Origin of the sequence: Ensifer meliloti (assembly GCF_030064585.1) — a bacterium.
In the GTDB taxonomy this organism is placed as follows: Bacteria; Pseudomonadota; Alphaproteobacteria; order Rhizobiales; family Rhizobiaceae; genus Sinorhizobium; species Sinorhizobium meliloti.
Genome location: NZ_CP120365.1, coordinates 1,947,501 through 2,385,000, shown reverse-complemented (window position 1 = coordinate 2,385,000; position 437,500 = coordinate 1,947,501). Strand labels below are relative to the sequence as shown.

The 437,500-nt window shown below is 63.6% G+C and carries 380 protein-coding genes, 3 tRNA genes, 3 pseudogenes and 2 riboswitches (2 of these 388 only partly in view); of the genes and pseudogenes, 203 read left to right on the top strand and 183 right to left on the bottom strand.

Annotation, left to right across the window (positions count from 1 at the left end):
• The 6 genes from PZL22_RS18375 to actR form a co-directional block, all read left to right on the top strand.
• On the top strand, window positions 1-458 hold the end of the coding sequence (locus PZL22_RS18375; protein WP_003531965.1) for an ABC transporter substrate-binding protein. The gene continues 769 nt to the left of window position 1, outside the view; 458 of the gene's 1,227 nt are visible here — the last part of the coding sequence; its start codon lies off the left edge, out of view; it ends in the stop codon at window positions 456-458.
• Entirely contained in the window at window positions 442-2,130 is a 1,689-nt protein-coding gene (locus PZL22_RS18370; protein WP_003531966.1) for an ABC transporter permease, read from the top strand. Before PZL22_RS18375 ends, PZL22_RS18370 begins: the two co-directional genes overlap by 17 nt.
• Complete coding sequence (locus tag PZL22_RS18365) at window positions 2,131-2,814, top strand: ABC transporter ATP-binding protein (protein ID WP_003531967.1); 684 nt, start codon at window positions 2,131-2,133, stop codon at window positions 2,812-2,814. It begins immediately after the preceding gene.
• A complete protein-coding gene (hrpB, locus tag PZL22_RS18360) occupies window positions 2,814-5,276 on the top strand; it encodes an ATP-dependent helicase HrpB (RefSeq protein ID WP_284718527.1) in 2,463 nt (820 codons plus the stop codon). The genes PZL22_RS18365 and hrpB overlap by 1 nt, the downstream gene beginning before the upstream one ends.
• Window positions 5,277-5,455: 179 nt before the next feature.
• On the top strand, window positions 5,456-6,757 hold the full coding sequence (locus tag PZL22_RS18355; RefSeq protein WP_003531970.1) for an ActS/PrrB/RegB family redox-sensitive histidine kinase: 1,302 nt from the start codon (window positions 5,456-5,458) through the stop codon (window positions 6,755-6,757).
• Window positions 6,758-6,943: 186 nt separating this feature from the next.
• A complete protein-coding gene (gene actR, locus PZL22_RS18350) occupies window positions 6,944-7,528 on the top strand; it encodes a global response regulator transcription factor ActR (protein ID WP_003531971.1) in 585 nt (194 codons plus the stop codon).
• A 13-nt stretch (window positions 7,529-7,541) separates the two neighbouring features.
• On the opposite strand, the gene PZL22_RS18345 is transcribed toward actR, so the two are convergent.
• Entirely contained in the window at window positions 7,542-8,066 is a 525-nt protein-coding gene (locus PZL22_RS18345) for an MmcB family DNA repair protein (protein WP_003531972.1), read from the bottom strand.
• A gap of 225 nt (window positions 8,067-8,291) precedes the next feature.
• Here PZL22_RS18345 and PZL22_RS18340 point away from each other — a divergent pair, with 225 nt between their 5' ends.
• Entirely contained in the window at window positions 8,292-8,966 is a 675-nt protein-coding gene (locus tag PZL22_RS18340; RefSeq protein WP_003531973.1) for a L,D-transpeptidase, read from the top strand.
• A gap of 206 nt (window positions 8,967-9,172) precedes the next feature.
• Here PZL22_RS18340 and PZL22_RS18335 read toward each other — a convergent pair whose 3' ends face one another.
• From PZL22_RS18335 to hslV, 7 genes are all read right to left on the bottom strand, one after another.
• On the bottom strand, window positions 9,173-11,344 hold the full coding sequence (locus PZL22_RS18335) for a malate synthase G (RefSeq protein ID WP_003531974.1): 2,172 nt from the start codon (window positions 11,342-11,344) through the stop codon (window positions 9,173-9,175).
• Window positions 11,345-11,504: 160 nt separating this feature from the next.
• Complete coding sequence (locus PZL22_RS18330) at window positions 11,505-13,511, bottom strand: hydantoinase/oxoprolinase N-terminal domain-containing protein (protein WP_003531975.1); 2,007 nt, start codon at window positions 13,509-13,511, stop codon at window positions 11,505-11,507.
• 130 nt (window positions 13,512-13,641) lie between these two features.
• Window positions 13,642-15,042, bottom strand: a complete 1,401-nt coding sequence (locus PZL22_RS18325) for a cytochrome P450 (protein ID WP_003531976.1) — start codon at window positions 15,040-15,042, stop codon at window positions 13,642-13,644.
• Between the two features lie 151 nt (window positions 15,043-15,193).
• A complete protein-coding gene (locus PZL22_RS18320; RefSeq protein WP_003531977.1) occupies window positions 15,194-16,144 on the bottom strand; it encodes a DUF1402 family protein in 951 nt (316 codons plus the stop codon).
• A 206-nt stretch (window positions 16,145-16,350) separates the two neighbouring features.
• Window positions 16,351-17,658 (bottom strand): ATP-dependent protease ATPase subunit HslU, encoded by a 1,308-nt coding sequence (gene hslU, locus PZL22_RS18315; RefSeq protein ID WP_003531978.1) that lies wholly within the window; start codon window positions 17,656-17,658, stop codon window positions 16,351-16,353.
• Window positions 17,655-18,176: a GNAT family N-acetyltransferase gene (locus tag PZL22_RS18310; protein ID WP_003531979.1), complete on the bottom strand. Its 522-nt coding sequence runs from the start codon at window positions 18,174-18,176 to the stop codon at window positions 17,655-17,657. Before PZL22_RS18310 ends, hslU begins: the two co-directional genes overlap by 4 nt.
• Window positions 18,166-18,723: an ATP-dependent protease subunit HslV gene (hslV, locus tag PZL22_RS18305; RefSeq protein ID WP_003531980.1), complete on the bottom strand. Its 558-nt coding sequence runs from the start codon at window positions 18,721-18,723 to the stop codon at window positions 18,166-18,168. Before hslV ends, PZL22_RS18310 begins: the two co-directional genes overlap by 11 nt.
• 320 nt (window positions 18,724-19,043) lie before the next feature.
• On the opposite strand from hslV, the gene hisB reads away from it, so the two are divergent.
• The 7 genes from hisB (at window position 19,044) to coaA (ending at window position 23,731) form a co-directional block, all read left to right on the top strand.
• Window positions 19,044-19,652, top strand: coding sequence for an imidazoleglycerol-phosphate dehydratase HisB (hisB, locus tag PZL22_RS18300; protein WP_003531981.1), 609 nt, complete (start codon window positions 19,044-19,046; stop codon window positions 19,650-19,652).
• Between the two features lie 26 nt (window positions 19,653-19,678).
• A complete protein-coding gene (locus tag PZL22_RS18295; RefSeq protein WP_003531987.1) occupies window positions 19,679-20,152 on the top strand; it encodes a DUF2628 domain-containing protein in 474 nt (157 codons plus the stop codon).
• On the top strand, window positions 20,152-20,802 hold the full coding sequence (gene hisH, locus PZL22_RS18290) for an imidazole glycerol phosphate synthase subunit HisH (protein WP_003531988.1): 651 nt from the start codon (window positions 20,152-20,154) through the stop codon (window positions 20,800-20,802). Before PZL22_RS18295 ends, hisH begins: the two co-directional genes overlap by 1 nt.
• Window positions 20,803-20,834: 32 nt before the next feature.
• Window positions 20,835-21,578: a 1-(5-phosphoribosyl)-5-[(5-phosphoribosylamino)methylideneamino]imidazole-4-carboxamide isomerase gene (hisA, locus tag PZL22_RS18285; protein ID WP_003531989.1), complete on the top strand. Its 744-nt coding sequence runs from the start codon at window positions 20,835-20,837 to the stop codon at window positions 21,576-21,578.
• Complete coding sequence (hisF, locus tag PZL22_RS18280) at window positions 21,575-22,351, top strand: imidazole glycerol phosphate synthase subunit HisF (RefSeq protein WP_003531990.1); 777 nt, start codon at window positions 21,575-21,577, stop codon at window positions 22,349-22,351. Before hisA ends, hisF begins: the two co-directional genes overlap by 4 nt.
• Before the next feature lie 64 nt (window positions 22,352-22,415).
• Complete coding sequence (locus tag PZL22_RS18275) at window positions 22,416-22,739, top strand: phosphoribosyl-ATP diphosphatase (RefSeq protein ID WP_003531991.1); 324 nt, start codon at window positions 22,416-22,418, stop codon at window positions 22,737-22,739.
• A complete protein-coding gene (gene coaA, locus PZL22_RS18270; RefSeq protein WP_003531992.1) occupies window positions 22,736-23,731 on the top strand; it encodes a type I pantothenate kinase in 996 nt (331 codons plus the stop codon). The genes PZL22_RS18275 and coaA overlap by 4 nt, the downstream gene beginning before the upstream one ends.
• A gap of 203 nt (window positions 23,732-23,934) precedes the next feature.
• Here coaA and PZL22_RS18265 read toward each other — a convergent pair whose 3' ends face one another.
• From PZL22_RS18265 to PZL22_RS18250, 4 genes are all read right to left on the bottom strand, one after another.
• On the bottom strand, window positions 23,935-24,546 hold the full coding sequence (locus PZL22_RS18265; protein WP_003531993.1) for an alpha-ketoglutarate-dependent dioxygenase AlkB: 612 nt from the start codon (window positions 24,544-24,546) through the stop codon (window positions 23,935-23,937).
• A 113-nt stretch (window positions 24,547-24,659) separates the two neighbouring features.
• Complete coding sequence (gene lysM / locus PZL22_RS18260; RefSeq protein ID WP_003531994.1) at window positions 24,660-25,133, bottom strand: peptidoglycan-binding protein LysM; 474 nt, start codon at window positions 25,131-25,133, stop codon at window positions 24,660-24,662.
• A gap of 85 nt (window positions 25,134-25,218) precedes the next feature.
• The gene (gene arfB / locus PZL22_RS18255) at window positions 25,219-25,653 is read right to left on the bottom strand and encodes an alternative ribosome rescue aminoacyl-tRNA hydrolase ArfB (RefSeq protein WP_003531995.1); all 435 of its coding nucleotides are present in this window, start codon (window positions 25,651-25,653) and stop codon (window positions 25,219-25,221) included.
• Window positions 25,654-25,756: 103 nt separating this feature from the next.
• Window positions 25,757-27,367 carry a phosphoenolpyruvate carboxykinase gene (locus tag PZL22_RS18250; protein ID WP_003531997.1) on the bottom strand — a complete coding sequence of 537 codons (1,611 nt, stop codon included), beginning with the start codon at window positions 27,365-27,367 and terminating at the stop codon, window positions 25,757-25,759.
• Between the two features lie 341 nt (window positions 27,368-27,708).
• On the opposite strand from PZL22_RS18250, the gene chvI reads away from it, so the two are divergent.
• The 12 genes from chvI to trxA (PZL22_RS18190) all read left to right on the top strand — a co-directional run bounded on the left by chvI (window position 27,709) and on the right by trxA (PZL22_RS18190) (window position 45,761).
• Window positions 27,709-28,431, top strand: coding sequence for a two-component system response regulator ChvI (chvI, locus tag PZL22_RS18245; protein WP_003531999.1), 723 nt, complete (start codon window positions 27,709-27,711; stop codon window positions 28,429-28,431).
• A 435-nt stretch (window positions 28,432-28,866) separates the two neighbouring features.
• Complete coding sequence (gene chvG, locus PZL22_RS18240; RefSeq protein WP_215624660.1) at window positions 28,867-30,600, top strand: two-component system sensor histidine kinase ChvG; 1,734 nt, start codon at window positions 28,867-28,869, stop codon at window positions 30,598-30,600.
• Complete coding sequence (locus PZL22_RS18235) at window positions 30,597-31,043, top strand: HPr kinase/phosphorylase (protein WP_003532002.1); 447 nt, start codon at window positions 30,597-30,599, stop codon at window positions 31,041-31,043. The genes chvG and PZL22_RS18235 overlap by 4 nt, the downstream gene beginning before the upstream one ends.
• A gap of 280 nt (window positions 31,044-31,323) precedes the next feature.
• On the top strand, window positions 31,324-31,725 hold the full coding sequence (locus PZL22_RS18230; protein ID WP_003532013.1) for a PTS sugar transporter subunit IIA: 402 nt from the start codon (window positions 31,324-31,326) through the stop codon (window positions 31,723-31,725).
• A complete protein-coding gene (locus tag PZL22_RS18225) occupies window positions 31,722-32,015 on the top strand; it encodes an HPr family phosphocarrier protein (protein WP_013844956.1) in 294 nt (97 codons plus the stop codon). The genes PZL22_RS18230 and PZL22_RS18225 overlap by 4 nt, the downstream gene beginning before the upstream one ends.
• A gap of 156 nt (window positions 32,016-32,171) precedes the next feature.
• On the top strand, window positions 32,172-33,572 hold the full coding sequence (gene ahcY / locus PZL22_RS18220; RefSeq protein WP_284718526.1) for an adenosylhomocysteinase: 1,401 nt from the start codon (window positions 32,172-32,174) through the stop codon (window positions 33,570-33,572).
• Between the two features lie 301 nt (window positions 33,573-33,873).
• Window positions 33,874-36,354: a sensor histidine kinase gene (locus PZL22_RS18215; protein ID WP_015008017.1), complete on the top strand. Its 2,481-nt coding sequence runs from the start codon at window positions 33,874-33,876 to the stop codon at window positions 36,352-36,354.
• Window positions 36,355-36,363: 9 nt separating this feature from the next.
• Window positions 36,364-37,878, top strand: a complete 1,515-nt coding sequence (locus tag PZL22_RS18210; RefSeq protein WP_003532019.1) for a bifunctional tRNA (adenosine(37)-N6)-threonylcarbamoyltransferase complex ATPase subunit type 1 TsaE/phosphotransferase — start codon at window positions 36,364-36,366, stop codon at window positions 37,876-37,878.
• 6 nt (window positions 37,879-37,884) lie between these two features.
• Complete coding sequence (locus PZL22_RS18205) at window positions 37,885-38,616, top strand: nucleotidyltransferase family protein (RefSeq protein ID WP_003532025.1); 732 nt, start codon at window positions 37,885-37,887, stop codon at window positions 38,614-38,616.
• A gap of 1 nt (window position 38,617) precedes the next feature.
• A complete protein-coding gene (gene addB, locus PZL22_RS18200; protein WP_003532026.1) occupies window positions 38,618-41,797 on the top strand; it encodes a double-strand break repair protein AddB in 3,180 nt (1,059 codons plus the stop codon).
• On the top strand, window positions 41,787-45,356 hold the full coding sequence (addA, locus tag PZL22_RS18195; protein WP_015008015.1) for a double-strand break repair helicase AddA: 3,570 nt from the start codon (window positions 41,787-41,789) through the stop codon (window positions 45,354-45,356). The genes addB and addA overlap by 11 nt, the downstream gene beginning before the upstream one ends.
• An 81-nt stretch (window positions 45,357-45,437) precedes the next feature.
• On the top strand, window positions 45,438-45,761 hold the full coding sequence (gene trxA, locus PZL22_RS18190) for a thioredoxin (RefSeq protein ID WP_003532034.1): 324 nt from the start codon (window positions 45,438-45,440) through the stop codon (window positions 45,759-45,761).
• A gap of 342 nt (window positions 45,762-46,103) precedes the next feature.
• On the opposite strand, the gene PZL22_RS18185 is transcribed toward trxA (PZL22_RS18190), so the two are convergent.
• The 14 genes from PZL22_RS18185 to PZL22_RS18120 form a co-directional block, all read right to left on the bottom strand.
• On the bottom strand, window positions 46,104-47,447 hold the full coding sequence (locus PZL22_RS18185) for a bifunctional folylpolyglutamate synthase/dihydrofolate synthase (RefSeq protein ID WP_284718525.1): 1,344 nt from the start codon (window positions 47,445-47,447) through the stop codon (window positions 46,104-46,106).
• A 15-nt stretch (window positions 47,448-47,462) separates the two neighbouring features.
• A complete protein-coding gene (gene accD, locus PZL22_RS18180; RefSeq protein ID WP_003536448.1) occupies window positions 47,463-48,377 on the bottom strand; it encodes an acetyl-CoA carboxylase, carboxyltransferase subunit beta in 915 nt (304 codons plus the stop codon).
• Window positions 48,378-48,430: 53 nt separating this feature from the next.
• Window positions 48,431-49,270, bottom strand: a complete 840-nt coding sequence (gene trpA, locus PZL22_RS18175; protein ID WP_010968305.1) for a tryptophan synthase subunit alpha — start codon at window positions 49,268-49,270, stop codon at window positions 48,431-48,433.
• Window positions 49,271-49,275: 5 nt separating this feature from the next.
• Window positions 49,276-50,496 carry a tryptophan synthase subunit beta gene (trpB, locus tag PZL22_RS18170; RefSeq protein WP_003536446.1) on the bottom strand — a complete coding sequence of 407 codons (1,221 nt, stop codon included), beginning with the start codon at window positions 50,494-50,496 and terminating at the stop codon, window positions 49,276-49,278.
• Between the two features lie 24 nt (window positions 50,497-50,520).
• Window positions 50,521-51,168 carry a phosphoribosylanthranilate isomerase gene (locus PZL22_RS18165; protein WP_003536445.1) on the bottom strand — a complete coding sequence of 216 codons (648 nt, stop codon included), beginning with the start codon at window positions 51,166-51,168 and terminating at the stop codon, window positions 50,521-50,523.
• Window positions 51,169-51,404: 236 nt separating this feature from the next.
• Window positions 51,405-52,160 (bottom strand): M48 family metallopeptidase, encoded by a 756-nt coding sequence (locus PZL22_RS18160; protein ID WP_003536444.1) that lies wholly within the window; start codon window positions 52,158-52,160, stop codon window positions 51,405-51,407.
• A gap of 98 nt (window positions 52,161-52,258) precedes the next feature.
• Window positions 52,259-52,684, bottom strand: coding sequence for a DUF2852 domain-containing protein (locus tag PZL22_RS18155; protein WP_003536443.1), 426 nt, complete (start codon window positions 52,682-52,684; stop codon window positions 52,259-52,261).
• A gap of 149 nt (window positions 52,685-52,833) precedes the next feature.
• Window positions 52,834-54,108, bottom strand: a complete 1,275-nt coding sequence (phaZ, locus tag PZL22_RS18150; protein ID WP_003536442.1) for a polyhydroxyalkanoate depolymerase — start codon at window positions 54,106-54,108, stop codon at window positions 52,834-52,836.
• A 267-nt stretch (window positions 54,109-54,375) separates the two neighbouring features.
• Window positions 54,376-55,392 carry a zinc-binding alcohol dehydrogenase family protein gene (locus PZL22_RS18145; protein ID WP_003536441.1) on the bottom strand — a complete coding sequence of 339 codons (1,017 nt, stop codon included), beginning with the start codon at window positions 55,390-55,392 and terminating at the stop codon, window positions 54,376-54,378.
• A 46-nt stretch (window positions 55,393-55,438) separates the two neighbouring features.
• Window positions 55,439-56,413 carry an ABC transporter permease gene (locus tag PZL22_RS18140; protein WP_010968301.1) on the bottom strand — a complete coding sequence of 325 codons (975 nt, stop codon included), beginning with the start codon at window positions 56,411-56,413 and terminating at the stop codon, window positions 55,439-55,441.
• A 33-nt stretch (window positions 56,414-56,446) separates the two neighbouring features.
• Complete coding sequence (locus tag PZL22_RS18135; protein ID WP_003536439.1) at window positions 56,447-58,000, bottom strand: sugar ABC transporter ATP-binding protein; 1,554 nt, start codon at window positions 57,998-58,000, stop codon at window positions 56,447-56,449.
• Window positions 58,001-58,111: 111 nt separating this feature from the next.
• Window positions 58,112-59,101, bottom strand: coding sequence for an ABC transporter substrate-binding protein (locus PZL22_RS18130; RefSeq protein ID WP_003536438.1), 990 nt, complete (start codon window positions 59,099-59,101; stop codon window positions 58,112-58,114).
• A 108-nt stretch (window positions 59,102-59,209) separates the two neighbouring features.
• Window positions 59,210-60,229: an aldo/keto reductase gene (locus PZL22_RS18125; protein ID WP_003536437.1), complete on the bottom strand. Its 1,020-nt coding sequence runs from the start codon at window positions 60,227-60,229 to the stop codon at window positions 59,210-59,212.
• A 56-nt stretch (window positions 60,230-60,285) separates the two neighbouring features.
• Window positions 60,286-61,821, bottom strand: a complete 1,536-nt coding sequence (locus tag PZL22_RS18120; protein WP_003536426.1) for a UxaA family hydrolase — start codon at window positions 61,819-61,821, stop codon at window positions 60,286-60,288.
• A gap of 137 nt (window positions 61,822-61,958) precedes the next feature.
• Here PZL22_RS18120 and PZL22_RS18115 point away from each other — a divergent pair, with 137 nt between their 5' ends.
• Window positions 61,959-62,837, top strand: coding sequence for a GntR family transcriptional regulator (locus tag PZL22_RS18115; protein ID WP_003536424.1), 879 nt, complete (start codon window positions 61,959-61,961; stop codon window positions 62,835-62,837).
• A gap of 12 nt (window positions 62,838-62,849) precedes the next feature.
• Here the strand turns inward: PZL22_RS18115 and hpaI are convergent, their stop codons facing one another.
• Complete coding sequence (gene hpaI, locus PZL22_RS18110; protein WP_003536422.1) at window positions 62,850-63,650, bottom strand: 4-hydroxy-2-oxoheptanedioate aldolase; 801 nt, start codon at window positions 63,648-63,650, stop codon at window positions 62,850-62,852.
• 281 nt (window positions 63,651-63,931) lie between these two features.
• Between hpaI and PZL22_RS18105 the strand changes: the two genes are divergently transcribed.
• A complete protein-coding gene (locus PZL22_RS18105) occupies window positions 63,932-64,897 on the top strand; it encodes an IS110 family RNA-guided transposase (protein WP_013844028.1) in 966 nt (321 codons plus the stop codon).
• Between the two features lie 194 nt (window positions 64,898-65,091).
• On the opposite strand, the gene gabD is transcribed toward PZL22_RS18105, so the two are convergent.
• Window positions 65,092-66,546 carry an NADP-dependent succinate-semialdehyde dehydrogenase gene (gene gabD, locus PZL22_RS18100; protein ID WP_003531709.1) on the bottom strand — a complete coding sequence of 485 codons (1,455 nt, stop codon included), beginning with the start codon at window positions 66,544-66,546 and terminating at the stop codon, window positions 65,092-65,094.
• Between the two features lie 166 nt (window positions 66,547-66,712).
• Here gabD and PZL22_RS18095 point away from each other — a divergent pair, with 166 nt between their 5' ends.
• A complete protein-coding gene (locus PZL22_RS18095; protein WP_003531710.1) occupies window positions 66,713-67,309 on the top strand; it encodes a nitroreductase family protein in 597 nt (198 codons plus the stop codon).
• 99 nt (window positions 67,310-67,408) lie between these two features.
• Here the strand turns inward: PZL22_RS18095 and gyrB are convergent, their stop codons facing one another.
• The 5 genes from gyrB to PZL22_RS18070 form a co-directional block, all read right to left on the bottom strand.
• A complete protein-coding gene (gyrB, locus tag PZL22_RS18090) occupies window positions 67,409-69,844 on the bottom strand; it encodes a DNA topoisomerase (ATP-hydrolyzing) subunit B (RefSeq protein WP_003531714.1) in 2,436 nt (811 codons plus the stop codon).
• Between the two features lie 134 nt (window positions 69,845-69,978).
• Window positions 69,979-70,356 (bottom strand): type II toxin-antitoxin system RelB family anti-toxin, encoded by a 378-nt coding sequence (locus PZL22_RS18085; protein WP_003531717.1) that lies wholly within the window; start codon window positions 70,354-70,356, stop codon window positions 69,979-69,981.
• A complete protein-coding gene (locus PZL22_RS18080; RefSeq protein WP_003531719.1) occupies window positions 70,353-70,919 on the bottom strand; it encodes a Smr/MutS family protein in 567 nt (188 codons plus the stop codon). The genes PZL22_RS18085 and PZL22_RS18080 overlap by 4 nt, the downstream gene beginning before the upstream one ends.
• Window positions 70,912-72,030: a murein transglycosylase A gene (mltA, locus tag PZL22_RS18075; protein WP_003531720.1), complete on the bottom strand. Its 1,119-nt coding sequence runs from the start codon at window positions 72,028-72,030 to the stop codon at window positions 70,912-70,914. Before mltA ends, PZL22_RS18080 begins: the two co-directional genes overlap by 8 nt.
• Window positions 72,031-72,047: 17 nt before the next feature.
• Window positions 72,048-72,749: a Tim44/TimA family putative adaptor protein gene (locus tag PZL22_RS18070; RefSeq protein ID WP_003531721.1), complete on the bottom strand. Its 702-nt coding sequence runs from the start codon at window positions 72,747-72,749 to the stop codon at window positions 72,048-72,050.
• Between the two features lie 134 nt (window positions 72,750-72,883).
• On the opposite strand from PZL22_RS18070, the gene PZL22_RS18065 reads away from it, so the two are divergent.
• Window positions 72,884-73,465, top strand: coding sequence for an FxsA family protein (locus PZL22_RS18065; protein ID WP_003531722.1), 582 nt, complete (start codon window positions 72,884-72,886; stop codon window positions 73,463-73,465).
• A gap of 166 nt (window positions 73,466-73,631) precedes the next feature.
• The gene (secB, locus tag PZL22_RS18060; RefSeq protein WP_010968288.1) at window positions 73,632-74,138 is read left to right on the top strand and encodes a protein-export chaperone SecB; all 507 of its coding nucleotides are present in this window, start codon (window positions 73,632-73,634) and stop codon (window positions 74,136-74,138) included.
• A 105-nt stretch (window positions 74,139-74,243) separates the two neighbouring features.
• On the opposite strand, the gene dnaQ is transcribed toward secB, so the two are convergent.
• The 5 genes from dnaQ to PZL22_RS18035 all read right to left on the bottom strand — a co-directional run bounded on the left by dnaQ (window position 74,244) and on the right by PZL22_RS18035 (window position 78,067).
• Complete coding sequence (gene dnaQ / locus PZL22_RS18055; protein ID WP_003531724.1) at window positions 74,244-74,972, bottom strand: DNA polymerase III subunit epsilon; 729 nt, start codon at window positions 74,970-74,972, stop codon at window positions 74,244-74,246.
• A gap of 192 nt (window positions 74,973-75,164) precedes the next feature.
• Window positions 75,165-75,749 (bottom strand): dephospho-CoA kinase, encoded by a 585-nt coding sequence (gene coaE / locus PZL22_RS18050; protein WP_003531725.1) that lies wholly within the window; start codon window positions 75,747-75,749, stop codon window positions 75,165-75,167.
• Window positions 75,746-76,606 (bottom strand): shikimate dehydrogenase, encoded by an 861-nt coding sequence (locus tag PZL22_RS18045; protein ID WP_003531726.1) that lies wholly within the window; start codon window positions 76,604-76,606, stop codon window positions 75,746-75,748. Before PZL22_RS18045 ends, coaE begins: the two co-directional genes overlap by 4 nt.
• Window positions 76,599-77,198, bottom strand: a complete 600-nt coding sequence (locus PZL22_RS18040; protein WP_015008011.1) for a Maf-like protein — start codon at window positions 77,196-77,198, stop codon at window positions 76,599-76,601. Before PZL22_RS18040 ends, PZL22_RS18045 begins: the two co-directional genes overlap by 8 nt.
• Window positions 77,199-77,245: 47 nt before the next feature.
• A complete protein-coding gene (locus tag PZL22_RS18035) occupies window positions 77,246-78,067 on the bottom strand; it encodes a pyruvate, water dikinase regulatory protein (RefSeq protein ID WP_003531728.1) in 822 nt (273 codons plus the stop codon).
• 405 nt (window positions 78,068-78,472) lie between these two features.
• On the opposite strand from PZL22_RS18035, the gene hemE reads away from it, so the two are divergent.
• The 8 genes from hemE to PZL22_RS17995 all read left to right on the top strand — a co-directional run bounded on the left by hemE (window position 78,473) and on the right by PZL22_RS17995 (window position 87,565).
• The gene (hemE, locus tag PZL22_RS18030) at window positions 78,473-79,504 is read left to right on the top strand and encodes a uroporphyrinogen decarboxylase (RefSeq protein WP_284718524.1); all 1,032 of its coding nucleotides are present in this window, start codon (window positions 78,473-78,475) and stop codon (window positions 79,502-79,504) included.
• A gap of 10 nt (window positions 79,505-79,514) precedes the next feature.
• Window positions 79,515-80,057, top strand: a complete 543-nt coding sequence (hemJ, locus tag PZL22_RS18025; RefSeq protein WP_003531730.1) for a protoporphyrinogen oxidase HemJ — start codon at window positions 79,515-79,517, stop codon at window positions 80,055-80,057.
• A gap of 195 nt (window positions 80,058-80,252) precedes the next feature.
• On the top strand, window positions 80,253-81,518 hold the full coding sequence (gene rho, locus PZL22_RS18020; protein WP_010970587.1) for a transcription termination factor Rho: 1,266 nt from the start codon (window positions 80,253-80,255) through the stop codon (window positions 81,516-81,518).
• A 350-nt stretch (window positions 81,519-81,868) separates the two neighbouring features.
• Complete coding sequence (gene mnmE, locus PZL22_RS18015) at window positions 81,869-83,188, top strand: tRNA uridine-5-carboxymethylaminomethyl(34) synthesis GTPase MnmE (protein ID WP_003531732.1); 1,320 nt, start codon at window positions 81,869-81,871, stop codon at window positions 83,186-83,188.
• 123 nt (window positions 83,189-83,311) lie between these two features.
• On the top strand, window positions 83,312-85,183 hold the full coding sequence (gene mnmG / locus PZL22_RS18010) for a tRNA uridine-5-carboxymethylaminomethyl(34) synthesis enzyme MnmG (protein ID WP_003531733.1): 1,872 nt from the start codon (window positions 83,312-83,314) through the stop codon (window positions 85,181-85,183).
• Between the two features lie 8 nt (window positions 85,184-85,191).
• Window positions 85,192-85,833, top strand: a complete 642-nt coding sequence (gene rsmG, locus PZL22_RS18005; RefSeq protein ID WP_003531734.1) for a 16S rRNA (guanine(527)-N(7))-methyltransferase RsmG — start codon at window positions 85,192-85,194, stop codon at window positions 85,831-85,833.
• Between the two features lie 14 nt (window positions 85,834-85,847).
• Window positions 85,848-86,642 carry a ParA family protein gene (locus tag PZL22_RS18000; protein ID WP_013844943.1) on the top strand — a complete coding sequence of 265 codons (795 nt, stop codon included), beginning with the start codon at window positions 85,848-85,850 and terminating at the stop codon, window positions 86,640-86,642.
• A 32-nt stretch (window positions 86,643-86,674) separates the two neighbouring features.
• Complete coding sequence (locus PZL22_RS17995) at window positions 86,675-87,565, top strand: ParB/RepB/Spo0J family partition protein (RefSeq protein ID WP_003531736.1); 891 nt, start codon at window positions 86,675-86,677, stop codon at window positions 87,563-87,565.
• 9 nt (window positions 87,566-87,574) lie between these two features.
• On the opposite strand, the gene holA is transcribed toward PZL22_RS17995, so the two are convergent.
• The 3 genes from holA to leuS are packed head-to-tail and all read right to left on the bottom strand — an operon-like array spanning window position 87,575 to window position 91,781.
• Window positions 87,575-88,606, bottom strand: coding sequence for a DNA polymerase III subunit delta (gene holA, locus PZL22_RS17990; RefSeq protein WP_003531738.1), 1,032 nt, complete (start codon window positions 88,604-88,606; stop codon window positions 87,575-87,577).
• 12 nt (window positions 88,607-88,618) lie between these two features.
• Window positions 88,619-89,164, bottom strand: a complete 546-nt coding sequence (locus tag PZL22_RS17985; RefSeq protein WP_003531740.1) for an LPS assembly lipoprotein LptE — start codon at window positions 89,162-89,164, stop codon at window positions 88,619-88,621.
• Window positions 89,151-91,781, bottom strand: a complete 2,631-nt coding sequence (gene leuS, locus PZL22_RS17980; protein WP_003531742.1) for a leucine--tRNA ligase — start codon at window positions 91,779-91,781, stop codon at window positions 89,151-89,153. The genes PZL22_RS17985 and leuS overlap by 14 nt, the downstream gene beginning before the upstream one ends.
• Window positions 91,782-92,044: 263 nt before the next feature.
• Between leuS and PZL22_RS17975 the strand changes: the two genes are divergently transcribed.
• Window positions 92,045-92,704, top strand: a complete 660-nt coding sequence (locus PZL22_RS17975) for a YggS family pyridoxal phosphate-dependent enzyme (RefSeq protein WP_003531743.1) — start codon at window positions 92,045-92,047, stop codon at window positions 92,702-92,704.
• Between the two features lie 112 nt (window positions 92,705-92,816).
• Window positions 92,817-94,724 carry an AMP-binding protein gene (locus PZL22_RS17970; RefSeq protein ID WP_284718523.1) on the top strand — a complete coding sequence of 636 codons (1,908 nt, stop codon included), beginning with the start codon at window positions 92,817-92,819 and terminating at the stop codon, window positions 94,722-94,724.
• Between the two features lie 275 nt (window positions 94,725-94,999).
• On the opposite strand, the gene PZL22_RS17965 is transcribed toward PZL22_RS17970, so the two are convergent.
• Window positions 95,000-95,698 carry a DUF1013 domain-containing protein gene (locus tag PZL22_RS17965; RefSeq protein WP_003531751.1) on the bottom strand — a complete coding sequence of 233 codons (699 nt, stop codon included), beginning with the start codon at window positions 95,696-95,698 and terminating at the stop codon, window positions 95,000-95,002.
• 277 nt (window positions 95,699-95,975) lie between these two features.
• On the opposite strand from PZL22_RS17965, the gene acs reads away from it, so the two are divergent.
• A complete protein-coding gene (gene acs, locus PZL22_RS17960) occupies window positions 95,976-97,925 on the top strand; it encodes an acetate--CoA ligase (RefSeq protein WP_003531753.1) in 1,950 nt (649 codons plus the stop codon).
• A 244-nt stretch (window positions 97,926-98,169) separates the two neighbouring features.
• Here the strand turns inward: acs and PZL22_RS17955 are convergent, their stop codons facing one another.
• Entirely contained in the window at window positions 98,170-98,424 is a 255-nt protein-coding gene (locus tag PZL22_RS17955; protein ID WP_003531755.1) for a DUF1674 domain-containing protein, read from the bottom strand.
• A 130-nt stretch (window positions 98,425-98,554) separates the two neighbouring features.
• Between PZL22_RS17955 and htpX the strand changes: the two genes are divergently transcribed.
• From htpX to purH, 4 genes are all read left to right on the top strand, one after another.
• Complete coding sequence (gene htpX / locus PZL22_RS17950; RefSeq protein WP_003531758.1) at window positions 98,555-99,514, top strand: zinc metalloprotease HtpX; 960 nt, start codon at window positions 98,555-98,557, stop codon at window positions 99,512-99,514.
• Window positions 99,514-100,926 (top strand): RsmB/NOP family class I SAM-dependent RNA methyltransferase, encoded by a 1,413-nt coding sequence (locus PZL22_RS17945; RefSeq protein WP_107592118.1) that lies wholly within the window; start codon window positions 99,514-99,516, stop codon window positions 100,924-100,926. The genes htpX and PZL22_RS17945 overlap by 1 nt, the downstream gene beginning before the upstream one ends.
• Before the next feature lie 167 nt (window positions 100,927-101,093).
• On the top strand, window positions 101,094-102,779 hold the full coding sequence (locus PZL22_RS17940; RefSeq protein WP_033048908.1) for a heparinase II/III family protein: 1,686 nt from the start codon (window positions 101,094-101,096) through the stop codon (window positions 102,777-102,779).
• Window positions 102,780-102,920: 141 nt separating this feature from the next.
• Window positions 102,921-104,531 carry a bifunctional phosphoribosylaminoimidazolecarboxamide formyltransferase/IMP cyclohydrolase gene (purH, locus tag PZL22_RS17935; RefSeq protein ID WP_284718522.1) on the top strand — a complete coding sequence of 537 codons (1,611 nt, stop codon included), beginning with the start codon at window positions 102,921-102,923 and terminating at the stop codon, window positions 104,529-104,531.
• A gap of 121 nt (window positions 104,532-104,652) precedes the next feature.
• Here purH and PZL22_RS17930 read toward each other — a convergent pair whose 3' ends face one another.
• Together PZL22_RS17930 and PZL22_RS17925 are read right to left on the bottom strand one after the other, a co-directional pair.
• Window positions 104,653-106,044 (bottom strand): MFS transporter, encoded by a 1,392-nt coding sequence (locus PZL22_RS17930; RefSeq protein ID WP_015008004.1) that lies wholly within the window; start codon window positions 106,042-106,044, stop codon window positions 104,653-104,655.
• 125 nt (window positions 106,045-106,169) lie between these two features.
• Window positions 106,170-110,957 carry an NAD-glutamate dehydrogenase gene (locus PZL22_RS17925; RefSeq protein ID WP_284718521.1) on the bottom strand — a complete coding sequence of 1,596 codons (4,788 nt, stop codon included), beginning with the start codon at window positions 110,955-110,957 and terminating at the stop codon, window positions 106,170-106,172.
• A 283-nt stretch (window positions 110,958-111,240) separates the two neighbouring features.
• On the opposite strand from PZL22_RS17925, the gene pdxY reads away from it, so the two are divergent.
• Window positions 111,241-112,122, top strand: coding sequence for a pyridoxal kinase PdxY (pdxY, locus tag PZL22_RS17920; protein WP_003531772.1), 882 nt, complete (start codon window positions 111,241-111,243; stop codon window positions 112,120-112,122).
• 173 nt (window positions 112,123-112,295) lie between these two features.
• Window positions 112,296-112,979 (top strand): carbonic anhydrase, encoded by a 684-nt coding sequence (locus PZL22_RS17915; protein ID WP_010970569.1) that lies wholly within the window; start codon window positions 112,296-112,298, stop codon window positions 112,977-112,979.
• 346 nt (window positions 112,980-113,325) lie between these two features.
• Here the strand turns inward: PZL22_RS17915 and PZL22_RS17910 are convergent, their stop codons facing one another.
• Window positions 113,326-114,147, bottom strand: a complete 822-nt coding sequence (locus tag PZL22_RS17910; RefSeq protein ID WP_003531785.1) for a lytic murein transglycosylase — start codon at window positions 114,145-114,147, stop codon at window positions 113,326-113,328.
• Between the two features lie 172 nt (window positions 114,148-114,319).
• Entirely contained in the window at window positions 114,320-115,354 is a 1,035-nt protein-coding gene (locus PZL22_RS17905; RefSeq protein ID WP_003531790.1) for an aspartate-semialdehyde dehydrogenase, read from the bottom strand.
• A 412-nt stretch (window positions 115,355-115,766) separates the two neighbouring features.
• On the opposite strand from PZL22_RS17905, the gene PZL22_RS17900 reads away from it, so the two are divergent.
• The 3 genes from PZL22_RS17900 (at window position 115,767) to PZL22_RS17890 (ending at window position 118,807) form a co-directional block, all read left to right on the top strand.
• Complete coding sequence (locus PZL22_RS17900; protein WP_003531793.1) at window positions 115,767-116,027, top strand: AbrB/MazE/SpoVT family DNA-binding domain-containing protein; 261 nt, start codon at window positions 115,767-115,769, stop codon at window positions 116,025-116,027.
• Window positions 116,024-116,428, top strand: coding sequence for a type II toxin-antitoxin system VapC family toxin (locus PZL22_RS17895; protein ID WP_003531794.1), 405 nt, complete (start codon window positions 116,024-116,026; stop codon window positions 116,426-116,428). The genes PZL22_RS17900 and PZL22_RS17895 overlap by 4 nt, the downstream gene beginning before the upstream one ends.
• A gap of 489 nt (window positions 116,429-116,917) precedes the next feature.
• On the top strand, window positions 116,918-118,807 hold the full coding sequence (locus tag PZL22_RS17890) for an MFS transporter (protein ID WP_003535895.1): 1,890 nt from the start codon (window positions 116,918-116,920) through the stop codon (window positions 118,805-118,807).
• A gap of 100 nt (window positions 118,808-118,907) precedes the next feature.
• Here the strand turns inward: PZL22_RS17890 and PZL22_RS17885 are convergent, their stop codons facing one another.
• Together PZL22_RS17885 and leuB are read right to left on the bottom strand one after the other, a co-directional pair.
• The gene (locus PZL22_RS17885) at window positions 118,908-119,615 is read right to left on the bottom strand and encodes a phosphatase PAP2 family protein (protein WP_003535894.1); all 708 of its coding nucleotides are present in this window, start codon (window positions 119,613-119,615) and stop codon (window positions 118,908-118,910) included.
• A gap of 128 nt (window positions 119,616-119,743) precedes the next feature.
• Window positions 119,744-120,856 carry a 3-isopropylmalate dehydrogenase gene (leuB, locus tag PZL22_RS17880; protein ID WP_003535893.1) on the bottom strand — a complete coding sequence of 371 codons (1,113 nt, stop codon included), beginning with the start codon at window positions 120,854-120,856 and terminating at the stop codon, window positions 119,744-119,746.
• Between the two features lie 172 nt (window positions 120,857-121,028).
• Between leuB and PZL22_RS17875 the strand changes: the two genes are divergently transcribed.
• Window positions 121,029-121,670, top strand: a complete 642-nt coding sequence (locus PZL22_RS17875) for a LysE family translocator (protein ID WP_003535891.1) — start codon at window positions 121,029-121,031, stop codon at window positions 121,668-121,670.
• A gap of 86 nt (window positions 121,671-121,756) precedes the next feature.
• Window positions 121,757-123,820 (top strand): M3 family metallopeptidase, encoded by a 2,064-nt coding sequence (locus PZL22_RS17870; RefSeq protein ID WP_003535890.1) that lies wholly within the window; start codon window positions 121,757-121,759, stop codon window positions 123,818-123,820.
• Between the two features lie 212 nt (window positions 123,821-124,032).
• Here the strand turns inward: PZL22_RS17870 and PZL22_RS17865 are convergent, their stop codons facing one another.
• Window positions 124,033-125,202, bottom strand: a complete 1,170-nt coding sequence (locus tag PZL22_RS17865) for a dihydrodipicolinate synthase family protein (RefSeq protein ID WP_003535889.1) — start codon at window positions 125,200-125,202, stop codon at window positions 124,033-124,035.
• 297 nt (window positions 125,203-125,499) lie between these two features.
• Here PZL22_RS17865 and PZL22_RS17860 point away from each other — a divergent pair, with 297 nt between their 5' ends.
• The 13 genes from PZL22_RS17860 (at window position 125,500) to PZL22_RS17800 (ending at window position 141,438) form a co-directional block, all read left to right on the top strand.
• Window positions 125,500-126,543, top strand: coding sequence for a LacI family DNA-binding transcriptional regulator (locus tag PZL22_RS17860; protein WP_003535888.1), 1,044 nt, complete (start codon window positions 125,500-125,502; stop codon window positions 126,541-126,543).
• Window positions 126,540-127,541, top strand: coding sequence for a 1,5-anhydro-D-fructose reductase (locus PZL22_RS17855; RefSeq protein ID WP_003535887.1), 1,002 nt, complete (start codon window positions 126,540-126,542; stop codon window positions 127,539-127,541). Before PZL22_RS17860 ends, PZL22_RS17855 begins: the two co-directional genes overlap by 4 nt.
• Window positions 127,541-129,163 (top strand): acyl CoA:acetate/3-ketoacid CoA transferase, encoded by a 1,623-nt coding sequence (locus PZL22_RS17850; protein ID WP_003535886.1) that lies wholly within the window; start codon window positions 127,541-127,543, stop codon window positions 129,161-129,163. Before PZL22_RS17855 ends, PZL22_RS17850 begins: the two co-directional genes overlap by 1 nt.
• Window positions 129,156-129,935: an enoyl-CoA hydratase/isomerase family protein gene (locus PZL22_RS17845; RefSeq protein WP_003535884.1), complete on the top strand. Its 780-nt coding sequence runs from the start codon at window positions 129,156-129,158 to the stop codon at window positions 129,933-129,935. Before PZL22_RS17850 ends, PZL22_RS17845 begins: the two co-directional genes overlap by 8 nt.
• Window positions 129,935-131,443 carry an aldehyde dehydrogenase family protein gene (locus PZL22_RS17840; protein WP_015008001.1) on the top strand — a complete coding sequence of 503 codons (1,509 nt, stop codon included), beginning with the start codon at window positions 129,935-129,937 and terminating at the stop codon, window positions 131,441-131,443. Before PZL22_RS17845 ends, PZL22_RS17840 begins: the two co-directional genes overlap by 1 nt.
• A gap of 160 nt (window positions 131,444-131,603) precedes the next feature.
• Window positions 131,604-132,848, top strand: coding sequence for an ABC transporter substrate-binding protein (locus PZL22_RS17835; RefSeq protein WP_003535881.1), 1,245 nt, complete (start codon window positions 131,604-131,606; stop codon window positions 132,846-132,848).
• Between the two features lie 184 nt (window positions 132,849-133,032).
• The gene (locus tag PZL22_RS17830; protein ID WP_003535875.1) at window positions 133,033-133,911 is read left to right on the top strand and encodes a carbohydrate ABC transporter permease; all 879 of its coding nucleotides are present in this window, start codon (window positions 133,033-133,035) and stop codon (window positions 133,909-133,911) included.
• A complete protein-coding gene (locus PZL22_RS17825) occupies window positions 133,911-134,792 on the top strand; it encodes a carbohydrate ABC transporter permease (RefSeq protein WP_003535874.1) in 882 nt (293 codons plus the stop codon). The genes PZL22_RS17830 and PZL22_RS17825 overlap by 1 nt, the downstream gene beginning before the upstream one ends.
• 3 nt (window positions 134,793-134,795) lie before the next feature.
• Window positions 134,796-135,908 (top strand): ABC transporter ATP-binding protein, encoded by a 1,113-nt coding sequence (locus PZL22_RS17820; RefSeq protein WP_003535873.1) that lies wholly within the window; start codon window positions 134,796-134,798, stop codon window positions 135,906-135,908.
• Window positions 135,905-137,425 carry a GMC oxidoreductase gene (locus PZL22_RS17815; protein ID WP_003535872.1) on the top strand — a complete coding sequence of 507 codons (1,521 nt, stop codon included), beginning with the start codon at window positions 135,905-135,907 and terminating at the stop codon, window positions 137,423-137,425. Before PZL22_RS17820 ends, PZL22_RS17815 begins: the two co-directional genes overlap by 4 nt.
• Window positions 137,422-138,195 (top strand): 3-ketoacyl-ACP reductase, encoded by a 774-nt coding sequence (locus PZL22_RS17810; RefSeq protein WP_003535871.1) that lies wholly within the window; start codon window positions 137,422-137,424, stop codon window positions 138,193-138,195. The genes PZL22_RS17815 and PZL22_RS17810 overlap by 4 nt, the downstream gene beginning before the upstream one ends.
• Window positions 138,196-138,399: 204 nt before the next feature.
• Window positions 138,400-140,055 carry a GMC family oxidoreductase gene (locus PZL22_RS17805; protein WP_003535198.1) on the top strand — a complete coding sequence of 552 codons (1,656 nt, stop codon included), beginning with the start codon at window positions 138,400-138,402 and terminating at the stop codon, window positions 140,053-140,055.
• A 15-nt stretch (window positions 140,056-140,070) separates the two neighbouring features.
• The gene (locus PZL22_RS17800; RefSeq protein ID WP_003535199.1) at window positions 140,071-141,438 is read left to right on the top strand and encodes a glycerate kinase type-2 family protein; all 1,368 of its coding nucleotides are present in this window, start codon (window positions 140,071-140,073) and stop codon (window positions 141,436-141,438) included.
• Window positions 141,439-141,514: 76 nt separating this feature from the next.
• Here the strand turns inward: PZL22_RS17800 and aptA are convergent, their stop codons facing one another.
• On the bottom strand, window positions 141,515-142,852 hold the full coding sequence (gene aptA / locus PZL22_RS17795; protein ID WP_015007996.1) for an omega-aminotransferase AptA: 1,338 nt from the start codon (window positions 142,850-142,852) through the stop codon (window positions 141,515-141,517).
• A gap of 145 nt (window positions 142,853-142,997) precedes the next feature.
• On the opposite strand from aptA, the gene PZL22_RS17790 reads away from it, so the two are divergent.
• A complete protein-coding gene (locus PZL22_RS17790; RefSeq protein ID WP_003535203.1) occupies window positions 142,998-143,546 on the top strand; it encodes a type II toxin-antitoxin system RelB family anti-toxin in 549 nt (182 codons plus the stop codon).
• Window positions 143,547-143,733: 187 nt separating this feature from the next.
• On the opposite strand, the gene PZL22_RS17785 is transcribed toward PZL22_RS17790, so the two are convergent.
• The 4 genes from PZL22_RS17785 to hglS are packed head-to-tail and all read right to left on the bottom strand — an operon-like array spanning window position 143,734 to window position 149,382.
• Window positions 143,734-144,966 carry a pyridoxal phosphate-dependent aminotransferase gene (locus tag PZL22_RS17785; RefSeq protein WP_003535205.1) on the bottom strand — a complete coding sequence of 411 codons (1,233 nt, stop codon included), beginning with the start codon at window positions 144,964-144,966 and terminating at the stop codon, window positions 143,734-143,736.
• Window positions 144,967-144,982: 16 nt separating this feature from the next.
• Window positions 144,983-146,515: an L-piperidine-6-carboxylate dehydrogenase gene (gene amaB, locus PZL22_RS17780; protein ID WP_003535207.1), complete on the bottom strand. Its 1,533-nt coding sequence runs from the start codon at window positions 146,513-146,515 to the stop codon at window positions 144,983-144,985.
• 34 nt (window positions 146,516-146,549) lie between these two features.
• Window positions 146,550-147,971 carry an FAD-binding oxidoreductase gene (locus tag PZL22_RS17775; protein WP_003535210.1) on the bottom strand — a complete coding sequence of 474 codons (1,422 nt, stop codon included), beginning with the start codon at window positions 147,969-147,971 and terminating at the stop codon, window positions 146,550-146,552.
• A 10-nt stretch (window positions 147,972-147,981) separates the two neighbouring features.
• Window positions 147,982-149,382, bottom strand: a complete 1,401-nt coding sequence (hglS, locus tag PZL22_RS17770; RefSeq protein WP_003535212.1) for a 2-oxoadipate dioxygenase/decarboxylase HglS — start codon at window positions 149,380-149,382, stop codon at window positions 147,982-147,984.
• A gap of 113 nt (window positions 149,383-149,495) precedes the next feature.
• Here hglS and PZL22_RS17765 point away from each other — a divergent pair, with 113 nt between their 5' ends.
• The gene (locus PZL22_RS17765; RefSeq protein WP_003535214.1) at window positions 149,496-150,389 is read left to right on the top strand and encodes a LysR family transcriptional regulator; all 894 of its coding nucleotides are present in this window, start codon (window positions 149,496-149,498) and stop codon (window positions 150,387-150,389) included.
• A 62-nt stretch (window positions 150,390-150,451) separates the two neighbouring features.
• Here PZL22_RS17765 and PZL22_RS17760 read toward each other — a convergent pair whose 3' ends face one another.
• On the bottom strand, window positions 150,452-150,673 hold the full coding sequence (locus PZL22_RS17760; protein WP_003535216.1) for a hypothetical protein: 222 nt from the start codon (window positions 150,671-150,673) through the stop codon (window positions 150,452-150,454).
• Between the two features lie 155 nt (window positions 150,674-150,828).
• Between PZL22_RS17760 and ndvB the strand changes: the two genes are divergently transcribed.
• Together ndvB and PZL22_RS17750 are read left to right on the top strand one after the other, a co-directional pair.
• Window positions 150,829-159,327 (top strand): cyclic beta-(1,2)-glucan synthase, encoded by an 8,499-nt coding sequence (gene ndvB / locus PZL22_RS17755; protein WP_411974194.1) that lies wholly within the window; start codon window positions 150,829-150,831, stop codon window positions 159,325-159,327.
• Between the two features lie 177 nt (window positions 159,328-159,504).
• On the top strand, window positions 159,505-160,662 hold the full coding sequence (locus tag PZL22_RS17750; RefSeq protein WP_003535220.1) for an OpgC family protein: 1,158 nt from the start codon (window positions 159,505-159,507) through the stop codon (window positions 160,660-160,662).
• A 57-nt stretch (window positions 160,663-160,719) separates the two neighbouring features.
• On the opposite strand, the gene PZL22_RS17745 is transcribed toward PZL22_RS17750, so the two are convergent.
• Entirely contained in the window at window positions 160,720-161,832 is a 1,113-nt protein-coding gene (locus PZL22_RS17745) for a hypothetical protein (RefSeq protein WP_003535222.1), read from the bottom strand.
• 225 nt (window positions 161,833-162,057) lie between these two features.
• A complete protein-coding gene (locus PZL22_RS17740; RefSeq protein WP_028004583.1) occupies window positions 162,058-163,815 on the bottom strand; it encodes a glucan ABC transporter ATP-binding protein/ permease in 1,758 nt (585 codons plus the stop codon).
• 379 nt (window positions 163,816-164,194) lie between these two features.
• Here PZL22_RS17740 and PZL22_RS17735 point away from each other — a divergent pair.
• Window positions 164,195-164,933, top strand: a pseudogene (locus PZL22_RS17735) (helix-turn-helix transcriptional regulator).
• Window positions 164,934-165,323: 390 nt separating this feature from the next.
• Window positions 165,324-168,782, top strand: coding sequence for a pyruvate carboxylase (gene pyc / locus PZL22_RS17730; RefSeq protein ID WP_127516404.1), 3,459 nt, complete (start codon window positions 165,324-165,326; stop codon window positions 168,780-168,782).
• Between the two features lie 14 nt (window positions 168,783-168,796).
• On the opposite strand, the gene PZL22_RS17725 is transcribed toward pyc, so the two are convergent.
• From PZL22_RS17725 to PZL22_RS17715, 3 genes are all read right to left on the bottom strand, one after another.
• Entirely contained in the window at window positions 168,797-169,558 is a 762-nt protein-coding gene (locus tag PZL22_RS17725; RefSeq protein WP_003535751.1) for an amino acid ABC transporter ATP-binding protein, read from the bottom strand.
• Window positions 169,555-170,235, bottom strand: a complete 681-nt coding sequence (locus PZL22_RS17720; RefSeq protein WP_003535752.1) for an amino acid ABC transporter permease — start codon at window positions 170,233-170,235, stop codon at window positions 169,555-169,557. Before PZL22_RS17720 ends, PZL22_RS17725 begins: the two co-directional genes overlap by 4 nt.
• Window positions 170,236-170,602: 367 nt before the next feature.
• The gene (locus PZL22_RS17715; protein ID WP_003535753.1) at window positions 170,603-171,376 is read right to left on the bottom strand and encodes an amino acid ABC transporter substrate-binding protein; all 774 of its coding nucleotides are present in this window, start codon (window positions 171,374-171,376) and stop codon (window positions 170,603-170,605) included.
• Window positions 171,377-171,630: 254 nt separating this feature from the next.
• Here PZL22_RS17715 and PZL22_RS17710 point away from each other — a divergent pair, with 254 nt between their 5' ends.
• The 3 genes from PZL22_RS17710 to ispG all read left to right on the top strand — a co-directional run bounded on the left by PZL22_RS17710 (window position 171,631) and on the right by ispG (window position 175,114).
• Window positions 171,631-172,428, top strand: a complete 798-nt coding sequence (locus PZL22_RS17710) for a DeoR/GlpR family DNA-binding transcription regulator (protein ID WP_033049265.1) — start codon at window positions 171,631-171,633, stop codon at window positions 172,426-172,428.
• 72 nt (window positions 172,429-172,500) lie between these two features.
• Window positions 172,501-173,691, top strand: coding sequence for an MFS transporter (locus tag PZL22_RS17705; RefSeq protein ID WP_003535755.1), 1,191 nt, complete (start codon window positions 172,501-172,503; stop codon window positions 173,689-173,691).
• Window positions 173,692-173,860: 169 nt separating this feature from the next.
• The gene (gene ispG, locus PZL22_RS17700) at window positions 173,861-175,114 is read left to right on the top strand and encodes a flavodoxin-dependent (E)-4-hydroxy-3-methylbut-2-enyl-diphosphate synthase (RefSeq protein WP_003535757.1); all 1,254 of its coding nucleotides are present in this window, start codon (window positions 173,861-173,863) and stop codon (window positions 175,112-175,114) included.
• Between the two features lie 9 nt (window positions 175,115-175,123).
• Here ispG and PZL22_RS17695 read toward each other — a convergent pair.
• From PZL22_RS17695 to PZL22_RS17685, 3 genes and pseudogenes are all read right to left on the bottom strand, one after another.
• A pseudogene (locus PZL22_RS17695) lies at window positions 175,124-175,764 on the bottom strand (LysE family translocator).
• 567 nt (window positions 175,765-176,331) lie between these two features.
• The gene (gene hisC, locus PZL22_RS17690; protein ID WP_284718519.1) at window positions 176,332-177,387 is read right to left on the bottom strand and encodes a histidinol-phosphate transaminase; all 1,056 of its coding nucleotides are present in this window, start codon (window positions 177,385-177,387) and stop codon (window positions 176,332-176,334) included.
• 4 nt (window positions 177,388-177,391) lie between these two features.
• On the bottom strand, window positions 177,392-178,306 hold the full coding sequence (locus PZL22_RS17685) for a polyprenyl synthetase family protein (RefSeq protein ID WP_003535760.1): 915 nt from the start codon (window positions 178,304-178,306) through the stop codon (window positions 177,392-177,394).
• Window positions 178,307-178,456: 150 nt separating this feature from the next.
• On the opposite strand from PZL22_RS17685, the gene mtgA reads away from it, so the two are divergent.
• The 3 genes from mtgA (at window position 178,457) to rpmF (ending at window position 180,331) form a co-directional block, all read left to right on the top strand.
• Window positions 178,457-179,245 (top strand): monofunctional biosynthetic peptidoglycan transglycosylase, encoded by a 789-nt coding sequence (mtgA, locus tag PZL22_RS17680; protein ID WP_003535762.1) that lies wholly within the window; start codon window positions 178,457-178,459, stop codon window positions 179,243-179,245.
• Window positions 179,246-179,334: 89 nt separating this feature from the next.
• A complete protein-coding gene (locus PZL22_RS17675) occupies window positions 179,335-179,982 on the top strand; it encodes a glutathione S-transferase family protein (RefSeq protein WP_003535763.1) in 648 nt (215 codons plus the stop codon).
• A gap of 163 nt (window positions 179,983-180,145) precedes the next feature.
• Window positions 180,146-180,331: a 50S ribosomal protein L32 gene (gene rpmF, locus PZL22_RS17670; RefSeq protein WP_003535764.1), complete on the top strand. Its 186-nt coding sequence runs from the start codon at window positions 180,146-180,148 to the stop codon at window positions 180,329-180,331.
• Window positions 180,332-180,404: 73 nt separating this feature from the next.
• Here the strand turns inward: rpmF and phaR are convergent, their stop codons facing one another.
• Window positions 180,405-180,983, bottom strand: a complete 579-nt coding sequence (gene phaR / locus PZL22_RS17665) for a polyhydroxyalkanoate synthesis repressor PhaR (RefSeq protein ID WP_003535770.1) — start codon at window positions 180,981-180,983, stop codon at window positions 180,405-180,407.
• 222 nt (window positions 180,984-181,205) lie between these two features.
• On the opposite strand from phaR, the gene PZL22_RS17660 reads away from it, so the two are divergent.
• The 7 genes from PZL22_RS17660 to PZL22_RS17630 all read left to right on the top strand — a co-directional run bounded on the left by PZL22_RS17660 (window position 181,206) and on the right by PZL22_RS17630 (window position 190,407).
• Complete coding sequence (locus PZL22_RS17660; RefSeq protein ID WP_003535771.1) at window positions 181,206-182,387, top strand: acetyl-CoA C-acetyltransferase; 1,182 nt, start codon at window positions 181,206-181,208, stop codon at window positions 182,385-182,387.
• 117 nt (window positions 182,388-182,504) lie between these two features.
• The gene (phbB, locus tag PZL22_RS17655) at window positions 182,505-183,230 is read left to right on the top strand and encodes a beta-ketoacyl-ACP reductase (RefSeq protein ID WP_003535773.1); all 726 of its coding nucleotides are present in this window, start codon (window positions 182,505-182,507) and stop codon (window positions 183,228-183,230) included.
• Between the two features lie 689 nt (window positions 183,231-183,919).
• Window positions 183,920-186,979 (top strand): helicase-related protein, encoded by a 3,060-nt coding sequence (locus tag PZL22_RS17650; RefSeq protein WP_164829012.1) that lies wholly within the window; start codon window positions 183,920-183,922, stop codon window positions 186,977-186,979.
• 9 nt (window positions 186,980-186,988) lie between these two features.
• Window positions 186,989-187,420, top strand: a complete 432-nt coding sequence (locus PZL22_RS17645) for an Hsp15 family ribosome-associated heat shock protein (RefSeq protein ID WP_003535776.1) — start codon at window positions 186,989-186,991, stop codon at window positions 187,418-187,420.
• Between the two features lie 384 nt (window positions 187,421-187,804).
• Window positions 187,805-188,143 carry a ferredoxin FdxA gene (gene fdxA, locus PZL22_RS17640; protein ID WP_003535779.1) on the top strand — a complete coding sequence of 113 codons (339 nt, stop codon included), beginning with the start codon at window positions 187,805-187,807 and terminating at the stop codon, window positions 188,141-188,143.
• Window positions 188,144-188,552: 409 nt separating this feature from the next.
• Window positions 188,553-189,122, top strand: a complete 570-nt coding sequence (locus tag PZL22_RS17635; protein WP_003535785.1) for a CarD family transcriptional regulator — start codon at window positions 188,553-188,555, stop codon at window positions 189,120-189,122.
• A 418-nt stretch (window positions 189,123-189,540) separates the two neighbouring features.
• A complete protein-coding gene (locus PZL22_RS17630; RefSeq protein ID WP_027993196.1) occupies window positions 189,541-190,407 on the top strand; it encodes an RNA polymerase factor sigma-32 in 867 nt (288 codons plus the stop codon).
• A 154-nt stretch (window positions 190,408-190,561) separates the two neighbouring features.
• On the opposite strand, the gene PZL22_RS17625 is transcribed toward PZL22_RS17630, so the two are convergent.
• The 4 genes from PZL22_RS17625 to thiB all read right to left on the bottom strand — a co-directional run bounded on the left by PZL22_RS17625 (window position 190,562) and on the right by thiB (window position 195,775).
• Window positions 190,562-192,073, bottom strand: a complete 1,512-nt coding sequence (locus PZL22_RS17625; protein WP_003529768.1) for a M48 family metalloprotease — start codon at window positions 192,071-192,073, stop codon at window positions 190,562-190,564.
• Window positions 192,074-192,394: 321 nt separating this feature from the next.
• On the bottom strand, window positions 192,395-193,111 hold the full coding sequence (gene thiQ, locus PZL22_RS17620) for a thiamine ABC transporter ATP-binding protein (RefSeq protein WP_003529766.1): 717 nt from the start codon (window positions 193,109-193,111) through the stop codon (window positions 192,395-192,397).
• On the bottom strand, window positions 193,108-194,739 hold the full coding sequence (thiP, locus tag PZL22_RS17615) for a thiamine/thiamine pyrophosphate ABC transporter permease ThiP (RefSeq protein WP_268814685.1): 1,632 nt from the start codon (window positions 194,737-194,739) through the stop codon (window positions 193,108-193,110). The genes thiQ and thiP overlap by 4 nt, the downstream gene beginning before the upstream one ends.
• 7 nt (window positions 194,740-194,746) lie before the next feature.
• Window positions 194,747-195,775 (bottom strand): thiamine ABC transporter substrate binding subunit, encoded by a 1,029-nt coding sequence (thiB, locus tag PZL22_RS17610; protein ID WP_003529762.1) that lies wholly within the window; start codon window positions 195,773-195,775, stop codon window positions 194,747-194,749.
• Window positions 195,776-195,823: 48 nt separating this feature from the next.
• Window positions 195,824-195,937: riboswitch (TPP riboswitch) on the bottom strand.
• Window positions 195,938-196,070: 133 nt separating this feature from the next.
• Here thiB and PZL22_RS17605 point away from each other — a divergent pair.
• The 3 genes from PZL22_RS17605 (at window position 196,071) to PZL22_RS17595 (ending at window position 199,115) form a co-directional block, all read left to right on the top strand.
• The gene (locus tag PZL22_RS17605) at window positions 196,071-196,556 is read left to right on the top strand and encodes a GNAT family N-acetyltransferase (RefSeq protein WP_033048665.1); all 486 of its coding nucleotides are present in this window, start codon (window positions 196,071-196,073) and stop codon (window positions 196,554-196,556) included.
• 77 nt (window positions 196,557-196,633) lie between these two features.
• Window positions 196,634-197,284, top strand: coding sequence for a thiamine diphosphokinase (locus tag PZL22_RS17600; protein WP_003529758.1), 651 nt, complete (start codon window positions 196,634-196,636; stop codon window positions 197,282-197,284).
• A 4-nt stretch (window positions 197,285-197,288) separates the two neighbouring features.
• Window positions 197,289-199,115 (top strand): ABC-F family ATP-binding cassette domain-containing protein, encoded by a 1,827-nt coding sequence (locus tag PZL22_RS17595; RefSeq protein WP_033048667.1) that lies wholly within the window; start codon window positions 197,289-197,291, stop codon window positions 199,113-199,115.
• Window positions 199,116-199,180: 65 nt separating this feature from the next.
• Here PZL22_RS17595 and PZL22_RS17590 read toward each other — a convergent pair whose 3' ends face one another.
• The 3 genes from PZL22_RS17590 to rplS form a co-directional block, all read right to left on the bottom strand.
• The gene (locus tag PZL22_RS17590; protein WP_003529754.1) at window positions 199,181-200,002 is read right to left on the bottom strand and encodes an amino acid ABC transporter permease; all 822 of its coding nucleotides are present in this window, start codon (window positions 200,000-200,002) and stop codon (window positions 199,181-199,183) included.
• Window positions 200,003-200,071: 69 nt separating this feature from the next.
• On the bottom strand, window positions 200,072-200,881 hold the full coding sequence (locus PZL22_RS17585) for a basic amino acid ABC transporter substrate-binding protein (protein ID WP_003529752.1): 810 nt from the start codon (window positions 200,879-200,881) through the stop codon (window positions 200,072-200,074).
• A gap of 126 nt (window positions 200,882-201,007) precedes the next feature.
• Entirely contained in the window at window positions 201,008-201,541 is a 534-nt protein-coding gene (rplS, locus tag PZL22_RS17580) for a 50S ribosomal protein L19 (RefSeq protein WP_003529750.1), read from the bottom strand.
• A 332-nt stretch (window positions 201,542-201,873) separates the two neighbouring features.
• Here rplS and PZL22_RS17575 point away from each other — a divergent pair, with 332 nt between their 5' ends.
• Window positions 201,874-202,620, top strand: coding sequence for a sulfite exporter TauE/SafE family protein (locus PZL22_RS17575; RefSeq protein ID WP_003529748.1), 747 nt, complete (start codon window positions 201,874-201,876; stop codon window positions 202,618-202,620).
• On the opposite strand, the gene trmD is transcribed toward PZL22_RS17575, so the two are convergent.
• From trmD to PZL22_RS17540, 7 genes are all read right to left on the bottom strand, one after another.
• The gene (gene trmD / locus PZL22_RS17570; protein ID WP_003529746.1) at window positions 202,602-203,324 is read right to left on the bottom strand and encodes a tRNA (guanosine(37)-N1)-methyltransferase TrmD; all 723 of its coding nucleotides are present in this window, start codon (window positions 203,322-203,324) and stop codon (window positions 202,602-202,604) included. The genes PZL22_RS17575 and trmD overlap by 19 nt on opposite strands.
• A 10-nt stretch (window positions 203,325-203,334) precedes the next feature.
• Window positions 203,335-203,898, bottom strand: a complete 564-nt coding sequence (gene rimM, locus PZL22_RS17565) for a ribosome maturation factor RimM (protein ID WP_010970516.1) — start codon at window positions 203,896-203,898, stop codon at window positions 203,335-203,337.
• Window positions 203,899-204,033: 135 nt separating this feature from the next.
• On the bottom strand, window positions 204,034-204,408 hold the full coding sequence (gene rpsP / locus PZL22_RS17560) for a 30S ribosomal protein S16 (RefSeq protein ID WP_003529742.1): 375 nt from the start codon (window positions 204,406-204,408) through the stop codon (window positions 204,034-204,036).
• Window positions 204,409-204,446: 38 nt separating this feature from the next.
• Window positions 204,447-204,782, bottom strand: a complete 336-nt coding sequence (locus PZL22_RS17555; protein ID WP_003529740.1) for a chorismate mutase — start codon at window positions 204,780-204,782, stop codon at window positions 204,447-204,449.
• 12 nt (window positions 204,783-204,794) lie between these two features.
• Window positions 204,795-206,336, bottom strand: coding sequence for a signal recognition particle protein (gene ffh, locus PZL22_RS17550; RefSeq protein WP_003529739.1), 1,542 nt, complete (start codon window positions 206,334-206,336; stop codon window positions 204,795-204,797).
• Window positions 206,337-206,755: 419 nt separating this feature from the next.
• The gene (locus tag PZL22_RS17545) at window positions 206,756-207,169 is read right to left on the bottom strand and encodes a hypothetical protein (RefSeq protein WP_003529738.1); all 414 of its coding nucleotides are present in this window, start codon (window positions 207,167-207,169) and stop codon (window positions 206,756-206,758) included.
• Entirely contained in the window at window positions 207,166-207,435 is a 270-nt protein-coding gene (locus tag PZL22_RS17540; protein WP_003529737.1) for a type II toxin-antitoxin system prevent-host-death family antitoxin, read from the bottom strand. Before PZL22_RS17540 ends, PZL22_RS17545 begins: the two co-directional genes overlap by 4 nt.
• A 258-nt stretch (window positions 207,436-207,693) precedes the next feature.
• Here PZL22_RS17540 and dapF point away from each other — a divergent pair, with 258 nt between their 5' ends.
• The 5 genes from dapF to PZL22_RS17515 all read left to right on the top strand — a co-directional run bounded on the left by dapF (window position 207,694) and on the right by PZL22_RS17515 (window position 212,851).
• Complete coding sequence (gene dapF, locus PZL22_RS17535) at window positions 207,694-208,599, top strand: diaminopimelate epimerase (RefSeq protein ID WP_050543906.1); 906 nt, start codon at window positions 207,694-207,696, stop codon at window positions 208,597-208,599.
• Window positions 208,596-209,870, top strand: coding sequence for a tRNA (N(6)-L-threonylcarbamoyladenosine(37)-C(2))-methylthiotransferase MtaB (gene mtaB / locus PZL22_RS17530; protein WP_003529735.1), 1,275 nt, complete (start codon window positions 208,596-208,598; stop codon window positions 209,868-209,870). The genes dapF and mtaB overlap by 4 nt, the downstream gene beginning before the upstream one ends.
• Before the next feature lie 14 nt (window positions 209,871-209,884).
• Window positions 209,885-211,531, top strand: coding sequence for a signal recognition particle-docking protein FtsY (ftsY, locus tag PZL22_RS17525; RefSeq protein ID WP_003529726.1), 1,647 nt, complete (start codon window positions 209,885-209,887; stop codon window positions 211,529-211,531).
• Between the two features lie 97 nt (window positions 211,532-211,628).
• Window positions 211,629-212,261, top strand: coding sequence for a septation protein A (locus PZL22_RS17520; protein WP_010970512.1), 633 nt, complete (start codon window positions 211,629-211,631; stop codon window positions 212,259-212,261).
• Window positions 212,258-212,851 (top strand): DUF2585 domain-containing protein, encoded by a 594-nt coding sequence (locus PZL22_RS17515; RefSeq protein ID WP_003529722.1) that lies wholly within the window; start codon window positions 212,258-212,260, stop codon window positions 212,849-212,851. Before PZL22_RS17520 ends, PZL22_RS17515 begins: the two co-directional genes overlap by 4 nt.
• Before the next feature lie 158 nt (window positions 212,852-213,009).
• Here the strand turns inward: PZL22_RS17515 and PZL22_RS17510 are convergent, their stop codons facing one another.
• Genes PZL22_RS17510 through ccmA form a run of 5 tightly spaced genes read right to left on the bottom strand, consistent with a single transcriptional unit; the run spans window position 213,010 to window position 215,888 of the window.
• On the bottom strand, window positions 213,010-213,618 hold the full coding sequence (locus PZL22_RS17510) for a DsbE family thiol:disulfide interchange protein (RefSeq protein WP_003529721.1): 609 nt from the start codon (window positions 213,616-213,618) through the stop codon (window positions 213,010-213,012).
• Complete coding sequence (gene ccmD, locus PZL22_RS17505; RefSeq protein WP_003529719.1) at window positions 213,615-213,791, bottom strand: heme exporter protein CcmD; 177 nt, start codon at window positions 213,789-213,791, stop codon at window positions 213,615-213,617. Before ccmD ends, PZL22_RS17510 begins: the two co-directional genes overlap by 4 nt.
• Window positions 213,788-214,558: a heme ABC transporter permease gene (locus PZL22_RS17500; RefSeq protein WP_003529717.1), complete on the bottom strand. Its 771-nt coding sequence runs from the start codon at window positions 214,556-214,558 to the stop codon at window positions 213,788-213,790. Before PZL22_RS17500 ends, ccmD begins: the two co-directional genes overlap by 4 nt.
• Window positions 214,559-214,617: 59 nt before the next feature.
• The gene (gene ccmB / locus PZL22_RS17495) at window positions 214,618-215,277 is read right to left on the bottom strand and encodes a heme exporter protein CcmB (protein ID WP_003529714.1); all 660 of its coding nucleotides are present in this window, start codon (window positions 215,275-215,277) and stop codon (window positions 214,618-214,620) included.
• Window positions 215,274-215,888, bottom strand: coding sequence for a heme ABC exporter ATP-binding protein CcmA (ccmA, locus tag PZL22_RS17490; RefSeq protein WP_411431216.1), 615 nt, complete (start codon window positions 215,886-215,888; stop codon window positions 215,274-215,276). The genes ccmB and ccmA overlap by 4 nt, the downstream gene beginning before the upstream one ends.
• 279 nt (window positions 215,889-216,167) lie before the next feature.
• Here ccmA and acnA point away from each other — a divergent pair, with 279 nt between their 5' ends.
• The 6 genes from acnA to PZL22_RS17460 all read left to right on the top strand — a co-directional run bounded on the left by acnA (window position 216,168) and on the right by PZL22_RS17460 (window position 222,181).
• Window positions 216,168-218,858 carry an aconitate hydratase AcnA gene (gene acnA, locus PZL22_RS17485; protein ID WP_003529712.1) on the top strand — a complete coding sequence of 897 codons (2,691 nt, stop codon included), beginning with the start codon at window positions 216,168-216,170 and terminating at the stop codon, window positions 218,856-218,858.
• Between the two features lie 242 nt (window positions 218,859-219,100).
• Window positions 219,101-219,904 (top strand): DUF1223 domain-containing protein, encoded by an 804-nt coding sequence (locus PZL22_RS17480; RefSeq protein WP_003529710.1) that lies wholly within the window; start codon window positions 219,101-219,103, stop codon window positions 219,902-219,904.
• Between the two features lie 328 nt (window positions 219,905-220,232).
• Window positions 220,233-220,643 carry a DUF2794 domain-containing protein gene (locus tag PZL22_RS17475; protein ID WP_027993216.1) on the top strand — a complete coding sequence of 137 codons (411 nt, stop codon included), beginning with the start codon at window positions 220,233-220,235 and terminating at the stop codon, window positions 220,641-220,643.
• A gap of 205 nt (window positions 220,644-220,848) precedes the next feature.
• Window positions 220,849-221,163 carry an ArsR/SmtB family transcription factor gene (locus tag PZL22_RS17470; RefSeq protein WP_003529706.1) on the top strand — a complete coding sequence of 105 codons (315 nt, stop codon included), beginning with the start codon at window positions 220,849-220,851 and terminating at the stop codon, window positions 221,161-221,163.
• Complete coding sequence (locus PZL22_RS17465) at window positions 221,160-221,519, top strand: SRPBCC family protein (protein WP_003529704.1); 360 nt, start codon at window positions 221,160-221,162, stop codon at window positions 221,517-221,519. Before PZL22_RS17470 ends, PZL22_RS17465 begins: the two co-directional genes overlap by 4 nt.
• A gap of 44 nt (window positions 221,520-221,563) precedes the next feature.
• Window positions 221,564-222,181 (top strand): ATP-dependent Clp protease proteolytic subunit, encoded by a 618-nt coding sequence (locus tag PZL22_RS17460; RefSeq protein WP_010970507.1) that lies wholly within the window; start codon window positions 221,564-221,566, stop codon window positions 222,179-222,181.
• A 17-nt stretch (window positions 222,182-222,198) separates the two neighbouring features.
• On the opposite strand, the gene PZL22_RS17455 is transcribed toward PZL22_RS17460, so the two are convergent.
• The 4 genes from PZL22_RS17455 to PZL22_RS17440 form a co-directional block, all read right to left on the bottom strand.
• Window positions 222,199-222,756 (bottom strand): GNAT family N-acetyltransferase, encoded by a 558-nt coding sequence (locus PZL22_RS17455; RefSeq protein ID WP_003529700.1) that lies wholly within the window; start codon window positions 222,754-222,756, stop codon window positions 222,199-222,201.
• A 125-nt stretch (window positions 222,757-222,881) separates the two neighbouring features.
• Window positions 222,882-223,619 carry a Bax inhibitor-1/YccA family protein gene (locus tag PZL22_RS17450; protein ID WP_010970505.1) on the bottom strand — a complete coding sequence of 246 codons (738 nt, stop codon included), beginning with the start codon at window positions 223,617-223,619 and terminating at the stop codon, window positions 222,882-222,884.
• A 246-nt stretch (window positions 223,620-223,865) separates the two neighbouring features.
• Window positions 223,866-226,457 (bottom strand): ABC transporter permease, encoded by a 2,592-nt coding sequence (locus PZL22_RS17445; RefSeq protein ID WP_003529698.1) that lies wholly within the window; start codon window positions 226,455-226,457, stop codon window positions 223,866-223,868.
• A complete protein-coding gene (locus PZL22_RS17440; protein ID WP_003529697.1) occupies window positions 226,454-227,173 on the bottom strand; it encodes an ABC transporter ATP-binding protein in 720 nt (239 codons plus the stop codon). The genes PZL22_RS17445 and PZL22_RS17440 overlap by 4 nt, the downstream gene beginning before the upstream one ends.
• Before the next feature lie 70 nt (window positions 227,174-227,243).
• On the opposite strand from PZL22_RS17440, the gene PZL22_RS17435 reads away from it, so the two are divergent.
• From PZL22_RS17435 to PZL22_RS17395, 9 genes are all read left to right on the top strand, one after another.
• A complete protein-coding gene (locus PZL22_RS17435; RefSeq protein ID WP_003529696.1) occupies window positions 227,244-227,885 on the top strand; it encodes an arylesterase in 642 nt (213 codons plus the stop codon).
• A 114-nt stretch (window positions 227,886-227,999) separates the two neighbouring features.
• Window positions 228,000-228,587 (top strand): RNA 2',3'-cyclic phosphodiesterase, encoded by a 588-nt coding sequence (gene thpR, locus PZL22_RS17430; protein WP_003529695.1) that lies wholly within the window; start codon window positions 228,000-228,002, stop codon window positions 228,585-228,587.
• 130 nt (window positions 228,588-228,717) lie between these two features.
• Entirely contained in the window at window positions 228,718-229,035 is a 318-nt protein-coding gene (locus tag PZL22_RS17425) for a 4a-hydroxytetrahydrobiopterin dehydratase (RefSeq protein ID WP_003529694.1), read from the top strand.
• A gap of 100 nt (window positions 229,036-229,135) precedes the next feature.
• Window positions 229,136-229,513, top strand: coding sequence for a YkvA family protein (locus PZL22_RS17420; RefSeq protein WP_003529692.1), 378 nt, complete (start codon window positions 229,136-229,138; stop codon window positions 229,511-229,513).
• Between the two features lie 537 nt (window positions 229,514-230,050).
• Window positions 230,051-230,554 (top strand): invasion associated locus B family protein, encoded by a 504-nt coding sequence (locus PZL22_RS17415; protein ID WP_003529690.1) that lies wholly within the window; start codon window positions 230,051-230,053, stop codon window positions 230,552-230,554.
• A gap of 255 nt (window positions 230,555-230,809) precedes the next feature.
• Window positions 230,810-232,045 carry a dual-specificity RNA methyltransferase RlmN gene (gene rlmN, locus PZL22_RS17410; RefSeq protein ID WP_003529689.1) on the top strand — a complete coding sequence of 412 codons (1,236 nt, stop codon included), beginning with the start codon at window positions 230,810-230,812 and terminating at the stop codon, window positions 232,043-232,045.
• Between the two features lie 205 nt (window positions 232,046-232,250).
• Window positions 232,251-233,204 carry an ABC transporter substrate-binding protein gene (locus PZL22_RS17405; RefSeq protein WP_003529687.1) on the top strand — a complete coding sequence of 318 codons (954 nt, stop codon included), beginning with the start codon at window positions 232,251-232,253 and terminating at the stop codon, window positions 233,202-233,204.
• Window positions 233,205-233,374: 170 nt separating this feature from the next.
• Window positions 233,375-234,253 carry an ABC transporter permease gene (locus PZL22_RS17400; RefSeq protein WP_003529685.1) on the top strand — a complete coding sequence of 293 codons (879 nt, stop codon included), beginning with the start codon at window positions 233,375-233,377 and terminating at the stop codon, window positions 234,251-234,253.
• The gene (locus tag PZL22_RS17395; protein ID WP_003529683.1) at window positions 234,250-235,044 is read left to right on the top strand and encodes an ABC transporter ATP-binding protein; all 795 of its coding nucleotides are present in this window, start codon (window positions 234,250-234,252) and stop codon (window positions 235,042-235,044) included. The genes PZL22_RS17400 and PZL22_RS17395 overlap by 4 nt, the downstream gene beginning before the upstream one ends.
• Before the next feature lie 133 nt (window positions 235,045-235,177).
• Here PZL22_RS17395 and PZL22_RS17390 read toward each other — a convergent pair whose 3' ends face one another.
• Window positions 235,178-235,819, bottom strand: coding sequence for a LysE family translocator (locus PZL22_RS17390; protein ID WP_003529682.1), 642 nt, complete (start codon window positions 235,817-235,819; stop codon window positions 235,178-235,180).
• 212 nt (window positions 235,820-236,031) lie between these two features.
• On the opposite strand from PZL22_RS17390, the gene PZL22_RS17385 reads away from it, so the two are divergent.
• Window positions 236,032-237,249 carry an argininosuccinate synthase gene (locus PZL22_RS17385; RefSeq protein WP_003529681.1) on the top strand — a complete coding sequence of 406 codons (1,218 nt, stop codon included), beginning with the start codon at window positions 236,032-236,034 and terminating at the stop codon, window positions 237,247-237,249.
• A gap of 62 nt (window positions 237,250-237,311) precedes the next feature.
• Here PZL22_RS17385 and PZL22_RS17380 read toward each other — a convergent pair whose 3' ends face one another.
• Window positions 237,312-238,550, bottom strand: a complete 1,239-nt coding sequence (locus PZL22_RS17380; RefSeq protein WP_003529680.1) for a multidrug effflux MFS transporter — start codon at window positions 238,548-238,550, stop codon at window positions 237,312-237,314.
• Entirely contained in the window at window positions 238,547-239,026 is a 480-nt protein-coding gene (locus tag PZL22_RS17375) for a MarR family winged helix-turn-helix transcriptional regulator (protein WP_003529679.1), read from the bottom strand. Before PZL22_RS17375 ends, PZL22_RS17380 begins: the two co-directional genes overlap by 4 nt.
• Before the next feature lie 127 nt (window positions 239,027-239,153).
• Here PZL22_RS17375 and PZL22_RS17370 point away from each other — a divergent pair, with 127 nt between their 5' ends.
• The 3 genes from PZL22_RS17370 to PZL22_RS17360 all read left to right on the top strand — a co-directional run bounded on the left by PZL22_RS17370 (window position 239,154) and on the right by PZL22_RS17360 (window position 241,434).
• Entirely contained in the window at window positions 239,154-239,282 is a 129-nt protein-coding gene (locus PZL22_RS17370) for a hypothetical protein (RefSeq protein WP_003529678.1), read from the top strand.
• Between the two features lie 78 nt (window positions 239,283-239,360).
• Complete coding sequence (gene leuC, locus PZL22_RS17365) at window positions 239,361-240,770, top strand: 3-isopropylmalate dehydratase large subunit (RefSeq protein ID WP_003529677.1); 1,410 nt, start codon at window positions 239,361-239,363, stop codon at window positions 240,768-240,770.
• Between the two features lie 112 nt (window positions 240,771-240,882).
• A complete protein-coding gene (locus PZL22_RS17360) occupies window positions 240,883-241,434 on the top strand; it encodes a SixA phosphatase family protein (protein ID WP_003529675.1) in 552 nt (183 codons plus the stop codon).
• A 37-nt stretch (window positions 241,435-241,471) separates the two neighbouring features.
• On the opposite strand, the gene PZL22_RS17355 is transcribed toward PZL22_RS17360, so the two are convergent.
• Window positions 241,472-242,020 (bottom strand): L,D-transpeptidase family protein, encoded by a 549-nt coding sequence (locus PZL22_RS17355; protein ID WP_284718518.1) that lies wholly within the window; start codon window positions 242,018-242,020, stop codon window positions 241,472-241,474.
• 246 nt (window positions 242,021-242,266) lie between these two features.
• Between PZL22_RS17355 and PZL22_RS17350 the strand changes: the two genes are divergently transcribed.
• Both PZL22_RS17350 and PZL22_RS17345 read left to right on the top strand, forming a co-directional pair.
• Window positions 242,267-242,950 (top strand): response regulator transcription factor, encoded by a 684-nt coding sequence (locus tag PZL22_RS17350; protein WP_003529672.1) that lies wholly within the window; start codon window positions 242,267-242,269, stop codon window positions 242,948-242,950.
• Between the two features lie 32 nt (window positions 242,951-242,982).
• Complete coding sequence (locus tag PZL22_RS17345; RefSeq protein ID WP_003529671.1) at window positions 242,983-243,438, top strand: cyclic nucleotide-binding domain-containing protein; 456 nt, start codon at window positions 242,983-242,985, stop codon at window positions 243,436-243,438.
• Window positions 243,439-243,451: 13 nt separating this feature from the next.
• Here the strand turns inward: PZL22_RS17345 and PZL22_RS17340 are convergent, their stop codons facing one another.
• The 3 genes from PZL22_RS17340 to PZL22_RS17330 all read right to left on the bottom strand — a co-directional run bounded on the left by PZL22_RS17340 (window position 243,452) and on the right by PZL22_RS17330 (window position 246,652).
• Entirely contained in the window at window positions 243,452-244,258 is an 807-nt protein-coding gene (locus PZL22_RS17340) for an exodeoxyribonuclease III (RefSeq protein WP_003529670.1), read from the bottom strand.
• Window positions 244,259-244,447: 189 nt separating this feature from the next.
• Window positions 244,448-245,350, bottom strand: coding sequence for an ROK family protein (locus tag PZL22_RS17335; protein ID WP_003529669.1), 903 nt, complete (start codon window positions 245,348-245,350; stop codon window positions 244,448-244,450).
• A 15-nt stretch (window positions 245,351-245,365) separates the two neighbouring features.
• Complete coding sequence (locus PZL22_RS17330) at window positions 245,366-246,652, bottom strand: ROK family transcriptional regulator (protein ID WP_033048664.1); 1,287 nt, start codon at window positions 246,650-246,652, stop codon at window positions 245,366-245,368.
• 80 nt (window positions 246,653-246,732) lie between these two features.
• Here PZL22_RS17330 and PZL22_RS17325 point away from each other — a divergent pair, with 80 nt between their 5' ends.
• The 6 genes from PZL22_RS17325 (at window position 246,733) to PZL22_RS17300 (ending at window position 252,656) form a co-directional block, all read left to right on the top strand.
• The gene (locus tag PZL22_RS17325; protein WP_003529666.1) at window positions 246,733-247,476 is read left to right on the top strand and encodes an ATP-binding cassette domain-containing protein; all 744 of its coding nucleotides are present in this window, start codon (window positions 246,733-246,735) and stop codon (window positions 247,474-247,476) included.
• A gap of 44 nt (window positions 247,477-247,520) precedes the next feature.
• Complete coding sequence (locus PZL22_RS17320; RefSeq protein WP_003529664.1) at window positions 247,521-248,501, top strand: ABC transporter permease; 981 nt, start codon at window positions 247,521-247,523, stop codon at window positions 248,499-248,501.
• 38 nt (window positions 248,502-248,539) lie between these two features.
• Complete coding sequence (locus tag PZL22_RS17315) at window positions 248,540-249,553, top strand: sugar-binding protein (protein ID WP_003529659.1); 1,014 nt, start codon at window positions 248,540-248,542, stop codon at window positions 249,551-249,553.
• A 390-nt stretch (window positions 249,554-249,943) separates the two neighbouring features.
• Window positions 249,944-251,020, top strand: a complete 1,077-nt coding sequence (locus PZL22_RS17310) for a Gfo/Idh/MocA family protein (RefSeq protein ID WP_003529657.1) — start codon at window positions 249,944-249,946, stop codon at window positions 251,018-251,020.
• A complete protein-coding gene (locus PZL22_RS17305) occupies window positions 251,020-251,850 on the top strand; it encodes a sugar phosphate isomerase/epimerase family protein (protein ID WP_284718517.1) in 831 nt (276 codons plus the stop codon). The genes PZL22_RS17310 and PZL22_RS17305 overlap by 1 nt, the downstream gene beginning before the upstream one ends.
• Window positions 251,847-252,656 (top strand): alpha/beta fold hydrolase, encoded by an 810-nt coding sequence (locus tag PZL22_RS17300; protein WP_003529655.1) that lies wholly within the window; start codon window positions 251,847-251,849, stop codon window positions 252,654-252,656. Before PZL22_RS17305 ends, PZL22_RS17300 begins: the two co-directional genes overlap by 4 nt.
• 212 nt (window positions 252,657-252,868) lie before the next feature.
• Here PZL22_RS17300 and PZL22_RS17295 read toward each other — a convergent pair whose 3' ends face one another.
• The 5 genes from PZL22_RS17295 to tesB form a co-directional block, all read right to left on the bottom strand.
• Complete coding sequence (locus PZL22_RS17295) at window positions 252,869-253,531, bottom strand: outer membrane lipoprotein carrier protein LolA (RefSeq protein ID WP_003529654.1); 663 nt, start codon at window positions 253,529-253,531, stop codon at window positions 252,869-252,871.
• 135 nt (window positions 253,532-253,666) lie between these two features.
• Complete coding sequence (locus PZL22_RS17290; protein WP_003529653.1) at window positions 253,667-256,318, bottom strand: FtsK/SpoIIIE family DNA translocase; 2,652 nt, start codon at window positions 256,316-256,318, stop codon at window positions 253,667-253,669.
• Window positions 256,319-256,646: 328 nt separating this feature from the next.
• Complete coding sequence (locus PZL22_RS17285) at window positions 256,647-258,002, bottom strand: ammonium transporter (RefSeq protein ID WP_010970483.1); 1,356 nt, start codon at window positions 258,000-258,002, stop codon at window positions 256,647-256,649.
• A 27-nt stretch (window positions 258,003-258,029) separates the two neighbouring features.
• Window positions 258,030-258,368, bottom strand: a complete 339-nt coding sequence (locus PZL22_RS17280) for a P-II family nitrogen regulator (RefSeq protein WP_003529649.1) — start codon at window positions 258,366-258,368, stop codon at window positions 258,030-258,032.
• A 236-nt stretch (window positions 258,369-258,604) separates the two neighbouring features.
• Entirely contained in the window at window positions 258,605-259,489 is an 885-nt protein-coding gene (gene tesB, locus PZL22_RS17275) for an acyl-CoA thioesterase II (RefSeq protein ID WP_003529647.1), read from the bottom strand.
• Between the two features lie 58 nt (window positions 259,490-259,547).
• Here tesB and PZL22_RS17270 point away from each other — a divergent pair, with 58 nt between their 5' ends.
• Together PZL22_RS17270 and PZL22_RS17265 are read left to right on the top strand one after the other, a co-directional pair.
• Window positions 259,548-260,804, top strand: a complete 1,257-nt coding sequence (locus PZL22_RS17270) for a ubiquinone biosynthesis hydroxylase (protein WP_080573392.1) — start codon at window positions 259,548-259,550, stop codon at window positions 260,802-260,804.
• A 242-nt stretch (window positions 260,805-261,046) separates the two neighbouring features.
• Window positions 261,047-262,012 (top strand): IS110 family RNA-guided transposase, encoded by a 966-nt coding sequence (locus PZL22_RS17265; protein WP_013844028.1) that lies wholly within the window; start codon window positions 261,047-261,049, stop codon window positions 262,010-262,012.
• Window positions 262,013-262,155: 143 nt separating this feature from the next.
• Here the strand turns inward: PZL22_RS17265 and PZL22_RS17260 are convergent, their stop codons facing one another.
• From PZL22_RS17260 to PZL22_RS17240, 5 genes are all read right to left on the bottom strand, one after another.
• A complete protein-coding gene (locus PZL22_RS17260; protein ID WP_003537933.1) occupies window positions 262,156-263,319 on the bottom strand; it encodes an IS4-like element ISRm16 family transposase in 1,164 nt (387 codons plus the stop codon).
• Between the two features lie 382 nt (window positions 263,320-263,701).
• Window positions 263,702-263,890 (bottom strand): Trm112 family protein, encoded by a 189-nt coding sequence (locus PZL22_RS17255; RefSeq protein ID WP_003537577.1) that lies wholly within the window; start codon window positions 263,888-263,890, stop codon window positions 263,702-263,704.
• Between the two features lie 8 nt (window positions 263,891-263,898).
• A complete protein-coding gene (locus PZL22_RS17250; protein WP_003537574.1) occupies window positions 263,899-264,579 on the bottom strand; it encodes an LON peptidase substrate-binding domain-containing protein in 681 nt (226 codons plus the stop codon).
• A 145-nt stretch (window positions 264,580-264,724) separates the two neighbouring features.
• Window positions 264,725-265,717 (bottom strand): thioredoxin, encoded by a 993-nt coding sequence (gene trxA / locus PZL22_RS17245; RefSeq protein WP_003537572.1) that lies wholly within the window; start codon window positions 265,715-265,717, stop codon window positions 264,725-264,727.
• 59 nt (window positions 265,718-265,776) lie between these two features.
• Window positions 265,777-266,286: a prolyl-tRNA synthetase associated domain-containing protein gene (locus PZL22_RS17240; RefSeq protein WP_033049458.1), complete on the bottom strand. Its 510-nt coding sequence runs from the start codon at window positions 266,284-266,286 to the stop codon at window positions 265,777-265,779.
• A gap of 256 nt (window positions 266,287-266,542) precedes the next feature.
• Between PZL22_RS17240 and PZL22_RS17235 the strand changes: the two genes are divergently transcribed.
• Window positions 266,543-266,617 (top strand) — tRNA-Gly (locus tag PZL22_RS17235).
• Window positions 266,618-266,873: 256 nt separating this feature from the next.
• On the opposite strand, the gene PZL22_RS17230 is transcribed toward PZL22_RS17235, so the two are convergent.
• The 6 genes from PZL22_RS17230 to PZL22_RS17205 all read right to left on the bottom strand — a co-directional run bounded on the left by PZL22_RS17230 (window position 266,874) and on the right by PZL22_RS17205 (window position 271,900).
• Window positions 266,874-267,863 carry a CobW family GTP-binding protein gene (locus tag PZL22_RS17230; RefSeq protein WP_003537568.1) on the bottom strand — a complete coding sequence of 330 codons (990 nt, stop codon included), beginning with the start codon at window positions 267,861-267,863 and terminating at the stop codon, window positions 266,874-266,876.
• 288 nt (window positions 267,864-268,151) lie between these two features.
• Window positions 268,152-269,168, bottom strand: coding sequence for an aldose epimerase family protein (locus tag PZL22_RS17225; protein WP_284718516.1), 1,017 nt, complete (start codon window positions 269,166-269,168; stop codon window positions 268,152-268,154).
• Window positions 269,169-269,248: 80 nt separating this feature from the next.
• Window positions 269,249-270,244, bottom strand: a complete 996-nt coding sequence (gene metA, locus PZL22_RS17220; protein WP_027993241.1) for a homoserine O-acetyltransferase MetA — start codon at window positions 270,242-270,244, stop codon at window positions 269,249-269,251.
• Window positions 270,240-270,317: riboswitch (SAM riboswitch) on the bottom strand. It overlaps the preceding gene by 5 nt.
• 189 nt (window positions 270,318-270,506) lie before the next feature.
• Window positions 270,507-270,887, bottom strand: a complete 381-nt coding sequence (locus tag PZL22_RS17215) for a RidA family protein (RefSeq protein WP_003531294.1) — start codon at window positions 270,885-270,887, stop codon at window positions 270,507-270,509.
• 8 nt (window positions 270,888-270,895) lie between these two features.
• Window positions 270,896-271,501 (bottom strand): 3-isopropylmalate dehydratase small subunit, encoded by a 606-nt coding sequence (gene leuD, locus PZL22_RS17210; protein WP_003531292.1) that lies wholly within the window; start codon window positions 271,499-271,501, stop codon window positions 270,896-270,898.
• Between the two features lie 147 nt (window positions 271,502-271,648).
• Window positions 271,649-271,900, bottom strand: a complete 252-nt coding sequence (locus PZL22_RS17205) for a hypothetical protein (RefSeq protein ID WP_127517236.1) — start codon at window positions 271,898-271,900, stop codon at window positions 271,649-271,651.
• 121 nt (window positions 271,901-272,021) lie between these two features.
• On the opposite strand from PZL22_RS17205, the gene PZL22_RS17200 reads away from it, so the two are divergent.
• Together PZL22_RS17200 and PZL22_RS17195 are read left to right on the top strand one after the other, a co-directional pair.
• Window positions 272,022-272,924 (top strand): HpcH/HpaI aldolase/citrate lyase family protein, encoded by a 903-nt coding sequence (locus PZL22_RS17200; protein ID WP_003531287.1) that lies wholly within the window; start codon window positions 272,022-272,024, stop codon window positions 272,922-272,924.
• Window positions 272,921-273,127, top strand: a complete 207-nt coding sequence (locus tag PZL22_RS17195; RefSeq protein ID WP_003531285.1) for a DUF1737 domain-containing protein — start codon at window positions 272,921-272,923, stop codon at window positions 273,125-273,127. The genes PZL22_RS17200 and PZL22_RS17195 overlap by 4 nt, the downstream gene beginning before the upstream one ends.
• Before the next feature lie 84 nt (window positions 273,128-273,211).
• Here the strand turns inward: PZL22_RS17195 and PZL22_RS17190 are convergent, their stop codons facing one another.
• Window positions 273,212-273,646 carry a metallopeptidase family protein gene (locus PZL22_RS17190; RefSeq protein ID WP_003531284.1) on the bottom strand — a complete coding sequence of 145 codons (435 nt, stop codon included), beginning with the start codon at window positions 273,644-273,646 and terminating at the stop codon, window positions 273,212-273,214.
• Window positions 273,647-273,788: 142 nt separating this feature from the next.
• Here PZL22_RS17190 and PZL22_RS17185 point away from each other — a divergent pair, with 142 nt between their 5' ends.
• From PZL22_RS17185 to bfr, 5 genes are all read left to right on the top strand, one after another.
• A complete protein-coding gene (locus tag PZL22_RS17185; RefSeq protein WP_003531283.1) occupies window positions 273,789-274,769 on the top strand; it encodes an ImuA family protein in 981 nt (326 codons plus the stop codon).
• Window positions 274,669-276,225, top strand: coding sequence for a DUF6504 family protein (locus tag PZL22_RS17180; RefSeq protein WP_003531273.1), 1,557 nt, complete (start codon window positions 274,669-274,671; stop codon window positions 276,223-276,225). Before PZL22_RS17185 ends, PZL22_RS17180 begins: the two co-directional genes overlap by 101 nt.
• A complete protein-coding gene (locus PZL22_RS17175) occupies window positions 276,222-279,572 on the top strand; it encodes an error-prone DNA polymerase (protein ID WP_003531272.1) in 3,351 nt (1,116 codons plus the stop codon). The genes PZL22_RS17180 and PZL22_RS17175 overlap by 4 nt, the downstream gene beginning before the upstream one ends.
• Window positions 279,573-279,854: 282 nt before the next feature.
• A complete protein-coding gene (locus PZL22_RS17170; RefSeq protein ID WP_003531270.1) occupies window positions 279,855-280,166 on the top strand; it encodes a (2Fe-2S)-binding protein in 312 nt (103 codons plus the stop codon).
• Window positions 280,132-280,617, top strand: coding sequence for a bacterioferritin (gene bfr / locus PZL22_RS17165; RefSeq protein ID WP_003531268.1), 486 nt, complete (start codon window positions 280,132-280,134; stop codon window positions 280,615-280,617). The genes PZL22_RS17170 and bfr overlap by 35 nt, the downstream gene beginning before the upstream one ends.
• A gap of 214 nt (window positions 280,618-280,831) precedes the next feature.
• On the opposite strand, the gene PZL22_RS17160 is transcribed toward bfr, so the two are convergent.
• The 14 genes from PZL22_RS17160 to rplU form a co-directional block, all read right to left on the bottom strand.
• Window positions 280,832-281,359, bottom strand: a complete 528-nt coding sequence (locus PZL22_RS17160) for an RNA pyrophosphohydrolase (protein WP_003531265.1) — start codon at window positions 281,357-281,359, stop codon at window positions 280,832-280,834.
• 60 nt (window positions 281,360-281,419) lie between these two features.
• Window positions 281,420-282,622 carry a divergent polysaccharide deacetylase family protein gene (locus PZL22_RS17155; protein ID WP_003531262.1) on the bottom strand — a complete coding sequence of 401 codons (1,203 nt, stop codon included), beginning with the start codon at window positions 282,620-282,622 and terminating at the stop codon, window positions 281,420-281,422.
• Window positions 282,623-282,803: 181 nt separating this feature from the next.
• Complete coding sequence (locus PZL22_RS17150) at window positions 282,804-284,126, bottom strand: S41 family peptidase (protein ID WP_003531244.1); 1,323 nt, start codon at window positions 284,124-284,126, stop codon at window positions 282,804-282,806.
• Window positions 284,116-285,540, bottom strand: a complete 1,425-nt coding sequence (locus PZL22_RS17145; protein ID WP_033048865.1) for a murein hydrolase activator EnvC family protein — start codon at window positions 285,538-285,540, stop codon at window positions 284,116-284,118. The genes PZL22_RS17150 and PZL22_RS17145 overlap by 11 nt, the downstream gene beginning before the upstream one ends.
• A 105-nt stretch (window positions 285,541-285,645) precedes the next feature.
• Complete coding sequence (rlmH, locus tag PZL22_RS17140) at window positions 285,646-286,128, bottom strand: 23S rRNA (pseudouridine(1915)-N(3))-methyltransferase RlmH (protein ID WP_284718515.1); 483 nt, start codon at window positions 286,126-286,128, stop codon at window positions 285,646-285,648.
• 152 nt (window positions 286,129-286,280) lie between these two features.
• On the bottom strand, window positions 286,281-286,772 hold the full coding sequence (rsfS, locus tag PZL22_RS17135) for a ribosome silencing factor (protein ID WP_003531234.1): 492 nt from the start codon (window positions 286,770-286,772) through the stop codon (window positions 286,281-286,283).
• 44 nt (window positions 286,773-286,816) lie between these two features.
• On the bottom strand, window positions 286,817-287,383 hold the full coding sequence (locus tag PZL22_RS17130) for a nicotinate-nucleotide adenylyltransferase (RefSeq protein WP_013844909.1): 567 nt from the start codon (window positions 287,381-287,383) through the stop codon (window positions 286,817-286,819).
• A gap of 56 nt (window positions 287,384-287,439) precedes the next feature.
• Window positions 287,440-288,723, bottom strand: a complete 1,284-nt coding sequence (locus tag PZL22_RS17125) for a glutamate-5-semialdehyde dehydrogenase (RefSeq protein WP_003531230.1) — start codon at window positions 288,721-288,723, stop codon at window positions 287,440-287,442.
• Complete coding sequence (gene proB / locus PZL22_RS17120; RefSeq protein ID WP_003531228.1) at window positions 288,716-289,897, bottom strand: glutamate 5-kinase; 1,182 nt, start codon at window positions 289,895-289,897, stop codon at window positions 288,716-288,718. Before proB ends, PZL22_RS17125 begins: the two co-directional genes overlap by 8 nt.
• A gap of 2 nt (window positions 289,898-289,899) precedes the next feature.
• Complete coding sequence (gene obgE, locus PZL22_RS17115) at window positions 289,900-290,910, bottom strand: GTPase ObgE (RefSeq protein WP_003531226.1); 1,011 nt, start codon at window positions 290,908-290,910, stop codon at window positions 289,900-289,902.
• A gap of 177 nt (window positions 290,911-291,087) precedes the next feature.
• Entirely contained in the window at window positions 291,088-291,675 is a 588-nt protein-coding gene (locus PZL22_RS17110) for a GNAT family N-acetyltransferase (protein WP_003531224.1), read from the bottom strand.
• Entirely contained in the window at window positions 291,672-292,304 is a 633-nt protein-coding gene (locus PZL22_RS17105) for a GNAT family N-acetyltransferase (protein WP_003531222.1), read from the bottom strand. The genes PZL22_RS17110 and PZL22_RS17105 overlap by 4 nt, the downstream gene beginning before the upstream one ends.
• A gap of 130 nt (window positions 292,305-292,434) precedes the next feature.
• The gene (rpmA, locus tag PZL22_RS17100; RefSeq protein WP_003531206.1) at window positions 292,435-292,704 is read right to left on the bottom strand and encodes a 50S ribosomal protein L27; all 270 of its coding nucleotides are present in this window, start codon (window positions 292,702-292,704) and stop codon (window positions 292,435-292,437) included.
• A 33-nt stretch (window positions 292,705-292,737) separates the two neighbouring features.
• Window positions 292,738-293,109, bottom strand: a complete 372-nt coding sequence (gene rplU, locus PZL22_RS17095) for a 50S ribosomal protein L21 (RefSeq protein WP_003531204.1) — start codon at window positions 293,107-293,109, stop codon at window positions 292,738-292,740.
• Between the two features lie 301 nt (window positions 293,110-293,410).
• On the opposite strand from rplU, the gene PZL22_RS17090 reads away from it, so the two are divergent.
• Window positions 293,411-293,500: transfer RNA gene (locus PZL22_RS17090), tRNA-Ser, on the top strand.
• 71 nt (window positions 293,501-293,571) lie between these two features.
• Here PZL22_RS17090 and PZL22_RS17085 read toward each other — a convergent pair.
• Entirely contained in the window at window positions 293,572-294,150 is a 579-nt protein-coding gene (locus tag PZL22_RS17085) for a hypothetical protein (RefSeq protein ID WP_003531202.1), read from the bottom strand.
• A 465-nt stretch (window positions 294,151-294,615) separates the two neighbouring features.
• On the opposite strand from PZL22_RS17085, the gene PZL22_RS17080 reads away from it, so the two are divergent.
• From PZL22_RS17080 to PZL22_RS17070, 3 genes are all read left to right on the top strand, one after another.
• Entirely contained in the window at window positions 294,616-295,572 is a 957-nt protein-coding gene (locus tag PZL22_RS17080; protein WP_003531199.1) for a HipA domain-containing protein, read from the top strand.
• Window positions 295,565-296,308, top strand: coding sequence for an HIRAN domain-containing protein (locus PZL22_RS17075; protein ID WP_003531197.1), 744 nt, complete (start codon window positions 295,565-295,567; stop codon window positions 296,306-296,308). Before PZL22_RS17080 ends, PZL22_RS17075 begins: the two co-directional genes overlap by 8 nt.
• 720 nt (window positions 296,309-297,028) lie before the next feature.
• Entirely contained in the window at window positions 297,029-297,853 is an 825-nt protein-coding gene (locus PZL22_RS17070) for a DUF429 domain-containing protein (protein WP_033048861.1), read from the top strand.
• A gap of 141 nt (window positions 297,854-297,994) precedes the next feature.
• Here the strand turns inward: PZL22_RS17070 and PZL22_RS17065 are convergent, their stop codons facing one another.
• Window positions 297,995-298,492 carry a hypothetical protein gene (locus tag PZL22_RS17065; RefSeq protein ID WP_107608519.1) on the bottom strand — a complete coding sequence of 166 codons (498 nt, stop codon included), beginning with the start codon at window positions 298,490-298,492 and terminating at the stop codon, window positions 297,995-297,997.
• Window positions 298,493-298,760: 268 nt separating this feature from the next.
• Between PZL22_RS17065 and PZL22_RS17060 the strand changes: the two genes are divergently transcribed.
• Entirely contained in the window at window positions 298,761-298,922 is a 162-nt protein-coding gene (locus PZL22_RS17060; protein ID WP_003531192.1) for a hypothetical protein, read from the top strand.
• Between the two features lie 61 nt (window positions 298,923-298,983).
• Here PZL22_RS17060 and PZL22_RS17055 read toward each other — a convergent pair whose 3' ends face one another.
• On the bottom strand, window positions 298,984-300,291 hold the full coding sequence (locus PZL22_RS17055) for an amidase (protein WP_003531191.1): 1,308 nt from the start codon (window positions 300,289-300,291) through the stop codon (window positions 298,984-298,986).
• Between the two features lie 124 nt (window positions 300,292-300,415).
• Between PZL22_RS17055 and PZL22_RS17050 the strand changes: the two genes are divergently transcribed.
• The 4 genes from PZL22_RS17050 to PZL22_RS17035 all read left to right on the top strand — a co-directional run bounded on the left by PZL22_RS17050 (window position 300,416) and on the right by PZL22_RS17035 (window position 305,167).
• Entirely contained in the window at window positions 300,416-300,637 is a 222-nt protein-coding gene (locus tag PZL22_RS17050; RefSeq protein WP_003531190.1) for a KTSC domain-containing protein, read from the top strand.
• A gap of 155 nt (window positions 300,638-300,792) precedes the next feature.
• Window positions 300,793-302,355 (top strand): alkaline phosphatase D family protein, encoded by a 1,563-nt coding sequence (locus tag PZL22_RS17045; RefSeq protein ID WP_003531189.1) that lies wholly within the window; start codon window positions 300,793-300,795, stop codon window positions 302,353-302,355.
• A 135-nt stretch (window positions 302,356-302,490) separates the two neighbouring features.
• Window positions 302,491-304,317, top strand: a complete 1,827-nt coding sequence (gene typA / locus PZL22_RS17040) for a translational GTPase TypA (RefSeq protein ID WP_003531188.1) — start codon at window positions 302,491-302,493, stop codon at window positions 304,315-304,317.
• Window positions 304,318-304,660: 343 nt separating this feature from the next.
• Window positions 304,661-305,167 (top strand): GNAT family N-acetyltransferase, encoded by a 507-nt coding sequence (locus PZL22_RS17035; protein ID WP_003531187.1) that lies wholly within the window; start codon window positions 304,661-304,663, stop codon window positions 305,165-305,167.
• A gap of 46 nt (window positions 305,168-305,213) precedes the next feature.
• Here PZL22_RS17035 and PZL22_RS17030 read toward each other — a convergent pair whose 3' ends face one another.
• On the bottom strand, window positions 305,214-305,816 hold the full coding sequence (locus tag PZL22_RS17030) for a hypothetical protein (RefSeq protein ID WP_003531186.1): 603 nt from the start codon (window positions 305,814-305,816) through the stop codon (window positions 305,214-305,216).
• 157 nt (window positions 305,817-305,973) lie between these two features.
• Between PZL22_RS17030 and ppa the strand changes: the two genes are divergently transcribed.
• Window positions 305,974-306,507, top strand: a complete 534-nt coding sequence (gene ppa, locus PZL22_RS17025; protein WP_003531185.1) for an inorganic diphosphatase — start codon at window positions 305,974-305,976, stop codon at window positions 306,505-306,507.
• A 143-nt stretch (window positions 306,508-306,650) separates the two neighbouring features.
• Here ppa and PZL22_RS17020 read toward each other — a convergent pair whose 3' ends face one another.
• Entirely contained in the window at window positions 306,651-306,944 is a 294-nt protein-coding gene (locus PZL22_RS17020) for a YggT family protein (RefSeq protein ID WP_003531184.1), read from the bottom strand.
• Window positions 306,945-307,178: 234 nt separating this feature from the next.
• Between PZL22_RS17020 and PZL22_RS17015 the strand changes: the two genes are divergently transcribed.
• Window positions 307,179-308,426: an MFS transporter gene (locus tag PZL22_RS17015; RefSeq protein ID WP_010970398.1), complete on the top strand. Its 1,248-nt coding sequence runs from the start codon at window positions 307,179-307,181 to the stop codon at window positions 308,424-308,426.
• Between the two features lie 177 nt (window positions 308,427-308,603).
• On the opposite strand, the gene PZL22_RS17010 is transcribed toward PZL22_RS17015, so the two are convergent.
• The 6 genes from PZL22_RS17010 to hemC all read right to left on the bottom strand — a co-directional run bounded on the left by PZL22_RS17010 (window position 308,604) and on the right by hemC (window position 314,713).
• Window positions 308,604-309,362: a glutamine amidotransferase gene (locus PZL22_RS17010; protein ID WP_033048859.1), complete on the bottom strand. Its 759-nt coding sequence runs from the start codon at window positions 309,360-309,362 to the stop codon at window positions 308,604-308,606.
• 2 nt (window positions 309,363-309,364) lie between these two features.
• A complete protein-coding gene (locus tag PZL22_RS17005; RefSeq protein WP_284718514.1) occupies window positions 309,365-309,844 on the bottom strand; it encodes a tellurite resistance TerB family protein in 480 nt (159 codons plus the stop codon).
• A 35-nt stretch (window positions 309,845-309,879) separates the two neighbouring features.
• The gene (locus tag PZL22_RS17000) at window positions 309,880-311,517 is read right to left on the bottom strand and encodes a heme biosynthesis protein HemY (protein WP_003531179.1); all 1,638 of its coding nucleotides are present in this window, start codon (window positions 311,515-311,517) and stop codon (window positions 309,880-309,882) included.
• A gap of 18 nt (window positions 311,518-311,535) precedes the next feature.
• Window positions 311,536-312,852 (bottom strand): COG4223 family protein, encoded by a 1,317-nt coding sequence (locus PZL22_RS16995; RefSeq protein WP_284718513.1) that lies wholly within the window; start codon window positions 312,850-312,852, stop codon window positions 311,536-311,538.
• A gap of 219 nt (window positions 312,853-313,071) precedes the next feature.
• On the bottom strand, window positions 313,072-313,779 hold the full coding sequence (locus PZL22_RS16990) for a uroporphyrinogen-III synthase (protein WP_003531177.1): 708 nt from the start codon (window positions 313,777-313,779) through the stop codon (window positions 313,072-313,074).
• 4 nt (window positions 313,780-313,783) lie between these two features.
• Complete coding sequence (hemC, locus tag PZL22_RS16985) at window positions 313,784-314,713, bottom strand: hydroxymethylbilane synthase (protein WP_003531176.1); 930 nt, start codon at window positions 314,711-314,713, stop codon at window positions 313,784-313,786.
• Between the two features lie 171 nt (window positions 314,714-314,884).
• Between hemC and tsaD the strand changes: the two genes are divergently transcribed.
• From tsaD to PZL22_RS16960, 5 genes are read left to right on the top strand one after another with little or no spacing between them, the layout of a single operon-like run.
• The gene (gene tsaD, locus PZL22_RS16980) at window positions 314,885-315,982 is read left to right on the top strand and encodes a tRNA (adenosine(37)-N6)-threonylcarbamoyltransferase complex transferase subunit TsaD (RefSeq protein WP_033048857.1); all 1,098 of its coding nucleotides are present in this window, start codon (window positions 314,885-314,887) and stop codon (window positions 315,980-315,982) included.
• A 10-nt stretch (window positions 315,983-315,992) separates the two neighbouring features.
• Window positions 315,993-316,994 carry an NAD(P)H-dependent glycerol-3-phosphate dehydrogenase gene (locus tag PZL22_RS16975; RefSeq protein WP_003531174.1) on the top strand — a complete coding sequence of 334 codons (1,002 nt, stop codon included), beginning with the start codon at window positions 315,993-315,995 and terminating at the stop codon, window positions 316,992-316,994.
• A 17-nt stretch (window positions 316,995-317,011) separates the two neighbouring features.
• The gene (locus tag PZL22_RS16970) at window positions 317,012-317,305 is read left to right on the top strand and encodes a YciI-like protein (protein WP_003531173.1); all 294 of its coding nucleotides are present in this window, start codon (window positions 317,012-317,014) and stop codon (window positions 317,303-317,305) included.
• A 6-nt stretch (window positions 317,306-317,311) separates the two neighbouring features.
• Entirely contained in the window at window positions 317,312-317,743 is a 432-nt protein-coding gene (locus PZL22_RS16965) for an EVE domain-containing protein (protein WP_003531172.1), read from the top strand.
• Between the two features lie 14 nt (window positions 317,744-317,757).
• Window positions 317,758-318,414 (top strand): class I SAM-dependent methyltransferase, encoded by a 657-nt coding sequence (locus tag PZL22_RS16960; protein ID WP_003531171.1) that lies wholly within the window; start codon window positions 317,758-317,760, stop codon window positions 318,412-318,414.
• Between the two features lie 639 nt (window positions 318,415-319,053).
• Here PZL22_RS16960 and PZL22_RS16955 read toward each other — a convergent pair.
• Complete coding sequence (locus tag PZL22_RS16955; protein WP_284718512.1) at window positions 319,054-319,674, bottom strand: hypothetical protein; 621 nt, start codon at window positions 319,672-319,674, stop codon at window positions 319,054-319,056.
• Between the two features lie 304 nt (window positions 319,675-319,978).
• Between PZL22_RS16955 and sdhC the strand changes: the two genes are divergently transcribed.
• The 5 genes from sdhC (at window position 319,979) to msrA (ending at window position 324,156) form a co-directional block, all read left to right on the top strand.
• Window positions 319,979-320,371: a succinate dehydrogenase, cytochrome b556 subunit gene (sdhC, locus tag PZL22_RS16950; RefSeq protein ID WP_003531169.1), complete on the top strand. Its 393-nt coding sequence runs from the start codon at window positions 319,979-319,981 to the stop codon at window positions 320,369-320,371.
• Between the two features lie 10 nt (window positions 320,372-320,381).
• Window positions 320,382-320,762, top strand: a complete 381-nt coding sequence (gene sdhD, locus PZL22_RS16945; protein ID WP_003531168.1) for a succinate dehydrogenase, hydrophobic membrane anchor protein — start codon at window positions 320,382-320,384, stop codon at window positions 320,760-320,762.
• Window positions 320,763-320,769: 7 nt separating this feature from the next.
• Complete coding sequence (gene sdhA / locus PZL22_RS16940; RefSeq protein ID WP_003531165.1) at window positions 320,770-322,611, top strand: succinate dehydrogenase flavoprotein subunit; 1,842 nt, start codon at window positions 320,770-320,772, stop codon at window positions 322,609-322,611.
• Between the two features lie 18 nt (window positions 322,612-322,629).
• Window positions 322,630-323,409, top strand: a complete 780-nt coding sequence (locus PZL22_RS16935; protein WP_003531162.1) for a succinate dehydrogenase iron-sulfur subunit — start codon at window positions 322,630-322,632, stop codon at window positions 323,407-323,409.
• A 150-nt stretch (window positions 323,410-323,559) separates the two neighbouring features.
• Complete coding sequence (msrA, locus tag PZL22_RS16930; protein ID WP_003531155.1) at window positions 323,560-324,156, top strand: peptide-methionine (S)-S-oxide reductase MsrA; 597 nt, start codon at window positions 323,560-323,562, stop codon at window positions 324,154-324,156.
• A gap of 219 nt (window positions 324,157-324,375) precedes the next feature.
• Here the strand turns inward: msrA and PZL22_RS16925 are convergent, their stop codons facing one another.
• Genes PZL22_RS16925 through PZL22_RS16915 form a run of 3 tightly spaced genes read right to left on the bottom strand, consistent with a single transcriptional unit; the run spans window position 324,376 to window position 327,395 of the window.
• Complete coding sequence (locus PZL22_RS16925) at window positions 324,376-325,017, bottom strand: ThuA domain-containing protein (RefSeq protein WP_003530232.1); 642 nt, start codon at window positions 325,015-325,017, stop codon at window positions 324,376-324,378.
• Window positions 325,018-325,046: 29 nt separating this feature from the next.
• A complete protein-coding gene (locus tag PZL22_RS16920; RefSeq protein ID WP_003530234.1) occupies window positions 325,047-326,147 on the bottom strand; it encodes a Gfo/Idh/MocA family protein in 1,101 nt (366 codons plus the stop codon).
• Window positions 326,148-326,189: 42 nt separating this feature from the next.
• Entirely contained in the window at window positions 326,190-327,395 is a 1,206-nt protein-coding gene (locus PZL22_RS16915; RefSeq protein ID WP_003530236.1) for an ROK family transcriptional regulator, read from the bottom strand.
• 231 nt (window positions 327,396-327,626) lie between these two features.
• On the opposite strand from PZL22_RS16915, the gene PZL22_RS16910 reads away from it, so the two are divergent.
• The 17 genes from PZL22_RS16910 (at window position 327,627) to lpdA (ending at window position 346,126) form a co-directional block, all read left to right on the top strand.
• Window positions 327,627-328,931 (top strand): ABC transporter substrate-binding protein, encoded by a 1,305-nt coding sequence (locus PZL22_RS16910; protein WP_003530238.1) that lies wholly within the window; start codon window positions 327,627-327,629, stop codon window positions 328,929-328,931.
• Between the two features lie 78 nt (window positions 328,932-329,009).
• On the top strand, window positions 329,010-329,948 hold the full coding sequence (locus tag PZL22_RS16905; protein ID WP_003530241.1) for a carbohydrate ABC transporter permease: 939 nt from the start codon (window positions 329,010-329,012) through the stop codon (window positions 329,946-329,948).
• Window positions 329,941-330,789, top strand: coding sequence for a carbohydrate ABC transporter permease (locus PZL22_RS16900; protein WP_003530243.1), 849 nt, complete (start codon window positions 329,941-329,943; stop codon window positions 330,787-330,789). The genes PZL22_RS16905 and PZL22_RS16900 overlap by 8 nt, the downstream gene beginning before the upstream one ends.
• A 36-nt stretch (window positions 330,790-330,825) precedes the next feature.
• Window positions 330,826-331,896: an ABC transporter ATP-binding protein gene (locus PZL22_RS16895; RefSeq protein ID WP_003530246.1), complete on the top strand. Its 1,071-nt coding sequence runs from the start codon at window positions 330,826-330,828 to the stop codon at window positions 331,894-331,896.
• Between the two features lie 195 nt (window positions 331,897-332,091).
• Window positions 332,092-332,631, top strand: coding sequence for a protease inhibitor Inh/omp19 family protein (locus tag PZL22_RS16890; RefSeq protein WP_003530248.1), 540 nt, complete (start codon window positions 332,092-332,094; stop codon window positions 332,629-332,631).
• Between the two features lie 217 nt (window positions 332,632-332,848).
• Window positions 332,849-333,127, top strand: a complete 279-nt coding sequence (locus PZL22_RS16885; RefSeq protein ID WP_003530250.1) for a type II toxin-antitoxin system RelE/ParE family toxin — start codon at window positions 332,849-332,851, stop codon at window positions 333,125-333,127.
• Window positions 333,102-333,401: a HigA family addiction module antitoxin gene (locus PZL22_RS16880; protein ID WP_003530252.1), complete on the top strand. Its 300-nt coding sequence runs from the start codon at window positions 333,102-333,104 to the stop codon at window positions 333,399-333,401. Before PZL22_RS16885 ends, PZL22_RS16880 begins: the two co-directional genes overlap by 26 nt.
• Window positions 333,402-333,442: 41 nt before the next feature.
• The gene (gene zapE, locus PZL22_RS16875; RefSeq protein ID WP_003530254.1) at window positions 333,443-334,597 is read left to right on the top strand and encodes a cell division protein ZapE; all 1,155 of its coding nucleotides are present in this window, start codon (window positions 333,443-333,445) and stop codon (window positions 334,595-334,597) included.
• 182 nt (window positions 334,598-334,779) lie between these two features.
• Window positions 334,780-335,742, top strand: coding sequence for a malate dehydrogenase (gene mdh, locus PZL22_RS16870; protein ID WP_003530257.1), 963 nt, complete (start codon window positions 334,780-334,782; stop codon window positions 335,740-335,742).
• Between the two features lie 33 nt (window positions 335,743-335,775).
• Window positions 335,776-336,972 (top strand): ADP-forming succinate--CoA ligase subunit beta, encoded by a 1,197-nt coding sequence (gene sucC / locus PZL22_RS16865; RefSeq protein WP_003530260.1) that lies wholly within the window; start codon window positions 335,776-335,778, stop codon window positions 336,970-336,972.
• Window positions 336,973-336,978: 6 nt separating this feature from the next.
• Complete coding sequence (gene sucD / locus PZL22_RS16860; RefSeq protein ID WP_003530262.1) at window positions 336,979-337,881, top strand: succinate--CoA ligase subunit alpha; 903 nt, start codon at window positions 336,979-336,981, stop codon at window positions 337,879-337,881.
• Between the two features lie 279 nt (window positions 337,882-338,160).
• A complete protein-coding gene (locus tag PZL22_RS16855) occupies window positions 338,161-341,157 on the top strand; it encodes a 2-oxoglutarate dehydrogenase E1 component (protein ID WP_003530264.1) in 2,997 nt (998 codons plus the stop codon).
• Window positions 341,158-341,279: 122 nt separating this feature from the next.
• A complete protein-coding gene (gene odhB / locus PZL22_RS16850) occupies window positions 341,280-342,533 on the top strand; it encodes a 2-oxoglutarate dehydrogenase complex dihydrolipoyllysine-residue succinyltransferase (RefSeq protein WP_003530267.1) in 1,254 nt (417 codons plus the stop codon).
• A 256-nt stretch (window positions 342,534-342,789) separates the two neighbouring features.
• Complete coding sequence (locus PZL22_RS16845; protein ID WP_003530269.1) at window positions 342,790-343,434, top strand: LysE family transporter; 645 nt, start codon at window positions 342,790-342,792, stop codon at window positions 343,432-343,434.
• Window positions 343,434-343,934: a hypothetical protein gene (locus PZL22_RS16840; protein ID WP_003530271.1), complete on the top strand. Its 501-nt coding sequence runs from the start codon at window positions 343,434-343,436 to the stop codon at window positions 343,932-343,934. Before PZL22_RS16845 ends, PZL22_RS16840 begins: the two co-directional genes overlap by 1 nt.
• Window positions 343,931-344,683 (top strand): SDR family oxidoreductase, encoded by a 753-nt coding sequence (locus PZL22_RS16835; protein ID WP_003530273.1) that lies wholly within the window; start codon window positions 343,931-343,933, stop codon window positions 344,681-344,683. The genes PZL22_RS16840 and PZL22_RS16835 overlap by 4 nt, the downstream gene beginning before the upstream one ends.
• A 36-nt stretch (window positions 344,684-344,719) precedes the next feature.
• Window positions 344,720-346,126: a dihydrolipoyl dehydrogenase gene (gene lpdA, locus PZL22_RS16830; RefSeq protein WP_003530275.1), complete on the top strand. Its 1,407-nt coding sequence runs from the start codon at window positions 344,720-344,722 to the stop codon at window positions 346,124-346,126.
• A 397-nt stretch (window positions 346,127-346,523) separates the two neighbouring features.
• Here the strand turns inward: lpdA and PZL22_RS16825 are convergent, their stop codons facing one another.
• On the bottom strand, window positions 346,524-347,600 hold the full coding sequence (locus tag PZL22_RS16825) for a TraB/GumN family protein (protein ID WP_003530277.1): 1,077 nt from the start codon (window positions 347,598-347,600) through the stop codon (window positions 346,524-346,526).
• A gap of 221 nt (window positions 347,601-347,821) precedes the next feature.
• The gene (locus PZL22_RS16820) at window positions 347,822-348,757 is read right to left on the bottom strand and encodes a tyrosine recombinase XerC (protein ID WP_003530279.1); all 936 of its coding nucleotides are present in this window, start codon (window positions 348,755-348,757) and stop codon (window positions 347,822-347,824) included.
• 177 nt (window positions 348,758-348,934) lie between these two features.
• Between PZL22_RS16820 and PZL22_RS16815 the strand changes: the two genes are divergently transcribed.
• The 3 genes and pseudogenes from PZL22_RS16815 (at window position 348,935) to PZL22_RS31620 (ending at window position 351,004) form a co-directional block, all read left to right on the top strand.
• A complete protein-coding gene (locus tag PZL22_RS16815) occupies window positions 348,935-349,858 on the top strand; it encodes a lysophospholipid acyltransferase family protein (RefSeq protein WP_003530281.1) in 924 nt (307 codons plus the stop codon).
• A 9-nt stretch (window positions 349,859-349,867) separates the two neighbouring features.
• Window positions 349,868-350,173: pseudogene (locus tag PZL22_RS31625) on the top strand (AAA family ATPase); the annotation flags it as partial.
• A 300-nt stretch (window positions 350,174-350,473) separates the two neighbouring features.
• Complete coding sequence (locus PZL22_RS31620; RefSeq protein ID WP_411974198.1) at window positions 350,474-351,004, top strand: AAA family ATPase; 531 nt, start codon at window positions 350,474-350,476, stop codon at window positions 351,002-351,004.
• Between the two features lie 31 nt (window positions 351,005-351,035).
• On the opposite strand, the gene PZL22_RS16805 is transcribed toward PZL22_RS31620, so the two are convergent.
• Window positions 351,036-352,205: a surface lipoprotein assembly modifier gene (locus tag PZL22_RS16805; protein ID WP_003530284.1), complete on the bottom strand. Its 1,170-nt coding sequence runs from the start codon at window positions 352,203-352,205 to the stop codon at window positions 351,036-351,038.
• Window positions 352,202-353,092, bottom strand: a complete 891-nt coding sequence (locus tag PZL22_RS16800; RefSeq protein ID WP_127614763.1) for a transferrin-binding protein-like solute binding protein — start codon at window positions 353,090-353,092, stop codon at window positions 352,202-352,204. Before PZL22_RS16800 ends, PZL22_RS16805 begins: the two co-directional genes overlap by 4 nt.
• 259 nt (window positions 353,093-353,351) lie before the next feature.
• On the opposite strand from PZL22_RS16800, the gene PZL22_RS16795 reads away from it, so the two are divergent.
• On the top strand, window positions 353,352-354,881 hold the full coding sequence (locus PZL22_RS16795; protein ID WP_003530288.1) for a bifunctional helix-turn-helix transcriptional regulator/alpha/beta hydrolase: 1,530 nt from the start codon (window positions 353,352-353,354) through the stop codon (window positions 354,879-354,881).
• A gap of 80 nt (window positions 354,882-354,961) precedes the next feature.
• Here PZL22_RS16795 and fsa read toward each other — a convergent pair whose 3' ends face one another.
• The gene (fsa, locus tag PZL22_RS16790) at window positions 354,962-355,615 is read right to left on the bottom strand and encodes a fructose-6-phosphate aldolase (protein WP_003530290.1); all 654 of its coding nucleotides are present in this window, start codon (window positions 355,613-355,615) and stop codon (window positions 354,962-354,964) included.
• Between the two features lie 175 nt (window positions 355,616-355,790).
• Between fsa and PZL22_RS16785 the strand changes: the two genes are divergently transcribed.
• The 7 genes from PZL22_RS16785 to PZL22_RS16755 all read left to right on the top strand — a co-directional run bounded on the left by PZL22_RS16785 (window position 355,791) and on the right by PZL22_RS16755 (window position 363,816).
• Window positions 355,791-357,995 (top strand): primosomal protein N', encoded by a 2,205-nt coding sequence (locus PZL22_RS16785; RefSeq protein WP_010970369.1) that lies wholly within the window; start codon window positions 355,791-355,793, stop codon window positions 357,993-357,995.
• A 122-nt stretch (window positions 357,996-358,117) separates the two neighbouring features.
• Window positions 358,118-358,504 carry an AGROH133_08824 family phage infection protein gene (locus PZL22_RS16780; protein ID WP_003530294.1) on the top strand — a complete coding sequence of 129 codons (387 nt, stop codon included), beginning with the start codon at window positions 358,118-358,120 and terminating at the stop codon, window positions 358,502-358,504.
• A gap of 238 nt (window positions 358,505-358,742) precedes the next feature.
• Entirely contained in the window at window positions 358,743-359,309 is a 567-nt protein-coding gene (locus PZL22_RS16775; RefSeq protein ID WP_010970368.1) for a F0F1 ATP synthase subunit delta, read from the top strand.
• Window positions 359,309-360,838, top strand: a complete 1,530-nt coding sequence (atpA, locus tag PZL22_RS16770) for a F0F1 ATP synthase subunit alpha (protein WP_003530298.1) — start codon at window positions 359,309-359,311, stop codon at window positions 360,836-360,838. The genes PZL22_RS16775 and atpA overlap by 1 nt, the downstream gene beginning before the upstream one ends.
• Window positions 360,839-360,865: 27 nt before the next feature.
• The gene (locus tag PZL22_RS16765; protein WP_003530300.1) at window positions 360,866-361,750 is read left to right on the top strand and encodes a F0F1 ATP synthase subunit gamma; all 885 of its coding nucleotides are present in this window, start codon (window positions 360,866-360,868) and stop codon (window positions 361,748-361,750) included.
• A 24-nt stretch (window positions 361,751-361,774) separates the two neighbouring features.
• Entirely contained in the window at window positions 361,775-363,289 is a 1,515-nt protein-coding gene (gene atpD, locus PZL22_RS16760) for a F0F1 ATP synthase subunit beta (protein ID WP_003530302.1), read from the top strand.
• A 122-nt stretch (window positions 363,290-363,411) separates the two neighbouring features.
• A complete protein-coding gene (locus tag PZL22_RS16755) occupies window positions 363,412-363,816 on the top strand; it encodes a F0F1 ATP synthase subunit epsilon (protein WP_003530304.1) in 405 nt (134 codons plus the stop codon).
• Window positions 363,817-363,987: 171 nt separating this feature from the next.
• On the opposite strand, the gene PZL22_RS16750 is transcribed toward PZL22_RS16755, so the two are convergent.
• Window positions 363,988-365,151 (bottom strand): IS4-like element ISRm16 family transposase, encoded by a 1,164-nt coding sequence (locus PZL22_RS16750; RefSeq protein WP_003537933.1) that lies wholly within the window; start codon window positions 365,149-365,151, stop codon window positions 363,988-363,990.
• A gap of 609 nt (window positions 365,152-365,760) precedes the next feature.
• The gene (locus tag PZL22_RS16745; RefSeq protein WP_003530305.1) at window positions 365,761-366,864 is read right to left on the bottom strand and encodes a saccharopine dehydrogenase family protein; all 1,104 of its coding nucleotides are present in this window, start codon (window positions 366,862-366,864) and stop codon (window positions 365,761-365,763) included.
• Between the two features lie 103 nt (window positions 366,865-366,967).
• Here PZL22_RS16745 and PZL22_RS16740 point away from each other — a divergent pair, with 103 nt between their 5' ends.
• The gene (locus PZL22_RS16740; RefSeq protein WP_028011080.1) at window positions 366,968-367,420 is read left to right on the top strand and encodes an Lrp/AsnC family transcriptional regulator; all 453 of its coding nucleotides are present in this window, start codon (window positions 366,968-366,970) and stop codon (window positions 367,418-367,420) included.
• A gap of 14 nt (window positions 367,421-367,434) precedes the next feature.
• On the opposite strand, the gene PZL22_RS16735 is transcribed toward PZL22_RS16740, so the two are convergent.
• The 5 genes from PZL22_RS16735 to PZL22_RS16715 all read right to left on the bottom strand — a co-directional run bounded on the left by PZL22_RS16735 (window position 367,435) and on the right by PZL22_RS16715 (window position 372,088).
• Entirely contained in the window at window positions 367,435-368,319 is an 885-nt protein-coding gene (locus PZL22_RS16735; RefSeq protein WP_003530308.1) for a DUF6030 family protein, read from the bottom strand.
• Between the two features lie 226 nt (window positions 368,320-368,545).
• Window positions 368,546-369,400: a metal ABC transporter permease gene (locus tag PZL22_RS16730; RefSeq protein ID WP_080573411.1), complete on the bottom strand. Its 855-nt coding sequence runs from the start codon at window positions 369,398-369,400 to the stop codon at window positions 368,546-368,548.
• Window positions 369,397-370,254 (bottom strand): metal ABC transporter permease, encoded by an 858-nt coding sequence (locus PZL22_RS16725; RefSeq protein WP_003530312.1) that lies wholly within the window; start codon window positions 370,252-370,254, stop codon window positions 369,397-369,399. The genes PZL22_RS16730 and PZL22_RS16725 overlap by 4 nt, the downstream gene beginning before the upstream one ends.
• Window positions 370,251-371,186 (bottom strand): manganese/iron ABC transporter ATP-binding protein, encoded by a 936-nt coding sequence (locus PZL22_RS16720; protein ID WP_003530314.1) that lies wholly within the window; start codon window positions 371,184-371,186, stop codon window positions 370,251-370,253. The genes PZL22_RS16725 and PZL22_RS16720 overlap by 4 nt, the downstream gene beginning before the upstream one ends.
• The gene (locus tag PZL22_RS16715; RefSeq protein WP_003530315.1) at window positions 371,183-372,088 is read right to left on the bottom strand and encodes a metal ABC transporter substrate-binding protein; all 906 of its coding nucleotides are present in this window, start codon (window positions 372,086-372,088) and stop codon (window positions 371,183-371,185) included. The genes PZL22_RS16720 and PZL22_RS16715 overlap by 4 nt, the downstream gene beginning before the upstream one ends.
• Before the next feature lie 121 nt (window positions 372,089-372,209).
• Between PZL22_RS16715 and PZL22_RS16710 the strand changes: the two genes are divergently transcribed.
• Complete coding sequence (locus tag PZL22_RS16710; RefSeq protein ID WP_003530317.1) at window positions 372,210-372,638, top strand: Fur family transcriptional regulator; 429 nt, start codon at window positions 372,210-372,212, stop codon at window positions 372,636-372,638.
• Window positions 372,639-372,644: 6 nt separating this feature from the next.
• On the opposite strand, the gene PZL22_RS16705 is transcribed toward PZL22_RS16710, so the two are convergent.
• The 11 genes from PZL22_RS16705 to PZL22_RS16655 form a co-directional block, all read right to left on the bottom strand.
• Entirely contained in the window at window positions 372,645-373,550 is a 906-nt protein-coding gene (locus PZL22_RS16705) for a DMT family transporter (RefSeq protein WP_003530319.1), read from the bottom strand.
• Between the two features lie 126 nt (window positions 373,551-373,676).
• Window positions 373,677-375,161 carry a nucleobase:cation symporter-2 family protein gene (locus PZL22_RS16700; protein WP_003530321.1) on the bottom strand — a complete coding sequence of 495 codons (1,485 nt, stop codon included), beginning with the start codon at window positions 375,159-375,161 and terminating at the stop codon, window positions 373,677-373,679.
• Between the two features lie 204 nt (window positions 375,162-375,365).
• Entirely contained in the window at window positions 375,366-376,838 is a 1,473-nt protein-coding gene (locus PZL22_RS16695; RefSeq protein ID WP_127614739.1) for a nucleobase:cation symporter-2 family protein, read from the bottom strand.
• Between the two features lie 255 nt (window positions 376,839-377,093).
• Window positions 377,094-378,818, bottom strand: a complete 1,725-nt coding sequence (locus PZL22_RS16690; RefSeq protein WP_003530325.1) for an ABC transporter substrate-binding protein — start codon at window positions 378,816-378,818, stop codon at window positions 377,094-377,096.
• A gap of 81 nt (window positions 378,819-378,899) precedes the next feature.
• Window positions 378,900-379,319, bottom strand: coding sequence for a DUF2160 domain-containing protein (locus PZL22_RS16685; RefSeq protein WP_003530327.1), 420 nt, complete (start codon window positions 379,317-379,319; stop codon window positions 378,900-378,902).
• On the bottom strand, window positions 379,319-380,143 hold the full coding sequence (locus PZL22_RS16680) for a carbohydrate ABC transporter permease (RefSeq protein ID WP_010970356.1): 825 nt from the start codon (window positions 380,141-380,143) through the stop codon (window positions 379,319-379,321). The genes PZL22_RS16685 and PZL22_RS16680 overlap by 1 nt, the downstream gene beginning before the upstream one ends.
• Window positions 380,144-380,163: 20 nt before the next feature.
• On the bottom strand, window positions 380,164-381,030 hold the full coding sequence (locus tag PZL22_RS16675; RefSeq protein ID WP_003530331.1) for a carbohydrate ABC transporter permease: 867 nt from the start codon (window positions 381,028-381,030) through the stop codon (window positions 380,164-380,166).
• Between the two features lies 1 nt (window position 381,031).
• Window positions 381,032-382,102, bottom strand: coding sequence for an ABC transporter ATP-binding protein (locus PZL22_RS16670; protein WP_003530333.1), 1,071 nt, complete (start codon window positions 382,100-382,102; stop codon window positions 381,032-381,034).
• Window positions 382,103-382,125: 23 nt separating this feature from the next.
• Complete coding sequence (locus tag PZL22_RS16665) at window positions 382,126-383,196, bottom strand: ABC transporter ATP-binding protein (RefSeq protein WP_003530335.1); 1,071 nt, start codon at window positions 383,194-383,196, stop codon at window positions 382,126-382,128.
• A gap of 38 nt (window positions 383,197-383,234) precedes the next feature.
• A complete protein-coding gene (gene glpD / locus PZL22_RS16660) occupies window positions 383,235-384,746 on the bottom strand; it encodes a glycerol-3-phosphate dehydrogenase (protein WP_003530338.1) in 1,512 nt (503 codons plus the stop codon).
• Between the two features lie 130 nt (window positions 384,747-384,876).
• Window positions 384,877-385,641: a DeoR/GlpR family DNA-binding transcription regulator gene (locus PZL22_RS16655; RefSeq protein WP_003530340.1), complete on the bottom strand. Its 765-nt coding sequence runs from the start codon at window positions 385,639-385,641 to the stop codon at window positions 384,877-384,879.
• A gap of 167 nt (window positions 385,642-385,808) precedes the next feature.
• Here PZL22_RS16655 and PZL22_RS16650 point away from each other — a divergent pair, with 167 nt between their 5' ends.
• The 7 genes from PZL22_RS16650 (at window position 385,809) to PZL22_RS16620 (ending at window position 394,200) form a co-directional block, all read left to right on the top strand.
• Complete coding sequence (locus PZL22_RS16650) at window positions 385,809-386,579, top strand: SDR family NAD(P)-dependent oxidoreductase (RefSeq protein ID WP_003530342.1); 771 nt, start codon at window positions 385,809-385,811, stop codon at window positions 386,577-386,579.
• A 154-nt stretch (window positions 386,580-386,733) separates the two neighbouring features.
• Complete coding sequence (locus tag PZL22_RS16645) at window positions 386,734-387,630, top strand: LysR family transcriptional regulator (protein ID WP_003530343.1); 897 nt, start codon at window positions 386,734-386,736, stop codon at window positions 387,628-387,630.
• Window positions 387,631-387,806: 176 nt separating this feature from the next.
• Entirely contained in the window at window positions 387,807-388,286 is a 480-nt protein-coding gene (locus PZL22_RS16640; RefSeq protein WP_003530346.1) for a formate dehydrogenase subunit gamma, read from the top strand.
• On the top strand, window positions 388,283-389,839 hold the full coding sequence (locus PZL22_RS16635; RefSeq protein ID WP_003530348.1) for a formate dehydrogenase beta subunit: 1,557 nt from the start codon (window positions 388,283-388,285) through the stop codon (window positions 389,837-389,839). The genes PZL22_RS16640 and PZL22_RS16635 overlap by 4 nt, the downstream gene beginning before the upstream one ends.
• 355 nt (window positions 389,840-390,194) lie before the next feature.
• Window positions 390,195-393,074, top strand: coding sequence for a formate dehydrogenase subunit alpha (gene fdhF / locus PZL22_RS16630; protein ID WP_003528552.1), 2,880 nt, complete (start codon window positions 390,195-390,197; stop codon window positions 393,072-393,074).
• An 8-nt stretch (window positions 393,075-393,082) separates the two neighbouring features.
• Window positions 393,083-393,955, top strand: a complete 873-nt coding sequence (gene fdhD, locus PZL22_RS16625) for a formate dehydrogenase accessory sulfurtransferase FdhD (protein WP_003528554.1) — start codon at window positions 393,083-393,085, stop codon at window positions 393,953-393,955.
• A 17-nt stretch (window positions 393,956-393,972) separates the two neighbouring features.
• Window positions 393,973-394,200: a formate dehydrogenase subunit delta gene (locus PZL22_RS16620; protein WP_003528555.1), complete on the top strand. Its 228-nt coding sequence runs from the start codon at window positions 393,973-393,975 to the stop codon at window positions 394,198-394,200.
• Window positions 394,201-394,618: 418 nt separating this feature from the next.
• Here the strand turns inward: PZL22_RS16620 and PZL22_RS16615 are convergent, their stop codons facing one another.
• From PZL22_RS16615 to rocF, 3 genes are all read right to left on the bottom strand, one after another.
• Complete coding sequence (locus tag PZL22_RS16615) at window positions 394,619-396,400, bottom strand: methyl-accepting chemotaxis protein (RefSeq protein WP_003528556.1); 1,782 nt, start codon at window positions 396,398-396,400, stop codon at window positions 394,619-394,621.
• A 279-nt stretch (window positions 396,401-396,679) separates the two neighbouring features.
• Window positions 396,680-397,159 (bottom strand): chemotaxis protein CheW, encoded by a 480-nt coding sequence (locus PZL22_RS16610; RefSeq protein WP_003528560.1) that lies wholly within the window; start codon window positions 397,157-397,159, stop codon window positions 396,680-396,682.
• A gap of 177 nt (window positions 397,160-397,336) precedes the next feature.
• Window positions 397,337-398,260, bottom strand: coding sequence for an arginase (gene rocF, locus PZL22_RS16605; RefSeq protein WP_003528561.1), 924 nt, complete (start codon window positions 398,258-398,260; stop codon window positions 397,337-397,339).
• A gap of 155 nt (window positions 398,261-398,415) precedes the next feature.
• On the opposite strand from rocF, the gene PZL22_RS16600 reads away from it, so the two are divergent.
• Both PZL22_RS16600 and PZL22_RS16595 read left to right on the top strand, forming a co-directional pair.
• Window positions 398,416-398,850: an Lrp/AsnC family transcriptional regulator gene (locus PZL22_RS16600; RefSeq protein WP_003528562.1), complete on the top strand. Its 435-nt coding sequence runs from the start codon at window positions 398,416-398,418 to the stop codon at window positions 398,848-398,850.
• 207 nt (window positions 398,851-399,057) lie between these two features.
• Complete coding sequence (locus PZL22_RS16595; RefSeq protein ID WP_003528564.1) at window positions 399,058-399,537, top strand: VOC family protein; 480 nt, start codon at window positions 399,058-399,060, stop codon at window positions 399,535-399,537.
• Between the two features lie 41 nt (window positions 399,538-399,578).
• On the opposite strand, the gene PZL22_RS16590 is transcribed toward PZL22_RS16595, so the two are convergent.
• The 5 genes from PZL22_RS16590 to PZL22_RS16570 form a co-directional block, all read right to left on the bottom strand.
• Window positions 399,579-400,364, bottom strand: coding sequence for an APH(3') family aminoglycoside O-phosphotransferase (locus tag PZL22_RS16590; RefSeq protein WP_003528565.1), 786 nt, complete (start codon window positions 400,362-400,364; stop codon window positions 399,579-399,581).
• Window positions 400,365-400,487: 123 nt separating this feature from the next.
• A complete protein-coding gene (locus tag PZL22_RS16585) occupies window positions 400,488-400,856 on the bottom strand; it encodes a hypothetical protein (RefSeq protein WP_003528566.1) in 369 nt (122 codons plus the stop codon).
• 142 nt (window positions 400,857-400,998) lie between these two features.
• Window positions 400,999-406,608, bottom strand: coding sequence for a translocation/assembly module TamB domain-containing protein (locus PZL22_RS16580; protein WP_284718511.1), 5,610 nt, complete (start codon window positions 406,606-406,608; stop codon window positions 400,999-401,001).
• A 122-nt stretch (window positions 406,609-406,730) separates the two neighbouring features.
• On the bottom strand, window positions 406,731-408,644 hold the full coding sequence (locus PZL22_RS16575; RefSeq protein WP_284718510.1) for an autotransporter assembly complex protein TamA: 1,914 nt from the start codon (window positions 408,642-408,644) through the stop codon (window positions 406,731-406,733).
• Between the two features lie 280 nt (window positions 408,645-408,924).
• Window positions 408,925-409,800, bottom strand: a complete 876-nt coding sequence (locus tag PZL22_RS16570; protein WP_003528570.1) for an alpha/beta fold hydrolase — start codon at window positions 409,798-409,800, stop codon at window positions 408,925-408,927.
• 207 nt (window positions 409,801-410,007) lie between these two features.
• Here PZL22_RS16570 and PZL22_RS16565 point away from each other — a divergent pair, with 207 nt between their 5' ends.
• On the top strand, window positions 410,008-411,780 hold the full coding sequence (locus PZL22_RS16565) for an adenylate/guanylate cyclase domain-containing protein (protein ID WP_033048587.1): 1,773 nt from the start codon (window positions 410,008-410,010) through the stop codon (window positions 411,778-411,780).
• 275 nt (window positions 411,781-412,055) lie between these two features.
• Here PZL22_RS16565 and PZL22_RS16560 read toward each other — a convergent pair whose 3' ends face one another.
• Window positions 412,056-412,307, bottom strand: a complete 252-nt coding sequence (locus PZL22_RS16560) for a YMGG-like glycine zipper-containing protein (protein WP_003528572.1) — start codon at window positions 412,305-412,307, stop codon at window positions 412,056-412,058.
• Between the two features lie 422 nt (window positions 412,308-412,729).
• Here PZL22_RS16560 and PZL22_RS16555 point away from each other — a divergent pair, with 422 nt between their 5' ends.
• The 4 genes from PZL22_RS16555 to hemA all read left to right on the top strand — a co-directional run bounded on the left by PZL22_RS16555 (window position 412,730) and on the right by hemA (window position 418,042).
• Window positions 412,730-413,218 carry a (2Fe-2S)-binding protein gene (locus tag PZL22_RS16555; protein ID WP_004435048.1) on the top strand — a complete coding sequence of 163 codons (489 nt, stop codon included), beginning with the start codon at window positions 412,730-412,732 and terminating at the stop codon, window positions 413,216-413,218.
• Window positions 413,219-413,319: 101 nt separating this feature from the next.
• Window positions 413,320-415,665, top strand: coding sequence for a xanthine dehydrogenase family protein molybdopterin-binding subunit (locus tag PZL22_RS16550; RefSeq protein WP_004435051.1), 2,346 nt, complete (start codon window positions 413,320-413,322; stop codon window positions 415,663-415,665).
• 15 nt (window positions 415,666-415,680) lie between these two features.
• Window positions 415,681-416,478, top strand: coding sequence for an FAD binding domain-containing protein (locus PZL22_RS16545; RefSeq protein ID WP_004435052.1), 798 nt, complete (start codon window positions 415,681-415,683; stop codon window positions 416,476-416,478).
• Between the two features lie 349 nt (window positions 416,479-416,827).
• Window positions 416,828-418,042 carry a 5-aminolevulinate synthase gene (hemA, locus tag PZL22_RS16540; RefSeq protein ID WP_004435054.1) on the top strand — a complete coding sequence of 405 codons (1,215 nt, stop codon included), beginning with the start codon at window positions 416,828-416,830 and terminating at the stop codon, window positions 418,040-418,042.
• 168 nt (window positions 418,043-418,210) lie between these two features.
• On the opposite strand, the gene dxr is transcribed toward hemA, so the two are convergent.
• Complete coding sequence (gene dxr / locus PZL22_RS16535) at window positions 418,211-419,386, bottom strand: 1-deoxy-D-xylulose-5-phosphate reductoisomerase (RefSeq protein WP_004435056.1); 1,176 nt, start codon at window positions 419,384-419,386, stop codon at window positions 418,211-418,213.
• A 160-nt stretch (window positions 419,387-419,546) separates the two neighbouring features.
• Between dxr and PZL22_RS16530 the strand changes: the two genes are divergently transcribed.
• Together PZL22_RS16530 and PZL22_RS16525 are read left to right on the top strand one after the other, a co-directional pair.
• Window positions 419,547-420,272, top strand: coding sequence for an META domain-containing protein (locus PZL22_RS16530; RefSeq protein WP_004435058.1), 726 nt, complete (start codon window positions 419,547-419,549; stop codon window positions 420,270-420,272).
• Window positions 420,273-420,317: 45 nt separating this feature from the next.
• The gene (locus PZL22_RS16525; RefSeq protein WP_004435060.1) at window positions 420,318-421,040 is read left to right on the top strand and encodes a GNAT family N-acetyltransferase; all 723 of its coding nucleotides are present in this window, start codon (window positions 420,318-420,320) and stop codon (window positions 421,038-421,040) included.
• Between the two features lie 138 nt (window positions 421,041-421,178).
• Here the strand turns inward: PZL22_RS16525 and PZL22_RS16520 are convergent, their stop codons facing one another.
• The 3 genes from PZL22_RS16520 to PZL22_RS16510 all read right to left on the bottom strand — a co-directional run bounded on the left by PZL22_RS16520 (window position 421,179) and on the right by PZL22_RS16510 (window position 423,195).
• Window positions 421,179-421,346, bottom strand: a complete 168-nt coding sequence (locus PZL22_RS16520; RefSeq protein WP_004435061.1) for a hypothetical protein — start codon at window positions 421,344-421,346, stop codon at window positions 421,179-421,181.
• 192 nt (window positions 421,347-421,538) lie between these two features.
• Window positions 421,539-422,729 (bottom strand): calcium-binding protein, encoded by a 1,191-nt coding sequence (locus PZL22_RS16515; protein WP_004435063.1) that lies wholly within the window; start codon window positions 422,727-422,729, stop codon window positions 421,539-421,541.
• Window positions 422,730-423,118: 389 nt separating this feature from the next.
• A tRNA-Arg gene (locus PZL22_RS16510) sits at window positions 423,119-423,195 on the bottom strand.
• A 190-nt stretch (window positions 423,196-423,385) separates the two neighbouring features.
• On the opposite strand from PZL22_RS16510, the gene PZL22_RS16505 reads away from it, so the two are divergent.
• The 4 genes from PZL22_RS16505 to metH all read left to right on the top strand — a co-directional run bounded on the left by PZL22_RS16505 (window position 423,386) and on the right by metH (window position 429,974).
• On the top strand, window positions 423,386-424,282 hold the full coding sequence (locus PZL22_RS16505) for an ROK family protein (protein ID WP_004435230.1): 897 nt from the start codon (window positions 423,386-423,388) through the stop codon (window positions 424,280-424,282).
• 75 nt (window positions 424,283-424,357) lie between these two features.
• Window positions 424,358-424,852 carry a heme-degrading domain-containing protein gene (locus tag PZL22_RS16500; RefSeq protein ID WP_004435233.1) on the top strand — a complete coding sequence of 165 codons (495 nt, stop codon included), beginning with the start codon at window positions 424,358-424,360 and terminating at the stop codon, window positions 424,850-424,852.
• A 10-nt stretch (window positions 424,853-424,862) separates the two neighbouring features.
• Complete coding sequence (gene pmi, locus PZL22_RS16495; RefSeq protein WP_080573363.1) at window positions 424,863-426,026, top strand: mannose-6-phosphate isomerase Pmi; 1,164 nt, start codon at window positions 424,863-424,865, stop codon at window positions 426,024-426,026.
• A gap of 177 nt (window positions 426,027-426,203) precedes the next feature.
• The gene (metH, locus tag PZL22_RS16490; protein WP_004435239.1) at window positions 426,204-429,974 is read left to right on the top strand and encodes a methionine synthase; all 3,771 of its coding nucleotides are present in this window, start codon (window positions 426,204-426,206) and stop codon (window positions 429,972-429,974) included.
• 372 nt (window positions 429,975-430,346) lie between these two features.
• Here metH and PZL22_RS16485 read toward each other — a convergent pair whose 3' ends face one another.
• The 6 genes from PZL22_RS16485 to PZL22_RS16460 are packed head-to-tail and all read right to left on the bottom strand — an operon-like array spanning window position 430,347 to window position 436,578.
• Entirely contained in the window at window positions 430,347-431,942 is a 1,596-nt protein-coding gene (locus tag PZL22_RS16485) for a GMC family oxidoreductase (RefSeq protein ID WP_004435241.1), read from the bottom strand.
• 47 nt (window positions 431,943-431,989) lie between these two features.
• Window positions 431,990-432,982 carry a branched-chain amino acid ABC transporter permease gene (locus PZL22_RS16480; protein ID WP_013844886.1) on the bottom strand — a complete coding sequence of 331 codons (993 nt, stop codon included), beginning with the start codon at window positions 432,980-432,982 and terminating at the stop codon, window positions 431,990-431,992.
• Between the two features lies 1 nt (window position 432,983).
• Window positions 432,984-433,871, bottom strand: coding sequence for a branched-chain amino acid ABC transporter permease (locus PZL22_RS16475; RefSeq protein ID WP_004435248.1), 888 nt, complete (start codon window positions 433,869-433,871; stop codon window positions 432,984-432,986).
• Window positions 433,872-433,874: 3 nt separating this feature from the next.
• Window positions 433,875-434,576, bottom strand: coding sequence for an ABC transporter ATP-binding protein (locus PZL22_RS16470; RefSeq protein WP_004435252.1), 702 nt, complete (start codon window positions 434,574-434,576; stop codon window positions 433,875-433,877).
• Window positions 434,573-435,361 (bottom strand): ABC transporter ATP-binding protein, encoded by a 789-nt coding sequence (locus tag PZL22_RS16465; RefSeq protein WP_004435255.1) that lies wholly within the window; start codon window positions 435,359-435,361, stop codon window positions 434,573-434,575. Before PZL22_RS16465 ends, PZL22_RS16470 begins: the two co-directional genes overlap by 4 nt.
• Window positions 435,362-435,372: 11 nt before the next feature.
• Window positions 435,373-436,578: a beta-hydroxybutyrate-binding protein gene (locus PZL22_RS16460; RefSeq protein ID WP_004435262.1), complete on the bottom strand. Its 1,206-nt coding sequence runs from the start codon at window positions 436,576-436,578 to the stop codon at window positions 435,373-435,375.
• Between the two features lie 250 nt (window positions 436,579-436,828).
• Between PZL22_RS16460 and PZL22_RS16455 the strand changes: the two genes are divergently transcribed.
• A protein-coding gene (locus tag PZL22_RS16455; protein WP_004435265.1) for a LysR family transcriptional regulator crosses the window boundary here: on the top strand, window positions 436,829-437,500 show its 5' portion. Its footprint extends 276 nt past the window's final position; 672 of the gene's 948 nt are visible here — the first part of the coding sequence; it begins with the start codon at window positions 436,829-436,831; its stop codon lies off the right edge, out of view.

Genomic DNA, 437,500 nt, shown 5'->3' with positions numbered 1-437,500 from the left:
ACCCGCAGAACTACGCGGACATGAAGCAGAAGCTCGCCGACGGCGAACTCGACATCATTTTCGCCTTCAACCCCGCGGAAGCCTCCTCCGCGATCGCCAATGGCGAGCTGCCGGAGACGGTCCGCTCCTTCGCCTTTTCCGGCGGCACGCTCGGCAATACCCATTTCGTCGCCATTCCCTACAACGCAACGGCAAAGGCCGGCGCGCTTCTGCTTGCCGATTTCCTCCTCACGCCCGAGGCGCAGCTTCGCAAGCAGGATCCGAAGATCTGGGGCGACCCGACCGTGCTTTCTCCTGCAAAACTTCCGGCAGCCGACCGGTCCGCTTTCGAGCGCCTGGACCTCGGCATTGCGACGCTCCGCCCCGGCGAACTCGGTCCCGCGCTCGACGAACCGCACCCGGACTGGATGATACGGATCGAAACCGAATGGATCCGTCGTTATGGCGCAGCCAACTAGGCTCGGCGGAAACGCCCTCCTTGCCTTCATTCTGGGGCTTCCCATCCTTGCCGGGCTTGCAGGCACGATCCTGCCGGCCTTCGGCTACCTGCCGGCGCTCGGCGGCTTTCGCGTCACGCTTGCCCATTTCGCCGAACTCGCCGGCCAGCCGCACATCCTTCGCTCGGCCCTGACAGGCCTCGCTGCGGGATTGCTGACGACGGTCGCAGCGACAGCGGTCGTCGGCACATTCGTCGCGGGCTTCGCCGGCACGCCGACTTTCGCCCGCATCCAGCATCTCGTCTCTCCCCTGCTTGCCGTTCCGCATGCCGCCGCCGCCTTTGCGTTGGCTTTCCTCGTCGCCCCGTCGGGCTTCCTGCTCCGGCTGATCTCGCCGGAGGTGACGGGCTTCACGCGGCCGCCGGACTGGCTTCTTCCCAACGACCCTTTCGCGCTGACGATGATTGCCGGGCTCATCGCCAAGGAGGTGCCGTTTCTCTTTCTGGTGACGCTTGCCGCCCTGCCGCAGCTTGCCGTCACCAGAGCCTCGCGCCTTGCGGCGGCGCTCGGCTACGGGCGCGTCGCGGGCTTCGCCGTCTGCCTTTGGCCGGCCCTCTACCGCCAGATCCGCCTGCCGGTCTTCGCGGTGCTCGTCTATTCGGTATCCGTCGTGGACGTCGCCATGATTCTCGGGCCGAAGCTGCCGCCAACATTGCCGGTGCGAGTAACCCAATGGGCCGGAGATGACGACCTCGGCGCGCGATTTCTCGCATCGGCGGGCGCTTTCCTGCAGCTTGGCGTCGTCGTCGCTGCAATGGCCATCTGGATCGCGCTCGAACGGATCGGGAAAGCCGTTCTCGCGCGCCTGATCTTTTCGGGACGGCGCTTTGCGCGGGACGGCGCGGTTCGCGCCGCGGGCGCCCTCGCCATGACCACCTGTACGGTCACCATTTTCGCGGGGCTCAGCCTGCTTTCGATCTGGTCGGTTGCGGGCCTCTGGCCATTTCCCGACGCGTTGCCCGGAAGTCTCACGCTCAATACCTGGATGCGCATATTGCCTCAACTCTGGGCGCCGCTTGGCACCACGGTCGCGCTCGCTCTTTCGGCGTCATCGCTGGCGCTCGTATTTACGATCCTCCTGCTCTACCGCAACGGCATCGCCGGCGCACGGAAGAATGCAGGCGGCTACCGGCTGCTGTACCTCCCCTTGCTCGTCCCGGAGATCAGCTTCATCTTCGGGCTGCAGGTCCTGATGCTCTCGGCGGGGCTCACGCCGGGCTTCGCGAGCGTGCTGGCGGTCCATTTCGTTTTCGTGCTCCCTTACGTGCTTCTGTCACTGTCGGCCCCCTGGCGCGAGGTCGACCCGCGCTTCGAAAAAATCGCCGCCGGCTTCGGCAAGCCGGCGTTGGAAATCCTGTTCGCGGTCCGGCTGCCATTGCTCTTTCGTGCCTGCCTCGCCGCGCTCGCGGTCGGTTTCGCGGTGTCGGTCAGCCTCTATCTTCCGACGCTCCTCATCGGGTCCGGGCGGCTGACGACGATCACGACCGAGGCCGTCGCACTCTCGTCGGGCGGCGACCGGCGGGTCATCGGCATCTACGCCTTCGTTCAGGGGCTCCTGCCCTTCCTCGCATTTCTCGTTGCGTCGCTCGGCCCGCAGTTGCTATTCCGCAACCGGCGGGCAATGAGGACGTGAATGCAGGAAAACGCCGGGTCAAAATCCCCGATCAAGACAGGATGCCTGACGCTCTCGGAGGTGACGATCGGTCTGGGCGGCCGGGCCCTGCTCGCCATATCGGCGGCCGTCGCGCCGGGCGAGGTGCTGACGATCATGGGGCCGTCCGGCTCCGGCAAGTCGACCCTGCTCGCCTTTGCGGGAGGCTTTCTCGATCCGGCATTCGATGTGAGCGGCCGCATTCTGATCGACGGCAAGGACCTGACGGCGGTTCCCGCCAACCGGCGACACGCGGGCATCCTGTTTCAGGATCCGCTGCTCTTTCCCCATCTATCGGTCGGCGGCAACATCGTCTTCGCCATAGCGCCCGATGTCAAAGGACGGGGCGCACGCCGCCGGCTGGCCGACGCAGCCCTCGACGAGGTGGGCCTTACCGGCTTCTTCGACCGCGACCCGGACACGCTCTCCGGCGGCCAGAAGGCGCGCGTGGCACTGCAAAGGGTGCTCGTTTCAGCGCCACGATTCCTGCTTCTCGACGAGCCCTTCTCCAATCTCGACGCGGCGCTCAGGCAGCAGACGCGCGAGCTCGTCTTTTCCAAGGCGAGGGCGGCCGGGCTGCCGACCATCCTCGTGACCCACGACAGTGCCGACGCGGAAGCCGCCGGCGGCCGCGTGATCGAAATCGGAATGGAGGAGCAGGCGTGATGCGCGCGCTTCCTGCCCTGCCCATCCGCGAAATCCTGCCCGGCCTTGGCGACGCGCTCGCTTCGGCGGGATCGGTCGTGCTGTCGGCTCCTCCCGGCGCCGGCAAGACGACGCTGGTGCCGCTTTTCCTGCTCGACCAGCCCTGGCGCGGCGACGGCAAGATCATTCTGCTCGAACCGCGGCGGCTCGCCGCGCGGGCGGCGGCCGGACGCATGGCCGAACTTCTGGGGGAGAAGGTCGGCGAAACCGTCGGCTATCGGATGCGGCTCGACAACCGCGTATCGGGCAAAACCCGGATCGAGGTGGTAACGGAGGGCGTCTTCAGCCGGATGATCCTCGACGATCCCGAATTGTCCGGCGTTTCGGCTGTCCTTTTCGACGAGTTCCACGAGCGTTCGCTGGATGCGGATTTCGGACTGGCGCTGGCGCTGGACGTGCAATCGGCACTTCGCGAGGACCTCAGGATCGTCGTCATGTCGGCGACGCTCGACGTCGAGCGCATCGCCGGACTCGTCGGCGATGCGCCGGTCCTGAAAAGCGAGGGCCGGAGCTTCCCGATCGACATACGCTACGAAAACAGAGCGGCCGGTGAAAGCGTCGAGGACGCGATGGTCCGGACGATTGCCGAGGCGCACCGGTCCGAGGAAGGTTCCATCCTCGCCTTCCTGCCGGGGCAGGCGGAAATCGCCCGCACCGCCGCGCGTCTCGCCGATCGCTTCGGGGAGGCGACCGCAATCGTTCCGCTCTACGGCAATCTGAGCCAGAAGGAACAGGATGCGGCGATCCGACCGGCACCGAAGGGCACGCGCAAGATCGTGCTGGCGACCTCGATCGCCGAAACCTCGATCACCATCGACGGCGTCAGGATCGTCGTCGACAGCGGTCTGCAGCGGCTGCCGGTCTTCGAGGCCTCGACGGGCATAACGCGGCTCGAAACCGTGCGCGTTTCCAGAGCCTCGGCCGATCAGCGCGCCGGGCGCGCCGGAAGAACCGAGCCGGGTATCGCGATCCGCCTGTGGCATTCCGGCCAGACGGCGGCGCTCGCAGCTTTCACGCCGCCGCAGATCCTCGCCAGCGATCTCTCCGGCCTGCTCCTCGATCTTGCCCATTGGGGTGTGGCCGATCCGTCGACGCTGAGATTCCTCGACCCGCCGCCGGAGACGACCCTGCGCGAGGCGCGAGGCCTGCTCCTCGAGCTCGGCGCGATCGACAGCCGCGGCGCGCTGACGCCGAGAGGCCGCAGGATCCGCGATCTGGCGCTGCCGGTGCGGCTTGCGGCAATGGCGGTTGCAGCCGCCGAGGAAGGGCGGGCGCAGGAGGCCTGCCTTCTCGCGGTGATGCTCACCGAGCAGGGCCTCGGCGGCAACGGCATCGATATCGAGGAGCGGCTGCGCCGGTTCCGGAGCGAACGCAGCGACCGGGCGGAAGCTGCCCGCGGTCTGGCGCGGCGAATGGCCGCCGAACTCGGCGCCTCAAAGAGCGCGGGTCCGAAGCCCGTTTTGCCTGGAGCCCTGCTGATGCACGCCTTTCCCGACCGCATCGCGCTGCAGCGCGGCGGGCGCGGGCGCTTCGTCATGGCGAACGGACGCGGCGCCGAGATACCCGAGACCGAACGGCTCGCTGCGGCCGGGATGCTCGTCATTGCCGATCTTACCGGCAGAGCCGGCGCACAGCGGGTGCTCGCAGCCGCGGAGATAGACCGGTCGGATGTCGAGGGGCACATGCCGGAAGCCATCGTCACCGAGGAGCAGAGCTTCTTCGATCGGGCGAGCCGGCAGGTGCGTGCCCGCCGGGTGACACGGCTCGGGGCGATCATCTTCGAGGAGAAACCCCTGCCTCGTCCCAGCGGCGAGGCGGCGGCGCGGGCACTCGCGGACGGTATCCGGCAGTTGGGGCTCGCCGCTGTCCCGTTCCCGAAGGACGTGGAGCAACTGCGCGACCGCATCGACTTCCTGCACCGCTCCATCGGCGAGCCCTGGCCGGACATGTCGGATACGGGTCTGATCTCCCGTCTCGACGAATGGTTCGTTCCTTTCCAGGGAGGCGCCGGCGGCATCGACGGGATCAAGGGCCGCGATCTCGCCGAAGGCCTCACGTCGCTCGTTCCATACGAGCTTCAGCGCGACCTCGCCCGGCTGGCCCCGACGCATTTCGAAGCGCCGACGGGCCAGCGTCATCCGATCCATTACGATGGCGACGAACCGCTCCTGTCGATCCGCGTTCAGGAGCTCTTCGGTCTGAAAACGCATCCCGCGATCGGCGACGGTCGACTGCCGCTGCTTCTCGAGCTGATTTCCCCCGGCCACCGCCCGATCCAGACGACACGGGACCTGCCCGGCTTCTGGGCGGGTTCGTGGAAGGACGTCAGAGCCGAGATGCGCGGCCGCTATCCGAAACATCCCTGGCCGGAGGACCCCGCCAATGCGATGCCGACGACGCGCGCGAAACCGCGCGGGACTTAGAGCGGGGTGGGATGAAGTGTACTCGTTTCCCGCTCGCATCCGCTCCAACGTGGCCGGATGCGGCTCTACGGCGCACTGCGGTCGGGCGCCGTTTCATATTTGCCGGGTTCGGCATAAAGTCCGGTAAGATGAAATGACGCCCGGTCGCGCATGCGACCCGCATCGCGAAACGGAAACGCATGGCAGCTGCGACACTCTATAACGATCTGAACAGCAATCGCAGTCTGAGGCTGCAGACGCTCGTGCGGCTGCGCTGGCTGGCGGTGGGTGGACAATCGCTCGCCGTCGTCGTCACGGCGCTATGGCTGCAGTTCCCGCTGCCGGTCGTTCCCTGTTCCGTATTGATCGCCTGCCTGGCGCTTCTCAACGTCTTTCTCACGCTCCGCTTTCCGCCGACGCAGCGGCTGACGCCGCCGGCCGCCTTCACCCTGCTCGGCATCGACCTTGCGCAACTGACTGCATTGCTCTTCATCACCGGCGGCCTTGCCAACCCCTTCGCACCGCTTCTCTGCGTGCCGGTCATCATATCGTCGGCCTCGCAGCCGAAGCCGCAGAGCATCGTTCTGGCCGGCCTCGCCGTCCTTGGCGTCACCGCCCTTGCCTTCTCGCCCTTCCCGCTGCCCTGGTATCCGGGCACCCTTCTGTTGATGCCGCGCGTGCTGACGGCAGGCATCTGGTTCGCGATCGTCTCGATGACGGCTTTCGCAGCCTTCTACACCTATCGCGTCTCGCTCGAGGCAAGCGAGCTTTCCGAAGCGCTGACGGCGACCGAGCTCGTGCTCCAGCGCGAGAAGCACCTGTCGCAGCTCGACGGTCTCGCGGCCGCCGCCGCCCACGAACTCGGAACGCCGCTCGCGACGATCAGCGTCGTCGCCAAGGAGATGGAACGGGAGCTCGGCGACGATCCGCGTTTCGGCGAGGACGTCCATCTTCTGCGCAGCCAGAGCGAACGCTGCCGCGACATTCTGAGGCGGCTGACCACCCTTTCGTCCGAAAGCGAGGAACATATGCGGCTTCTGCCGCTCTCATCGCTGATCGAGGAGGTAATGGCGCCACATCGCGAATTCGGCATAGAAATCGAGCTGAAGGAGCAGGGCGATCGCGCCTCGGAACCGGTCGGCATCCGCAATGCCGGCATTCTCTACGGCCTGGGCAATCTACTGGAGAACGCGGTCGACTATGCGCGCAAGAAGGTGACCGTCACGACGGAGCACACGGCCGAGCGCGTGCGGGTGACGATCGAAGACGACGGCGACGGTTTTTCGCCGGACATCCTAGCGCGGATCGGCGAACCCTATGTGACGCGGCGGCAGAAGGACGACAGCGCCGGCGGCCTCGGCCTCGGCCTCTTCATCGCCAAGACGCTGCTCGAGCGTTCAGGCGCCCGGCTGCGCTTCGAGAACGGCGGCTCGAAACACCCGGGCGCCCGGGTCAGCGTCGAATGGCCGCGCGTGCTGATGGACACGAAACTGGCGAAATGACTTTTGGCGGTTTATTGAAGACAGGTGCGGGGAAACCCACATGATTGCCAGAAAAACCACCGGTTTATGCCTACCGCATGTTTCCTTTGATCCTGTCCGGTGAAAGGATGGAACATGCAGCACTTGAAGGGTTACAGCGGCCTTTGCGCGTCCGGTGAGACGCATGGCGCTGTAGGGATTTGAGAAATGATCGAAAAGTCGATGCCTGCGCCAAACACTCACGCCGCGGATGCGGACTTGATCGGGCCTGACAAGAGCCTTCTGATCGTCGATGACGACACGGCTTTTCTGCGGCGCCTCGCGCGCGCCATGGAAGCGCGCGGCTTCGCGGTCGAGATCGCCGAATCGGTCGCCGAAGGCATAGCCAAGGCGAAGACCCGCCCGCCGAAACATGCAGTCATCGATCTCCGCCTGAGCGACGGCAGCGGTCTCGACGTGATCGAGGCGATCCGCGGGCGCCGCGACGACACGCGCATGATCGTTCTGACGGGCTATGGAAACATCGCGACCGCGGTCAACGCCGTGAAGCTCGGAGCGCTCGACTATCTGGCCAAGCCCGCGGACGCCGACGACATTCTCGCGGCGCTGATTCAGCGCCCGGGCGAGCGGGTGGAGCCTCCGGAAAACCCGATGTCGGCCGACCGCGTACGGTGGGAGCATATTCAGCGCGTCTATGAAATGTGCGAGCGCAATGTTTCGGAAACCGCGCGCCGGCTCAACATGCACCGACGGACCCTGCAGCGCATTCTGGCGAAACGGGCGCCCAAATAACCGCGCCGCCCTTCTAATCCCGGTCCCCGCTGACGATGTCGCTGATCGACTGGCCAAGGTCGCCGTTCCGTTCGGCTGCCCATTCTGCGAGCGTCAGGCGCTGCGCCGCCGTGCGGGCGAAGGCCTGCGTCACCGATTTTCGCGTGCTCGGCGGCAGGCGGTGTTCCGGTGCCTCGCGCAGCATATGCGCGCCGTAGCCGTCGGAAAGCATCAGCCCGCATTCTTCCGGAAAGATGTCGAGCGGCACCTGCGCATGGGTTGCGAAGAACAGGCGGTCGCAGTGAAGCCGGTATTCCGGCCACTTGCGGTCGACGCGGAAGTCCTCGATCGAGGTCTTGATCTCGATGATCCAGATTTCGCCCTTGGGCGAGAGCGAGATGAGATCGGCCCGCCGCCCGCTCGCAAGCGTCAGTTCGGGCAGAGCCGCGTGGCGCAGTTCCATCAGCAGCCGCTGAACGCCGCGGCGTACCTTCATCGCCCGCTCTGACTGGCGTCCGTCTGCGAGCGGATTATCGCCATGGATAGACAAGATCGTCATTGCCGCCCTCGGAAAGTGCTACGGCGACCTTTGCGCGTCTGACGAGAAGCGCGGCGCTGCAGGGTGGTTTGTTGCAAAAAAGCAATCGTCACGGAATTTACACCTTTCGGCCACATTGCGGGGGGCCGGTCCCTTGCGCACTGCGGTGCAATAGAAAATAAGCTGGTGCCGCTGACGGCCGGACACCCTCCCCCGTATTTTCCTGACCTCTTTTACGAGACCATCATGCGCTTCCGCAACGCTCTCCTTCTGTGCAGCCTGGCGGCCACCGTTGCCCTCGCCGGCTGCTCACAGACCACGACCACGGCCGGCTCCTCTCCCGAGGGCGAGAAAGTGGCGACGAACCAGATATTCTCCAGCAATTATGGCCCTGTTGAGGACCACGGGTATGCGGTGCCGGGCGTTCCGATCAACCGCGTAGACCAGCGTTTCCACCGGCAGATCGTCGACTACCCGACGAAGGAACGCCCGGGAACGATCGTCGTCAACACGCCGAGCCGCTTCCTCTATTACGTGCTGCCCGGCGGCAAGGCCGTACGTTACGGGATCGGCGTCGGCAAGCAGGGTTTCGCGTGGGAAGGCGAGGCCTATGTCGCCTGGAAGCAGGAATGGCCGACCTGGCACCCGCCGAAGGAAATGGCCGAGCGCAAGCCGGAAGTCGCCAGATATGTCGAGGCCGGCATGGGCCCGGGCATCAGCAATCCGCTCGGCGCACGCGCTCTCTACCTCTTCAACAAGGAAGGCCGGGACACGCTCTTCCGCCTGCACGGCACGCCGGAATGGTCGTCGATCGGCACCGCTGCCTCGTCCGGCTGCATCCGCCTGATGAACCAGGACATCATGGATCTCTATTCGCGGGTCCGCCCCGGCCGCAACGCACGCGTCGTCGTGCAGCAGTAGCGGCTGCAACACATCGAAAAAGGGCCGCCCGGTGATGCCGGGTGGCTCTTTCTTTTTGCCGTAGCGGGGTGATTGCGCTCAACTCGATAAGTTAGTGCGTCCCTTTGGACGCACGGCGCGCCTTGTTGATCCCCTCATTCCTGTGCTTGTCACAGGAATGAGGAAATCAAACAAGCGACGGCGGGTGGCCCGAACCTCAACAGGCCTTATGCCCCCAGCTTCGCCTTCAGCTCCAGCCGGCGGCGGTGCAGGACCGGCTCGGTATAGCCGTTCGGCTGCTCGCGGCCCTTGAGCACGAGATCGAGTGCCGCCTGAAAGGCGATCGACTCCTCGAAGCGGCCGGCCATCGGCTGATAGTTCGGATCGCCGGCGTTCTGCCCGTCGACGATCGCCGCCATGCGCTTCATGGTTTCGACGATCTGCGCTTCGCTGACGATGCCGTGATGCAGCCAGTTCGCCATATGCTGCGCCGAGATGCGCAGCGTCGCGCGGTCCTCCATAAGGCCGACATTGTTGATGTCGGGCACCTTGGAGCAGCCGACGCCCTGGTCGACCCAGCGCACGACATAACCGAGAATGCCCTGCGCATTGTTGTCGAGTTCGCGCTGGATTTCCTCCTCGGTCCAGTTCGGCCGTGGGGCGACCGGCACGGAGAGGATATCGGCTAGCTTCGCGCGGGTGCGGCTCTTGAGGCCCGCCTGGACTTCGGCGACGTTGACGCGGTGGTAGTGGGTGGCGTGCAGAGTCGCGGCCGTCGGCGACGGTACCCAGGCCGTGTTCGCGCCCGCCTTCGGATGGGCGATCTTCTGCTCCAGCATCGCCGCCATCAGGTCCGGCATCGCCCACATGCCCTTGCCGATCTGGGCGTGGCCGGAAAGCCCGCATTCGAGACCGACATCGACGTTCCAGTTCTCATAGGCCGATATCCACGGCGCCTGCTTCATGTCGCCCTTGCGGATCATCGGGCCGGCTTCCATCGAGGTGTGGATTTCGTCGCCGGTGCGGTCGAGGAAGCCGGTATTGATGAAGACGACCCGTTCGCGGGCGGCGCGGATGCATTCCTTGAGGTTGACGGTCGTCCGCCGCTCCTCGTCCATGATTCCCATCTTCATCGTGTTGGGCGGAAGCCCGAGCGCCGACTCTACGCGGGCGAAGATCTCGCAGGCGAAGGCGACTTCCTCCGGCCCATGCATTTTCGGCTTGACCACATACATGGAGCCGCTGCGGGAATTCGCCCGCCGACCGTTCCGGCCGATGTCGTGGAGTGCGATCAGCGCCGTCACCATGGCGTCCATCAGGCCTTCCGGCACCTCTTCGCCGTCCCGGTCGAGGACCGCGGGGTTGGTCATCAGGTGGCCCACATTGCGCACCAGCATCAGCGACCGCCCCGGCAGTGTCAGCGTCGCGCCGTCCGGAGCCGTATAGGCCCTATCGGGGTTGAGCCTCCGGGTGAACGCCCTGCCGCCCTTGGTCACCTCCTCCTCGAGATCGCCTTTCATCAGCCCGAGCCAGTTGCGGTAGACGAGCACCTTGTCCTCGGCATCGACGGCCGCAACCGAATCCTCGCAATCCATGATCGTGGTGATCGCCGATTCCAAAACGACGTCGGAAATGCCGGCGGCGTCGGCCTTGCCGATCGGTGTCGTCGCGTCGAGGACGATGACGATGTGAAGGCCGTTCCGACGCAGAACGATCTCGGACGGCGCCGCGGGGTCACCGGCATAGCCGGCGAACTGAACGGAATTGCGCGGCGCGCTCTTCGTGCCGTCGGCAAGCATTACGGTTAGCGTCGCTCCCTCGACCGAGAACGATTTGGCATCGCTCCAGCGGCCGGTCGCCAGCGGGGCGCTCGCGTCGAGAAATTCTCGCGCCCAGGCGATGACCTTGGCACCGCGCTTCGGATTGTATCCCTTGCCGCGCTCGGCCCCGTCGGTCTCGGCTATCGCATCGGTGCCGTAAAGGGCGTCGTAGAGCGATCCCCAGCGGGCATTGGCGGCATTGAGCGCATAGCGCGCGTTCATCACCGGCACGACAAGCTGCGGCCCGGCGATCGTCGCGATCTCGGAATCGACATTTGCGGTCGAGACGTAAAAATCGGGACCTTCGGGCAGGAGGTAGCCGATCTCCCGCAGGAAGGCTTCATAGGCTTCCATGTCGACCGGGGCACCATGCTCGCGATACCAGCCGTCGAGCCTGGCCTGCAGCTCGTCGCGCTTGACGAGAAGGGCCCGGTTCTTCGGTCCGAGATCGTGAACGAGATCCGAGAAGGCGGAAAAGAACCGATCCGCATCGACGCCGGTGCCTGGCATCGCCTCTTCGACCAGAAAGCGGTGGAGCCCCGCATCGATCTGCAATCCATATTTCTCAACGCGGTCCATGCCACAGCTCCTGAATTCAGTATTTCTATTGCAATAGATAGAAGTGGTGCCCGGAAGGAAAAGCGCCTTGGCCCCGCTTACATGCGCGGACACTCTCTCATCAAACCATTCCCTGTCAATTCCGCAAGGATGCGAAGAATTGTTTCCGGAATGGAAAAGATCAAAGCGCGTGATGCGCTATACGGGGCCGGCCGCTTGCCGAGGCGATGAAGCGTGCCTCGATCAGCTTGCGGCTGCCTTCGACTTCCGGCGCGTCGATCTCTTCCCGAAGCACCGCGGCCGGTTCTTCTGCACCATTGGCGCGGGCGCTCTCCAGCGCCATCGTTTCGGCGCGCCGGCGGGCGACGCCGAAGGCCTCCTGCTGATCGACGAAGCGCTCGCTCGCGCCCGCACCGTTGACGATGAAAATGCCTTCTTCCGGCGTCGTCACGAAGACTGTGACTGTTGCCCGCACCTGACCGACAACCGCGCCGACGGCGTTTGCCACATCTGCCTCCGCGGGGATCGCGGCCTCGGTGGAAAGCATTTCGGCGATGGCGGGGTAATAGACCGGCGCCGAGGCGCCGAGGCCGACAAGCGGCCGGTCGAGGCTGATCGAAAAGCGCACGATGCCCGGTTCCCGTTTCAGCGCCCGGTCGACGGCAAGCGAGGCGGCGGGGTCGATGGCGGCGCTGTCCTCGCTGAGACAGGCCTGCAGGATGGCTTCCGAGGATTGCCGCGTCAGCCGGTCGACGATCATCTGCGCGAGAGCCTCGACGGAGGCGGCGATAGGCTGTCCCGAGCCGTCCTTGGTGCGGGCGGCGATCTCGAGGCCCAGGCGTGCGGCCTCGCCGTTCCACTGCGCCTGCCGACCGAGAACATGCATCGCGTCCGAGGGGGTGAGCCCGCAGATATGCACCAGCCCGCGCGCCACGAGCCGGTCGAGCGTCGCCTTCTGCGGCGTGCTGACGAGAAGGTCCGCAAGCGCCACCGGCGCCATGCCGATGCGGCCGTAGAGTGCCTGCTCCTGCGGCTGAAGCCCGCTCGCCAGATGGTCGGGCAAGCCGGTGCGGACCGCCAGGCGGCCATCGTGACGGCCGGGATGGGGCGCCCGCAACTGCTTTTCGAGCACCGACAGGACCGCGTCGCCATGCAGCGCCGCGGCGAGGCTCAAGGGCAGAAAGCGGCGCGGCCCCAGATCGAGCCTGGCCTTGAGACCGCGATCGTTGATCTTCACCTCGGAGTCGCCGCCGAGGCCGTAGGTGCGCATGGCGACCGCCTCGACCATGGTACGAAAGCCTCCGACGACCGCGCCCTCGGCATCGAGCCGCGGGCGGCCTTTTTCGAGTACGGCTACGTCGGTCGTCGTGCCGCCGATATCGGAGACGATCGCGTTGTCCAAGCCGGTCAGATAGCGAGCGCCGACGAGGCTCGCGGCCGGTCCGGAGAGGATCGTCTCGATCGGGCGCAGCCGCGCTTCGGCGGCCGAGATCAGCGCACCGTCGCCGCGCACCACCATCATCGGCACATCGATGCCGCGGACCTTGAGGAAATCCTCGCAGGAACCGATCAGCCGGTCGATCATCGAGACGAGGCGCGCATTCAGAAGCGTCGTCAGCGCCCGGCGCGGGCCGCCGAGCTTGGAGGAAAGCTCATGGCTGCAGGTGACCGGCAGGTGCGAGACCTCGCGGATGCGATCGCGCACGCGCTTCTCGTGGTCCGGGTTGCGCACGGCGAAATAACCGGCGATCGCGAAGGACGACACCTGGGAGCTGAGACCCGGAAGCGCCTCGTCGAGAGCACTCATGTCGAGCGGCGTCTCGCCGCCATGGACGTTGTGGCCGCCAGGAAGGAAAAGAACGGGATCGGACCCGAGCGCTTCCTGAAGGCCGTCGCGCTTCAGGTCTTCCGGACCGAAACCGATCATGATCAGGCCAGCACGGCCGCCCTGGCCTTCGACCAGCGCATTGGTGGCAAGCGTCGTCGAGAGCGACACGAGGCTGATCGCCGAAACCGGTACCCTCGCCTTCGCGAGCACCGCCTCCACCGCGCCTGAAACGCCCTCGGCCAGATCGTGACGGGTCGTCAGCGCCTTGGCCTTGGCGACGACGCCGGTCGCTTCGCTGAAGAGGACGGCGTCGGTATAGGTGCCGCCGGTGTCGATGCCGAGGAGAAGATGCGGGGTCAATTTCTGCTCAGTCCAATGGTGAGGGGTCCGGAAGGGTCTGTCCGGTGATAGGACATATTTTTAGAAAAAACCATCGCGCGACAGCGACGTTTCCGTGTCTGATGGCGGGCGTATCCCGCCAACCGGAGACCTACTTGACCCTTGCCGACACCTTCATCGGCAAGCCGCCCCTCGGCTGCGTCGTCAGCCTTTGCACAGGCCAGGGATGCGTCTCGTCCGTCAGGTCGAAGCGGAAGCGGTGCATGAGCACGGCAAGCGCGATCACCGCCTCCTGCAGCGCGAAGGTCGCGCCGATGCAGACGCGCGGGCCGGCGCCGAAGGGCAGGTACTGGAAGCGGTTTATCTTGTCCCGGTTTTCCGGAAGGAAGCGCTCCGGCATGAAGGCGCGGGGTTTCTGCCAGTAGAGCGCGTGCCGGTGGAGCGTCCAGGGCATGACCAGCACCGATATTCCCTTGCGGATCGGCACGCGCTCGCCTTCCGGGGATGTCCACGCATCCTCCTCGATCGCGGCGCGGTTGATGGATGGCGCCGGCGGATAGAGCCTCAACGCCTCCTCGAAGGCGGCAAGCACATGCGGCATGCGCCCGAGCCAGTCGACCGGATCGGCGCCGCTTGCAAGAACCGAATCGATCTCCTGCTCCATCGTCTCGCGATAGGCGGGCGTATTGGCGATGCAATAGAAGCACCAGGCGAGCGCCCGTGCGGTCGTCTCGTGGCCGGCGCCGATGAAGGTGAGAATATTGTCCTCGATCTCGGAGGTCGAAAGTCCATCCGGACCTTCCAGCTGCAGAAGCAGGGTCAGGAAGTCGTTCGGGACGTCGCCGGGCGCTTCCGTCATCCGTCGCCGGCGCAGAGACATCGTCTCGGAAACGACGCCGCGGAAACGGTCGAGCACCTTCCGGCCGCCGATGCGGGTCAGCCGCGGGACCCAACTCGGCGCAACCAGGAGGTCCATCGGATCGACGCGCCCCATTCGATGCAGCAATTCCTCGACATTGGCGGCGAAGCCCTGCTTTTCGACGGCAATTTCGCCGGAAAAGAGCGTCTCGGCCAGGATCTCGAAGGTGAGTTCCGTCATGTCCACGGCGACATTGGTGACGAAGGGCTCCGATGAAGCGCCCGCGTAGCGGTCGACGAAGGCCTCGCAAACGCGAAGCATCTGGCCGGCAAAGCCTTGTGCGTGCCTTGGCGTGAAAACCGGCGCCATCGCCTTGCGCGACCGTTTCCAGACCTCGCCTTCCGCCGTCAGGAGGCCGTCGCGCAGGATCGGGCGCAGGATCAGCCGACGGACGTTCGACATTTCGTAGTTGGCGGCGTTCTCGACGAGGATGTAGCGGATGAGGCCGGGATCGTTGACGATAAGCGTCCGCTGATTGATGAACTTCGTCTCGATCCAGGGAAGCGTGTATGAAGGCTCGCCCCAGAGCTCGAGCGGGTTTCGCAGAACCGTGCGGATGATCTCGAGCCGCGAGGGAATGCCGGTGCGCGGCACGGGCGCGGGCGGCTCGAACGGCTCCGGTCGCGTATCCATGTGAATGCCTTCCTAGAGCACTTCCAGGAAAAGTGTGCAGCGGTTTTCCGTCCGGAATGTGGAATGCTCTTGTCTGCGTACCGTTCCAGTTTTTTACGGCGCAATCAAGAAATGCTTCACGTGAACCGCGATGATTCCGGGCGATAAAGGATCACAACAGGCTTTCGAGCTCTGCCAGTTTGTCGTTGACGAGCCAGCCGTAATAGTTCTCCTCCGGCCAGTGGACCTCGCCCCCCTGGTTCTTCGCGGCAAGCGCGGCCGCACGCGCATCCGGATTGCCGACATTATAGAGCGTTGCCGTCAGGCCCGGATTGCCGGAGATATCCATGCCGGCGATCGTGCGATAGGCATCGATCGAATGCCGGATGGAGGCGGCCATATAGGCAAGCGACACGTCCGGGTCCATGATCGCCTCATAGACGCCGGCGGCATTGCTTTCATCGAGGCGCTCATAGCCGGAGACGCGCGAGACCATATCCGTCAGCATCAATGCGGTCAGCGGATTGATCTGGCCGAGACCGAAGGTCTGCCCGGCGAAGAACGGCTGGAAGAAGACGGCACTGAAGCGGTTGTTCGGGAAGGATTTGCCGGCCACCGTATGGCCGCGGAACTGGCTGTCCCAGACCCGCTCGCGGCAGCTCCAGAGCGCGTAGGAGCCTTTCTTGCCGGCGCATTCGGCAAATTCGGGCCGCTCGACGAATTCGGCGATGGACTCGCCCTCATGGCCGAACTGGAAGCTGTCGCCCGCATAGGCGGCCGCCTTGACGTAATAGGATTGCAGCCGGTCATAGGCGTCGACATTGTAGGTGTGTTCGCCGACGATCGCCCCGACCATGTGGATGGGCGCGATGCCGTAGGCGCCCGCGACCGACTTGATCTTGCCGACGAGGCTGCGGTCGGTGGCGAGAAGCTCGCGCACCTTCTCGTATTTCGCGTCGAAGGATGTGCGGCCGGCCTTGGTGCGGCGCACCGAGGCGCCGGGAACGCCCGGCTGCTCGACGTGGCGATTGCCCTGCGGGACGATGAGTATCCCGCTCGCAGCCGAAGGCCCGGCAGCGAGGCAAAATGTGAAGATCACGAGCATGCAGGCGGTAAGGCGCACGATCTGTTTTCCTGTAGAACTCTTCCAAGAACCGGCGGATCCCGGCCGTTCGGCGGCGCCCCTAAGGCAAGATCATGTCGGAATGATGCCTTAATTCTTAACGGCTCTGATCGGTCTAGAAAAAATGACGGCGCCTGTCGAGTGACAGGCGCCCCACAATTCGGTGATCGGCTGCTCCCGGCGCCGTGCCGGGTCAGAGGATCGCGTCAGAGGATATAGCGCGACAGGTCGGTATTGGCCGCGAGATCGCCGACATGCCGGCGAACGTACTCGGCATCGATCGTGACGCCCTGGCCGCCCCGATCGGGCGCGTTGAAGGAGACGTCGTCGAGCACCCGCTCCATCACGGTCTGCAGGCGACGCGCGCCGATGTTCTCGACATTGGCGTTGAGCTGGACCGCGACCTCCGCCAGCGCATCGATCGCGTCCTCGGTGAAGTCGAGGGCAACACCCTCGGTCTCGAGCAGCGCCTTGTACTGGCGGATGAGGCTCGCCTCCGTCTCGGTCAGGATGCGGCGGAAATCCTCCTTGGTGAGGGCCCGAAGCTCGACGCGGATCGGCAGGCGCCCCTGCAGCTCCGGCAAAAGATCCGACGGTTTGGCGACGTGGAACGCGCCGGAGGCGATGAAGAGGATGTGATCGGTCTTCACCGGCCCGTATTTCGTCGCCACCGTCGTGCCTTCGACCAGCGGCAGGAGGTCGCGTTGCACGCCTTCGCGCGACACGCCGGCACCGATGCCGCCCTCGCGGGTGGCGATCTTGTCGATCTCGTCGAGGAAGACGATGCCGTCGTTTTCCGCCGCCGCCACCGCCTCTCGCTGGATCTGCTCGTTGTCGAGCAGCTTGTCGGACTCGTCGTTGACCAGGAGCGCATAGGAGTCCTTGACCGTCGTCTTGACCTTCTTGGTCCTGCCGCCGAGTGCCTTGCCGAACATTTCCGAGAGGTTGAGGACGCCGATGTTGGCGCCCGGCATTCCCGGGATCTCGAAGGCGCCGCCGGGCGAACCGGTTTCGGCGACATCGACCTCGATCTCCTTGTCGTCGAGTTCGTTGGCGCGCAGCTTCTTGCGGAAGGAATCGCGGGTTGCCGGCGAGGCGGTGGTGCCGACCAGCGCGTCGAGAACGCGCTCCTCGGCGTTCTGATGAGCCTTCGCCTTCACTTCGGCGCGCCTTTTCTCCCGCACGAGGCTGATGCCGACCTCCACGAGATCGCGCACGATCTGCTCCACGTCGCGGCCCACATAGCCGACCTCCGTGAATTTCGTTGCCTCCACCTTGACGAAGGGCGCGCCGGCGAGCTTGGCGAGACGACGGGAAATCTCCGTCTTGCCGACGCCGGTCGGACCGATCATCAGGATATTCTTGGGCATGACCTCGTCGCGCAGCTCGTCGTCGAGCTGCTGGCGGCGCCAGCGGTTGCGCAGCGCGATGGCAACCGCGCGCTTCGCGTCCTTCTGTCCGATGATGTAGCGGTCGAGCTCCGACACGATTTCCCTGGGTGAAAAGTTGCTCATCGATTCCTCTCAAATTCCGTCCGCTTGAGCTCCATCAGGAGGGTTCGACCGGACTCGTCTATCCATTCGCCAAAAGGTACGAAACCGGCCTTCGCATAGGCTCGGACGGCGCGGCGGTTGCCGGCGTCGGGGTCGATGACGATGCGCGCGGCGCCGCTTTCGAACAGTCTTGCGGCAAAGGCTCTGAGCGCCATGGCGGCGACGCCTTTGCCTGTCATTTCGGGCGGGCCGATGAAGATGTCGACGCCGGGCGTGTCGCCCGACAGGTCCTTGGCCCAGGGCTCCTCGTCATATTCCGACGGGACCCAGGACTGGATATAGCCGGCCGGCTCCCCCTTCACACGAAAGACGAAACCGTCGACCTCACCCTTCGCACGACCGTCCCGTATCAGCCCGAGTTCCACATCGGGATCGCCCCACCACTGCCGGACATGCGGCTCGGAAAGCCAGGCGAGGAGCATCGGCAGGTGGCCCTCGGCCACCGGCTCGAAGCTGACCTCTGCCGGCTCATTCCGCATCCAGCGTCTCCACGACGACGTTGTGGTTGGTGTAGACGCAGATGTCGCCGGCGATTTCCAGCGCGCGGCGGGCGATCTCCTCGGCCGACTTGTCGCTGTCCATGAGCGCCCGTGCCGCGGCAAAAGCATAGTTGCCGCCCGACCCGATGGCGATCGTCCCGTGCTCGGGCTCGAGAACGTCGCCGTTGCCGGTGATCGCCAGCGTCACCGTCCGGTCGGCAACCAGCATCATCGCCTCGAGATTGCGCAGATACTTGTTGGTACGCCAGTCCTTGGCGAGCTCTACGGCCGCCCGCATCAGCTGGTCGGGATATTGCTCGAGCTTCGCCTCCAGCCGTTCCAGAAGCGTGAAGGCGTCCGCCGTCGCGCCGGCGAAGCCTGCAATCACGTCGCCCTTCGACAGGCGGCGGACCTTGCGGGCATTGCCCTTCATAACCGTCTGGCCGAGGCTCACCTGGCCATCGCCCGCCATAACCACTTTGCCGCCCTTGCGCACCGTGATGATGGTGGTCGCATGCATCGTTCCGTAAGGATTATGTTCGCTCATGAAAGTACCTTTGGGCCCGGGAAGCCGGGGGGATGCGGCTCGAATGAGCCTGGTTGCTTGAGGCCTATGTAAGTCGCAGCCGCGCGATTGCAAATGTGCGAACCCCCGTCCGGGCGCCTTTCGTTTTCACGTCGCCGCGGCGGGCCGAATCTCCGTCGCAGTTCTGGATATTTCATGCCTCCCCTGATAAGGAGCGGCTCTGTGACGGAATGCGGAGAGCGAAGGCGGTATTTCGCCCCTCTCCGCAACGCCCGAAAACGATGTTGCTCCGATAGCCCGGCTGGCCCAAAGTCATCGGAGAGTGCAGACAGGAGAGCCTGATGGCAGACGTGACGCCGAGCCGCACCGGCCAAGTTTCGCGAAAGACGAATGAAACCGCCATATCCGTCTCGGTCAATGTCGACGGAACGGGCGTATCGAAGATCGCGACCGGCGTCGGCTTCTTCGACCATATGCTGGACCAGCTCTCGCGCCATTCGCTGATCGACATGGAGATCAAGGCGGAGGGCGACCTCCATGTCGATGATCACCACACGGTCGAGGACACGGGCATCGCCATCGGCCAGGCGCTGGCCAAGGCGCTCGGCGATCGCCGCGGCATCACCCGCTATGCCTCCATCGACCTCGCCATGGACGAGACGATGACGCGCGCCGCCGTCGACGTCTCCGGCCGGCCCTTCCTCGTCTGGAACGTGACCTTCACGTCGCCGAAGATCGGCACCTTCGACACCGAACTCGTGCGCGAATTCTTCCAGGCGCTCGCCCAGCATGCCGGCATCACGCTGCATGTGCAGAACATCTACGGCGCCAACAACCATCATGTCGCCGAGACCTGCTTCAAGTCCGTCGCCCGCGTGCTCCGCACGGCAACCGAAATCGATCCGCGCCAGGCGGGACGCGTCCCCTCGACCAAGGGGACGCTCGCCTGAGCCGGCCAGTATCTGGTTTAAAGACCATGGCCTCCTACCTGATCATGACCCCGCCCGGCGCACCGGCCGATGACGAAAGGGCGCGGTTCATCGCCGACGGATTCTCCTGGGCCGCCTTCTTCTTCCCCGGTCCGTGGCTCATCGTCAAACGCGCGTGGCTCATCGGAATCTTCGTTTCCGTTCTGCAGTTCCTGTTGCTTCTTGCGGCAACGATGCCCGGCGGCTTCAGCGCAGCGCTGCTCATCCATCTGGCGCTCGGTCTCATCGTGTCGCTCGAAGGACCGCTTCTCGTCGCCCGCAAGCTCTCCGCACGCGACTGGACGTTTCGTTCGGTCGTTCCGGCACGCGATCTCGAGACGGCCGAAGAAATCTATTACTCGAATGCCGAGCCGTCCGCCCGTGAGGGACATGCGGCTCCCATGCCGGCCGACCGGTCCGCCACGGGACGGCCGGGCGCTGCTGCCGGGCTCGGCTTCTTTGAATCCTATGGAGAGCGCTGATGCGGGTCGCCATCATTGACTACGGGTCGGGCAATCTGCGCTCGGCTACGAAGGCCTTCGAGCGCGCCGCCCGCGAGGCGGGCATCGCGGCCGAAATCGATCTCACCGACAGGCCGGAACGGGTGGCCACGGCCGATCGCATCGTGCTGCCGGGCGTCGGCGCCTATGCCGATTGCCGCCGCGGCCTCGCCGTCGTGGAGGGCATGGAGGAAGCGCTGACGGAGGCGGTCGAGAAAACCGGCCGCCCCTTCTTCGGCATCTGCGTCGGCATGCAGCTTATGTCGTCCCGCGGACTCGAAAAGACGGTGACGAAAGGTTTCGGCTGGATCGCCGGCGATGTCGTCGAGATGACGCCCGAGGACCCCTCGCTCAAGATCCCCCAGATCGGCTGGAACACGCTTGATCTCAAGCGCCCGCACCCGCTCTTGGACGGCATTCCGACCGGCGAGAACGGTCTGCACGCCTATTTCGTCCATTCCTACCACCTCGCGGCGGAGCGTGCCGAAGACGTGGTGGCCGAGGCGGGCTATGGCGGCCCGGTGACGGCCTTCGTCGCACGCGACAACAAGGCGGGCTCGCAGTTCCATCCGGAAAAGAGCCAGGCGCTCGGCCTTGCCCTCATTTCCAATTTCCTGCGCTGGAAGCCCTGAGGCTGCCGCGACATTTCTGATCGGACGAACAAATGATTCTCTTTCCCGCGATCGACCTCAAGGACGGGCAATGCGTGCGCCTGAAGCTCGGCGACATGGAGCAGGCGACGGTCTATAATCCCGACCCGGCCGCCCAGGCGCGCGCCTTCGAGGAGCAGGGTTTCGAATGGCTGCACGTGGTCGACCTGAACGGCGCCTTTGCCGGGGAGACCGTCAACGGCGCGGCGGTCGACGCCATCCTCAAGGCGACGAAGAACCCCGTGCAGCTCGGCGGCGGCATCCGCACGCTGGAGCATATCGAGAACTGGCTTTCGCGCGGGCTGAAGCGCGTGATCCTCGGCACCGTCGCGGTGCGCGATCCGGCCCTGGTGATCGAAGCCTGCCGCAAGTTCCCGGGACGGGTCGCCGTCGGCATCGATGCGAAGGGCGGCAAGGTCGCCGTCGAGGGCTGGGCGGAAGCCTCCGAGCTCGGCGTGGTCGAACTCGCCAGGAAGTTCGAGGGCGCGGGCGTCGCGGCGATCATCTATACGGACATCGACCGTGACGGCATCCTGACCGGCATCAACTGGGCCTCGACGCTCGAACTCGCGGACGCGGTTTCGATCCCGGTCATCGCCTCGGGCGGCCTCGCCTCGATGGACGACATCCGCCGCATGACCGAACCGGATGCGCAAAAGCTCGAAGGCGCGATTTCCGGCCGGGCGCTTTATGACGGGCGGATCGATCCGAAGGAAGCCCTGGATCTGATCCGCGAAGCAAGAAAGGGGAAGTTATGACCCTTAAAGCCCGTGTAATCCCCTGTCTCGATGTGAAGGACGGCCGCGTCGTAAAGGGCGTGAACTTCGTCGATCTGATCGACGCCGGGGACCCGGTGGAGGCGGCACGCGCCTATGACGCGGCCGGGGCCGACGAGCTCTGCTTCCTCGACATCACCGCCTCCTCCGACAATCGCGAAACGATCTTCGACGTCGTCGCCCGCACCGCGGAGCAATGCTTCATGCCGCTCACCGTCGGCGGCGGCGTGCGCCAGGTAGCGGACATCCGCAAGCTCCTGCTTGCCGGCGCCGACAAGGTGTCGATCAACACGGCGGCGGTGAAAAATCCGGAATTCGTCGCGGAAGCCGCCGACAAGTTCGGCGACCAGTGCATCGTCGTCGCGATCGACGCCAAGAAAGTCTCGGCGCAAGGTGAGGCGGACCGTTGGGAGATATTCACCCATGGCGGGCGGCAGCCGACAGGCATCGACGCGATCGAATTTGCGCGGAAGGTCGTCGATCTCGGCGCCGGCGAAATCCTTCTCACCTCCATGGACCGCGACGGTACGAAGAGCGGCTACGACATCAGCCTGACACGGGCGATCGCCGATGCGGTACGCGCTCCCGTCATCGCCTCCGGCGGCGTCGGCACGCTCGACCACATGGTCGAGGGCATCCGCGATGGCCATGCGACTGCCGTGCTCGCCGCCTCGATTTTCCACTTCGGCACCTACAGCATCGGCGAGGCGAAGCGCCACATGGCCGAGCACGGCATCGCCATGCGGCTTGATTGAGACAGTAACGATGCAGGCCAGAGGGGTGAACGCGTATGCCGCATAAGACCCAAGGGATCCGACAATGACCGACTTCACCCTTTCCGACCTGGAGAAGATCGTGGCGACCCGCGCCCGGGCGGCGCCGGAGGAGTCCTGGACCGCCAAGCTGGTGGCGGCCGGGCAGACGAAGGCTGCCAAGAAGCTCGGCGAGGAGGCGGTGGAAACGGTCATCGCGGCGATCGGCGAGGACCGGAAGAATCTGGTCGATGAGAGTGCCGATCTCCTCTATCATCTTATGGTCGTATTGAATATCGCCGCCGTCCCGTTGCAGGATGTGATGAGCGAACTGGCCAGGCGGACGAGCCAATCCGGCCTGCAGGAAAAGGCGAACCGGCAGAATCCATGAGCATCGCCGCGAAAGACATCGAACCGGCCGACATTCCGGGCAATCTCCAGGGGGGCGAATATTCGCCCTATCACGTCTTCTCCGCGGAGGAATGGTCGCGCTTTCGCGCCGACACGCCGCTGACGCTGACGGCCGACGAGGTGCAGCGCCTGCGATCGCTCAACGATCCGGTCGATCTCGACGAGGTGCGACGGATCTATCTCTCGCTCTCACGGCTCCTCTCGGCCCATGTGGAGGCGTCGCAGATCCTCTTCAGGCAGCGCACGCGCTTCCTCAGCATGTCGAACGAGACGAAGACGCCCTTCGTCATCGGCGTCGCCGGCTCGGTCGCCGTCGGCAAGTCGACGACCGCGCGCATCCTTGCCGAGCTTCTCGCGCGCTGGCCCTCGAGCCCGAAGGTCGACCTCGTCACCACCGACGGCTTTCTTTATCCGAATGCGGTTCTCCAGCGGGAAAACCTGATGGACCGCAAGGGTTTTCCAGCGAGCTACGATATCGGTGCGCTGCTCAGATTCCTCTCGGCGATCAAGGCGGGCCGGCCGAACGTCAAGGCTCCGACCTATTCGCACCTGACCTATGACGTGATCCCCGACCAGTTCCAGGTGATCGACCGGCCGGACATCCTGATTTTCGAAGGGATAAACGTACTGCAGTCGCGCGATCTGCCGGCCGACGGCAAGATCGTGCCGATGGTCTCCGATTTCTTCGACTTTTCGATCTATATCGATGCCGAGGAGAGCCTGATCCACAGCTGGTACGTGAACCGCTTCATGCGACTGCGCGAAACCGCGTTCCAGAACCCGCAGTCCTTCTTCCATCGCTATGCGACGATCAGCGAGGATGCGGCGCGCGCGATCGCCGAGGGCCTCTGGCACAATATCAACCTGAAGAACCTGCATCAGAACATCCTGCCGACGCGGCCGCGCGCCGATCTCATCCTGCAGAAGGGTCCCAACCACCTGACGCAGACGGTGGCGCTCAGGAAGCTCTGAGCGAGGTGATCGTGTTTTGGGAAGACCCCTCCCCAACCCCTCCCCACAGGTGGGAGGGGCTTAATCCGCCGCGCCCGCGTCGCCACTGATGACCGCCGCGACAGTTTCAAGATTGCAGGGACGGCAGACGGCCGCCGCAAGCGCCGAGCCCCTCCCCCTTGTGGCGAGGGGTTGGGGAGGGGCCTTTTGCGGACACCGCGACCTCAAGGATTGACCCGTCGCAGCGTCAGATTGAGCCGGCCGCCGCTCCTCAGGAGCGTCGACGTGTTCGGATAGATGCGGTCGACGCCGTGAAAGGCGAGGCGTCCTTCGCCGCCGAGCACGACGACGTCGCCGCTTTCGAGCCTGAAAGACACGGTCTGTCCGCCGCGCGTGCGGCCGCCGACGCGGAAGAGGCAGTCGTCGCCGAGCGAGATCGAAACGACGGCGGTCTCGAGATCGCGCTCGTCCCGGTCCTGGTGGAGCCCCATGCGTGCCTCTGCCGAGTAGAAATTCACCAGGCAGGCCTCGGGGGACTTGTCGCTTCCGGCCACGGCATTCCAGATGTCCTGCAGCATGCCCGGTATCGGCGGCCACGGCTTGCCGGTGACCGGATGCGTGGCCTGGTAGCGGTAGCCGCGCTCGCGGTCGGTGACCCAGCCGAGCGCGCCGCAATTGGTCATGCGCACGGACATGGGTTTGCCGGTCTTCGGCATTGCCGGCGCGAAGAGCGGAGCCTCCGCCACGACGGCGCGGACGGCCTCGACCAGTCCCTCCTGGCGCGAACGGTCGAGGAAACCGGGAATGTGTCTCACCCCTTTCGGCAGCACAAGCATTGGCGGCATCCTGTCATGCGGTATCGATCGAATCCTCCCGTCAGCAGATCCGGCGGGAGATGACAGGTACATAGCGCTCACCGGGGTCGGGATCGACCCGAAACGGCCTTCGTTCAGCCGGCATCCAGATCCGGGATGCGCAGCACCTGCCCCGGATAGATCTTGTCGGGATGGGTGAGCATGGGCTTGTTGGCTTCGAAGATCGCGGTGTGCTTGGCGCCCTTGCCCTTGCCGTAATGCGCCTCGGCGATCTTCCAGAGATTGTCCCCCTTCTTCACTGTGTAGAAGACCGGGGCCTTCGCCTCGGCCGGCGCGGCGGCGCCGTCGGCGACCTTGAGCTCGGATGCCTCGACCTTGGATATGCCGAGCGTATTGCCGACCGCCACGACCGCCTTCTCGAAGGTGGACTGGTCCCGTACGACACCCTTCAGTACGACCTTGTCATCCACGACATCGACCTTGACGTCCTTCGTGCCGAGATCATGGGAAGCGAGCTCCTTTTCGACACTCGCCGCATCCGGCGGCGTGTCGTCGCCGCCAATCCCGAGCTTCTTTCCCGCGTTCTTGATGAAACTGAACAAACCCATGATTGCCTCCTCTTCCGCAGACTATCCAATAAGAGAGGGCGATTGCGGGAAAAAGACAAGAGGAGCGAACACAACTTTCGCGCGCTCAGTCGCCGGCGGGGCGGCCGCGCAGCTTCTTGACTTCGGAACGGCCGGATTTTTCCTTCAGCCGGCGCTCGATCGAACCGCGCGTCGGCTTCGTCTTCCTGCGCGGCGGGGGCGGCGGTTCCGCCGCCTTCAGGATCAGTTCCTTCAGCCGCTCGCGGGCGTCCTCGCGGTTGCGTTCCTGACTGCGGAAGCGATTGGCTTCGATCATCAGGACCCCCTCCTTCGAGGCGCGGCGTCCGGCGAGCTTCAAGGCATTGGCCTTGACGCGCTCCGGCAGGGACGGCGAAGCCTGCACGTCGAAGAAAAGCTGGACGGCCGTCGAGACCTTGTTGACGTTCTGCCCGCCCGGGCCGCCGGCCAGCACGAATTGCTCCGTGAGCTCCCATCCGGCGATCACGATGTTTTCGTTGATGTAAAGCGGTTCGCTTGCCATGGTTCTTCCTCGGCCGTTCTATCGCATGCCTGAAAACCAGCCGCAAATGCAAAACCCGGCCGCAGGCAGCCGGGTTTCACGTGAATCATGGCAAGAGACCGGTTTATTCGGCGGCCACCCTCGCGCCCGGGGCTGCGTCGCGCACGCTGCCGTCGACGTGGCGCTCGAACTTGGCGAAGTTGGAGATGAACATGTCGACGAGGCGCCGTGCCTGGGTGTCATAAGCCACGCCATCCGCCCAGGTCGAGCGCGGGTCGAGAATGCCGGCCTCGACGCCCGGTACCGACACCGGCACCGCGAAGCCGAAATTCGCATCCGTGCGGAACGAGGCGTTGTTCAGCGAGCCGTCGAGCGCTGCCGAAAGAAGTGCGCGCGTCACCTTGATCGGCATGCGGCTTCCCGTGCCAAAGGCGCCGCCGGTCCAGCCGGTGTTGACGAGCCAGCAGGTGACGCCGTTCCTGGCGATGAGCTCCTTGAGAAGATTGCCGTACTCGGACGGATGGCGCGGCATGAAGGGTGCGCCGAAGCAGGTCGAGAAAGTCGCCTCCGGCTCCGTCACGCCCTTCTCGGTGCCGGCGACCTTGGCGGTGTAGCCGGAGAGGAAGTGATACATGGCCTGTTCCGGCGTCAGCTTGGCGATCGGCGGCAGAACCCCGAAGGCGTCCGCCGTCAGCATGATGATCGTGCGCGGCTGCGGCGCCGTGCCGGTCTTGCTGGCGTTCGGAATGAAGTGCAGCGGATAGGCGCAGCGGGTGTTCTCCGTCAGCGAGCCGTCGTCGAAGTCAGGAAGGCGCCGCTCGTCGAGGACGACGTTCTCCATCACGGTACCGAAGCGGCGCGTCGTCGCAAAGATCTCGGGCTCGGCCGCTTCCGAAAGGCGGATCGCCTTGGCATAGCAGCCGCCCTCGAAATTGAAGACGCCCTTTTCGCTCCAGCCGTGCTCGTCGTCACCGATCAGGGTACGGTTCGGATCGGCGGAGAGCGTCGTCTTGCCGGTGCCCGAGAGGCCGAAGAAGATCGCCGTGTCGCCGGCGGGCCCGACATTGGCCGAGCAGTGCATCGGCATCACCGACTTCTCGGGCAGCAGGTAATTGAGAACGGTGAAAACCGACTTCTTCATCTCGCCCGCATAGGACGTCCCGCCGATCAGCACGAGGCCGTTGGTCAGGTCGCAGGCGATGACCGTCTCGCTGCGGCAGCCGTGGCGTGCGGGATCGGCCTTGAAGCTCGGCAGGTCGATGATCGTGAGCTTCGGCTGAAAAGACGGAAGCGCCTCGCGCTCCGGGCGGATCAACAGATTGCGGATGAACAGCGAGTGCCAGGCGAACTCGGTGACGACGCGCGTCGGCAGCGCGTTCTCCGGGTCGGCACCGCCGACGAGGTCCTGGACATAGAGCGACATGCCCTTTGCATGCGCGAGCATGTCCCGACGAAGAACCTCGAAATGCTCCGGCGAAATCGCGCTGTTGTTGTCCCACCAGATCTGGTCGGCCGTGTTGGCGTCGCGCACGACATACTTGTCCTTGGGCGAGCGGCCCGTGTGCTGGCCGGTGCGGGCGCAAAGCGCGCCATGGGCCGTCAGTTCGGCTTCACCGCGAGCCAGGGCTTCTTCGTAAAGCTGCGCCGCCTCGAAGTTGTAGCGGACCACCGACAGGTCGGAAAATCCGATCGATTCCAGTCCGATAGAGGGATTGCGGCTGCCGAGCTCATCCATGGTCAAGCTTCCTTCGTGTTTGGCCATTGGCGTTGAATTTCGTCGGAACATACCGGCAAGGCTGACCCAAGACAAGATAGCCAATTCTAAAAGGACAATGAATTCAGTATATTAATCGATTTAAAGAAAAATATGCATTTTTTAATCGGTTGAATCGCAGCTTCCGGAAACCCACCTGCGAGGCCAATTGCGGGGAAACCGGATCAGGTGCTTTTGCACTTCGCCACAATTTGTTCCACCTTTATACTCAAGTAACGCGGCCGTGACTCGCGGTTGCCGCGATTCTTGCAACGTACCTCGAAGCGTCTCGGCAACCGGGCCTCGAAACGGAGTAGAATAAGATGCAGACCATCGCGCTTGTCGATGACGACCGCAACATCCTGACGTCCGTGTCCATCGCGCTGGAAGCCGAGGGCTACAAGGTCGAAACCTATACGGACGGCGCATCGGCGCTGGAGGGTCTGCTGGCGCGTCCGCCGCAGCTCGCTATCTTCGACATCAAGATGCCCCGCATGGACGGCATGGAGCTGTTGCGGCGGCTGAGACAGAAGTCCGACCTGCCCGTCATCTTTCTGACGTCCAAGGACGAGGAGATCGACGAGCTCTTCGGTCTGAAGATGGGCGCCGACGACTTCATCACCAAGCCCTTCTCACAGCGCCTCCTGGTGGAGCGCGTCAAGGCGATCCTGCGTCGCGCGGCCAACCGGGAGGCCGCGGCCGGGGGCACCGGACCGGCGAAGAATGCCGACACGCCTTCCCGCTCGCTCGAACGGGGACAGCTCGTCATGGACCAGGAGCGGCATACCTGCACCTGGAAGAACGAGTCCGTCACCCTGACCGTCACGGAGTTCCTCATCCTGCACGCACTGGCGCAGCGACCCGGCGTGGTGAAGAGCCGCGACGCGCTGATGGATGCCGCCTACGACGAACAGGTCTATGTGGACGACCGCACGATCGACAGCCACATCAAGCGGCTTCGCAAGAAGTTCAAGATGGTCGACAACGACTTCGACATGATCGAGACGCTCTACGGCGTCGGCTATCGCTTCCGCGAGACGGCCTGAGGGAGCGAGCCGGCGGATTGCGGATCACTCGTGGCCAGCGCCGTTGCGCCCGTGCCCCCCTTGCTGGATCATGATGTTTTTAGGTCGGGTCGACCTAAAAACATGAACGTGATCGACTAAGAAGTTAGCGGGATGCGGGCGGAAAACCGCACACAGTTTTCCTCATCCCGCTCTACTGCATGTTTCCTTTAATCGCATCCGATTAAAGGGCAAAAACATGCAGCAGATCAAAGTGCTACAGTGACCTTTGCGCGTCTAATAAGACGCGCGGCGCTGTAGCGCTTGCGCAGCAGCGCCGGCTGGCGTAGGGCATCGCGGGAACGGGCGAATGCGACAGGCGACGCGGGCAGTAGCGAACGTCGAATCGCGGGAGCGGGAGACTTGGTAGAAGTCTTGCAGGGCGATATCGAAGAAGCGGAAGGACGGGCATCGACGCTGCGCGGGCAGCGGCGATGGGCGCATCCCTTTACGCTGATCCGGCGCCTGTTCGGCAATGCGGTCTTCTCGAGCCTCACGCGGCGCATCGTCTTCTTCAACCTGGTGGCGCTCGTGGTCCTCGTCGGCGGGATCATGTATCTCAACCAGTTCCGGGAAGGTCTGATCGACGCCCGGGTGGAGAGCCTTCTGACGCAGGGGGAGATCATCGCCGGCGCCATCTCGGCCTCCGCCTCGGTGGACACCAATTCGATCACCATCGATCCGGAAAAGCTGCTCGAATTGCAGGCCGGTGAAAGCATCACACCGCTGCCGAGCGACGAAGACCTCGAATTCCCGATCATTCAGGAGCGCGTGGCGCCGGTCTTGAGAAGACTGATCTCGCCGACACGCACGCGCGCGCGCCTCTTCGACGCCGATGCCGACCTGCTGCTCGATTCGCGCCACCTCTATAGCGGCGGACAGGTGCTTCGTTTCGACCTGCCGCCGGTCGATCCGGAAAGTCCGAGCCTCGCCGATGAGTTCGGCACCTGGTTCAACCGGCTGCTGCAGCCGGGCGACCTGCCGCTCTACAAGGAGCCGCCGGGCGGCAACGGTTCGATCTATCCGGAGGTGATGAACGCTCTGACCGGCGTGCGCGGCGCCGTGGTGCGCGTGACCGAGAAGGGCGAGCTGATCGTTTCGGTGGCCGTTCCGGTACAGCGCTTCCGCGCGGTCCTCGGCGTGCTCCTCCTCTCCACCCAGGCCGGCGACATCGACAAGATCGTCCATGCGGAACGGTTGGCGATCATCCGCGTTTTCGGCGTGGCCGCACTGGTCAACGTCATCCTCTCGCTGCTTCTCTCGTCGACGATCGCCAACCCGCTGCGGCGGCTTTCGGCCGCGGCCATCCGCGTGCGCCGCGGCGGCGCCAAGGAACGGGAGGAGATCCCGGACTTCTCATCCCGCCAGGACGAAATCGGCAATCTTTCCGTGGCGCTCCGGGAGATGACGACGGCGCTCTACGACCGCATCGCGGCGATCGAGAATTTCGCCGCCGATGTGAGCCACGAACTCAAGAACCCGCTGACGTCGCTTCGCAGCGCGGTCGAAACCTTGCCGCTCGCGCGCAACGAGGAATCGAAGAAGCGGCTGATGGACGTCATCCAGCACGACGTGCGACGCCTCGACCGGCTGATCAGCGATATCTCCGACGCCTCGCGCCTGGATGCGGAGCTTGCCCGCGCCGACGCGAAGAAGGTCGACCTCGAAAAGCTGCTCGGCGACCTCGTCGAAATCTCACGCCAGATCCGGGGCAGCAAGAAACCGGTGCTGCTCGACTTCGTCGTCGACCGCAAGGACAATCCGCGCGCAAGCTTCATCGTCAGCGGCTACGAGCTGCGCATCGGCCAGATCATCACGAACCTGATCGAAAACGCCCGCTCCTTCGTCCCCGAGCAGAACGGCCGCATCGTCGTCCGGCTGACCCGGTCGCGATCGAGGTGCATCGTCTATGTCGAAGACAACGGCCCGGGCATCCAGGCGGAGGACATCGACCGTATCTTCGAGCGCTTCTACACAGACCGGCCGGAAGGCGAGGACTTCGGCCAGAACTCGGGACTCGGCCTTTCGATCTCGCGCCAGATCGCCGAGGCGCATGGCGGAACGCTCAGGGCCGAGAACATCGCCGGCAAGGACGGCCGCATCAGCGGCGCCCGCTTCGCTCTCTCGCTGCCCGCCGGACCGCACCCGTGAATGCGCCCTTCGTCAATGTCCACGGGACCGCGATCGTTCTCGGCACGACCGGGCTGCTGATCACAGGGCCTTCCGGCTCGGGCAAGTCGGCGCTCGCGCTTTCCTGTCTTTCGGAAGTGAGGCACCGGGGCCGCTTCGCCGCGCTCGTCGCGGACGACCGCGTCGATCTGACGCTCGAGAACGGGCGCATCGTCGCGCGCTGCCCTGCCGCCATTCGCGGGCTCATCGAAATCCGCGGATCCGGAATTGCGGAAGTCGATACCGTCTCCGCCTGTGTTCTCGATTGGGCGATCATGCCGGTCAGGGCGCCCTTCGATCCGCGTCTGCCGCCGGAGGAGGAGTTGCAGCTCGAGATCGGGCGAAATCTGCCGCTGTTGCGCCTCCCCGTTGAAGGGCCGCTGTCCCCGGTCGATGCGCTCGCCGCGCTTCTGCCCCAAATCTAGAGCGGGATGAGGAAAAGTGTTTGCGGTTTTCCGCCCGCATCCCGCGTCTCAACTTCTAGGAATCGATCACATTCATGTTTTTAGGTCGACCCCGACCTAAAAACATCGTGATCTAGGACTTTAGCCTTATCGGAAGGCAGTGCGGCTGCTTTTTCGGCATTTTTGGCTTGCACTTCGCCTTTTCCTTGCCAAGATGGCGCCCCCAACAGGTGGACGAAATTGCTGCATTGCGATATCTGGCCATCAACGAGTTGCATATGCAGTTGGAGCAAAGATACCCATGATCGGACTTGTGCTTGTCACTCATGGCAAGCTGGCGGATGAGTTTCGGCATGCTTTGGAGCATGTCGTCGGTCCGCAAAAAGCTATCGAGACCGTCTGCATAGGCCCCGAGGACGACATGGATCAGCGGCGTCAGGATATCCTCGATGCCGTCGAAAAGGCCAATGAAGGCGACGGCGTCATCATCCTGACGGACATGTTCGGCGGCACCCCCTCCAATCTCGCCATTTCCGTGATGCGCGGCGGCAGCGTCGAGGTCATCGCCGGCGTCAACCTGCCGATGCTGATCAAGCTCGCAGGCGTGCGCGGCGAAAGCGACATGGACAAGGCGCTGGTGGAAGCCTCCGAGGCGGGGCGCAAATACATCAACGTCGCCAGCCGGGTTCTGAGTGGAAAATGATGGACCACCGCCCCGACACGGCTCTGACGCGCGAACTGCTCATCGTCAACAAACGCGGCCTGCATGCGCGTGCCTCTGCGAAATTCGTGCAGACAGTCGAGACCTTCGACGCGGAGATCACCGTCTCCAAGGACGGCATGACCGTCGGCGGGACCTCGATCATGGGGCTGATGATGCTGGCGGCGAGCACCGGCTGCTCGGTCTTCGTCACCGCCAGCGGCGCTCAGGCCGAAGAAGCGCTCAACGCGCTGGATAGGCTGGTGCGCGACAGGTTCGGCGAAGAGATGTGACCGATATAAACATATAAAGACCTCTTTATATGTCGGTTGCCCTTCACGGGGTTTCCTGATAGACCGAAGGCACGCTGCCCGCGATCGCGGGAGGCACTGTCATGCCGCCAAACGGCCATGTGGCCGCGCGGCCCTAGGATCAGCCTGGAGAACTTCATGAGCGCAACTCAGGACTATATCGTCGCCGACATCGGGCTTGCCGACTTCGGCCGCAAGGAAATCGCCATCGCCGAAACGGAAATGCCGGGCCTGATGGCCTGCCGTGAGGAGTTCGGCGCATCGAAGCCGCTGAAGGGCGCCCGCATCACCGGCTCGCTCCACATGACCATCCAGACCGCCGTGCTGATCGAGACGCTGGTTGCTCTCGGCGCCGAGGTCCGTTGGGCGTCATGCAACATCTTCTCGACCCAGGACCACGCTGCCGCCGCCATTGCCGCGAGCGGCGTACCCGTCTTCGCCGTCAAGGGCGAGACGCTCGAGGAATACTGGACCTACACCGACAAGATCTTCCAATGGGCCGATGGCGGCGTCTCGAACATGATTCTCGACGACGGCGGCGACGCGACCATGTACATCCTGCTCGGCGCCCGCGCCGAGGCCGGCGAGAACATTCTGACGAATCCGGGCTCCGAAGAGGAAGAGATCCTTTTCGCGCAGATCAAGAAGCGCCTCGCCGCGACACCCGGCTGGTTCACCAGGCAGCGTGACGCGATCAAGGGCGTGACCGAAGAGACGACGACGGGCGTCAACCGCCTCTACCAGCTCCAGACCAAGGGCCTGCTGCCCTTCCCGGCGATCAACGTCAACGACAGCGTCACCAAGTCGAAGTTCGACAACAAGTACGGCTGCAAGGAATCGCTCGTCGACGGCATCCGCCGCGGCACCGATGTGATGATGGCCGGCAAGGTCGCGGTGGTCTGCGGCTACGGCGACGTCGGCAAGGGCTCGGCGGCTTCGCTCAGCGGCGCCGGCGCACGCGTCAAGGTCACGGAAGTCGACCCGATCTGCGCCCTCCAGGCGGCCATGGACGGCTATGAAGTCGTCCAGCTCGAAGACGTGGTATCCTCCGCCGACATCTTCATCACCACCACCGGCAACAAGGACGTCATCCGCATCGAGCACATGCGCGCGATGAAGGACATGGCGATCGTCGGCAATATCGGCCATTTCGACAACGAGATTCAGGTCTCGGCGCTTCGGAACCTGAAGTGGACGAACGTCAAGCCGCAGGTCGACCTGATCGAGTTCCCGAAGGGCAACCGCATCATCCTGCTTTCGGAAGGCCGCCTGCTCAACCTCGGCAACGCCACCGGGCATCCGTCCTTCGTCATGTCGGCATCCTTCTCCAACCAGGTTCTGGCGCAGATCGAGCTCTTCACCAAGGGCGAGCAGTACAAGAACGAGGTTTACGTGCTGCCGAAGCAGCTCGACGAGAAGGTGGCGCGCCTGCATCTCGCCAAGCTCGGCGCCAAGCTGACCGAGCTCTCGGAGGAACAGGCCTCCTATATTGGCGTCAAGCAGCAGGGTCCGTTCAAGGCCGAACACTACCGGTACTAATCCTTACCCGGGCAATCCACAACATCTTGTGGCCGCGATCTTGACAAGAGATCGCGGCCGCTTTTTTGGGCCTCGCACTTTCAGCCGAATCGTCAAAGAAGTATGTTTAGCTTATCGATTCGTTATGCCAGCGCGGTCTTTCCGGGCTGGCGCGGTCGAAATGGGATGTCTTGTCGGACAGGCGGCAAACAGACGGAGACAGACCGGAGATGCAATCGGAACTGACAGGAGCCCTTGAACGGGCTCCGGCGCGCGGGGGCGCAAGGTCGCCGGCACTTTCCGGACGAACGGGGACGGCGCCGTGAAAACACATGAAACCATGTCTTCTGCAGGACGGCTGGGGGCGCCGAGACTGATCAAGCGGCTCCTTGCAGGAACGGTACTGCTTGCGGCAAGCGATGCCGCAGCCCAGGCCACCGATCCCGGCAGAAGCATATTCGGCACCTCCGAGGTCGTGACGTTCTCCGTCCTGATCGGCGTTATTTCCGCCGCCATGATTTCGGCGATCTGGCTCATCCGCCAGCGCGGCAACATCGAGGCCGAGAACCGCGAGCTTCGTTCCAATCTATCCGACGCGAACCAGCGCATTTCCCGGTTCCAGGCTCTCATCGCCGACAAGAACAGGCGCATCGTGATCTGGGACGGGCTAGCGGAGCGCCCGGAATTCCTCGGTCAGCTTCCGGCCGAAACCGGCGCGCCGCAGGACGACCGGGACTTTCTCGCCTTCGGCCGCTGGATCAAGCCACAATCGGCAGGCCAGCTCGAAAAGGCGATCGAGGCCCTGCGTGCCCAGGCGCAGAGCTTCGATCTCGTACTCGAAACCCAGCGCAACGAGGTACTCGAGGCCCAGGGCCGGGTATCCGGCGGGCGGGCCTTCGTGCGCTTCATCGCGCTCAACAATCTCAGGGCCGAACTCGCCGAGCTGAAGCTCGAGCGCGACCAGCTGCATTCTTCGCTTTCGACGTTCCGCACGCTGCTCGACGCGGTCGATCTTCCCGCTTGGCAGCGCGGAGGAGACGGCAGGCTCGAATGGGTCAATGCGGCCTATGCCAATGCGGTCGAAACCCAGAGCGCGAGCACGGCCGTCGCCGAAGAGCGCGAGCTGCTTGCGACCACGGCCCGCGAGCGTATCCGGGCGGTCTCGACGCTCCAGACGCCTTTCCGCGACAAGGTTTCGACGGTGGTCAGGGGCAACCGGACGTTCTTCGACGTCGTGGACGCCCGCACGCCCGCCGGCTCCGCCGGAATCGCAATCGACGTCTCCGGCATCGAGGCGGTGCGCGAGGAGCTGGCGCGGACGCTCAAGAGCCATGCCGAGACGCTCGAACACCTGGCAACGCCGGTGGCAATCTTCGACGGCAATCAGCGGCTGCAGTTCTACAATCAGGCCTTCCAGCGGCTTTGGGATCTCGACATGGGATTCCTCGAGCGCAAGCCCGACAACGGCGAGGTGCTCGATCGGCTGCGTGCCGGCGGCAAGCTGCCGGAGCAGCTCAACTGGAAGCAATGGAAGACGAGTGCGCTCTCCGTCTATCAGGCGATCGATACGCAGTCCGATCTCTGGCACCTGCCGAACGGCCAGACGCTCCGCGTTTTCGCCACCGCGCGGCCGCAGGGCGGCGCCACCTGGGTGTTCGAGAACCTGACGGAACGGGTCGATCTCGAAACGCGCTACAACACGCTGGTCCAAGTCCAGGGCGAAACGATCGACCATCTCGCCGAGGGCGTCGCCGTTTTCGGCCCCGACGGCCGCATCCGGCTCTCCAACCCGGCCTTCCGGGCGATCTGGGGCATCAGCGAGACCGAGGCGCAGCCGGGCACCCATATCCGCGCGATCGAGCAGGCTTGCCTCGCCTCCTACGACCAGCCCGACGGCTGGAAGCGCTTCGCCCATATCATCACCAGCTTCGACGACGAGCGGCCGTCGAGCCGCGGCATTCTGGAGCTGCGCACCGGCCTCATCCTCGACTACGCGGTCATTCCGCTGCCCAATGCCCAGACGATGCTGACCTTCGTCAACATCACCGACAGCGTCCGCGTCGAGCGCGCACTCACCGAGAAGAACGAGGCGCTGCGCAAGGCGGATGCGCTGAAGAACGATTTCGTGCACCACGTCTCCTACGAGCTGCGCTCGCCGCTGACCAACATCATCGGTTTTGCCGACCTTCTGAAAACGCCGGTCTTCGGCGAGCTCAACGAGCGCCAGGCCGAATATGTCGACCACATCGCCACCTCCTCGTCGCTGCTGCTGACGATCGTCAACGACATCCTCGATCTTGCAACCGTCGATGCCGGCATCGTCGAGCTCGAACTCTCGGAAGTGAATATCATCGACCTGATCGACGACGTGACGCAGCAGATGGGCGACCGGCTGATCGAGAGCGGCGTGTCGCTTCGAACCGATGCACCCGACAATCTCGGCCGCATCACCGCGGACCAGCAGCGGCTGAAGCAGATCTTCATAAAGCTTCTCACCAATGCGGCGAATTTCGCGCCGGACGGGAGCACGATCGAGCTCAAATGCTGGCGCGAGGGGAGCGACTTCGCCTTCTCCGTCACCGACACCGGACCGGGCATCCCGCAGGACGTTCTCAACACCGTGTTCAACCGCTTCGAAAGCTACGGCCAGCGCGGCGGCGCGGGTCTGGGCCTGTCCATTGTGGAGAGCTTCGTCAGCCTTCACCACGGCAATGTTTCGATCCGCAGCAAGGAGGGTGAAGGTACGGCAGTAACCTGCCGCATTCCCTCCGCCGAAGCGCCGAAGGTCATCGCGGCGGAATAGATGAACTAGATGAAATCTCTCGAACGTCTGCTGAAGGACGAGGCCGCCACCATCGAATTCGGCGAAGATCTCGCATTGGCGCTGAAGGCCGGCGAATGCGTCGCGCTCTCGGGCGATCTCGGCGCGGGAAAGTCGACCTTCGCAAGAGCCTTCATCCGGGCAATGGCCGACGACGAGACGCTCGAGGTGCCGAGCCCAACCTTCACCCTGGTTCAAAGCTACGACCTCAGGATCCCGGTCGCTCATTTCGATCTCTACCGGCTCGCGGACGCATCCGAGCTTGACGAGCTCGGTTTCGACGAGGCGCTCGCCGACGGCATCTGTCTCGTCGAATGGCCGGAGAAGGCCGAGGAGGCGCTTCCGGCCGACCGGATCACGCTCACCTTCTCGCATGAAGACGACGGGCGGCGCATTCACCTGACGGCTCCGGACGCGGCTTTCGAACGAATCACCCGCTCGCTTGCCATTCGCAAGTTCCTTATCGATGCAGCCCATCCCGACGCCCGTCGGCGCCACCTGAGCGGCGATGCTTCGATCAGGGCCTATGAACGCATCGACACCCAGGATGGTGCGCCGGCGAAGATTCTCATGGATGCGCCGAGACACAAGCCGGGACCTATCCTCCAGGACGGCAAGTATTACCAGCAGCTCGCCCATATCGCAGAGGACGTCGTCCCATTCGTCGCGATCTCGCAACTCCTGCGCAAACGCGGTTTCGCGGCACCGGCGATCTACGCGTGCGACCTCGACCAGGGTCTGCTGCTCATCGAAAATCTTGGATCCGAAGGCATCCTCGACACCGATGGCCGCCCCGTCGCGGAGCGCTACATCGAAGGCGCGCGGCTTCTCGCCCGGCTGCATGCCCAGCCCGCGGAGCGCGACATCGCGATCGCTGAAGGGGTCGTACACAGCATCCCCGATTTCGACCGGACGGCGATCAGGATCGAAACCAGTCTGCTCGTCGACTGGTATCTCCCGTGGAAACGGGGGCGGCCTGCCTCGGACGATGAGCGGCGGGAATACTTCGCCGTATGGGATGGACTGATCGACGTTCTCGCCTCCGCGGAGAAGAACCTTCTTCTGCGCGATTTCCACTCGCCGAACATTCTCTGGCGTCAGGACCGCGCCGGCTTCGACCGCATCGGCATCATCGACTTCCAGGACGCGATGATCGGGCCGACGGCCTATGACGTGGCCTCGCTGGTGCAGGATGCGCGCGTGACGATCGAGCCCGATCTCGCCAAGCGGATGATGACTGCCTACATCTCCGAGCGCCGGGAGTTGGGTCCCTTCGACGAGGCAACCTTCCGGCGCGACTGGCATCTGATGGCCGCTCAGCGCAACTGCAAGCTCGCCGGCATTTGGGTGCGGCTAAAGGAGCGCGACGGCAAGCCCGGCTACATGAAGCACATGCCGCGCACCTTCGCCTATCTCGAGCATGCGCTCTCCCATCAGGTGCTGACACCCTTGCGCGAATGGTGCATTAAGGCTGGAATCCTCGCTCCCGAATCAGCGAACCGTTAGGATACGATGCCCATCACCAATGCCATGGTGCTTGCGGCCGGACTGGGCACCCGCCTGCGGCCGGTCACCGACACGCTGCCGAAGCCGCTGGTCAGGATAGCCGGCAAGCCGATGATCGACTATGTGCTGGATCTGCTCGCCGCCGCGGGTGTGACCAGGGCCGTTGTGAACGTCCATCATTTCGCCGGCCAGATGGAGGAGCACCTCGGCCGGCGGGAGGCGCCGCATATTCTGATTTCGGACGAGCGGGACGCGCTGATGAATTCCGGCGGCGGGCTCGCGAAGGGCCTGAAACTGCTCGATGGCGGGCCCGTCCTCGTGATGAATGCCGACCTCTTCTGGATCGGCGAAAAACCGCGGCAACCGTGCAACCTGAAAAAGCTTGCCGAGTTCTTCGATCCGGAGCGCATGGACATGGCGCTGCTCTGCGTGCGTCTCGAGGACACGACCGGGCACAACGGCAAACGGGATTTCTCGCTATCGGAAGACGGCCGGCTCACGCGTTATGAAGAAGGCATGGAACATCCCGTCGTCTATGCCGGCGCGATCGCCATGGACGCAGCGCTGCTTGCCGATGCGCCGGACGAGGCATTCAACCTCAACATCTATTTCGACCGGGCGATCGCCAGGGGACGCCTTTTCGGTCTGATGCTCGAAGGGCACTGGATCACCGTCGGCTCGCCGGAAGCGATAGCGGAGGCCGAGGCTGCGATCCGCCGCTTCCGGCCGGAGGGATGAGGTGCCCGGACATCCGAACGTCTTCACGATTCCAGCCGGCCTGCCCTTTCTGAGGACGGTCGCGGAAAGGCTCTGCAATGGCGAGCTGACCCCTGGCTTCCGCTACGATCCGGCGCAGCCGCTGGCACTGGCCGGTGTTACGATCTTCGTGCCGACCCGGCGCTCCGCCCGCGTGCTGCGTTCGGAATTCGTCGATCTGCTCGGCGGCCGTTCGGCGATCCTGCCGATGATCCGGGCGCTCGGCGAGACCGACGACGACAGCGGCTTCTTCGACGCCGAGGTGCCGGCGATCCTCGACCTCGCGCCGCCGCTTTCCGGAACGGCACGGCTCATCGAACTCGGCCGCCTCATTCTCGCCTGGCGAAACCGCCTGCCGCAGGTGGTCCTCGACATCCACGCGGAAAGCCCGCTGATCGCTCCGGCAAGCCCTGCCGATGCCATCTGGCTCGCGCGGAACCTCGCCGAACTCATCGATGCGATCGAGACCGAGGAACTCGACTGGGATGCCCTCGACGGGCTCGACGGGGGCGAACATGCGCTCTGGTGGCAACTGACGCTCGCCTTCCTCAAGATCGCCCGCACCTATTGGCCGGAGCGGCTGACCGAACTCAAGCACTCCTCGCCCGCACGCCACCGCAATGCAGTGCTGAAGGCCGAGACCCAGCGTATCGCCGCCGGCAAAGTGAGCGGACCGATCATCATCGCCGGTTCGACCGGTTCGATCCCGGCGACGGCCGCACTGATCGCCGCGGTCAAGGCGCTGCCGAACGGTACGATCGTGCTCCCCGGCCTCGACGGATCGATGAGCGATGCGGAGTGGCGGCTGATCGCGGGAGAGACGTCCGGCTCCGGCACTTCTGCAAGGAACCCGGCAAGCCGCACCCACCCGCAATATGGATTTCACCGTCTGCTCAAGCGCATGGGCATCGAACGCGGGGACGTGCCCGCCCTCGCGAGCGCTGCCGATGATCTCGACTATCGCAGCGCGGTCCTTTCGCGGGCGCTGTTACCGGCCGACGCGACTGACGTCTGGATGGAAGCCCGCCGGAGCTTCGATGCGGAAAGACTCCTCTCCGCCTTTGCGGATGTGGCGCTGATCGAAGCGGCGAACGAACGCGAAGAGGCAACCGCCATCGCGATCGCGCTTCGGCTCGCGCTCGAAGCCGACGAGGAGAGCCAGGCGGCGCTCATCACCCCCGATCGAGGCCTTGCGCGTCGGGTCGGCACCGAGCTTGCCCGCTTCGGTATAGAGGCGGACGATTCCGCCGGCATTCCGCTCTCGGCGACGCCGGCGGGCGCACTTGCCCGGCTGCTGCTGGAGGCAACGCTCAGGCCGGACGACCCGGTCGCCCTGGTCGCACTCCTCAAGCATCCGCTGGCGCGCTTCGGCCAGACGGCGGACGATGCGCGCCGAGCTGCGGACGTGCTGGAGCTCGCGGCCCTGCGCGGCGGCACCGATGCGGCCGACATTTCGGCCTTGGAAGCGGTCCTCGACAAGGCGCTCGACAGGCAGAAGACCGACCGGCACCCGCCGCCTTGGAGAGCGGGTATCGGCCCGGACGATATCGCCATGGCGCGCGCACTCGCACGCCGGATAGCCTCGGCGGTCGGCCCCCTGTCCAGCACTCTCTCTGCCGATCCGCAAACCGGCCGTCACCGCTCGACCGTGCTGCCCCTTTCGGATTGGGCGGAGCGTACGGGGCGCGCTCTGGAGGCGGCCGCCATCGGAGAGCAAGGCAATCTCGGCGCCCTCTGGGCTTCGGAAGCCGGCGAAATATTGGCGACGCTCCTCAGGGGCATCATCGAAACCGATGGCCAGATGGAGGCCGACGGGCCGCAATGGTGCGACATTCTCGAGGCGCTTGCCGCAAGCGAAGCCGTCAAGCCGCGGTCGATGCGCCATCCCCGCGTCTTCATTTTCGGAGCGCTCGAGTCGCGCCTGCAAAGCGTGGACCTCGTGGTGCTCGGCGGCATGAACGAGGGCACCTGGCCCGGGCAGACGTCGAACGATCCGTTCCTTTCGCGAACGATGAAGGCGGGTATCGGTCTGGAGCCGCCGGAGCGGCGGATCGGCCAGCTCGCGCATGATTTCCAGATGGCCTGCGGCACCCGCCGGCTGATCCTTTCGCGCTCCATGCGTCAGGGATCCGCGCCGACGGTGGCTTCCCGATGGCTGCAGCGCCTTCAGGCGCTCGGCGGCGAGAGGCTGACGGCGCTGCTCAAGGCAAATGGCGCCGACTATCTCCACTGGATGCGCATTCTCGACCAAGGCGAGCGTCAGCCGTTGTCGGAGCGGCCGGAACCCAAGCCTCCCGCGGAGCTGCAGCCCCGAAAATATTCCTTCAGCGAAGTGACGCGGCTGCGCCGCGATCCCTATGCCGTCTACGCGAGGCGCATTCTCCGGCTGGAACCGATCCAACCGTTCAACCGCGACCCGGGTGCGGCCGAACGCGGCCTGCTCTATCACCGGATCGTCGATCGATTCGTGAAGGGCGGCTTCGACCCGGCGGCGCGCGAGGGCGAGGAAGCGATGATCCGGCTCACCGACGAGGCCTTCGACGAGGAGAAACTGCCTGCGCATATCGACACCATCTGGCGGCCACGCTTCCAGGCGGTCGGAAGGGCGTTCCTCGAATGGGAACGGGAGCGCCGGCACGGCATTGTGAAATCGTTCACCGAGGTACCGGCGGCAATGGATCTCGGCATCGGCGATATCCGGCTGACCGGCATCGCCGATCGTCTGGATCGCCTGGCGGACGGAACGATCGACATCATCGACTACAAGACCGGATCGAGCCCCTCGCCCAAAGAGGCACGGGCGCTTCTCGACCCGCAGCTGGCGCTCGAGGCGGCGGCGCTCAGGGCCGGGGCATTCCGTGTGATCGGGCCGGCTCAGCCGCACTCGCTGCGCTATGTCCGGCTGAAGCCGGGGAGCCGATTTGCCGTCGACACTGTCAACAACGAGGGCGCCCGTTCGAAGGAGACGAAATCCACCGGACAACTGGCGGACGAGTCGCTCGCCGAGCTCCGCAAGCTGCTTTCCGCGCTTATGAGCGGCAAGTTCGGCTTCGCCTCGCGCCTGATCGTTCAGAAACAACGCGACTACGGCGGGGAATACGATCATCTGGCGCGCGTCGCCGAATGGGCGACCGCAGATGGCGAGGACGACGATGAGGAGTGATGCGACAGGCCCGGAGGAGAGAAGCCCCGAGGGGTGGCTCGACTGGACGACGCAACGGCAGGCGCTCGCCTCCGATCCCGCGCGTTCCGCCTGGGTTTCCGCCAATGCCGGCTCCGGCAAGACGCATGTGCTCACGCAGCGCGTCATCCGGCTTCTGCTTGCGGGTTGCCGGCCGTCCGCCATCCTCTGCCTGACCTACACGAAGGCGGCCGCCTCCGAGATGTCGAACCGCGTGTTCGAGAAACTCGCCGAATGGGCGACCCTCGACGATACCACGCTGGAAAAGCGCATCGAGGCGATCGAAGGCAAGCGGCCGCCCACGGCCAAGATCCAGGAGGCCCGCCGGCTGTTCGCGCGCGCCCTGGAAACCCCGGGCGGGCTGAAAATCCAGACGATTCATGCCTTCTGCGAGGCGCTTCTGCACCAGTTCCCGCTCGAGGCCAATGTCGCAGGGCATTTCTCCGTTCTCGACGACCGCGCAGCGGCGGTGCTGCTCGCCGATGCCCGCAGGGCTCTCTTGACCGCCACGGCAGCAGCGAGCGACGGGGAACTGGCGGAGGCCTTCGCCACGGTCCTCGATCTTGCCGACGATACCGGGCTTGAAAAACTGCTTGCGGCGATCGTCGCCAACCGGGCGCCGATCCAGGCCTTTCTCGACCACGCCTCCGGACGCGGCAGTATGGAAGCGCATCTGCGGGCAGCGCTCGGCCTCGAACCCGGCGAGACCGCCGGGACGGTCATGGCCGCGGTCTGGCCGCTGGCGGGGCTAAATGGCCCGGCACTCGATGACTATATCGACCTTGGATTGCGCCTCGGCGGCGCGAAGCCCTCTGCCATCGCAGACGGCTTGCGGGCCGTCCGCGCGATCGAGGACGCCGCCACCCGCTATGCCAAACTTGTGGAACTCTTCTTCAACGGCGGCGGCAAGCCGAAGGCGGAATCGGCCTTTCTGAACGCCGCCATGCGCCGTGCAGCGCCGCAGCTCGAACTCAGGGTCGAAGAGGCGCGCAGCCATATGCTCGCCTGCGTGGACCGCCTGAGCATCGTCCAGATGTACGGGGCGACCCGCGCCGCCCTCATTCTCGCCGAGAGGCTCAACCGCGACTACGAAGCGCTCAAGAAGGCACGCAGCCAGCTCGATTTCGAGGATCTCATCAACCGCACGGCGGCACTGCTTGCCCGAAGCGACGTCGGTGCCTGGGTGCACTACAAGCTGGATCAGGGGATCGACCATATCCTCGTCGACGAGGCGCAGGATACGAGTCCCGCTCAGTGGACGATAATCCAGTCGCTCGCGGCGGATTTCTTTGCCGGCGAAACGGCGCGTGCGGACGACCGCACGATCTTCGCCGTCGGCGACGAGAAGCAGTCGATCTATTCCTTCCAGGGAGCCCGGCCGGAGCGCTTTTCGCGTGAGAGCACGTTGACGGAGCGGCGGGTGCGCGCGGGCAACAAGCACTTCAGCCCCATCCGCCTGCAGCTTTCCTTCCGCTCGACGGTGGACGTGCTCTCCGCCGTCGATACGGTCTTTGCAAATTCCGGGAATGCGAGAGGCCTGAGCGCCCGGAGCGAGGCGATCGTGCACGCCTCGAACAGGATCGGCCAGCCCGGTGCCGTCGACCTCTGGGATGTGATCGCGCCCGAGCCGGCGGCTTCGGAAGAGGATTGGACCGCTCCTTTCGACGCGACGCCCGAGCGCGCGCCGGTCAACATCCTCGCCCGGCGCATTGCAGCGGTCCTCGAAGATTGGATCGGCCGGGAGACGGTGATCGAAAAAGGCGTGCGCCGAGCGATGCGGCCCGGCGACGTCATCGTGCTGGTCCGCAAACGCGACGCCTTCGTCAACGCCCTGACGCGCGCCCTCAAGCGGCGGGGCAATATCCCGGTCGCCGGCGCGGACCGCCTGGTTCTGACCAGCCATATCGCCGTGCAGGACCTGATCGCGCTCGGCCGGTTCGTGCTTCTGCCCGAGGACGACCTGTCGCTCGCGGCACTGCTGAAGAGCCCGCTCCTCGATCTTGGCGAGGAGGATGTCTTCGAACTCGCCGCCCGGCGGACCGAGGGCGAAAGTCTCTGGCGGCGGCTGCGGCAGGCGGGCGCGGAGGAGACGAGCCGTTATCATGAAGCGGTCCGCACGCTTTCGCGCTATTCCGGCCTGGCGCGGGAACTGCTGCCGCACGATTTCTATGCCCGTGTCCTGGGCGCCGATGGCGGACGGCGTGCCTTCCTGGCGCGCCTCGGCAGCGAAGTCAGTGATATTCTCGACGAATTCCTCACCTTCGCTCTCGATCATGAAAGGAACGGTCTGCCGGGCCTGCAGGCTTTCATCTCGACGCTGGAGATCGAAGCGCCGACGGTCAAGCGCGAACAGGACAAGGAACGCGACGAGGTCCGCGTGATGACCGTACATGCCGCAAAGGGCCTCGAGGCGCCGGTCGTCTTCCTGGTCGACGGCGGCGGCGAGGCCTTCGTTCGCCAGCAGGTCTCGGACCTGCGCTTCCTGGAGAAAGCGCAGGCCGATCATTCCACGCTCACGGTCCCGGTCTGGCGCGCGCCGGGCTCGGCGCCGAACTCGCTCATCGCCGCCGACAACGAGCGGCTGAAGAAGCTCGCCGAGGAGGAATACCGCCGGCTCCTCTATGTCGGCATGACGCGCGCAGCCGACCGCCTGATCGTCTGCGGCTATCGCGGGCAGCGCCAGAACACCGACACCTGGCATTCGATGGTGCAGGGGACGCTGGCACAGGACCTCAAAGGCCGCGGAACGCCGAGGCTTTTCCGCGCCGGAAGCGAGGAGTGGCAGGGGACAGCCTGGCGCGAAGCGCATGTGCCGCGCGACCTCCCGACATCCGAAGGCCGCTCCGAAGAATCGCAACGGCCGACAGCCGGCCTGCCGACGGCGCTTTTCACGCCTCCGGCCGCGCCGCGGCGGCTGCCCCGGCCTCTTGCCCCGTCCGGAACGACCATCGCAATCGACGATCCCGACGCCGAAGCGATCGTCGGCTCGGCCCTCTTCGCCGGCAAGAGCGCGCCGAAATTCTCGATGCTGCGGGGCGCGATCCTGCACCGGTTGCTGCAGGTTCTTCCGTCGGTCGACCCCCGCGAACGTCTGGCCGCGGCGGAGCGCTATCTCGCCCGCTCCGTGCCACGCTGGCCCGAAGCCGAACGGCGCGCACTCGCCGGGACCGTGATGGACGTGCTCGACCATGCGGATCTGCAACCGCTTTTCGGCGAGCACAGCCGGGCGGAGGTCTCCGTGATGGGGACCCTGAAGCTTGGGGTCCGCGATTTCGCCGTATCGGGACGGATCGACCGTCTGGCCGTCACCGGCGACATGGTGACGATCGCCGATTACAAGACCAACCGCGAAATCCCTGAGACGCCCGAAGAGATAGCGCCGGTCTACAGAAATCAGCTTGCGATCTATCGCGAACTCCTGAAACCTCTTTACCCCGGCAAGCGTTTCCGATGCGTGCTGATCTTCACGGAAGGGCCCGCGATCCGGGTGCTTCCCGAGCCGATGCTGGACAGGAGTCTTGAAGAGCTCGCGACAAAGTGAGATACACGATATTGAAAATCCGGTGGCGATGCCTCACATGAGACACAACATCTGGACACTGCCATTCCGAAGGAGCACCCGATGGCTACTGTGAAAGTCGATACTGCCAATTTTCAGAAGGAAGTTCTGAACTCGGCCGAACCGGTCGTCGTCGACTTCTGGGCGGAATGGTGCGGCCCGTGCAAGATGATTGCGCCGAGCCTCGAAGAAATCGCCACCGAGCTTGCCGGCAAGGTCAAGGTCGTCAAGCTCAATATCGACGAAAACCCCGAGCTCGCGGCACAATACGGGGTCCGCTCGATCCCGACGCTTGCCATGTTCAAGGGCGGCGAAGTCGCAGACATCAAGGTCGGAGCCGCACCGAAGACGGCGCTCAGCTCGTGGATTTCGAGCGCGGTGGCTTGAGCCGCCGGGACTTCACTTCGACAATGCGAAAGCCCGGCTTGGCCGGGCTTTTTCTTTTCGGCTGAACCATGTGCGTCGCCGGCTATCTGCCCCTCACCCTAACCCTCTCCCCGCGAGCGGGGAGAGGGGATTGCCCTGGCGCTTGCCGCGAGTCTCCTTCGCCCCGCCTGCGGGGAGAAGGTGGCCGGCAGGCCGGATGAGGGGCCGGCAACTGCGAACCCTTCGTTCCGAACCTTAGAGCGGGATGACGAAACGTGTGTCGGTTTTCCGCCCGCATCCCGCGTCAATCCATTCGAATCGATCACGTTCATGATTTTGGGTCTATCCTGAAACCATCGTGATCTACCGCGGCGGCGTGCCGTTTTCCGCCAGCACGTCGCCGACCAGGTAGAGCGAGCCGCCGATCAGCACACGCGGCGGCACCGGGTCCTCGTCGGTGAGTTCGGCGATCTGGCCGAGCGCTTCGGCAACCGAGGAGGTGGCATTGGCCTCGAGTCCCGCAGCGGCCGCATCGGCGGCCAGCGCCAGCGGGTCCAGTCCCGCGTCGGACCCGTGCACCGGCACGGTGAAGACCTGTTCGGTCAGATCGAGGAAAGCCTTGAAATAGCCGATCGGTTCCTTGGTATTGATCATGCCGATGATCAGGAAGAGCGGTCGCGGGTTGCGCTCCTCGAAGGTGGCCATCGCCTCGGCAATGACATGGCCGGCGCCCGGATTGTGTCCGCCGTCGATCCAGATCTCGGCGCCCGGCGGGCCGAAATGCGAGAGCCTGCCGCCGGCGAGGCGCTGCAGGCGTCCCGGCCACTCGACGCCGGCCAACCCTTTCTCGATAGCCGCCTCGGGAACATCGAAGCCGGCTGCCCGAACGGCACGGATCGCCGCCGCGGCATTGGCATATTGATGCCGGCCCGGCAAGCGCGGCAGCGGCAGATCCGCAAGGCCGTTCTCATCCTGGAAGATCAGCCTGCCGAACTCCTCATGCGCCATGAAATCCTGTCCGTAGACGGATATGGGGCAGCCGAGACGTTCGGCGGTCGCGATCAGCACATCGCGCGCACTCTCTTCCTCCTGGTGGCCGATCACCACCGGGCAGCCGCGCTTCATGATCCCCGCCTTTTCCGCAGCGATCAGCTCGACCCGGTCGCCGAGATAGGCCTGATGATCGAGCGAGATCGGCATGATCACGGCGACGGCCGGCCGGGCGATCACATTGGTCGCATCGTAGCGTCCGCCGAGACCGACTTCTATGATCGCGACATCGGCCGGATGTTCCGCGAAAAGCAGGAAAGTGACCGCGGTCAGGATTTCGAACACGGTGATCTTCTCACCGCCATTCGCTTCTGCAACGCGGCGTACGGCATCGGCAAGCACGGGGTCGCTGACCAGGGCGCCCTTGCCGCCCTTTACACCCAGGCGATAGCGCTCGTGCCAGTTCACTAGATGCGGCGACGTGTGGACATGGACGCTGAGGCCCGCGGCCTCCAGGATCGCCCGGCAGAAGGCCGTGACCGAGCCCTTGCCGTTGGTGCCGGCCACGTGGATGACCGGTGGCAGGCGCTCGTGAGGATTGCCGAGGGCAGCAAGCAGCCGCGTGATCCTGTCGAGCGAAAGGTCGAACCCCTTGGGATGCAGCGCGAGAAGCTTCTCGATCTCCTGCGCCGCCTCGCTGACCTCAGTCGCCGTCATGATGGTAGCCCTAATCTAGGCGCTCGCGGCCACCGGCAGCGGGGCCAACTCCGTCGCGGTATCGCGCTTGACCGCCTTGGCCGGCTTCTTCATCAGAATGTTGAGAACGCGCGCGAGCGTCTCCGGGATGTCGTGGCGCTTGACGACCATGTCGACCATGCCATGCTCCAGCAGATATTCCGAAGTCTGGAAGCCTTCGGGAAGCTTTTCCCGCAGCGTCTGCTCGATCACCCGTTTGCCGGCAAAGCCGATTTCCGCGCCGGGTTCGGCCATGTGGATATCGCCCAGCATCGCATAGGATGCGGTGACGCCACCGGTCGTCGGGTTCGTCAGGACGACGATATAGGGAAGGCCCGCTTCCTTGAGCATGTTAAGAGCCACGGTCGTCCGCGGCAGCTGCATCAGCGACAGGATGCCTTCCTGCATGCGGGCGCCGCCCGAGGCCGGGAACATCACCAGCGGGCACTTCTCCGCTATCGCGCGCTCGAAGGCCTTCACGATCGCTTCGCCCGCGGCAATGCCCAGCGAGCCGCCGATGAAGTTGAACTCATGCGCGACGGCGACGAGCTTGATGCCCTGGACCTGGCCGAGGCCGGCAACGATCGTGTCCTCGAGTTCGGTTTTGGCGCGGCTGTCGCGCAGGCGATCGGAGTACTTCTTCGAGTCGCGGAACTTGAGCGGGTCCTGCGCCACCTTGGGCTGCGGGAATGCCTCGTAGATTCCGCCGTCGAAGAGATCCTTCAAACGGGCCTTCGCCGGCATCTTCATGTGGAAGCCGGATTGCGGGATGACCCATTTGTTCTCTTCCAGATCGCGATGGAACACCATCTCGCCCGTTTCAGGGCACTTGATCCAGAGGTTCTCCGGAACTTCCCTGCGGCCGAGCATCGAGTTGATCTTCGGCCGAACGTAGTTTGTGATCCAGTTCAATTAAGCAGTCTCCTGAAGATTTTCCTTCGGCTTGTGCGCGTCAATATGGGCAATTATTCGGCTGCAGCAAGCCGTGCCGCCCGTACGCCGGCCGCAAGCCCCCTGACGAGCGCTTCGACACCCGGGACCGTCGCTTCCGTTGCCCGGCCTTCTTCGGTCAAGCTCGACGCGATCTGATTGACGATCGCCGTGCCGACGACGACGCCGTCTGCGGATGCGCCGATGGCGCGCGCATGGTCGGCGGTCTTCACCCCGAAGCCGACGCAGACAGGCAAGGGCGTATGCGCCTTGATGCGCGCGACCGCTCCGGCGATCAGCGACGGATCGGGCAGCGCCGAGCCGGTGATGCCGGTCATCGAGACGTAATACACGAAACCCGACGTGTTTTCGAGAACCTTGGGCAGGCGGCGATCGTCCGTCGTGGGCGTTGCCAGGCGGATGAAGCTGATGCCCTTCTCAAGTGCCGGAATGCAGAGTTCGTCGTCCATTTCCGGGGGCAGATCGACGACGATCAGGCCGTCGACGCCGGCCTCGAGTGCGTCCGCCAGGAACCGCTCGACGCCATAGATATAGATCGGGTTGTAATAGCCCATCAGCACGATGGGGGTGCGCTGGTCCTCCGCCCGGAAGAGCCGGGCGAGCTCCAGCGTCTTGGCGAGAGACTGCCCCGCCTTCAGCGCGCGCTGGCCGGCGAGCTGGATCGCCGGTCCATCGGCCATCGGGTCGGAAAAGGGCACGCCGAGTTCGATGATGTCGGCACCCGCCTGCCGCAGCGCCTTCATGATCGCCAGCGACGTGTCGAAATCCGGGTCGCCGCCCATGAAATAGGTCACGAGGACCGGGCGCCCCTCGGCCGCCACGTCGGCGAACCGTTGCTCCATGCGTGCGGTCATGATCTTTACTGCCCCATACCGAGAATTTTGCCGACGGTGAAAATGTCCTTGTCGCCGCGACCGGAGAGATTCATCAGGATGATCTCGTCCTTGCCCATTTTCGGCGCGCGCTTGATGACTTCGGCAAGCGCATGGGACGGTTCGAGCGCCGGGATGATGCCTTCGAGCCGCGTCAGCGTCTGAAAGGCCTCGAGTGCCTCATGATCCATGATCGGCACATATTCGACGCGGCCGATGTCGTTCAGCCAGGCATGTTCCGGTCCGATGCCAGGATAATCGAGTCCGGCCGAGATCGAATGACCTTCCTTGATCTGGCCGTCACCGTCCTGAAGAAGATAGGTGCGGTTGCCGTGCAGCACGCCGGGCGAACCGGCGGTGAGCGAAGCGCAATGCTCGTCGCCGTCGAGCCCCTTGCCACCCGCTTCGACGCCGACGATCCTGACGCCCTCGTCGTCGAGGAACGAATGGAAGATGCCGATCGCATTGGAACCGCCGCCGACGGCGGCGACGACGAGATCGGGAAGCCGGCCTTCGGCTTCGAGGATCTGCTGCTTGGCTTCCTCACCGATGACTGCCTGGAAGTCGCGCACCATCTCCGGATAGGGATGCGGGCCGGCAGCCGTGCCGATCAGGTAATAGGTGCTGTCGACATTGGTCACCCAGTCGCGCAACGCCTCGTTCATGGCGTCCTTGAGGGTGCCGTTGCCGGCGGTCACCGGCTTCACCTCGGCGCCTAGAAGCTTCATGCGGAAGACGTTCGGCGCCTGCCGCTCCACGTCGGTCGCACCCATGTAGACCACGCAGGGCAGGCCGAAGCGCGCCGCGACCGTCGCCGATGCCACTCCGTGCTGGCCGGCACCGGTTTCTGCGATGATGCGGGTCTTGCCCATGCGCTTGGCGAGCAGGATCTGGCCGATGCAATTGTTGATCTTGTGGGAGCCCGTGTGATTGAGCTCCTCGCGCTTGAAATAGATCTTGGCGCCACCGAGTTCGGCCGTCAGGCGCTCGGCGAAATAGAGCGGGCTCGGCCGGCCGATATAGTGGGTGCCGAGATTTTCGAGTTCCGCCTTGAAAGCCGGATCGTTCTTCGCCCTCGCCCATTCATCCTGGAGATCGAGGATCAGCGGCATCAGCGTCTCGGCGACGAAGCGCCCGCCGAATATGCCGAAACGGCCCTCTTCATCGGGTCCGGACCTGAAGGAGTTCGGTTTAGGCGGTTGATTCACGTCTTGCTCCCTGATCACGGCCGCTCAAGCTTCCGCCCGGCGGACCGCTTCGAAAAACGCTTCCATGAGCGTCAGATCCTTGATCCCCGGCGCGCTTTCCACTCCGGAGGATGTATCGATGGCGCGGGCGCCGGTCAGCGCAAGTGCGTCTGCGATGTTGCCCGCGTTCAATCCACCGGAAAGCATGTAATCGACGCTTCCGTCAAGCGCGTCGAGAAGCCGCCAGTCGAAAGAAATCCCGTTGCCGCCCGGCAGATCGGAACCGGCCGGAGGCTTCGCATCCAGGAGAAAACGGTCGACGATGCCCAAATAGGGATCGATCCGCTCCAGATCGGAGGCCTCGCGGACGGCAAGCGCCTTCATCACCGGAAGACCATAAAGCGCCTTGATGGAAAGGACCCGCTCGGGAGTCTCGGAACCGTGAAGCTGGAGGACGTCGGGGTCGAGCGCCGACACGATCTCGTCGAGACCGTCATTGTCCGCATCGACCGTGACAGCAACGATCTTCGCGCGCCCGCGGGCGCGCGCGGCAAGGCGGCCGGCATCGTCCGGTTCGATGTTGCGGGGGCTCTTGGGAAAGAAGATGAAGCCTACGTGGGAAGCGCCGAGCGCGACGGCACGTTCCACGGCCTCGGCCGTCTTCAAACCACAGATCTTCACTTCCGTTTTCATGGAAAGCGACCTTGCATGAAATGCCGCCCGAGTCGAGCAAAACCGTTGCACGGCAGCGGCCAATCTTAGGACGAGGGCGGCGGCGGGCATCCGGTGTTTTTCGAGCGAACCAAGCCGGCCCCCCTCATCCGCCTGCAGGAACCTTCTCCCGCAAGCGGGGCGAAGGGAGAAGCGGCATGCTCCGTCAGTCCCCTCTCCCCGCCCGCGGGTTGAGGGGCCGTTTGGCCACTCTCGATCTACCCGAAATCGATCGCATGCAGCATCGTGCCGTTGCGCTTGAGCCAGTGCTTGGCATCCTTCGTTTCCGGGCACAGGCTTTCGCACAGCGCCCAGAAACGCGGTCCATGATTCATTTCCTGAAGATGGGCGACCTCGTGTGCCGCGAGATAGGCGATCACCTTCGGCGGCGCCATGGCAATCCGCCAGGAAAAGCTCAAATCGCCCTCGGCGGAGCAGGAGCCCCAACGGCTGCGGGTGTCCTTCAGGCTGAGGGAGCGTGCCCTGCGCCCCGTCCTGCCCGCATAGACGGCGACCAGGCGCTCGAGCTCGCTGCGGGCTTCCTTCTTGAGGTAGTCGGCGATGCGCCGGCGCAGATGCTCCTCGGCACCGCCCACCCTCAGAACCGCCTCGTCGTCGATCACGAGCGCTTCGGTCAAGCCGCGCAGGCGGCCCGTTCTCTCGATGCGGTGCGCAACGCCGCGAACAAGGACGGTGCCGCCGTCCTCGAGCTCGCTTTCGCCGGAGAAGCGGGCGAGCTTGGTCATCAACCAGCCTTGGTGCCGGGTGAGAAAGGCGCTGACCTCGCGCTCCGGCAGGCCCTCCGGCACGGTGAGCTTCAACGCTCGCCCGCCGGGCTCGATGCGGAGCGTCATCCGCGTCGCTCGCGCATTTTGCCGAATGGTCAGGGGAAGGACCTTGCCGGCGACCTCGATGTCACGGATGACATCAAGGGGCGGTCCACTGCCACGGCGCCGCTTGAGAGATGAAAACATGAGGCCGTTCTAGCCGATTCGCAGGGCACTTGGCAGATGGACGAGTAACATCCGGCGTTTCACATGAAACACCGGATGTCATGAAACACCGGATGCGATCAGCTCGATTCGAAGCCGGCTTCCGGACCGGTGCGGCCGTTCTTGCGTTCGCGCATGAAGCGGTCGAATTCCTCCTGGTCCTTTGCACGACGGAGCTCTCGTACATAGCCGTCGAATTCCTCGCGCATCTCGTCGAGCTTGCGGCGCTCCTCGTCGAGACGGGCAAGTTCCGCTGTCCGCCAGTCGTCGAAGGCGACATTGCCGGTACGATGATGTGCCCATTGTCCCCGGCGGTTCCGTTTGAAGCCGGCACACATGCGATCCACTCCTTCATTGGCGTCTTTCTTGAACGCCCTCAGCTTGTCGCCGAAGAGGATGTAGGCGAGCATTGCCAGGCCGAGCGGCCAGAACACAATGAAACCCAGCACCATCAATGCAATGGTCGCAGGCGTCCAGTGCGGACGGATCAGTGCAGATTGGTTCATCTTCAGGATTCCTCGCAGTCGGCGGGCCGCCCTTCGCGGCCCGATGAAAACGATGTGGGAAACCCACGGCCCCGACGCAAGACATTGTATCAAGGAATCGGACAACCCCCTGACTTTGCTCCGGCAAATCGAGCGCTCCAATCGCTCGCTCAGGCCGACTTGCCGCCCTTGATGAGCTGTTTGACCGGCTTCGCATGGCGTGAATGGCGGCGCTGGAAGGCGACGATGCGCGGTGCGATCTCGCGGCGGAAGCGCGAGCCGTTGAAGACGCCGTAATGGCCGACGTCGGGCTGCATGTAGTGCTGCCGCATAGAATCGGGAATGCCGGTGCAGATCGTCTGCGCCGCCTTGGTCTGGCCGAGGCCGGAAATGTCGTCGTTCTCGCCCTCGACGGTCAGCAGCGCGACGCGTCGGATCGCCGTCGGATCGACCCGCTTGCCGCGGTGGATCATCTCGCCCTTGGGCAGCGCATGTTGCATGAACACCACCTGCACGGTCTGCAGGTAGAACTCCGCGGTCAGATCCATCACCGCCAGATATTCGTCGTAGAAGTCACGGTGTTTTTCGGCCGCATCGCCATCGTTCTTGACCAGATGGGCGAAGAATTCCTTGTGGGCGATCAGGTGCCGGTCGAGGTTCATCGACATGAAGCCGGAGAGCTGGAGGAAGCCCGGATAGACCATGCGCATGAAGCCGGGCTGCGGCCACGGAACCGGCATGACGACATTGTCGCGGAACCACTCGATCGGCCGTTCCTTCGCAAGCTCGTTGACCGCGGTCGGGTTGATGCGCGTGTCGATCGGCCCGCCCATCAGCGTCATCGTCGACGGTGCGAGGGGATCCTCCGCCGCCTCCATCAGGGCGACGGCCGCCAGAACCGGCACGGCCGGTTGACAGACCCCGATCACATGCGCATCCGGCCCCAGGAAATGCAGCATCTGGATGACGTAGTCGATATAGTCGTCGAGATCGAAGGTTCCCTCGCTCAAGGGAACCATGCGGGCGTCGATCCAGTCGGTGATGTAGACGTCGGAATGGGGCAGCAGTGCTTCCACCGTTCCGCGCAACAGCGTGGCGTAGTGGCCGGACATCGGCGCAACGATCAGGACTTTCGGATCCGGAGCGCGATCCCTTGGCAGGCTGCGCTCGAAATGTATGAGGTTGCAGAACGGCTCGCGCCAGACGATCCTTTCGCGGACCGGCACGGGCTGCCCATCGATCTCGGTTTCGGGAAGGCCGAATTCCGGCTTGCCGTAGCGGCGGGTGGCACGCTCGAAAACCTCCAGCCCCGCGGCTGCGGCACGGCCGAAATAGGTATGCGAAACCGGGTTCATCGGATTGCTGAAGGCCAGCCGCATGGCGTCCGCCGCCGTGCGCCACGGAGCCATCATCGCATGGTTCATCTCGTAAAGCTGGTAGAACATGGGCGCGTATCCCTTGTTTCAAATCAACGAAAACGCCGCTCCCAGTCCGACGCCGGAGCGCTTCCACAGGAAACATTTCTAATGGTTTCCATCCGAGAGCGCCTAGTCACGAAAAGTGGATCATTTCACCAGGACGGCGGAATGATCTAGCTTGCGGTTGTTCGTCTCTGGTGTCCGCAATCGCTGCTACACTAGCATTTTTCTTGTGCAGCGCAACAAACGCATCCCTCACTTTTTGGGAAGGACATCCCCATGGAATGAAGCCTCTCACCCGGCGCTCACCGCGACAACCGCCTTGACGAGCCCCGACTTGTCGTGGACCCAGCGGGGAAGGTCGCGGACGAGGTCCTCGAGCGTCGTGCGGTGGGTGACGAGCGCCTCTATCGGGACGAGCCCCGCCGCAAGCGACTGAATGACGTGATCGAAGTCCTCGCGAGTGGCGTTGCGGCTGGCGACGAGCGTCATTTCCCGCTTGTGGAATTCGGGATCCGAGAAGCGGATCTCCTCCTTGACCACGCTGACGAAGACGAGCGTGCCGCCGTGGGCGACATGGCCAAACGCCCGTTCCATCGACTGGGCGTTGCCGGTGGCGTCGAAGACGACGTCGAAACCATCCCCGCCCGTCGCCTGCGCGAGCGCCGCATCGTCGCCCGCAAGGATGCCGGGCGAAAAGCCGAGCTTTTCCGTGGCGAAGGCCAGGCGCTCCTCGCTCGTGTCGAGCAGCCTTACGTCGTGGCCGGCGATGCGCGAGAAGAGGGCCGTCCCAAGTCCGATCGGCCCGGCACCTATCACCAGCGAACGGACGCCTCGGCCTACCGCCGAACGCCGGACGGCATGAGCGCCGATCGCCAGGAACTCGACCGCCGCGGCGGCTTCCGGCGAAAGGCCTTCGGCCGGATAGAGGTTCTGCTCGGGCATGACGATTTCTTCACAGAAGGCGCCGTCGGTGTGAACGCCGAGGACGCGGATCGCCGTGCAGCAGTTCGGCTTGCCTTTGCGGCAGGCGATGCACTCCCCGCAGGAGAGATAGGGATTTACGACCACGAGCGTCCCCGGCGCGAGCCGGGTGCCGGGACCGCCTTCGATCACTCTCGCAGAGATCTCGTGGCCCATCACGCGCGGATATTCGAGAAAGGGGTGCTTGCCCTCGAAGATATGATAATCGGTGCCGCAGATCCCGACGCGGCTGACCGCAAGGCGCACCGAGCCGGGTGGCGGTGCCTCAGGCCCGCTGCGGGCGACGACCGCGAGGCGGCCGGGCTCTGAACAGACGACGGCTTTCATGCGGCGCTCCGAAGCTTGCTGGGGACCGGTTGCGGGCAGGCGGCCATCACCGCGCCCCCCGCCGCCGCAACTGGTCGAAATAGACGATCACGATGATCAGCAGCCCGGTGATGATGCGCTGCCAGAAGGAATTGACGTTCAGGAGATTGGCGCCGTTGTTGATCGTCGCAAGGATGAAGGCGCCGAGCAGGGGACCGTGGACCGAGCCGACGGCGCCGAAAAGGCTCGTGCCGCCGATGACCGACGAAGCGATCGCCTGCAGCTCCCAGCCTTCGGCCTGCGTGGCGTTGCCGATGCCGATGCGCGAGGCGAGCAGCAGCCCCACGAAGGCGGCGCAGGTCGATGACAGGATATAGGCCAGATAGATCGTGCGGTTGACGTTGACGCCGGAAAGGCGCGCCGCCTCGCTGTTGGAGCCGACGGCGAAGAGATAGCGGCCGAAGCGGCTCAGATGCAGGAAGACGTAAGCCGGAATCGCAACGACGATCACCATCCAGAAGAGACTGGGAATTCCGAGGAAGTCGGCTCGTGAGAAAGTGGTGAAGGCGTCGTTGGTGATCGAGATGGTCGAGCCGTTGGTGATCAGGAGACCGATGCCGCGAAGCGAGGTCAGCGTCGCAAGCGTGATGATGAAGGGCGGCAGCCCCATGCGGACGATGCCGAAGGCATGGAAGGCGCCGATCAGCACGCCGATCGCCAGCGTCGCGATGATCGCGAGCCAGAGCGGAACCCCCGCCGCGAGCAGCCAGGCGACGATGACGCTGGTGAAACCGACGACGGCGCCGACCGAAAGGTCGATGCCGGCCGTGATGATGACGAAGGTCTGGCCGACGGCGAGAATCGCGGTCATCGCCCCCTGACGCAGGAGGTTGCTGATGTTGTTCGGCGTCCAGAAGGCGTTGGTCGCCAGGCCGAGGAGCAGCCAGAGGACGACCAGCAATCCCACGAGCGTCAGACCGAACAGGATGCTGACGCCTTTCTTCGGCGTCGGTCCCGCGCTTTCAACCGTTTCCACACTCATCGCTTCCTCCCTGCGTCCTTCCTCATCCGGCTCTCAGGCATTGATCGCCTGCGCCAGCACTTCCTCATGGCTTGCGGCCCGGTAGTCGTGGCTTGCCACAAGCCGCCCCTGCCGGAACACATGCAGGCGATCGGCCAGTTCATAGACCTCCGGCAGGTAGGAGGAGATCAGGATGATCCCTGCCCCCTTCTCCAGAAGCCGCGCAAACAGCCGGTAGATTTCCGCCTTGGTGCCGACATCGACGCCCACGGTCGGCTCGTCGAAGATGAAGAGCTTCGCTCCGTGGCTCAGCCATCTGCCGATAACGATTTTCTGCTGGTTCCCGCCGGACATGGCGGAGGCAAGCACCCGCCGCGACGGCGTCTTGATCTTCAGATCCCTGATCTGACGTTCGGCATTGGAGGCCTCCTGCGCGCGGTTGATCGTCAAGCCGCGCGTCAGCCTTTTGAAAACCGGCAGGTTGATATTGACGCCGATCGGCAGGTTGAGGCACAGGCCCTGATCGCGGCGGCTCTCCGGCGCGAGCGCGATCCCGAGGTCCATGGCCTTCCGCTCATTGCCTATCGCGACCTTGCGGCCCTGCCAGAAGATCTCTCCGGCGCTCACCGGATTGCGCCCGTAAAGGCCGAGCGCGAATTCGCTGCGGCCGGCGCCGATCAGACCGTAGAGCCCGACGATCTCGCCCGCCCTGACCGAGAGCGATATGTCGCGGAAACCTGGACCGGAGAGCCCGCGCGTCTCGACGATCATCTCGCCCGGTTCGAAACGTTCCTTGTGGTAGATCTGTTCGATCGTGCGGTTGATCATCAAAGTGATGAGCTCGGCCTCGTTCGTCTCGGAAATCGCGCGCGTGCCGACATGCGTGCCATCGCGAAGCACCGAGACGCGGTCCGCAAGCTCGAACACCTCTTCCAGCCTGTGGCTGATATAGACGATCGTGACGCCCTCGCCCTGCAGCCGGCGGATCAGGCGGAAAAGCTGTGCCGATTCCTGTCGCGTGAGATAGGCCGTGGGCTCGTCGAAGATGAGGAACTGCGTGCCGCGCATGGCCGCCCGAGCAGTGGCGACCAGCTGCTGCTGGCCGATCGTCAGGCTGCCGAGTTCGGCATTGGCGGGCAGATTGAAGCCGAGATCATCAAGCACGCCCTGGGCCGCGCCGGTCATCGCGCGCTTGCGCATCAGCCCGCGGCGGTTCATCTCGTCGCCCAGGAACATGTTCGCCGCAACGCTCAGATGCGGGCAAAGCACCACCTCCTGGTGAACCGCATTGATGCCGCGGGCGATCGCTTCGTTGGGCGTGGCGAGGTCGACAGTTTCGCCGCACCAGCGGATTTCGCCGGCACTGCGGGCAATGACCCCGGTCAGGAGTTTGATCAGCGTCGATTTGCCGGCACCGTTCTCGCCGACGATCGCGTGGATTTCGCCGGATAGAAAGGTCATCGTCGCGGGCTTCAGAGCCTCGACCGCGCCATAGTTTTTCTGCAGGCCGCGGAGTTCCAGGATGGGTGAGCCCTTCGGAACCGGACGGCCACCCGCCGCCCTCACCTGTTCGTCATGGCGATGGCTGACCTCTTGAAGCCCTATCATGGCATTGTCCTCCACTTCCCGGATCGCAACGGCCGATCCCCTCGGCCGTTGCACTGTTCTCCTGAAGGCGATGCGCAGCGCCGGTCCTGCGGCGCCGCGCAATTCCGTTCGTCAGTTGACCTTCGGATTCAGAAGCGCGTCGATCTTCGGTTCGCTCATATTGGCCTTGGTGACCAGATTCGCGCCGGTATCGACATTGGCTTCGACCTTCTCGCCCTTGGAGACCGCAAGAGCCGTCTTCACGCCGTCATAGCCCATGCGGTAGGGATCCTGGACGACGAGGCCCGCCAGCACGCCTTCCTTGAGGAAGCCCACGGTCTTCTCGTCGCTGTCGAAGCCGATCACCTTGATCTTGTCGCCGAGCTTGTTCTCGGCGATCGCCTGGCCGACGCCCTGCGCCATGATCAGGTTCGAGGCGAAAACGCCGACGAGGTTGGGGTTGGCGGTGATCAGATCGGTCATGATGTTGAGACCGGTCGTCGCCTGTCCGTCGGCATACTTGTCGGCAACCACTTTCAGGCCCGGATATTTCGTCTTGACCTGATCGAGAAAGCCTTCGCGGCGCTGGTCGAGCGAGCCGACGCCCGGCAGGCTGGTGATGATAGCGATCTCGCCCTCTTCCTTGCCGGTCGCCTCCTTGATGGCGGCGGCAAGACCGTCGGCGGCTATGCGTCCGCCCTGGACGTTGTCCGTGGTCAGGAAGGAGGTGAAGGCCTTCGAATCCGCCCCGGAATCGATGCCGATCACCGGAACCGATTTCGCGGCCTCGTCGACGGGCTTGCCGAGCGCCTTGAACTCCGTCGGCGCGATCACGACCGCGGCCGGCGCGCCCGCAACGGCGTTTTCAAGGATGGTGATCTGGCCGTTGATGTCGGATTCCGACTGGGCGCCGAGCTCCGGCACGTTGACACCGAGATCCTTGCCGGCGGCGCGCGCGCCCGCAAGCACGATCTGCCAGTAGAAGGAGGTGGTGTCCTTGACGATGATGGGAATGGTGACGTCCTGCGCGAAAGAGGTCGCGGGGACCATTGCGGCGACGAAAGCGGCGCCGGCCAGGGCGTTGAAGGCACGGCGTGAAAGAATGCGCTTGGCTATGCTCATCGGGTTCTCCTCTCAGTGACACCTTGTTCCGTTATCGACCGGGCCGCCAGGTGCATGCGGGCCCGGTTGCTTATGAGAGTGGCGGCCGCCATCGAGGGCGGCGAAGCATCAGGCCCTTACCGCCTCCGGCCCCAGCTCGGGCGCGACAAGCGTATGGGGTTCGAAAGCCGCGTAATCTTCCGGCGCGATCCCGTAGCGGGTCAGCTCCATGTTGCGCGTCAGGCTTGACGGTTTGGCGGTTCCAAGCAGCACCGAGGCGACGTGAGGATTGGCCAGCGGGAACTGCAGGGCCGGGGCGGCCAGCGGCATGCCGCGCTCTCCGGCGATACGCTCCATCGCCGCGACTTTGGCGCGCACCTCGCCGGTCGCGGGCATGTAATCGAAATGCGCTCCCTCGACCGGTCCGGTCGCGAGAATGCCGGAATTGAACACGCCGCCGACGACCAGCGAAGTGTCCTTCTTCGCGCAGAGCGGCAGGAGCTCGGCAACCGCGGAGCGGTCGAGGAGCGTATAGCGACCGGCAAGCAGGATGCAGTCGATGTCGGCCTGGCGCATGACATCCAGGCAGACCGGCACCTCGTTGACGCCGAGGCCGTAGGCTGAAATGACGCCGCTCGATTTCAGCTCCTCGAGTGCTTTCAGGCCGGAATCCAGAAGCTGCCGCAGGTAGACGGCGTTTTTCGCCGCGCCATGCGTGTAGCCGCCGATGTCGTGGACATAAAGAATGTCGATGCGGTTGAGACCGAGACGGGCATAACTCATCTCGACCGAACGCATGATCGCGTCGTAGCCGTAGTCATAGGTGACGTCGAAGTTCAGCGGCTTGACGTAGGAATAGTCAGGGACCTGGTTCTCAGGCACCGGATGAAGCAGGCGGCCGACCTTCGTCGACAGCACGAAGCTGTCGCGCGGCTTGTCGCGCAGGAAGTCGCCGACCCGCCGCTCGGCAAGGCCAAGCCCATAGAACGGCGCCGTATCGAAATAGCGGATACCCGCTTCCCAGGCGGCGTCGAGCGTCGCCATCGCAGCTTCGCCGGTACATTCGCGATAGAGACCGCCCAGTCCCGCCGTGCCGAAACTGTATTCGGTCACCGCGAGCGCGGTCCGGCCTATCCTTCTCGTCTGCATTCCTTGTTTCCTCCCCAAGGATTGCGCCCTTACGCGTCTCGCTTCGCCCCTTCAGCCTAGAGCGTCGCCCCCAGATGCCAGGGCACGAATTCGTTGTCGCCGTAGCCGAAAAGCTCGCTCTTGGTCTTGCGGCCCGATGCGGTCTCTATGATGAGCTCGAAAATCCCCCGGCCAAGATCGGCGATGGTGGTTTCACCCGAGGCAATGACGCCGCAGTCGATGTCCATGTCCTCTTCCATGGCCCGATAGAGCGCCGTGTTGCTGGTGAGCTTGATCGACGGCGCCGGCCGACAGCCGAAACAGCTGCCGCGGCCGGTCGTGAACGCGATGACGTTGGCTCCGCCGGCGACCTGGCCGGTTGCCGAGACCGGATCGTAGCCGGGCGTGTCCATGAAGACCAGGCCGGGCTCCGTCACGCGCTCGGCGTAATTGTAGACAGCCGTCAACGGCGAGCGGCCGCCCTTGGCGACGGCGCCAAGCGACTTCTCGAGAATCGTCGTCAGGCCGCCCCGCTTGTTACCCGGCGAAGGATTATTGTCGAGCGAGGCGCCATGCATCGCCACATAGTCCTCCCACCAGGCGATCAGGCCGTCGAGCTTGACCGCAACCGTCTCGTTGACCGCTCGGCTGCGCAGCAGATGCTCGGCTCCGTAGATCTCGGAGGTCTCGGAAAGGATCGCCGTGCCGCCGGCGGCGGCGAGTATGTCGACCGCCGCGCCGAGCGCCGGATTGGCGGTGATGCCGGAAAGCCCGTCCGAACCGCCGCATTGCAGGCCGACGATGATCTCGCTGACCGGGATCGGCACGCGCCGGGCGGCCGCGACTTCCTTGGCGATTTCGTCGAGAATGCCGAGGGCGCGCTCGACCGAGCGGCGCGAACCGCCGGCCTCCTGGATGTTGAAATGCCGCTTCTCGGCCCCGGCCCCGCTCTGGCCGTAGAGCGTCAGCTGATTGACCTCGCAGCCGAGCCCGACCATCAGCACGCCGCCGAAATTCGCGTGGCGCGCATAGCCGGCGAGCGTCCGGTGCAGGTTCTTCATGCCGTCGCCGGTGGACGACATGCCGCATCCCTGGTCGTGGACGATCGGCACGAAACCGTCGATGCCTTCATATTTCGGCAGAATGCGCCTGTTCGCCTCGTCGGCGATCGCGCGACAGACCGTGGTGGAACAGTTCACGCTGGCGACGATGCCGATATAGTTGCGCGTTGCGGCCCTACCGTCCGCCCGGCGATAGCCGAGGAATGTGCGCGCCTTGTCCGCCTCGCTCGCAGCCTCCGGCGGAACGGCGGCGCCAATGGCGAGCCGGCCCTGATCGAAGGCAAGATTATGAGAATGAACGTGCTCGCCGGGCGCGATGGGGGATGTGGCGCGGCCGATCGCCTGGCCGTATTTGACCACCGGCTCACCGACGTCGATCCTGCGGATCGCGGCCTTGTGGCCCGGCTCTATGCGCGCAACCGCCGACACTCCGCCGGCCAGCCGGTCGCCCGGCGCAATCGCCGCGGTGGCGACGACGACGTTATCGTCCGGCGAAAGAAGGATCGAAGACGGTGCGGGCAAATCAAGCTCCTCCCGAACGGTTTCCAACATGTGCAAGCACCAGTTCTGTCTTTTATCTACAATAGACAGATGTTCGTCAATGGCTATTATGGGGCCATTGCGGTCGTCGCGGAACGGAGCCACGGCGTGCCGACACCAGAAACCCGAACCGGGCCGGATCCGCGCCAATGGCGAAGCAAAACACCGTCTTCAAGGATGCCTTCAACCGCTGCCTCGAGCTGTTCGCGGAGACCACCACGCTTCCGTCCGAACCGGAGCTCGGGCAGGCACTCGGTGTCAGCCGCACGACCGTGCGCGCCATCCTTACGCGCTGCGAGGAACTGAGCCTCATCGCCTGGGACAAGCGCAGCAAGACGGTGCTGAGAAGGCCTGAGCCCTCGGACTACTTCCCGACCGCGGAGACCGATTCGCTCGCCGAAAGGATCGAGCGGAGCTTCATGCGCCGGATTCTGGCAGGCGGCGCCGAGCCCGGCATGCAGATCAACGAGCTCGAGCTTGCCCGCGAAATCGGCGCCGGGACGACCAGCGTGCGCGAATTCCTGATCCGCTTCAGCCGTTTCGGGCTGATCGAAAAACGACCGAACAGCCATTGGGTTCTCAAGGGGTTCACGCGCGAATTCGCACTCGAACTGACGGAAGTAAGGGAGATGTTCGAGCTGCGCTCAGCCGCCCGCTTCGTCTCCCTTCCCGACCAGGACCCGGCCTGGGAGGAGCTGAAGAAGATCGAGGCGGTGCATCGGGAGATCCTCGCCGACATCGACAATCGCTACAGCGAATTTTCCGAACTCGACGAGCGCCTCCACCTGCTGGTGCACAAATCGTCGAGCAACCGCTTCATCATCGACTTCTACGATGTCATCGCCATCGTCTTCCACTATCACTACCAGTGGAACAAGGCGAATGCGCGGGAGCGCAACGCCCGGGCGCTGGAGGAGCATCTCGACTACATCGCCGCGCTGCAATCGCGCGATCCCATGCTCGCCGAACAGGCCTGCCGGCGACACCTGAAATCGGCGCGGGAGACGCTGCTCCAGTCGATTTCGTAGTAGGCAGATCGATCAATAGCCGGATTCTATCCGTGTCGGTCCGCTCTCTCCAAGAAATTCCCGGCGCAGCCGCTCCGTTGCGCTGACGAGCAATGTCACGTCGGTGCCGATCGCCATGAAATCGGCCCCGAGGTCACGATAGTCGCGCGCCTGGGCGGGATCGAGGGTCATGATGCCACGCGCCTTGCCGGCGCGCTCGATCCGCGCGAAGGCCTCGATTATCGCTGTCCGCACCTCCGGATGGCCCGGATTTCCGAGATGTCCCATGTCCGCGGCAAGATCCGCCGGACCGACGAACAGGCCATCGACGCCGTCCAGCGCAGCGATGGCGTCGATCGCCTCGAGCCCTGCCCGGCTCTCGATCTGCAGCAGCAGACAGATCTCGTCGTTGGCGTTTTCGAGATAGTCGCCGATGCGGCTGAAGTTCGTTGCCCGGCCGAGCGCGGCACCGACACCGCGAACGCCATGCGGCGGGTAGCGCACGGCGCGCACGAGCTGCCGCGCCTGCTCGACATTGTCGACCATCGGGATCAGCAGCGTTTGCACGCCGGCATCCAGGATCTGCTTGATCATGACCGCGTCGCCGACCGGCAGGCGGACGATCGGATGACTGCCTCCGCCGGCGACGGCGCGATACTGCGCCGCCAGCATGGGAAGGTCGTTCGGCGCATGCTCGCCATCGATCAGCAGCCAGTCATAACCGCTGCCGGCCACCACTTCCGCCGCATAGGGACTGGCGAGCGCCACCCAGAGACCGAGCTGAAAGCGGTTTTCGCGGATCGCCGCTTTGAAGGTGTTTTTGGGGGCGGGCATAGTGGTCTCCTCTTGCGTCCGAGTCTGTCTGGTTGGGATGCGGAGAAATAGTCCGCTTTCTCTGCCCCTCATCCGCCTGCCGGCACCTTGCATAAGAAATGTTGTAAAGGATTCGGTATGCCTTTGGCCGGGCGGCCGCCCGGCCAAAGGCGCCGACCGTCGGATCGCCGGCACCAGAACCTTTGGGGGTTACGGAGAAGCAGGATCGCGGTCGGTTCCTCATCGTGGCCCGAATGGTTGCTGGAACAACCTGGTTCGTATGCAAGGCAGGGACGACAAGGATGACCGAGATTAGCATGAAAGCGGCCGGTATTGATACCGGGAAGATATGGCTTGATGTCGCCACCTACCCGGTGAGCGACAAACAGAAAGTGCCCAACAACGCCGACGGCTGGCAGACTCTGGCTGACTGGCTCGAGCGGCAGGGGATCGGACGGGTCGGGATCGAAGCGTCCGGCGGATATGAGCGCGACGTGATTGCGTATCTGCATCAGAGAGGCTTTGAGGTCGTCCTGCTGCAGCCGCGGCAAGTGCGCGCTTTCGGCCTCTATAAGCTGCGCCGAGCCAAGAACGACCAGCTCGACGCCGCGCTGATCGCCGAGTGCGCTGCCCGTTCGGATGCGCGATGCCATGCGCCGGATAGCCGGCTGATCGCGTTTGGCGAATGGCTGCTGTTCATCGAGCAGATCGAAGCCGATATAGCCTGCCTCAAGACCCGCCGCGAGCGTTTCACCGACAGGCGGATCCTCGAGGAGATCGATCGTTCCATCGGTGAGCTCAAGAGCCGTTGCAAAGCCCAGCTCGCGCTGTTGCAGGCCGCTGTCCGCGAGCATGACGATCTCGCCCGGAAGCTTGATCTGATCGAAAGCATCGACGGCATCGGCATCCGTACGGCACTCACCCTGGTCATTCTGATGCCCGAACTCGGCAGGGTCGACCGTGAGGAGATCGCCGCGCTGACCGGCGTGGCGCCTTATGACGACCAGAGCGGCAAGCGTGAAGGCGAGCGCCATATCGCCGGCGGACGGGCGCGCGTCCGCAGGGCCCTGTTCAATGCCGCCTTACCGGCGTCGCAGCGCTGGAACGAGACGCTGGTTGAGCTCTACGATCGTCTCACCGCAAAAGGCAAATCCCACAAAGCGGCGCTCATCGCCTGCGTCCGCAAACTCATCATCTTCGCCAACACCGTCGTCAAGCGCCAAACCCCATGGACGAAAAGCGCGCCACAACAAAATTCTTGCGCTTAGTCTAATGGTTGCGCTTCTCCCCGCCTGCGGGGAGAAGGGATATGCCGCACCGCTCCAGTCCCCTCTCCCCGCCTGCGGGGAGAGGGTTAGGGTGAGGGGCAATCCCGAATTTCAAACGTCTATCAACCTCTTAACGGCAAAAGAAAAAACCGGCCAGAACTTTCCGGCCGGCTTGTTTCCGATCGCGAGCAGCCTCAGGCAATGCCGCCGAGGCAGACATATTTGATCTCCATGAATTCCTCGATGCCGTATTTCGAGCCCTCGCGGCCAAGGCCCGAGAGCTTGACGCCGCCAAAGGGTGCTTCGGCCGTGGAGATCAGGCCTGTATTGACACCGACCATGCCGTATTCCAGCGCTTCCGCCACGCGGAAGACGCGGGCGAGGTCCTTGGCGTAGAAATAGGAGGCGAGGCCGAATTCGGTGTCGTTCGCCTGTGCGATCACATCCGACTCGTCCTTGAAGCGGAAGAGCGGCGCTACCGGTCCGAAGGTCTCTTCCCGCGCGACCGCCATCGCCTGGGTCACGTCGGCCAGCACCGTCGCCTCGTAGAAGGTGCCGCCGAGTGAATGGCGACGGCCGCCCTGCACCACGCGCGCGCCCTTCGCAAGCGCATCCGCCACATGCTCCTCGACCTTTTTCAGCGCCGGCTGGTCGATCAGCGGTCCGAGGATGACGCCGTCCTCCATGCCGTTGCCGGTCTTGAGCTTGGCGACGGCCTGGGCGAGCTTGTCGGAGAAGGCCTCGTAGACGCCGTCCTGCACATAGATGCGGTTGGCGCAGACGCAGGTCTGGCCATTGTTGCGGAACTTGGCGATCAGCGCGCCTTCGACCGCCGCATCGAGATCGGCATCATCGAAGACGATGAACGGGGCGTTGCCGCCGAGTTCCAAGCCAAGCTTCTTGATCGTTGCCGCGCTCTGGCGGTAGAGCTCTGCGCCGACCTCGGTCGAGCCGGTAAAGGTAAGCTTGCGGACGGTCGGGTTCGAAGTCATCTCGGCGCCGATCTCGCGCGCGGAGCCGGTAATGACGCTGAAGAGACCTTTCGGCATGCCCGCGCGCTCGGCGAGCACGGCGATGGCGATGGCCGAGAACGGCGTCTGCGCGGCCGGCTTCAAGACCATGGCGCAGCCGGCGGCAAAGGCCGGCCCGGCCTTGCGGGTGATCATCGCGTTCGGGAAGTTCCACGGCGTGATCGCGGCGACGACGCCGATCGGCTGCTTCATCACCAGAATGCGCTTGTCCTTCTGATGGCCGGGGACGAGATCGCCATAGACACGCCGCGCCTCTTCCGCGAACCATTCGATGAAGCTCGCTCCGTAGACGATCTCGCCTGTCGCCTCCGCTAGCGGCTTGCCCTGCTCCATCGTCAGAATCCGGCCGAGATCGTCCTTGTTCTCGATCATCAGCTCGAACCAGCGGCGCAGCACCGCCGAGCGCTCCTTGGCGGTCCTCGCCGCCCATTCCTTCTGCACCCGCGCCGCGGCCTCGATCGCTGTCCGGGTCTCGGCGGCGCCGAGCTTCGGGACGCGGCCGATGATTTCGCCGGTCGCCGGATTGTTCACCTCGATCGCATTCTTCGGGTCGGCTTCGATCCAGGTCTCGCCCACGAGAGCAGCCTGGCGAAACAGCGACGGGTCTTTCAGATTCATGGCGAGTCCTTCCTCAAAAAATCTACAGAACTTATACAACTTTTTTCGCCGGTTCGACAATCGCATGATTGCCGTTTACGGATCCTTCTCGCCTATATTGAGCTGACGCGCAGGAATGGCGATGCGTCGGACAGGTGCGTATCTGCAAGAATAAGGATGTTCGTTCGTGACAGAAATCAACCATAGAAGAGCCGATCACCCCATCCACTCGATCTTTCTGGAGCGCTGGTCGCCGCGCGCCTTTACCGGCGAGGAGATCGGGGAAAAGGATCTGCTCGCCCTTTTCGAAGCGGCGCGCTGGGCGCCTTCGGCCAGCAATCTTCAGCCCTGGCGCTTCGTCTACGCCCGCCACGGCACCGAGCATTTCGTTCGCCTGCTGTCGACGCTCGACGAGGGCAACCAGCGCTGGGCGAAAAACGCATCTGCCCTGGTCATCATCCTTTCGAAAACCCACAGGGTCACAACGACCGGCGAACTGAGGCCGGCCTTTACGCATGCCTTCGACACGGGAGCGTCCTGGTTCGCGCTGGCGCTGCAGACGCGGCTCGCCGGATGGCATGCCCATGCGATGGCGGGGGTCGACAGGGAGAAGGCCATGCAGGTGCTCGGCGTTCCGGAGCACTACCGGGTCGAGGCAGCCGTCGCGATCGGCAGGATTGCGGATCCTTCCACCCTGCCGGACGATCTGCGGGAACGCGAAAAACCAAGCCAGCGCAAGCCCATCAGCGAACTCGTCTTCGAAGGACGTTTCACGGGCGAATGATCCGCGAGCGATCGAGCTTCCGTAAAGACAAGAGCAGGGCGGAGGACCGCCCTGCTCTTGTCGGAGCTATGATCAAAGTACTGCGGCTACACTTGCGCCTCAGATATCGAGATTGGCGACGCTCAGTGCGTTTTCCTGGATGAAGTCGCGCCGCGGCTCCACTTCGTCGCCCATCAGGCGCGAGAACAGACCGTCCGCATCCGTCGCATCGGTAACCTTGACCTGCAGCAGCGAACGGACGTTCGGATCGAGGGTCGTCTCCCACAATTGCTCGGCGTTCATTTCGCCCAGGCCCTTGTAGCGCTGCATGGTGAGCCCCTTGCGGCCGGCGGCGAAGATCGCGTCCAGGAGGGCGCGCGGACCGCTGATCTCCTGCGTGCCATCGCGGCGGCGCAGCACCGGCGGAGCGCCATAGACCTCCTTCAGCCGTGCCTTGAGCTGATCGATATGGCGGGCATCGGAAGAACCGATCAGCGCCATGTCGAGCACGGCCGCTTCCTTGACGCCGCGCACCATGCGTTCGAGCTTCAGCCCGCCTTCCGCCGTCACCGCTGCCTCCCAGCCGCGCTCGGTCTCCTCGGCGATGACATCGAGCCGGCGGGCCACTTCGGCGGCGATCAACTGATATTCGTCGCGTTCGCCGTTGAGTTCCACGTTGAGCGCTCCGGCGATGGCGGCCTGCTCCACGACCGAGCGATTGTAGCGGGAGTGGAGCCCCTCCATCAGCGAGCGCAGGCGCAGCGCGTCGTTGATGACCTCGCGAAGGTCCTGGCCGACGCGCACTTCGCCCGAAGCGAGTTCGAGCGACGCCTCCTCGAGGCCCATGCTGATCAGATAATCTTCGAGCGCCTTCTCGTCCTTGAGGTACTGGACGGACTTGCCGCGCGCCACTTTGTAAAGCGGCGGCTGGGCGATGTAGAGGTGGCCGCGCTCGATCAGCTCCGGCATCTGCCGGAAGAAGAAGGTGAGCAGCAGCGTGCGGATGTGGGCCCCGTCGACGTCGGCATCCGTCATGATGATGATCTTGTGATAGCGCAGCTTGTCGGCGTTGAACTCGTCCTTGCCGATCGACGTGCCGAGCGCGGTGATCAGCGTGCCGATTTCCTGGCTCGACAGCATCTTGTCGAAACGCGCGCGCTCGACGTTGAGGATCTTGCCGCGCAGTGGCAGGATCGCCTGGTTTTCACGCGAGCGGCCCTGCTTGGCCGAGCCGCCTGCCGAGTCGCCCTCCACCAGGAAGAGTTCGGATTTGGCCGGATCGCGCTCGGAACAATCGGCGAGCTTGCCGGGAAGCGACGAGATGTCGAGCGCACCTTTTCGGCGCGTCAACTCGCGTGCCTTGCGCGCGGCCTCGCGCGCGGCGGCCGCCTCCACGACCTTGCCCACGAGAATCTTGGCATCGGAAGGATGTTCTTCGAGCCAGACGCTCAGGGCCTCGTTGACCAGGCTTTCGACGACCGGGCGGACTTCCGAGGACACCAGCTTGTCCTTGGTCTGCGAGGAGAATTTGGGATCGGGAACCTTCACCGACAGCACAGCCGTCAGCCCCTCGCGGCAATCGTCGCCCGTGAGCGATACCTTTTCCTTCTTGGTGATGCCGGATGTATCGGCATAGGAGGTGATCTGACGCGTGAGCGCGCCGCGGAAGCCGGCCATATGCGTGCCGCCGTCGCGCTGCGGAATGTTGTTGGTGAAGCACAGCACGTTCTCGTGATAGCTGTCGTTCCACCACATTGCGACTTCGACGGTGATGCCGTCCTTCTCGCCGCGGATCGACACCGGCTTCTGCACGAGCGGCTTCTTCGCCCGGTCGAGATAGGCGACGAAGGCCTCGAGACCGCCGTCATACATCATTTCTTCCCGACGGATGTCAGAATGGCGCTTGTCGGTCAGCACGATGCGCACGCCGGAATTCAGGAAGGCGAGTTCGCGCAGTCGATGCTCGAGCGTGCCGAACTCGAACTCGATGTTCGAGAAGGTCTGTTCGCTCGGCGTGAAGGTGACCTCGGTTCCGGTCTCGCCGCCGGCGTCGCCCGTCACCTTGAGCGGCCCGTCCGCTACGCCGTGGGTGAAGCTCATTTCGTGGATCTTGCCGGCCCGGCGGATCTTGAGCTTCAGCGACACGGAGAGGGCGTTGACGACCGAAACGCCGACGCCGTGCAGGCCACCGGAGACCTTGTAGGAATTCTGGTCGAATTTCCCGCCGGCATGAAGCTGCGTCATGATGACTTCCGCCGCCGAGACGCCCTCTTCCCGGTGGATGTCCGTCGGTATGCCGCGGCCGTTGTCCGTCACCGTGACGGATCCGTCGGGATTGAGCGTGACGGTCACGATGTCCGCATGGCCGGCAAGCGCCTCGTCGATCGCGTTGTCCACGACCTCGTAGACCATGTGGTGCAGACCCGAGCCGTCGTCTGTGTCACCGATATACATGCCCGGGCGCTTGCGCACGGCATCGAGGCCTTTCAGCACCTTGATGGAATCGGCACCATATTCGGCGATTGCGCCGGCTTCGGTCTCAGAAATATCGGTCATTCGGGCTCAGGTCTTTCCAGGTTTTCGGACGTCGCGATTCATTGCGAATCACAGCGCGAGATGCCTCGCGGACTATAGAAAATTTGTCCAATGGTTCCAAATCCCGACGCGAAGATCTCGGCCGGGAGGGGCTTTCATCCCCTGTCCTTATCAGGAAATGTGGCTTTTTCCAAAACATCTTCCAGCGCCCGAATCGTCTCCGCCGACAGGCCGCGAATCTCCATGCTCAAACGGTTGGCGAAGGCGGTGTGACCGGGCGGAAGGCCGGACGTGTCGAGCACGACTTTCGGGTCTGAAAGATGCGCTATCCGGAAGAGTTCGTCGGCCTCGTCCCAGATCACGTTGAAATAGCCGGCAACGCGCTGGAGGAAGTCGAAGCTCGGCGCTCCCCGCTTGCCGTGTTCGAGAGCGGAGAGATAGGCGGGCGAAACCCCGATCGCCGCCGCCATCTCCTTCTGAGACACGCCCTTGCGCCGGCGAAGTTCGCGCACGGCTTCGCCGAAGGGAGTCATGATGCGCCTCCCTTCGCACGCGCCAGCCGCACATAGAGCGCGCCCTCGCCGCCGTGATTGCGGGCTGCCGGTTCGCAGGACGATATCAATGGCCGGAACTCGGGAAGCGAGAACCAGAGCGGCACGGCCCGCTTCAGGGCGCCGTCGCTGCCGAGCGACGTCCCTTTGCCGGTGATGACGAGGACATGCCTCAAGCCGCGGTCGCGCGCCCTGAGGAGGAACTGCAGCAGCAATCCGTGCGCCTCGCTCTGGATCATGCCGTGCAGGTCGATCCTCGCCTCGAGCGTCAGCCGGCCCTTGGCAAGTTTGCGTTTGACGGGCCGCTCCAGCGGATGATGAGGGCGGTGTTCTGCCTTGTCCCGGCTGAGAGAAAAGCCCCTGCCGGCCTTTTCGGGCGTGCTCGAGGAAGGCGCCGCCTCCGGGCCGGGTACAGCCTTGATTTCCGCGGTCCCGCCCAGCAGCTCCTCGAGATTCTCCAACCGCCCGGGCATGGGCCGCGCCGAACGCGCGACCTTGCCCCAGAGAATGCGGTCCTCGGTGGAAAGCTTCTTGTCCTTAGCCATGGCTGGACTGCGGGCGATATCGGACCGCGGCCGCGCGGGGTACGAAAATGAAGAAGTCTGCGTCGTTGCGCACGCAACCCGCGAGTTCCCCCGCCTGGTCGCCGGAGCCCGTGAAGATATCGCCGCGCGCCGGGCCGACGATGGCTGAACCGGTGTCGAGCGCGAGCATCAGGCGACCGAAGGGATGTCCGCCGTCGAGATGGGTCAGGGTTTCGCTCGCGACATAAAAGGGAACGCCGAATGTGTGGATGAGGCGGTCGACCGCAAGCGAGCGTCCCGGCTCGAGCGGCACCTTGGCAGCCGCCACGGGGCCAAGCCCCTCCTCCTCGACCGGCGCCTCGCGGAAAAAGATGAAGGACCGGTTGTGCCACAGAACCTCGTCCGCCCTGTCGGCATGGGCCGCCAGCCAGGCGCGAATGCTCGCCATCGACACGGTGGCGGCGTCGATCTCGCCGCGATCGATCAACAGTTTCCCGACGGCGGAAAAGCGGTGCCCGGTTTTGGCGGCATAGGTGATGCGACGGCGCGATCCGTCCGGATAGATCAGCCGCGCCGCGCCCTGCACATGGACGAAGAACACGTCGACCTTGGAGCGGGCATAGGCGATTTCCAGACCGCGGCCGGCGAGAAATCCTTCTTCGATCGCGCGGCGGTCCGGATATTCCTCGATCCTGCCGTCGCGGCGGCGGCCGAAGACGAAACAAGGGTCCATTCCTTCCGGCCGGTTCGTGTCGTCGATGTCGACGAGGTCCGAGGGGCGCCGGTAGAAGGGAAAGCGGAACTCCGCATCCGGCCCAGCCCGTACCTCGATCTCGGGTTCGTAGAAAGCGGTGACGAAGCCGGTCCTTTTCTCTTCCGGGCAGATTCGGAACGGAACGAACTGGGCTTCGAAAAATGCGCGTGCGGCCGCCGCATCGGAGAAATCGCTGCCCGCCGCCTCGAAGGCGGGCAGGAGGTCGCCGACCGAAATGCCGAGCGAGCCGGTCTTGTACGGCTTCACCTCCGTTGCATGCCGGTGACAGCGCCGAAGCGAAGCGATCACCGGCGCCGGGTCGTCCGCAGACCAGCCGGGCAGCTCCGAAAAGGAGACCGGCTCGAGATGAAAAGCCATGGCCGCCCGCTTCCCGGTCAGTTTTCCGATTCGGTGGCGATCAGCTTCCAATTCGGGTCGCGTGAACGGATATCGCGCGCAAAAGTCCACAGGTCGTTCACTTCGGCAACCGAATCGGCGTCTCCGTCGACCAGTTTCCCCTGCTTGTCGTAGGTCGCGGAAATAAGCTGGCTGATGATCCTGACCGTTATGTTTTCCTCGGCGTCCTTGATCTCCGCGTGCACGATATCGGCTTTGTCGATGCCGACGAAGGTCGACTTGACCACCTCGCCCTTGGCCTCGCGCTCCCCAATCGCGGCCTCGAAGCCCTCGTAGACTTCGCGGGACAGCAAACCCTTGAGGGTTTTGCGGTCGCCATCGGCAAAGGCCATGACGATCATCTCGTAGGCCATCTTCGCACCGTTGAGGAATTCGGCCGGATTGAAGTTGGGATCCGCGTCGGTCATTGCCCGGAGTTGGGCATTCAGCGGAGTTCCGGCCTTGGCGACGGTCTCGATCGCGGCATAGCGCGACTCGTCCTCCGCCGTCTCGCGACGGGGAAGCTGAACGACCTTGCCGTTATCCTTGGCTTCCGGCCCTTGAGCGATATCCCGTGGAGAGTAGGGATCGAAAGGAGGCCGCTCGCTGCCGGTCCTGCGACCTAAGACGCTACGCAATTGCAGGAAGATGACCACGGCAGCGATCAGGAAAAAAAATGTGATGAAATCAAAAGAGCCCATTTCCACCCGGAACCGCTGTTAGAATTTCTCGTACTGTTCCATATAGTCCGGAAGGATAGACCATTCAAACGACGATGTCGCACCCATAAACCGGAGACCGGACAATTGCACTCACCTTCTTGCGAGCACGGGCGATGCGTTTCCTGATCCCGCTCGTCATTCTCGGGCTGCCGCTTGCGGAAATCGCAGGCTTCGTCGCCGTCGGGCGCGAGATCGGCGTGGCGATGACGCTTCTTCTCGTTTTCGCAAGTGCCGTCGCCGGCATCATGCTCCTGCGCATTCAGGGATTCGGCGTGCTCCGGCGCGTGCAGGAGGCGGCGCGGACGGGCAACGATCCGGGGCTGGACGTTCTCGGCGGTGTGCTGATCTTCATCGCCGCTATCCTTTTGATCGTGCCCGGTTTCATCAGCGACCTCGTCGGCCTTCTCATCTTTCTGCCCCCGGTCCGGCGCGCCATCGCCGCCTTCCTGCGCAGAAGGATGACGATTTTGAGCAGCGCAACCGGCTTCTATCGTTCCTCCAGGCGCCAATCCCCTGGCCCTCAATCCTCTGGTCCTCAGTCCTCTGGTCCCCAATCCGCTGGCCCCCAGTCCGCTGGCACCCCTCGCGAGGAGCGCCGCGGCCCGCTGACGATCGATCTCGACGAGGACGAATTTTCGCGCAAGACAAAGGACGAAGACGACCCGCCGCCGCCGCCGGATCGTCCGCCTCATTGATCCGAGCTTCACTTTTTCTGATCCCGGCTCCAATCGGGTCTATAATACCGGTTCCCAAAGAAGGTCGGACGTGTTCCTGCGTCGGGCCAGGCCGGGCCACGAGGGTTGTAAGCCCAGGCCCTAAATGCTAGATGGCCTCACCAATTCGAAGTCCGAGGAAACTCTTATGACGACTGATACCGCATCAAACGGCAACGGCAGTGCCCAGCAGCAGAGCCCGTCGCTCAATATCCTGGCCCAGTACGTCAAGGACCTCTCCTTCGAGAACCCCGGCGCACCGCGTTCGCTGCAGGCTCGCGACCGCTCCCCGTCGATCAACATCAATGTCAATGTCAATGCCAATCCGCTGGCGGAGAATGATTTCGACGTTGTCCTGTCGTTGAGCGCCCAGGCGAAGGACGGCGACAAGATGCTCTTCAACGTCGAGCTCGCCTATGGCGGCGTCTTCCGCGTTGCCGGCTTCCCGCAGGAGCACATGCTGCCGCTGCTCTTCATCGAGTGCCCGCGCCTCCTGTTCCCCTTCGCGCGCCAGATCGTAGCCGACGCCACCCGCAACGGCGGCTTCCCGCCGCTGATGATCGATCCCATCGATTTCGCGCAGATGTTTGCCCAGCGCATGGCCGAGGAAAAGGTCCGCGCGCAGGTGGCCAATACCAACGACACGGCCAACTGATCGGTCCGAATGATTGGAAGACCCGGCTCACCGAGCCGGGTTTTTTGTGCCCGGTCTATGCGATTCGGCTTGAGAAACCTCGCGGGCGCCGCAATACGGATAGGCCTAGACAGCTTCCGATCTGAGAACGTCATCGGCTTCGCTGTATTTCGACCAGATCGCATTCGCGCCGATCTTCGCGACGAGCGCCGCATGGGCGGCGATCTCGGCCTCCGTCAGCCGTGGCCGTAGAGGCCTTTCCCTTGTGACCACGACGACCGGTCCGTCGTCAGCCTCGATCGGCCGGTCACCTGCCTCCGTCACCACGAGACCGAGCGCGGCCTGGCGCCCGCCGATCATCTCGATATAGACCTCGGCCAGCAGCTCGGAGTCGAGCAGGGCTCCGTGCCTGGTTCGATGGGAGTTGTCTACACCGTAGCGACGGCAGAGCGCATCGAGCGAATTCGGCCCCATCGGGTGCTTGCGGCGGGCAAGAGCCAGAGTGTCGATAACCCGGTCGCTGCCGATCGGCGGCAGGCCGAGCCGCTCGAACTCCGCATTGATGAAGCCGATGTCGAAGGTGGCGTTGTGGGCGACCCAACGGGCATCGCCGAAGAAATCGACGATTTCCTGGGCGACATCGGCGAAGGGCGGCTTGTCCTTCAGGAACTCGTCGGTGATACCGTGGACGGCCAGCGCTTCCGGGTGAACCTTGCGCTCCCCCGGATTGATATAGATATGGATCGTGCGCCCCGTCGGAAACTGGTTCTCGAGCTCGATACCGCCGATCTCGATCACCCGGTCCTCGCGGTTGTCGAGGCCGGTCGTTTCCGTATCGAAGATGATTTCACGCATACGGGAGCCCTGTGGACGCTGTTTCGGGGCGAATCACCCGAAGCTGACCTTCATTCTTAATGGCATTTCGCCGTCATTTGAAGCTACAGTGCCAGGTTTGCACCGATGATAGCGCATCGGTTCGCGAAGCGATCTAGCTCTTCGAGTCGCCTCCCGACGGAGACACTGACACTTTTCCTGAAAGTGCGCTAACTAACCGGCCCGCAAATCATCGACGATCGCACGGATCTGCTGCCGCGTGACGTCGAAGCTGTCGCTTGTGTCGACGATATAGTCGGCGCGGGCGCGCTTTTCGCTGTCGGGCACCTGCCGCTTGAGGATCATCGCAAACTTCTCGGCGGTCATGCCCGGGCGCTTCATGACGCGTTCCCTCTGCATCTCCGGATCGCAGGTCACGACGACGATGCGGTCGAGGCGCGCCTCGGCCTTGGTCTCGAAGAGGAGCGGAATATCGAGCAGCACGAAAGGTGCACCGTCCGCTCTGTGCCGCGCAACGAACTCCTGCTCCTTGGCGCGCACGAGCGGATGGACGATCCGTTCCAGCTCGGCCAGCCGCTCGGGTGCCGCAACAAGCCGCAGCGAAAGCTCGGCCCGGTCGATGACCCCGCCCTTGGCGACGCCCGGAAAGGCCGCTTCGACCGGAGCCACCGCTTCGCCGCTATAGAGCATATGCACCACTTCGTCGGCATCGTTCACCGGCACGCCGAGTTCCCGGAACATGCCCGCAGCAGTCGATTTTCCCATTCCGATGGAGCCGGTAAGCCCGACGATGATCATGCGTGCCTGTCCATATCGCTGATGATGATCTGTCTTAGCGTTTCGTCGACGACCGGCCTCAGTCCGAACCATTTTTCAAATCCGGGCACTGCCTGATGCAGAAGCATGCCAAGTCCGTCGACGATGCGGAAGCCCTGCTCTTCCGCCTGCCGCAACAGCGGCGTCTTCAATGGCACATAGACGATGTCGGTGACGACGGCGTCGGGTGCCAGGCCCGAAAAGTCGATCGCCGGCGCCGGCTCGCCGTCCATGCCGAGCGACGTCGTGTTGACGAAGAGGCCGGCGCCGGAAACGACTTCGGGAAGCGCCGCCATCGAATGTGCGTGCACCGCCGTGCCGAAGCGATCGGCCAGTTCCCTCGCCCTCTCGGGCGTGCGGTTCACCACATGGATCGTCTTGACCCCGCGGTCGCGGATCGCCTGGATCACGGCCCGGCTGGCGCCGCCGGCACCGAGAATCACTGCGGCCGAGATGCGGTCCCATCCTTTGGCGCGCTCGTCCAGATTGGCGACGAAGCCACGCCCGTCGGTGTTCGTCGCGCGGATTTTTCCATCCTCGAGCCAGAGCGTGTTGGCCGCACCGAGTTCGGCGCTCAGTTCGTCCGGCCGATCGGCCAGCCGGAAGGCGGCCTCCTTATGCGGAATCGTGACATTGCCGCCGCAGAAGTCGGTTCTTCCTTCCTTGATCTGCCGCATGAAATCGGGAAAGGCCTCGGGCGTAACTTCGTGGGCCCGGTAGCTCCCCCGAATTCCGAACTGTTTCAGCCAATGGCCATGAATGAGCGGCGATCGCGAATGCTTCACCGGATAGCCGGTGACAAAGGCATGGTTAACAAATGTTTCACGTGAATCACGCATCGATCGCACCCAGTTCGCGTAGTTTGGAGAGAAGCGGCAGCATCGGCAGGCCGAGTATGGTGAAATAGTCGCCCTCGATCCTCTCGAAGAGCTGGATGCCCTCGCCTTCGAGCTGATAGGCGCCGACGCTTGTCAGCGCCTTCTCGCCCACCCTTGCAAGATGCCGATCGATGAAGCCGTCGCTCAATGGCCGCACGGTCATGTTCGCAGTCGAGACGTGCCGCCAAACGACCTCATCGTCGCGCACAAGAACGATCGCGCTGTTGAGACTGTGCATCCTGCCCGAGAGCGACCGGAGATGTTCGGCGGCTTCCGTCATGTCCCGGGGCTTGTGATAGACGCGGGTTCCAAGCGACATCGTCTGATCCGAACCGATGACAAGGGCGTCCGAAAAATATCGTGCGACATCCTTCGCCTTGGCTTCGGCCAGCGCCAGCGCGACATCAGCCGGCGAAGCGCCAGACGCTTCCAGCGGCTGCTCGAGCGCACGCTCGTCGATCGCGGCGGCCCGGGCCTCGAAGGCCAGTCCTGCATTGGAAAGCAGAGCGCGACGAAAAGGACTGGCCGAGGCCAATATGAGCAAGGGTTTCATTTTCCGGTTCCGTGTTCGCGACCTGCAAGCTGTTCTTGCGGTTCGCTCTATCTAAGCCGCGGCCGCAGGGCAACGATTGCTGCGGCAGTCTCCTCTATCGAGCGCCGCGTTACGTCGATCAGCGGCCAGTTGTTGCGCGCGCAAAGCGAGCGGGCATATTTAAGCTCCTCGGCGATCGCCGCCCGATCGGTATAGTCTTCCCCGTGGAAGCTCTGCGTCGTTCCGAGCACGCGATGCTGGCGCACCTGGGAGAGACGCTCGGCCGAAGCGATAAGCCCGACGATGAGTGGTTTCGTCGCCTTCAGGAGCGCATCGGGCAGGGGCACGCCCGGCACGATCGGTATGTTGGCCGTCTTTATACCGCGATTGGCGAGATAGATGCTCGTCGGTGTTTTCGACGTGCGGCTCACGCCCACAAGGACCACATCCGCCTCGTTGAAATCGGAGGGGATCTGACCGTCGTCATGATCCATCGTGAAGTTCAACGCCTCGATCCGGGCGAAATATTCGGCATCCATGACATGCTGCGCACCCGAGCGGCGGCGCGAGGGCGAGCCGAGATAGGATTGGAAAAGTTCAATGATCGGGTCGAGGACCGAGACGCAGGGCACGCCGATCTCGCGGCATCTCTGATCGATGAGGCCGGCAAGTTCCCGGTCGACGATCGTGTAGAGTACGATTCCCGGTGCCCCGTCGACCGCGTCCATGACCTGCATCAGCTGCTTCCGGTTGCGGATCAGCGGATAGACGTGTTCCAGCGCATGGGAGGACTGGAATTGCGCAGCAGCCGCTCGGCCGGCGGCGATCAGAGTTTCGCCGGTCGAATCGGAGATCAAATGCAGATGGAAGTAGTTTTTGCGGTTCTCCACGCAATTCTCCGCGGTCTGTTGATAAGGCGGGACAAAAACAGCTAACGGCGGCGCCTGGCTTCAGGCAAGTGGAAAAGCGGCGACTTGTTCACATCTGACACCTAACCGGAAATCTCTTGCCCGGGCATGTGGACAAGACTCATGGCCACGACAAATTGTCACGCGGATCGACTCCTCATCCACAGGAACCGCAAACTCCCGATCGCCGGCAAGGGGCTGACTCTGCAGTGTTTTCGCGGGTTTCCCCACTTACAGCGCAATTCGGCCGGAATCTCTCCCGCCTCTTTGCCGGAGATTGACGCGGGCTGGATAGGATGAGGATTGATTTTAATCCTTGATACCCACCGACTCTAAGAAATAGAAACCTTATAAAATCAGTTTTATTTTTAGATTAGGAAGCGGCAAGTGAGCGAAACGCATCGCAAAGTGCTGGAGGTTTTGAGCGGGAGAGCGCTCACCCCTCCCCCCATCTGGCTGATGCGACAAGCGGGACGCTATCTCCCCGAATACAGGGCGGTGCGCGCGAAGGCCGGAAGCTTTCTCGATCTCTGTTACACGCCGGACCTCGCGGTCGAAGTGACGTTGCAGCCGATCCGCCGCTACGGCTTCGATGCCGCGATCCTTTTCTCCGATATTCTCGTGATACCCGATGGGCTCAAGCGCAATGTTCGTTTCGAAGAGGGACAGGGTCCACGGATGGATCCGATCGACGAAGACGGGATTGCCCGGCTGAGCCCCGATGGCGTCATCGCTCACTTGGCTCCGGTTTTCGAGACCGTCTCCCGGCTGAGACGCGAACTGCCGACGGAAACCACGCTCCTCGGCTTCTGCGGGGCGCCGTGGACGGTGGCGACCTATATGATCGCCGGCCGCGGAACGCCGGACCAGGCGCCTGCGCGTCTTTTCGCCTATCGTCATCCCAAGGCTTTCGAGCGGCTTCTGACGCTGCTCGCCGACATTTCCGCCGACTATCTGGTAAAACAGATCGATGCCGGCGCCGATGCTGTGCAGATATTCGATTCCTGGGCCGGTGTGCTCGGCGAGGAGGAGTTCCAGCGTTTCGCGATCGAGCCGGTCCGGCGGATGATCGCATCCGTGCGCGCGCGCCGCCCCTCGGCCAAAAGCATCGCTTTCGCGAAGGGTGCGGGCCTCCTGCTGAAGAATTATCGGCAGGCGACCGGTGCGGATGCGATCGGCCTCGACTGGTCGGTGCCGCTCGCCTTCGCCGCCGAATTGCAGAAGGACGGGCCGGTTCAGGGCAATCTCGATCCGGTGCGGGTCGTGGCCGGTGGCGCGGCCCAGGAGCATGGAACCGACCGCATCCTGGACGTCCTCGGCCAGGGGCCGCTGATCTTCAATCTCGGCCACGGCATAACGCCGGACGCCGATCCGGATCACGTTGCCGCACTCGTCGCCCGCGTTCGAGGATCGCGATGAAAGGGCAGCGATGAGAGGGGAACGCCAAACCGACAGCGGGCCGGGCAAACGGGCTCGCCTTCGTGCGGCCATCGCGGTCTCGGCCTTTGCGGCTTTGCTGATCGGCCTCTTCGCCGGGCAGCCGGACGACCTCTATCTGTGGATCAAGGCGCTCCACATCATTGCGGTGATCTCCTGGATGGCGGCGCTGCTCTACATGCCGCGCCTGTTCATCTATCACACCGATGCAGCGCCCGGATCGGAACAGTCCGAGACCTTCAAGATGATGGAACAGCGACTGCTCAAGGTCATCATGAATCCGGCCATGATGATCTCATGGGTGCTCGGACTTTACCTCGCCTGGAGCGTCTATGGCTTTGTCGGGGGTTGGCTGCATGCGAAGATTCTCTGCGTTTTTCTGCTGACGCTGGTGCATGTGCATTTCAGCCGCGCGGTGAGAGCCTTCCAGCGGGACGAGAATCGCCGCGACGCGCGCTATTGGCGGCTGATGAACGAGGCGCCAACCCTGCTGATGATCGCCATCGTCATCCTTGTCGTGGTGAAACCATTTTGAATTCAATCGATTCGCAGCTGCAATAGTTGCTGCTAAATTGCCGCGACCCCTTGCGGCGTTTCACGTGAATCGCTATTTTCCCTCATCTCCTTCTTCCTGTGGCCTGTGACGAAGTTTTAGAGCCTGCCTCTTCCCCCTTGCAGCTCCCTTACAAATCGCGCCGGCTCCCAATCCCCTATCAAGCACGGACCCTTCATGGCTGAAATGAAGCTTCAAGAACTTAAGAACAAGACGCCGACCGACCTCCTGGCCTTTGCCGAAGAGCTCGAGGTGGAGAATGCCAGCACGATGCGCAAGCAGGAGCTGATGTTCGCGATCCTCAAAATGCTGGCTCAGCAGGAAATCGAGATCATCGGCGAGGGCGTCGTCGAGGTCCTTCAGGACGGATTTGGCTTCCTGCGCTCGGCCAATGCGAACTATCTCCCGGGTCCTGACGATATCTATATTTCGCCTTCGCAGATCCGCCGCTTCTCGCTGAAGACCGGAGACACGGTCGAGGGCCCGATCCGCGGGCCGAAGGAAGGCGAACGCTATTTCGCACTTCTGAAGGTCAACACGATCAACTTCGACGATCCGGAGAAGATCCGCCACAAGGTTCACTTCGACAACCTGACGCCGCTCTATCCGAACGAGCGCTTCAAGATGGAACTCGAGGTTCCCACGTCCAAGGATCTCTCGGCGCGAGTCATCGATCTGGTCGCACCGCTCGGCAAGGGCCAGCGCGGCCTGATCGTAGCGCCGCCGCGCACCGGTAAGACGGTGCTTCTCCAGAACATCGCGCATTCGATCACCGCGAACCATCCGGAGTGCTACCTGATCGTCCTCTTGATCGACGAGCGGCCGGAGGAAGTCACGGACATGCAGCGCTCGGTCAAGGGCGAAGTGGTGTCGTCGACCTTCGACGAGCCGGCAACGCGCCACGTCCAGGTCGCCGAGATGGTGATCGAAAAGGCCAAGCGCCTGGTGGAACACGGACGCGATGTGGTGATCCTGCTCGACTCGGTCACCCGTCTCGGCCGCGCCTACAACACGGTCGTTCCCTCCTCGGGCAAGGTTCTGACCGGCGGTGTCGACGCAAACGCCCTGCAGCGCCCGAAGCGCTTCTTCGGCGCTGCGCGCAACATCGAGGAAGGCGGTTCGCTGACGATCATAGCAACGGCGCTGATCGACACCGGTAGCCGCATGGACGAAGTCATCTTCGAAGAGTTCAAGGGTACCGGCAACTCCGAAATCGTCCTTGACCGCAAGGTTGCGGACAAGCGCATCTTCCCGGCTATGGACATCCTGAAGTCCGGCACGCGTAAGGAGGACCTCCTGGTCCCGCGTCAGGACCTGCAGAAGATCTTCGTGCTGCGCCGCATTCTCGCGCCGATGGGCACGACCGACGCGATCGAGTTCCTCATCGACAAGCTGAAGCAGACGAAAACCAATGGCGACTTCTTCGACTCGATGAATACGTAAGAGCGAGACTTTCTTTCTCGGGAAAGAGGCCGGCGTGTCCAGCGCCGGCCTCTTCGTGCATCTGGGATGCAGCACATCCTCCTGCCGCCATTCTTCCCCTGTCGATTGTCATCCCGGTCGAGCCCGATACGGGAGTGATTCACGTGAAACGCCGGGGAGATGCGCCCAAAACAGGGCGGCACTTGATTTCGAGCTCGGCTCGGTGCATAAGGCCGCTTCGCTTTAGCCCGACGAGCGTCGCACAGTTGCGCTTCCGATTGGCTCTGCCCGATTCCCAATGTTCAAGATGCCGTGATGGCGGGTATGGCCTGCGTCGAACCCTGCTCGTCATTCCGTAAACCGGTAAGCTGATGCTATCCACCGATACGATCTACGCGCTTTCGAGCGGTTCGCTGCCTGCAGGAGTTGCCATTATCCGCGTGAGCGGTCCGGAGACCGCAGATGCGCTGGTGCGACTTTGCGGAACCCTACCCCCGCCGCGCATCGCAACGCTCAGAACGATTCGGACTCGAAACGGTGAAACGCTGGATAGCGGCCTGGTGCTCTATTTTCCGACGCCGGCGTCTTTCACCGGTGAAGATTGCTGCGAATTGCAGGTTCACGGCGGACGGGCCGTGGTGAGCGCCATTCTCGACGAGCTTGCCGCAACCGGCGGCCTACGACATGCGGAGGCCGGAGAATTCGCAAGGCGGGCCTTTCAGAATGGCAAGCTGGATCTGGTCGAGGTGGAGGGGCTGGCGGACCTGATTGCGGCAGAAACGGAAATGCAGCGTCGTCTCGCCATAGAGCAGTCCGGTGGCGGGCAGTCCGCACTCTATGCCGGTTGGGCCCGACGGCTGACCCATTCGCGTGCAATGATCGAGGCGGAGCTCGACTTTGCGGATGAGGACGATGTTCCGGGTTCCGTCAGCGCGGTGATCTGGGAAGATGTCGGCAGGCTCCGACAGGAAATAGATGGACATATCGCGCGCGCCGGCTTGGCCGAGATCATTCGGGACGGGCTCAAGATCGTCATTGCCGGTGAGCCGAACGCAGGCAAGTCGAGCTTGCTGAACGCCCTGGCGCGAAGGGACATCGCTATCGTGACGGAGGTCGCGGGAACGACACGCGACGTACTGTCCGTGGATCTTTCCTTAGCCGGATTCTCAGTTAAACTCTTCGATACGGCTGGGCTTCGTGAAACGGACGAGCTTGTGGAGCGGGAGGGTATTCGGAGAGCGCGGCAGGTTATCGCCGATGCCGATCTTGTCCTCCTATTATCGGAAAAACCGGGATATTTTCGGATTGATGAGGTTCTTCCGGAAAACGTGCCCGTTATTCGGGTCGCAACCAAGGTTGACCGCCCTTTGCCGAGTTGGGCTCCCTCGGATGCGGACATCTTTCTGTCCACGAGGACCGGTGAAGGCATGGCCGATCTGTTGACGGCGCTGCAGTCGCATCTCCCCGATCTGGCCGGTAGGACAGCCTTGGCGATGCCCTCGCGGAAGCGCCACGTCGATTGCCTGCGACAGGCCAGTGCCGCACTGGAGCGCAGCCTGATTTCTTCCGACCTCGAACTGCGTGCGGAGCAGCTTCGGCAAGCAGGCGATGCCCTAGGCAGGATAACCGGGCGGGTCGATGTAGAGAACCTTTTGGACGTGATATTCTCCGAGTTCTGTATCGGAAAGTAACCCGGCCGACGATAAAACGCAGGCGAGTCATTGCGCGCGTTTCACGTGAAACGCTCTTGACTCAATCGTATGAACCGACAATCAAGGCGGAAGCCGGAAAAGGGTCTAGGCTGGAGCATGTCTATGACGGACTATGATGTCATCGTGATTGGTGGAGGCCACGCGGGCTGCGAAGCTGCCTCGGCTTCTGCGCGGCTCGGCGCCCGTACGGTCCTCATTACGCATAAAATGGATACCATCGGGGTAATGTCCTGTAACCCCGCGATCGGTGGGCTGGGCAAGGGCCATCTCGTCCGGGAGATCGATGCACTCGACGGCCTCATGGGACGTGTGGCCGATGCTGCCGGCATCCAGTTCCGGCTACTCAACCGGCGCAAGGGGCCGGCAGTGCGCGGCCCACGGACGCAGGCAGATCGCAAGCTGTATCGCGAGGCAATGCAGCGGGAGATCAGCGGGATCGAAAACCTCTCGGTGATTGAAGGCGATGCCTTCGATCTATTGACAGAGGACGGTGTGGTTTGTGGCACGGCTATGAAGGACGGGCGGGTCTTTCGGGCGGCAGCCGTCGTTCTTACGACCGGCACGTTTCTAAAGGGCCTCATCCATATCGGTCAGCGCAAGATTCCGGCCGGACGCGTGGGTGAGGAACCGTCTCTAGGCCTCTCCGGGACACTGCGGCGTTTCGGCCTGCAGCTTGGCCGATTGAAGACCGGCACGCCGGCGCGCTTGGACGGGCGCACGATTGACTGGGACCGCGTCGGGCGCCAAGGTCCGGACGAAAACCCGGTTCCGTTCTCGTTCATGACCGATGCGATCATCAATCGTCAGATTGATTGCGGCGTAACGCGAACCACGGATGCAACGCACAAGATCATCGCCGATAACATTCACCAATCCGCGATGTATTCGGGACAGATCGAAGGCGTCGGCCCACGCTATTGCCCCTCTATCGAGGACAAGATCGTTCGCTTCGGCGAGAGGGACGGTCACCAGATATTTCTGGAGCCGGAAGGACTGGACGATGACACCGTTTATCCGAACGGGATCTCGACCTCCCTTCCCGAGGATGTGCAGGACGCCTTCATTCGTACAATTCCGGGGTTAGAGCAGGTCAAGATCCTGCAGCCGGGCTACGCGATCGAGTACGACCACGTCGATCCGCGGGAGCTGGAACTGTCCTTGGGCGTGCGCAAAATGCCCGGACTATTTCTTGCGGGGCAGATCAACGGCACAACGGGATACGAAGAGGCAGGAGCTCAGGGGCTCGTTGCCGGTTTGAATGCCGCGCTTCGCTCGATCGGCCGCGCTCCACATTTCTTCAGCCGCACCGACTCCTACATCGGGGTGATGATCGATGACCTGACTTCGCGGGGCATAACCGAACCCTATCGCATGTTCACGTCGCGGGCGGAATACAGGCTGTCGTTGCGCGCAGATAATGCGGACATGCGGTTGACTCCGGCGGGTATTGCCCTGGGATGTGTCGGCGACGCGCGCCGTCAGCGCTTCGAGGCATGGAAGCATTCCTATGAGACGGGACGCACGCTCCTCCAGTCTCTTTCAGTCACGCCAAGCGAAGGCAAGCGTTTCGGCCTGAAGCTCAATCAGGACGGACAGCGTCGGACCGCTTTCGATATCCTCTCCTACCCGGACCAGTCGATCGCCGCCTTGAAGCCGCTTTGGCCTGAACTTCAAACCATTCCTGCCGGAGTGGTCGAGGCGCTGGAGATCGATGCGGCCTATGCTGTCTACATGGAGCGTCAGGCCACTGACATTGCCGGTGTAAGGCGGGATGAAAATACGTCCATACCGGATGATTTCGACTACGAGGTGCTTCCCGGGCTTTCGAACGAGCTTAAGCAAAAGCTGGCACAGCACAAACCGAGGAACCTCGCCCAGGCCATGAAAGTCGATGGCGTGACGCCAGCAGCTATATCTCTCATTTTGTCTTGGCTGCGCAGGCAGGTTCGCCAAGCACAACGTGTGGGTGGGTAAGGTATACAATGCAAGCGAGTCTCACTCAGGCACTGAACGGATTGCGTGTTTCACGTGAAACGGTTCAAAAGCTCGAACATTTTGCCTCCCTTTTCCAGAAATGGGCGCGATCGATCAACCTCGTCGCGCCGTCGACGCTGGAGGATTTATGGCGGCGCCATATCCTCGATAGCCTCCAGCTTTACCAACTCTCCCCTGGGACGAAGACCTGGGTCGATCTCGGAAGCGGCGGCGGATTTCCCGGGGTCATTACGGCGATTTGCCTCTCGGAGGCAGAGGGCGGATGGGTCCATCTGGTGGAGAGTAATAACAAGAAGGCCGCATTCTTGCGCGTTGCGCTGAGGGAAACCGGAGCCAGGGGTTCCGTTCATCCGATTCGAATCGAGGCAGCGCCCGCCGAAATCCCGAGTTGCGACGCGATTTCGGCGCGTGCGCTCGCCGATTTGAGCCAATTGCTCGACTATTGTGCTCCATGGATGCTCGCTGAAGGCTCCGGAACGGTCGCTTTCTTTCACAAAGGGCGGGATTATCAGCAGGAAGTCGACAAAGCCGTTAGCCGCTTTCAATTCGATCTGATAAAACATGCAAGTGTCGTCGAGCCGGATTCGGTTGTGCTCGAGATTGCAAATCTTTCACGTCGGACGAAGTGATAGGCGAGCGAAACATGTTTGGCCCAAAGAATCGGATTATCACTATTGCCAATCAGAAGGGCGGCGTCGGCAAAACGACGACGGCCATCAATCTTGCGACGGCGCTCGCCGCCATCGGCGAAAGGGTGCTGATCGTCGATCTCGATCCGCAGGGCAATGCCAGCACCGGGCTCGGGATCCAGCGTCGTGCCCGGCATCTGTCTTCCTATGAGTTGATGATGGGGACCCATTCCATCGGCCAGATTGCACAGGATACGGCGGTTCCGAATCTTGCCATCGTGCCTTCGACCATGGATCTGCTCGGCGTTGAAATGGAAATTTCCAAGGAATCGGACCGGGTCTTCAGGCTTCGAAAGGCTTTGGCTTCGGTGGATGCCCTCGCCTATTCCTATGTGCTGGTAGACTGCCCGCCCTCCTTCAATCTCTTGACGATGAATGCGATGGCGGCGGCGCATTCGGTTCTCGTGCCATTACAGTGCGAGTTTTTTGCGCTGGAAGGCTTGAGCCAGCTGTTGGAAACGGTGGATCAGGTGCGGCAGACGGTCAATCCGGGCCTCGATATCCAGGGTATCGTACTGACTATGTTCGATTCCCGGAACAATCTCGCCCAGCAGGTCGTCAGCGACGTCCGCTTGCACTTGGGGGATAAGGTTTATCATACGCTCATTCCCCGCAATGTGCGGGTGTCCGAGGCACCTTCCTATGGTAAGCCGGCCATTCTGTATGACCTTAAATGCGCCGGAAGTCAGGCTTATCTCCAGTTGGCCTCGGAGGTCATTCAGCGCGAAAGGCAGCGGAAGGCCGCCTAATCGTTTCGGTATCGTAATTAATTGGGTGTCAGATGAACGACGACAGCTCCAAGAGGCGTCTGGGTCGCGGCCTTGCCGCTTTGATCGGTGAAATGGATCAGCCGCTGCACACCGGCGCTGCTCCCGCCGCCGCCATCAGCGCCGATCGGCGGATCCCGATCGAGTTCGTTTCCCGTAACCCTCGCAACCCCCGCCGGCAGTTCGATGAGGCCGAGCTCCAGGACCTTGCAAGCTCGATCCGTCAGCACGGGATCGTTCAGCCGGTCGTCGTGCGCACCATCGGTCACGAACGATATGAGATCATCGCCGGCGAAAGGCGCTGGCGCGCGGCGCAACTTGCCGGCTTCACCGAAATACCGGTCATCGTGCGCGACGTCGACGACAGGACGGCGCTCGAAATCGCCATCGTCGAGAATGTTCAGCGCTCCGACCTCAATCCCCTCGAAGAGGCCCTGGGCTACGAGCAACTGATCGCGGAACACGGCTACACGCAGAACGATCTCGGCGACATCATCGGCAAGAGCCGAAGCCATGTTGCGAACAGCCTGCGCCTTCTGAAGCTGCCGGAGCCCGTGCGCGACATGCTTTCCGATGGCAGCCTTTCCGCGGGCCATGCCCGCGCGCTTATACCCACATCGGACCCGGTGGCATTGGCGCGCGCGGTCGTCTCGAAGGGTCTCTCGGTTCGCGAGGCCGAACGGCTGGCGCAGAACGACATCAAGTCGCAGAACGATCCCAACTACGCAAAGGGCCGCCAGCGCGAGGAAAAGGACGCCGATACGCTGGCGCTGGAGCGCACCCTGTCGGATAGCCTCGGCCTCGAAGTGAGTGTCAACCACAAGGCCAGCGGCGGGCATCTCAAGATCACATATAAGACGCTCGATCAACTGGAAGAGATTTGCCGGCTGCTCGAACGGCGTTGAAGTACAAACTCAACGCCTCGCCGACTGGATGGTGATCGCCAGGAGATTCTGGATCACCAGGCTTTCCTCGAGGCTCTGGCGGCTGCGGCTTTGATAGATCGTCGCCTGCAGGCGGCCCAATTCGCGTCGAATCGCCGGCCCGGTCCAGTGTTTCAGCGCCGCCTCGACAACCGGCTTGCGGCGGAAGTGCAGGCCGCGGCCGAGGCTTGCGACGACCTGGCCCGCAGACTGGCGGCTCGCATCCATTTCGGCTCGCATCACGTCGAGCTGCTGGAATTGCCTGAGGCAGGCCTGAAGCACCAGGAAAGGCGGCGTCTTGGATGTCGTGATCTTCTTCATCGCATGCAGCAGCGCGTCGGCGTCGCCCTTCAACACCGCATCGACCGCATCGTCGACCGAAATGGCGCTGGCGTCGCCGACGATACCGAGGACGTCATCCTCATCGACCATATCCTTGCCGCGGCAATAGAGGGCGAGTTTGCGAAGCTCGTTGCGCGAAGCCATGCGGTCGCCCCCGAGCGCCTCGACGAGGCGTTCGCGCGCGGCGGGACTGATGCGCAGGCCCGCTTCCGAAAGTTCCGTGTCGACAAGTGCCTGCAGGCCCCTGATGTCGTCGCTGTAGCAGGCGATCGAAGCGACGGAGCGAGAAGTCTCGCCAACCTTCCTGAGCGCCGCCCCCTTCTTGAGGTCGCCGGCTTCGACGATGAGACGGGCGCCGGCCGGGGGATCGGCCGCGAGGATCTGCAGCGCTTCGGTGAGCGCCTTCTCAGCGGACGCGCCGCGCACCCAGACCAGCTTGTCGCCGCCGAACAGGCCGATGGCATTGACCTCGTCAAGCACGCTACCGGCGCCCTGCAACGTAGCTGCGTCCAGCTTGACGACGGCGAAGGGATCATCGAGGGGGATGCCGAAGCTGCCGGCGAGCTCGGACGCGCGTTCCGAGACGAGGCCGCGATCGGGACCGTAGAGCAGGAATAGCCGGTAGATCGCCGCAGATCGCTGCAGGAAACTATCGAATTCGTGCGACTTGACCTCGCTCATCTGACGATCGGATCAGCGGCCGAGGGCGGCTGCAAGGTCGGCCCCGATAATCTCCGCCAGCTCCTTGGCGGCGCGGTTCTCGCCGTCGCGCACGGCGCGAATCTTGGCGAATTCCTGCTGGGGGAAATCGACCAAGGCGACGGCCGTCCGGTTGCCCGCCTTCACGGTCTCGCCGGTGGCGGTCTTGGTCAGGTTGTAGTCGGCCTTCACGACGATGCGGCCGGCTCCGGCGTCGTCGTCGTCATGGTCATTATCCGTGCTCTCATAGAGCACGCCCATTGTCCGGTGCGAGACGCTAAGCGCCAGATGGTATTGCGGATTGACCGGTTCGCCCTGGCCGCGCGACGTCAGAAAGACGAGGGCATTTCGGACTTCCTGCTCGACGCGGTCGTCGGCTTCCGAAATCTCGATCGCGGCAAGCGCGATCGACGTCGAGCCAGTCGGACCGTCGGAATAAAGGGGCCTGACCTGGCAGCCGCCGAGTACCGCAAGCGACAATGCGCCGGCTACGAAGCCCAAGGACCGAAGACGGAAGCCAGCTATATCAGACAACGACATTGACGATCCTCTGAGGCACGACGATGATCTTCTTCGGGCGGCCGCCGTTGAGCGCGGCCTTGACGGCATCCAGCGCGAGCACGGCGCTTTCGATCGCACTCTGATCTGCGTCGCGCGCGATTGTCAAATCGGCACGCTTTTTCCCGTTGATCTGGACCGGCAGCGTGATCTCGTTCTCGACGATGAGCGCAGGATCGAATTTCGGCCAAGGCCTCTCGGCGATGAGACCTTCGCCGCCGATCTCCCGCCAGCATTCTTCCGCAAGATGCGGCATCATCGGCGCGATCAGGTTGATCAGGATCGCGGCGGCGTCCTTTACCGCAGCAGTCAGAGCGTTGTCCGCCTTGCCGCTCGCGACCTGCGTCAGCGGGGCGGCCATGGCGTTCACCAGCTCGTAGATACGTGCGACCGCCTTGTTGAAGGCGAGCTTGTCATAGTCGGCCTCTACCGCCTTGAGCGTGCGATGGGCGGCCTGGGACACGGCAAGCCCCTCGCCTCCGCTTGCCGGCGCGGCATCGACGGCACGCAGCCTCTCCGCGGCCTCGGTCAGAAGACGCCAGACGCGCTGCACGAAGCGATGGGCGCCTTCGACGCCTGCCTCGGACCAGATGACGTCGCGATCCGGCGGCGAATCGGAGAGCACGAAGAAACGTGCCGTGTCGGCACCGTAGGAGCCGATGATGTCATCCGGGTCGACGACGTTCTTCTTCGACTTCGACATCTTCTCGATCGAGCCGATGGCGACTTCCTCGCCGGTCTCGATGTGGACCGCGCGCCGCTGTCCGTCGACTTCCTCCACGCGGATCTCGGCGGGCGTGATCCATTCCCGCTGCGCGCCTTCGCCGCGGCTATAGGTCTCGTGGACGACCATGCCCTGCGTGAACAGCCCCTTGAAGGGCTCGTCCAGCGCCACATGGCCGGTCGCCTTCATCGCGCGGGTGAAGAAGCGCGAATAGAGCAGATGCAGGATCGCGTGCTCGATGCCGCCGATATACTGGTCGACCGGCAGCCAGTGATTGGCCGCTTTCGGATCCGTCGGGTTGTCCTCCCAGGGCGCCGTAAAGCGGGTGAAGTACCAGGAGGAATCGACGAAGGTATCCATCGTGTCGGTTTCCCGGCGCGCGTCCTTGCCGCATTGCGGGCAGGCGACGTGACGCCAGGTCGGGTGACGATCGAGCGGATTGCCGGGTTTGTCGAAGGTCACGTCCGGCGGCAGCGTCACGGGCAGATCTGCCTTCGGCACCGGAACGACGCCGCAGTCGTCGCAGTGAATGACCGGGATCGGGCAGCCCCAGTAGCGCTGGCGGGAAATGCCCCAGTCGCGCAGGCGGAAATTGACCTTGCGCTCGGCGCGCGGCGTGCCGTTCAGCAGATCGTTTTCGAGCCTGGAGGCGACGGTCTCGAACGCCTCTTCCGCCGAAAGCCCGTCGAGGAAGCGCGAATTGATCATCACGCCGTCGCCGTCATAGGCCTCGTCGCCGATCGTGAAGGTCTGCGGATCGGCATCCTTCGGCATCACCACCGGAACGACCGGCAGATCATATTTGCGGGCGAAGTCGAGGTCGCGCTGGTCGCCCGAGGGGCAGCCGAAGATGGCGCCCGTGCCGTAGTCCATCAGCACGAAATTGGCGACGTAGACCGGCAGCTCCCAGTTCGGATCGAAGGGATGCCGTGCGCGTATGCCGGTGTCGATGCCCTTCTTCTCCGCCGTTTCCAGTGCGGCGAGCGACGTGCCGGCGCGCCGGCATTCCTCGCAGAAGGCTTCGATCTCGGCGTTCTTGGCTGCGGCATCCCTGGCGAGCGGATGATCGGCGGAGATCGCCAGGAAGGAGGCGCCGAACAGCGTGTCCGGCCGCGTCGTATAGACCGTGACGTCCTTTTCCTCGCCGGGGACCGTCGCCGGATCGAGCTCCCAGCGGACCGAAAGCCCTTCTGAGCGGCCAATCCAGTTCTTCTGCATCAGCCGCACTTTTTCGGGCCACTCGTCGAGCGTGTCGAGCGCGTCGAGCAGATCCTGGCTGAAGTCGGTGATGCGGAAGAACCATTGCGTCAGCTCGCGCTGTTCAACGAGCGCGCCGGAGCGCCAGCCGCGGCCTTCTATCACCTGCTCGTTGGCGAGCACGGTATTGTCGACCGGGTCCCAGTTGACCTTCGACTGCTTCCGGTAGACCAGGCCTTTTTCCAGGAAATCGAGGAAAAGGTGCTGCTGGCGCTGGTAATATTCGGGATCGCAGGTCGCAAATTCCCGGCTCCAGTCGAGCGAAAGCCCCATGACCTTGAGCTGCGCCTTCATCGAGGCAATGTTCTGGTACGTCCAGCTCGCCGGATGGACGCCGCGCTCCATGGCGGCGTTTTCCGCCGGCATGCCGAAGGCGTCCCAGCCCATCGGGTGCAGCACGTTGAAGCCGCGGGCGCGCTTGTAGCGGGCGACCACGTCGCCCATCGTGTAATTGCGCACGTGACCCATGTGGATCCGTCCGGATGGATAGGGGAACATCTCCAGGACGTAATATTTGTCGCGCGGATCGTCGTTCTTCGTCTCGAAGACCTTGCCCGCTTCCCATTGGTGCTGCCAGCGCGGTTCGGCATCGCGCGGATTATATCGTTCGGTAGCCATGTCTTTGTCGATGTTCCGGAAATTCTGCCGGGCGCGAGCGCCCGCGTGATAGCTGGCGTGACCTTCACCACGAAACGCCCCAAGCGTCAAGTTTTGAAGGATTCGCCAGGCGGTCCACTCGATTCGCAGTGCAAACGAGGGCAGATGACGCCACGGCCGAGGCGAACCCGCCCGCTCCGGCTTGTGCTGGACTTGGCAAGCGCCGCAAGTTTCAATAAGCCGCTAGCGAAGATGTCGAAACGATCTTGAACAGGAGCGTGGGGATGGAAGTCGAGGAACGGCTGAACGAAGTGCTGAGCCGGATTCGCGCAAGCGAGAAGTCGGCGAACCGTCCGGAAAATGCCGTCAGTCTGGTGGCCGTGTCGAAAACGTTCGACGCCGAGACGATCCGGCCGGTGATCGAAGCTGGCCAGCGCGTCTTCGGCGAGAACCGCGTGCAGGAAGCGCAGGCCAAATGGCCCGCGCTCAAGCGTGAGACCCCCGACATCGAGCTGCACCTGATCGGTCCGCTGCAATCCAACAAAGCTGCCGACGCCGTTGCGCTCTTCGACGTCATCGAGACGATCGACAGGGAGAAGATCGCGCGCGCGGTCGCCGCCGAAATGAAGCGCCAGGGACGCGACATCCGCCTCTATGTTCAGGTGAACACCGGTCTCGAGCCGCAGAAGGCGGGCATCGCGCCGGAAGACGCGGCCGCTTTCGTCGCGCTCTGCCGTGACGAGTTGGCTCTGAACATCGAAGGACTGATGTGCATTCCGCCGTTCGACGAAAATCCGGGACCGCACTTCGCCCTGCTCGCCAAGCTTGCCGGTCAGTGCGGCCTTTCCAGGCTCTCCATGGGCATGTCCGGTGACTTCGAAACGGCAATCGCCTTCGGCGCCACCGGCGTGCGGGTAGGCTCCGCCATTTTCGGAGCGCGCTGAGTCCCGCTCCCCATTACCCTTTCGTCGGGGTTCCCGTTTACCTCCGTTCGCCTATCTTTCGAAGTGGAGGAACCGGGCTTCTCGTCCGGAGAGCGAGTGGGAGGAAACGGGTATGGCGAGCCGCTATTCCGAAGTGTATGCCGCGTGGAAAACCGATCCGCACGGCTTCTGGGCAGATGCCGCATCGGCGATCGACTGGTTCAAGCGGCCGGAGCGCATTTTCGAGCCTGCCGGCGGCACCTATGGTCACTGGTTTCCGGACGGCGTCACCAACACCTGCCACAACTGCCTGGACCGGCATGTCGAGGCCGGCCGTGGCGAGCAGCTGGCCTTTATATACGACAGTCCCGTCACCGGCCGGATCGAGAGGATCTCCTATGCGGACCTGCTCGCCGATGTGAAGGCTATGGCTGCGATCTACCGCAAGCTGGGCGTCGACAAGGGCGATCGCATCATCATCTACATGCCGATGATCCCGCAGGCGGCGGTCGCCATGCTCGCGGCAGCGCGGATCGGCGCGGTGCATTCCGTCGTCTTCGGCGGCTTTGCCGCCAACGAACTCGCCATGCGCATCGATGATTGCCAGGCGAAGATCGTCGTCTCGGCGAGCTGCGGGCTGGAGCCCGGGCGAACCGTCGCCTACAAGCCTCTGCTCGATCAGGCGATCGAAACGGCCAGCCACAAGCCGGCCCGTTGCCTCATCTATCAGCGCGACATGCTCGCCGCCGAAATGGTTAGCGGCCGCGACATCGATTTCGCCGAAGCGCTTGCGGCGGCCAGAGACGCCGGTGAGGAAGCCTCTTGCACGCCGGTCGCCTCCACCGATCCGCTCTATGTCCTCTATACGTCCGGCACGACCGGCCAGCCGAAAGGCGTCGTGCGGGACAATGGCGGCCACATGGTCGCGCTCAGATGGTCGATGGAGCACTTCTTCGGAGTCAATGCCGGCGACGTGTTCTGGGCGGCTTCCGACATCGGCTGGGTGGTCGGTCATTCCTACATCGTCTATGGGCCGCTCCTCAACGGCTGCACCTCGGTCCTCTTCGAAGGAAAGCCGGTCGGGACGCCCGACCCCGGAACCTATTGGCGCGTCATTTCCGAACACGGCGTGGCCGTCATGTTCACCGCGCCGACGGCGCTGCGAGCGATCCGCAAGGAGGACCCGGAAGCGGCCCATGCGGGCCGTTACGACCTGTCGCGGTTCCGGGCCCTTTATCTCGCGGGCGAGCGGGCCGACCCGGACACGATCCGCTGGGCGGAACGGGCGCTGAAGGTCCCGGTCATCGATCACTGGTGGCAGACCGAAACAGGATGGCCCGTTGCCGGCAATCCATTGGGTCTCGGCCTCCTGTCGGTAAAATACGGTTCCCCGGCGGTTCCCCTCCCCGGCTATGACGTGCAGGTCGTCGACGACGCGGGCCACCCGGTGGAAACCGGCACGCTCGGCAATGTCGTGATCAAGCTGCCGTTGCCGCCCGGGTGCCTGCCGACGCTCTGGAATGCCGATCACCGCTTCCATGCGGCCTATCTCGAGGAATATCCCGGCTTCTACAAGACGGCGGATGCCGGCTATGTCGACGAGGACGGCTATATCTTCATCATGGCCCGGACCGACGACATCATCAACGTCGCGGGACACCGGCTGTCGACGGGGGCCATGGAAGAGGTTTGCGCCAGCCATCCGGACGTCGCCGAATGCGCCGTGATCGGCATCGCCGATCCCCTCAAGGGGCAGGTGCCGGCGGGCTTCCTGGTCATCAACGCCAATGTTTCCCGTGAAACGGAAGAAATCGAGAAGGAGGTTGTCGGTCTCGTGCGCGAGCGCATCGGGCCGGTCGCCGCCTTCAGGACGGCGGTCTGCGTCAAGCGGCTGCCAAAGACGCGATCCGGCAAGATTCTGCGCTCGACGATCCAGAAGATCATCGACCGACAGCCATGGACGATGCCGGCAACGATCGACGATCCGGCGATCCTGGACGAGATTACCGAACTGTTGCGGTCAAAGGGGATCGGCGTTTAGAGCGGGATGAGGAAAAGTGTGCGCGGTTTTCCGCCCCGCATCCCGCGTCTCAACTTCTTGGAATCGATCACGTTAATGCTTTTAGGTCGACCCGACTAAAAACATCGTGATCTAGCACTTCCAGGAAGTGTGCGCGGGACTGCACCTCGTCCGCCTGCCGGCAAGCGGGGCCAAAAGACAAGCGGCGCCCGCCTGCGTCGATCCTGTCAGCGACGGTCAATAAAAAACCCGGATCCTGCGATCCGGGTTTTCGCATCTCGCCGATGGCGAAGCGATCAGTAGTCGTCTTCCTCGTCGTCCTTGCGGTCCGACTTCAGCGACTTCAGCTTGGCGAAGACGGCATCGGCGTCGATTTCCTTTTCCTCTTCGCGATCCTGGCCGTAGTCGAGCTTCTCGGTTTCCTGTGCGGATTCGAGCGTTGCGCCGGTCTCGGCTGCCGAAGGCAGCGGGCGCCCCTTGGAGGCGCGCTCGACCTCGAGGTCCAGATCGATCTGCGAGCAGAGGCCGAGAGTCACCGGGTCCATCGGCGTCAGGTTGGCGGAGTTCCAGTGGGTGCGCTCGCGAATCTGCTCGATCGTCGCCTTCGTCGTGCCGACAAGACGCGAGATCTGCGCGTCCTTCAGCTCCGGATGGTTGCGGACCAGCCACAGAATGGCGTTCGGGCGGTCCTGACGCTTGGAGACCGGCGTATAGCGCGGGCCCTTGCGCTTGGAGTCCGGGACGCGGACCTTCGGCTCCGAAAGCTTGAGTTTGTGATTCGGATTTCCTTCGGCGCGTGCGATCTCGTCGCGCGAAAGCTGACCGGTAGCGATTGGATCGAGGCCCTTGATACCCTGCGCCGACTCACCGTCGGCAATCGCCTTGACCTCGAGCGGATGCAGCTTGCAGAACTGCGCGATCTGGTCGAACGAGAGTGCGGTGTTGTCAACCAGCCAGACGGCTGTTGCCTTGGGCATAAGCAGTTGCTGAGCCATGGATATAGTCCTTTTGTCCGTCCGCGCCGGTGTCGCGGGCCGTGGAGTCTACCACTCATTTCCGGGAATTGGGGGTTCTATACCGTTCTTGTCTCGAAATTGCAATTCTTCACTTTCAAATGTGCTTTTGTCTAATTGCGGACCGGAAGCGACCTGCTTATGAATTGTCGCAAAGGACCGGTGGGAGCCGATCCGGGGCGGAATGAGGAAATCTGTGCGCGGTTTTCCGCCGGCATTCCGCCCATGATCTGACCAGAAATGCGCAGGGAGGAAAATTATGGACGTCAAGACCTACCCGGTCCTGGAAGCGGCCAAGAACCGCACGCTGCTCGACAATGCGACCTATCTCGAATGGTATCGCGAGAGCGTTGCCGATCCGGAGAAGTTCTGGGGCGAGCACGGCAAGCGGATCGAATGGTTCGAGCCCTATACCAAGGTCAAGAACACGTCCTTCGAGGGCGATGTCTCGATCAAGTGGTTCGAAGACGGACTGACCAACGTCTCCTACAATTGCATCGACCGCCACCTGAAGACGCACGGCGAAAAGACGGCGATCATCTGGGAGGGAGACAATCCCTATCTCGACAAGAAGATCACCTATAACGAGCTCTACGACAAGGTTTGCCGTCTTGCCAACGTCTTGAAGGAGCAGGGCGTAAAGAAGGGGGACCGCGTCACCATCTATATGCCGATGATCCCGGAAGCAGCCTATGCGATGCTCGCCTGTGCCCGCATCGGCGCGATCCATTCGGTCGTTTTCGGCGGCTTTTCGCCCGAGGCGCTCGCCGGCCGCATCGTCGATTGCGAGTCCACCTTCGTGATCACCTGCGACGAGGGCGTGCGCGGCGGCAAGCCGGTTCCGCTCAAGGAGAACACCGATACCGCGATCGACATCGCTGCCAGACAGCACGTCACGGTCAGCAAGGTCCTCGTCGTGCGCCGCACCGGCGGCAAGGTCGGCTGGGCACCGGGCCGCGATCTCTGGTATCACCAGGAGACCGCGGCGGCAGAGCCGCATTGCCCGCCGGAAAAGATGAATGCGGAGGACCCGCTCTTCATTCTCTATACCTCGGGCTCGACCGGGAAGCCGAAAGGCGTGCTGCACACGACCGGCGGCTATCTCGTCTATGCTTCGATGACGCATCAATACGTGTTCGACTACCAGGACGGCGACATCTACTGGTGCACGGCCGATGTCGGCTGGGTCACCGGTCACTCCTATATCGTCTACGGGCCGCTCGCCAATGCGGCGACGACGCTGATGTTCGAGGGCGTGCCGAACTTCCCCGACGCGGGACGGTTCTGGGAAGTGGTCGACAAGCACAAGGTCAACATCTTCTATACCGCGCCGACCGCGATCCGCTCGCTGATGGGAGCGGGCGACGATTTCGTCAAGCGCTCCTCGCGTTCTTCGCTGCGCCTGCTCGGAACGGTCGGCGAGCCGATCAATCCGGAAGCCTGGGAGTGGTACTATCACGTCGTCGGCGACGAGCGCTGCCCTGTCGTCGATACCTGGTGGCAGACCGAAACCGGCGGCATACTGATCACGCCGCTGCCGGGGGCTACCGATCTCAAACCCGGCTCCGCGACGCGGCCCTTCTTCGGCGTCCAGCCGCAGATCGTCGACAGCGACGGCAAGGTCGTAGAGGGTGCGGCCGACGGCAACCTTTGCATCACCGATAGCTGGCCCGGGCAGATGCGGACGGTCTATGGCGATCACGAACGCTTCATCCAGACCTACTTCTCCACCTACAAGGGCAAGTATTTCACGGGCGACGGCTGCCGCCGCGACGAGGACGGCTACTATTGGATCACCGGCCGCGTCGACGATGTCCTGAACGTTTCCGGCCACCGGCTCGGCACGGCGGAGGTGGAATCGGCGCTCGTCTCGCACAACCTCGTTTCCGAGGCGGCGGTCGTCGGCTACCCGCATCCGATCAAGGGTCAGGGCATCTATTGCTACGTTTCGCTGATGGCCGGCGAGGTCGGAGACGACGAACTGCGCCAGGCGCTCGTCAAGCACGTCCGCTCGGAAATCGGACCGATCGCGACACCGGACAAGATCCAGTTCGCGCCCGGCCTGCCGAAAACACGCTCGGGCAAGATCATGCGCCGGATTCTCCGCAAGATCGCCGAGGACGATTTCGGTTCGCTCGGCGACACTTCGACGCTCGCCGATCCGGGCGTCGTCGACGACCTGATCGCCAATCGTCAGAACCGCGCTTGATGTGAGCTGCGGTATGGGTGGCAACAGCCCCTCATCCCGCTGCTGCGACCTTCTCCCGGCAAGCGGGGAGAAGGGACATTGCGCCACCGCACTCCCTCGCATTTGCTGTAACCGCATCAGCATTCTCGTCCCCTCTCTCCACTCGCGGGGAGAGGGTTAGGGTGAGGGGCGAAGCGCAAAGCGCTGTACGGGTGGAACGCAGCGGCCGATTCGCAACCGAAACGAAAACCCTGACGGCCTACCCTCAGAAATCGATCGCGCGGCCCTTGATTTCCCAATCGCCGAAGCGAGCCGGGTCGAGGCCGCCGCGCCCGCCGAGTTCGGCCGGCATATCTTTCGGCGCTTCGGCACGTCGCCTCTCTTCGGCCTCCTTCAGAGCGCGTAGCGCTGCCGGGGAAAGCGGACGTTTGGGGCGGTCGGGAGAATTGTCGTTGTCGTTCTGCATACCGGTCGCGGTTTCCGTAACGATATTGAAGAGCTGGCCGTTTATCCCCATCATATAGGCACTTCCGTGTGAACGGAAAAGCTTGATTCACGTGAAACCTTCGCGCGTACCGAATGGAACGAAGCGGCTGCAGGCGGCTTTCCAAGAGGCGCGGGAAGGACACCGATTTGGTTGGAGCTCATTCATGAATCTCATGCGCACCGCAATGCTGCTCGCCTTCATGACCGTCCTCTTCATGGCCGTCGGCTATGTCATCGGCGGCCGCGGTGGCATGATGATCGCCCTCGTCATTGCCGCAGGCATGAACTTCTTCTCCTACTGGAATTCCGACCGGATGGTCCTGCGGATGTACCGGGCGCAGGAGGTGGACGAGCACAGCGCGCCGGAATATTACGGGATCGTCCGCGATCTGGCGAAGAATGCCGGCCTGCCGATGCCGCGCGTCTACGTCATCGACAGCCCGCAGCCGAATGCCTTCGCCACCGGCCGCAATCCGGAGAATGCCGCGGTCGCCGCTTCGACGGGACTGTTGCATTCGCTTTCCTACGAGGAGGTTGCCGGGGTCATGGCGCATGAGCTCGCCCATATCCAGTATCGCGACACTTTGACGATGACGCTGACGGCGACGCTCGCCGGTGCGATTTCCATGCTTGGCAACTTCGCCTTCTTCTTCGGTGGCAACCGCGAGAACAACAATCCGCTCGGCTTCATCGGCGTGCTGATCGCGATGATCGTCGCCCCGCTCGCGGCCATGCTGGTACAGATGGCGATCAGCCGTACACGCGAATATTCCGCCGACCGCCGCGGTGCGGAGATATGCGGCAACCCGCTCTGGCTTTCCTCGGCGCTCCGCAAGATCGCCGGTGCCGCTCAGGTCATCCATAACAATGACGCCGAGCGCAATCCGGCGACGGCGCATATGTTCATCATCAATCCTCTCTCGGGCGAGCGGATGGACAATCTTTTCTCGACCCATCCGAACACGGAGAACCGGGTTGCGGCTCTGGAGAGAATGGCCCGCGAGACGTCCACGGGCTCGACGGCGCCGGTCCGCCCTGATAATGCAGGGCGCAAATCGCGCTCTGTCCCGAGAACCGGCTGGGGTCGCGGTGGTTCCGAACCGCCGAAAGGCCCCTGGTCCTGATGCCCGAAGACAATAAGAACGATTCACGTCCGAAACGATCCCGAGAGCACAACCGCTCCGGAGCGGCAGGAGCCCGGCCCGGCGCGGATGCCGCGGCCAAACCGGGCCTGAAGAGCCGCCAGGCGGCTGCCAAGATCCTGGCGGCGGTGGTGGACCGCAAGACGCCGTTGGACGGAATGCTCGATCCGGAGCGCGGGAACCCGGCCTATCGCGAGTTGAGCGAAGCCGATCGCGCGCTGGTGCGCGCCATTCTCAACTCGGCACTCCGCCATCTGCCTCGTATTCGTGCGGCCATCGATTCGCTTCTGCAAACGCCTCTGCCCGAGGGTGCGCGGGCTCTCGAACATGTGCTGACCGTCGCCGCCGCGCAAATTCTCTATCTCGACGTTCCGGATCATTCGGCCGTCGACCTCGCAGTGGAACAGGCCCAGTCCGATCCGCGCAACCGCCGTTTCGCAAGCCTCGTCAACGCCGTGTTGCGGCGTCTTTCGCGTGAAAAGGAAGAAATTCTCGAAAAGCTGCGACAAGTCCCGGCGATGCCCGGCTGGTTCTTCGACAGGCTCGTCGCCTGTTACGGTCCCGACCAGGCCGAGCGCATCTCCGAGGCACAGCTCGTACCCGCCGCTATCGACCTGACCGTGAAATCCGATGCCGCTTCCTGGGCGGAGCGGCTCGCCGGCACCGTGTTGCCGACCGGCTCCGTTCGTCTTCAGGAATTCTCCGGTTCGATCCCGTCGCTTTCAGGCTTTTCGGAGGGCGCCTGGTGGGTCCAGGACGCGGCCGCCTCCATTCCGGCGCGCCTTTTCGGGGATATTTCCGGAAAGAAGGTGGTCGATCTCTGTGCCGCGCCCGGCGGCAAGACGGCGCAACTCGTCCTCGCGGGGGCGGAGGTGACCGCGCTCGATCAGTCTTCAAGCCGGTTGCGGCGGCTCAAGGCCAACCTCGAGCGGCTTGGCTTCGAGGCCCGAACCAAGGAGAGCGATATGGCCGAGTTCCGGCCGGAAGAACTCTTCGAGGCGGCCCTTCTCGACGCCCCCTGCTCCTCGACGGGCACCACCCGGCGGCATCCCGACGTGCTCTGGACGAAAGGCCCGCAGGACGTCGAGAAGCTTGCCAGGCTGCAGGAACGGCTGCTGCGGCACGCGCTTACCTTGGTGAAGCCCGGCGGTCTCATCGTTTTCTCCAATTGCTCGCTCGACCCGCTGGAGGGCGAGGAGGTCGTCGCCCGCGTCGTCGCCGACAGCGGATGCGAACGGGTGCCGATCGACGCAGCCGATTGGCCGGGGCTCGAAAAGGCAATCACCGCGCTTGGAGAGTTCCGCACGACACCTGCGATGCTGCCGCTGGAACCGCCCTTCGCCGGTGGCCTCGATGGCTTTTATGCCGCCGTGCTGCGCCGTGCGGGTGCCTGAGGGCGCTCATCAACAGACTGTTTTGCTGGAACAATTGACGCCCTCGGACGGCCCGCCTATCAATGGCGGCAGGGTTGATAAATATTTAATGATCTTTCCCGCACGATTCCGATCTTCTGCTTGATCCTCGAATCGGCTCCGGTTCAAGAGGAAACCCACGGGCGCCGATGCCGTTTTCCAGTAAAACAAGGCTCCTATATTTGTATTTGCGCGAAGGCCAACGACGATTGGCGCGCCTGCTTTCGCGCGGAATGACGACGGCGCTGCGCTTTGCGGGGTCTACGCCCGCCCGCCTGATCGTCGCACCCACGGATCTTCGGGCCATCGATCCCTTCGCCGCCGAAGAGATCCTCGCAGGTCGTTTTCCGCTCGCCGGCCGCGTTCTGGATACCGAAGGCGAGTCGCCTTTCGAAATCGACCTGCCGTCGCAAGAGTTCGCGGCCCGCCTTCATTCCTTCGGCTGGCTGCGTCACATGCGGGCGATACAGGACGAAGCCGGCGCGATCAGGCTGCGCCAGATCATGGACGACTGGATGGGCAGCCATGGCCGAAGCATCGGCGAAATCTCGTGGGAAGCGGATGTGGTTGCGCAACGCGTCATCGCCTGGCTGTCCCATTCGCCGGTGGTGCTGCGCAACGCCGAGCACGGTTTCTATCGCCGCTTCCTGAGAAGCCTTGCCCTTCAGGTCCGCTATCTCCGGAATGTCGCCGAGACCGTGTCCGATGGAGAGGCGCGCCTGAGGGTTCGCCTGGCACTCGCCATGGCCTCCGTTTCGATGCCGGCTACGGCTTCGGCGATCCGCAAGGCGTCGCGCAATCTGGATCTGGAGCTGGAGCGGCAGCTTCTGCCCGACGGGGCGCATTTCTCCCGAAACCCCCGCGCCGGGCTCGAGCTGCTGCTCGATCTGCTGCCGCTGCGCCAGACCTATGTCAATCTCGGACACGACGTGCCCTCGAGGCTCATTCCCTGCATCGACCGTATGTATCCGGCGCTCCGCTTCTTCCGCCACCAGAGCGGGGAGCTCGCCCTTTTCAACGGCGCGACATCGGTTCTCGCCCATGAGCTCGCCTCGGTGCTCAGATATGACGAGACGTCCGGCGAGCCGTTCCGGTCCTTGCCGCACGCCCATTACGAACGTCTGTCGATGGGCGATACCGTCGTCATCATGGAAACCGGGCGACCGCTTTCCGTCGACCTGTCGCGCAGCGCGCATGCCGGCTGCCTCTCCTTCGAGATGTCCTCCGGCAGGAACCGCTTCGTCGTCAACTCCGGCGCGCCGAAATTCGCCGGCGAACGATTTCGGCAGATGGCGCGCACGACCGCCGCGCATTCCACAGTCACCGTCGACGACACGTCCTCCTGCCGCTTTTCGCAGTCGCGGTTCCTCGGCCCGGTCATGATCAGCGGCCCCTCGCGCGTCGTAATCGAGAGAAAGGACGAGCCGGGAAGCATCGAGCAGGTCAAAGCGAGTCACGACGGCTACCTTGCGCCCTTCGGCCTGATCCACGAGCGCGACATCGGAATTCTCAATGGCGGGCGGCTGATCCGCGGTCGCGACCGCCTGCTGCTGGAGGATGGCAGCGATCCGGAAAATGACGACGACGCGACCGCTGTCGCCCGTTTCCACATCCATCCGGCAATCGGCATGCGCCGGCACAGCGAGAGCGAGATATATCTGACGGCACCCGATGGAGAGGCATGGCTCTTCGCCTGTCGCGACGGTGCGCTCGCGATCGAGGAGGACATTTTCTTCGCCGATCCCTCCGGCGTGCGCGCCTCGTCGCAGATAAGCGTGACCTTCTCTGCCGCCTCGCAGCCGGAAATTCAGTGGACTTTCACGCGCGAGGGATGATCCCGAAATTGCGCCGGGCCTATTTTCCCGTTGTCGCGGCGCCGAAGGTTCCTTCCGGGAACAAGCTATGCTAACGGGCAGCCATCCCAATCGCCGGAACCTCCTCACTACGCGTCCGGCGCTGCCAAAGGAGCAAGGTCGATGGCTGTCGCCTCCAAGAAAATCCCCGCCCCGGACGAGGTCCGGATCAAAACCGCCCTCCTTTCGGTCTCCGACAAGACGGGCATCGTCGAACTCGCCCGCGCCCTCAACGACAAGGGCATCCGGCTCGTCTCGACCGGCGGTACGCACAAGGCGCTTGCCGATGCCGGCCTTCCCGTCAGCGACGTGTCGGAGCTGACCGGCTTTCCCGAAATCATGGACGGGCGCGTCAAGACGCTTCACCCCGGCGTCCATGGCGGTCTTCTCGCGATCCGCGACGACGCGGAGCATGCGGACGCCATGAGCGCGCACGGCATCACCGCGATCGATCTCGCCGTCATCAATCTCTATCCCTTCGAAGAAGTCCGGGCCAAGGGCGGCGACTATCCGACCACGGTCGAGAATATCGATATCGGCGGCCCCGCAATGATCCGGGCATCGGCCAAGAACCATGCCTATGTGACGATCGTCACCGACCCGGCGGACTATTCGCCGCTGCTGGAGGAAATCGCAGACGGTACGACGCGCTACGCCTTTCGCCAGAAGATGGCGGCCAGGGCCTATGCCCGCACGGCGGCCTATGATGCGGCGATCTCCAACTGGTTCGCCGAGGTGCTCGACACGCCCATGCCGCGCCACCGCGTTCTCGGCGGCGTGCTCAGGGAAGAGATGCGCTACGGCGAGAACCCGCACCAGAAAGCCGGATTCTACGTGACCGGCGAGAAACGGCCGGGAGTGGCGACGGCGGCGCTGCTGCAAGGCAAGCAGCTCTCCTACAACAACATCAACGATACCGATGCCGCCTTCGAACTGGTGGCGGAATTCCTGCCGGAGAAGGCACCGGCCTGCGCCATCATCAAGCATGCCAACCCCTGCGGCGTTGCGACCGCGCCCTCGCTCGCCGAAGCCTATCGCCGGGCGCTCGCCTGCGATTCGACCTCGGCATTCGGCGGCATCATCGCGCTCAACCAGGAACTGGACGCCGAGACCGCGGAAGAGATCGTCAAGCTCTTCACCGAGGTGATCATTGCGCCTTCGGTCAGCGACGAGGCGAAAGCCGTCATCGCCCGCAGACCGAACCTGCGGCTGCTTGCGGCCGGCGGCCTGCCGGATCCGCGCACGCCCGGCCTGACGGCGAAGACGGTCGCCGGCGGGGTGCTCGTCCAGACGCGCGACAACGGTATGGTCGAGGACCTGGAGCTCAAGGTGGTTACCAAGCGTGCGCCGACGGCGCAGGAGCTCGAAGACATGAAGTTCGCCTTCAAGGTGGCGAAGCACGTCAAGTCCAACGCCATCGTCTATGCCAAGGACGGCCAGACGGCGGGTATCGGCGCCGGCCAGATGAGCCGCGTCGATTCCGCGCGCATCGCTGCCATAAAGGCGGAAGAAGCGGCCAAGGCGCTGGGCCTCGCCGAGCCGCTGACGCGCGGTTCGGCCGTCGCTTCGGAGGCCTTCCTCCCCTTCGCCGACGGGCTTCTGTCAGCCATCGCTGCCGGCGCAACCGCCGTCATCCAGCCGGGTGGTTCGATGCGCGACGAAGAAGTGATCGCGGCGGCGAACGAGCACGATGTCGCGATGGTCTTCACAGGTATGCGGCATTTCCGGCACTAGATCACGATGTTCTTGGGTCGGGTCGATTTAAGAACATGAACGTGATCGATTCCAAGAAGTCGAGACGCGGGATGCGCACACACGTTTTCTCATCCCGCTCTGAGCCTCCTGCGCGAAATTCCTATAGCGGCCGGTGCGCCGGATAGGGGGTCCGCAGGAGGATCACGAGACCGACGGCGAGAAAGGCGACCAGCGCCATCATGCCGATCCGGGCCGAACCGGTCACAAGCGTGATCGTCGCGACCGAGGCGGGCGCCAGGAACGAGGTGGCGCGGCCGGAAAGAGCGTAGAGACCGAAATAACGCCCGGCTTCGTCGGGCGAAACACTGCGCGCGAGGTAGGATCGGGATGAGGCCTGGACCGGCCCGAAGGCCACGCCGACCAGGAGTCCATACAGAATATAGGCCTTTTCGGCGGCGGTGCCGAAGAGGCCGCCCGAGTCCGTCGAGCCAAGCGGGACAAGCCCGAAGAGCGTGAAACCGGGCCCGGTCGAGACGATGCCGAGCGTGGCGATCGTCAGTGAGACGAGGCTTGCGACGACGATCGTCTTGGAGCCGAGCCGTGCATCCAGCCTGCTCGCATAAAGGCAGCCGAAGATCGCCACGACATTCAGGATGATGCCGTAGAGCCCGAGTTCCATCGTCTGCCATCCGAACATCCCGGCGGCGAAGGTGCCGCCGAGCGCGAGCAGCCCGTTGACGCCGTCCTGGAAGATCATCCGGGCGATCAGGAACCGCAAGATGCCGGCCCTCTCCTTGAGTTCGGCAAGCGTGCCCTTCAGTTCTTCGAAGCCCCGAGCGGTTGCCTTAGCCATGGACATCCTTGCCCTGGTCGCATCCGGCGTGAAGAGGAACATTGGCAGGATGAAAACGAGGTACCAGGCGGCGGATATGGGGCCGGTGATCCGGGCGTCTTCGCCCTTTGCCGGATCGAGCCCGAACAGAGGCTCGAGTCCGATCGCCGTCTTGCCGGTCTGCGGGCTTCCGGCAATCAGCGCGACCACGGCGATCAGCACGATCATGCCGCCGAGATAGCCGAGGCCCCAGGCGATGTTGGAGATGCGTCCCACTTCCTTTTCGCTCACGAGCCGCGTCATCATCGAATCGTTGAAGACGATGGAAAATTCGGCTGCCACGGTCGCCAGCGCAAGAAAGATCGCCGTATAGATCAGGGATGAGCCCGGTGCCGCGTTCCAGAGCAGGGCGAGCGAGATGATCTTCACGGCGGCGAAAAAGGCGATCCACGGCTTTCGTGGGCCGGACGCATCGGCAATTGCGCCGAGGACCGGCGAAAGCAGGGCAATCACGATCCCCGCGACGGTCAGCGTATAGCCCCAGACCGCCTGCCCATGTGCGGGATCGGCCGTCAGCCGGGAAACAAAATAGGGCGCGAAGATGAAGGTGGTGATGACGGTGAAGAAGGGTTGCGCGGCCCAGTCGAACAGCATCCAGCCGGCAATGCCGAGACGCGAAGTCCGAGGCCGCTCCTCCATTCGCCCAGCCGCGATATCCACTTCATCCCTCCCCGGCACTTGCGCAAGCGCGCCGCGTTCGTAGGCGGCGGGCAGGGCAATGAAGAACAACCTTCAACCGGAGCGGAATTGGGCCCTCCGGCTTATTTACGGCCGGAGGGACTGTGTCATTTCGTCCAGCCGCGTGCAAGATCGCTGAGGAGACCGGCTGCAACAGTGACCTTGGCGAGGGTCGTTTCGCCCTTTTCGGTCAGCAGCCTCAGCTGGTCGCCGACAGTGGCGACGCGTTGGCGATCGCGGTCCTGCCAGGCGAGAACGGGGTTTCGGTCGCCCTTATGCTCGACGAGGGCGGCGATGGTGATATCGCGGCGTGCGGTGCCGATATCGCCGACCGCCCGCGAGAGCGCCATCGACTCGAACTGCTCGGTGGCGGGCACGCGGTCGGCGGCCGCCAGCAGGCGGTTGATCCTCAGGCTCTCGGTGACGGTGAAATAGGCTTGGGCGGTGCGGCTCAGCGGCTCGCCGGTTACCGTGGCGATCTGCATGATCTCAGGGACCAGGGTCATGAGCGACAGTTCGGCGATTTCCTCGGCAAGCTTTGCCGGCACGCCGTTTTCGATGAAGCCAGCGGCCCTCAGGCGCGCTTCCTCGGCACCCTCCCTGGATATCGCCGCCCGCATGGTGCCGCGCAGCTTCTGCAGCCCGTCGCGAAGCCGGGCAACCGCTTCGGCCACGGAGCCCTCGGAGGCGCGGGTGCGCAGCGCCCTTTCGGCGACGAGCGCAAAGATACGCCCCACCTCATGATAGAGCCTGTTCTGGATCGCGCCGCTGATCCTGTTGTCGAGCGCGTCGATCTCGCCGTAGATGCGCGGCAGATCGAAGCCATCCAGGGCCAGCACCGCTGCCTTCACGACGTCGGCGGATAGGAAGCCGGTGGCATCCGTCAGCGTCGAGACGAAAGCGGGGCCGCCGCGGTTTATCGTTTCGTTGGCGAGCACGGTCGCGATGATCTCACGGCGCAGCCGGTGCCCGTGAATGTCGCCGGCATAGGCCTTGCGCATCTTTGCGGGGAAGTAGCGCTCCAGGGTCGCCGTGAAATAGGGGTCGTCCGGAAGCTCGCTGACGATCAGCTCGTCGAAGAGCACCAGTTTCGCATAGGAGAGCAGCACGCCGATCTCCGGGCGCGTGAGCGGCCGGCCCGCCTGGTAGCGCTCGCTCATCGCCTGGTCGGTCGGCAGGGTCTCGACCTTCCGGTTGAGGTGACCGTCGGCCTCCAGCCGCGCCATCAGCCGCGCCAGCGGCGTGCGGTTGGCGAGGCCCTGCATTTCGGTGAGCGAGATCGCCAGCGACTGCTGGTAGTTGTTACGCAGCACGAGATGTCCCACCTCATCCGTCATCGATGCCAGAAGCGTGTTGCGCTTGGGCCGGGTCAGGCGGCCGTCGCGCATGGCCGAGGCAAGCGCGATCTTGATGTTGACCTCGACGTCGGAGGAATTGACGCCGGCCGAGTTGTCGATGGCATCGGAGTTGCAGCGCCCGCCATTGAGCGAGAAGCCGATCCGGCCTTTCTGGGTGACGCCGAGATTGGCCCCCTCTCCGATCACGCGCGCCCGCACGTCCTCGGCGGAGACGCGGATCGCGTCGTTGGCGCGGTCGCCGACCTCCGCATCCGTCTCGTTGGCGCCGCGCACATAGGTGCCGATGCCGCCGAACCAGAGCAGGTCGACCGGGCTCTTCAGGATTGCGCTCATGATCTCGAAGGGCGTTGCCTTCGGCTTGTCGATGCCGATCGCCGCCATCGCTTCGGGGGTGAGTGTCACCAGTTTTTCCGAACGCGAGATGATCATCGCGCCGGGCGAGAGCGCCTTGCGGTCATAGTCCTGCCAGCTGGAGCGCGGAAGCGCGAACATTCGCTTGCGCTCGGCAAAGGAGAGGTCGATATCCGGCTCGGGATCGATGAAGATATCGCGGTGATCGAAGGCGGCGATCAGCCGGATCTTTTCCGAAAGCAGCATGCCGTTGCCGAAGACGTCGCCCGACATGTCGCCGACGCCGGCGACGGTGAAGGGCGTCGTCTGGATGTCGACGTCCATTTCGCGGAAGTGCCGCTTGACGGCCTCCCACGCGCCGCGTGCGGTAATCCCCATCTTCTTGTGGTCGTAGCCGGCGGAGCCGCCTGAAGCGAAGGCGTCGTCGAGCCAGAAGTCCGCTTCCTGGGCGAGCGCATTCGCCGTGTCGGAGAAGGTTGCCGTTCCCTTGTCGGCGGCAACGACGAAATAGGGGTCGTCGCCGTCGAGCCGTAACGTGTCCTCGGGGGGAACGACCTCCTGGCCGACGATATTGTCGGTAACCGAGAGCAGCGTGCGGATATAGGTCTTGTATGCTTCCGTTCCCGCCTTGAAGATCTCGTCGCGGCTGCCGCCGACAGGCAGTTGCTTGGGATAGAAGCCGCCCTTGGCGCCGACCGGAACGATGACGGCGTTCTTCACCTGCTGCGCCTTGACGAGACCGAGCACCTCGGTCCGGTAGTCCTGTGCCCGGTCGGACCAGCGAAGCCCGCCGCGCGCTACCTTGCCGAAGCGCAGATGGACGCCTTCCACTTCCGTGCCGTAGACGAAAATCTCGCGGAAGGGCCGCGGCTCCGGCAGGCCTTCGAGCTGCTTCGGATCGAGCTTGAAGGCAAGAACCGCGCGCGGCCTGCCCTCGGCGTCCTTCTGGAAATAGTTCGTCCGGAGCGTCGACTGGACCGCATTGACGTAGCGGCGCAGGATTCTGTCCTCGTCGAGGCTGGGCACGGCAGACAGCGCCTCCTCGATGCCCGCCAGCAAGGCGTTGCACTTCTTCGTGCGCGCCTTCACCTCCGTCGTCGGATCCATGCGCGTGGAGAAGAGACGGAAGATGTCGGCGGCGATCGTCGGATATTTGTTCAGGGTATCGGCGATATAGCCTTGGGAATAGGTGATGCCGGTCTGGCGCAGATAGCGCGCATAGGCGCGCAGTACCGTGATTTCGCGGGCGGTGAGCCCGGCAAGCAGGACCAGCCGGTTGAAGTTGTCGTCCTCCGTCGTGCCGTTCCAGGCCGCGAGGAAGGCCTCCTCCAGTGCCGGGCCGATCCTGGCGAGGTTGAGCGTGTGCCCGTCGCGGTGGATCAGTTCCATGTCGTGAAGGACGACCTCGCGGGGCTCGTCCCCATGGACGTGCACGCCGATGTCGTAGGTCTGCTCGCTGATGACACGGAAGCCGAGATTTTCGAGAAGCGGCACGCGGCGCGACAGCGAAACGGGCGTGTCGGCATGGAAGATCTTCAGTTCCAGCGTATCCGGCCGCTCCTGGTGCCGGTGGTAGAAGGAGATGCGGATCGGGTCGCCAGCCGTGCAGGCGGCGATGTCTCCGAGGTCGGCATAGGCTTCCGCGGGCGTGAAGGCCGCCTGATAGGCCTCACCGACCGATATCTCGGTGCCCTCCTTGCGGGCGAGCAGATTGAACCGATCGATCCAGCGGGTGACGATGGCGCGGACCGCCTCTTCGAGCTTCGCCTGGGGAACCCGTGGCGTCTTGCCGCCGGAGCGGCCGATGATGAAATGGACGCGTGCGAGCCCGCCTTCGGGAAAGGCCGGGTAATAGGCCGAGACCCGGCCGTCATAGACGGTCTTCAGATAGTCGCCGATCTTTTCGCGGACATCGGAATCGTATTGTTCGCGCGGCACGAACACGATGACCGACACGAAGCGGTCGAAGTGGTCGATGCGCGGCAGCACCCGTACCCGCGGCCGGTCGCCGAGTTCGTTGATCTGTTCGCAGAAGGCGGCGAGAAGCCCGACATCGATCTGGAAAAGATCGTCGCGCGGATAGGCTTCCAGCGTGTTCGCCAGCGTCTTGCCGGAATGGCTCTGCGGATCATAGCCGAAATGATCGACGATCTTCTCGATCTTGTGCCTGAGCAGCGGGATCTCCGACGCCTGGCGCGTGTAGGCCGTCGAGGTGAACAGACCGACGATGCGCAGCTCGCCGACGACATTGCCGGAGGCGTCGAAGCGCTTGATGCCGATATAGTCCATATGGGCACGCCGGTGGACGACCGACTTCACATTGGCCTTGGTCACGATCAGGAAGTCTGGGCCCTCGAGGAAGGCGAGGATTTCCGGCGTCGTCAGCACCGCATCCTTGCCCTGGCGCAGGACCCGCACGTCCGGATTGGACAGGATGCCGAGCCCCCTGCCCTTGCCGCGCTCGACGGTCGCCCGTCCGCCCTTGCCGGAATAGGTATATTCCCGCATGCCGAGGAACGTGAAGTTGCTATCCCTTAGCCAGCGAAGGAACGCCAGCGCCTCGTCGCGGTCGCTCTTCTTGCGGGAAGCGTTGTAGTCCTCGAGCTCCCGCATTGCCTGGTCGAGCAAAGCGGTCATTGCCGGCCAGTCGTGTACGGCTTGATGAACCTGCTCCAGCACATCCGAGATGCGCTTGCTCAGTGAGCGTGCCTCGAGCGGCGTCAGCCTGCTCAAGTGGATTTGAATATGGCTGACGCGGTGCTCGGGCGCGCTTTCCTCGTCCGGATCGAAGAGCTTCACGGGCTTGCCGGATTCCATCACCAGAATCGGGTGGATCGCCAGGTGGATGTCGCGGTGGGTGCTCGTCACCTCTCCCATCACCGAATCGTAAAGGAAGGGCATGTTGCGCTCGGTGATCGCGATGATCGAAACCTCGATACCACCCGGTGCGACCCCTGCTACCGTCTCCACCGAGACCTGCGGCTTGCCGCCGTCCCAGCGCGCGAGCTCGCCGCGCGCGTGGGCAGCGGTGAGCGCCAGCATCTCAGGCGTGTAACGGTCGAGGTCATCGTTGCTCGCTCCGCCGAAGAGGACTTCCGGTGGCAGTGTCTCGGCCCCGAATCTGGACCCTGCCGCCCGGGCCGCATCGATGTGCCGATCCCGCTTCGGATTATGCTTCACGCCCATGAAATCGCTCTCCACTCATGATGGTTGAACCTACCAGAACCATGCCCAATGGCGACCGTTTTTATGATGGATTTCGGCAAAATGGAGCCGGATTTCGGAGAAAATCACGTAGATTCGACCTAAATCCATTTAAATCGAAGGTAATTTTGCAAAAATTTCCCGAAAAACCGCAAAAACGAACGAAAACGCCGAAGTTTCTTCACGCGTGGTCTGCAAGAGCAGCTGTTGACAGGCCGTGAGGGGCGGGCGATCACACTTCGAAAGCGAATAATGGGGTCTCCCGATGTCCGACACGCCTGCCGCGCCCGGTGCCGTCATCGTCATTTCGAGTCATGTGGTCCGCGGTGCGGTCGGCAACCGGGCTGCCGTCTTCGCGCTGGAAATGCTCGGCCATCGGGTCTGGGCTTTGCCGACGGTCGTGCTCCCCTGGCATCCGGGACACGGCCGGTCGACGCGGATGACCATGCCGGACGAGGACTTCCGCTCGATCATTGACGATCTCGTCGCTGCGCCCTGGATCGGCGAGGTGCGCGCGGTGCTGTCCGGCTATCTGGGTTCCCCCGAACAGGCGGCGGCCGTTGCCGGCCTCGTGAAGGCGCTGCGCCGGCGTGATCCCGCGCTCTTCTATGCCTGCGATCCGATTCTTGGCGATGCGGGCGGCCTCTACGTCCCGGTGGAGATCGCCGGCGCCATCCGCGACCTGCTGCTGCCGCTTGCGACGCTCGCCACGCCCAACCGGTTCGAGCTCTCCTGGTTGGCAGGTGCTTCGCTCGAGACGAATGCGGCTATCCTCGACGCGGCGGTCGACCTCGGACCGTCACGGGTGCTGGTGACATCGGCGATACCGATGATGAGCGGCGGTACGGGCAATCTTTACCTGTCCGGACGCCATGCGCTGCTTGCCGAGCACCGCCTGATCGACAATCCTCCGAACGGCACCGGCGACCTGCTCTCGGCCGTATTCCTCGCGCGCCTCCTGGAAGGGCTTCCGGAGGAACGCGCGCTGCAGATGGCGACCGCCAGCGTCTACGAGATCATTGCGAGAAGCCGCAAGCGCGATTCCGACGAGCTGACGCTCGAACAGGATGCATCGAGCCTCGCGACACCGATGGCAATGGTGCAGATGCGCCGCCTCATGCATCCGAGCCAAGCGCGGAAGAAATAGCAGCGGAAGAAATAGCATCAGATACGGAAGAAATGCCTCATGGACGCATTTCGCCCTTTCGAATGGCGGGAGCTCGCTGTAACAGTTCGACGCTTCATGGTTCCCGGTGCGTCTTCCAGACACGCTACCCGCATGTTTCCTTGAATCCCGATCAAAGAAGGAGCACCAGGACGATGCCGCAGGAACGAGTGGATGAAACGGGGTTACCGATGGATATACAGGGCTTTCCGGAACATCTTCTGACCGGCTACCGCAATTTCATGAGCGGTCGCTTCAACGAACAGCAGCAGCGCTACAAAACGCTCGCCGAGAGCGGTCAGAAACCGAAGACGATGGTCATCGCCTGTTGCGACTCCCGCGCCGCACCCGAAACGATTTTCGATTCCGGCCCGGGAGAACTCTTCGTGGTGCGCAACGTCGCCAACATGATGCCGCCATACGAACCGGACGGACATTATCACTCGACCTCGGCCGCGCTCGAATTCGCGGTCCAGTCGCTGCGGGTCACCAACATCGTGGTCATGGGCCACGGGCGCTGCGGCGGCATCAAGGCGGCCCTCGACCCGGACGCCGAGCCCCTCTCCCCGGGCGATTTCATCGGCCGCTGGATGAACCTCCTGAAACCGGCCGCCGAGCAGATCCAGAGCAACGACGTGATGACTCAGGCGGAACGGCAGCGCGCGCTCGAGCGGGTCTCGATCCGCAATTCGATCGCCAATCTGAGGACGTTTCCCTGCGTGAACATTCTCGAGTCGAAGGGAAAGCTGCGCCTGCACGGCGCATGGTTCGACATCTCGACCGGCGAGCTCTGGGTCATGGACGCGAAGACCGGCGACTTTTCCCGACCGGGAATGTAACGGCCGCCAGTCAGGCCCCTCATCCGCCTGCCGGCACCTTCTCCCCGCAGGCGGGGAGAAGGGACAAGCGGCGCCAACTGAACCCCGCATTCACCGCCCGCCCGAGGGAGCGAGCGGGCGCGGCATATCCCTTCTCCCCGCCTGCGGGGAGAAGGTGGCGGCAGCCGGTTGAGGGGCAACCGAGACCGAGCGGGGTTGAGGCGGTTGGGTTCCCGAGGGATCCCATTCATGAGCAGTATCCGCCGCACCGGCGCGCAAGAGATATGTGCATGCCGTAGCCCGCATGCGGGGGAGAGGGTTAGGGTGAGGGGCAAATTGCAACCGGTTACGCCGGTGAGTCTTTCTGTCACCCGCCGTCGATTTCGGCGCCGATGATGGCGATCGCCTGCTGATAGACGCTGGCGGCATTCCAGCCCTGGATGGCGGCGAAGTTGACCTCGCCCGGCTGATAGCCGCCGCCCGGCTGCCAACCATGGCCGCGCAGGAAATTCGCCGTCGAGGCAAGCGCATCCGCTTTGGAGCGGACCATGTCGACATGGCCGTTGCCGTCGCCGTCGACGCCGTATTTCAGCACGTTCACCGGGAGGAATTGCGTCTGTCCGATCTCGCCGTGCGCTGCCCCGCGGGCGGCCGGGCTGAGGTCGCCGCGCTCGACGAGCTGGAGGGCTGCGTAAAGCTGGTTCGTGAAATAATCCGAGCGGCGACAATCATAGGCGAGCGTCGAGACGGCGGAAAGCGTGTGTTCCTTGCCCAGGAACGAGCCGAAGCCGGTCTCCATGCCCCAGATGGCGATCAACGGGCCGGCGGGAACGCCGTAGCGCTGCTCGATGCTCTGGAAGAGCCTGGCATTCTGCGCCCGCAGCTTCTTGCCGCGCGAAATGATCACCTGACCGCCGCGCTTCTGCATGAACTGGTCGAGCGACAGCTTGAAACTCTTCTGGCCGCGATCGGCGCGGATCGTCGCCCTGCTGTAGGAGACGTTGGCGAGCGCCTGGTCGACCACCGAAGGGCTGATGCCGTTCACGGCGGCTTCGCGCTTGAATTCCGACAGCCAGGCGGAGAAGCCGCTGCCGTCATTGCCGCACTGCGCCGCAGAGGCGGCCGCCGGAAGAACTACGGTTGAGATCAGGGCCGCCAGGCCCGCTGCTGCGCTCTTCACCCTATGCATAGAATACCCCGTCGATTGCCCGAATCTGTTGCCTTCGAAATTCCCGCTTCGTTTTCCGCTCTTCGCCGGCACGCGGTTTCACGTGAATCCATTGCCGGCCGACGAACTGCGGACCCCGCCTGTCGCCATAACGAGGCAGGCGGGGCTTAAAATTTTGCCCGACCGAGGCCGCTCAAGCCGCCTGCTTGCGCGGCTTGATCAGGCCGCGGTTGATCAGCAGCTCTGCGATCTGCACCGCGTTGAGCGCCGCGCCCTTGCGCAGGTTGTCCGAGACGATCCACATGTTGAGGCCGTTTTCGACCGTCGCATCCTCGCGGATGCGCGAGATATAGGTCGCGTCCTCGCCGGCGCATTCGTAAGGCGTCACATAGCCGCCGTTCTCATGCTTGTCGACGACCAGGCAGCCCGGCGCTTCGCGCAGGATCTCGCGCGCCTCGTCGGCGGTGATCTCGTTTTCGAATTCGATATTGACCGATTCCGAATGGCCGATGAAGACCGGAACGCGCACGGCCGTGCAGGTCACCTTGATCTTCGGGTCGAGCATCTTCTTGGTTTCGGCCAGAACCTTCCATTCTTCCTTGGTATAGCCGTCTTCCATGAAGACGTCGATGTGCGGAATGACGTTGAAGGCGATGCGCTTGGTGAACTTCTTGCTCTCGATCGGATCGGCGACGAACACAGCGCGGGTCTGGTTGAAGAGCTCGTCCATGCCGTCCTTGCCGGCGCCGGAAACCGACTGATAGGTCGAAACGACGATGCGCTTGATCTTGGCGTGATCGTGCAGCGGCTTCAGCGCCACCACGAGCTGCGCCGTCGAGCAATTCGGATTGGCGATGATGTTCTTCTTGGAGAACTGCGCGATCGCGTCCGCGTTCACCTCCGGTACGATCAGCGGAACATCGGCGTCGTAGCGCCAGGCCGAGGAATTGTCGATGACGACGCAACCCTCCCGGCCGATCTTCGGCGAATACTTCTGCGAGACGGCGCCGCCGGCCGACATCAGGCAAATGTCGGTGTCGGAGAAATCATAGGTGTCGAGGTTCGTCACTTTCAGCGTCTTGTCGCCGTAGGAGACCTCGGTGCCGACCGAGCGCGAGGAGGCGAGCGCCACCACTTCGTCGGCCGGAAAGCCGCGCTCGGAAAGAATGTTCAGCATCTCCCGGCCGACATTGCCGGTGGCGCCTGCGACAGCAATTTTGAAACCCATGATCTAAGCTCTCTTTCTGTCTCTCCTCGTCTGGTGGAGGGGGAAACCGCGCGGTCCGACCGCGAAGTTCCTGTCCCCGGCCTTACCGGGGAGAGAGCGGAGGGCCAGAGACGTCAGACGGTTTTCGTCGTCGTTTTGGCCGTGGTTTTGCGAGCGAGCGAGAAATGGCTGATCGGCCCGGCGTGGTGGGCCGGCAAATTCAGCGCAGCGATGGACGAACCCTTCGGTCGCATGGCGGTTTCCTCGTTCGCCGCTGCTCTTACCGGCTTTTCGGCAAGAGTCAAGCCGCGGAGGCCTTCCCAGCGATCCGAATGCAGGGCAACGCGGTTTCGCGTTTGCTCGGAAGTCTTGAACCGTGAGGCGAAAGAGAGTATATACACGGAAGTAGATACGGAAGTGGGAGACGACCACCATGCCCCATCTTGCACGGGTGTTCCAGTCCGGAAATTCGCAGGCCGTCCGCCTGCCTAAGGAATTCCGCTTCAACGTCGATCGCGTCGAAATCACGCAGGAAGGCGACGCGCTCATTCTCCGCCCGCACGTCGAGCAAGGCGAGCAGTGGTCATCGCTGAAGGCGGCACTTGCCCGTGGCATGAGTGAAGACTTCATGATGTGCGGGCGCGAGCAGCCGGAACAGCAGGATCGGCCGGAACTCGACGCGGTATTTCGGTGATCTCCCATATTCTCGACACCAGCGCCGTCATCGCTTTGATCGGGCGCAAATCGGATGCATTGGTCACCCGTGTACTCCATAGCCCTCAGGGCATTATCGGGCTCCCGTCGGTCGTCGCGTATGAACTCTATTTTGGAGCGCAGAAAAGCGCGAAGGCCCAACACAATCTCGAAACCCTGCGTTTGTTGATGGCGGATTTTCCGATCCTCGACTTCGACCGGAACGATGCCTTTGTCGCAGGCGAGATCCGGGCCGCCCTTGCCGCGAAGGGTACGCCCATCGGACCTTATGACGTGCTGATTGCGGGACAGGCCAAAGCCCGTGGATTGACGCTCGTCACCAACAATGTCGGCGAGTTCAATAGGGTTGAGAACCTGCGCGTGGAGGATTGGTCGCTCTAGGCCCTGTGGACCCTTATGGATAGGGATTTGACGGCCCATATTGCGAGGGACTTTCGTGGAAAATCCGGCGCCGCAGGCCGTCCGCCTGCAAGCCGGATTTTTCGCGACAAGGCACCGCAATATGGGCCGCCCGAAGGGTTTTGCACAAATCGCCCACTGCCGGCGGCTTTTCCCTTGCAAAGGGGGCAACCCTTTGCTGCGGAAAAATCCTTGGCATTGACCGATTTGCGCAAAGGTCCTAGGCCGTGCCCGGTGCCGGCTGCGCGCCGGGAGCCGGGCCGCCTTCCTCAGGATTTCGCCCACGCTGATCACGGCATTAGACGAAAGTCATAAGCCCAAAGCATCCCTGCCTCGCGTGCCACTTTTCTGACATCTTGTTGCGAGGCGCACCACGCCCGGATGTCAAAGGGGACCCGACGTTCAGGGAGGAATGTCCGGACCGGGGAATGGGCGCTCCAATAGACCGATTTTGGAGTGGAGGATATCAAAATGGCAAACGTCGTGACAGCGGGCGGCACAAAAGCCGGCCCGATGACCGGCGAGGAGAAGAAGGTCATCTTCGCCTCGTCGCTCGGTACCGTCTTCGAATGGTATGATTTCTATCTCTACGGTTCGCTTGCCGTTTATATCGGTGCAACCTTCTTCAGCCAGTATCCCGAGACCACGCGCAACATCTTTGCGCTGCTCGCCTTCGCCGCCGGCTTCCTCGTCCGGCCGTTCGGCGCGCTGGTTTTCGGCCGCCTGGGAGACCTCGTCGGCCGCAAATACACATTCCTCGTCACCATCCTGATCATGGGCGTGTCGACCTTCCTCGTCGGCGTCCTGCCCGGTGCCGCCTCGATCGGCATCGCTGCGCCGATCATCCTGATCGCGCTGCGCCTCCTGCAGGGCCTTGCGCTCGGCGGCGAATACGGCGGTGCCGCGACTTATGTGGCAGAGCATGCGCCGCATGGCCGCCGCGGCTATTTCACCTCGTGGATCCAGACGACGGCGACGCTCGGTCTCTTCCTCTCGCTGGTGGTTATCCTTCTGGTCCAGTACTTGCTGGGTAAGGAAGCTTTTGCCGAGTGGGGCTGGCGCATACCCTTCCTGCTCTCCTTCGTGCTTCTCGGCGTCTCCGTCTGGATCCGCCTGAAGATGAACGAGTCTCCTGCCTTCAAGAAGATGAAGGAAGAGGGCAAGGGTTCGAAGGCGCCGCTGACGGAAGCTTTCGGCCAGTGGCGCAACGCCAAGATTGCCCTTCTGGCGCTCTTCGGCGCGGTCGTCGGCCAGGCCGTGGTCTGGTATTCCGGCCAGTTCTACGCGCTGTTCTTCCTGCAGAGCATCCTGAAGGTCGACGGCCAGTCGGCAAACCTGATGGTTGCCGCCTCGCTCCTTCTCGGCACGGGCTTTTTCGTCTTCTTCGGCTGGCTGTCGGACAAGATCGGCCGCAAGCCGATCATCATGGCGGGCCTCCTGCTTGCCATGCTCACCTACTTCCCGCTGTTCAAGGCGCTGACCTGGGCCGGCAACCCCGCGCTTGCGGAAGCGCAGCAGAGCGTTCGCGCCACCGTCACCGCGGCTCCGGGCGACTGTAAGTTCCAGTTCAACCCGACGGGCACTGCGAAGTTCACCACGTCGTGCGACATCGCCACCGCCTTCCTCACCAAGAACTCGGTTCCCTATGACGTCGTGACCACGGCGGCTGCGGGTACGCCGGCGACGGTGAAGATCGGCGAAACGACGATCACCAGCTATGACGCTATTGCGGCCGGCGACAGGGCGAAGGCCGAGGAAGCGGCCTTCGGCAAGCAGATCAACATGGCGCTGCAGGCCTCGGGCTATCCGCTGGTGCGCGGTGTTGCCAAGGTTCCGGAATCGAAGCTCGACGCCTTCGTCGCTGCCAATCCGGAACTTGCCCTCGACGCCGCTGCCGTGCGCGCCGGGGAAAAGACCATGGTGCCGGCCGACAAGCTCGTCGCCGACAAGCTGCTCACCCAGGAAGAAGTCGGCAGTGCCACCGAAATGGCGGTCTATAACATAGACAAGGGCGGCGCCTTCACGATGGTGGCCGACCCGGCCCGCGTCAACTGGACGGTGATCATTGCCGTGCTGACCGTGCTCGTCATCTATGTGACGATGGTCTACGGCCCTATCGCGGCACTGCTCGTCGAACTCTTCCCGACCCGCATCCGCTATACCGGCATGTCGCTGCCCTACCATATCGGCAATGGCTGGTTCGGCGGGCTGCTTCCGGCAACGGCCTTCGCGATGAGCGCGGCAAAGGGCGATATCTACTACGGCCTCTGGTACCCGATCGTTTTCGCGGGCATCACGCTGGTGATCGGTCTTCTGTTCCTGCCCGAGACGAAGGACCGGGATATCCACACGATGGAGTGAGCCGGCGGACGGGAGCGGGATGGGGAGCGTGTTTCCCATTCCGCTTTCTCAACAGCTCTCCTGACTCCGGCGCGGCTTCCGCGCCGGCTTTTTATTTGGTTTACTCGGCTCCCCTTTCCTTGGCCTCGTGCTCCACATGCCTCAGCACAGGCCAGCCGGCCGCACCGAGCTTGAACAGCCAGCCCTGCCGGGCAAAGACGAAAGCCATCATCAGCGCGACCCAGAGCCCGAGCAGCAGGCCGGCGGCGACATCGCTCGGGTAATGCGCGCCGACGACGACGCGCGAGATGCCGACAAGCAGGGCCAGCAGCAGAAACAGCGGCCGAAGCTGCGGCATCACCATCGCGAAGGCGCCGAAGAAGGCGCCGGCCGCCGTGGAATGTCCCGACGGGAAGCTTTCGAACAGCGTGTCGCCGGTGAAGGGCGTGAGGCTGTAGGGGCCGTAATCGGCAAGGAGTTCGGGACGGGCACGGCCGATCAGGAATTTCAGGCCGTGCACCAGCACGCTCGCCGTGCCGATCGTCAGCAGGAAATAGGCGGAAAGATTGCGCGCCGCGCGCGCCCTCTGCCGCAAGGTGTCGCGCGCGGAGGATCGCCTGACGACGAAGGCGATCAGCAGCAGCAAGGCCGAGCTGTAGATCATCCAGGCGAAGGTGCCGATATCGGTGATGGCGCGATTGAAGCCGACGATCTCCTCCGGCAGACCTTGCGCCCATTCGGACAGATGCGGGTCGAAAGGGGTGAAGGCGACGACGAGGACGACCGTCATCAGCCAGATCCAGACGGTCAGTGAAAGCGGTCGGTTCATTTTGCTCCTTCCTTCGCCTTATGGATGTGAAGGCGCGGCCGGCAAAATCAAGACCCCGCAAACGCAAAGCACCCCCGGCAAAGCCGGAGGTGCCGTTCTCCAGGGACAATTGCGCGAAAGCGCAGCCGTCAGGCCGAGAGGCTCTTGAACTCGGCGAGGATCGCGTCGCCCATCTCGGCGGTACCGACCTTCCGGCAGCCCTCCGCCATGATGTCGCCGGTGCGGATGCCCTGATCGAGCACGTTGGCGATCGCCTTCTCCAGGTCGTCGGCTTCCTTCACGAGGTTGAAGGAGTAGCGCAGGCACATGGCGAAGGAAGCGATCATGGCGATCGGGTTGGCGACGCCCGTGCCGGCGATGTCGGGTGCCGAGCCGTGCACGGGCTCGTAGAGCGCCTTGCGCTTGCCGGTCTTGGCATCCGGTGCGCCGAGCGAGGCGGAGGGCAGCATGCCGAGCGAGCCGGTCAGCATGGCGGCGACGTCCGACAGCATATCGCCGAAAAGGTTGTCGGTGACGATCACGTCGAACTGCTTCGGCTGCCGCACGAGCTGCATGCCGCCGGCATCAGCCAGCATGTGCTCGAGCTGGACGTCGGAATATTTCGCCTTGTGCGTCTCGGTCACGACCTGGTTCCAGAGCACGCCCGACTTCATCACGTTGCGCTTTTCCATCGAGCAGACGCGATTGTTGCGGGTACGGGCGAGTTCGAAGGCGACCCCGGCGATGCGCTCGATCTCGTAGGTGTCGTAGACCTGCGTGTCGATACCGCGCTTCTGGCCGTTGCCGAGATCGACGATCTCCTTGGGCTCGCCGAAATAGACGCCGCCCGTCAGCTCGCGCACGATGAGAATGTCGAGGCCCTCGACCAGCTCGGGCTTCAGCGACGATGCGTTGGCGAGCGCCGGGTAGCAGATGGCCGGGCGCAGGTTGGCGAATAGCTCGAGGTCCTTGCGCAGGCGCAGGAGCCCGGCTTCCGGCCGCACCTCGTAGGGCACCGCATCCCATTTCGGTCCGCCGACGGCGCCGAAGAGCACCGCATCGGCGGCAAGCGCCTTCGCCATATCCCCTTCGGAGATCGCCGCGCCATGGGCGTCATAGGCGGACCCACCCACAAGTCCCTCGTCCGTCACGAAGCCGGCGTCACGTTCGGCATTCATGTAAGCGATGATTTTGCGGACTTCCGCCATGGCTTCCGGGCCGATGCCGTCGCCAGGCAGAAGGAAGAGATTGCGCACAGTCATGGAAAGTCCTTCTCGCGTGAAAACTCGGCCGGGTTCTTAGCGCAACTTCGTATCGAGGGAAATTGCGTCTGCGAAAGAATTGTGCGTGCTGCTGTGTCACGGCTACCCTGTTTCCGCTTGACGGAACCGCGCGCCGGCGCTCGAATGGCTGCACTCAACCGGGGATTTCGCCATGTCCGAAACGCTTCTTTTCGGTGCCTTTCTCGCAGCGCTTTCCTACACACTGATCCCCGGCCCCGCCTTCCTGGCGCTTCTGGGCATCGGAGCAGGCCAGGGCCGAAGGGCCGGCGCGCTCTTCATGGGCGGTCATCTTGCCGGCGACATTCTCTGGTCGACATTGGCGCTCGTCGCCATCGTCGGTGCCCGATCGATCGGCACGGCGCTCTTCGACGTGCTCGGGCTCCTCTGCGGCGCCTATCTCGCCTGGATCGGCTGGACGGCGCTCACCGCCCGCCCCAGGGGCGACAACAAGGGGCTGTTGGTGGTGGAGCGGCCGCTCAGGCGTGGACTTGTCTTCGGGCTCACAAACCCCAAGGGCTATCCGGTCGCGCTCGCGACCTTCACGGCGCTTCTTGCGGGTTCCGCCAATGCGCTGGAATTCACGGCGCTGCCGATGCTGCTTGCCGTGTCGCTGGTCGGCTTCCTGGTCGCCGACGTCATTCTCATCGCGATTATCGGCGCATCCGTGGTGCGCCGTTTCTATCGCCGCCACGAGCTGGCGATCGTCCGGCTCTCGGGATTGCTCTTCATCGGCTTCGCGGCGCAGGCGGTCTGGCACGCGGCGCCCGGCCTTTTCGGCCTGCGCAGACCTTGACGGTCCGGCGTCGATCGACCACTTCAAGCACCTGCTTCGCGGTTCGCGCTACGCCCCCGCCCGCTGCATTTCGAAAAGGAATCCTGATGACCACCATTGCTTCGCTCAACCCCGCCCTCGTGAACTGGACCGGACATGAGGGCCTGCCCCGGTTCGAGGCGATCATGGACGAGGATTTCGCGCCTGCCTTCGACGCGGCATTGGCGAGTCATGAGGCGGAGATCGAGGCCATCGCCGACAATCCGGAGGATCCCACCTTCGCCAACACCGTCGTCGCGCTGGAAATCGCCGGCGATGAACTTTCGCGCGTCTCCGCTCTCTTCTGGAGCAAGGCGGGTGCCCATACGAACGAGGTGATCCAGGCGCTGGAGCGCGAGATCGCGCCCAAGATGTCGCGTCATTATTCGAAGATCGGCACCAATCCGGCACTCTTCGGCCGCATCGACGCATTGTGGGAGAAACGCGAAGAGCTCGGCCTCGATGTCGAAGCCATGCGCGTTCTGGAGCGCCACTGGAAGAGCTTCGTGAAGGCAGGCGCCAAGCTTCACAAGCCCGAGCAGGAGCGCCTCGCGGCGATCAACGAGAAGCTCGCCGGTCTCGGCGCTCGGTTCGGGCAGAACGTTCTCGCGGACGAGAAGGACTGGGCGCTGATCCTGTCGAGCGAAGAGGACCTGGCGGGGATTCCGGATTTCCTGAGAGATGCGATGGCGGCGGCCGCGCGCGAGCGCGGCGAGGAAGATAAATACGCGGTCACGCTGTCGCGCTCGATCATCGAGCCGTTCCTGACCTTCTCCGAAAGACGGGAACTGCGCGAACAGGCTTTCAGGGCCTGGACGGCGCGCGGCGAAAATGGCGGTGAGACCGACAATCGCGGCATCATCGCCGAAACGCTCGCTCTGCGGGCGGAGAAGGCGAAACTGCTCGGCTATGAGAATTATGCGGCGCTGAAGCTCGACAACACCATGGCGAAGACGCCCGAAGCCGTGAACGGCCTGCTGATGCAGGTATGGGAAAAGGCGGTGGCGCGGGCTCGCGAAGAGGAGGCGGACCTCGCAACGCTCATTGCCGAAGAAGGCCGCAACCACGAGGTCATGCCTTGGGACTGGCGCCACTATGGGGAAAAATTCAGGGCGCAGAAATTCAGCTTCTCGGAAAGCGAACTGAAGCCCTATCTGCAGCTGGAGAAGATCATCGACGCCTGCTTCGCCGTTGCCCGGCGCCTCTTCGGCATCACGGCGACCGAGAAGAAAGGCATTCCCGCCTATCACCCGGACGTCCGCGTCTTCGAGATCCGCGACGCCTCCGGCCGGCTTACGGCCCTTTTCCTCGGCGACTATTTCGCGCGCTCCTCGAAACGCTCCGGCGCCTGGATGAGCTCCTTTCAATCGCAGCACAGGCTGAAGCTCAAGAATGGCGAGACCGGCGAAATCCCGATCGTGTACAATGTCTGCAACTTCGCGAAACCCGCCGAGGGCAAGCCGGCGCTTCTGTCGATCGACGACGCCCGCACGCTCTTCCACGAATTCGGCCATGCGCTGCACGGCATGCTTTCCAATGTCACCTATCCCTCGGTTTCGGGTACCGGTGTCGCGCGCGATTTCGTGGAGCTGCCCTCGCAGCTTTACGAGCATTGGCTGACGGTGCCTGATATTCTGAGGAAATATGCGGTGCACTACAGGACCGGCGAGCCGATGCCGCAGGCGCTGCTCGACAAGGTGCTGGCGGCGCGGACGTTCAATTCCGGCTTCGCGACGGTCGAGTTTACCGCCTCGGCTCTCGTCGACATGGCCTATCACACGGCGGAAGCGGTCGGCGATCCGATGGCGCTCGAAGCGGCGACGCTCGAGAAGATCGGCCTGCCGCAGTCGATCGTCATGCGTCACCGCAGCCCGCATTTCCTTCACGTCTTCTCCGGCGACGGCTATTCGGCCGGCTACTACTCCTACATGTGGTCGGAGGTGCTCGACGCCGACGCATTCGCGGCTTTCGAGGAGACCGGCGATCCATTCGATCCGGTGATGGCGGCCAGACTGAAGGACAATATCTATTCGGTCGGCGGGTCCCTCGATCCGGAAGACGCCTACAAGGCCTTCCGCGGCAAGCTGCCGAGCCCGGATGCGATGCTGGCGAAGAAGGGGCTGGCGGCCTAGGTTTAAGTCGGGAAAATTGCCCCCTCACCCTAGCCCTCTCCCCGCAAGCGGGGAGAGGGGCGCCGCATGGGCGATCTCATTGCGGCTGCGCCTATGGCGTGGAGGGGGACCGGGAGGGTGCGGCGTCGCCCCTTCGCCCCGCTTGGGGAGAAGGTCGCGGCAGCGGGATGAGGGGCTCAATCGGCCCAAATGAGGACGCGATCAGGCGAGATCTACGCCTGCTCCACGCCCAGCACAGCCAGCAGATTGCGCATGCGTGCCGCCGCGAGTTCCGGCTTGTCGAGCACATTGGCCTGATCTGCCAGGCGGAAGATGTCGGCATAGTGGAGCAATCCGCGGGCCGATTGCAGGCCGGCCGGCAGGGTGAAATGCCGTTGGTGGCCGTTCAGCCAGGCCAGGAAGACGACGCCGGCCTTGTAGTATTGCGTCGGCGCTTCGAAGATCTTGCGAGAGAGAGGCACGGTCGGCTCGATGACGCCGCGAAAGGTCGCAAGATCACCCTCGGCGAGGGCCGCGAGCGCCTTCGAGGCGGACGGCGCGACGGCGTCGAAGATGCCGAGCAGTGCGTGGCTGTACTTCTTGCCGTCGCCCTCGATCAGTTCCGCATAGTTGAAGTCGTCGCCGGTGAAGCAGAGCACGCCCTCCGGCAGCCGGCTGCGCAGCGCCAGTTCCTTGGCGTTGTCGAGCAGCGAAATCTTGATGCCCTCTACCTTTGCGCTGTTCTCGCCGATGATGGCCAGCACAGTTTCGAGCGCCTGCCCGAAGTCTTCCGAGCCCCAGTAGCCTTTGAGCTGCGGGTCGAACATGTCGCCCAGCCAGTGGAGTACGACCTTGTCCTTCGTCCGGGACAGGATGCGGCCATAGACGCGGCGGTAGTCGTCGGGGGAGCGCGCGACGCGGGCGAGCGCCCGGCTCGCCATCATGATCGCCCGGCCGCCCTCGGCCTCGACGAAGCCGACCTGTTCCTCGTAGGCGGCGATGACATCGTCTATCGAGCGCGCGTCGGCTGGCGAAAGGTGGTCGGTGCCGGCGCCGCAGGCGAGATCGGCGCCCGGAACGCTTCGCGCTTCGGCGAGCGAGCGGCGGATCAGTTCCTGCGCCGCCGGCCATGGAAGTCCCATGCCGCGTTGCGCGGTATCCATCGCCTCGGCGATCCTGAAGCCGAGGCCCCACAGGTGATGGCGGAAGGCCATCGTCGCCTCCCAGTCGATCGCCGGATTGCCCCAAGGGTCGCTATCGCGAAGCGGATCGGAAACGACATGCGCGGCCGCATAAGCGATGCGGTTGAAGGCCGGGGCCGCGCCGGGCCGGGTGATGGGTTCGCCCCGAAGCCGGTACTCTTCGAGCGAACCGTCCTGGCGTGGCAGAAAAACGCTGGTCATCGGCTTTAAGTCCTCCTCTAGCTCATCGCATCGAATAATTTAGACCGTTCCAAATTTCAAGGTGAAAATCAAACTCTCTCCACGCAGCAGGGGGCGCTCACCTTTTGAATCTCCGTCCTTCCGAAAGAGGTAATCCCCTCGGAGTAGCTATATCAGCCACTTAAGGGAACGCCGCAGTTCCATGCATTGCCAAGCGCCGGCGTAAATCGGAGAAGAATGTGAGCAGAAGCCTCTTGACGAAATTGGAACGTTCCAATTATTAAGAATGCGAGAGATGAAATTTTCAGGAGGATGTTCATGGGGAAGGAGCGGGTGACGGTTGTCGACATCGCGCGCGCCGCCGGCGTGTCGAAGTCGACCGTGTCGCTCGTGCTGCAGGCAAGTCCGCTCGTCAATGAATCGACGCGGGCGAAGGTCAATGCAGTGATCCGTGAGCTCGGCTATGTGTATAATCGCAGCGCCGCCAATCTGCGCCAGGCGAGATCGAAGATCATCGGCATCGTCGTCAACGATCTCACGAACAGCTTCTTTGCGGAGCTCGCGGTCGGCGTCGATGAGGTCGTGCAGACGGCCGGTTTCGTGCAGTTCCTCGCCAATACGAGCGAGAAGCTCGACCGCCAGCGCGAGGTCATCGCTTCGATGCGCGAGCACGGGGTGTCGGGGCTCATCATATCCCCGGCGCGCGGAACGGAAGCCGCGGATCTCGCGCCGCTCGTTGCCGCCGGCATTCCGGTCGTGCTCGTCGTGCGCGACATTCCCGGCGCCGGTGTATCCTCTTTGACTTCGGACAATCACGCCGGCGCCGTTGCCGCCGTGCGCCACCTGGTCGAGCGTGGCCATCGCCGCGTCGCCTTCCTCGGAGGCTTCGCCGATACCGCGGTCTTCGAAGCACGCATGCGCGGCTATGGCGATGCCCTTCGGGAAGCGGGCCTCGAGGTCTCAGACGATCTCATCATCGGTTCGGCGCCGTCGCGCGCCGGCGGGGTGACGGCAATCGAGCAGGCGATGATGCTGAAGGAGCGGCCGACCGCGGCTCTCTGCTTCAACGATGCCGTCGCCTTCGGCGTCTGCGACGGGCTGCGTGCGCGCCGGCTGGAGCCCGGCGAGGATTTCGCGGTGATCGGTTTCGATGACGTGATCGAGGCCAAGACCGCGGTGCCGGCGCTGACCACGGTCTCCGTCGATCCGCAGGGCATGGGCGAGCGTGCGGCGGAACTGCTCTTGAAACAGATCAATAGCGGCCGTGTCGAGCCGGAAGCGATTGTCAGCCCGGTTCGGCTCGCCATTCGCCAGAGCTGCGGCGCTGCCGTCGGACGCAGAGTGAAGGAGATTTCGTCATGATTCGCTGGGGACTGATCGGCGCGAGCACGATCGCGCGCGAATGGGTAATCGGCGCCATCCGCGCCGCAGGCGGCGAAGTCGTCTCGGTGATGAGCTCGAGCGCGGAACGAGGAGAGGCCTATGCCGCGGAGAACGGGATCGCAAAGGCTGTGACAAGCGTCGACGATCTCGTCGGCGATCCCGACGTGGACGCCGTCTACATCTCGACGACCAACGAGCTTCACCACGGCCAGGCGCTGGCAGCGATCCGCGCCGGCAAGCACGTTCTCTGCGAGAAGCCGCTGGCGATGAACCTCAATGACGGCTGTGAAATGGTGCTCAAGGCCTGTGAGGCCGGCGTCGTGCTCGGCACCAATCATCACTTGCGCAATGCCGCCACGCATCGGGCCATGCGGGAAGCGATCGCCGCGGGCCGGATCGGCCGGCCGATCGCGGCGCGGGTCTTCCATGCCGTCTATCTGCCGCCGCACCTCCAGGGCTGGCGGCTCGACAAGCCGGAGGCGGGCGGCGGCGTCATTCTCGATATCACCGTGCACGACGCCGACACGCTGCGCTTCGTTCTGAACGACGACCCGATCGAGGCCGTCGCGATCAGCCACAGCGCCGGCATGGGCAAAGAAGGACTCGAGGACGGGGTCATGGGCGTGCTCCGCTTCCGCTCCGGCGTCATCGCCCAGTTCCATGATGCCTTCACCACGAAATTTGCCGAGACGGGTCTCGAAGTGCACGGAACCGCGGGATCGCTGATCGGCCGTAACGTGATGACGCAGCGGCCTGTCGGCACGGTCGTGCTGCGCAATGAGGAGGGCGAGAGCGAGTTGCCGCTCGACCACCGCAATCTCTACGAGACGGCGATCGCGGCTTTCCATTCGGCGATCGGGGGCAATGGCCGTCCGTCGGCGAGCGGTGAGGATGGCGTCTGGTCGCTCGCCACTGGCCTTGCGGTGGTCAAGGCGGCCGCCACCGGCGGTGCCGTCGAGATCGAAACGGGACTTTGATGCGCATGACGGGCAAACATATTTCGCTTGCGGACGCTGCCGGCTTGATTCCGGACGGCGCAGTCGTTTCGGTCTCCTCCTCCAGCGGGCTTGGCTGCCCGGACCTGATGCTGAAGGCGATCGGCGAGCGCTTCGAGGCGACCGGACATCCGCGCGATCTGACGACGCTGCATCCGATAGCCGCCGGCGACATGAGCGGCATCAAGGGCGTGGACTACATCGCCAGGAAGGGTCTCCTGAAAAAGATCATCGGAGGCTCCTATCCTTCCGGTCCGTCGAGCGCCGAACCGCCGCTGATCTGGCAGATGATCGGCGCGAACGAGGTGGCAGCCTACAATATTCCCTCCGGCATTCTCTTCGACATGCATCGCGAGGCGGCAGCGAAGCGTCCCGGCGTAATGACCAAAGTCGGGCTCGACACCTTCGTCGACCCGTCGCGCGAAGGCTGCGCCATGAATGCGTCCGCCGCCGCCGAACCGGTGGTGAAGAAGATCGCCTTCGAGGGAGAGGACTGGCTTTATTTCAAAGCGATCGCGCCGCAGGTGGCGATCATCCGCGCGACGACCGCCGACGAGCGCGGCAATCTCACCTATGAACACGAGGGCGCCTATCTCGGCGGCCTCGACCAGGCGCTTGCGGCGCGCAACAATGGCGGCATCGTCATTGCCCAGGTGAAACGCATTGCCAAGGAAGGCTCGCTGAAGCCTCATGACGTGCGTGTTCCGGGCGTCCTGGTCGACTATGTCGTCGTGGATCCCGATCAGAAGCAGACGACGCAGACGCTCTATGACCCCGCCATTTCCGGCGAGATTTTCCGTCCGCTCGACAGCTTCCGGCTGCCGGAATTCAATATCCAGAAGGTGATCGCGCGGCGCGTCGCCCAGGAGCTCGAGGCGGGCAGTGCGGTCAATCTCGGTTTCGGCATTTCCGCCAACGTCCCGCGCATCCTCATCGAAGAGGGTCTGCACGGCGCAGTCACCTGGGTCATCGAACAGGGCGCCGTCGGCGGTGTGCCGCTCCTCGATTTCGCCTTCGGCTGCGCTTCCAATGCGGACGCCTTCATGCCGTCGCCGTACCAGTTCACCTATTTCCAGGGCGCAGGCTTCGATGCTTCGCTGCTCTCCTTCCTGGAGATCGACCGCACCGGCTCCGTCAACGTCTCGAAGCTCAGCTTCCGCCCGCATGTGACGGCGGGGGCGGGCGGCTTCGTCGACATAACCGCGCGGGCGAAGAAGATCGTCTTCTCCGGCATGTTCAATGCGGGCGCGAAGCTGGCGGTCGCCGATGGGCGGCTCGTAATCGAGAAGGAAGGCAAGCTCAAGAAGCTCGTCAACGCGGTCGAGCACGTCACTTTCTCCGGCCGCCGCGCCGTCGAGCAGGGGCAGGACATCACCTATGTCACCGAGCGCTGCGTGATGAAACTGACCCCGGAGGGCGTGATGCTCACCGAAATCGCCCCGGGCGTCGATCTCGAAACGGATATCCTTGGCCAGTCGGAGTTTCCGCTGATCGTCTCCGACGCGCTGAAGCCGATGGATCCGGCGCTGTTCGGCGAGGGGCCGATCGGCCTGACGCTGCCCGCCAAGGCGCCGCGCCGGCTCAAGGGAGGCGCCGATGGCTGACGAACGCATCCGCGTCGATTTCGAAGGCCCCATGGCGATCGTGACGGTCGCACGGCCGGAAAAGCTCAACGCCTTCGACATCGACATGCTGAAAGCGCTCGACTCGGCCTGCGATACGGTCGAGGCAAAGCGCGACGTGCGGGCCGTGATCCTTACCGGCGAGGGCAAGGCCTTTTCCGCCGGCGGCGACATCAAGGCCTGGGGCGGAATGGAGCCAGCCGCCTTCGGCCATGACTGGGTGCGTTTCGGCCACCGCGTTTTCGAGCGGCTCGCGACGCTGCGCATGCCGGTGATCGCGGCCCTCAACGGCCATGCGCTTGGCGGCGGTTTGGAGCTCGCGGCGGCGGCGGATATACGTCTGGCCGAAAAACAGGTGAAGATCGGCCTGCCGGAGACGAGCCTCGGCATGGTTCCGGGCTGGTCGGGCACGCAGCGCCTGGTCGCGCGCTTCGGCGCGCAGATCGTTCGCCGCATGGTGCTCGGCGGCGAGATGTTCTCGGCGGCGGAAGCCAGGGCCGAGGGGCTCATCGACGCAGTGGTCGAGACCGGCGCGGTCATGCAGGCTGCGCGCGACTACGCCGCGCGGGTCGCCGGCCGCGGGCCGGCGGCGCTCGAAATATCGAAGCTGATGATCGCCTCGGCCAGCGGCGAAGACAAGGGCGCGGCGGTGGAAGCGTTGGGATCGATCCTCGTCGCCAAGACCGGCGATCTCAAGGAAGGCGTAGCCGCCTTCAGCGAAAAGCGTGAAGCCCGCTTCAAGGGAGAATGGTGATGACGGTGGTGGTGAGGCCAAAGGCGCTCGGCGACTACGAGACCCGCGAATTCCGGATGTTGATCGACGGTCGGTGGGTGGATGGCGCCGAGGGCCGCACGATCGAGCGCGTGGCGCCGGGTCACGGCGTCGTCGTCAGCCGCTATCAGGCGGCGGCGAAAGCGGATGCCGAACGGGCGATTGCCGCCGCACGGCGCGCTTTCGACGAAGGTCCGTGGCCGCGCATGCCCGCCTCGGAACGGTCGTTGATCCTGCTCAGGGCCGCCGACATGATTGCCGCGCGAGCGGATGAGCTGGCTTTTCTCGACGCGGTCGAATCCGGCAAGCCGATCAGCCAGGCGAAGGGCGAATTGGCGGGTGCCGCCGACATCTGGCGCTATGCGGCAGCACTTGCCCGCGAACTCTCGGGCGAAAGCTACAATACGCTCGGGGAGGGTACGCTTGGCGTCGTGCTGCGCGAGCCGATCGGCGTCGTATCGATCATCACGCCGTGGAACTTCCCTTTCCTGATCGTCAGCCAGAAGCTTCCCTTCGCCCTTGCCGCCGGCTGCACGACGGTGGTGAAGCCCTCTGAACTCACCTCGGCCTCGACGCTGGTTCTCGGCGAAATCCTGGAAGCGGCCGGCGTGCCCCAGGGGGTCGTGAACATCATCGTCGGCACGGGGCCGGAGGCCGGCGCGCCGCTCACCACGCACCCGCATGTCGACATGGTCTCCTTTACCGGCTCGACCGGAATCGGCCGGCTGACCATGGCGAATGCGGCGCAGACCCTGAAGAAGGTCTCGCTGGAACTCGGCGGCAAGAACCCGCAGATCGTCTTTCCGGACGCAAACCTGGACGAATTCATCGATGCGGCCGTCTTCGGCGCCTATTTCAATGCCGGCGAATGCTGCAATGCCGGCTCGCGGCTGATCCTGCACCGCGATATCGCCGAGGAGGTGACGGCGCGCATCGCCAGCCTCTCGGCCAAGGTCAAGGTCGGCGATCCGCTCGACCCCGAAACGCAGGTCGGCGCGATCATTACGCCGCAGCATCTGCAAAAGATCGCCGGCTATGTTTCTTCGGCGTCGAACGAAGGCGCGAGAATAGCCCATGGCGGCACCACGCTCGATCTCGGCATGGGACAGTTCATGGCGCCGACCATCCTGTCGGCCGTTCGGCCCGAAATGGCCGTGGCCCGGGAGGAAGTCTTCGGGCCGGTTCTCTCCGTTCTGACTTTCGAGAAGACGGAAGAGGCGATCCGCATCGCCAATTCGATCGATTACGGGCTTTCCGCCGGAGTCTGGAGCCGCGACTTCGATACCTGCCTGACGATCGGGCGGCGCGTACGCGCCGGCACGGTCTGGATGAACACCTTCATGGATGGCGCATCCGAGCTGCCTTTCGGCGGCTTCCGGCAATCCGGGCTCGGCCGCGAGCTCGGTCGCCATGCTGTCGAGGACTATACGGAGACGAAGACGCTCAACATGCATATCGGCCGGCGCAGCAACTGGTGGATGCCGCGCTGAGGAAGGGGAGGGGTGAGGTTTCGTAATCGGCGAAAGGGTGTAACGTCTTGAATTGGCCGAGTGATGTTAGTCGCAGGCCATGCCGTCCGCGGGAACCGGGCGGTACCAGAAAAGAGCGGAGGAGGTTCCGCTTCGGAAACTTGCAAACGGGAGGATAACGATGCGCAAGTTCATGACGACGACTGCTGTTGCAGCACTGATGTTGGCGGCGACAGCCGCGCGTGCAGCCGAGAATGTGGAAGTACTGCACTGGTGGACGTCCGGCGGCGAAGCCGCGGCCCTCGACGTCCTCAAGAAGGACCTGGAGAGCAAGGGCATCAGCTGGACCGACATGCCGGTCGCCGGCGGCGGCGGCACCGAAGCGATGACGGTGCTTCGTGCCCGCGTCACCGCGGGCAATGCGCCGACGGCCGTGCAGATGCTCGGCTTCGACATTCTGGACTGGGCCAAGGAAGGCGCGCTGGGCAATCTGGACGAGGTCGCCGCCAAGGAAGGCTGGGACAAGGTCGTTCCGGCTGCCCTGCAGCAATTCTCCAAATATGACGGCCACTGGATCGCCGCGCCGGTGAACGTTCACTCGACTAACTGGGTCTGGATCAACAAGGGCGCGCTCGACAAGGCCGGCGCCAAGGAACCGACGACCTGGGAAGAGCTGATCGCACTGCTCGACAAGTTCAAGGAGCAGGGCATCACGCCGATCGCCCATGGCGGCCAGCCCTGGCAGGACGCGACGATCTTCGACGCCGTGGTTCTTTCGCTGGGCAACGACTTCTACAAGCAGGCCTTCATCGATCTCGATCCGGCGGCGCTCGGCGGCGACAAGATGAAGGAAGCCTTCGATCGCATGACGAAGCTGCGCTCCTATGTGGACGACAACTTCTCCGGCCGCGACTGGAACCTCGCCTCGGCGATGGTCATCGAGAACAAGGCCGGCCTGCAGTTCATGGGTGACTGGGCGAAGGGCGAGTTCCTGAAGGCGAAGAAGGTGCCCGGCACCGATTTCGTCTGCATGCGCTTCCCCGGAACGCAAGGTTCGGTCACCTTCAATTCCGACCAGTTCGCGATGTTCAAGGTGTCGGAAGACAAGGTTCCGGCACAGCTGCAGATGGCCTCGGCAATCGAGAGCCCGGCCTTCCAGTCGGCCTTCAACGTCGTCAAGGGCTCCGTTCCCGCCCGCACCGACGTCCCCGATACCGATTTCGACGCCTGCGGCAAGAAGGGCATCAAGGACCTCGCGGAAGCCAATACCAACGGCACGCTTTTCGGCTCCATGGCCCACGGTCATGCCAATCCGGCTGCCGTCAAGAACGCGATCTACGACGTGGTCACGCGCCAGTTCAACGGCGAACTCAACTCGGAAGAGGCGGTGACGGAACTCGTCGCGGCGGTCGAGGCTGCGAAGTAAGGCGGAGCGAGGGAAGTTGCCCTTCTCCTCGGGTTAAACCCGAGGACTAACCCTCTCCCCGCTCGCGGGGAGAGGGGATGGAGGCGGCGCGGCATACCCCTTCTCCCCGCATGCGGGGAGAAGGTGCCGGCAGGCGGATGAGGGGCAGACCGCGGCACGAACGAAACATACGGTGGTAGCAAACATGGATAGCCGCAACCGGCTGCAGGAGCTTTTGCCGAAGCTCGTGCTCGCCCCCAGCTTTCTCATAGTTCTGGTGTTCGTCTACGGCTTCATAGCCTATACGGGCTTCCTGTCGATGACGGACAGCAAGATGCTGCCGTCCTACAATTTCGTGGGTTTGAGCAATTACAGCCGGCTTTGGGCCCTGCCGCATTGGTGGCGCGCGGTCAGCAACCTGGCGATCTTCGCCACGCTCTACATCGCCGTCTGCTCGGTGCTGGGACTGGCGCTGGCGATCCTGCTCGACCAGAAGATCCGCGCTGAGGGATTTCTGAGGCCCATCTATCTCTATCCGATGGCGCTTTCCTTCATCGTCACCGGCACCGCTTGGAAATGGTTCCTCGATCCGGGGATCGGGCTTGAGAACACCATGCATCTCTGGGGCTGGGAAAGCTTCTCGTTCAACTGGATCAAGGACCGCAACTACGCGATCTACTGCGTCGTCATCGCCGCCGTCTGGCAGTCGACCGGCTTCATCATGGCGATGTTCCTGGCGGGCCTGCGCGGCGTCGACAACGAGATCATCAAGGCCGCCCAGATCGACGGGGCGACGACCCCCACCATCTATCGGCGGATCATCATTCCCCTGATGCGGCCGGTCTTCCTTTCGGCTTTTGTCGTCCTCGCCCATCTGGCCATCAAGGCCTACGACCTGATCATCGCACTGACGGGCGGCGGGCCGGGGCAGGCGACCGAGCTGCCGGCGACCTTCATGTATTCCTACACCTTCACCCGAAACCAGATGGCGATCGGCGCCTCGTCGGCGATCGTGATGCTGGTGATGATCTTCTCGATCATCGTTCCCTATCTATATTCCGAAGTCCGGGGAGGAAAACGCTGATGGGCGCTCCCAATCCCGAGAACGTCATCTCGCACAACCGCCTGACGCGCGCCCTGATCTATTCGGCGCTGATCCTCTTCGCACTCTATTCGCTGCTGCCGCTCTACGTGATGCTGGTGAATTCCCTGAAGCCGCTGGATGAGATTCGCCAAGGCGGCATGCTGAACCTGCCTCAGACCTGGACCGTCGAACCGTGGCTCTCGGCCTGGTCGACGGCGCAGATCGGCGTGCAGCCGACGGGCCTTCGACCTTTCTTCATCAATTCGATCCTGATGGTCGTTCCGGCCGTGGCGATCTCCACGATCATCGGCGCGCTCAACGGCTACGTGCTGACCAAGTGGCGCTTCCCCGGCGCGAACATCTTCTTCGGCATGCTGCTTCTCTCCTGCTTCATCCCCTTCCAGATCGTACTGATCCCGATGGCGCGCATTCTCGGTATTCTCGGCATCGCCGGTTCGATCTGGGGTCTGATCCTGGTTCATGTGGTCTACGGTATCGGCTTCACGACGCTCTATTTCCGCAACTACTACGAGGCCTTCCCGACCGAGCTGGTGCGTGCCGCGCAGATCGACGGCGCCAGCTTCTTCCAGATATTCCGGCGGATATTGCTGCCGTCGTCAGGGCCGATCATCGTCGTTTCGGTCATCTGGCAGTTCACCAATATCTGGAACGACTTCCTGTTCGGGGCCTCGTTCTCCGGGCCGTATTCGACGCCGATGACGGTGGCTCTCAACAATCTCGTGAGCTCGTCAACGGGGGTCAAGGAATACAATGTCCACTTCGCCGGCGCGATCCTCGCCGCCCTGCCAACGCTCATCGTCTACATCGTGTCCGGCCGCTATTTCGTCCGCGGGCTGATGTCCGGCGCCGTGAAAGGATAAGCCATGTCGTTTCTGAAGATCACCAATCTGCGCAAATCCTACGGTGCTCTCGAGATCTTGAAGGACATCAACCTGGAGATCGAAGAAGGCGGCTTCCTCGTGCTGGTCGGCCCCTCCGGCTGCGGCAAGTCGACGCTTCTGAACACGATCGCCGGCCTGGAGCCGATCACCTCGGGCGACATCGCCATAAACGGCCGCTCGGTTTCGGGGCTGCACCCGTCGAAGCGCGACATCGCCATGGTCTTCCAGTCCTATGCGCTCTATCCGAACATGACTGTGGCCGGGAACATCGCCTTCGGCATGGAGATCCGCGGCGTGCCGAAGGAGGAACGCGAGAAGGCGATCAAGCAGGTGGCCGACATGCTGCAGATCGGCCATCTGCTCGACCGCAAGCCGAGCCAGCTTTCCGGCGGCCAGCGTCAGCGCGTGGCCATGGGCCGGGCGCTGGTGCGCAATCCCCAGGTCTTCCTCTTCGACGAGCCGCTCTCGAACCTCGACGCGAAGCTGCGCGTCGACATGCGCACCGAGATCAAGCGGCTGCATCACCGCATGAAGACGACCATCGTCTATGTGACGCACGACCAGATCGAGGCGATGACGCTCGCGACCAAGATCGCCGTCCTGAAGGACGGCGTGCTGCAGCAATTCGGAACGCCGGCGGAGATCTACAACAACCCCGCCAACATGTTCGTCGCCGATTTCATGGGATCGCCTGCGATGAACCTGCTCAAAGCGCAGATAGAGACCGCAGGCTCGCAAGTCTCGGTGACGCTGGCGCGGCCGAATGCCGAACCCTTGAGACTCGCCGTGCCGCATAACGGCGCGCTCTCCGCCTATGCCGGCAAGGAGGTGGTCTTCGGCATCCGTCCGGAAGCGCTCACCGACCCGGACGGGGCGGACCGCAATGCGCAATTCGTCGCCGAAGGCGAATGCCTGATCGAGGTGGTCGAGCCGGCCGGCTCCGATACCTTTGCCGTGACGAGGCTCGGCGGCAAGGAAATCGTCGCAAGGCTCAGGGCCGATGCGCGCATCGCGCCCGGCCAGACGTCACGGCTCGCCTTCAACCTCGACAAGGCCGTCTTCTTCGACCCGCAAAGCGAAAAGCGGATTGCATGAGGAAGACGATGGAGAGCCAGCCGGATATCGTCATCATCGGATCGGGAGTCGGCGGCGCAACGGTCGCTGCGGGCCTTGCTGCCTCGGGCGCCGAGATACTGATCCTCGAAGCGGGCTCGCATATCGAGGACCTGCCGGTCAATCGCGACCAACGGGCGATCTTCCAGCGCGGCCATTTCCGCCCGAAGGAGACCTGGTACGAGGCCGGCGGCCCCGGCTTCAATCCCGGCAATTACTACAATGTCGGCGGCAATTCGAAGTTCTACGGCGCGGTGCTGACCCGCTATCGCCGGGAGGATTTCGAGGAGATGCAGCATCGGGACGGCGTCTCCCCGGCCTGGCCCTTTTCCTATGAGGAACTCGAGCCGTGGTATTCCAGGGCAGAGCAGCTTTACCAAGTGCGAGGCAAATTGGGCGAGGACCCGACGGAGCCCGCTCATTCGAGCGGCTATCCCCATGGCCCGGTGCCGGACGAGCCTGCGATCGCCATGGTCCGCGAGCGCCTGGCCGAGATCGGCCTCCATCCCTATTCGCTGCCGCTCGGCGTCGATATCGAGCGCTGGCTCGCCAAGGGCAAGACGCCGTGGGACGCGCATCCGAACTCGTCCGACGGCAAGATGGATGCCGAAACGGCGGCGCTGGCGGCGGCGCTGAAATTTCCGAATGTGCGGCTGCAGACCGGCTCGCGAGTGACCCGGCTCGTAACCGGGCCGGACGGCAAGGCGATCGAAACCGTGCTCTACGCCAGGGAGGGGGCAGAGCACAGTCTTTCGCCGAAGCTCGTCATCCTCTGCGCCGGCGCGGTGCAGTCGGCCGTACTGCTCCTGCGCTCGGCCGACGACAGCAACCCGACCGGGCTTGCCAACCGGTCCGATCAGGTCGGCCGCAATTTCATGAACCACAATTCGAGCGCCGTCATCGCGCTCAGCCCCTGGTATCGGAACGACTCGGTCTATCAGAAGACCTTCGGCCTCAACGACTTCTATCTCTCCGACGGTGCGGGCGGGCCGCCGCTCGGCAATGTCCAGCTTCTCGGCCGCATTTCCGGCGCGATACTGAAGGCGAACATGCCGGCCATGCCGGAATGGCTGCTAAACCGGGTGTCCGCCCGCGGCATCGACTTCTACGCCATGAGCGAGGACCTGCCGTCACCGGAAAGCCGCGTCATGGTAGACGGCGAGCGCGTTGTGCTGAAATGGGTGCGCACCAATTGGCAGGCCCATCTCGACCTCGTCGCCAGGCTGAAGGCGGTGCTGAAGAAAGCCGGCTTCCCGATCGTGCTCGCACGGGCCTTCGACAAGCGGACGCCCTCGCACCAGTGCGGCACGGTCCGGATCGGCAATGATCCCGGGCAGGCGCCGCTCGACGTCTATTGCCGCGCCTTCGATCATCCGAATCTCTTCATCGTCGATGCCGGCTTCCTGCCGACCTCCGCCGCCGTCAATCCGGCGCTGACCGTCGCGGCACAGGCGCTGCGTGTCGCCGACCATATCGTGAAACAGGATCTGCGGTCATGACCGAGAAGGCACGCCCCGTCGCGATCGTCACCGGCGGCCGCCGCGGCATCGGGCTCGGTATCGCCCGGGCACTCGCGGCGAGCGGCTTCGACATCGCCATCACCGGCATTGGCGATGCGGAGGGTGTCGCTCCCGTAATCGCCGAACTCAACGGGCTCGGCGCCCGGGGGATCTTCCTGCGCGCCGATCTTGCCGACCTTTCGAGCCATCAGACGACCGTCGACGCTGCCGTCGCGGAATTCGGCCGGATCGACTGCCTCGTCAACAATGCCGGCATCGCCTCCATCGTGCGCGGCGATTTTCTCGATCTGAAGCCGGAGAATTTCGACACGATCGTCGGCGTCAATCTGCGCGGCACGGTGTTTTTCACGCAGACCGTTGTGAAGGCGATGCTCGCGAGCGACGCTCGAGCGTCGCGCTCGATCATCAACATCACCTCGGTCTCGGCCGCGATGACGTCGCCCGAGCGGCTCGACTACTGCATGAGCAAGGCGGGGCTTGCGGCCTTCAGCCAGGGCCTGGCGCTGAGGCTCGCCGAGACCGGCATCGCGGTCTTCGAAGTCCGTCCCGGCATCATCCGCTCGGACATGACGGCTGCGGTTTCCGGCAAATACGACGGTCTGATTGAAAGCGGTCTGGTGCCGATGCGGCGTTGGGGCGAACCCGAGGACATCGGCAATATCGTCGCCGGCCTCGCCGGCGGGCAGTTCGGTTTCGCCACAGGCTCTGTCATCCAGGCGGATGGAGGGCTCTCGATCGGGCGGTTGTGAATTTTCCTCTCGCCGGTCGTGAGATTTGCCCCTCACCCTAACCCTCTCCCCGCAGGCGGGGAGAGGGGACGTGCGCCGACGAGATGGTGGCGAGCGGTTGCCGCGAGTCCCTTCTCCCCGCCTGCGGGGAGAAGGTGGCGGCAGCCGGATGAGGGGCCCGATAGCTGATACCGGGCCGAAGCGCGTGACTTTGAGGACATGGGAATGACCTACGACTACATCATCACGGGGGCCGGTCCGGCCGGCTGCGTGCTCGCCAATCGCCTGAGCGAGGATCCGGACGTCAGGGTGCTGCTGCTCGAAGCCGGCGGCGGCGACTGGAATCCGCTGTTCCACATGCCGGCCGGCTTCGCCAAGATGACCAAGGGGGTCGCCAGCTGGGGCTGGCACACGGTGCCGCAGAAGCACATGAAGGGCAGGGTGCTGCGCTATACCCAGGCCAAGGTGATCGGCGGCGGTTCTTCCATCAATGCACAGCTCTATACCCGCGGCAATGCGGCCGACTACGACCTCTGGGCGAGTGAGGAGGGCTGCGCCGGCTGGGACTATCGCAGCGTGCTTCCCTATTTCAAGCGCGCCGAGGACAATCAGCGCTTCGCCGACGACTATCATTCCTATGGCGGTCCGCTCGGCGTTTCCATGCCGGTTTCGGCGCTGCCGATCTGCGACGCCTATATCCGCGCCGGTCAGGAACTCGGCATTCCCTACAACCACGACTTCAACGGCAGGCAACAGGCGGGCGTCGGCTTCTATCAGCTAACGCAGCGCAACCGCCGCCGGTCCTCCGCCTCGCTCGCCTATCTCTCGCCGATCAAGGATCGCCCGAATCTGACGGTTCGCACCGGCGCCCGCGTCGCGCGCATCATGCTCGAGCGCAGGCGCGCCGTAGGGGTGGAAGTCGTGACGGGGAGGGGCAGCGAGATCATTCGTGCCGATCGCGAGGTGCTGGTCTCGTCGGGTGCGATCGGTTCGCCGAAGCTGCTGTTGCAGTCCGGCATCGGCCCGGCCGATCACCTTCGTTCCGTCGGCGTCGAGGTCAGGCACGATCTCCCCGGTGTGGGCGGCAATCTCCAGGATCATCTGGATCTCTTCGTCATCTCCGAATGCACCGGCGATCATACCTATGACGGCGTCGCCAGGCTGCACCGCACGCTCTGGGCCGGACTGCAATATGTGCTCTTCCGCTCCGGCCCGGTCGCCTCGTCTCTCTTCGAGACCGGCGGCTTCTGGTATGCCGATCCGAATGCCCGCTCGCCGGACATCCAGTTCCATCTCGGCCTCGGTTCGGGCATCGAGGCCGGGGTCGCGCGGCTCAAGAATGCCGGGGTCACACTCAATTCCGCCTATCTGCACCCGCGCTCGCGCGGCACCGTCCGGCTCTCCTCGGCCGACCCGGCGGCAGCACCCCTGATCGATCCGAACTACTGGGAGGATCCGCACGATCGGCAGATGTCGCTCGAAGGTTTGAAGATCGCGCGCGAAATCATGCAGCAGCCTGCGCTGAAGCCGTTCGTCCTCGATGAACGTTTGCCCGGCAACGGCATCCGCACCGACGAGCAGCTCTTCGACTATGGCTGCGCCAACGCCAAGACCGACCACCACCCGGTCGGCACCTGCAAGATGGGGACCGACGCGGCGGCGGTGGTCGACCTGGAGCTCAAGGTTCGCGGGATCGAGGGCCTGCGCGTCTGCGACAGCTCGGTAATGCCGCGGGTCCCATCCTGCAACACCAACGGCCCGACGATCATGATGGGCGAGAAGGGGGCCGACATCATCCGCAGATTGCCGCCGCTGCCCCCGGCCGTGTTCCAGCACGAGCGCAACGACATGCGCCCGCGGGCGCGCGCGGAGGTCCGCTGAAGGAGCGATCGGGCGTTGCAGTTTCGGGCGGCCGTTCGAAAAATCGTTGCGGCGGCTGAAGGCGGCGTCCAAGGTGCCTTCGTCTTTATCCAGAAATCCCGGTCTGATTCCATGACGTCAATAGAGCCGCGCCCTTTTCTCATATCCCTCTTCGAGGCCGCCGTCGCCGCGGCCGATCCTGAAGCAGCCATTCGGGCGCACCTTCCGGCGCGGCCGAAGGGCCGCACGATCGTGGTCGGCGCCGGCAAGGCCGCAAGCCAGATGGCGGCCGCTTTCGAGCGGCTCTGGGACGGGCCGCTCGCAGGCGCCGTCGTTGCCCGCCACGGGCCCGTCGAGAAATGCGGGCGGATCAGGGTCCTGCAGTCGGCTCACCCGGTGCCGGATGAGGCGGGGCTTGCCGCCTCCGCGGCGCTTCTCGAAACGGTCGGGGGACTGACGGCGGATGATCTCGTGGTGGCGCTCATCTCCGGCGGCGGCTCGGCTCTGCTGCCGGCCCCGCCCGGCGGCTTGACCCTGGAGGACGAGATCGCCGTCAACAAGGCGCTGCTTGCCTCCGGAGCGCCGATCTCCGCCATGAATGTGGTCCGCAAGCATGTCTCGCGGATCAAGGGCGGGCGGCTTGCACTTGCCGCCGCGCCGGCGCGGGTCGTGAGCCTCGTCGTCTCCGACGTGCCCGGCGACAATCCGGCCTTCGTCGCCTCGGGCCCGACGGTTGCCGACCGATCCGGCCTCGAAGAGGCGCGCGAGATCGTCGCGCGATACGCTATCGCCCTGCCCGAACGGGTGACGGCGCATCTCGCTTCCGATGCGGCGCGAGCACCCCGGCCCGACGATGCTGCATTCGCCGGCAACGAAGTCCACGTCATCGCCTCGGCGAGCGTTTCGCTGGAAGCGGCGGCGGCACGGGCGCGGGAAAGCGGCATCGAGGCGATGATCCTGTCGGATGCGATCGAGGGCGAGGCGCGCGACATCGGCCGCATGCATGCGGCGCTCGCGCGGGAAGTGGCCTCGCGCAACCGTCCCTTTTCGAAGCCGGTCGTGCTGCTTTCCGGCGGCGAGACGACGGTGACGATCTCCGGCGAACGTTACGGAAAGGGCGGACGTAACAGCGAATTCCTCCTGTCGCTCGCGCTCGACATCGACGGCATCGGCGGTATCGATGCGCTTGCCGCCGACACCGACGGCATCGACGGATCCGAGGACAATGCCGGCGCCTTTGCCGACGGCGCAAGCATTGGCCGGATGCGGGCGGCAGGCGCCGATCCCCGTTCGCATCTCGCAGGCCATGACGCCTGGACGGCCTTCGCGGCCAGCGGCGACCTCTTCGTGCCCGGCCCGACGGGGACGAATGTCAATGATCTGCGGGCGATCCTGATACGCTGAACTTCTGGAAGGGGATGGCACGGCCTGAAATTGCCCCTCCGCAACCGTGGGAGGGGTCATTCCGCGCGAACCGCTGTTACTTCACCCGCTTCAACGCATCGGCGAGGATCGAGACGATCTCGCCGAAATGCTGCTTTTCCGCGATCAGAGGCGGCGAGAAGGCGATGATGTCGCCGGTGACGCGGATCAGCAGGCCCCGCTCGAAACAATCGACGAAGACGTCATAGGCGCGAGCGCCGGGCGCGCCGTCGCGCGACTGGAGCTCGATGCCGGCGATGAGGCCGATGGTGCGGATGTCGATGACGTGCGGCAGGCCTTTCATGGAATGCATCGCCTCGTGCCAGTCGCCCTCGATTTCGGCGGCGCGCGTCATCAGGCCCTCGTCGCGATAGATGTCGAGCGTGGCGATGCCGGCGGCACAGGCGGCCGGATGGCCGGAATAGGTATAGCCGTGGAAGAGCTCGATCTGGCCTTCGGGGCCGTGCATCAGCGCGTCGTGCACCTTGCGGCTGGCAAAGACAGCGCCCATCGGGATCGCACCGTTGGTAAGCCCCTTTGCGGTGGTGACGATGTCCGGCGTGACGCCGAAATAGTCGGTCGCAAAGGCCGCACCGAGCCGGCCGAAACCGGTGATCACCTCGTCGAAGATCAGGAGAATGCCGTGCTTGTCGCAGATCGCGCGCAGCCGCTCGAGATAGCCCTTCGGCGGGACCAGCACGCCGGTCGAGCCGGCGACTGGCTCGACGATGCAGGCGGCGATCGTCTCGGCGCCGTGGAGCGCCACGAGCCTTTCGAGGTCGTCGGCAAGCTCCGCACCATGCTCCGGCTGCCCTTTGACGAAGGCGTTCTTCGCCGGATCATGGGTGTGGCGCAGATGGTCGGACCCGGGAAGCTGCGGGAAGACGCGGCGGTTGTTGACGATGCCCCCGACGGAGATGCCGCCGAAGCCGACGCCGTGATAACCGCGTTCGCGGCCGATGAGGCGGGTGCGCGTGCCTTGGCCGATCGAACGTTGATAGGCAAGTGCCATCTTCAGCGCGGTGTCCACGGATTCCGAGCCCGAGCCGGTGAAGAACACCCGGTCGAGCTTGGCGCCAACCGGGCCGGGCGCGATCTCGGCCAGCCGCTCGGCGAAGTCGAAGGCGATCGGATGACCCATCTGGAAGGACGGCGCGAAGTCCATGGTCGAAAGCTGCCGCTCGACCGCGGCGGCGATCTGCCGGCGGCCGTGCCCGGCATTCACGCACCAGAGGCCGGCGGTGCCGTCGAGAACCGTCCGGCCGTCGACGCTGGTGTAGTGCATGCCCTCGGCGGCGGCGAGCAGCCGGGGTGCCGCCTTGAACTGGCGGTTGGCGGTGAAGGGCATCCAGTAGCTGTCGAGAACCGGAGCGTTGGGCTTGTTGTGGGCGTTCATGGCATCCTCCTGTCGTTAGCCGATTGACGCCATGATTTGGATTTCCGAACAAGTCCTTTTCTAAGGTCATCTAAGCCGTTGTATTTGCATGAGGGAGTTTGATAGAGTTTCGCTATTTCAAACAACATCAACACCGGAGTTCGCTATGAGCGTCGATATCGGCAGCCGCCTGCGGCAGGTGCGGCTGAGGCACAAGCTTTCCCAGCGCGAACTCGCCAAACGGGCGGGGGTTACAAACTCCACCATCTCGCTGATCGAATCGAATGCATCGAACCCCTCGGTCGGGGCGCTGAAGCGTATCCTCGACGGTATACCGATCGGGCTTGCGGAGTTCTTCGCCTTCGAGCCGGAGAAGTCGCGCAGGGCTTTCTATGCGGCGGAGGAACTGGTGGAGATCGGCAAGGGACCGATCTCCTATCGCCAGATCGGCGACAACCTTTTCGGCCGCAGCCTTCAGATCCTGAAGGAGTGCTACCAGCCGGGCGCGGATACCGGCAAGGTGCCGCTGGTGCATGAGGGCGAGGAAGGCGGCATCGTGCTTTCAGGCCGGCTCGAAGTGACCGTCGACGACGAGCGGCGCATCCTCGGGCCGGGCGACGCCTATTATTTCGAAAGCCGGCGGCCGCACCGCTTTCGCTGTATCGGACCGGTGCCCTGCGACGTGATCAGCGCCTGTACGCCGCCGACGTTTTGAAGGGGAAAGAACGCCCCTCATCCGCCTGCCGGCACCTTCTTCCCCGTTCTGACGGGGAGAAGGGACAAGCGGGCTACTCCCTTCCTGCCGAAGCCGTTGCGGTGTTACGAGCGAGCGCCACGAGTCCCTTCTCCCCGTGGAACGGGGAGAAGGTGCCGGCAGGCGGTTGAGGGGCAATTCGAGCCGCTCACGAAAGCCGCTCGCAAGCCGCAGCGATTCGTTCGAGCGCCTCCTTCAGCTCCGCCTCCGATGTTGCATAGGAGATGCGGAAAAATGGTGAGAGGCCGAAGGCCGAGCCCGGGACGACGGCGACATGGGCGTCTTCCAGAAGATAGGCGCAGAAGTCCGTATCCGTTTCGATCCTCTTGCCTGATGGCGTCACCTTGCCGAGCACGCCGGCGCAGCCGGCGAAGGTGTAGAAGGCACCCTCGGGAACGCGGCAGTCGAGGCCGTCGATCGCGTTCAGGCCGTTGACCACGAGATCGCGGCGGCGCTGGAAGCTCTCGGTCCGTTCTTTCAGGAAGTCCTGCGGCCCGTTGAGCGCCGCGACCGAAGCCGCCTGGCTTATCGAAGAGGGGCATGAGGTCGCCTGGCTCTGGACGACGGCCATCGCCTTGATGAGTTCGCGCGGGCCACCGGCATAGCCGATCCGCCAGCCGGTCATCGCATAGGCCTTCGAGACGCCGTTTACGGTCAGCGTACGGTTCTTCAGGCCCGGCTCCAACTGCGCCGGGGTGACGAAGCGGAAACCGTCATAGACGATGTGCTCATACATGTCGTCGACAAGCAGCCAGACATGCGGGTGCCTCAGAAGTACCTCGAGCAGCGGCCGGTAGTCGGCCGCACTGTAGGCGGCGCCCGAGGGGTTGGAGGGCGAGTTCAAGAGCACCCATCGGGTCCGCGGCGTGATGGCCGCCTCCAGCTTTTCCGCCGTCAGGCGGAAACCGGAAGATGCGTCGCAGGCGATCAGGACCGGCTTGCCCTCGCATATCTGGACAATGTCCGAATAGGAGGTCCAGTAGGGCGTCGGAATGATGACCTCGTCGCCCGGATCGAGCGCGGCCATCATGGCGTTGAAAAGGATCTGCTTGGCGCCGGTCGCGACCGTGATCTCGTCCAGCTCGTAGGCCAACCCGTTCTCGCGCTGGAATTTCTCGCGGATCGCCTTCTTCAGTTCCGGCGTGCCGTCGAGTGCGGTGTACTTCGTCTCGCCGCGGTGAATCGCATCCGAGGCGGCCTGCTTCACGTGTTCCGGAGTGTCGAAATCCGGCTCGCCGGCGCCGAGGATGATCACCGGCTTGCCTTCGCGCTTCATGGCGGCGGCGCGGGCGCCGATCTTCAGGATTTCCGAAACTCCGATCGAGGAAATCCGCGAGGCGGGCTGAAAGCCCGCCTCCTTGACCGTTGCATTGATGGTCATGGCCGATCCTGTTCGATTATTCGATGTCGAAAGAGACGCCCTGCGCCAGCGGCAGAGCCTTCGAATAGTTCACCGTGTTGGTGGCGCGCCGCATATAGGCCTTCCAGGCGTCGGAGCCGGATTCTCGGCCGCCGCCGGTCTCCTTTTCGCCGCCGAACGCGCCGCCGATCTCGGCGCCGGAGGTACCGATATTGACGTTGGCGATGCCGCAATCCGAGCCGTCGGCTGCGAGGAAGCGTTCCGATTCCTGCATGTCACGGGTGAAGATCGAGGAGGAAAGCCCGGCGGCAACCGCATTGTGCTCGGCGAGCACCGCGTCGAAGTCGCTGTACTTCATGACGTAGAGGATCGGCGCGAAGGTTTCCTCGAGAACCGGGCCTTCCTGCTTCGGCATTTCGACCAGTGCCGGCTTGACGTAGTAACCGTGCTCGTGGCCGAGCTCGACGCGCTCGCCGCCGGTGACGGCTCCGCCATGGTTCTTTGCCTCGGCGATCGCCTTCTGCATCCCGTCGAAGGCCGCCTTGTCGACGAGGGGGCCGACGAGTGCGGCCGATTCCAGCGGGTTGCCGACCGAAACCGACTGATAGGCCTTCTTCAGGCGCGGCACGAGCTGGTCGTAGATGCTTTCATGGACGAAGAGGCGGCGCAGGGTCGTGCAGCGCTGCCCGGCGGTGCCCATAGCCCCGAAAGCAATGGCGCGCAGCGCCATGTCGAGATCGGCGGACGGGCAGACGATGCCCGCATTGTTGCCGCCGAGTTCCAGGATCGCACGGGCGAAGCGCTTGGCAAGCCGCGGACCGACCTCGCGGCCCATGCGGGTGGAGCCGGTCGCCGAAACCAGCGGCACCTTCGGATGGTCGACGAGAACCTCGCCGATCGCCCGGTCGCCGATCAGGACCTGCGACAGGCCTTCCGGAGCGTCGCCGAAACGGGCGATTGCGCGTTCCAGGATCGCCTGGCAGGCGAGCGCGGTAAGCGGCGTCTTTTCCGACGGCTTCCAGACGACGGCGTCGCCGCAGACGAGCGCGAGCGCTGAATTCCAAGACCAGACCGCGACGGGGAAGTTGAAGGCGGAAATGATGCCGACGACACCGAGCGGGTGCCAGGTTTCCATCATCCGGTGGCCGGGACGCTCGGTGGCGATCGTCAGGCCGTAGAGCTGGCGGGAAAGGCCGACGGCGAAATCGCAGATATCGATCATCTCCTGCACCTCGCCGAGGCCTTCGGACGGGATCTTGCCGGCTTCGATCGAGACGAGGCGACCGAGATCGGCCTTGAAGGCGCGCAGTTCCTCGCCGAGTAGCCGGACGAGTTCGCCGCGCTTGGGCGCCGGTACGAGGCGCCAGGCGCGGAAAGCCTCGTCGGCCTTCTCGATCTTGCCGGCGGCTTCAGCGGCAGATACGGTCTTGAGACTTGCGATCTTCTCGCCGGTGACCGGGCTGAAGGACGGCATGTCGCCGCCGGTGTAGAGGTCCTTGGCGACGCCCATTTTATCGAGGAGCGCGGCTGCCTCGCTCGCGACATCGATTTTCTTGGCTGCAATGTTCATGTGGTGACTCCCGTCTTGTAACTGGCGCGATGACCTAACCGAAGCGCACGCTGCCGAGCTTGCCCGGCGAGGTGAGCGTCTTGAGGCCGGCCGCCATGTTCCTCAGTTTTTCCGGCGTGTAGAGATCGTAAAAAGCCTGGTTGCGGCGGCCGAGCGCATGTTCCGCGCTGAAGCTGCCGTGATATTGCTCGACCGCCACCGCAAAGACCCAATTGCGCAGTCGCTGCTCGAAGGTCGCATCGGCCAGTAGCGGACTATCCTTGGCGACGACCAGGTTGAAGTGAACGCCGCCGTCGCCGATATGGCCGAAATCGCAGACCGTGACGCCCGGAAATTTTTCCGGCATTTCCGTCTTCATATGGTCGCAGAAGGCCATGATGTCACCCCTGCGGAAGGAGAGATCGAAGGCGATCAGCTTGCCGAGGTGTTTTACGCCCTCCGAAAGCGCATGGCGCAGCGCCCAGATCTCGTGCGGCGGGCCGACGAGTGCATCGGCGAGCAGTACCTCTTCCATCTCCCATATCTCCGCGAGCACGCTTTCGAGAACCGCGTCGAGCGGCTGCTCGCCTTCGCGCGGGCTCGAGGTGCGGGAGATTTCGGCGAGGATCACGTAGTCGGGGACCTTGCCGCCCTGGAAGGGGTTTTTCAGCGCCGGCACATGGGCGAAGGCCGCGGCGATCGCGTTCCTCGACATTCCCTCGAAGGCCGAGAGATAGGCGCCGAGCCGCTCTTCCATGGCCTTCAGGAGCGGCAGGACATGCGCGCCGCTCGCCGGCACGAGGAAGGCGGTCGCCGTCTGCTTCGGCAGGCGCTCGAGATTGAGCACGCATTCGGTGACGATGCCGAAGGCGCCCGAGGTGCCGATGAAGATCTGCTTCCAGTCGACGCCGGTATTGTTCTTGCGCAGGTCCGAGCCGAGGTCGAGCACCGTGCCCGCCTCGTCGGCGAGGACCACTTTCAGACCCAGCGTGTTGCGGCGCACGTCGCCATATTTGAGGAAGCGCGAGCCGCCGGTATTGGTGGTGATCATGCCGCCGATCCGCGGGTCGGCGCCGAGATCGATCGGGAAGAACAGGCCGTGTTCCTCCAGGCGCCGATTGAGCTCGGACAGGCGGAAGCCGGCATCGACGCGCACGGAGCGATTGTCGAGGTCGAGCGCGAATTGGCGGGTCAGCCGGTCGAGGCTGACAACGACCTCGCTGCCGGACTCGTCCGGCGTCGATCCCGAGACGAGGCCCGTATTGCCCGACTGGGGGATGAGGGCGATGCCGCTGCGGACGCAGTAACCGACGGCGGCCGAGACCTCTTCCGTCGTTGCCGGACGCAGGACGGCCGCCGCGCGGCCGCGGTCGTAGCGTGCGCCGGCCTCGTAAGCCTCCATGTCCTCCCGACGCGTGACGACGCCCTTGTCGCCGAGGAGCTTCGTCAATGCGTCGATATGGTGCTCGTCAATCATCGCCGGCGTATCACTCCGCTGCCATGGCGGCGGTAAGCGCCTTGAGGCAGCCTTCGATCGATGCCTGCTCGATGCCGGCATAGTGATCGAATTCGTTGAGCACGGCGACGCCGAGATCGGTCTCGAAGCGCTTCTGGTTCGGGCTCGCTTCGAATTCCTGCTGCGCACCGTCGCCGAGGTTCGACTGGAAGATACCGGCGGCGCTGACCGGAAGGAAGTCCTCATAGACGATCGGATCGAATTGAACGAGGCCGTCGGCGATCAGGGAATTGAGATCGCGCCGGCCGGGCAGCTTCGTCCGCCGGCCCTTATCCGTCAGGGAGTAGCTGAAATAGCCGAGGCCCGCCTCGCGGAGCTCCGCCCAGCTGTCGGGGAACGCCTCGAAGACCTGGGCCAAGGCCGCTTCGTATTCCCTGGCGTTTGAACCATCGGCGGCCGGGCGTACGATCTTGCGCGATTCGTCGAGCAGCCGGTCGTAGAGACCTCGGCCCTCAGGCGTCAATGCGATGCCGCGCTGCTCGATCTCGCCGAAGCGGGCGGTATGCGAGCCGGTCTTCCAGCTGCCGTCGGCGTCGCGGAAGGAAACCGGCTCTTCGAGCGCCTTGAAGGACGTCTGGCGAAGCAGGACCGGGCATTTGCGTGTCGGCGGTCCTTCGACGACGGCCTTCGGGGCAATGCCATATTCCGGCATCAGCGCCTGGACGCGGTCGATATCGAGCGTCCGTGGCGTCAAATGGTTGATATGCGGCCCCTTGAAGGAGACCACGTCGGCGATCAGCCGGTGCGCATCGTGCAGGCGCTCGTACATGCCGGCGCTGACATTCGCCTCGTCGTGCCAGCGGAAGGTCTCGAGCACTTCGGCGACGAAACGCTCGGCATCGGCCTTGTCGAGGCCGCCGTCCCGCTCGGCCTTTTCGGTAAGCTCGACCGCACCGGATGTAAAGATCCGGCGCTCTTTCAGGATCGCCTCCGCCTCGGCGCGAAGGGCCTCGTCGGAAATGAGGTCGAGCCTCAGAAGCGAGGTGAAGACGCGGAAGGGGTTGTGCTTCAGAGCCGCGTCGCCCACCGGCCGGAAGGCCGTGGAGTGGACCGGCACCCCGGCGGTCGACAGATCGTAGTAGCCGACCGGATACATGCCCATCACGGCAAATACCCGGCGCATCATCGAAAGCTCCGCCGGCGTGCCGAGACGGATCGCGCCGTGACGCTCCTCGGAAATGCGTTCGAGCGAATCGGTCGCTTCCAGGCGCCCCTTCAGGGTGGCGTCGGCCGAGAGCGTTTCACCGTTGACCCTGGCGACGAGCTCCATCAGCGTGCCGTAGGCCGGCACTTCCTCGCGGTACATCAACGACATCGCAGCGGAAAAGGCCGAGCGAATATCGTCGGCGGATACGAAACTATTCTCTTTCACTGGGGCTCGCCTCGCGCTATGGATGAAGGACAAGGTCATTCTTAATTCTGATCATATCGGAAGGCTCTGAGCTTGGATCGCGCTGCTTCTGACTATGTTGATGCGAGGCTGGAATGAAGTTGAGCCGCCGACTGGTTCCCGACGTGACGACGCTGCAGGCCTTCGAATGCGCGGCGCGCCACGGCAGTTTCACCCAGGCCGCCGCGGAGCTCAATCTCACGCAGAGCGCCGTCAGCCGGCAGATCAAGGATCTCGAGAACCAGCTGGGCGTGCTGCTCTTCGAGCGGGTACGCCAGCGGGTCATTCTTTCCGATGCGGGGCAGAAATTCCTGCCGGAAGTGCGCCGGCTTCTGAACCAGACCGAAGAGCTGATGGTGCGCGCCATGGCGTCGGCGCGGGCCGACTCGAGCCTCTCCATCGCATCGCTTCCGACCTTCGGCAGCCGCTGGCTGGTGCCTCGCCTGCCCGATTTCCTGAGGCGCCATCCGGGCACCGTCGTCAATATCGCCTCCCGCTCTGAGCCGTTCGACTTCGAAGAGCAGAACTTCGACCTCGCGATCCATTACGGCCAGCCCGTCTGGGCGCGGGCCATTTGCAACTACCTCTGCAGCGAAGTCATCGTGCCGGCAGCCAGCCCGGCCCTTCTTTCGGTGCATCCGGTGGAGGCGCCTGCGGACATCGGCGGCGCCCCGCTGCTGCATCTGGCGACGCGGCCCAAGCTCTGGGCGCAATGGTTCGAGGCAAACGGCGTCGAGCAGGACGGCGCCTATCGCGGCAACCGCTTCGATCAATTCTCGATGGTAATCGAGGCGGCGACTGCAGGTCTCGGTTTTGCCCTTTTACCTCGCTATCTGATCGAGCAGGAACTTACCGCAGGCACCCTGCGGATCGTTCTCGATCGACCGATGCAGACGGAGAACAGCTATTATCTCGCCATTCCGGAAGGCAAGCTCGAAAATCCGATCAGCCGCGCTTTCCGGGAGTGGATCACCGAACAGGTCGGTTGATCGGTCGCGGTGACAAGCCCGGTCGAGGGCCTGCGGATCTCAGCCTGCGGATATGATGCTGCTTACACCAGGAAGGGGCGGATTTTGACAGAGATATCCATCGAACCGAGGGAGCTTGCCGGCTGGCCGGGTTCCGCGCGGTGCGGGTCTCCGGAGCCGGCTGCGGGCGATGCTCGCATTCCTTGCAAGCTGCTGACATCACGGCTAAAAAATGCCATCTTCATGCACCACGCGGCCGTGAAATCCAGCGCGCCGCCGGCTTTGCGTTCGGCGCCTGCCTTCACCGATACTCTCTTCCCGGGACGATGACGGCGAAGGAGGGCACATGACCGTGTCTAGAAACGTGCCGGCGCCGTCTGCATCCTCGGGGTCGCAGCCACACCGGCAGAACAACGACAACCGGGCCGATCAGTCCCGAGTGGAACCAGAATCCGTACCCATGCTCCAGAACACAACGCAGTCCAATTTACCGCGCGAACCGGAAGCGAAGCAGATCGATTACAACGATTCGATCCGCTCGACCTATTTCTCGATAGACGACCTGCGAGCATGCGGCGCGAGCCTCGCCGAAAAAGACACATCCGCTCTGCCGGGCTTCTTTCCTTTCGAATTTCGCGCCCGCCACCGGGAGAACGAAAAGGAAATCCTGCGCGTCTACCGGGCGACCGCGGCCGACGTGGAAGCCGGCGCCTCGATTACGCCTGCAGCCGAATGGCTGCTCGACAACCACCACGTCGTCGAAGAGGCGATCCAGGAGGTACGGCGCGACTTTCCGCGCCGGTTCTACCGGCAACTGCCGACCCTCTCGGTCTCCGGAACCGTCATCCCGCGCACGATGGCGCTTGCCTGGCTTTACGTTGCCCATACCCATAGTACCGTCACGCGGGAAAGCATCACCGCGATGGTGGAGGGCTTCCAGGAGCACGAGACCCTCAAGATCGGCGAGTTGTGGGCGCTGCCGTCGATCCTGCGTTTCGTCCTCATCGAAAATCTGAGGCGCATCGCCATCCGCGTCGAGCGCTCGCGCGGCATGCGGCGGAAGGCGAACGAGGTCGCCGACCAGCTCATCCGGCTGAACGATCCGGAAGGCTGCCGGACACTTCTGGTGGAGTCCGAGGCGCTCGCCGCCGACAACACCTTCATCGCACAGCTCCTTTACCGCATGCGTGACGGTTCGCAGAGCTCGGGTGCCGTCATCGCCTGGATCGAGGAGAGGCTGGAGAGGCGCGGCACCGATGTCGAGGAGGCGCTGGTAGCGGAGCAGAACCGCCTTTCGTCCGGCAACGCGACGATGAGCAATATCATCCGCAGCCTGCGCGAGATCGACGACACGGACTGGGCCGTCTGGTTCGAAAGCGTCAGCAAGATCGATGCGACGCTGCGCGAAGGGTCCGACTATGCGGCGCTCGATTTCGGATCGCGCAACACATATCGCGACACGATCGAGAAGCTCGCCCGCCGCTCCGGCCACAGCGAGCACGAAGTCACGGAGATCGCGATCGAGATGGTCGAGGAGGCGAAGGCCGCCGCGGCCGTCGAAGCGCCTCTGCAGGAGCCGAATGTCGGCTCCTTCCTCGTCGGCAAGCAGCGCCTGGCGCTCGAGAAGAGGATCGGCTATTCGCCCTCGATCTTCCAGCACCTCATCCGGTCGGTGCGCAAGCTCGACTGGTTCGCCATAGCCGGGCCGAACATTCTCTTGACGATCCTGGCGATGATCGTCGTCTATGCCTTCGTCAGCCCGATGGATATTCCGAGCGGCGCGAAGCTGATCATGCTCCTGCTCTTCGCGCTGCCTGCCTCCGAAGGCGCGATGGGCCTGTTCAACACGGTCTTCACGCTGTTCGCCAAACCCTCGCGGCTCGTCGGTTACGAGTTTCTCGACGGAATACCCGAGGACGCACGCACGCTGGTCGTGGTGCCTTGCCTGATTGCCAAGCGCGACCATGTGGACGAGCTCGTGCGCAACCTCGAGGTTCACTATCTCGCCAATCCGCGCGGCGAGATCTATTTCGCGCTCTTGAGCGATTGGGCCGACAGCAAGTCGGAGGAGGCGCCCGCCGACACGGATGTCCTGGAATATGCCAAGCGCGAGATTGCGTCTCTCTCTGCCCGCTATGCCTATGACGGCAAGACGCGCTTCTTCCTGCTGCACCGCCGCCGCCTCTACAACGAGGCCGAGGGCGTGTGGATGGGATGGGAGCGCAAGCGCGGCAAGCTGCACGAGTTGAACCTGCTGCTTCGCGGCGACCGCGATACCTCCTTCCTTCAGGGCGCCAACATGGTGCCGGAGGGCGTGCAATATGTGATGACGCTCGACTCCGACACGCGTCTCATGCGCGACGCGGTGACCAAGCTCGTCGGCAAGCTCTATCACCCGATCAACAGGCCGGTCGTCAATCCGAGGACACAGGAGGTCGTGACCGGCTACAGCCTCCTGCAGCCGCGCGTGACGCCGTCGCTCACCACCGGCAGCGAGGCCTCGGCCTTCCAGCGCATCTTCACCATCAATCGCGGCATCGACCCTTACGTCTTCACCGTTTCGGACGTCTATCAGGACATTGCCGGCGAAGGCAGCTTCACCGGCAAGGGCCTCTATCATGTCGACGCCTTCGAGGCTGCTCTCAAGAGCAGGATCGAAGAAAATGCGGTGCTCAGCCACGACCTTCTCGAAGGTTCCTATGCGCGTTGCGCGCTGGTCACCGACATCGAGCTCGTCGAGGATTTTCCGATCCGCTACGAGGTCGAGATGTCGCGCCAGCATCGTTGGGCGCGAGGCGACTGGCAGCTGCTGCCGTATATCTTCAATCCGAAGAACGGCCTGTCGATGCTCGGGCGCTGGAAGATGTACGACAATCTGCGCCGCTCGCTCATTCCGGTCGCCTGGCTCGCCGCCTCGGTCATGGGCTGGTACTACATGGAGCCGACCCCGGCGCTGATCTGGCAGCTCGTGCTGATTTTCAGCCTGTTCGTCGCGCCGACGCTGTCGCTGATTTCCGGGATCATGCCGCGGCGCAACGACATCGTCGCGCGTGCGCATCTCCACACGGTGCTGTTGGACATCCGCGCCGCAAACGCGCAGGTCGCGCTGCGCATCGTCTTCATCGCCCATAATGCCGCGATGATGGCGGATGCGATCGTGCGCTCGCTCTATCGCACCTTCGTCAGCCGCAAGCTGATGCTCGAATGGCGCACCGCCGCGCAGGTGCAGAGCGCCGGCCATGGTTCGATCGGCGACTACTTCCGCGCGATGTGGACGGCACCGGCGCTTGCGCTCGTGTCGCTGGCGCTCGCAGCCATCTCCGATACGGGGCTGCCCTTCATCGGGCTGCCCTTTGCCCTTATCTGGGCCGCCTCGCCGGCGGTCGCCTGGTTCGTCAGCCAGTCCGCCGAGACCGAAGACCAGCTCGTCGTTTCCGAGGAGGCGATCGAGGAGATGCGCAAGATCGCCCGGCGGACATGGCGCTATTTCGAGGCGTTCGTCACTGCCGAGCAGAACTTCCTGCCGCCGGACAACTTCCAGGAAACGCCGCAGCCGGTGCTCGCGGAGCGAACCTCGCCGACGAATATCGGCGTCTATCTCCTGTCGGTCATGTCGGCCCGGTCCTTCGGCTGGATCGGTTTCGAGGAGACGATCACGCGCCTCGAGCAGACGATTGCCACGATCGACCGCATGCCGAAATATCGCGGACATCTCTTCAACTGGTATCGCACGCGCGGCCTCGAACCGATGGAGCCGCGCTATGTCTCCTCGGTCGACAGCGGAAACCTCGCCGGACACCTGATCGCGGTCTCGTCCATGTGCCGCGAATGGGCCGAAGCGCCCTCCGCCCACGTCCAGGGCAATCTCGACGGCATCGGCGACGTCGCGGCGATTCTGAAGGAGGCGTTGAACGAGCTTCCCGACGATCGCAAGACCGTACGGCCGCTCAGGCGTCTGGTCGAGGAACGCATCGCCGGCTTCCAGAATGCACTTGCGGCGGTCAAGCGCGAGCGCGAATTCGCCTCCATCCGGGTGATCAACCTCGCGGTGCTCGCACGCGACATGCACAAGCTGACGGTCAATCTCGACCATGAGGTGCGCACCGTCCAGAGCGGCGAAGTGGCGACATGGGCGGGCTCGCTGGTGGCAGCCTGCGAGGCGCATATCGCCGACGGCGTCTTCGACCTCGGTGCCATCGAGGCTCTGCGCCAGCGTCTGCTGGTGCTCAAGGAGCGCGCGCGCGACATCGCCTTCTCGATGGACTTCAGCTTCCTGTTCCGGCCGGAGCGGCGGCTGCTGTCGATCGGCTACCGGGTCAACGCCAATGAGCTCGACGAGGCCTGCTACGACCTGCTCGCCTCCGAGGCGCGGCTGACGAGCCTTTTCGCGATCGCCAAGGGGGATCTGCCGACCGAGCACTGGTACAAGCTCGGCCGCCCGATCGTGCCGATCGGCGCGCGCGGTGCGCTCGTCTCCTGGTCGGGCTCGATGTTCGAATATCTGATGCCGCCGCTCGTCATGCAGGAGCGGCAGGGCGGCATCCTCAACCAGACCAACAATCTGGTAGTCCAGGAGCAGATCAATCACGGCCGGCGGCTCGGAACGCCCTGGGGCATTTCCGAGGCGGCCTTCAATGCGCGCGACCACGAGCTGACCTACCAGTATACGAACTTCGGCGTGCCGACGCTGGGCCTGAAGCGCGGCCTCGGGCAGAACGCCGTCATCGCGCCTTACGCGTCCATTCTCGCCTGCATGTACGATCCGAAATCGGCGCTTGCCAATCTGGCGCGGCTCCGGGAGGTCGGTGCGCTTGGGGCCTACGGCTATCACGACGCCGTCGACTTCACGCCGACGCGCGTGCCGGAAGGCCAGAAATGCGCCGTCGTGCGCAACTATTATGCCCATCATCACGGCATGTCGGTCGCCGCGGTCGCCAATGTCGTCTTCAACGGGCAGCTGCGCGAGTGGTTCCACGCCGATCCCGTCATCGAGGCCGCCGAACTCCTCCTGCAGGAAAAGGCCCCGCGTGACATCCCGGTCATGGCCGCCAAGCGCGAGCCGGAAGCGCTGGGCAAGGGGCAGGCCGATCTCCTGCGCCCCGAAGTCCGCGTCGTCGAAGACCCGATCAATCAGGACCGCGAGACGGTGCTTCTGTCGAACGGTCACTACTCCGTCATGTTGACGGCGACCGGGGCGGGCTATGCCCGCTGGAACGGCCAGTCGGTCACGAGATGGACTCCGGACCCGGTAGAGGACAGGACGGGGACCTTCATCTTCCTTCGCGACACGGTGACGGGTGACTGGTGGTCGGCCACGGCCGAGCCCCGGCGTGCGCCGGGCGAAAAGACCGTTACCCGCTTCGGCGACGACAAGGCCGAATTCGTCAAGACCGTCGGCGATCTGACAAGCGAGGTGGAATGCATCGTCGCGACCGAGCACGATGCCGAAGGCCGCCGGGTTATCCTGCTCAACACGGGCACGGAAGACCGGTTCATCGAGGTGACCTCCTATGCCGAGCCGGTGCTTGCGATGGACGATGCCGACAGCTCGCACCCGACCTTCTCGAAGATGTTCCTGCGCACCGAGATCAGCCGTCACGGAGACGTGATATGGGTCTCGCGCAACAAGCGCAGCCCCGGCGATCCGGACATCGAGGTCGCCCATCTCGTCACCGACAATGCCGGCAGCGAGCGCCACACGCAGGCGGAAACCGATCGCCGGCGCTTCCTCGGCCAGGGCCGCACGCTTGCCGAGGCGGCCGCATTCGACCCGGGCGCCACGCTTTCCGGCACCGACGGCTTCACGCTCGATCCGATCATGTCGCTCCGCCGCGTCGTACGCGTGCCGGCGGGCAAGAAAGTGAGCGTCATCTTCTGGACGATCGCCGCCCCGGACAGGGAAGGCGTCGACCGGGCGATAGACCGCTACCGGCATCCGGAAACCTTCAATCACGAGCTCATCCATGCCTGGACCCGCAGCCAGGTGCAGATGCGCCATGTCGGGATCACCTCGAAGGAGGCCGCGAGCTTCCAGATGCTCGGCCGCTATCTCGTCTATCCGGATATGCACCTTCGCGCCGACGCGGAGACCGTCAAGACCGGGCTCGCCTCGCAATCGGCGCTGTGGCCGCTGGCGATCTCCGGCGATTTCCCGATCTTCTGCCTCAGGATCAACGACGACGGCGATCTCGGCATCGCCCGCGAGGCCTTGCGGGCGCAGGAATATCTGAGAGCTCGCGGCATCACCGCCGATCTGGTGGTGGTCAACGAGCGCGCCTCCTCCTACGCGCAGGACCTGCAGCACACGCTCGACTCGATGTGCGAGAATTTGAGGCTTCGCGGCCTTTCGGACGGCCCGCGCCAGCACATATTTGCGGTGCGCCGGGACCTTATGGAACCGGAAACCTGGTCGACGCTGATCTCGGCATCCCGCGCCGTCTTCCATGCGCGCAACGGCACGATCTCGGATCAGATAGCCCGCGCCACATCGCTCTACTCCAAATCTTCCGAAAAGAAGGAGGAGGGCGCCGAGATGCTGCTGCCGGTGATACGGGAGGCCGACGCGCGGACGGCGGTCGAACTCGATGGCGGCGACCTGGATTTCTGGAACGGCTTCGGCGGCTTTGCCGAGGACGGCCGAGAATATGCCGTGCGGCTGCGCGGAGGCGAGGCGACGCCGCAGCCCTGGATCAACGTCATCTCCAACGAGCAGTTCGGCTTCCATGTCTCCGCCGAAGGTGCGGCCTTCTCCTGGAGCCGCAATTCGCGCGACTATCAGTTGACGCCCTGGACCAACGACGCGGTCGTCAATCGCCCGGGCGAGGCGATCTTCGTGCGCGACATGGCAACCGGCGCGGTGCTGACGCCCTATGCCGCACTGTCGCGGCGCAAGTCCGCCCTGTTCGAAACGCGTCACGGCCTCGGCTATTCGCGCTTTCTCAGCACACAGGACGAGCTCGAGATCGAGGCCATGCATACGGTCCACAGGACCCTGCCGGCCAAGCTCGTACGGCTGACGATCCGCAACCGCAGTTCGGCCGCGCGCAAGCTGCGCGTCTACGGCTATGCGGAATGGGTGCTCGGCAACAATCGCAGCCGTACCGCGCCCTTCGTCCTCAGCGAGTGGGACGAAAGCGCGAAGACGCTCGTCGCCACCAATCCCTACAGCATCGATTATCCGGGCCGGTGCGCGTTCTTCGCCAGCGACGGCGATATCGCCGGCTATACGGCGAGCCGGCGGGAATTCCTTGGCCGGGCCGGAGGAATCCTCGCGCCGCAGGCAGTGATATCAGGCGCCGAGCTCACCGGATCGACGGATGTGGACGGGGATGCCTGCGCGGCGCTCGCGACGGATATCACCGTCGAGGCCGGCGTGGAGCGACAGGTCACCTTCTTCCTCGGTGATGCCGACAATTCCGATCAGGTGCGAGCCGTCCTGGAGGAACTCAGGGCGGACAGTTTCGGCGCCGCGCTCGAGGCGGCGAAGGCGTTCTGGGGTGATTTCACCGGAGTCGTGAAGGTGGAGACGCCCGATCGGGCCTTCAACCACATGATCAACCACTGGCTGCCCTACCAGGCGCTCGGCTGCCGGATCATGGCACGCTCGGCCTTCTACCAGGCAAGCGGTGCCTTCGGTTTCCGCGATCAGCTGCAGGACACGCTCGCCTTCCTCATCCATCGGCCGGCGCTTGCCCGTGCGCAGATTCTCAATGCCGCGGCGCGGCAGTTCGTCGAAGGCGACGTGCAGCATTGGTGGCTGCCCGGAACGGACGCGGGCGTCCGCACGATGATCTCGGACGACGTGGTGTGGCTCGCACACGCGGTTGCGCATTATTGCGCCGTCACCGGCGAGGAAGACATCCTCAAGGAGAAAGTTCCCTTCATCACCGGGCCGGCTCTGGAAGAGGGCCAGCACGACAGCTTCTACAAGCCGGATGTGGCCGACGAGGTGGGCGACGTCTACGAGCATTGCGCCCGTGCGCTCGATCTCGCCATCCACCGGACCGGTGCCAACGGTCTGCCGCTCATTCTCGGCGGCGACTGGAACGACGGCATGAACCGGGTCGGGGAGGCCGGGGAGGGCACGAGTGTCTGGCTCGGCTGGTTCCTGGCCGGCACCCTGCGCGCGTTCCTGCCCTATGCCCGTGCCCGGAAGGACAAGCCGCGCGTGGCGCTATGGGAGCGGCATCTCGAAGCACTGAAGGATGCGCTCGAACAGGCAGGTTGGGACGGCGACTACTATCGCCGCGGCTATTACGACGACGGCACGCCGCTCGGATCGGCGGAGAACGGCGAGTGCCGCATCGATTCGATCGCGCAATCCTGGAGCACACTTTCGGGAGAGGGCGACAAGGAGCGCTCGCTGCGCGCAATGGATGCCGTGATGGCGGAGCTCGTCGATCCCGAAAAGCGTATCGTCCGGCTGTTCACGCCGCCGCTCGAGACGACGAAGCAGGACCCGGGCTACATCAAGGCCTATCCCCCGGGCGTGCGCGAGAACGGCGGTCAATATACCCACGCGGCCACCTGGGTGGTGCTGGCATTCGCTGCTCAGGAGCGGGCGGAGGAGGCCTGGCGCACCTTCCGCATGCTCAACCCCGTGTCGCATGCTCTCAGCCAGGTGGACGCCGAGCATTATCGTGTCGAGCCCTATGTGGTTGCTGCCGATATCTATGGTGAGGGCGCGCTTGCCGGCCGCGGCGGCTGGACCTGGTACACGGGCTCCGCCGGCTGGCTCTACCGCGCCGGCGTCGAAGGGATCCTCGGCATCCGCAAGAGAGGCGACAAGCTCTTGATCCGCCCCGTCCTGCCCTCCGAATGGCCGGGCTATTCGGCCGAAGTGCGCGTGAACGGCACCACGCACCGGATTTCCGTCAGCCGCGATTCAAAAAGTGGTGAACCGGTCGTAAGTGTAAATAATAGTGTCACAAAAAACGCGCATGAAGGGGTTTTGCTGTAGCTGCCGGATTTGAAGCATGAGCTGAACCGGCTTTGTATCCGTCAGGGCAAGGCCGGTTTTTGTTTGCTCAGGTTCGTCATTCATTCATGGCGTCGGCGCGGCCCGGATTGTCCCGGCACGGCGGCGCCGGTCTCAACAGGGGTGGGGCGGGGCGCCAAATCCCGGATATCGACGCGCATGCTGCAAAAGACTTTTGAGGGCGGCAACGATCAGAGAGGGGTCGCCCATCCGGTGCCGACCGGGCGCGACACACGCCTCGACGTTTTTCGGGCCCTCTGCCTGCTGACCATCTTCGTCAACCATGTGCCGGGCCAATATCTCGAATATCTGACGCACAAGAATTTCGGCTTTTCCGATTCGGCGGAGGCCTTCGTGCTGATTTCCGGCCTGTCGGTCGGGGCGGCCTATTCCGGCAAGTTCCTGGCCGGCGGCCGGCTCGCCCTCACGCTGAAGATATGGCGGCGCGCCCTGGCGCTCTACGTCGCGCACATCATGACGAGCGTGGTGACGCTTGCGATCTTCGCCGGCGGGGCCCTCTATTTCGGCCGTCAGGAGCTGATCGGCGAGATCAACATCCGGCCGATCGTCGAGCAGACGGAGCAGGGGATCGTCGCCATGGTGCTGCTCGGGCACCAGCTCGGCTATAACAACATTCTGTCGATGTATGCGGTGCTGTTCCTGCTGCTGCCCGGCTTCCTGTGGCTGAATGCCGTCCGCCCCAGATTGCTGTTCGCGTTTTCGGCGACGCTCTGGCTCGCTGCCGGCTGCTTCAAAATGGTGCCCTATAACTTTCTCGACGACGGCTACTGGTTCCTCAATCCCTGGTCCTGGCAGTTCCTGTTCGTGATCGGCATCCTGTGCATGAGCCATGTGCGGCGGGGCGGCAGTCTGCCGCGAAGCCCCTGGCTCCTTGGCCTTTCCGTCGCCTATCTCGCGATTTCCGCCGTCTGGGTGCTGTTTTCCTGGTGGAACATCGATCTCTCCTTCGGGCTGCCTGCGGTGCTGACCGGCTTCGACAAGACCTTCCTGTCGCTGACGCGGCTGCTGCATGTGCTGGCGCTCGCCTATATTCTCGCAACCGTTCCCGTCTTCAGCCGGCTGACGCGGGTCGGAAGCAACCACCCCCTGGTGATGATCGGGCGCCATTCGCTTGCCGTCTTCATCTTCGGAACGATCCTCGCAATGGCGGGCCAGGTGCTGCTTCTCGTCACCGACCGGGACCGGATCATCGGCACAATCTTCGTCATCGGCGGCATCGGCCTGCACTTCGCCTATGCCTATTACCTCGAATGGCTGAAGGAAGTGTCCGTGGCGCCGCCGCTGAAGGCGGCGTAGTGGATAAGCTTTAGCCGCATGCGAGAGGGAGAGGCCCCCTCCCGACGAGGCGCTCTGTCACAGTCCGCGCAACCGTTCGATGAACTTGCCCTTGCGCTCATGACGCTCGCGGATGTCGGTGAGCCGGCGGGAGAAATCGGCGGCGGTGCCTTGCTCGGCGGAAAGTAGCGCGAGGTCTGCGAGCAGTGCAGCGGCGCTGTCGTAACCCGGGGCGTTGCGGCGTTCGATCTCGTTTTCGATCTCACGCCAGACATCCTCGCCCCTTTGTTTCAGCTGACCGAGGCGAACGCGGCGCGCCCTTTCAGCCTCCTCGGCCTTGCGGCGCTCCTCGGCCCGCAGCCGTTCGGCTTCGGCACGTTCGCGCAAAGCGCGGATTTCGTGCGCCCTGGCGCGCAATTCGCCAGCCGTCCGGCGCGGCCGCTCGGAACCGTTGCGTTGCGCGCGGACGCGCTGGAGCAATTCGGGGCGGACATTGGCGTCGCCTTCCATCACACGGAGGAGAAGTCTGGTCCTTTCATCCTCGGCAAGGCCTTCGACGAAGGCGCGCGATGCGCCGGGCGTCTCTTCCTCCTCATAGGGAGCGGCTGCAGCCGCTTCCACGAGATCGGAAGCTATATAGAAGAACTCGGCCGCAGCCTCGAGCGCGCCCGTGAGCGGACCGATGCCCGGCAAGGGCTCCGGAGCGTCGTCCGAAAGCTCGCCTTCTTCAACGGCCAAAAGCCAGAGGAGATAGAACAGCCTGAGATCGCCTGACAGGATATCGCCGCGCAGTGGAGCAAGCGCGGAAAGCCGGCCCCCGTCGCTCTGGTCGTCATAATCCGCCTCATCGTCGCTACGGCAAATGTCGATTATCGTGTGCCCGCCATGATTCGACACCGTCACCCAGTCGACTTCGTCCAGAAACGCACCCAACGCGTTTCGGTCGAATAGCCCCATCGGCACACGAATCATCAGTTGCCGCGTGCCCCAATTGGCGAGATAGAGGTGCAGGTCGAAGAAGCGTTCCATCAGCTGCTTCGGGTTTCCCTTGAAATCGCCCCACTCGTAATGGTTCGTGAAGCTCGTCGCGGAGATTCGCGCCCGCGAGGACAAGTCGCGCAGCATCCCTTGCTCGGCCTTCGTCAGCGGCCTGTCGATCGCCTGGAACTCGTAGAACTGATATTCGCTCATTCAAGTCTCCCGCATCGGTGCGGAGCAGCAGCCCCAGCGCTTTTCACCGGCGGACAGTCTTTTCCCGATCGTCGTGGAGGTGCAAGCCGCGGGCGCGATTATCCCCAAGCGCTCCGGTCGTGCCGGCAGCGCGGTGCGCCTGCCGCCGAATGGGCGGCCGGACCTTCCCGGTCAAACAAAAATGCCCCGGAGCCGGGGCATTTCGTTGCAAATCCAGTGAGGCGATCACGCCGCCGTAAGGCTCTTGCGGACATCCTCGTCCGTCAGGATACCGCTGGCGCGAAGCAGCGCGGCGAAGCGGCCGTTGCTCTGGCTGAGTTCGTGGAAGCCGCCCATTTCCACGATCCGGCCCTGATCCATGAAGATGACCAGATCGGCTTCCCGCACGGTCGACAGGCGGTGGGCGATGATGAAGGTCGTCCGGTCCTTGCGCAAGGCGTCGATGGCATCCTTGACGCGGGCCTCGGTCTCGACGTCGAGCGCGCTGGTCGCCTCGTCGAGCACCAGGATCGGCGCATTCTTCAGGATCGCGCGGGCAATCGCGACGCGCTGGCGTTCGCCGCCCGACAGGCGGTTGCCGCGTTCGCCGACGACCGTGTCGTAGCCGTTGAGGCGGTCCTCGATGAAGTCGCTCGCGGCGGCGGCCTCGGCGGCGGCCATCACCTCGTCCAGAGAGGCGTCCTCACGGCCAAGGCGAATATTTTCGCCGATCGAGCGGTTCATGAGGCCGGCATCCTGGAAGACCGTGGCGATCGACCGGCGCAGCGACTTGCGGGTGACGGTCGCGATGTCCACGCCGTCGATGAGGATCTGGCCGTGTTTCGGCTCGTGGACCCGCTGCAGGAGGTTGACGAGCGTGGTCTTCCCGGCACCGGTCGGGCCGACGATGGCGATCGTCTGGCCGGCCTTCGCCTTGAACGAGACGTTGCGCACGCCCTGGGCCGAGTTTGCGAAGTCGAAGGAAATGTCCCTGAATTCGACCTCGCCGACGACACCCTTCAGTTCCCCGGCATCGGCCGGTTCCTCGCGGTCCTGCACGGAATCCTCGAGCTGGAAGAAGTCTTCGAGCTTGGCGCGGGCTTCGAAGATCTGGGTGGCGAAGGCCTTCATCTGGTCGAGGCGGCCGATCAGCAGATTGGCGAAGCCGATGAAAGCGATCACTTCGCCGACGCCGAGCTCGCCGCGCTGCACCAGCACGGTGCCGATGACGAGGATCGCCATCATCGAGATCGTCGATGCGATGCGGTTGAGGCCGCTCGCCAAAGCCCACCAGTCGAGCACCGGATACTGGGCCGACAGCAGGCGCTGCGTGAACTTCTTCAGTTCGCGCGTTTCAGCCTCGATCCGATTGTAGCTGTGAACCACCGAAACATTGCTGATCGAGTCGGACACGTGCGAGAAGACCGTGTGGTAATGGCCCTCGACGGCAGCCTGGCCCTCCTTCGTGCGGCTCATCACGACCTTGCTGATCATCACATAGGCCGCACCGAGCACCACGAGGATGAGCGAAAGGCGGACGTCCATAGCAAAGGCGGTCGGAATCAGAAGCATGAGCGCCACCGCCGTCGCCAGATGCTGCCGCATGAATTCGAGCCAGAGGCCGAAGAGCGTCTCGCAGGCGCGCAGCAGCGTATGCAGCGCATTGGAGGTGCCGCGCTGGCTGTGCCATGAGAGAGGCATCGAGACGATCCGGCCGAAGGCTTCGGTCAGGAGCGAAGCGCGGCGACCATGCGCGAGACGGTCCGCCTCGCGGGAGACGAGCACGAAGGCGATCGTATTGAAGACGCCGAAGCCCGCCCACAGGAGCAGCATCGGCGCGACGTCCTTCTGTGACGAGATCGCGTCGATGATTCGGCCGAACAGAATCGGCTCCGCAATGGTGATGGCAGCCAGGACGATATTGGCTATGACGATCGCCCCGACGCGAAACTTGTGGACAGCAAGATACTGAAGCGCTCTTGCATACACCTGAAACAAGGACACTGTCTCACCCCTTTCGGGTATCGGAATTGGCGCCGCAACGGCACGATGCGGCAATGCGTTGCGTCTTGAACCGACGGCAAGGATGATCTTCATCCACCTTGCGTGCCGGCAAAGCCGCGGGTGACGGCCTTTGCGTTCTCCCCAAAAAACGCGGTAGACGGGGCGGATCAGCGAGAAGGATCATCCGATACCATGGGAGGGTTGGCGGGATGATTCATCGTTAGCTATCTTGATGCCTCGACTCCGAGTTTTTGCAGGTTTCCTGCAAGACCGGGCGTGATATGAAGAATTATCGCGGTTGCAACATGAATGGCTTCTGAACGGCGTATTCACATGGCCTGGCGGGTTGCGCGGCGCGTTTTTGATTTGAGGATGCTCTATGAATATTACGTTGCTCGTACAGTTTCTGGCGCTACTGGAAGAGATGAAGACGCGCGAGGAGATCCTGCCCGAGTTCGAGCGCCTGCTCGACCGCTGCGGTTTCGACTTTTACGGCATCGTGCGTCAGCCGAAACCGCACGAGAATCCGCTGAGACTTCTTCTGGCCGGACGCTGGCCGGAGGGCTGGCCGCAAATCTACATCCGCAAGAAATACGTCGTGATCGATCCGACCATTCGCTTCCTCGGGCATGCCCAGCGCGGCTTCCGCTGGCGCGACACGCTCGTGGCCTTCCGCTCGGACCCGCACCGCAAGCGCATGGAAAGCATGATGGTCGAGGCGCGCAATCATGGCCTCTTCGACGGCTATATCTTTCCGGTCCACGGCCCGCGGGCTCATGGGCAACCTGACCGTGGGCGGCCGGGTGGTCGATCTGAGCCCGGTGGAGTTGAGCCTTTTCGACGCCATCGCCAAGCGGCTGTTCTGGAAGCTGCTCGAACTCACCGATCCGGAGATCATGGCGGAACTCGTCTCGCGCGTCGAAGTCCAGATGACGCGGCGCGAAATGGAGGCGCTCCACTATCTCGCCGACGGAATGACGTCGAACGACATCGGCAAGGTCCTCGACATTTCCAGCCACACGGTCGACTGGTACATGAACGGCATCCAGGAAAAGTTGAAGGCGAAGAACCGCCATCACGTCGTGGCGATCGCCTTCCGCCTGGGACTGATCTCCTGACGGCACAAGCCGAAGTGCAGCGCCTCGACCGGATTCGAAAGGGGTCGCGCTCCCTCCCCTTCATTCCTGTGCCCGTCACAGGAATCCAGCCAGCCCAAGTCCTGCAGAAGTTAGAGCGGGATGCGGGCGGAAAACCGCACACTTTTCCTCATCCCGCTCTAGGCTGAAAGGACGTGTTCCCCGCCGCAGACGCGGCGGTGCTGGCTCCCTGTGACAAGCACAGGGGTGAGGGAGGTTTCGAATGTTCACGCCACTCTCGTGCACCGTGCTCCTGACCGAATGGGTCAGCGTTCATGTCGCATCTGAAATTGCGCTTCATTCCTTGACTCGCTAATAGTTCTTTTCGCGGGTGCAGCATTCCCGCGTGTCCAAGTCTATGAGGAGTCCGACTTGTCCATTTCCAAGATCCTTGTTGCCAACCGTTCCGAAATCGCCATCCGCGTCTTCCGCGCGGCCAATGAGCTGGGGCTTAAAACGGTCGCGATATGGGCTGAGGAGGATAAGCTGGCGCTGCACCGCTTCAAGGCGGACGAGAGTTATCAGGTCGGACGCGGGCCGCACCTTCCCCGCGACCTCGGACCGATCGAGAGCTATCTGTCGATCGACGAGGTGATCCGCGTCGCCAAGCTCTCCGGCGCCGACGCCATCCATCCGGGCTATGGGCTGCTCTCCGAAAGCCCGGAATTCGCCGAGGCCTGTGCCGCAAACGGCATCACCTTCATCGGCCCCAAGCCGGAGACGATGCGCCAGCTCGGCAACAAGGTCGCGGCCCGCAACCTCGCGATCTCGATCGGCGTGCCGGTCGTGCCGGCGACCGAGCCTCTGCCGGACGACCCGGAAGAGATCAAGCGACTGGCCGAGGAGATCGGCTATCCGGTGATGCTGAAGGCCTCCTGGGGCGGCGGCGGCCGCGGCATGCGGGCGATCCGCGACCCCAAGGACCTGATCCGCGAGGTGACCGAGGCCAAGCGCGAGGCCAAGGCCGCCTTCGGCAAGGACGAGGTCTATCTCGAAAAGCTCGTCGAGCGCGCCCGTCACGTCGAAAGCCAGGTCCTCGGCGACACGCACGGCAATGTCGTCCATCTTTTCGAGCGCGACTGCTCGATCCAGCGTCGCAACCAGAAGGTCGTGGAGCGGGCGCCCGCGCCCTATCTCAATGATGCGCAGCGCCAGGAACTCGCGGATTATTCGCTGAAGATCGCCAGGGCGACCAACTATATCGGCGCCGGCACCGTCGAGTATCTGATGGATTCCGATACCGGCAAGTTCTACTTCATCGAGGTCAATCCGCGCATCCAGGTCGAGCATACGGTGACCGAGGTCGTCACCGGCATAGATATCGTCAAGGCGCAGATCCATATTCTCGACGGCTTCGCCATCGGTGCGCCGGAATCGGGCGTGCCGCGCCAGGAGGACATCCGCCTCAACGGCCATGCGCTGCAGTGCCGCATCACGACGGAAGACCCGGAGCAGAACTTCATTCCGGATTATGGCCGCATCACCGCCTATCGCGGCGCCACCGGCTTCGGCATCCGCCTCGACGGCGGCACCGCCTATTCCGGCGCGGTGATCACCCGTTACTACGATCCGCTGCTCGAGAAGGTCACCGCCTGGGCGCCGAGCCCGGGCGAGGCGATCCAGCGGATGATCCGTGCGCTGAGAGAATTCCGCATCCGCGGCGTGGCGACCAACCTCACCTTCCTCGAGGCTATCATCAGCCACCCGAAGTTCCACGACAACAGCTATACGACGCGCTTCATCGACACGACGCCGGAATTGTTCCAGCAGGTCAAGCGCCAGGACCGCGCCACCAAGCTTCTCACCTATCTCGCCGACGTCACCGTCAACGGCCATCCGGAAGTCAAGGGCCGGCCGAAGCCTTCCGACGATATCGCCGCGCCGGTCGTGCCCTTCATCGGCGGCGATGTGAAGCCCGGCACGAAGCAGCGCCTCGACCAGCTCGGCCCGAAGAAATTCGCCGAATGGGTGAAGGCGCAGCCGGAGGTGCTGATCACCGACACGACGATGCGCGACGGCCACCAATCGCTTCTCGCCACGCGCATGCGCACCTACGACATCGCCCGCATCGCCGGCACCTATGCGCGGGCGCTGCCCAACCTCTTTTCGCTCGAATGCTGGGGGGGCGCGACCTTCGACGTGTCGATGCGCTTCCTCACCGAAGATCCGTGGGAGCGGCTGGCGATGGTGCGCGAGGGTGCGCCGAACCTGCTTCTGCAGATGCTTCTGCGCGGCGCCAACGGCGTCGGCTACAAGAACTATCCGGACAATGTCGTCAAATATTTCGTCCGCCAGGCCGCGAAGGGCGGCATCGACGTCTTCCGCGTCTTCGACTGCCTGAACTGGGTCGAGAACATGCGCGTGGCGATGGACGCGGTGGCCGAGGAGGACAGGATCTGCGAGGCGGCGATCTGCTACACCGGAGACATCCTCAATTCCGCCCGGCCGAAATACGACCTGAAATACTACACGGCGCTTGCGGCCGAGCTGGAAAAGGCCGGCGCCCACATGATCGCCGTCAAGGACATGGCCGGGCTCCTGAAGCCGGCCGCGGCGCGTGTGCTCTTCAAAGCGCTCAAGGAAGCGACCGGCCTGCCGATCCATTTTCACACGCACGACACTTCCGGCATTGCGGCGGCGACCGTGCTCGCCGCAGTCGAGTCGGGCGTCGATGTCGTCGATGCGGCGATGGACGCGCTCTCTGGAAACACCTCTCAGCCCTGCCTCGGCTCGATCGTCGAAGCGCTGTCCGGCTCGGAGCGCGACCCGGGCCTCGATCCGGAATGGATCCGCCGCATCTCCTTCTACTGGGAGGCGGTACGCCATCAATATGCGGCCTTCGAAAGCGACCTCAAGGGGCCGGCTTCGGAGGTCTATCTGCACGAGATGCCGGGCGGCCAGTTCACCAACCTGAAGGAACAGGCCCGCTCGCTCGGCCTCGAGACCCGCTGGCACGAGGTGGCGCAGGCCTATGCCGACGCCAACCGGATGTTCGGCGATATCGTCAAGGTGACGCCGTCTTCCAAGGTCGTCGGCGACATGGCTCTGATGATGGTCTCCCAGGATCTGACGGTCGCCGATGTCGAGAATCCGGGCAAGGACATCGCCTTCCCGGAATCGGTCGTCTCCATGCTCAAGGGCGACCTCGGCCAACCGCCGGGCGGCTGGCCGGAGGCGCTGCAGAAGAAGGCGCTGAAAGGCGAGGAGCCCTATGACGCGCGTCCGGGCTCGCTGCTCGAAGACGCGGATCTCGACGCCGAGCGCAAGGGCATCGTGGAGAAGCTCGGCCGCGAAGTGACCGATTTCGAGTTCGCCTCCTACCTCATGTATCCGAAGGTCTTCACCGATTATGCGGTGGCCTGCGAGACCTACGGCCCGGTCAGCGTGCTGCCGACGCCCGCCTATTTCTACGGGATGGCGCCGGGTGAGGAACTCTTCGCCGACATCGAGAAGGGCAAGACGCTTGTCATCCTCAACCAGGCGCAGGGGGAGATCGACGAGAAGGGCATGGTCAAGATGTTCTTCGAAATGAACGGGCAGCCGCGTTCCATCAAGGTACCCGACCGCAACCGCGGCGCCTCGGCTGCCGTCCGCCGCAAGGCGGAAGCCGGCAACGCCGCCCATCTCGGCGCGCCGATGCCGGGCGTGATCTCGACCGTCGCGGTGGCCTCCGGCCAATCGGTCAAGGCCGGAGACGTGCTGCTCTCCATCGAGGCGATGAAGATGGAGACGGCGCTTCACGCCGAGAAGGACGGGGTGATTTCCGAGGTGCTCGTAAGGGCCGGCGATCAGATCGATGCGAAGGATCTGCTGGTGGTGTTCGGGGGTTAGGCACCGCCCGCCCTTCAGATGTCATAGCTCATCGGCGCACTCAGCGAGGCGATGAACCGCTTGGTCCGCTCGCGCTCCGGTGTCGAGAAGATCTTGCGCGGGGGGCCGCTTTCGACGACGACGCCGCCATCCAGGAAGACGACGTGATCGGCGACGCGGGAGGCGAGGCGAAGGTCGTGGGTGGCCATGATCATCGTGGTGCCCTCCCGCGCAAGGCGGCTCAGGACCTCCACCACTTCTTCCGCCAGTTCCGGATCCAGCGCCGAGGTCGGCTCGTCGCAGAGGAGCACGCGCGGCGAAGGGGCGAGTGCGCGGGCGATCGCGACGCGTTGCTGCTGGCCGCCGGAAAGCGTGGCCGGCCAGGCATCGGCCTTGTGTGCCATGCCGACCTTCTCCAGCAGCTCGAGCGCCCGGGCGCGCGCCCGGTCGGCCGGCCATTTGAGAACGGTGACGAGGCCTTCCATCACATTGCCGATCGCCGTCTGATGCGGGAAAAGCTGGAAGTTCTGGAACACCATTCCGGTCTGGCGGCGCAGTCTCTGGATCGCCTGCCAGCCGACCTTGCGGCCCTCGGCGAATTCGAGCCGGTCGTCGCCGAGGCGGATTGTCCCGGCCGTCGGGATTTCCAACAGGTTGACGCAGCGCAGCAGCGTGCTCTTGCCGCCGCCGGAGGGACCGACGAGCGCAGTCACGCTGCCTTCCGCGAGCGAGACGCTGATGTCGTTCAGCACGGTGGTGGTGCCGAAGCGCTTGACGATGTGGGAGAGCTCGATCATGCGCGCGCCTCCAGGAAGCCGCCATAGCGGGCGAAGCGCTGCTCCAGTTTCCCCTGCAGCGCCGAAAGAACGGAACTCATGACAAGATAGATCAGGGCAGCCTCGATGTAGAGGATCAAGGGTTCGTAACTGGTGGCGACGATGCGCTGCGCCGTCTGGAAAAGCTCCGGCACCGTGATCGCAGCGGCGAGCGAGGTGTCCTTGACGAGCGAGATGAAGGTGTTCGACAGCGGCGGAACAGCGACGCGGCCCGCTTGCGGAAGGATCGTCCGGCGCATCGCCTGGCTCCAGCTCATGCCGATCGAATAGGCCGCTTCCCACTGCCCCCTCGGAACCGACGAGATCACCGCGCGGATGATTTCGGAACTGTAGGCGCCAATGTTGAGCGTGAAGCCGATCAGCGCTGCAGGAAAGGCGTCGAGCAGTATGCCCATGCTCGGCAGGCCGTAGAAGATGACGAAGAGCTGCACGAGCAGCGGCGTGCCGCGGATCACCCACACATAAAACCGGGCCACGGCCGCGAAAGGAGCCGGAGCAAACAGCCGAACAACGGCGGTGACGAGGCCGAGAGCCAGGCCGAGGGTGAAGGAGAGGAGCGTCAGCGGGATCGTGAAGATCAGCCCCGCCCAGAGCAGGGCCGGCAACGAGTCCGCCATCAGTTGAAGCCAGTGGGGCAAGACAGATCCTTTCAAAACGCGCGATCCGTCCCGGATGCCGGGACGGATCGTGATTCATAAGCAGGATGGGGAAAGGTGTGAAGCCCACATCCGTGCAACTGTTCCGCGGGACTCTCTCCCCGCTTCAGGTCACCCTGGTTGATCCGCCGGCCGCAGGGAATGCGAAGGCACGGATTGCCCCTCTCCTCGGGTTAAACCCGAGGACTAACCCTCTCCCCGCAGGCGGGGAGAGGGTTAGGAGGCCGCGGCGCATCGCGTCTTCCAAAGGCGAGTGAGGTGCGGGAGGTTGCCGCGTGTCCCTTCGCGCCGCTTGCGGGGAGAAGGTGCCGGCAGGCGGATGAGGGGCCGTTCCGGCATCTTCCACACGCTATTTCGAAACGTCGGCGCCGAAATATTTCTGCGAGATCTTCTCATAGGTGCCGTCGGCCTTGATCTCGGCCAGCGCCTTGTTGATCGCTTCGAGCAGCTCCGGCTCGCCCTTGCGGATGATGATGCCCGAATAATCGGCATCGGGCTTTTCGGCGGCGATCTTCACATTCGCATCCGGCTTCTGCTTCTTGAAGTCGAGGAAGGAGAGGCTGTCATTGATGGTCGCGTCGGCGCGGCCCGTCAGCACGAGCTGGATCGACTGGTCGAAACCGTCGGTTCCGACGAGCTCGGCGCCCGAGGCTTGCGCGAGCTTGCCGAAGTTGCTGGTCAGCGACTGTGCCGATTTCTTGCCCTTCAGGTCGGCGAAGTCCTTGATCTCCTCGTCGTCGCCGCGGACGATCAGCACGGCCTTGGAGGCGATATAGGGTTCGGAGAAATCGTATTTCTTCTTGCGTTCCTCGGTGATGCCGACCTGGTTGATGACAGCGTCGTAACGGTTGGCGTCGAGGCCGGCGATCAGTCCATCCCACTTGCCTTCCAGGAATTCCGGCTTGACGCCGAGGCGCTTGGCGACTTCCTGGCCGATCTCGACGTCGAAGCCGACGAGAGCGCCGCTCGCGTCATGATAGGTGAAGGGGGCGTAGGTGCCCTCGGTGCCGATCTTCAGCACGCCTGCCGACTTGACCTCGTCCAGGTTCTGCCCCGCCTCAGCGGGAACGAAGGCGGCGAATTGCAGGAGTGCGGCGGCAAAAAGCGTCGGAAGGAGTTTCATCGTTGTTTTTCCAGTTCTGGTTCTCCGGCCCGTCATCCGGATTACAGCGAATTTCGCATAAACCCGCCGGTTTCCAAGCGTATAAAAGACCAATTCCGAACGGTTTCGATAAAGATTTTTCCTCAGATGGCCGATTCCCACCCAAAACGCTTAGACGTGAAATGTTCCGTTGCGTGCCTGCGGTTTTGCGGCAGGCGGGATTGAAAGCCGCGCTCGGGAATGATAATCACGTTTCCATCGATTCATGCACGATTATGCACGGTTCCACGATGTCCACCGATCTGCTGCTGCGAGAGAGAAAGAGCCTGATCCAGGAGAGGCTGAGAACCGAGGGCCGGGTGCTCGCGGTCGATCTCGCCCGCGAATTCGGCGTGTCGGAAGACACGATCCGCCGCGACCTGCGCGAGATGGCCGCCGCCGGCCTTTGCGAGCGCGTCTATGGCGGAGCGCTGCCGGTTGCGCCCGACGCAGGCTCGCTTGTGGCCCGGATATCCCGCGCGCCCGAACGCAAGGCGGCGCTGGCGCGGGCTGCCGTCGCCTTTCTAAGGCCGCGCATGACCGTGTTCCTCGACGCCGGCTCCGCCAATCTGGCGATTGCGCAGGCAATCGGACCGGACCTCTCCGCGACGATCATCACCAATACGCCGCCGATCGCCGCGGCCTTGATGGAGAAGCCGGGCATCGAGGTCATTCTGGTGGGCGGGCCGCTGAACCGCGCTGTCGGCGCGGCGGTCGGTGCGCGGGCGCAGCGCGATGCCGAGCTCTTGCGGCCCGATCTCGCGATTCTCGGAACCTGCGGTGCGGATGCCGAAGCAGGGCTGACCGCGTTCCACTTCGAGGATGCGGAATTCAAGCGGCTGATCGCTTCCAGGAGCAGCGCCCTGCTTGCGGCCGTCACGACCGACAAGCTCGGTACCGCAGCACCGCATACGGTGGTCGCCATAGACGGTGCCTGCACGCTCGTTCTCGAGGCGAATGCGCCGGAAGCCGAGGTCGCGGCCTTCACGGCGCGGGGGGCGAACGTCGTTCTCGCGAAGGAGCCTATCCGGTGATCCGCGATCCCGACGGCAATCTCATCGAAATCACCAATTGAGCCGGACGATCCGGCAGCGGAAGGTTAACCCATGGATCAGCGCACAGATTCCGCCCCGAAAGCCGTTGGCCGGCAGGGCTATATGTCGAAAAACCGGCTTGCCGTGTCTCTCCTGTTTCTGATGAACGGCTTCGTCACCGGAAGCTGGGCGCCGAAAATCCCGGAGTTCAAGGAGCGGCTCGGCATCGGCGAGAGCGTTCTCGGTCTTCTCATCCTCGGTTTCGGCATCGGCTCGCTGGTGCTGATGCCGATTGCCGGCGGCTTCATCGCCCGTCTCGGCTCGCAGAAGGTGGTCAAGGTCACGGCGATCATCCTTTCACCGCTGCTTCTCCTTCTGACGCTCCTGCCGAATCTGTGGACGGCAGCACTCGGCATGTTCCTGCTGGGTGGCTTCGTCGGCGCGATGGATGTGGCCATGAACGCCAATGCCGTCGAGGTCGAGAAGTCGATGCGCCGTGCCATCATGTCCTCGTGCCACGCCTATTGGAGCCTCGGCGGGCTGATCGGCGCGGGGATCGGCGGCTTTCTGATGGCGCGCTTCGGCGTGCTGCCGCATGCGATCGTCGTCACCTGCCTGTGTCTTGCGATACTCGCGGTTGCCTGGCCGATGATCCTTGCCGACCGTCCGCATCCTGCGGCAACCAGAGAGAAGCTCAGGCTGCCGATGACACCGCTGCCCTGGCTGATCGGCATCATGGCCCTTTTCTCGATGGTGCCCGAGGGTGCCGTTCTCGACTGGGGTGCGCTTTATCTGAAGGATGAACTCGGCGCCTCCGTCGAGCTTTCGGGCTTCGGTTTTGCCGCCTTCTCGGCGACCATGGCGGCGATGCGCTTTGCCGGCGATCACGTGCGCGACCGGCTCGGCGCCACTCTGACCTTGCGCATCTGCACCGTGACCGCTCTCGCCGGCATGGTGCTGGCCGGTCTCGCTCCCAATGCCGTTCTCGCGATCCTCGGTTTTGCGCTTGCAGGCATCGGCATATCCAACATGGTGCCGATCGCCTTTTCGGCCGCCGGCAATATGCCGGGTCTGCAGCCGGGCATAGGGTTGTCGGTCGCGACCACCATGGGCTATTCCGGCATGCTGTTTGCGCCCTCATTGATCGGCTTCATCGCGGAACACAGCGGCTTCGCGATCATCTTCGCCTGCGTTCCCGTGCTGTTCATCGTGGTGCTCCTGCTTTCGCATCACGCCGTTCACGCGGATCACAGCAAGGGGTGATCGTCGTTTGGGCGGATGAGGGGCAGTCGCGCAGCCGCTGCCATCAATTCGCCGTCAGCGCGTGATGTTGCCGTTGACAAGCGGGCGTTCCTTCGCCACCTGAAGTGAAAGTTCCCGGGCGGTCCGTGCGCGTTCCGCTCTGCAGCAACGGACCCAAGAAGAGGCCTTCATGTCTTCTGCCTTCGATTTCGAGCCACAGCCGCGCCGCGCCTCGGTCGCCGTCGATGTCGGCGGCGTGATTGTCGGCGGCGGTGCTCCGGTCGTCGTCCAGTCGATGACGAACACCGATACGGCCGATATCGATGCGACGGTCGCGCAGGTGGCCGCACTCCACAAGGCAGGGTCGGAGCTGGTGCGCATCACGGTCGACCGCGACGAGAGCGCCGCGGCCGTGCCGAAGATCCGCGAGCGGCTCCTGCGCCTCGGCATTGACGTGCCGCTCGTCGGCGATTTTCACTATATCGGCCACAAGCTGCTCGCCGATCATCCGGCCTGCGCCGAGGCGCTTGCGAAATACCGCATCAATCCCGGCAATGTCGGCTTCAAGGACAAGAAGGACAAGCAGTTCGCCGAAATCATCGAAATGGCGATCCGCTACGACAAGCCTGTGCGGATCGGGGTGAACTGGGGCTCGCTCGACCAGGAGCTCCTGACGCGGCTGATGGACGCGAACCAGGCGAATGGCTCCCCTCTGACGGCACAACAGGTGATGCGCGAGACGATCGTGCAGTCGGCGCTTCTCTCGGCGGAACTTGCCGAGGAGCTGGGCCTGCCGCGTAGCCGCATCATCCTGTCCGCCAAGGTTTCGGGCGTGCAGGATCTGATCGCCGTCTATGCGATGCTCGCCGCGCGTTCCAACCATGCGCTTCATCTCGGCCTCACCGAGGCGGGCATGGGCACCAAGGGCATCGTCGCCTCTTCCGCCTCGCTCGGCATCCTGATGCAGCAGGGCATCGGCGACACCATCCGCATTTCCCTGACGCCCGAGCCCGGAGGCGACCGCACGCGCGAGGTGCAGGTGGCGCAGGAGCTTCTGCAGGTGATGGGCTTCCGTCAGTTCATTCCGGTCGTCGCGGCCTGTCCGGGCTGCGGCCGCACCACCTCGACCGTGTTCCAGGAACTCGCCCAGAAGATCCAGGAGGATATCCGCGCGAGCATGCCGGTCTGGCGTGAGAAATATCCGGGCGTCGAGGCGCTGAAGGTCGCCGTGATGGGCTGCATCGTCAACGGCCCCGGCGAGAGCAAGCATGCCGATATCGGTATTTCGCTTCCCGGAACCGGCGAAATGCCGGCCGCACCCGTATTCATCGACGGGCAGAAGGCGCTGACGCTGCGCGGGCCGAAGATCGCCGAGGACTTTCAGCTGCTCGTCGCCGATTATATCGAGAAACGCTTCGGCCACGGCCAGGCGGCGGCGGAGTAGTATCGAGGATCAGAGCCGTGCCGTCAGCAGCTTGAAGCCCGCAAAGGCGAAGAAGCCGGCCATCAGGCTCTCGATGATCCGCCGCGATTTCAGATAGGCGCGATGCACCGGCGCGAGCGAGAAGACGATCGCGAAGCCGCAGAAGATCACGAGGCCGATCAGCATGCAGCCGCCGATGAAGGCGGCCGTGACGCCGACCGGCGCTCCCTCCGGCATCCCGAGCGAGACCAGCATGATCCAGGCGAAGATCGCCTTCGGATTGGTCAGGTGGATCCCGAGACCTTTGAGGTAAAGCTTCTTCAGCGAGGAAGTCGGGGGAACACGAAGGGCGGACGGTTGGGCGTCGCCCTGCATCGCCGCTCTGAGCGCGTTATAGGCAAGCCAGAACAGATAGCAGGCGCCGGCGATCTTCAGGACGATGATCGCCTGGCCATAGGTCCGGATGAGGGCCGACAGGCCGGAAGCCGTCAGCATCGCCCAGGTGTAGCTGCCGCTCAGCACGCCGAAGGCGAGCGCCAGGCCCGCGCTTCTCCCCCGGCTGACCGAGGTCGCGATGATCCCAGAACCGCTGGCCCCGGCGAAGCAACGGCGATGATATAAGCTGTCCACGCGACGAGGAGCTGCGGCAGATAGGGCGTGAGGTCGAGCATGACGGCGTCCGATTGTCCTTGCGGACGGGACAGTAGCCGAGGCTTCAGTTGATGCCAAAGGGGTGCGCGATGCGCCGAGCGCGAAGAAACGGCCGGTATGTTTTTGGCTTGCCCTCATCCGGTCTGCCGGCCACCTTCTCCCCGCAAGCGGGGCGAAGGAGATTCGCGGTGAAGCGTTGCCCAAGTCCCCTCTCCCTGCCTGCGCTAGGGCATATACGCACCTGATCCTCTCGCGGAATCCGTTGCCATGGGGAGAAACCGGCGGGCTCTCGCTTCCAGTGATGCGGTCTGCCGACGGCATCGTTTGGGATAGGTGAAGGTCAAGCCGCTTGTCGTCTCCCCCACAAGGGGGGAGAATATATGCGGCGAGCTCTCGCCTCCACTTCTGCGTTCTGTCCGTGGCATCGTTTAGGCATGCGAAGGTCAAACCGTTTATCGCATACCCATGGCAACGGCTCCCGCCGGAGGAGCAGATATGCATATGCCATAGCCGGCCTGCCAGGAGAGGGTTGGTCCTCGGGTTAAACCCGAGGAGAGGGGCGAAACGCGCCGTTCGCCGTTCGACCCTCACAGAACCTCGTCGAGCGCCGCGACCAGCTTGGCGCATTCCGCGTCGGTGCCGATGGTGATGCGCAGGAAATCCGCGATTCGCGGCTTGGCGAAATGGCGGACGATCACAGCCCTTTCGCGCAGTTTCGCCGCCAGCGTCTGGCCCGCATGTCCGGGGTGGCGGGCGAAGACGAAGTTTGCCTGTGACGGCAGGACCTCGAAGCCGCGCTTTTCGAGTTCGCTCGTCAGCTTCGCCCGCGAGGCGATGATCTTGCCGCGGGTCGCCTCGAACCACGCCTCGTCCTCGATCGCGGCCGTTGCACCCGCCTGGGCGGCGCGTCCGAGCGGATAGGAGTTGAAGCTGTCCTTGACGCGCTCCAGCGCCTCGATCAGCGGCCGCTGGCCGATCGCGAAGCCGACGCGCAGGCCGGCCAGCGCGCGTGACTTCGAGAAGGTCTGAACGACGAGCAGGTTGTCGTATTTCGGAACGAGCGCGATTGCGGATTCGCCGCCGAAATCGATATAGGCCTCGTCGATCACCACCGGCTGACCGGGATGCTCGGCGACCAGCCTTTCGATCTCGGCAAGCGGCAGGCCGATGCCGGTCGGGGCGTTCGGGTTCGGCAGGATGACCGCGCCCGAGGGCCGGCGATAATCGGCGATGTCGATGCGGAATGCGGCGTCGAGCGGCACCTCCACCGCCTCGATGCCGAAAAGGCCCGCATAGGTCGTGTAGAAGCTGTAGGAGATGTCCGGAAAAAGCAGCGGCCTGTCGTGCTTCAGCAGCGCCGCGAATGTGTGTGCCAGGACCTCGTCGGAACCGTTGCCGACGAAGACTTCGCCGACCGATACCTCGTGGCGCGCGGCGATCGCCTCCCGCAGTCCGAGAGCGACCGGATCCGGGTAGAGCCGGAGATTCGTGTCTGCGGCCGCCCGGATCGCCTCCAACGCCCTTTCCGAGGGGCCATAGGGGCTCTCGTTGGTGTTGAGCTTGACGAGATCGGCCATGCGCGGCTGTTCACCGGGGACGTAAGCTTTCAGCGCGGCAACGATCGGCGACCAAAGTTTGCTCATGAGCTCAGTTCCTGCGATTGGCGATGAAGCGGGCGGTCTCGGCAAGGATCGCCGAGCGTGGCCCGTAAGGTTCGAGCAGGCCTTCCGCCTCGGCCACCAGGCTTTCGAGCCGGCGCTCGGCCCAGGGCTGGCCGTGCAGGGAGACAAGCGTGCCCTTCCCCCGTGCGGCATCCTTGCCGGTCGCCTTGCCGACGATTGCTGCATCGGCGGTGAGGTCGAGCAGGTCGTCGGCAAGCTGGAAGGCGAGGCCGATCTTCTCCCCGAAGGCGCGCAGCCGTCGGCGGTCCTCTGCCGGCGCATCGGCGATGATCGCGCCCGCCTCGCAGGCGAAGCGGATGAGGGCGCCTGTCTTCATCGACTGCAAGAGGACGATGCCCGCTTCGTCGGGGGCGCTCTTTTCGGCGGCTAGGTCGAGCGCCTGACCGCCGGCCATGCCGCCATGCCCCGCGGCGCGCGCGAGCGCCAGCACGAGCGTCGTCTTCTGACGGTCGGAGAGCGCCGTTTCCGGCGCCGCGACGATGTCGAAGGCGAAGGTCAGCAGGCTGTCGCCCGCAAGGATCGCCGTCGCCTCGTCGAAGGCGACGTGCACCGTCGGCTTTCCGCGGCGCATGTCGTCGTCGTCCATGGCCGGGAGGTCGTCATGGACGAGCGAATAGCAGTGGATGCATTCGAGCGCGGCGCCTGTTCTGAGCGCCGCTTCCGCATCGCCGCCGAGGAGGGCCGTGCTTTCGGCGACGAGAAAAGGCCGCAGCCGCTTGCCGCCGTTGAGCACGCCATGGCGCATGGCTCCGAGCAGGTTTGCCGGGCGGGCGATTTCGCCCGTGCCCACGGCCGGGCCGAGCAATGTCTCGAGCAGCGCTTCGACCGCGACCGCGTTGGTCTTGAGGCGCGCCGGAAAGGATGATCTCTCGTCTTTCATAGAGGCTCTTTGACACGCGGCGGAGCGGCTTTCAACGGGCTTTGGCGTCGCAGCGCACAGGGCCGGTCCGGGGATGACGGCGCTGCAGAGCCTTGCCTTTTGCGAGAAAGGCCGTTCAACTTTCGCTCGCCATCGCATATGAGAGGGTGAATGGGACAAGAGGCGGGCGGAAAAGAGGTGGACGGACGGGGCGTGGAGATCGTTTCGGAAGAACGCGAGGAGGCGGAGTTGCCCGCCGGTCGCTGGACGGCCACGCGCAGGACCTGGCGCTCGCGGCGGCGTCGGCTCGTTCTCATCGTCCTCTCCGTTCTCATCCTGCCCTATGCCCTGATCGGCCTCTATCTCTTGGAGTTCATTCACCCGGTTTCGACACTGATGCTGCGCGACCTCGTGCTGCTGCGCGGCTATGACCGGCAGTGGGTGGAATTCGACGACATCGCGCCGGTGCTCGTCCAGTCGGTGATGATGTCGGAGGACGGGCAGTTCTGCGCCCATGCCGGCATCGATTGGGCGCAGATGCGCGGCGTCGTCGAGGATGCGCTCGACGGCGAACAGACGCGCGGCGCCAGCACGATCCCGATGCAGACGGTCAAGAACCTGTTCCTCTGGAACGGCCGTTCCTTCGTGCGCAAGGCGATGGAAGTGCCGCTCGCGATCGCGGCCGATTTCGCCTGGAGCAAGCGGCGCCTGATGGAGATCTACCTGAACGTCGCCGAATGGGGCGAGGGCATATACGGGATCGAGGCCGCCGCCCGGCATCATTTCGGCGTTTCGGCGGCGAAGCTTTCGCGCCGCCAGGCCGCTCTCCTCGCCGTCTCGCTGCCCAACCCGATCGATCGCACTGCCGGCAAGCCGGGGCGTGGCCTGCGGCGTCTCGCTGCGGTGATCGAACGCCGGGCCGGCCGCTCCGGCGGTTATATCACGTGCCTTTATGATTAGGATGAAACCAATTCATTGGTTCGCCGGCCGCTGATGTGGCAAGGCTGCGTTTGTATCTCGCATGAGCGAACCCAGTCGGAGACAGGATCATGGCCAAGCTCGTCCTCTATGTCGGCAACAAGAACTATTCGTCCTGGTCGCTGCGGCCCTGGCTCGCCCTCACGGCCGGCGGAATTCCGTTCGAGGACGTCGTCGTTCCCTTCGATTTTGCAGCCGGAAATCCGCGTTTTCACGAAATCTCGCCCACGGGCCGCGTTCCCGTTCTTCATCACGGCGAGATCCGCATATGGGAATCGCTCGCGATCATCGAATATGTCGCGGAGCTTTTCCCGGATGCGGGTCTCTGGCCGGAGGACCGCGCGGATCGTGCCCGTGCGCGCAGCTACTCCATGGAGATGCTCTCCGGCTTCCGGGCGCTGCGCGGCGCCTGCCCGATGAACATCCGCCGTCCGAGCAAGGCGATCGCTCTGCCGGACGGCGTCGTCGAGGACGTGGCACGGATCGAGACGATCTGGCGGGAGTCGCTCGCGCAATCAGGAGGGCCGTTCCTTTTCGGCCGGTTCACCGCGGCCGACGCGATGTTCGCCCCGGTCGTCAACCGTTTCGAGACCTATGAGCTCGTGACGGACCCGGCGACGCTCGCCTATATGGACGCCGTCAAGGCGCATCCGGCCTTCCGCCAATGGGAGGAGGCGGCGAGAGCCGAAACATGGATCGTACCCGAGGACGAGGCCTGAAGCGGATCGGGGCTTCCCGCGCCCGAGTCGAAAATTTGCGCGCGGGGACTGGTCAAAGTGCGGTTCGACATGTATAAGCGCGCGAAATTCCGAGATCGACATCTGTTTGACCCGGCCATTTTCGGCTGCTGAACAGTGTTTTGCCCGATAAGTGGAGAATGAAATGGCTGTACCGAAAAGAAAAACGAGCCCGTCCAAGCGTGGCATGCGCCGTTCCGCTGACGCCCTCAAGGCTCCGACCTACATCGAAGACAAGAACTCCGGCGAACTGCGCCGCCCGCATCACATCGACCTGAAGACCGGCATGTATCGCGGCCGCCAGGTCCTGACGCCGAAGGAAAACGCATAAGCGTTTCCGCCTGCGGATGAAGTTCGAAGGGTCGGCATTGCCGGCCCTTTTTCTTTGGTGGATCGAGGGGTGATCAGCCCAGATTATCCAGTTTCGTCTGAAGGGCGCGGAGCTGTTCCTTCAGTTCGTCGATGTCCTTCGCCTCGGCCTTCCTGGTTTCCTTGGCCGGCGGGGCGGCCATGAAGGGCGAAAACATCTGCATGGCCTGATGGAACATTTCGGTGTTGCGCCGGACCTGTTCCTCGACAAGCTGCAGCGGCACCTTCAGGTTCTTGCCGATCGGCGTATCGCCGAAGGCCTTGGTGATCTGCTCTCGCATCTGCGCCTGCTGTTCGGTGAAGGCCTGCATCGAGTGCTCGAGATAGCTCGGTACGACCATCTGCATCTGGTCGCCATAAAAGGAGATCAACTGGCGGAGAAAGGAAATCGGCAGGAGCGTGTTGCCGGTCTTCGACTCCTGTTCGAAGATGATCTGCGTCAGCACGGAATGGGTTATGTCTTCGCCGGACTTGGCATCCTGAACTATGAAGTCCTCGCCCCTCTTCACCATGACAGCCAGGTCGTCGAGGGTCACGTAAGTGCTCGTACCGGTATTGTAGAGTCGCCGGTTCGCGTATTTCTTGATAACGATCTGGCCTTCGTTTTTCCCCATCAGGGTCTCCTCTTACCCATGGTCCCGTCTTTATTGTATTTTTCAGAGTATCCGCAAAAGAGCGCCACTGACAATCTCTTTGTGCAATGCGGCGACGCAGGTGCGAAGGAGCGCCGACAAGCGACCGTGAAGCTTTTGCGGCAGTGCAACTAGCCGTTTGACTCGCGCTCCTCCCTTTGCCAGTCTGCCTCCATCAGGCAAAGCAAATATGAGGAACGTCCCATGAGCAATCCCTCGATCGTCATCGCCAGCGCGGCTCGCACGGCCGTCGGCTCCTTCAACGGCGCCTTCGGCAATACTCCCGCGCACGAACTGGGTGCGGCCGCCATCAAGGCGGTGCTGGAGCGGGCTGGCGTCGAAGCGGGCGAGGTGGACGAGGTGATCCTCGGTCAGGTGCTGCCGGCGGGCGAGGGGCAGAATCCTGCGCGGCAAGCGGCGATGAAGGCCGGTCTCCCGCAGGAAAAGACCGCCTGGGGCATGAACCAGCTTTGCGGCTCGGGCCTGCGCGCCGTAGCGCTCGGCATGCAGCAGATCGCAACCGGCGATGCGAAGGTCATCGTTGCCGGCGGCATGGAGTCGATGTCGATGGCGCCGCATTGCGCGCACCTGCGCGGCGGCGTGAAGATGGGCGACTACAAGATGATCGACACGATGATCAAGGACGGCCTGACGGATGCCTTCTACGGCTACCACATGGGCATCACCGCCGAGAACGTTGCGCGGAAATGGCAGCTGACGCGCGAGGAACAGGACGAATTCGCGCTTGCCTCCCAGAACAAGGCGGAAGCGGCCCAGAAGGCCGGCCGTTTCGCCGACGAGATCGTGCCTTTCGTCGTGAAGACGCGCAAGGGCGACGTAAACGTGGATCAGGACGAGTACATCCGCCACGGTGCCACGCTGGATTCGATCGCAAAGCTCCGCCCGGCCTTCGACAAGGAAGGTACCGTGACCGCGGGCAACGCTTCGGGTCTCAACGACGGTGCCGCCGCGGCGCTCTTGATGACCGAGGCCGAGGCGGCCCGGCGCGGCATCCAGCCGCTTGCCCGCATCGTCTCCTGGGCCACGGCAGGCGTCGACCCGCAGATCATGGGCACCGGCCCCATCCCCGCATCGCGCAAGGCCCTCGAAAAGGCCGGCTGGTCGGTCGCCGATATCGAGCTCGTGGAGGCGAACGAGGCTTTCGCGGCTCAGGCCTGCGCCGTCAACAAGGACCTCGGCTGGGATCCTTCGATCGTCAACGTCAATGGCGGAGCGATCGCCATCGGCCATCCGATCGGTGCCTCCGGTGCCCGCGTGCTGAACACGCTTCTTTTCGAAATGAAGCGGCGCGGCGTCTCCAAGGGGCTTGCCACCCTGTGCATCGGCGGCGGCATGGGCGTCGCCATGTGCGTGGAACGCCTGTAACCGGCCTCCCGCGATGCGGGCAAGTTTCGGATCAGATGATGCACATCAGCGGCCCGGGCTCGCCGGGCTGCAGGGGTGTGCTTTTGCAAATTTGACTTAACCGAGTGGGAGGCGAGTATGAGCAGGGTAGCACTGGTAACGGGCGGATCCCGCGGCATTGGCGCTGCGATTTGCGTGGCGCTGAAGGCTGCGGGCTACAAGGTGGCCGCAAACTATGCCGGAAATGACGAGAGGGCCAAGGCCTTCGAGCAGGAAAGCGGCATTCCCGTCTACAAATGGGACGTATCGAGCTATCAGGCCTGCGTCGATGGCATCGCCAGGGTCGAGGCCGACCTCGGACCGGTCGACATCCTCGTCAACAATGCCGGCATCACCCGTGACGCCATGTTCCACAAGATGACGCCGGAACAGTGGGGCGAAGTGATCGGCACCAATCTCACCGGCGTCTTCAACATGACGCATCCGCTGTGGTCGGGCATGCGCGACCGCGGCTTCGGCCGTATCGTCAACATCTCGTCGATCAACGGCCAGAAGGGGCAGATGGGCCAGGTGAACTATTCCGCCGCCAAGGCCGGCGATCTCGGCTTGACCAAGGCGCTGGCCCAGGAAGGGGCGGCGAAAGGGATCACCGTCAACGCGATTTGCCCCGGCTATATCGGCACCGAGATGGTGCGCGCCGTTCCGGAAAAGGTGCTCAACGAGCGGATCATTCCCCAGATACCCGTCGGACGCCTCGGCGAGCCGGAGGAAGTGGCACGCTGCGTCGTGTTTCTCGCTTCCGACGACGCGGGCTTCATCACCGGCTCGACGATTTCGGCCAATGGCGGCCAGTACTTCGCCTGAGGCATGGTGCCCTCGGCTTTCCGGCGCCCTTCGGGGCGCCGGATTCGTTTCGGCCCTGGCACTAGATATTGTGGTGAACGAAAGGGGAAAACGTTCCCGCCGGCGAGTCGGCGTTGCTCTGCCCCGGCAGGAGGCGGGTGCCTGTGAAGCGATTCCTATTTCCGGACTCGGCCGATCGGCAGCGAATCCCGTTAAAATTTTTCAATCTTTCCAGACTCTTGGATTCGGAATCCTTTGCGTGGTCAACGGCCGCAATGACGCCAAACGAAGCCGATCGGCAACTTCTGAGGGGTGATCCTCCCTTGGATTCAGCATATGGTGCGTAACTAGATGTTGAAATCTATATATAGCCGTGAACATAAAGTGAATCAGCGGGAGTCAGCGATTCGTCTCTGATTCGTTCCGTCGCTGTTCCAGAATCCTGAACGAGAGTTCTAAGGGGAGGCGCAAGATATGGTTGCCGATTGGCGTATTTATTCCCCGTGAACCCTTGCGTTTGGCACGTCGCATAGGCATCTGTTTCCCGCCGGAGCATGAAAGCGCGCCGGCTCTCAGTGCGTGTTCCATAAATCGGAGCCGTTTTACGGATAATACATACGGAAAATCAGCACTGCAGCGAGCTTCGCGCGACCAAAAGAAGTGCGGCGCTGCAGAGACTGCCCGGGATCGAGACCTTGTCCTTTCAATCCATGATCCTGAGCGGCCGCGGCGTGACCGCGGTGCTCGGACCCACCAACACCGGCAAGACCCATTATGCGATCGAGCGCATGATCGCGCATGACAGCGGCGTCATAGGGCTTCCGCTGAGATTGCTCGCGCGCGAGGTCTACACCCGTCTCGTGGAGAAGGTCGGTCACCACAATGTCGCGCTGATCACGGGCGAGGAAAAGATCGCGCCGCATCGCGCCCGTTACTCGGTCTGCACGGTGGAGGCGATGCCGCGCGAGACGACGGCCTCCTTCGTGGCGATCGACGAGGTTCAGCTCGCAGGCGATCTCGAACGCGGCCACATCTTCACGGACCGGATCCTGCACCTGCGCGGCCGCGGCGAGACGCTGCTGCTCGGCGCCGCGACGATGCGGCCGATCCTCGAATATCTGCTGCCCGGCATCACCGTCGTCGAGCGGCCGCGCATGTCGCAGCTTGTCTATGCCGGCTCCAAGAAAATCACCCGCCTGCCGAACCGCTCGGCAATCGTCGCCTTTTCGGCCGACGAGGTCTATGCGATCGCGGAGCTCATCCGGCGCCAGCGCGGCGGCGCGGCCGTCGTACTGGGCGCGCTTTCGCCGCGAACCCGCAATGCGCAGGTGGCACTCTATCAGGAGGGGGACGTCGACTATCTCGTGGCGACCGACGCGATCGGCATGGGGCTGAACCTCGACGTCGATCATGTCGCCTTCGCTCAGGACCGGAAGTTCGACGGCTACCAATACCGTAACCTCAATCCGGCGGAGCTCGCCCAGGTCGCAGGGCGCGCGGGCAGGCATGTCCGGGACGGGACCTTCGGCGTGACCGGACGCGTCGATCCGTTTGACGAGGACCTGGTGCACCGCATCGAATCGCATGAGTTCGACCCTGTCCGGGTGTTGCAATGGCGCTCCAAGGCGCTCGACTTTTCTTCGCTGAAGGCACTGAGAAAGAGCCTCGAGGCCGCACCGGCGGTATCGGGCCTGGCGCGGGCGCTCCCGGCCGTCGATCAGCAGGCGCTCGAGCATCTGACCCGCTACCCGGAGATCGTCGACGTCGCCACGGCGTCCGAGCGCGTCGAGAAGCTCTGGGAAGCCTGCGCGCTCCCGGATTATCGCCGCATCACGCCGGCCCAGCATGCGGATCTGATCTCGACCATCTATGCCGACCTCGTTCGCCATGGCACGGTCAACGAGGATTTCATGGCCGAACAGGTCCGGCGCGCCGATCATACGGACGGCGAAATCGACACACTTTCGGCGCGAATTGCGCAGATCAGGACCTGGACCTATGTATCCAACCGGCCCGGGTGGCTTGCCGATCCGACACACTGGCAAGAAAAGACGCGCGAAATCGAAGATCGATTGTCCGACGCGCTACATGAAAGGTTGACGAAACGCTTTGTTGATCGCAGGACATCTGTGCTCATGAAGCGCCTGAGAGAGAATGCGATGCTGGAAGCAGAAATCAGTGTGAATGGTGATGTCTTCGTCGAGGGACACCATGTGGGTCAGCTAGCCGGTTTCCGGTTCACGCTCGCCGCGGGCAGCGAGGGAACGGACGCGAAGGCCGTTCAGGGTGCCGCCCATAAGGCGCTCGCGCTGGAATTCGAAGCGCGCGCCGCTCGTCTCCATGCGGCCGGCAACGGCGACCTGGCCCTGTCGTCGGACGGTCTCGTCCGTTGGCTCGGCGATCCGGTCGCGCGGCTCACGGCGAGCGACCACGTCATGCGTCCCCGCGTCATCCTGCTTGCCGACGAGCAACTCCAGGCCAATGCCCGCGAACACGTGCTGGCGCGGATCGAGCGTTTCGTGAACCATCACATCAGCACGGTGCTGAAGCCTCTGGACGACATTTCGCGCGCCGAGGATCTCGAGGGTCTCGCCAAGGGTCTCGCCTTCCAGATCGTCGAGAATCTCGGCGTGCTCTTCCGTCGCGACGTCGCCGAGGAGGTGAAGTCGCTCGATCAGGAGAGCCGCGCGTCGATTCGCAGATACGGTGTACGCTTCGGCGCCTACCACATCTTCCTCCCCGCGCTTCTGAAGCCGGCTCCGGCGGAGCTGATCACGCTTCTCTGGGCGCTGAAGAACGACGGGCTGGACAAGCCCGGCTACGGCGAGCTCATCCCGATGCTTGCTGCCGGCCGCACCTCCGTCGTCACCGATCCGTCCTTCGAGCGGACCTTCTACAAGCTCGCGGGCTTCCGGTTCCTCGGCAAGCGCGCGGTGCGGATCGATATCCTGGAGCGGCTTGCCGATCTCATCCGTCCGCTCCTGCAGTGGAAGCCGGGGACATCGCCGCGTCCTGAAGGCGCCTATGACGGCCGCCGTTTCGTCGCGACGACGTCGATGTTGTCCATTCTCGGGGCAACGCCCGATGACATGGAGGAAATCCTCAAGGGTCTCGGCTATCGCGCGGACGCCGTGACGGCCGAGGAGGCGGCAGCTTTCCTGGCAAGCCAGAATGGGGAGACGGCGCCTGCCGAAGAGGCCGGTGCGAGTGTAGCGGATGCGGGGAGCGTCGAGGCTGAAGCCGCGGATGCGCCGACCGCAGAGACGGAAGCCACCGGAACCGCGGCTGCCGAGGCGCCGGCCGCGCCGGCTGCAGAGACGGAAGCCGCCGATACCGCAGCTGCCGAGACGCAGGCCGCGCCGGCGGGCGACGATGCGGCGGCACCGGCTGAGCCGGAAGCCCCGGCTGAAGCCAAGCCGGTGCTCCTGTGGCGTCCGGGCACCCGCCAGGACAATCAGCGACAGGGCGGTCGCCAGGGCGAACAGCGCCGAGGCGGCCAGCGCCATGGCCAGACCGAAGGCCGCGAGGGCGGCCGCAGGCAGGCCCCTCATGGCAAGTCGCAGGGCAAGCCCTGGGAAGGCAAGCCGCAGGAGGGCAAGGGGTCCGAAGGAAGGCCGGGCGGTCAGCGAAAAGACCGCGGCGACCGGCACGATCGAAACAAGTCGTCTCCTCCCAAGTTCGAAGGGCGCCCGCCCCGCAAGGAAAAACCGATCGATCCGGATTCACCTTTCGCCAAGCTCGCTGCTCTGAAGGAGCAGATGAAGAAGTAGGTCAGACCCATGGAAAAGCAGCCGCCGTCCGCCCCTGCAATGCGCCAGCGGCTCGACAAGTGGCTGTTCTTCGCCCGGCTGATCAAATCGCGCTCGCTCGCCCAGAAGGCGATAGAGGCGGGTCATGTGGCGGTCAACGGCAAGCGTGAGACGCAATCGTCCGCCCAGATCAAGGCCGGCGACATGCTCGAGGTATCGCTGGAGCGGCGCGATCTCGTCGTGCGCGTGCTGCTGCCCGGGTCCCGCCGCGGCCCCTATGAGGAAGCGCGCCTGCTCTACGAGGATCTGACTCCCGCCGTGCCCGCCGGCAGGCCCACGCTTTTCGAGCAGGCGACGCGCGACCGCGGAGCGGGGCGGCCGACAAAGCGGGACCGCCGCGAGACGGACCGCTTGCGGCCGGGACCGGACCGCTTGCGGCCGGGGGACCTGGAAGACGACTGATTTTCAGACATTGGACCCGGCGCCGTACACTGTCGGAGGCGGCCTGCAGCCGATTTCGGCACGCCCGTCCCGAGGCTGGAAAACTGTGCCCCCACAGGGGCAAATCGCGCATGGATAATTCTTGCAAAGGCCCGTCAAAGCCTTTACGTGACAAGCAACGCTACAGTGCCGAACGCCCCGTTCGAGGGGCGAAGGTTGGTGTAGCAGCTTGAACCGATGTGTGGTTTCACCGGATCGATTCCGATTCACGAAGCCATGCAGAGGATGGCATTCGGGTCTGCCTCGGCAGCTATGCGCGCCGGACATGCCTAGCATGCGCGGGCGATCGAGTATCACCGTTGATTGCCGTCTGCCATCAAATGTGAGCATTGGCTGGAGTACCTCATGACGTACGTCGTGACCGATAACTGCATTCGCTGCAAGTACACGGACTGCGTTGAAGTCTGCCCGGTGGATTGTTTCTATGAGGGGGAGAACTTCCTCGTCATCCACCCGGATGAATGCATCGACTGCGGCGTATGCGAGCCGGAATGTCCCGCGGGCGCAATCAAGCCCGATACCGAGCCGGGCCTCGATATGTGGTTGAAACTGAACGCGGAATTTTCCACACAGTGGCCGAACATCACCGTCAAGCGCGACCCGCTGCCGGAGGCCAAGGAGATGGATGGCGTAGAAGAAAAATACGAGAAGTATTTTTCTTCCGAACCGGGACAGGGCGACTGAGGCGGGTTTCGGCCGCTCGGTTCGTCACGGCTGACGGACGACAGATGGCGAGGCCGGAAAGCTGGGGAAATCCCGCCGGCACTTCGCGCTTGCGAGCGTGGCGACTTGATCGTTGCCGTGCAGCAAATTATTGATTTCCGCTCTTTTTTGTGATAGTTTTCATACACTGATCCACAGAGGGTGCTTTTGCGCGCCCGAAAACCAGCACGAAAGCACACGATCTCCGCCGCGCGGCACTTTTGAGATATGCAACGGCCCGTTGCTTGTGACTGCGCCATAAGAGCTTGTTTGCGTTTCGTTGGAGGACCAGGTGGACCCACCCGGCGGTATCTCCGTCTATCCCGGGCCTGACTGACCCGGCCCCGGCCCCTGTGAGGGCCGGGTGCGCACTAGGGAGTGTTTGAAACGAATGACCACCCAGCAGAAGAAATCTTCAACGCGCCAAGGCTTCAAGACCGGTGAATCGATCGTTTACCCGGCCCATGGCGTTGGCCAGATCGTCGCGATCGAGGAGCAGGAAGTCGCGGGCATGAAGCTCGAACTCTTTGTCATCGACTTCGAGAAGGACAAGATGCGTCTCAAGGTGCCGGTGGCGAAGGCTGTGGGCATCGGCATGCGTAAGCTGTCCGAAACCGATTTCGTCGACCGCGCGTTGAAGGTCGTGCAGGGCAAGGCGCGCGTGAAGCGGACCATGTGGTCGCGCCGCGCTCAGGAATACGATGCCAAGATCAATTCCGGCGATCTCATTTCCATCGCGGAAGTCGTACGCGACCTCTATCGCGCCGAGAACCAGCCGGAACAGTCCTATTCCGAGCGCCAGCTCTATGAAGCCGCGCTTGACCGGATGGCGCGCGAAATCGCTGCCGTGAACAGGATGTCGGAAACTGAGGCCGTTCGCCTTGTCGAGGCCAATCTCAACAAGGGCCCGAAGCGCGGCAAGGCTATCGAAGAAGACGACGCACAGGACGAAGCCGCTTAAGCACTCCTTGCGTAAAATCAGAAAAGCCCGGCTCCAAAGGCCGGGCTTTTTTGTTGCCGTATGTTCCCAAGCTGAGCGCCCGATTGCACGAGAAGGCGAGAGCCGGGCGCGGCGCAGCCGCGTTACAATCGGTGGGGCGTATAGCGGCGGGATCCACAATCAAAAATCGCGCCCGCCCGCGGAACTTTTCGCGCCCGCGCACGTTTAACACTCCCGGCAGGGAGGCCTTCGCCTGTGCTGCCGAGCGATCTTGGCCCCGTGATTTCCTCACGCCTCAGGTTCGTATTCTTCCATCTAGGGCGCCCTGTCATTTCGTCAACCAGCGCCATCCGTCCCCGTTGCCGAACGCCGCAAGAGAGCGCTCGGCGTTTGGAGTTCAATCGTGAAATGGCGCTTGCCGCCAGCTACGGAGCAATCGATGAAGACCCTCACAGCAGACAGGCGTATGATCAAGATTGCCATGGAAGCGCCCTATCTCGAGCGGGATGAGGAACATGCGCTCGCACAGGCCTGGCGGAACGATAACGACCAGGAGGCGCGCAACAAGATCGCAATGTCGCACATGCGTCTGGTGATTTCGATGGCGGCGAAGTTCCGCAGTTTCGGACTGCCCATGGGAGATCTCGTGCAGGAGGGGCATATCGGGCTGCTGGAAGCCGCAGCGCGTTTCGAGCCGAGCCGGGAGGTGCGTTTCTCGACCTATGCCACGTGGTGGATCCGCGCATCGATGCAGGACTACGTGCTGCGCAACTGGTCGATCGTACGCGGCGGCACCAGTTCGGCGCAGAAGGCCTTGTTTTTCAATCTGCGCCGGTTGCGCGCGAGGCTCGCCCAGGGGGACAGGCAACTGACCTCGCAGGCGATGCACGAGGAGATCGCCGCGGCTCTCGGTGTCAGCCTTGCCGACGTGCAGACCATGGATGCGCGCCTTTCCGGAAACGACGCGTCGCTGCAGGCGCCGATCGGCGGCGGCGACCCGGATGCCGGCGCCCGGCTGGACTTCCTGGCGAGCGAGGCACCTCTGCCCGACGAGCAGGTGAGCGATCTGATCGACGGCGAGCGCGCCCGCCGATGGCTGCAGGTCGCGCTCGGAGAGCTCAGCGAGCGTGAAATGAAGATCATTCGCGCCCGCCGCCTGACGGAGGATGGCGCCACGCTGGAGGAGCTCGGCGTCGCGCTTGGAATATCGAAGGAGCGCGTGCGGCAGATCGAGACGCGCGCACTCGAAAAACTTCGTGCGGCTCTCACCGCCAAGGCGCCGGCGCTGACGGCGGCGATGCATTGAAGCGTAAGGCTTCGCGAGGTCATTTGCCCCTCATCCGCATGCCGGCACCTTCTCCCCGCAAGCGGGGCGAAGGGACGAGCCTTGGGCTCGCCAGTTCTCCATTGAGAGGCGAAGCGGCACCGCGAGTCCGATGAGAGGCAGCCCCTGCGCCGCCTCACTCCGAAATGATCTTCACCTTGTCGCCGGGTCTGACGGTCGATGTGATCTGCATCGCATTGATCAGCCGGAAAAGATCGAGCTTGCGGTCTGTACCCATCATGCGGGCCGCAAGGGTCGCGATCGTATCGCCGGACCTGACCGTGACCACCCGGACGCGCAGCGGCTTCAACGACTGGACCTCGCCGGACGTCATGCGGCGGAAGGAGGTTCGCAACTGGTTTGCCGTCGGCTCGAGTGCGCTCGAGCCCTTCGGAACGGCCGTCAGGAAGCGGTAGATGCGCTCGCCGAACCTGATCACCGTGACATCGAAATCCCAGCGGTCGGCCGATGCGCGCGCCGTTGCGGCCTCGAGGCCGTTGACGGTGATCGGGCGGATCGTATCGGGCTTGAGGCCCGTTACCCAGCCGCTGGCGATGTAGTCGGTCAGGCTGCGCCGGCTCGTGTCGGCGATGCCGTCGAAACGAATGGCGACCTCGCCCGCCCCGGTGGCAAGCACCGCCTCGGCCTTGTTGTCGATCTGGAAGCCGGTGGGCACGTCGAAGCGTATGCCGAGCTGGCCATGCAGGAAGGTCTGTCCGCGGACATAGCCCTCCTGCGGGCTGTCGCCATAGAGGATACCGTCGATGCCGGCGAGATAATAGTCGCGCCCGCGGTCGCCGCTCGTCCCCTCGGGGCCGAAGGCACGGGCATGCCGGCGCGCGAGATCGACGCGCTGCGGCGCGTTGGGGTGGCTCGACAGGAAGTCCAGACTCTGGTCCGCCTCCGGATCGACCGCGCTGAAGCGGCTATAGGCGGCCATGGAATCGAGGAAGCGCGCTGCCGCATAGGGGTCGTATCCGGCCTCGCCCAGCATGCGGACGCCGATCACGTCGGCCTGCAGTTCCTGATTGCGCGAGAAGGCGGCAAGGCGCAGCTTGCCGCGGGCAAGCGCCTGCTTCCCGGCAAGGTCGGAGGAAAGCACCTCGGACACGACACGGCTGGCGATCACCTCCGCTTCCTCGCGCTGCTGGCGCTGGATGCCGTGATTGGCCGTCACATGCGCCATCTCGTGCGAGAGTACGGCGGCCACTTCCGAGGCGTCGTTGGCGAGCGCCAGCAGACCCCGCGTCACGTAGAGATAGCCGCCCGGAAGCGCGAAAGCGTTGATTGCCGGCGAGTTGAGGATGGTGATGCGGTAGGATTGCTGCGGGTTTTCCGAAACGGCGGTCAGGGCGCCGGTGATCCGGGCGACCAGCCGCTCGGTCTTGGCGTCGCGGTATTCTCCGCCGTAGCTCGCCACGATGCGCGGATGCTCGCGCGCGCCGAGTTGGGCCCGCGGGTCGTTCTTCTGCACTTCCTCGACGATCTGCGGATTGGAGGATGGCGAAACGGTGGGCTCGTAGGTCTGCTCGATCACGGATTGGCAGCCAGCGATCAGCGTCGTGGCAGCCAATGCGACCAGCGCTCGTGCGCGCACGGCTCCATGCCGCCGCGGAAACCAGCCATTCATGACTGCCTGCCTTATCATGCCTCAGCCCGTCCCCATCCGCCGGTGCGACCCGCGGCTCGAAGCCATTCATCGCAATCGGCGAAAAGTCCTACTTTTTCAGCCGGATGCGGTGCACCGGCGCGGGTGTTTCAGCCAGGATTCTGCTGTATCCGATTTCAGCGCCGCCTGCCTAGCCGACCCCAGTAGAAATAGTTGCCCCGTGGTATCGCAGCAACGGATGCGCGAATTTTGCGAGATACCCGCTGGTGTCTCCCGCGCCTCGCACGGCGCGGCGGTCAAATTGTGGCGTCCGGCGAATTTAGTTCGCCCGGCGTCGGATCGGCCGCCGCGAACAATACGTCATCCTTCGTTGCCGAGGAACCGGTTGATCGCAGCGATGTCGCGGCGCCCGAGGAACCGATCGACTTCATCATGGGCGACAATCCGGCCCCGGTCGAGAAAAAGAACGCTGTCGGCGAGCGCCCTCACGTCATCGGGATGATGTGTGATCATCAGTATCGTGTTGCCTTCCTCCTCGTGCAGATCGCTGATGAGTGCCCGCATCTCGGCGCGCATGCCGGGGTCGAGCGCGGCGAAAGGCTCGTCGAGCAGGAGGATCGGGCGGTGCCGCACGAAGGCGCGCGCGAGCGCGACCCTCTGGCGTTCGCCGCCTGAAAGCGTCGGCGGCAGGCGCTTGCCAAAACCGGCGAGCCCGACCCGGGCCAGTGCATCCTCCACTTTCGTGCGGTCGGCCGCATCCAGCCGCAGCGCCGGGCTGATGCCGAAGCCGACATTGGTGGCGACGTCGAGATGTGCGAAGAGGTTATGTTCCTGGAATATGATCGAGACCGGCCGTTCCGCCGGCGCCCGACCGGTCATTTCCTCGCCGAGGATGCGGACTTCCCCGCGCCCCGGTTGCTCGAAGCCGGCGATGATGTTGAAGAGCGTCGACTTGCCCGAGCCGGAGGCGCCGGCCACGGCGACGATCCGCTTCGCGGGAACCGCGCAGTCGAAGGCGAGCGTCGTCGTTTCGAAGCTTATCTCGACGCTCTTGACGGCGAGAGCGGTGGAACTCATGTGCTTTTACCTTCGGGCGGCCTCTCCTCTCCCGCCGTGCCGAGCACCGTCAGGACAAGGCAGAGAAGGCCGAGAACCAGCGCCAGTCCGGCCGCATCCGCGGTGCGATAGCTGCCCATCCGGCTATAGAGCAGATAGGGGAGGGTTACCATGTCCTCGGAGCCGAAAAGAGCGACTGCTCCCAGATCGCCGAGCGAGAGGGCCATGGCAAAGGAAAAGGCGACAAAGAGAGGCTTGCGCAGGCCCGGCCAGTCGATCCACAGCAGGCGGTGAAAGCCGCCGATGCCAAGGCTCGCGGCAAGGCGCGCGGTGCGCGCGGCATGCGTCGCCATGGCCGGCGCGAGCACCCGGTGAACGAAGGGAAGCGCCATCAGCGCATTGATGGCGACGACGACGGCCGGCGCGAAACGGGCGACGTCGCCGAAAGGTCTCAGGAGCAGGAACCATCCGGCGCCGAGCACGACGGGAGGCACGAGCAGTATGAAGGAGGTGCTCGCGCCGATCGTGCCTGCAAAGAGGCGAGGCGCCGCTCCGGGGCGCCGCTGCGCCAGCGCGAGCCGTTCGGTACGGATCATCAGCGCCGCGATGGCGACGGAGATCGTGGCGGAGACAAGGGCGATCGTCGCGCTCATGGCGAGCGCCCGATGGAATGCCGGCTCGCTCACGAGACGGACGAGGTCGGCCTTCGATCCGCTATAGGCGATGGCCGCAAATGGCAGGCCGACGAGGATGACCGCGAGTATCAGCCAGATCCGGTCGGCAAGCCGCGACAGACCGCTTGCGCCGTCGAAACGCCGGATGGCCCTGCCGCTGGTCTCTCCCTCCAGCGGCGCCGGCGCGATCAATTTCAGGACGAGAAGCAGCGCTCCGGTAAGGGCGACCTGAAGTGCCGAAAGGGCGATCGCCCGCGGCGGGTCGAAGTCGAAGCGCAGCGCCTGATAGATCGCCACTTCGATCGTGCTGGCGGCCGGCCCGCCGCCAAGCGTCAGCACGAGCGTGAAGCTGGTGGCGCAGAGCATGAAGATGAGCCCGGCGATGCCGGGAAGCAATCCGCGGATAACCGGCCACTCGATGAAGCGAAAGATGGCGAAGGATCCCATGCCGAGATTGGCGCTGGTGCGCCAGTATTCGGCCGGAATGCGCTCGATGCCGGCAAGCATCAAGCGTGCGGCGAGCGGCATGTTGAAGAAGACATGGGCAATGAGAATGCCGGAGAGGCCATAGATGCTGACCGGCTGCTCCAACCCGGCTGCCGAAAGCACCCTGTTCAAGAGCCCCTGCCGGCCCCAGATTTCGATGAGCCCGAGTGCGGCGACGAGCGCCGGCAGGCCGAGTGGCAGCGCCAGAAGCCGCAGCACCCAGATGCGGCCGGGGAACGAAGCCTGGCGGGCAAGTGCCCGGGCAACCGGTATGGCGAATAGGATGGCAAGAAGTGTCGAGAGGCTGGCCTGCAGCAGCGTGAAGCGTGTGATGCGCCAGATATAGGCATCGAAAAGCGGACCACCGCCGGCGCTGCCGGCCGACTGTCCAAGCAGTGCCGCGCCGGCGAGGCCGACGAAAAGCAGGATGCCGCCGAGGGCGAAGGCCCCGGCGGCGATTGTCATTCTGCTTTCCTTTGTGCCGGACAATCCGGCCTCAGTTCCGGCTCATGGCGGCCAGCCATTCGTCGATCCAGGCCTTGCGGCTGGCGGCGACCTCCCCGGAGGGAATGAGGAACGTCTTTTGCGGGTCGACGAGCTTGCCGAAGGCTTCCGGCAGCGGTTCCTTGGTCGCCGTCACCGGCATCATCCAGTTGGTCGTCGGGATGATCGACTGGAATTCCGGACCGATCATGAAGGTCAGGAAGTTCCGGGCGAGTTCCGGGTCCTTTGCGTTCTTCGTCAATGCGGCGACTTCGATCTGGATATAGTGGCCTTCGGCGAAGGGGGCCGCCTGGTAGCGCTCGGTGTTCTCCGCGACCATGTGATAGGCAGGCGAGGTGGTGTAGGAGAGAACCATCGGCGCCTCGCCCTTTGTGAAGAGACCATAGGCTTCCGACCAGCCCGGCGTGACCGTCAGCACGCGGTCCTTGAGCTTCGCCCAGGCCTCTCCGGCCTTGTCGCCATAGACCGACTTCACCCAGAGCAGGAGGCCGAGGCCGGGGGTTGAGGTCCGCGGGTCCTCGATGACGATCTTCTGCGACGGATCGCCCTCGACCAGTTCCTTGAGGCTCTTCGGTGGGTCCTTCAGTGCCTCTGTGTCGTAGACAACGGCGAAATGGCCGTAGTCATAGGGTATGAAGGTGTCGTCGGAGAAGCCGCCCGGAACCTTGACGGAAGCGGTATCGGCGCCGTGCGGTGCGAAGAAGCCGGTCGCCTTCGCCTCCGCCACCAGATTGGTGTCGAGGCCGAGTACGATGTCGGCCTTGGAACCCTGACCTTCGAGCTTCAGCCGCGTCAGGAGTTCGACCCCGTCGGCGACCCCTACATAGTCGACCTTGCAGTCACAGGTCTTCTCGAACGCTTCCGCCACCTTGGCGCCCGGCCCCCATTCGGTGATGAAGCTCTCATAGGTATAGACCGTCAGCGTTTTTTCCGCGGCCGCCGCGCTCACGGAAAATGCCGCGATCGAAGCGGCGGCGATCGCAAGCCGGCCAAGGATTTTTCGATGGAGTGAACTGGACATTCTGGCACCTCTCCCTTTGTTGTTGCTGCAATGGGAAAAGCGCGTATCGGTCCGATCGCTTCTAATCCCTCCGCCGGTATGAGCCGGATCAGGTTCCGCGGGTTGGCTCGAAGCCTCTCAGCCATGGTCGCAAAGCCGGCCAGGGCACCCCGTTAGAGCAGCAGAAGATTTAGCTTCCGGCGACGGCTTAGGCAAGCTGAGTTTCAGCAGGGACGTTTGCCGTCCGCGCCGGGCGCGCTATTAAAAGTCAAACAATTGCCGGCGCCGTTTGTTCGCCGAAAGCGGAGACAATTCCATGCCAGACATGCTCGTCCGCCTCTATGCCTTGCCCGAGGGCCGTCCATCGCGTCTCGACCCCGACGTCCGCATCCGGCGGGCGCTTGCGGCCGAGCGGCGGCTCGTCATTCCCTGGATCGAGGAGCGCTTCGGGGCCGGGTGGGCCGGCGAGGCCGAAACCGCCTTCTCCTCGACGCCGGCGCGCATCCACATCGCTCACCATCGGGACCGGATCGTGGGCTTCGCATGCCATGACGTAACCGCGCTCGGCTTCTTCGGTCCGACCGGAGTGGACGCGGCCATGCGCGGCAAGGGCATCGGCGAGGCCCTGCTCGTCGAAAGCCTGCTGTCCATGCGCGCCGCCGGCTATGCCTATGCGATCATCGGCGGCGTCGGCCCCGCCGATTTCTATGCCCGCGCGGTCGGTGCGGTGGAGATCGCCGGATCGACGCCCGGCATCTATGACGGCATGCTTTTCCCCGGGGATCCGGCGTCCGGAACCTGATCCGCGCAGCATGCGTTCGCAAAACAGCAGCCGGAGCCCTTTTCCTTCGCCGCTGCTTTGCGCTATGGGCTTCTGCCATGATCCGATCACCCTTCACCATCCTGCTCGGCGGCGCGCTGACGCCGACAGACCGGCTCGCTCGACAGCTCGAAGGCAGCCGCTTCGTCGCCGCCGACGGCGGCATGCGCCATGCAAGGACGCTCGGGGTCGTTCCCGATCTCTGGGTCGGCGACTTCGATTCCACGGACGAGGCGCTTCTGGCCGAGTTCGCCGGCGTCCCGCGTGAACGCCATCCGGCTGCCAAGAACGCGACCGACGGGGAGATCGCCGTCGAGGCGGCCCTCGAGCGTGGCGCGACCTCGCTCGTCTTCGCGGGCGGACTCGGCGGCGCGCGCAGCGATCACGCTTTCCTGCACCTCCTCGGCACCGTCGCACTTGCCGAGAGCGGCGTTGCGGTGATGATGACCTCCGGCGAGGAGGAGGCCTATCCGCTGCTGCCCGGCTCGCAGGAGATCGAGTTGCCGAAAGGCAGCCTCTTCTCGATCCTCGGCTTTGCGGACCTTGACGGTCTCTCGATCGAGAACGTGCGCTACCCGCTGAAGGATTTTCATCTGCCCTTCGGCTCGTCGCGCACCATTTCGAACATCGCGGATGGCACGGTCCGCTTCACCCTGAAATCCGGCCGGGCCGTCATTCTCGCCCGGCCCTATGATCTTTCCGGAGCCTGATGCCTTGGCACCTCCCATCCTGAAGCTTGACGACATTCTACTGACCTTCGGCGGCACGCCGCTGCTCGCGGGTGCGGGCCTGCAGGTCGAGCCGGGCGATCGCATCTGCCTCGTCGGCCGCAATGGTTCGGGCAAATCGACGCTGATGAAGATCGCCGCCGGGCTTGTAGAACCCCCGTCGGGCGAGATCTTCAGGCATCCATCGGTGACCATACGCTATCTCCACCAGGCGCCCGATTTCGACGGCTTCGATACGGTCCAGGCCTATGCGGAAGCCGGCCTCGGACCAGGCGACGATCCCTACCGGGTCGCCTACCTGCTGCAGCATCTGGGGCTGACCGGGGAGGAAGAGCCGACGCGCCTTTCCGGCGGCGAGGCGCGTCGTGCCGCCCTTGCCCGTGTGCTTGCGCCGGAACCCGACATTCTGCTTCTCGACGAACCGACGAACCATCTCGATCTGCCGACGATCGAGTGGCTGGAAGACGAGCTCGTCCGCAGCCGTTCGGCGCTGGTGCTGATTTCGCACGACCGGCGCTTCCTCGAAAAGGTGTCGACGGCGACCGTCTGGCTGGACCGCGGCCAATCGCGCCGCCTCGATCGCGGCTTCGCGCATTTCGAGGCCTGGCGCGACGAGGTGCTGGAGGCGGAAGAGCTCGAACAGCACAAGCTCGGCAAGGCGATCGAGCGCGAAGAGCACTGGCTGCGCTACGGCGTGACCGCAAGGCGCAAGCGCAACATGCGCCGGCTCGGCGAGCTGCAGGACATGCGGGCCCGCCATCGCGGGCACAAGGGGCCGCAGGGTACGGTCCAGGCCACCGTGGCCGACGCCAGGGAATCGGGCAAGCTCGTCATCGAGGCGGAGAAGATCACCAAGGCCTATGGCGATCGCACGATCGTCGCGCCGTTCTCGATCCGCGTCCACCGCGGCGACCGCATCGGCCTCGTCGGACCGAACGGCGCCGGCAAGACGACGTTGCTGAAGCTCCTGACCGGTCAGCTCGCGCCGGACACGGGCAGCGTCAAGCTAGGCACCAATCTGGAGATCGCCACGCTCGACCAGAAACGCGAGGAACTGAACCTGGACGAGACGCTGGCGCATTATCTGACCGACGGGCGCGGCGAGACCCTCCTCGTCAATGGCGAGCAGCGCCATGTCACCGGCTACATGAAGGAATTCCTCTTCCAGCCGGAGCAGGCGCGAACGCCCATCCGCGACCTGTCCGGCGGCGAACGCGCGCGTCTCATGCTCGCCCGCATCCTGGCACGCCCGACCAACCTCCTGATCCTCGACGAACCGACCAACGACCTCGATATCGAGACGCTGGACCTGCTGCAGGAGATCGTGGCCGGATTTTCCGGAACGGTGATCCTGGTCAGCCACGACCGCGATTTCCTCGACCGTACCGTGACCTCGACCATCGCGCCGGCCAACCCGGAGGCGCCCGATGGCCGCTGGATCGAATATGCCGGGGGCTATTCCGACATGATGGCGCAGCGCCGCGGCGCACTCGAGGAAAGGCGCCGGAGCGAGAAAGCCGAGAAGGCCAGATCGAGCGGCGCCTCCTCGTCGCCGAGCGAACCTCAGAAGGCGAGGGGCAAGCTCTCCTTCAAGCAGAAATTCGCGCTCGAAAACCTGCCGAAGGAGATTGCCAGGTCGGAGGCGGAGATCGCGAAGCGGGAAGAGAAGATGGCAGATCCCGACCTTTTCTCGCGCGACCCGAACGGCTTTGCCAAGCTCGCCGCCGAGCTTGAGAAGCTCAGGACGGACCTCACGCGCATGGAAGAGGAATGGCTCGAACTGGAAATGCTGCGCGAGGAACTCGAGGGCTGAGCGGGCGGACCGTGACGGCAGCGTTGGAGGTGCAGTACTCCCCTGTCTACCGGCCTCCCCCTTGCCTATCGCACTTGCGACCGCCTCAACCGCCGCTCGACCGCCCGAAGGGCCAGCGACAACCCAATCGTCAGCACGAGATAGACATAGGCGACGATGGAATAGGTCTCGAAGAAGCGGAAGGAGCCTGAGGCATAGACCTTGCCCATCTGGGTGATGTCGGCGACGCCGAGCACCGAGACGAGGGAGGAATCCTTGACCATCGCCACGAAGTCGTTGCCGAGCGGCGGCAGGATGACGCGGATCGCCTGCGGAAAGACGACGAGGCGAAAGCGCTGGTAGCGGGAGAGCCCGAGCGCCTTTGCCGCCTCCACCTGGCCCTTGTCGACCGACTGGATGCCGGCGCGGAAGACTTCGGCGATGAAGGCCGAATAGCCGATCATCAGCGCCATGATTGCCCGCCACATCAGCGACACGTCGCGAACGACGAACGGCTCGATCCAGCCCGCCGAAATCAGCGGCGCCGCCACGAAATTCGCGACCGTCACCAGCGCAGGCGCGCCGACGAAGGCGATATAGAACAGCAGCACGAGGATCGGTACGCCGCGGATGACTTCCGTATAGAAGCGCGCGATCTGGCGCAGGACCACATGCTCGGAAAGCGCCATCAGGGCCACGCCGAGGCCGAGCACCGTTGCGAGCACGAAACCGACGAGAGTGACGAAAACGGTGACGCCCAACCCCTTCAGGACGACGGTGAATACCTGCGTGAAGATATCATTGGCGGCGATGACCGCGGCCAGTGCCGCAGCGATCACGAGAAGGGCGATCAGCCACCAGGGATAATCGTCCTTCCCGGAAGTGTCGGATGATTGGACCGGCGTCATTGCAATTCCAGTAGGTGGAAGCGGGACGTGGGCGGAAAACCGCACATGCGTCTTATCCCGTTCCGGCGGTCAGCCGCCCATCTTGTAGTCGAGGAACCACTTCTTGTTGAGCGCGTCGAAGGTGCCGTCCTCCTTGAGCGCCTTGATGGCGGCATTGACCGGCGCGACGAGTTCCGATCCCTTCGGGAAGATGAAGCCGAAATCCTCGGTGCCGAGCGGCTCGCCGACCACCTTGAGCTGGCCGTCGGAGGAATCCACATAACCCTTGGCCGCGACACTGTCGGTCAAGACCAGATCGACGTCGCCGGCCTTCAGCGCCTGCACCGTCGCACCGAAGGTTTCGAACAGCTTGATGCGCGGGTTCTGCTCGTTGCCGTCGAGAACCTCGTAGACGGCCGTGTAGAAAGGCGAAGTCCCGGGCTGGGCGCCGACCAGACCGCTTTCGAGCGCTGCGAAGCTCTTGGCATCGTCGAAGCGGGTCTCGTCGCCGCGCACCAGCATGAACTGCTGCGAGCGCATATAGGGATCCGAGAAATCGACCTTCTCCTTGCGGTCGTCCTTGATGGTGATTCCGGTCATGCCGATCTGGTATTGACCGTCGGAAACCGCCTGGATCATCGCATCCCAGCTCGTGTTCTGGTACTCGACCTTGAAATTCAAGCGCTTGGCGATCTCGTTCATCGCGTCATATTCCCAACCGATGGCCTGGCCGGATTTCGGATCGACGAACTGCAGCGGCGGATAGGCATTCTCCGTCACCACGACGACCGTCTTGCCGCCGAGGTCGGGCAGGTCGCTGGCGAAAACGGGCGCAGAGACTGCGAATGGAACGGCAAGAACTGCGGCAATGCCCGCAAGCACGCGGCGACGAATTGTCATTGGAGGAACTCCCAGATTGTGGCGACAGAAAATGTCATAAAATCTATGGGGAGCACAAGCGGCTGATACCAAAAAGAAAGGCGGCCCGAGGACCGCCTTTCCGCACAACTCTGAAGAGTCGAAAACTTATTCTGCTGCAGCTTCCGCAGCCTTTGCTTCTTCCGCTGCCTTTGCCTCGGCGGCTTCGGCTGCTGCCTTCTCGGCGGCCAGAGCCTGGGCGGCTGCGACCTTTTCAGCCTCGATGCGTGCCTTCTCCTCGACAACGGCCTGGCGCTCGGCGTCGTTCAGCTTGCGGGCGCGGGTGCCGGTGTTTTCTACGATACGAGCCGACTTGCCGCGGCGGTCGCGCAGATAGTAGAGCTTGGCGCGGCGGACCTTACCGCGGCGAACCACATCTACGCTCTCGACGAGCGGGGAGTAGACGGGGAATACGCGCTCGACGCCTTCACCGTAGGAAATCTTGCGAACGGTGAAGCTCTCGTTGATGCCGCCGCCGGAACGGGCGATGCAGACGCCTTCGTAAGCCTGTACGCGGGTGCGGTTGCCTTCGACAACGCGTACATTGACGCGGACGGTGTCGCCCGGGGAGAATTCGGGAAGGGTGCGCTTTGCGGCGATCTTGGCGGCCTGTTCGGCTTCCAGCTGCTGGATGATGTTCATCGGTCTAACCTTTGCGTTTTTCTGAAACAGCCAGAGCGCTCTCGATCGGCCTGTCGGACTTCCCTTCAGGCCTTGCCGCATTTGCGGCAGGAGCGTATTCGCCATTCTTTGTTGACGGTCGACGGGCAAGGAACCCGAACCGGGCCGGCACATACACCATATGGCCGGCCTTGTCATCCCCGAAAGCGGATTTTGTCGCACGCCCGCCTCAAGAATGCCCCTCCCCACCCCCTCCCGCCTGTGGGGAAAGATGGGGAGGGCCCCGATGTATCACGGACTTGCGGTCGACCGCGCCACCGGCTATCCCGATTCACGTGTTTCGGGGGAAAGCCATGACGTTGCTCCAGGTCTTTTTGCTCTTCGTCGCCGGCTTCCTGTCCGGCGTCGTCAATGCCATTGCCGGCGGCGGCACCTTCCTGACTTTCGGAGCGATGACGCTTGGCGGGCTGCCGCCGATCGTCGCCAACGCGACCTCGTCCATCATCCAGTTCCCAGGCTATATCACGTCGACGCTTGCCTATGCCGAGGAGATCCGCGCCGACCGGAAGAACGCCGTCGTCCTCGGTATCATTTCGGCGATCGGCGGGCTCGCCGGCGCGCTTCTGCTGCTGTCGCTCTCCAATCCGGCCTTCCGTGCGATGGTGCCCTGGCTGCTGATCGCGGCAACGGCGATCTTCGCCGCCGGCCCCCTCCTGAAGCCGAAGGCGCGCAGCGACGAGCATCGCATCGGCCCGCTGGGCGTGGCGAGCCAGCTGGCGACCTCCGTCTATGGCGGCTTTTTCGGCGCCGGCATGGGCATCATGATGCTTGCCGTGCTCGGGCTTGCCACCGGCGGCGGCTACCACCGGCTGAACGCACTCAAGAACTTCATCTCCATCGTCATCGCCGCAATCGCCATCGTGGTTTTCGCCGCGGGTGGCGTCGTCTCCTGGCTGCACGCGGCGATCATGGTGCCGGGCGCAGCTCTTGGCGGCTATATGGGTGTGTGGGCGGCACGACGCGTCCCGCAGGCGGTCATCCGCGCCGTGGTGGTGGCGGTGGGTCTGCTGCTGGCGGCCTATTATTTCTTCACGGGCTGAGCCGGATCACGCTTCGGATGCCGGGCCCGTTCCAGAAGGTCGGGCCGGCGTTCCGCCGTCAGCCGGCGCGCCGTCGCTTCCCGCCACTGCGCAACGGCCGCGTGGTTGCCGGAGGTGAGGACGGCCGGGATTTCGTGACCTTCGAAGATCTGCGGACGCGTGTAGTGGGGATGTTCGAGGAGCCCTCCCTCGAAGCTCTCGTGGACACCTGAAAGCTGATTGCCCATGACGCCCGGCAGGATACGCACCACGGCGTCGAGCAGAACGAGTGCTGCCGGCTCCCCGCCGGAAAGAATGTAGTCGCCGATCGAGACTTCCTCGAGTCCACGCGTGTCGATTACCCGCTGGTCGACGCCCTCGAAACGTCCGCAAACGACGACTGCGCCGGGACCGGCGGCCAGCGCCCGCACCCGTTCCTGCGTCAGCGGCCGTCCGCGCGGGCTCATCAGAAGCCGCGGCCGCCCGTCGTCTGCAGCGACATGATCGATGGCGCGGGCAAGAACGTCGGGCTTCAGTACCATTCCGGCACCGCCGCCCGCCGGCGTATCGTCGACGGTGCGGTGCTTGTCGCCGGCAAAGTCGCGAATCTGCACGGCCTCCATCGACCAGTCTCCGCGTTCCAGCGCCTTTCCGGCGAGCGAAACGCCGAGGTGCCCCGGAAACATCTCCGGGTAGAGCGTCAGGACAGTCGCGCGAAAGGGCATTGCCTTGGGCTCACTTGCGCTTGGTCGGAAAGGGCTTGCCGGGCCCGCTCTTCTCGTCGTCGACGAGCCCGGCGGCGGTCGGGTCGATGACGAGCTTGCCCGCTTCGAGGTCGATTTCGAGTACCGACCATTCGGTGAAGGGAATAAGCACCGGCCTGAGGCCCGGGCCCTTCAGTTCGAGGAGATCGCCAGCGCCGAAATCGAAGACGCCGGTCACCGAACCATAGCTCTTGCCGGTGCGGTCGACCGCTTCCAGACCCTCGAGGTCTGCGTAGAAGAATTCGTCCTCGTCTAGATCGTCGTCGGGGAGATTGTCGCGCTCGATGAAGAGTTCGAGACCGTTGAGCGCTTCGGCAGCGGTCCGGTCGTTGATGCCCCGAAACCGCACGACGACCACGTTCTTGGCCTCGCGGATCTCAAGCACCTCGAAGACGCGGCCGTCCTCGCTGTGGAGGTTGCCATAGTCGCCGAGTGCGGCCGGATCGTCGGTGAAGGACTTTACCCGCACCTCGCCGCGCAGCCCTTGCGCCGCGCCGATCGTCGCCATCAGGACAGGGTTCTTCAGCTGTGTCATCGTCGGGCATCCAGGGTGAACGTGCTGCATGTTTCCTGAACCACATCGGGATGAGAACATGCGATTTTCCGGTGCACATAAAGCAAAACGGGCGGCATGGAAATGCCGCCCGTTTTCAATGCCGGTCGTCGGAAATTATTCCGCGGCTGCTTCCGAAGCTGCAGCGGCTGCTTCTTCGGCCTTCTGCTTGGCTTCAGCGGCACGTTCCTGTGCCTTCTTGCCGGGCTGCGCCTTGGTCGGGTTGTTGCGGGCCGGGCGCTTGGCAAGGCCGGCCTGGTCGAGGAAGCGCATTACGCGGTCGGTCGGCTGGGCGCCCTGGGCGATCCAGTGCTGAACGCGCTCGGCGTTCAGTTCGATGCGCTTTTCGTCGTCCTTGGCAAGCATCGGGTTCCAGGAGCCGAGCTTTTCGAGGAAGCGGCCGTCACGCGGGCTGCGCGCGTCGGCAACGACGATCTGGTAATAGGGACGCTTCTTGGAACCGCCGCGGGCGAGACGAATTTTCAGTGCCATTTCAATTTACTCCTTGCAGGCTTTCTTGACCGCTTGACTCAAGCGGAATGGGTGGTGCCGGCGCTGCCCGCGTTCTGCGAGCAATCGGCGGCGATGGCTTCATGATGCCGGATGACTTCCTTGATGATGAAGTTCAGGAACTTCTCGGCGAAATCCGGATCCAGATTGGCGTCTTTCGCCAGGTGGCGGAGGCGTTCGATCTGGTATTCTTCGCGCGCCGGATCGGCCGGCGGCAGCTGGTGCTTGGCCTTGAGCACGCCAACCGCCTTGGTGCAGCGGAAGCGTTCGGCCAGCATGTGGACGAGCGCGGCATCGATATTGTCGATCGACTGACGGTAGCTCGCCAATTCCTCTTTGATCTCGGGATCAAGCATTCGTCGCGATCCTCACTTCTTCTTCGGTAGGCCGGGGAGGCCGGGGAAACCGCCGCCCAGACCGGGCAAACCACCGCCAAGACCAGGCAGGCCGCCGCCGGGCTTGCCGAGACCCGCGGCCTCGGCCTGCTTCTGCAGGGCCTCGAGCTGCTTCGGATCCATCTTCGAGAGATCGGGCATTCCGCCGCTTAAACCCCCGAGACCCATCTTGCCGGCTAGGCCGCCCATCATCTGCTTCATCATGCCGCCTTTGCCCTTGCCGCCCATCATCTTCATCATGTCCGCCATCTGGCGGTGCATTTTCAGAAGCTTGTTGATGTCGGAGGCATCGGTGCCGGAGCCGCTGGCGATGCGCTTCTTGCGCGAATGCTTGAGAATATCCGGATTGGCGCGCTCCGCCCTGGTCATCGAGGAGATGATCGCGAGCTGGCGCTTGAAGAGCGAGTCATCCAGGCCGGCGGCGGACATCTTGTCCTTCATGCCGGCCATACCGGGCATCAGACCCATGATGCCGCCCATGCCGCCCATCTTCTGCATTTGCTGCAGCTGATCGGCGAGGTCGTTGAGATCGAACTTGCCCTTGGCCATCTTGGCGGCCATGGCGGCGGCCTTTTCGGCGTCGATGTTCTCCGCCGCCTTCTCGACAAGCGAGACGATGTCGCCCATGCCGAGGATGCGGTCGGCGACGCGGCGGGGATGGAACTCCTCGAGTTCGTCCATCTTCTCGCCGACGCCGATGAGCTTGATCGGCTTGCCCGTGACGGCGCGCATGGAGAGCGCCGCACCGCCGCGGCCATCGCCGTCCATGCGGGTGAGCACCAGGCCGGTGATGCCGACGCGTTCGTCGAAATTGCGGGCGAGATTGACGGCGTCCTGTCCGGTTAGCGCATCGGCGACGAGCAGGATCTCATGCGGGTTGGATTTCCGCTTGATCTCCGCCATCTCGATCATCAGCGGCTCGTCGATATGGGTGCGGCCGGCGGTGTCGAGGATGACGATGTCGTGGCCGCCGAGCTTGGCCGCCTGCACGGCACGTGCGGCAATGTCGGTCGGCGACTGGCCGGCGATGACCGGAAGCGTATCGACGCCGGTCTGCACGCCGAGCTGGCGCAACTGTTCCTGCGCGGCCGGGCGGCGGGTATCGAGCGAGGCCATCAGGACCTTCTTCTTGTCCCGCGCGGTCAGCCGCTTGGCGATCTTGCCGGTCGTCGTCGTCTTGCCCGAGCCCTGCAGGCCGACCATCATGATGACGACCGGAGCCGCCGCATTGAGATCGATCGTCACGCCCTCGGAGCCGAGCATCGCTATGAGCTCGTCATGAACGATCTTGACGACCATCTGGCCGGGCTTGATCGACTTTACGATTTCGGCGCCGACCGCCTTTTCGCGAACCTTCTCCGTGAAGGACCGCACCACATCGAGCGCCACGTCCGCTTCGAGCAGCGCACGGCGAACCTCCCGAAGCGCTGCGGAAACATCGGCTTCCGACAGGGCGCCGCGGCCGGTCAGTCCATTCAATATGGAACCAAGACGGTCCTGGAGGCTCTCGAACATATTCTCTTCCTTCTTGTCTCCGGATTGCGATAGGTCGGCTCGTCCGGAAACGTGGGTCCCTTCGCGCGGAAAACAAGGCGCAAAGCCAAAAACCACCCGAGGGCGCAACGCGCTGTCGGGTGTTGACCTCCGGGCTCTCTTTATACCTTTGCGGGGCCCGGTCGGTGGCTTCGGAAGTCATCACTTGCGAAGGAATTCGTCGCGATAAACAGGAAACCGGAAGAAAAGTCAAGGATCGAGCGCTCCACTGGCACGCTACGGTGCTGTTGAGGGCGCGCCAACAAACATGTGACCTTTGATCGTACCCGGTTAAAGGACAAAAAACGCGCAGCAGGTCAAAGTGCTGCAACGACCTTTGCGCGCCTGGTAAGACGCGCGGCACTGCAGGACCAACGAAGCGCTAACCGGTCCTGGCGACGCTACCGAAAACGAACGACGTCCGTGGAGGCCTTTCGCCGGGCGATAAATTCCCGCAGCAGCGGCAGGAAAAATGCTTTGCTGAAACGGCCGATCGGCGGTTCCGGTTCGAGATAGAAAGATCTGCCAACGATATCGCTGTTGAATTCGTCGAAGATGATCCAGAGACGTAGATCGACGTCGAGGCCGGCCCGCCGCTTTTCGATCGTCGGGACCTCCGCAGCAAATCGCGATGCATCCGGCTGCCTGGAGGTAATCGGGAAGAAGATGACGAGATTTCCGTCGGGTCGAGCTATGCGCACTCCGACCGCAACGGGCCGGTCTTTCCGGCCTTCCGTCTCACCCGCACGAGCCTGCCGTGCCCAGAGGTAAGGGTAGCGGATGACGGACGCGGTCTGGAAGTGGTCGTAGCTCATGGCTTTCCAGACTCATCCTCTTGCGCATAGGTTTCGACGGCATTCTCGAATTCGGCAAACAGGCCGTCAGACATGGTCTCGATCGTGCCGGCGCTTCGGCTGTCCAATTGCCGCGTCAACCGTTCGTAGTCTTCGATGTTGAGCAGCACCAGGCGCGGCTTGTTGCGCTGCGTGATGGTAACGGGCCGCCGCAATGCCTCGGCGATGATGTCGCCGGACTTACGGGAAAGCTCGCTTGTGGTGTAGGAACCGCCTGAACGGGGCATGGCCCTCTCCTATGATCGTTTAGGTTTGCTGTATATTGCAGCATTTACAGCATTTATGCAAGTAAGTGTTCCCCGCGAGGAGCCCCAATCGAATCCGTTGGCGGAACCAGCGGTCTACCGGTCGATCTCCCCGGCGCTCCGCTGCACCTGGCGCGCCGCACTCAAAGGCGGCACTGGTAATTTCCGGGCTTTTCCGCCATATACAGCCCGAATGAAGGGCGCCTCCCGATCGGGGGCCAGGACTTGGACCAGCGCGACATGGGCGATCAGGTGCAATTTGCCAGGATGAACGGGCTTGGAAACAAGATCCTGGTGGTGGACATGCGCGGGCGCAAGGATCGCGTGACGCCTCAGGCAGCGATCGCGCTCAATGCCGACCCGGCGACCGAGTTCGACCAGATCATGGCGATCCATGACCCGAAGTCCGCCGGCACCGATGCCTGGATAGACATCGTCAATTCCGACGGGTCGATGGCCCAGGCCTGCGGCAACGGCACCCGATGCGTCGTGCAGGCGCTTGCGGCCGAGACCGGCAAGAAAGCCTTCCTGTTCCATACGGTCGCGGGACTTCTCGAAGCGAAGGAACACGACGACGGCACGATCTCGGTCGATATGGGAAAGCCGCGTTTCGGCTGGGACCAGATCCCGCTCGCGGAGGAATTCCACGACACGCGGCGCATCGAGCTGCAGATCGGGCCGATCGATGCGCCCGTGCTGCATTCCCCCTCGGTCGCATCCATGGGCAATCCGCATGCGATCTTCTGGGTCGAGAACGATGTGTGGAGCTACGAGCTGGACCGGTTCGGACCACTCCTCGAGAACCATCCGATCTTCCCCGAGCGCGCCAACATCTCGATCGCCCGCATCCGCTCCCGCCAGGAGATGGACCTTAGGACCTGGGAACGCGGCGCCGGCCTGACGCTTGCCTGCGGTTCGGCCGCCTGTGCCGCCGCCGTCAACGGCGCGAGAACCGGCCGGACCGAGCGGATGGTTACCGTGAACGTACCCGGCGGTCCGCTCAAGATCGAATGGCGCGAGCGCGACGACCACGTCATCATGACCGGGCCGGCCGAATGGGAATGGTCCGGCACCGTCGATCCCGTCACCGGCATCTTTGCACGCAACGAGCCGGAGAGCGGCGACAACGGAGCGAGAGCCCTTTGAGCGGCGTCGAGGTCATAACCTTCGGCTGCCGCCTCAACACCTATGAATCGGAAGTGATGCGGGCGGAGGCCGAAAAGGCGGGGCTGAACAACGCCGTCCTCGTCAACACCTGCGCCGTCACCGCCGAGGCCGTGCGCCAGGCGCGCCAGGCGATCCGCCGCGCGCGGCGCGAAAATCCGCACGCCCGTATCATCGTCACCGGCTGCGCCGCCCAGACCGAGAAGGAAACTTTCGCCGAAATGGCAGAGGTGGACGCGGTGCTCGGCAACGAGGAGAAGCTCGCAAGCGTTTCCTATCGCTCGCTGCCGGATTTCGGCGTCTCGGCCGAGGAGAAACTCCGTGTCAACGACATCATGAGCGTGCGCGCCACCGCACCGCAGATGGTGAAGCACATCGACGGGCACGTGCGCGCCTTCATCCAGGTGCAGAACGGATGCGACCACCGCTGCACCTTCTGCATCATTCCCTATGGCCGCGGCAATTCGCGCTCCGTGCCGATGGGCGCCGTCGTGGACCAGGCGAGACGCCTTGCCGAAAGCGGCTATCGCGAGATCGTGCTGACCGGAGTCGACGCCACGAGCTACGGCGCCGATCTGCCCGGAACGCCGACCCTCGGGCTTCTCGCGAAGACCTTGCTGAAACAGGTGCCGGAAATCCTCCGCCTGCGGCTTTCCTCCATCGACAGCATCGAGGCGGACGGCCACCTCCTCGACCTCATCGCCGAGGAGCCACGCTTCATGCCGCACCTGCATCTTTCGCTGCAGCATGGCGACGACCTGATCCTGAAGCGCATGAAGCGGCGGCATTCGAGCGCCGATGCGCGTGCCTTCTGCGACGGGGTCCGGCGCCTGCGCCCCGAGATCAGCCTAGGTGCGGACATGATCGCCGGATTTCCGACCGAGACCGAGCCGATGTTCGAGAATGCCATGCGGCTCGCCGAGGATTGCGGCATCGCGCATCTTCACGTCTTCCCCTACAGCCCGCGCCCCGGCACCCCGGCCGCCCGCATGCCGCAACTCGACCGCGCGCTTGTCAAGGAGCGTGCCGCGCGCCTGCGTGCGAAGGGGGCGGAGCTTCATGCGGGCCACCTCGAGGGCATGATCGGCAGCAGCCAGACGATCCTGGTGGAGATGAACGGTCTGGCACATACGGAAAACTTCACGCTCGTAGACGCGGCCGGCCTTGAGCCGCGGTCGCTTGTTGCAGTCGGAATCACCGGCCACAATGGCAAGCATTTGACGATCGAGCGCAAACAGATGGCTGCGGCCTGATAGCGGACATTCCCATGGCGATTGGTTTCATCAAGAAGATCTTCTCCTTCGGCAAGGATGCCGTCGAAGAGAAACCGGCGCCGCCGCAGGAGACGGCCGTTTCCGATGAGGTCGCGGTAAACCCCTCCGTCCCTTCGGGAGAACAGGGCGGGACCCAGGCACCCGTCGAGGAAAATCGTAGCGCAGCCGAGGCAACGGAAGCTGGCACAGACGATCGCGATGTTTCCCTCGAGCCAAGCACGCCGACGAGCGAAACCACGAGCGAGGAAGCACCTGCGAGCACTGCTCCCGCCGCGGATGAAAACACCGTGGAGGAGGACGAGAGCGTTCCGCACCCGATCTCCCCCCCTGCGGGGGAGATGCCCGGCAGGGCAGAGGGGGATGAACCTCCTTCCGAACACCCAACGACTGTCGATGAGCTCTCGGCACCCCCCTCTGTCCCTTCGGGACATCTCCCCCTTAAGGGGGGAGAGCAGGAGGAGCGCGAAGCCGCCGTCGCAGCCGACGTCGAAGAGGTGGTGATTGACGTAGACGACCGGGGCGCTGGCTCTTCGGCAGATGAAAAGGCGGCGTCGGAGGACGAGAGCAATCCTCCTCCAATCTCCCCACTTGAGGGGGAGATGCCCGGCAGGGCAGAGGGGGGCGAGCCTCCATCCGAGCCCCTCGCACCCAGCCTTCCCAAAGGCTTCGCCGCTGCCGAGAGGCGCCCCAGGGAAGAAGGACCCGCCCCGCAAGCCAAGCTCAACTGGTACCAGCGCCTTCGCCTGGGCCTTGCGCGCACCTCGTCGCAACTCACCGGCCAGATCGCCAGCCTCTTCACCAAGCGCAAGCTCGACGAGGCGACGCTGCAGGATCTCGAGGACCTGTTGATCCAGGCGGACCTCGGCGTCGAGACGGCGATGCGCATCACCGACACGCTCGCCTCGGAGCGCTATGGCAAGGATGTGTCCGGCGAGGACGTTTCGCGCATCATGGCCGGCGAGATCACCAAGGTGCTGGCGCCGGTCGCCAGGCCGCTGGAACTCGATCTCAGCCACAAGCCGCACGTGATTCTCGTCGTCGGCGTCAACGGAACCGGCAAGACGACGACGATCGGCAAGCTGGCGGCAAAGCTTTCCGGCGCGGGACTCAAAGTCATGCTGGCCGCCGGCGATACTTTCCGAGCTGCGGCGATTGAGCAGCTGAAGATCTGGGCCGAACGGACGAAATCCGAAATCGTCTCCTCGAAGCTCGGCGCCGATGCGGCGGGGCTTGCCTACGAGGCGTTCCAGCGTGCCCGCGAGCAGAAGGCGGACGTACTGATCATCGACACCGCCGGGCGGCTGCAGAACAAGGCCGAACTGATGGCGGAGCTCGAAAAGATCGTGCGCGTTCTCGGAAAACTCGATCCGGACGCGCCGCATACGGTGCTGCAGACGCTCGACGCGACGACCGGGCAGAACGCCCTGCAGCAGGTCGAGATATTCCGCAACGTCGCCGGCGTCAGCGGCTTGATCATGACCAAGCTGGACGGCACGGCACGCGGCGGCATTCTGGTGGCGATCTCCGCCAAGCACAAGCTGCCGGTCTATTTCATCGGCGTCGGCGAAGGGATCGACGACCTCGAACCGTTCGAAGCCAAGGACTTCGCCGAGGCGATCGCCGGTGTTGCGGCTCCTTGACGAAGCGGGGGAGGTTTGCGTCAAAACCGCGGTTGATATGGTTTTGCCGCAATCCTGATGCTATGAGCGGCAGAAGATGACAGAACAGGATCCGCACATGTCGACGATCGAGGCCGCCAAGCCGAAGACAGAGGTAAGCCCGCTGCTCAAGCTCGTGCTGGAACTCGGCCCCCTGATGGTCTTCTTCTTCGCCAATTCGCGGGGCGAGTGGCTGGCTGGCCGCTTTCCTGCGCTGGCCGAGCTCGGCGGGCCGATCTTCATAGCGACGGGCCTCTTCATGGCGGCAACGGCGGCGGCGCTGATTGCTTCATGGATCATGACACGCACGCTGCCGATGATGCCGCTCGTCTCCGGTATCGTCGTCTTCGTCTTCGGCGCGCTGACGCTCTGGCTGCAGAACGACACCTTCATCAAGATGAAGCCGACCATCGTCAACACGCTCTTCGGCGCGATCCTGCTCGGCGGGCTCCTGTTCGGCAAATCGCTGCTCGGCTACGTCTTCCACGCCGCCTTCAAGCTGGACGAGGAGGGATGGCGGAAGCTGACGATCCGCTGGGGTGTGTTCTTCCTGTTCCTCGCCGTGCTCAACGAGGTGATCTGGCGCTCCTTCTCGACGGATTTCTGGGTCGCCTTCAAGGTCTGGGGCACCATGCCGATCACCATCCTCTTCACGCTCGCCCAGATGCCGCTGATCATGAAGCACTCGCTCGAACAGGATAGCGCGGAGTGACGATCGCGGCCGGCTCGCAGGACGACAAGCAGCGAAGAGCGGCGCTCTGGTTGCTTGCCTGCCTCGGCGTGCTGGCAATCCAGGTCCTCGTGCAGCATCTGATGGGGCGGCTATGGATCTGCGAATGCGGCTACATCAAGCTCTGGGAAGGCGTCGTCAAATCCAGCGGTAACTCCCAACACCTTTCCGACTGGTACACGCCGTCCCATGTCATCCACGGCTTTCTCTTCTACGGCCTCGGTCACCTTCTCATGCGCGGCAAGCCCTGGAGCGCGCGCCTGCTTCTCGCAACCGTGATAGAGTCCGCCTGGGAGATCGCCGAGAACACGCCGATGGTAATCAACCGCTACCGCGCCGCGACGATCTCGCTCGATTATTTCGGCGACAGCATCCTGAATTCGGCCATGGATACGCTCGCCATGGCTGTCGGCTTCCTCATCGCTTCGCGGCTCCCGGTGGCAGCCACGGTCGCGATCGCCATCGTTCTCGAACTCTTCACCGGCTACATGGTGCGCGACAACCTGACGCTCAACGTGCTGATGCTGGTCTGGCCGCTCGATGCGGTGAAGGCATGGCAGGCGGGGGTTTAGACTAACGGCTCCCTCTCTCCGGCATTTGCCCCTCGTCCGGCTGCCGCCACCTTCTCCCCGTTCAACGGGGAGAAGGGACATGCGGGGCCGCCGCGAGTCTCCTTCGCCCTGCTTGCGGGGAGAAGGTGGCCGGCAGGCCGGATGAGGGGCAGCTGCGACTACGAACCCGCAAGCGCCTTCTCGATCGCCGGCATCAGCCCTTCCCGGAGGCTCTTCTCGTCGAAGGGGCCGGCGCGCTTGTAGAGGATCGTGCCGTCGGCGGCGACGAGGAAGGACTCCGGGATGCCGTAGACGCCCCAGTTGATCGCCGCCTTGCCGTTCGGATCGACGCCGATCGCCGAGAAAGGATTGCCGAGTTCGCCGAGGAACCTCAGCGCGTTCTCGTTCCGGTCCTTGTAATTGATGCCGACGACGTTGAGGCGCGGGTCCTTCGACAATTCGAGGATGATCGGATGCTCCTGCCGGCAGGGGACGCACCAGGAAGCCCAGACATTGACGAGCGTGAGCTTGCCCTTCACCGCCGCGTCGTCGAGAGCCGGCATCGGCTCGCCCGACGGCGTTGCAGCCCCTTCGAGCGGGGGCATGGCGAGCATCGGCGCCTTGGTGCCGATCAGCGCCGAGGGGATTTCGCTGACGTCCCTGCCGGAGTTCAACTGGCTCCAGAAGATGAGTGCGAGCACCGCGAAGATGAGGAGCGGAAGCGCCGCCATGAGATAACGGAGGGCTCCGGGCCTGCGCTCGTCCTGCGGCGTCTCAGCGTCCGTCATTTGCCCCCTCCGGCTGGCCCTGCCGCGGAGCGGCGGCGGATCCCGGCGGCCTCGAGCTGCTGCAATTCGCGCCTGCGGGCGCGGCCGTCGGTAAGGACCCACAGGATGAGTCCGGCTACCGTGGCGGCGGCAACCGCGTAGCTGGCGACGACATAGGCGGCATGGCTCATCATGGCGTAAGCTGCTCCCGGCCGGCATTGCGCGCCGCCTGGCGCCTGAGCGAGGCCAGGCGACGGCGCCAGATCTCGTTGCGCATGGCAGCGATATGCAGGGTGAAGAACAGGAGCGTGAAGGCGATCGCCATGACGATGAGCGGCCGCAGGAATTCCGGATCGATCGTCGGCCCGTCGAGGCGTATGACGCTTGCGGGCTGATGCAGCGTGTTCCACCACTCGACCGAGAACTTGATGATCGGGATGTTGACGAAACCGACGAGGATAAGCACGGCCGAGACTCGCGCAGATCGGCTCGGGTCATCCATGGCGCGGTTCAGCGCGATCAGCCCGAGATACATGAGGAAGAGCACGAAGACCGAGGTCAGCCGCGCATCCCAGACCCACCAGGTGCCCCACATCGGCTTGCCCCAGAGCGAGCCGGTGACGAGTGCCAGAAAGGTGAAGCAGGCGCCGATCGGCGCTGCGGCTCTTGCCGAGACGTCGGCGAGCGGATGACGCCAGACGAGCGTGCCGAGTGCGGAGATCGCCATGACCGTGTAGCACATCATGGAAAGCCAGGCCGAAGGCACATGCACATACATGATGCGCACCGTCTCGCCCTGCTGGTAGTCGCCTTCGGTGGTGAAGGAGAGCCAGAGCCCAGCCGCGAAGACGAGCAGCGTGAGAGCGGCAAGCCAGGGCAGCACGCGATCCGTCAGCGCCAGGAACCGGGTCGGGTTGGCGAGATCGCTGAATTTGCGTATGGCCAGGCTGCTTTCACTCATGACGGTTCTTTAACGCGGAAGGCCGGCTTCCGCAATTCATCCTAAGGTGCCGGGTCCCGTCAGTCGGCCGAGTGCCTGAGTGCCGCCGCGGCCGCCACTGGTCCGATCACCGCGAAGAACAGGGTTATAGCCATCAATATCATGAAAGGCGGCAGAAACGGGGCCGGATCCTCGATCGCCGCATAGACCGCGCTGACGCCGAAGATGAGCACCGGTATGGCAAGCGGCAGGACGAGGATCGAGACGAGCAGGCCGCCGCGCGGCAGCGCCACCGCGACCGCAGCACCGACCGCGCCGATGAAGGTTATCGCCGGCGTTCCCGCGAGCAGGGTGACCATGGTGGCCCCGATGGCGCCTTCGTCCATGTTCATGAACAGGCCGAGAAAGGGCGAGGCGATCACCAGCGGCAGGCCGGTGGCGGTCCAATGAGCGGCGCATTTGACGAGAACGGCGAGAAGCAATGGCGTCTCCTGCATCATGATGAGATCGAGCGAGCCGTCCTCGCGCTCCGCCTGAAAGAGCCTGTCGAGTCCGAGCAGCGACGCGAGCAGCGCGCCGATCCAGAGGATCGCCGGGCCGATGCGGGCGAGCAGGTTCAGATCGGGGCCGACGCCGAAGGGGATGACCGCGACGACCGTCATGAAGAAGAGCACGCCGATCATCGCGCCGCCGCCGGCGCGCACCGAAAGCTTGAGATCCCGGAAAAAGAGGGCGATCAATGGACGAATCCCGTCATTTCAAGGCTCTTCGCCCCCGCGAATCCAAGCGGCTGGTGGGTGGCCGCGACGACGATGCCGCCGCGGTCGAGATGGGCGGCGACCAGCCCGGCAAAAAGCCTGTCGGCGCTGAGGTCGAGCGCCGCCGTCGGTTCGTCGAGAAGCCAGATGGGCCGGAAGGCGACAATGAGCTTCGCCATTGCCATGCGCCGCTGCTGGCCGGCGGAAAGATAGCCGAAGGGCAGATGAATGATGTCGGCGAGCCCCACGGCCTCCGCCGCTTCGACGAGGCCGATGCCGGAGCCGCCCGGCGAATCGCCGAGGAAGCGCTGCCAGAAGGTGAGGTTTTCCTCCACAGTCAGCTCGCGCTTCATCGCGTTGCGGTGGCCGAGATAATGGCTGAGTTCGCGCGGATGCTCGAACCCCGAGGGGCCGTCCTCGAGCCGGACGCGGCCCCCTTCCGGCTCGAGAAGCCCCGCCAGGACGCGCAGGAGCGTCGACTTGCCGGCACCGTTCGGGCCGGTCACCACAAGCGCCTCGCCGGCAGCCAGCGCGAACGAAATATCGTTGAAAATCAGGTCCTCACCGCGCCTCGCACTCAAACCTTCAGCCATGAGGCGCATGAATTTCCAGCTTCCCTTGACGTATCTTTTCGCAGAGCAAAAAAAGTTCCGATTGGACCTTGGTTGGTCTGGCACGATTTGGAGAAATTATCTATAAGGCGGCCAACACGCCAGCGGTCGGCGTGAATTTCATCCAAGCGCCGAACATGGAACGAGCTTCCACGTACGGACAGCGGAAATGACCGTACCCGCATCCCACTTCGCGCCTCACAGGTGCTCGGGCGTTCGTACGTCAGTTTTTGGCGATCAGACGGAACGGGGTATCATCCAGTGTCCAAATCCCTAGACAGCTTCAATTGTCGCTCCACGCTCACGGTCAACGGCGTGGACTATGTCTATTACAGCCTGCCGAAGGCGGAGGCGAACGGCCTCGCCGGCATTTCGAAGCTTCCCTATTCGATGAAGGTTCTGCTGGAAAACCTGTTGCGCAATGAGGATGGACGCTCGGTCACCAAGAAGGACATCGAAAACATCGCCGCATGGCTCGGCGACAAGGGCACGGCCGAGAACGAGATCGCCTATCGCCCGGCGCGCGTGCTGATGCAGGACTTCACCGGCGTTCCCGCCGTCGTCGACCTCGCGGCGATGCGCGACGCGATGGTTTCGCTCGGCGGCGACCCGGAAAAGATCAACCCGCTCGTTCCCGTCGATCTCGTCATCGACCACTCGGTGATCGTCGACGAATTCGGCACGCCGACCGCCTTTGCCCGCAATGTCGAGCTTGAGTACCAGCGCAACGGCGAGCGCTACCGCTTCCTCAAATGGGGCCAGCAGGCCTTCAAGAACTTCCGCGTCGTGCCGCCCGGCACCGGCATCTGTCACCAGGTCAATCTCGAATATCTGGGTCAGGCCGTCTGGACCAGGGAAGAGGACGGCGAAGTCACCGCCTATCCGGATACCTGCGTCGGCACGGACAGCCACACGACGATGATCAACGGCCTCGGCGTGCTCGGTTGGGGCGTCGGCGGCATCGAAGCCGAAGCGGCGATGCTCGGCCAGCCGGTTTCCATGCTCCTGCCGGAAGTCATCGGCTTCAAGCTCACCGGCAAGCTCAAGGAAGGCGTGACCGCGACCGACCTGGTGCTTACCGTCGTGCAGATGCTGCGCAAGAAGGGCGTCGTCTCCAAGTTCGTCGAATTCTTCGGCCCCGGCCTCGACAACATGACGCTCGCCGACCGCGCGACGATCGGCAATATGGGCCCGGAATACGGCGCTACCTGCGGCTTCTTCCCGGTCGATGCCGAGACGATCAACTATCTCACCATCTCGGGCCGTGAAGAACAGCGTATCGCGCTGGTCGAAGCCTACTCCAAGGCCCAGGGCATGTGGCGGGAAGGGGATGGTTCCGAGCTCGTCTTCACCGACACGCTGGAACTCGACCTCGGCGACGTCGTGCCGTCGATGGCCGGCCCCAAGCGGCCCGAGGGCCGCATCGCGCTCGAGAACATCGCCTCCGGCTTCGCGGCGGCGCTCGACAACGACTACAAGAAGCCCGGTCAGCTCGCCAACCGCTACGCGGTCGAGGGCACCGACTACGATCTCGGTCATGGCGACGTCGCGATCGCCGCGATCACCTCCTGCACCAACACCTCGAACCCCTCGGTGCTGATCGCCGCCGGCCTGCTTGCCCGCAACGCCGTCGCCAAGGGCCTGAAAACGCAGCCCTGGGTCAAGACGTCGCTGGCGCCCGGATCGCAGGTCGTCGCCGAGTACCTGTCGAAGTCCGGCCTGCAGACGGATCTCGACAAGCTCGGCTTCAATCTGGTCGGCTTCGGCTGCACCACCTGCATCGGCAATTCCGGCCCGCTGCCGACGGAGATCTCCAAGACGATCAACGACAAGGGCCTGATCGCCGCCGGCGTGCTTTCCGGCAACCGCAACTTCGAAGGCCGCATCTCGCCGGACGTCCAGGCGAACTATCTCGCCTCGCCGCCGCTCGTCGTCGCCTATGCGCTGGCGGGTTCCGTCCAGAAGGACCTGACGAAGGAGCCGATCGGCGAAGACCGGGACGGGCAACCGGTCTACCTGAGGGACATCTGGCCGACTTCGCAGGAGATCCAGGACTTCATCTTCAGATACGTCACCCGCGAGCTCTACGCGACCAAGTATGCGGACGTGTTCAAGGGCGACGCCAACTGGCAGGCGGTCCAGGTTCCGGCCGGCCAGACCTATGCCTGGGACGAGGGGTCCACCTACGTCCAGAACCCGCCCTACTTCGTCGGCATGGGCAAGAAGGGCGCCGGCATTTCCGACATCAAGAACGCCCGCGTCCTCGGTCTCTTCGGCGACAAGATCACAACCGACCACATTTCCCCGGCCGGTTCGATCAAGGCGGCCTCGCCTGCCGGCGCCTATCTCCTCGAGCATGGCGTCGGGATTGCCGACTTCAACCAGTACGGCACGCGCCGCGGCAATCATGAGGTGATGATGCGCGGCACCTTCGCCAATATCCGCATCCGCAACCACATGCTCGGCCCGAACGGCAAGGAAGGCGGTTATACGATCCACTATCCCTCCAAGGAGGAGATGTCGATCTATGACGCGGCCATGCAGTACAAGGAGGAGGGCGTTCCGCTCGTCATCTTCGCCGGCGTCGAATACGGCAACGGCTCTTCGCGTGACTGGGCGGCCAAGGGCACAAACCTCCTCGGCGTCAAGGCCGTGATCGCCCAGTCCTTCGAACGCATCCACCGTTCGAACCTGGTCGGCATGGGCGTCGTCCCCTTCGTCTTCGAGGAAGGCATGACCTGGGAATCGCTGGGTCTCAAGGGCGACGAAGTCGTGACGATCGAGAATCTCGCCAACGTCCAGCCGCGCGAGAAGCGCGTGGCGAAGATCACCTATGGCGACGGCTCGGTGAAGGAGGTCCCGCTCATCTGCCGCATCGATACGCTCGACGAGGTCACCTACGTCAACAATGGCGGCATCCTGCAGACGGTTCTGCGCGATCTCGCCGCCTGATCGGCAAGTCATGAACAGAAAAGCCGGGGCGTCTACAGCGGCGTCCCGGCTTTTTCATGCCAGCTCGGCGTGGGTTTTCCACGGCTTTGCGGCAGTCACTCCAACGTGACTTTTCGTTGAAGAATACCCGTCGTATGTAGGGGTCTCCCCACGCGGCAATCGCGTTGAAACGACGCACTTCCGGATGGAAAACGGTTCCACATTTTCCCGGAAGTGCTCTAACGAGCACGAACAAAGACGCCATGATATCCGCCTGCACACCAACAATCCGACGTCTCGCCCTGGCGGTCGGGCTGTTTGGTGCGTTCTGCGGAGCGTCCGCAGCGGATGACGGCAGGGCGGCCAAGGACGGGGCGGTCGGGGGCGGGGAGATCAAGGGCGTCGTCGAACTCTTCACCAGCCAGGGCTGCTCCTCCTGTCCGCCGGCGGACGCAGCGCTCAAGAAGCTCGTCGATGAAGGCGAGGTCGTCGCGCTCGCCTATCATGTCGACTACTGGAATTATCTCGGATGGGCGGACACGCTCGCTTCCAAGGAAAATACCGAGCGGCAATATGCCTATGCGCGGATGCTCGGCCGCTACGGCGTCTACACGCCGCAGGCGATCCTGAACGGGCGCGATCATGCCAACGGCGCGGACCTGCCGGCCATCAGGAACCGGCTTGCGTTGATGGACGAGAAGGGCAAGGGCCTGTCGGTGCCGGTCGATGCCTCGATCGGCGGCGATGAAATCTCGATCAAGGTCGGTGCCGGCAAAGGCAGGGCGAATGTCGTCGTCGTCTATTTCGACCGGGCAAGGGTGGTCAAGGTCGAGAAGGGCGAGAACAGCGGCAAGGAGATCGCCTATTGGCATGCCGTGCGCGACATCCAGACGATCGGCATGTGGGAGGGAAAGCCCGCGGAATTCACGCTGCCCGCCTCGGTCCTGATCGAAGGCCAGGGCAACAGCGGTTGCGCGGTGCTGCTGCAATCGATGAAGGACAAGGAAACGCCCGGAGCCATCATCGGCGCTGCAACGGTTCTCGCGGGGCCGCAGGGAAAGCTCTGAGGGCGCAGGAAACGTTCCGCCTCGCTTGCGGCGGAACAGGGGATGGTTCGGCCCGGCAGCATCGAGGGGCTGGGGCTGAGGGTTCGAAGTTACCGGACCGAACCAGCCATGTCTGCGTTCGAGAACCTCCCGCAGCATGACGGCTGGCCGGACATACGGTGGCAACGACTCTGTCCGGCAGCGGTCGGAGTGTTGCGGCGAATTGGGGCGGCGTTTTGACTGAATTGCGGCAGCCCCAAGAATTGCTGACATTGATCAACAGCTTCCGTCTTGCTTTTCCGATCGTGTGAGGCACACTGTCGTGGTCCTGTCACATTAGAAGGCCGAAATGCCGATGACTGATGAAACGGATTTGCCGCGAGGCGAAGCACGTCACTACGGCCGGACCACCTCCGATGTGGTCGTCGATCTTCACGAATACAAGCAAGCCAAGAACCCCCCGCCCGTCACCTTCCATCGCCGCGAACTCGACCTGATCCTCAAGGTCTACGGCCGTATGGTGGGCGAAGGGGAGTGGCGCGACTATGCGATCGACCATCTGAGGGACCGGGCCGTTTTCTCGGTGTTCAAGCGCGCCGGAGAAGTGCCTCTCTACCGCATCGAGAAAAACCCGAAGCTCGCCGCGAAACAGGGCGCCTTCAGCGTGCTCAACGCTCACGGGACGATATTGAAGCGGGGCCACGAGCTCGCCCAGGTGCTCAAGGCCTTCGACAAGGTGCTGAAGCTCGTCAAGACCTGACCGACATATCACTGGAGCTGCCCCTCATCCGCCTGCCGGCACCTTCTCCCCGCAGGCGGGGCGAAGGGACAAGCGGCAGCGCTTCGCCTTGGCCCCCTCTCCCCGCGTGCGGGTTTATCCCTGAAACGGCGGGCAGCGCCAAATCGCCTGCACCGAGCGTGCCATCAGTGTTGCGAATCAGATAAGTGTATGCTTATCTGACGTCATGATTGAGAACGACATATTCAAAGCTCTCGCCGACCCGACACGCCGTGCAATCTTCGAGAAGCTGGCGAGCGGAAGTATGAACGCCAGTGCCTTGCGCAACGGAATGGACATCAGCCAACCGGCCATGTCCCAACACCTCCACGTATTGCGTAATGCAAAGCTGGTGCGGGAGGAACGGCAGGGGCGCTTCGTGAACTACGAGGTCGACCCGGAGGGGCTGGCGCTCATAGCCGGATGGCTGGCGAAGTATCGCGCCTACTGGCCGGCGCGGATCGATGCGTTGAAGGTCTTGCTGAGGGATATGGATCAATGAACGATGTGGAGCTAAACGAGCAGGCAAGGAATCTGGTGCTCGAATACGAACTCGATGAAGCGCCTGAAAAGGTTTGGCGGGCGATCAGCATGCCTGAGTTTCGTGAGAGATGGTTGCCCAGGCGGGAACTGGCCGGGGCTGAGCCTGTCTCCACCGCACCGGGCAAGGAAATCCGCTACAAAATGCGCGACGACGAGCCTCCCTTTCTCGAAAGCCTCGTGGCGTTCCAGGTCAGACCTAACAATGACGGCGGCACGATTCTTAGAATTATCCATGGGCTGGAGGATGAGCGACTGGCTCCGCGAACTCCGCCGGCGGCGAATAGCAATCGGTTTTGGCTGATGCGCGCCGCCTGACGTCTCATTCTACCAAAACAAGGTCATCAGACAGGAGTTCGCCTATGCGCGAAGCGATGCAACTCGTCCCTATGGTCGTCGAACAATCCAGCCGTGGCGAGCGCTCTTTCGACATCTATTCCCGCCTGCTGCGTGAGCGAATCATCTTTCTGAACGGCGAGGTGAACGATGCAGTGTCCGCTCTCGTTTGCGCACAGCTGTTGTTCCTGGAGGCCGAAAGCCCCAAAAAGCCGATCCAACTCTATATCAATTCGCCCGGCGGTGTCGTTACCAGCGGCTTCGCGATGTACGACACGATGCGATACATCCGAGCGCCCGTTCATACGCTTTGCATGGGGACGGCCCGCTCGATGGGATCGTTCCTGCTGATGGCAGGCGAAGCGGGCGAGCGCACCGCCTTGCCCAACGCAAGCATCCTTGTCCATCAACCGTCGGGCGGCTTTCAGGGACAGGCCTCCGATATGCTCATCCATGCCGAGGAAATCAGGCGAACCAAACACCGCATGACGCGGCTTTATGCCGAGCATTGCGGGCGAACATATGAAGAATTCGAGCGCGCCATGGATCGCGACCGGTTCATGACCGCGGAAGAAGCTCTGGAGTGGGGTCTGATCGACCGCATCATCACCGAACGGGAGATCGGCGCTGAACGTGATGCATGAAGCTCACCTGCGCAGGCTCAGCTCCTATGAAGCGTATCCGGATAGACGCCCTCGGTGGGCTTGGTTGCGGTTCCTTCTCCGAGCGGCCGCTGCATGAAGGCGGTATCCAGCCATCGGCCATGCTTAAAGCCGGTTGCCTTCATCAGTCCCTGCAACTCGAAGCCGAGCGCCCGGTGCAGGGCGATCGATGAGGGATGCGCGCCGCCGATCACCGCTATCATCTGGCGGAAGCCGAGAGCCGTGCAGCGCCCGACCAGTTCGGACAGCAGCGCCTTGCCGATGCCCTTGCCCCGCGCTTCCGGCGAAAGATAGATCGAATCCTCCACCAGGAACCGATAGGCGGTGCGGTTGCGGAAGGCGGAGGCATAGGCATAGCCGATAACCGCGCCACGCTCGTCCAGCGCGACCACATAGGGATAACCGTTACCGGTGATCGTGGAGAAGCGGAGTGCCATCTCGGCCTCGGATGGCGGCGTCTCCTCATAGGTCGCGACCCCGTTCAGGACGGACTCGCGATAGATTTCGGTGATCGAGCGGAGGTCGGCGGCAACGGCGTCGCGGAGCGTGGCAGTCATGGAATTCTTCGCGCGTTATGGCTGGAGCTGTACTGTCTCGCATGGATGCGCCGGATCGATCAAGACCGGTTCAGGGCAATAAAAAAGGCGGCCGAAGCCGCCTTTTCCGTCGAACCGGTTCGCGACTACTCGTTCTTGTTGCCAAGGAACTGCAGCATGAACATGAACAGGTTGATGAAGTCGAGGTAGAGCGTCAGCGCGCCCATGATGGCCTTGCGGCCGGCGACCAAGGCGTCATCGCCTTCAAAGTACATTTCCTTGAGCTTCTGCGTGTCGTAGGCGGTCAGGCCGGCGAAGATGAGCACGCCGATCACCGAGATCGCGAAGCCGAGTGCCGAAGAGGCAAGGAAGATGTTGACGACGGATGCGATGATCACGCCGAAGAGGCCCATGATCAGGAACGATCCGAGGCCCGAAAGGTCCTTCTTCGTCGTATAGCCGTAAAGCGACAGGGCACCGAACGAAGCAGCCGTCACGAAGAACGTCTGCACGATGCTCTGGCCGGTGAAGACCAGGAAGATCGACGACAGGGACAGGCCCATCAGCGCCGCATAGACCCAGAAGGTCGTCTGCGCCGCGGAAACGCTCATGGAATTGATGCGGAAGCTCAGGAAGAACACCAGCGCAAGCGGCGCCAGCATAACGACCCACTTCAGGGGCGAAGCGTAGATAAGCTGGGCGAATGCCGGATTAGAGGCGGCAAGCGCATAGGTTCCGTAAGCTGCCACGCCGGTAATCGCCAGGCCGAGGGCCATCAGGTTGTAGACCTTCAGCATATAAGCGCGAAGGCCTTCGTCGATCACGGCACCCGCCTGAGCGCCGGCGGGCGACATTCGGGTTTGGTAGTTTCTCAGATCAGCCATTGTTTCCTCATTTAAGCCCCGGTTGAAGTTACGGTGTCGGGCGGCGAACCTTGTCGTTCCTTTGCGCGCCCAGGCGCCGCTGCGGGGCTCCAGCATGCCTGTGGACAAATATGATGGTGAACGCCGTCATGCACAAGGGCGAAGCGCTTGGAATCGAACAAAGTCGGGCGGCCGGACCATCAAACTAGAGTGATTTACGGTTAATTCGGCCATCGTGGCCGAAAGCGCGCGACAGGCATGGCAGGATCAGAGTTCCCGCAGCACCGGAGCGGCCTTTTGCCCGAGGACGCGCCATGTGCCGGCGAGGCCGATCCCGACCGTCACGACCAGCGCAAGAACGATCGTCGCGACGGCAACGTCCGGCAGGAAGCTCGAGGGCAGGGTCATGATGCGGCTGACGACGAACCAGGCCGAAACGCCGCCGGCGAAGAGCGCGAAGACGGCAGTCGCCAGGCCGAGAATGACGTATTCGTAGCTGAAGGCGCGGATCAGGGTCGCCCGCGTCGCGCCGAGCGTCTTCAGGACCACCGCATCGTGGATGCGGGCACGGTTGCCGGCGGCAAGTGCGCCGGCGAGCACGAGGATAGACGCGATAAGCGCGACCGCCGCGGCGGCGCGCACCGCCGTTGCAAGCTGCCCGAGCAGCGTATTGACGATGTCGAGCGCGTCCTTCACACGCACGCTGGTGATCGTCGGATAGGCATTGGTCACCCTCTTCAACACCGCCGCCTCCTCCTCGGCCGAGGCGTCGGGATCGATGATGGTCGCGAGCCAGGCATGCGGGGCGCCGGCGAAGGTGTTCGGCGAGAAGACCATGACGAAATTGATCGACAGCGATTCCCACTCGACCTCGCGGAAATTGGCGATCCGGGCCGTGATGTTGCGGCCGAGCACGTTGACGGTCACCGTATCGCCGAGCTTCAGCCCGAGTTCGCGGGCTTCCTCCGCCGAGAAGGAGACGAGCGGCTCGCCGCCATAGTCCTCGGGCCACCAGCTGCCTTCGGTGAGTTTCGAATTTTCAGGCCTGTTCCTGGCATAGGTGATGCCGCGATCTCCGCGCAGCACCCATTGGCCGCCGGGGGGAACGTTGCGGCTGTTCACATCCTCGCCGTTGAGCGCGACGATGCGCCCGCGCAGCATAGGCACTTCGATGATCTTGCCCTCCGGCATCGCTCCTGCGAGCAGGGAGCGGAAGCCTTCGATCTCGCTGCCCTGGATGTCGACGAAGAAGAAGTTGGGAGCGCGCTCGGCCATGTCGCCGGTGAGCTCGCGCCGCAGATTGCCGTCGATGAGCGCCAGCGTCACCAGAAGAGCGAGGCCGAGACCGAGCGACAGCACCACCGACGGGGTCAGGGCGCCCGGCCGGTGAATGTTTCCGATCGCCAATCTCAGCGCCGGCGAATTGACGCGCGGGCTGCGCCGCGCCAGCCAGGATATGAGGAGCGAAACCCCGCGCAGCACGATGAAGGCAAAGGCGATCGCGCCAAGGAAGATCAGCGAAATGTAACGGTCATAGGCGGTCCAGACCGCGAGCCCGGCAAGTGCTGCCAGGCAGATGAAGGCTCCGGCGAGATAGGGCAGGGCAGGCAAGCCCGTCGGCTCGAAACCCTGTTGCCGGAAAAGCGCAGTCGCCGGCACCCGGCGCGCCCGCCCGAGCGGCAGGATGGCGAATGTCAGCGCCGTCAAGAGGCCGAAAAGCGCCGCAAGGCCCAGGGCGGAGGGATAGAGCACGAACGCGGTGGAGACGGGCAGCAGGCCGGCAAGGAACTGCGCTGCCACGAAGGGGATGAGGGCGCCGAGCACGAGGCCGATCGCGATGCCGATGAGGGCGATCATCAGGATCTGCGCAAGGTAGATCATCGCGACCAGCGACGCCGGAGCGCCGAGACATTTGAAAGTCGCGATGACGCTGCGCTTGCCGTCGAGATAGGAGCGCACGGCGTTGGCAACTCCGACGCCGCCGACGATCAGCGCCGTGAGCCCGACGAGCGTCAGGAATTGGGAGAAACGCGTGATGTTTGCATTGAGGGACGGTGCGGCATTGCCGCTCGTCCGTATCGACCAGCCGGCGGAGGGAAAGCGGGTCTCGGCCTGCACGCGAATGAGCGGCACGTCTGCGGGATCCGGCAGGCGGACCTTGTAGGTGTGTTCGACAAGGCTGCCGGTCTGCACGAGCCCGGATGCGGCAAGCGCATCGGAGGAAATCATCAGCCGCGGCGCAAAACCGAAGCCGTCGGAAAGAGCGTCGGGTTCGCTGGCGAGTGTCGCGCCGATCCGGATACGCGCATTGCCGATGAGAATTTCCGCGCCGGGCGAGATGCCTAGGCGCTCGAGGAGTAAAGGTGCGGCGACTGCGCCGAACACCTCGCCGTCCTTGGCCAGCAACTCAGGGAGCGGCTTTACCGGCTCGCTTTCGAGCTTGCCGTAAAGCGGGTAGGCGCCGTCCACGGCCTTGAGCTCCACCAGCGCCTGGTTGGAGCCGTCCGGAAGCCGCGCCATGGAACGCAGACCCGCGGATACCGAAACCTGGCCGAGACCCTGGAGGAAGGCCCGCTCGTCCGCGGTCGCCACCCGATTGTTGAGCTCGAACCGGATGTCGCCGGCGAGCAGTTCCTGCCCTTGCGAGGCGATCGTTTCGCTGATCGACTGGGACAGCGAGTTGACCCCGGCGATCGCGGCCGTGCCGAGGGCGATGCAGGCGAGGAAAATATAGAAGCCCCTCAGGCCCCCGCGCATTTCCCTGAGCGCCAGACGAAGCGCGAACAGCGGGCGAAGCGCGAGCAGAGGGCGCAGGGAAATCATCGGGCGCAGCCGCCGGGCGGCAACCGTCCCGCTCATGCGGACACGGCTCCCTGCCGGGCCGAGGCGGAGAGCCGTTCCGCGTCGGAGACGATTTCTCCCGAGCGGACGCGTATCTGTCTTTCGCAGCGTCCGGCGAGCGCCGCATCATGCGTGACGAGAACGAGCGTCATGCCACGCTCGCGCTGTTCGGCAAAGAGGAGGTCGGCGATCTGTCGGCCGGTCTCGGCGTCGAGGTTACCCGTCGGCTCGTCGGCGATCAGGAGCTTCGGAGAGGGCGCGAGCGCCCGGGCGATCGCCACGCGCTGCTGTTCGCCGCCGGAAAGCTGCCCGGGGTAGTGCGTCAGGCGTTCGCCGAGCCCCACGGCGATCAGTTCCTTGCGCGCTATGTCGAATGCATTGCGGACATTCGCGAGCTCGAGCGGCACCGCGACGTTCTCGAGCGCGGTCATGTTGGGGATGAGATGAAAGGACTGGAAAACGATGCCGACATTGCGGCCGCGGAAATCGGCGACCGCGTCCTCGCCGAGGCGGTGGAGCGCCGTGCCGTCAATGATGATTTCACCGCCGTCGAGCCGCTCCAGCCCGGCCATGACCATGAGCAGAGTCGATTTGCCCGAGCCCGAGGGGCCGACGATGCCCACCGATTCGCCGGCATCGATCGCGAGGCTTACGCCCTTCAGCACATGCACGGACGCAGCGGCTTCGCCCAGCGTCAGATCCGCATTTTTCAACTCGATGATGGTTTTTGCCACGCGAAAGAGCCCTATATGAAAATTGAATACGGATCATCAAACAATTGTCCGCCGATTTAGGAACGAACCTATGGCATTAAAAGACTTTCTGCCCATTTTATTCGGCCTGACAATGACAATCGTGTTATCGGCGGCGGCTCGCGCCGAGCCCGTCAGCCTCGTCGGCTTCGGCGACAGCCTGATGGCCGGCTACCAACTCCCCCCGGAAGATGCCTTCCCCGCCCGCCTCGAAAAGGCCCTGAAGGAAAAGGGGATCGACGTCACGATCGCCAATGCCGGCGTTTCCGGCGACACGACCTCCAGCGGTCTCGCCCGCATCGACTGGTCGATCCCCGAGGGCACCGACGGCGTCATCCTCGAACTCGGCGCCAACGACGCGTTGCGCGGCATCCCTCCGGAGGAGACGCGCAAGAATCTGGAGGCGATGGTCGCACGGCTCAAGGAGCGCGGCGTCGCCGTCCTGCTCGCGGGAATGATGGCGCCGCCGAACATGGGGCCGGATTATGCGGCGCGCTTCAATCCGATCTACCCCGACCTCGCAAAGGAACACAATCTCGTCTTCTACCCTTTCTTCCTCGACGGCGTCGTCACCGAGGTCGGCCTGAAGCTCGACGACGGGATGCATCCGAACGGCGGGGGTGTCGGCGTCATGGTAGACCGCTTCCTGCCGACGGCGGAGCTTTTCGTCCGCTCACTTGCGAAAGGAGAATGACAGCGCATCCACAGTTAAGGGAAGGTTAACGTTCCGACGGAACAAATAATGGTTGCGTGCAGATGCGATGCGTGATTCGCTTCAAGCATCTGCAAGAGATTCGGGGAGCTCGCCATGCCGAGACTGTTCACCGCCCTCGAAATTCCGCGCAATGCAGCAATGAGTCTTTCCTTGCTGCGCGGAGGTCTTCCCGGAGCTCGCTGGATCGATGTGGAGAATTATCACATCACGCTCCGCTTCATCGGCGACGTCGACTGGCGAACCGCCGACGAGATCATCGACAGACTTGACCGCATCGAACGGCCCGAGTTTCAGCTGCAGCTGTCGGGCACCGGCGCCTTCGGCTCCAAGAAACCGCATTCCGTCTGGGCCGGCGTCAGCATCGCTCCCGAAATGTTCGCCCTGCAGGCCGAAATCGAGCGCATCTGCCAGCGCATAGGGCTGCCCTCGGATCCGCGCAAGTTCACCCCGCATGTGACGCTGGCGCGCCTGCGCTCCTCGCGCGTCGAGGATGTCGTCGAATATCTCTCCGGGCGCGGCAATTTCGTCACCGCTCCCTTCACCGTCTCCCGTTTCGTGCTCCTGTCGTCACGCGACTCGGTCGGCGGCGGCCCGTATCTCACGGAAGAGGTCTTCCCGCTTCACGAAGAGCGCTCGAACCTCGCGAGCAACGAGGAGCATCCTGCTTCGAGCGTCTGGTAAAGCGCCCGAAGGCCTCCGCCGGCTCCCAGACAGGGATCGGGAACGTCCTCGTCATGCGGCAAGGATTGCGCGTGAACATTGTCGCGGGCAAGTTCGTTGTTAAGCACAGGATGCAGCAAGGAGGAACAGCATGCGGCCGGAAAAATTGGACGCGGCGGCCATCGCCGAGCACTTGCACAAGATGGAGGGCTGGGTCCTTGCGGAGGATGGCGGCTCGATATGGAAGACCTTCCGGTTCAAGACTTTCGCCGAGGCCTTCACCTTCATGACGCAATGCGCCTTCGCCGCCGAAAAGCTCAATCATCATCCGGAATGGTTCAACGTCTACAACAAGGTGGACGTGACGCTCTCGACTCACGACGCGGATGGACTGACCGAACTCGATTTCAAGTTGGCGGCAAAGATGGACCAGGCGGCGGAGGGCCGCATGCCCGACCATATGAAATGAGGGCCGGATGCCCGACCATTTGAAATGGCGGCCGCCATTCCCATATCAGGCTGCGGCACTACAGTGCCGCGCAGTACCCTGAACGACCGGAATCGACGCGATGGACGATATCAAGATCGGTGAAATCCTCCTCCCCGGCGAGGAATCCGAACAGGAGCGCAAGGAGCACAAGGTGCGCCGCCGGTTCTGGCCGACCTTCCGCCGCGCGGCCCGGCAGATTCCCTTCAGCCGCGACCTCGTCGCCGCCTATTATTGCGCAGTGGATCCGGCGACGCCGACGCGCACGCGCGGCATTCTGCTCGCGGCGCTTGGCTATTTCGTCCTGCCGCTCGATTTCGTGCCGGACATGCTGGCCATGATCGGCTTCTCCGACGACATCGCCGTTTTGACGGCCGCCTTTGCCGCGATCAGCGGCCAGATCAAGGAACGGCATTACCAAAAGGCCGACGAAGTGCTGCGAGACAGCGTCGAAAAGTGAGTTGTCCCCGCTATTGCGACATCTGTGCGTCTGATCATACCCCGGCACTAGAGCGGGATGAGGAAAAGTGTGTGCGGTTTTCCGCCCGCATCCCGGGTCTCAACTTCTTGGAATCGATCACGTTCATGTTTTTAGGTCGACCCGACCTAAAAATATCGTGATCTAAGGCCTGTTGAGATTCGGGCAACCCGCAGCGGCTTGTTTGCTCTCCTCATCCCTGTGACGAGCACACTAGGCATATACACATCTGATCCTGAGGAGCCTTGCCGCAATCCCGCCCGGAAAGTCAAACTCTTGCCCGATTCTTTGTGACATAGAGGGAGGCAAGGGGCGGCTCTCCAGTATCGACGTCGACCGGATCGGCAATCCGTGTGCGAATGGACCTCGAGGCGCGTTCGGGCGCAAAAAGGGGCGTTATCCCGAATCGTTGACGGTTTGGTAACCCGGATTAAGTCAAAATAAACTTAAATCGTGACTATGCGTTGCCCATCCCACGCGGTATCGGGCGACCGTAAGCAAGACAAGCGGCAGGAACTCATGTTTGTAAGAAAGATCGCAACTGCACTCGCACTCGTAATGGCTGCATCCGGCGTGGCTTCCGCTCAATCTCCGACGCGAATCCAGCAGTTCAACGCCTGGGGTGCATATTCCTACCAGGCCGGTAACGGCAAGGTCTGCTATGTGCTTTCCGTGCCCAAGGAAAGGACCCCGGCAAGTGTCGATCACGGCGATATCTTCTTCCTCGTTTCGCAGCGTCCGGGACAGAACATCAGCTATGAGCCACAGGCGATGATGGGGTATCCGCTGCAGGACAATTCCAAGGTCAACGTGGTGATCGACGGCCGCACCTTCGTCATGTTCACCAAGGGCAATTCCGCCTGGGTGGAAAATGCCGCCGAAGAGCCGGCACTGGTCGCTGCGATGAAGTCGGGCAAGGCCATGTCGGTCAACGCGAAATCGCGGCGCGGCACGGAAACCTCCTACTCGTATTCGCTCTCCGGCATTTCGGCCGCCCTGAAGCAGATCGAGGCCTGCAAGTAAACTAAGCCCGCTTCACCGATCGCAAGGGCCGGCCGTGAGGTCGGCCTTTTGCGTTGGGGGCCAGGCGGATCGGGGCAGAAAAATGTCCCATGGTGACTCGCCGCAAAAAGAATGCTAAAGCGGCCGCAAATTCTGAGCCCCTGCGCCCCCGTCGAGCGCGTGACCGAGGCTCGCCAGATTTCAATTCGAGCATCGGAACACGACCCGGAAAACGTCTCCGGACGAGCCGTCGCTTTACGACAGGACAAGATGAGCATGGCAGCCACCGAGATTCTAAACAGGGCGGACATCGTCAAGGCGCCGCAGGTGCGGCTCGCGCCACAGCCGGAAAAGCCGTCGCTGATCGGCCTGTTGCGCGACGACATCGCGAAGCTGCTCGCCGAAAAGGGCGTGCCGGAGCGGCAGGTGAAGATGCGCGTCAGCCAGCTCTGGCACTGGCTTTACGTTCGCGGCGTCTCGGATTTCGACGAGATGTCCAACGTCTCCAAGGACATGCGCGAGATGCTCAAGGAGCATTTCACCATCGCACGGCCGGAGATCGTCGAAGAGCAGGTTTCGGGCGACGGCACGCGCAAGTGGCTGCTGCGCTTCCCCCCACGCGGCGCCGGCCGTCCGGTAGAGATCGAGACGGTCTACATTCCCGAGGAGGGCCGCGGCACGCTTTGCATTTCGAGCCAGGTCGGCTGCACGCTCACCTGTTCCTTCTGCCACACCGGCACGCAGAAGCTGGTGCGCAATCTGACGGCGGAAGAAATTCTTTCGCAGCTTCTGCTCGCCCGCGACCGGCTCGGCGATTTCCCCGAGCGCGACACGCCGCAGGGTGCGATCGTGCCGGCGGAAGGCCGCAAGATCACCAATATCGTGATGATGGGGATGGGCGAGCCGCTCTACAATTTCGAGAACGTCAAGACGGCGCTGCTGATCGCGTCCGACGGAGACGGGCTGTCGCTGTCGAAGCGGCGCATCACCCTTTCGACCTCCGGCATCGTGCCGGAGATCTACCGCACCGGTGAGGAAATCGGGGTGATGCTCGCGATTTCGCTTCATGCGGTGCGTGACGATCTGCGCGACATGCTGGTGCCGATAAACAAGAAGTATCCGCTGAAGCAGCTGATGGAGGCCTGCCGCGCCTATCCGGGCTTGTCGAATGCCCGCCGCATCACCTTCGAATATGTGATGCTGAAGGACGTCAACGACAGCCTGGAAGACGCCAAGGAGCTGGTGAAGCTTCTGAAGGGCATTCCGGCCAAGATCAACCTGATCCCCTTCAATCCCTGGCCGGGTACCAATTATCAGTGCTCGGACTGGGAACAGATCGAGAAGTTCGCCGACTTCATCAACCAGGCCGGCTACGCCTCGCCGATCCGCACCCCGCGCGGCCGCGACATTCTTGCCGCCTGCGGCCAGCTCAAGTCGGAATCGGAACGCATGCGCAAGGTCGACCGCCTCGCCTTCGAGGCGATGATGATCGCCAATCACGGCGAGGACTGAGGCGGCTCATCGCCCTTCCAGCCGTCCCGGGGGGCCGCACGATCACCGAGATCGATGAAGAAGTTTGATGGATGAAGCTGTTTGCGCCGATTGATTTCGGCCCCTCGCTTTCTTAAGAAAGCGGCGGAATTATTCTGAAGCGGGATGCGGGAGGGACGTTAGCCGGTCTTCCCGAAAATCGCTGACCAAAAACCGGAGGACACCCATGCGTTCGCTTCTCATCGCGCTTGCCGCCACGGTCGCGCTTTCTCTGCCGGCACGCGCCGACGAGGTCACGGTTGCCGTCACGGCAATCGTCGAACATCCCGCGCTCGATGCCGCGCGCGACGGCGTCAAGGATGCGCTGGCCGCCGCCGGCTACAAGGAAGGCGAGAACCTCAAGTTCATCTACGAGTCGGCGCAGGGCAACCCGGCGACCGCAGCTCAGATCGCCCGTCAGTTCGCGGGCGAAGCCCCGAGCGTGATCGTGCCGATCTCCACCCCGTCGGCCCAGGCCGTGGTTTCCTCTACCCGCGATATTCCCGTTGTCTTCACCGCCGTTTCCGATCCGCTGGGCGCGCAGCTCGTCAAGGACATGGAGAAGCCCGGCGGCAACGTCACCGGTCTTTCCGACCTTTCCCCGGTTGCCGAGCACGTGGCGCTGATCAAGGAGATCCTGCCGAACGTCAAGACCATAGGCTATCTCTACAATTCGGGCGAAGCGAACTCCGTCTCGCTGCTGGCGGTCCTCAAGGAAGAGGCTGAAAAGGCCGGCCTGAGCGTGATCGAATCCGCCGCGACGAAATCGGCCGAGGTCCAGGGTGCGGCTCGTGCGCTCGTCGGCCGCGCCGACGCGATCTATATCCCGACGGACAACACCATCATCTCCGCCCTCGAAGGCGCTGTCGCCGTCGCCGAGGAAAGCAAGCTGCCGCTCTTCACGGCCGATACCGATTCCGTCTCCCGCGGCGCGGTTGCGGCGCTCGGCTTCAATTACTATGACGTCGGCAAGCAGACGGGCGAGGTCGTCGTTCGCGTCCTCAAGGGCGAAAACCCCGGGGATATCGCCGTCAAGGTCGCCGCCGGAACCGATCTCGTGATCAACAAGGGCGCCGCCACCCGGATGGGCGTCACGCTGCCGGAGAGCGTCGTCGGCCGGGCGACCCGCACGATCGAGTAGCGATCCGCCCTATCCGGACGATCATTGTCTTTTTGCCGCCCCCGTTTCATACGGGGGCGGTTCGCTTATCGAGCGGGATGCGGAAATGGTGTGCATCCTGCTTCAACTTCAGAATACGTGTTCCGCATGCACCTCAGCCTGCGGAACATCCGAGAAGAGGACTACCGGCGTTGAGTCAAATCGCTTTCTGGGGAGCCGTGGAACTGGGGCTTGTCTATGCCTTCGTCGCCGTCGGCGTCTTTCTCGCCTTCCGGGTGCTCGACTTTCCGGATCTGACCGTTGACGGCTCCTTTCCGCTTGGCGCCGCAGTCACCGCGGTCCTGATCATTGCCGGCGTCAATCCCTGGCTTGCCGCAGCGGTGGCGATGGTCGCCGGTGCCGCCGCAGGCATGGTGACGGCCCTGTTGAACGTGCGGTTCAAGATCCTGAACCTGCTCGCCTCGATCCTGACGATGATTGCGCTTTTCTCGGTCAATCTCCGCGTCATGGGCAAGCCGAACGTCGCATTGATCAATGCCGACACGATGCTTTCGCCCTTCTACGGTCTCGGTCTGCGGGACTTCTATGTGCGCCCGCTTTTCGTCGGGATTCTGGTCGCCTTTGCCGTCGTTCTCGTCTGGCGCTTTCTTGAAAGCGATGCGGGCCTCGCGATGCGGGCGACCGGCGCCAATGCCCGCATGGCGCGGGCACAAGGGGTCGACACCAGCAGGCAGATCTATCTCGGCATGGCGATCTCCAACGCGCTCGTCGCCCTCGGCGGTGCGCTCTTTGCCCAGACCAACGGTTTTGCCGACGTGACCTCGGGTGTCGGGACGATCGTCGTCGGGCTTGCCGCCGTGATCATCGGCGAGACGCTGCTCGGCGCCCGCGGCATTCTGATCGCGCTCATCGGCTGCGTGCTCGGGTCGATCCTCTACCGCGTCGCCATCCAGGTGGCGCTTTCGACCGATACGCTCGGCCTGCAGGCTTCCGATCTCAATTTCGTGACCGCGCTGCTGGTGACTATAGCGCTCATCCTGCCCCGTCTGCGCCGCGGAGGTGCCGCATGATCAACGTCGAAAACATCCAGGTCGTCTTCGGCAAGGGCACGCCGCTCCAGAAGCAGGCGTTGAACGGCGTCAGCCTGACCATCGAGGAAGGCTCCTTCGTCACGGTCATCGGCTCGAACGGCGCCGGCAAGTCGACGCTTCTCGGGGTTCTTGCCGGCGACGTGCTGCCGAGCGGCGGCCGCGTCACGATCGGCACGACCGACGTGACGCGCAAGGGCACGGCGGCCCGCGCCGGGCTGGTGGCGCGCGTCTTCCAGGATCCGCTTGCCGGCAGTTGCGGCGCTCTCTCGATCGAGGAAAACCTGGCGCTGGCCGCAAGGCGCGGCGAAAGCCGCGGCCTGACGCCGGCGCTCGGCTCGAAGCGGCGCGAGCATTTCCGCGAGCGCATCGCCGAACTCAATCTGGGTCTCGAAAACCGCATGCGCGACCGCATGGACCTGCTTTCGGGCGGCCAGCGCCAGGCGGTCTCGCTGGTGATGGCGACGCTTGCCGGCTCCGAGGTGCTGCTGCTCGACGAGCACACGGCGGCACTCGACCCGGGCATGGCCGAGTTCATCATGAACCTCACCCAGAAGATCGTCTCGGAGCGCAAGCTGACGACGCTGATGGTGACGCATTCGATGCGCCAGGCGCTCGATTTCGGCCACCGCACCATCATGCTCCATGGCGGCGAGATCGTGCTCGACGTCGCGGGCGATAGCCGCAAGACGCTTCAGGTCGAGGACCTCATCGCCATGTTCCGCCGCATCCGCGGGCAGACGCTGGACGACGATGCGCTACTGATCGGGTAGCGTTCCTTCCCGGACTTTGCCCCTCATCTGCCTGCCGGCATCTTCTCCCCGCTCGCGGGGAGAAGAGCGTATGCGGCAAGGCCGGAACAAGGCGGCAGCCGGATGAGGGGCCACGCTCCGGGAGCGACGAAACTCAGCGCGTCTGCGTGAAGAAGATCTTGACCGCGAATATGGAAAAGACGCCGGCGAAACCGTAGTCGATCGCCCGCATCACGCGCCTGTTGCGCTGCAGCCAGGCTGCGAGCCAGTCGGCAGCAAGAACGACCAATGCGTTCACCGGCATGCCTATCGCGATGAAGAAGAAGCCGAGGAAGAGCAGCTTGCCCGTCACGGCGGGATCGTTCGCAGTGACGAACTGCGGCAGGAAGGTCATGAAGAAGATCACCACCTTCGGGTTCAGAATGTTGACCGAGAAGCCGGTCGCGATGTTCGAAAGGATCGTACCCTTCGCCTCCGTCACCTTCGTCACCGACAGGCTGGACCCGTAGCGGATCGCCTGGATCGCGAGCCATAGGAGATAGGCGGCGCCCCCGGTCTTCAGCACCAGGAAGGCGGTCGGGGATGCGGTGATCAGCGCCGAGATGCCGAAGGCGACGAGCAGCGTATGGACGACGATGCCGAGCCCGGTGCCGACCACGACGAAAAGGGCGGCCTTCTTTCCCTGCGCCAACGCCCGGCTGATCGAAAGCGTCATGTCGGGACCCGGCGTCGCGGCGAGCAGGAGGCTTGCAGCGGCGAATGCGATGAGCGTCGGCAGGCTGGGAACGAAGTCCATGGCGCATTCCTCGAGAGGCGGTTCTTTCTGATACCGCCGGCCCGGCGCTTTTGCCAGCGGATTCGCGGGAGCTGGCCTACAGATCGGCTACGATCAGAGGAAACTTGCAGTTCCGCTTGTATCCCCGCAAGTTCTGGCTAAAGTGCCGCAGATTTTCGATGCGGCAGCGCCGCACCCGAGAGCCTGACAAAACGAGCAGACGGACAAAAACCATGGCATCGCATAAAGACGTGAAGAAGGTCGTTCTCGCCTATTCCGGCGGTCTCGACACCTCGATCATCCTCAAATGGCTGCAGACGGAACTGGGCGCCGAAGTGGTGACCTTCACCGCGGACCTCGGCCAGGGCGAAGAACTGGAGCCGGCGCGCAAGAAGGCGGAGATGCTCGGCATCAAGGAGATCTATATCGAGGACGTCCGCGAGGAATTCGTGAGGGACTTCGTGTTCCCGATGTTCCGCGCCAATGCCGTCTATGAAGGCGTCTACCTGCTCGGCACCTCCATCGCCCGTCCGCTGATCTCCAAACACCTCATCGATATCGCCAGGAAGACCGGCGCCGACGCGATCGCCCATGGCGCGACCGGCAAGGGCAACGACCAGGTCCGCTTCGAACTTTCGGCTTACGCGCTCAATCCGGACATCAAGATCATCGCCCCCTGGCGCGACTGGTCGTTCAAGAGCCGCACCGATCTGCTCGAATTCGCCGAGAAGCACCAGATTCCGGTCGCCAAGGACAAGAAGGGCGAGGCGCCTTTCTCCGTCGACGCCAACCTCCTGCACTCCTCCTCGGAAGGAAAAGTGCTGGAGGACCCGGCCCGGGAAGCTCCCGAATACGTGCACATGCGCACCATTTCGCCGGAAGCGGCACCCGACAAGGCAACCGTCATCAAGGTCGGCTTCGAACGTGGCGATGCCGTGTCGATCGACGGCGTGCGCATGTCGCCGGCAACGCTTCTTGCGAAGCTCAACGAATACGGCCGCGACAACGGCATCGGCCGCCTGGACCTCGTCGAGAACCGTTTCGTCGGCATGAAGTCGCGCGGCGTCTACGAAACCCCCGGCGGCACGATCCTGCTTGCGGCCCATCGTGCGATCGAGAGCATCACGCTCGACCGCGGCGCGGCGCATCTGAAGGACGAGCTGATGCCGCGCTATGCCGAGCTCATCTATTACGGCTTCTGGTTCTCTCCGGAGCGCGAAATGCTGCAGGCGGCGATCGACAGGAGCCAGGAGCATGTGGAAGGCGAAGTGACGCTGAAGCTCTACAAGGGCAATGTCATGGTCATCGGCCGCGAAAGCGGCAAATCGCTCTATTCCGACAAGCTCGTCACCTTCGAGGACGATCAGGGCGCCTACGACCAGAAGGATGCCGCCGGCTTCATCAAGCTCAACGCGCTGCGTCTGCGCACGCTGGCAGCGCGCAACCGGTAAGCTCCGAGGGCATTACAAGTCGGGAGCCGCGGTGGATCACTCCGCCGCGGTTTTTTTCTTGCTCACTCCGCCGCTTCGCTCAGCGGCGTCTCCGCAGCCGCCGGCGCGACCAGCGGTCTCAGGCGAACCGTCCTGCGGTACCAGAAATAGCTTGCAAGCGAGAGAAGGCCGAAGCTCGGAATGATCGTTCCGAGCGCCATGGCCGGTACGCCGACGAGAGCGGCAAGCGCGCCGCCGAGAAGCCCGGCGCTCATCTGGATGAAGCCCATCATCGCCGAAGCCGTGCCGGCGATATGCGGGAAGGGGGCCATCGCCGCCGTCATCATGTAGGGCATGACGAAGGCGATGCCGAAGGCATAGATCCCGATCGGCGTCATCACCGAGAGGAAGGTCGGTTCCAGCGCATGCATGGTGAAGGCGAGGGCGAGGCTCGCCGCGCCGATGAAGAAGAGACCGGCCGGCACGAGCGCCTGCGGCGTGAAGCGACGCATCATGAGGCGCATCGTGACCGTGCCCGAAAAGAACAGGCCCGATTGCATGAGCATGCCGATGCCGAACTCGGTCGGGGTGAGCCCGACCTGGCTGATCAGCACGAAGGGCAGCATGGTCGCCCATGCGTAGAGCGCGCCGACCGCGCCGGCGATCACCAATGTCGAGGACACGAAGCGGCCGTCCCTCATAAGCTCGCCATAGGCTGCGAGAATGGGCCTGAAATGCCCCTTGCTGCGGTCCGGCGTCGTCGTTTCCGCCATGAAGAGCTGCACGATGAAGCACGCCATCAGCGCGAAGCCGACCATCAGCAGGAAGATCGACTGCCAGCCGAAGAGGCCGAGCGCGATACCGCCAAGGGTGGGCGAGACCGCCGGCCCGAGCGCCAGCATCATGCCGATCATGTTCATGATGCGCGCCGCCGTCGTGCCGGTGAACTGGTCGCGAACGATGGCGCGCGCCACGGTCATTCCGACGGAGGCGCCGATTCCCTGCACGAGGCGGCCCGCGAGCAGCACAGGGATGGAGGGCGCGAAGGCCGCCATCAGGCTGCCTGCGAGATAGATCGCCATGAAGATCAGCGTTGTCCGCCGCCGGCCGATAACGTCGGAAAGCGTTCCCGAGACGAGCTGGGCAAAGGCGAAGCCGCCGAAATAGAGCGACAGCGTCATCTTGATCGCTGCTTCGCTGGAGGCGAAGGCACGCACGAGCTCCGGCATCGCCGGCGTGTAGAGCGCCATCGAGATGGGGCCGAGCGCCACCAGGAAGGCGCCGATGATGCTCGTGCGCCGCTCGCTCATCCTGAGCGTCATTCGGCCGCCCCCTTCTCCCTGCCGGCGAGGCACGGGTCGAGGCGGCGGAGACTGTCCCGCAGGATTCTCAGGTTTGCGCGCAGGACCTCCCGTCCGTCGTCGCCCAGATCCTCGGTGTAAGCATTCATCATTTCACGCAGGCCCGACATCAGCTCGGTGATGAGCGGGTCGGCCTTGTCGGTCACGACGACGTTCTTGGCGCGCCGGTCCGCCGGATCCGGCACGCGCGCCACGAGGCCCATCGCTTCCAGGCGGTCGAGATAGGCGGAGAGGGTCATGGGCTCGATCCCCATGCGGGTCGCGATCTCCGCCTGCTTGATGCCCTCGGTGACGGCCACCTGGACCAAGGTGCGCGCCTCGCCGGGCGTGATCCCGAGGTCCATCGCATTGACCTTGCGATCGAAGGCACCGCGCAACAGGCGGGAGACATCGGTGAGAAGCATCCCGATCGTATCGGATTCGAGTTTCCTGGGCATTTGATCGATCGCGTTGGAAATAATAAGCTTTGCTTATCATATCCGTTCCGGCCATTCAACGCGAGCACGCCCGTCATCGGGCGGCACTCCACGTGCCGCCGGATTGCCGAACTGTCAAAAAATTGATATGAGCACGGTCATGGAATCCAAATTCGGATGTCGCGAGCAGAAGATCGTCGTGCTGCAGGATCACAAGCGCCTGCCGGCACGTTTTTTTGCGCGCGTTTCAGGGGCGCTCACCAGCCGCCTATCCTGATCGCACGATCAGCTGTTACCGGCCGCATTGCGCCGGCCCCCATTCCACATTCTTGAAAATACGATGGATACATAAGCCATGAGCGCACCGCGTACTCTCTACGACAAGATCTGGGACGATCACCTGGTGGACAGCCAGGACGACGGAACCTGTCTTCTCTACATCGACCGTCACCTCGTTCACGAGGTGACGAGCCCGCAGGCCTTCGAGGGACTGCGCATGGCTGGGCGCAAGGTTCGCGCCCCGGAAAAGACGCTCGCCGTCGTCGATCACAACGTTCCGACTTCGCCGGACCGCCATCTCGGCATCAAGAACGAGGAAAGCCGCATCCAGGTCGAGGCGCTCGCCAGGAACGCCGCGGATTTCGGCGTTGAATATTATTCGGAAAATGACAAGCGCCAGGGGATCGTCCACATCGTCGGTCCGGAGCAGGGCTTCACGCTGCCGGGCATGACGATCGTCTGCGGCGACAGCCACACTTCGACGCACGGCGCTTTCGGTGCGCTGGCGCACGGCATCGGCACGTCCGAGGTCGAGCATGTGCTGGCGACGCAGACGCTGATCCAGAAAAAGGCGAAGAACATGCTGGTGCGCGTCGACGGCCAATTGCCGCCGGGCGTCACCGCAAAGGACATCATCCTTGCGATCATCGGCGAGATCGGCACCGCGGGCGGCACCGGCCACGTCATCGAATTCGCCGGTGAAGCGATCCGGTCGCTGTCGATGGAAGGCCGCATGACCGTCTGCAACATGACGATCGAAGGCGGCGCGCGCGCCGGGCTGATCGCACCGGACGAAACCACTTTCGAGTACATCAAGGACAAGCCGCGCGCTCCCAAAGGCGAGGCCTGGGACAGGGCGGTCGAATACTGGAAGACGCTGCACACGGACGAAGGCGCCCATTACGACCGCGTCGTCGTGCTCGATGCCGCCAATCTGCCGCCGATCGTTTCCTGGGGCTCCTCGCCGGAAGACGTCGTCTCCGTACAGGGCGTGGTTCCCAACCCTGACGACATCCAGGACGAGACGAAGCGGACCTCCAAGTGGCGTGCGCTCGACTATATGGGCCTGAAGCCCGGCACGAAGATCACCGATATCGCCATCGACCGGGTGTTCATCGGCTCCTGCACCAATGGCCGAATCGAGGACCTGCGCGCCGTCGCCGAGGTGGTCGAAGGCCGCAAGGTCGCCCCGACCGTTTCGGCGATGATCGTTCCGGGCTCCGGCCTCGTCAAGGAACAGGCGGAAGCGGAAGGCCTGGACAAGATCTTCAAGGAAGCGGGCTTCGACTGGCGCGAGCCCGGCTGCTCCATGTGCCTGGCGATGAACGACGACCGGCTGAAGCCTGGCGAACGTTGTGCCTCCACATCGAACCGCAACTTCGAAGGCCGTCAGGGCTTCAAGGGGCGCACGCATCTGCTTTCTCCGGCAATGGCGGCTGCGGCGGCGGTCGCCGGTCATTTTGTCGACATTCGCGAGTGGAAATAGCCGGTTTTGAGCTTTTCCGGCGTTTGAGCCGCCCTTCGGGGCGGCTTTTTTTATACTCATGATGATGCGACAATGCGCTGCCGCCCCCAATTCGCTGCCCTGAGGAGCTCTCATGCCCGATGACGCCCGGCCCTCGACACGCCGACTCATGCTGCTCCGCCATGCGAAGTCCGCCTGGCCGGACGGCGTTGCCGACCATCGCCGGCCGCTTTCGGAGCGCGGACGGAAAGCGGCGCCCGTTGTCGGCGCCTTCATGACCCGGCAGGGGCTTGCTCCGGACCTGGCGCTCGTTTCGACCGCTCGGCGCGCGCAGGAGACTTGGGAGCTCGTCGCCGGAGCATTGCCGCACAAGATCCCCGAGCGCGATGCGGTCGGCATCTACGAGATCGCCGCAACGGCCATTCTCGACGCCATCCGCAGGATCGAGCCGACGGTGGAGAAATTGCTCCTCGTCGGCCACAATCCGGGAATGGCCGAGCTCGCGCTCCTGCTTGCCGGGCGCGGCGATGAAGCTGCGCTGGAGCGGCTGAGGGAGAAGTTTCCGACAGCCGGGCTCGCGGTCATGGATTTCGACATCGAGCGCTGGTCGGACATAGAGCCCGGCACCGGCCGCCTGGTACGCTTCGTGACGCCGCGTATGCTTGAGGAGGAATGGTCGGGCTGATTCGCAGTGCCCGTTCGGCTTTGTCGCGGGGCCGAAGCTACACGACCTTCACGACCATCCCGCGGTGCATTTGCCGGATCAGTCGCCGCATTGCCGAAAGGCTGACGGCCACGCAGCCCTCGGTCGGCTCGTAACCCGGACGGATGAGGTGGAAGAAGATCGCCGAGCCGGCATTGCGCCTGCGGGAGGAAATGTTCCAATCCATGACGAGGCAGATGTCGTAGAGCCCGTCGACGCGCATCATGCGTTCATGTCCGGCACGAAACGGCGCCCTGACGGGGCGATTGTAGCACGGGTGCTGCGGGGCATCGCACCAGAGCATGTCGCCGCGGACGGCCCGCATCGGCAGGCGCGTCGGGGGCAACGGGACACGATCGAGCCTGACAAAGCCGCCGATGAGCCGCATCGCCGCGCGGGGCGTCGCCCCGTCGCCTTCGCGCTTGATGGCAGTGACGCCGCTTCGCCCGATCGCAGCCTGCTCTACCCGTCCGTCGAAAAGCACGAGGGCGCGCTTCCGGTCGCGCGGAGCGGTTCTGACGAGGATGGTCCCTTTTCTCGATCCTGTTGTTGACGCCTTCTTGCGCATCAGTCTCACAAATTCTTGCTTTGCCGTGATCTCGCCGCGACCTTAAGCCGGTTTTCATATATGACGATGCCTGCAGCGCCGTGCGTCTCATCACACGCGCAGACGGCGCTGCGGCCACTTTCAGTTGCGGCCTGTCTCTATCCTAAATAGGTTAGGATTTAAGGAAACATGCGGCAGCGGCCGCCGCGCTTGCCAAGATCGGCATTTGAGTTAGTTTTGAATCAGGAAGCAAACAGGAACTGTCCCATGGCGACTCGCACCATCCTCCTTGTCGACGACGACGATGATCTGCGTGAGACGTTGATAGAACAGCTCTCCCTTTACGAAGAGTTCGACCTACTGCAGGAATCGACCGCCGGGAAGGGCATTCAGATGGCGCGTGGCCGGCAGGTCGACCTCCTGATCATGGATGTAGGTCTGCCGGACATGGACGGGCGCGAGGCGGTGAAGCTCTTGCGCAAGGGCGGCTTCAAGGCCCCGATCATCATGCTGACCGGCCACGACACAGACTCCGATACGATCCTCGGCCTCGAAGCCGGCGCCAACGATTATGTGACGAAGCCGTTCCGCTTCGCCGTGCTGCTTGCCCGCATTCGCGCCCAGCTTCGCCAGCACGAGCAGAGCGAGGACGCGACCTTCAATGTCGGCCCCTACACATTCAAGCCGAGCCAGAAGCTGCTTACCATGGAGAACGGCCAGAAGATCCGCCTGACGGAAAAGGAAGCCGCGATCATCCGCTATCTCTACCGCGCCGACCAGAAAGTGGTCACCCGCGACGTGCTGCTCGAGGAGGTCTGGGGCTATAATTCCGGCGTCACGACCCATACGCTCGAGACGCATGTCTACCGGCTGCGCCAGAAAATCGAGCGCGACCCTTCCAATGCCGAGATATTGGTGACAGAAAACGGCGGCTACAAGATCGTTCCCTAAGCCGGACGACATGACCGGGGGAGATTTGCCGCTTGGCGCTCAATGACGACATCGCACTCTTGTCCAACGTGTCGCTCTTCGCCGACATCGGCGAGGACAAGCTGAGGCTGATCGCCTTCGGCGCCGAGCGCCGCCGGGTGGCCAAGGGGCACGAACTCTTCCGGGAAGGCGCGCCGGCCGATTGCGCCTATGCGGTTGCGGCCGGCAGCTTCGCGCTTTCGAATGCGAACGCGCAGGGCCGCCAGCAGCAGGTGATGACCGTCGGCCGTGGCGCGCTCCTGTCCGAGCTCGCGCTCATCTCGATGGTCGAGCGCAAGTTCACCGCGACGGCGCAAGAGGACAGCGAGGTGATCCGGATCAACCGGCCGCTCTTCCGCCGGATGCTCGAGGAATATCCCGAGGTGACCGCCATGGTGGAAGCCCGCATCCGGGAAAACATTCAGGCGATGATCCGCCGCGTGGAGGCGCTTGCCGGGCGGTTTGCGTAAGCGGACGGCGTCGTCAAAGCTCGAAATGCGCTATGACAGGCACATGGTCGGACGGGCGCTCCCAGCCGCGCGCTTCCTTGAGGATCTCGACGCGGACGAGCTGGCTTGCGAGATCGGCGGAGGACCAGATGTGGTCGAGGCGGCGTCCGCGGTCGGCGGCGGTCCAGTCCTTCGCCCGATAGCTCCACCAGGTGTAGAGCTTTTCCGGCGGCGGCGCGTGGCGGCGCATCAGGTCGACCCAGGCGCCTCCGGTCATCACCGAAACCAGGCCCTCGGTCTCGACCGGCGTATGGCTGACGATCTTGAGAAGCTGCTTGTGCGACCAGACGTCGTGCTCGAGCGGCGCGATGTTGAGATCGCCGACGAGGATCGACGAGACGCCGGCCTCGGCCTCCGCGTGCAGGAGCTTCATCTCGTCGACGAAGTCGAGCTTGTGTCCGAACTTCGGATTGACCGTGCGGTCCGGCTCGTCGCCGCCGGCCGGTACATAGAAATTATGGAGGCGGATCGTCTTTCCACCGGCCGCGAAGACCACGGAGAGATGACGTGCATCGCCGACGCCGCAGTAGTCGCGGCGGTCGGACAGCTCATGAAGCGGCAGGCGAGAGATGGTGGCGACGCCGTGATAGCCCTTCTGCCCGTGCATCTCGATATATTCGTAGCCGAGCTTCCTCAGCGGCGCGGAGGGGAACTGGTCGTTCCGACACTTGATTTCCTGCAGGCAGAGGATGTCCGGCTGCCATGTCTTGAGGAAATGTTCGACCAGCGGCATGCGCAGGCGAACGGAGTTGATGTTCCATGTGGCAATGGAAAGAGGCATTCCTCGTTCTCCCGGGAAATTGCCGGAAAAGGATCACGCGTCCGGCAACGGGAGCGTTTAAACAGGTTCGGCACCGATCGACAAGCTTGAAAAAGCCGCCGGTACGCAGATCGCGCAAGGCTTCCTGCGGGCGCTGCTTTCGCAGCCGGCAGTCAAGGCGCATTGGAGCGCGGATCATGCCCGGCGGAATTAAGCCAGCATGTCGCCAAGACGAACGGCACCAAAAATGGCTGCCTGCCAGCCCAGTGTGGCCCAGCGTATGTCGATGGAATGAATCGAGCCGGCATGCGGTAATGCGCCAAAGACGCGTTGCGTGAGCGTGTCGCGTGGATAGCCGTCCATGTCGATGACGCCACCCCCCAGCAGAATGATGCGTGGCGAAAACAACACCGTCGCTCTGGCAACGGTTATCGCCTGCTGCCACAATATGTCATCAAGAGCGTCGTATAATTTCGGCGACTGCGCAGCGGCCTGGAAGAGGTCCTTCACGGCGACGCCATGTGCAGATGCGAGGTCCACCAGAGTCGCACCAGAGGCGTACGCCTCGATCCGCTTGGGGGATTCCTGGCGGTCACCCGGCTCGAGCACCGGCATGTGGCCGATTTCAAGCGCCCACCCGCCGCCGCGAAAAATGCCGTTCTCGCCCAAGTAAGCTGCACCGATACCGGTGCCGAAGTAGACAGCCAACACCTCGCATTCGTTGGCAATTGCGCCGGAGGCGCTTTCCCCGAGCAACTGCAGAACCACGTCCCGCTCCAACTGGACGGGTACCGAAAGCGTGGAAGCCAGTTCGGAGGCCAGGCGAATCCCGTTTAGTTCGGGGATGTTTGCGGCATGGATGATTGTATCGCAGTCACGTCCGATGAACCCTGGGACAGTTGCCACTACCCGCTCGATGGTCAGGCCGGCATCGACTGACGCACATTGCAGGAGCCCGGCGAGTTGCGTCGCAGGGGCGCCTCGCCGAAGATGACTCGTCGAAAAGGTGCGCGTGACTTCGAGCGGCACACCATGATCCGCAAAACCGATCTTGACCGAAGTTCCCCCGATTTCGGCAACGGCGATCGTTTCGGAGGCGGCTTTGAGCGTCATTAAAGCTCCTGACTGTCAAAGAACGGCGACATCGCGCATATGCGGGCGCGTATTGCCTGCAAGCATCGCCTGATGCAGAAGATAGGCAGCACCCAGGGCGGGCCCGTCATTGCCGGTGCTTGACGTTTCAACGCGCGGCGTCGGATAGCCTTCAATGAGAGACGCGGCCAACAAAGCCTCCGTTTGTTCGGCCACGAAGGGATAGATCGCGCTGACCGATCCGGCGAGGATGATGCGGCCCGGCTGCAGGACGCAGGCAAGGGTCGCCAGTCCCCGAACCAGCCAGCGAGCCCAGTCGCGGGCGCAGGCAAGCGCGGTAGGGTCGCCCGAGGCCAGCACTGCGATAAACGCGTCAAGCGAACCGATGACCCCGCTGATATGTGCATACCGGGCAAGGAGGGCGTCCTTGCCAATGAATGTTTCCCAACGACCAGGACGCACAGCGTCATAAACGAATCCGGCCTCTCCGATCGGCATGTGGCCGATCTCGCCAGCGCCGCCCAACTGACCGCGATGCAGCTTGCCATTGCTGACGATGCCGCCCCGAACGCCATTCTCGATGAGAACCACGAGGCTGTCATCGCCCTTGCCGTCCGGGGGAGCCGAACGATAGGTCTCGGCCACTGCCACCGCATTGGCATCGTTTTCGAGGAGGACCGGGACGTCGAGGTCGATGGACTCGGAAATCGGTTGCGCGAGGCTGACCCCGTGCCAGCCCAATATGGCGGCATGAAAGGTTTCGCCGTCCCCATCCAGGAAGCCCGGCAGCGCTACGTTGAGACCATGTGGCCGTGCGCCGGGAGGCAACGTTCTACGCACCTCATCAACCAGTGCTACAATGAGTTCCATCGCTTGAGCGGGCCTGCTTGCCGCACCCGAGAATGGGCGAGTGGCCTTGGCGCGGACCGTTCCCGACAGGTCGATGGCGATGACGTCGATCCGGTTCACGCCGATGTAGGCGCCGAGAAAGAAGACACCGCTGCCGGCGATTTCAACGACGATCCCGGGGCGCCCGACCTTGGGTTCTGCTTCGTTGCCCGTTGTCGACTCACGTTCCCGCGCCAAACCAGCATCGACAAGGTTTTGTACCAGAGTCCCCGTTGTCGAGCGGGTCAGATCGAGTTCACGGGCCAAGGATGCGCGAGTTAGCCCACCCGTGCGAAACAGTGCCGAAAGCGCGCGCGCCTCGTTCGGACGAAAAAGCAGTGTGTTTGACAATTTGAAGCCTATTTGTTCGATGAGATTACTAATATCCTCATGCGGTCCTGTCAATCGGGTGGGTTCTTTGATGCAATGCAGCATAGAAAGGGGATGCGGCGCTATTGACGGCCAAAGGAAACGGTGTTTTGTTCGGGAACACTACAAAAGTCCCGGTAGGTGCGATGACGGTTTTGGCGCGACTCGAAAATATCGTGAAGGATTTCGGTGCCGTCCGCGCACTTGATGGTGTCACTCTCGAGATCAACCGGGGTGAGATTCTTGGCCTGATGGGGGACAACGGAGCCGGCAAGTCGACATTGGTGAAAACCATTGCCGGAAACTTCCAGCCGTCTTCCGGTTCCTACATCCTGGAAGGCAAGCCCGTGGTCTTTTCCGGACCGGCAGAAGCTCGTCGCCATGGAATAGAGGTCGTTTATCAGGATTTGGCGATCTGCGACAACCTGACCGCTTCGGCGAACGTATTCCTCGGCCGCGAATTGATGCGGCAGGTCGGGCCGTTCAAGGTGCTCGACCACAAGCGCATGAACGCCCGCTCGGCCGAGATATTCAAGGAACTTAAATCCGAGACCCGACCGGCCGATCTCGTGGTGCGCATGTCCGGCGGCCAGCGTCAAGCGGTGGCAATTGCTCGTACCCGGCTCGCCAGGTCGAAAATCGTCCTTATGGACGAACCTACGGCGGCAATCAGTGTCCGGCAGGTTGCGGAGGTGCTGGCCCTGATCCGTCGCATGAAGGCACAAGGCCTTTCCGTGATCCTGATCAGCCATCGCATGCCCGACGTCTTCGAGGTCTGCGACAGGGTCGTGGTGATGCGTCGGGGTCGCAAGGTGGCCGACAAGATGATCGGGCAATCGAGCCCCGAAGAAGTGACCGGCCTGATAACTGGCGCGATCCAGACAGCTTGATCCCGGAGAAACAACGCATGAGTGCTCCCGAGGAAGTTCCCCACATGGACGTCGATCTCCTGAAGGGCTCCGACCGCCCCCTCTGGAGCCGCGTATTCCTTGCGCAGGAAACGTGGATAGCACTGGCTATCCTGGTGATCGGCCTCGTCGTATCGGTCATCTCGGCGAAGTTCGCGACTTCCGGAAACCTCCTCAACATTTTCCAGAATGCCTGCTTCATCGGGATTATGGCGCTCGGCATGACGCCGGTGCTCATCAGCGGCGGCATCGATATCTCTGTCGGATCGATCCTTGGCATGTGCGGAGTGACGCTTGGCATCGTGCTCAATTCGGACATGCCGCTCGCCGTCGGCATCCTCGCGACTCTCGCGATGGGTGTCGCCTGCGGTATGGTCAACGGAATCATCATCTCCTACGTCAAGCTCCCGCCATTCATCGTCACTCTTGCCACCTTGTCCATCGGGCGCAGCCTCGCTTTGGTGCTCACGAACAATGAGGTGTTCTACGAATTCGGACGGGCCACCAACGGTATCATCGCGCTCGGCGGTGGCTATAGTTTCGGATTGCCTAACGTTGTCTATGCTCTCGTCGCGGGCGTGATCATCCTGCATTTCCTGCTGACCATGACGCGGTGGGGCCGCTACCTGTTCGCGATCGGCGGCAACGAGGCTGCGGCGCGACTGGCCGGTATCCCTGTGGACCTCATCAAGGTCTCGGCCTACGCCTTCAACGGCCTGATGGTCGCCATAACGGCCGTGTTCCTGGTCGGCTGGCTTGGCGCCGTCACCAACGCGATCGGAACCGGATACGAGTTGCAGGTCATCGCGTCGACGGTAATCGGCGGAGCGTCGCTGACAGGCGGGTTCGGCACGGCGCTCGGCGCAGCCATCGGCGCGATCCTCGTAGAGGTTATCCGCAACGCCCTGCTCATCGCAGGGGTCAACCCGTTCTGGCAGGGAATGTTCGTGGGAAGTTTCATTCTAGCCGCGGTCCTGCTCGAAAGAATCCGCTCGCTGCGTCGGTGAGCGCAATCCGCGTCAACAAGGAAAAGGGAGGAACTTCAATGCAACCAGTACGCACTCTCACGGCAGCCCTTTCGGTGGCCTGCCTGGCCGCCGGCTTGACTGCGCCCCAGGCCAACGCTGCCGATCGCGAATTCGCCCTCATCTTCAAGGTGCTCAACAACGCCTTCAGCCCGCCGATCCAGCAGGGGTGCGAGGCCGCCGCGAAGAAGCTGGGCGACGTTACCTGCACCTATCTTGGCCCGACTGAGTATGACGAAGCCAAGCAGGTCCAGCTTGCCCAGGACATGGTCACCCGCGGTGTGGCCGGCCTCGGCGTTTCGGCCGGCAACCCGAAGGCCATGGCTCGCATCATGAAAATGGCCCAGGATAAAGGCATTCCGGTCGTGACTTTCGACACGGACGTACTGCCCGAAGATGCAGGCCTGCGCTCGACCTACATCGGAACCGACAATTATGAGTTCGGCATCGCGTTGGCGCAGAAGGTGCTCGAGAGCAAGAAGGACGGCGGTACCGTCTGCATCCAGTCGGGTGCGCCTGCATCCGAGAACCTGAAAGCCCGCGTCCAAGGCATCCGCGACACTCTTGCCGGCGTCACGAAGGACAAGGGTGCGGAAAAGCTGACAGGCCAGAACGGCTGGACCGAGCCGGCAGGCTGCCCTGTCTACAACAATGACGACATCACGCTTGCCGCCCAGCAGGTGCGCGACGTCATGACGAACAACCCCGAGCTTAGCGCTTTCGTCGCGGTCGGCGGCTGGGCCCAGTATGCTCCGCAGGCTTATAAGCAGGCCATGGAGCCGCTCAAGGCACGCCTCGACAGCAAGGACCTGGTTGTGGTGTTCGGCGACAATTTCGGCCCGCAATTGCCGCTGCTGGCCGAAGGACTAAGCCACTACAACATCGGCCAGCGTCCCTATGACATGGGCTATGAAACCATCATGGCGCTGGACAAGCTGACCAAGGGCGAAAAGGTGGAGCCGTTCATCAAGACCGGTACCGAGGTTTGCACCCCCGAGGATGCGCTGACGACCTGCGGCAAGACTGCGAACTAGGCCTTTTCCATTCCCCATCCCGCCCTTGTTTCGGCCGGGATGGGGACTTGTACTCAGCAAAGCGCCTGCCGGGCGCAGGCCCTCCATCATTCAAGGGCCGATGGCCTCGACGGATTTTTGCATGGCTTCTCGACGTTTCAGACGACTGCATGTGTCCTTTAATCCTATCCGATTAAAGGACACAAACATGCAGCAGATCGAAGTGCTACAGCGACCTTTGCGCGTCTGATAAGACGCGCGGCGCTGTAGGTATGGTGGGTGGCGGTCGGGGCGCCTTCTTCGGTGCGGTCCACTGCCGCGCGGCGGCGATGCCGCACCGTTTCGAGTTCGTCGCCGGTGCGCTGTCCGACGGGTTGCCGCTCTATGAACAAACCCTTGGGGAACTCTAGAATGCCAGCAAAACAGGAACGCCGCCTTCGAGTGGGTGTGCTCGGTGCCGGGCAGATCGCCCAGGCCGCTCATTTCGAGGCCTGCACGAAGGCTGCCAATGCCGATCTCCATGCTATCTGCGATGTCGCCGATGACCTGCGCGAACGCATGGCGATCACCCACGGTGCGGCGAAGACCTACGACGACTACGACAGGATGCTCGCCGATCCCGATCTCGAAGCCGTGATCATCGCGACCGCCGACGCCTTCCACGTCCCGGCCTCGCTGCGCGCACTCGAAGCCGGCAAGCATGTGCTCTGCGAAAAACCCGTCGGCGTGACGGTAGAGGAATGCATTGATCTCAAGGAGGCCGTCGAAAAGTCCGGCAAGATCTTTCAGGTCGGCCACATGAAGCGCTTTGATGCCGGCCTCCAGGCGGCAAAGGCCTTCATTGCCGACGAGATGGGCGAGATGATCGCCCTCAAGGCTTGGTATTGCGACAGCACGCACCGCTATGCGATGACGGATGCCGTCCAGCCGCTGATCGTCACCAGTGCCAAGGCGAAAAAGCCCTCGGCCAATCCGAAGGCGGATCTGCGCCGCTACTACATGCTGGCCCATGGCTGCCACCTGATCGACACCGCGCGTTACTTCGGCGGCGACATCGTCTCGGTGCAGGCGCGACTTTCCGAGCGGGCCGGCATCTGGTGCTGGTTCGTCGACGCCGAGTTCGCTTCCGGCACGCTCGGCCACCTCGACCTCACCGTGCAAGTCCGCATGGACTGGCACGAGGGTTTCCAGATTTACGGCGAGAAGGGCAGCGTTCTCGGCAAGACCTATAACCCCTGGTACTACAAGACGAGCGAGGTGGACATTTTCCGCGAGGCCGATGGCGCGACGCATCGGGTGCTCGGTGCCGACGGTCACTTCTATCGCCGCCAGGTCGAAGGTTTTGCACGCACCATCCTCGATGGTGCGCCGATGGAAGGCGCCGGCATCGACGACGGCCTCGCCTCGGTCCGCGCCATGGTCGCCATCGCGCGCTCGGTGGAGAGCGGCAAGGCGGTTGCACTTTCTGATGTCGAGGGTGGCGTCTGATGAAGCTCGGGGTCTTCGCCAAGACCTTTGAAGGTACGCAACCGGATGCGGTGCTCGATGCCGTCGCGGCTGCCGGGTTTGCCGCCGCGCAGTACAACATGGCCTGCTCGGGCCTCGCCTCCATGCCTGAAGCCATCGATGAGGGGCAGGCGTGCGCGGTTGCCGACGCGGCGAAGAAGGCCGGCATCGAAATCGCGGCGGTCTCCGGCACCTACAACATGATCCATCCCGACCAGGCGATGCGCGAGGCCGGCCACCGCCGGTTAGCCGTTCTGGCGGAACGCAGCCACGCGATGTCCACCCGCCTCGTCACGCTTTGCACCGGCACGCGCGATCCACTCGACCAGTGGAGGGAGCACCCCGAAAACGACACGCCGGAAGCCTGGCGCGATCTGCTCCAGGCCATGGAAACGGCGATCGGCATTGCAGACCGCTGCGACGTCGATCTCGGCATCGAGCCGGAGCTTGCCAATGTCGTCAACTCGGCGCAAAAGGCTCGCCGGCTGATCGACGAGATGCGGAGCCCGCGTATAAAAATCGTGCTCGACCCCGCCAATCTCTTTGAAACGACAACGCTTGATGAGCAGCGGACGACCGTGTCCGCGGCAATCGATCTTCTCGCCGACCGCATCGTCATGGCGCATGCGAAGGACCGGAACCCGGACGGCAGCTTTGCGACCGCTGGAAAGGGTGTGCTCGACTACGCACACTATCTCGGTCGCCTGAAGGCCATCGGCTTTACCGGCAGCCTGATCACTCATGGGCTTGCAGCAAGCGAGGCCAAGGACGTTGCCCGCTTCCTCTCCGAAAAGCTTGAGGCGGGGCGATGAGCATCACCTTCGAGACAAGCGACGGCACGCGGCTGAATGTCGACACGGCGGGCGAGGGCATGCCGGTTGTCTTCCTGCACGGACTTTGCGGCGACGCGGGCCAGACCTCCGAAGCGTTTCCCACCGAACCCGGCTACCGCCGCGTCACGATCGAGGCTCGCGGTCATGGCCGATCGCAGTCCGGCGGACTCGACAGGCTTTCGATCGAAACCTTCGCGAATGACGTCGCTGCCTATGTCGAGGCCAATCTGGACGTGCCTGTCATCATCGGCGGCATTTCCATGGGGGCGGCGATTTCGCTTCGCCTTGCCGTAAGGCGTCCCGATCTCGTCCGCGCGCTTGTCCTTGCCCGGCCCGCCTGGCTGACGGCATCGGCGCCGGAAAATATGATCCCGAATGCCGAAGTCGGCCACCTTTTGACCCATCTGCCGCCGCCAGCGGCTAAGGCCGCTTTCCTGGCAGGTCCCCTCGGGCAGCGTCTTGCGGCGGCCGCGCCGGACAATCTGGCCTCGCTGACGGGCTTTTTCGCGCGGGAACCCATTGAGGTCACCGCCGCGCTCCTCACCGCGGTTTCCAAGGACGGCCCGGGAGTTACGGAGGCCGATCTCGCCCGCATCGCCGTCCCGACGCTCGTCATCGGCCATGAACGCGATCTCGTTCATCCCATCGCCCACGCGCGTGCGCTGGCGGAGAAAATCCCCGCTGCACGCTTCGTCCAGATCACCCCCAAGGCGGAGGACAAGGCGCGATACGTCGCCGATTTCCACCGCGCCCTGCGCACGTTCCTGAAGGATGTTCAGAGATGACCGTCGCGGCAAGCCGGCAAGGTTGTCGAGCGCGTCGGTCAGCGCGAGATTGGGTCGCCATGCCGCGTCTGCGGCGCGGGAAGCGTTCTTTCAGCCCAAGGACTTGGTCTGGCGGGATCCCGAACCTCAACAGGCTTAAGGCACTTCCAGGAAAAATGCGTAGCGGTTTTCCGTTCGGAAGTGCCTCGTTTCAAAGTCGGAGCATGTCGCGATCAGCCGCCGCGGCGCTTGTTGCGCACCTCGTCATAGGGGATGCGGAAGACCTTGTCGTCGAGCGCGATGCCGGTCCGGACGTTGAAGATCATCACCGACGTGTCCTTCTTCTGCGCATCGGTGATCGTCCACTGCCGCAGATTGTAGCTCTTCGGGTCGAACATCATCGTGATGGTCGAATCTCCGAAGATGGAGCGGTCGCCGAGTACGATGGTGATGAGGTCCGCTTCCACCCTCACGTCGCGTACCATCCTGCTTCTCAAGTCGATCCTTTCGCTGAGCAACAGATTGAGCGGGGTCTTCGAGAGCGGATAGATATCCCAGGTCTTGAGCTTCATATTGCCGATGACGACGGACTTGCCGTCGGCGATGACCCGCATCGGCGAGGGTGCTTCGTAATTGAAGCGGATGCGTCCCGGCCGGCGGATATAGAACTTGCCGCCCGTCTGTTCGCCGCGCGGGCCGAACTGGACGAATTCGCCGGCCATCGTCTTCACGGACGAGAAATGATCGGCGATCCTCTGGGCAACGGCGGACGCCTGAGCCGAAGCGTCGCCCGCGCCGAACGTCGTGGCGCCGAAGCCGGCGAGGGCCGCCAGGCCGCCAACGAAGACGCGCCGCGAGATTGCCCCGTTGCGGCCGTCGGTTTTGGTCTCCATCATCGCAGTCTCCTTCATTCGTGATCATTTGAAGGGCAAGTGGGGCGCCTTCAAGGCGTTGGAAAACCCCGAAAACACGACGCCTTCAAATGACCGTTACCGCCTGCCGCGCGCTGATCACGCCGCTGTGGCGCTGTCTTACCGGCCGGTGATCTCAGCCTCGGTCGGCACCAGTATCTCGCGCTTTCCGGCGTGGTTCGCGGGGCTGATGATGCCTTCCTGCTCCATCCGCTCGATCAACGAGGCGGCCCTATTATAGCCGATACCGAGGCGCCGCTGCACGTAGGAGGTCGAAGCCTTGCCGTCGCGCAGCACGATCGCCACCGCCTGATCGTACGGGTCCTCGGAATCGGCGAGGTTGGAGGTGCCGGCCGGACCGCCGCCATCATTCTCGTCCTCGTCGTCCTCGGTGATCGCGTCGAGATATTGCGGCACGCCTTGCGTCTTCAGATAGGCAACGACCTCTTCGACCTCGGTGTCAGAGACGAAGGGTCCGTGCACGCGCTGGATACGGCCGCCGCCGGCCATGTAGAGCATGTCGCCCATGCCCAGGAGCTGTTCGGCTCCCTGTTCGCCGAGGATGGTGCGGCTGTCGATCTTGGAGGTCACCTGGAAGGAGATGCGCGTCGGGAAGTTCGCCTTGATCGTACCGGTGATGACGTCGACCGAGGGACGCTGCGTCGCCATGATGACGTGGATGCCGGCGGCGCGCGCCATCTGGGCGAGCCGCTGGACGGCGCCTTCGATATCCTTGCCGGCGACCATCATCAGGTCGGCCATCTCATCGATGATGACGACGATATAGGGCATCGGCGAAAGGTCGAATTCCTCCGTCTCGTAGACGGCCTCGCCGGTCTGGCGGTCGAAGCCGGTCTGGACGGTGCGCGTGATCGCCTCGCCCTTGGCCAGCGCCTGCTCGACGCGGCTGTTGAAGCCGTCGATGTTGCGCACGCCGATCTTCGACATCTTCTTGTAGCGCTCTTCCATCTCGCGCACGGTCCATTTCAGCGCCACGACCGCCTTCTTGGGGTCGGTCACGACCGGCGAGAGAAGGTGCGGGATGCCGTCATAGACGGAAAGCTCGAGCATCTTCGGATCGATCATGATGAGGCGGCACTGATCGGGTCTCAGCCGGTAGAGCAGCGATAGGATCATGGTGTTGATCGCCACCGACTTGCCCGAGCCGGTGGTGCCGGCGACGAGCAGATGCGGCATCTTGGCCAGATCGGCAACGACGGATTCGCCGCCGATCGTCTTGCCGAGCGCCATGGCGAGCTTCGTCTTGGTCGTCTCGAAGTCGCGGGAGCCGATCAATTCGCGCAGATAGACCATCTCGCGCCGCTGGTTCGGCAGCTCGATGCCGATGGCGTTGCGGCCGGGTACGACGGCGACACGTGCGGCGATCGCGCTCATGGAACGGGCGATGTCGTCGGCGAGACCGATGACCCGCGACGATTTGATCCCGGGCGCCGGTTCCAGCTCATAGAGGGTGACGACGGGGCCGGGACGGACATGGATGATCTCGCCCTTGACGCCGAAATCCTCGAGAACGCCTTCGAGCATGCGGGCGTTCTGCTCGAGCGCATCGGCAGAAAGCGAGGCATCGCGCGCGACATTCTTCGGCTCGGCAAGGAAGTGGATCGGCGGAAGCGTGAAATCGCCGTCTTCATCGACGAACGAGCGCTGCGCCTCGCGCTCGACGCGCTGCCCGGCTTTCGGCCGCGGCGGCGGCGGGGCCACGCGCGAACCCGCCATTGCCAGAGCCGGCTTCGGCGGTGCAGGCCGCGGAGCCCAGTCTGCGGCCACGTCGTCTTCGTCGTCGTCCGGCAGGATGCCGGCAGGCCGTCGCTCGTCGATATCGAAGGGCGGGTCGTCTTCGTCGCCCATGATCGGTGGCGGCGTGACGATGCGGCGCTCGGAACGATCGAGCGAGGGCTCGATACGACCGGCCTGCGCCTTCGGCCGGACCGGCTCGTTCAATGTGCCGAATTCGTCGTTGTTGAAGTCGTAGGGCTCGTCATACTGACGCTTCGCCGGCTTTGCTCCCATGCCGAAGGCGCGGCGCAGCCTCGCCTGCGCCGTGTAGCGCATATGGGCGAGCGACCCCATCAGTACAGTAAGAGGGCCTTCTTCGTCTTCCTCTTCGAGTTCGTCGCGTATGGTGCGCGCCTTGCTGGGTGCGGGCTCCGGCGCCGGTTCCGCCTCTTCATCCTCGCTGACGCCGATGAGGCCGGCGCTGTAGACGAGGCACCAGGCGGCTGGTGCGGTGAAGAGGCAGGCGAGGACGGTCGCGAAGGTGCCCGTCGGGAAGGTTCCGGTGAAGAGCGCCGGAAAACGCAGGATCATGTCGCCGAAGACGCCTCCGAGGCCGTTCGGCAACGGCCAGGTGATCGGCGCCGGAACGCAGCTCAAGGCCGCGCTCGCCAGCACCGAGCCGGCGAACCACAGGCCGAGCCGCTTGAGCACCTTGTCGAAATGCGTGCCCCGGATGAGAACGAGAGCCCAGGCGACGGCCGGGAGCAGCGCCACGACGCTCGCAAGGCCGAAGAACTGCATGAAGATATCCGCGAAGACGGCGCCGCCATAGCCGAGCAGGTTGGTCGGCTCGTTCGAAGTTGCATAGGAAAAGCTCGGATCCGCGACGTTCCATGTCGAAAGGGCAGCAATGGCGAGTGCCAGCGCACCGACGAGAACGAACCCCGCCAGCGAGGCGATCTGCCGCCAGACGAAGTGGGTCAGCACGAACCGGTTGGAACGGCTGTCAAGCGTTGCGGTATTGCTTCTGCTCATGTTGCCTGCTTTGCCCGTTTCGATCCGCCGGAACGAGAGCGCGCGAGAAGGCCGCCCATGAATATTCCAGCCCTTTTGGTGAGGAGCAGCCTTCTCACCCTCAATCCGGGCGAAAAGCGGGATGCTCCGGGCACTTTGCGTGCCCATGGAATCAACCTAAGCGAAGTAGGGTTAATGTGACATTAACCATGCGCGTGTGCCGGAAAAATTGCGGTTGGGATGCGTATGCAGCGCAAAAAAAAGCCCGGATCGCGAGATCCGGGCCAAGGGCGATCCGCAGGATGCGGACCGCGACGGGACTGTTGGCGGCGCGGTTTGACGACGCTGCTCAGCTCGCGTGATAGGCGGCTTCGCCATGCGAGGAGAGGTCGAGCCCTTCCCGCTCCGCTTCCATCGATACGCGAAGGCCGACAAGCGCATCGACTACCTTGTAGAGGATGGCGGAAACGACACCGCACCAGACGATCGTGATGGCGACGGCGGTGATCTGGGTCATCAGCTGGCTTCCCATGGTCACGCCGTCGGCATAGCCGATGCCGCCGAGCGAGGAGGAGGCGAAGACGCCGGTCGCGATCGCGCCGAAGAAGCCGCCGACGCCGTGCACGCCGAATACGTCTGCCGTGTCGTCATAGTGGAACTTGTTCTTGATCACCGAGACGAAGAAGTAGCAGAGCGGCGAGACGATCAGGCCCATGATGATAGCGCCCATCGGACCGGCGATACCGGCCGCCGGCGTGACGGCGACGAGCCCGGCGATCATGCCCGAAGCGGCGCCGAGCATCGACGCCTTGCCGCGCGTCAGCGTCTCGACGAGCGACCACGAAAGGACTGCGGCAGCCGTTGCGAGGAAGGTGTTGACGGTGGCGAGAACCGCACCGCCGGAGGCTTCGAGATTGGAGCCGGCATTGAAGCCGAACCATCCGAACCACAGCATGGCGGCGCCGACGAGCGTCAGGGTCATGGAATGCGGGGCCATCATGTCACGGCCGTAGCCGGTGCGCTTGCCGACCATGAATGCACCGACGAGGCCGGCGACGCCGGCATTGATGTGGACCACGGTGCCGCCGGCGAAATCGAGCGCGCCCATGCCGAAGAGCAGGCCGTTTGCGTCCCAGACCATGTGCGCGATCGGGAAATAGACGAATGTCGCCCAGAGGATGGCGAAGAGGATCGCGGCCGAGAACTTGATGCGCTCGGCAAAGGCGCCGACGATGAGTGCCGGGGTGATCGCGGCGAAGGTCATCTGGAACAGCATGAACAGATATTCCGGAATGACGACGCCATCGGAGAAGGTCGCCGCGGTGCTGTCGACGGTCACGCCCGCGAGGAAGAGCTTGGCGAAGCCGCCGAAATAGGCGCTCGTCGAGCCGCCGAAGGCGAAGGAATAACCGTAGACGACCCAGACGATCATCATGGCGGCGCCGATGACCGTGCACTGCATCAGCACCGACAGCATGTTCTTGGCCCGCACGAGGCCGCCGTAGAATAGGGCGAGGCCCGGGATCAGCATGAACAGGACGAGAAGCGTCGAAAGGAACATGAAGGTGGTGTCGGCCTTGTCCGGCACCGGTGTTGCGGCCGCGGCGGGCGCGGCTTCCTGGGCAAATGCAACGACCGGCGCGAGCATCGCGGCAGCGGTCGCTCCCACGCGTCGAAGAGAGGTGGAAAGGGTGAATGACGACATCGAAAATAGCTCCCTGAACGGCGTGGTTTACAACGCTTCTGAGTCGGTCTCGCCGGTGCGGATGCGCACGGCATGGTCAATCGAGTAGACGAAGATCTTGCCGTCGCCGATCTGGCCGGTCTTGGCGGCCGAAGCGATGGCTTCGACGGCCCTGTCGACGATCTCCGTCGCGACCGCGATCTCGACCTTCAGCTTAGGCAGAAAGCTCACGGCATATTCGGTGCCGCGGTAAATCTCGGTGTGCCCCTTTTGGCGGCCGTAGCCCTTCACTTCGGTCACGGTCAAACCCTGGATGCCAACGGCAGTGAGGGCTTCGCGAACCTCATCGAGCTTGAACGGCTTGATAATGGCCATCACAATTTTCATGGAGTTCCCATCCTTGTCTGCCTCCAGCGGAGGCCGTCTCTCCTTGCTGCTTGAGCGCCTGACGCGCTGGCAACCGGAAAGCTACATTCAAGGGGCGTGCCAGATTCGATGAGGCAGAACAAACCACTGAAAACTAATGGAAAAAACACGTCCGGCGAGGGGGCTGCCGCGGAACGCTAAAAATACGCCAGTCGGAATGATTAAAATATAAGCAGAATCCGAAAAATGGCAAAAATTTACGCAATTGCCTTTTTGCGGATCAATCCTTCCTGCGCGACAGAGGCGATCAGAACGCCCGAGCGGTCGAAAAGGCTGCCGCGGGTCATTCCGCGGGCACCGTGCGCGCTGGGGCTGTCCTGGGTATAGAGCAGCCAATCGTCCATTTTCGAGGGCCGGTGGAACCACATGGCGTGGTCGAGGCTGGCCACCTGGAGGCTGCGGTCGAAGACCGATGTGCCGTGTGCGTAAAGAGACGTGTCGAGGAGCGTCATGTCGGAGAGATAGGCGAGGACGGCGGCCTGGAGATGGCGCTCGTCCGGCACCGTCCCGACCGCTTTCACCCATACGTCCTGCTTCGGGGATGCCTTCGCGCGCGAGAAATAGTGTTCGAGCGAGACGGGCCGGATTTCGATCGGCCGCGGCCGTTCCCAATAGCGGCGGATCGCCTCCGGTGCGTGGACGAGAAACTTCTCCTTGAGTTCCTGCTCTCCCGGCAGCGTCTCCGGCATCGGCACGTCCGGCATGTCGAACTGGTGCTCGAAGCCATCCTCGTCGTACTGGAAGGAGGCAGACATGGCGAAGATGGCCTTGCCGTGCTGGATCGCCACCACGCGCCGCGTCGCGAAGCTCGAGCCGTCGCGGATCCGGTCGACCTCGTAGATGATCGGAACGGAAGGGTCGCCCGGACGCATGAAATAGGCGTGCAGCGAGTGAACGTAGCGGCCCCCGTCGACCGTGCGCTGGGCGGCGACCAGCGCCTGGCCGATCACCTGGCCGCCGAAGACCCGCTGCCAGCCGACCTGCGGGCTCAAGCCCCGGAAGAGGTTTTCCTCGAGCTTCTCGAGGTCGAGTATCGCAAGGAGCGCATCCATGGGCGTGGCGGTCTCGGTAGGGCGCGACATTTCGGCGGTCTCCGATGGTAGGAACGGCGTTGGCATTGATCTATATAGGCACGAGATGATGCTTCAAGTGCGACGGGAGACGAGGCGGATGATCGACGTTCTGATTGCCGGGGGCGGCTATGTCGGCCTCTCGCTTGCCGTATCGCTGAAAAAGGCGGCCCCCCATCTCGATGTCATGGTCGTCGATGCCGCGCCGGAAGGCGTGTGGACGAAGGACGAACGGGCATCGGCCGTCGCCGCCGCTGCCGAGCGGATGCTCGACGTCCTCGGCGTCTGGCAGGCGATCGCGCCCGAGGCCGAGCCGATCCTCAGGATGGTGATCACCGATTCGAAGACGGCCGATCCGGTCCGACCGGTCTTCCTTACATTCGAGGGCGGGGGCGAGGATAGTGGCGGCGACGGCCGCCCCTTCGCCCATATGGTGCCGAATACGGCGCTCGTCGGTGCGTTGCGCCGCGCCTGTGACGAGCTCGGCGTTTCGATCCGGCAGTCGACCGTGGTGGAGAGCTTCAAGAGCGGAGATCATTCCGTCGCCGTCACTCTGGCGGGCGGCGAGACGATCGAGGCGCGGCTGCTGGTCGCCTGCGACGGCGTTCGTTCGAGGCTGCGCGAGGCGGCGGGCATCAAGGTCGTCGAGTTCGATTACGGCCAGTCCGGCATCGTCACCACCGTCGAGCACGAGCGTCCGCATGGCGGGACGGCGGAGGAGCATTTCCTGCCTGCCGGTCCCTTCGCGACGCTGCCGCTCAAGAACAACCGTTCCTCGCTCGTCTGGACCGAGAGCACCTATGATGCCGAGCGTCTGGTGAAGGAGGACGATTTCATCTTCGAGGAGGAACTGGAGCGCCGTTTCGGCCATAAGCTCGGCCGTCTCAAGGTGGTCGGCGGCCGGCGTGCCTTCCCGCTCGGCCTCACGCTTGCCCGCGACTTCGTTGCACCGCGTTTCGCGCTCGCCGGGGATGCCGCGCACGGCATCCACCCGATTTCCGGCCAGGGACTCAATCTCGGCTTCAAGGATGTCGCGGCCCTCGCCGAAACGATCGTCGAGGCGGACCGCCTCGGCCTCGATATCGGCTCGCTCGCGGTTCTGGAGCGCTACCAGACGTGGCGGCGCTTCGATACCTTCCGGATGGGCGTTACGACGGACGTCCTCAACCGGCTCTTCTCCAACGACATCATGCCCGTGCGGGTCGTGCGCGACCTCGGCCTCGGCCTCGTCGATCGCCTGCCGTCGCTCAAGAAGTTCTTCATCCGCCAGGCGGCGGGCACTCCCGGCAGAACCGATCCGCGGCTGCTCGCCGGCGAGCCGATTTGAACGCAACCGTTTGTGCCTCTGTCCGCCCCTCATCCGCCTACCGGCACCTTGCATAAGAAATGTTGTAAAGGATTCGGTATGCCTTTGGCCGGGCGACCGCCCGGCCAAAGGCGCCGACCGTCGGATCGCCGGCACCAGAACCTTTGGGGGTTACGGAGAAGCAGGATCGCGGTCGGTTCCTCATCGTGGCCCGAATGGTTGCTGGAACAACCTGGTTCGTATGCAAGGCAGGGACGACAAGGATGACCGAGATTAGCATGAAAGCGGCCGGTATTGATACCGGGAAGATATGGCTTGATGTCGCCACCTACCCGGTGAGCGACAAACAGAAAGTGCCCAACAACGCCGACGGCTGGCAGACTCTGGCTGACTGGCTCGAGCGGCAGGGGATCGGACGGGTCGGGATCGAAGCGTCCGGCGGATATGAGCGCGACGTGATTGCGTATCTGCATCAGAGAGGCTTTGAGGTCGTCCTGCTGCAGCCGCGGCAAGTGCGCGCTTTCGGCCTCTATAAGCTGCGCCGAGCCAAGAACGACCAGCTCGACGCCGCGCTGATCGCCGAGTGCGCTGCCCGTTCGGATGCGCGATGCCATGCGCCGGATAGCCGGCTGATCGCGTTTGGCGAATGGCTGCTGTTCATCGAGCAGATCGAAGCCGATATAGCCTGCCTCAAGACCCGCCGCGAGCGTTTCACCGACAGGCGGATCCTCGAGGAGATCGATCGTTCCATCGGTGAGCTCAAGAGCCGTTGCAAAGCCCAGCTCGCGCTGTTGCAGGCCGCTGTCCGCGAGCATGACGATCTCGCCCGGAAGCTTGATCTGATCGAAAGCATCGACGGCATCGGCATCCGTACGGCACTCACCCTGGTCATTCTGATGCCCGAACTCGGCAGGGTCGACCGTGAGGAGATCGCCGCGCTGACCGGCGTGGCGCCTTATGACGACCAGAGCGGCAAGCGTGAAGGCGAGCGCCATATCGCCGGCGGACGGGCGCGCGTCCGCAGGGCCCTGTTCAATGCCGCCTTACCGGCGTCGCAGCGCTGGAACGAGACGCTGGTTGAGCTCTACGACCGTCTCACCGCAAAAGGCAAATCCCACAAAGCGGCGCTCATCGCCTGCGTCCGCAAACTCATCATCTTCGCCAACACCGTCGTCAAGCGCCAAACCCCATGGACGAAAAGCGCGCCACAACAAAATTCTTGCGCTTAGTCTAATGGTTGCGCTTCTCCCCGCAGGCGGGGAGAAGGGACAAGCGGCGCCAACTGAACCCCGCATTCACTGTCCGCCCGAGGGAGCGAGCGGGGCGCGGCATATCCCTTCTCCCCGCCTGCGCAGGGCTGTCCGGGGAAAATTCATGCATAGCGGAAGACCATTTGGTTTGGGATGGTCCGGGGTTTTGGTCGGCTTGGATTGACCTGCGGCGGCTTGTGGATTTCGGCGATGCTTTTGCGCTGGAACAGGCACTGGGTGACGAGGTCGGTGAAGCGCAGGATCGGTAGAGGGACGCGGGCGAGGCGGGCGGCGATGCGCAACAGTGCATAGGCGATCATCGCCGCGAAGATCTGCAGGCGGATGGCGTTGTCGTTGTTGCCGAGGAACTTGCGGATCTTGAGGTGCTGTTTGATCCAGCGGAACAGAAGCTCGATCTGCCAGCGATCCTTATAGAGCTGGCCGATCTCGACGGCGGAGCGCTCGAGGTCGTTGGTCAGAAGCGTGATCGTATCGCCGTCCTGGCGCTTGACGATTACCCGGCGCAAGCCGATCGGCAGCTTGGAATCGCCCTTGCTGGCGAGGCTGACCTGGCTGTCTTCGAGGACCAGGAAGCCATCGCCTTGAGGTTGCTCAACGGGGCGTTCAGCGACCAGAGCCAGTCCCATGTTGGTCTTCGGCCGGGTGACGAAACTGGCGCCGGCTTCGGCGATCGCCGTCCACCAGCCGTAATGGCAGTAGCCCTTGTCGAAGACATAGGTTGCGCCCTTTTCGATGGTGATCGTGCGGCCGATCTGGGCGTCGTTGACGTTGGCGTCGGTGATGTCGAGGATGCCTGGACAATCGGCCTTGGGATCATAGACGACATGCAGCTTCATGCCGCGGATGCGGCCGTTCGACTTGGCCCAATCGTACAGCTTACCCAGCGGGATCGGGGTCGAATCGATCAGCCGCAGCATCTTGGTGCCCTCCCGGCGCGTCTGCCGGTCGAGCTGACCGGCCAGAAGCGCGAAGGTCTCGGCGAAGACGGCGACCGGGCGGCGGCGGTTGGCGTCCGACAGCGTCGAGCGCATCAGCCGGCCACTGCCGAGATGGTAATGATGCTGACTGTTGGCGTTGAAGCTCGCCTCCAACCCGCGCAGGCTGGTCGTGGCGCTCAACTGGGCATAGATCAGTGCCACCAGATGATCCCAGCTGGTAAAGCACTTGTCGTAGGCATCCCCGGCATGACGATCCACAATCGCCTGAAAGCTGCGGCGATCAATCGCTTTCAGCAGCTGGGCGAAAATGCTAGGGGTGAACCGCATGCTCCGTCTCCTTTTCTGAGTCTCGACAACCAGAAAATAGACGGAAAAACGCCGTCTGACGGGGCATGCGCCTGCGACATTTCGATTCACCCGGAACTTTCCCCGGACAGCCCTGCCGCCTGCGGGGAGAAGGTGGCGGCAGCCGGTTGAGGGGCAATCCCGACCGAGCGGGGTTGAGGCGGTTGGGTTCCCGAGGGATCCCCTTCATGAGCAGTATCCGCCGCACCGGCGCGACAAGCGGCAAACGCATCAATCCCCTCTCCCCGCTTGCGGGGAGAGGGTTAGTCCTCGGGTTGAACCCGAGGAGAAGGGCAAATCCCCGCGTGGGGGTTAACCCAAATCACGAAGCTCAGGCAGCCTGACCGCACCGAAACGTCGACCCTCAATCCTCGATCTTGCGCGCCTCGGAGACCAGCATGATCGGCACGCCGTCGCGGATCGGATAGGCGAGGCGGGCCTTTTCGGACACCAGTTCGTTGGCTTCCGGATCGTAGCTGAGGCGGCCCTTGGTCAGAGGGCAGACGAGCAGTTCCAGGAGTTTCGGATCGACCTTGCTGGCGTTGATGTCCATCGCTCTTTTCATTGCAGAATATTGTCGAGGTCGCCGAAGTTGCGGGCGAGCACGATCTCGGTGATGGCGATCAGCGTTTCGGCCCGCGTCTTCAGGTCGGGAGCCTCCAGCAACGCCTGTTTCTCCGCCGGTCCATAGGGCGACATCATTGCCATGGAGTTGACGAGGGTACGATTGCTGGCGCGTTCCACGCTTTCCCAGTCGGCTTCGAGCTTGTTGGCGTCGAGATAGGCCCGGAAGGCTGCGAGGAGCGCCTCCCGGTCGACGAGGCTCTCATCGTCCGGATTTTCGAGATCGCTCCCGAACGGGCCGATGCGGAAACGGCGATAGCCGCGGCAGCCGGCCACCTCTGCGAAAAGCCGGAAGCGGCACACGCCGGTGAGAGAGGTGATGTAACGGCCGTCGCCGGTCTCGGCGAAAGAGGTGATCCGGCCGATGCAGCCCACCTGACAAAGCGCCGGTACCGACGAGGCGTCGATGTCGTTGCGGCCTTCCGCAAAAGAGGGCTGAACGATGCCGATCAGCCGGTTGCCGGCGAGCGCATCGTCGAACATGGCGAGATAGCGCGGCTCGAAGATGTTGAGCGGGAGCTGTGCGCCGGGAAGCAGGAGCGCGCCCGTCAAGGGAAACACCGGAAGAATCTCCGGTAAGTCCTTCGGACCGAGATAGCGCGCATTTCCGACATGCATTCCGACAGATCCTGCAGATAGCGGCCGCGCCTTATCGAGGCGCGGTGCCGTAGGACCAAAAAATGGTGCGGCCCTTCGAAATCTCAAGGGAGAAATACACCGGAATCGATCGGGCGGGGCTGAAAAAATTCGACGCGAAGGCCGCTTACGAAAAGAGAATCGACGACAGCTTGCGCCGCGCGGCGATCGTTGCCGGGTCCTTCGGGCCCCATACCTCGAAGAACGACAGCAGTTCGCGCCGGGCGCCGTCGTCCTCGAAGCTGCGGTCGCGCTTCATGATCGTCAGGAGATGTTCGGCGGCGGCGGTGCGGTCGCCCTCGACATTGCGGAGCTTGGCGAGCTTGAGCCGTGCCGCGTGGTCGTCCGGATCGAGCGCGAGTTGGCGCTCCAGCGCGGCCGGGTCGCCGAGCTTGCGGGCCTCCTCGATCTGGTCGAGCTTTTTCGAGACGGCGGCGACGGCCGCTTCCCCGGCTAGCGCTTCCGGCAGACCGGAAAGCGCCTGGCGCGCCTCGGCGACCTGCCCGAGCGCAATCATGCATTCGATCATGCCGGCGACAGCCGCGGCGTTTTCCGGGTCGGCCTGGAGAACGGCACCGTAGAGACCGGCGGCGTTCTGCGCGTCGCCTGCATCGATCAGCGCCTTCGCGTCGGCAAGCACGCTTTCGATCTCGGCCTTGCCGTTGTCTGCGGCCGGACCGGCGATTCGATCGATGAACTCCTTGATCTGGCTCTCGGGCACGGCGCCCATGAAGCCATCGACCGGACGCCCGTCGATAAAGGCGATCACCGCGGGAATGGACTGGATGCCGAGCTGGCCGGCGATCGATGGATGGTCGTCGATGTTCATCTTGACGAGCTTCACCCGGCCGGCGGCTTCCCTCACCACCTTCTCGATGACGGGCGTCAGTTGTTTGCAGGGCCCGCACCAGGGCGCCCAGAAATCGACGAGCACCGGCTGCTGGCGCGATGCCTCGAGCACGTCGCGGGTAAAGGCGGCGGTTGTCGTCTCCCTGATCAGGTCGTCCGGGATCAGGTCGTTCGGGCCGCTCGCGGTGCTTGCCGGCTGTCCGCCGAACGAGGCCGAGCCCGTCATCTGTGTGCCGAAGGAACCTTGATAGGGATTGTCGCTACCGCTCATTCTTCTCTCCTCGCGGACTTGGGCGTCCGGCTTCATGCATTCGCGCCAAAGATCGTATGTCAGGCCGTCACTTTCAAGACAAGCGGCTCGTGCCCGGTTGCCTCCATGAAGCGCAGCATGTCCTTCGACGCGATCGAGGTCGTCTGGTCGTTCGAGAGCGGATGGCAGTTGATCGTCTCGAACGCCATCAGCGTCTCGTCGAGAATGATCTTCACCTTGCCCTCGGTGTCGTTGATCGCGCCGAAGGCGGTGACGGCGCCCGGTATCACGCCCAGATATTCCATCAGCTTGTCCGGCTTGCCGAAGGAGACCTTGCTTGCCGCGCCGATGGTCTGATGAACGGTCTTCAGGTCCACCGTCGCGTGTTCCTCGACGGTCAGAAGGAAATAATTGTCCTTTTTGTCCTTCAGGAACAGGTTTTTTGTATGTCCGCCGGGGATTTCATCGCGCAGCGCCACCGATTCGGCGACCGTGAAGACCGGCGCGTGCCGCTTCGTCCTGTGTTCGATCCCGAGTTCGTCGAGAAAACGGAAGAGATCTTCCGCAGTCTTCGGCTCAGCCTTGTTCATGGTCATCCTTTCCGCAGTCGCGATCTTCTCTCGGCCTGCTTTAAGGAGGAGCGAGACGTTCCGCAATCTCATGCGCGGCGCAGCGCAACCGGAAACGCGGCATTCCCGGCCTTCGAATGCACTCGCGAAAAAATTCTTGGCGTTCGCGTCATTTCCCTGTTGCATTTGAAAAGGGCTTGGGCCATATAGCGCCCGTCGCCGCAACACGGGGCGACACCCCTGGTCCATCGACTACCCCCGGGCCTGGGTCTTGTGAGCGGGTGTAGCTCAGGGGTAGAGCACAACCTTGCCAAGGTTGGGGTCGGGCGTTCGAATCGCCTCACCCGCTCCAAATTCTTCGGACAATTCAGCAGGTTGATGAGCCCTTCGGGCGTTTTCCGTTTCGCACGGCCGTGCCGCGTAGCGGCGTTTGTCTATGCTTTTCGCGCGCCGGAGCGCGCTTTGCCGGCCGCCCTCAGAGCTGTGAGCATGTAGACCGGTGCAACTGGCCCCAAAGCTGAAGCAATATTGCGAGCTCCCTTCTCGCCACCGGTTTGCCGCATAGCCTTTGCGGACATACATCCGCAAAAGCTGCCAATAGCTCTCTACTATCCCACGACGGCCGGGTTCGCGCAGCATGCCATGAAGCCGTCGGTGATGACGTCCTTGGGAAGGTTGCGGCCGATGAAGACGAGGCGCGAGACGCGCTCTTCGCCCTCCTTCCAGGGGCGCTGGTGGTCGCCTTCCACCAGCATGTGGACGCCCTGGACGACATAGCGGTCGGTGTCGCCGGCAAAGGCGATGATGCCCTTCATCCGCAGCATGTCCGTGCCGAAGGCCCGGGCGGTCGTCTGGAGCCAGCGGAAGAATTTTTCCGGGTCTACGGGTCGGCGTTCGACCAGTGAAAAACTGGCGACATGGTCGTCATGCTCGTGATCGTGGTCCGCTTCGAGAAAGTCGGGCTCGACCTCGAGAATGCGGTCGAGATCGAAGGCGTTGCGATCGAGCAGGCTGGCGATCTCGAGATTGCAGCGCTGCGTCTTGAGGATGCCGGCCGTCGGATTGATGCGGCGGATGCGATCCTCCACGGCCTGCAGGCCTTCGGGCGATACGAGATCGGTCTTGTTGAGGATGATCGTGTCGGCGAAGGCCAATTGCTCCTGCGCTTCATGTGCGCGGTCGATCTCGCCGAGAAGGTGCTTGGCATCGACAACGGTAATGATGGAGTCGAGCCGTGTCTTGGAGCGGACATCCTCGTCGACGAAGAAGGTCTGGGCGACCGGCGCGGGGTCGGCGAGGCCCGTCGTCTCTATCAGGATGCCGTCGAACCGCTCGCGCCTGCGCATCAGCGCCTCGATGATGCGGATCAGGTCCCCGCGCACCGTGCAGCAGATGCAGCCATTGTTCATTTCGAACACCTCCTCGTCGGCATCGACGATGAGGTCGTTATCGATGCCGACCTCGCCGAACTCGTTGACGATGACCGCGAATTTCTTGCCATGCGGCTCGGAGAGGATGCGGTTGAGAAGCGTGGTCTTTCCTGCTCCGAGATAGCCGGTAAGGACGGTGACGGGGGTAGGGGCAAGCTGATCGGGCATTGGCGAGAACCTCACTGTCGCATGGACGGCCGGAGGCTATGTTCCGGCTACATGGATACGTTATTACATTTCACTTTATAAACGTAATAACGTAACATAGCCGGGGTTTGTCAAGTCCGATCCAGGCGCTGAAACGCTGAGATTCTCTTTCTTTCCTCGCCCGCAGCCGAATTCGTCACCGGTATCGCGCTGCCGGTGGAAGGCGGCGTCGATTAGCGGCGGGATGGAGCGTTTCACTGTTCGATGAAACGGTGAAACTGAAAGTGCTCCAACGGCCTCTGCCTTGCTTCAGTTCTTCGTGAAAACGTAATCCGTTTCCTGCCGGAGCGTTTCGCCCGGTCTCAGCACCGCCTTCGGGAAACCTTCGTGGTTCACCGCATCGGGCCAGATCTGCGTTTCGAGGCAGAAGCCGGCGAAGGGGCCGTAACGGCGGCCTTCGAGGCCGGGAACCGGTACGTCGAGCTTTTCTCCGGTATAGAGCTGCACGCCGGGCTCCGTCGTCAGCACTTCCAGCGACACACCGGAATTGATGCTGCGTACGAGCGCCACGGAGCGCTTCTGCACGCGCTCCGGCGAGAGACAGAAATTGTGGTCATAGGCGATTCCGCCGCGGTCCAGCTGCCTTCCAAGCGAGGTCATTTCGCGCAGATCGAAGGCGGTACCGGCGACGGGGCGGATCTCGCCCGTCGGAATCTGCCGCTCGTCGGTGGGCAGGTAGTGGTCTGCCGCAATCATGATGTCGTGGCCGAATGCGTCCGAGCCGCCGTCGAGGTTGAAATAGCTGTGCTGGCAGACATTGGCGAGGGTCGGCGCGTCGGTCTCAGTTTCGTAGACGACGTTGAGCGTGCCGCCCGGTTTCAGCGTATAGGTGCAGGTGATCGTGCAATTGCCCGGGTAGCCGGCACGGCCGTCCGGATCGGTGATCTCGAGCGTTACGCTGTCTTCGGCCTGCCTGCGGAGCGACCAGTTGCGCTTGCCGATATTGTCGCTGCCGCCGTGGAGATGCGTTGCGCCGTTCTCGTTGAGCTCGAGTTGATAGGCCTTGCCTTCGAGCGCGAAGCGGCCACCGCCGATACGGTTGGCGTTGCGGCCGGGCGTGGCGCCGAAATAGGAGGAATGGGCCGGATAGCTTTCGAAATCCTCGAAGCCGAGCACGAGCGGGGCTGCATGTCCTTCGAGCCGCAAATCCTGTATGACCGAGCCCCAGGTGATCACCGACGCCGTCAGCCCGCCGCCCTTAAGCGTCAGGCGCTGTACGGGCTCGCCGGAGGGCAGGTGGCCGAAGATTTCCGTGTCTGTTCCCATGCATCTCCCCATTTCCGCGAGTCGGCGTCAACCTGCTGCATTTCCGCCGAGGCGGCAACCGGAAAGTCATACTTTTTGCTTCAACGCTCTCCGGTTCCGATCTTCGCCAGCTCGTAGGGCGTCGTCTGGTAGATCTCGTTGATCCAGTTGCCGAAGAAGAGATGTGCATGGCTGCGCCAGCGGTTCTGCGGCGGAAGTGCGGAGTCATTGTGGGGGAAATAGTCGTGCGGCAGCTTGATCGGCACGCCGGCATCGACGTCGCGGAAATATTCCTCCGACAGGGACGTCGAATCATATTCGACGTGATTGAACATGTAGAGCCGGTTGCCTTTCTTCTCGTGTACGAGGCAGACGCCCACTTCCTTGGATTCCATCAGGATTTCGAGATCCGGCACCCGGTCGATATCGGCGCGGCGCACCTCGGTCCAGCGCGAAACGGGAACGGCGAAATCGTCGGAAAAGCCGTTCAGATAGACCGAAGAGGGCTGCAAGTTCTGGTGGCGGTAGACGCCGAAGGCCTTTTCCTTCAGCGGATATTTCGGAACCCCGTGGAAATGGTAGATCGCAGCCATCCCGCCCCAGCAGACGTTCAGCGTCGAATGGACGTTGGTCGTCGTCCAGTCGAAGATGCGCTGCAACTCCTTCCAGTAGGTGACCTCTTCGTATTCGAGCGTCTCGATCGGCGCGCCGGTGATGATGAAGCCGTCGAACTTGCGGGCCTCCACCTCCTCGAAGGTCTCGTAGAAGGCGAGCAGATGCTCTTCGGGCGTATTCTTCGGCCGGTGGCCATTGACGCGGACCAGCGTCAATTCGACCTGAAGCGGCGTGGCGCCGATCAGCCGCGCCATCTGGATCTCGGTCTTGATCTTGTTGGGCATGAGGTTCAAAAGCCCGATCTGCAGCGGCCGGATGTCCTGGCGGATCGCCTCGGTCTCGGTCATCAGCCGCACACCCTCGTGAACGAGAGTTTCGAAGGCGGGCAGCGTATCGGGTATCTTGATGGGCATGGGCGTCCACTCGATCGAATACAAAAAAACCGGCGGCGAAACGATCGCGACCGGTCCTCGGAAATCCATTGTTCCCTCGGCCCTTTAGCGACTTCTTTAACGTGGCTGCAAGCCGGCCGGCCAAATCACCACGGATCATTTGATAGCGCGAGGAGGACCGCGCGGTCAATGAAAAAGGATTCGACGGCGTCGAGGCGGCCCCTCATCCCGCTGCCGCGACCTTCTCCCCGCAAGCGGGGCGAAGGGATGAGCGGCACTCCTCCAGTCCCCGCGCCCCGCTTGCGGGAGATTGGGTCATGGTGAGGGGGCAGCCCTTGTCCGTCGTTCTGCCTTATCCCCGAAACGCCGTGACCTCGATCTCGATCAGCATTTCCGGGCGGATGAGGTCGCAGACGATCATCGTCGCGGCCGGGCGGATCTCGCCGAAGGTCTCGCCGAAGATCGGGAAGACGCGGTCGGCAAAGCTCGCATCGGTGACGTAGTAGTGGTTGCGCACGACGTCCGACAGCGAGAAGCCGGCTTCCTTCAGGGCGCCTTCGATCGTCTTCAGGCAGTTGCGCGCCTGCTCCTCCACCGTTTCCGGCATGGTCATGGTCGCATAGTCGTAGCCGGTCGTGCCGGAGACGAAGCACCAGTCGCCTTTCGCGACGGCACGCGAATAGCCTGCCGTCTTTTCGAAAGGCGAGCCGGACGAGATGAGCTTGCGGGTCATCCGGCAGCTCAGGCCCAGGGGCGGGAAGCGGCGGTCGCCTTCTCGTAATTGTCGATGGAACCGCCCTTTTCGAGCGTGAGGCCGATATCGTCGAGGCCGTTCAGCAGGCAGTGGCGCTTGAAGGCATCGACCTCGAACTTGATCGAGCCGCCGTCCGGACCGGTGATCTCCTGCGCTTCGAGATCGACCGTGAGAATGGCATTGGAGCCGCGGCTGGCGTCATCCATCAGCTTGTCGAGGTCTTCCTGGCTGACGACGATGGGCAGGATGCCGTTCTTGAAACAGTTGTTGTAGAAGATGTCGGCGAACGAGGTCGAAATGACGCAGCGGATGCCGAAATCGAGAAGCGCCCAGGGCGCATGCTCGCGCGAGGAGCCGCAGCCGAAATTGTCGCCTGCGACGAGAATCTTGGCGTTCTGGTAGGCAGGCTTGTTGAGGACGAAGTCCGGATTGGGGGTGCCGTCCTCGTTGTAGCGCGCCTCGGCGAAAAGCCCCGTGCCGAGGCCGGTGCGCTTGATCGTCTTCAGGTAATCCTTCGGAATGATCATGTCCGTGTCGATGTTGACGACGGGCAGGGGAGCGGCAACGCCGGTGAGCTTGACGAACTTGTCCATGACTTGGCCTTCGATTTCAGCGGAAATGTTCGAGAAGCGTTTAGATCAGTTTTGCGCCGAAATGAAGGGGAATCTGCTTTCATGGAGCGGGAGGCGGGCGGAAAACCGCTTCACAACTTGCCTCATCCCGCTTCCGGCAATCCCATTCTAAAGATCGATGATCGTCCCGCGCCCGTCCTTCCATACCCGCATCTCGCGCGGAGTGCTTCCCGGATTGGCGCGTGCGCGCGCACGAGCCTGCACGGGCCGTCCGTTGAGCTTGGCGGCGATCGCGCTGCCGACGGCAATGATGGCGGCGATCCCGGCGAGCGCCAAGGCCAGCGAGGCGGTGAACACGAATGCCACGAGCGTGATGGTGATGGCGGCGGCCGTGAAGAGAACAGAGCGGATGCTTTGCATGATTGTCACCTTTCTGTTCGGCATGTGGGTGCTGGCCACGCCGCTTGCAAGAGGGTCCGCTCGTCTCGGCTTGCGCAAAGGTTGAAAGGCAGGCACAACGAACGGCATGACAGGGAACGGCATGAGAGCGATCGACCATCATCCCGTGCGGCTGCGCCGCTCGGTGCTTTCGGTTCCGGCCGACAATCAGCGCGCACTCGCCAAGGTCCGTGAACTGGCGGCGGACGCCGTGATCTTCGACCTCGAGGATTCCGTCTCGCCGGACCGCAAGGCTGCGGCGCGCGATGCGCTCGTCCGGCATCTTGCCGGCAACCGGCCGCAGGGCGAAACGGTCATCCGCGTCAATGCGGCGGGCTCAGGCTTCGGCGAGGCCGATCTCGCAGCGGCTCTTGCCGCGCGGCCCGATGCCATCCTCCTGCCCAAGGTCGAAAGCCCCGCCGATATTCAAGGCGCGCTCGACTGGCTTTCGGAAAGGGACGCGCCGGATGAGCTGAGGCTCTGGGCGATGATCGAGACGCCGCGCGGGGTCGTGAACGGGCCGGCGATCGCCGAGACCGGCCGCACCTCCGGCGGCCGGCTGGACTGCTTCGTCGTCGGGCTGAACGATCTTCGCAAGGAGACGGGCGTGCCCGCCCTTCCGGGCCGGACCTATCTCGTTCCGTGGCTGATGCAGATCCTTCTTGCCGCGCGCGGCAGCGGGCTCGACGCCATCGACGCGGTCTTCAACGATTTCCGCGATCCGGAAGGGTTCGAGGCGGAGTGCCGGCAGGGACGCGACATGGGCTTTGACGGCAAGATGCTGATCCACCCGGCGCAGATCGATGCGGCCAATCGGCATTTCGCCGCGGACGAGGCTGCGGTCGAGGAGGCGCGCGCGATCATCGAGGCCTTTGCCTTGCCGGACAATGCCGGAAAGGGTGTCATCAACCTTCATGGGCGGATGGTCGAGCGCCTCCATCTCGAGCAGGCGATGAAGATCGCCGCCAAGGCGGACATCATCGAAAAACGAAAGGCAAAATCTTGAAGCTCTATCGCTTTCTCACCGGCCCCGACGATGCCTCCTTCTGCCACAAGGTGACGGCGGCATTGAACCAGGGGTGGACGCTGCACGGTCCGCCGACCTACGCCTTCAATGCTGACACCCAGCACATGCAGTGCGGCCAGGCGGTGGTGAAGGAAGTGGAGGGCAAGGATTATCATCCCGACATGAAGCTGTCGGAGCAGTAGGGATCGTTTCGGGTCGGACTTGCCCCCGCGCACAGGGATGAGGAAATCAGGCAGGAGCGGCGGGTATCCGAATCTCAACAGGCCTCAGCCGCCCACGTGTTCCACGCTTTCCTCGATCCGCTCCATGTCGTCGTCCGACAGGCCGAAATGGTGGCCGATCTCGTGGATCAGCACATGGGTGATGATATCGCCGAGCGTTTCCTCGTTTTCGGCCCAGTAGTCGATGATCGGGCGGCGGTAGAGGGTGATGCGGTTCGGGAACTCCCCGGTTTCCATGGTGAAGCGTTCACCGAGACCGCGGCCTTCGAACAGGCCCAGCAGGTCGAACGGCGTTTCGAGCGCCATGTCTTCGAAGACATCGTCGCTTGGAAAGTCGGCGATTTCGATCGTGAGATCCGTCGTCAGCTTGCGGAATTCCTCAGGCAGGTGGCTGTAGGCTTCAAACGCGAGCTGTTCGAATACGGTAAGCGACGGTGCGTGGCGTTCCCGCCAATCATCGGTTTGGTCAATGCGGGCCATGGGCACTCCTTGTTGCCCCTCATATAGCGATTTTGCCTTTGTTTTTCGAGTGATGAATTCTATCCCGAAAAGAAAGAGGAATATATTCTCAACATTGGTTGTTGACTCTTGAGGGCAGCTCTGGAATCCATAAGAACATAACATGAACATGCAGATGGAGCTGACCGTCATGGCCGGAAACGCCGTGCAACGGCAAACCGTTCTTTCCCTTCGCGAGACCATTGCGCGGATTGAAGATCGCGGGGTGCCGGGATGCGTCCGGTCGGCCAAGACGGCCGACCCTGCCGGCTTTCGCCGCGGCAAGGAGGAGGCCACGCGCCGCAAGATCCTGCCGCTCGGCGTCCCGCAATTCGATGAGGTCCTCCAGGGCGGGTTGCCGCTCGAGGGCATGATGGAAATCCGCAATGCCGAAACCCCGGATGCGGGCGCGGCCGCCGGTTTCGTGGCGGCGCTTGCGGTGCTCTATCAACGGCAGAAGAAGGAGAATGGCCGTCTGGCCCCGATCCTTTGGATCAGCCAGACGCTTGCTGCCTGTGAGGCGGGTCAGCCTTATGCGCCGGGCCTCAAGGCCTATGGACTCGATGCCGAGCGCTTCCTCTTCGTTTCGGCGCGCACGGTGAAGGATGCGCTGTGGATCGCAGAGACGGCGCTTTCGGTACCGGTCTTCGCCGTGGTCGTTCTGGAAATCCGCGGCAACCCTGCCTGTCTCGCCCTGAGCGAGAGCCGGCGTCTGCATGTGAGGGCCCGGGCGGGCGGCGTGCCTCTTCTCGTCTTGCGTCAGGCGGGCGAGGAGGAGGCGAGCAGCGCCTTCTTCCGGCTCCAGGTCAAGCCGGCACCGGCCGGCGAACGTCCTCTTCCCGATGGTTCGGTGCTTTGCGGCAGCATCGGCCATCCCGCCTTTCACCTCCTTGTCGAAAAAAGCAGGCGCCAAGCCTCCGACGACATCTTTCTCGAATGGAACGCCCATGACCGCCGCTTCTACTCACTCGATGAGCGCCGGAGCGCCGCTCTTCAGACAAACGATGAGCCAACGGATCCTGTCGATCCACTTTCCGCATCTGCCGACCGACCGCGTCGCGCGCAGCCGATGGGGCGCCTCCTGGCTTTCGCGCGGGCGTCCTGACCATCCGCCCGTCGTCTTCGCCGCCAAGATCGACAATGCCATGCGGCTCGTTGCGCTCGATACTTTTGCAGAGCGTATCGGCCTGAAGCGCGGCCAGGGGGCGGCGGAGGCCCGCGCCATGTGTCCCTCGCTCGACGTGATCGCCGCCGATCCGGCCGCCGACCAGGCCTTCCTGGAGGCGCTTGCCGACTGGTGCGACCGCTATACGCCGCTCGTGGCACTCGACGGCACGGATGGCCTGTTCCTCGACATCACCGGCTGCGCCCATCTTCATGGCGGCGAAAAGGCGCTCATCAGCGATGTCCTGTCGCGTCTTTTCTCTCTCGGCGTCGAGGCGCGGGCGACCGTCTCCTCCGCAGCCGGGCTTTCCTGGGCTGTCACCCGTTACGGCGATGCCGACGTCATTGCGCCCGGGGATGGAGACCCGGTGCTGGCACCCTTGCCGGTCGCCGCGCTGCGATTGCCGGCGGACACCGCGGCCGCACTCGAACGGGTCGGGCTGAAACAGATCGGCGACCTTCTCGAAGCGCCGCGGGCGCCGCTCGCCCGCCGCTTCGGCTCCTCCCTTCTCCTCAGGCTCGATCAGGCGAGGGGCTTCGAGGACGAGCCGCTTTCGCCCCGGCTGCCCGTGCCGAGCTTCTCCGCCGAACGCCGGCTCGCCGAGCCGCTGCAGGACGAGGAACACATTCTCGAACTGACCCGTCACCTCGCCAGGGATGTCCGCTCCTCGCTGGAGCGACATGGCGAAGGCGGGCGGCTCTTCGAGCTCCTCCTGTTCCGCGTCGACGGCCGGGTATTCCGCGTTCGAGCCCATGCGGCCGTGCCCTTGAACGATGCCGTCCGCATCGCCGCCCTCTTTCGCGAGCGGCTGCAGGCGGTTCATGACGATCTCGATGCCGGATATGGTTTCGAAATCGTCCGGCTCTCGGTCCTCAGAAGCGAAAGGCTCGATCCGGCGCAGCAGGATTTTTCCGGCGCCCCCGACGAAAGCCAGCCGCTCGCGGCCTTCGTCGACAAGGTCTCCGCCCGTTTCGGGCCCGGTTGCCTGATGCAGGCGACCCTTGCCGAAAGCCATCTGCCGGAACGGGCGGGCGGATTTGCCGCCGTGACGGACGTGGCCGCGGTCCTGAGGACGCCTGCCCTTGAAGAGAAGGCTTTCCCCGAGAACCGTCCGCTTCGGATTTTCGCGCATCCCGAACCGGTGGAGGCGACGGCGGAAGTGCCCGAGGGTGCGCCGCGCAGCTTCAACTGGCGCAAGACCCGCTACCGCGTCGCCCGTGCCGAAGGGCCGGAGCGCATCGCCGCCGAATGGTGGATCGACGGGGAGGATCATCCGACGCGGGATTATTTCCGGATAGAGGATCAGGAGGGCCGCCGCTTCTGGCTGTTTCGCGAAGGTCTCTACGGAAGGGAGACCGCCTCGCCCCGCTGGTTCATGCACGGAGTTTTCGCATGAGCGCGGATGCTGTCTTCTGCGAGCTCGGTGCGCGCACGAATTTCTCCTTTCTCGAAGGGGCGGCGCCGGCCGAGGAGATGGTCGTATTCGCCAAGAAGGCGGGGCTTGCCGGTCTCGGCATTGCCGACCGCAACAGCGTCGCCGGCGTCGTCAGGGCTCATGCCAAGGCGAAGGTGGAGGGCTATCCCTTCCAGCCGGGCGCCCGCCTGGTTTTTGCCGACGGCACGCCGGACATTCTCGCTTATCCGAAGAACAGGCGGGGCTGGGGGCATCTCTGCCGCCTGCTCAGCGCCGGTAACCTGCGCTCGAAGAAGGGCGACTGCACGCTCCATCTCGCCGACCTGCTCGAATGGCAGGAGGAGCTTCTTCTGATCGTCATGCAAGGCGAAGGGCGGCCGGAACCGGAGAGCCTGGAAGTGCTGCTCGGGACATTGAAGGAGCATGCGGGCAACCGGCTCTATCTCGGACTGGCGCCGCATTATGACGGTTTCGACCGGCATGATTTTGCCGTTCTGGCCGCAATTGCCCGAAAGGCCGGCATCGGGTTGCTCGCCACCAATGACGCGCTCTATCACGATCCGCATTACAGGCCGCTCGCGGATGTCGTCACCTCCATCCGGGAGCATGTGCCGATCGCCGGCGCCGGTTTCCTTCTGCAGAAGAATGCCGAAAGGCATCTGAAGGGCCCAAGGGAAATGGCCAGGCTTTTCAGCGACTATCCCGAGGCGATCGCCAATACCCGGAAATTTTTCCGCGAGCTCGCCTTCAGCCTCGACGAGCTCAGCCACCAATATCCGGATGAAAACGCCGATGGCGAGACGCCCGCCGAAAGCTTGCGGCGGCTCGTCGCGGAAGGTGCGGCGGAGCGCTATCCCGAAGGCGTGCCGGAAAAGGTGATGCGCCAGATCGACTATGAGCTCGAGCTCATCCACGACAAGAAATACGAGCCTTATTTCCTGACCGTCCACAAGCTCGTGAAATTTGCCCGCAGCGTGAATATTCTCTGCCAGGGGCGGGGCTCGGCGGCCAATTCCTCGGTCTGCTTCTGCCTCGGCATCACCGATGTCGATCCGCAGAAATTCACCCTGCTGTTCGACCGATTCCTGTCGAAGGATCGCGACGAGCCGCCCGATATCGATGTCGACTTCGAGCACGAGCGGCGCGAAGAGGTGATCCAGTATATCTACAGGACTTACGGCAAGGAGCATGCGGGCCTGACCGCCGCGGTGATCAGCTATCGCTCGCGCTCCGCCGGGCGCGAGGTCGCCAAGGCCTTCGGCCTTTCGGAAGACGTTCAATCGGCTCTCGTCAGTTCGATCTGGGGCTGGGGCACCTCGCCTTTCACCGAGGAGCAGGCGAAAGGGGCGGGGCTCGACGCGGCGGACCCTCTCACCAGGCGCGTGCTTGCCTATGCCAGTCTGCTCATGAATTTTCCGCGCCACCTCTCGCAGCATGTGGGCGGCTTCGTGATTACCCGCGACAGGCTCGACGAGGTCGTGCCGATCATGAACACGCCCATGCCCGACCGCTACATGATCGAATGGGACAAGGACGATCTCGATGAGCTGAAGATACTGAAGGTCGACGTGCTGGCGCTCGGCATGCTGACCTGCCTTGCCAAGGGTTTCAAGCTTCTGGAAGCGCATTACGGCGAGCCGATAACGCTGGCCGAAATCTACCAGGATCATCGGGACGCGGTTTACGACATGATCTGCCGCGCCGATACGGTCGGCGTCTTCCAGATCGAAAGCCGGGCGCAGATGAGCATGCTGCCGCGCCTGCAGCCGCGCGAAATGTACGATCTGGTGATCGAGGTAGCGATCGTTCGCCCCGGCCCCATCCAGGGCAATATGGTGCATCCCTATCTGAAACGGCGCGAAGCCCAGCGCAGGGGCGAGGCGGTCGTGTATCCCAGCCCGGAGTTGAAGGCGGTCCTGGAAAGGACGCTGGGCGTGCCGCTGTTCCAGGAGCAGGCGATGCAGATCGCGATCACAGCGGCCGGTTTTTCGCCCAGCGAGGCCGACCGCCTGCGCCGCGCCATGGCCACCTTCAAGCGGACCGGTACGATCCACACCTTCGAGCGGAAGATGGTGGAGGGCATGGTCGCGAATGGCTACGAGAGGGAATTCGCCGAGCGCTGCTTCAACCAGATCAAGGGATTCGGCGAATACGGCTTCCCCGAAAGCCATGCTGCCTCCTTCGCCTCTCTCGTCTATGCCTCGGCCTGGCTCAAGACCTATTATCCGGACATCTTCTGCGCCGCGCTCCTGAACGCACAGCCGATGGGTTTCTATGCGCCGGCGCAACTGGTGCGCGATGCCCGTGAACACGGGGTCAGAATGCTGCCGGTCGATATCAATCATTCGGATTGGGATGCCCTGCTCGAAGGCGAGGGCGCCTTCGACAAGAATGCTGTCCACCCGCGCCACGCCAGCATGCGGGAGGTGATCAAAACCCGGAAGGCCGTGCGGCTGGGCTTCCGGCTGGTCAAGGGCCTGAAGCAGACGGATATGAAGGCGCTCGTCGCGCGCCGGGGGGAGGGATACCGCTCCGTTCATGACCTGTGGCTTCGATCAGGGCTCTCCCGCTCCGTTCTGGAGCGCCTTGCGGATGCTGATGCCTTCCGGTCGATAGGCCTCGACCGGCGGGCGGCCCTCTGGGCGGTAAAGGCGCTCGACGAGCAGTCGGCGGTGGAGCGATTGCCGCTTTTCGAGGGGGCGGGTTCCGACGATCTGCAGATCGAGCCCAAGGTCGCTCTTCCCGATATGCCGGCAGGCGAACAGGTCATTCATGACTATCGCACCCTGACGCTCTCCCTGAAGGCGCACCCCGTTTCCTTCATGCGGGAGGATTTTTCGCGAATGGGTATCCTGCGCAGCCGGGATCTGGCGGCAACCGCAACTGGAAGATGGGTGACGGTGGCAGGCCTTGTACTGGTCAGGCAGCGGCCGGGCTCTGCCAATGGCGTCATCTTCATGACGATCGAGGACGAAACAGGGATCGCCAATATCATCGTCTGGGAAAAGACGTTCCAGAAATACCGGCGGCAGGTCATGGGATCGCGGCTTGTGAAAGTCCGCGGCCGCTTACAGAACCAGAGCGGCGTCATTCACGTGGTCGCCGATCATCTGGAGGATATAACGCCGATGCTTGGCCTGCTGCGCCGGGAGGCGCGGCGTTTCGGCGTCAACGACCGCGCGGACGGGGCCTTGCGGCCGAGCGCGGACGCCCGCGAAAAGAAAAAACTCCGGCAATTGCGCCTGGGCCTGCCCGCTCGCGCAGCGCCGGAGGGCGAGGCGGCCGCCCAGGTCGCGGAGGTCATGCCGAAGGGGCGCAATTTTCATTGAGCCCCAGTCGTTACGCGCATCGAAGTCCGCCTTCCGCTTGAGGCCTCCAGGGCGCCCCCTGTGTAAAAATGTCGCAGGCACCGCTGCCGGAATTACAAGTCATGGAGGAAAAATCCTCTCCTTAGAATCGCCTAATGTAATGAAAATGCGATGATTTCCGTCAAGTTTAGAATCGCTCTAATGCATTCCTCAACCATATGGAGAAGAGTTTTTAGTTGACGGCAAATGTCCTCTTTTGCTTTATCGCAAAATCAGAGCGTTGCGTATGATGGACACGACGAAATGCTGGTTTGCAGTTGCAATTTCATCACCGAGAAAGAGATCGAGGACACGATCGTCGGCCTCCTCGACGAGGACTGTTGGCAGTTGATCGTGCCGGCGAAAGTCTATCATGCGATGGAAAAACGCGGCCGTTGCTGCGGCTGTTTTCCCAATGTCGTCGACATCATCATCCGCACCACCGAGCAATATCACGCCCGCCGCGACTCGACGGACGCCGATATATTTGATTTCATGACCCGCCTCAGACAATTCCATGAAGAAAACCGGAGGGCGGATCTTGAAAGGCGACGCAAAGGTCATCGAGCAGCTTAACGAAGCGCTCTATCTCGAACTCGGTGCCGTAAACCAATACTGGCTGCATTACCGCCTTCTCGAAGATTGGGGCTATACGCTGCTCGCCAAGAAGGAGCGCGCCGAGTCGATCGAGGAGATGCACCACGCCGACAAGCTCGTCTCCCGCATCATCTTCCTCGAAGGCCACCCGAATCTGCAGACGGTCGCGCCGCTGCGCATCGGCCAGAACGTCAAGGAAGTCCTGGAAGCCGATCTTGCCGGCGAGTACGACGCGCGCACGGCCTATAAGAACTCCCGCGACATCTGTCACGCGGCCGGCGATTACGTCTCGATGAAGCTCTTCGAGGAACTGCTCGCCGACGAGGAGGGCCACATAGACTTCCTCGAAACACAGCTCGATCTGCTCCGCAAGATCGGTGAGGAAAAATACGGTCAGCTCAACGCCGCTTCGGCCGACGAAGCCGAATAAGTTCCAACCTTCTCAAGGGGCGGCGAATTAAATCAGCCCCTCAACCGGCTGCCGCCACCTTCTCCCCGCCTGCGGGGAGAAGGGACACGCCGCTCTGCCTTGCCCCGCATTCGACGGCGGAAGAGGCCTGGCGTTTGCCGCTTGTTTCCTTCGCCCCGCTTGCGGGGAGAAGGTGGCCGGCAGGCCGGATGAGGGGCGACATGCCGCCCTTCTCTCACCGCACCAAATGCGAAAACGCAGCGACGACCTCTTCATAGGCCTTGCGCTTGAAGGGCACGATCAAGCCCGGAAGTTCGTGCATGGGCTTCCATTCCCAGGCGTCGAATTCCGGCTCGTGGCCGCCGGGCGGCGGGTTGATGGCGATCTCGCTTTCGTCGCCCTCGAAGCGGAAGGCGTACCAGCGCTGCCTCTGGCCGCGGTACTTGCCCTTGAGGCCGATCCCGATCAGGTGCGACGGCAGGTCGTAATTGATCCAGTCCGGCGCCTCTGCGAGGAGCGAGACCGAGCGGATGCCGGTCTCCTCGTAGAGTTCGCGATAGGCGGCCTCGAGCGGGTCCTCGCCCTCGTCGATGCCGCCTTGCGGCATCTGCCAGAGCTGCGGCGAACCGTCATATTCGGAATTGCCGACGGCGAGCCGGTGCCCGGCCCAGACAAGTCCCTGCCGGTTGAGAACCATGACGCCGACACATGGCCGATATGGCAGATCCTCAGCCGTCATGACGCGCCCCTTATCCTTCCCCATATCGTCCTTCCTTTGCATGTTGCCGCGAGCCGTATGACCCTGTGGTCTACTGCGCTTAAATCAGTTTTGTTTCGGATCTTTGACGAGTGCGGCCACGCCGACCACCTCGATGCCCCGTCCGCCGGCTTCTTCGATCCATTCGGCAATGGCCGCCACGCTTTCATCGAAGGCGGAAGCGACCCCGATCGCGGTGCCGTTCCTCCGCGCGATCCGCTCCAGCTCGTCCAGCCTGCGCAGGACGGCATTGCGGCTGAGTTCGCCATCGAGCACGAGATCGGCGAAACCGTGCGGCACGTCGAAGGCCCCGGCGAGCGTGCCCGAGAGAGATTGCGCCGACGTCCCGTCGTCCAGGAACAGAAGGCCCCGCTTGCCGAGATCGCGCATGACCGGCTCGAGCGCATCCGCATTGGAGAGAAAACGGCCCCCGAGATAGTTCATGACGCCGGTGTAGTTGGTGATCTGTCCCATGCTGCGATGCAGTTCCGCAAGGTTCTTCCCGGCATCGGAAGAAACGCGCAGCGCGTGCGGGCCCGGATCGTTGGTGGCGTAATCGAATGGTTCCATCGGCACCTGCAGCAGGATCTCGTGGCCGTCACGCCTCGCCTCCTGCATCCAGCGCTGCAGGCTGTTTCCGGCCGCAGCGAAGGCGAGCGTCACTTCCGGCGGCAGATCGCGGATGGCGCGCTGCGTCCCCGTCTGGTTGAGGCCGAGGCCGCCGACGACGATGGCGATCCGCGTTCCGCGCGCGCCGGACCAGGGGCGCGCATACTGCTCCATCGGCCTCAGCCCGTCCGGGCCGATGACCGGCAGGCGGCCTTCGGGGCGGTCTTCCAGAAGGCTTTCATTCGGAAGGGCTGCCATGCGGGGGTCCTGCCCGCGCGTCGGCTCGACATCGATCAGTGCGGGGCCGCCGGTTTCGCGCGAACGCGGCGTGTATTTCCTGACCGTCGCGCCATCATCGGTCAGAACTTCCTCGACATGTGCGCCGGAGAGAGCACCGCTCCGGTGGAGCGCCCCGGGCCCGTTGCTTTGGCCCTCTGAGGGTGGCGCTGGTTCGGTGGCGAGGGCCGATTCGGTCGCTGCGGGCATTGCAGGCGAACGGGTCTGGTGACCGGGAGAAAGGGCGCTCCATGCCGAGATCCCGATGACCGCAAGGGCTCCCAGACCGAGGCCGCAATAGCGCAGGACACGACCGAGATCGCGCTTGCGTGCCGGTCTCTCCTTCCGGTTCTGGCCCAGGGGGGCATTGAGGTCAGTTGCCAAACGGGGCCTCGGTCGAGCTTCGATCCTGGCGCGAATCGCCGCTGGCCATGACGATGGACTTGAAGGAGGCCAGAATCATCGCACATGCGGCTGCATGCCGATGGATAATATAAAGGCGCCGGGTTGAACAGCCCGGCGCCTCCTTGATTCATGTTGCCCAGAACTCTGCGGGTGAGGGGGGCTATTCCTTCAGCTGCGCCTGTTCCGGATTGGCCGGGAAGGACGGATCCGTCTTCTTGCCGCGCAACAGGTCGAACGCATAGTTCAGCTGAATGTCGTCCTTGGTTTCCGGCGGCACGTAGGCGACCGAGCCGGAGCCCTCTTCGGTCTCTTCCTGGCCCGGAATGTGGCCGCGCAGATCGGATTCGCCCTGCGCTTCCACCTTGCCCAGAAGCTCGGGCGGCAGCGGCTGCTCCACCTTGATGTCGGGCGTGATGCCGGTGCCCTGGATCGACTTGCCGGACGGCGTGTAATAGAGCGCCGTCGTCAGACGCAGCGCGCCGGCGTCGCCGAGCGGGATGATCGTCTGCACCGAACCCTTGCCGAAGGAGCGCGTGCCGAGAACGGTGGCGCGCTTCAGGTCCTGGAGAGCGCCGGCCACGATTTCCGACGCGGATGCCGAACCGCCGTTGACGAGCACGACGACGGGCTTGCCGCCGGCCAGATCGCCCGGGGTCGCATTGAAGCGGCGGGTTTCATCCGGATTGCGGCCGCGGGTCGAAACGACCTCGCCACGCTCCAGGAATGCGTCCGAGACATTGATCGCCTGGTCGAGCAGGCCGCCCGGATTGAGGCGCAGGTCGAGAACATAGCCCTTGAGCTTGTCCGCGGGAACTTCCGCCTGGATCTTCTCGATGCCCTTCTTCAGGTCTTCGAAGGTCTTCTCCGTAAACGAGATGACCCTGAGATAGCCGACATCTCCTTCGACACGGACCTTCACCGCGCGTACCGCGATCACGTCGCGTACGATCGTCAGCTCGATCGGCTTTTCGGCTCCCTTGCGCAGGATCGTCAGCTTGATCGGCGTGCCGACGGCACCGCGCATCTTGTCGACCGCTTCCTCGAGCTTGAGGCCGCGGACGTCCTGACCGTCGATCTTCGAGATGAAATCGCCTGCGAGCACACCGGCGCGCGCGGCGGGCGTGTCGTCGATCGGACTGGTCACCTTGACGAGATCTTCCTCCATGGTGACCTCGATGCCGAGGCCGCCGAACTCGCCGCGCGTCTGGGTGCGCATATCTTCGGCGTCGGTCGAATTCATGTAGCTCGAATGCGGGTCGAGAGACGTGAGCATGCCGTTGATCGCGTTCTCGATCAGCTTGTCGTCCTGCGGCGGCGTCACGTATTGCGCGCGCACGCGCTCGAAGACGTCGCCGAAGATCGCCAGTTCGCGGTATGTCGACGAATTTGCTGCCACGGCCGGCATGGTTGCCGAGTAGACGACGCCCATCGCCGTCGCGCCCATCAGCGCCCCGACCAGGACAAGTGAAGCTCTACGTATCATTTCGCGCCCTTCCAACCTCTGCTGCGGTCCACCACGGTCGGGAATCAACCGGCTTCCCGTCTTTTCTGAATTCAATGTAAAGCGTCGGCCTGTCGGTTTCCAGCGCCAAGGCCGCCGCACTCGCCACTCTTTTTGCACCCATCGCCGCCACCGGCTCCCCGGCCACGACGAATTGCCCCGGCCGGACGCTGACGTTCTCCATGCCGGCGAGCACGATATGATACCCGTCGCCGGCATTGAGAATGATCATTTGCCCGTAGCTGCGGAAACTCCCGGCATAGACGATCCACCCGTCCGCCGGCGTCGTCACCAGCGCGCCTGCATTGGTCTCGAGCATGATCCCCTGCAGCGAATGCCCTGTTCCGTCCGCGTCGCCAAAACGGCGCACAAGCGAACCCGCAACGGGATAAGCCAGCCGCTCCCGCAGCTCGGAAAAGACATATGCCGGCGCAATGCGGTTTTTGTCGGGCACCGCACTCCTGGCGAGCTCCCGCGCAGCCTCGCGTTCGGCCTCGCTCATGCGGCGGCGTTCCTCCTCCTCGGCGCGGGCGGCGGCGGCCGCTTCGCGCACGGAGGAGATCTCGTTTTCGAGCGATGAGATCAGGCCCCCGAGGTTCTCCGCCTGCAGGGCGAGTTCCTCGGCCTTGCGTTGTTCGGCCGCCAAATCGGCCGCATTGCGTTGCCTCAGCTTCTCCTTTTCGGCAACGAGCATCGACATGCGCCGCTCTTCCTCGAGCCGGGCGGTCATTGCCGCGGTCAGTTCCTCGCGTTCCCTGGCGATGCCGCTGCGGATATCCGCAAGCGCCTTCAGGTCGGCGACGAGGCTGTCGGTCTGCTCGCGTATTTCGGGAACGACGGCGCCGAGCAGAATGGCGCTGCGGACGGAGCCGAGCGCATCCTCCGGGGTCACGAGGATTGCCGGCGGCGGATTGCGGCCCATGCGCTGGAGGGCGGCGAGCACTTCGGCCAAAAGGCCGCGGCGGGCGCGCAGCGAGCGCCGCACCACATCCTCCTTGACGCGCAGATCGCCGAGCGTTCTTTCGCCGTCTGAAATCCGGCGTTCGAGTTCCTGCCGCTTGGCTGCCGAATCCACGAGGGCGTCACGCAGGGTCTCGTTGCTCTTGTCGATCTCGGCGATCGTCTTTTCGAGTGCCTCGGAGCGATCCCGCGAGAGCGTGATCGTCTTCGACAGCGCATCGAGCTCGCTCGCGGTACTGTCGCGCCGGACCGCCAGATCGGCAGCCGGATCCGGCGGCGTCGCCTTGGCGGCCCCCGCATCGGCCGGCGCGGCGGCGGGCGCGTCCTGAGCCGCAGTCGGGCCGATTACCGACAGGAAGAGCGCCGCAACCGCAGCGCCGCGGCGGATCCGCCGCGCGCCGGATAGCAAACCGGCTCTGTTCGTTGGAGGTTTCATCCCGTCTCGTAAGTCCAAAAGTTAGGAGACCCTAATCCGATTTGGCTGGGCACACCAATACATATTCTCGTTATTGGCGGGGAGGGGCCGTCTTCGACCCGTGGTCTACGCCCGATGATAAGGATGTCCCGAAAGGATCGTCACGGCGCGATAAAGCTGTTCGGCGATGAGGATGCGCACGAGCTGGTGCGGCCAGGTCATCTTGCCGAGGTTGAGCACGGCGTCGGCGCGGGCGTGGAGTGCTGGATCGAGTCCGTCGGCACCGCCGATCGCTATCATCAGATCGCGCTTGCCGCTGTCTCTCAAGGTTCCGAGCAAGCGCGCGAAGGCTTCCGAGTCGAGCGCTTTGCCGCGCTCATCGAGCAGCACGAGAAGGCTGCCGTCGGCGAGCGCTTTTTCAAGCTGGCCGGCTTCCTCGCGCTTGCGCGTCTCCGCGTTGACGGCGCGGCTTTCGGCGGTCTCCACGACGCGGGCCAATTCGAGGCCGACGGCCGGGCCGGCCTTGGCGAACCGGTCGAGATAGCGGCCCGCGAGATCCTTTTCCGGCCCCGCCTTGAGGCGGCCGACTGCGAAAAGTCCGATACGCATGGCCCGATCCGTCCCCGCCGGCGCCGATCGGCAATTATCGACCGGCAAAATTCTTGCCGCCATCCGCCTTATCGGCGATGGCAACCGCATGTCACCTTCGGCACCGGCCGCCGCTCCGTCCTGAGTCGATGGTCAGGATCGGGCGACGTGTCTCAGTGCAGGGTACCGTCTTCGATCTCGGGAGCCGCCCACATCTTTTCGATGTTGTAGAACGCCCGGATCTCCGGCCGGAAGATGTGAACGATCACATCGCCGGTGTCGATCAGTACCCAGTCGCCACCCTCAAGACCTTCGACGCGAGCCCTGCCGAGGCCGTCGTCCTTCAGGTCCGTGATCAAGTGGTCGGCAATGGCCATCACATGCCTGTTCGATCGCCCGGAGACGACGACCATGAAGTCTCCCAGCGCCGATTTTCCGGCAATGTCGATGGTAACGATATTTTCTGCCTTCGAGTCCTCTAGGCTTTCGAGGACCAGTTGAAGCGCACGGACAGCGGCTTCGTCGCTCGATTCCGTGCTGCGCGGGAATGCGGATGCCGCAAATCCCTTGGCGTGTGCTGTTGTCAGGGTTTTTCCTTTCCAAATGAACAGAACAGGCACGTTCGATTCGAAATATTTCTTCGAACCGTATCTAAATGTAGGCATCAAACCTATACGGTTTCAAGACACGAGATCCGAATTACGGGAATTCACCCGGATTTGGCCGAACGAAGCGCCGTCGAGCTCAAGCCCGAACGGGGGCCGTGAATGAAGGTCCAGGCGGGCGCGCGGCGGAAAGCGAGGGTTCCCGCATCATCCTCGTCGACGCGGGCGCTGCTGAAAGCCCTCGCCATCGGCGAGGACAGATAGGCAAGGGTCGATCCCGGCCGGTCGACGACGGCGATCGGGAAAGTGGCGACGATCTTGCGCCAGTCCTGCCAGCGGTGAAAGTTCTTGAGATTGTCGGCGCCCATGACCCAGACGAAACGGACGTCGCGGTTGCGGGCGCGGATCACTTCCAGCGTGCGGGCCGTGTAGCTCTGACCGAGCGCCTGCTCGAAAGCGGTCACCTTGATGCGCGGGTTGCGGGCGATCTTCTCGCTCATGGCGATACGTTCGCCAAGCGGCGCGAGATGGTTGCGGTCCTTGAGCGGATTGCCGGGCGTCACCATCCACCAGAGCTGGTCGAGCCCGAGCCGGCGCAATGCGGTCTCGGCGACGAGCGCATGCCCGTCATGCGGCGGATTGAAGGACCCGCCGAACAGGCCGACGGCCATGCCGGACTCGACATGCGGCATGCTGAGGTAGCGCGCATTCACTTCGCTCGGTGTCGTCAGGGCCGCACCTGTCCGGTGCCGCGCACACGATACTTGAACGAGGTGAGCTGCTCCACGCCGACAGGCCCGCGGGCGTGCATCTTGCCGGTGGCGATGCCGATCTCGCCGCCCATGCCGAACTCGCCGCCGTCGGCGAATTGCGTCGAGGCATTGTGCAGCAGGATCGCCGAGTCGATCTCTGAGAAGAATCGCTCGACCACCGCAGGGTCCTCGGCGATCACGGCTTCGGTATGGGCGGACGACCAGGTGTTGATGTGCTCGATCGCGCCGGAAATGCCGTCGACCAATCTCGCCGAAATGATCGCGTCGAGATATTCGGTCGCCCAATCCTCGTCGGTCGCAGCTTTCAGGCCGGGCATTACACTTGCGAGGTCATCGGAGGCGCGCACCTCGCAGCCGGCATCGACGAGCGCCTCGAGGAGGGGCTTTGCGAATTTCTCGGCGGCGTTGCGGTCTATCAGCAGCGTCTCGGCGGCGCCGCAGATGCCGGTCCGGCGCATCTTCGCATTGACGACGATCTTCTTCGCCATGTCGCGATCGGCCGACGCATCGACATAGATGTGGCAGAGACCTTCGAGATGGGCGAAGACCGGCACCCGCGCCTCGTTCTGGACGCGCGCGACCAGGCTCTTTCCGCCGCGCGGGACGATCACGTCGATCGCGCCGTTCAAGCCGGTGAGCATGGCGCCGACGGCAGCACGGTCGGCGACCGGCACCATCTGGATCGCATCTTCCGGCAGGCCCGCGGCCTTCAATCCCTCGGTCAGGCAGGCATGGATCGCCCGCGACGAGTGAAAGCTGTCGGAGCCGCCGCGCAGGATCACCGCATTACCGGCTTTGAGGCAGAGCGCGCCGGCGTCCGCCGTGACGTTCGGACGGCTTTCATAGATGACGCCGATGACGCCCAGGGGCGTGCGCACCCGTTCGATGTGAAGCCCGTTCGGGCGGTCCCATTCGGAGATCACCTCGCCGACGGGGTCCCTGAGTTCGGCGATCGCGCGGATGCCGTCCGCCATGTCGCGGATGCGGCTTTCTGTCAGCGTCAGCCGGTCGATGAAGGCGCTGGCGACGCCGCTTTCGCGCGCGTTTTCGAGGTCGAGCGCATTGGCGGCAAGGATTTCCGCGGTCCGTGCGACGATGACGCCTGCCATGGCGACGAGTGCCGCATGCTTGCGCTCGGCGCTTGCGGTCGCGAGCGGCCGGGCGGCCGCTTTGGCGCGGCGTCCGATCTCCAGCATCATCGCGTTGACGTCCTTGTCCTGTTCGACCGTCTCAAGCATGGAGCTTGCCCTTTCCCTCGTCGCTTTCCTCTACAAGGCGCGCGCCCGATGGAGCCGTCATGACCAGATCGTCGCGATGCACCATGGCGGTGCGGCCGGCATAGCCGAGGATGGCGGCGATCTCGGCCGACTTCTTGCCGGCGATCTGGCGAGCCTCGTCGGCATCGTAGCCGGCAAGACCGCGGGCGATCTCGCGGCCGGAAGCGCCGATTATCGCAATCGTATCGCCGCGGCTGAAGCTTCCCGTCACCTGCCGGACGCCGGCCGGCAGCAGGCTCTTGCCGGAACGCAGCGCCGTTTCCGCTCCGGCATCGATCGAGAGCGAACCGGCCGGCAGGAGCTGTCCGGCGATCCAGGTCTTGCGGGCGGTCACCGGAGAGCCTGACGGCGCGAACCAGGACGAGCGCGCGCCCGCCTCGATCGCGGCCAGCGGATGATCCGGCTTGCCGGAGGCGATGATCATCGCGCAGCCGGCAGTGGTTGCGATCTTGCCGGCGTCGATCTTGGTGCGCATGCCGCCGCGCGAAAGCTCGGAGGCAGCGCCGCCCGCCATTGCCTCGATTTCGGGCGTGATTTCGGCGACCGTTTCGAGGAAACGGGCGTTCGGATCGAGATGCGGCGGCGCGGTATAGAGCCCATCGATATCCGAGAGCAGGACCAGGAGATCGGCGCCGACCATGGTTGCGACCCTCGCTGCGAGCCGGTCGTTGTCGCCATAGCGGATTTCTGTGGTCGCGACCGTGTCGTTCTCGTTGATGATCGGCACCGAGCCGAGCTTCAGAAGCTGGCCTATCGTCGCGCGGGCATTGAGGTAGCGCCGGCGCTCCTCGGTGTCGCCCAGCGTCAGGAGGATCTGGCCGGCGACGATCGCATGGGTCGAGAGGCTCTCCGACCAGGCACGCGCCAGCACGATCTGGCCGACGGCGGCCGCCGCCTGGCTCTCTTCGAGCTTCAGCGCACCCGCCGGCAGGTCGAGCACCGTGCGTCCAAGCGCGATCGCTCCCGAGGAGACGACGAGCACTTCCACGCCCTTGGCCCGGAGGGCCGCAATATCGGCGCAGAGCGCATCGAGCCAGCTCTTCTTCAGCCCCGTCTTGCGGTCGACGAGGAGTGCCGAGCCGATCTTGATGACGACCCGGCGGTATTTCTCGAGCGCTTTGCGGGCCTTGGTCATGCTTAAGCTTCCTCTTCGCCCGCCTTGGCCGCGGCGATGACGCTGCGCAATGCTCTCAGCGCCTCCGTCATACCCTTGTTGGTCACGGCGGAGATGAGGAGCGGCGGCGTGCCGCAGGCTTTTCCGAGCGCCTTGGCCTTCGCCTTCAATTCCTCCTCGTCCAGCACGTCGATCTGCGACAGCGCCACGATCTGGGGCTTCTCCTCGAGCCCGCCGCCATAGGCCTCGAGCTCGTGCTTCACGGTCTTGTAGGCCTTGGCGACATCCTCTTCCTGCGCGGAGACGAGATGCAGCAGCACCCGGGTGCGCTCGACATGGCCGAGAAAGCGGTCGCCGATGCCCACGCCCTCATGCGCCCCTTCGATCAGCCCCGGAATGTCGGCGATGATGAATTCCTTCTCGTCGATGGTCGCAACGCCGAGATTGGGATGCAGCGTCGTGAAGGGATAATTGGCGATCTTCGGCCGAGCCCGGGTGCAGGCGGCGAGAAAGGTCGACTTGCCGGCATTCGGCAGGCCGACGAGACCGGCATCGGCAATCAGCTTCAGCCGCAGCCAGATCGTCTTCTCCTCGCCCTCGAGGCCCGGATTGGCCCAGCTCGGCGCCTGGTTGGTGGAGGACTTGAAATGCGCGTTGCCGAAGCCGCCATTGCCGCCGGCGGCGAGCCGGTAGCGCTGCCCTTCCGCCACCATGTCGACGATCAGCGTCTCGTTGTCTTCCTCGAAGATCTGGGTGCCGACCGGCACCTTCAGCGTCACGTCGCCGCCCTTTGCGCCGGTGCGGTTGCGGCCCATGCCGTGCGTGCCGGTCTTGGCCTTGAAATGCTGCTGATAGCGGAAGTCGATGAGCGTATTGAGGCCGTTGACGGCTTCCACCCAGACATCGCCGCCGCGGCCGCCGTCGCCGCCGTCGGGGCCGCCGAACTCGATGAACTTCTCGCGGCGGAAGGAAACGGCGCCCGCGCCGCCGTCCCCTGACCGGATATAGACTTTCGTTTCGTCGAGGAATTTCATCGGTTCGCCATTTCTGCGTGATCGCTTCAAGTTGAGGACGGAATGCGGGGCAGCCCGCGCACGTTCCCGATCCCGCTCTGCTTTTGCGCCATCGATATAGGCGCTTCCGGCAGAGGTCAAAGATTATCGACATGAAGAACCCCGCCAGGAGCGGTACTGGCGGGGTTCCGTATCCGTTCAGTCCGGGCGGCGCAGGTCCTCGGCCGCAAGCCGGGTTTCGATATGCGCGACCATCGCATTGCGGGCGAGCGCATAGATCTGGCTGCAGCCGGTGATCCGGAAGCCGAGCTTCTCCTGCACCTTGAGCGAGGCCGGATTGTCGGCGAAGACGCCCGAATGCAGCACCGTTTCCGGCATGCGGCGGAAGAATCGTTCGACCGCGGCATGGACCGCCTCGCTCGCCAGCCCCTTGCCCCAGTAGAACCGGTTCAGCCAGTAGCCGACATGCCATTGGCCGTGCCGGAGCTCGATGCCGATGCAGCCGATATGGACGTCGTCGCCCGGGGTGGTGATGGCGAGCGTCCAGTCCGGCAGCATATCGGCCGTCTGGCGGTTGAGCCAGTCGAGCGCATCCTGGTGGTGGTAGGGCGCCGGAACGCGCGAAAGCATCCGCGCCACCTGGAAATCGCCGAGCGACTCGGCGATGGCCGCCGCATCGGAAAGCCGGTGCGGCCGCAGCCGCAGCCGTTCCGTTTCGATGACCGGCGCCGGGCCGGGGCCGGGGCGGGCGACCGCCCGGGCGCGCTCCGTGACCAGGGCGTTCATCGGACACCTCCCCAGCTTCTTAAGGAGACCCAGGTCTTGCGGTCGAGCCTGTACCATTCGACCGGGACCATGCCGCCGAGCGCCAGGCTGCCGACCATGCCGGAACCCTGGAACTGAAAGCCGCACTTCTGGATGACCCGGCGCGACGCGATGTTCATGACCCGGCAGCGCGCATCGATCTGGTCGATGTCGCGGGTGCGGAAGGCCATGTCGGTCAGGGTCTGTGCCGCCTCGGTCGCATAGCCCTGGTTCCAGTAGGGCTCGCCCAGCCAATAGCCGAGCTCGACGGTCCTTTCGTCGGCGTGCGGCTCGACACCGCAGCAGCCGAGGAATGCGCCATTGTCCGCTTTCGTGATCGCGTAGACGCACTTGCCAATCGTGCCGGCTTTTGCGCGTCGCACGAAATCGGCCGCATCCGCCGTCGTATAGGGGTGCGGCATGCGCGAGACCATGGTGGCGATGTTGGCATTGTTGGCAAGATGGGCAAGGGCGTCGATATCGTCTTCATGGGGCGCGCGCAAAACGAGCCTGGGCGATAACAATATCGGGCAATCGGTCCTTGACCGCTGAGGCCTCAGCCTTTGTTCGGGAGACCGGGATTGGTCTTCCCTGACGAGCTCGGTTTGCATGGTTCTTCCTCCAGACATGCGAAAAGGGGAGTTGGGTATCGCCCCATCTCCCCTTTGAAGTCTGGCTTTTGAACCTTGCGGTGCGTCAGCCGGGTCGATGAGACGCCGGCTGTTTTAGAGCGCTACCGGCTTATTCCGCTGCTTCGGCTTTCGGCATTACAGACACGTAGACTCGGCCGTTGGCCTTCTTGCGGAAGTCCACGTTGCCCGTCGTAAGCGCAAAAATCGTATGGTCCTTGCCGAGGCCTACATTGGCGCCGGCATGCCACTTCGTGCCGCGCTGGCGCACGATGATGTTGCCTGGAATGACGGCTTCGCCGCCGAACTTCTTCACGCCAAGGCGCTTGGACTCGGAATCGCGACCGTTACGCGACGAACCGCCAGCTTTCTTGTGTGCCATTGGTGTTCTCCTTTAAACCTTCGATCCCGGAACTCAGTTTGCAGCTTCAGCGGCGGCTTCGGTCTTCTTCGAAGCCTTCTTCGCCTTGCCGCCGGCGGCAGCGATGTCCAGGATACGGACGATCGTCTGATGCTGGCGATGGCCGCGCGAGCGCTTGGAGTTCTGGCGGCGGCGCTTCTTGAAGGCGATGACCTTCTTGGCGCGGCCCTGGTCCACAACTTCGGCGCTGACGACGGCACCTTCGACAAACGGAGCACCGATGGTGGCATCGGCGCCGACGCCGACCATCAGGATCTCGGTGAATTCGATCTTGTCGCCAGCAACGCCTTCCAGCTTTTCGATGGTAATGACGTCATTGGCCGCCACGCGGTACTGCTTACCGCCGGTCTTGATGACTGCGAACATATTTTGTCCTTTCATGTTCGGTCCGGCTCTTTGCCCGAAGACAAGGCCGTCTTTTTGTCAGTCGCTAACGTGGAGCGAAGCGCCTCGGAAATCCTCGACCTTCGCCAGTGAACGGGCACAACACTTACCCGGCGCGGCGGAGGCTAAGCCCACACCACCTCATGGCGCGGATTACGGGAACGGCCCTTGCTTGTCAAGGCGAAAGCCACCATATCGCAGATATTCTTATCGGAAGCCCTTGCCAGCGGCAGAAACTGCCGCTATGAACCGGCCGCGCTTGAACAGCGCCGACCGGCCCCGCGGAGAGGTGGCAGAGTGGTTGAATGCACCGCACTCGAAATGCGGCATGGGTGCAAGCCCATCGGGGGTTCGAATCCCCCCCTCTCCGCCATAAACCTCAACATCTTCGGATGCGGAAGGCGGCTCAAGTCGACCTGAATCGCGGCAACTTGTCGGCATCTTTCATCGCAGGGCCACGACCTCGGCACTAAACGGGTCTGCGCCGCAGTATTCCACGGCTCCGGTCGCTGATACGAGCGCGATGTTAATGCCGGCCCGATTCGCTCGGGGTGCCATCTTGATCGCGAGATCGCGCGTTGTGTTTGTCAATGGCGCCACTGCAATGTTGACCTCACCTACCCCTGATCTAGTGAGAAGTGTATTGACGATGCCGCCCTTGCATTCGGCAACAATCGGGTGACCTCCGATTGTGGCAACGACATCGCCCTGGCCTGGCTTCACATGGACCTCAACCACCAAGTTGCCGTTCAGATACCGACCAGCGTAGCTTGTCGTTCCCCAGCCTTCCCGCCACGTGAAGCCGCGTGTCGCCAGCCAAGCTTGGATCTCGAACCGTTTACCGTGTTCGCCATCTGGTTGGATGGATACCTTTTGAGCGCCGTGTTTGAATAAGTGCATCGCAAATGCGAGCATCACGGCAGCTTCGCTCATATGATGCTCGACGCCACCCTCGGCTTTGGCCAGCCGTTTCTCCGGCGGCTCCATGACCAGTATGAGATTTTGCAACTCTGAGAAGCGCATAGAATTCCCTCGCTATCGTGATGAAGACCTATCCGGAAGCTGGCCGACTCACCAGGGCTCGTCGAAGGTTGTCCTACGCTACGCGTGGCCGTCGCCTATCGGAGAATTGTAGTCTTTGCACTTAGTTGCATTTTGCGCAAAGGTTTGCCTCTGCTTGATTTTATGGAAAAGACGTTACATTGTCATCAAATGGATTGGGGTTCGTTCCTGGTCGGCGTTTTGGCCTCGGTTTACCGGGGCCTTTCGCTTTTCATGGGAAGACTTTGACGCCAATGACTGGCTCCGCCCCATTGGTCCTTTCCAAAACTTTTGGCTTATCACGTGGAAGGCCCGGTTTGGCTGGCCCCTTTCAGAGTGCGCAGGCCGCTCGGACGGGCGATCAGATCGGCGATCTGAAGACCTGTAGATTTGACGACAACTCCTCCTGCTTTACAGTTCGATTCGAGAAAAGATGAGGGTATGTAAGTGGTCGCTAGGCATCGTGTGCGTCAGCTTCCGTCGCAGATCGTTGATGTTGCACAATGGAGGGTCGACCCGGACAACCCCTATTACCCAGAAGGCAAGCAGCCCAAGAGACTGCTGATCTCCCCTGAGGCCAATCTTCCGCCCTTTCTGCTGCCGGGACACAAGTATCTTTTCAAGACACCTTCCGGCTGGCAAGAGCGGCAGGTCTGGTCGGAACTAATCGCATATGAATTGTCGCGTCCGGCGGGTCTGGATGTGCCGCCCTGTTTTCTGGCCGTTGACAGTCTCGAAGGAGAGACCGGCGTGCTTGTCGAATTCTTCTATGGCTATCGGGGTGAGGCCTCGCTGCGCTTTGTGCCTGGAAGCGACTTCATTCATGCTTGGATCGCCTCTGGTTATGATCGAAAGCGGGGGCGACCTCACGCTGTTCGATCAAACCTGACCATAGCCCGAAGTTTAGGTATTGATGCTCCAAAGGACTGGTGGGCACGCGCCTATTTCTTTGATGCCTTGATCGGAAATGTCGACCGACACCCGGATAATTGGGGTGTATTAGGACGGCCGACCGTCGGTAATGAGTTTGAATATCGCATGGCGCCGCTGTTCGATAACGGGTCAAGTCTGAGTTACGGGGAAACCGATGACCATCTTTCCCGGCTGACTGATCTGAACGCTTATATTCGGCGAGGGCGGCACCACTGCGGCTGGGAGGGTGCTGACCCAAAGGGCGATCGGCATCTGGATCTCTGCCAAATGTACGTCCAAGCTTATCATCCCGCTGGTCTTCTCGACGAATTTGTGATTCGATTCACAGACGATGCAATCACCGAGGTTCTCGACTGGTGCAGGGGCTTCGAATGCTCGATTGAATTTACGGAACTGCGGGCGAATTTCCTACGTTCCCTCTTGATCCGCCGCAGCCAACTGCTGACGTCTCTGTGTGAGGATGATGCCTAATTCGATAGAACACATTGTCGAACCGAAGCGGCTATTGCTAACGTGGCAGTCGCTGGACGAGGGAACAACGCGAACGCGATTTGCTGTCGGCGAATTGACAGCACAGCCAAGTCCAGCATTTCGCTATTACACGGAGCGAGAGTTCTTCTCCCTCAACGGCAAGTCTTTGGAGGCGATTCGCTCTCTAGGTTACACACGCTATCCAGCGTTCAAGCCCGAGCGGGAGCTTCACACCGACGGCGTATTGGACGCGTTCATGCGCCGCCTTCCCCCGCGAAGCCGTGACGACTTTGAGAACTATCGGCAGCACTTTAGGCTTGGGCGGGGAGTTCCTATTTCTGACTTTGCGCTTCTGGCTGTAACGGAAGCCAAGCTTCCCAGCGATGGATTTGCCCTCGTTGATCCCCTGGATGACACCTGGCAGCGTCGAGAGCTTCTGGTGGAGGTAGTGGGGCATAGGCACTACGCTGCAACTTGCGACCTTGACGGTGCCTTGGGTGAATCGGTGCAATTCTCTCCGGAGCCGGCGAATCCTCATGATCCGAACGCGGTTGTCGTGACCGCACGCGGCCAAAAGGCCGGCTATATCAATCGCTTTCAGTGCAAGGCGTTTCATGTTTGGATGCGGGAGCACCGTCTGAACGCTGTAATCGAGCGCATGAACGGTGAACCTGGATATCCGCGAATCCATTTGTTCGTAACCGTCACCGCCGCCAAAGGCGTGATTGCCGCCTGACGATCATCCCGCTGCTCAGCTTCTCCCGGTTTTGATGTTTCGGCAAGAGAAGCGGGAGGTGCCTGCCCTGCCAGGCAGCGGGGTTTTCGTTAACCGGTATCCATGCACCTCCGCCGCATTGAGGACGCGCTCGATGCGCCCCCGGACGCGAGATGCCGTCTCGGCCTTTTTGGATCATATGGACCCGGAATGGAGAGTACGCCGTCGGTCGAGATCTGATCCACGCGCTTGTTCCAGATGGACTTACAGTAAGTCTCGAGGTCGAGCGCCATTGTGCTCGATGTTTGGTGTTCCGAAAGCCTCCTTCGATCTGTTGAGGGAGATCCGTGGCGAACGGGCCGAAGAGGGGTACAGGATCTGCAGCCGGCTCTGCGTTTACGCTATGGACTGAATATCCGTCAGGAATACCGGGCGTCTTCAGTGCCTGGACCGCTTATCGGTAAGTTGATTGATCGGCATCCTGTTCTCCCGTGGCGCACTTCAGGCCTACTTCGTGTTGGAACAACAGGTTATTCGGTGAGTGTCCTTGAAACGGGAAAGTGAGCTAAGTAGTTGACATGCAGAACTTTGGAAAACTATGAGAGGAATCTGAATCGGACACCTCTCCGCCATAAATTCTCTGGTTACAAGTGCTTTGCGTTCCCAAGAGAGCGGCCTGGACGTCCGATTGTCTTTCACTCACTTAGTTACACTCCGGCACGCCCGAGCTTACGAGGCGGGATGAGCTTGCACACCGGTTTTACTTCCATCGTCGGCTTCGACTCGGCCTGGACTGACAACCCGAAAGCTCCCGGAGCGATCTGCGTCATTCGTCTGGATGGCGACGGCGCGCATTTGTATCTCGCGCCCCGGCTCGCCTCGTTTGCGGAGGCTCTGGATGTCATCCAGAGCGAGCGCAAGGACGCCCAGAAGTGCCTTGTGGCACTGGATCAGCCAACGATCGTCCCGAACCTCACCGGCTCGCGTCCAGTCGACAGGGTAGCCGGATCGCTGATCTCCTGGATTGGCGGCGGCGTTCAGCCTGCAAGCCGGTCGAAGAAGGGTATGTTCGATGACGGCGCACCGATCTGGCGGTTCAAGCAGGCCCTGGGAGCGACGGAAGAGCCGGAACTCGCACGAGCAGCATCCAGCGGCCTCTTCCTGATCGAGGTTTTTCCGGCTCTGGCACTGGTTGCTATCGAGGGAACCTTCTGTTCGAGGCTTGCAGCCCCGAAGTACAATCCTGCCAACCGGAAGCGCTTCAAGATCAGCGACTGGCAGGCAGTCGCAGAAGCGGTCAGGCGGTTCGGCATGCTGAACTCGCTGCGGCACCTCGACGAATGGTGCTTGATAGCGGCAAGCTCCGAGGCGCCGAGGAAGGCTGACCAGGACAAGGTCGACGCATTGATCTGCAGCCTGATCGGGCTGCATTGGCTTGCCGCTCCGCGTGACCAATCGGTGATGATCGGTGACCTGGAGAGTGGCTATATGATAGCGCCGGCGACGCGCGGCGTGCATGAGAGGTTGCGCGCAGCGGCGCGACAGCGGGATGTGGCGATTGCGTGAGAAGCGGCCATAGACACAGGCCCGCCACTTCCATTGCCGGAAAATCGATCCTCAAGGCAGGGAGGCGGATCTCAACTCGGTCCTATAAGGTTTAGCCTATGAGGACACAGGTCGAAGCATCCTTATGCATCCCCTCCCGCATCACTCCCCCGCATTCCTCCTGAGCCACGCCTCCAACCCCGCGATCACCGACAGCCTCAAACTGACGTTGCGCGTCAGCGCCCGGGCAAGCGGGCGGCCGTCGGGCGGGAAGCCCATTTCGGCCATGACGTCGGCAGGTTTCAGCCCGCGCCGGGTCATTATCGTTCTGATCCCCGCAATTGTTGAGGGAAGCAGGTAGCGGCCGCTGGCGATCGGGGTTTCGGCGGGCTGCGGGCCGGCACCGGGCGGGGCAGTGGCGGGCAGCGTGCCTTTGGATTTGAGCCAGGCGAGGAAGCTTTCGCGTTCGGCATCGCTTGCCTTCGCCCAGGAGTTCTTGAGCTTCTCCAGCCGGCTGCGCTCCGGCTTCAGACCGGCGAGGACCAGCGCCTGGCGCAGCGACGGGATCTTGCCGGTGGCAAGCGCGGCGTGGATTTCCGGAAATTCGGCCTTGAGGCGGTGCAGGTCGGGGGCGTCGTCGCCTTTGGTTTTCTTCGCCATCTTGGCTCCGCTTGTGACTCTCCCGGGCGGTCTAGAGCATTTCAACGTTTCATAGAAACACTGAAATGCTCAAACGGATCCAACGCAGTTTCGGACGGAAAACCGTTACACACTTTCCTGGAAGCGCTCCAGCGCGCCGGGGGCGAGCGAAATATCCGGTGTCCGCTGCCCTTCGTTTGAAAGCCGGTCTCGCTCCAGTTCTGCACAAGTCAGCCTTTCTAACGTCGCCCGACAGCCGTAATGAATGCGGCGAAGGAAGGACGATTCGATGTCTGACGATTTTGAGCGCTACAGCGACCCGCAGGATGCGACCGTGGCCCTGTACCTCATGAACAATGACGGCGGCGAGCTTACCGACGTGCTGGTCGCTGCGCTCGAAGACGCGTTCCGGATTCTCAAAGAGGAATGGTCGAGCCGGTCGATGCATTGAGGTATTGCCGGTAAAGCCTGTCCCTCGAACGGCCATCCCGCGCGAGGGAACGCGAAGCCGTTCACCCGTTCTTCAGCAGATCCTCCATTGCGGCCGCAGCGCCAAGCAGCATCGCGTCCGCGCCGTGCCGGCCCATCAGCATCAGCCCCGCCGGCCGGCTCGTGCCTGCCATCGGCAGGCTTATCGCGGTCAGGTCGAACTGGTTGGCGACCTGGGTGTTGCGCAGCAGCAGGTCCTCCACGCGGCGGTATTCGGCCCTGTCCTCCTCGACCGAGGCGATGCTGACGGCGGGGATGGGTGTGGTCGGCAGCAGCGTGAGATCGAAGGGTGCCAGCCGCTCGTCCATGGCGCGCATGAGCTCTTGCCGCGTCCGCAGCAGGTCCTCGATCGCGGCGTCGGGGACCGTGAGCCGGCGGCGCAATGTGGATCTTACGCGGATGTCGACCGGCGCATTGTCGTCCAGGAGCCAGTCCGCGTGCACACGGCTTGCCTCGAGGCCAGCAAGCGAACCGATCGCGGTTGCCTCGGCGAAGCGGGCGAGGAGATCGTCGATCCCGCGTGCGGCGAGTTTCGCACCCGCGCGGGAGAACGCTTGCAGGCTTCTTTCGAAAGCCGCCGCAATTTCCGGCGCAAGACCTTCGAGCAGTACGCCTTCGGGGATGCCGAGCTTCAGGCCGGCGAGCGGCATGGGCTCGAGCGGTCTCGGCGTCTCGCCGGCCATGACCGCGTCGGCGGCCGCGCAATCGGCGACCGTGCGCGCAAGCGGGCCGATCGAATCGAGGCTGGGGGACAGGGGAAAGGCGCCTTCCAGAGATATGCGGCGGGCGGTGGGCTTGAAGCCGACGAGGCCCTGCAGGGCGGCCGGAATGCGCACCGAGCCGCCGCTGTCGGAGCCGATGGCGATCTCGCTCGTGCCCTCCGCCGCCGAGACGGCGGCGCCCGAGGAGGAACCGCCGGGAATGAGGCTCGGGTCGATAGCGTTGCCGGGCACCGGGTAATGCGGATTGAGGCCGACGGCGGTGAAGGCGAATTCCGTCATGTGAGACTTGCCGATGATGACGGCGCCGGCCGCGCGAAGGCGCCGGACGATCGCCGCGTCCGCTGTTGCCGGAGGCGCCGCGCGGCGGATGATGGAGCCCGCAAGCGTCGGCTCGCCCGCGATGTCGAAGAGGTCCTTGATGGAGACGATCCGCCCGTCCAGGGGCCCGAGGCTCTTGCCCTCGCGCCGCCTCCCGTCGGCAGCGTCCGCTTCCGCGCGGGCTCCATCCGGATAGAGCTTTACAAAAGCGCGTTCATCGTTCCGCCGCCCGTCGAGGCGGGCGAGAACGGTTTCGAGGCGGTCGCGGGAGGGCGTATCTGACGGGGGCAAGGAAGGACCTCGTGAATTGCGGTCCAAGTCCGAAGGAAGTCCCTGGAAGCGCTCCAATATTTAAAGGATCGCACGATTGATGTACAATAGGGGGCGATAGGGACAAGCAATCGGGAAGACGCCGATGCGAATTCTACGATCCTCCGCAATCCTCGACTCCTCCGCGATCCATGAGGTCAGATACGATGTGCCGCGCCGGACGTTGAGCGTCTGGTTCCTCGGCAACCGCAGGCCCTATCATTACCTCGACGTTCCGGAAGAGGTTTACGAGGAACTGCTGCATGCGGATTCCGCCGGCAACTATTTCAATCGGCACATACGCCATCACTACGGTTTCCTGCATTAGGGATTGCCCCTTATCCGCCTGCAGGCAGCCCCTTCACAGAACTGTCGCCAAACCGTCCGAATAGTTTCATCCGCCTGTAAAGCCGCTGACATCTGGCTCCCCAATGGTCCGCTCGCGAGAACCGACGATTCGCGAAACGGAACCGGAGGCAGGGATTGGCCGCTCTTCGAAACACCCTCACCAGGCGTTCTTTCCTCTTCTCCGCCGGCGCCGCCGGTCTTGTCGCTTCTTCCGGTCTCGCCACGCCGTTCTACGCGCGCGGCTACGGACGGCCGGAATTTGCCCATGGGGTACAGTCCGGCGACGTCGATACGGGCTCGGGGATGATCTGGACGCGGGTCGATCGGCCGGCGCGCGTTTCCGTCGAGTATTCGACCACGGAAAGCTTTTCGAATGCCGTCAGGCTTGCCGATATCGATGCGACGCCGCTGACCGACTGCGCCGTCAAGTGCCGGCTCGACAGTCTGCTGCCGGACCAGGACATCTTCTATCGCTTCATCGCGACCGATCTCTACGACGCCAATCGCGTCTCCGAACCGGTCGTCGGGCGCTTCCGGACGGCTCCCTTGCGCCGCCGCTCCGTGCGCTTCGTCTGGTCCGGCGACACGGCGGGGCAGGGCTGGGGCATCGACGAGGTCGGCATGAAGACCTATTCGACCATGCGGCTGCACGAGCCGGATTTCTTCATCCATTCCGGCGACACGATCTATGCCGACAATCCTATCCCCGACGAGATCAAGCTGCGCGACGGCGGCATGTGGAAGAACCGGATCGTCACGCCCGAGAAGCGAGACGTCGCGCGGACGCTCGAGGAATATCGCGGCCAGTGGAAATACAACCTGCTCGACGAGCATGTGCGGAGGCTCCATGCCGAATGTCCCACCTTCTATCAGTGGGACGACCACGAGGTCCTGAACAACTGGTCGGCCTCCACCGATCTCAGCGACGACCCGCGCTATCCGGAGAAGGATGTCGCCGTCTATGCCGCCCGCGCGGCCCGCGCGTTTCACGAGATGACGGCGATCCGCACGCTGCCGACGGAGCCCGGCCGCATCTTCCGCAAGATCGCCTATGGTCCGCTGCTCGACGTCTTCTTCGTGGATCTGCGCTCCTATCGCGGCCCCAACCAGGAAGAGGGGGGTGGCGGCCTCTTCGGCTGGCGGCAGGCGGACTGGCTGAAGCGCGAGCTTGCGGCGTCCAGAGCCACCTGGAAGGTGATCGCCTGCGACATGCCGGTCGGCCTCATCGTTTGGGACGACTATTCGGCAAGGCGCGGATCGGATGCCATCGCCGACGGCGACCATGGCGCGCCGAAGGGGCGCGAGAGCGAATTTGCGGATCTCCTGCGCTTCGTCCGCGACAATGCGATCGAGAACCTCGTCTGGCTGACGGCGGACGTGCATTACACGGCGGCGCATCACTACGATCCCTCGCGGGCCGCCTTCAAGGACTTCTCGCCGTTCTGGGAGTTCGTCTCCGGGCCGCTTCATTCCGGCACCTACGGGCCGAAGGAGCTCGACATGACCTTCGGCCCCGAGGTTCGCTTCATCAAGGCGTCGGGCGGAGGAATCGACAGCAACCTGCCACCGTCGGCGGGCCTGCAATTCTTCGGCATCGTCGATATCAGCGGCCAGACGCGGCAGATGACGGTGCGGCTGATGGACCGGCAGGATCAGGAACTCTGGCGGGTAACCCTCGATCCGGCGGTTTCCGCTTGAGCCGGCGGCGCCTCACGCAGGTCAGCCCTGCGCGCCGGCCCCCTTTCGCTTCCGGGAAAAAACCTGTATGAGCGCGGCAACTGAAAAGCGGTACCTGCCTCGTCGCGCGTGCCCACGAACTTTCCGAGACAAAAAATGAGCATTCGTAACATCGCGATCATCGCGCACGTCGACCATGGGAAAACCACGCTCGTCGACGAACTTCTGAAGCAGTCGGGCTCCTTCCGCGAAAACCAGCGCGTCGCCGAGCGCATGATGGATTCCAACGAACTGGAAAAGGAACGCGGCATCACCATCCTCGCCAAGGCGACTTCGGTCGAGTGGAAGGGTACCCGCATCAATATCGTCGACACCCCCGGCCACGCCGATTTCGGCGGTGAAGTCGAGCGCATTCTGTCGATGGTGGACGGCGCCATCGTGCTGGTCGACGCCGCCGAAGGCCCGATGCCGCAGACAAAATTCGTCGTCGGCAAGGCGCTCAAGGTCGGTCTTCGGCCGATCGTGGCGATCAACAAGATCGACCGTCCCGATGCCCGTCACGAGGAAGTCATCAACGAGGTATTCGATCTCTTCGCGGCGCTGGATGCGACCGATGAGCAGCTCGACTTCCCGATTCTCTACGGTTCCGGCCGTAACGGCTGGATGAACGTCGCGCCGGAAGGTCCGCAGGATCAGGGCCTGGCACCGCTCCTCGATCTCGTTCTCGATCACGTTCCGGAGCCGAGCGTCGGCGAAGGCCCGTTCCGGATGATCGGCACCATTCTCGAAGCCAATCCCTTCCTCGGCCGCATCATCACCGGGCGCATTCATTCCGGTTCGATCAAGCCGAACCAGGCGGTCAAGGTCCTCGGGCAGGACGGCAAGGTGCTCGAGTCCGGGCGCATCTCCAAGATTCTTGCATTCCGCGGCATCGAGCGTCAGCCGATCGAGGAAGCCCATGCGGGCGACATCTTGGCGATCGCCGGCCTCTCCAAGGGCACGGTCGCCGACACGTTCTGTGATCCGGCCATCAACGAGCCGCTGAAGGCGCAGCCGATCGATCCGCCGACCGTCACCATGTCCTTCCTCGTCAACGATTCTCCGCTCGCCGGCACCGAAGGCGACAAGGTCACTTCGCGCGTTATCCGCGACCGTCTGTTCAAGGAAGCCGAGGGCAACGTCGCATTGAAGATCGAGGAATCCTCCGAGAAGGATTCGTTCTACGTGTCCGGCCGCGGCGAACTGCAGCTTGCGGTTCTGATCGAAACGATGCGCCGCGAAGGCTTCGAGCTCGCCGTCTCGCGTCCGCGCGTGGTCATGCACAAGGATGAGAACGGACAGCTCCTGGAGCCGATCGAAGAGGTCGTCATCGACGTCGACGAGGAGCATTCGGGCGTCGTCGTCCAGAAAATGTCCGAACGCAAGGCCGAAATGGCCGAGCTTCGTCCCTCCGGCGGCAACCGCGTCCGGCTGGTGTTCTTCGCGCCGACCCGCGGTCTCATCGGCTATCAGTCGGAGCTTCTGACCGATACGCGCGGCACGGCGATCATGAACCGCCTGTTCCACGACTACCAGCCCTATAAGGGTGAGATCGGCGGCCGCGTGAACGGTGTTCTGCTCTCGAACGACGCCGGCGAATCCGTGGCCTATGCGATGTTCAACCTCGAAGATCGCGGCCCGATGATCATCGACGCCGGCGAAAAGGTCTATGCGGGCATGATCATCGGCATCCACACGCGCGACAACGATCTGGAAGTCAACGTCCTCAAGGGCAAGAAGCTCACCAACATGCGCGCGTCCGGCAAGGACGAGGCGGTAAAGCTGACGCCGCCGATCCGCATGACGCTCGACCGGGCGCTGTCATGGATCCAGGACGACGAACTGGTCGAGGTCACGCCGAAGTCGATCCGGCTTCGCAAGATGTATCTCGATCCGAACGAGCGCAAGCGCTTCGAGAAGTCGCGGACGGCCGGCGCTGCTTAAGGGGCTAAAAGCGAGCCCCTCATCCCGCTGCCGCGACCTTCTCCCCGCATGCGGGGAGAAGGGGTATACCGCGCCGCCTCCGTCCGCTCTCCCCGCGAGCGGGCCAGTCCTCGGGTTAAAGCCGAGGAGAGGGGCAAGTCCAACCTTCTGATTTCGTCGATCTACAAACCCCCGGAGCGATCCGGGGTTTTTGCTGTGTGTGCCTTTCGCGGGCGGCTTGCGGATAAAGTTAAAAAGGCGTTAACCTTGGGGCAGGTGCCGTTAAAGTTGCCTGTGGGTTAACGCCGCGCGACAGCCCGGCGGGATTCCTGTCCGCCGCGTCGTGTGATTAGAGTCGCAAGTCATGAAGACTGTTTCGATCGAGGTTCGGCCTGGGGAGCCGCATGAGGCGGCGGCAATCGCCGACGTGCATCGCGTTTCCTGGTTGCAGGCCTATGGCGGCATCATTCCGCACCGCCCCCTTGTCCGAATGGTCAATCGCCGCGACGAGACCTGGTGGCGCAAGGCCACGCGCGGACCGGCGACCCTTCTCGTCGTCGACGTCGCCGGCACGATAGCCGGCTATGCGACCCTGGGCCTGAGCCGGGCGCGGGCGCTGCCGCAGGAAGGCGAAATCTACGAGATATATCTGAGGCCCGAATATCAGGGCATCGGCCTCGGGCGTGTCCTCTTCGGCGAAGCAAAGAGCCTTCTGAAATCGCTCGGCTGCGAGGGGCTCGTCGTCTGGTGCTTGGAAGACAGTGCGAATGCCTATAATTTCTTCCATTCGGCGGGCGGTCGCGACATTGCCGAAGGCATGGAGGATTTCGGCGAGAAGCACCTGAAGAAGGTCGGCTTCGTCTGGAGTTGAGGAGTGCCGCAAGACGCCGTCATCGGTCCGGGCGTCTCGCAGAGCCTCATTTAGGCAGGAAGTGCATGGGTTCGCCCGCCTTCTCGCCGCGGTTTCCGTGATAGGATGCCTGGTCCGTGCCGCAGCGGAAGCTTGCGGCTCTTTCGTCGGCTATCCTGCGCGCCAGCGTGTTCGCATCGGCATTGGCGAGCGCGTCGACATAGCCGATGACGCAGCCGTCGCCGTCCTCCTTCTGCGCGACCTTCGAGATCACCAGAACCTGTCCCTCGAACGCCTTGGTGCTCCTGTCCGTCTGGGGATCCGGGTTCTCGATGATCCAGCGCAGGATGGCGGCGACCGGCTTCCCGTTGGCGTCGAGGCGCCATTCGACGGTCGTTTCGGCATGGTTGAAGGGACCGAAACTCTCGAAGCCGTTCTCCAGATAGCTTTGCCTGGCATGGCCGAAGAAGAAGCTCTGGCGCATATCGCTCTCGATGAAATGGACGGGATAGTCGCCTATGCCGGGACAAAGCATCTGCGACGAGGCGCCTTCCCACTCGCGCAGGAGCCGGCACTTGTCGCGGCTGGCGTCTGTGTAGGCGCTGTCATTGGCAAGTGCAGGCGCCGAGATCAGGGCGGCGGAAAGAAAATAGCGAAGTTTCGGGCGCATTGTCTCTCCTGCGAAGATAAATATCAGCCCTGCCCCTTTTTGGCCGCGCGGCGTGCCTACAGCAAATCCGCCCGCCCGGAACCAAAGTCATGTTGCATCGCGGCATGTTTCCCTTTATCCGACGGGACGACTTTTCAAACGACCCCTGGAGGTGCTCATGCGGATCGACGCGATTTCCATCGGAAAGAATCCACCGGAAGATGTCAATGTAATCGTGGAAGTCCCGGTCGGCGGGCATCCGATCAAGTACGAAATGGACAAGGAGGCCGGCACGCTGGTGGTCGATCGCTTCCTCTACACGCCGATGACCTATCCGGGCAATTACGGCTTCGTGCCGCACACGCTTTCCGACGACGGCGATCCGATCGACGTGCTGATCTGCAATACCCGTCCGCTGGTTCCGGGCTGCGTCATCAATGTCCGCCCGATCGGCGTGATGATGATGGAAGACAATTCCGGTCAGGACGAAAAGATCATCGCGGTCCCCTCCGCCCATCTGACCAAGCGCTACGACAAGGTGCACGATTACACCGACCTGCCGGAAATCACCCTCAAGCAGATCGAGCACTTCTTCGAGCACTACAAGGATCTGGAGCCCGGCAAGTGGGTGAAGATCTTCGGCTGGAAGGATGCCAGCATGGCCAAGCAGCTGATCCGGGAAGCGGTCGAGCGCGCCAAGACGAAGAAATAATCGTTTCGCTGTTTTACTGAGACATGAAAACGTCCGGCTCGGCCTCGATCCGGAGGTTTTTTGCGCTTTAGTCTAGATCACGATGATTTTAGGTGGAGTCGGCCTGCACGGGCGAAACCGCACACACTTTTCCTTATCCCGCTCTAACGCAGCAGCGCAGGAGCGATGGTGGTGTTCAGGAAGAGCTGGATGAAATAGAGGATCACCAGCACGACGAGCGGCGAAAGGTCGACGCCGCCCATGTCGGGCAGCACGCGCCGGATCGGCCGGTAGAGCGGCTCGGTCAACTGATAGAGCGAGCGGCCGATCATGTTGATCGCCTGATTGTTCACGTTGATCACGTTGAACGCATAGAGCCAGGAGAAGATGGCCGAGGCGATGATCAGGAACCACGCAATGTTGATGATGAAATTCAAAGTGCCGATGACAGCAAGCATGCCGGTCTCCAATTCGTTGTTGACAGACATGTAGACATTAGGAACTAAACGAGCAAGTACGCCGGCCTGCCTCGCGTGATCATGTTTAATGGCACGGAGCGCGCCTTTCTTCCCTTCCCTGCAGTGCTCCGCGGTTTTTCCGATGCGCAAGGATCGCTGCAGGATTTCAATTTCTGCACGCTCCCGCTGCTCGGTCGGCGACGTATCAGGAGCCTGCAGCAGGAGCATTCCAGCATGTCGGCCGTCCATGCCGCGCACCGTTTCGCCGCCTTCAGGCACGTCGGCTACCGGCGCTATTTCTTTTCCCGCCTGCTCGCCTATTTCGCCGTCCAGATCATGTCCGTGGCCGTCGGCTGGCAGATCTACGATCTGACGCGCGATCCTTTCTCGCTCGGTCTCATCGGCCTCTTCCAGTTCCTGCCCTCCCTCGTTCTCATTCTCGTGACGGGCAGCGTGGCGGACCGCTACAATCGCCGGGCGATCATGGGCATCTGCATGCTGGTCAGCACGCTCTGCGGCGCAGCACTTCTCCTTTTGACGGTGACGGGACTGTTTTCACCCTGGCCGGTTTACGCGATCCTTGTCGTGTTCGGCATAGAGCGGGCTTTCTTGGGCCCCGCTTCACAGTCGCTGGCGCCCAATCTGGTGCCTGCGGAAGATCTGCCCAATGCGATCGCGTGGAATTCGACCTCGTGGCAGACGGCGATGATCGTCGGCCCGGTGGCTGGCGGGCTTCTGTACGGATTCGGCCCGACCGTGCCCTATGCGGTCAGCCTCGGCTTCTTCGCTGCCGGCGCCCTGATGGTCTTCGCCGTGCCGAAGCCCGCAAGGCGCTCGCCGCCGTCGGCCGCAAACTGGCAGACGATCACCGCAGGGTTCCGCTACATCAAGGCCGAGAAGATCGTGCTGGGGGCGATCTCGCTCGATCTCTTCGCCGTGCTGCTCGGCGGCGCCGTCGCGCTCATGCCGGTCTTCGCGCGGGACGTCCTGACGCTCGGGCCGTGGGGCCTCGGCCTCCTGCGGGCCGCGCCCGGTGTCGGCGCGGTCGGAATGGCGGTGTGGCTGGCCGCCCACCCGATCCGCAATCGAGCCGGTCTCTACATGTTCGTCGGCGTTGCCCTCTTCGGCCTGGCAACGGTCGTTTTCGGCCTGTCGGCGACGCCATGGATCTCGATCGCCGCGCTCGTCGTCATGGGCGCTTCCGACATGATCTCGGTCTATGTGCGCGAGATACTCATCACGCTCTGGACCCCGGATGAGCTGCGCGGCCGCGTAAACGCCGTCAACATGGTATTCGTCGGTGCTTCCAACGAACTCGGCGAGTTCCGCGCCGGCATGATGGCGTCCGGCTTCGGCACGGTTTTCGCGGTCGTCTTCGGCGGCGCAGGCACGCTTCTCGTGTCGCTCCTCTGGGCACTCGGCTTTCCGCAATTGCGCAGGATCGATACGCTGGATGTGCCGGAGGCGCAGCGGAGGGGGTGAGCATCTGAACTGGAGGCCGCCCCTCATCCCGCTGCCGCGACCTTCTCCCCGCAGGCGGGGAGAAGGGACAAGACGCGCCCGCTCGCCCCGAATCGCGGGATGTTGAAGAAGGAAGCGGCAAACTCGTCCCCTCGCCCCGCTTGCGGGGAGAGGGTTAGGGTGAGGGGCATTCGCAACTCACGACTGCAAGCTCTTCCGGAATTCCTCCCCGCATTCACCATTCATGAAAATCAGCTCCAGGAAATTCTCCATCCATGTCCGCAAGGGATGGTCGTGGAGCATGCGGCCCTCCAGATGCGCTTTGCCCAGTTGGGCACCGGGGAGCTCGAAGCGATGGGCACCGTGCACCACCCAGCGATGCATCATCGCCCGCGTCAGCTCGCCGTGGAACTGGATGCCCCAGGCGTTCTCGCCGTAGCGGAAGGCCTGGTTCGGGTAGGTGTCGCCGGTTGCCAGCAATTCGGCGCCATTCGGCAGGTCGAAGCCTTCGCGGTGGAAGTGATAGACCATCGCCGGCCAGTCCATCAGCGCCTTGCCGGCCTGCGTGGCTCTCAAGGGATACCAGCCGATCTCGGTCATGCCTTCGTGATGGGCTTCGACCCTGCCGCCGAGATTGCGGGCCAGCATCTGCGCCCCGAGACAGATTCCGAGATAGGGCTTGTTTTCCAGGAGCGGCACGGACAGCCAGTCGATTTCGCGCCGGACGAACTCCTCCTCGTCATTGGCACTCATCGGTCCGCCGAAAATGATCGTCCCCGAATGCGCTTCCAGCGTCGGCGGCAGCTCGTCGCCCAGCGCGGGGCGGCGGATGTCGAGCGAAAAGCCCTTCCGCTCGAGAATCTGGCCGACGCGGCCGGCGCTCGAGCGCTCCTGATGGAGCACGATGAGGATGGGTCTCTTGGCGTCTCTCTTGGTGTCTGGGGCCTCTGGCGGCATCGTCAACTTTCCTGTTGCGCCTCGTTCTCCTCCACCATGTCGATCTTGGCCGCTGCTTCCTGGCGTTTCAAGACCCGGTCACGCCCCGAAACCCCGAGGAGGTCGGCAATCCGCCAGATCACGTGGTCTTCCATTTCGCTGCGCGCACCGTCGGCGTAAACGATTTCCCACAGCATGCCGACGAGTTCGATGCGTTGCTCCTCGGGAAGGTGCCGCTTTATGTCCGACGTGAACTGGTAGAAGTCGATCGCTTCGCTTTCAGCGCTCTCGCCGGCCGCGACCAGGGCATTGAGAGCGGCATCGTCGAGCTTGTAATGCTCCTTGATGAGCTTGCGCATCTTGCGGCGCTCGGAGCTGCGGACCGCGCCGTCCGCTTCCATGACCTGGAAGCAGAGGCCGATCACCGCAATGCGCGGGTCCCCCGCTTCAATCCGCGCCGAGCCGGTGATTCCTTCCAGAAATGCGCGAAAACGTTCAAACATGCACTATCGCCTGCAGCCTATGGAGATGTCTGGGTTCAGAAAAGACGGAAGTTGGTGGTGGTCCGTTCCGCCGCCGCCGGCTCGCGCACGCCCGGATCGTCCGGGGGGCGGCCGAAAAAGGGATCCGGTGCCTCCTCGGCATCCTTGCCCGTTGCGGGCGATGCGGCCGGTTCCTTCCGGTCGGGAACGCTGATCGCCTTCTCCGGCCCGGCCCGTTCTCGCTCGGCCCGTTCTCGCTCGGTTTGATCGCGCTCGGCTGTCGGGGCAGCCTCGGCCGTCCGTTCAGGAGCCGGTTCCTCGACCGGGCGGGGCACGGTCGCGACTGGCGGGAGGCTGCGAATTGCCTGGTCGGGGTTCAGATGCCCGTCCTCCGTTGCCGCCGCGATCTGCGACGGCGGAGCCTTCCACTCGAAGGCGTCGAGGCGGCCGCTGACCGGGGAGACCGGCAGCCAGACCGGTGAGGTGACGCCGTCGGCGGTCCAGGCCGGATCGCGCGGGCTCTTCAGCGCCTGTGCCATCCAGTGACGGATGCGGCCCTCGTCGCCGGTGTCTGCCTCCTCGATGTCCGCGAGCAGCAGAAAAATGCTCTCCCTCGGCTCGAGGCGGGCGGCGGCCTCTGCCTTTGTGCGCGCAAGAGCAAGTTCGCGCGCGTCGAGCGCCGCCTCGGCGACGGTCGCCAGTGCGACGGCATTGTTGCTGCGGAGCGATTCAAGCTTCTTCGCCCGCTTCAGCCGGTCGAGGGCGGAGTCCCCGCCGCGCGCCCGCACATAGAGACGCGCGATATCGGGATGCGGATCCAATTTCCACATCCTCTCGAGGATCGAAGCACCCTTGCGCAGATTTTCCTCGCGAAAGAGCGCTTTGGCGGCAACGAGGGCCGCCGGCACGAGGCGGTCGTCGAGCTTCAGCGCCGCCTGCGCGTCGTCCCGGGCGGATTTCGGGTCTGCATCCAATCTTTCCATTGCCCGTGCGGTCAGAAGAACGGCCTTTTTCCGGTCCGCTTCGTTCTTTTCGAGCACATGGGCGGCGCGGCTCTGGTCGAGCAGGCGGATTGCCTCGTCCCACTGGCGCGCCTGGCTGCGATGGTCGAGCGTTGCCAGGCTCGCCCACGGCAAGTGCGGCGCTTTCTCGGAGGCGCGCTCGGCATATTGGCGCGCAGCCTCGTTGGCGCCGAGCCGCTTGGCTTCGAGATACAGCCCGCGCAGGCCGAGTTCGCGCGTCTCCGGGTCGTCCGCCATCGCCTCGAATTTTTTGCGTGCGTCGTCGTATTTGCCTTCGATCAGCGCCGTCTGCGCTTCGAGCAGATGGATGAGCGGCTCCTGATCCGAGCTGATGAGGTTCCGCGTGCGCGCGGCCATCTTGCGGGCGAGATTGGCGTCGCCGGCGCCGGCCGCGATCAGGCCGGTCGACAATGCCTGATAGCCGCGGTCGCGCTTGCGGGAGCGAAAGTAACGCGTGACGGTGTGCGGCGACAACCAGATCGTGCGAAGCAGCCAGACGACGATCAGAACGGCAGCGAAGAGCGAGATCAGGATCGAGGCGGCGCGCATCAGGCTCATCTCGATGAGTTGGCCTTGCCAGATCAGCGACAATTCCCCCGGACGATCCGCGAGCCAGGCAAAGCCGAGAGCCAGGCAAAGGACGAGCAGTACGAAGAACAGTATCCGGATCATATAGTCTTCTTTCTCCCGCTAACCTTGCTTGCCCGTGCGCGTCATGGTGCCGGCTACGGCGGCATCGATCACCGTTTCGACGCCAAGCCGCAGGTCGAGCTTTTCCTTGAACCCCTGGCCGGCGGATTTCGCGGCTTCGGGAAGGCTGTCCCATTCGAGCGATGCGCCCTTGAGATCGCCGTTATCGAGCTTGTCTTCGATGCGGGCGATCACCGCTTCCGGCGTGTCGCCTTCGACGCTGCCGACCGGCCGCACGCGGATGCCCGACATTGCGCTGGAGACGAGGCGATCGAAAATGCCCTGATTGGGATCTGGCCGGTGCAGCGCGTCCAGCATCGCGTCCGCCGCCGGCCGGAAACTTTCCTTCAATTCCGTCCGCGTGGGGACCCCTGTCGCGGCGACATCGGCCAGTTCCTTGACGGCCGGATCCTCGGGGGCGATGCTGCGCAAGGCGTCGAGTTCGGCGAGGAACGGCCCGCCGCGATCGATCGCCGTCTTCAGCGCGGTGACGGCAACGGCTTTCGCCATCTCGATATCGTTGGCAGGCTCGTTGAGCTTCTGCTCCGCCTGGTCGATACGGCCGGCAAGTTCCGCCCTGGCGGCGTCCGCCGCCTGGCGAGCCTCGGCAAGCTCGGTCTTCAGGGCGGCCACTTCATTCGTCAGGTTGGCGACCTCGGCTTCGAGCGCCTTGATCTCGGGAGCGCCCGCCGCAGCTGCGCCGGGCTCTCGGGCCGCCTGTTCCAAGGCCGCAAGGCGGTTTTCCAAAGGGGAGACGTCCACTGGCGCCGCCGGGGCCTGTGCCTGAAGCTCCGCCTTGATCGCTTCGATCTCGCTCGCAAGGTTCTGCTCGGTGCCCGGCTGCTCCGGTCCGGGCGCCGGAACGTAGCCGGCATATTGCAGCACGCCGGCACCGGCGAGCGCTATGAGGCCGCCGAGGATGCCGGCTGCAAGCGCACCTGCGCCTGTGGCCTGTCTCCTCTTTGCCTCGGGCAGTTCGCCGTTGGTCGCGTGCGGAAGCTCCGCGTCGAAGGCGGCCGCAGCCGCGTCGGCGCGTGCCTCCTCCGTCTCTGTTTCCTCTTGCGGAGTTTCCTCTTTCGGATCGCCCGCCGGCAAAGGAGGTTCGCCGATGCCGGCTTCGTTGCTTTCGACTTCGCCGGTTCTTACTTCGCCGGCTTCAACCGCCTCGCTCGTCGAAATATCCGCCGCCTTGCTCTTCGCCGCATCCGGGCCGGCCGCTGCCTCGGCCGCCGCAGGTTCGGTCTTCTCCGCCTCGAGATCGATCGTCAGCGGTTCTTTCCCGGGTTTCGAGCGGCGCGGCGGCTTTTCCGATGCCATGGTCACCTCTTTACCGTTTCATTGCCTGTCGGTGTAGGCCTGAGCGGATATGCAGCAGGAACGCTCCGCACTTTCCTCATCCGATCTAAACGCAAACCTAGTCAGCGAGGATGACGAGGGAAAGCCCCAGACCGTGCTTTTTGACGGAAATGCCCCAGATGACCCGAGCAATGTGCAGAAGGCAGGCGGAAAACCGGCGCCGACTTTGCTGATTTGGCCTCAAAGAAGCCGCAAGAGATTTTCCTCGTCGGGCACCGCCGCGACCCCGCAGGGCAGACCGTCCGGCAGGGTCTCTCTTATCGGCCAGCTCAGGCAGAGAAAGCGCGAGGCGAGGTCCGCCGGTTCAAGCCCGCTCTCCCGCAATGCTGCGTCCAGGCGCCGCGCGCTCTCGCGGGAATAGAGCATGACCGCATCGAAGGGGCCCGCGCGGAGGAGTCCGGACAGCGTCTCCGCAGGATAGTGGACCGGCGCCATCCGGTAGCATTCGGCGGTCCTGTGCTCGATCCGCCGTTGGTGCAATGCCCGTTCGAAACCGTCGGTTCGCGGTGAACCGGCGAGATAGACCAGCGTTTCGCCGGGGGGGAGAAGGGCAGCCACCGTCTCGGCGAGTCCCTCGCCGGTTCCCGGTCCGATGCGGATATCGGTAAATCCGAGATCGCCCGCAGCGCGCGCCGTCGCTTCGCCGACTGCAAAGAGCGGTGTTGCAAGGTGTGGCTCAAGCGCCGGTCCGAGCGCGCCGAGGACGCGGACCGCCTCCCCACTGCTGACGGCGATCGCCTGGTGGGGCTCACTCAATGCTGCCCGGGCCGCGCCGGCGAGATGCTGCGCCTGCATAAGCGGCAGGATGACCGCTTCGTGACCCATGGCGCTGAGCCTTGCCGCCGTCCTTTCGGCGGCCGGGCGTGGCCGGGTCACGAGCACGCGCATCGGATCAGCTCCAGCTCGAGAAGAAACCCGGTCCGGCCTTGGTGCGGATACGCTCGCCTGCCTCCTGCCCAAGCCTTTCCGCGTCTGCCGCTCTGCCGTCGATTTCGATCTGGTGGGAGGTGGCGCCGTCGGGCGTCAGGATCATGCCGGCAAAGCGGATATGTGTCCCGTCCGATTGCGCGTAGCCGGCGATCGGCGTGCGGCATGAGCCATCGAGCGTCGCCAGGAAGCCGCGCTCGCAGGAAACCGCCTCGTGTGTGCGCGGATCGTCGATTGCCGCAAGCAGCGTGTTGATACGGTCGTCGCCGATGCGGGCCTCGACGCAGATCGCGCCCTGGGCCGGCGCCGGCGGAAATTCTTCCGGATCAAGCAGCTCCGTCGGCACATGCTCCATGCCGAGGCGCTTCAGGCCGGCATAGGCCAGAAGCGTGCCGTCGACCTGACCTTCGGCAAGCTTGCGCAGGCGTGTCTCGACCTGTCCGCGATAGGTGATCACGTCGATATCGGGCCGCAGCCGCCGGATCAGCGCCTGACGGCGCAGCGAAGACGAGCCGACGGTGGCGCCTTGCGGGAGATCGACGAGCCTTTTGGCCGAGCGGCCGACAAAGGCGTCGCGGATGTCCTCGCGCGGCAGGAAAGCGGAAAGGAACAGCCCCTCGGGCAGCTTTGTCGGCATGTCCTTGGACGAATGCACGGCGAAGTCGAGGTCTCCCGACAGAAGCTGCTGCTCGAGCTCTTCGGTGAACAGGCCCTTGCCGCCGATCTCCGCAAGCGACCGGTCGGTGATCCGGTCGCCCTTCGTGGAAAGGATGACGATCTCGAACATTTCCGGTGGCAGACCATGTGCGGCGGCGAGCCGGTCGCGCGTTTCATGCGTCTGAGCCATCGCCAGCGGGCTGCCGCGCGTGCCGATGCGGAAAGGTTTCGTTTGCATCCTTCGCCATCCGTTGTTACTGCATGCTTCCTTAAATCGGAACCGGTTTAGGACAAAACCATGCAGCAGTTCAAAGCGTTACAGCGTCCCTTGTGCGTCTGAAGGCGCACGGCGCTGTTTGAGTTTCGTGTAGCCACCTTTCACTGCGACCGCAATCTTTGAGTATAGCACGTGACGTCCCCGCCTTTGCGCATCCTCGGCATTGAGACAAGCTGCGACGAAACCGCCGCTTCGGTCGTGCTGCGTGACGAAGAGGGCCGCGGCCGGATTCTCGGCGACGTGGTGCTGAGCCAGCTGGAAGAGCATAGTGCTTATGGCGGCGTCGTTCCCGAGATCGCGGCGCGCGCCCATGTCGAGGCGCTCGACGCGCTGATCGAGGAAGCGCTCCTGCGCGCCGGCGTGACGCTCCGGGACATCGACGCGGTCGCTGCGACAAGTGGTCCCGGCCTGATAGGCGGGCTCATCGTCGGGCTGATGACCGGCAAGGCGATCGCGCGGGCGACCGGCAAGCCGCTCTATGCGGTCAATCATCTCGAAGGCCACGCGCTGACGGCGCGGCTGACCGACGGCCTTTCATTTCCCTATCTGATGCTGCTCGTCTCGGGCGGCCATACACAGCTGATCCTCGTCAAGGGCGTCGGCGAATACGAACGCTGGGGCACGACGATCGACGATGCGCTCGGCGAGGCCTTCGACAAGACCGCAAAGCTGCTCGGTCTTCCCTATCCGGGCGGGCCGGCCGTCGAGCGGGCGGCGCAAGCCGGTAATGCGGAGCGCTTCGATTTTCCCCGGCCGCTCGTCGGCGACGCCAGGCTCGACTTTTCGTTTTCGGGCCTCAAGACCGCCGTCCGCCAGGCCGCACAGTCGCTGGAGCCGGTGACGGATCAGGATATCGCCGACGTCTGTGCCTCTTTTCAGCGCGCCATTTCCCGCACGCTCAGGGATCGGGTCGGGCGCGGCTTGAAGCGGTTCTGGGCGGACTTCGCCTCCGTCGACCAACCGGCTCTCGTCGTGGCCGGCGGGGTTGCCGCGAACCAGACATTGCGCCGGACACTGCAATCGCTTTGCGACGAGCACGGCTTCCGCTTCATCGCGCCGCCGCTCCAGCTTTGCACCGACAACGCGGCGATGATTGCGTGGGCCGGTGCGGAGCGCCTCGCGGCGGGCCTGCCGGCGGACGGGCTCGATGCAGCTCCGCGTTCGCGCTGGCCGCTCGATTCCGAAGCCAAGGCATTGATCGGCTCCGGCAGACGCGGCGCCAAGGCATGATGGACAGAAGATGAGCGGCAAATCGAAGAGCGCGCCAAAAATCGTGGTCGTCGGGGCGGGCGCCTTCGGAACGGCGCTTTCGGCCGTCGCGGCAGCGAAGGACAAGGCGAATGTCACTCTGCTTGCCCGCCGGGACGAAGCGGCCGCGGAGTGTCGCCGAACCGGGCGGAATGACGCGGTTCTCCCGGGAATTCCGCTTCCCCCGCGCCTTGTCTATTCTTCGCAGGCGGATGCGCTCGAAGACGCCGACATCGTGCTTTTCGCGATGCCTTCGCAAGCGCATCGGGACGCGGCGCGTAGCTACGGTCCCGCGATCGGCGCCAGTGCCGTCGTCGTCACCTGCGCCAAGGGCATGGAGCAATCGACCGGCCAACTCCTCACCGACGTTCTCGAAGAGGAGTTGCCGGGCCGCCGCATCGGGGTGCTTTCCGGCCCGGGCTTTGCCGCCGATATCGCTAGCGGCCTGCCGACTGCCATGGTGATCGCCGCCCCCGATACGGCGATCGCGACGGAGCTTGCGGAGGTGCTTTCCGGGCGGACGTTCCGGCTCTATCCGTCGGCGGATCGCACCGGCGTTCAGCTTGGCGGTGCGCTCAAGAACGTGCTGGCGATCGCCTGCGGCATCGTCGAAGGCGCCGGTCTCGGCGACTCGGCGCGCGCTGCGCTGATCTCGCGCGGGCTTGCGGAAATGTCGCGCTTCATCGTCGCGAGAGGCGGCGAGGCGGACACTGTGCGCGGCCTTTCGGGATTGGGTGACCTCGTGCTGACCGCGACGAGCCACCAGTCGCGCAACCTGCGCTTCGGCATAGCGCTCGGCAAGAACGGCCGGGCCGCGGCCGGAAGCAGCGAGCTGGTCGAGGGCGCCTTTGCCGCATCCGTCGCCGCCCGCGTGGCGGGCGCACTCGGCATCGAGATGCCGGTCACCGAGGCCGTCGCGGCCATCGTCGACGGAAAGCTGGATGTCCGCTCGGCCCTCGAACAACTGATGTCCAGACCGATCACCCACGAATGATGTCTTCAGGAGGATCCATGCTCTTCGCACTGCTCTGCACGGACAAGCCCGGCGCGCTGCAACTCAGGCTCGACACGCGGCCTGACCATGTCGCCTATCTCAACGACCTCAATGCCCGGGGCATCCTGAAGATCGCGGGGCCTTTCCTCGGCGCCGACGGCAAGCCGACGGGGAGCCTCGTGATCGTCAAAGCCGATACGCTCGAAGAGGCCAGGGCGCTCGCCGAGGCCGATCCCTATGCGAAGGCGGGTCTCTTCGCCAATGTCGAGATCAAGGCCTACAACTGGGTCTTCAACAATCCGGAGGCTTGAGGGGCGATGGCGTTCTGGCTCTACAAATCCGAACCGGCGAAATGGTCCTGGCAGATGCAGAAGGATGCCGGCGAGAAGGGCACCGAATGGACGGGCGTGCGCAACTACCTGGCGCGCAACAACATGCGGGCGATGAAGATCGGCGACAAGGGCTTCTTCTATCACTCCAACGAGGGGCTCGAGATCGTCGGCATCACCGAGGTCTGCGCGTTGTCGCATCCGGATTCGACGGCCGAGGGCGACGCCCGCTGGGACTGCGTCGACATTCGCGCCGTCATGGACATTCCACGGCCGGTTTCACTCAAGGAAATCAAGGAAAATCCGAAGCTCGCCAAGATGTCGCTCGTTACGTCCATGCGCCTTTCGGTGCAGCCGGTGACGGATGACGAGTGGATCGAGGTCTGCCGCATGGGCGGGCTGGACAATCCGCCCCGATAGCGCCCCTGAATATCGTGAAGACCGATCCCGAAAGCTTCATCCGCGCCAACACCGACATTCTCGCGCCGCCGCACGTGCCGGAAATCCGCCTGCATCTTGCGGGAGAGGCGCATGAATTGTGGCTGAAGACCGAGGAAGAGCTGGAACGGATCGGGCTGCCGCCGCCCTTCTGGGCCTTCGCCTGGGCGGGCGGGCAGGGGCTTGCCCGCTATCTCCTCGATCATCCCGAGACGGTGCGCGGCCGCCGCGTCATCGATTTCGCCTCCGGTTCCGGCCTCGTCGCCATCGCGGCGAAGTTGGCCGGCGCCGATGAGGTCGTCGCCGCCGACATCGATCCTTGGTCCGAAACGGCCGCGCGGCTGAATGCCGGGCTCAACGGCGTATCGTTCGCCTTCACCGGCGACGATATCGTCGGCTCGGAACGGGCGGCCGACGTCTACCTCGCCGGAGACGTCTTCTACGACAAGAGCTTCGCCGATCTGCTTCTGCCCTGGTTCGAAGCGCTCGAACGCGCCGGTGCCGTCGTTCTCATCGGCGATCCGGGCCGGGCCTATTGTCCACGCGGGCGGATGACTGACCTTGCGACCTACGAGGTACCGGTGACTCGGGCGCTCGAAGACAGCGAGGTGAAGCGCACGACCGTCTGGCGGTTCGGCACCCTCACGGGGTGACCGCGATTTGCAGGGAAGCCCCTCCCCAACCCCTCCCACAACTACGGCATGCACATTTCTCTTGCGCGCCGGTGCGGCGGATACTGCTGATGAATGGGATCCCTCGGGAACCCAACCGCCTCAACCCCGCTCGGTCGGGATTGCCCCTCAACCGGCTGCCGCCACCTTCTCCCCGCAGGCGGGGAGAAGGGATATGCCGCGCCCGCTCGCTCCCTCGGGCGGGCGGTGAATGCGGGGTTCAGTCGGCGCCGCTTGTCCCTTCTCCCCGCCTGCGGGGAGAAGGTGCCGGCAGGCGGATGAGGGGCGGGTGACCGCTAATGCCAATGTTAGCGCATACGGGTTTGATCCCAAGGACCCATCCCCAAGCCTCGCCACTGCTGGAAATACAGATGCCGCCACTCCGGAGTAAGTCCGCGAAGGGCTGGACAACAAGAGATATGTGCATGCCGTAGGTCCCCACAAGGGGGAGGGGCTTAATCTGCCGCGCCCATTGCTCATATTTCATCGGTTTCGCGGGTGTGAACGCCGGGATGGCACTGGCGCCGCAACAGGCTCTAAGCCCCTCCACCCCCCCTTTGTGGCCCTTTGTGGGGAGGGGTTGGGGAGGGGTAAGGACGGTCCGCAGCGCAGCCGCAAATCCTACGGCCGGACGACGCAGACGCCGTGCTCCCACGAGCATGCGCTGGCGTTTACCTGCGGCGAGACGATGATGATCTTCGCGCGCTTCGAAGAAGGATTGGCTGCGACGGTTTCCCCGGCGAGATAGGCGTAGCCGCCGTCCCGGCTGAAATAGATGCCGTTCCCTTTCTCGCGGAACGCCGAAAGGCCGCCGGCATAGGTACCGATATCCGGAATGGGTGTCGGGAAGTCGTAACTCCCATAACTGTCGTAACCGCCGGATGCGTATCCGCCGCCATTGATGACGATCACGGGACCACGATCCCGCCCGCGGCGGGCGTTACCATGCCAGGGATATCTCGGCCATGGATATCTTGGCCGCACATGACGGGTGCGGGTCTGAACATCGGGCAGGCCCCTGGAATCGGCGGATGAGAAACCGCCGATGGTCGTTATTGACCGGTGGCCCTTGCGCCAGGAGTGATGGGGCGTGCGATGCTTGATCCGGACATGGCGGGTTCGGGTCTCCACATTGGGGAAACCGTCGCTTTCGGCGGCCCGTGCCGGCAAACCGGCGGGCATCGCAAGTGCGAAGGCCACGACTAGAACTTTGGTTGCGCGGATCATTCGCGAGAGGTCCATTCTCGCTGCCTCCGGATCATCGTTAACAAACAGTTAAAGTGCATCCTGCGGCAACCGGCGGGAAATGTCACGGATTCGGTTGGGTTTTTTTCCCTGTACGGTTAAAAGACCCGATGTCTCTCGAAGGCTGGAAAATGCCGTTTTCCGTCAAATCGATTAAATTGATTTTGCACTGCAAACACACTTGTCGGGAAGCCTTATGGTGATTAAAGGTCCGGGTGACTGAATTGCGCACAATCGGGTGCGATACCGGACGAAACCAGTCCAGTTTTGGACGAAAATCCGGTCATCCCGCGAGGTTCCGATGACGAATGTCACAAGAAGCCGGCCGCTCTCGCCGCATCTTCAAATCTACAAGCCGATCCCCACCATGATCATGTCGATCATGCACCGCATCACCGGCGGCGCGCTCTATTTCGGCACCGTCCTGGTGGCCTGGTGGCTGATCGCCGCTGCTTCCGGCACTGCCTATTACGACTGGGTGAACTGGCTGTTCGGCACGTTCATCGGCAAGGTCGTCCTCTTCGGCTATACCTGGGCCCTTGTACATCACCTGCTGGGCGGCATACGCCACCTCGCCTGGGATCTCGGCTACGGCTATGAGAAGCACTTCGCGACGAGGATGGCGAAGGCCATGATCGTCGCATCGGCGACGCTGACGCTCGTCATCTGGGTCGTCGGCTACCTCGCTCGTTAAGGACTTCGACATGAATATGCGCACACCTCTCGGCAAGGTCCGGGGTCTCGGTTCGGCAAAGGAAGGCACGGATCACTTCTGGCGGCAGCGCCTCACGGCCGTCGCCAGCATTCCTCTCACGATCTTCTTCGTCGTCTTTCTCGCCCATTATGCGGGCGCACCGCATGCGGAACTGATCGCGGCCCTTTCGAACCCGTTCGTGGCGGTGACCATGGGTCTGATGGTCGTCGCCGGCCTCGTTCACATGAAGATCGGCATGCAGGTCATCATCGAGGACTACGTCCATGGGGAGGGCGCCAAGATAGCGCTTCTCATGCTCAACACATTCTTCACGATCGCGGTCGGCGGGCTCTGTCTTTTCGCCGTCCTGAAGATCGCATTTGCAGGGTAATTTCGTCATGGCATCGATCAGTTCACCCGCTGCAAACGGCAAGGCATATCAATATGTCGACCATTCCTTCGACGTCGTCGTCGTCGGCGCCGGCGGGGCGGGCCTGCGCGCGACCCTCGGCATGGCCGAGCAGGGCCTGAGGACGGCCTGCATCACCAAGGTCTTCCCGACGCGTTCGCATACTGTCGCGGCACAGGGCGGCATCGCCGCTTCGCTGCAGAACATGACGCCCGACTCCTGGCAGTGGCATCTTTACGACACCGTCAAGGGCTCCGACTGGCTCGGCGATGTCGACGCCATGCAGTACCTCGCCATGGAGGCGCCGAAGGCGGTCTACGAACTCGAGCACTATGGCGTTCCCTTCTCGCGCAACGAGGAAGGCAAGATCTATCAGCGCCCCTTCGGCGGCCACATGCAGAACTACGGTGAAGGACCGCCGGTGCAGCGCACCTGCGCTGCCGCCGACCGTACCGGCCACGCGATCCTGCATACGCTTTACGGTCAGTCGCTCCGGAACAATGCCGAATTCTTCATCGAATATTTCGCCATCGACCTGATCATGTCGGATGACGGCCGCTGCACCGGCGTGGTCGCCTGGAACCTCGACGACGGCACGATCCACCGCTTCGCCGCCAAGATGGTGGTGCTGGCGACCGGCGGCTACGGCCGCGCCTATTTCTCCGCGACCTCGGCGCATACCTGCACCGGCGACGGCGGCGGCATGATCGCCCGCGCCGGCCTGCCGCTGCAGGACATGGAATTCGTGCAGTTCCATCCGACCGGCATCTACGGCGCGGGCTGCCTGATCACCGAAGGCGCCCGCGGCGAGGGCGGCTATCTGGTCAATTCCGAGGGCGAGCGCTTCATGGAGCGCTACGCGCCTTCTGCCAAGGACCTTGCCTCCCGCGACGTCGTTTCCCGCTGCATGACGATGGAAATCCGCGAGGGCCGGGGCGTCGGCAAGAACAAGGACCATATCTTCCTGCACCTCGACCATCTCGATCCCGCGGTGCTGCATGAGCGCCTCCCGGGAATTTCGGAATCGGCGAAGATCTTCGCCGGCGTCGACGTCACGCGCGAACCGATCCCGGTGCTGCCGACGGTTCACTACAATATGGGCGGCGTGCCGACCAATTATTGGGGCGAAGTGCTGAACGCGGACAGCCAGAACCCGGAGCGCATCGCGCCCGGACTGATGGCGGTCGGCGAGGCCGGCTGCGCCTCGGTGCACGGCGCCAACCGGCTCGGCTCGAACTCGCTGATCGACCTCGTCGTCTTCGGCCGGGCGGCGGCAATCCGCGCCGGTCAGATCATCGACCGCAACGAGGCGGTGCCGGAGGTCAACACGGCCGCCTGCGACCGCATCATGGAGCGTTTCGACCGGCTGCGGCACGCCAACGGCGCCACGCCGACCGCCGTGCTGCGCGACAAGATGCAGCGCGCCATGCAGGAAGACGCGGCCGTGTTCCGTACGCAGGAGTCGCTGGAATCCGGCTGCCGGCGCCTCTCGGCGATCTGGAAGGAACTGCCGGACGTCAGGGTCACCGACCGCTCGATGATCTGGAACTCGGATCTCGTCGAGACGCTGGAGCTCGAAAATCTGATGGCCAACGCCATCACCACGGTCTACGGCGCCGAGGCGCGCAAGGAAAGCCGCGGCGCGCATGCGCGCGAGGACTACAAGGACGGCCCGCTCGGCGGCCGCGACGACGTCAACTGGCGCAAGCACACGCTTGCCTGGGTCAACGACGCGGGCGACGTCCGGCTCGATTTTCGTCCCGTGCACACCGAGCTGATCGCCGAAGGCATCGATCCCTACAAGATCGAGCCCAAGGCCCGCGTCTACTGATCTCGAGGACTAAGGCACATGGTTGAACTCGCTCTCCCCAAGAACTCGCAGATCACCGAAGGCAAGGTGTGGCCGAAACCGGTCGGCGCGGCGAACCTGCGCGAATACCGGGTCTATCGCTGGAATCCGGACGACGGCAAAAACCCGCGGATCGATACCTATTACATCGATATCGACGATTGCGGCCCGATGGTTCTGGACGGTCTGCTCTACATCAAGAACAATATCGATCCGACGCTGACGCTGCGTCGCTCCTGCCGCGAAGGCATTTGCGGCTCCTGTGCGATGAATATCGACGGCACCAATACGCTCGCCTGCACCAAGGGCATGGATGAGGTGAAGGGCGCCGTGAAGGTGTATCCGCTGCCGCATATGCCCGTCGTCAAGGACCTCGTGCCTGACCTCACCAATTTCTATGCCCAGCACCGTTCGATCGAGCCCTGGCTGAAGACGGTGTCGCCGACACCGGCCAAGGAATGGCGGCAGAGCCACGAAGACCGCCTCAAGCTCGACGGGCTCTATGAGTGCATTCTCTGCGCCTGCTGCTCGACCTCCTGTCCCAGCTACTGGTGGAACGGCGACCGCTATCTCGGCCCTGCCGTCCTCCTGCAGGCCTATCGCTGGCTCATCGACTCCAGGGACGAGGCGACCGGCGAGCGTCTCGACAATCTCGAAGATCCGTTCCGGCTCTATCGCTGCCACACGATCATGAACTGCGCCCAGGCCTGTCCGAAGGGGTTGAACCCCGCCAAGGCGATCGGCGAGATCAAGAAGATGCTGGTCGAGCGGCGGTTCTGACCATCCGCCCTGCAGGTGTTTTCAGCAGCATTTCAACGGCGGGCCTCGGCTCGCCGTTTTGCTTTCACGTCCGTCACATCGACGTGTTGCTAAGTGATTTGAAACGCGCGGCGAGGCAGTTAGGTAATAGCCGAGGATGGAGGTCCGCCGATGCTTCGCCTGCTGTTCGGTTTTCTCGTCACGTGTTTCCTGCTGCTGCCGGCGCGGGCGGCGGAACCGCAATATGCTATCTTTGCCGGCGGCTGCTTCTGGTGCGTCGAGAGCGACTTCGACGCCGTGCCCGGCGTTCTCGAAACGATCTCCGGCTATGCCGGCGGCAAGAGCGCGAACCCCACCTACGAAGATTATGCGAAGGGTGGACACCGCGAGGTGGTGCGCGTGAAGTTCGACCCGGACCGGGTCTCCTATGCGGAGCTCGTCGGCGTCCTGTTCCGTACGACGGACCCGACGGATGGCGATGGCCAGTTCTGCGACCGGGGCTTTGCCTATACGACCGCCATCCATGCGCTGAACGAGCGGCAGGCGATGGACGCGAAGGCGGAAAAGATCAAGGCCGAGGCGGAGCTCGGCCGACCGATCGTAACGCCCGTCGAAGGCGCAGCGAAATTCTGGCCGGCGGAAGAATACCATCAGGACTTCGGCAAGCGGAACCCCATCCGCTACTGGTACTACCGCAACGGCTGCGGCAGGAACCGGACGGTCGAGAAGCTCTGGGGCGATCGCGCCTATGCGGGCGTCGACCACTGATCCGATTGCCCCTCATCCGCCTGCCGGCACCTTCTCCCCGTTTCACGGGGAGAAGGGACATGGGGCATCCGCTCATTACGCCGCGATCACCGAGGAGTGAGGGGAGCGTGCCACTTGTCCCTTCGCCCCGCCCGCGGGGAGAAGGTGCCGGCAGGCGGATGAGGGGCAGCGCCGGATGCCAGACAGAAACGGCGGAACTCAACCGATCCGCCGTCTCCCTCAGCGCGCAGCCCAATTCGCGCCGCGGCGGAAGATCGTGCGCATCTCGGGCACCTCGAACTCTTTCGCCACATGGCCGAGCGAGGAGTAGAAGACCCGGCCTTTCCCATGTTTGCGCTTCCAGACCACCGGCATCACCACGCCTTCGATCCAGGAGGCATGCTCGCCGGAGAAGGTGGTCGTTGCCAGCACCTCGTTGGACGGGTCGACATGCATGTAATATTGCTCCGAGGTATAGGGAAAATCGGAGATGCCCTCCATCAGCGGGTCGTCGGGGCGCGTGACGTTCACGCGATAGTCGATCACGTTGCCGGGATGGGCCACCCACTGGCCGCCGATGATGAACTGGTATTCGACGCTCTCGCGGAAGGCATCGCCCGCGCCGCCGTGATAGCCGGCGATACCGACGCCGCCCTCGACGGCCGCGGCGAGATTCTTCACCTCTTCCTTCTCGATCTTCGACATCGTCATGATCGGAACGATCAGCGACAGGTCGTGGATCGACGGATCGGCGAAGGCTTCGGTCGTGTGTTCCAGATAGACCTTGAACCCGTCCTCCTGCAGTATGTCGCGGATGATATGGGCGCATTCCTGCGGCTCGTGGCCGCTCCAGCCGCCCCAGACGATCAGTGCCTCGCGCATGTCGAACTCCTCCTAATGCGATTTATGCGTTAGCGGCCGATGCGGCCGTCGACGAGCGATTCCGACAGAGGTGCCGGCCGCTCGGTTTTCGTGCTGATGCTGACGGTGGTGCCGGTGTCGGCCGCCTTGTGGAACGCTTCCATGACCTCCAGCACGTGCAAGGCGAGATCTCCGTTTGCCCGGTGCGGCCGGCCCGAGCGGATGGCGTGTGCCATGTCGGCCACCCCGATCGAGCGGTAATTGCCGTCGGCATAGGGCTCGCTCGTCGCAGTCTGCTCGAAGGCGCCGCCCTTTTTCAGCAGTTCGATCTGGCCGCCGAAATGGTTCGGATCCGGGACGATCAGCGTGCCCTCGGTTCCATAGAGCTCGAGCGGCACATGCCTGTGGCCCGCGACATCGAAGCTCATGCCGATCTGCACGACGGCTCCATTCTCGAAGGCCATGATGCCGGCGACATGGGTCGGCACGCGGACGGGGATGCGTTCGCCGTTGCGCGCTTCACTGGTGATGGTCCGCTCCTTCCGGGCCGCCGTGGCAAAGCCGGCAACCTTGGAGACCGGGCCAAGGAGGTTGACGAGGTCTGTGATGTAGTAGGGACCCATGTCGAGCATCGGCCCGCCGCCGACGTCGTAATAGAAGTCCGGATTGGGATGCCAGCGCTCGTGGCCGGGGCACATGAAGGTGGCGGTGCCGCCGACGGGCGTGCCGAGCACGCCGGAATCGACGATTGCGCGCGCCGTCTGATGCGAGCCGCCGAGGAAGGTGTCGGGGGCGGCGCCGATCCGCAGGCCCTTCTCGCGAGCCATCGCCACCAGCTTGCGCCCGTCTGCGAAATCGGTGGCGAGCGGCTTTTCGGAATAGGTGTGCTTGCCGGCCTCGAGCGCCTGCATGGCGACTGTCACGTGCGCCTTCGGCACGGTCAGGTTGACGATGAGTTCGATCGAAGGGTCCGCGAGGAGATCGGCGACGTTGCGGGCCTCGACCTTGAACTCCGCAGCGCGCTCTTCGGCGAGACCGCGGTTCAGATCAGCGATCCCGCGGATGTCCAGGATCGGAAAGGCTGCCATCGCCTTCAGATAGGCCGACGAGATGTTGCCGCAGCCGATGATGCCGATACCGAGTTTTTCCATCAGTCTCCTCCCGAAATGGATAGATAAGTTCGGCGCGGCGCATCAAAGCGCCGGCGCCGGTCCGGTCGTCCCCCAGGGGGACTCGTAGAGTTCACAGAGCGCCACGACGGCTGCTCCCTGGGCCCAGGTCTCGTCGGCCGATTCGTCGAAGACGAGTTCGGCGACCGTCGAGATCGAGGGCGGGATCGCGTTCTGAAAGGATCGGCGGATGCTCTCCACGAAGACGGTGCCGAGCGACAGGCTCGAACCGACGATGACGACGCGCGGCGGTCCGAACAGCGTGACGATGTTGGCGACGGCGAGCCCGATCGCTTCTCCGGCCCGCGAGGCGGTCGCGATCAGCGCGTCGTCCTCGGCTGCGATCAGCGTCTGCGCATGCGTCATGCCCCGCCCGAGGCGTACCGCCTCGGCGAACCGCCCGTCCATCGGGTGTTCGCCGAGAATCGCGTTCTCCCCGGCGAGCGTCGAAAGGCGGACGGTGCGGCTCTCGCCGACCCCGAGCACGAGATCGCCCAGATTGTGGCTCAAGCCTCCGGCGCCTCGGAAAAGCTGGCCGCCATGCAGAACGCCGAGCCCGAGGGTCTGCTCCAGCGAGACGAGCACCATGTCGTCGAGGTCGCGGGCGCGCCCGAACCAGTGGTGCGCAAGCGTGATGGCGTGCGCGTCGCTCTCGACGATCGTCGCGACGTTGAGCCTGCTCGTCATCTCGCTTGCGAAATCGACGTCCGTTTCCCGGAAGATCGGGCTCGAGCGGACATGACCGGTGCGGTGTTCGACCACGCCCGGCAGGCCGATGCAGATAGAATCGATGTCGTCGAGCGAAAGGTCGGCGTCGACGACGCAGCGGCGCACGCCGTCCTCGATCAGATCGGCGATGACGGCGATCGGCTGGCGATCGACCCGGATCGGCAAAGTAAGATCGGAGAGCACCTCGCCGCGGAAGTTGGTGACGGCGAATACCATACGGTTGGCGGCGATCTTGGCGCCGACGACGCGAGCGGCCTCCGGGTCGAGCTCCAGCATGACGCGCGGGCGGCCCCTTGCGGCAGCATTGCGGATATCGCCCTCGTGCCGGGTCAGGATGAGGCCGTCGTCAAGCAGCGACGCGGTGATCGCGGAAACGGTGGTCGTGGACAGTTCGGTGCGCTCGCTGATCTCGACGCGTGAGATAGGGCCGTGCCGGCGGATCGTATCGAGCACGTTGAAGCGATTTATCGCGCGCATCAGTTCGGGATCGGCGGTCTTCATCGGTCTGCAGGATGCTCGCGTGCTCGATTGGCTGGCTGGGCGGGGTCAAATCATTTAGCAGGAATACGAATTAAATAACGGGCAATTAGCGTCCCCTGTCAAGCCGAGCGCCCGAAATATTCGCGGCGGCTGTTGACATTTGTCGGCATCTCCTCTGAATTAATCCGCATCGGGGACAAAATGAAGAGGACGTTTTGCCCCCTTCTGAAGGAAATATGGGAGGAGAAAGATATGATGCTCGAACGTGGGTCGGCGCCTCCGCGCGCAACCAGACTTTCTGCGCTTGCTGCAGTAGCCGGCATGGCGCTTCTCTTCGATGCGAGCCACGCATCCGCCGATACGGTGGTCAAGTGGCTTCATCTGGAGACTGTGCCGGCCTATGTGAAGATGTGGGAGGACATCGCTGCAAAGTACGAATCGGAACATGCGGGCGTCGATATTCAGCTCCAGTTCCTGGAAAACGAGGCATTCAAGGCGAAGCTGCCGACGCTCCTGCAGTCGGACGACGCGCCTCACTTCTTCTATAGCTGGGGCGGCGGCGTGCTGAAACAGCAATCCGAGACCGGCGCGCTCATGGATCTGACGGAGGCGATGCGCGCCGATGGCGGAGCCTGGGAGAAGAGCTACAATCCGGCTGCGCTCAAGGGCTTCACCTTTGACGACAGAATTTATGCGGTTCCCTTCAAAATGGGAACGATCAGCTTCTTCTACAACAAGGAGCTCTTTCAGAAGGGCGGCGTCAAGGCCGAGGATATCAAGACCTGGGACGATTTCCTCACGGCGGTGAAGACGCTGAAGGAGGCCGGCATCACGCCGATCGCCGGCGGCGGCGGCGACAAGTGGCCGCTGCATTTCTACTGGAGCTATCTGGTGATGCGCAACGGCGGCCAGCAGGTCTTCGAGGATGCCAAGAACAACGAGGGCGAAGGCTTCCTGCAGCCGGCGATCATCAAGGCCGGCGAGCAGCTCGCCGAACTCGGCAAGCTCGAGCCGTTCCAGGGCGGCTATCTCGGAGCGAACTGGCCGCAGACGCTCGGCCTCTTCGGCGACGGCAAGGCGGCGATGATCCTGAGCTTCGAGAATACCGAAGCCACCCAGCGCGCCAATTCCGGCGACGGCAAGGGCCTCGCAGCCGAGAATATCGGCCGCTTTCCCTTCCCCGCCGTCGAGGGCGGGGCGGGTGCCGCCACCGACACGCTGGGCGGTCTCAACGGGTGGGCGGTAACCAAGAATGCTCCGCCCGAAGCGCTCGATTTCCTGCGCTACCTGACCAATGCGGAAAACGAGCGGCTGATGGCGAGCGTCGGCATGATCGTCCCGGCGGCGGCAGGTGCCGAGGATGGAGTCACCAACCCGCTTGTGCGGGCTTCGGCCGACCAACTCGCGGCCTCGACCTGGCACCAGAATTATTTCGACCAGGATCTCGGCCCCTCCGTCGGCCGCGTCGTGAACGATGCTTCCGTCGAGATCGTCTCCGGACAGATGTCCTCGGAAGAGGGCGCCCGGATGATCCAGGACGCCCGCGAACTCGAATGAGTGCGTAAGCGGCGGCGGCGGGGGACCCCGCCGCCCGGCCTTCCTTCGACCATTCGGAACCACCTTTGCGAGGACCAGATGACCGACGCGACTGCGACGATGACCGCGGTGCCGGCCACGGCAAGCCGCAAGAATGTGCGCTACAAGAGCCCGACCGTGCGCGGGCGCCTGCCGGTGCTCATCCTCTTCCTGCCGCCGGCCCTGCTGCTGTTCACGGTCTTCGTCATCCTGCCGATGGGAGAGGCGGCCTGGTACAGCCTCTACCGCTGGAACGGCTACGGAACCCCGACGCAGTTCGTGGGCTTGCGCAATTTCGAGGTGCTGTTCAACAATGCGGCCTTCTCGCGGGCGCTGATCAACAACGGCATCATCATTCTCGTTTCGGTGCTCCTGCAGATTCCGCTCGCCCTCTGGCTTGCGATGATGCTCGCGCACAGGATCGCCGGCGTCGTCGCCTTCCGGCTGATCTTCTTTCTGCCCTACGTGCTGGCGGATGTCGCGGCCGGGCTCATCTGGCGCTTCGTCTATGATGGCGACTACGGGCTTGTGGCGGCGATCGCCGGCTTCTTCGGCGTGGCCACCCCTTACGTGCTCGCCGACCGCAGCCTTGCCATCTATGCGGTGCTTGCCGTCATCATCTGGAAATATTTCGGATTCCACATGATGCTGTTCATCGCCGGCCTGCAGGCGGTCGACAGGAGCGTGCTCGAAGCTGCCGAGATCGACGGGGCGACCGGCTGGCAGAAATTCCGATACGTGACCCTGCCGCTCCTCGGTTCGACCGTCAGGCTGTCGATCTTCTTCGCCGTCATCGGATCGCTGCAACTCTTCGATCTCGTCATGCCGCTCACCGGCGGCGGGCCGTCGAACTCGACGCAGACCATGGTGACCTTCCTCTACACCTACGGCGTCACCCGCATGCAGGTGGGGCTCGGAAGCGCGGTCGGCGTGGTCCTCTTCGTCATCTGCGTCACCCTCGCCTTCGGCTACAAACGGATATTCATGCGCCATGACTGACACGACTTCTTCCGTTCGCATGACCGCAGCCACCCGCCTCTATCTCTATGTGTCGCTGTCGCTGGTGGCGATGCTGGTCTTGCTGCCCTTGGTCACCACGGCGCTCGGCGGCTTCAAGTCGCTCGGCGACCTGCGCGTCAACCCTTTCGGCCTGCCTTCCGAATGGCTGTGGTCGAACTATCTCGATATCCTTTTCGGCGACCGCTACTGGCGGCAGATGCTGAACTCGCTGTTCATCGCGGCCATAACCGTGGTGCTGACCGTCATCGTTTCGGCCATGGCCGCCTTCACCTTCGCCCATGTCAGGTTCTTCGGCTCGAACCATTTGCTGAACTACTTCCTGATCGGGCTCATGTTCCCGGCGGCAACGGCGATCCTGCCGCTCTTCATCCGGATCCGCGATCTCGGTCTGCTCGATACCTATTGGGGCGTGATCCTGCCTCAGGTGGCCTTCGGCCTCGGCATGAGCATCCTGCTTTTCCGCAATTATTTCCGGAACCTGCCGGAAGAACTCTTCCAGGCCGCCTTCGTCGACGGCTGCGGCTACATCCGCTTCTTCTGGTACATCTCCCTGCCGCTTTCGCGCCCCATCGTCTCGACGGTCGGCATCATCACCTTCGTGCATAGCTGGAACAGCTACATCCTGCCGCTGATCATGCTGAACACGGAGGCGAAATATCCCTGGCCACTCGGCATCATGGTCTATCGCGGCGAGTTCGGCACCGATTGGCAGCTCGTGCTCGCCTTCATCACGCTGACGATCCTGCCGACGGTGATCGTCTTCTTTCTCGCCCAGAAGCACATCATCGCAGGCCTCACGGCCGGCGCGGTGAAATCCTGAGCCCTTCCCTGACGCATCGTTCCAAGGAGAAAGCATATGGCATCGGTCGAACTCAGGGACATCCGCAAGAGCTACGCTGCGCTCGAAGTGGTCCACGGCGTGTCTCTCTCGATCGCGGAGGGCGAATTCATCGCGCTCGTCGGTCCCTCCGGCTGCGGCAAATCCACGTTGCTGCGCATGATCGCCGGATTGGAAGAGATCAGCGACGGCGAGGTGCTGATCGGCGGCAAGGTGGTCAATCCGCTGACGCCGCGCGAGCGCAACATCGCCATGGTCTTCCAGTCCTACGCGCTCTACCCGCACATGTCGGTCGCCGAGAACATGGGCTTCAACCTCAAGCTCTCCGGTCTCTCCCGTCCCGAGATCGACAAAAAGGTGGGCGAGGCGGCGCGCATGCTGGCGCTGACGGAGCTTCTCGATCGCAAGCCGAGTCAGCTTTCCGGCGGCCAGCGCCAGCGCGTCGCCATGGGACGGGCGATCGTCCGCGATCCGGCCGTCTTCCTGTTCGACGAACCGCTCTCCAATCTGGATGCCAAGCTCCGGGTACAGATGCGCACCGAGATCAAGGCCTTGCACCAGAAGGTCGCCACCACCTCGATCTACGTGACTCACGACCAGATCGAGGCGATGACGCTCGCCGACCGCATCGTCGTCTTGAACGGCGGCAGGATCGAGCAGGTGGGCACACCGCTGGAGCTCTACCGCACCCCGGCCAACCTCTTCGTCGCGGGTTTCATCGGTTCGCCGGCCATGAACGTGCTCGACGGAACGGTCGATGCCGATGACGGGGAGCCGGCGGTGCGCCTCGGCGACGGGTCGGCGATCCGCATCGCGCCCGAGCGCAAGGTGCGGCCCGGGCAGGCGGTCCGGATCGGTCTGCGCCCGGAACATTTCGTCGCAGGCGGGGACGGCAATGCCATTGCCGGCCAGACGCTGCTGGTCGAGCCGACCGGTGCCCAGACGCATGTGCTCTTCGAATTCGCCGGCGAACAGATAACCGCCGTCGTCGACGGCGATCACCCGGCCCGCCACGGATCCCTCTTCAGGGCGGCGATGGACCGCAGCCAGGTCTATGTCTTCGACCGGCAGACGGGCGCGGCACTCTGAGCATCGCGCCCGGCCGCCCGCCGGGGCGGGCCCGTGTCCGTGTGAAGGCACATGCGAGCGAATTCGTCGGGCGTCTCAATCCTGCAACTGCCGGGCGCGAAATGGCTTGCCTTGATTTGAAAGGTGGTTTTGCTGTAATTCGGCCTATATTATCGCGTTGCGTTATGGTTCGCGGACAATATCGGGGGTAAAGATATGCGGGTTTCACATGCGGCGGCCGGGTTGGCGGTTGTACTTGCGCTAACCGGATGCCAGCGGACGTCCTTCGGTGGTTTCGGATCTCAGGATGTTTCTCGCGCTCCCGCTCCCCTGCAGGCGCAGCCCGTACCCTCCGTCTCGGCGGGGCAGCTGCCGCCTCCGGCCGGGGCGTCGCAGTTCCCGGCCGCACCGACGACAGGCACCGCAGCGCCCGGCGCTGCTGCCGGCACGGAAGTGGCCGCAGCCACCAATGCGCTCGACGTGACGAAGGAATCGATGGTCGGCAACTGGCGCGTTTCGAGTGCCGGCAGTTCATGCGACATGTTCCTGACGCTCACCAATCTCGGCAGCGGTTCGCGCGGCGGCACGCGCGGCTGCGCCGGCGAGCTGACGGCCATGGGGTCGTGGGAGGTGGCGGGCAAGCAGGTCGTGCTCAAGGATCGCAGCGGCAATCCGATCGCCCGGCTCTACAAGACGGCCGATGCGCGCTTCGACGGCTCGACCAATGGCGGGCAGCCGGTCAGCCTCAGCCGCTAGGGCGGAGGAGAAGTGTGTGCGGTTTCGCCCGCATCCCGCATCTCAACTTGCAGGAATCGATCACGTTCATGATTTTAGGTCGATCCGACCTAAAATCATCGTGATTAGCGCTGCTTGAGCTAGCTGTGCGTGGGCTTTCCGCCCGCGTTGCCTCATCCGATAACGTTCTCGAACCCCTCTGTTGCGCTCTCCATGTGCAGCGTGTTACGTATCGCGTATGATTCAAAGCTTCGGGAACAAGGAGACTGAAGCAGTGTTCAAGCGGCAGCGAACGCGCCGCTTTGGCGCGTTTCAGAAACCCGCTCTCGTGAAGCTTCTCATGCTTCACGCGGCTACGCGCATCGAGGATTTGCGTGTTCCGCCCGGCAATCGGCTGGAAGCGCTGAAAGGTGATCGGGCGGGGCAGTATTCGATCCGCATTAACCAGCAATGGCGGATTTGCTTCCGCTTCGAGAACGGAGACGCCTACGATGTCGAAATCAGCGACTATCATTGATCCGATCATGCCCGGCGAAATCCTCGCCAGCGAGTTTCTTGAGCCGATGAATATCAGCGCCCGCAAGCTGGCGGGCCATATCGGCGTTCCGGCGAACCGGATCACCGAGATCATCAAGGGACGCCGGAGCATTACCGGCGATACGGCTCTGCGGCTTTCCAAGGCCTTTGGTACGACGCCGGAATTCTGGATCAATCTCCAAAGCCATTATGAACTGGAACGCGCGCGTGATGCCGCAGGTGATCTGAGCATTTCTCCGCTTCACGCCGCATGATGGACCAGAGCCGCAAAACCACGAAACGATAGAAGCGCATCGTGCTCAATCCTGACGACAGCATTCTTCACAAGCTCGAGGCGCTCGTTGCCGCCGGCGAACGGCAGCGTGACCCCGCTCAATTCGCAATCGCAAGAAGGCTCGACAGCCTGACGGCAAATCTCCTGGCAAGCCGCCCCTCGCGCAAGACCAATGCGCTCGGCTGGCTCTTTGCGGCGCGCAAGAAGGACCAGCCGCCGGTCAAGGGCCTCTATATCCACGGCGGCGTCGGGCGCGGCAAGACCATGCTGATGGACATGTTCTTCGATGCGGTGCCGATCCAGCGCAAGCGCCGCGCCCATTTCCACGAATTCATGGCCGATGTGCATGAGCGCATCTACAGGCACCGGCAGAAGCTCAAGAACGGCGAGACGAAGCAGGCCGATCCGATCCCGCCCGTCGCTTCCGATCTCTTCGGCGAAGCGCGGCTTCTGTGTTTCGACGAGTTCACCGTCACCGACATTGCCGATGCGATGATCCTGGCGCGGCTCTTCGGCGAACTGTTCGCCAAGGGCTGCGTGCTTGTCGCGACCTCAAACGTCGAGCCGGACAATCTCTATCGCGACGGCCTCAATCGCGGTCTCTTCCTGCCGTTCATCGATCTCCTGAAGGCGAATGCCGAGATAATCTCGCTCGATACGGAAACGGATTATCGCCTGGGCAAGACCGATGGCGCGCCCGTGTGGCTGTCGCCGCTCGGGCCCGAAACGGAAGCCGCCATGGATCGTGCCTGGTATCGGGAGACGAGCGGAGCGCCGGCCGCCTCGGCCGAGATCGGCCGCAAGGGGCGGACGATCCGCGTGCCGGCGGCGGCCGGCCGGGCCGCGCGGTTCACCTTTGCCGACCTGTGCGCGCAGCCGCTCGGTGCCGCCGACTATCTTGCGATCGTCGCGCAGTACAGCACCATCTTCCTCGACCATGTTCCGCATCTCGGGCCGCACCTGCGCAACGAGACGAAGCGCTTCATCATTCTTGTCGATGCCCTCTACGACCAGGGCGCCCGCCTGTTCGCCTCGGCTGCCGCGGAACCGCAGCATCTGCTGACCGCCAGGAAGGGCACCGAAGGCTTCGAATTCGACCGTACGGTTTCGCGTCTGATCGAGATGCAAAGCCAGGAATATGCCGCGGCTCACCCGCAAAATTCAGCGGCGGAATGACGGTCCGGCGACATCAATTCTTACGTTTACGTAAGAATTTTACGATCTAACCGATTGAAATTGCTCTGCCAAAAAGTATCGATTGATATTTTTCCCTTTGCCGTTTAAGGGCTTTCGCGAAGGTTTGGCGTTTGCCGCGTTTCAGGCCTTGATCATTTTGGGATCACAAAGGAAGCACTTTCATGGCGCGCAACAAGATCGCACTTATCGGTTCGGGGATGATTGGTGGCACGCTGGCGCATCTCGCCGGCCTGAAGGAACTGGGCGACATCGTCCTCTTCGACATTGCCGACGGCATTCCCCAGGGCAAGGGTCTCGACATCGCGCAGTCCTCCCCGGTCGAGGGCTTCGATGCATCGCTGACCGGTGCGAGCGACTATTCCGCGATCGAGGGCGCCGACGTCTGCATCGTCACCGCCGGCGTGCCGCGCAAGCCCGGCATGAGCCGCGACGATCTGCTCGGCATCAACCTCAAGGTCATGGAACAGGTCGGCGCCGGCATCAAGAAATACGCTCCAAACGCCTTCGTCATCTGCATCACCAACCCGCTCGACGCCATGGTCTGGGCGCTGCAGAAGTTCTCCGGCCTGCCGAAGAACAAGGTCGTCGGCATGGCCGGCGTGCTCGACTCTTCGCGCTTCCGGCTCTTCCTCGCCGAGGAGTTCAACGTCTCTGTCAAGGACATCACCGCTTTCGTGCTCGGCGGCCATGGCGACACCATGGTGCCGCTCGCGCGTTATTCGACGGTTGCCGGCATCCCGCTGCCCGACCTGATCCAGATGGGTTGGACCACCAAGGAAAAGCTCGACCAGATCATTCAGCGCACCCGTGACGGCGGCGCCGAGATCGTCGGCTTGCTCAAGACCGGCTCGGCCTATTATGCGCCGGCCGCCTCGGCGATCGAAATGGCCGAAGCCTATCTCAAGGACAAGAAGCGCGTGCTGCCCTGCGCCGCTCATCTCTCCGGCCAGTATGGCGTCAAGGACATGTATGTCGGCGTGCCCACCGTGATCGGTGCCGGCGGCATCGAGCGCATCATCGAGATCGACCTCAACAAGGGCGAGAAGGAAGCCTTCGACAAGTCGGTTGCGGCCGTCGCCGGCCTTTGCGAAGCCTGCATCAACATCGCACCCAGCCTGAAGTAACCGCCATCCGGCCTATCAGACAGGAAAGAACCCATGAACATCCATGAATACCAGGCCAAGGCTCTGTTGAAGAGCTATGGCGCGCCGGTCGCGGAAGGCGTCGCGATCTTCTCCGCCGACGAGGCCGAGGCGGCCGCGAAGAAGCTGCCGGGGCCGCTTTACGTGGTGAAGAGCCAGATCCACGCCGGCGGCCGCGGCAAGGGCAAGTTCAAGGAACTCGGCCCCGATGCGAAGGGCGGCGTGCGCCTGGCCAAGTCGGTGGACGAGGTCGTCGCCAATGCCAAGGACATGCTCGGCAACACGCTGGTGACCAAGCAGACCGGTCCGGCCGGCAAGCAGGTCAACCGCCTCTATATCGAGGACGGCGCCGATATCGACCGCGAGCTCTATCTCTCGATCCTCGTCGATCGCTCCGTCGGCCAGGTGGCCTTCGTCGTTTCGACCGAGGGCGGCATGGATATCGAAGCGGTCGCCGAACATACGCCGGAGAAGATCGTCACCGTTGCGATCGATCCGGAAAAGGGTGTGACCGCAGAAAATCTGAAGACGCTGGCCGACGCGCTGAAGCTCGAAGGCGAAGCGCGTGCCGACGCCGAGAAGCTCTTCCCGATCCTCTACAAGGCATTCGTCGAAAAGGACATGAGCCTGCTCGAGGTCAATCCGCTGATCGTCATGACGAACGGCCGGATGCGCGTCCTCGACGCCAAGGTCTCCTTCGACGGCAATGCGCTCTTCCGCCATGAGGACGTGGTCGCGCTGCGCGACACGACGGAAGAGGACGACAAGGAAATCGAGGCGTCGAAATACGACCTCGCCTATGTCGCCCTGGACGGCAATATCGGCTGTATGGTCAACGGCGCCGGTCTTGCCATGGCGACGATGGACATCATCAAGCTCTACGGCGCCGAGCCCGCGAACTTCCTCGATGTCGGCGGCGGCGCCTCGAAGGAAAAGGTCACCCAGGCCTTCAAGATCATCACGGCCGATCCGGCGGTGAAGGGCATCCTCGTCAACATCTTCGGCGGCATCATGAAATGCGATGTCATCGCCGAGGGCGTGCTCGCAGCGGTCAAGGAAGTCGGCCTCAAGGTGCCGCTCGTCGTGCGCCTGGAAGGCACCAATGTCGAGCTCGGCAAGAAGATCATCAATGAATCGGGCCTCAACGTGATTTCCGCCGATGATCTGGACGACGCCGCCCAGAAGATCGTTGCAGCCGTGAAGGGAGCCTGAGGTTTCATGTCCATCCTGATCAACAAAGACACCAAGGTTCTCGTTCAGGGCCTGACCGGCAAGACCGGTACCTTCCACACCGAGCAGGCACTCGCCTATAACGGCACCAAGATGGTCGGCGGCATCCACCCGAAGAAGGGCGGCGAGACCTGGACCGGCGCCAAGGGCGAGCAACTGCCGATCTTCGCTACCGTTGCCGAAGGGCGCGACGCGACCGGCGCCAACGCTTCCGTGATCTATGTCCCGCCGGCCGGTGCCGCCGCGGCGATCATCGAGGCCATCGACGCCGAAATCCCGCTCATCGTCTGCATCACCGAGGGCATTCCCGTCGCCGACATGGTGAAGGTCAAGGCCCGGCTCGAAAAGTCCTCTTCGCGCCTCATCGGCCCGAACTGCCCGGGCGTGCTGACGCCCGACGAATGCAAGATCGGCATCATGCCGGGCAACATCTTCCGCAAGGGCTCGGTCGGCGTGCTTTCGCGCTCCGGCACGCTGACCTACGAGGCGGTGTTCCAGACGACCAATGAAGGCCTCGGCCAGACGACGGCAGTCGGCATCGGCGGCGACCCGGTCAAGGGCACCGAGTTCATCGACGTGCTGGAAATGTTCCTCGCAGACGACGAGACCAAGTCGATCATCATGATCGGCGAGATCGGCGGCTCGGCCGAAGAGGAAGCGGCGCAGTTCCTGAAAGACGAGGCAAAGCGCGGCCGCAAGAAGCCGATGGTCGGCTTCATCGCGGGCCGTACCGCGCCTCCCGGCCGCACCATGGGCCATGCCGGCGCCGTCATCTCCGGCGGCAAGGGCGGTGCGGAAGACAAGATCGCGGCTATGGAATCGGCCGGGATCCGCGTCTCGCCTTCGCCCGCACGCCTCGGCAAGACGCTGGTCGAAGTCCTGAAGGGCTGACGAACGATCCTACGGCGCCCGCGCGTCCTGTCGGACGCATAAAGGTCGCCGTGGCACTTTGCAGCGGGGCGGCAGACCATGCCGCCCCATTGGAGCCACGAAAGATACGATGATGAGCGTCAAGTCCGGTGCAGATGGCGAACAGCCGGAACCGGGCCGACGCAGCCGGAGCGACGCGCCTGACCGTTGAAGGCGCCGATCCGGCAGAAGGCAAACATGACCGGGACAACCCGGCACACCAACTTAAGTCAGGAGGCGGGCTGAAGTCCGCGATAGACCATGACAAGGCAAGAGGCCAACGAGCAATTCCAGCTCACATCCTTTCTGGACGGCGCCAATGCCGCCTATATCGAGCAGCTCCATGCGCGCTACGAAGCGGACCCCTCATCCGTTTCGGCCGAGTGGCAGTCCTTCTTCAAGGCGCTTGCCGACCGGCCCGAAGATGTGGTGAGGGCGGCCAAGGGCGCCTCCTGGAAGAAGCAGAACTGGCCGATTCCCGCCAATGGCGAACTCGTCTCGGCCCTCGACGGCGACTGGGGCACGGTCGAAAAGGTCATCGAAAAGAAGGTGAAGGCGAAGGCAGAGGAAGCCGCAGCCGTTGCCGGCGTGGCGCTCAGCGAGGCCGAGGTGCATCAGTCGACGCGCGATTCCGTCCGCGCCATCATGATGATCCGCGCCTATCGCATGCGCGGCCACCTGCACGCCAAGCTCGACCCGCTCGGCCTTGCCGATCCGGTCGAGGATTACGACGAACTCTCCCCGAAGACCTACGGCTTCGAAGAGAAGGACTACGACCGCAAGATCTTCATAGACAACGTGCTCGGCCTCGAATATGCGACCGTGCGCGAGATGGTCGAGATCCTCGAACGGACCTATTGTTCGACGATCGGCGTCGAATTCATGCACATGTCCAACCCGGAAGAGAAGGGCTGGATACAGGAACGCATCGAAGGTCCGGACAAGGGCGTCGAATTCACCCCCGAGGGCAAGAAGGCGATCCTGCAGAAGCTCATCGAGGCGGAAGGCTTCGAGCAGTTCATCGACGTCAAGTACAAGGGCACCAAGCGCTTCGGCGTCGACGGCGGCGAATCGCTGATCCCGGCGCTCGAGCAGATCATCAAGCGCGGCGGCCAGCTCGGCCTCAAGGAGATCGTGCTGGGCATGGCGCATCGCGGCCGCCTCAACGTTCTCTCGCAGGTGATGGCCAAGCCGCACCGCGCCATCTTCCACGAGTTCAAGGGCGGCTCCTACACGCCCGATGACGTGGAAGGCTCCGGCGACGTCAAGTATCACCTGGGCGCTTCCTCGGACCGCGAGTTCGACGGCAACAAGGTCCACCTGTCGCTGACGGCGAACCCGTCGCATCTCGAGATCGTCAATCCGGTCGTCATGGGCAAGGCGCGCGCCAAGCAGGACCAGATGGCGACCGTATTCGAAGGCGACATCATTCCGCTGCGCGAACGCGTCAAGGTCATGCCGTTGATCCTGCACGGCGACGCGGCATTTGCCGGCCAGGGCGTGGTCGCCGAAATTCTCGGCCTCTCCGGCCTGCGCGGGCATCGTGTCGGCGGCACGGTGCACTTCATCATCAACAACCAGATCGGTTTCACCACGAACCCGGCCTTCTCGCGTTCCTCGCCCTATCCGTCGGACGTGGCGAAGATGATCGAGGCGCCGATCTTCCACGTGAACGGTGACGATCCGGAAGCGGTCGTCTATGCGGCCAAGGTCGCGACCGAATTCCGGATGAAGTTCCACAAGCCGGTGGTCATCGACATGTTCTGCTACCGCCGCTTCGGTCACAACGAGGGCGACGAGCCGGCGTTCACGCAGCCGAAGATGTACAAGGCGATCCGTGCGCACAAGACCGTCGTCCAGCTCTATTCGGACCGGCTGATCGCCGAGGGCCTGATCAGCGAAGGCGAAGTCGAGAAGATGAAGGCCGATTGGCGCGCCCATCTCGAACAGGAATTCGAGGCGGGCCAGTCCTACAAGCCAAACAAGGCCGACTGGCTCGACGGCGCCTGGTCGGGCCTGCGCACGGCCGACAACCAGGATGAGCAGCGCCGCGGGCGGACCTCGGTGCCGATGAAGCAGTTGAAGGAGGTCGGCCGCAAGTTGTCCGAAATTCCGGCCGGCTTCAGCGCGCACCGCACCATCCAGCGCTTCATGGAAAACCGCGCCAATATGATCCAGACCGGCGAGGGCATCGACTGGGCGATGGCGGAAGCGCTCGCCTTCGGTACGCTCGTCACCGAGGGCACCAAGATCCGCCTCTCCGGTCAGGATTGCGAGCGCGGCACCTTCTCGCAGCGCCATTCGGTTCTCTACGATCAGGAGACCGAAGAGCGATACATTCCGCTCGCCAACCTGTCGCCGACCCAGGCACGCTACGAGGTCATCAATTCGATGCTCTCGGAAGAGGCGGTGCTCGGCTTCGAATACGGCTATTCGCTCGCCCGCCCGAACGCCCTGACGCTCTGGGAAGCCCAGTTCGGCGACTTCGCCAACGGCGCGCAGGTGGTCTTCGACCAGTTCATCTCGTCGGGCGAGCGCAAGTGGCTGCGCATGTCGGGCCTCGTCTGCCTGCTGCCGCACGGCTACGAGGGCCAGGGGCCGGAGCATTCCTCCGCCCGGCTGGAACGCTTCCTGCAGCTTTGCGCGGAAGACAACATGCAGGTCGCCAACGTCACGACCCCGGCGAACTATTTCCACATCCTGCGCCGTCAGGTGAAGCGCGATTTCCGCAAGCCGCTGATCCTGATGACGCCGAAGTCGCTGCTGCGTCACAAGCGGGCGGTCTCCAGCCTGTCGGAAATGGCCGGCGAGAGCTCCTTCCACCGTCTCCTCTGGGACGATGCAGAGGTTATCAAGGACGGTCCGATCAAGCTGCAGAAGGATTCGAAGATCCGTCGCGTCGTCATGTGCTCGGGCAAGGTCTATTACGACCTTCTGGAGGAGCGCGAGAAGCGCGGCATCGACGACATCTACCTGCTGCGCGTCGAACAGCTCTATCCGTTCCCGGCCAAGGCGCTCATCAACGAGCTCAGCCGCTTCCGCAACGCGGAGATGGTCTGGTGCCAGGAAGAGCCGAAGAACATGGGCGCCTGGTCGTTCATCGATCCCTATCTGGAATGGGTCCTTGCCCATATCGATGCCAAGTACCAGCGGGTGCGCTATACCGGCCGTCCGGCCGCCGCTTCCCCGGCGACGGGCCTGATGTCCAAGCATCTGGCACAGCTTGCCGCCTTCCTCGAGGATGCGCTGGGGGGCTGACGAAGCCCCTCACGGTCTGCCGATCGCTGGAGCACTTCCAGGAAAGTGCGTAGCGGTTTTCCGTCCGGGAGCGCGTAACTCAAAGAGCTAGAAACAGAAATCTGATCAACGGAACAAAACTCATGGCAACAGAAATCCGCGTTCCCACCCTTGGCGAATCCGTCAGCGAAGCGACCGTCGGCACCTGGTTCAAGAAGGTCGGCGACCCGATCAAGGCCGACGAGCCGATCCTCGAGCTCGAGACCGACAAGGTGACGATCGAAGTTCCGGCCCCGGCCGCCGGCACGCTCAGCGAAATCGTCGCGCAGGCGGGCGAAACCGTGGGTCTCGGCGCGCTGCTCGGGCAGATCGCCGAGGGCGCGGGTGCTGCCGCCGCTGCGCCGGCTGCGGCCGAGAAGAAGCCTGAACCTGCTGCCGCCACCGCTGCTCCGGCTGCGGCCGCACAGCCGGCCGCCGCTGCCGCGACGCAGACGTCCACGTCGATGCCGCCGGCCCCGGCCGCCGCCAAGCTCATCGCCGAGAACAATCTTTCCGCCGATCAGATCGACGGCTCGGGCAAGCGCGGCCAGGTGCTGAAGGGTGACGTGCTCGCGGCCGTCGCCAAGGGCATTTCGGCTCCGGCTGCAGCCGAACCGGCCAAGGTCCAGGCCCGCGCGCCGGCGCCGGCGGAAGATGCCGCCCGCGAAGAGCGCGTGAAGATGACCCGCCTGCGCCAGACGATCGCCCGGCGTTTGAAGGACGCGCAGAACACCGCGGCTATGCTCACCACCTATAACGAGGTGGACATGAGCGCCGTCATGAGCCTGCGCTCGAAGTACAAGGACATCTTCGAGAAGAAGCACGGCGTGAAGCTCGGCTTCATGGGCTTCTTCACCAAAGCCGTGACGCATGCGCTGAAGGAGCTGCCGGCTGTCAACGCCGAGGTCGACGGCACCGAGATCATCTACAAGAACTTCTGCCACGTCGGCGTCGCCGTCGGCACCGACAAGGGTCTCGTCGTGCCGGTCGTGCGCGATGCCGACCAGATGTCGATCGCCGAGATCGAGAAGGAAATCGGCCGTCTCGGAAAGGCAGCGCGTGACGGTACGCTGTCCATGGCCGACATGCAGGGCGGCACCTTCACCATCTCCAACGGCGGCGTCTACGGTTCGCTGATGTCCTCGCCGATCCTCAACGCTCCGCAATCGGGCATCCTCGGCATGCACAAGATCCAGGACCGCCCGGTCGCGATCGGCGGTCAGGTCGTCATCCGCCCGATGATGTATCTGGCGCTCTCCTACGATCACCGCATCGTCGACGGCAAGGAAGCGGTGACCTTCCTCGTGCGCGTCAAGGAAAGCCTCGAGGATCCGGAACGCCTGGTGCTGGATCTCTAGATCACGGTGATTTTAGGTCGGGTCGACTCAAAGTCATGAGACGCGGGATGCGGGCGGAAAACCGCACACGCTTTTCCTCATCCCGCTCCAGGGGAATGGCGGGGGCCGCGTGCCCCCGTTTCCATCTCCACCGATGCCCGTGCCGGGACGCGCGTCTGACGGGCATCGACAGCCACGGAACCAGAGGTTAGGTTTCGGGGGCACGCTATGCGCGCATCCCGGACAGTTTGGGCATCGTAAGCACCGGTCGCAAAACATGATGAGCTATCTGATCGAACTCGCTTCGCTAATGGCGATCTTCACCTTCGCCATCGTTTCGCCCGGCGCCGACCTCGCCATGGTGCTGCGCCAATCGCTGGTGCACGGCCGCCGCGCGGCGGTCATCACCTCCTTCGGCATCGGCGCGTCGCTGATGTTCCACGTGACCTACACCATTCTCGGCCTCGGGCTGATCATCTCGCAGTCGATCTACCTCTTCAACATCGTCAAATGGTGCGGCGTCGCCTACCTGATCTACATCGGCATCAAAGCCCTTCGCGCCGGCCAGACGGAAATCGCGGTCGAAGAAGCGGCCGAGTCCGGCGAAGCCCGCCGGCAGCAGTCGGCGCTGAAGGCCTTCGGGCTCGGCTTTGCCGCCAACGCGCTCAATCCCAAGGCGGTCTTCTTCTTCCTGTCGATCTTTTCGACGGTCGTCAGCGCCCATACGCCGATGACGGTCAAATTCGGCTATGGCTTCGTCATGGCGAGCGCGCTGATCCTTTGGTTCGTCGGGGTCAGCCTGTTCATGACGACGCCGCGGATGCGGGCGGCCTTCACACGTGCGAGCAAATGGATCGACCGGGCGAGCGGCATGGTCTTCATCGCGCTCGGACTGAAGCTGGCGACGGAAAAGGCCGCGTGATGATCTGCGGCCGCAACGTTCTTTTCGCTTCGCTTATGCTTTCGGCAGCACCGGCGCTTGCGGACGAGTGCACCCAGGCGCAGGCGGTCTATGCCGATCCGGCCGGAACCTATGAGCTGCACTTCGAGCCCGTCGGATCGGAGGCGGCAGTCACCAGCAATCACTTCAAGGTCAGGATCGGGGACACCGGGGTTTTGCTCGATGGCGTCGTGATGCCGTCGGGCGAACCACTGCGGGCGAACGGGATCGTCATGAACGATTGCCCGACCGGCGACGTGACCGGCGCGGAACTCGAGGCCTGCACCGTCTGGCAGGGCCCGATCTATGCGGTCGACAAGGCCGGCCAGATCGGACTGCTTCAGCCGGAGGACGCGCCCGCAGCCGATCGGATCCTGCTTCCGGATTTCGGACCGTCGCTGCGCGAATCGAGCGCCTGGGGCGAAGGCAAGGGTACCACCGACAGTTCCGATGTCTTCCAGTTCAAGGGGTGTGGATCATGAGCGACGGACCCGTGCTTCTCGTCACCGGGGGCAGCCGCGGCATCGGCGCCGCGGTCGCGCTTGCCGCGGCCAGCGAAGGCTGGAGGGTCGCCGTCAACTATGCGTCCAATCGCGATGCGGCCGAGGACGTGGTCCGCCGCATCGCGGAAGCCGGCGGCACGGCCGTTTCCGTCGAGGGCAACGTGGGCAGGGAAGAGGGCGTGAAGGCGATCTTTGCCGCTGTCGACACCGCCTTCGGCCGTCTCGACGGCCTCGTCAACAATGCCGGGATCGTCGGTCCGCCGCAGCGCGTAGACGAGGTTTCGCCCGAGCGGATCGAGCAGTTGTTCCGCGTCAACGTGACGGGCTCCATCCGTTGCGCCGCCGAGGCGGTGCTGCGAATGTCGACGCGCCACGGCGGGCGGGGCGGTTCGATCGTCAATCTCTCCTCCATCGCCGCCGTGCTCGGTGCGCCCGGGCAATATGTCGACTACGCCGCCACGAAGGGCGCGATCGACAGCTTCACGGTCGGACTGGCGCGTGAAGTCGCCACCGAGGGCATACGCGTGAACGCGGTCAGGCCCGGCATCATCGATACGGAAATTCATGCCTCCGGCGGGCTGCCCGACCGCGCCCGCGACCTCGCACCCACGATCCCGATTCAGCGGCCCGGAACGGCCGGTGAGGTTGCCGATGCAATTCTCTATCTCCTGTCCGACAAGGCGACTTACGTGACGGGAACCATTCTCACCGTCAGCGGCGGGCGGTAGCCCTCCCAAGACTGTCCTCCCAAGAAGGATTATCAAATGGCCTATGATCTCATCGTTATCGGAAGCGGCCCCGGCGGCTATGTCTGCGCCATCAAGGCGGCGCAGCTCGGCATGAAGGTTGCCGTGGTCGAGAAGCGCAGCACCTATGGCGGCACATGCCTGAATGTCGGCTGCATCCCCTCCAAGGCGCTGCTGCATGCTTCCGAAATGTTCCATCAGGCTCAGCACGGCCTGGAGGCGCTGGGTGTGGAGGTCGCAAACCCGAAGCTCAACCTTCAGAAGATGATGGCCCACAAGGACGCGACCGTTAAGTCCAACGTCGACGGCGTCTCCTTCCTCTTCAAGAAGAACAAGATCGATGGCTTCCAGGGCACCGGCAAGGTTCTCGGCCAGGGCAAGGTCTCGGTCACGAACGAAAAGGGTGAGGAGCAGGTGCTCGAGGCGAAGAACGTCGTCATCGCCACCGGCTCGGATGTCGCCGGCATCCCGGGCGTGGAGGTCGCGTTCGACGAAAAGACCATCGTCTCCTCGACCGGGGCGCTCGCGCTCGAAAAGGTCCCCGCGAGCATGATCGTCGTCGGCGGCGGCGTCATCGGCCTCGAGCTCGGCTCGGTCTGGGCGCGCCTCGGCGCCAAGGTGACCGTGGTCGAATTCCTCGACACGATTCTCGGCGGCATGGACGGCGAAGTCGCCAAGCAGCTTCAGCGGATGCTGACCAAGCAGGGCATCGACTTCAAGCTCGGCGCCAAGGTGACGGGCGTCGTGAAATCGGGCGACGGTGCCAAGGTCACCTTCGAGCCCGTTAAGGGCGGCGAGGCCACTACGCTCGATGCCGAGGTCGTGCTCATCGCTACCGGACGCAAGCCCTCGACGGACGGCTTGGGTCTCGCCAAGGCGGGCGTCGTCCTCGATTCGCGTGGCCGCGTGGAGATCGACCGGCATTTTCAGACGAGCATTACCGGCGTCTACGCGATCGGCGACGTGGTGCGTGGGCCGATGCTGGCGCACAAGGCCGAGGATGAAGGTGTCGCCGTGGCGGAGATCATCGCAGGTCAGGCCGGCCACGTGAACTACGACGTCATTCCGGGCGTCGTCTACACCCAGCCCGAGGTCGCCTCCGTCGGCCAGACCGAGGAAGAGCTGAAGGCTGCGGGCGTCGCCTACAAGATCGGCAAGTTCCCCTTCACCGCCAATGGCCGCGCCCGCGCCATGCTTCAGACGGACGGTTTCGTGAAGATTCTCGCGGACAAGGAGACCGACCGCGTGCTCGGCGGCCACATCATCGGCTTCGGCGCCGGCGAAATGATCCACGAGATCGCGGTGCTGATGGAATTCGGCGGATCGTCGGAGGACCTCGGCCGCACCTGCCACGCCCATCCGACGATGTCGGAGGCGGTAAAGGAAGCGGCGCTTTCCACCTTCTTCAAGCCGATCCACATGTGATTATTGGAGGGCGGCGCTGCCCCTCATCCGCCTGCCGGCACCTTCTCCCCGCAGGCGGGGAGAAGGGACAAGCGGCGCCGACTGAACCCCGCATTCACCATCCGCCCGAGGGAGCGAGCGGGTGCGGCATATCCCTTCTCCCCGCCTGCGGGGAGAAGGTGGCGGCAGCCGGTTGAGGGGCAATCCCGACCGAGCGGGGTTGAGGCGGTTGGGTTCCCGAGGGATCCCTTTCATGAGCAGTATCCGCCGCACCGGCGCGCAAGAGATATGTGCATGCCGTAGCGTTCTGACGGGGAGAAGGGACAAGCGGCGGCGCAGCGAGTCTCCTTCGCCCCGCTCGCGGGGAGAAGGTGCCGGCAGGCGGATGAGGGGCATTCTCATCGCATTGACCGGCCGATCATTCCACCCGCGTTACCGTGAACCCCTGCTGACGCAGGAGTTCGACGAGGCCTTCCCTGCCGGGAAGGTGCAGCGCGCCGACGGCCATGAAGGCGCCGCCGCCCTTCAGGAGGGGCGCGGCGCGATCTGCCATGATCCTGTTGCGATCGATGATGATGCGCTGCTCGAATTCGGCGTAGCCGGCGTCGTCGGACGACAGCCCGGCGGAGACGAGTTTCATCATCGGCATGATCGTGCCCGTCTCGCCGGAGAGGTAGAGATCGGTGGTCGTCGTCATCACGTCGTCCATCGTCTTGCCGAGAGCAAGCGTTTCGATCAGCGCCTTGAGATGCATCTCGACCGGCAGCGAATCCATCGCCGATAGCTGCTCGACCAGCGTTTCGAGCCCCTTGAGCGTCTTGCCCTCCTTCACCGCGTCCTCGGCGAGCTTCTTGTCGAGGAAGGAGGCACCGGCCGCCTTGCGCGAGAATTCGCAGGCCGGCAGGGCCACGAAGCTGGCGATCATCCAGGGCTTCATCTTGGTGACGAGCGGCAGGGGGATGCCGCGCGCCTTGAGGCCGCTTTCGAGAAGCGCGCGGTCCTCCGGCTTCAGGAAGTCGTTGATCGTCTTGTCGCCGGTGAACATGGTCAGTTCGGGCTGCATCATGATCGCAGCGGTTGCCCTGTTCTGGTCGACGATCTCGTCGGACTCGACGATCACGGTCTCAGCCCTTGCGAAGGCTTCCGTCGCGCCGCCGGGCATCGCCAGCACGCGAGGATCGGTGACATGCATGGTGCCGAGCAGGAAGGAGGGCGCCTGTCCGTGGCCTTCGATTTTCCAAAGCAGGCCCTTTCCGTTGGGCACCGCCGCCGCTTCCGCGCGCAGCGCCGCCAGGCGGGCCGGGTCCGAGAGTTCGAGGCCGGTCAAGATGTTGCTGCCGGCGCAATCGACTTCTTCCGCGCGTGCATCCGACACATAGAGCAGGGCGGCAAGGAGGCTTGCTGCCGTCAGTGCATTCAACAGCGCGATCAGCCACAGCAGGCCGTCTGCCGCCTTGGCCGCCAGATCGCGGACCGGTCCGGTGAAAGTGTTCATGGGTGCCCCCCGCATTTAGAGCATGTCAGCGTTTCATTGAAACGCAGATGCGCTCTAACTCTTTGAAGCTGCGCACTTCCGGACGGAAAACCGCTGCACACTTTTCCTGGAAGCGCTCTGGCGGAACCCTACTCCCCCGCGGTCACGGGTTCCTTAACGCGCTTGGTTAACCGTCAAGCACGTCGGATTTTGGGCACGTCGGATTTTGGGCGCGTCGGATTTTAGGCGCGCGGGTGGGCACGGTCGTAGATTTCCAGGAGCCGCGCCGAATCGACGCCGGTATAGACCTGCGTCGTCGACAGGCTGGCATGGCCGAGCAGTTCCTGGATGGTGCGGAGATCCCCTCCGCCTGCCAGAAGATGCGTCGCGAAAGAGTGGCGCAGCGCGTGCGGCGTCGCCGAATCCGGCAGGCCGAGTGCGGCGCGCAGCTTCTGCATCTCGCGCTGGATGATCGCCGGCTGGAGCTTCGCGCCGCGAGCGCCGCGGAAAATCGGCTCTTCGGGCTCGATATGGTAGGGGCAGAGCTTCCGATAGGTCTCGACCGCTTCCGCGGCGGCCGCGATCATCGGCACGATCCGTGTCTTGCCGCCCTTTCCGGTGACCCTGAGCGACGTGACCGGTCCTGAGAAATCGGCAGGGGTCAGGTCCAGCGCCTCCGCTATCCGCAGGCCGCAGCCATAGAGCAATGTCAGCACTGCGGCGTTGCGCGCCGCGATCCAGGGTTCCTCGGCCAGTTGCGCGTCCGCCGTGACGACCTTCAGGGCCTCCCGGTCGGTCAATGCCTTGGGGAGGGACTTCGGCTGCTTCGGGGACCGCACCGCCCCTGCGCCCGCCGCATTGGCGAGCCCGTTTCTCTCGAGATAGCGCAGGAAGGAACGCAGACCTGCCAGCCCGCGGCCGAGCGTGCGCGCGCCGGCCCCGCCCTTGCGGCGCTGCGCCAGGAAGCCGCGCAGATCCGCCGGGCGCAGGGCGCGAATATCCGAGAGCCGCGGCGGCCCCGCGAGGTGCCCGGTCAGGAACGTCAGGAACTGCCGCGTGTCGCGCTCATAGGCGTCGACCGTCTTTTCGGACAACCGGCGTTCCTCGGCGAGGCTCGCAAGCCAGCGCCTTCGTTCCGCCATCACTTCCGGATGGCCTATCGCAAGAAGTTCGTTCATCATCGGGCCCGGCGGGTTCATCAGCGCGGTGAGCTCGCTGATCCAGGCTCGGAGCATCGCATCGGGCGTGTTATGTTTTTCCTAACGTGCTGAAGTTTGCTGCGGCGGCCCCTTGGAATTTGTCATTGTTCGATCATATTGAACTGCAATGTTCGGCCAGCAACAGCGGATGGGACAATGTCGAGACGTGATTCGGCGAGCGCTCTGGCGCATTTTGCAGAGGCGGTTGCGCTGGTCTCGCAAGGGCGTCCCGGCCATATCGTCGATACGCTGATAGCGGAGCGCGGCCAGAAGATCGTCCGCCATCCCCTGTGGCCCGCAATGCGGCCCTTTCTCTACACGCTGCTCAACTACCGCAAGGCGATCGAGTTCGCCAATGCCGTCGCCAATATGCCGGGCTTCCAGGCCTTCGAGCATCTGAGTTCGCTTCTCGATCTCGAGATCCGCGCCGACAAGCCGGAGCGTATTCCCGAGAAGGGCGGGTTCCTGCTCGTCAGCAATCACCCGACGGGGATCGCCGACGGCATCGCCGTCTTCGACCTCCTGAAGAGCCGGCGGCCGGACATGATGTTCTTTGCGAACCGCGACGCGATCCGCGTCAATCCGCGTTTCGTCGAGATGGTCATCCCGGTCGAATGGCGGGAGGAGTACAAGTCGAAGCTGAAGGCGCGCGAAACGCTGCAGGTCACGAACAGGGCAATCGAGGAGGGCAAGGCGACCGTGCTCTTCCCCTCCGGCCGCATCGCCTATTGGGCCGAGGGACGCCTCAACGAGCGCCCCTGGAAGAGCTCGGCGGTCGGCTTCGCACGCAAATACGGCCTGCCGATCCTGCCGGTGCATATGAGCGCGCGCAATTCCGGCCTCTTCTACTGGTTCGCCAAATGGTCGACGGAACTGCGCGACATGACGGTGTTCCACGAACTCCTGAACAAGAAGGGCGACCGCTTCGACTTCCGGATCGGCAATCTCATTCCGGCGGACGCGCTCGACGGCGATCCGATGGAAGTGACACGTGCGCTGGAACGTCATACGGTACACGCACTGGCTGCCGACAGCGACGCGGCGTTCGAGCTGTCTGCCAGGGCGGTTGTAGCGGGCTAAGCCGTCATCATGATGCTTCGCTCGATGTTCGCCGAGAACTACCGGTCGCTGCGCTCGATCCGTATGGATTTGGCCGGCGTCAATCTGTTCATCGGAGAGAACGGCGTCGGGAAGTCCAACCTCTATCGTGCCCTGCAACTGGTTCAGGCTGCCGTGCGAGGCCATCTCGCCCGCGAGATCGCCGAAGAAGGCGGCATGGTGTCCGCTATCTGGAGCGGCCCGCAACGCGTCGGCAAGCCGGCGCGTATTCGCCTGGACGCCGAACTGATCGACGAGGAGCGAGCGATCACCTTCCGCTACCGGATCGAGGCGGGGTTCCGCCCGCCAAAAGGGGCGGCGGGTTTCGCTCATGAGCCGCAGGTCAAGGAGGAGGAGCTCACGATCGAGACGGGCCGGCGCCCGGTTCCGGTGATGAAGCGTATCGGCCCCGGTATCTTCGTGCGCGGCGAGGGCGGCCGGATGGTGGACTATCCGGAACAGGCGATGACATCGGAAACGGCCATTTCGTTGCTCGGCGATGCCGGCCACTATCCGGAGATCGGGGACTTCCGCCGGGCGGTCGACCAATGGCGGTTCTTTCACGGCTTTCGCACCGACCGCGAATCGCCGCTGCGAATGCCCTGTCTCGCGATCACCGCGCCGCTGCTGGACGAGACCGGCTTCAACATGGCCGCCGTCTTCGCGACGCTTCGGCACACGAGACAGGATACGGCCGATCTCGATCGCGCGATTGCCGACGCCTTTGCAGGCGCCCGTCTCGCGGTTCCTGAACCTGGTCAATACGCCGATTTCTCCCTGGTCTTTCCTGACTTTCCGCACCGGTTGTTTTCGCCCCGCGAGCTTTCGGACGGGCAGATGCGCTTCCTGGCGCTGGCGGCTGCGCTTTTATCCTATCGCCGTCCCAGGTTCATCGCGCTGAACGAACCGGAGACCAGTCTTCATCCCGATATGCTGCCGGCCCTGGCCGCCATGGTCGCCAGCGCCGCGCGCGAAAGCCAGATCTGGATCGTCACCCATTCCGAAAGACTGGCGGCACTCGTTCAGGAGCGGTGCGGCGTCCGGCCCCGCCGGGTGATCCGCAGGGACGGGTCCACCTGGATCGAGGGTATGCGGCTTACCGGCATGATCGACGAGGAAGACGAATAAGGACGCCCCTTCATCCGCCGTGCGGACGCCGTCAGAAAAGCTTGCGCAAATTCACATAGCCGCCGAACTGATCATAATCGTAGATGCCGACATTACTGCTGCGCTTCTCATAGAAGACGCTCACCTCCGGGCGGATACCGTTCCACTCCAGCCGTTCGGCCGACAGGGCTATCTCGGGCCTTACCGTTGCATCTCTACGCCGGTTGCCCCAGAAGGGGCTGTATTCGGCGAAACGCGTTTGCTTCCAGCTCACTTGCGGCGTCAGCTGTATGTCGGCGACACTGAAATTGACGCCGAAATCGACCTTTGTCGAAATATAGCTGTAGTAATCGTTCCGACTGTTGAGCGTTTCTGCCGACAACTTGCCGAACACGGTCGCGTTTGGCTGGAATGTCCAGTCCCCGAAAACATAGGCTCGGTGGAATGGTCCGGAGACGTCGGCCTCTCGCGAAAACATGTATCCGGCCTGGCCGCCAAGCCCGGCACCCGCCGTGTCGGAAAGCCGGAAGCGTTTCCACGATTCGATGGTGGGCAGCACATAGGAGTTCGGCCGGGCGATGCCGGTATCGAGGTTCGCTTGGATGAAGAGGCCGGGCAGGGTCGTGATCTGCTTGCCGACTGCAAGCTGAAGATGGCCCGCTCGCAGCTCGTCGTCCTCGAAGAGCCTCGCCGACAGTTGGAACTTTGTCAGGTAACCGTTCTGCCAGAGTTTCTCGGCGGAAAACCACGGTTCTATCCCGTAGGAAACTTCTTTCCGGGCCGGCGGTTGATACTCCAGCGGAATGCCGTTGAAATAGACCGTGCCGCCCTCCCCAACCTTGGACGGGTTGCTGTCCGTAATGATTCTGGCGCCGTAACGGATACGCCGCACACGCAGTTCCGCCTGCTCGATAAAGGGAAGAATGTTGCGCCGAACCTTTTGTGGCGTGGCTTTTTCCAGATAGACCTGCCGAAACAATGCAAGCGCACCGGCATTGTCGCCGGTGCGCAGGAGTAACCGTGCCAGTTCGAGTTTGATACGGGGTGCCGCCGTCTCAGTTACAAGGAGGCGGAGGCTTCGTATCGCGCTGTCCGGCCGACCGGCGCCGGCTTCGGCCAGGGCTTGCTTGAACCTGGCGTCGATCTCGGCAGGCGTGGCGGCGACCGAGTTCGTCGCCACGCCTGCGAAGAGCATCCCGGCCATGAACCCGATGCGAATCATGGCTGCTTGACGGTGCCGTAGCCGCCAACCATCGTCGCGTTGTTTCCCTTCAAGTCGAAGGTGCCGCCGACTTCTTGAGCGCCCGATCCGTAGAAGCGGCCGTCTACCGTGCCGGACATCGACTGGTCGGCAGTAGCGATATTGCCGGAGAGACCGCCGGCTGCGATATCGAGCTTGCCGGACATGTCGAGGTTGGCAGCCGTGCCGCCCGCTTCGAGCCTGGTGTTGTTGGTCCTGAACCTGGCCGTATTGTCGCCGAAGTCGACATCCAATGCGGCGTCCGCGCTCATGACGTCATAGCCGACCGTGTCGACGTAGATGCCGCCCGCCGTTCCTTTGAACGTCGCGGTTGAACTGGTGGGAACATCCGCCTTGGCCGTTTCGCTGCCGAGGCTGAAGGCCCCCAAACGGCCGCCCTTTTCGTCGACCCAGCCGCCATAGGTCTGATAGGCGAACCCGTTCTTTTCCGGATCGGCGAAACCGATGCTGCCGCTGTCGTCCTCGGCGCTGGCGATCACAAGCTTTCCGTTTTGGGAATAGGCGAGCTCGGAATTGGTGTGGTCCCAGGTTTTCGTCGTGGTCGCCGTCTTCAAGGTAGTCGAGCTGATGTCGCCACTCGTCGCGTCCCTCGCCAACTCCGCTTCCAAAGGAGCGGAAGCGCCAAACGCGGAGACGGCACCGCTTTTCGTAACGGTGGCTTCCCGGCCGTTTCCTTTTAAAGTCGTGGTCTTGCCCGTTTCGAGCGGAAACTTCATGAAGTTGGTCGTCCCGCCTGGAACGCCTGAACCGCCTGGACCGCCTGGACCGCCGGAGCCTCCTCCGCAGCCGGCCAGTGCCAGTGACGCTGCCAACAGAACCGAAAATCTGACTGTAACCGAAGAATTAATTCCAATGCCCCTCAACGTGTTGCCTATTCCTGTAGTATTACCTCCAATCAAGGAGGCCAAACTGCAATAGAGAATGCCCTTTCCGATCGACGCATGCCGAAATTGCACTTTGGTGTTTCTACCGGGCTAATTGTTCTCTCTGGAGAGAAACTTAGCTATACGGACCTTACGGGCGGGTCCTGTTGAGGCAATCACCCAAATGGGTGAGTGCTTGATTTTGTTGCCGGGCCTATGGGTTGGCAGACACGGGAGGGGCGAAGTGGACGACGCGGCATCGGAAGAACTGACGGAAGCACTGGCGCATGCATTGGGTACGCTGCAGGATGGGCTGACCGGTTCCTTCCTGAAGAGCGTGGGGTCCGGGCGGAGCGATCCGGGCGATCCGGCCGGGGCATGGCAGATCATCGATTGCCAGCTTACCGGCCGCGTTCCGCATCCGCTGAAACAGGCAGACCGGCACAGCGCGCTGTGGCGGGACCTCACCCATGCGTTGAACCGGCAAGGGGAACTGCGCGGCGGGATTCTTCTCGACGATGGCCTGGCGCTGTTCGTGCCCGGCGGCAGCGAACGTCCTGCCCGCCTCATCGTCTTGAGGGATTCAACCCTTTTCGATGCCGCGGGCGAGGTTACCGGTGGCCTGACGCTCTACCCTTCGGAGCAACGCCTCCTGAAGCAACTTGTCTGCGGTTTCAACCTGGCCGCGGCCGCGACTCTCGATGGTGTCAGCCATGAGACGAAGCGCTCGCAGTTCAAGTCTCTCGCCCGCAAGCTTGGCGGCGGTTCGCAGGCGGAGATCGCCGGCAGGGCGCTCTCGCGCGTCTTCCTCGAGATTGCTTCGTTTTCCGGTACGGGCGTATCGCAGGACGACTACTTCGACGATCTGCTGCGGGAGTTCGCACCCGGAGCGCGGACCTTGCGCCTGCGCAGCCGGGCCGGTCGGAGCCACCGCTTCGTGGAGATAGGGCCGATCGGTGGGCGGCCCGTCGTGATGCTGCATCCCATGGTTCTGCCTGACTTCAGGAACGGGGATCTCGGGGCGCTCGATACCCTCGCCCTGCGCCTGATCGTCCCGTTGCGCCATGGCGCGATGTCGCAGGAAACGGTTGCACTGGGAGTCTCCGCTCATCTCGACCACGCCTGTGAGGGGATTGATCTCGCTCGCAGGCATTTCTGCGGCGAGCAGGCAGATATCATGGCCTGCATCAGCGGAACGGCCTATGGATTGGAATATGCCCGCCGTCATCCCGATCGCGTTGCTTCCTTGGCTTTCGTGGGCGCCACCGTGAAGCCGACGACATCGCGTACCACGGCGGGGCGGCTGCGGTCCGGCCTGTTCACTCTCTCGATGAACCAATGGCACGTCTACTCACGGCTCATGGATTTCTATGTGCGGCGCATCCGTCGGCCGGAAACGCTGAAACAGCTGCTCTTAAGCGTTTATCGACCCAATCTGGCAGATGTGGCCATCATCGGTGCCGAATATGGAGCGCCCTTCGGCGGCGAACGGCTGCGCAAGTTCTTCACCTCGTCGGTGCAATCGATCAAGCACGACTTCTATCATCAAGCCTTACCCGACTGGAGCGGTTTCCCGGCACCGGGCTGCCGTACGATCTTTCTTCACGGTGCGCAGGATTTCATACACTCCGCCACTGACGTGCGCGCCCTGGCGCAATCGCTGGGCGGCGTTCCGGTCGTAACGCTGCCCAATGCCGGGCAGTTGCTCTACCATGCTCACTTCGAGGCAGTGATTGGCCTCTATCGCGGATTTCTCGAACATCGGCTGGAATGAGGGCTTTCGCGGTCAGCAAACGGGCGAAACGAAAGGGCCCCGCATCGCTGCGAGGCCCCTTCCACTCCATGCCATTAAAGTCAGGCGATCTTCTGGCCGGTCTTGGCCCAATCGGCGAGGAACATTTCGAGGCCCTTGTCGGTCAGCGGGTGCTTGACCAAGGCCTTCAGCGTTGCCGGCGGCGCGGTGACGACGTCGGCGCCGATGAGGGCGGCTTCCTTCACGTGGTTGACCGTGCGCACCGAGGCGGCGAGGATCTCGGTCTCGTAGCCGTAATTGTCGAAGATCTGGCGGATTTCGCGGATCAGGTCCATGCCGTCGACGGCGATATCGTCGAGGCGGCCGATGAACGGCGAGACGAAGGTCGCGCCGGCCTTGGCGGCGAGCAGCGCCTGGTTTGCCGAGAAGCACAGCGTCACGTTGGTCTGGTGGCCGTCCGAGGTCAGCGCCTTGCAGGCCTTGAGGCCGTCGAGCGTCAGCGGCAGCTTGATGCAGATGTTGTCGGCGATCTTCGAAAGTGCGGCAGCTTCCTTCATCATCGCGCTGTATTCGGTCGCGGTCACTTCGGCCGACACCGGTCCTTCGACGATCGAGCAGATTTCCTTGGTAACCTCGACGATGTCGCGGCCCGCCTTCAGGATCAATGACGGATTGGTGGTGACGCCGTCGAGCAGGCCGAGATCGTTCAGTTCCCGGATGTCCTTCACATCGGCGGTATCAACGAAAAATTTCATCGGAGTCTTCCTTTGGCACTCAGCCGTTTCGGGCGCATCTCCGCAGCAGGAAATTCCATGGCGGATATCGCGCGCGTTGAAACTCGGTTGGAACCGTGACAAACCCTGCTTTCTGCAAGGCAGCGGTTCGCTGCGAGTTTTCTTTAACTGAAAGCGGTGGCAAGGTCACGGCAAAATGACTCTTGATTCAACCGATTTATTCGGCCCCGTACTCGACCGCCGGGTGGTACCCGTCCTGGTGCCCATGCCGGCGCCGAGGGCCTATTCCTACGCGGTGCCCGACGGCATGGCGGTCGAGCCGGGATCGATCGTGCAGGTGCCGCTCGGCCCCCGTTTCGTCGTCGGCGTCGTCTGGGACGGCGAAGACGACGGCGGCGTCGATCCGAAGAAGCTGAAGCAGATCGAGAAGGTCTTCGACTGCCCGCCGCTCGGCCCGGACATGCGCGCCTTTCTCGATTGGGTGGCCGCCTATACGCTGACGCCGCCTGGCCTCGTCGTCCGGATGGCGCTCCGGGCGCCGACCGCCTTCGATCCGGAGCCGATGGTGGAAGCCCTGCGCCTGACCGAGATGCGGCCGGAACGGATGACTGCGGCGCGCGAGCGCGTCCTCGCCACGGCGAGCGACGGGCTTTCCTGGACCCGCTCGGGGCTTGCCCATGCCGCCGGGGTCTCGTCCAGCGTCATCGACGGCCTGACGTCGCAGGGCGTGTTCGAAACCGTCTTCATGCCGCCGCCGCCCGTCGTCGCCGCGCCGGATCCGGCTTTCGCCGCGCCGCGCCTCGAAGGCCCCCAGAAGCAGGCGGCTGCGGATCTTCTGGCGGCTGTCGAGGAGCGGAAATTCTCGGTATCGCTGATCGACGGCATCACCGGTTCCGGCAAGACGGAGGTCTATTTCGAGGCGATAGCGGCGACGTTGCGCGCCGGCAAGCAGGTCCTGATCCTGCTGCCGGAGATCGCGCTGACCGCAAGCTTCCTCGAACGCTTCCAGGACCGCTTCGGCGCGAAGCCCGCGGAGTGGCACTCCGATCTCGCGCCGCGCATGCGGGAAAAGGTCTGGCGGCAGGTGACGACGGGCCAGGTGCGCGTCGTCGCCGGTGCCCGCTCGGCGCTGTTCCTGCCTTTCGAGGATCTCGGCCTCATCATCGTCGACGAGGAGCACGACCCCGCCTACAAGCAGGAGGACCGTGTCTTCTATAATGCGCGCGATATGGCCGTGGTGCGCGGGCGGATCGGCAACTTTCCGGTCGTGCTCGTCTCCGCCACGCCTTCGGTCGAGAGCCGGGTGAACGGCGAGGTGGGGCGTTACCGGCCGATCCATCTGCCCACCCGCTTCGGCGATGCGGCGCTCCCCGATCTCGGCATAGTCGACATGCGCCGCCATCCGCCGGAACGCGGCGGCTTTCTCTCGCCGGTGCTCGTGAACCAGATCGGCAAGACGATCGGCCGGCGCGAGCAGGCGCTCCTGTTCCTGAACCGGCGCGGCTACGCACCGCTGACGCTCTGCCGCGTATGCGGCCATCGCTTCCAATGCCCGGATTGCTCGAGCTGGCTGGTCGAGCACCGCTTCCGCGGCCAGATCCAGTGCCATCACTGCGGCTACTCTGAACGGACTCCGGAAGCCTGCCCGGAATGCGGCACGCTCGATCATCTCGTTGCCTGCGGCCCCGGGGTCGAGCGCATCGCCGAAGAGGTCGAGCGGCACTTTCCCGACGCGCGCACCATCGTGCTCTCCTCCGATCTGATGGGGGTCAAGCGGCTGCGGCTGGAGCTCGAGGCAATCGCCCGCGGGGAGGCGGACATCGTCATCGGCACGCAACTCGTCGCCAAGGGGCACAACTTCCCGAACATGACCCTGGTCGGCATCGTCGATGCGGATCTGGGTCTTGCCAATGGCGACCCTCGCGCTGCGGAACGGACGTTCCAGCTCCTTTCACAGGTGACGGGACGTGCCGGGCGGACGGGCCTCAAAAGCCTCGGCCTTCTGCAGACCTATCAGCCGCAGCATCCGGTCATGCAGGCGATCGTGTCCGGCGATTCCGACGCTTTCTACGAACGCGAGATCCATGAGCGGGAAAGGGCGGTGCTGCCTCCTTTCGGCCGGCTCGCCTCGGTCATCGTTTCGGCCGATACGCGCGGCGATGCCGAGGGCCACGCCCGCGGACTGCGCAATGCCGCGCCGCGCGTCGACGGCATCGCGATCCTCGGACCGGCGGAAGCGCCGCTCGCGCTTATCCGCGGCCGGCATCGCTTCCGGCTTCTCGTCCATGGGCGGCGCAACAGCGACATGCAGTCCTTCGTCCGGGCGATGATCGCCGCCGGCCCGAAGGAGCGCGGATCGGTCAGCGTCCAGCTCGACATCGATCCGCAGAGTTTTTTGTGATCACTGGCGGATCTTCGTCCTTCGACCGATTCACATCCGGAAGGACATAGGCTAGACCTCTTCCACGCACTGCGTCGGCTCGGCGCGAGGCGGAGGGTCCACAGCAACGGGCGGGGACGGCGATGGAGTTCTACATACCGACGGAAACCGGGGAGCTGCTGGCCTTTTGTGCGGCCGCGCTCGCGGCGCTGATCGGGCTCGTCATGCTCTTTGCGCCGCGCCTGACCTTTCGTGCCGCCGGGATCGGCATCGCCGAGGGGCGGCGGGGAGGACTGGCGGAGGCCCGCTCCACCATGGGCGGCATGCATCTGGGCCTGGGCCTAGGCGCCATCCTGCTTGCCCAGCCGATGGTCTATCTCGCCGTCGGCGCGGCTTTCGCGCTCGCGGCGTTCGGTCGCATCCTGTCGATCATGAGCGACAACGGTGCGACCCTCTTCAACTGGCTCGCGCTCCTGGTCCAGGCGGCGCTCGCGATCCTGCCGCTCGCCTATGTTTTCGGGCTGATCTGATCGCCGACAAGGGCCTGCGACACTATTTACGGCAAAATTCGGCCGAACCGGCCGGGTAATGCCGCATTCCTGCCGTTGGCGTGTTGCGAGTCCAAACATCCTATGCTAGACGAACCGCGAACTGCGGGGGAAGTGGGTCGACCGGCCTCGATATCCTGCGAGTTATTGCAGCAAATTCAAGATGTTAGGTCGACGGTTCGCCGGCCCTGACATTCCTGGATGATTTTGAGAGAAGCTTGTGCCCGTGGCAGACACATCCCAGCTCATTTCCGGTGTTGCAGAAAGATATGCCTCCTCGCTTTTCGAGCTTGCCCTTGACGCCGGGTCGATCGAAGCGGTCGGTGCCGATCTGACGCGCATCCAGGCGCTGATCGACGGCAGCGACGATCTGAAGCGGCTGATCGTAAGCCCGGTCTTTTCCGCCGACGACCAGTTCAAGGCGATTTCCGCCCTCGTCGAGAAGTTCGGCTTCTCCGGGTTGGTCGGCAACTTCCTGAAGGTCGTCGCGCGCAATCGCCGCCTCTTCGTGCTGCCGGGCATTATCAAGGCGTTCCGTCTGCTCGCTGCCCGCCACAAGGGCGAAATCACCGCCGACGTCACGTCGGCACATGCGCTGACGCTGGCGCAGGAAATCGAATTGAAGGCGGCGCTGAAAGGCGTCACCGGCAAAGACGTGGCGGTAAACGTCACCGTCGACCCGTCTATTCTTGGAGGTCTGATCGTCAAGGTCGGGTCCCGCCAGATTGACACCTCCCTTCGCACCAAACTCTCTACCCTTAAGCTTGCACTGAAAGAGGTCGGCTGATGGATATCCGCGCCGCGGAAATTTCCGCAATTCTTAAAGATCAGATCAAAAATTTCGGCCAGGAAGCGGAAGTTTCCGAAGTCGGCCAGGTGCTTTCCGTCGGTGACGGTATCGCCCGCGTCTACGGCCTCGACAACGTCCAGGCAGGCGAGATGGTCGAATTCCCGGGCGGAATTCGCGGCATGGCGCTGAACCTCGAAGCCGACAATGTCGGTGTGGTTATCTTCGGCTCGGACCGGGACATCAAGGAAGGCGACACGGTCAAGCGGACCGGCGCCATCGTGGACGTTCCCGTAGGTCCGGAGCTGCTCGGCCGCGTCGTGGACGCGCTCGGCAATCCGATCGACGGCAAGGGCCCGATCAATGCCAAGCAGCGCGCCCGCGTCGACGTCAAGGCGCCCGGCATCATTCCGCGCAAGTCGGTCCATGAGCCGATGTCGACCGGCCTCAAGGCCATCGACGCCCTCATCCCGGTCGGCCGCGGTCAGCGCGAGCTCGTCATCGGCGACCGCCAGACCGGCAAGACCGCGATCATTCTCGATACGATCCTCAACCAGAAAGCCATTCACGACAATGGCCCGGAAGGGGATAAGCTCTATTGCGTCTATGTCGCTATCGGCCAGAAGCGCTCGACCGTTGCCCAGTTCGTCAAGGTGCTCGAAGAGCGCGGCGCGCTGCAGTACTCGATCATCGTCGCTGCCACCGCTTCCGACCCGGCGCCGATGCAGTATCTGGCTCCCTTCGCCGGCTGCGCGATGGGCGAATATTTCCGCGACAACGGCAAGCACGCCCTGATCGGCTATGACGACCTTTCCAAGCAGGCCGTCGCCTACCGTCAGATGTCGCTGCTGCTGCGCCGCCCGCCGGGCCGTGAAGCCTATCCGGGCGACGTCTTCTACCTGCATTCGCGCCTCCTGGAACGCGCCGCCAAGCTCTCCGACGAGCGTGGTGCCGGCTCGCTGACGGCTCTGCCGGTCATCGAGACGCAGGGCAACGACGTGTCCGCGTTCATTCCGACCAACGTGATCTCGATCACCGACGGCCAGATCTTCCTTGAAACCGACCTGTTCTACCAGGGTATCCGCCCGGCCGTTAACGTCGGTCTGTCGGTTTCGCGCGTCGGCTCCTCCGCCCAGATCAAGGCGATGAAGCAGGTCGCCGGTTCGATCAAGGGCGAGCTCGCCCAGTACCGCGAAATGGCGGCCTTCGCACAGTTCGGCTCGGACCTCGATGCCGCGACGCAGCGTCTGCTCAACCGCGGTGCCCGCCTGACCGAACTCCTGAAGCAGCCGCAGTTCTCGCCGCTGAAGACGGAAGAGCAGGTCGCGGTCATCTTCGCCGGCGTCAACGGCTATCTCGACAAGCTGCCGGTCAGCGACGTCGGCAAGTTCGAGCACGGTCTCCTTTCCTACCTGCGTTCGGAGGGCAAGGCCGTTCTGGATACCATCCGTACGGAAAAGGCTATCTCGGACGACACCAAGGCCAAGCTGAAGGGCGCAATCGACAGCTTCGCCAAATCCTTCGCCTGAGCGGACCTCAACTAGGACGGACAACGGATGCCTTCACTTAAGGATCTGAAGAACCGGATCGCCTCCGTCAAGGCGACGCAGAAGATCACCAAGGCGATGAAGATGGTCGCCGCGGCGAAGCTTCGGCGTGCGCAGGAGGCGGCCGAGGCCGCCCGGCCCTATTCGCAACGCATGGCTGCCGTTCTCGCCAATATCGCCCAGGCGGTCGGCGCGGACGACAGCGCGCCGCGGCTGATGACGGGAACCGGCAGGGACGACACGCACCTGGTGATCGTGTGCACGGCCGAGCGCGGCCTTTGCGGCGGCTTCAACTCGCAGATCGCCCGCTTTGCCCGCGACCATGTGCGCAAGCTTCTGGCCCAGGGCAAGACGGTCAAGATCATCTGCGTCGGCAAGAAGGGCTTCGATATGCTTCGGCGCGACTTCGCGTCGCTGATCATCGACCGTGTCGACCTGCGTGAAGTCAAGAAGATCGGTTTTGAGAACGCGGACCGGATCGGCCACAAGGTCATTGAGCTCTTCGACAAGGGCGAGTTCGACGTCTGCACCCTGTTCTATTCCGAGTTCAAGTCCGTCATTTCGCAGATTCCGACCGCCCAGCAGCTCATCCCGGCATCGGCCGGCGAAGTGGCCGCTGCCGAAGGCGAGGGCGCATCGGCGATCTACGAATACGAGCCGGAAGCCGGAGCGATCCTGAGCGATCTCATTCCGCGCAATATCTCCGTGCAGATCTTCCGGGCCCTGCTCGAGAACGTCGCGGGTGAAATGGGCGCGAAGATGAGTGCCATGGACAATGCGACGCGCAATGCGGGTGAGATGATCGACAAGCTGACGCTCAGCTACAACCGTCAGCGGCAGGCGCAGATCACCAAGGAACTCATTGAAATCATCTCTGGCGCGGAAGCGCTCTAAGGTTACGAGAAGAGGGTAAGAATTATGGCTAAGGCAGCTACCCCGAAAGAAACCGCAGCGGCGAAGAAGCCGGCTGCTCCGAAGAAGGCAGCTTCCGCCAAGACAGTCGTTGCGGCTACGGGTGCTGTCGGCCGCGTGACGCAGGTCATCGGCGCCGTCGTCGACGTCGCATTCGAAGAAGGCCAGCTCCCGCAGATCCTGAACGCGCTGGAAACCGACAACAACGGCAACCGCCTCGTTCTCGAAGTTGCGCAGCATCTCGGCGAAAACTCCGTCCGCACGATCGCCATGGACTCGACCGAAGGTCTCGTTCGCGGCCAGAAGGTCGCCGACACGGGCGGCCCGATCGCGGTTCCGGTCGGCAAGGAAACGCTCGGCCGCATCATGAACGTCATCGGCGAGCCGGTCGACGAAGCCGGCCCGCTGAAGACTTCCGCCCGCCGCGCCATCCACCAGGAAGCGCCGGCCTATGTGGACCAGTCGACGGAAGCGCAGATTCTCGTCACCGGCATCAAGGTCGTCGACCTGCTCGCTCCCTATGCGAAGGGCGGCAAGATCGGCCTCTTCGGCGGCGCGGGCGTCGGCAAGACCGTTCTGATCATGGAACTGATCAACAACGTCGCCAAGGCGCACGGCGGTTACTCCGTCTTCGCAGGCGTCGGTGAGCGGACCCGCGAAGGCAACGACCTCTATCACGAAATGATCGAGTCCGGCGTGAACAAGCATGGCGGCGGCGAAGGTTCCAAGGCCGCGCTCGTCTACGGCCAGATGAACGAGCCGCCGGGCGCCCGCGCACGCGTCGCGCTGACCGGCCTGACGGTCGCCGAACAGTTCCGTGACGAAGGCCAGGACGTTCTCTTCTTCGTCGACAACATCTTCCGCTTCACCCAGGCAGGCTCGGAAGTGTCGGCTCTGCTCGGCCGTATTCCTTCGGCCGTGGGCTATCAGCCGACGCTGGCAACCGACATGGGCCAGATGCAGGAGCGCATCACCACCACGACCAAGGGCTCGATCACCTCGGTTCAGGCGATTTATGTTCCGGCCGACGATTTGACCGACCCGGCACCGGCGACCTCGTTCGCGCACCTCGATGCGACGACGGTTCTGTCGCGCTCGATCGCCGAAAAGGGCATCTACCCGGCCGTGGATCCGCTCGACTCGACCTCGCGCATGCTGGACCCGATGATCGTCGGCGAAGAGCATTACGAAGTGTCGCGCAAGGTGCAGTCGACCCTGCAGCGTTACAAGGCCCTCCAGGACATCATCGCGATCCTGGGCATGGACGAGCTTTCGGAAGAGGACAAGATCGCCGTCGCCCGCGCCCGCAAGATCGAGCGTTTCCTGTCGCAGCCGTTCTTCGTCGCCGAAGTCTTCACCGGCTCGCCGGGCAAGCTGGTTGCGCTCGAAGACACGATCAAGGGCTTCAAGGGCCTCGTCAACGGCGAGTACGACCACCTGCCGGAAGCCGCCTTCTACATGGTCGGTTCCATCGAGGAAGCCGTCGAGAAGGCCAAGAAGCTGGCTGCCGAAGCCGCCTGATCTGCATCAGGAACCGTGGCGCGGAGTTTTCGCGCCACGGCTTTCATCCCGCCGCGGCAAATGATGGCGGAGAACGTGCACAGCCCGCCGTCCAGCGGCGCGCTCACCAGAAGTGAATGGTCATGGCCGAAAGTTTCAATTTTGAGCTTGTTTCCCCCGAGCGTCTACTTGTCTCGGAGAAGGTGACCGAAGTCGTCATTCCGGCGACCGAGGGCGAGATGACCGTGATGGCCAATCACGCGCCGACCATGACGACCATCAAGCCGGGCGTCGTCGCGGTGAAGACGGCTGCCGGCAAGACAGAACGTTACGCCGTCTTCGGCGGCTTTGCCGACATCCTGCCTTCCGGCTGCACGCTTTTGGCCGAATCCGCCGTCCATGTCGACGAGCTGGATCCCACGGTTCTCGAGAACCGCATCGAAGCGGCACGCGCGGAACTCGAAGGCGCCGGCGATGAGAAGAAGACCCGTCTGGAACAATTCATCGCCGAACTTACGAAGCTCGGGGAGATCGTGATCCCGGCCTGAAAGGGACATCCCGATAAGGGATAATGCCTAACGAACCCCGCCTTGAGCGGGGTTTTTCGTCTCCGGATATCGGTCTATTTGCGCTGAATATCCCTCTCTCCGTCCGTTGCCGCCCCTCATCCCGCTGCCGCGACCTTCTCCCCGCAGGCGGCAGGGCTGTCCGGGGAAAATTCATGCATAGCGGAAGACCATTTGGTTTGGGATGGTCCGGGGTTTTGGTCGGCTTGGATTGACCTGCGGCGGCTTGTGGATTTCGGCGATGCTTTTGCGCTGGAACAGGCACTGGGTGACGAGGTCGGTGAAGCGCAGGATCGGTAGAGGGACGCGGGCGAGGCGGGCGGCGATGCGCAACAGTGCATAGGCGATCATCGCCGCGAAGATCTGCAGGCGGATGGCGTTGTCGTTGTTGCCGAGGAACTTGCGGATCTTGAGGTGCTGTTTGATCCAGCGGAACAGAAGCTCGATCTGCCAGCGATCCTTATAGAGCTGGCCGATCTCGACGGCGGAGCGCTCGAGGTCGTTGGTCAGAAGCGTGATCGTATCGCCGTCCTGGCGCTTGACGATTACCCGGCGCAAGCCGATCGGCAGCTTGGAATCGCCCTTGCTGGCGAGGCTGACCTGGCTGTCTTCGAGGACCAGGAAGCCATCGCCTTGAGGTTGCTCAACGGGGCGTTCAGCGACCAGAGCCAGTCCCATGTTGGTCTTCGGCCGGGTGACGAAACTGGCGCCGGCTTCGGCGATCGCCGTCCACCAGCCGTAATGGCAGTAGCCCTTGTCGAAGACATAGGTTGCGCCCTTTTCGATGGTGATCGTGCGGCCGATCTGGGCGTCGTTGACGTTGGCGTCGGTGATGTCGAGGATGCCTGGACAATCGGCCTTGGGATCATAGACGACATGCAGCTTCATGCCGCGGATGCGGCCGTTCGACTTGGCCCAATCGTACAGCTTACCCAGCGGGATCGGGGTCGAATCGATCAGCCGCAGCATCTTGGTGCCCTCCCGGCGCGTCTGCCGGTCGAGCTGACCGGCCAGAAGCGCGAAGGTCTCGGCGAAGACGGCGACCGGGCGGCGGCGGTTGGCGTCCGACAGCGTCGAGCGCATCAGCCGGCCACTGCCGAGATGGTAATGATGCTGACTGTTGGCGTTGAAGCTCGCCTCCAACCCGCGCAGGCTGGTCGTGGCGCTCAACTGGGCATAGATCAGTGCCACCAGATGATCCCAGCTGGTAAAGCACTTGTCGTAGGCATCCCCGGCATGACGATCCACAATCGCCTGAAAGCTGCGGCGATCAATCGCTTTCAGCAGCTGGGCGAAAATGCTAGGGGTGAACCGCATGCTCCGTCTCCTTTTCTGAGTCTCGACAACCAGAAAATAGACGGAAAAACGCCGTCTGACGGGGCATGCGCCTGCGACATTTCGATTCACCCGGAACTTTCCCCGGACAGCCCTGCGCAGGCGGGGAGAAGGGGCAAGCCGCGAACTCCCAGCCCCATCCCGCTGGCCGCTGCTCGCTTCGAGGGAAAGAGGACAGGACGGCGCCGCGAGTCTCCTTCGCCCCCGCTTGGGACGAGAAGGTGCCGGCAGGCGGATGAGGGACATCCCGATAAGGGATAATGCCTAACGAACCCCGCCTCGAGCGGGGTTTTTCGTCTCCGGATATCGGTCTATTTGCGCTGAATATCCCTCTCTCCGTCCGTGGCCGCCCCTCATCCCGCTGCCGCGACCTTCTCCCCGCTGGCGGGGAGAAGGGGCAAGCCGCGAACTCCCAGCCCCATCCCGCTGGCCGCTGCTCGCTTCGAGGGAAAGAGGACAGGACGGCGCCGCGAGTCTCCTTCGCCCCGCTTGCGGGGAGAAGGTGCCGGCAGGCGGATGAGGGCGCTTCAAGCAGGAATGAAAAATGCCCGGACGAGGTCCGGGCATTTCGATAAACAACTGAACTCGGGCTTAGCTCGCCGCGCGTTCCGTCTCGTGCTTCTGGGCGTAGTAGTGGCCGAAGCGGTTGGCGAGGAAGGTGTCGAGCGCGATGTCTTCCTGGCGGACGAAGCCCTTGGTAGGGATCTTGCCTTCCGCGAGCATGTCGAGAACGGCGCAGATGCTGCCGGCGGTGGTGATCTGGATGCCGCTCTGCATGCGTCCTGCAACGACGCCGCTATAGACCTTGTTGGCGTAGGTCTCCTGCACCAGGCGGCCTTCGCGGAAGCCCGAAACGGTGACGAAGATCACGACCACGTCCTGGGTGGTCGTCGGCAGGGCGTTTTCGAGGATGTCCTTCAGCACCTCGCGGCGATGACGCAGGCCGAGGTCGTTCAGGAGCGCCTTGAAGATCGCGGCATGGCCGGGATAACGGATCGTCTTGTAATTGAGCGTCCGAACCTTGCCTTTCAGCGTCTCGCAAAGCGTGCCGAGGCCGCCGGAGGTGTTGAAGGCCTCGTAGGTGACGCCGTCGAGCGAAAACTCCTCGCGCTCTTCCATGGCGGGAACTTCGATCAGCGAACCTTCGACGATCGCCTCGCAGGGCTCGATATATTCGTTGATGACGCCGTCGGTGCTCCAGGTGAGATTGTAGTTCAAAGCATTCGACGGGTATTGCGGCAGGGCGCCGACGCGCATGCGTACGCTTTCGAGCGTATCGAAATGCCGGCTGAGATCGTTGGCGACGATGGATATGAAGCCAGGTGCAAGGCCGCATTGCGGAATGAAGGCGGTCCTGGCCTCAGCGGCGATCGCCTTGACCTGCCGGGTCGATTCGACGTCTTCCGTCAGGTCGAGATAGTGGATTTCCGCCTCGGCTGCGGCTTCGGCGATCGCCACCGTCAGATGGAACGGCGCGGCGCTGAGCACGGCGAATTTGCCGGAGAGCAGGGTTACAAGCGCCTTTCTGTCGGCGATGTCGACGACCGCGGTCGAGACGGCGTCGTGCTTCTCGACCTGCTGCAACTGCTCGGCGCTGCGATCGGCGACGCAGACGCGGTAGTCGCCGCTATGGGCCAGCATGCGCGCGATGGTGGAGCCGATCTTGCCGGCGCCGATGACGACGATGTCTTTCATTTTGTATCCCCGGGGTATGAGCCTCTTTCACCACCATTGTCCCGCGGCCGTATATTGATTTGAAGCGTCGATATGGCTAAATCGTCGGTCTATATTCGGCATTATGCCGATAAAGGTCGACGATATGCATGTGACGGACAAGGACCGCGAACTCCTCGCCATACTGAGCGAGAACGCCCGCATGCCGACGGCGACGATCGCCCGCCGGCTGGGCCTGTCGCGCACCACCGTGCAGGCGCGCATCGAGCGGCTGGAGCGCGAGGGGGTGATAGCGGGCTATGGCGTGCGCCTCTCGGAAAACTATGAGAAGGGCCTCGTGCGCGCGCATGTTCTGATCACGATCGCACCGCGGGCGCTGAGCCGGGTCACGCCCGAGCTCGCCGCCATCCGCGAAATCCGCATGCTGCACTCGGTCAGCGGCAGCTTCGACCTGATCGCGGTCGTCGCTGCGGCTTCGATCAGCGAGCTGGACCTGTTGATCGACCGCATCGGCGAAATCGAGGGTGTCGAAAAGACCCTGTCGTCGATCATCCTTTCAACGCGCATCGACCGCTGATAGTCAGGTTCGCATCAATGGTCCGGGATTGCGCCCCGGCCGGCAGGCTGCCGCGCTGCCGCCTGCGGTTCTGCCCGAGCATCGGGCCGCGCCCAGGCGCTCGGGCCCCGGATAAAGGAAACGCTCGCTCCGTCGCCCGGGATCAGCCATTTTTCGCGGTCGAAATAGAGCTCGGCGATGCTCTTCGGCCGCGCGCGTGCGGCCTGATTGGCAAGGAAGTTGTAGCGGGGCGTGTCCCCCATCTCCCGTTTGAACTGGATACGACTGCCGAAGCGCTTGAGATCGAATTCCTGCAGGGCCTGGATCTTGAGAGTGATGCTTGCGCTGCCCGCCCAGCGGACCTCGCTCAAGAAGACGGATGCCGCCTTCGCAGCAGCGCTGGTGACGACCGGCGTGTCCCCGCTGTGCTCGATATTGAGTTTAACGCGGAAGGAGGTGATCTCCTCCTCGCCACGGCCCTTGACCAGGATGAAGATGGAAGAGCTCGGTTCCTGGCCGGGGCGGGCAAAGGGAACGAGCGATGAGCATTCCCAGCGGCCGCTCTCGGCGGATTTCCATTCGAGGTCGCGGAAGCCGGCCTCCCTCAGTCCCTCGCAAAGTGCCCTCGGGTCGCTGCGGATCTGACGGATGAATTGCTGTTCCGGCGTTGCAAGATCCGCGAAGATGTGGGCGGGCAGGAGTGCCTTTGGCGGTTCGGGCTTTTTACGTGGACCGCGGGCAGCCTCCGGCGGCCGCTCCGTTTGCGGCGGCGTCATCGCGAAACCCAGACCGGCAAGCAGCTGCTTCAGGTGGCGCTGCTCGTTGGCCAGGAGCACGGTCGCGGCGATCGCCGTGAAGATGAGCCCCACGGCGACGAAGAAGAAAGCGATGCCGGAACGGCCTTGCTGTTTCCTCTCCATCTTGCGTCGTTGCTCCGCCACGGAGATCACGGCATTACACCGGACCGCTCCAAACCTTCAGTCGTGGCGCACCATAAGGGATCATGGCGCCGGCGTCCAAGGGGCTGACGAGGCGTTTGATGGGCCCCTCCCCAACCCCTCCCCACAAGGGGGAGGGGCTTAAACTGTGGGTGCCGCAAGGGAGCCCCTCCCCCTTGTGGGAAGGGGTTGGGGAGGGGTCTTACGTCTATTCCACGCTTGTCCGCTGCGCCTCGGCACGGGCAATCTTCCAGGTGGAATAGGCGAAGGCGAGCAGGAACATCGCCGTCATCAGAAGGACGATGGTGGGTGCCGGTGCGCTGTCGATGAAGAAGGAGAGATAGACGCCGCAGAAGGAGGCGGCGACGGCGACCATCACCGCGACCGCCAGCATGGCGCCGAATGTCCGCGTGACGAGATAGGCGATCGCGCCGGGGGCAATGAGCATGGCGATGGCCAGAATCAGCCCGACCGCCTTGAGGGCACCGACGATCGTCAGCGACAGGATCGCGAGCAGTCCGTAATGCAGCCAGCCGACCCTCAGACCGATGGCGCGCGCCTGAGCCGGATCGAAGGCGTGGAGCAGCAGGTCGCGCCATTTCAGGCCGAGAATGCCGGCGGCGAAAAGCGCGATGAGGCCCGTCTCCAGAATGTCGCCCCAGCCGATGCCGAGCATGTCGCCGAAGAGGATGTGATCGAGATGCACGTCGCTCTGGATCTTGGTGTAGAGCACAAGGCCAAGGCCGAACATGCCGGAAAAGACGACGCCCATCACCGTGTCCTGCTTGATGCGGCTGTTTTCCTTCAGGTAGCCGGTTAGAAGCGCGCAGCACATGCCGGCCGTAAAGGCGCCGACGGCGAGCGGCAGGCCGACGATGTAGGAAACGACGACGCCGGGGAAGACCGCATGCGAGATCGCGTCGCCCATCAGCGACCAGCCCTTGAGGACCAGGAAGCACGAGAGCATCGCCGTCGGAATCGCAACCAGGATCGAGATCAGCAGCGCATTGCGCATGAACTCGAACTCGAAGACGGCAAGGAGCATGTCGAGCGAAGGCATCATGCGGCCTCCAGAGCCTCGGATGCGCGGCGGCGGGCGGCGAGCAGCCCGTGTTTCGGGGCAAATACGAAGGCGAACAGGAAGATCGCGGTCTGCAGAACGATGATGATGCCGCCGGTTGCGCCGTCGAGGAAGTAGCTCGCATAGGCGCCGACGAAGCTCGTCAGGGCCCCGATCGCGATGCTGATCACGATCAGCCGCGGAAAACGGTCGGTCAGGAGATAGGCGGTCGCGCCGGGGGTGACGACCATGGCGACCACCAGGAAGGCGCCGACCGTCTGCAGCGCCGCCACCGTCGAGGCCGAGAGCAGCGTGAAGAAGAGCACCTTCAGGAAGGTGGTGTTGATGCCGATGGAGCGGGCGTGGCTTTCGTCGAAGAAGGTCACCATCAGGTCCTTCCACTTCGCGGACAGGATCATGAGCGAGACGACGCCGATGATGGCGAGCTGCAATGTGTCGGCCGGCGTGATGGCGAGGATATTGCCGAGCACGATCGTCTGAATGTTCACCGAGGTCGGCGACAGAGAAACCATGAACAGGCCGAGGCCGAAGAAGGAGGTGAAGATCAGACCGATGATCGTGTCCTCCTTCAGCCGCGTGCGCTGGTTGAGGAACAGCATGGCACCGGCGGCAAGGGCACCGGAAAAGAAGGCGCCGAGCGAGAAGGGAAGCCCGAGCATATAGGCCCCGGCGACACCCGGCACGATCGAGTGGGAGAGGGCATCGCCGATCAGCGACCAGCCCTTCAGCATGAGATAGGCCGAAAGAAATGCGCAGACCGCGCCCACCAGCGCGCTTACCCACATGGCATTCACCATGTAGCTATAGGCGAACGGCTCGATGAGCGTGGCGATCATTCGGAGTCCGCCTCGGATTCCGATTCCGGCTTGGCCGGCTGCGCAACCATGCGGTCGCGGGCGCCATACATGACGAGCGGACGCTCGTCGTCGCTGATGACCGAGAGCTGGCGTGGATCGGCATCGTCATGGAGGTTCTCTCCGCCGAGCACGAAGTGACGCAGGACGCCCCCGAAGGCGAGCTCCAGGTTTTCGCGGGTGAAGGTGGTTTCCGTGGGACCGTAGGCGAGCACCGTATTTTTCAGAAGGATGGTGCGGTCGCAGAATTCCGGTACGCTTCCGAGATTATGGGTGGAGACGAGCATCACACGGCCTTCTTCGCGAAGCACGACGAGCAGGCGGATGATCGCGTCCTCCGTTTTCACGTCGACCCCGGTGAAAGGCTCGTCGAGCAGGATGACGCGGCCGTTCTGGGCAAGCGCCCGGGCCAGGAAGACCCGCTTCTTCTGACCGCCGGAAAGCTCGCCGATCTGGCGCTTGCGGAACTCGCTCATGCCGACCCGCGCCAGCGCCGTCTCGACCGCCTCGTGATCGGCCTTTTTCGGGATGCGCAGCATGTTCATATGGCCGTAACGGCCCATCATCACCACGTCTTCGACGAGGACGGGAAAATTCCAGTCGACCTCTTCGGCCTGCGGGACATAGGCGACGAGGTTCTGTCTCAGTGCCTGCGGCACGGTGAGGCCCAGGATCGAGATGTCGCCCTTGGCCAGCCGGACGAAGCCCATGATAGCTTTGAACAGCGTCGACTTGCCGCTGCCGTTGACGCCGACGAGGGCCGCGATGGTGCCCGTCGGGATTTCGAAGGAGGCGTCGCGCAGCGCCCGGTGGCCGTTGCGGTAGGTCACCGTAGCGCCGCTGACGCGAATGCCGCCATCCTCCTCTTGCGGAGCTGCTCCCGGATAGGCGCGGGCCTTTTCCTGAAGGTTCATTGCGACAAGCCTTTCGCGATCGTTTCCGATGTAACGCGCAGCAGATCGATATAGGTCGGAACGGGGCCGTCGGCCTCGCTCAAGGAGTCGACATAGAGCACGCCCCCGTATTTTGCACCCGTCTCCCGCGCGACCTGCTCGGCGGGGTCGGGCGAAATGGTGCTTTCGGAAAAGACTACGGGTATCCGATTGGCCCGAACCACGTCGATCACCTTGCGCACCTGCTGCGGCGTGCCTTGCTGGTCGGCATTGATCGGCCAAAGATAAAGCTCCTTCATGCCGAAATCGCGGGCGAGATAGCTGAATGCGCCCTCGCTCGAAACGAGCCATCGCCTTTCCGCCGGTATCCTTTCGAGCTCGGTGCGGATGGGTGCGACCGCCGCCTCGATCTTCTTCTTGTAGGCCTCGGCATTTGCCTTGTAGACCTCGGCATTCGGGGGATCGTGTTGCACGAAGGCGTCGCGGATATTGTCGACATAGATCAGCGCGGCCGACGGCGACATCCAGGCATGCGGGTTGGGTTTGCCGGTATAGGGCCCCTCGGCGATGCCCATCGGCTCGATGCCTTCGGAGACGACGACACCGGGAACGCCGTCGAAGTTCTGGAAGAACCTTTCGAACCAGAGCTCGAGGTTCAGCCCGTTCCACAGAATGAGGTCGGCATCATGCGCCTTGAGGATATCGCGGGGCGTCGGCTGGTAATTGTGGATCTCGGCGCCCGGCTTGGTGATCGATTCGACCACCGCGGCGTCGCCCGCGACGTTCTGCGCCATATCGGCGATGACCGTGAAGGTGGTGACGGCCTTGAGCTTTTCCGCCGCCCGGGCCGCCGCCGGCATGAGCGATAGAGCGGCCATCGCCGCTGCTGCCGCCACGATCATGCGCCTCGTTGGATGGATCATCCGGCTCTCCTCTTTGCGAACCATAATATGGGTAGGCGAATGGTCTGCATAAGTCAATGCAAATGAGAAGCATTTGCAACTAGCTATTTCCAAAAGGTGTCCCCTTGGCTAGTGTCGCGGGATGAGCCAGAGCAAGAATCGGATCGAGGAACTGGAAGGAATCCTGCGGGAAGGCGGCGTCCGCGTGACGCGCCAACGCGCCGCGATTTTGAAGATCCTGGCCGAGGCCGAAGACCACCCGGATGCCAGCGAACTTCACCGGCGCGCGAAGGAAATCGACGCGACCGTGTCGCTCTCGACCGTCTATCGGACCCTTTCCGCACTGGAGCAGCAAGGGGTGGTGCAGCGGCATGCCTTCGAGAACGCGACTGCCCGCTTCGAGACGGCGGATGCGCCCCACCACGATCACCTGATCGATATCGAAACGGGGGCGGTGATCGAGTTCCGCTCCGACAAGATCGAGCAGCTGCAGGCGGAGATAGCTGCCGAACTCGGCTATGACCTGGTGCGCCACCGGCTGGAGCTCTATTGCCGGAAGCGCAAGGACTGAGCGAAATTACCCCCCGACAGTGGCAACCCTGGGCCGCGTAGGCATGGTCATGGCGGCGACGCCGGCGATGACGCAGCCGAGGCCGAGCCATGCAGTGGTCGAAAGCATTTCCCCGAGAAATACCACTCCGATCGCAACGCCGATCGGAACGCGCACATAGGCCTGTGCCGTCGCGCCGACGGAACCGAGCGTGTGGATCAGGCGGAAATAGATGACGAAGGCGAGCGCGGTCGAGAAGACGGACAGGCAGAGGAGCGCAATCAGCGATTCCGGCGAGGGATCGAGCGTCCAGGGTCGATCGACGACGAGGCTCGCCGGGATGAGCAGGGCCGCACCCGCGAGAAGCGATCCGCAAGCGGGCATCATCGGATCGAGCCCCCTGAAGCCCTTCCCGAATATCGCCGCGCCGGCATAGCAGACCGTCGCAAGAACAACCGCAAGCTGCGGGATGAGCTGATCTCCGATGCCGCGGAAGGCCTCGAGACCGATGATCAGCCCGATTCCGGCGATGCCTGCAAGGACGCCCAGGAACTTGCGGGCGGTAACTGGCTCGTGCCGGGTGATCAGCGCCGTCAGGAGAAAGGCGAAGATCGGCGTCGTGGAGTTGAGGATGGCCGCGACGCCGGCATCGATCGTGCGCTCCGACCAGGCGATCAGGGTGAAGGGAACGACGCTGTTCAAGCAGGCCTGGAACAGGAACCGCCGCCACATCGCCCCGTCGCGCGGCAATGTCAGGCCGCGCCACGCGATCAGCGCCAGAAGAACCGTGCCGGCAATCAGCGTTCGCGCGGCGATCAGCGTAACCGGGGGGATGGTCTCGACGCCGATCTTGATGAAGGTGTAGGAGGCGCCCCAGAGCGTTGCGAGGGCGACAAGCAGAAGCAGTTCGAGAGCGAGACGTGGCCTGTCCATGAATGTGGTCCTTGTGAATCGTTGTTCATCGGACCATTCCTAGCGTCCGGAGCCGCGGCGATGCTTCGGTGCCGATCGAAGTGTGGCGCAATACCCCGCGGGCTTTTGCCCGCGGGGTATTGCGGTTCAATGGCCGTCTGCCAGCCGCGCGGCCTCAACGCATGCGGAACGCTCGATGCTGAGGCCGTTGAAGAAGGCATTGAGCACGACGGCCGAGACCGCGGCCAGCACTATGCCGGACTCGATGATGGGATGGATCGCGTGCGGCATCCACATCAGGAAGTTGGGTGCGATCATCGGAATGAGGCCGAAGCCGACGGAGACGGCGACCACGAACAGGTTGTTGCGCGAGGACTTGAAGTCGACCGTCGAGAGAATCCTGACGCCGGTTGCCGCCACCATGCCGAACATCACGAGCCCCGCACCGCCGAGAACGAAGGTCGGAACCGCCTCGACCAGCGCGCCCGTCTTCGGGATAACGCCGAGCAGGATCATGATGACTCCGCCCATCACGCAGACGTAGCGGCTCTTGACGCCGGTGACGCCGACGAGGCCGACATTCTGCGAGAAGCTCGTATAGGGGAATGTGTTGAAGAGACCGCCGATGATGGTGCCGAGACCGTCCACCCGAAGTCCGGCGGTCAATTGCTGCTGCTTGACCTCGCGGTTCGTCATCTCGCCGAGTGCCAGGAACATGCCGGTCGATTCGATCATCACGACGATCATGACGAGCGACATGGTGGCGATCAGCACCGGATCGAAGATCGGCATGCCGAAGCGCAAGGGCGTCACGACGGCGAACCAGCCGGCGCTCGCAACCCGATCGAAATGCATCATGCCGAGCAGGGCTGCCGCGACGCATCCGATCACGATGCCGATCAGAACCGCGATGTTGCTGATGAGCCCCTTGCCGAAACGGGCCACCACGAGAATGGAGACCAGCACGAAGGCGGCAAGCGCCACATGGGCCGGTTCGGCATAGATCGGGTTCGGAACCGTGGCGCCGAGGACCAGCCCATCCGGCACGGCCGGCCCGCCGGTTGCGGCGAGCTGTTTCAACCCGGCCAGCCACTGTGCGTGGGCCGGATCGACGAGTTTCGGCGCCGTCGGACCGAAGGGATTGCCGAATATCCAGTTGACGCCGACGCGCATCAGGGTCACCCCGATGACGAGAATGATGGTGCCGGTGACGACGGGCGGGAAGAACTTCAACAGGCGTCCCATGATAGGCGCGATGAGAAGCGCGACGAGGCCGGCGCCGATGATCGCGCCGAAGATCGTCCGTGCCCCGTCGATCCCGGGCGTCATGGCGGCCATGGAGACCATCGGGCCGACGGCGGCAAAGGTGACGCCCATCATCACGGGAAGGCGGATGCCTATGCCCCTGGTCAGCCCGAGCGACTGGATGATGGTGACGATGCCGCAGACGAACAGGTCCGCCGAGATCAGGAAGGCGACGTCTTCCGGGCTCAGCTGCAGCGCCCGGCCGACGATCAGGGGCACCGCGACGGCGCCGCCATACATGACAAGAACATGCTGTATCCCAAGCGTCGCAAGCCTGCCGATCGGCAGGCGCTCGTCCACGGGATGTATGCTGGATGCGTCGTTCATGGTTCCTCCTCCATCGCCGCGACCGTCCGTTCCCGTCCTCCAACGGGGAGGGGAACTTTTCGTGCGGCGGGAGCATGCCGCAAGGGTGCAGGAAGTGAAAACACTTTCGGGTTTTCGAGGGTAATCGGGCGCATCGGGGGCGATCCGGACGAGCATGTGCCCGGATCGCGTTTTCGCCGGTTCAGCGGAACGGATTGCCGTGTGTCAATGCGCTTCCGCGGCAAGCACGGGCACTTCCGTGCCGTTGGCGTCGTAGAGCTTGCCGTTGAGGAAATAGTCGCCGTCGTGCAGCCGCGCGATGTCCTGATAGCGCAGCGTCCGCTCCGTGCCGGCGACGAACACCGATTGCTGGTCCGAGTTCCCGGCGGTCATATGGTTGAAGATCATGTTGAGGCTGATCGCCATCAGCGCGGCGGAGCTGATACCGGAATGGAAGATCGTCTCGACCCAGGCCGGGAAATGCTCGTAGAAGGTCGGCGAGGCGATCGGGATCATGCCGAAGCCGATCGAGGTCGCGACGATGACCAGGTTCATGTTGTTGGCGTAGTCCACCTTCGACAGGGTGCGGATGCCGCTCGCCGCGACCGTGCCGAAGAGCACGATGCCGGCGCCGCCGAGCACGGAACTCGGAACCGCCGCGACGATGCGGCCCATGACAGGCAGAAGACCGAGCGTGACGAGAAACAGGCCGCCGGTTGCAACGACATAGCGGCTTTTGACGCCGGTGACCGCCACCAGTCCGACATTCTGGGCAAAGGCGCTCTGGGTGAAGGAGCCGAAGATCGGTGCGAGCAGGCTCGACAGCATGTCAGCCCTGAGGCCGTCGCCGAGCCGGCGCGAATCCACTTTCGTCTCGATGATTTCGCCGACCGCCAGAATGTCCGCCGAAGTCTCGACCAGCGTCACCATGATGACAATGAACATCGAAGCGATCGCCGCGACTTCGAAGGTCGGATAGCCGAAGTGGAAGACCAGCGGAAGCGCGAAGAAAGGCCCTTCGGTCACCTGCGAGAAATCAGCCATGCCGGCGAAATAGGCTATCACCGTACCGATGATCAGGGCGAGCAGGATCGAGAGCCGCGAGATCGCGGCGCTTCCGAGCTTGCTGAGCAGCAGCACGATGACGAGCGTAACCGCTGCAAGCTGGATATTGGCGGGACTGCCGAAATCGGGCGCACTGCTGTTGCCGCCCATAGCCCAGCGCGCGGCAACGGGCATCAGCGTCAGTCCTATGGTGGTGATCACGATGCCGGTGACGAGCGGCGGAAAAAAGCGGGTGATCCGCGAGAATATGGGCGTTATCAGCAGGCCGATCAGCGAGGCGGCAATGACGGCGCCGAGCACCGACTGAAGCCCCCCATTGCCGGAAATGGCGATCATCGTCGCCACGCCGGAAAAGGAAACGCCCTGGACCAGCGGCAACTGGCTTCCGAAGAAGGGCAGGCCGATGGTTTGCAATATGGTGGCGAGGCCGCCGGCAAACAGGGATGCCGTGATGAGCAGGCCGATGTCGCCGGAGCCGAGGCCTGCGGCCTGGCCCAGGATCAGGGGCACGGCGACGATGCCTCCATACATCGTCAGTACGTGCTGCAGGCCATAGGCCAGATTGGCGCCGATGCCGAGCTTCTCATCCTCCGGGCGCGTTGGTGATACGGTTTCCTCTGCACTGTTTGCCAAGGTAATCTCCTCCAATACCTTTGCATGTCATCCACTTCCTACGAAGAAGGTGGCAAATAATGGCAGCGGCGATGGGGCGCTGCCTTACCGAAATTGGGGAAACAGTTTTCGCCTGGCGGGCGGTAATGCTGCGGTGATCGCAACGGCGAGCGCGGGGTGGCACCCGATTCGAAACGAAAAAACCGGGGCCGTTTCCAGCCCCGGTGCCGCATCTCCCCTGAAGAACGCCGCCGACGGATCGGCGGCGTCTATCGATCAGTTCGTCTGCCAGCTCTTAACCAGCTCGTCGTAATTGACGGTGGTCGGCTTTTCCTTCTCGTTCTCGACCTTGAGCTGCGGTGCGAGGTTGCCGGCCTTCACGGCTTCCGCGTTCCAATATTCGAGGTCGTGCTCTTCGGCGAGCTTCGGACCGATGTCGCCCTGGACTCCCGCACGTTCCAGGCGCTGCAGCACCTTCTCCTGCTCGGCGCAGAGCGAGTCCATCGCTTCCTGGGCGGTCTTCGCGCCGGAGGAAGCGTCGCCGATCGCCTGCCACCAGAGCTGTGCCAGCTTCGGATAGTCGGGCACGTTCGTTCCGGTCGGCGACCACTGCAGGCGGGCCGGCGAACGGTAGAACTCGATCAGGCCGCCGAGCTTCGGCGCGCGTTCGGTGAAGCTCTGATGGTCGAGCGTCGACTGGCGGATGAAGGTGAGGCCGACATGGCTCTTCTTCACGTCCACCGTCTTGGAGGTTACGAACTGCGCGTAGAGCCACGCAGCCTTGGCCCTGTCGTCCGGCGTCGACTTCAGAAGAGTCCAGGACCCGGCGTCCTGGTAGCCGAGCTTCATGCCGTCCTTCCAGTAGACGCCGTGCGGGCTCGGGGCAAAACGCCACTTCGGTGTGCCGTCCTCGTTCACGACCGGCAGGCCTTCCTTCACGAAGTCGGCGGTGAAGGCCGTATAGGTGAACATCTGCTGGGCGACCTCGCCCTGCGACGGTACCGGGCCGGATTCCGAGAAGGTCATGCCCTGGGCAGCAGCCGGCGCATAGGCCTTCATCCAGTCGAGATATTTCTGGATGGCGTAGACCGAGGCCGGGCCGTTGGTGTCGCCGCCGCGCGCGACGCAGGATCCGACGGGCCGCGAGTTCTCGTCGACCTTGATGCCCCACTCGTCGACCGGCTTGCCGTTCGGGATGCCCTTGTCGCCGTTGCCGGCCATCGACAGCCAGGCATCGGTGAAGCGCCAGCCGAGCGACGGGTCCTTCTTGCCGTAGTCCATGTGGCCATAGACCTTCTTGCCGTCGATCTCGCGGCCGGTGAAGAACTCGGCGATGTCCTCATAGGCCGACCAGTTGACCGGAACGCCGAGTTCGTAGCCGTACTTCGCCTTGAAGTCCGCCTTGTTCTTCTCGTCGTTGAACCAGTCGTAGCGGAACCAGTAGAGGTTCGCGAACTGCTGGTCGGGAAGCTGGTAGAGCTTGCCGTCCGGAGCGGTGGTGAAGGATTTGCCGATGAAGTCGTCGATGTCGAGGTTGGGGTTGGTGACGTCCTTGCCCTCGTTCGCCATGAAGTCGGTCAGGCTGCGCGCCTGCTGGTAGCGCCAGTGCGTGCCGATCAGGTCAGAGTCGTTGATATAGGCGTCATAGACGTTCTCGCCCGACTGCATCTGCGTCTGCAGTTTTTCGACGACGTCGCCTTCGCCGATCAGGTCGTGGGTGATCTTGATGCCGGTGATCGCGGTGAAAGCCGGGGCCAGCACCTTCGATTCATATTCATGCGTGGTGATCGTTTCGGAAACGACCTTGATCTCCATGCCGGCAAAGGGCTTTGCCGCATCGACGAACCATTGCATTTCCGCTTCCTGGGCAGCGCGGTCGAGCGAGGACATGTCGCCGACTTCCTTGTCCAGGAACTGCTTTGCCTCGTCCATCCCGGCAAATGCCGAGCCGGTAAATGCCAGCAGCATAGCCGCCGTCGTTGTCAAAAGGTGCCTTCGCATGAAATCCTCCCTTGGGTTTTGCGATTGCTTTCACTTGCAGTTTCAAAGGACGCCCGCGGTGAGCGCCCTTCGTTTGGTTCCTCAGACGTAGCGGAAGACGCCGACCGCATAGATCACCGACAGGGCGACCGCCCACCAGAGATTTGCGCCGACCAGCCCCAGCCAGGCGAGGTGAATGAAGGCGCTTCCGAGCAGCGAGACGAAGAGCCGGTCGCCGCGGGTCGTCTCGAAGCGCAGGATGCCGACGCGCGGGTTTCCGCCCGGCCGGGCATATTCCCAGACGGCCATCAGCGACAGGAGCGCGAAGATCGTCAGAAAGAACATGGCGGTCGGGAAAGACCAGGCCATCCAGCCGCCGGGGATCAGCGGGGCGAACCAGTCGGTCTTGCCGTCCTTGGCCGGCAGAACGGAAAAAAGCAGGCCGGCTGCGGTGAGATAGACGACGAGCACGGCGGCAAGCGCGACGGGCCAGCGGTTCTTGCGAGTGGCGATGGTTGCCATCAGACCCTCCCCAGGGCGAAGCCCTTGGCGATGTAATTGCGAACGAAATAGATGACGAGCGCGCCGGGGATGATCGTCAGCACGCCGGCGGCGGCGAGCACGCCCCAGTCGAGACCGGAGGCGGAGACCGTGCGCGTCATCGTCGCGGCGATCGGCTTGGCGTCGGTCGTCGTCAGGGTGCGGGCGATCAGCAGCTCGACCCACGAGAACATGAAGCAGAAGAAGGCTGCCACGCCGATGCCGGACGCGATCAGCGGTACGAAGATCTTCACGAAGAACCGCGGGAAGGAGTAGCCGTCGATATAGGCGGTCTCGTCGATCTCCTTCGGCACGCCGGACATGAAGCCTTCCAGGATCCAGACGGCGAGCGGCACGTTGAACAGGCAATGCGCGATCGCCACCGCGATGTGCGTGTCGATGAGACCGAAGGCGGAATAGAGCTGGAAGAAGGGCAGCGCGAAAACCGCCGGCGGCGCCATCCGGTTGGTGAGCAGCCAGAAGAACAGGTGCTTGTCGCCGAGAAAGCGGTAGCGTGAAAAGGCGTAGGCTGCCGGCAGCGCCACCGTCACCGAGATCAGCGTGTTCAGGACGACATAGGTGATCGAGTTGATGTAGCCGTTGTACCAGGAGGGATCGGTAAAGATCACCGCATAGTTCCGAAGCGTCGGATTCTGCGGCCACAGCGAGAAGGTGCTGAGGATCTCGCTCGTCTCCTTGAAGCTCATATTGACGAGCCAGTAGATCGGCAGGAGCAGGAAGACGATGTAGATCGTCGGCACCAGCCAGGAGAGGCGCTGCGAAAGTGGTTGCTTGTTGGTCATCATGATGTCTCCTCCCTCCTTTCTCAGCCTTGCGCGTCGCTCGTGGTCATCACCGTGTAGAAGATCCACGACAGGAGCAGGATGATGAGGAAGTAGATGATCGAGAGGGCTGCGGCCGGGCCGAGGTCGAACTGGCCGATCGCCGTCTTGACGAGATCGATCGACAGGAAGGTCGTCGAATTGCCCGGGCCGCCGCCGGTCACGACGAAGGGTTCCGTATAGATCATGAAGCTGTCCATGAAGCGCAGCAGGAAGGCGATCAGGAGCACGCGCTTCATCTTCGGAAGCTGGATGTAGCGGAAGACCGACCAGCGCGAGGCGCCGTCGATCTTGGCGGCCTGATAGTAGGCGTCCGGGATCGAGACGAGGCCGGCATAGCAGAGCAGCACGACGAGGCTCGTCCAGTGCCAGACGTCCATGACGATCAGCGTGACCCAGGCGTCGAGCGGATTCTGCACGTAATTATAGTTGATGCCGAGCGAGGCGAGCGTGCGCCCGAGCAGGCCGATGTCGACGCGGCCGAAGACCTGCCAGATGGTGCCGACGACGTTCCACGGAATGAGCAGCGGCAGCGCCATCAGAACGAGGCAGATCGGCACGCCGATGCCTCTCTTCGGCATGTTGAGCGCGATGACGATGCCGAGCGGGATCTCGATCGCCAGAATGATCGCTGAGAAGATCAGGTTGCGGGTGAGCGCATCCCAGAAGCGGTCGGATTCGAGCACGTCCAGGAACCAGTCGGTGCCGGCCCAGAAGAACTCGTTATTGCCGAATGTGTCCTGGACCGAATAGTTGACGACGGTCATCAGCGGGATCACCGCCGAGAAGGCGACTAGCACCAGCACCGGCAGGACCATGAACCAGGCCTTGTTGTTCCAGGTCTTTTCCATGTCAGGCCTCCCCGCCGACGCGCCAGGAATCGGCGTAGATGTTGATTGCCTTCGGATCGAAGGTGACGCGCGGCTCGGCGGGGATCTCGCCGTCCTCGTCGACGATGATCGAGATCGGCCGGTCGGCGAAGCGCGCGCGCACGACCTTGTGGCGGCCGATATCCTCGACCTTCGTGACGGCGACCGGCATGCCTTCGCGGCCGAGGGAAATGAATTCCGGACGGATGCCGAGTTCGGTCCTGGCGCCGGGCTTGATCTGCGGCTGGAAATTGAGCGCGATCCTCTGGTCGCCGACGGCTGCCGTGTTGCCGGCGATCTCGGCCGGCAGCACGTTCATGCCGGGAGAGCCGATGAAATAACCGACGAAGGTGTGGCGCGGCCGCTCGAAAAGCTCGGCCGGCGTGCCGATCTGGACGATCTGGCCGTCATACATGACGACGACCTTGTCGGCGAAGGTGAGCGCCTCGGTCTGGTCGTGCGTCACATAGACCATGGTGAAGCCGAACTGCTTGTGCAGCCGCTTGATCTGCGAGCGCAGGACCCATTTCATTTCCGGATCGATGACGGTCAGCGGCTCGTCGAAGAGGATGGCGCTGACGTCCGAGCGCACGAGGCCGCGGCCGAGCGAAATCTTCTGCTTCTGGTCGGCGGTCAGCCCGCGCGCGGTCTTCTTGGCCCAGCTGCCGAGCCCGGTCATCTCTAGGATTTCCTTGACGCGGCGGTAGACCTCGGTTTCGGGCACATGCCGGTTGCGCAGCGGAAAGGCGAGATTGTCGTAGACGGTCATCGTGTCGTAGATGACCGGGAACTGGAACACCTGGGCGATGTTGCGCTGCTGCGTCGTCAGATGCGTGACGTCGGTTCCATCGAAAAGGATGCGACCCTCGGAAGGGTTGATCAGCCCCGAAATGATGTTGAGCAGCGTGGTCTTGCCGCAGCCGGAAGGGCCGAGCAGCGCATAGGCGCCGCCGTCGTTCCATTCGTGATGGACCTCTCTCAGGGCGTAATCGGACTCCGACTTCGGCCTGGCGCCGTAGGCGTGGCGGATATGTTCGAGATTGATGCGTGCCATGGTTTCCTCCCCGACGCCTTTTCTCAGGCCATCCCGCCGACAGCCCTGCCGTCCGGCCCGAAAGCCATGAGGTGGCGGGTATCGACGAAGACCTTTAGCATTGCGTCCGGTTCGATCTCGTGAATGCCGGGTGCGAGCATGACCCAGCGGGCGCCCGCGAAGGCGACGTGAATGAAACTTTCGGATCCGGTGATCTCCGAGATCGCCGTTTTGACGGTCAGCGGCTCGTCGCTGCCGTCCGGCTGGCCGAAAGAAAGGTGATGCGGCTGGAAGGCCACCGTGCAAGGACCGTCGGCGAGGGAGCGAAGATGGGCCGGAACGGCGAGCACCGGCTTACCTTCAAGCACGAACTGCGACCCCGTCTTCAGCAGGCCGATGGTGTTCAGCGGCGGATCGGCGAATGTGCGGGCCGTGACGATGTCGACCGGGCGGCGATAGACGTCGATGGTGCGGCCGAACTGGGTGATCCTTCCCTCGCTCAGGGTGGCGGTATTGCCGCCGAGCAAAAGCGCTTCCGACGGCTCTGTCGTCGCGTAGACGAAGATCGCGCCGGATGCGGCGAAGATCTTCGGCAGTTCCTCGCGCAGTTCCTCCCGCAGCTTGTAGTCGAGATTGGCAAGCGGCTCGTCGAGCAGCACCAGATCGGCATTCTTGACGATGGCGCGGGCGAGCGCGGTGCGCTGCTGCTGACCGCCGGACAGGTTGAGCGGCGTGCGGTCGAGATAGGGTGTGAGCTTCAGGAGTTCCGCCGCCTTGCGCACTTCGCGGTCGACGGTGGCGCCGTCGGCGCGCTTGATCCGCATCGGCGAGGCGATGTTCTCGTACACCGTCATCGCCGGATAGTTGATGAACTGCTGATAGACCATGGCAACCGAGCGCTTCTGAACCGGAACGCCGGTAACGTCGGCACCGTCGAAAAAAATGGAACCGGAGGCGGGCTTGTCGAGGCCTGCCATCAGCCGCATCAGCGACGTCTTGCCGGAGAGCGTCGGGCCGAGCAGCACGTTGAGCGTCCCCCTCTCCAGCACAAGGTCGGTCGGGTGGATGTGCGTCTCTCCGCCCACGACCTTGGATATCTTCTTCATTTCAAGCATTGAATTCTCCACCCCAACGGCAGTTCAGCCGTGGTACCTCAGGCGGCCGCGTTGACCGCGCCCCGCATATATTCCTCCAGTTCCGCGGTTTGCGCCCGCGAAAACTTCAGTCCCAGCTTCGTGCGGCGCCAAAGCACGTCCTCCGCGCGCAATGCCCATTCCTGCCCGATGAGCCAATCCACTTCCGCCGCATAGAGATCCGCCCCGAAGTGCTTTCCGAGGTCGGCCTCGCTCCCGGCATTGCCGAGAAGCTGCGCCGCCCGCGTGCCGTAGAGCCGTACCAGCCGGCGTGCGTGGGAAGCGGCCAGGAAAGGATAGCGCATCCTGAGCTTCGCGACCTCGTCGTCATAGCCGGCGGCCGGAAAATCGCCGCCCGGCAGATGCGATCCGGCCGTCCATTTCCTGCCCTTTTCCCCGATGGTCTCGCCGATCTTCTCGAGCGCCGATTCCGCAAGCCGCCTGTAGGTGGTGAGCTTGCCGCCGAAGACGTTGAGCAGCGGTGCATCGCCGTTCTCGATGCGCAGCACATAGTCGCGGGTCGCCTCCTGCGCCTTGCTCGCACCGTCATCGAAAAGAGGGCGCACGGCGGAATAGGTCCACACGATATCCTCTCTGCCGACCGGGTCGCTGAAATATTCGCTCGCCGCCCTGCAGAGATAATCGATCTCCGCATCGCTGATGCGCACGTCAGCCGGATTGCCGGTGAAATCGCGATCGGTGGTTCCGATCAGCGTGAACTCGTCCTGGTAAGGAATGGCGAACATGATCCGCCCGTCCGGGTTCTGGAAGAAATAGGCGCGCGGATCGTCGAACTTCTTCTTCACGACGATATGGCTGCCCTGGACCAGGCGGACATTGCGGACGTCGTTGTTGCCGACCGCTTCGGAGAGAACCCGGTCCACCCAGGGGCCCGCGGCATTGACGAGCATGCGGGCGCGCATCGTCTCGCGCGCGCCCGTCTCCGTGCTCTCGATTTCGATCGCCCAACGGCCGCCCTCGCGGCGCGCCGAGACGACGCGGGTGCGTGCCATGATCCTCGCGCCGCGGTCGGCGGCGTCGCGCGCGTTCAGCACCACGAGGCGAGCATCGTCGACCCAGCCGTCCGAATATTCGAATGCTTTGGTGAAGAGGCGCTTCAGCGGTGCGCCCGCGGGATCGCGCGTCATGTCGAGCGTCTTCGTCGCCGGCAGAAGCTTACGGCCGCCTATGTGATCGTAAAGAAAGAGGCCGAGGCGGATCAGCCATGCCGGCCGCGGACCACCCTTGTGGAAGGGCAGTACGAAGCGCATCGGCCAGATCACGTGCGGCGCCATCGCCCAGAGGACTTCGCGCTCCATCAGGGCTTCGCGCACGAGGCGGAATTCATAATGTTCGAGATACCGCAAGCCGCCATGGATGAGCTTGGTCGAGCCGGAGGATGTTCCGGAGGCGAAATCGCTCATCTCCGCAAGCGCGACGGAATATCCGCGGCCAGCCGCATCACGCGCGATACCGCATCCGTTGATGCCGCCGCCTATGACGAAGACGTCGAAGATCGTCTGCTCTGACACTCTTGTTTTCCCCTCCACACTCCGCGGCGCACAATTTGTGCAATCGCGAAAGTGAAAGCAGTTAAAGCGAAAATATTTCGAATGTCAAACGAATGTTTCCGGGCTCCGCGCCAGGGAATCGGAGACCGGATCAGACCTCGGTCTCGACCAGCCTCACATCCTGGTCAGCACAGATTTTCCGAACGTTTTCAATGATGCACCGGTCGGTGATGAACGTCTGCACCTGCGAGATATGGCCGATACGCACCGGCGCGGTGCGTTCGAATTTCGTCGAATCCGAAACGAGGATGACATGGCGCGCATTGGCGATGATCGCCTGCGCCACTTTCACTTCGCGATAGTCGAAATCGAGCAGGGCTCCGTCGGAGTCGATCGCCGAGGCGCCGATCACCGCGAAATCCACCTTGAACTGCTTGATGAAGTCGACGGCGGCCTCTCCGACGATGCCGCCGTCGGAGCCGCGGACGACCCCTCCGGCGATCACCACCTCGATCGAGGGGAAGACCCGCAACCTGTTGGCAACGTTGATGTTGTTGGTGATGATCATCAGTTCCCGGTGGTCGAGGAGCGCTTCTCCCACTGCTTCCGTCGTGGTGCCGATATTGATGAAGAGCGAAGAATTGTCCGGGATGAGCGCGGCCGCGGCACGGCCGATCGCCTGCTTTTCCGCCGCGGCGATCTGGCGGCGGGATTCGTATCTGACGTTTTCCTTGCCGCTCGGAAAAATGGCGCCGCCGTGAATGCGGTTCAAAACCCTGGCGTCGCAGAGATCGTTCAGATCCTTGCGGATCGTCTGCGGCGTAACGGAAAAGCGCTGGGCGAGATCCTCGACCAGTACGCGGCCTTCCGTTTTCGCCAGTTCCAAAATCTCCGCCTGTCGTCCGGTCAGATACATCCGCCCCTCGCGTTTCGTTTTCTTTCATAATATGCGAAAACGAAAGCGACGCAATTTCAGATTAGAAATATCCAGCGCGTTCGATTTTCGTTGCGGCTCGCGCCCGATCTGCGCTGTAATCGGTGCTGGGGCACGCCAGTCCGACGTTATCGGGAGGAAGAAAGCGCATGTATCATCCGGCCTTGTTCAAGGGCATGAACGTGGTGGTCACCGGCGGCGGCAGGGGCATCGGCCTCGAGGTCGCACGGCAGTTCCTCGACTGCGGTGCGCGCGTGCTGGTGCATATGGGGCGGACGATCGCCGCCGACCGCCCGGAGTTTCTCGATCTTGCAGCGGTCGAGGGCAGGGCATTCCTCGCGGCGGCGGATTTCCTTGCAGAGGGGGGCGTCGAGAGCCTCGCCGATGTCGCGAGGAGCCGCTTCGACAGCATCGATGTCCTCGTCAACAATGCCGGCACGATGGTCGGCCGTTTTCCGGCGGCCGATCTCACCGATGAGCAATACCGCAAGGTCGTGCAGCTCAACCAGACCTCGGTCGTGGAGATGACCCGGACGATGCTGCCGCTCCTGCGCAAGGGCACGCATCCTGCGATCGTCAACACGGTTTCGATATCGGCGCGCATGGGCGGCAGTCCGGGCTCTTCGATCTACTCTGCCACCAAAGCCTTCGTCACAACCTATTCGAAGGCGCTGGCGCGTGAACTTGCGCCGGACGGTATCCGTGTCAACTGCGTCTCGCCCGGCACGATCACGACGGATTTCCACGAGCGCTATTCGACGCCGGAGAAGCTGGAGGCGACGCGCAAGACGATCCCGCTCGGCCGGCTGGGGACGGCGGAGGATTGCGCGCCGGCCTATCTCTTCCTCGCCGCACACGCGCTTTCGGGCTATATCACCGGCCAGGTCCTGGAGGTGAACGGTGGGCAGCTCATCGCTTGAGCGCGCGTCCGCCCCTCATCCGCCTGCCGGCACCTTCTCCCCGCCCGCGGGGAGAAGAGACTCGCGGCGTCTTCAGTCCCCTCTCCCCGCGCTGCGGGGAGAGGGCTAGTCCTCGGGATAAACCCGGGGAGAAGGGCAAATCTAAAGGCCACGAATGATCGACAAGCTGGAATTCTTTCTCGCACTGGCCCGCGAACGGCATTTCGGCCGGGCGGCGGAGGAGTGCGGGGTGACGCAGCCGACGCTTTCGGCAGCGATCCGGCAGCTCGAAGAACAGCTCGGCGTCATTCTGGTCAATCGCGGATCACGTTTTCAGGGGCTGACGCCCGAAGGGCAGCGGGTGCTGGAATGGGCACGGCGGATCGTCAGTGACAGCCGTACGATGCGCGAGGAGATGCGTGCGGCGCGAAAAGGTCTCTCGGGGCATATGCGCCTCGCCGCGGTGCCGACGACCCTCTCCATGGTGCCGCTGATCACTGCGCCCTTCCAGGAGAAGCATCCGGACGTCACCTTCTCGGTGCTTTCGACCACATCGCTGCAGATCCTCGCGCTCCTCGAAAACCTCGAGATCGATGCCGGTCTGACCTATCTGGAGAACGAGCCGCTCGGCCGGGTGACGAGCGTGCCCCTGCAGATCGAGCAATATCATCTGGTTACGGCCGCCGGTACGGCGCTTTCGGATCGCGAAAGCGTGACCTGGAAGGAAGTGAGCGACATTCGGCTTTGTCTATTGACGGCCGACATGCAGAACCGGCGCATCATCAATCAGCACTTTGCCGAGGCGGGCGCGGTCCCGAAGCCGACCCTCGAATCGAATTCGATGATCGTGCTCTTCTCCCACGTCCGGACGGGCCGGTGGGCGAGCATCATGCCTTATAACGTTGCGAAATCATTCGGTTTTCACGAGGATATACGGATGGTCCCGATCGTCGATCCGGACGTCCGCCATACGGTGGGCCTGGTCGCCACCTATCGTGAGCCGTTCACGCCGCTCGTCTCCGCGCTGTTGCACGAGGCCCGTATCCTCGGTGAGCGCAACCAGGTTCAATAGAAATTTTCTATCGATCGACGGAACAGCCTTATTGACCCATGGAAGCATAAGCGCGAAGCTTGTTTCATGGGCAAAGAGCGTGAAATCTCCGATCTTTGCCAAGTGGTTGAGACAGCGGCGCGACGACGGTCAGGGAGATCTTGGCGGTGCGGCCGCGAGCCGGGAGGGCTCTTTCAGTGAATATCCATCTGCCGCGTGCAGACGTGACCGAACGGACGCTGGCGATCGTCGGCGAACTCAAGGGGCTCGAAGGCCCGCTTATTCCCATTCTGCACGAAATCCAGGACGAGTTCGGCTATGTGCCGGAGGAGAGCCTGCCGGTGATCGCGCGGGAACTCAATCTGTCGCGCGCCGAAGTCTATGGCGTGGTTACCTTCTATCACGATTTTCGCGAGCACCCGGCCGGGCGCCATGTGCTGAAGCTCTGTCGCGCCGAAGCCTGCCAGTCGATGGGCGGCGACCGGCTTGCGGAGCGCGCCAAAGCGCTTCTCGGGATCGATTTCCATGAGACGACGCCGGACGGCGCCGTGACGCTCGAGCCGGTCTACTGTCTCGGGCTCTGTTCCTGCTCGCCGTCGGCGATGCTCGACGGCGAGGTTCATGCGCGGCTCGACGAAACAGTGCTCGAGGCGCTGGTTGCGGAGGCGCGCCGATGACCATCAGGATCTACATTCCCCGGGATGCGGCGGCCCTTGCGCTTGGCGCCGAAAAGGTGGTGGAGGCGATGGCCGGCGAGATTGCCGCACGCGGGCTCGACGCCACGATCGTCCGCAACGGCTCGCGCGGCATGCACTGGCTGGAGCCGCTGGTCGAAGTCGAAACGGCCGGAGGGCGCGTCGCCTACGGCCCGGTGAAGGCGAGCGACGTCGCCTCGCTTCTCGATGCCGGGCTGATTTCGGGTGGCGCGCATCCGCTCTGCCTCGGCAAGACCGAGGAGATTCCGTTTCTCAAGCGACAGACGCGGCTTACCTTTGCCCGCTGCGGCGTCATCGATCCTCTCTCGCTCGAAGATTATCGCGCTCATCGGGGCTTGCTCGGTCTCGAGCGGGCGATCGCAATGCAACCAGCGGCGATCGTTGCCGAGGTCACGGAAAGCGGCCTTCGCGGCCGCGGCGGCGCCGGCTTCCCGACCGGCATCAAATGGAAGACCGTCCTGGAGGCGCGAGGGCCGCGGAAATACATCGTCTGCAATGCGGACGAGGGCGACAGCGGGACTTTTGCCGACCGGATGATCATGGAAGGTGATCCCTTCGTGCTGATCGAAGGCATGGCGATCGCCGGTATCGCGACCGGTGCGACCAAGGGCTACATCTATACCCGTTCGGAATATCCGCATGCGATCGCGGTGATGAGCGCGGCGATCGAGATCGCCCGGGCCGCCGGTGTGCTCGGCGCTTCGGTGCTCGGCTCGGCGCACGCCTTCGACATGGAAGTGCGCACCGGCGCCGGCGCCTATGTCTGCGGCGAGGAGACCTCGCTCCTGAACAGCCTCGAAGGCAAGCGCGGGCTCGTGCGCGCCAAGCCGCCGCTGCCGGCACACAAGGGTCTTTTCGACCGCCCGACCGTCATCAACAACGTCATCTCGCTTGCTTCCGTGCCGGTGATCCTCGACAAGGGCGCCGGTTACTATCGCGATTTCGGCATGGGCCGGTCGCGCGGAACGATCCCGCTGCAGATCGCCGGCAACGTCAAGCATGGAGGGCTCTTCGAGACCGCATTCGGCCTGACGCTCGGCGAGATCGTCGACGAGATCGGCGGCGGCACGGCGAGCGCCCGGCCGGTCAAGGCCGTCCAGGTCGGCGGCCCGCTCGGCGCCTATTTCCCGCGGGCGCTGTTCGATACGCCCTTCGACTACGAGGCATTTGCCGCCAGAGACGGGCTCATCGGTCATGCCGGCATCGTCGTCTTCGACGACACGGCAGACATGCTGAAGCAGGCGCGTTTCGCGATGGAATTCTGTGCCGTCGAAAGCTGCGGCAAGTGCACCCCCTGCCGCATCGGTTCGACACGCGGCGTCGAGGTGGCCGACAGGATTGCCGCCGGCATCGAGCCGGAGAAGAACCGCGAACTGCTCGCCGATCTCTGCAACACGATGAAGTTCGGTTCCCTCTGCGCCCTTGGCGGCTTCACGCCCTATCCGGTGATGAGCGCGATGACGCACTTCCCGGAGGATTTTTCACCGGTGCCGGTGGTGGAGGCTGCGGAATGATGAGCCTTGCACGTCGAGATTTGCCCCTCACGCTTTATGCTGGGAAGCCCCTCACGCTTTATGCTGGGAAGCCCCTCACGCTTTATGCTGGGAAGCCCCTCACGCTTTATGCTGGGAAGCCCCTCACGCTTTATGCTGGGAAGCCCCTCACGCTTTATTCTCGGAAGCCCCTCACCCTAACCCTCTCCCCGCAAGCGGGGAGAGGGGACAGCCCATGTGCGGCGGCTGCGGTTGCGCAGGACGGTGCGGCATATTCCTTCTCCCCGCGAGCGGGGAGAAGGTGGCGGCAGCCGGATGAGGGGCGGACGGCAGAGTCGGCAATCGCCCCGAACGCAATTTTTCAGGAGGCCCGCTAATGTCTCTCATTCATGAAATCGACTACGGCACTCCTGCTTCCAAATCCGAAAAGCTGGTGACGCTGACGATCGACGGACGCGAGATCACGGTGCCGGAAGGCACGTCGATCATGCGCGCGGCAATGGAAGCGGGCATCGAGGTGCCGAAGCTTTGCGCATCCGACATGATGGATGCCTTCGGTTCCTGCCGGCTCTGTCTCGTAGAGATCGACGGGCGCGCCGGCATGCCGGCCTCCTGCACGACGCCGGTGGCGGCGGGCATCAGCGTTTCGACGCAGACGCAGCGGCTGAAGGATGTCCGCCGCGGCGTCATGGAGCTCTATATTTCCGACCACCCGCTCGACTGCCTCACCTGCGCGGCCAATGGCGATTGCGAGCTGCAGGACATGGCCGGTGCCGTGGGCCTGCGCGACGTGCGCTACGGCTATGACGGCGAAAACCATGTGACGGCGCGCAACAATGGCGAGATCAACGCCAAATGGGCGCCGAAGGACGAATCGAACCCGTATTTCACCTATGACCCGGCCAAGTGCATCGTCTGCTCGCGCTGCGTGCGGGCCTGCGAGGAAGTGCAGGGCACCTTCGCGCTGACGATTAGCGGCCGCGGCTTCGATTCGCGCGTCTCCGCCGGCATGAACGAGGATTTCGTTTCCTCCGAATGCGTCTCCTGCGGCGCCTGCGTGCAGGCTTGCCCCACGGCGACGCTGACGGAAAAATCGGTGATCGAGATCGGCCAGCCCGAGCATTCGGCCGTCACCACCTGCGCCTATTGCGGCGTCGGCTGCTCGTTCAAGGCGGAGATGCGCGGCGAGGAGCTGGTGCGCATGGTGCCCTGGAAGGACGGCCAGGCGAATCGCGGCCATTCCTGCGTCAAGGGCCGCTTCGCCTATGGTTACTCCAACCACAGGGACCGCATCCTCAATCCCATGGTCCGCGAGAAGGTCACCGACCCCTGGCGCGAGGTCACCTGGGAAGAGGCTTTCGCGCATGTCGCCTCCGAGTTCCGCCGCATCCAGTACCAGTACGGCCGCGATTCCGTCGGCGGCATCACGTCTTCGCGCTGCACCAATGAGGAAACCTTTCTGGTGCAGAAGCTGGTGCGTGCCGGTTTCGGCAACAACAATGTCGACACCTGCGCCCGCGTCTGCCATTCGCCGACCGGCTACGGCCTCAACCAGACCTTCGGCACCTCCGCCGGTACGCAGGATTTCGACAGCGTGGAGCACACGGATGTTGCGGTCATCATCGGTGCCAACCCGACCGACGGCCATCCGGTCTTCGCCTCGCGGCTGAAGAAGCGGCTGCGCCAGGGCGCCAAGCTGATCGTCATCGATCCGCGCCGGATCGACCTCGTCCGCTCGGCCCATGTCGAAGCGTCGTACCACCTGCCGCTGAAGCCCGGTACCAACGTCGCCATCCTGACGGCGATTGCGCATGTCATCGTCACGGAAGGCCTTGCCAACGAAGCCTTCATCCGCGAGCGCTGCGACTGGTCGGAATTCGAAGACTGGGCGGCCTTCGTCGCCGAGCCCCATCACAGCCCGGAAGCGACCGAAGCCTATACCGGCGTTCCGCCGGAACTGGTGCGCGGGGCCGCGCGGCTTTACGCCACGGGCGGCAACGGCGCGATCTATTACGGCCTCGGCGTCACCGAGCACAGCCAGGGCTCGACGACAGTGATGGCGATCGCCAACCTTGCCATGCTCACCGGCAACATCGGCCGGCCTGGCGTCGGGGTCAATCCGTTGCGCGGCCAGAACAACGTCCAGGGCTCCTGCGACATGGGCTCCTTCCCGCACGAGCTTCCCGGCTACCGGCATATTTCGGACGATGCGACGCGCGAGATATTCGAGAAGCTCTGGGGCGTGACGCTCAATCATGAGCCGGGCCTGCGCATCCCCAACATGCTCGACGCCGCCGTCGAGGGCACCTTCAAGGGGCTCTACGTGCAGGGCGAGGACATACTGCAGTCGGATCCGGACACGAAGCACGTCGCCGCCGGCCTTGCCGCAATGGAATGCGTCGTGGTGCACGATCTCTTCCTCAACGAGACGGCCAACTACGCCCATGTCTTCCTGCCCGGATCGACCTTCCTCGAAAAGGACGGAACCTTCACCAATGCCGAGCGCCGCATCAACCGCGTCCGGCGCGTCATGCGGCCGAAGAACGGCTATGCCGATTGGGAGGTGACGCAGAAGATGGCGCAAGCCATGGGGCTTGCCTGGAACTACCGCCATCCGTCCGAGATCATGGACGAGATCGCGGCGACGACGCCGAGCTTTGCCATGGTCTCCTACGACTATCTGGACAAGATGGGCTCGGTGCAGTGGCCGTGCAATGAAAAGGCGCCGCTCGGCTCGCCCATCATGCATGTCGACGGTTTCGTGCGCGGCAAGGGCAAGTTCATCCGCACCGAAAATGTGGCGACCGACGAGAGGACCGGCCCGCGCTTCCCGCTGCTTCTGACGACCGGCCGTATTCTCAGCCAGTACAATGTCGGCGCCCAGACGCGGCGCACGGAGAACGTCGTCTGGCATGCGGAAGACCGGCTGGAAATCCACCCGCACGACGCGGAGCAGCGCGGCATCCGCGACGGGGACTGGGTCAGGCTCGCCAGCCGCTCGGGCGACACGACGCTCCGCGCGCTGATCACCGACCGCGTCGCACCGGGCGTCGTCTATACGACCTTCCATCACCCGTCGACGCAGGCGAATGTCATCACCACGGACTTTACCGACTGGGCGACCAACTGCCCGGAATACAAGGTGACCGCGGTGCAGGTCTCGCCGTCGAACGGTCCCTCCGACTGGCAGCGCGACTATGACGAGCAGGCTCGCCAGTCGCGTCGCATTGCCGGCAAGCTGGAGGCGGCGGAATAGGAGCGAGAATGGCGGGCAAGCGAGTTTCGTCCTCTCCATCCGGAACGACGGCGACGGTCCCGGAGGCTGCGCGGCGCGGCGGCATCCTCGTCGCGCAGTCGCGCGTGGTGCCCGAGGAAACGCCGGTTGCCTTCACCTATGGCGGTTCGACGCATGCGGTGATGATGGCGACACCTGCCGATCTCGAGGATTTCGCCATCGGCTTCAGCCTGACCGAAGGGATCATCACCGGTCCCGAACAGATCGACGACATAGACATCGTCGTCGAGGAAAAGGGCATCGACCTGCAGATCAGGCTCGAGGACGAACAGAACGATGCTCTGCGGCTCAGACGTCGCCACATGGCCGGGCCGGTCGGCTGCGGTCTCTGCGGGATAGAGTCGATCGATGAGGCCGTCCGCCCGACGCCGGACGTCTCCGGCTCCCTGCTTCGCCTTTCCGAGCAGGACGTGGTGGACGCCGTCGCGCTTCTCAATGGACAGCAGCCGCTGCATTTCGAGACACGCGCCGTGCACGGTGCGGCCTTCTACGTGCCGGGACGCGGGCTGATCGCGGTTCGCGAGGATGTCGGGCGTCACAATGCGCTGGACAAGCTCACCGGAGCGGCCGCGCGCGCCGGCTTCAGGGGCGCCCAGGGCGCGGTTGTCGTCACGTCGCGGGTGTCGGTCGAGATGGTGCAGAAAACCGCGATCGTCGGAAGCCCGGTGATCATCGCCATTTCCGCACCGACGGCGCTCGCCATCCGCACGGCGGAAGGGGCGGGCATGACCCTCATCGCACTTGTCCGCGGTGACGAGTTTGAAATCTTCACGCATGCGGAGCGCATAATCCGAAACGACGAGGAGCCTGCGTCCTTATCCGCCCGCGTGCCGCTATTCTGAATCCGGAGCAATCGTTCATGTCTGACCCCAACGCGAAGCTCGTCTATATGGCAAACCAGATTGCCACTTTCTTCCTGACCCAGCCGGCGGCGGGGGCAGCCGAGGGCGTGGCCACGCATATCAACAAATATTGGGAGCCGCGCATGCGCCGCAAGCTCTTCGAGCATATCGCGCATGGCGGTGAAGGGTTGAACCCGCTGGTTCTCGAGGCGGCTGAGAAGATCCGCCGTCCGGAGGCGGTTTAGGACCTGTGGACACTTATGGATAGGGATTTGACGGCCCCATATTGCGAGGGACTTTCGTGGAAAATCCGGCGCCGCGTCCGCCTGCAAGCCGGATTTTTCGCGACAAGGCACCGCAATATGGTCCGCCCGAAGGGTTTTGCACAAATCGCCCACTGCCGGCGGCTTTTCCCTTGCAAAGGGGGCAACCCTTTGCTGCGGAAAAATCCTTGGCATTGACCGATTTGTGCAAAATCAAACCCCTATCCATAAGTGTCCGCAGGTCCTAGAGCACTGACAGGAAAGGCTTGCCCTTCGATCCTCATTCTTGTGCCTGTCACAGGAATCCATCCTCTGACAGGCAAGTGTGTGAGGGAGAGCTTATGCTCTTCCCGACGGGGGAGCCGTTAGGCTCGAAAAATGAGCGCGGGTGGGCGTGCGGTCAGAAATTCTCCCAGTCGTCCGCGGCGGGAGCGAGCGCGAGATTGGATTTCGTGCCGCTGCGCAGCGCCTTTGCCGTTGCGTGGAGCCGCGTGGGCGAATGAGGCGCTTCCATCCTGTTGTCGCTTGCGGGCGAAGCGTCCCGCCCGATGCGGAACTGACGCAGCAGGGCGTGCAACGCGTCCGCCTCCTGCGACATCCGATGGCTCGCGGCCGTGCTTTCCTCCACCATGGCGGCGTTCTGCTGCGTCGTCTGATCCATCGCATTGACCGCCTGGTTGATTTCCTTGAGCCCGGTCGACTGTTCGCGGGCGGCTTCCACGATCGCCGAGACGTTGTGATTTATCTCCTGCACCTGCGCCAGGATGGTTTCCAGGGCGGTACCGGTCTGGCCGACCAGCGATACGCCGTTCCTCACATGCTCGCCTGAAGCGGTGATCAGGGTCTTGATGTCCTTTGCCGCGCTGGCCGATCGCTGCGCCAGTTCGCGGACCTCCTGAGCTACGACGGCAAAGCCCTTGCCGGCTTCTCCGGCACGCGCCGCCTCGACACCGGCATTGAGGGCCAGCAGGTTCGTCTGGAAGGCGATGTCGTCGATCACGCCGATGATGTTGCTGATTTCCCGCGAGGATTGCTCGATCTGGCCCATGGCGCCGATCGCGCTTTTGACGACAAGTCCGGAGCGCTCGGCGCCGTCCTTCGTCTTTGCGACCAGATTGCCTGCTTCCTCGGCGCGGCGGCTGGAATCCGCGACAGTCGTGGTGATCTCGTCCAGCGCTGCGGCCGTTTCCTCGACGGAGGCCGCCTGCTGTTCGGTGCGTTTCGACAGGTCGTCGGCGGCAGACCGGATCTCGCGCGCGCCGCCAGCGATCGCGCTGGCATTTTCGCCGACCGTCTGCATGGCCCGACAGAGGCGGACAAGCGCTTCGTTGAAGTCCTTGCGCACCATTTCCATGCTGGGAACGAAGGGCGTGTCGATCGATTGTGCCAGATCGCCCTCGGCAAGCGCACGCAGGCCGGCTCCGAGCGAATTGATCGCGGCCATGCGTTCGGTAACGTCTGTCGCGAATTTGACCACCTTGTAAACCCGGCCGTTCGGATCGCGAATGGGGTTGTAGGCCGCCTGGATCCAGACTTCCTTGCCGCCCTTGCCGTAGCGGACGAATTCGTTGGCGATGAATTCACCCTGGGCCAGCCGCCTCCAGAAATCGGCATATTCGGCCGTGCCGGTATAACCGGGCTCGCAGAACATGCTGTGGTGCCGGCCCTGGATTTCGGAGAGCTGATAGCCGAGCGTGTTGCAGAAGTTCTCGTTGGCTGTCATCACCTCGCCGGCAGGCGAGAACTCGATCATCGCCTGCGAGCGGGAAATGGCATCGAGCTTGCCGGCATCTTCCGTGGCCTTCATCTTGGCTGCGGTGATGTCGGTTGCGAACTTGACGACCTTGCAGGGCTTGCCGTTTCGGAAGACCGGGTTGTAGCTCGCCTGGATCCAGATCTCCCGTCCGCCCTTTGCGAGGCGTCGGTAGCTGTTGCTGTCGAGTTCGCCGCGGCCGAGGCGCGCCCAGAACTCACGATACTCCTCAGTCGCCACGAATTCCGGCGCGCAGAAGATGCGATGGTGCTGTCCGACGATTTCCTGCAGACTGTAGCCGAGCGCCTTGCAGAAATTCTCGTTGGCATCGAGGACATTGCCGGCGAGATCGAATTGAATGATTGCCTGCGATTTGGACAAGGCGTCGATGATCTGCCGTGCGTCACGGCTCCTGGTGAAAGAAAACATGATCCCCTCTGAAATTTTCGCGAAGAAACGGCCGCGGAGCGGACGTTTGTGATCTGCTTCGCCGTCCTTCAGGAAAGGGCGGCTGCCGGTTGCTGGGGAGATTTCGAAATCACGAAGGGCGTCATGCCGCTGTTCAATCTAAATTAGTAAAGCGAAATTAATTTCTCGTTAAAATAGAAATTGCTTCTTATCTACTCGTAAAATGATGTATTCCTTCGTCACTGGAGCGACTCACTGCAGGAAACAGTGAATCGCTCTGGATATGCTTGATGCGCAGGCTCAGGCCGCTAGCTCTTCCGTTTCCCGCTCCTTGAACATGCGGGCGAGATTGAGGAAGCAGATCATGCCCGATTCATTGGCGATGATGCCTTCCGCAAAGCTCTTGTCGAAGGACGCGGTGACTTCCGGCACAGGCTGTACCTGACTGCCCTGAACGGTCAGAATGTCGGAAACGCGGTCGACGACGAGACCGATGACCATGTTGTGGACCTCTGCGACCACGATCGCGCTGCGTTCGTTGGTGACGGTCGATTTCATGCCGAGCTTGTGGGCGAGGTCGATGATCGGGATCACCGTGCCGCGCAGGTTCATCACGCCGATCACTTCCGGCGGGGCATGCGGGATGGGCGTCGAGGGCGCCCAGCCGCGTATCTCGCGGATCGTCGTGGTCTTGACGCAAAATTCCTGGTCGTGGAGGCGAAACGCTATGATTTCGAGCGTCTCGCCGTCAAATCCGGCTGCTCTCTGCGTGCTTGTCATCGAAGGTCCTTCCAGCTTTCCGGTCGTGGTGGTCCGCCGATGACATCCGGCGAGGCGCAAGCCGCTTCATGCACGGAAAAATCCGCCTTGCGCTCCGTATGCCTATACTAGGCGCGGATTCGTTAAACCTTTGCTGAACGTTCGCCCCTCGCAGGAGAGCGAGGTGGGGACGCGGCTTCAGGCCGCGCGGGTCGGACGATCAAGGATACGGCGGCCGAAGAGGCTTGCCGTCAGTTCGACCAGAATGCGCGCGCTCTTGCCCCGGTCGTCGAGGAACGGGTTGAGCTCGACCACATCGAGGGAAGAGACGAGGCCGCTGTCGCACAGAACTTCCATGATGAGGTGAGCCTCGCGGAAGGTCGCGCCGCCCGGCACCGTCGTGCCCACGCCGGGGGCAAGTTCCGGATCCATGAAATCGACGTCGAGGCTCACATGCAGCAGGCCGTTGGCGGCGCGAACCTCGTCGACGATCTGGCGGATGATGTGGGCCATTCCCATCTCGTCGATGGCCCGCATATCGAAGACATTGACGCCGTGCTCGGCGATTTCCTCGCGCTCACGCGCGTCGACCGAGCGGATTCCGACCTGATAGACCTTCTTCGGGTCGACCAGCGGCCGGTCCTTCGGGAGGATCGGGGCGAACTCCGCTTCGCCGCAGAAGAAGGCGACCGGCATGCCGTGCATGTTTCCGGAGGGCGAGGTCGCAGGCGAGTTGAAGTCGGCATGCGCGTCGAGCCAGAGGACGAAGAGGGGCCGGCCGACGTCCTGGGCGTGACGCGCCATGCCCGAGACGCTGCCCATCGACAGCGCGTGGTCGCCGCCGAGAATGATGGGGAAATGTCCCTTGCGCGCGGTATCGTGCACGGCTTCGTCGAGCGCGCGCGCGAAAGCTGCAACGGACTGCAGATTGTTGGCGCCGGGATGGTTGGCGAGATCGCGTGCGGGCAGCGGCCTCAGATCCCCCTCGTCATTGACCGTATGGCCGAGTTCGGCGAGGACCGTATCTATGCCGGCGATCCTGAGCGCCGTCGGCCCCATGGCTGCGCCGCGGCGGCCCGAGCCTTCCTCGATGGGTGCGCCGATCAATGTGATGGTTTTCATGTCCGCCTCGTCCCTTCGCCCTGTTGCCGGGAAGTTCGGTTCCCGTGAAGTCCGGCGGATTATCGTCAAAAAGCGTGGCGGCAAAAAGATGGAAAACTGTCGATTGGGAAGATAAGATGCGCAAAGTGTAAAGTCTTTTTTGACGAAGTGACAAGATGGATGATCTCGATCAGGCGCTCATCAGCGCTCTCCGGCAAAACTCCCGCATGCCCGTCTCCACGCTTTCGGCAATGACCGGCGTCTCGCGTGCGACGGTCGCTGCGCGCATCGACCGCCTCGTCGCGAACGGGACGATTGCCGCTTTCACCATCCGCACCGGCGCGGAAATCCCCGCCTCCGGCGTCAGGGCCGTGGTGATGATCGAGGTTCACGGAAAGATGGCGGACCGCGTCGCCGAGCAATTGCGCGGGCTGCCGCAGGTGCGGGCGCTGCACAGCACGAACGGAAGGTGGGACTTCATTGCCGAGCTCGAGGACCGGGACCTTGCGAGCTTCGACGAGACCTTGCGGCGCATCCGTTTGATCGATGGTATCACCGTGACCGAAACGAACATTCTGCTGAAGACCAGCAAGTTGACCGGGTCTTCGTGAGGCGACCGCCCTCGGTCCAGATCGGCAACTCACGGCTGCTTTTTGTTCTTGATTTGTTCTTATGTTCCGATAAGATGTTCCTCTCAGCAAACAAGAGAGGCATGAGCACGGGCGCGGTCTCCGCGGCATTCGGTCTCATTTTGAACGATGGCGTATTTGATCGCGGGTTCCACCCGCCCGACATCATTGCGGTCCAGGGAGATTGCCATGGCTAGTTATTCCGGCGGCCCGTCGGTACGGCAGATCTGCATAAAGCTCTTCGTCAGGCATGGTGACGAGGAGCGGGCGATTGCGTTCTACCGCGATGTCTTCGGCGCCGAGCTGCTGCAGCGGCACGAGTGGAGCGGCATTCTGACGAGTGCCGATCTGTGCATCGGCGACTCGGTCTTCCGGGTGGCCGGCGCCAATCCGCGCCGGGACGCCGAACCGAGGCTCGGCGGGCCGCGATCGCCGCACGCGCTCGGAACGACCGCGGCAATCCTCGAGTTGCACGTCGATGATGTGGACCGCGTGCTCGAAAGGGCGATGGGCGCCGGCGCCAGTCTGCGCAATGTCGCCGAAACGCTGCCGACCGGCGACCGGGTCGGCGCCCTCATCGACCCGTTCGGTCATATCTGGGCGCTGTTCACGGCGACGAACGAGAGCGAGGCGCTGGATGCATTCGGCGTCGACCGCAACGCGGCGTGAGGGGGACCCCTTCACTCCTGCCCCGAGCTCGCCTGTTCGCTTCAGAAAAATTCGTCCAGCAGCCGGTAAAAGGCGAGCTTTTCAGGGTCTGGCGCGGCCAGCCCATAACGATCCAGAAACGGGGCGACCCATTCCTCTCCCAGGTTGTGGGTGATGCTCCAGCAGACGAGTGCCAAATCCTGGTAGATGTCGGCGACGCCCAGACGGCCACAGTCGATGAAGCCGGAGAATTGATTTCCGGCTGCGATGAAGTTGGGGAGGCAGGCGTCGCCATGGGTGACTACCAATTGCTCCTCTTTCGGTCTGCGCGCGAGAAGCTCATCAAAGAGTTCTCTCGTTTGCCTGCCTTGCCGCTCCTCGTCGAAATCGCTCTCGTCAACAAGGCCGGCCTCCATCCGCGCTTCTGCCGCAGCAATGCTGTCGGTCAGCCGTCGGTCGAACGGGCAAGCCGCCGGATCGAGCCGGTGCAGCCGGCGAAGGGCTTCCGCGAGAATGGCGATGCGTTCGGCGTGCGGCAGCCGGCAGGAGGCAAGGTCCATGCCCTCGGCGGCCTCCAGCAACAGCCAGGTCTCTCCTGCATGATCGTCATGGCCGAGAACTCGCGGGCACGGCATATCCTGGGCTGCGAGCCAGTGCAGGCGCGCCGCCTCGCCGGTCAACTCGGCGAACGGCCCTGACGGTTCATGCTTCAGGATAAGGAAAGGGCGGCTCTGCGCCTTGAGGAGAAAGATGGTGGATGCCGACTGGCCCAGTGCGTCCCTCTCGAAGCCGTAGCCCGAAAGCAGGCCGCGGAAGGCGGGTGGCAGGTCCAATTCTCTCACGTCCATGAGCGGCCTCTATGATGGGTACTTTAAAGAATCTGGACCATTTCACGGAGACGGCGAAATGATCCAGCCTCGAGACTACGCAATTCCGGGACGGAAAACCCGCTAGGCACTTTTATGGGATTGCTAGAAGCGCGTGAAGCCCGCAAGTGGGTTCATGATCTGTCCGCGGCCGTCGCTGAGGAACTGGGACAGGCCGGCTGCGACCTCGTCGCTCGGATTGCCGTAAACCTCGAACTTCTCGACGCTGCAATGTTTCGATACCGCCCGGATGTGGGGGTCCGATATTTCCCAATGGCGCAGAACGTCTTCGCAATTCCGGTAGAGCTGAAAGCTGACCGCACGCATCTCCTGCTCGTCGATGAAAGTCCGGACCATGATTTGAGGTCCGTTTCGCTCGACGAATTCGATCGCCTGCCTCACCGCTTCGCGAAAGGGTTCCAAGCTGCCCTCGGTGATCTTCATTACGTTCCGGAAGAGTATCTGCTCGGTCATGTCGTACCTCCGTGTCCGTTACACGGAGTGATTTCTGCGACCTCAACCGTGCTTGAGGTCAAGACTCCTGGTCAAAAATAACGGAACGGCCGAGACGATGAACCGCCCGCCGAGATCGGCGGGCGGGCGGCATCGTCAGGGATCAATATTCCCTCTCGAAGAAGATGCCTCCGGCGGCCGAACCGTCGCCGGCCGCTTCGCCCTTCAGCTTGACGCCGCGGCCGATGTCGAGGTTGATGACCGCCTTGCTGGAAGCGGAGTCCGAGCCCTGTTGCAGTTCGAGATAGGTGCGGTCGTTGAGATATTTGCCGGCGCGGACCTGGGCGCCGCCGCTCTCGTCGGTCGTGATGTCGAGATCGTCGACGCCGAGCTTGTTGCGCAGGCCGTCGAGGAGCGAGGTCGACCCGCCGCCGGCAAGCTGGCCCACGGCCGAGGCGAGCTGGGCGATCTGGAAGGCGGAAAGATTGTTCAGCGACCGGTTGAAGATGAGCTGCGCCAGGATCTCGTCCTGCGGCAGGGCCGGCGACGAGGAGAAGGTCACCGTCGGGTTGTTGGCCGGGCCGGCGACGTTGACGGTGATCGTCGTCGAACCGGCGCTCGAGGTCGCGTCGAGATCGAGCGTCGGAATGAGGTCGCCGCCGAAACCGATATGACCGTCGGTGAAGGTCAGCCGCTTGCCGAGGATCTCCAGGCGCCCGCGGCGCATGTCGAACCCACCGGAAACGATCGGCTGGACGGCGGTGCCGCGGATGGTCAGATCGCCGCCGAGTTCGGCATCGATGCCGCGTCCGCGCACGAAGAACTGGCCCGGTGAACTGACGGCGAGATCGAAGGCGATCGCGCCGCTTGCCTCGGTGCCGGCGGACGTATCCCGGCGCAGGTCCCTGGTCATCTGCCGCACCCGGGGCGGGGCGTTGCGGTGTTTGATGTCGATCTGCGAGAGCGAAGCCGGCAGCCTCTCCGGTATGGTGATCGCGGCCCTGCGGATCGTCAGCCTTCCGCCAAGCACGGGGGTCGAGACGAGGGGGCCGTTGAGCGTAAGGTCGCCTGCAAGGTTGGCGGTGAACAGCGTGCCGTCGACATAGGTCGCATTGTTGAGCCGGATTCTGAGATTCGCCGGGAAACCGGAGCCGGGGACGATGCCCACGGTTCCGCTCGCCTCGATCGATCCGCCGCTGGCGAGATTGGCCGAGAGGCGAGAGATCGTCGCCTGCCTGCCGTCGAGTGCGACATTGGCGGTGAGGTCGTTGAGGGCGAGATTGCGGCGAACGTCCACGAGCCGGGCTCCGGCGGTCGAGACCGTGCCGGCAATCTGCGGCGCCTTTGCCGGGCCGGAGAGCGAAAGGTCGACCTTGGCCGATCCGGTCAGGGTGAAGCCCTGTTCCGCCATGATATTGGCGAGCAGCGCGAAGGGTACGTCGCCGGCGAATTTCATCGAGATCGGCATGTTGCCGCCAAGCTCGACATTGCCGCCACCCCGGAAAGAAAGGTTTCCCGGCCCGGAGACCGTGGCATCGACGGTCACCCGGTTGTCGGCGAAGCGCCCCTTTGCAGCAATCTCCAGCGACGATACGCCGGCGCCGCGCGCTGCTGCGACCGAGGCGCCGCTCCATCTGAGGTCGTAGACGACCACCGGAGCCGCTGCCGTTCCGCCCACGTCCACCGTCCCGGCGATCGTGCCTTCCGCCCCGAGCGTCGGGGCGAAGGTGTTGATCAGTGCGGCAGGCAGCGCATTGAGTCTTGCCGTAATGTCGAGCGTCGGTCCGGCAGAGCCGGCGACCGTGATGGTGCCCTTGGAAGCCTCGATGGTCAGGGCATCGAGGAGCACCGTGCCGTTCTCGATCGCGACGACGGTCGGGCGTGCAAGCTTCAGCGGTATCCGCTTGGGCGTTGCCGCGAAAGAGGCGAGGCGGACTTCGGTGCGGCCGCCGCTTGCGACCATGTCGCCTTTTGCGGAAAGCGGACCGCCGTCATATCTGCCATCGACGGTAAAGCCGGTCCTGCCGCCCTGCTGATCGAAGGTGAGATTGAGGCCGGTGACACGGTTTTGACCCTGAGCGACGTTTTCCGCCCTGACGCTTCCCCTGACCGCGAGTGCCGCCACATCGGCGATGCTGATATCGGCGACCGGCTTTGCGATCGTCAGATCGCCGCGCTTGATGCCGCTGCCGTTCGCTTTCAGCGAAAGGGAGGTCACACCGTTCGCCGTTCTGATCGCTGCCGAACCGGAGAGGTCTCCCGAGACCTTCTCGCCGGCCATGGCGGCAAGAAGGCCGAGATCGGGGAGATTGAAGTCGATCGTGCCCTCGGGCTTGAAGTCTGCCGTCAGGTCGATCGCACCGGTCAATCTGTTGTCGCCGACCTTCGCCTCCAGGGTCGGGATCGAGGTGCGGCCGTCCTTCGAGACCACCTCGGCCTTCACGTCGATCGCCTGGCCGTCCAGAGCCCCCGTCGCCGTCAGCTTCGCCTCCGGACTGCCGGGTTTCGCCGTTGCATCGGCGGTGATCACGAAATCCGAAAGCGTGCGTCCCGCAAGGACCGCGCCGCTGGAGGTCACTTCCGCCTTGACGCCAAGCGCGTCGAGCGGCCCGGACAGGTCGGCGCTGAAGGCGGCCTTGCCTTCGGCTTCAGCGAGCAGCTTGCCGAGATCCGGCAATGCGCCCGCTATCTCGGCCGTCAACGCGCCCTCGGCAAGTGCGGCCGAACCGGTGGCGTTGACAGTACTGGATTTGACTTCGAGCGCGCTCAGTTCGACGGTGCCGCCGGCGCCTGTCTCGACCTTGCCGGAGACGGTGATCGGCGCATCGAATTTTGCGCCGATGCCGGGCGGCAGCACGGCGGGTTCGGCAACGAACTGGAAATTCGCCTCGGCCGTGTTGTCGGCGCGGTCGAGACTGGCCGTCACGTCCCCGCGAAAGCCCGCGCGTTCGATGGCCAAAGGGTCGAGGCGGATGCTGTCCTCAGCGACGGTCACGGTTCCCTTCGCCGACAGGTCCTCTGCCGTTATGCCGGCCGACCGCACGGAGGCGATCGAGGCGCCGCTCCAGGTGAGATCGTAGCGGACGACGGGTGCCGCACCATTCCCGGCAATGTCCACCTTGCCTGTAATCTTGCCCTCGGCCCCGAGCGTCGGCGCGACGGTATGGATCAAGGTGGCGGGCAGGTCGCTGATATCCGCCGAAATATCGAGGGTCTCGCCTGCCGTACCGGTGACGGCGACCGTGCCCGTCGATGCCTGGATCGTCAGCCCATCGATATGCACGACGCCGTTTTCGATGGCGATGACGCTCGGCCGGGCAAGCTGCAGGGGGATGCGCCTGGCTGTCGCCGAGGCCGATGCAAGGCTTATCTCGGTCCGGCCGTCGCGGCTCGCGAGATCGCCGGTCGCCGCAAGCGGAGCGCCTTCAAATTCGGCACCGACCGAGAAACCCGTTCTTTCCGCCTCTTGCTCGAAGGCGATATCGATGTCCGTCAGGCGGTTTTCGCCTTGAACGACGCTTTCGGCCCGGACACCGCCCTTGATCGCCAGCCGGGCAAGATTGGCGACGGTAACGTCGACCACGGGCTTGGCAACGGTCAATGCGTCACGCCTGATGCTTTCGCCGCGGGCCGTCAGCGCGAGCGACGTGACGCCGTCGGCGGTCCGGATCGTCGCGGAGCCGGCAAGATCGCCTGATGCCTGCTGCCCGGCCATGGCGGCAAGGAGGCCGAGATCGGGCAGGTTGAAGTCGATCGTCCCGTTCGGCTTGAAGTCGGCTGTAAGCTCCATCGCACCGGTGAGGCGGTTGTCGCCGATCTTTGCCTCGAGGGTGGGGATCGAGGTGCGGCCGTCCCGGGTGACGACGTCGGCGCGGACGTCGATCGCCTGACCGTCGAGGGTGCCGGTTGCCGTCAGTTTCGCTTCGGGGCTCCCCGGCGTCACGGTGGCATCGGCATTGACGACGAGATCGTCCAATGTGCGACCGGCGAGCGTCGCTCCGCTTGAGGTTATCTCTGCTTCGATGCCGAGCTTGTTCAGTGGGCCGGAGGCGACCGCGTGGAAGGCGGCCGAGCCCTCCGCATCGGCGAGCAGCCGTCCGAGTTCGGGCAGTGTTCCCTGGATGTCCGCACTCAAAGTGCTTCCGGCAAGCGCAACCGAGCCGGAGGCGTCGACCGCACCGGACTTGATGTCGAGTTCGCTCAGCCGGACGCTGCCGTCCTGTTCCACGACTGCGTTGCCCGCAAGGGCGATGGTTCTGTCGAACTTGTCGGCGAGCCCCGGCGGGAGGACCTCTCGCACGGCAAAGACCTTGAATGCCGCCTCGAGCGTCGTTTCGATGCGATCGAAGCTGCCGCTGCCCGTGCCGCCGATGCTTGCGCTTTCGATCTCCAGCGGGTCGAAACGGATGTCTTCCGGGGTGACGGCGATGGTGCCGTCGAGCTTAAGGGGCGCCTGCACCGCCCGATCGAGCTCGGCATTTGTAAAGCGGCTCTCGGCGACTTCGACGGTCGTCTTCAGGGGACCCGACCGGCTCTCCAGGTTGAACGCGTCGCTCCGTGCCGACAGCCGGATGCCGCCGAGCCGTCCCTGCGGCAGGTTCACGGACGGGACATTGGCGGCGATATCGAGGATTGCCGACTGCCCGTCGCCGATCAGCGACAGGTTTGCGGTGTCGACAAGCGCCTGCAACTCGCCGTCTTTCAGCGGCCAGCGGAAATCGAAAGGCCCGCTCGTACCGGCGAGCCTTGCCTGGAGGTTGTTCTCGCCGCGGCTGTCGACCGTGCCGGAGACATCGAGCGTCATGGCGCCGGTCGAAACCTTGCCTGCATCGATCCGGACCTTGCTCGTGCCGTCGAAGGCGGCCGTCAGGTTGATCCTGCTCTCCCCTTCGAAGAGAGGCCTGAAGGCCGGTGGCATCAGCGTGGCGAAAGCGCCGCCGCCGGATACGGTAAGCATGTGCATTCCTTCCGCCGCGAGCACGTGCTGGCCGTCGAGCCGAAGGATCTCGCTTCCGCCGAGCGTAACCGTACCCGAGCCCGCCCAGTCGGAAAGCGGTCCCTGTCCGGTCACGGTCATGTTGACGGCAGGTTCTCCCGGCAGGCGGAGCAGTCTCGCCAGAAGGCCGCCCTTCGGCTCCGCGAGCTCGGCTTCAAGCTTCAGCTGGTTGCCGGCCGGGTTGAAGACGAGATCGGCGGTCGCGCGCGCATCCGGGCGGTCCCGTTCGGCGGCATCGAGCACGAGAGCGATGCTGGAATTCGTCGCGTCGACCTTGCCTCTGGCAGTCAGGAAATGATCCTCGCCGGCAATCTGTTTGCCGAGCACGATTTCCTTGAGATCGAACGCATCGATCTTCACGTCAACCGGAAGGGCAAACGTCGAGCGCACTTCCCGGGTTTCGGTCGAGGGGACCGGCAGCCGCTCGACGCGGACCGAGCCGGCCGAAATCCTGCTCGAGTCGAAGCGAAGCGAGAATAGTTCGGCCGGCGACCAGTCGACCGAAAGGTCGCGGACCTCGGCATAAATGCCTTCGCCATCGAAGAGCGTAATCGTGCCGGCCGTGAAGTCGCCGGTCAGAAGCGCGCCCGGGTCGGCGATGCGTACGATCTGGTCGGGGGTCGCCGCATATTTCTCGATCGCCCAGGCGACAACGCGGGCGCCGGGCACCGTGAAGCCCAGAAAGCCGACGAGCAGGAGGAGCACGACCACGAGAGTGCCGAGAGCGGCGAAGAAGTACCGCAGCGCAGATCGAAGGAAAAGGGTGACCTGATTCATGTCCTATCCATAGTCCATGTTGCGCCGCTCTGGAATCGGTAGAGTGCCGGCACATTGCCCGACAGGCGGGACTTCGCTCATCTTACCACGGTGTAGCGCGCATGCAGCAAATAGTCCGGGCATCAGAAGGACTGGCCGATACCGGCATAGATTCCGTAATCGGTGCCCCCCGGATACTTGTTGAGCGGCACGGCGAAGTCGAGCCGGATCGGCCCGAATGGCGTCGCATAGCGCAGACCGATGCCCGCGCCGGCCCGGATGTCGGAGAAATCGGGCGCTGTGCTATCCGAAACCGTACCGGCATCGATGAAGGGCACGACGCCGATCGTATCGGTGACGGCGATGCGGGCTTCGAGGGAGCCGCTCACATAGGAGCGGCCGCCGGTCAGTTCGTCATCGGCGTCGCGGGGGCTGATCTCCTGGTAGGAATAGCCGCGCACCGACCCGCCGCCGCCGAGGAAGAACCGCCGGGTCGCTGGAATATCGGAGAGTTCGTCGCCACCGACGAGCACGCCCGCGCCGAGCTTGCCGGCCAGCACGAAGCGCTTTTCGGTCCCAAACGCGTAATAGCCGGACGCGGAAGCTTCGAAGGAGCTGAAAAAGGTCTTTCCCTCGATCTCGTAGCTCGGCTTGGCATTGATCAGCGCCCTGTAGCCCTCCGTCGGGTTCAGCTTGTCATCGCGTGCGTCGCGGACATATTCGAACGGGAGGGCGGCGGTGATATAGGAATTCGAGCCGAAAGCGTCGTCGACATCCGCCCAGCCCACTTCCGCGCCGACGGAGAACGTGTCTTCGGGCGAAAGCTCGAAGGCGGCGCCGGCCGCGGCGGTAACCGTTTTGGCACTATAGGCATCCGGATCGACGATCGCCGCCTTGACGCTTGCGGTAAAGGTCGAGGCCGGTCCGAAGGCGCCGGGTTTCGCGAAGAGAATGCCGGCCGAATAATCGAGGCCGGCGACATCGGTGGTCTCGCCGAGGCGATCGACCGAGCCTTCGATCCGAAGCGATTCGGCACGTCCGAAGAGATTGCGATGGCCCCAATAGCCCTGGAGGCCAAGGCCGTCCGTGGTCGAGACCTGTCCGCCGAAACCGAAATAGCGGTGCTTGCCTTCCGATACCTGGATGTTCATCGGGATCGTGCCGTCGGGCGCGAGCCCGTCGGCTTCGTTGATGGTGACGCTGGAAAAGACATTCAACTGCCGCAGCCGCTCGGCGGCCTTGCGAATATTCTCCGGCGAATATGGACGGCCGTGGTTCAGGCGGGAATAATCCTTGACGAAATCCGGATCGACCGTTCTGGCGCCGCTGACGGTCAGGTTGCCGACGGGCGCGACCGGCCCGCCATCGGCGCGGATCGTCACGTCGACCGTGGAAGTCGCGTGATCGGCAACGACGCTGCGCTCGGCGAGCTTGGCCAGGGGCCTGCTCTGTTCCTTGAGATCGTTCACGATCTGCTCGCCCGCCTTGATGATCAAGGTCGAGTCGGCGCGGGCGCCGCGCTGAAGGTCGTAGGCGGCGGGATCGAGCCGCGCCGCGTCTCCCTCGAGCCTGACCGTGCCCAGCGTGAATGCCGGCCCGGGAGCAACGCGAACCACGACCGGCACGGGCTGGCCGTCGGGGAAAGCCGGGTCCGGGGGTAGGCTGTCAATGTCCTGGCCGTTGACCAGGATGCTGACCGTGCCGCCGTAACGCGCCTTTTCGTAGAGGACGGCGAGGAGCCGATCGCGGTCGTCGCGCGCCTTGATCGCCAGGCCAAGATCGCCCGAGACCGGTTCTTCCTGATCCTGAACGAGCTGCGAGCCGTTTTCCAGCGCCTCCCGGAGCTCCTCGTCATCCGTTCCCGGCTCGAAAGTCAGCGTATAGCGAACCGGGTCTATGACCTGCACTTCTTCTTCCGCGCTTTCGAAGAAGCGCATTCCGAAGATCTTGAACGCGTGGGCCTGCTCGACGGAAACCGGGCCGAGCACGGCCGAGGCCACGATTGTGAGCGCGGTCGCTGTCTTCCAGTGCGCAATACTCGATCGTGGTGGAGACATTCCTCTCCGCATCCCGTTTCAGGCGACTCTGTACCAACTGCCTGCATACGCGGCGTCGGCCACCGTAGCAGGACATAGTTTTCCATCTGTTAACGATGACCGCCCGCCGCATCCACCCCGAAGCGGCGATTCGAAGACGATTTTTTGGCAGAAAGGACTCGGCCTGTGGTGCTTCAGGCACAACGTATATGCGTTCACTTATACGGCGTAAGCGGCTTCTGCCACAAAGCGGGCCCGCATCGACGGTCAGCTCAAGTAGCGACCGCTGGAAGCGAGGGTCTCATTTCGCCGACGCGCGCGCGAGGAAATTTCGGCAGAGAGAGACGACCTCGGACAGGTTGGTCTCCAGCAACCAATGGCCTCCGTCGATGAGATGCAGTTCGGCATCCGGCAGGTCGCGGAGATAGGCTCGGGCGGAGCCTTCGGGCATGTAGCCGTCCTGCGGACCCCAGACAATCAGCGCCGGCGGCCGATGTTCGCGCAGGTAACTCTGGTAGCGATCGAACCAGGCGAGATTCTCCCGCAGCCCCGCGATCACGTCTATGGCGATCTCACGCCGCTTGGCCGTTGTCAGCGACCAATGGAGCTTCCAGAGGTCGGGAGAAATCCGCTCGGCAAGCTCGGGCCGGACGTCGTTGAGGAACTCGTCGCGGTATCCTTCCTCGCTTACGGCTTCGCCGAGTTTGGTCCGGCCCTCCGGCGTGGGATTGCGGAAATACTCCTGCAACGGCGCGTATTTAGGTCCGAGCTCATCCTCGTAGATGTCGCCATTTTGGATGATCAGTGCGGAAATCCGCTCCGGCCGGCGAATGGCCAGCCGAAGGCCGATCTGAGAGCCGAAGTCATGTAGATAAAGTGCGAAACGATCCAGGCCCAGGCGCCGGGCGAAGGCCTCCAGAAAATCTGCGAAGCCGTCGAAGCCATAGGCGAAGTCGTCCGGCGTGTCGCTGTATCCGGATCCAGGGAAATCCGGAGCGACAAGCCTCCACCGGTCGGCCAGCAGCGGCATGAAATTGCGAAACTCGTAGGACGAGCACGGGTAGCCGTGGGGAAGGAGCACGACCGGCGCGTCCGGCGGTCCGGCTTCCCGATAGAAGACCCGGATGCCGTCCAGATCGAGGAAGCGGTGTTTCACGGAATCTGGCGAATTGGTCATAGGAGCACCTCGCATGCGCTGACCGGTGCCGAACAATGAGCGCATGCGATGGTTCCATGCCTGTCGGCTGGCCGCTCGGCAGCTTCTTTTCAAGTTGATGCTAATTTAGATAGGCGATCACATCGGGGTGCGATAGAGTCGCCCTGGACCGCTTGAACCCGGGAGTCCGGAAGAAGGTGCTCCCGCCAAACGTTTGTTGGCAAACCGATGGAACAGAGACTAGCCGCAGTGCTGGCAGCCGATATGGCAGGCTATAGCCGCCTGATGGAGGCCGATGAAGCGGGCACGATCGCCCGCCTCAGGACTCACCGGATAGAACTGATCGATCCGGCCATAGCAAAGAACAAGGGCCACCTCATCAAGACCACGGGCGACGGCATGCTGGTCGAATTCCAGAGCGTGACCGACGCGGTAAAATGCGCCGTCGAAATCCAGAGCCGCATGAAGCGGCGCAATGCCGACGTGGCGCAGGACCGGCGGATCGAATTCAGGATCGGCATCAATCTCGGCGACATCATCTTCGAGGAGGACGACATCTTCGGCGACGGCGTGAATATCGCCGCCCGTATCGAGCAACTGGCCGATGTGGGCGGCATCTGCGTGACGGCTGCGGTGGCGACGCAAGTCGCCGACCGGATCGATGTCCCCATCGAGGATCTGGGCGAGAAGATGCTGAAGAACATCAGCCGCCCGATCCATCTCTTCCGAGTCGGGATCGAGGGGCCTGTCCTGCCGCCCTTCCCGGAGGCCACGGATGCGCCGCGCGCCATTTCCAAACCCTCGATAGTGGTGCTGCCGTTCGACAATATGAGCGGCGATCCCGACCAGGAGTTTTTCGCAGACGGCCTGACGGAGGACATCATCACCGAGCTGTCCCGCCGGCACGAGCTGTTCGTGATCTCGCGCAACTCCAGCTTCGTCTACAAGAACCAGCCGGTAAACGTGCGTGAGGTGGCCGAGAAGCTCGGAGCGCAATACCTGGTGGAGGGCAGCGTCCGCAAGATCGGCGACCGCGTGCGCGTGACGGTCCAGCTCATCGATGCGGCCAACGACGCTCATATCTGGGCCGACAAATACGACCGGAGACTGGACGACATCTTCGCCATCCAGGACGAGGTGACGGCGGCGATAGCGGCAACGCTCCCGGGGCGCGTCGAGGCCGCGCAGCGGGACCTGCTCGCCCGGACGAAGCCGGCGAACATGGCCGCATACGAATGCGCCCTGGCCGCCAAGGTGCTGCATCACCGGAGCACGGTCGCGGATAACGAGCAGGCCCGGGCCCTCATCGACAGGGCGGTCGCGCTCGATCCCGGCTATGCGCATGCCCATGCCTGGCGGGCCTGCATCCTCGGGCAAGCGTGGGTCCACGGCTGGTGCGAAGACAAGGATGCGGTCTGGGCCGAGATCGTTGCCGAGCTTGACCGGGCGCTGGCGCTCGACGACAACGACGCCGACGTCCATCGCATCCTCGCCGCGGTGAACGTAAACAACAATGCGCTGACGACGGCGCGCTACCACCAGGAGCGTGCCCTTTCCCTCAATCCCAATTACGACCTGGTGGTGGTCCAGCAGGGCGAATTGCTGACCTGGCTGGGGCGACCGGAAGAGGGGGTGGAGTGGATCCGCAAGGCCATGCAGCTCAACCCCCATCATCCGGAACGCTTCTGGAGCCATCTCGGCAAGGCTCACTTCGCCGCCCGGCAGTATGGAGAGGCGATCGAGGCCTTCATGCACCTCTCGGTGCTGGACCACGCCCAGCATGCATTCGTCGCGGCCTGCTACGGCTGGCTCGGGGATGACATTGCGGCTCATGCGCATATGGAGAAGGTCCGGACGCTCGCCTCGGATTTCGACCTCGACGCCTTTCTCGCCACGCAGCATTACGTCCAGGAATCGGACCTGCAACACCTCAGCGAAGGGCTTGTCAAAGCGGGAGCGAAGGGCGGATCGGCGGCGGCGAACGGAATTGCAGCGCAATAGCGGCCCTTCGGGAACATTCTGACGGACATGAAGGCCTCGGATCGTTCCGGAGCCCGTCTTAGACTAAGGCCTGTTGAGATTCGGGATACCCGCCGCGGCTCGTTTGATCCCTCATCCCTGTGCTTGTCACAGGGATCCAGCCAGACCAAGTCCTTGGGCTGAAAGAACTCTTCCCGCACCGCAGACGCGGCGCTGCTCTCATCTCTGCGACAAGCACAGAGATGAGGTTTTGTCCTTTGACCGGTTACGATCAAAGGACAATGCAGTAGCTGCAATCAGCAGCGGTCGATGTAGCGGCGGCCGTAGCGGTCGCGGTAGTAGCACTGGCCCGGCTGGTCGGTGACGTGGCCGATCACGGCGCCGGATACGCCGCCGATCGCCGCGCCGACTGCCGCGCCGCGGACGTCACCGGTGACCGCGCCCCCGATGATTGCCCCCGATACGGCGCCGATTCCGGCACCCTTTTCGGTTTGCGTGCAGCTCGCGACCGACAGGGCGACCAACACAAGCGCGATGGCTTTCTTCATGATGTCCTCTCCGATTTCGACGGATTCAGCGTGCCGCCTCGTCCGCCCCATAGTGATGGGAGGGTGCGAACCGCGGCCCTCCACTTGGACTTGCATTCGGAACATAACCCGCCGCCGAGGAAAATGCACGGATACGGCGAGATCGTTCTTATGCAACATAATGCGATCTTTCCTGAACGGAACATGAAGGCGCTGTTTCCGGCGTTACATACGCGCTCGCATTTTTTTGCCCCTTGCGGCGCGAAACGGTTGCGGCAGCCCGAAAAAAAGACAAATGTTACAACGTCGCCATGCGGGCTCGGGAGGAGCGGACCGCTGGCGGAAGGGCAATCGATATCGGTCGGCGCGTACTTCGAGTCGCGTGAACGCATCTCACCCGATTTGAAGCCGCGCTCGACTCTGGACCGACCCGGAGGAGCGAAATGGCGAAAATAACGATGACGGTCAACGGCCGCCAGGTAAGTGGTACCTGCGACGACCGAACGCTGCTGGTGCACTTTATCCGCGAAAATCTCGGCCTGACCGGGACGCATGTCGGCTGCGACACGACGCAGTGCGGCGCATGCGTCGTTCACATGGACGGGCAATCGGTGAAAAGCTGTTCCATCCTTGCCGCCCAGGCGGCCGGCTCGGCGATCACGACGATCGAGGGCTTGGCGTCCAACGGCGAGCTTCACCCCGTCCAGGCGGCTTTCAAGACGTATCACGGACTGCAATGCGGCTTCTGCACGCCGGGAATGGTCATGACCGCCGTCGACATGATTCGGCGACATGGCGGCAATCTTGACGAGGCGACGGTACGGGCCGAGTTGGAAGGCAACATCTGTCGCTGCACCGGCTATCACAACATCGTCCAGGCGATCCTCGCCGCCGCGGCCGAGACGGGCGGCGCTCGCCAGGCGGCAGAATGAGGAAACCCAAAGGGAGCGCGATGCTGACGGAGCATCGCACGCGATTTTCGTCATTCCGCTCAAGCGGAAATTCGTTGCAGGACTTCGGGAGGAGATAGGCAATGGGCGTTGAAGGCATCGGCGCGCGGGTGGCGCGCAAGGAAGACAAGCGCTTCCTGACCGGCAAGGGGCGCTATACGGACGACATGGTCGTGCCCGGCATGAAATATGCGGTTTTCGTGCGCAGCCCGCATGCGCATGCGACCATCAGGAGCATCGACGCAACGTCGGCCAAGTCCATGCCCGGCGTGATCGACGTGCTCGACGGCAAGCAGTTGCTGGCGGATGGGATCGGCAATCTCATCTGTGGCTGGATGATCCACTCGAAGGACGGCTCGCCGATGCGCATGGGCGCCTGGCGGCCGCTTGCCCACGAGACCGTGCGCTATGTCGGCGATGCGGTGGCGATCGTCGTCGCCGACAGTGTTGCGCAAGCGCGCGACGCGGCGGAGGCTGTGGTCGTGGATTACGAAACCCTGCCGGTCGTCACCGATACGCTCCAGGCACTTGGCGAGGGCGAGCCGCAGATCCATCCGGAAGCGCCGGGCAATCTGATCTTCGATTGGGAGCTTGGCGACGCGGGCGCGGCCGATCAGGCGATCGCTGCGGCGGCGCACGTCACGGAACTGAAGATCATCAACAACCGCCTGTCGCCGAATGCGATGGAGCCGCGCGCGACGCTCGGAATCTATGATGCCGGCGACGACCATTTCACCTGCTACACCACCAGCCAGAACCCGCATCTTGCCCGGCTGGTGATGAGCGCCTTCTACAATGTCGCGCCGGAGAACAAGCTCCGGGTGATCGCTCCCGACGTCGGTGGCGGCTTCGGGTCCAAGATTTTCATCTATCCGGAAGAGATCGTCTGTCTGTGGGCCTCGAAGCGCACCGGCGTGCCGGTGAAATGGACCGCGGACCGCACCGAGGCCTTCCTGACGGACGCACACGGCCGCGACCATGTGTCGACGGTGAAGATGGCTTTCGACAGCAGCAACCGGATCACCGCGCTCAAGGTCGACACTATAGCCAATCTCGGCGCCTATATGTCTCTCTTCTCCTCCTGCGTGCCGACCTACCTCTATGCGACGCTCCTCTCCGGACAATATGCAATCCCGGCGATCCATGCCAATGTCCGCACCGTCTATACCAATACCGCGCCGGTCGACGCCTATCGCGGCGCCGGGCGGCCGGAGGCCACATACCTCCTGGAGCGCACGATCGAGACGGCCGCGCGCGAACTCGGCATTTCCCCCGCGGAACTCCGGCGCATCAACTTCATCCGCACCTTCCCCCACCAGACGCCGGTGATCATGAACTATGACGCGGGCGATTACGAAGCGTCGCTCAGGGGGGCGATGGAGGCGGCCGACTGGGACGGTTTCGCCGCGCGCAAGGCGGAAGCCGAGCGGCGGGGAATGAAGCGCGGCATCGGCATGAGCTGCTATATCGAAGCCTGCGGACTGGCGCCTTCCGCCGCCGTCGGTTCGCTCGGCGCCGGCGTCGGCCTGTGGGAATCGGCCGAGGTCAGGGTCAACGCGGTCGGCACCATCGAGGTGATGACCGGCTCGCACAGCCACGGCCAGGGGCACGAAACGACCTTCGCCCAGGTGGTTGCGGAGCGTTTCGGCGTGCCGATCGACAGCGTCAACATCGTCCATGGCGATACGGACAAGGTGCAGATGGGCATGGGAACTTATGGTTCCCGCTCCGGCGCCGTCGGCATGTCGGCCGTCTTCAAGGCGCTCGACAAGGTCGAGGCCAAGGCGAAAAGGATTGCGGCCCACATGATGGAGGCGGACGAGAGCGACATCGTCATCGAAGACGGCGCGCTCAAGGTGGCCGGTACCGACAGGTCAGTCCCCTGGTCGCAGGTGGCGCTTGCTTCCTATACGGCCCATAACCTGCCGCCCGGAATGGAGCCCGGCCTCAAGGAGGGCGCCTTCTACGATCCGAGCAACTTCACCTTCCCGGCGGGTTGCTACATCTGCGAAGTGGAGGTGGATCCGGAAACCGGCCGGACGAAGATCGTGCAGTTCGTCGCGGCGGACGATTTCGGCAATATCATCAACCCGCTGATCGTCGAGGGCCAGGTGCATGGCGGGCTGGCGCAGGGCATCGGCCAGGCGCTGCTCGAAGGGGTGCATTACGACCAGAGCGGTCAGCTGCTGACGGCGAGCTACATGGACTACGCGATGCCGCGCGCCGACGACCTGCCTTCGTTCACGGTGACAACCTCGAATACGCCCTGCCCGAGCAACCCGCTCGGCGTCAAGGGCTGCGGCGAGGCGGGCGCGATCGGCTCGCCGCCGGCGCTGATCAACGCCATCACGGACGCGATCGGCACCAACGAGCTCACCATGCCGGCGACCCCGCAGAAGGTCTGGGCCGCGGTGCATAGCGCGCATTGATCGGGAGAACTTAAGATGTATGAGACCAACTATCATCGGGCCTCCTCGGTCGAAGAGGCGGCGAACCTGATGGGGACCGCCGCGGAGGGAAAATATCTCTCCGGCGGCATGACGCTCATCCCGACGATGAAGCAGCGGCTGGCCGCCCCGAGCGACCTTGTCGATCTCAGGCACATTGCCGAGATGAAGGGCATCATCGTCGACGGCCGGTCGGTCAGGATCGGCGCGGCGACGACGCATGAGGAGGTCGCGACCTCCGCCGCGCTCGCCGCGGCCTGTCCGGCAATTTGCGGGCTTGCCAGCCACATAGGCGATCCGCATGTCCGCCACATGGGTACGATCGGCGGCTCCATCGCCAACAACGATCCGGCTGCGGACTATCCTGCGGCGATGCTGGCGCTCGATGCGGTGATCGTCACCGACAGGCGCGAGGTCAAGGCCGAAGACTTCTTCACCGGTCTCTTCGAAACGGCGCTCGAAGATGGTGAGATCGTGACCGCAGTCCGCTTCGAAGCGCCGGCGAAAGCGGCCTATCAGAAGTTCCCCAATCCGGCCTCGCGCTATGCGATGACCGGCGTCTTCGTCGTCCGCCGTGACGATGGCGGCGTGCGCGTTGCCGTGACCGGAGCCGGGTCGGACGGCGTCTTCCGCCACCGGGACCTGGAGGCGGCGCTTGCCGCCAACTGGTCTCCCGGTGCGGTCGCCAATGTGCAGGTGGACGATTCGGACCTGCTTTCCGATATTCATGCAAGCGCCGCCTATCGCGCCAATCTCGTCAACGTGATGACGAAACGCGCCGTGGCGGCCGCCTGACAGGCCAACTTTGGTATCGAAAAAGGGCGGCAGCGGCCGTCCTTTTTCCGCAATTGCTTGACTTCGATCGATGTTCGGGAGAATGAAGTTTTGCCAGCCATTTTGGAATGGTTCAAAACTGGGCACTCGGACTCGGTGTGATGCCGCGCCTGATTACGGCGGAAAGGTTTGAAAATGTGTCGTCATTTTCCATCGCCTTTCCTGCTTGCCAGGCACGACACGCGCCGCGCAGAATGACCGAGGTCTGGGGCCGAGAGGCCTTTTGCCGCAGCCCGCGCGTCGGAGCCTGTCCGGGGTTGACCACTGATCGCTTTGAAGGAAGAAAGGCGGCAGGGCACTGGAGATGATGATGGATTTCGAGAGTTTCTTCAAAAACGAGCTGGATGGGCTGCATCAGGAAGGCCGTTACCGGGTTTTCGCCGATCTCGCCCGCCATCGCGGCAGCTTCCCCAAGGCCACGCGCTACACGGCCGATGGCGCGCAGGAAGTGACCGTTTGGTGCTCGAACGACTATCTCAGCATGGGCCAGTGTCCCATCGTCACCGAGGCGATGAAGAACGCGATCGACGAATGCGGCGCCGGCGCCGGCGGGACCCGCAACATCTCCGGCACCAACCATTATCATGTGCTGCTCGAGCGCGAACTCGCCGACCTGCACGGCAAGGAATCGGCTCTTCTGTTCACCTCCGGTTACGTTTCGAACTGGGCCGCACTCGGGACGCTCTGTTCCAAGATTCCCGGCGTCATCGTCTTTTCGGATGCCGGCAACCACGCTTCGATGATCGAGGGCATCCGCCACTCGAAATGCGAGCGGGTCATCTTCAAGCACAATTCGGTGGCGGACCTCGAGGCTAAGCTTGCGGCCGCCGATCCGCGCGCGCCAAAGATCATCGCCTTTGAATCTGTCTATTCGATGGATGGCGACATCGCGCCGATCAAGGAATTCTGCGACCTCGCCGACAAATACGGCGCAATGACCTATCTGGACGAAGTGCACGCGGTCGGCATGTACGGCCCGCGCGGCGGCGGCATTGCCGAACGCGAGGGGCTGATGCACCGTCTGACGGTCATCGAAGGCACGCTCGGCAAGGCCTTCGGCGTCATGGGCGGCTACATCACCGGATCGGCGGCGCTCTGCGACTTCATCCGCTCGTTCGCTTCCGGCTTTATCTTCACGACGGCGCTGCCGCCGGCGCTCGCCGCCGGCGCGCTCGCCTCCATTCGCCACCTGAAGGAAAGCCAGGTCGAACGTTTCGCGCACCAGGAGCGCGTGCGCCGGCTTCGTTCGCTGCTCGACCAGCGCGGTATTCCCCATATGGTCAATCCGAGCCATATCGTGCCGGTCATCGTCGGCGACGCCGCCAAGTGCAAGTGGATCTCCGACCTGCTGCTCGACAATTTCGGCATCTACGTCCAGCCGATCAACTATCCGACGGTGCCGAAGAAGACCGAGCGACTGCGCATCACCCCGACGCCCATGCATTCGGATGCCGATATCGACCATCTGGTGGGCGCGCTGCATTCGCTCTGGTCGCGCTGCGCGCTGGCGAGGGCGGTCGCGTAAGCTCCGGCGAGCTCTGACGGGGAGAGGGACTTTCTCGCCCGAACCTCTGTTTCGTAGCAGCGCTCGTATGGTGCAAGGCGCTGCCACTTGTCCCTTCGCCCCGCCTGCGGGGGAGAAGGTGGCCGGCAGGCCGGATGAGGAGCGGATTCGCCCGCAACAACTGACTCTCTACCGGATCATCTCGGCAGCCGCCCGCCGGGCTCTTTCATCCGCTGCAAAGACGTCGTCCATGCTCGTGGCGGCCGGCAGGCCGGCGAGCCCGTCCATCACCTTTTCGACGATTTCCGCCATGGCGAGGAAGCCGATGCGGCCCTTGATGAAGGCATCGAGGGCGGTCTCCTTGGCGCCGTTCAGCACCGCGCCCTGCACGCCGCCTTCCTCCATTGCCCGGCGCGCGAGTTTGATCGCCGGGAAGCGGACCTCGTCCGGCGCCTCGAAATCAAGCCGGGCGAGCCTGGCGAAGTCGAGGCGCTCGACCGGTAGGTCGCAGCGTTTCGGGTAGGACAGGGCATAGCCGATTGCGGTGCGCATGTCGGGGCAGCCGAGCTGTGCGAGTACGGAGCCGTCCGTATAGCCGACCATGGAGTGAACCACCGATTGCGGGTGGACGATCACCTCGATCTGCTCCGGCCTGAGACGGAAGAGGTGGCGCGCCTCGATCATCTCGAGCGCCTTGTTGAACATCGAGGCGCTGTCGATCGATATCTTGAGGCCCATCGACCAGTTCGGATGGGCGCGGGCCACATCCGCGGTCACGTGCCGCATTTCGTCGAGCGTCTTGGTGCGGAAAGGGCCGCCGGAAGCGGTGAGGACAATGCGTTCCACGGCGTGGCGCTGATCGTTTTCCAGCACCTGGAAGATCGCATTGTGTTCGCTGTCGACGGGCAGCAACCGGCCGCCGCCCTCGGCCACGGCATCGATGAAAAGGCTGCCGGCGGAAACGAGACATTCCTTGTTGGCAAGCGCGATGTCTGCGCCGCGGCGGGCAGCCGCCAGGGTGGGGCCGAGGCCGGCATTGCCGACGATCGCCGCCATGACCCAGCCGGCATCCCGCTCGGCCGCTTCGGTGAGGCCGCTTCGTCCGGCGGCAACCTCGATGCCGCTGCCGCTCAGCGCATCCTTGAGCTCGCCATAGCGATCCTCGTCGGCGGTTACCGCGAGCTCGGCGCCGATGCGGCGCGCCTGCTCGGCCAGCAGCGGTATATTGCCGTTGCCGGTCAGGGCGGCGATCTCGAAACGATCGCGTCCGCCGAGGCGCTCGATCACGTCGAGCGTGCTGGTCCCGATCGATCCGGTGGAGCCCAATATCGTCAGACGGCGCTTCAAGTCATCGCCGGATGCCATTGCCAAATCCCGTATTCTTCTCGTTTTAACGATTTAACTAGGCTCTACAGCCGAAAGCTACCGGCAACAAGGGTGGAGTCATAGCCCTTCTCTAAGAGACGGTGCTCAGGTAAGAATCGATAGCACCGCCGAACGATGATTTGCATGAGGAGTTTTTCGGATGCTGCAAGCCCTGACCGCCGCATCCTGCGCCTGCGTGCTGATCGAGCTTGCCTCCATGCGGACGGTGGCTGCCGAAAAGGTGCCGGAGGCGCTCGTCGGTTCGTGGCTTGCCGAGGACATAGGCGGCCGGGGCGTGATCGACGATCTTCAGACGACGCTCGAGATCCGCGGCGACGGCACCTATGGCGGCATGGCCGGCTGCAATCATTTCACCGGAACGTTCAGCCTCTCCGGCGCGGCGATCACCTTCGGGCCGGCTGCAGCTACCCGCAAGATGTGCGTACCGGCGGTCATGGACCAGGAGCGGAAGTTCTTCGAAGCTCTGAAGACGGAGCTTACCTGGCGAATAGAGGGATCCAAGCTCGTTCTCGGCGGGCGAAACGGGAAGAGCTTGCTGCAGCTAGCCTCTATGCAGTCGCGGAACGGCAACCGGGCAGAGCTGACGATCGAAACTCCCGACGCCGGCGCAGTCGACCGGCGGACGGTCCGCTATGCCTGCGGCGACAGGACGATCGAGGCCGAATACATCGACGCCGGGTCCGTGTCGCTCGCGACCTTCACCGTCGACGGCACATTCATCGTGGCATCGAACGTGATTTCCGGATCGGGCGCCAGATATGCCGGCGGCCGATATATCTGGTGGACGAAGGGCGGCGAGGCGACGCTTTTCGACACGACGAAAGGCGACGAGGATCCGGGGATAGCGTGCAAGGAAGTGGAATAGCGGGGCCGCCTCGACACAGGCCGGACGGGATTGTACTTCTGAACCATGCTGCACTGGCTCGATATCGATTACCGCACGCTATTTCGATTGGGAGATGGAGGCCGGATAGAACGGGAGAACGATCCGGAGGGGTCGCCCGGGCCGGGCTTTTGGCTGGCAGGATGCGCCGAGGGAAATATTTTCGGGGTGCGGACCGATGTGCCCGAAGACATTGCCGAAGAGCTCGAGAGGCTTGTCGCCGACGAACCGCCATTCACCCATCCGGGCATTCCAAAACACCTTGGTCGTTATCTGCCTTTGCTCGGCGGAAGCGGGCCCGTGAAGTACAATTTCGGCTTGATCTACGAGCTGCCGCACGCCTTGGCCTATGAGGGCCGTGCGCGCTTGATCGAAAGCGGCACCGGGGAAGGCCGGGAGCTGACGCGTACCTGGGCAGCAAACGGAGTCCCCCAAGGTCTGTTCGACCTCGGCTTTCACGACGTGACAGACCTCTGGGAGCCCTGGTGTGCTGCGGCTGCGGGCGACGAGATCGCCTCGATCGCCTTTGCAGCGCGGCTTTCGGATGCTGGAGCCGAACTCGGTCTGGTAACGGCGAAGGCCTTCAGGGGGCAGGGCCTCGGGGCAGCCGCTACCGCCGGCTGGTCCCGCTTGCCTGAGCTGCGCTCCCGCACCCTGTTCTACAGCACGGATCGCGAAAATCACGCATCGCAGCGGGTTGCCGCCCGCCTCGGCCTTCGGCTTCGGGGAGCAAGCTTGAGGGTAGGCTAGAGCATTTCCGCTTTTCTCCGAATCGCGGAACTCTCTAACCCTTTGTTTTTCCGCAATGCCGGCCGGAAAACCGCTGCGTACTTTTCGTGGAATTGCTCCAGGTGTGGAGAGTGGCCCGGCATGGGGCACCATGCGGGCTCACGCGCCGCTGTTTGTGTCGCCACCTTCGTCCAACTCATGTAATTCGATAAAGCCATATTGCTCCAGCCACTCACGAAGAATGAGGCGGATTATCTCGTCCCGGGTCATCTGGAGTTCTTCGCAGGCCAGAGCGAGGGCCAACTCAACATCATCCTCGAAGATCATCGCCTCACCTGCACAGTACAACCACGAGATAGAAGGGTCTCACAGCACAGGTTGCAGTCAAGGATTACGGAGCGTGCTCAATGGGATAAGCCAAAATGGGCTAAGACTATCGGCCATTTAATATCGGACTTAAGTCTTATAGAAAGCACCGCGCGTGGATACGCGCGGCGCTCGAACTTTCATCCACTTCGATCAGGCGAAGAGAAAATCGGCGCTGCTGAAGTGCGAGGCAGCGAGGGTATTCGTCGGGTCGTCGACATGTATCGACAGCGCATTGCCCGTCGAATCATAGCCTTTCAACATCACGTCTCCGCTGGCGTCATCATACGCAAAAATGGTACCAGCCGCGCCGGAGCTCGAATATTGCTTGATTCCCAGGTTCTCCAGGACAAGCAGATCGGTGCCGTCCTGAAAGTCCATGACGGAGTCCCGTCCGACGAGCGAACCCGCGCCCTTGAAGACGAAGCGGTCGGCATCGGCGCCACCCCACAGGATGTCGCTTCCCGCGTCGCCAAGAAGGGCATCTCTCCCCGCGTCACCGCGAAGCGTGTCGTTTCCTTCTGCGGCAATGACCAGGTCGTTGCCGAGACCGCCATTAAGGACGTCGTCGCCGGCTTCGCCCGACAGGATATCGTCGCCGGCATCCCCGAATGCCAGATCGTTGCCGGCGCCCGCGGCAATCCGATCGTTACCGTTGCCGCCGCGGGCTTCGTCGATGCCGCCCTCGGAGTCGAGCACGTCATTCCCATCACCGCCATCGAGGTAGTTGTTCCCGTCGCCGCCATCGACGATGTCGTCGCCGATGCCGCCATAGACCCGGTCGTTTCCGGATTGGCCTTTCAGAGCGTCGTTGCCCTCTTCGCCGTAGATCGTATCGTTGCCGGCGCCACCACCGACCGCCTGCTGCGTCAGCTTGCCCGTTGCGGGATCAATGCGGTTGTTGAAGCCGTCGTTTCCCGAGCCGGCATAGATGATGTCGTCTCCCGCTCCGCCGTCGATGTATTCCTCGCCGGCGCCCCCATAGATCTGGTCGTGGCCGGCGTCTCCCAGGATATGGTCATGGCCATCGCCGCCGTTGATGATGTCATTGCCGTCTTCGCCGGAGAAGATATCGTTGCCGAGCCCGCCGATCAGCGTGTCGGCGCCGGCGCCGCCGTCGAAGCTGTCATTGCCGTCGCCGCCCTCCGCATAGTCATCGCCCGCTCCGGCCTTGAAAAAGTCGTTGCCGAGCCCACCATAGAGGAAGTCGTTGCCGAGCCCGCCATCGAGATAGTCGTCACCGGCATTACCCCAAATGGAATCACTGCCATCATAGCCGCGGATCGTGTCCGCAAGATTCGTACCGATGAGCTTGTTGGCAACGTTGGTTCCATTGATGTTCATTCGTCTACTCCCTGCTGTTCTGACGGCGGGGGTGGTGAAGTTCGAATGAGGCATAACGGTGACACGCCTTACGCCGGACTTGCGCGCTTGGAAGCAAGCTGTTGTTTACGCAAAAGGAAAAAGGCGGCAGTTGTGTGGATAACGTTTTTCCCGTCTATCGTAAAGCTTTCAGCTACCTGCGATTGACATCGCTATGCTTGAGGTTGAAATCGCAATGAGGAGAAAGATTTGCGGCTGAAGGAGTTGTACTAGCGAAGTCGCTCCTCAGCGTGAGGACTGGCGATTGCCGCATGAGGGTGGAGACAGCCTGCCGTGGGCCGTACAGCGCGACGCATCTCGGGCAGATATCGTTCACCGTAGTGCTCGCCAGTGGCAGCCGCGGCGCCTCTTGGTGATCCCGGCGCGATTCGAACGCGCGACCCCCAGATTAGGAATCTGGTGCTCTATCCTGCTGAGCTACGGGACCACTTAGAATAGACCCATACAAAAGCGAGGCACTTTCGCCAAGTGTTTTTCGGCGATCGCAGCCGATTTGCAGGCGCTCCCGAGAGGGGGGCTAGCGTCCCCGGCGCCGTGGATGCTAAGCAGGGCCCGCGGCGCCGGAGGAGAGGCTGCCGCGTTCCTCGCCAACGATCTTTATCCCAAAGACCAGATACATGTTCATCGGAATTGACTGGGGCGGCACGAAAATGGAGGTCATCGCGCTCGATCGCGATGGCGAGACGCGTGCCCGCCATCGTGTCCCGACACCCACCAGCGGCTATGAGGATTGCATCCGTGCCGTCGTAGAGCTCGTCGCCTCGGCCGAAAGCACGGCCGGCGAGCGCGGCTCGATCGGCATCGGCATACCCGGCAGTCCCAATCCGCGCACCGGCATCGTGCGCAATTCCAATGCGGTGCTCATCAACGGCAAGCCGCTCGGGCGGGATCTTGCGGCGGCGCTCGGACGCGAGGTGCGCCTGGCCAACGACGCCAATTGCCTGGCGGTCTCCGAAGCCGTCGACGGGGCGGGCAAGGACGCGGGCGTCGTCTTCGGCGTGATCGTGGGTACCGGCCACGGCGGGGGTCTGGCAATCGGCAAGAAGGTTCACGCCGGCTACCAGGGCGTTGCGGCCGAGATCGGCCATTATCCGCTGCCCTGGATGACGAAGGACGAATATCCGGGGCACAGGTGCTGGTGCGGCAAGCTCGGTTGCCTCGACATGTATGCCTGCGGCACCGGGCTGGAGCTCGACTACCGCATGACGACCGGGACGGACCAGCGCGGGCGGGACATCATCGAGGCGAAGCGCGCCGGCGATCCGGTGGCAATCGGTGTCTACGGGCGTTTCGTCGACCGGCTGGCCCGCAGCCTCGCGCTTTTGACCAACATCGTCGATCCCGACGTCTTCGTGCTCGGCGGCGGCATGTCCAATGTCGACGAGATTTACGGCGAGTTGCCGGCGTCGATCACCAGATATCTCTTCGGCGACAGTTTCGAGACGCCGATTCGCAAGGCGGTGCACGGCGACAGTTCCGGCGTGCGCGGCGCCGCATGGCTCTGGAAGGATTAACCGGCCAGGCGGGGAATTTTGCCGGATAGCGCATCGCACTCGTCCAGTTCGAACCACTGACCAAGCGGAGGCATCATGAACATAGACAATGATCTGCGCCGGATTGCGCTGCAGGAGCAGCAATTGCAGTTCGAGCGCTTCGATCTCGATACGGCCTGGAAGCTAGGCGCCACGCTTCGCCGGATGGCCGGGGAACGCAAGCTCGGCTGCGTCGTTGACATCACGCTCTACTCCATGCAGGTCTTCTATGCGGCCCTCGATGGGGCGACGCCGGACAATCCGAACTGGGTGCGCCGCAAGCGCAACACGGTGTTCCGCCTGTTCAAGAGCAGCTACGCCACGGGGCTCAGCCTGCTCAAGCAGCAAACGAATTTGCAGGCGAAGCTCGGCCTGCCGGATGCTGAGTTTGCCGCCCACGGCGGCAGCTTCCCGATCGTCGTCAAGGGAACGGGCTGCATCGGCGCGGTCACGGTCTCCGGCCTGCCGCAGCGGGAGGACCACAATCTCGTGGTCGAGGCGCTGGCAGAACTTCTCGGCGCGGATCACGACGCGCTGAAGCTGGAAAGCTGACGGAAAGCGGGTGGGCATGGATATTCATCTCCAGGCAGGCGAACTCGCGGGCTGGCTGAACGATGCTGCCTTGCCGCTCTGGCGGCAGAAAGGCTTCGACGGGGAGGGTGGCGGCTTCGTCGAGACGATCGACATGAAAGGCGAACCGACGCGCGCCGATCGCCGCTCCCGCGTGCAGCCCCGGCAGGTCTACTGCTTCGCCGCGGCGGGCCGGCGCGGCTGGGATGGAGACTGGCGCACCGCCGCCGAAGGCGGCCTTCTCTATTTCGATCGCGTCTACGGGCAGCCGGGCGGCTTCTACGGAGCGCTGGCGAATGCCGACGGCAAGCTCATCGACGCTTCCTTCGACCTCTACAACCAGGCTTTCGCCTTGCTTGCCTTCGCCCATTTGGCGGAAGTCCTGCCGGAGCGCGGAGCCGAGATGGTGGGGCGCAGCGACAATCTCAGGCGGCAGCTCGAGGCCCGTTGCAAGCATCCGCTCGCCGGCTTCGAGGAGGACGACCCGCCGCGCCTGCCGCTCGGCTCCAATCCGCATATGCACCTTTTCGAGGCCTGTCTTGCGAGCGAGGAGGTGGAAGGCTTCGACCGCGTCGCCTGGGCCAATCTCGCCGACGAGATCGCGCATCTGGCCATGGACCGGTTCATCGACGCCGAGAGCGGGGCGCTGCGTGAATTCTTCGATCACGACTGGGCGCCGTTCCCCGGCGAAAAGGGCCGTATCGTGGAGCCGGGGCACCTTTTCGAATGGGCGTGGCTCCTCCTGCGCTGGGCGGAACGGCGCGGCAACGCGCAGGCGATCGTCAAGGCGCGGCGGCTTTTCGAGATCGGCGAGAAAGACGGAACCTGCCACGACCGGGACGTGGTCGTCATGACGCTCCTTGACGATTTCTCCGTTGCCGATCCGACAGCGCGGCTTTGGCCGCAGACGGAGTGGCTGAAGGCGGCGATCCGCTTTTCGGCTCTGACGGAAGGTGCGGAGCGAGAGCGTTATCTGGCTTCGGCTGGGCGCGCCGCAGCGGCGCTGCAGCGCTTCCTGGACGTGCCTGTCCGCGGCCTCTGGCGCGACAAGCAGAAGGCGGATGGCAGCTTCGTCGAAGAGCCGGCGCCAGCAAGCACCTTCTATCATATTCTTTGCGCGATCTATGAACTGGAGGATTGCCTTAAGCGGATGTGACCGGCGTCGGCAGACCTTCCGTCCTCATCGAGAGCGCCATTATTCGGCCCGCCGCACCCGCGGCGGGCCGTTTTTATTGCCAATCTGCAATTGTGACCGGTTCGTATGTTGACATAAAGATATCTTTATGTGAGTAAATCGATAATTCTTTGTCGTTTTCAGAACGGGAGATCTCCCATGTCCGCCGACGCCCTCTTTGGAAACGTCTCGCCCAAGCCGGATGGTTCGGAAGTCTTGCGGCAGCTCGCCCAGGCGGCGGCTGAACGCATCCTCATCATGGATGGCGCCATGGGAACGGAGATCCAGCAGCTCGGTTTCGTGGAGGATCACTTCCGCGGCGAGCGCTTCGGTGGCTGCGCCTGCCATCAGCAGGGCAACAACGACCTCCTGACGCTCACTCAGCCGAAGGCGATCGAGGATATTCATTACCACTACGCCATCGCCGGCGCCGATATCCTCGAAACCAACACCTTCTCCTCGACGCGGATCGCCCAGGCCGATTACGGCATGGAGGACATGGTCTACGATCTCAATCGCGATGGCGCGCGGCTGGCGCGGCGCGCCGCGAAGCGGGCCGAGGCGGAGGATGGCCGGCGGCGCTTCGTGGCAGGCGCGCTCGGCCCCACCAACCGCACCGCTTCGATTTCGCCGGACGTCAACAACCCCGGCTATCGAGCCTTCAGCTTCGACGATCTGAGGCTCGCCTATGCCGAGCAGGTGCGGGGCCTCATCGACGGCGGTGCCGACATCATCCTGATCGAGACGATCTTCGACACGCTGAATGCCAAGGCGGCGATCTTCGCGACGCAGGAAGTCTTTGCCGAAAAGGGCGTCCGTCTGCCGGTGATGATCTCCGGAACGATCACCGATCTCTCCGGCCGTACCCTCTCCGGCCAGACGCCCACGGCCTTCTGGTATTCGGTGCGCCATGCGGATCCGTTTACGATCGGGCTCAACTGCGCGCTCGGCGCAAATGCGATGCGCGCCCATATAGACGAGCTTTCGGCGGTCGCCGACACGCTCGTCTGCGCCTATCCGAATGCCGGCCTGCCGAACGAGTTCGGCCGCTATGACGAAAGCCCCGAGCAGATGGCGGCGCAGGTCGAGGGCTTCGCCCGGGACGGTCTCGTCAACATCGTCGGCGGCTGCTGCGGTTCCACGCCGGCCCATATCCGCGCCATTGCCGAAGCGGTTGCCAAATATCCGCCGCGCCGGGTGCCCGAGATCGATCGCCGCATGCGGCTTTCCGGCCTCGAACCCTTCACGCTTACCGACGAGATTCCCTTCGTCAACGTCGGCGAACGCACCAACGTCACCGGCTCGGCGAAGTTCCGCAAGCTGATCACCGCCGGGGACTACGCCGCCGCACTCGATGTGGCGCGTGATCAGGTGGCGAATGGCGCCCAGATCATCGACGTCAACATGGACGAAGGCCTGATCGATTCGAAGCAGGTGATGGTCGAGTTCCTGAACCTCGTCGCCTCCGAGCCGGATATCGCCCGTGTACCGGTGATGATCGATTCTTCCAAATGGGAGGTGATCGAAGCCGGGCTCAAATGCGTCCAGGGCAAGGCGCTGGTGAACTCCATCTCGCTCAAGGAAGGCGAGGCGGCGTTCCTGCACCATGCGCGCCTCGTGCGCGCCTATGGCGCCGCCGTCGTGGTGATGGCGTTCGACGAGAAGGGCCAGGCCGATACGAAGACCCGCAAGGTGGAAATCTGCCGGCGGGCCTATCGGCTGCTGACGGAGGAGGTTGGCTTCCCCCCGGAGGACATCATCTTCGACCCGAATATCTTCGCGGTCGCGACCGGCATCGAGGAGCACAACAATTACGGCGTCGACTTCATCGAGGCGACGCACGAGATCATCGCGGCACTGCCGCATGTCCACGTCTCCGGCGGCGTGTCGAACCTCTCCTTTTCCTTCCGCGGCAACGAGCCGGTGCGCGAGGCGATGCACGCCATCTTCCTTTATCACGCGATCCAGGCCGGCATGGACATGGGCATCGTCAATGCCGGACAGCTCGCCGTCTATGATGCGATCGACCCGGAACTGCGCGAAGCCTGCGAGGACGTGGTGCTCAACCGCCGGGCCGATTCGACCGAGCGCCTCCTGGAGATCGCCGAGCGCTATCGCGGGAAGGGCGGGAGCCAGGGCAAGGAGAAGGACCTTGCCTGGCGCGAATGGCCGGTGGAGAAGCGGCTCGAACATGCGCTCGTCAATGGAATTACCGAATTTATCGAAGCCGATACGGAAGAAGCCCGGCTTGCCGCCGAGCGGCCGCTGCATGTCATCGAAGGGCCGCTGATGGCCGGGATGAACGTCGTGGGCGATCTCTTCGGTTCCGGCAAGATGTTCCTGCCGCAGGTGGTCAAGTCCGCCCGGGTGATGAAGCAGGCCGTTGCGGTGCTGCTCCCCCATATGGAGGAGGAGAAGCGCGCCAATGGCGGCGGCGAGGCGCGGGAGAGTGCCGGCAAGATCCTGATGGCGACCGTCAAGGGCGACGTGCACGACATCGGCAAGAACATCGTCGGCGTCGTGCTCGCCTGCAACAATTACGAGATCATCGACCTCGGCGTCATGGTGCCCTCGGCTAAGATCCTCGAAGTGGCGCGCGAACAGAAGGTCGACATCGTCGGTCTTTCCGGCCTTATCACGCCGTCGCTGGACGAGATGGCGCATGTCGCTTCCGAGCTCGAACGGGAGGGCTTCGATGTCCCGCTGCTGATCGGCGGGGCGACGACCAGCCGCGTGCACACGGCCGTGAAGATCAATCCGCGTTACAGCCTCGGCCAGACGGTCTATGTCACCGACGCCAGCCGAGCGGTCGGCGTCGTATCGAGCCTGCTCTCGCCGGAAGTCCGCGACTCCTACAAGAAAACGGTCCGCGCGGAGTATCTGAAGGTTGCCGACGCACATGCCCGCAACGAAGCCGAGAAGCGCCGTCTGCCGCTTTCCCAGGCGCGGGCGAATGCCTTTCGGATAGATTGGGACGCCCACCAGCCGAAGGTTCCGTCCTTCCTCGGCACGCGTGTTTTCGAGGGATGGGACCTCGCCGAACTCGCCCGCTATATCGACTGGACGCCGTTCTTCCAGACCTGGGAGCTGAAGGGGGTATTCCCGAAAATCCTCGATGACGAACGCCAGGGGGCTGCCGCTCGCCAGCTCTTCGAGGACGCGCAGGCGATGGTCGAAAAGATCGTGGCCGAGGCATGGTTCGCTCCGAAGGCCGTGATCGGCTTCTGGCCGGCCGCCAGCATGGGCGACGACGTCCGCCTGTTTGCCGACGAGGTGCGCGAAGCCGAGCTTGCCACCTTCTTCACGCTCCGCCAGCAGATGGTGAAGCGCGACGGCCGGCCGAACGTCGCCCTTGCCGACTTCGTCGCCCCGGCGGCGAGCGGCAAGCGGGACTATGTCGGCGGTTTCGTGGTGACGGCCGGCATCGAGGAAGTGGCGATCGCCGAACGCTTCGAACGGGCGAACGACGATTATTCCTCGATCATGGTCAAGGCGCTTGCGGACCGCTTCGCAGAGGCCTTTGCCGAGCGCATGCATGAATATGTCCGCAAGGAGCTCTGGGGCTATGCTCCGGACGAAGCCTTCACGCCGCAGGAATTGATCGCCGAGCCCTATGCCGGCATCCGCCCTGCGCCCGGCTACCCGGCGCAGCCCGACCACACGGAAAAGGAGACGCTTTTCCGGCTCCTGGATGCGGAAGCCGCTATCGGCGTCCGGCTCACCGAGAGCTATGCGATGTGGCCGGGCTCTTCGGTATCGGGCCTCTATGTCGGCCACCCCGATTCCTATTACTTCGGCGTCGCAAAGATCGAGCGCGATCAGGTGGAGGACTATGCCGATCGCAAGCGCATGAGTGTCCGCGAGGTCGAGCGCTGGCTTTCGCCGATCCTCAATTACGTGCCGATGCCGGAGACGGAAGCGGCGGAGTAGGGTGGACGAATATGGGGTTTGCCGCCGCTTGCCCCTCATCCGCCTGCCGGCACCTTCTCCCCGCAGGCGGGGAGAAGGGACAAGCGGCGCCGACTGAACCCCGCATTCACCGCCCGCCCGAGGGAGCGAGCGGGCGCGGCATATCCCTTCTCCCCGCCTGCGGGGAGAAGGTGGCGGCAGCCGGTTGAGGGGCAAGCCCGACCGAGCGGGGTTGAGCCGGTTGGGTTCACGAGGGATCCCCTTCATGAGCAGTATCCGCCGCACCGGCGCGCAAGAGATATGTGCATGCCGTAGCATTTCGATGGGGAGAAGGAACGAGCGGCGCGCTCCCCGGAATGTTAGTGCACTGTTTTTGCAGAACAATCCCAGCGCTTATCGGCCTGCAGCCAGGATCATCTCAGCCGCCTTTTCCGCGATCATGATCGTCGGGGAATTGGTGTTGCCGGAGGTGATCGTCGGCATGATCGAGGCATCGGCGATGCGCAGGCCGGCGATGCCGCGCAGCCGCAACTCGGGATCTACGACGCTATCCGGGTCGCTGCCCATCCGGCAGGTGCCGACGGGATGGAAGATCGTCGTGCCGATGTCGCCCGCCGCGCGTTTCAGCTCCTCATCCGTCTGGTAGTCCGGACCGGGCTTGAACTCGACCGGCTTGTAACGGGCGAAAGCGGGCTGCGCGACGATGCGGCGGGTGAGCCGGATCGACTTCACGGCCACATCCCGGTCGGCCTCGGCCGTCAGGTAGCGCGGACGGATGTCGGGCGCCGCTGCGAAATCCGGGCCCTTCAGATGTACCGAACCGCGGCTTTCCGGCCGCAGATTGCAGACGCTCGCGGTGACGGCGGGGAAGGGGTGTACCGGTTCGCCAAACTTTTCGAGCGTCACCGGTTGGACATGATACTGCAGATCCGGCGTTTCCTTCTCCGGGCCCGAGCGCGTGAAGATGCCGAGCTGGCTTGGCGCCATGGCCATCGGGCCGGAGCGGCGGACGAGATATTCGAGGCCGATCGCCGCCTTGCCGAAAAGTGAAGTCGCCTTTTCATTGAGCGTCGGGACGCCGGTCACCTTGTAGGCGAGGCGCAATTGCAGGTGGTCCTGCAGGTTTTCGCCGACTGACGGCAGTTCGTGGCGCACTTCGATGCCGCTTTCATGAAGCACGTCGGGCCGGCCGATTCCGGAGAGTTCGAGGATATGCGGCGAGCCGATCGCTCCGGCCGAAAGCACCGTTTCGCGGCGCGCACGGGCGCTTTTTACGGTGCCGTCATGCTGGAACTCGACGCCGGCGACGCGGCCGTCCTCGAGAATGAGCCGGCGGACATGGGCCTTCGTCAGAATCGTAAGGTTCCGCCGATTCCGGGCTGGCTTCAGAAAGGCCTTGGCCGTATTCCAGCGGATGCCGGACCGCTGATTGACATCGAAATAACCGGAGCCCTCGTTGTTTCCGCGGTTGAAGTCGTCGGTCTCCGGAATGCCCGCCTCGGTCGCGGCCTTCTGGAAGGCATCGAGCACCGCCCATCGGACGCGTGCCTTCTCGACCCGCCATTCGCCGCTTGCTCCGTGCATGTCGTCGGCGCCGCGGTAATGATTCTCGGATTTCCTGAAGAACGGCAGCACGTCGTTCCAGCTCCAGCCGGGGCAGCCGAGCTGGCGCCAGAGGTCGTAGTCTCGCGCCTGCCCGCGCATGTAGATCATGCCGTTGATCGAGGAGCAGCCGCCGAGCACCTTGCCGCGCGGGTAACCGAGAGACCGGCCGTTGAGGCCTTCCTCCGCCGCGGAGGTGAAGCACCAGTCGGTGCGTGGATTGTTGATGCAATAGAGATAGCCGACCGGAATGTGGATCCAGTGATAGTTGTCGCTGCCGCCGGCCTCGAGCAGCAGCACGCGGCGGTCCGGGTCTTCCGACAGGCGGTTGGCGAGCACGCAGCCGGCGCTACCCGCTCCGACGATGATGTAGTCGAACGTGTCCATTGGTTTTCTCTATGTCGGGGCCCGACGTGGTTCGGACCGATGCATGGTCAATGCTTGTGTCGATGCTCGAAGCCGAGCCTGCGGCCGAGCCGGGAGTTGTAGAACTCGCCGACGATGCCGCGGCGGAACAGAAGCACGCAGACCATGAAGACGATGCCGGTTATGATCGTGACCGGAAATTCCGAGGTCGCCAGATAGTTCTGCAGCGTCACGACGAGACCCGCGCCGAAGAGCGGCCCGATCAGCGTTCCGATGCCGCCGAGAAGCGTCATCAGGATGACTTCGCCGGACATCTGCCAGCTGACGTCGGTCAGCGTCGCGAACTGGAAGACGAGTGCCTTCAGACCGCCGGCAAGCCCGGTCAGCGCCGCCGACATCACGAAGGCTGCGAGTTTGTAGTTCCTGACCGAGTAGCCGAGCGAGATCGCGCGCGTCTCGTTCTCGCGGATCGACTTCAGGATCATTCCGAAGGGCGAATTGATGATCCGCCAGATCATGGCGATGCCGATAACGAAGACGGCGAGCACGAAATAATACATGTTCGTCGGCTGCGAGAGATCGATGAAACCGAGGAGATGGCCGCGAGGCACCGATTGGATACCGTCCTCGCCGCGGGTGAACCCGGCCTGGAGGCAGAAGAAATAGAACATCTGGGCCAACGCCAGCGTGATCATGGCGAAATAAATGCCCTGCCGGCGGATCGCGAAGAAGCCGACGACCGCGCCGAGAAGGGCAGCGCCGACGACGCCGAGGAGGATGCCGAGTTCGGGCGGCACGCCCCATTCCTTGACCGCATGCGCGGTGAAATAGGCCGCGCCGCCGAAGAAGGCGGCATGGCCGAAGGAGAGCAGCCCCGTATAGCCGAGCAGCAGATTGAAGGCGCAGGCAAACAGCGCGAAGCATAAGATCTTCATGAGGAAGACGGGGTAGAAGAACAGGGGCGCGAGCAGCAGGCAGGCAAGGCCGACGCCGAGAAACACCGTCTGAACGATGGCCGGCGAGCGTTCCTTCCGCTTCGCGAGTTCAAGTGTCAGCGTCATATCAAGCATCCCGACCGAAGAGACCCGCGGGCCTCAGCAGGAGAACGATGGCCATGATCACGAAGATCACGATGTTGGAGGCCTCCGGATAGAAGACCTTGGTCAGTCCCTCGGCGATGCCCAGCAGATAACCGGTGACGATCGCGCCCATGATCGAGCCCATGCCGCCGACGACGACCACTGCGAAGACGACGATGATGATGTTAGATCCCATCAGCGGCGAAACCTGGTAGATCGGCGCCGCGAGAACTCCGGCAATTGCGGCGAGCGCCGCGCCGAGCCCGTAGGTCAGCGTCAGCAGAAAGGGCACGTTGATCCCGAAGGATTGCACCAGGACCGGATTCTCCGTAGCGGCGCGCAGATAGGAGCCGAGCTTGGTCTTCTCGATCATGAGCCAGGTGCCGAGGCAGATCACCAGCGAAAAGACGATGACCCAGCCGCGATAGATTGGCAGGAACATGAAGCCGAGATTGGCCCCGCCCATAAGCAGCGCCGGCGTCGCATAGGGCTGGCCGGACGCGCCGTAGAGATAGCGGAAGGTGCCTTCGATGGTGAGCGCCAGGCCGAAGGTGAAGAGGAGGCCGTAGAGCGGATCGAGCGTATAGAGCCGTCTCAGCATCGTGCGTTCGATAACGGCGCCGATGAGGCCGACGAGAAGGGGCGCGAGAATGAGCGCCGGCCAATAGCCGATGCCCAAATAGGAGAGCAGCAGCCAGGCCATGAAGGCGCCGAGCATATACTGCGCACCGTGGGCGAAGTTGATGACGCGCAGGAGCCCGAAGATGATGGCGAGGCCGAGGCTCAGGAGCGCATAGAAGGAGCCGTTGATGAGCCCGATCAGCAGCTGCCCGAGAAAGGCCTGGAGGGGAATTCCGAAAATCATCGTCATGGCCTACACCCCGAGCACATCATGCAGCATATCCATGCGCCCGGAAAGTTCCGAAACCGGAAACTCGCCGGCCACACGCCCATGATCCATCAGGTAGAAGCGGTCCGCGACCTTGCTCGCGAAACGGAAGTTCTGCTCCACCAGGAGAACGGTCATGCCGCGTTCCTTCAGCTTCTTCAGCACCTCGCCGATGCGCTGGACGATCACCGGGGCAAGTCCCTCGGTCGGCTCGTCGAGCAGGATCATCCGCACTCCGGTCCGCAGGATGCGCGCGATCGCCAGCATCTGCTGCTCGCCACCCGAGAGCTTGGTTCCGGCGCTGTTGCGGCGCTCGTGGAGATTGGGAAACAGCTCGAATATCTCGTCGATCGTCATGCCGCCCTTCGCGACGGCCGGCGGCAGCAAGAGGTTTTCGTAGACGGTAAGCGTCGAGAAGATGCCGCGCTCCTCGGGGACGAATCCCAGGCCGCGATGGGCGACGCGGTGGAGGGGCACGCGCATCAGGTCCTCGCCGGCGAAGCTGATTTCACCTCTGCGCTCGCGCACGATCCCCATGATCGCGCGCAGCGTCGTAGTCTTGCCGACGCCGTTGCGGCCGAGCAGCGTTACCATTTCGCCCTCGCCGACGGTCATGTCGACGCCGTGCAGGACGTGGCTTTCGCCGTACCAGGCGTTAAGGCCGGCCACCTTGAGAAGCGGTTTCATCTGGAGGCCTCCTCCGTGCCCATATAGGCTGTGCGGACGCGCGGATCCTCCGAGACTGTCGCATAGTCTCCTTCCGCGAGGATCTCCCCGCGCTGCAGGACCGTGACGTGGTGGCAGAGCGTCGCGACGACCGAGAGATTGTGCTCGACCATCAGCACTGCCCGCTCGCGCGCTACTTCGCGGATGATCTCGGCGACCATGCCGACGTCCTCATGCCCCATGCCGGCCATAGGCTCGTCGAGGAGCAGCACCTTCGGCTCGAGCGCCAGCGTCGTGGCGATTTCGAGCACGCGCTTGCGGCCGTAGGAAAGGTCCGCGGCGACGGCGTTCGCCTCCTTGTCGAGACCGACGGAGCGGATCAGCTGCTCGGCCTTGCCGTTGAGAGTGTCGAGCGACGACAAGGATTTCCAGAACTGCGTCGCCAGGCGGTTCGGCCGCTGCAGCGCGACGCGGACGTTGTCGAGCACGGTCAGGTGCGGGAACACCGCCGAGATCTGGAACGAGCGTACGAGGCCCATGCGGGCGACCTTGTCGGGCGCGGTCCTGGTGATGTCCTCGCCGAGCAGGGTGATCGTGCCATGGGTCGGCTGCAGGAACTTCGTGAGGAGATTGAAGACGGTGGTCTTGCCGGCCCCGTTCGGGCCGATCAGCGCATGCACGCGGGCATGGTGGACATCGAGGTCGACGTCCTTGACGGCGGTGAAGCCGCCGAAGTCGCGGCGGAGCCCGCGGGCGGACAGAACCACCCGCGGCGCTCCATTCTCCAAAGGCATGGCGACGGTCATCGTCTTGCCGGTCAGGACTTCACGAGCTCGCAGCCGCTCTGGGCCGGGTCGATGAAGGCTTCCTTACCGGGAATGGTCGCGAGAACCTTGAAGTAGTCCCAGGGCTCCTTGCTCTCGTCCGGCTTCTTGACCTCGAGCAGATACATGTCGTGGATCATCCGCCCGTTCGGCGCGACTGTCCCGTTCTTTGCAAAGACGTCGTCGACCGGAAGAGCGTGCAGCTCTTTGGCGACAGCTTCCGTCTCGTCGGTTCCGGCCTTCTCGATCGCTTTCAGATATTGCAGTACGGCCGAGTAGGTGCCGGCATGAACCATGTTCGGCATCTTGCCGGTGCGCTCCATGAAGCGCTTGCCGAACTTGGCGCTCTCCTCGTCGCGGTTCCAGTAGAAGCCTTCGGTGAGCGTCAGCCCCTGCGCCGCATCGAGACCGAGACCGTGGACTTCGGCCAGCGTGAAGAGCAGGGCCGCCAGGCGTTGCCCGCCCTGGACGATGCCGAACTCGGCGGCCTGCTTGATGGCGTTCGAGGTGTCGAGACCGGCATTGGCAAGACCGATCACCTTGGCTCCCGAGGACTGGGCCTGCAACAGGAAGGAGGAAAAGTCGGTGGTTGCAAGCGGATGACGGACGGCGCCGACGACGGTGCCGCCGTTCTCCTTGACATAGTTGCCGGTGTTCTCTTCCAGCGAATAGCCGAAGGCATAGTCGGCGGTCAGGAAGAACCAGCTGTCGCCGCCCTGCTTGACCAGCGCGCCGCCGGTGCCGACCGCGAGCGAATGCGTGTCATACGCCCAATGGAAGCCGTAGGGGCTGCACTGCTTGCCGGTGAGCTCCGTCGTTGCGGCCCCGGTGACGATGTCGATCTTCTTCTTTTCTTTCGAGATCGCCTGCACGGCAAGCGCAACGGAGGAGGTGGTCAGCTCCATGATGCTGTCGACCTGCTCGGTGTCGTACCATTGCCGCGCAATGTTGGAGGCGATATCGGGCTTGTTCTGATGGTCGGCCGTCACCACCTCGACCGGGACGCCGAGCACCTTGCCGCCGAAGTCTTCGACAGCCATCAGCGCCGCCTCGTAGGAGGATTTGCCGCCGAAATCGGCATAGACGCCGGATTGGTCGTTGAGAATGCCGATCTTGACCTTGCCGTCGGATGCGTCGGCAAGGGCGGCGGTGCTGCCGGCGAGCACCATCGCGAGCGTGGCGATCAGTTTCTTGTGCATTTGTCCTCCTCCCAAAGGTTCTATGTTCTAAAGGGCGATGCGAAGCCCTCGTGCGGAAACACATAGGGCTCGGCCGTGTCCTTTCGAGGCCTCGGCCGTCTCCCCACATCGCTCTGTTCAAATTTGACCAGACATGCTCCTCAAATGTCGGCCGGATGTTTACCATCCAGAAAATTCTGCTTGGAAGCAAGTCGGTCGACCCGTAAATTGCAAACAGCATCTGTTCATTTTTGAACAGAAGGGGAGGGACATGAATCCGAATTTTACCTGGGACGATCTGCAGTTCTTCCTCGCGGTCGCGCGAACGGGCCAGCTCTCGACGGCAGCGCGACGCCTGCGGACGAGCCACGCGACCGTCTCGCGCCGCATCGACCGGCTGGAATTCGCACTCAAGGTCAAGCTCTTCGAGCGCAATCCCCGCGGATACGTGCTGACGACCATGGGCCAACGCTTCGTCGAAACGGCCGAGCGCATGGAGCGGGAGACGGAGCAACTGCAGCTCGACATCAGCGACGGCATGACGGCGCAACGCGGTGTCGTACGGCTGAGTACGCTTGAGGGTTTCGGCAACTTCTTCCTCGCGGACCGGCTTGGGGAGTTCGCCGAGCGCTATCCGAACATCTCGCTTGAGCTCGTGGCGATCCAACAGATCATGTCGTTGTCGCGCAAGGAGGCGGATATCGCGGTAGCGCTCGCCGCACCGAAAGCCGGAGCTTACCATGCCGAAGTGCTGACGCCCTATACGCTGCATGTCTATGGGGCACGCAGCTATCTCGCCGGTCAGCCGCCGATCCGCACACGCAGCGATCTCGGCTCCCACCGCTTCGTCGGTTATATCGACGACATGATCTTCACGCCGGGGCTCGATTATCTCGGCGAGATACAGCCGGGGCTGCGCGCCCATTTTCAAAGCTCGAGCATC

What these genes read in the sequence shown, in the direction of transcription:
- PZL22_RS18370 (WP_003531966.1), top strand. Translation starts at nt 442, where the DNA reads ATGGCGCAGCCAACTAGGCTCGGCGGAAACGCCCTCCTTGCCTTCATT.
- PZL22_RS18365 (WP_003531967.1), top strand. Translation starts at nt 2,131, where the DNA reads ATGCAGGAAAACGCCGGGTCAAAATCCCCGATCAAGACAGGATGCCTG.
- hrpB (WP_284718527.1), top strand. Translation starts at nt 2,814, where the DNA reads ATGCGCGCGCTTCCTGCCCTGCCCATCCGCGAAATCCTGCCCGGCCTT.
- PZL22_RS18355 (WP_003531970.1), top strand. Translation starts at nt 5,456, where the DNA reads ATGGCAGCTGCGACACTCTATAACGATCTGAACAGCAATCGCAGTCTG.
- actR (WP_003531971.1), top strand. Translation starts at nt 6,944, where the DNA reads ATGATCGAAAAGTCGATGCCTGCGCCAAACACTCACGCCGCGGATGCG.
- PZL22_RS18345 (WP_003531972.1), bottom strand. Translation starts at nt 8,066, where the DNA reads ATGACGATCTTGTCTATCCATGGCGATAATCCGCTCGCAGACGGACGC.
- PZL22_RS18340 (WP_003531973.1), top strand. Translation starts at nt 8,292, where the DNA reads ATGCGCTTCCGCAACGCTCTCCTTCTGTGCAGCCTGGCGGCCACCGTT.
- PZL22_RS18335 (WP_003531974.1), bottom strand. Translation starts at nt 11,344, where the DNA reads ATGGACCGCGTTGAGAAATATGGATTGCAGATCGATGCGGGGCTCCAC.
- PZL22_RS18325 (WP_003531976.1), bottom strand. Translation starts at nt 15,042, where the DNA reads ATGGATACGCGACCGGAGCCGTTCGAGCCGCCCGCGCCCGTGCCGCGC.
- hslU (WP_003531978.1), bottom strand. Translation starts at nt 17,658, where the DNA reads ATGAGCAACTTTTCACCCAGGGAAATCGTGTCGGAGCTCGACCGCTAC.
- PZL22_RS18310 (WP_003531979.1), bottom strand. Translation starts at nt 18,176, where the DNA reads ATGCGGAATGAGCCGGCAGAGGTCAGCTTCGAGCCGGTGGCCGAGGGC.
- hslV (WP_003531980.1), bottom strand. Translation starts at nt 18,723, where the DNA reads ATGAGCGAACATAATCCTTACGGAACGATGCATGCGACCACCATCATC.
- hisB (WP_003531981.1), top strand. Translation starts at nt 19,044, where the DNA reads ATGGCAGACGTGACGCCGAGCCGCACCGGCCAAGTTTCGCGAAAGACG.
- PZL22_RS18295 (WP_003531987.1), top strand. Translation starts at nt 19,679, where the DNA reads ATGGCCTCCTACCTGATCATGACCCCGCCCGGCGCACCGGCCGATGAC.
- hisH (WP_003531988.1), top strand. Translation starts at nt 20,152, where the DNA reads ATGCGGGTCGCCATCATTGACTACGGGTCGGGCAATCTGCGCTCGGCT.
- hisA (WP_003531989.1), top strand. Translation starts at nt 20,835, where the DNA reads ATGATTCTCTTTCCCGCGATCGACCTCAAGGACGGGCAATGCGTGCGC.
- hisF (WP_003531990.1), top strand. Translation starts at nt 21,575, where the DNA reads ATGACCCTTAAAGCCCGTGTAATCCCCTGTCTCGATGTGAAGGACGGC.
- PZL22_RS18275 (WP_003531991.1), top strand. Translation starts at nt 22,416, where the DNA reads ATGACCGACTTCACCCTTTCCGACCTGGAGAAGATCGTGGCGACCCGC.
- coaA (WP_003531992.1), top strand. Translation starts at nt 22,736, where the DNA reads ATGAGCATCGCCGCGAAAGACATCGAACCGGCCGACATTCCGGGCAAT.
- PZL22_RS18265 (WP_003531993.1), bottom strand. Translation starts at nt 24,546, where the DNA reads ATGCTTGTGCTGCCGAAAGGGGTGAGACACATTCCCGGTTTCCTCGAC.
- lysM (WP_003531994.1), bottom strand. Translation starts at nt 25,133, where the DNA reads ATGGGTTTGTTCAGTTTCATCAAGAACGCGGGAAAGAAGCTCGGGATT.
- arfB (WP_003531995.1), bottom strand. Translation starts at nt 25,653, where the DNA reads ATGGCAAGCGAACCGCTTTACATCAACGAAAACATCGTGATCGCCGGA.
- PZL22_RS18250 (WP_003531997.1), bottom strand. Translation starts at nt 27,367, where the DNA reads ATGGATGAGCTCGGCAGCCGCAATCCCTCTATCGGACTGGAATCGATC.
- chvI (WP_003531999.1), top strand. Translation starts at nt 27,709, where the DNA reads ATGCAGACCATCGCGCTTGTCGATGACGACCGCAACATCCTGACGTCC.
- PZL22_RS18230 (WP_003532013.1), top strand. Translation starts at nt 31,324, where the DNA reads ATGATCGGACTTGTGCTTGTCACTCATGGCAAGCTGGCGGATGAGTTT.
- PZL22_RS18225 (WP_013844956.1), top strand. Translation starts at nt 31,722, where the DNA reads ATGATGGACCACCGCCCCGACACGGCTCTGACGCGCGAACTGCTCATC.
- ahcY (WP_284718526.1), top strand. Translation starts at nt 32,172, where the DNA reads ATGAGCGCAACTCAGGACTATATCGTCGCCGACATCGGGCTTGCCGAC.
- PZL22_RS18210 (WP_003532019.1), top strand. Translation starts at nt 36,364, where the DNA reads ATGAAATCTCTCGAACGTCTGCTGAAGGACGAGGCCGCCACCATCGAA.
- PZL22_RS18205 (WP_003532025.1), top strand. Translation starts at nt 37,885, where the DNA reads ATGCCCATCACCAATGCCATGGTGCTTGCGGCCGGACTGGGCACCCGC.
- addA (WP_015008015.1), top strand. Translation starts at nt 41,787, where the DNA reads ATGAGGAGTGATGCGACAGGCCCGGAGGAGAGAAGCCCCGAGGGGTGG.
- trxA (WP_003532034.1), top strand. Translation starts at nt 45,438, where the DNA reads ATGGCTACTGTGAAAGTCGATACTGCCAATTTTCAGAAGGAAGTTCTG.
- PZL22_RS18185 (WP_284718525.1), bottom strand. Translation starts at nt 47,447, where the DNA reads ATGACGGCGACTGAGGTCAGCGAGGCGGCGCAGGAGATCGAGAAGCTT.
- trpA (WP_010968305.1), bottom strand. Translation starts at nt 49,270, where the DNA reads ATGACCGCACGCATGGAGCAACGGTTCGCCGACGTGGCGGCCGAGGGG.
- PZL22_RS18165 (WP_003536445.1), bottom strand. Translation starts at nt 51,168, where the DNA reads ATGAAAACGGAAGTGAAGATCTGTGGTTTGAAGACGGCCGAGGCCGTG.
- PZL22_RS18160 (WP_003536444.1), bottom strand. Translation starts at nt 52,160, where the DNA reads ATGTTTTCATCTCTCAAGCGGCGCCGTGGCAGTGGACCGCCCCTTGAT.
- PZL22_RS18155 (WP_003536443.1), bottom strand. Translation starts at nt 52,684, where the DNA reads ATGAACCAATCTGCACTGATCCGTCCGCACTGGACGCCTGCGACCATT.
- phaZ (WP_003536442.1), bottom strand. Translation starts at nt 54,108, where the DNA reads ATGTTCTACCAGCTTTACGAGATGAACCATGCGATGATGGCTCCGTGG.
- PZL22_RS18145 (WP_003536441.1), bottom strand. Translation starts at nt 55,392, where the DNA reads ATGAAAGCCGTCGTCTGTTCAGAGCCCGGCCGCCTCGCGGTCGTCGCC.
- PZL22_RS18140 (WP_010968301.1), bottom strand. Translation starts at nt 56,413, where the DNA reads ATGAGTGTGGAAACGGTTGAAAGCGCGGGACCGACGCCGAAGAAAGGC.
- PZL22_RS18135 (WP_003536439.1), bottom strand. Translation starts at nt 58,000, where the DNA reads ATGATAGGGCTTCAAGAGGTCAGCCATCGCCATGACGAACAGGTGAGG.
- PZL22_RS18130 (WP_003536438.1), bottom strand. Translation starts at nt 59,101, where the DNA reads ATGAGCATAGCCAAGCGCATTCTTTCACGCCGTGCCTTCAACGCCCTG.
- PZL22_RS18125 (WP_003536437.1), bottom strand. Translation starts at nt 60,229, where the DNA reads ATGCAGACGAGAAGGATAGGCCGGACCGCGCTCGCGGTGACCGAATAC.
- PZL22_RS18120 (WP_003536426.1), bottom strand. Translation starts at nt 61,821, where the DNA reads ATGTTGGAAACCGTTCGGGAGGAGCTTGATTTGCCCGCACCGTCTTCG.
- PZL22_RS18115 (WP_003536424.1), top strand. Translation starts at nt 61,959, where the DNA reads ATGGCGAAGCAAAACACCGTCTTCAAGGATGCCTTCAACCGCTGCCTC.
- hpaI (WP_003536422.1), bottom strand. Translation starts at nt 63,650, where the DNA reads ATGCCCGCCCCCAAAAACACCTTCAAAGCGGCGATCCGCGAAAACCGC.
- PZL22_RS18105 (WP_013844028.1), top strand. Translation starts at nt 63,932, where the DNA reads ATGACCGAGATTAGCATGAAAGCGGCCGGTATTGATACCGGGAAGATA.
- gabD (WP_003531709.1), bottom strand. Translation starts at nt 66,546, where the DNA reads ATGAATCTGAAAGACCCGTCGCTGTTTCGCCAGGCTGCTCTCGTGGGC.
- gyrB (WP_003531714.1), bottom strand. Translation starts at nt 69,844, where the DNA reads ATGACCGATATTTCTGAGACCGAAGCCGGCGCAATCGCCGAATATGGT.
- PZL22_RS18085 (WP_003531717.1), bottom strand. Translation starts at nt 70,356, where the DNA reads ATGACTCCCTTCGGCGAAGCCGTGCGCGAACTTCGCCGGCGCAAGGGC.
- PZL22_RS18080 (WP_003531719.1), bottom strand. Translation starts at nt 70,919, where the DNA reads ATGGCTAAGGACAAGAAGCTTTCCACCGAGGACCGCATTCTCTGGGGC.
- mltA (WP_003531720.1), bottom strand. Translation starts at nt 72,030, where the DNA reads ATGGCTTTTCATCTCGAGCCGGTCTCCTTTTCGGAGCTGCCCGGCTGG.
- PZL22_RS18070 (WP_003531721.1), bottom strand. Translation starts at nt 72,749, where the DNA reads ATGGGCTCTTTTGATTTCATCACATTTTTTTTCCTGATCGCTGCCGTG.
- PZL22_RS18065 (WP_003531722.1), top strand. Translation starts at nt 72,884, where the DNA reads ATGCGTTTCCTGATCCCGCTCGTCATTCTCGGGCTGCCGCTTGCGGAA.
- secB (WP_010968288.1), top strand. Translation starts at nt 73,632, where the DNA reads ATGACGACTGATACCGCATCAAACGGCAACGGCAGTGCCCAGCAGCAG.
- dnaQ (WP_003531724.1), bottom strand. Translation starts at nt 74,972, where the DNA reads ATGCGTGAAATCATCTTCGATACGGAAACGACCGGCCTCGACAACCGC.
- coaE (WP_003531725.1), bottom strand. Translation starts at nt 75,749, where the DNA reads ATGATCATCGTCGGGCTTACCGGCTCCATCGGAATGGGAAAATCGACT.
- PZL22_RS18045 (WP_003531726.1), bottom strand. Translation starts at nt 76,606, where the DNA reads ATGCGTGATTCACGTGAAACATTTGTTAACCATGCCTTTGTCACCGGC.
- PZL22_RS18040 (WP_015008011.1), bottom strand. Translation starts at nt 77,198, where the DNA reads ATGAAACCCTTGCTCATATTGGCCTCGGCCAGTCCTTTTCGTCGCGCT.
- hemJ (WP_003531730.1), top strand. Translation starts at nt 79,515, where the DNA reads ATGAGAGGGGAACGCCAAACCGACAGCGGGCCGGGCAAACGGGCTCGC.
- rho (WP_010970587.1), top strand. Translation starts at nt 80,253, where the DNA reads ATGGCTGAAATGAAGCTTCAAGAACTTAAGAACAAGACGCCGACCGAC.
- mnmE (WP_003531732.1), top strand. Translation starts at nt 81,869, where the DNA reads ATGCTATCCACCGATACGATCTACGCGCTTTCGAGCGGTTCGCTGCCT.
- mnmG (WP_003531733.1), top strand. Translation starts at nt 83,312, where the DNA reads ATGACGGACTATGATGTCATCGTGATTGGTGGAGGCCACGCGGGCTGC.
- rsmG (WP_003531734.1), top strand. Translation starts at nt 85,192, where the DNA reads ATGCAAGCGAGTCTCACTCAGGCACTGAACGGATTGCGTGTTTCACGT.
- PZL22_RS18000 (WP_013844943.1), top strand. Translation starts at nt 85,848, where the DNA reads ATGTTTGGCCCAAAGAATCGGATTATCACTATTGCCAATCAGAAGGGC.
- PZL22_RS17995 (WP_003531736.1), top strand. Translation starts at nt 86,675, where the DNA reads ATGAACGACGACAGCTCCAAGAGGCGTCTGGGTCGCGGCCTTGCCGCT.
- holA (WP_003531738.1), bottom strand. Translation starts at nt 88,606, where the DNA reads ATGAGCGAGGTCAAGTCGCACGAATTCGATAGTTTCCTGCAGCGATCT.
- PZL22_RS17985 (WP_003531740.1), bottom strand. Translation starts at nt 89,164, where the DNA reads ATGTCGTTGTCTGATATAGCTGGCTTCCGTCTTCGGTCCTTGGGCTTC.
- leuS (WP_003531742.1), bottom strand. Translation starts at nt 91,781, where the DNA reads ATGGCTACCGAACGATATAATCCGCGCGATGCCGAACCGCGCTGGCAG.
- PZL22_RS17975 (WP_003531743.1), top strand. Translation starts at nt 92,045, where the DNA reads ATGGAAGTCGAGGAACGGCTGAACGAAGTGCTGAGCCGGATTCGCGCA.
- PZL22_RS17970 (WP_284718523.1), top strand. Translation starts at nt 92,817, where the DNA reads ATGGCGAGCCGCTATTCCGAAGTGTATGCCGCGTGGAAAACCGATCCG.
- PZL22_RS17965 (WP_003531751.1), bottom strand. Translation starts at nt 95,698, where the DNA reads ATGGCTCAGCAACTGCTTATGCCCAAGGCAACAGCCGTCTGGCTGGTT.
- acs (WP_003531753.1), top strand. Translation starts at nt 95,976, where the DNA reads ATGGACGTCAAGACCTACCCGGTCCTGGAAGCGGCCAAGAACCGCACG.
- PZL22_RS17955 (WP_003531755.1), bottom strand. Translation starts at nt 98,424, where the DNA reads ATGATGGGGATAAACGGCCAGCTCTTCAATATCGTTACGGAAACCGCG.
- htpX (WP_003531758.1), top strand. Translation starts at nt 98,555, where the DNA reads ATGAATCTCATGCGCACCGCAATGCTGCTCGCCTTCATGACCGTCCTC.
- PZL22_RS17945 (WP_107592118.1), top strand. Translation starts at nt 99,514, where the DNA reads ATGCCCGAAGACAATAAGAACGATTCACGTCCGAAACGATCCCGAGAG.
- PZL22_RS17940 (WP_033048908.1), top strand. Translation starts at nt 101,094, where the DNA reads ATGCCGTTTTCCAGTAAAACAAGGCTCCTATATTTGTATTTGCGCGAA.
- purH (WP_284718522.1), top strand. Translation starts at nt 102,921, where the DNA reads ATGGCTGTCGCCTCCAAGAAAATCCCCGCCCCGGACGAGGTCCGGATC.
- PZL22_RS17925 (WP_284718521.1), bottom strand. Translation starts at nt 110,957, where the DNA reads ATGGGCGTGAAGCATAATCCGAAGCGGGATCGGCACATCGATGCGGCC.
- pdxY (WP_003531772.1), top strand. Translation starts at nt 111,241, where the DNA reads ATGTCCGACACGCCTGCCGCGCCCGGTGCCGTCATCGTCATTTCGAGT.
- PZL22_RS17915 (WP_010970569.1), top strand. Translation starts at nt 112,296, where the DNA reads ATGCCGCAGGAACGAGTGGATGAAACGGGGTTACCGATGGATATACAG.
- PZL22_RS17910 (WP_003531785.1), bottom strand. Translation starts at nt 114,147, where the DNA reads ATGCATAGGGTGAAGAGCGCAGCAGCGGGCCTGGCGGCCCTGATCTCA.
- PZL22_RS17905 (WP_003531790.1), bottom strand. Translation starts at nt 115,354, where the DNA reads ATGGGTTTCAAAATTGCTGTCGCAGGCGCCACCGGCAATGTCGGCCGG.
- PZL22_RS17900 (WP_003531793.1), top strand. Translation starts at nt 115,767, where the DNA reads ATGCCCCATCTTGCACGGGTGTTCCAGTCCGGAAATTCGCAGGCCGTC.
- PZL22_RS17890 (WP_003535895.1), top strand. Translation starts at nt 116,918, where the DNA reads ATGGCAAACGTCGTGACAGCGGGCGGCACAAAAGCCGGCCCGATGACC.
- PZL22_RS17885 (WP_003535894.1), bottom strand. Translation starts at nt 119,615, where the DNA reads ATGAACCGACCGCTTTCACTGACCGTCTGGATCTGGCTGATGACGGTC.
- leuB (WP_003535893.1), bottom strand. Translation starts at nt 120,856, where the DNA reads ATGACTGTGCGCAATCTCTTCCTTCTGCCTGGCGACGGCATCGGCCCG.
- PZL22_RS17875 (WP_003535891.1), top strand. Translation starts at nt 121,029, where the DNA reads ATGTCCGAAACGCTTCTTTTCGGTGCCTTTCTCGCAGCGCTTTCCTAC.
- PZL22_RS17870 (WP_003535890.1), top strand. Translation starts at nt 121,757, where the DNA reads ATGACCACCATTGCTTCGCTCAACCCCGCCCTCGTGAACTGGACCGGA.
- PZL22_RS17865 (WP_003535889.1), bottom strand. Translation starts at nt 125,202, where the DNA reads ATGACCAGCGTTTTTCTGCCACGCCAGGACGGTTCGCTCGAAGAGTAC.
- PZL22_RS17860 (WP_003535888.1), top strand. Translation starts at nt 125,500, where the DNA reads ATGGGGAAGGAGCGGGTGACGGTTGTCGACATCGCGCGCGCCGCCGGC.
- PZL22_RS17855 (WP_003535887.1), top strand. Translation starts at nt 126,540, where the DNA reads ATGATTCGCTGGGGACTGATCGGCGCGAGCACGATCGCGCGCGAATGG.
- PZL22_RS17850 (WP_003535886.1), top strand. Translation starts at nt 127,541, where the DNA reads ATGCGCATGACGGGCAAACATATTTCGCTTGCGGACGCTGCCGGCTTG.
- PZL22_RS17845 (WP_003535884.1), top strand. Translation starts at nt 129,156, where the DNA reads ATGGCTGACGAACGCATCCGCGTCGATTTCGAAGGCCCCATGGCGATC.
- PZL22_RS17840 (WP_015008001.1), top strand. Translation starts at nt 129,935, where the DNA reads ATGACGGTGGTGGTGAGGCCAAAGGCGCTCGGCGACTACGAGACCCGC.
- PZL22_RS17835 (WP_003535881.1), top strand. Translation starts at nt 131,604, where the DNA reads ATGCGCAAGTTCATGACGACGACTGCTGTTGCAGCACTGATGTTGGCG.
- PZL22_RS17830 (WP_003535875.1), top strand. Translation starts at nt 133,033, where the DNA reads ATGGATAGCCGCAACCGGCTGCAGGAGCTTTTGCCGAAGCTCGTGCTC.
- PZL22_RS17825 (WP_003535874.1), top strand. Translation starts at nt 133,911, where the DNA reads ATGGGCGCTCCCAATCCCGAGAACGTCATCTCGCACAACCGCCTGACG.
- PZL22_RS17820 (WP_003535873.1), top strand. Translation starts at nt 134,796, where the DNA reads ATGTCGTTTCTGAAGATCACCAATCTGCGCAAATCCTACGGTGCTCTC.
- PZL22_RS17815 (WP_003535872.1), top strand. Translation starts at nt 135,905, where the DNA reads ATGAGGAAGACGATGGAGAGCCAGCCGGATATCGTCATCATCGGATCG.
- PZL22_RS17810 (WP_003535871.1), top strand. Translation starts at nt 137,422, where the DNA reads ATGACCGAGAAGGCACGCCCCGTCGCGATCGTCACCGGCGGCCGCCGC.
- PZL22_RS17805 (WP_003535198.1), top strand. Translation starts at nt 138,400, where the DNA reads ATGACCTACGACTACATCATCACGGGGGCCGGTCCGGCCGGCTGCGTG.
- aptA (WP_015007996.1), bottom strand. Translation starts at nt 142,852, where the DNA reads ATGAACGCCCACAACAAGCCCAACGCTCCGGTTCTCGACAGCTACTGG.
- PZL22_RS17790 (WP_003535203.1), top strand. Translation starts at nt 142,998, where the DNA reads ATGAGCGTCGATATCGGCAGCCGCCTGCGGCAGGTGCGGCTGAGGCAC.
- PZL22_RS17785 (WP_003535205.1), bottom strand. Translation starts at nt 144,966, where the DNA reads ATGACCATCAATGCAACGGTCAAGGAGGCGGGCTTTCAGCCCGCCTCG.
- amaB (WP_003535207.1), bottom strand. Translation starts at nt 146,515, where the DNA reads ATGAACATTGCAGCCAAGAAAATCGATGTCGCGAGCGAGGCAGCCGCG.
- PZL22_RS17775 (WP_003535210.1), bottom strand. Translation starts at nt 147,971, where the DNA reads ATGATTGACGAGCACCATATCGACGCATTGACGAAGCTCCTCGGCGAC.
- PZL22_RS17765 (WP_003535214.1), top strand. Translation starts at nt 149,496, where the DNA reads ATGAAGTTGAGCCGCCGACTGGTTCCCGACGTGACGACGCTGCAGGCC.
- ndvB (WP_411974194.1), top strand. Translation starts at nt 150,829, where the DNA reads ATGCTCCAGAACACAACGCAGTCCAATTTACCGCGCGAACCGGAAGCG.
- PZL22_RS17750 (WP_003535220.1), top strand. Translation starts at nt 159,505, where the DNA reads ATGCTGCAAAAGACTTTTGAGGGCGGCAACGATCAGAGAGGGGTCGCC.
- PZL22_RS17745 (WP_003535222.1), bottom strand. Translation starts at nt 161,832, where the DNA reads ATGAGCGAATATCAGTTCTACGAGTTCCAGGCGATCGACAGGCCGCTG.
- PZL22_RS17725 (WP_003535751.1), bottom strand. Translation starts at nt 169,558, where the DNA reads ATGATCGAGCTCTCCCACATCGTCAAGCGCTTCGGCACCACCACCGTG.
- PZL22_RS17715 (WP_003535753.1), bottom strand. Translation starts at nt 171,376, where the DNA reads ATGAAACTCCTTCCGACGCTTTTTGCCGCCGCACTCCTGCAATTCGCC.
- PZL22_RS17710 (WP_033049265.1), top strand. Translation starts at nt 171,631, where the DNA reads ATGCACGGTTCCACGATGTCCACCGATCTGCTGCTGCGAGAGAGAAAG.
- PZL22_RS17705 (WP_003535755.1), top strand. Translation starts at nt 172,501, where the DNA reads ATGGATCAGCGCACAGATTCCGCCCCGAAAGCCGTTGGCCGGCAGGGC.
- ispG (WP_003535757.1), top strand. Translation starts at nt 173,861, where the DNA reads ATGTCTTCTGCCTTCGATTTCGAGCCACAGCCGCGCCGCGCCTCGGTC.
- hisC (WP_284718519.1), bottom strand. Translation starts at nt 177,387, where the DNA reads ATGAGCAAACTTTGGTCGCCGATCGTTGCCGCGCTGAAAGCTTACGTC.
- PZL22_RS17685 (WP_003535760.1), bottom strand. Translation starts at nt 178,306, where the DNA reads ATGAAAGACGAGAGATCATCCTTTCCGGCGCGCCTCAAGACCAACGCG.
- mtgA (WP_003535762.1), top strand. Translation starts at nt 178,457, where the DNA reads ATGGGACAAGAGGCGGGCGGAAAAGAGGTGGACGGACGGGGCGTGGAG.
- PZL22_RS17675 (WP_003535763.1), top strand. Translation starts at nt 179,335, where the DNA reads ATGGCCAAGCTCGTCCTCTATGTCGGCAACAAGAACTATTCGTCCTGG.
- rpmF (WP_003535764.1), top strand. Translation starts at nt 180,146, where the DNA reads ATGGCTGTACCGAAAAGAAAAACGAGCCCGTCCAAGCGTGGCATGCGC.
- phaR (WP_003535770.1), bottom strand. Translation starts at nt 180,983, where the DNA reads ATGGGGAAAAACGAAGGCCAGATCGTTATCAAGAAATACGCGAACCGG.
- PZL22_RS17660 (WP_003535771.1), top strand. Translation starts at nt 181,206, where the DNA reads ATGAGCAATCCCTCGATCGTCATCGCCAGCGCGGCTCGCACGGCCGTC.
- phbB (WP_003535773.1), top strand. Translation starts at nt 182,505, where the DNA reads ATGAGCAGGGTAGCACTGGTAACGGGCGGATCCCGCGGCATTGGCGCT.
- PZL22_RS17650 (WP_164829012.1), top strand. Translation starts at nt 183,920, where the DNA reads ATGATCCTGAGCGGCCGCGGCGTGACCGCGGTGCTCGGACCCACCAAC.
- PZL22_RS17645 (WP_003535776.1), top strand. Translation starts at nt 186,989, where the DNA reads ATGGAAAAGCAGCCGCCGTCCGCCCCTGCAATGCGCCAGCGGCTCGAC.
- fdxA (WP_003535779.1), top strand. Translation starts at nt 187,805, where the DNA reads ATGACGTACGTCGTGACCGATAACTGCATTCGCTGCAAGTACACGGAC.
- PZL22_RS17635 (WP_003535785.1), top strand. Translation starts at nt 188,553, where the DNA reads ATGACCACCCAGCAGAAGAAATCTTCAACGCGCCAAGGCTTCAAGACC.
- PZL22_RS17630 (WP_027993196.1), top strand. Translation starts at nt 189,541, where the DNA reads ATGAAGACCCTCACAGCAGACAGGCGTATGATCAAGATTGCCATGGAA.
- PZL22_RS17625 (WP_003529768.1), bottom strand. Translation starts at nt 192,073, where the DNA reads ATGATAAGGCAGGCAGTCATGAATGGCTGGTTTCCGCGGCGGCATGGA.
- thiQ (WP_003529766.1), bottom strand. Translation starts at nt 193,111, where the DNA reads ATGAGTTCCACCGCTCTCGCCGTCAAGAGCGTCGAGATAAGCTTCGAA.
- thiB (WP_003529762.1), bottom strand. Translation starts at nt 195,775, where the DNA reads ATGTCCAGTTCACTCCATCGAAAAATCCTTGGCCGGCTTGCGATCGCC.
- PZL22_RS17605 (WP_033048665.1), top strand. Translation starts at nt 196,071, where the DNA reads ATGCCAGACATGCTCGTCCGCCTCTATGCCTTGCCCGAGGGCCGTCCA.
- PZL22_RS17600 (WP_003529758.1), top strand. Translation starts at nt 196,634, where the DNA reads ATGATCCGATCACCCTTCACCATCCTGCTCGGCGGCGCGCTGACGCCG.
- PZL22_RS17590 (WP_003529754.1), bottom strand. Translation starts at nt 200,002, where the DNA reads ATGACGCCGGTCCAATCATCCGACACTTCCGGGAAGGACGATTATCCC.
- PZL22_RS17585 (WP_003529752.1), bottom strand. Translation starts at nt 200,881, where the DNA reads ATGACAATTCGTCGCCGCGTGCTTGCGGGCATTGCCGCAGTTCTTGCC.
- rplS (WP_003529750.1), bottom strand. Translation starts at nt 201,541, where the DNA reads ATGAACATCATCCAGCAGCTGGAAGCCGAACAGGCCGCCAAGATCGCC.
- PZL22_RS17575 (WP_003529748.1), top strand. Translation starts at nt 201,874, where the DNA reads ATGACGTTGCTCCAGGTCTTTTTGCTCTTCGTCGCCGGCTTCCTGTCC.
- trmD (WP_003529746.1), bottom strand. Translation starts at nt 203,324, where the DNA reads ATGCCCTTTCGCGCGACTGTCCTGACGCTCTACCCGGAGATGTTTCCG.
- rimM (WP_010970516.1), bottom strand. Translation starts at nt 203,898, where the DNA reads ATGACACAGCTGAAGAACCCTGTCCTGATGGCGACGATCGGCGCGGCG.
- rpsP (WP_003529742.1), bottom strand. Translation starts at nt 204,408, where the DNA reads ATGGCACTGAAAATTCGTCTCGCCCGCGGCGGTTCCAAGAAGCGTCCC.
- PZL22_RS17555 (WP_003529740.1), bottom strand. Translation starts at nt 204,782, where the DNA reads ATGCTTGATCCCGAGATCAAAGAGGAATTGGCGAGCTACCGTCAGTCG.
- ffh (WP_003529739.1), bottom strand. Translation starts at nt 206,336, where the DNA reads ATGTTCGAGAGCCTCCAGGACCGTCTTGGTTCCATATTGAATGGACTG.
- PZL22_RS17545 (WP_003529738.1), bottom strand. Translation starts at nt 207,169, where the DNA reads ATGAGCTACGACCACTTCCAGACCGCGTCCGTCATCCGCTACCCTTAC.
- PZL22_RS17540 (WP_003529737.1), bottom strand. Translation starts at nt 207,435, where the DNA reads ATGCCCCGTTCAGGCGGTTCCTACACCACAAGCGAGCTTTCCCGTAAG.
- dapF (WP_050543906.1), top strand. Translation starts at nt 207,694, where the DNA reads ATGGGCGATCAGGTGCAATTTGCCAGGATGAACGGGCTTGGAAACAAG.
- ftsY (WP_003529726.1), top strand. Translation starts at nt 209,885, where the DNA reads ATGGCGATTGGTTTCATCAAGAAGATCTTCTCCTTCGGCAAGGATGCC.
- PZL22_RS17520 (WP_010970512.1), top strand. Translation starts at nt 211,629, where the DNA reads ATGTCGACGATCGAGGCCGCCAAGCCGAAGACAGAGGTAAGCCCGCTG.
- PZL22_RS17510 (WP_003529721.1), bottom strand. Translation starts at nt 213,618, where the DNA reads ATGACGGACGCTGAGACGCCGCAGGACGAGCGCAGGCCCGGAGCCCTC.
- ccmD (WP_003529719.1), bottom strand. Translation starts at nt 213,791, where the DNA reads ATGATGAGCCATGCCGCCTATGTCGTCGCCAGCTACGCGGTTGCCGCC.
- PZL22_RS17500 (WP_003529717.1), bottom strand. Translation starts at nt 214,558, where the DNA reads ATGAGTGAAAGCAGCCTGGCCATACGCAAATTCAGCGATCTCGCCAAC.
- ccmA (WP_411431216.1), bottom strand. Translation starts at nt 215,888, where the DNA reads ATGGCTGAAGGTTTGAGTGCGAGGCGCGGTGAGGACCTGATTTTCAAC.
- PZL22_RS17480 (WP_003529710.1), top strand. Translation starts at nt 219,101, where the DNA reads ATGATATCCGCCTGCACACCAACAATCCGACGTCTCGCCCTGGCGGTC.
- PZL22_RS17475 (WP_027993216.1), top strand. Translation starts at nt 220,233, where the DNA reads ATGCCGATGACTGATGAAACGGATTTGCCGCGAGGCGAAGCACGTCAC.
- PZL22_RS17470 (WP_003529706.1), top strand. Translation starts at nt 220,849, where the DNA reads ATGATTGAGAACGACATATTCAAAGCTCTCGCCGACCCGACACGCCGT.
- PZL22_RS17465 (WP_003529704.1), top strand. Translation starts at nt 221,160, where the DNA reads ATGAACGATGTGGAGCTAAACGAGCAGGCAAGGAATCTGGTGCTCGAA.
- PZL22_RS17460 (WP_010970507.1), top strand. Translation starts at nt 221,564, where the DNA reads ATGCGCGAAGCGATGCAACTCGTCCCTATGGTCGTCGAACAATCCAGC.
- PZL22_RS17455 (WP_003529700.1), bottom strand. Translation starts at nt 222,756, where the DNA reads ATGACTGCCACGCTCCGCGACGCCGTTGCCGCCGACCTCCGCTCGATC.
- PZL22_RS17450 (WP_010970505.1), bottom strand. Translation starts at nt 223,619, where the DNA reads ATGGCTGATCTGAGAAACTACCAAACCCGAATGTCGCCCGCCGGCGCT.
- PZL22_RS17445 (WP_003529698.1), bottom strand. Translation starts at nt 226,457, where the DNA reads ATGAGCGGGACGGTTGCCGCCCGGCGGCTGCGCCCGATGATTTCCCTG.
- PZL22_RS17435 (WP_003529696.1), top strand. Translation starts at nt 227,244, where the DNA reads ATGGCATTAAAAGACTTTCTGCCCATTTTATTCGGCCTGACAATGACA.
- thpR (WP_003529695.1), top strand. Translation starts at nt 228,000, where the DNA reads ATGCCGAGACTGTTCACCGCCCTCGAAATTCCGCGCAATGCAGCAATG.
- PZL22_RS17425 (WP_003529694.1), top strand. Translation starts at nt 228,718, where the DNA reads ATGCGGCCGGAAAAATTGGACGCGGCGGCCATCGCCGAGCACTTGCAC.
- PZL22_RS17420 (WP_003529692.1), top strand. Translation starts at nt 229,136, where the DNA reads ATGGACGATATCAAGATCGGTGAAATCCTCCTCCCCGGCGAGGAATCC.
- PZL22_RS17415 (WP_003529690.1), top strand. Translation starts at nt 230,051, where the DNA reads ATGTTTGTAAGAAAGATCGCAACTGCACTCGCACTCGTAATGGCTGCA.
- rlmN (WP_003529689.1), top strand. Translation starts at nt 230,810, where the DNA reads ATGGCAGCCACCGAGATTCTAAACAGGGCGGACATCGTCAAGGCGCCG.
- PZL22_RS17405 (WP_003529687.1), top strand. Translation starts at nt 232,251, where the DNA reads ATGCGTTCGCTTCTCATCGCGCTTGCCGCCACGGTCGCGCTTTCTCTG.
- PZL22_RS17395 (WP_003529683.1), top strand. Translation starts at nt 234,250, where the DNA reads ATGATCAACGTCGAAAACATCCAGGTCGTCTTCGGCAAGGGCACGCCG.
- PZL22_RS17390 (WP_003529682.1), bottom strand. Translation starts at nt 235,819, where the DNA reads ATGGACTTCGTTCCCAGCCTGCCGACGCTCATCGCATTCGCCGCTGCA.
- PZL22_RS17385 (WP_003529681.1), top strand. Translation starts at nt 236,032, where the DNA reads ATGGCATCGCATAAAGACGTGAAGAAGGTCGTTCTCGCCTATTCCGGC.
- PZL22_RS17380 (WP_003529680.1), bottom strand. Translation starts at nt 238,550, where the DNA reads ATGACGCTCAGGATGAGCGAGCGGCGCACGAGCATCATCGGCGCCTTC.
- PZL22_RS17375 (WP_003529679.1), bottom strand. Translation starts at nt 239,026, where the DNA reads ATGCCCAGGAAACTCGAATCCGATACGATCGGGATGCTTCTCACCGAT.
- PZL22_RS17370 (WP_003529678.1), top strand. Translation starts at nt 239,154, where the DNA reads ATGAGCACGGTCATGGAATCCAAATTCGGATGTCGCGAGCAGAAGATC.
- leuC (WP_003529677.1), top strand. Translation starts at nt 239,361, where the DNA reads ATGAGCGCACCGCGTACTCTCTACGACAAGATCTGGGACGATCACCTG.
- PZL22_RS17360 (WP_003529675.1), top strand. Translation starts at nt 240,883, where the DNA reads ATGCCCGATGACGCCCGGCCCTCGACACGCCGACTCATGCTGCTCCGC.
- PZL22_RS17355 (WP_284718518.1), bottom strand. Translation starts at nt 242,020, where the DNA reads ATGCGCAAGAAGGCGTCAACAACAGGATCGAGAAAAGGGACCATCCTC.
- PZL22_RS17350 (WP_003529672.1), top strand. Translation starts at nt 242,267, where the DNA reads ATGGCGACTCGCACCATCCTCCTTGTCGACGACGACGATGATCTGCGT.
- PZL22_RS17340 (WP_003529670.1), bottom strand. Translation starts at nt 244,258, where the DNA reads ATGCCTCTTTCCATTGCCACATGGAACATCAACTCCGTTCGCCTGCGC.
- PZL22_RS17335 (WP_003529669.1), bottom strand. Translation starts at nt 245,350, where the DNA reads ATGACGCTCAAAGCCGCCTCCGAAACGATCGCCGTTGCCGAAATCGGG.
- PZL22_RS17330 (WP_033048664.1), bottom strand. Translation starts at nt 246,652, where the DNA reads ATGCTGCATTGCATCAAAGAACCCACCCGATTGACAGGACCGCATGAG.
- PZL22_RS17325 (WP_003529666.1), top strand. Translation starts at nt 246,733, where the DNA reads ATGACGGTTTTGGCGCGACTCGAAAATATCGTGAAGGATTTCGGTGCC.
- PZL22_RS17320 (WP_003529664.1), top strand. Translation starts at nt 247,521, where the DNA reads ATGGACGTCGATCTCCTGAAGGGCTCCGACCGCCCCCTCTGGAGCCGC.
- PZL22_RS17315 (WP_003529659.1), top strand. Translation starts at nt 248,540, where the DNA reads ATGCAACCAGTACGCACTCTCACGGCAGCCCTTTCGGTGGCCTGCCTG.
- PZL22_RS17310 (WP_003529657.1), top strand. Translation starts at nt 249,944, where the DNA reads ATGCCAGCAAAACAGGAACGCCGCCTTCGAGTGGGTGTGCTCGGTGCC.
- PZL22_RS17305 (WP_284718517.1), top strand. Translation starts at nt 251,020, where the DNA reads ATGAAGCTCGGGGTCTTCGCCAAGACCTTTGAAGGTACGCAACCGGAT.
- PZL22_RS17300 (WP_003529655.1), top strand. Translation starts at nt 251,847, where the DNA reads ATGAGCATCACCTTCGAGACAAGCGACGGCACGCGGCTGAATGTCGAC.
- PZL22_RS17295 (WP_003529654.1), bottom strand. Translation starts at nt 253,531, where the DNA reads ATGATGGAGACCAAAACCGACGGCCGCAACGGGGCAATCTCGCGGCGC.
- PZL22_RS17290 (WP_003529653.1), bottom strand. Translation starts at nt 256,318, where the DNA reads ATGAGCAGAAGCAATACCGCAACGCTTGACAGCCGTTCCAACCGGTTC.
- PZL22_RS17285 (WP_010970483.1), bottom strand. Translation starts at nt 258,002, where the DNA reads ATGTCGTCATTCACCCTTTCCACCTCTCTTCGACGCGTGGGAGCGACC.
- PZL22_RS17280 (WP_003529649.1), bottom strand. Translation starts at nt 258,368, where the DNA reads ATGAAAATTGTGATGGCCATTATCAAGCCGTTCAAGCTCGATGAGGTT.
- tesB (WP_003529647.1), bottom strand. Translation starts at nt 259,489, where the DNA reads ATGTCGCGCCCTACCGAGACCGCCACGCCCATGGATGCGCTCCTTGCG.
- PZL22_RS17270 (WP_080573392.1), top strand. Translation starts at nt 259,548, where the DNA reads ATGCTTCAAGTGCGACGGGAGACGAGGCGGATGATCGACGTTCTGATT.
- PZL22_RS17265 (WP_013844028.1), top strand. Translation starts at nt 261,047, where the DNA reads ATGACCGAGATTAGCATGAAAGCGGCCGGTATTGATACCGGGAAGATA.
- PZL22_RS17260 (WP_003537933.1), bottom strand. Translation starts at nt 263,319, where the DNA reads ATGCGGTTCACCCCTAGCATTTTCGCCCAGCTGCTGAAAGCGATTGAT.
- PZL22_RS17255 (WP_003537577.1), bottom strand. Translation starts at nt 263,890, where the DNA reads ATGGACATCAACGCCAGCAAGGTCGATCCGAAACTCCTGGAACTGCTC.
- PZL22_RS17250 (WP_003537574.1), bottom strand. Translation starts at nt 264,579, where the DNA reads ATGCATGTCGGAAATGCGCGCTATCTCGGTCCGAAGGACTTACCGGAG.
- trxA (WP_003537572.1), bottom strand. Translation starts at nt 265,717, where the DNA reads ATGAGCGGTAGCGACAATCCCTATCAAGGTTCCTTCGGCACACAGATG.
- PZL22_RS17240 (WP_033049458.1), bottom strand. Translation starts at nt 266,286, where the DNA reads ATGAACAAGGCTGAGCCGAAGACTGCGGAAGATCTCTTCCGTTTTCTC.
- PZL22_RS17230 (WP_003537568.1), bottom strand. Translation starts at nt 267,863, where the DNA reads ATGCCCGATCAGCTTGCCCCTACCCCCGTCACCGTCCTTACCGGCTAT.
- PZL22_RS17225 (WP_284718516.1), bottom strand. Translation starts at nt 269,168, where the DNA reads ATGGGAACAGACACGGAAATCTTCGGCCACCTGCCCTCCGGCGAGCCC.
- metA (WP_027993241.1), bottom strand. Translation starts at nt 270,244, where the DNA reads ATGGATTTCCGAGGACCGGTCGCGATCGTTTCGCCGCCGGTTTTTTTG.
- PZL22_RS17215 (WP_003531294.1), bottom strand. Translation starts at nt 270,887, where the DNA reads ATGACCCGCAAGCTCATCTCGTCCGGCTCGCCTTTCGAAAAGACGGCA.
- leuD (WP_003531292.1), bottom strand. Translation starts at nt 271,501, where the DNA reads ATGGACAAGTTCGTCAAGCTCACCGGCGTTGCCGCTCCCCTGCCCGTC.
- PZL22_RS17205 (WP_127517236.1), bottom strand. Translation starts at nt 271,900, where the DNA reads ATGCAAAGCATCCGCTCTGTTCTCTTCACGGCCGCCGCCATCACCATC.
- PZL22_RS17200 (WP_003531287.1), top strand. Translation starts at nt 272,022, where the DNA reads ATGAGAGCGATCGACCATCATCCCGTGCGGCTGCGCCGCTCGGTGCTT.
- PZL22_RS17190 (WP_003531284.1), bottom strand. Translation starts at nt 273,646, where the DNA reads ATGGCCCGCATTGACCAAACCGATGATTGGCGGGAACGCCACGCACCG.
- PZL22_RS17185 (WP_003531283.1), top strand. Translation starts at nt 273,789, where the DNA reads ATGAACATGCAGATGGAGCTGACCGTCATGGCCGGAAACGCCGTGCAA.
- PZL22_RS17180 (WP_003531273.1), top strand. Translation starts at nt 274,669, where the DNA reads ATGAGCCAACGGATCCTGTCGATCCACTTTCCGCATCTGCCGACCGAC.
- PZL22_RS17175 (WP_003531272.1), top strand. Translation starts at nt 276,222, where the DNA reads ATGAGCGCGGATGCTGTCTTCTGCGAGCTCGGTGCGCGCACGAATTTC.
- PZL22_RS17170 (WP_003531270.1), top strand. Translation starts at nt 279,855, where the DNA reads ATGCTGGTTTGCAGTTGCAATTTCATCACCGAGAAAGAGATCGAGGAC.
- PZL22_RS17160 (WP_003531265.1), bottom strand. Translation starts at nt 281,359, where the DNA reads ATGGGGAAGGATAAGGGGCGCGTCATGACGGCTGAGGATCTGCCATAT.
- PZL22_RS17150 (WP_003531244.1), bottom strand. Translation starts at nt 284,126, where the DNA reads ATGATACGTAGAGCTTCACTTGTCCTGGTCGGGGCGCTGATGGGCGCG.
- PZL22_RS17145 (WP_033048865.1), bottom strand. Translation starts at nt 285,540, where the DNA reads ATGAAACCTCCAACGAACAGAGCCGGTTTGCTATCCGGCGCGCGGCGG.
- rlmH (WP_284718515.1), bottom strand. Translation starts at nt 286,128, where the DNA reads ATGCGTATCGGACTTTTCGCAGTCGGCCGCCTCAAGGCGGGGCCGGAA.
- rsfS (WP_003531234.1), bottom strand. Translation starts at nt 286,772, where the DNA reads ATGCCTACATTTAGATACGGTTCGAAGAAATATTTCGAATCGAACGTG.
- PZL22_RS17130 (WP_013844909.1), bottom strand. Translation starts at nt 287,383, where the DNA reads ATGGCCGTCGGCCTGTTCGGCGGGTCCTTCAATCCGCCGCATGACGGG.
- PZL22_RS17125 (WP_003531230.1), bottom strand. Translation starts at nt 288,723, where the DNA reads ATGCTTGAGACGGTCGAACAGGACAAGGACGTCAACGCGATGATGCTG.
- proB (WP_003531228.1), bottom strand. Translation starts at nt 289,897, where the DNA reads ATGACCAAGGCCCGCAAAGCGCTCGAGAAATACCGCCGGGTCGTCATC.
- obgE (WP_003531226.1), bottom strand. Translation starts at nt 290,910, where the DNA reads ATGAAATTCCTCGACGAAACGAAAGTCTATATCCGGTCAGGGGACGGC.
- PZL22_RS17110 (WP_003531224.1), bottom strand. Translation starts at nt 291,675, where the DNA reads ATGAACGCCCTGGTCACGGAGCGCGCCCGGGCGGTCGCCCGCCCCGGC.
- PZL22_RS17105 (WP_003531222.1), bottom strand. Translation starts at nt 292,304, where the DNA reads ATGCAAACCGAGCTCGTCAGGGAAGACCAATCCCGGTCTCCCGAACAA.
- rpmA (WP_003531206.1), bottom strand. Translation starts at nt 292,704, where the DNA reads ATGGCACACAAGAAAGCTGGCGGTTCGTCGCGTAACGGTCGCGATTCC.
- rplU (WP_003531204.1), bottom strand. Translation starts at nt 293,109, where the DNA reads ATGTTCGCAGTCATCAAGACCGGCGGTAAGCAGTACCGCGTGGCGGCC.
- PZL22_RS17085 (WP_003531202.1), bottom strand. Translation starts at nt 294,150, where the DNA reads ATGCGCTTCTCAGAGTTGCAAAATCTCATACTGGTCATGGAGCCGCCG.
- PZL22_RS17075 (WP_003531197.1), top strand. Translation starts at nt 295,565, where the DNA reads ATGCCTAATTCGATAGAACACATTGTCGAACCGAAGCGGCTATTGCTA.
- PZL22_RS17070 (WP_033048861.1), top strand. Translation starts at nt 297,029, where the DNA reads ATGAGCTTGCACACCGGTTTTACTTCCATCGTCGGCTTCGACTCGGCC.
- PZL22_RS17065 (WP_107608519.1), bottom strand. Translation starts at nt 298,492, where the DNA reads ATGGCGAAGAAAACCAAAGGCGACGACGCCCCCGACCTGCACCGCCTC.
- PZL22_RS17060 (WP_003531192.1), top strand. Translation starts at nt 298,761, where the DNA reads ATGTCTGACGATTTTGAGCGCTACAGCGACCCGCAGGATGCGACCGTG.
- PZL22_RS17050 (WP_003531190.1), top strand. Translation starts at nt 300,416, where the DNA reads ATGCGAATTCTACGATCCTCCGCAATCCTCGACTCCTCCGCGATCCAT.
- typA (WP_003531188.1), top strand. Translation starts at nt 302,491, where the DNA reads ATGAGCATTCGTAACATCGCGATCATCGCGCACGTCGACCATGGGAAA.
- PZL22_RS17035 (WP_003531187.1), top strand. Translation starts at nt 304,661, where the DNA reads ATGAAGACTGTTTCGATCGAGGTTCGGCCTGGGGAGCCGCATGAGGCG.
- PZL22_RS17030 (WP_003531186.1), bottom strand. Translation starts at nt 305,816, where the DNA reads ATGCGCCCGAAACTTCGCTATTTTCTTTCCGCCGCCCTGATCTCGGCG.
- ppa (WP_003531185.1), top strand. Translation starts at nt 305,974, where the DNA reads ATGCGGATCGACGCGATTTCCATCGGAAAGAATCCACCGGAAGATGTC.
- PZL22_RS17020 (WP_003531184.1), bottom strand. Translation starts at nt 306,944, where the DNA reads ATGCTTGCTGTCATCGGCACTTTGAATTTCATCATCAACATTGCGTGG.
- PZL22_RS17015 (WP_010970398.1), top strand. Translation starts at nt 307,179, where the DNA reads ATGTCGGCCGTCCATGCCGCGCACCGTTTCGCCGCCTTCAGGCACGTC.
- PZL22_RS17010 (WP_033048859.1), bottom strand. Translation starts at nt 309,362, where the DNA reads ATGCCGCCAGAGGCCCCAGACACCAAGAGAGACGCCAAGAGACCCATC.
- PZL22_RS17005 (WP_284718514.1), bottom strand. Translation starts at nt 309,844, where the DNA reads ATGTTTGAACGTTTTCGCGCATTTCTGGAAGGAATCACCGGCTCGGCG.
- PZL22_RS17000 (WP_003531179.1), bottom strand. Translation starts at nt 311,517, where the DNA reads ATGATCCGGATACTGTTCTTCGTACTGCTCGTCCTTTGCCTGGCTCTC.
- PZL22_RS16995 (WP_284718513.1), bottom strand. Translation starts at nt 312,852, where the DNA reads ATGGCATCGGAAAAGCCGCCGCGCCGCTCGAAACCCGGGAAAGAACCG.
- PZL22_RS16990 (WP_003531177.1), bottom strand. Translation starts at nt 313,779, where the DNA reads ATGCGCGTGCTCGTGACCCGGCCACGCCCGGCCGCCGAAAGGACGGCG.
- hemC (WP_003531176.1), bottom strand. Translation starts at nt 314,713, where the DNA reads ATGCAAACGAAACCTTTCCGCATCGGCACGCGCGGCAGCCCGCTGGCG.
- PZL22_RS16975 (WP_003531174.1), top strand. Translation starts at nt 315,993, where the DNA reads ATGAGCGGCAAATCGAAGAGCGCGCCAAAAATCGTGGTCGTCGGGGCG.
- PZL22_RS16970 (WP_003531173.1), top strand. Translation starts at nt 317,012, where the DNA reads ATGCTCTTCGCACTGCTCTGCACGGACAAGCCCGGCGCGCTGCAACTC.
- PZL22_RS16965 (WP_003531172.1), top strand. Translation starts at nt 317,312, where the DNA reads ATGGCGTTCTGGCTCTACAAATCCGAACCGGCGAAATGGTCCTGGCAG.
- PZL22_RS16955 (WP_284718512.1), bottom strand. Translation starts at nt 319,674, where the DNA reads ATGGACCTCTCGCGAATGATCCGCGCAACCAAAGTTCTAGTCGTGGCC.
- sdhC (WP_003531169.1), top strand. Translation starts at nt 319,979, where the DNA reads ATGACGAATGTCACAAGAAGCCGGCCGCTCTCGCCGCATCTTCAAATC.
- sdhD (WP_003531168.1), top strand. Translation starts at nt 320,382, where the DNA reads ATGAATATGCGCACACCTCTCGGCAAGGTCCGGGGTCTCGGTTCGGCA.
- sdhA (WP_003531165.1), top strand. Translation starts at nt 320,770, where the DNA reads ATGGCATCGATCAGTTCACCCGCTGCAAACGGCAAGGCATATCAATAT.
- PZL22_RS16935 (WP_003531162.1), top strand. Translation starts at nt 322,630, where the DNA reads ATGGTTGAACTCGCTCTCCCCAAGAACTCGCAGATCACCGAAGGCAAG.
- msrA (WP_003531155.1), top strand. Translation starts at nt 323,560, where the DNA reads ATGCTTCGCCTGCTGTTCGGTTTTCTCGTCACGTGTTTCCTGCTGCTG.
- PZL22_RS16925 (WP_003530232.1), bottom strand. Translation starts at nt 325,017, where the DNA reads ATGCGCGAGGCACTGATCGTCTGGGGCGGCTGGAGCGGCCACGAGCCG.
- PZL22_RS16920 (WP_003530234.1), bottom strand. Translation starts at nt 326,147, where the DNA reads ATGGAAAAACTCGGTATCGGCATCATCGGCTGCGGCAACATCTCGTCG.
- PZL22_RS16915 (WP_003530236.1), bottom strand. Translation starts at nt 327,395, where the DNA reads ATGAAGACCGCCGATCCCGAACTGATGCGCGCGATAAATCGCTTCAAC.
- PZL22_RS16910 (WP_003530238.1), top strand. Translation starts at nt 327,627, where the DNA reads ATGATGCTCGAACGTGGGTCGGCGCCTCCGCGCGCAACCAGACTTTCT.
- PZL22_RS16905 (WP_003530241.1), top strand. Translation starts at nt 329,010, where the DNA reads ATGACCGACGCGACTGCGACGATGACCGCGGTGCCGGCCACGGCAAGC.
- PZL22_RS16900 (WP_003530243.1), top strand. Translation starts at nt 329,941, where the DNA reads ATGACTGACACGACTTCTTCCGTTCGCATGACCGCAGCCACCCGCCTC.
- PZL22_RS16895 (WP_003530246.1), top strand. Translation starts at nt 330,826, where the DNA reads ATGGCATCGGTCGAACTCAGGGACATCCGCAAGAGCTACGCTGCGCTC.
- PZL22_RS16890 (WP_003530248.1), top strand. Translation starts at nt 332,092, where the DNA reads ATGCGGGTTTCACATGCGGCGGCCGGGTTGGCGGTTGTACTTGCGCTA.
- PZL22_RS16885 (WP_003530250.1), top strand. Translation starts at nt 332,849, where the DNA reads ATGATTCAAAGCTTCGGGAACAAGGAGACTGAAGCAGTGTTCAAGCGG.
- PZL22_RS16880 (WP_003530252.1), top strand. Translation starts at nt 333,102, where the DNA reads ATGTCGAAATCAGCGACTATCATTGATCCGATCATGCCCGGCGAAATC.
- mdh (WP_003530257.1), top strand. Translation starts at nt 334,780, where the DNA reads ATGGCGCGCAACAAGATCGCACTTATCGGTTCGGGGATGATTGGTGGC.
- sucC (WP_003530260.1), top strand. Translation starts at nt 335,776, where the DNA reads ATGAACATCCATGAATACCAGGCCAAGGCTCTGTTGAAGAGCTATGGC.
- sucD (WP_003530262.1), top strand. Translation starts at nt 336,979, where the DNA reads ATGTCCATCCTGATCAACAAAGACACCAAGGTTCTCGTTCAGGGCCTG.
- PZL22_RS16855 (WP_003530264.1), top strand. Translation starts at nt 338,161, where the DNA reads ATGACAAGGCAAGAGGCCAACGAGCAATTCCAGCTCACATCCTTTCTG.
- odhB (WP_003530267.1), top strand. Translation starts at nt 341,280, where the DNA reads ATGGCAACAGAAATCCGCGTTCCCACCCTTGGCGAATCCGTCAGCGAA.
- PZL22_RS16845 (WP_003530269.1), top strand. Translation starts at nt 342,790, where the DNA reads ATGATGAGCTATCTGATCGAACTCGCTTCGCTAATGGCGATCTTCACC.
- PZL22_RS16840 (WP_003530271.1), top strand. Translation starts at nt 343,434, where the DNA reads ATGATCTGCGGCCGCAACGTTCTTTTCGCTTCGCTTATGCTTTCGGCA.
- PZL22_RS16835 (WP_003530273.1), top strand. Translation starts at nt 343,931, where the DNA reads ATGAGCGACGGACCCGTGCTTCTCGTCACCGGGGGCAGCCGCGGCATC.
- lpdA (WP_003530275.1), top strand. Translation starts at nt 344,720, where the DNA reads ATGGCCTATGATCTCATCGTTATCGGAAGCGGCCCCGGCGGCTATGTC.
- PZL22_RS16825 (WP_003530277.1), bottom strand. Translation starts at nt 347,600, where the DNA reads ATGAACACTTTCACCGGACCGGTCCGCGATCTGGCGGCCAAGGCGGCA.
- PZL22_RS16820 (WP_003530279.1), bottom strand. Translation starts at nt 348,757, where the DNA reads ATGAACGAACTTCTTGCGATAGGCCATCCGGAAGTGATGGCGGAACGA.
- PZL22_RS16815 (WP_003530281.1), top strand. Translation starts at nt 348,935, where the DNA reads ATGTCGAGACGTGATTCGGCGAGCGCTCTGGCGCATTTTGCAGAGGCG.
- PZL22_RS31620 (WP_411974198.1), top strand. Translation starts at nt 350,474, where the DNA reads ATGCCCTGTCTCGCGATCACCGCGCCGCTGCTGGACGAGACCGGCTTC.
- PZL22_RS16805 (WP_003530284.1), bottom strand. Translation starts at nt 352,205, where the DNA reads ATGATTCGCATCGGGTTCATGGCCGGGATGCTCTTCGCAGGCGTGGCG.
- fsa (WP_003530290.1), bottom strand. Translation starts at nt 355,615, where the DNA reads ATGAAATTTTTCGTTGATACCGCCGATGTGAAGGACATCCGGGAACTG.
- PZL22_RS16785 (WP_010970369.1), top strand. Translation starts at nt 355,791, where the DNA reads ATGACTCTTGATTCAACCGATTTATTCGGCCCCGTACTCGACCGCCGG.
- PZL22_RS16780 (WP_003530294.1), top strand. Translation starts at nt 358,118, where the DNA reads ATGGAGTTCTACATACCGACGGAAACCGGGGAGCTGCTGGCCTTTTGT.
- atpA (WP_003530298.1), top strand. Translation starts at nt 359,309, where the DNA reads ATGGATATCCGCGCCGCGGAAATTTCCGCAATTCTTAAAGATCAGATC.
- PZL22_RS16765 (WP_003530300.1), top strand. Translation starts at nt 360,866, where the DNA reads ATGCCTTCACTTAAGGATCTGAAGAACCGGATCGCCTCCGTCAAGGCG.
- atpD (WP_003530302.1), top strand. Translation starts at nt 361,775, where the DNA reads ATGGCTAAGGCAGCTACCCCGAAAGAAACCGCAGCGGCGAAGAAGCCG.
- PZL22_RS16755 (WP_003530304.1), top strand. Translation starts at nt 363,412, where the DNA reads ATGGCCGAAAGTTTCAATTTTGAGCTTGTTTCCCCCGAGCGTCTACTT.
- PZL22_RS16750 (WP_003537933.1), bottom strand. Translation starts at nt 365,151, where the DNA reads ATGCGGTTCACCCCTAGCATTTTCGCCCAGCTGCTGAAAGCGATTGAT.
- PZL22_RS16745 (WP_003530305.1), bottom strand. Translation starts at nt 366,864, where the DNA reads ATGAAAGACATCGTCGTCATCGGCGCCGGCAAGATCGGCTCCACCATC.
- PZL22_RS16740 (WP_028011080.1), top strand. Translation starts at nt 366,968, where the DNA reads ATGCCGATAAAGGTCGACGATATGCATGTGACGGACAAGGACCGCGAA.
- PZL22_RS16735 (WP_003530308.1), bottom strand. Translation starts at nt 368,319, where the DNA reads ATGGAGAGGAAACAGCAAGGCCGTTCCGGCATCGCTTTCTTCTTCGTC.
- PZL22_RS16730 (WP_080573411.1), bottom strand. Translation starts at nt 369,400, where the DNA reads ATGATGCCTTCGCTCGACATGCTCCTTGCCGTCTTCGAGTTCGAGTTC.
- PZL22_RS16725 (WP_003530312.1), bottom strand. Translation starts at nt 370,254, where the DNA reads ATGATCGCCACGCTCATCGAGCCGTTCGCCTATAGCTACATGGTGAAT.
- PZL22_RS16720 (WP_003530314.1), bottom strand. Translation starts at nt 371,186, where the DNA reads ATGAACCTTCAGGAAAAGGCCCGCGCCTATCCGGGAGCAGCTCCGCAA.
- PZL22_RS16715 (WP_003530315.1), bottom strand. Translation starts at nt 372,088, where the DNA reads ATGATCCATCCAACGAGGCGCATGATCGTGGCGGCAGCAGCGGCGATG.
- PZL22_RS16710 (WP_003530317.1), top strand. Translation starts at nt 372,210, where the DNA reads ATGAGCCAGAGCAAGAATCGGATCGAGGAACTGGAAGGAATCCTGCGG.
- PZL22_RS16705 (WP_003530319.1), bottom strand. Translation starts at nt 373,550, where the DNA reads ATGGACAGGCCACGTCTCGCTCTCGAACTGCTTCTGCTTGTCGCCCTC.
- PZL22_RS16700 (WP_003530321.1), bottom strand. Translation starts at nt 375,161, where the DNA reads ATGAACGACGCATCCAGCATACATCCCGTGGACGAGCGCCTGCCGATC.
- PZL22_RS16690 (WP_003530325.1), bottom strand. Translation starts at nt 378,818, where the DNA reads ATGCGAAGGCACCTTTTGACAACGACGGCGGCTATGCTGCTGGCATTT.
- PZL22_RS16685 (WP_003530327.1), bottom strand. Translation starts at nt 379,319, where the DNA reads ATGGCAACCATCGCCACTCGCAAGAACCGCTGGCCCGTCGCGCTTGCC.
- PZL22_RS16680 (WP_010970356.1), bottom strand. Translation starts at nt 380,143, where the DNA reads ATGATGACCAACAAGCAACCACTTTCGCAGCGCCTCTCCTGGCTGGTG.
- PZL22_RS16675 (WP_003530331.1), bottom strand. Translation starts at nt 381,030, where the DNA reads ATGGAAAAGACCTGGAACAACAAGGCCTGGTTCATGGTCCTGCCGGTG.
- PZL22_RS16670 (WP_003530333.1), bottom strand. Translation starts at nt 382,102, where the DNA reads ATGGCACGCATCAATCTCGAACATATCCGCCACGCCTACGGCGCCAGG.
- PZL22_RS16665 (WP_003530335.1), bottom strand. Translation starts at nt 383,196, where the DNA reads ATGCTTGAAATGAAGAAGATATCCAAGGTCGTGGGCGGAGAGACGCAC.
- PZL22_RS16655 (WP_003530340.1), bottom strand. Translation starts at nt 385,641, where the DNA reads ATGTATCTGACCGGACGACAGGCGGAGATTTTGGAACTGGCGAAAACG.
- PZL22_RS16650 (WP_003530342.1), top strand. Translation starts at nt 385,809, where the DNA reads ATGTATCATCCGGCCTTGTTCAAGGGCATGAACGTGGTGGTCACCGGC.
- PZL22_RS16645 (WP_003530343.1), top strand. Translation starts at nt 386,734, where the DNA reads ATGATCGACAAGCTGGAATTCTTTCTCGCACTGGCCCGCGAACGGCAT.
- PZL22_RS16635 (WP_003530348.1), top strand. Translation starts at nt 388,283, where the DNA reads ATGACCATCAGGATCTACATTCCCCGGGATGCGGCGGCCCTTGCGCTT.
- fdhF (WP_003528552.1), top strand. Translation starts at nt 390,195, where the DNA reads ATGTCTCTCATTCATGAAATCGACTACGGCACTCCTGCTTCCAAATCC.
- fdhD (WP_003528554.1), top strand. Translation starts at nt 393,083, where the DNA reads ATGGCGGGCAAGCGAGTTTCGTCCTCTCCATCCGGAACGACGGCGACG.
- PZL22_RS16620 (WP_003528555.1), top strand. Translation starts at nt 393,973, where the DNA reads ATGTCTGACCCCAACGCGAAGCTCGTCTATATGGCAAACCAGATTGCC.
- PZL22_RS16615 (WP_003528556.1), bottom strand. Translation starts at nt 396,400, where the DNA reads ATGTTTTCTTTCACCAGGAGCCGTGACGCACGGCAGATCATCGACGCC.
- PZL22_RS16610 (WP_003528560.1), bottom strand. Translation starts at nt 397,159, where the DNA reads ATGACAAGCACGCAGAGAGCAGCCGGATTTGACGGCGAGACGCTCGAA.
- rocF (WP_003528561.1), bottom strand. Translation starts at nt 398,260, where the DNA reads ATGAAAACCATCACATTGATCGGCGCACCCATCGAGGAAGGCTCGGGC.
- PZL22_RS16600 (WP_003528562.1), top strand. Translation starts at nt 398,416, where the DNA reads ATGGATGATCTCGATCAGGCGCTCATCAGCGCTCTCCGGCAAAACTCC.
- PZL22_RS16595 (WP_003528564.1), top strand. Translation starts at nt 399,058, where the DNA reads ATGGCTAGTTATTCCGGCGGCCCGTCGGTACGGCAGATCTGCATAAAG.
- PZL22_RS16590 (WP_003528565.1), bottom strand. Translation starts at nt 400,364, where the DNA reads ATGGACGTGAGAGAATTGGACCTGCCACCCGCCTTCCGCGGCCTGCTT.
- PZL22_RS16585 (WP_003528566.1), bottom strand. Translation starts at nt 400,856, where the DNA reads ATGACCGAGCAGATACTCTTCCGGAACGTAATGAAGATCACCGAGGGC.
- PZL22_RS16580 (WP_284718511.1), bottom strand. Translation starts at nt 406,608, where the DNA reads ATGAATCAGGTCACCCTTTTCCTTCGATCTGCGCTGCGGTACTTCTTC.
- PZL22_RS16575 (WP_284718510.1), bottom strand. Translation starts at nt 408,644, where the DNA reads ATGTCTCCACCACGATCGAGTATTGCGCACTGGAAGACAGCGACCGCG.
- PZL22_RS16570 (WP_003528570.1), bottom strand. Translation starts at nt 409,800, where the DNA reads ATGACCAATTCGCCAGATTCCGTGAAACACCGCTTCCTCGATCTGGAC.
- PZL22_RS16565 (WP_033048587.1), top strand. Translation starts at nt 410,008, where the DNA reads ATGGAACAGAGACTAGCCGCAGTGCTGGCAGCCGATATGGCAGGCTAT.
- PZL22_RS16560 (WP_003528572.1), bottom strand. Translation starts at nt 412,307, where the DNA reads ATGAAGAAAGCCATCGCGCTTGTGTTGGTCGCCCTGTCGGTCGCGAGC.
- PZL22_RS16555 (WP_004435048.1), top strand. Translation starts at nt 412,730, where the DNA reads ATGGCGAAAATAACGATGACGGTCAACGGCCGCCAGGTAAGTGGTACC.
- PZL22_RS16550 (WP_004435051.1), top strand. Translation starts at nt 413,320, where the DNA reads ATGGGCGTTGAAGGCATCGGCGCGCGGGTGGCGCGCAAGGAAGACAAG.
- PZL22_RS16545 (WP_004435052.1), top strand. Translation starts at nt 415,681, where the DNA reads ATGTATGAGACCAACTATCATCGGGCCTCCTCGGTCGAAGAGGCGGCG.
- hemA (WP_004435054.1), top strand. Translation starts at nt 416,828, where the DNA reads ATGGATTTCGAGAGTTTCTTCAAAAACGAGCTGGATGGGCTGCATCAG.
- dxr (WP_004435056.1), bottom strand. Translation starts at nt 419,386, where the DNA reads ATGGCATCCGGCGATGACTTGAAGCGCCGTCTGACGATATTGGGCTCC.
- PZL22_RS16530 (WP_004435058.1), top strand. Translation starts at nt 419,547, where the DNA reads ATGCTGCAAGCCCTGACCGCCGCATCCTGCGCCTGCGTGCTGATCGAG.
- PZL22_RS16525 (WP_004435060.1), top strand. Translation starts at nt 420,318, where the DNA reads ATGCTGCACTGGCTCGATATCGATTACCGCACGCTATTTCGATTGGGA.
- PZL22_RS16520 (WP_004435061.1), bottom strand. Translation starts at nt 421,346, where the DNA reads ATGATCTTCGAGGATGATGTTGAGTTGGCCCTCGCTCTGGCCTGCGAA.
- PZL22_RS16515 (WP_004435063.1), bottom strand. Translation starts at nt 422,729, where the DNA reads ATGAACATCAATGGAACCAACGTTGCCAACAAGCTCATCGGTACGAAT.
- PZL22_RS16505 (WP_004435230.1), top strand. Translation starts at nt 423,386, where the DNA reads ATGTTCATCGGAATTGACTGGGGCGGCACGAAAATGGAGGTCATCGCG.
- PZL22_RS16500 (WP_004435233.1), top strand. Translation starts at nt 424,358, where the DNA reads ATGAACATAGACAATGATCTGCGCCGGATTGCGCTGCAGGAGCAGCAA.
- metH (WP_004435239.1), top strand. Translation starts at nt 426,204, where the DNA reads ATGTCCGCCGACGCCCTCTTTGGAAACGTCTCGCCCAAGCCGGATGGT.
- PZL22_RS16485 (WP_004435241.1), bottom strand. Translation starts at nt 431,942, where the DNA reads ATGGACACGTTCGACTACATCATCGTCGGAGCGGGTAGCGCCGGCTGC.
- PZL22_RS16480 (WP_013844886.1), bottom strand. Translation starts at nt 432,982, where the DNA reads ATGACGCTGACACTTGAACTCGCGAAGCGGAAGGAACGCTCGCCGGCC.
- PZL22_RS16475 (WP_004435248.1), bottom strand. Translation starts at nt 433,871, where the DNA reads ATGACGATGATTTTCGGAATTCCCCTCCAGGCCTTTCTCGGGCAGCTG.
- PZL22_RS16470 (WP_004435252.1), bottom strand. Translation starts at nt 434,576, where the DNA reads ATGAAACCGCTTCTCAAGGTGGCCGGCCTTAACGCCTGGTACGGCGAA.
- PZL22_RS16465 (WP_004435255.1), bottom strand. Translation starts at nt 435,361, where the DNA reads ATGACCGTCGCCATGCCTTTGGAGAATGGAGCGCCGCGGGTGGTTCTG.
- PZL22_RS16460 (WP_004435262.1), bottom strand. Translation starts at nt 436,578, where the DNA reads ATGCACAAGAAACTGATCGCCACGCTCGCGATGGTGCTCGCCGGCAGC.